Origin of the sequence: Variovorax flavidus (genome assembly GCF_030317145.1) — a bacterium.
GTDB classification, from domain to species: Bacteria; Pseudomonadota; Gammaproteobacteria; order Burkholderiales; family Burkholderiaceae_C; genus Variovorax; species Variovorax flavidus.
This window is the reverse complement of the sequence record NZ_JASZYE010000001.1, coordinates 560,245-1,006,378: the sequence shown is the minus strand read 5'-3', so window position 1 is coordinate 1,006,378 and position 446,134 is coordinate 560,245. Positions and strand designations below refer to the sequence as shown.

Sequence of the window (446,134 nt, the reverse complement as noted above, 5' to 3'; positions counted from 1 at the left end):
GCCGGCTTCCACGAGGCATTCGATCAGGCCTTCGCGTGCCGCTGCCGCCATGATGGCCTTGGAGGTCGGCACGACATGCAGCTGAAAGCCGGGCTGGATGCGCCGGCCGCGCAGCACCTCGGCCGCCACGCGCAGGTCTTCCAGCCGGCCGCTGGCGCACGAGCCGAGGTAGCCGGTGTGAACCTCCACGCCGATGAAATCCTTGAGGTCGCGCGTGTTCGCCGGGCTGGGTGGCACCACCACGATGGGCTCCAGCGAGGACACGTCGATGGTCACGACGCGCTCGTACTCGGCATCGGGATCGGGATGCACCGGCTCCAGATCCACCTTCGCGCGGCCTGCCATATAGGCCATGGTCTTCGCATCGGGCGCAATGAGCATGGTGGTCGCGCCCAGGAACATGGCCTGGCCGCAGATGGTCTGCCGGCCTTCGATGCTCATCTGGTCGATGACGGGGCCGCAGAGTTCAACGGCCTTGAAGCAGCAGGAGGCCGGCCCCATCACGCGAACCATGTGGTGGAACACATCGCGCGCCATCACGCCGGGCTGGAGCGTGCCGACCAGTTCCACCTTCACGGTGGCGGGGACGGTCATCGTCACGTTCTCCGTCACGAAGGATTCGATCACGCCCTTGCGCGCGCCGAAGGCGAAGGTGCCGAAGGCGCCCAGCTGGCTGACGTGGCCGTCGAAGTGCACGACGAAGGCGCCCGGCGTGGCGTAGCCCAGTTCGGCCGACACCTGGTGACCGATGCCCTCGCGCTCGTAGACGGGCACGCCCTGTTCCTTGCCCCAGGCACGGGTGACCTTGTGCAGTTCCTCTTCCTTCGGCGCCGCGGCCGGGACCATGTGGTCGATGAAGAGGACAAAGCGCTCGGGGCTGGACACCTTCTCGATGCCGAAGTCCTCGCGCGTCTCCTTGAAGAAGACGTCGGTGTAACCAGGGAAGTCGTAGGTGATCACGAAGTCCGGGCGTGCCGTGATCTCTTCCCCCGGCTTCACGCTCTCCTTGCCGGAGGCGCGAGCCAGGATCTTTTCGGTCATCGTGTGGGGCATGGGCAGTTCCGTTTGACTTCCACCATGTGGCAAGTTGTTCAACCTCGATGTCTGGGACTATATTCAGCACAACTTCAACCCTGTTCGGGTGCAACCCGAATTACTGCCACATAGTGGAAACTAAAAGCAAACCCTCCGGCAAGCGCAAGACGGCCGACACCGGCGATGCCGCGTCGCCCGAAGCGCAGGAACAGCACGCGAGAAGCGGCACCCAGAGCATCGAGCGGGTGGTGGGCATGCTGCGAGTGATCGCGTCGCGCGGACGCCGCGGCATGCGCATCGCGGATGTGGTCAGCGTGAGCGGCCTGCCGATGTCCACCTGCTTCCGGATGCTGCAGCGCCTCGAACTGGAGGGGCTGGTCTATCGCGACCCTTTGACGCGCAAGTACCACCTGGGTCCGCTGCTCTATGAACTCGGATTGCTGGCGCAGCCGCGCTATCGATTGAGCGAACTGTGCGACGAAGCGCTGCGGGTGATCGCGGACCAGACGCAGGACACGGTGTACCTGAGCGAGCGCCGCGGTTCCGAATCGATCTGCACGAGCCGGGCGCTGGGCGACTACCCCATCAAGGCGCTGACGCTCGATGTCGGCATCCGCCGGCCGATGGGTGTGGGCGCGGGCGGCCTGGCCATCCTCAGCGCGTTGCCCCCAGCCGAAGCGGACCAGATCGTCGAAGCCAGTGGTGCGCAGTATGCGAAGTTCGGCGCCTTCGATCCGGGCTTCCTGCGCGCAGCCGTGATCGAAAGCCGCACCCGGGGCTATTCGTTTCTGGACAGCGCCGCGACGCCGGGCACCGCGGCAGTGGGCGTGGCGTTCCCGCCGGAAAACCCGATTGCCGCCATCAGCGTGGCCGCCATATCGAGCCGCATGGGGCCCTCGCGGCGCCGTGAAGTGGCAAGGATCATCCAGAAGCAGGTGGGGGTGATCTGCACCTTGCTGCACTCCCATGCGCCCGCCTTGCTGCAGCCGGGGGAGCGCTGAGTCTTCAGTCCCTGTGCCTGAACCTGATCAGCGTCGTGCCGGCAGCACGGCACCTGCGAAAGCTTCGAGCGCCGGGCCGACGTTGCTCGAATGCTGCAGCGCGCCGAGGATCTTCTTGAAGAGCGGCCGGTAGGCCTCATCGGCTTCGTAGCCTGCGAGCGGGTCCCGGTTCATCAGGAATGCGGCGTCGAGTTCGGCCCATTCGTCGTCCTTGAGCACGCTCTCGGCCAGTGGGAGGATCTCGGCTTCCTCGACCCGCATGTGGTCGAGGTAGAAGTCGACGTACTGCTTCATCAGGTTTTCGAACCTGGCCTGCCGGGCCTGGCGCTGTCCGGTCTCGCTCATCATCCGGAATCCGATCAGCGCATGTTCGAGTTCGCGAATCGTCTGCTCGCCGCGCAGGTGGTCCCGGTCAAGTCGGTCGAGCAATGCATCGGTTTGTGCGTTTCGGCCCCGCAGCTTGGGGAAGAGCAGGCGGCTCTCTTTCGGATGGTGCAGCCTTTCCGGGAACTCATCCACGTAGAACAACATGGCCTGCAAGGCATCGAAGTCGGGCAGGGTGCCTCGGCGCCGATGCTCGCTGAGCAGCAGGGTGATGGCGCGCAGCATGGCCGACAGCGCCCGGTGCTCGTGACGGATGATAGTCAGGCTGGGGTGCGTCACGGCACGGTCCTTCAAGCAGCAGGCGCTGCGTGCCTGTTGCCTTATTCGAACGACAGGGCGGCCGACGGCTGGTCCAGCTTGGACGACACGGCTTCCGTTTCTGCTTTCGTCTTCGTTTCCGCGGCGCGAACCAGAAGGACCGGCACGGTGGAGTAGCGCAGGATGTATTCCGCGCTGCTTCCCATCACGAACCGGCCGACGCCGCGTCGACCATGGGTTCCGACCACGATCAGGTCGGCAGACCATCGTCTGGCTTCTTCCGTGACCTGTTCATGGACCGAGCCGGAAAAGCTGTCGCACAGCACGACGTCAGCCTCGACGCCTGCGGCCTCCGCGATCGCCTTGCCTTCTTCGAGCAGCTTGCGGCCCGCATTGCGCAAGACGCCGAGCCAATCGCCGGCATGGCCGGAATAGGCATCCATCGCGAGGGCGAAGGACAGTTCGTCGATGACGTGGAACAGCCGCAGACGTCCGTGAGTGAGCTTGGCAATACTGATTGCTTCGTCCAGGCCTCGCGTCGATGTCGGACTTCCGTCGACGGGGACAAGAATTCGCTGGTACATGACAGGCTCCTTCCGATTGGCTGCGACGAGGCATCCAGTGTCGGAACGGCGGCGCATCGGCGCTTTGATCTGGCGCAAGCAATGCTCAACTCTCGGCAAAAAACTGGCTCGGCGTCTGGTCGAACTGCCTTCGAAACATGGTCGCGAAGGCGCTGGGGCTTTCGTACCCCAGCGATAGGGCGACGTCGATGACCTTCTCGCCCGTCGCCAGAAGTTCCAGCGCCCGCAGCAGCCGGGCCTGTTGCCGCCATTGGCCGAAGGTCAAGCCTGTTTCCTTCAGGAACAGGCGCTGGATGGTTTTCACATCCACCACCAGTTGTCGTGCCCAGCCGGCCATGGTGGTGGAGTCGTCCAGATGCTGCTGCAGCCGTTCGCAGATGCGCAGCAGCCGCGGGTCGGAGGGCATCTGCAGGTGGAGCGGCAGCACGGGAAGGGCGCGAAGTTCGTCCAGGATCAAGCGCATGACGCGGCCGTCGCGGGTGCCGGGCACATAGGGCTGCCGCACCTCCATGGCGCTGCGGATGAGTTCGCGCAGCAGGGGCGATATGCCGACGGCCTGTGTCTCGTCGAGGAGCCTGGGGGCTGCATCGGGCGCGACCTGCAGACTGCGCATGTGCACTTCCCCGATGCAGCGGATCTCATGGGTCATGCCCGCGCGCATCCAGATGGCGCGGGTGGGCGGCACCACCCAGCGGCCGGCTTCGGCCTTCACCGCCATGACGCCGCGCACGGCATAGATCAGCTGGTGCTTGGCATGCGCATGGGGCTCGATGTGCCAGCCAGCGGGGTAGTCGGTGGCCCGTCCGGTGACGGGCGAGCGCGCCTCGTCGATCTCCCTGAGGGCTTGCGGGAGGGCCGCGGGCCGGTGAGATCGGTCCATGTCGTTTTCGCGAGGGTTGCTGGTGGATTGGCGCAAGACAGGCGTCGCGTTGCTTTCGATAATTCTGTCATGCCGGGCACGTCCCACCGGCCTTCCATTCGGGATTTGAAAGCCATCCATGTCGACTTCCGCCGCAACCACGGTGGACGCGAGCGCGCCCATCGGGGCCGCCAGCAGTCCAGCCGCAACCCCTCAGAAGGCCAAACCTGCCTTCGGCATCCTCGGAGCCCTCAGCACCTCCCACATGGTCAACGACATGATGCAGTCGCTGATCCTGGCGATGTATCCGATCCTGAAGGGCGAGTTCTCGCTGAGCTTCACCCAGATCGGGCTGATCACGCTGACCTACCAGATCACGGCCTCGCTGCTGCAGCCGCTCGTGGGTCTGTTCACCGACCGGCGGCCGCAGCCTTACTCGCTGCCCCTCGGCATGTTCTCCACGCTCATTGGCCTGATGTTGCTTGCCATTGCGCCGAGCTTCGGCATCCTGTTGCTGGCGGCCGCATTCATCGGCATCGGGTCGTCCATCTTCCACCCGGAGTCGTCGCGCATCGCGCGGCTGGCTTCCGGTGGGCAGCATGGCTTCGCGCAGTCGGTGTTCCAGGTGGGTGGCAACCTTGGCACGGCCATCGGGCCGCTGCTGGCCGCTGCCGTGATCGTGCCCTTTGGTCAGCGCAGCGTGGCCTGGTTCGGCCTGGCCACGCTGTTGGGCATCGGCCTGCTGCTGCAGGTGAGCCGTTGGTATGCCACGCATCACGTTGCGCCGGGTGGCAGCAGGAAAGTGGCTGCCGTCTCGCCGTACCCGCGCAAGGTGGTGATCGGTGCCATCGTGGTGCTGCTGGTGCTGATCTTCTCCAAGTACTTCTATGTGGCGGGCCTCAGCAGCTTCTACACCTTCTATGTGATGGAGCGTTTCGGCCTGTCGGTGCAGAGCGCGCAGCTGCATCTGTTCTTCTTCCTGTTCGCCTCGGCCGTGGGCACCGTGCTGGGCGGCCCCATTGGCGATCGCATGGGCCGCAAGCCGGTGATCTGGGTGTCCATCCTGGGCGTCGCGCCGTTCGCGCTTCTGCTGCCGCATGCCAATCTGTTCTGGACGACCACGCTGACCGTGGTGATCGGGCTGGTGTTGTCCTCGGCGTTCTCGGCGATCCTGGTTTATGCGCAGGAGCTGATGCCGGGCAAGGTGGGCATGGTGTCGGGGCTGTTCTTCGGCTTCGCCTTCGGCATGGGCGGGCTGGGCGCCGCGGTCCTCGGCATCCTCGCGGACCGGACGAGCATCGCCTTCGTGTACGAGGCCATCGCCTACCTGCCGCTCCTGGGCGTGGTGGCGGCCTTCCTGCCCAAGACTGCCCGCCGAACCTGACCGGGGCCGATCCGGCCGCCGTCGACGCCGAGCCTCATTCGCCGGGGCTCGACTTTCGGAGTGCCGTGATCATTTCCGCCACGATCGACGCGGCAATTTCCGCCGGACCCATCGCGCCGATGTCCAGCCCCGCCGGGCCGTGGATCCTCTTCGAAAGTCGTGGCGGCACACCCGCGTCGGCGAGGCGCTCCAGCCGCGCGGCGTGTGACCTTCGGCTGCCGAGCGCGCCCACGTAGAACGCCTTGCTTGCCACGGCCTCGATGAGGGCCGGGTCATCGATCCCGGATGAGTGCGAGAGCATGACGACCGCACAGCGGGAATCGAGGCGTGCTTCGCGCAGGGCGCCCGCGGCATCACCGACGAGCAGCCTGGCGCCAGTGAAGTCGAGCGCGCTTGCGAATTCCGGGCGGGGGTCGAGGATCGACACCTCGAAGCCGACCAACTGCGCCGCGGCGAGCAATGCGCGGGCCGTGCGCACCGCGCCCACCACATAGAGCCGCAGCGGAGCGTTGAACACCTGAAACAGCACGTCGTCGCCAGCGACTTCGGTGATGGCCGTGTCGTCGGCCATGGCGCGCCTTCGCGCCTCGGGCGCCCACGCGTCCACGCCCGGGTCGTCGGATGAGATGAGTGACCGCCGGCCGTCCGACAGCCGCGTGCACAACACGACGCTTCGCCGGTCCTTCAAGGCATCCATCGCCTCGCGCAGGATGTCGACCTGGCCCGCGGGGCCGCTCCTCAGGCATTCGAAGCGGATCTGCATCTCACCTCCGCACGCCATGCCCGCGTTCGACGCGGTGGCATCCGTGATGTCGATGCTGACCGTCCTGTCGTCGCCGACGGCGAGAGCCTCCACGGCAGCCGAGGCGACCTGCGCGTCGACGCCGGGACCGAAGACCGTGCCGATGGTCGTGCCGTCACGCCGGACTGCCATCTGGGCGCCCGCACGCCTTGGCGCAGTGGCCCAGGCCTTCACGATGGTGGCGAGCGCGACCTCGTCGCCGGCCTCCTTCCATTGCAGGGCGCGGGACAGAATCGAAGCCGCCGAAGCGTTTTCCTGATCACTGGGCGAGCGCGTCATGTTCACTCCTGATCGATCGGAGAACGACACAGGCGTCATTCCTTGCCGCATTGTGGCAAGTTCCGCCGCGCGAAGGCCGGACGATCGAGGTACCGTGTGCTGTCGCTGCTCAGCGGTGCCTGCACATCGAATGCTGTGTCGGTTGAGGCCCTTCGGCCGGACCTGTGAAGGCCGCTACAAAGGTCGCGACGCTCGCGCTTCGAAGAGGCATGAACGCGACGCTCTGCCGGGCACACTGGCGCTTCAGGTTGCCGACGGAATCGTGATCCACGCAGTCGACCGGGAAGACCACCAGATCGGCCCACGAGATCGCCGAGGCCAGCAGGCCCTTGCGATCCTCCAGGCCGCCATCGTGGCGCTGGAACTCGCCGCCGTGCCGCAGCACCAGTTCCCGAATGGCGGGCGTCGAACTCGGGCGACCGCCCACATAGAGGATGCGCTTTGCGCGCAGCTGGCGATCGAGTGTCCTGCCTTGCGCGGTCTCCGCGCCGTCCGTCTGGCGAAGCTGGATCTCCGCCGCCGAGAGTTCCTGGCTCAGCAGCCGGACTTTCTCCTTCACGTGTTCCAGGTCCTCGCGCAGCCGAGCGATTTCCGACTCGGCCGCGGCTGCAGCGTGTTCGGCCCGCTCTCGCCGCGCGGTCTGAAGCGCCACCTGCGCCGTTGCCGACGCCGCGTCCTCGAGGCGCGCACGCTGCGCGTCGGGGTCGATGCGCAGGGCCTCTGTGAAGGCAGCCTTCGCCTCAGCCGCCTGCAGTTGGGTGCGAAGCTGCGCCACGGCTTCCTCGCGCTCTTCGACCAGTTCGCGCGACCGCAGCTGCTGACGATCCAGCCGTTCGCGCAAGTCGGCGTTCTCGCGCTCCAGCGCGACGAGGCGCCGGATGTCGGCCCGGTTCGCCGCGCCAACGAGATGCGACAGCATGTGCACGTCCCCGAACACCTTCTGACGCAATGCGGCCGTGGTATCCCGGTGGGTGAGGACAGCCCAGTACGCGCCAGGGACTTCTCCCCGGTGAAGTGCCTCATCCCAGAGGGCTGCGATCGCGGCGGCATCGCGTGCGCGGCCAAACGAGCGGACCACGGCGTCGTGTCGCTGGTCGAGTGTCTTGTGCAGCGCCTTGGCCACGGCGCTGTCGTGCGATATCAGCCGGACCGCATCGTGGTGGATGTCAAGGTCGCTGGCGCCGGCCACGTCGACGAAGCGGGACATCTGCTTGCGCAGCTCGACGGTGCTCAGGCAGGTTCCGACGACGGAGCAGTGCAGATGCGAATCGAGCTGGGCCAGGCGGATGCGCGCGCCCTGCGGCTCCGCTTCCTCGTGCGGAGGGGCCGACTCGCCCGACATCATCGGCATGGCGAGCTTGAATGGGGGGTTGAGCATGTCGGGGAATCCTGGAAGAGCAGGGCGATGACCGGAATGAAATGGGCGCCGGGCAGCAAGCTGTCCGCGCGTTTCGATGAGTCGCAATATACGTGTGAATATAGCGAATGCACAAGCTCAGGTGTCGTGGCACGGGTTAGCTGGAACGGCTCGGCCGCGGAGGCAGTTCTGCGTGGTCAGGGAGTTGGAGATCTCCAAGCGCCTCGCCCAGACGCGCACGCAAGGCCGATGCGTCCTCGGGGCTGAGAAGGAACGCCGACTCGACGCCTCGATCGGTCTCGACGCTCAGCGCCACGGCATGGTCGCTCCCGACGCGTTCGAGGTCCCACCGCACGATGGGATAGGCGATCAGGGATGTCGAGAGTTCTTTGCGCGCCTCGGCCAATGCGGCATCCAGCCGCGGCAGCAGGCGCATCAACTGGTGGAGCGTCCAGGACGGGAAGGACATGCGGTGGACCTTCTTGCTCGCGTCGACCAGACCGAGCACGAATCCCTCTCCATGCGGCAGGATGTCGATGGAGCCCAGCTCGACGCGGCGATGCTCGTGCGTTGGCTCTGGACTCGGAAGCTCCAACGCCATTCCCCTCAGTGTTCGTCCCGGACCGGACGAACCAGTCCTCGCAAGCCGGGCTGAAGATCCCTGAAATCCGAGTGGCTCACCACGGGCGGCACGATCGGCATCGGGCCGGTGCTCTGCTGGATCTTCCTCCCGTCTTCACTGAACAGGGTCTGGAGGAACTTCACCGCGTTGGCTTCATTGGGCGCTGTCTTGAGGATCGTCAGCCCCCAGACGACACGCGTGGCGGGCAGCCGGACGAACGGCTGCGAATGCTCGGCGTGGAGCCCCGGAATCTCGATGCTCGCCTGGCGGTAGCGGCGGTTCAGCTCAGGATCGGAGAGTCCGATCTCAGGCGGGAGGCTGGCGTATCGATAGGTCTGGGGATTGGCGAGGTAGGCCGCATAAGCGCTGTGCTCGTAGGTGAACTGGTAGTCGAAGTTCTTGCCGAGCACGTCTCCGGTGCGCGTGAGCGTGTAGTGCCCGACCAGCGTGTTGTAGAGATTCGGCACCTGGTAGCGTCGCTCGGCCAGCTGGAACATGAGGTCGGAGCGGTAGCCGCTCGGATCGAGAAACGGGTTGGAGCCTCCGATCAGCACGCCTGCCTGCGTCAGCTGCGCATGCCAGTCATCCACGACCGGCGGAATCTGCGCAGGCGGGTTGAAGGCGATGTTCGGCGCAGCGATCGTCGATGCGTTCCTGCTCGCAGTGTTGTACGCCAGGACCATCGCGCCTTGCGCAAAGGAGATGTTGTAGTCGGCATGGCGGCCCGGCTTCAGCAGGACATCGATGTCTTCGGCATCGGCGCTGGCGTAGATGTCGCACGGTTCCTTGCCGGCGGTCACGCGACGCGCGGCGTCGACGCTGCCGGCGGCGACATCCACGACGCAGATGCCGGTCTGTGCCGTGAACAGCTTCTCCACTTGCGAAAAGGCAGCCGTCAGGCTGCCTGCGTGGTAGATGATGACCTGCGGCGCGCCTGGCGCGCAGGCGGGCTGTGCCGAGACAGTGCTGCTCAAGGCCGAAACAAGCAGGGCACCCGAGCCCAGAATGCGTTGTCGAGCATGCATTGGAGTGTCTCCGACGTTTGTTTGCGTTGTATTTAACCCGATATATCGCTCACGTCAAGTGCAGCTGCTCGTCGCTGCTGCCGTCGTATAGATGCCTTAGCTAAACCTCGAAAGATTGTTCTTTGTATATCTCGGCCCCACCGAGATCCTCTGTTACACCGGCCGTCCCGTCGCACGGGTCGAAAGCTATGTCGGCGCGAGACTCATCGACGTTCTGGACGCGTGCGGCCTTTCAGCGCAACACCGCGCCAGGCTCAAGCGATGCGTGGTCATCGCCGAAGGGCAGGACGGCTACCGGGCCATCTTCAGTTGGAACGAGCTCTACAACAGTGTCATCGGAGAGAAGGTGCTGGTCCTCCACGAGAGGAATGGCCGCCCGCTCGACCCGCATCTTGGCCGTATCTGCCTGATCTCGGCCAACGACGCCCGGCTCGGGCCACGTCACCTGCGCGGCCTCTGTGAGGTTTCCGTGCAGATGCTCTGAAATCCATTCCAGGAGGGCGAAGTCATCGCCCTCGTCGCGGGTCGAGCGGTCTCGAACCTGATGGTTCGCACCGTCTAAACCAAAGGCTAGTTGCGCCACGCGACCGCCTGCGGATGATCCTGCTCCCAGGACCGCTCACGAAAGGAGCAACAGCATGGCGAAGAGCAAGAAGCCGAATATTCTGGTGATGTGGGGCGACGACATCGGCCAGTCGAACCTGAGTTGCTACACGAAAGGGATGATGGGCTACCGCACGCCCAACATCGACCGGATCGCCAAGGAAGGCATGATCTTCACCGACTCCTACGCCGAGCAGAGCTGCACGGCAGGGCGGGCCTCTTTTCTGACCGGGCAGTGCGGGCTACGCACGGGCCTGACCAAGGTCGGCCTCCCGGGCGCCGAGCTGGGCCTCAAGTCGGAGGACATCACCGTCGCGGAAGCCCTCAAGCCGCTGGGCTACCGCACCGGGCAGTTCGGCAAGAACCATCTGGGCGACCGCGACGAGCACCTGCCCACCATGCATGGCTTCGACGAATTCTTCGGCAACCTGTACCACCTGAATGCCGAGGAAGAACCCGAGGAAGTGGACTATCCGAACGTGAAGGATTTTCCCCAGTTCAATAAGAAGTACGGCCCTCGGGGCGTGCTGCATTGCTGGGCCGACGGCAAGGGCGGCCAGAAGATCGAGAACACCGGCCCGCTGACGAAGAAGCGCATGGAAACATGCGACGACGAGTTCATGGCCGCGGCCAAGAAGTTCATCCAGGCCGCGCACGACGCGGACGAGCCGTTCTTCGTGTGGTTCAACACCTCGCACATGCATGCATGGACGCACGTGAAGCCCGAGAGCCGCGGTCAGTCCGGCCGCTGGCAGTCTGAATACCACGACGTGATGATCGATCACGACAAGTGCATCGGCGAGATGCTCGACTTTCTCGACAAGCTCGGCATCGCGGACAACACCTTCGTGCAGTACAGCACCGACAACGGCCCGCACATGAACACCTGGCCCGACGCGGGCACGACGCCTTTCCGGAACGAGAAGAACTCGTCTTGGGAAGGCGCCTACCGGGTGCCCTGCATGGTGCGGTTCCCCGGCAGGATCGCTGCAGGCTCGGAGTCGAACGAGATCGTGAGCCACCTGGACTGGTTCCCCACGATCCTCGCGGTGGCCGGTGAGCCCGACATCAAGGAGAAGCTCAAGAAGGGCCACAAGGTCGGCAAGACCACCTTCAAGGTCCATCTCGACGGCTACAACCTGCTTCCGTACCTGTCAGGCAAGGAGCCCAAGAGTCCGCGGCCCGGCTTCATCTACTTCACGGACGAAGGCGACGTTGCGGCGCTGCGCTACGACAACTGGAAGATGCTGTTCATGGAGCAGCGCGTCACCGGCACGCTCAAGATCTGGCAGGAACCCTTCGTGGTGCTGCGCACGCCCTACATCTTCAACATGCGGATGGACCCTTACGAGCGTGCGCAGATCACGTCGAACACGTTCTACGACTGGATGTTCCGCCACATCTTCCTGCTGGTGCCCGCGCAGGCCATCGTCGCGGAGTTCCTGGCGACCTTCAAGGAGTTCCCGCCGCGCCAGAAGGCGGCAAGCTTCAGCCTGGACCAGGTGATCGAGAAGATGACCGAGGCATCGGGCGGGGGCGGCCACTGAGGCCTCGGCGAAGAGAAGAGGGCGCGGGGCCGGGCTACGCTTTCGCGCCCGCGGCCTGCTGCGTGAATGAAAGCGCCAGGAAGTCCACGAAGGCCCGGACCCGGGCCGCGAGCTGGTGCCGCTGCGGATACACGGCGTAGATGTCGGCGTCCGGCGTGTAGTACTGCGGCAGCACCTGCACCAGGCGGCCGTTGCGCAGGTAGCGTTCGATGTCCCACTCGGCCCGCATCAGGATGCCGTGGCCGTCGAGGGCCCAGTTGACCGCGATCTCGCCGTCGTTGGTCGCCAGGTTGCCGCGCGTCTTGACGGCTTCGGCGCTGGCGCTGCGGCCCCGCCCGCTGGCCAGCCGCCAGACGCCGTAGGCTTCCTCGCCCTGGCGGATGCCGATGCAGTTGTGCTTCGTCAGGTCGTTCGGAACCTTGGGAATCCCGCGCTTTGCGAGATACGCCGGCGCCGCGCACAGCAGCCGGCGGTTGGCCGCGATGTGCCGCGCAATGACGCGGCTGTCAGGCGGGGCGCCGAAGCGCACGCAGACGTCGAAGAGGTCTTCGGTCGGCGCGGGCGGGTTGACCGACAGCTGCAGCTGCACCTCGACCTGCGGGTACTTGCGCACGAACCGGGAGATCAGCGGCGCCACATGGCTGCGCCCGAAGCCGAGGGTGGCGTTCACCCGCAAAAGGCCCTGCGGCGTCGCCTTGGAAACGCCGAGCAGCTCTTCCATGCCGTCGATCTCGCCGAGGATGCGGCGCGCATGCTCCAGGTACGTCTCGCCTTCGGGCGTGAGGCTCATGCGCCGCGTCGACCGGTTGACCAACAGCACGCCGACGCGCGACTCCATCAGCGCGAGATGCTTGCTCACCGCGGGCGTGGTGACACCGAGTTCCCGCGCTGCGGCACTGAGGCTTCCGGCACTGGCGAGGGTGGAAAAGAAGCCAAGGTCGGCTGGCAGGATGGCACTGGTCATGGTCGCTCCACCGTTGAATTCAGGTTAACAATGGATTCACTTTAGCGCCGTGCCGAAGGGGCGTCGAATTCTTACAGTACCCATACCCCCCTTCACTACCACCCCTCGGAGACAAACCCATGAAGACGTACAAGATCGCAACCATTCCCGGCGACGGCATCGGCAAGGAAGTCGTTCCCGCCGGCCAGCAAGTGCTGGAAGCCCTGGCCTCGGCCAGCAGCAGCTTCAAGTTCGAGTTCGAGAACTTCGATTGGGGCGGCGACTACTTCCGCGAGCACGGCGTGATGATGCCGGACGATGGCCTGAACGCCATTCGCGACAAGGATGCGATCCTGTTCGGCTCCGCCGGCGACCCGCACATCCCCGACCACATCACGCTCTGGGGCCTGCGCCTGAAGATCTGCCAGGGCTTCGACCAGTACGCCAATGTGCGTCCGACGCGCATCCTGCCCGGCATCGACGGTCCGCTCAAGCGCTGCGGACCGGACGACCTGAACTGGGTCATCGTGCGCGAGAACTCCGAAGGCGAATACTCCGGCGTCGGCGGCCGCGTGCACCAGGGCCACCCGATCGAAGCCGCGACCGACGTGTCGATGATGACCCGCGCCGGCGTCGAGCGCATCATGCGCTTCGCCTTCAAGCTGGCCCAGTCGCGGCCCCGCAAGCTGCTGACCGTCATCACCAAGAGCAACGCGCAGCGCCACGCGATGGTGATGTGGGACGAGATCGCCGTGCAGATCTCCAAGGAGTTCCCGGACGTCAAGTGGGACAAGGAACTCGTCGACGCATCGACGGCCCGCATGATCAACAACCCGGCATCGCTCGACACGATCGTCGCGACCAACCTGCACGCCGACATCCTGAGCGACCTCGCCGCCGCGCTGGCCGGGAGCCTGGGCATCGCGCCGACCGGCAACATCGATCCGGAGCGCCGTTATCCGTCGATGTTCGAGCCGATCCATGGCTCGGCCTTCGACATCATGGGCAAGGGCCTCGCCAACCCCGTGGGCACTTTCTGGTCGGTCGTGATGCTGCTGGAGCACCTCGGCGAGGCCGAAGCCGCCCGGCGCGTGATGCAGGCCATCGAGAAGGTCACTGCCGACAAGTCGCTGCACACCCGCGACCTGGGCGGCAAGGCGACCACCGCCGACGTCACCAAGGCCGTGTGCGAGCAAGTCGCAGGCAGCACGCAGCGCAAGGCGGCCTGACCGTCCGCTGACCCCGGCCACGCATCGACGGCCGGGTCTTCCTTCCTGAACCGAGGGGCCGCGCGGCACGCGCCACCTCTCATCCCGAAGCGGCCGCCAAGCGCCGCGGGGGCGAACTCGTGCCCACACATCCACCAGGAGACAACCCATGCGCCGCTTCCTCGGAAAGCTGTACGTCCAGGTGCTCATCGGCGTGTTCGCCGGTGCCGCCCTCGGCTTCTTCGCACCCCATATCGCCGGCGATTTCAAGCCGCTGGGCGACATCTTCATCAAGCTGATCAAGATGGTGTTCGCGCCGATCATCTTCGCCACCGTGGTGCTCGGCATCGCACGGATGGAGAACATGAAGGAGCTTGGGCGCGTCGGCGTCCGGGCGCTGATCTATTTCGAGATCCTATCGACCTTCGCCCTGGCGCTCGGGCTGGTGGTGGTCAACGTCGTCGGGCCGGGCAACGGCATGAACATCGACGCTTCGCGGCTCGACACCAAGGCGATCGCCAGCTACACGGCTGCCGGCGCCAAGTCCGACGGCTTCATCGACTTCGTGATGCACCTCGTGCCGACCAGCGTCGTCGACGCGCTGGCCCGGAACGACATCCTGCAGATCCTGGTGTTCTCCACCCTGTTCGGCATCGCGCTGTCACACATCGGCCCGCGCGCCAAGCCGGTGGTGGACTTTCTCGACTCGTTCACCCACGGGGTGTTCTCGATCGTCGGGATGATCATGCGGCTGGCCCCGCTCGCGGCCTTCGGTGCAATGGCGTTCACGGTGGGCGCCTACGGCTTGGGCTCGATCGTGGCGCTGGGCAAGCTGATGGGCACGATGTACATCACCTGCTTCCTGTTCGTCGCGGTCGTGCTCGGCTTCATCGCGCGGCTATCGGGATTCAGCCTGTGGAAGTTCCTGAAGTACATCAAGGACGAACTCTTCACCGTGCTGGGGACCAGTTCCTCCGAGTCCGTGGTCCCGCAATTGATGCGCAAGCTGGAGCACGCCGGTGTCTCCAAGCCGGTGGTGGGCCTGGTCGTGCCGGCCGGCCTGACCTTCAACCCGGACGGCCAGTGCATCTACTACACGATGGCCGCGATCTTCATCGCCCAGGCCACCAACACGCCATTGAGCATGACCGATCAGCTCGTCGTGCTGGGCGTGCTGCTGCTCACGTCCAAGGGCTCGGCCGGCGTCACCGGCTCCGGCTTCATCACGCTGGCGGCCACGCTGGCCTCGATGGGCAAGATTCCGGTGGCGGGGATGGTGCTGCTGCTCGGCGTGGACCGCTTCATGTCGGAAGCGCGCTCCATCACCAACACGATCGGCAACGCAGTGGGCACGATCGCCATCGCCCGCTGGGTCGGTGCGGTGGACCGCCAGCGCCTGACGCAGGTGCTCGACGGCAAGAGCGATCCGGAGGACCTGGACGAGCTCTATGAGGGCGACGACGAGACGACCAACGTGAAGCCGATTCGCGTCGAGCTCGTCGGCGAGCGGATCGCGGCCTGAGCCGGATGACTGCCGCCATGAACCCCGCAGACTCCCGCAGCGTGTTGCGCGCCATGTTCGACGCCGCGATCGCCGCCGCTCAGCCCGCGCTGTGCGTTCCTCGTCACCTGCCGCCTTCGCCGAAGGGACGGCTGGTCGTGATCGGCGCCGGCAAGGCGTCGGCAGCGATGGCCCGCGCCGTCGAGGATCACTGGCCGGGTCCGCTCTCGGGATTGGTGGTGACCCGCTACGGCCACGCGGTGCCATGCGGACGCATCGAGATCGTCGAGGCGGCCCACCCGGTGCCCGACGCCGCTGGAGAGGCTGCCGCGCGCCGGATGATCGAGACCGTCGAAGGGCTGACGGCCGACGACCTGGTGCTGTGCCTGATCTCCGGGGGAGGGTCCTCATTGCTGCCCCTGGCGTTGCCGGGCCTCACGCTGGCCGACAAGCAGGCCCTCAGCCGCGCGCTGCTCGCCAGCGGCGCGACCATCAGCGAAATGAACTGCGTGCGCCGGCACCTGTCTGCCATCAAGGGCGGACGACTCGCCGCGGCATGCCACCCGGCGCGCGTGATCAATCTGCTGCTGTCCGACGTGCCGGGCGACGATCCGATCGACATTGCCTCCGGGCCGACCGTGGCGGACCCGACGACCTGCGCAGACGCACTGGACATCCTTCGCCGCTACGAGATCGACGTGCCGGTGCGGGCCCTGACGCTGCTCGAAACCGGGGAGGGCGAAACGCCGAAGCCGGGCGATCCACGCCTGCCTGCCATCGAGACGCGCTTCATCGCGACACCGCAGATGGCGCTGGAGGCCGCGGCCGCAGTCGCGCGGGATGCCGGACTGCATCCGTACATCCTCGGCGACGCCATCGAGGGCGAGGCACGCGACGTCGCCACGACGATGGCCGGCATCGCGCTGCAGGTGGCGCGGCGGGGGCAGCCGGTGCCGGCGCCGTGCGTGCTGCTCTCTGGCGGCGAAACCACCGTCACCGTGCGCGGCGGCGGACGCGGCGGACGGAACGTCGAGTTCCTGCTGTCGCTCGGCATCGCACTGGATGGCGAGCCCGGCATCCACGCGCTGGCCGGCGACACGGACGGTGTCGACGGGCAGGAGGAGATCGCCGGCGCCGTGCTGGCGCCGGACACGTTGCCCCGCGCATGGAAGCAGGGCCTGAGCCCTCGCGCACACCTCGACCGCAACGACGGGCACGGCTTCTTCGAGGCGCTCGGCGACTCGGTGGTGACCGGCCCGACCCTCACCAACGTGAACGACTTTCGCGCGATCGTGATCACCGCCGGCACCTCTGCTGTCGGGACCGATGGTGCAACCAGGAGAAACTGACATGCGACGCAGCAAGCAAGCAAAGATCGTGGCGACCCTCGGGCCCGCCAGCGACGACCGCAAGACCATCCAGGCGCTGTTCGACGCCGGCGCCGATGTGTTCCGGCTGAACTTCAGCCACGGCACGCACGAGGACCACAAGCGCCGGCTCGACCTGATCCGCGAGATCGAGCGCGACAGCGGCAGGCCCATCGGCGTGCTGCTCGATCTGCAGGGGCCCAAGCTGCGCATCGGCACCTTTCCGGGCGGCCCGATCCACCTGGTCGAAGGCACGCCGTTCCGGCTCGACCTCGACACGAAGTCGCCGGGCAACATCGAGCGGGTCGCCCTGCCGCATCCCGAGATCTTCGCGGCGCTGGAGACCGGCACGGAACTGCTGCTGGACGACGGGCGGCTGCGCCTGCGTGTCGAAGGCTTCGGCAAGGACTACGCCGACACCCGGGTGGTGAACGGAGGCACCTTGTCGGATCGCAAGGGCGTCAACGTCCCCGGCGTGGTGCTGCCGCTCTCCGCCATGACCGAGAAGGATCGCGCCGACCTGGCCTATGGCCTGACGCTCGGCGTCGACTGGGTGGCGCTGTCGTTCGTTCAGCGGCCCGAGGACGTCATCGAGGTCCGCCGCATCGTGGACGGCCGTGCGGGCATCGTCGCCAAGCTGGAGAAGCCGGCGGCCATTGCCTCGCTGGACGCCATCGTCGCCGAGACCGACGCCGTGATGGTCGCGCGCGGCGACCTGGGCGTGGAGATGCCGGCCGAGCAGGTGCCGTCGATCCAGAAGCGGATCATCCGGGCCTGCCGCCGGGCTGGAAAGCCGGTGATCGTCGCCACGCAGATGCTGGAGTCCATGGTCGGCGCGCCGGTGCCGACACGGGCCGAGGCGTCCGACGTGGCGACCGCGATCTACGAAGGCGCGGATGCGGTCATGCTGTCGGCGGAGTCGGCCAGCGGCCGCTATCCGGTCGAGGCGGTGAAGATGATGAGCAACATCATCACGCACACCGAGAGCGACCCGAACTACCGCACCGCGATCGACTCCTCGCGCTCCGAGCCGCTGTCGCTGGCTGCGGATGCCATCGGCTCCGCTATGCGCGACATCACGGGGCTGCTCAATGCGGCGGCCACCGTCGCCTACACCAGCTCGGGCTACTCGGCACTGCGAATGGCGCGCGAGCGCCCGCGCGCTCCCATCATCGGCATGACGCCGCGGCTTGCCACGGCACGCCGCCTGGCGCTCGCATGGGGCGTGCACGCGGTGCTCTGCCACGAAGTGGTGGATGTCCCGGAGATGAGCGAACTCGCCTGCCGGACCGCGCTCAAGGAGGGCTTCGGCGCCTCGGGGCAAACCATCGTCATTTCCGCGGGCATGCCTTTCGGAACTTCCGGCACCACCAACCTGCTGCGCATCGCGCAAATCTGAACGGGCACGGACATGACATCCATTCAACACATCCGCGGCTTCGAGATCCTGGACTCCCGCGGCAATCCCACCGTGGCGGCCGAGGTCGTCCTGTCGGACGGCGCCAAGGGCTTCGCGGCGTCACCCTCCGGCGCGTCGACCGGTGCGCGGGAAGCCATCGAACTGCGCGATGGCGACGCAAGGCGTTACTTCGGCAAGGGCGTCACTCAGGCGGCGGGCCACGTCAACGGCGAGATCCGCCGCGCGCTGCTCGGTCGCACTGCGGAAGACCAGGCTGCGCTGGACCGCACGATGATCGACCTCGACGGGACCTCGACCAAGTCCCGGCTGGGTGCGAACGCGATCCTCGCGGTGTCGCTGGCGGCGGCCAAGGCGGCCGCGGCCTCCAGGGGCGAGCCGCTGCATCGCTACATCGGTGGCGATCGCCAGCCGGTCCTGCCGTTGCCCATGATGAACATCATCAACGGTGGCGCCCATGCCGACAACAACGTCGACATGCAGGAATTCATGATCGTGCCGGTGGGCGCGCCGAGCTTCGCCGAGGCCATGCGCTGGGGCGTCGAGGTCTTTCATTCGCTGAAGAGCCTGCTCAAGGGACGTGGCATGTCGACTGCTGTGGGCGACGAAGGCGGCTTCGCACCCGACCTGCCGTCGAACGAGGCGGCCATCGAGGTCATCCTTGCCGCGATCGAACAGGGCGGGTTCAAGCCCGGGACGGACATCGCCCTGGGACTGGACGTCGCAAGCTCGGAGTTTCACAAGGGAGGCCTGTACGAACTGGCGTCCGAGGGCAAGCGCTTCGATTCGGCGCAGTTCGTCGACTACCTGACGCGCTGGGTCGACGCCTATCCCATCGTCACCATCGAAGACGGCATGGCCGAGGACGACTGGGACGGGTGGGAGCTGTTGACGGGCAGGCTGGGCCGTCGCGTCCAGCTGGTCGGCGACGACCTCTTCGTGACCAACACCGAGATCCTCCAGCATGGCATCGCGCGTGGCGCGGCCAACTCGATCCTCATCAAGCCGAACCAGATCGGCACCCTGACCGAGACGCTTGCGGCCATCGCGATGGCCGACAAGGCCGGCTATTCCGCCGTGGTTTCGCATCGATCGGGCGAGACCGAGGACACCACCATCGCCGACCTGAGCGTCTGCACGGCGGCGACGCAGATCAAGACGGGCTCCCTGTGCCGGTCGGACCGCATGGCCAAGTACAACCGCCTGCTCCTCATCGAGGCGGAGCTGGGTCCGGAGGCCGTCTTCGCGGGCCGGGCTGCCATCCGCGCGAGCCGCTGAAGCCGCTTCGGATTATTGAATCCAGGTTAACGACGGATTCACTTTCACCCCGCATTGAACACCCTCCGCCTGCCTACATTCGCATCACACACCATAAGGAGACAAGCATGAACACTTCGACATTCCGCCCCCGCGCTGCCTTGACGGCGATCGCCTTCGGCCTGGCCTCGTCGCTCGCTGCGGCGCAGGCCTGGCCTTCCAAGCCGATCACGCTGGTGGTTCCGTTCCCGCCGGGCGGCAGTTCGGACGCGCTGGCGCGCGCCGTCACCACGCCGCTGTCGCAAAGCCTTGGCCAGCCCGTGATCGTGGAGAGCAAGCCGGGTGCCGGCGCAACGGTCGGTGCGGACTACGTGGCCAAGGCCAAGCCGGATGGCTACACGCTCCTGATGGGTGCGGTGCACCACACCATCGCCACAAGCGTCTACAAGAAGCTGCCCTACGACTTCGAGAAAAGCTTCGCGCCCGTCACCACCGTGGCCCTCGTGCCCAACGTGCTGGTGGTCAACGCCAAGTCGCCGGCGACGGACGTCAAGAGCCTGGTCGCGCTCGCGAAGGCTTCGCCCGGCAAGTTGTCTTATGGCTCGAACGGCAACGGCACGGTGCAGCACCTGATCGGCACGCAGTTCTCCAGCATTGCCGGCGTCGAGCTGCTGCATGTGCCCTACAAGGGCAGTGCACCGCTGACCACCGACCTGCTGGGCGGCCAGGTCGACATGTCGTTCGACACGCTGACGCCGCTGGTGCAGCACATCAAGGGCGGCAAGCTGCGCGCCCTGGCGGTGACGACCGCCAAGCGGTCGAGCACCTTGCCCGATGTGCCGACGCTGGCCGAAGCCGGCATCAAGGATTTCAACCAGGGCACCTGGTTCGGCATCCTGGCACCCGCCGCGACGCCCAAGGAGGTGGTCGCGAAACTCAACGCGGAGATCGTGAAGATCATCCAGTCGCCCGAGTTCAAGAAGCGGATGGAAGAGATCGGCGCCGAGCCGGTCGGCGACACGCCGGCCCAGATGGCGGCGCAGATCAGGGACGACACCGCCAAGTACGCGAGGCTGGTGAAGGAAGCCAAGGTCGCCATCGAATGAACCGATGCGGTTCATCGAAATGTAAACTTATGTATCTCGATGTGAACTTTCGCACATGGCATTTGGGAGGGCCTCTGTCACCCTAGGGGGATGGTCACCATCGATCCTCTTTCGGGCGCTCCCAGCTTTGCGCCGTGTTGCCCATGGCGTTGATCTGTCCCAACTGCCAGGCGCGGAACCGTTCGATTGCCAAGTTCTGCATCGAGTGCATCACGTCGTTGCCGACGGGCTGCCCGGATACCGATTTCGCGCCCACGATGCGCGTGCCGGCAAGAACCTCCTATCAGGGGCTGACCTCTGCATTGAAAGGCCACTGGTCGAAGCCGGCCGGCGCGTCGGCGACCAAGGCAGAGGGCGCCGGCGCAGGCGCTGGGCCTTCGAAGGGCCTCTGGATCAGCGTTGCCGGCCTGATCGCCGCGCTGGTGATCGGGTCCGCAGGGTGGGTCGTGGCGGGTGCGGGCGGCTGGTATCTCTACACCGTCGGCAGCGCGCAGTTGAACCCTCCGCCTTCGGACGGCGCTTCGAAGGAGGCCGCACAGGCGGAGGACGTGCATGCCGCGCCCGAGGTGGCTGCCGAAGCGCCGCCTGTCGCACCGGCGATCGTGGAGGCGCCAGCGCCGGTTCCGCCCGGCACCGACAGGGAGGCAGGCGGTCCGGCCAGGGTGCCGGCTGCGGCCGCTGTCGCTCGTGCTGCGGCGCCTGTCGCTCCACCTCACGTTCAGTTCCAGCCGCCCGGCGCGAACGAAACCATGGCCGCGCCTCCGCCCGTGGTCGAGGCGCCGAAGCCGAAGCCCGTGCCAGCCGAGCCCAGGGCCGCGTGCTCGGCGATGAACTTCATCGCAGCCGCCCAGTGCATGGCAAGGCAGTGCGTGAAGCCTGAATTCAAGGCCCATCCGCAGTGCGAAGCCGTGCGCCGGCAACAGCGGCTCGAAGAGGAAAAGCGCAACCCGGTCGCCCCGTGAGCCACGGGCGATTTCAGTCGACCGTGATGCCGTTGGTCTTGACCAGCGCGGCCCATCGGGCGATCTGCGATTGCAGGAAGGCGCCGAATTCCTTCGGCGTGTTGCCGACGGGCTCGATGCCCATCGACAGCAGCCGGCGTCGCGTTTCAGGCTGATGGGTGGCGTCCCGCACGGCGCCCGACAGGCGATCGATCACGGCCGGTGGCGTGGCCGCGGGCACGAAGAAGCCATTCCATTCGACCACTTCGAAATTCTTGAAGCCGCTCTCCATCACGGTAGGCACGTCGGGCAGCGCTTCCATGCGTTTCGTGCCCGTGGTTGCCAGCGCCCGCAGGCGGCCTGATTGCACGTAGCTCAGCCCTGACACCGGGTTGGCGAAGTAGGCCGAGACCTGTCCCGCCAGCAGATCGGTGATGGCCGGCGCGCCGCCCTTGTAGGGCACGTGCAGCCAGTCGATGCCGGCGTCGCGCTTGAGCATCTCGGCCGCGAGGTGCGCCGAGCCGCCGGCGCCGTAGGACGCATAGCTCAGCTTTCCAGGGTTGGCGCGCGCGTAGTCGATGAACTCCTTGAAGGTCTTGTAGGGCGCCGAACTCGGCACCACGAGGATGTTGGGCATGTTGATCGCCTGCGACACCGGCACGAGGTCCTTGACCGGATCGAAGGGCAGCTTGCGCAGCACCGCGTTCACCGCGTAGGGGAAGGTGTCGAAGAGCACCGTGTAGCCGTCGGCGGGCGCCTGCAGCACGGCCGTGGCGGCGATGATGCCGCTGGCGCCGGGCCGGTTCTCCACCACGATCGGCTGGCCCAGCAGCGTGGACATCGGCTGCGCCAGCAGACGGGCGTTGCCGTCGGCTCCGCCACCTGCTGCGTAGGGCACGACCAGCCGGATCGGCTTCGACGGAAAGGCCGGGGCCTGCGCCACGGCGGGCAGCGCGGCGAGCGCCATGCCGCCCAACACCAGTTGCCGGCGCGCGGGCGAAAAAACTCTCACGGGCATGTTTGTCTCCTCAGGTTTCGTTGCCAATAAAAACTTCTGCAGAATGCGTGGATCGCCCCCGAGGCCAAGAAAAACTCATGAAGCTCCAGTTTCTCCAGACCCTCGTTGCGGTGCTGCGCCACGGCTCCTTCGCCGCAGCGGCCAAGGAAGTGAACCTGACGGCCAGCGCGGTGAGCCTGCAGATGCAGCAGCTCGAGGCCTATTTTGGCCAGCCGCTCTTCGATCGCTCGGCGCGGCAGGTGCGGCCCACGGCCTTCGCGGCCGAGGTCGCGGGCACGATGCAGCAGACCCTCGATGCCCTGAAGGCGCTGCGCCTGCGCGAGGACTCGGTGGTCTCGGGCCGCATCCGCCTGGGCACCATCGAGTCGGCCCAGGTGAGCCTGCTGCCGACGGCGATGCAGGTGCTGCATGACCGGGCGCCAGCGCTGGAGTTCGAGATCACGCGCGGCGTCTCCGCCGCGCTGCTGGACGACGTGAAGGCGGGCCGTCTCGACACGGCCGTGCTGGTGCGGCCGAAGTCCGGCGGATCGAGCCGGCTCACATGGTTTCCACTGGCGATCGAGACTTTCGTGATGATCGCGCCGCCGCATGCGCGTCGCGGCTCGCCGGTGGAGATGCTCCGGCGCCACAACTGGATCCGCCTCGATCGCGTCACCACCGGCGGCCACATCGCGGCGCAGTACGTCAACCGCATCGCGCCCCGCACGCGCTGCACCTTCGATCTGCCGGGCACCGACGCGGTGGCGGCGATGGTCTCCGCCGGGCTCGGCGTCTCGGTCGTGCCGGCCCTTCGGCAAGAGGTGGTCCAGGCCTATCCGATGCTGCAGATCCCGTTGGGCAAGGATGCGCCGGTGCGCCACATCGCCATGGTGTGCCGTCCCGCCGATGCCGAGAGCAGGCGCGTGCAGGCCGTGCTGGAAGCCTTCGAGATCGCGGTGCGCCGGCGTCATCAGAAGCCGTAGAGCACCTGCGGGTTGTCGACCAGCACGCGCTGCCGCAGCGTTGCGTCGCGCATCCAGCCGCCGATGCGGTCGAGCAGTACGGCGTCGTCCGGTTTCTCGGTCTTCTCGGTGGGATGGGGCCAGTCGCTGCCCCACACCAGGCGCTGCGGCGCGTGCGCGAGCAGCGTCTCGGCCACGAGGGCGCGGCTGTCGTCGGCGCCCGGCACGTCGTCGAGATAGGGCGCCGACAGCTTGACCCAGGTGCGCCCGCGATCGAGCAGGCGGCGCACGACGGCGAAGGCGGGGTGCGTCGGACCCTCGGGATGCGGCATGCGCGCCAGATGGTCGAACACGATCGGGCAGGGCAGCCGGTCGAGCAGGTCTGCATGCGCCGCGATCTGGTCGGCGCGCCAGTGCAATTGCACGTGCCAGCCGAGGGGCTCGATGCGCCGGGCCAGCGGCTCCACCATGTCGAAGCGCGTGACCGCGGTCGCCGGGTCGAAGAGCGTGAACCGGATGCCGCGAATGCCGCCTTCGTCCAGCGTGCGCAAGGTGGCGTCGTCCACTTCGGGATGCAGCACGGCAACGCCGCGTGCGTCCGCCGCGCCGAGTTGCCGGATCGCGTCGAGCGTGACGCGGTTGTCGGTGCCGTAGACCGTTGGCGTCACCACCACCGTGCGCGTCGTGCCGAGTCGCGCCTGCAGGCGCCGGTAGTCGTTCGCGGTGGCCTGCGCCAGCACGCGGCCCGGGTCGCCGATGGACGGAAAGCGCGCGTCGTAGATGTGGATGTGCGAGTCGCAGGCCAGCGCGGGCACCGGCAGTGTCGGCGCTGCCGTGCCGGCGGAGTGGGGGATCTGTTCGTGCAGGGTCATCCGGTTGCTTCGGCTTGTTGTTCGACGATCTGACGCACGTGCTCGCCGATGGCGAGCGAGGCAGTGAGCCCCGGGGATTCGATGCCGAACAGGTTGACGAGTCCGTCGATGCCGTGCTGCCTGGCGTCCTGAATGACGAAGTCGGTCGCCGAGTTGTGCATGGACGATCCCGGGCCCGCGAGGCGGGGGCGGATGCCGGTGTAGCCGGGTTGCAGGTCGTCGTCGCGCAGGCCGGGGTAGTAGCGGCGGATCGCGTCGCGGAAAGCCGGCGCGCGCGACGGGTCGAACCGGTAGTCCACGCCGTCGCGCCAGTCGAGGTCGGGGCCGAACTTGCACTGGCCGCCCAGGTCGATCGTGACGTGCGCGCGCAGGGCGCCTTCGCGGCCCGTGGGGTACACGAGATGGTTGAACGGCGACTTGCGGCCCAGCGTGAAGTAATGGCCGACGGCGAAATGCAGCGGCGGGATCAGCGCGCCCGGCATGCCCGCGATGGCGCCGGCAATGCGCTGCGCGCCGAGGCCGGCGGCGTTGACCACGCTCCTGCAGCGCACGCGCGTGTCGGCCGATGTGCCGACCTGCAGCACGATGCCGTCGGTCGTGGCTTCCCCTGCCACGACAGGGCTGCGCAGCGCCAGCGTCGCACCGTGCCGCTCGGCATCGCCGAGGTAGCCGAGCATCAGGCCGTGGCTGTCGACGATGCCGGTGGAGGGCGAGTGCAGCGCGCCGACGCAACGCACTTCGGGTTCCATGGCGTGGGCCTCGGCGGCGTCGACGAGCCGCAGGTCCGTCACGCCATGCGCTGCGCCCAGCGCGATGTAGCGGTTCAGTTCGGGCAGCTCGGATTCCTGTGTCGCCACGATGAGCTTGCCGATGCGACGGTGGCCGATGCCCCGCTCGGCGCAGTAGGCGTACAGCGCGGCCTTGCCGGCAACGCACAGGCGGCCTTTGAGCGAGCCCGGCGCATAGGAGATGCCGGCATGGATCACTTCGGAGTTGCGCGCGCTGGTGTGCGTGCCGATGGCGCCTTCGGTTTCGAGGATGACCACCTCGCGGCCGGCCATCGCGAGCGAGCGCGCGATGGAAAGCCCGACCACGCCTGCGCCGATGACGGCGCAGTCGATCGTGTCCATCAGGCGGCCCCCTTGGCGTTGGCCTCCGGATCACCGACACCCAGCTGTTCGTTGTGCTGGCCCAGCGTCGGCGCCGCGAAGGGCTCGGGGCCGGGTGTGCGGCCGAAGGTAACGGCGCGCGTGAAGCCGCGGTAGCTGCCCAGCGTCGGATGCGCGAAGGTCGCGACCATGTCCTCGGCCTGCGCCTGCGGGAAGTCGAACATGTCCTCCACCGTGCGCGCGGCGGCGCACGGCACTTCCTCGCCAAAGATGCGCTCCCATTCGAGCGCGCCGTGCGTGGCCAGCGCGGCGTGCAGCAAGGGCACGATCTCCTCGTGGTGCTGGGCGCGCTTGCGCACGCTGTCGTAGCGCTCCGAGAGCAGCGACTGCAGGCCCGTCTTCTCGCACAGCGCGCGCCAGAAGTGCGGCGTGTTCGCCGAGATGTAGAGGTGGCCTTCGCGCGTGGGGTGGATGCCGGTGATCCCGCCCGAGCGCATGTCGCGACCGACCTCGCGCGGCTCGCCCTCGGCCCAGACCAGGCGGGCGGACTGCATCGCGAGCGCGGAGCGCAGCAGCGAGACGCCGACCTGCTGGCCCACGCCGCTCTTCTCGCGCTCGTAGAGTGCCGACGCGACGCCGGCGGCCACCAGCGCTGCGGCGTAGTAGTCGACCACCGAGCCGTAAAGGATCTGCGGGGGCTGGCCCGGTTGCGCCTGCATCGCGCACATGCCGGTCATGGTCTGCAGCACCTGGTCGTAGCCCGCCTTGTCCTTCAGCGGCCCGGTTTCGCCGTAGCCGGTGACGGTGCAGTAGATGAGCCGCGGATTGATCGCCTTCAGAGACGCGTAGTCGATGCCCAGCCGCCCGGGCACGCTGGGCCTGAAGTTGTGGACCAGCACGTCGGCCTCGCGCACGAGCGCGCGCAAGGCCTCGAGGTCCGCGGGCTGCTTGAGGTCGAGCACCACGCCGAGCTTGCTGCGGTTCACCCCCAGGAAGGCGCGGCTCTCGGCTTCCAGCGTGGACGGGTACTTGCGCAGGTTGTCGCCCGCGGGCGGCTCGATCTTGATGACCTCGGCGCCCTGGTCGGCAAGCAGAGAGCAGCCGTAGGGGCCGGCGATGTAGGCGCTCAGGTCGAGCACGCGCAGGCCGGAGAGCGGGCCGGAGAGCGGGCCGGCGGCCGCGGCGCGATCGGTTGTCGAGTCGTTCATGGCACCAATCCCAGTCGCCGCGCGCTCGCCACGATGGCCCGGGCGCGTGCCTCGAAGGGGGCGTCGATCATGCGGCCATCGACGACATAGGCGCCGACGCCGCCGGCCGTCGCCGCGTCGGCCGCCTCCACCACCTTGAGCGAATGCGCGATCTCGGCATCGGTCGGCCGGAAGGCCTCGTTCGCGAGAGCCACCTGGCTCGGGTGGATGCAGCTCTTGCCGAGGAAACCCATGCGGCGCGAGAGCGCAGCCTCCTCGCGGAAGCCCTCGACGTCGCGCACGTTCGCAAAGGCGCTGTCGTAGGCGTAGACGCCCGCTTCGCCGGCCGCCATGCGCACGGCGAACATGGCCTGCCGCACCGCGGAGGCTTCGCGCCGGTCGATGCCGAGTGGCTCGAAGAGATCGCCCAGTCCCATCTGCAGGCCCACCACGCGCGGATGCGCGGCGGCGAGCGCGGCGGCGGCGCGCAGGGCCTTGGGCGTCTCGATGTTGAGCAACAGCCCGATCGGTGCGCGGACGCCGTTGTCGCGCTCGGCGCGGGCCAGCGCGTCGGCGGCGGCCTGAACGTCGGCCGGGCTTTCGGGCTTCGGCAGGTTGACCACATGCACGCCGCGCTGCGCGACGGCAGCGACATCGGCGGCGAAGTGCGGCGTGTCGAGGCCGTTCACGCGCACGATCCAGGTCTTGCCGCACGTGGCGCCGCCGGCTTGAAGAAAGCCGCGCACGGCATCGCGCGCCTCGGCCTTGCGGGCCTCGACCACGGCGTCTTCCAGATCCAGGCAGATGCCGTCCGCGTCGCTCGCGGCGGCCTTGGCGAAAAGCTCGGGGCGCGACCCCGGCACGAAGAGCTTGCTTCTCATGCCAGTTTCGCCCGTGGGTCGTGGCGCGCCAAGCGGCCGAGCAGGTGATCGACCTCGGCGCGTGCGGCCGGCGTGAGGGCGGCCGCAGGCTTGCGCTGCGCCGCGGAGCTGAGCAGCCCCCGGCGCTGCAGCACGTACTTGCGCACGGCCAGCCCGACACCCGGCTGCTGCTCGTAGCGCAGCAGCGGCAGGTGGGCGTCGAAGAGGTCGTGCGCCTCCTCGCGCTGGCCAGCGGCCGACAGCCGCACGACGTCGCACAGCATGTCGGGGAAGGCGTATCCGGTATTGGCGCCATCCGCGCCGCGCTCCATCTCGTAGTCGAGGAAGAGGCCGTTGTTGCCGCACAGGATCGGCAGGCGCCGCATCGAGCCTTCCTTCTCGAAGGCCCGCAGCGCCGAGATCTTCTCGAGGCCCGGCCAGTCCTCGTGCTTCAGCATCGCGCACGAGGGAATCTCGGACACGATGCGGCGGATCACGCCGGGCGTCATCTGGACCGAGAAGGTGAGCGGGTAGTCCTGCAGCACGAAAGGCACGTCGGCGCCGATGGCTTCGGCGGCCTGCCTGTAGTAGCCGACGATCTGGTCGTCGGTGCGGAGGGTGTTGGGCGGCGCGATCATCACGCCGGCCGCGCCGTGTTCCATCACCTCGTGGGTCAGCGCCCGCATGGCCGCGAAGCCCGGCGCCGAGACGCCGACGACCACCGGCAGGTTGGGCGCGCGGCGGATCATCTGCCGCGCGACATCGACGCTCTCCTGGTGTTCGAGCTTGGGCGCCTCGCCAAGCTGGCCGAGCACGGTGATGCCCGTGGCGCCGCACTGCAGGTAGAAGTCCGTCAGGCGGTCGATGGATGCGGTGTCGATGCGGCCGTCGTCGAAGAACGGCGTGGGGGCGATGGGGTAGACGCCTCGGGCGTCGCTGGGCAGTCGCATGATGCTCTCCTGTGGAAGCGCAGTGTGCCTCCGCCCGTGGGTGTCGAGCACAAGAAAAACTTGGGAATCGAATAACAAAACGTCGTCGAAGAAGCCGTCCGTAGTTCTTAGGATGGCTGGCGAGACCCTATTCCTCTATGGAGACAACCATGTCCTGTTCCTTGCTCACTCCCCGCCGCGGCGCGATCTCGGCCATCGCGGCGATCGCTGCCCTCGCGCTGCAGCCCGCCGCCTTCGCGCAGGGCAATGCCTTCCCCGCCAAGCCCATCACGATCGTGGTGGGCAGCGCCGCAGGCGGCTCGAACGACGTGTTCGCGCGCGCCATCGGCAAGCGCCTGTCGGATGCGTTCGGCCAGCCGGTCGTGATCGACAACAAGCCGGCGGGCGGCGGCGTGATCGCGAACGGCACGGTGGCGCGCGCGCCGGCCGATGGCTACACGCTGGTGGTGCTCTCGTCCACCTTCACCACCGGCGCTGCCATCCGGACCAATCTCAACTACGACGCTATCAAGGACTTCAAGCCGGTCGCCATGTTGGCCAAGGGGCCGCTGCTGGTCACGGTGAACAAGGATTCGCCCTACAAGACCATCCAGGACCTGGTGGCCGCGGCCAAGGCCAACCCCGGCAAGCTGAACTACGGCACCTCGGGTGCGGGCAGCATCAACCACTTCGCGACCGAGCTGTTCGCAGGGGCGGCGGGCATCAAGATGACCCACGTCCCCTACAAAGGCATGGGGCCGGCGACCACCGACCTGCTTGGCGGACAGATCGACGTGCTGGTGGCGAGCGCGCCATCGATCCTCACGCAGGTGCGCGGCGGCAAGGCGCGTGCGCTGGCCGTGACGACCGCCCATCGTTCGCCGGTCGCGCCGGAACTCGTGTCGCTGGAGGAAGCCGGCTACAAGGGCAGCGCACTCGACCTCTGGTGGGGCGTGCTGGCACCGGCGGGGACGCCGCAGGCGGTGGTCGACAAGCTCAACGCCGAGATCAACAAGAACATCCAGTCGAACGAGATGAAGGCCTTCTTCATCAAGGAAGGCGCGGAGCCGGCACCGATGAAGCCTGACGAGTTCGCGAAGTTCATCACGGCCGAGATCGAGCGCTGGAAGGCCGTGGCGAAGGCCGCGGACATCCAGCCGGAGTGAGCCCGGCCGGGCGTTGGTGCGCTGCACCAAACCGGAGACCCGTGCGCCAGAACGGCGCACGCCCAACTTCCTGGCAGCCGGATCGGGACTGATTTCGGTGCCAACCGGGTCGCGAAGACCCTGGATCTGCATGGCACGGAGATTGCGTTATCTCCGTCACTGCCCCGTGGCGCTGATGCCGCGGGGTGGTGCCTCCGCTAATGACGGCGGGATTCGAGCGAACCGAAAGCAATGACGCTGGCGGTTCGCCTGTTCCAACCCGATTCGCATCCGTTCCACGCGGGGGCTTCACTGCAATAGGCTGATTGGCAGCCTGTCCGGTGGCCTGTACCCCCGTCATGAGACCGGTGTGTGCAGGACCCGAAATGAAGATTGCAGTCATTGGCCACGGCATGGTGGGCCACAAGTTCCTCGAACAACTCCACGACCTCGGCGTCGCGAATGCGGAGGTCACAGTGCTGTGCGAGGAACCTCGCCCCGCCTACGACCGGGTTCATCTGTCCGAGTTCTTTTCCGGCAAGACCGCCGAAGACCTGTCGCTCGTCGAGCCGGGCTTCTTCGAGCGCACCGGGTTCAAGCTCAAGCTGGCCGCCAGGGCGGTCGCCATCGAGCGGCGCGACAACACGATCACCACGGCGGATGGCGAAGTGGTGCACTACGACAAGCTCGTGCTGGCCACGGGCTCCTTCCCCTTCGTGCCGGCAGTCCCGGGGCGCGACCGGCCGAACTGCTTCGTCTACCGCACCATCGAAGACCTGGAAGCCATGAAGGCCTGCGGCGCCCGCTCCAGGACGGGCGTGGTGGTCGGCGGCGGCCTGCTGGGGCTGGAATGCGCCAAGGCGCTGCGCGACATGGGCCTGGAAACCCACGTCGTGGAGTTCGCGCCGCGGCTGATGGCCGTGCAGGTGGATGAGGGCGGTGGCCGGGCCTTGCGCAACAGCATCGAGGCCCTGGGCGTGCACGTGCACACCGGCCGCAACACGCTGGAGATCACCGATGGCGCAACGGGCCGGCACCGCATGGTCTTCGCCGACGGCACGCACCTGGAGACCGACATGATCGTGTTCTCCGCCGGCATCCGCCCCCGCGACGAACTGGCGCGCCAATGCGTGCTGGCCGTCGGCCCGCGCGGCGGCGTGGCGGTGGACAGCCATTGCCGCACGAGCGACCGCGATGTCTACGCGATCGGCGAATGCGCCTCGTGGAACGAGCAGACCTTCGGTCTCGTCGCGCCGGGCTACGACATGGCCCGCGTGGCCGCGAAGCACATCGCCGGGCAGGACGACGCGGCCTTCACCGGCGCCGACATGAGCACCAAGCTCAAGCTCATGGGCGTGGACGTGGCGAGCATCGGCGACGCGCATGGCAAGACGCCGAAGTCGCGCTCCTACCAGTACATCAACGAGCACAAGCAGATCTACAAGAAGATCGTCGTCAGCGAGGACGGCAAGCAACTGCTGGGCGCGGTGCTGGTCGGGGATGCCGTCGAGTACGGCACCTTGCTGCAGATGGCGCTCAACGGCATCACGCTGCCGGCCGACCCGGAATTCCTGATCCTGCCGTCGAGCGACGGCAAGGCCAAGCCGGGGCTCGGCGTGGACTCGCTGCCCGACAGTGCCCAGATCTGCTCGTGCAACAGCGTCACCAAGGGGCAGATCTGCGCGGCGGTCGGTGAGGGCGCATGCACGGTCGCTGAACTGAAGGCCTGCACCAAGGCTGGCGCTACCTGTGGCGGCTGCGTCCCGCTGGTCGGCCAGGTGATGAAGGCGGAGATGGCCAAGCGCGGGCTGGCGGTCAACAACCACCTGTGCGAGCACTTCGCCTACTCGCGCCAGGAGCTGTACCACCTCGTGCGGGTCGGCGAGATCCGCAGCTTCGACGACCTGCTGGCCAGGCACGGCAAGGGCCTGGGCTGCGACATCTGCAAGCCGACCGCCGCGAGCATCTTCGCTTCCTGCTGGAACGAATTCGTCCTCCAGAAGAATCTGGCCGGGCTGCAGGACAGCAACGACTACTTTCTCGGCAACATCCAGAAGGACGGCAGCTACTCGGTCGTGCCGCGCATGCCCGGCGGCGAGGTTACGCCCGAGGGCCTGATCGCCGTGGGACAGGTGGCGAAGAAGTACGGCCTCTACACCAAGATCACGGGCGGCCAGCGCGTGGACCTCTTCGGTGCACGCGTCGAGCAGCTGCCCTCGATCTGGGAAGAACTGATCGCCGCCGGCTTCGAATCCGGCCATGCCTACGGCAAGTCGCTGCGCACCGTGAAGAGCTGCGTCGGCTCGACCTGGTGCCGCTACGGCGTGGACGACAGCGTGGGCCTCGCGGTCGAGCTGGAGAACCGCTACAAGGGCTTGCGCGCACCGCACAAGATCAAGTTCGGCGTCTCGGGCTGCACCCGCGAATGCGCCGAAGCGCAGGGCAAGGACGTGGGCATCATCGCCACCGACAAGGGCTGGAATCTCTACGTGTGCGGCAACGGCGGCATGAAGCCGCGCCATGCCGAGCTGATCGCTACCGACCTCGACAAGGCCGGGCTGATCCGGCTGATCGACCGCTTCCTGATGTTCTATGTGCGCACGGCGGACCGCCTGCAGCGCACCAGCACCTGGCGCGAGAGCCTCGAAGGCGGGCTGGACTACCTGAAGGGCGTGCTCATCCAGGACACCCTCGGCCTTGGCGCCGAACTCGAAGCCCAGATGCAGCATGTGGTCGACACCTACCAGTGCGAGTGGAAGACCGCGGTGAACGACCCGGCCACGCGCCAGCGCTTCCGTTCCTTCGTCAACAGCGAGAAGCCGGACGAGCACATCGTGTTCGTGAAGGAGCGCGGCCAGAGCCGGCCCGCCCGCGTGGAAGAACGCGCCGAAGCTGCCACCGACGTGGCCAGCGTCTGAACCCCCGAGGACATTCAAGATGACCACCAAATCCCTCAGCTGGACCGCCGTGTGCGCCGCCAGCGACATCCTGCCGGACACCGGCGTCTGCGCCCTCGTGGAGGGCGTGCATGTCGCGATCTTCCGGGTCGGCCGCGAACAGGCGCTCTACGCCATCGACAACGTCGACCCCAAGGCGGGCGCCAGCGTGCTCTCGCGCGGGCTGGTCGGCAGCCTGGGCGACCGCATCGTCGTCGCCTCGCCGCTCTACAAGAACCACTTCGACCTGCGCAACGGCGAATGCCTGGAAGCGCCCGAGCACTCGGTGCGGGCGCATGCCGTGCGGGTGCAGGAGGGCCGCGTGCTCGTCGCGCTCGCCTGATCCCCGCCAGACCCCTTCGACCGTTTCACTTCTTCTTCAAATTTCCAAGGAATCCCCATGGCCTATCTGGCACCTGCCGAGTTCGTCACCAAGATGGTCGACGCCGGCGAATCCAAGCTCCTGATGTCCACGCGCGACACGCTCATCCGCTCCTACATGGCCGGTGCCATCCTGGCGCTGGCGGCGGCCTTCGCTGTCAGCGTCAGCGTGAACACGGGCAACGCGCTGGTCGGCGCCATGCTCTTCCCGGTCGGTTTCATCATGCTGTACCTGATGGGCTTCGACCTGCTGACCGGCGTCTTCACGCTGGTGCCGCTGGCCGTGCTCGACAAGCGGCCCGGTGCCACCTGGCGCGGTTGCTTCCGCAACTGGGGGCTGGTGTTCGTCGGCAATTTCGCCGGCGCGCTGACGGTGGCGGTGTTCATGGCGATCATCTTCACTTTCGGCTTCAGCGAGGCGCCCAATGCCATCGGCGAGAAGCTCGGCCATATCGGTGAAGGCCGCACGCTGGGTTATGCGGCCCATGGCGCCGCCGGCATGCTGACGCTGTTCATCCGTGGCGTGATGTGCAACTGGATGGTGTCGACCGGCGTGGTCGCCGCGATGATGTCCACCACGGTGTCCGGCAAGGCCATCGGCATGTGGATGCCCGTGATGATCTTCTTCTACATGGGCTTCGAACATTCGATCGTCAACATGTTCCTGTTCCCCACCGGCCTGCTGCTGGGCGGCAAGTTCACCCTGATGGACTACCTGATCTGGAACGAGATCCCGACCGTGCTGGGCAACCTGGTCGGTGGCCTGACCTTCGTCGGGCTGACGCTGTACTCGACCCACTACAAGACGGCGCCCAAGCGCGCCCTGACCTGAGCCGCAGCTTGCAAAAGGCACTGCGCGTGACGCTCGGCCAGCATTCGCTGGCCGCGCCTCATTCGGTGAACCAGGACTTCCACGGCGCGATGCTGCCGGAGGGGTCGCTGCGCAGCTCCAAGGGCATCGCGGTCGCGCTCGCCGACGGCATCGGCTCCAGCCGCGTGAGCCAGGTGGCGAGCGCAGCGGCGGTGCGAGGCTTTCTCGACGATTACTACGCGACTTCCGATGCCTGGTCGGTGCGGCGCTCCGCCCAGCGCGTGCTGAGCGCCACGAACTCGTGGCTGCACGCCCAGACGATGCGCAGCGACGCGCGCTTCGACAAGGACAGCGGCTATGTGTGCACGTTCAGTGCGCTGATCCTCAAGGGACGGGACGTGCATCTGCTGCACGTCGGAGATGCGCGCATCCTGCGGCTGCATCCCAACGCGCTGGAGCAACTGACGGAAGACCACCGCATCCACCTCTCCTCGATGGAGTCGTACCTCGGGCGGGCGCTGGGCACGGGCGCCCACGTGGAGATCGACTACCGCTGCTGGGAGGCGGAAGTCGGCGAGGTCTACGTGCTCGCCACTGACGGCGCCTACGCGCACCTCGACGCCGAAGCGGTGCACGAAGCCATTGCCCGGTGCGGCGACGACTTCGACGAGGCGGCCCGAATGCTCGCCGCCGCGGCGCATGCGAAGGGCAGCGACGACGACAGCACGGTCCAGATCCTGCGCATCGACCAGCTCCCGCCGGCGGACGCCGCGCAGCTGCCGCTGCAGCGCGAGGGCCTGGCGATCCCGCCCCCGCTGGCGCCGCGGGCCAGCTTCGAGGGCTTCAGGCTGGTGCGCGAACTGCACGTCAGCTCGCGCAGCCATGTGCACCTGGCCGTCGACGAGGCGACCGGGCAGCAGGTGGTGCTGAAGCTGCCTTCGGTCGACCTGCGCGACGACCCGGATTACCTCGACCGCTTCGTTCTCGAAGAATGGGTCGCGCGGCGCGTCGACAGCATCCACGTCCTCAAGGCCAGCCCGGTCGACCGGACGCGCGGCCATCTGTATGTCGCGATGGAATACGTCGACGGCCAGACGCTGGCGCAGTGGATGGTGGACCATCCCGCGCCTGCGCTCGACAGCGTGCGCGGCATCGTCGAGCAGTTGGCGAAGGGCCTGCAGGCGCTGCACGGCAAGGAAATGCTGCACCAGGACATTCGCCCCGAGAACGTGATGATCGACCGCAGCGGCACCGTCAAGATCATCGATCTGGCGTCGACCCACGTCGCGGGGCTGGCCGACGGTGCGCGCGACAACCGTGCGCTCGCCATCGAAGGCACATTGCAGTACACGGCGCCGGAGTACTTCGCCGGACACGGCGGCAGCCCGCGTTCCGACCTGTTTTCGCTGGCGGTGATGACCTACCGGATGCTCACCGGCAATTGCCTTACGGCCTGCATGTCTCACGGGTCCGGACCAGCGTCGATGCCAACCGCCTGCGTTACGTGCCGGCGCGCCATTTCCGGCCCGACCTGCCCGAGTGGGTCGATGCCGTGCTGCAGAAGGCCCTGCATCCGGACCCGGCCAAGCGGCAGCAAGCGCTATCGGAGTTCGTTCAGGACCTGCGGGCGCCGGGGCAGGAGTTCCTGCGCCCGAGGCTGCCGCCGCTGATCGAACGGCATCCCGTGCTCTTCTGGCAGTGGACGACCGTGCTGTTGGCCGCTGCCGTGGTGCTGTTGCTAGGGTTGCGCGTCGCCGGGCAGTGATGAAGGCATCCGGACGCCGGTGGGCACGGCCTCACTCGGCGGGGTTGCAGAACGGATGAAGCGAAAGCGCCGGAAGGCCGCAATAGCGCGCCACGTAGGCCTGCGCGGCGGCCTGATCGATGGTGGTGTTGCTGGTCCAGGCTTCCTCGATGCGGTCGAAGGCGCCGAGCAGGTCGGTACTGTCGCCCGTGGCGTCGAACCTGGCGAGCATTCCGGTGATGCGTTGCAAGGCGACGCGGTCCGCGTCGCGAGGGTCCATCGGTCCGGTTGCCGCGGCATGCGCTGCCAGGCCCGTACCAGTGGTGGCGGGGTGCAACGCGTGAGCGGCCATTGGCAGCAGGCCGCGCAGTTCGAAGGCCGCGATGGCGGCAATCGCGAGCACGCAGGCTAGGGTGACGCGAAATCGTCCCGCACGTCGATCTGGAACCTTCATCCGCCCATGGTGGAGGACTCGTTTCCGGCACGCATCCCCCAGGTGAGGGGTGACCGGAGGTCGAAGCGCCCGCAGCGCCTCGGGATCAGTCCACCGCCGAGGCAGCGACCTCAGGGATGCTGATGTGGTCTGGGGGCAGTCCGTTGCGCCAACGCTCCCACATCGCTTCGAAGGCTGCTTCGATTCCACGGGCGAAGCGCGGCGAGTCGAACAGCGGCATCTCGGCGCGTTGCGCCTGCAGGCGAGCGCGAAGCCCGGCCAGGCGCTGCGGGGATTCCGCCAGGGACTTTGCCGCAGCCTCGTATTGCTCGACGCTCCCCGTGACGAGTTCGGGCAAGCCGGCTGCGCGGAGCAGGCTTGCGCTGACGCGCGACGCGAAAGTCGGGCCCTCGAGCGTCAATACGGGGAGGCCGCTCCACAGGGCGTCGCTGCAGGTGGTGTGGGCACCATAGTGAAAGGTGTCCAGGAAGAGGTCGGCATGGGCATGACGCGCCAGATGGTCCGGCAGGGCGCTGTGTTCGGCCCACACGATTCGCGCCGGATCGACGCCGCGCTGGCGCGCCTCGGCCTCGAGCGCCGTCCTGGCGTGGTCGTTGCACTTCAGCAGCCAGAGCACGCTGCCGGGCACGGCCAGCAGCAGACGCATCCACACGTCGAAAACGTCCGGCGTGATCTTGTAGTTGTTGTTGAAGCACGCGAAGACGAAGGCGCCCGCCGGCAGGTTCAGGCTTTCGCGGGTGGGCGCCGATGGGCTGATCGCCTTCGTGTTGTCGTTGGGCTGATAGGACCCCGGCAGGGTCACGACCTTCTCGGCGTAGTGGCCGTATTCATCCGGGTGGATGAGCGTCGCGTCCGCAAGGATGTAGTCGATGTAGTCGCAACCCATCGAACCGGGAAAGCCAAGGAAGTTGACCTGGATCGGCGCAGCCCGGTGGGCGAAGATGTTCGGCCGATAGCCCTGGGTGAACCCATGGAGGTCGACCGCGATGTCGATGCCTTCCGCCCGGGCCATCGCTGCGACGTCCGCGTCGCTTCGTGAGCTGACGTCGACGAAATGATCGAAGGCGCCGGCCACGCGTTCGCTCATGTCGTCGCGGCTGCGCGTGAGGGAAAAGGCAAACCATTCGAAGCGGTTCCGGTCCTGGCACTCGAACAGCCGCACCATCAACTGCGAGGTCGCGTGGTTCCGGAAATCCGCCGAGAAGTAGGCGACACGGATCTTCCGGTGCCCGTCGGGTCGGCTGAAGACCGCATCGCCGCGTGCCGGGTAGTGGTCCTCTGCGAACGTGCGTGCGCATTGGAGGAGCGCCGCCGGCGGCGCAGGCGCAGCCATCAGGGTGAAGGGGGTGGATGCCCGTTCCCCGGCGGTCACGCGCGCCAGCAGGTCGTTCACCTGCCCGGCCCAGCCATCCCATCGGCAGACGTGCATCCGCAGGTGCAGGAGGTAGCCGCGCAAGTAGTCGGTGTCGGGCGCGAGGCGGCTTGCCTTTTCATAGGATTCAAGCGCCTCCGCATGGCGCCGGAGCGACAGAAGGGTGTTGGCCCGGTGCAACCACGCTGGCGCATGGTCCGGATCGAGCTTCAACGCGCGGTCGTAGCTGTCGAGTGCTTCCGGTTCGCGCCCGAGTTCGGCGAGGGCGTCGCCGCGGTCCGTCCACGTTTCGACCTGCTGCGGATCGAGCGCCAGCACGCGCTCGTAATGGCGCAGGGCCTCGTCATGGCGTTGGAGCGCGCTGAGGCTGTGCCCCATGTTGGACAGCAGCACGGGAGACCGCCGGTTCTTGATTTCCGCCCGCTGGAAGGCCTGCAACGCGCGCTCGTGCTCATCGAGCTGCGCATGCGCGACCCCGAGTTCATGAAGCGCTTCGAAGAACTCGCCCGCCAGCGCGATCGAACGCTCCAGCGATTCGACGGCGCTGCCTGGCTTGCCGCGTTGCAACTGGGCCTTTCCGAGGTAGAAGAACGCCTCCGGCGAGCAACCCGGCAAGGCGGCAGCGCGGACCAGGTTCGCTTCGCATTCTTCAAGCTGGCCGCGGTTTCCGCAGATGTAGGCCAGGAGTTCGAAGACCTTCGGGACGGTCGTGCCGCTCGCAGCGATCTGCCGCAGAACTTCTTCGGCACGCCCGGTCTGGCCGGCTCGGAAGTAGTTCTCCGCTGCGGCAATCTGCTGTCGGTGCATGGGGTCGGGTTGCATGGTCGGAATGCGTCTGGCGCCCGAACGGCATGCGCTCGGCCAAGGTCCATAAAATTGTCGACAGATTGTGCCGTGGTGAACATTGTTGCGATTCGGCCCAAGGGCGCCGGGTGCTTCACGGCATACTCGAACCGGTCATAACTCACTCCCCCCGAATCCTTCCGAATGGACAAAGAAGTCGTCCCCGCAGTCCTTGCGGTCATCAACGAAAAGCGCCTCCTAGGTGAGAAGCGCACCCCCGTCGAGATCATTGCCAAGATGGGCGTGTTCGACGCCCGCGAAAAAGCGTCCGAGCAGGCCTGGCTGGCCACGGGCGACAACATCATCGCCACCATCTGGGCCGAGTTCGTCAGCATCGGAGCCGGCGGTCGCTGGTTCTGTCTCGAATCCCTGGATACGCATCACCGCATCGGCGGCGGCGACCGCAGCGCCCTGCAGGTCCAGCGCGCCAAGGATCGGCTCCAGCTCCTCAAGCGCGCGCTCGACGCGGGCCAGGGGGTGAGGGCAGTGCTCCAGACGAATCGCGTCGCCATTGCCGATATTGAAACCGACAGGGCCGCCCGGGTCTCGACGCGGGTGCCGGACGACGAGGAATGGCACGTCGGCTCGTGGGATGCCGATCAGAAGATGGCGGTGCTGGTTCGCGGTGCCCGCGGCTGGCTGCCGACCGAGGAAGACATCGAAGCCGCGCGGGCGCGCGGCAACATTCCCGTTGTGGCGCCAGCGGCCTCGTCCGGCCAGGCGACCCGGGATGAGGTGCAGGCGGCCGCGATGGCCTACCTCACGCGTCACTTCGCAGGCTACGGTTACAAGGCCGAGGACGTCGCCAGCCAGAAGCTCGGCTACGACATCGAGGTGTCGGACAAGAAGGGCAACACCTTGCTCAAGCTCGCCGTGAAGGGCACCGCGCCGGGATTGACCGCCTTTCAGCTCACGGGCGATGAACGCGCGTGTGCCAAGCGGGGCGATCCGTGGCGGCTTGCGGTGGTCACCGACGCCATCGGCCCTGCGGCGCAGCACAAGCTCTACAAGCCCGCCGAGATCGACTCGGCGCCGGGGCTCGAACCGCTCCTCCAGTAACCTCCGGCAGCACCGCGACGCGGTGTCTTGCCAGGTGTCCCCGATGAGTCGGGGCCGTCTGATCGCGGGCTGATACGGCTGGAGCCTACAGCCGGATGGGCACCGGACCGACCGCGTGGATCGCTGCGCCTCCTATGCTCGGAAGCGTTGTTTGCGTTTCACGAGGTGCCCATGCCAGCCAATGCCGAGGTTGTCGGAAGAGTCGAATATCGCGCCGGCGACGGACCGTCGATCGTCATCCCTCCAGGGCCCATCGAGGCACAACTGTCCTTCGACAGTGCCGTGTTGAGCTGGGGCGACGAAGGCGCGGTCCAGACCACGGCGCTGCCCATCGCCGAGTACCAGCGCTATGTCGCTGAAGGCGCCATCGTGGAAGGCAGGGGATAAGCCGCACTTTGCGATGGAGGAAGAAATGAAAACCGACGTTTTCCTGGAGGGCGGCGATGTGGAGGCGCACACCCTGTTGAAGATGGGCGTGCCCGGCCTGGACGACATCCTGGGCGGCGGCCTGACGCCGCATCGGCTCTATCTCCTGGAGGGCGCACCCGGCGCGGGCAAGACCACCGTGGCGATCCAGTTCCTGCGCGAAGGCGCCGCCCGCGGCGAGCCGGTGCTGTACGTGACGCTGTCGGAGAGCCAGGCCGAACTCGACGGCGTCGCGCGCTCGCATGGCTGGGACATGGGCGGCATCGAGGTGCGCGAGATGCTGCCGGCGCAGGACGCGCTCGAGCCGGACGAGCAGCACACGATGTTCCACCCCTCGGAAGTCGAGCTGAGCGAGACCACGCTGCGCATCCTCGCCGACGTCGATGTCATCAAGCCCACGAGGGTGGTCTTCGACTCGCTGTCGGAACTGCGCCTGCTGGCGGGCGGCTCGTTGCGTTACCGGCGACAGATCCTCGCGCTCAAGCAGTTCTTCACCGGCCGCCAGTGCACGGTGCTGCTGCTGGACGACCTCACCGCCACGCAGCAAGACCTGCAGGTGCAGAGCATCGCCCATGCCGTCATCCGGCTGGAGCAGCTGAACCCCGACTATGGCGCGGCGCGGCGGAGGCTCGTGGTCACCAAATACCGCGGCAGGGAATTCCGCGGCGGCTTCCACGACTACAAGATCGTTCGCGGCGGCCTGCAGGTGTTTCCGCGGCTGGTCGCGGCGGAGCACGCGGCGGCGTTGAAGCAGACGCGAATTCCCAGCGACCTGCCCGCGCTCGACGAACTGCTCGGCGGCGGCCTGGAGAAGGGCACCAGCACGCTCTTCGTGGGCGCGCCCGGCACGGGCAAGTCCAGCGTCGCGGTGCAGTTCGCGATCGCGGCCGCCCGGCGTGGCGAGTGCGCGGCCCTGTTCATATTCGACGAGAGCATCAACACGCTGCGCACGCGCTGCGAAGGCATGGGGATGGATCTCGGTTCGTACATCGATTCCGGGCACATCCGCGTGCGCCAGATCGACCCGGCGGAGTTGTCGCCCGGCGAATTCGTGCACGAGATCCGCATTGCCGTCGAAGAACACGGCGCGACGGTGATCGTGATCGACAGCCTCAACGGCTACCTCAACGCCATGCCGGACGAGCGCTTTCTCATCGCGCAACTGCACGAGCTGCTGACCTATCTCGGCCAGAACGGCGTCGCCACCATGCTGATCGGTGCGCAGCACGGCCTGATCGGGATGCAGATGCAGACGCCTGTCGATGCGAGCTACCTCGCGGATGCGGTGGTGCTGCTGCGCTACTACGAATTCGAAGGCGAAGTGCGGCAGGCGATCTCGGTGCTCAAGAAGCGCGGCGGCGCGCATGAGCGCACGATCCGTTCGTTCGAGTTGACCTCCAGCGGCGTGCGCGTTGGCCAGCCGCTGCGCAATTTCCGCGGCATTCTGACGGGGATCCCGGTGCCGATCGACGGGGTCCGTTCCACATCGTGAGCGAAGCGCCTTCCGGGTTCGAGTTCCGCGTCCTGCTGCGGGCGGCCACCTCGAAGGACGCCGTGATGGCGAGCGCCGTGCTGCGGCGCGCGCAGTTCGAGACGCAGACCTGCGCTGACATGGGCGAGCTGGTGCGGGAATTGTCGGCCGGCGCCGGCGCCGTGATGCTGGCCGAGGAAGTGATTGTCGGCCTGGCCATGACGGAGCTGAAGGTCGCCCTGGCTTCGCAGGGCCCATGGTCCGACCTGCCGGTGATCGTCCTGGCGAGACAGGGCGCGGACTCGCGGGCCATCGCGGACGTGATGGACGAGTTCGCCAACGTGACCGTCATCGAGCGGCCGATGCGCGTGGCCGCCCTCGTGAGCGCGGTGCGCACGGCCTTGCGCGCGCGCCGCCGCCAGTACGAACTGCGCAGCCTGCTGGATGGCTTGCGTGATGCCGACCAGCGCAAGACCGAATTCCTTGCCACCCTGGCGCACGAGTTGCGGAATCCGCTGGCGCCCCTGAGCACCGCCCTCTCGCTGCTCGCCCGCAAGAAGCCTTCCGCGGACGAAGCCGCGAAGTACTACGAGCTGATGGGCCGCCAGGTCGACCACATGGTGCGCCTGGTGAACGACCTGATGGAGGTGTCGCGCATCACGCGCGGAAAAATCGAACTGCAGATGCGCACGGTGCTGCTCGATGCGGTCATCGACGACGCGATCGAACTGAGCCGGCCGCTGGTCGAGCGGGCGGGCCACACGCTGTCCGTCGAGCTGGGCGACGAACCGCTGGTCATGCGAGGCGACGCCGTGCGCCTGACCCAGGTGTTCTCGAACCTGCTGAACAACGCGGCCAAGTACACGCCGCCGGGCGGGCACATCAAGGTGCTTGCGCGTCAGCTCGACCGGCATGCGGTGATCCAGGTGAGCGACACCGGCACGGGCCTGTCGCCGGACATGCTCAGGTCCGTCTTCGAGATGTTCGTGCAGGTGAGCGGAACCTCCAAGGCGGCGCAGGGCGGGCTCGGCATCGGCCTTACGTTGGTCAAGAGCCTGGTCGAGCTTCACGGCGGCAGCGTGGAGGCCGCGAGCGAGGGCCTGGGCCATGGCGCGACCTTCACCGTGCGGCTCCCGCTGGCGAAGAGCGCATCGGCGCACAGGCCGCGTGGAATCGTGTCGCAGGACGGATGGGCGCGTTCGATCGAAGGCGTGGTCCTCGTCGTCGACGACAACCGCGATGCAGCCGACAGCCTGGCCGAACTGCTGGGAACGATGGGCGCCGCCACCCTGGTGGCCTACAGCGGCGAGGAAGCACTGCAGATCGCCAGGTCGAATGACATCGACATCGCGGTGCTCGACATCGGCATGCCCGGCATGGACGGCTGCGACCTCGCGCGGCATCTTCGGGCCGAACCCGGCGGCGCGCAGACCTTGCTCATCGCGCTCACGGGCTGGGGCCAGCAGGGCTACAAGGACCGCATCGCGGCGGCGGGTTTCGACCACCACCTGCTGAAGCCGCTGAACCTGCCGGAGTTCATGGCCGCGCTCGGCGACGCGTGAGCCTCGGATTCGGCCGCCGCGACCCGGCCAGTTCCGGTCAGTTGAGCCGTTGCCCGCCAGCCGCATCGAAGAGGTGCGCCTCGCCGGCCAGCGGCCACAGCGCCAGCCGGTCGCCCGGTCGCGCGGCAATGCGGTCACGAAACGCAGCCATCACGGGCTGGGTGCCCAGACGCAGCGCGACCTGGGTCTCCGAACCCGTCGGCTCGACCACGATCACGTCGGCGGAGGTGCCCCGGCTCGGGTCGATCGTGAAATGCTCGGGTCGCGTCCCGTACAGCACGCGGTCGCCGTGGAGTCCGCGGGAAATGTTCGCCAAGGGCAGCCGCAGTCCGTCGTCGGTGAGCACGTGCGGGGCACCGTCGAGCTGCAGCCGTCCCGGGATGAAATTCATCGCGGGCGAGCCGATGAACCCTGCGACGAAGGCATTGCGCGGGCGGTCGTAAAGCTCCAGCGGTGCGCCGATCTGTTCGACCAGCCCGTCCTTCAGCACGACGATGCGATCGGCCATGGTCATGGCCTCGGCCTGGTCATGCGTGACGTAGACCGTCGTGGTGCCCAGACGCTGGTGCAGCGCCTTGATCTCGGTGCGCATCTGCACGCGCAGCTTGGCGTCGAGGTTGGACAGCGGCTCGTCGAAGAGAAAGGCCTGCGGCTGGCGCACGATCGCGCGGCCCATCGCCACGCGCTGGCGCTGGCCGCCGGAGAGCTGGCGCGGCCGGCGCTGCAGCAGCGCGCCCAGGCCGAGCGTGTCGGCCGTCTGCTGCACGCGGCGCTCGATATCGTCCGCCTGGAGCCCCTGGATCTTCAGGCCGAAGCCCAGGTTCTGCGCGACCGTCATGTGCGGGTAGAGCGCGTAGTTCTGGAACACCATGGCGACGTCGCGATCGCGCGGCGCCATGTCGTTGATGCGCCGGCCGCCGAGTTCGATCTCGCCGTCGTCGATGCTTTCCAGCCCCGCGATCATGCGCAGAAGGGTCGACTTGCCGCAGCCGGAAGGCCCCACCAGGGCGACGAACTCGCCGTCGCGGATGTCGATGTCGATGCCGCGGATTACCGAGGTGCTGCCGAATTGCTTGAAGAGCTTGCGAACGTGGATGGATGCCATGGAAATCAGTCCTTGAGGCTGCCGGCGGTCAGACCGCGCACGAGGTATTTGCGAACCAGCACGGTGAAGATCACCACCGGGAACATCACCAGCGTGCCGCTGGCGGCGATCTTGGTCCACTCCCAGCCTTCGTACTGCAGGAAGTTGACGATCGCCACCGGCGCCGTGATGGCGTTGGTGCGCGTGAGGATGAGGGCGTAGAAGAAGTCGTTCCACGAGAAGATGAAGCACAGCACGGCCGTGGCCGCGAGCCCCGGTGCCGTGAGCGGCAGCGCGACGCGCCAGAACGCCTGCCACACGCCGCAGCCGTCGATCCATGCCGCTTCTTCCAGCGAGGCCGGCACGGCCTCGAAGAAGGTCTGCATGAGCCAGATGACGATGGCGAGATTGAAGGTCAGGTAGACGATCGCGAGGCCGATCACCGTGTCCTGCAGGCCCAGGTACTGGTAGGCCAGAAAGAACGGGATCGTGAAGGCGATCGGCGGTGCCATGCGCGTCACCAGGATCCACAGCGCGATGCGGTCACGGCCCCTGAAGTTCCAGCGCGTGAGCGCGTAGGCCGCAGGCACGCCGATCAGCAGCGAGAAGCCGGTCGACAGCGTGCTCACCAGCAGGCTGTTCCAGAAGGACTTCAGGAAGTTGCCCTGCAGCAGGCTCGCGAAACCCTCCAGCGTGGGCACGAACAGGAGCCGTTCGTCGAAGATGTCGGCTGCAGGCCGGAAGGCGAGTTGCACCAGCCACAGGAAGGGCGACAGCACGAGCAGCAGCAACAGCGAGACCGCGGCCACCCGGCCGTGGGCAGAGAGCCACGCCAAGAGCCGCGACCGCCTGGCCTGCGGCCTTGCGGCAGCCGGACGAAGGGAGGGGCGGTCGTCCGTTTCAGCCGGACGCACGGCGCCGGCACCGATCGCGGGATTAGCGCTTGTCATGATCACTCCAGCCCAGCCGGCCCACCAGCCAGCTCAGGATAAACACGCCGACCAGCATCACCGTCGCGATGGCGCTCGCGTAGCCCCAGTAGGAAAAATTGAAGGCCTGGATGAAGCCGTAGAAGTTGGTGACTTCGGTGACCGACCCCGGCCCGCCGTTGGTCAGCACATAGATCAATGGAAAGGCCTTGAAGCTGTCGATGAGGCGGAACAGCCCGCACACCACCAGTACCGGCCGGATATACGGCAGCACGATGTAGCGGAACAGCTGCCAGCGGTTCGCGCCTTCGAGCGTGGCGGCTTCGATGGGATCGTCCGGAATCATCTGGAGCGTCGCCAGCACCATCAGCATGGTGAAGGGGAACCACTGCCAGGTGTCCGCCAGCGAGATCGCCCAGAGGGCGGTGTCCGGATTGGCAATCAGCGAACGCACGGGCCAGCCGAGCGTTTCGAGCGTGCGGTGGATCGGGCTCACGTCCGGCGTGTACATGATCTTCCAGATCAGCGCGACCACGATGGGCGGCAGCACCATCGGGATCAGGAACACCGTGCGCGCGCCTTCCAGCAGGCGCGACTTGCCGTTGAGCAGCAACGCCAACCCCAGGCCTGCGAGCAGCTGGAGGACGACGCTCGAAGCCGACAGCTTCAACTGCACCACGATGGACGCCAGGAAGCGGTCGTCGTGCAGCAGTTGCCGGTAGTTGACCAGCGGGTCGTCGAAGCGAAAGCTCGTCGCCGGATCGGTCAGGCTCAGCGGCGTGAAGCTGGCAATGACCAGGGCCGCCGCCGGCACCAGGGTGATGAGCAGCAGGACGGCCAGCGACGGCGACAGTCCGAGAAGGAACGCCCGCTGCCTTTCGGCCTGCCAGCCCGCTGCGGGAAGTGCGTGTGCCATGACCCCTCAACTACAGCTTGGCGCCGGCGCGCTTCAGCTCCGCGATGGTGTTGGCCTGCGCCTGCTGGAACGCCTGCTTCGCCGAGAGCTGCCCGCTCGCGATGAGTTCGATCGCCTTGTTGAGCTGCTGGTCGACCTGTGGGTAGACCGACACCGTCCGGTACTTCATGTGGCCGGTCTTGGCCGCCAGTTCGATCGAGTCGAGCGACAGCTGCGCGAGGTTGCTGCCGTTGATGATCTGCTTCTTCCGGAATTCCTCGGAGTCGATGTCGGAGCGCCGGGCCGGCGAACCGTAGCCCGCCGCCACCGCCCGCGAGGTGGTCTGCTTGCTCAGCGCCCACTGGATGAAGGCCCAGGCCGCTTCCTTCTGCTTCGAGCCTGCGGGGATGCCCAGCCCGTGCACGGCAGTGCCAGGGAAGCGTCCGGCCGGCCCCTTGGGCACCAGGCCGAACTTGGCGGTCTTGATCGTCTTGCTGGTGGCCGGGTCGCCCAGCTGCGCCAGGTGCAACTGCCCGGCATCGGTGAAGTTCACCCGGCCCAGCTTGAGCGCCTGCGTCACCTGGTCCGGCTGGTAGGTGATGGCGCCGTCCGGCCCGAACTCCTTCAGCAGGTTGGCGTAGTACTCGCCGGCCGCGATGGCCTCGGGGGTGTCGAGCGTGGGGAACAGGTCGTCCGGCGCCTTGCGGAACACGTCGCCGCCGAAGGCATGCAGGTAAGGCACGAAGGTCCAGCCATAGTGGTTGTCGGCGACGAAGCCGGCAACGCGCTCCTTCTTGTTGACCGCGCGCAGCACCTTGACGAGATCGTCCGTGGTGTCGGGAAAGGCCAGCCCAGCCTTCTCCACGAGGTCGAAGCGCGACGATGCGGTCAGCAACGCTTCGGCCGTCCAGGGCACGCCGTAGAGCTTGCCATCCTTGCCCGTTTCCGGCGCACGTGCGCCGGGCAGGAAGTCGTTGATGTCAAAGTCGGCCGAGGTCAGGTTGGGGTTCTTGATGAAATCGTCGAGCGGCGTGAGCCAGCCCGAGTTGATCCAGCGGCTGGAGTAGATGAAGGTGACGTTGACCACGTCGTAGGCCGAGCCCTTGGTCGACAGCTCCAGGTCGGCGCGCTGGTTGTAGACCGGAAAGGAGGGCGCGTCGAAGTTGACCTTGGCACCGGTCAGTGCCTCGAACTCGGGCAACCACTGCTGCAGCAGCTTGGGGTAGGCGGCGCTGAAGGTGGAGACGTTCAGCGTGACGCCGCTGAACTTCTTCGGGCCGCCCTGGGCGGCGGCGAGGCGCGGCAGCAACGAGCCGGCGCCAAGCGCGGCCGATGCCTGGAGCAGACGGCGGCGTTGGAAATCGGGATGGGATGGATGGGTCATGGCGGCGGATCTCCCGATTTCAGGCGGTGGTGGCGATGACTTCGTCGATGCGTGCATCGTTGGTGGCCTCGGGCCGGCTGCGCGTGCGGCTGCGCTGGCCGTCGATGGACACCGCGGGCTCGCCGTGCACCGTCACCCGGCGCACGAGGCGGGGCTGGTCGCCGTAGTCGTTGATCGCGAAGTGCTGGGTCGCGCGGTTGTCCCAGATCGCGACGTCATGCTGCCGCCAGCCCCAGCGCACCGTGTTCTCCAGCCGGGTGACGCGGTTCTGCAGCAGTTCGAAGAGGCGCGCCGATTCACTGCTCGACAGGCCCACCAGCTTCTTCACGAAGTGGCCCAGCAGTAGCGAACGCTCGCCGGACACCGGGTGAACGTGCACGACCGGATGCTCCGCTTCGTACACGGCCGAGACGAACACGGTGCGGTGATGGTTCAGGCGGGCATCGTCCACCTGCACGCGGTCGGCGCCGTAGTCGTAGTCATTGCTGTGCACGGCCCAGAGCCCGTCGACGAGTTGCTTGAGCTGCGCCGGCAGGCGTTCGTAGGCAGCGGCGGTGTTGGCCCACACGGTGTCGCCGCCGTAGGCCGGGATCTTGACGGCGCGCAGGATCGAGATCTTCGGGAACGCGTCGACGAAAGTCACGTCGGTGTGCCACGAGTCGGCCCGCCCGCCGCCCTTGGACGCGTCGAGCTCGAACAATTGCGTGCCCTTGGGCGATGGCACTGTCGGGTGTGCGACCGTGCGGCCGAATCGCGCGCCGAAGGCCTGATGCGATTCGTCGTCCAGATGGTCCTGGCCGCGGAAGAACAGCACCTTGTGCTTCACCAGCGCGGCGTTGAGTTGGTCGATCAGGTCCGGGGAAAGGTCGGCGCCCAGCTTCAGGTCCTGGACTTCGCCGCCGATGTGGCCGGCCACGCGGCGAATGCGCAGATCGCCAAAGCTGGTGTCGATGGAAGAGGGTGCGTTGGTGCTGGTGCTCATCGGGAAGCTCTCGGGTTGGGGAGGATGAATCAGAGCGCGCGATTCTCTGGTCGCGACTCCAATCCCCGAACTACCGAATCGTTGCTTCCAAATGAGCGAATGTTCTCAGGTGCTTAACGCGGATGCTTAGGCGTTTTTCGGATAAGCCCCAAGCCTGCGGCTACTTGAGCTTGGCGTCTTCCTGCTTGGCTTCGGCCATGGCCTCGGGCTCCAGTTCTTCCGCGTAGCGGTTGAGGCGCACGAAGATGCCCCATCCGGCCAGGATCACCCCGACGGAGCACAGCGTCGCGGCCGCATAAAGAAGGAGCGATGGGGCTTCGCGGGCCTTGAAAGTCGCCACCAGCGCCTCGACCGCGACCGCGACCACGATCACGACCATGAAGCGCGACAGGAACCGTCGCACCCGGGTGGGCGCGCTGATGTGCGCGTCGCGGATGACCTCCTCCTCCGCGATGGTCTGGGAGATCTGCAGGGCGACCACCGCGGCCGCCAGCAGGCCCATGGCCTCGATGATGGCCTCGGCCGCCGAGGCGTCGAGCCCGCCGGTGAATGCCGTCCATGCCACGCGCGCGGCGATCACGATCAGCATCAGCGCCGCCATGGCGAAGAGGGCGGCCATGAAGGCGTGGACTGCCGAATAAAGCCCGAGGAGCAGTTTCATGGTCGCAGATGGTAGGGGGCTGGACGCGATTTCCACCCCCTGTTTTCAATGTGTAGTCCCCCGCCTACGCATCAAAGTGCCAGGCTCCGACAGGCCGCTCATCAGTGAACTCCTTATGGCGGAATACGATCTTTCGCCGCAGGGGGCCCGGACTGCGATGGAGGGGGTGCGGAACCCCACAAGGCCTCGTTGCGTTCTTTTCCCGCACGTATTCCACCGAGGCATCCATGAACGTCGTCGACCAGGTCTCCCCTTCGGACACCGTGCAGCACATGGTGGTTTTGCTCGATGCGATGACCCGGCTGCGCAAGGGAGACCCCAAGGTCCGGCTTCCTGCGCATTGGGACGGCCTCTCCGGCAAGGTCGCCGACGCCTTCAACGGCCTCGTCGAACAGAACGCCATGCTGGCGTCGGAGCTGACCCGGCTGCGGCAGGTCGTCGGCAAGGAGGGCAAGCTCAAGCAGCGGGCGGTGATGCATGAGGCGCGGGGTTTCTGGGGTGAGTCGATCGCCTGCGTCAATTCGCTCATCGACGACCTGGTGCATCCGACCAGCGAGGTCGCCCGGGTCATCGGCGCTGTGGCGCAGGGCGATCTGTCCAAGAGCATGGCGCTCGAGGTCGAAGGACGCGAACTCGAAGGCGAGTTCCTGCGCACCGCCAGGACGATCAACAAGATGGTCGAGCAGCTCGGCAACTTCTCCGCCGAGGTCACGCGCGTGGCGCGCGAAGTGGGCACGGAGGGCAAGCTGGGCGGCCAGGCCAAGGTCAAGGGCGTGGCCGGTACCTGGAAGGACCTGACGGACTCGGTGAATTCCATGGCCGGCAACCTGACCGACCAGGTGCGCAACATCGCCGACGTCACGACGGCCGTCGCCAAGGGCGACCTCTCGAAGAAGATCGACGTCGATGTGAAGGGCGAGTTCCTGACGCTGAAGAACACCATCAACACGATGGTCGACCAGTTGCGCTCGTTCGCTTCCGAGGTGACGCGGGTCGCACGCGAGGTGGGCACCGAAGGTTCACTGGGCGGCCAGGCACGGGTCGAAGGCGTGTCGGGCACCTGGAAGGACTTGACGGACTCCGTGAACTCCATGGCAGGCAACCTCACCAGCCAGGTGCGCAACATCGCCGACGTGACCAAGGCAGTGGCGGCGGGCGACCTGTCCAAGAAGATCACGGTGGACGGCAAGGGCGAAATCCTGGAGCTGAAGAACACCGTCAACACGCTGGTGGATCAACTCCGGTCGTTCGCGGCCGAAGTCACGCGGGTGGCGCGGGAGGTGGGCACCGAAGGCAAGCTGGGCGGGCAGGCCGATGTGCAGGGCGTGGCCGGCACCTGGAAGGACCTGACCGAGTCGGTGAACTTCATGGCCGGCAATCTGACCTCGCAGGTGCGCAACATCGCGGAGGTCACGACGGCCGTGGCCGCGGGAGACCTCTCCAAGAAGATCACCGTCGACGTGAAGGGCGAGATCTCGGAACTCAAGAACACCATCAACACGATGGTCGACCAGTTGCGCTCCTTCGCCGCCGAAGTGACGCGGGTGGCCCGCGAGGTGGGCACCGAAGGCAAGCTGGGCGGACAGGCCGACGTGCAGGGCGTGGCCGGCACGTGGAAGGATTTGACGGACTCGGTGAACTCGATGGCGTCCAACCTCACGAGCCAGGTGCGCAACATCGCGGACGTGACCAAGGCGGTGGCGGCCGGGGACCTCTCGAAGAAGATCACGGTCGACGTGAAGGGCGAGATCCTGGAGCTGAAGGCCACCATCAACACCATGGTGGACCAGCTGTCCTCCTTCGCCGACGAAGTGACGCGGGTCGCGCGCGAGGTCGGCACCGAGGGACGGCTCGGCGGGCAGGCCGAGGTCAAGGGCGTCGCGGGGACGTGGCGGGACTTGACGGAATCCGTCAACTCGATGGCCGGCAACCTCACGAGCCAGGTGCGCAACATCGCCGACGTGACGAAGGCGGTGGCGGCGGGCGACCTCTCCAAGAAGATCACGGTGGACGTGAAAGGCGAAATCCTCGAACTGAAGGCCACCATCAACACGATGGTGGACCAGCTGCGCTCCTTCGCGGCCGAAGTCACTCGGGTGGCGCGCGAGGTGGGCACCGAGGGCAAGCTCGGCGGGCAGGCCGACGTGCAAGGCGTGGCCGGCACGTGGAAGGACCTCACGGAATCCGTCAACTTCATGGCGGGCAACCTCACGAGCCAGGTGCGGAACATCGCAGACGTGACCAAGGCCGTCGCGGCCGGTGACCTCTCCAAGAAGATCTCGGTCGATACCAAGGGCGAGATCCTGGAGCTCACCAACACCATCAACACCATGGTGGACCAGCTCTCGTCCTTCGCCGCGGAGGTGACGCGGGTTGCGCGCGAGGTGGGCTCCGAGGGCAAGCTCGGCGGGCAGGCCGACGTGCAGGGCGTGGCCGGCACCTGGAAGGACCTCACCGAATCGGTGAACTCGATGGCGTCCAACCTGACCTCTCAGGTGCGCAACATCGCCGACGTGACCAAGGCCGTCGCGGCGGGCGACCTCTCCAAGAAGATCACGGTGGACGTGAAGGGCGAGATCCTGGAACTCAAGAACACCGTGAACACGATGGTCGACCAGTTGCGTTCGTTCGCGGCCGAAGTCACGCGAGTCGCGCGCGAGGTGGGGACCGAAGGCATCCTGGGCGGGCAGGCCGACGTGCAAGGCGTCGCCGGCACGTGGAAGGACCTCACGGAGTCGGTCAACTTCATGGCCGGCAACCTGACCTCGCAGGTGCGCAACATCGCGGAGGTGACCACCGCCGTGGCCGCGGGCGACCTGTCGAAGAAGATCACGGTGGACGTGAAGGGCGAGATCTCGGAACTCAAGAACACCGTCAATACGATGGTGGACCAGTTGCGATCCTTCGCTGCCGAAGTGACCCGGGTCGCACTGGAGGTGGGCACCGAAGGCATCCTGGGCGGGCAGGCCGACGTGCAGGGCGTCGCCGGCACGTGGAAGGACCTCACCGACTCGGTCAACCTGATGGCCTCCAACCTCACTTCGCAGGTGCGCAACATCGCGGACGTGACCAAGGCCGTGGCGGCCGGGGATCTCTCGAAGAAGATCACGGTGGACGTGAAGGGCGAGATCCTTGAGCTGAAGGCCACCATCAACACCATGGTGGACCAGCTGTCCTCCTTCGCCGCGGAGGTGACCCGCGTCGCGCGCGAGGTGGGCACCGAAGGACGGCTGGGCGGACAGGCGCAGGTGCGTGATGTGTCCGGCACCTGGAAGGACCTCACAGAGAACGTCAACTTCATGGCCGGCAACCTGACGAGCCAGGTGCGGGGCATCGCCAAGGTGGTGACGGCCGTGGCAGACGGCGACCTGAAGCAGAAGCTGACCGTGGAAGCCAAGGGCGAGATCGCTGCACTGGCCGAGACGATCAACAGCATGACGGACACGCTCGCGACCTTTGCCGACCAGGTGACCACGGTGGCGCGCGAAGTGGGGGTCGAAGGCAAGCTCGGCGGCCAGGCGAAGGTGCCCGGCGCATCCGGCACCTGGAAGGGCCTGACGGAGAACGTCAACCAGCTGGCCGCCAACCTCACGACGCAGGTGCGCGCGATCGCCGAGGTCGCGACCGCGGTGACGCAGGGCGACCTGACGCGTTCCATCACGGTCGAGGCGCAAGGCGAGGTCGCCGCGCTGAAGGACACGATCAACGAGATGATCCGCAACCTGAAGGACACGACCCAGAAGAACACCGAGCAGGACTGGCTCAAGACCAACCTCGCCAAGTTCAGCCGCATGCTGCAGGGCCAGAAGGATCTGCTGACGGTCGGCCAGCTGATCCTTTCCGAACTGGCGCCGGTGGTCGGCGCGCAACAGGCGGAGTTCTATGTGCTCACCAACAGTGGCGGGTCCGCCAAGTTGAAGCTCTTCGCGAGCTACGCGTCCGGCGGCCAGAGTTCGCACGGCAAGGAGATCGACATCGGGCAGGGGCTGGTCGGCCAGTGCGCGATCGAGAAGTCGAAGATCCTGCTCACGAACGTGCCGAGCACCGCCTTCCGGGTGGCGACAGGGCTGAGCGAAGGTGCGGCCATGGACGTGATCGTGCTGCCGGTGGTGTTCGAGGACGAGGTGCGCGGCGTGCTGGAGCTGGCATCGCTCGAACGCTTCAACCCCGCACACCAGGCCTTCCTGGACCAGTTGACCGAGTCGATCGGCATCGTGATCAACACCATCTCCGCCAACATGCGCACCGAGGATCTGCTGACGCAGTCGCAGTCCCTGGCGCAGGAACTGCAGAACCGGCAGCAGGAGCTGCAGCAGACCAACGAGGAGCTGCAGGAGAAAGCGCGCCTGCTGGTGCACCAGAACCAGGAGGTGGAGCGCAAGAACCAGGAGGTCGAGCAGGCCCGCCAGGCGCTGGAAGAGAAAGCGGAACAACTGGCGCTGACCTCCAAGTACAAGTCCGAGTTCCTGGCCAACATGTCGCACGAGTTGCGCACGCCGCTCAACAGCCTGCTGATCCTGTCGGACCAGTTGTGCAAGAACGGCGATGGCAACCTCACGCCCCGGCAGGTCGAGTTCGCGAAGACGATTCATCTCTCGGGCAACGACCTGCTGATGCTGATCAACGACATCCTCGATCTCTCGAAGATCGAGTCGGGCACAGTCGCGGTCGAGGTGAGCGAAGTGCGGCTCGAAGAACTGCGCCGAGCCGTCGAGCGCAGCTTCCGGCACGTGGCCGAGTCGAAGCACGTGGACTTCGAGATCAATGTCGCGGAGCCGCTGCCGGAGACGATCGTGACCGACGTCAAGCGGCTGCAGCAGATCATCAAGAACCTGTTGTCGAACGCCTTCAAGTTCACGCACCACGGCTCCGTCTCGCTGTCCATCACGCGGGTCGAATCCGGCTGGTCGCGCGACAGCGAGGAACTGAGCCGGGCCGGCCACGTGCTCGCGTTCGCGGTGTCGGACACGGGCATCGGCATCTCCGCGGACAAGCAGCAGATCGTGTTCGAGGCGTTCCAGCAGGCCGACGGCTCCACCTCCCGCAAGTACGGCGGCACCGGGCTGGGCCTGGCGATCAGCCGCGAGCTGGCGCGCCTGCTGGGTGGCGAGATCCGCCTGGCCAGCACGCCGTCGCAGGGCAGCACCTTCACGCTCTACCTGCCGCAGAGCTACAGCCCTTCGCGCGGCGCGCGTCCGGTGCGATCGGGCGTCATCGACGCAGAGGTCGTGAGCAGGCCGGTGCGCAACCGGCTCGTCGACGCGCGACCGATCGCTTCGCCGGACATCGCGGCGGATGCGGCGGCCGACGCCCGTTCCGCGGAGGACGACCTGTCCGCGCTGAACGTCGCAGGCGACGACCGCGACATCACGCTGTCGGGCGACGACGTCGCCCTGATCATCGAGAACGACCTGGCCTTCGCGAAGGTGCTCATGCAGGCCGCGCGCGCCAGCGGCTTCAAGGCGCTGGTCAGCCCCAGCGGTGCGGCTGCGCTCGCCCTGGCGCGCGACTACCGGCCGAGCCTGATCACGCTCGACATCCACCTGCCGGACATGGACGGCTGGCGCATCCTGGATCGGCTGAAGAGCGATCTCGCGACGCGCCATGTGCCTGTCTGCGTGGTTTCCACGGATGATTCGCGCGCCCGTGCACTGAGCTCCGGTGCGTTGGGCTTCCTATCCAAGCCCTTGCAGTCGATCGACGAGGTGGAAGCCGCGATGGGCCACTTGCGGCGCTACGTGCACGCGGCATCGCGCAAGCTGCTGGTGGCTGTGTCCGGGGATTCGCCCGTGCGCGAAGCCTGCCGCATGGCGTTCGACGGCGGCGCCGTGGACATGGTCTGGGCCGACAGCGCCGATGACGTGCGGCGCGAACTCGCCGTGGGCGATGTGGATTGCCTGATCACCGACGGCTGCGTGGCCGGCTTGACCCGTCTGGACCTTGTCGAGCCTCTGGAGCAGAGGCCGCCTGTCCAGCAATTGCCCGTGATCGTCTACAAGCCGCAGACGGCCGGGCAGCCGCGGGCCGACGGAATGGCCGGACTGGACTGGCGGCACGGGCAGGGCGAGGGCGCCTGGCGCAACGTGCAGACGCTGGACCGGTTGGTCGAGGCGGGCACCTTCTTCCTGCACCGCCCGACCGCCAGCATGTCGGAGACCGAGCGACGTGCGGTGGAGGCCGTGAACGATGTCACCGGCAGCCTGGCCGGCAAGAAGGTGCTGATCGTCGACGACGACATCCGGAACATCTTCGCGATGGCGACGGTGCTGGACCAGCAGGGCATGGTGATCGTCTCGGCCGAAAACGGACGCGATGCGATCCGCCGCGTCCAGGAAGATGCCGGGATCGACATCGTCCTGATGGACATCATGATGCCGGAGATGGACGGCATGCAGACCATGCGCGAACTGCGGCGCCTGCCGCGCGGCAAGCAGCTGCCGCTGGTGGCCGTGACGGCCAAGGCCATGAAGGGCGATCGCGAGAAGTGCATCGAAGCCGGTGCCTGGGACTACCTGTCCAAGCCGGTGGACACCGCCTATCTTCTCGTGGTGTTGCGAGGCTGGCTGTGCAAATGAACCCTTCCGCCACGGCGATACCGGCCTTGGCCGGCTCGACCGACCGCGCCAACATCCTGGTCGTGGACGACCTGCCCGAGAAGCTGCTCGTGTTCCAGACCGTGCTGGAGGATCTCGGCCAGAACCTCGTGCTGGTCCGTTCCGGCGAGGAAGCGCTCAGGGAGCTGCTGCAGCGGGAGTTCGCGGTCATCCTCCTCGACGTGAACATGCCCGGCATGGACGGCTTCGAGACCGCGGCGCTGATCCGCCAGCATCGCCGCAGCGCCCACACGCCCATCATCTTCATCACCTCCTATGCCGACGAGATGCAGACCGCGCGCGGCTATTCGCTGGGCGCTGTCGACTACATGCTGTCGCCGCTGGTGCCGGAGATCCTGCGCAGCAAGGTCGGCGTGTTCGTGTCGCTCTACCTGATGCAGCGCGAGGTGCAGCTCCAGGCCGATGCGCGCGCGGCCATGATGGCCGCCGACGCCGCGCGTCGCGTCGCCGAGGAGAGTGACAGGCGCTCCGCCTACCTGGCCCATGCGAGCCGGGCGCTGAGCGTGTCGCTGGAGATCGACGTGGCGGCAGCCCAGCTGGCCGAGTTGCTGGTCCCCGCGGTTGCCGCGGCTGCGGTGGTGCTGCCCTCGGACCCGGACTTCTCGCCGTGCAAGCCGGTGGTTGCGGCACGAGCGCGTTCGGGCGGTCGACCGATCGTTTCCAGGACCGACGCGCCGCTCGACGCGCTGCTGGTGGCAACGCTGGGCAACGCCATCGAGCAGGGCGCTTTCATCGCGCTCGCGCCGGAGACGCTCGACGCATTGGATGCCGGCTCCCTCGGAATCGGCGGCAGCGCGGTGTCGCTGTCTCCCGTTCGATGGGCGGGCGCGATGCCCTTGATCTTCGGCGGCCGCGTGCTCGGCGCCGTGCTGGTGCTTTCCGGGGATGATCCGGACGGGCAGGGCGGGGCCGAAAAGACATTGCTGGAAGAGCTTGCCGTGCGTGCCGCTGCGGCCTTCGAGAACGCGAGGCTCTACGGCGTGCTGCAGCGCGAGATTGCCGAGCGCAAGGCCGCGCAGGAGGAGTTGCAACAGGCAGACCAGCGCAAGGACGAGTTCCTGGCCATGATGTCCCACGAGCTGCGCAACCCGCTGGCGCCCATTCACACGGCGGTCGAAGTGATTCGGAGGGTCGCGGCGCCGAACCCCAAGGTGACCTGGGCGCTGGACATCGCGAACCGGCAGCTCCAGCAGATGACCCGTCTCATCGAGGAACTGCTGGACGTCACGCGCATCAGCCAGGGCAAGATCACCCTGAAGCGCGAGTCCATGGACCTCAACAAGGTCATCGCGCAGAGCGTGGAGACCATCCAGCCGGCGATCAAGAGCCGCCACCAGACCCTGAGCGTGACCATCCCCGAAAGACCGGCCTGGCTGCATGGCGACGCGGCAAGGCTCACCCAGGTCATCGCCAATCTGCTTCACAACGCATCGAAGTACAGCCCTGAAGGCACGCACATCTTCCTGCGATCAACCATCGAGGACCGCGAAGTGGTGGTGACGGTGAGCGACCAGGGCATCGGCATCGACGACGAACTGCTCCCCCGCATCTTCGATCTGTTCGCACAGGGAAAGCGCGGCCTCGATCGCGCACAGGGGGGATTGGGTGTCGGCCTGACGCTGGCGCGAAGGCTGACCGAGATGCATGGCGGTCGCATCGAGGCCATCAGTTTCGGCAAGGACAAGGGGTCGGAGTTCAGGGTGAGCCTGCCCTGCATCACCCTGGTCCGCCAGGAGGCCAAGGCCGCGCAGCCGGCGCAGGCCGCCGGCGAAGGCCAAGGGCATGTGCATCGGGTGCTGGTCGTGGACGACAACCAGGACGCCGCGCACGCGATTGCGTCGGTGCTGGAGATCGATGGCCACACGGTGCTGACCGCATCGGATGGCGAGGAGGCGCTGGAGGCGGTCTCAGTGCACCGCCCGACAGTGGTGCTCCTCGACATCGGACTGCCCTTGCTGGATGGCTACGAGGTGGCCAGGCGGTTGCGCCGGATGCGCGAGACCGAGAACGTGCTGCTCATTGCGCTGACCGGCTATGGGCAGAAGGAAGACCGGCAGACGGCATTCGAGGCCGGCTTCAACCATCACTTCGTCAAGCCCGCGGATGCCGCTGCATTGCTGAATTGCATCCGGGCGTGGCGTCATCCGCGGCCGGACGACAGCGCCGACGTGCAGGCCGGCGCCTGAGTCGATGCAAGGCTAGCCGGCGTCCTTCAAGGCCTTCTTGGCCTTGTCGGCCGAGTTCTGCGATCGGTTCTTGTGATAGCCCGACTTGACGTTGTTGACCGCCTTGCCGACCGGGCCGCTCTTCTTGGCTTCGCTGTCCGCGCGCTTCTCGTCGATCTTGTGCTTGGCCGCGTCGGTCGCTTCAGAGGCGGCCTTGCCGACTTGGGCGGTGGCCGTCAGGACGGTGAGGGAGGCGGCGAGCGCGAACAGAATCTTCTTCATCGGTTTTCCAGGTGTTGAAAGGACAGCGCTCATCCTTGCAGCGCTTTCTCTGCCGCCGTGTCAGCGGTGACCGCGCCTATCCCCGTCCCGAGGCCGATAGCCCGTGTCAGGCGGAAAGCGCCTGCATCTCGCGATACAGATCCGCCTTGCCCTCGAATCCGATGCCGGGCAGATCGGGCAGCGTCACGAAGCTGTTCTCGACCTTCACGCCGTCCGGGAAACCGCCGAAGGGCTGGAACAGGTCCGGATAGGACTCGTTGCCGCCCAGGCCGAGCCCTGCGGCGATGTTCAGCGACATCTGGTGCCCGCCGTGCGGGATGCAGCGGCTGGCGGACCAGCCATGCTCCTTGAGCATGTCGAGGGTGCGCAGGTACTCCACCAGGCCATAGCTGAGCGCGCAGTCGAACTGCAGCCAGTCGCGGTCCGGGCGCATGCCGCCGTAGCGGATGAGGTTGCGCGCGTCCTGCATCGAGAAGAGATCCTCGCCCGTGGCCATCGGGTTCTTGTAGAAGTTGCGCAGCGCGGCCTGGAGCTCGAAGTCGAGCGGGTCGCCAGGTTCTTCGTACCAGAACAGGTCGTACTGCGACAGCGCCTTCGCATAGGCGATCGCGGTTTCGAGGTCGAAGCGCCCGTTGGCATCGACGCAGAGCTTCTGGCCATCCTGCAGCACTTCCATGATCGAATCGATCCGGCGCAGGTCTTCGTCGAGCGAGGCGCCTCCGATCTTCTTCTTGACCACGGTGTAGCCACGGTCGATGTGGCTGCGCATCTCGTCCTTGAGCTTGTTGTGGTCCTGCCCAGGGTAGTAGTAGCCGCCGGCCGCGTAGACGAAGATCCTGCGGTTCGGCTTGCCGTCTCCGTAGCGGTCCGCGAGCAGTTGGAAGAGCGGCTTGCCTTCGATCTTGGCCACGGCATCCCAGACCGCCATGTCGATGGTTCCGATTGCCACGGAGCGTTCACCATGGCCACCCGGCTTTTCGTTGGTGAACATCGTGTTCCAGATCTTGTGCGGATCGAGGTTGTCGCCGGTGGCATCCACGAGCGAAGCCGGGTCGGCTTCCAGGACCCGCGGAATGAAGCGCTCGCGCATCAGCTTGCCCTGGCCGTAGCGACCGTTCGAGTTGAAGCCGTAGCCGACCACCGGCTTGCCGTCGCGGATCGCGTCGGTGATCACCGCGACGAGACTCAGCGTCATCTTGCTAAAGTCGATGTAGGCGTTGCGGATGGGTGAGCTGATGGGGATGGTTTTCTCACGAATTTCGACGATCTTCACGTTGGCTCCAGGGCATTGTTGGATTCAGGGCCCGAATGGTCCGCCTCGCCGGCTCTTTCGGCCAATGCTCTTTTTCGCTGCTTCTATGCGCTGGAAGAACCGCCCATGAACCTGATCTGGCTTGAAGACTTTGTGGCATTGGCTGCAACGGGAAACTTTTCGCGCGCAGCGGAGGATCGCCACAGCTCACAGCCGGCATTCAGCCGGCGCATTCGAGCCCTGGAGGAATGGGTGGGCGCGGACCTGTTCGACCGCAGCTCGCAACCGGCCAGGCTGACCGATGTCGGCGAGTGGTTCGCCGGCGTGGCGCAGGAACTGATCGCCAGGGTCGCACGGGTGCCGGGAGAGGCCAAGAGGGTGGCCGAAGCCAGCTCGGTCACCTTGCGCATCGCATCCACGCACGCGCTCTCCTTCACCTTCCTGCCGCGATGGCTGCGAAGCCTCGAATCGAATACGTCGCTCGGCCCGGTGCAGTTGATGTCCGACGTGCTCCAGCGTTGCGAAGCGCTGATGCTGCAGAGCAAGGTCCAGTTCGTGCTGAGCCACGCGCATCCCAAGGCGCAAGGGGCCCTGGATGCGGAACCCTACAGGTCGGCCCGGATCGGTGAGGATGTGCTGATCGCGGTGTCCGCGCCGGACGGCGCTGGCAAGGCGCGCCATCAGCTCGCGCGTGATGATGGATCGCCCTTGCCGGTGCTGCAGTACACCGAGGAATCAGGGTTGGGACGCATCATGCGTGCCGTGATCGGCCGGCGGCTGGAATCCATGCCTGTCCAGATCGTCTTCACCGCGCACCTGGCCTCGGTCCTCAGGACCATGGTGCTCGACGGGAGAGGCGTCGCGTGGCTGCCGCGGACCCTCGTGGACGAAGACATCGGCGAGGGACGGCTGGTTGCCGCAGCGAGCGACGAGTGGAACGTGCCCTTGGAAATACGGCTCTACCGCGATGCAGAACTTCTGGGCAAGGCGGCCAATGCGTTCTGGCATGCGGCCGCGACGCACGATTGACGTTGCGACGCGCGTCAGCCGCCTCACGTAGCAAAGGGTGGGGCCGCAGGGTGCCTGCTCTCCCATGCGGCCTGGTGCTCGATGCAGAATTTCGCCGTCGGCTGCACCATCAGGCGGGCGAAGGGGATGGGCTTGTCGCACTCGTCGCAGAAGCCGTAGCGGCCTTCGCGGATTCGTTCGCGTGCGTCCTCGATGCCGCGCAATTCCTCCTGGTCGCGCTGCAGCTGCACATGGTCGAGGCCGGCAAGCAGGCGCTCATCGGCGTCGTCGACATGGTCCTTGACATCGCGGGGGCGCGCTTCGGGCGAGGCGACGCCGGCCGCCTTGAGCGCCCGAACTTCGGCCTGCAATTCGGCACCTCGCCGCGACAGCAGGTCCTGGATCTGCTTCAGCTGTTCGTCGGACAGTCGGGCCACGGGTTGCTCCTTGCGTGCCGCTGGCGGGCACGTCGGGGTCGACGTTCACACGCGCACGGGAGATGCCATGTCAGCATTCGTCAACGCGGCAGGAAGGATTTCGCCCCGGAGGCGGCCGCAGGCGGGGCGGATCAGGCGCGCAACAGCGCGTTCAGCTGATCCACGACTTCCGCCCAATCGGCGTCCTCGCTGATCTCCTCGCGCAGGAACTGCGCCTGGCCGTCATTCCAGAACGGTGCATCCGCCAACTGCAGCGAATTGCTCAAAGGCCGGTGCTGGGCGACGAACTGGTCGATCTCGGCGGACGTGTTGCCGAGCCCCAGTTGGGCGAACAGATCCGCGATCGTGTGGTTGCCTGAATCCAATGGGACCTCCTCGGATTGATTCGCCTACCAGAAGCGCCAGAACGGGCGCCGACGCGCTGGCGAAGACTCCAGCGCGGCGTTCATCGTCGAAGGGGGGCCGAAGCGGCGCCGCACTTCGGTTTCGTGGCGATGGGCGGCTCCTCTCGCGTCGCGATGGCCGCGCAGCGCCAGCAGGCGAAGCTGGTGTGCGCGATCGAGCAGCTCTTCGTCGGATAGTTCACCGGGCTCAGTCATGCCGCAATTCTGCACAGGGCCGGGCTTGCAGACCAGCGCCGACTGTATTGCAGTTGCTTTTTCATCAACCGTCGCGTCGGTGCAGGGCTTGGTGCCGGTCGACAAGGGCAATCAGCGCGTCGAGGTCGACGGGCTTGACGACGTGGTGGTCGAAGCCCGCTTCGCGCGTGCGCAGGCGATCCTGCTCCTGTCCCCACCCGGTCTGGGCGATCACCAGCACGCCGCGGCCCCATTCGAACGCCCGGATCTGGCGGCACACGTCGTAGCCGTTGAGCTTCGGCATTCCCAGGTCCAGCAACGCGACCTCGGGTCGGATGGCCGCTGCCAGCGCGATGGCCTGGGCGCCGTCGTACGCGACGTGAACCTTGTGCCCCAGTCCCTGCAGGGCGTGCGCGAGGCTGTCGGCCGAATCCTTGAGGTCGTCGGCGACGAGGATCCGGCAGGAGGTGGCCTGTGGCAGGTCGGCAGCTGGCGGGAAGTTCGACAGGGGACGCGTGCCTTCAGTCGACGCAAGCGGCAGGCGGACGAAGAACTCGCTGCCCATGGCCGGGCCCTGGCTGCTGGCGCCGATCGTGCCGCCATGCAGTTCGACAAGGCCCTTCGCGAGCGCGAGTCCGATGCCTTGTCCTCCCTGGGAGCGGTTGAGGGTCGATTCGACCTGGCCGAACATCTCGCAGATGTGTTCGAGGTGCCGGGCCTCGATACCGATGCCGTTGTCCGTCACGCGCACCACGGCCTCCTGGCCGGCCCGTTCGGCGGCCAGCGTGATCGACCCCTTGGGCGGGGTGTACTTGGCGGCGTTGATGAGCAGGTTCGAGAACACCTGCGCCAGCCGGACCGCGTCGCCTTCCATGGGGAGTGCCTGCGCTGGCAACACGAGCCTGAATGCATGCCCGCCGGCGTCGATGAGCGGTTGCGCAATCTCGATGGCCTGCTCGATCGCAGTGGCGAGGCTCAGGGGCTGGAGGCGAAGATGGAGCTGCCCGCGGCTGAGTCGCGACGCATCGAGGAGATCGTCGAGCAAACGGGCCATCTGTGTCACTTGCCGATCGATGACGTCGTGGCACCAGGCTGCGGTCTGGCCGGTGGAACGGGGGTGGCGCAGCACGGCGACCGCGTTGCGGATCGGCGCCAGCGGATTGCGCAGTTCATGCGCCAGCATGGCGATGAAGCGGTCCTTCTTGCGGTCGGCATCCCGGAGCAGTTCGTCGGCGCGCCTGCGCTCCGTGATGTCCATGGTGACGCCGAAGCTTCGGATCGGAAGGCCTTCGGCGTCGTATTCGGCCTGGCCGCTGTGCGCCAGCCAGGCTTCCGTGCCGTCGGGGCGCACGATCCGGAACTCGTGGCGAAAGGGCCGGCGTTGGGCGATTGCATCTGCTCGCAGCCGCGAGAAGGTTTCGCGATCGTCGGGGTGAAGCAGGGCGATCACGCTGCCGGGGGTCGGGACGAAGTCCTCCCGGCTCACCCCGAAAAGATCGTAGGTCTGCGCCGACCACCACAAGACACCGTCCCTGATGTTCATGTCGTAGGCGCCCATGCGGCCGGCGCTGAGAGCGAGGTCCAGCCTTTCGTGCTCGATGCGCAAGCGCTCCTCGGCCTGCTTGCGTTCGGTGGCGTCGGCCATGATGCTAACCAGCCGCAGGGCACGCCCGTCCGCTTCGCGCTCCACGACCAAGCCGCGGCCCGACAGCCAGAGCTGGGTGCCGTCGGGCCTCACGATGCGGTATTCGGCGGCGAAGGAATCCTGTTGATCCGCGAGTTCGTGATAGTGATGGGCCAGGTGGCGATCGTCCGGGTGGAGCGCCGCGGCGTACTCGTCGTCGGGCCCGCCCACCCGGCCGCGGCCATCGGGGAGGGTGATGCCGAACAGTTCCATGCCCTCGGCCGTCCAGCTCCGGGTCATCGTCTGGTAGTCGGTTTCCCACGAACCCATCCGGCCGGCTTTCAGCGCGGAGCGGAAACGGGCTTCGCTCTCGCGGAGGACGTCCTCAGCGAAGGCACGTGCGCGGGCATCGGCGCACGGCCCGATGTTCCCTGTCGTGTGGCCGTGATCGCTGGCGCTGTCATTCATGGGCGGGCGTCGCTTTCATCATGTCTGAAGCTGCCATTCGAATCCCTTCCGCTCAAGGGGGGAAACGTGAGCAGCACGGCTCGCGTCGGCGGGATCCCGACGCCTGTCGCGCCTGCATCCTACGCGGCGGCTGGCTACCGCATCCCAGCATCCGTGCTCCCCACACATAAGGAGTCCCACGATGCCCACCACCAAGCGCGCCGCGCCTGATGCCTGCAGCCTTCTCGATGCCGATCATCGCAAGGTCAAGAAGATGTTCGGCGACTACGAGACGCTGACGAAGTCGCGATCGGCCAGCGCGGCCGGGAAAAAGCGAGACCTGGCCAGCGAGATCTGCATGGAGCTCACGGTCCATGCACAGATCGAAGAGGAAATTTTCTATCCCGCCCTGCGCGATGCGATCAAGGAGACCGACCTGCTCGATGAGGCCGAGGTCGAGCACAGCACCGTCAAGGATCTGATCGCGCAGCTGGAAGGCGCGACGGAGGCGGACGACATGTTCGACGCCAAGGTCAAGGTGCTGGGCGAATACATCGATCATCACGTGAAGGAAGAGCGCAACGAGATCTTCGTGAAGGCGCGCGCGGCCAGGAGTCTCGACCTCATGGCGATGCGCGAGCAGCTCGCGGCTCGCAAAGAAGAGCTGATGGACGAACTCACGGGCGCGACGGCCTGATGCCCTGATGTCGGGGAAGCTGCGGGGCGAGGGCGCAAGTCCAGGCTTATGGCAAGCTTCCGCTTTTCTCCGACAAAGGGCTTCGCTTGTCGATCCTCCAGGGCATCCGGGAGTGGGCGCGCCGCGTCAAGCGTGACGCGGTGACGCTCTGGTTTGCCTGCAAACATCCGGGCACCAGCTGGATTCCGAAGTTGATGGCTGCGTTCGTCGTGGCCTACGCATTAAGTCCCATCGATCTCATCCCTGACTTCATCCCGGTGCTGGGCTATATCGACGATGCGCTTTTGCTGCCGGCGCTGATCTGGCTGACGATCCGCATGCTGCCGGCAGACGTTCTTGCCGCCTGTCGCATCCAGGCCGACCAGTGGTTGCGCAGCGGCAACGCAAAGCCTCGCAGCGCGTGGGGCGCCGCGCTGGTCGTCGCCATCTGGATTGGCGTGACAGCGCTTGTGACGGCGCTTTCCTGGGCCTGGCTGCGGCAACGCTAGTCGCTCGGTGGCAGCGCGTTCCAGCGTCTGCCGCAGTCACGAGCGGTCCCGGCGTCGCTTCTCGGCAACGATCCGGACGACCAGGTCGCCTGCGAGCGTTTTGAAAGTGTCGTACCGGTCGGCGCACTCCAGCGGATCCCCGTTGCCGAGGTAGAACTTCGGTTCCCGCTGTTTCTCGTCCAGTCCGTATGCCGTCCTGACAAAAAATGTCTGGATGCGGCGAAAGACGATGTGCATCTGGCCATCAGTGCCAACTGCCCGAAAGATGTCGGTTCGCATAGCCGCTACGCATTCATGATGAAACCGGCTCGATTTCAGTCGCGAACGGGGCGGCACGACGTCGGAAATTTGTCCATGCGGATGGTGGACGCGTCTGACCTTATGCGTATCCCGATGAAGGTCGCGCCGATTTCTTCGTTCCCAACCCACGCCGGCCACCGAAGAATCGCGGTCTTTCTGTCGCCCACGGAGCGCACCGCATGTTGCGGCGCGCAGCGTAGCGCTGCTGCGCCCGCTTTCCTTCGGTAGCGTGCAGCCAACGCGAGCAATATCATGCGGGTCGAGCGCCTTGCGCTTCAGGTTGCAAACTCCATGCTTCCCACGACCCATTACGCGAAAAGCGGTGGCGTCAACATCGCCTACCAGACGGTCGGCACCGGGCCGCGCGACCTCGTGCTGGTTCCCGGTTGGGTTTCGAACCTCGATGTCTTCTGGGAAGAGCCGGCGGTGGTCCGGCTGTTTACACGGCTGGCCTCGTTCTCCCGGCTGATCCTGTTCGACAAGCGGGGGACGGGCCTGTCGGATCGCGTCACCGACATGCCCAGCCTTGAAGTCCGCATGGACGACGTGCGCGCGGTCATGGACGCCGTCGGCTCGCAGCGCGCGGCACTGTTCGGCTATTCGGAGGGCGGCGCGATGTGCGCCCTGTTCGCCGCCACATACCCGGCGCGCGCCTCGGCGCTCATCATGGGCGGCGCCTTCGCGAGGAAGATCAATGCGCCCGACTATCCCTATGGCCCGACAAGGGATCAGGCGCTGGCCTTCGCGGAGGAGGTTGAACGCGAGTGGGGCGGTGCAGTCGGCATGGAGACGCGGTGGCCGAGCCAGATCGGGGACGAGCGATGCCGTCAATGGTGGGCGCGCTACCTGCGAGCCAGTGCGAGCCCGGCCGCTGCTGCTGCGGTATTGCGCATGAACGTGGATATTGACATCCGCCATGTGCTGCCGGCAGTGCGCGTGCCGACTCTGCTGCTGCACAGCCGAAACGATCGTGCCATCGACTTCGGCGCCACCCGGTACATGTGCCAGCGCATCACCGGCGCAAAACTGGTGGAGCTACAGGGCGTCGACCACATTCCATGGGGCTGCGACAGCGACATCATCCTGGATGAGATAGAAGAGTTCCTGACCGGAACGCGGCATGGCATCGAGCCCGACCGGCTTCTGGTGACCGTCATGTTCACCGACATCGTGCGGGCCACCGAGCGCGCTGCAGTCCTCGGTGATCGCAGCTGGCATGACCTGCTGGAGAGTCACCACGCATTGGTTCGCCGGGAGTTGGAACGCTTCCGGGGCCGTGAGATCGACACCGCGGGTGATGGGTTCCTTGCCACATTCGATGGGCCGGCTCGCGCAGTTCGCTGTGCCTGTGCGATCTCGCGGGAGGTGCGGTCGCTCGGGCTGGAGATCCGCGCCGGGCTTCACACCGGGGAATGCGAAGTGATCGGCGACAAGGTGGCAGGCATTGCCGTGCATACCGGCGCGCGCGTGGCAACTCACGCGCAGACAGGAGAAGTGCTTGTTTCCAGCACCGTCAAGGATCTGGTGGCGGGCTCTGGCTTGTCGTTTCAGGATCGGGGGATGCAGCGCTTGAAGGGCATCCGCGATGAGTGGCGATTGTTCGCCGTCGAGCAGTAGGGAGTCACCTCAGTCAAGGAGAATCCGAATGGCTCAAGTTTCGAGGCGCAAGTTCATCCACTCCGCCAGCGTCGGCGCAGTGGGCGCGGCAGCGGCGGCGGTCGTGTCGCCAGCCCTCGCGCAGTCCATGCCCGAGATCAAATGGCGGCTTGCAGCAAGCTGGCCGAAGTCGCTCGACACGCTTTTTGGTGGATGCGAGCAGTTCAGCAAGCGCATGGCCGAGATGACGGACAACCGGTTCCAGATCCAGCCCTTTGCCGCCGGCGAGATCGTCCCGGGCCTGCAGGTGCTCGACGCGGTGCAGAACGGCACGGTCGAGATGGGCAACACGGCGCTGTACTACTACTGGGGCAAGGACCCGGCGATGACCTTCGGCACTTCGCTGCCGTTCGGTCTCAACGGCCGACAGATGAACTCGTGGCTCCGGTTCGGCGGCGGCCAGGAACTGCTCAACGATCTTCTGAAGAACTACAACTGCATCGGCATTTCGGCGGGCAATACGGGCGCCCAGATGGGCGGCTGGTTCCGCAAGGAACTCAAGTCGGTCGAGGACTTGAAGGGCCTCAAGTTCCGGATCGGCGGCTTTGCGGGCTCGATCGTCGCCAAGCTCGGCGTCGTGCCACAGCAGCTTGCCGCCGGCGACATCTATCCGGCGCTGGAGAAGGGCACGCTGGATGCGTGCGAATGGGTCGGCCCTTACGACGACGAGAAGCTCGGCTTCCAGAAGGTCGCGAAGTACTACTACTACCCGGGCTGGTGGGAGGGCAGCGCGCAAGGGCACAACATCATCAACCTCGCCAAGTGGAATGAGCTGCCGAAGCACTACCAGGCCGCGATCACGGCGGCTTCGGGCGAGACGTGGGGATGGGTGCTCGGCAAGTACGACCACGTCAATCCTGGCGCCCTCAAGCGGCTGATTGCCGGCGGTGCGCTGCTGCGCGCATTTCCGCCGGACATCATGGAAGCGAGCTACAAGGCCGCCAACGAGATCTATGCCGGGTTGTCGCAGACCAACCCGCACTTCAAGAAGCTCTATGACAGCCTCGTGGCCTTCCGCGGCGACTCCTTCCAGTGGATGCAGGTGGCGGAGCTGGGGTTCGACTCGTTCATGATGCGCGCGCGCACCCGCACCTAGCCGCTCAGTTCCTTGGCGCGGAAGAGTCGATTGATACGGGCATCTCGGGCAGGGGGATCTCGATGTCGATCGTGGACGGGTCGACGCCGGTCCCCTTGTCGAGCCAGTAGGTGACGCTGCCCGGCCAGAAGATCAGGATGGCGACCAGGATGAGCTGCAGGCACAACCAGGGGATGGCCCCCCAGTAGATGTCCGATGTCCTGATCGATGACGGCGCGATCCCTCGCAGATAGAAGAGTGCAAATCCGAAGGGCGGATGCATGAAGCTCGTCTGGATGTTGGCGCAGATGAGCACGCCGAACCAGACGAGGTCGATGCCCAGCTTCGCGGCGACCGGCGCGAGCAGCGGGATGATGATGAACGCGATCTCGAAGAAGTCGAGGAAGAAGGCGACGACGAAGATGAAGATGTTGGCGAAGATCAGGAAGCCGATCTGTCCGCCGGGCAGGCCGGTGAGCAGGTGCTCGATCCATTCCTTGCCGCCCACTCCCTGGAACACCAGGCTGAACACGCGCGCTCCGAAGAGGATGAACACGACCATGGCCGTGAGGCGCATGGTGGTCCCCATTCCTTGATACAGGAGCGTCCAGGTGAGCGTGCCGTAGGAGGCCGCGAGTGCGATGGCGCCCACGACGCCCATGGCGCCCGCCTCGGATGGCGTGGCCAGGCCCATGAAGATCGTGCCGAGCACGAGAAAGATCAGCCCCAGCGAGGGGATCATGCCGCGCAGGCATTTTCTCCAGAGCGCCCAGCCGCGCAGGGTGCGCGCTTCCAAGGGCAGCGCCGGCACCGACTTCGGCCAGATGACGCTGACGATGGCGACCCATGCGCAGAACAGGCCGATCTGGATCAGGCTCGGCCCGATGGCACCCGCGTACATGTCGCCCACCGAACGCCCGAGCACGTCCGCCAGCACCACCAGAACGAGTGAAGGAGGGATCAGCTGTGTGATGGTTCCCGACGCGGCGATGACGCCCATGGTGTGGCGCGTCGAGTAGCCGTACTTGAGCATCGGCGTCATCGAGATGACGCCCATCGCGATCACCGACGCAGCCACCGTGCCGGTGATGGCGCCGAGGATGGCACCCACGAAGATCACGGCATAGGCCATGCCTCCGCGCACCGGGCCGAAGAGCTGGCCGATCGAATCGAGCAGGTCCTCGGCCAGGCCGCAGCGCTCGAGGATCGCTCCCATGAAGGTGAAGAACGGGATCGCCAGCAACAGGTCGTTGGCGACGATGCCGAACAGCTGATACGTGATGTTGCCCAGGAAGTCCGGCGTGATGAGCCCGAGCCCCATCCCGATGAAGCCGAAGAACAGGCCGGTGGCTGCCAGCGAGAAGGCCGCCGGATAGCCGATGAGCATGAACAGGATCATGCCCCCGAACATCAGGGGCCCCATGTTGTCCCGCAGCATGCTCATTGGAGCGGCTTCTCGTAGTTGAACGCGACGTCGCCCCCCCGCGCGAGGGCAGCGATGCGCTTGATGAGCTCCGAGACGCCCTGCAGGCCCATCAGGGCAAAGCCGACCGGCAACAGGAGCTTGACGGGCCACCGGACGAGCCCGCCTGCGTTCGACGAGGCCTCGTCGATCGCCCACGACTCGACGAACCACGCCCAGGTGAAATAGGTGAGGATCGCGCAGATGGGCAGCAGGAACAGGAGTCCGCCGAAGACGTCGATCCAGAGTCGCGTACGCCCGGACACCATGCCGTAGACGAGGTCGACGCGCACATGCTCGTTCATCTTGAGCGTGTAGGGGGCACCCAGCAAGACCATGCCTGCGAACATGTACCACTGGATCTCGAGCCAGCCGTTCGAGCTCACGCTGAAGAGGTAGCGACTGCCTGCGTTTCCGGCGCTGATCAGGCAGGCGAGCAGCACCAGCCAGTTGGCAACCACGCCGAATTGGGCGTTCAACCAATCGATCGCCCTGCTCAGCCGCAGCAGAACGGACATGAGGCACCTCTTGTCGCCGATGGCGCGGCGCGCGCGTCCTGACTTTGACCGGAGTGTAGTCTCAGCATCCGGCGACTTCCATCGGGTCGCATGGCGAGATTGCCGCACCCTGACCACAGGGCGCAAGATGACACTCTGCTGGAAGCGCCATGAACCTTCTTCGGACATTCCTGACCGCTTCGACGACGAGGAGGGCCGCATCGCAGATGTGCGCTTGCCTGGCGGTGGCTTTGCTGTCCGCCTGCGGTGCCGGGTTTCCTGCCAAGACCTCTTCCAGGACGGAGGGCATTCGTCCAGCCGTCATCGAAAACACCCTCGGCATGAAGTTCGTCCGGGTGCCCGCGGGCCAGTTCATGATGGGCAGCGACGAGTCGCCCGAGAGCCTGGCGCGCAGCTTCCCCGCCTATGCGCTGGCCGACCTGCAAGTGCTCGGCGACGAAGGGCCGCGGCACGCGGTGCGGATCACCCGCCCGTTCTATCTGGGCCAGCATGAAGTGACGGTGAATCAGTTCCGGTTGTTCATCGAACGCTCGGGCTACGTGCCTGAGTCCATTGCCGACGGAACCGGGGGCTACGGCTACAACCCCAGCTACGACCCCGCCCGTTCGGCCCGCGGCGATGCCTTCGAAGGGCGCGATCCCCGGTACTCGTGGGGCAACCCAGGATTCCCTCAGGCCGGCGACCACCCGGTGGTGAACGTCACCTGGAACGATGCGATGGCCATGGCCCGCTGGCTCAGCGAAACCGAAGGGGTGACCTACCGCTTGCCGAGCGAAGCCGAATGGGAATACGCATGCCGCGCCGGCAGCTCGACCCGCTACAACACGGGGGACGAACCCGCGAGCCTGCTCGGGTCGGCAGCCCTGCTGGACCTGGACACCGCGCAACGCTGGCCCCGACGGCTTCCCTATGCCTTGCCCGGACATGACGGCCATGTGTTCACCGCGCCGGTCGGAAGCTTCGCGCCGAATGCCTTCGGGCTTTTCGACATGCACGGGAACGTATGGGAGTGGGTAGCCGACTGGTACGGCGAGAACTACTACGTAGCATCCCCTCGGGACGATCCACGAGGGCCGGGCAGCGGCACGCTCCATGTGCGCCGCGGTGGGTCCTGGGCCAGTTCGGCCCTGTACTTGCGTTCGTCCTATCGGAACTGGAATACCGCCGAGACCCGCTACACGCTGGTGGGCATGCGCCTCTTGCGGGAGGTGAAGGACGGAGACGAATGAATCCCCTGGGCTCCGCCGCAGGGCGGCCATGATGGGGGGGCAGGCTGCGTCATCGACCTCGCGCAATGAGTCGGAGGCGTCGGGAAGCGCAGGTCTCGCGAGTGACTTCCGGCGAGGGCCCTGCGCCCCTAGAATCGCCGACCTTTCAGCAAGGGGCCCCCTACGATGACCGAACCCTTCACCACAGTTCCTGCCTTGTGCGGGCCGTTGCGCCAGCCCCGGCAGATGCTGGCGGACCAGCGCTACGACGGCCATAAATCCATCCACGACGACGCCATGGCCGAAGGGCTGGGACTGCGCGCCGGGCCCATCGAAGGGCCCACGCATTTCAGCCAGTTCGACCCCTTGCTGCATCAGGTGTTCGGCAAGGCCTGGTTCGAAACCGGCTGCATCAGCGCGCACTACCAGAACATGGTGGTCGAAGGCGAGGAGGTTCGGGCCTTTGTCCAGCCTGATCCGGCCCAGCCCCATTTCGTTCGCATCCATGCGGAAAAGCGCGACGGTACGCCAGTCCTGACCGGCACGGCCTCGGTCGGCAGCGCCGACGGGCTGCCACACGAATTGGCACTGCGCATCGCCAAGCTGCGGCCGCCCACGGGCCTGGTAATCAATCGCGACCTTCGGGTCGGGCAGCGTGGCGCGGTGGTCGAGAAGGTCCGCATGGGCTTCGACACCCACATGGGCGATCACTATCCGTTCACGCTGGCCGACAAGCTGAAGGTCATCACCGAGCCGAGTCCGTGGTACGCGCGGGAATCGGGTGCCCAATCGCCGTGGGGGCGCCCGATCATCCCGACGGAGATGATCAGCGTGCTGCTGGGGTCCACGTCCGCACAGTCGGGCCTGAGCGGGCGCAAGCCGGCGGTCGGACTCTTTGCGGGGCAGGAGATCCGTCTCATCAACGGGCCGCTCTTCGTCGACCAGGAGTACGAACTCGAACGCGAAATCATCGCGCTCAGCGAAAGCGCGCGCACCGAATCGACCTGGATTCGCACCCGCGTCTTCGATGCGGCGTCGCGCGTGCTGGTGGCCGAGATGATCCTGAACGGCGCGGTGATGAAGGCGTCCTATCCGGCCTACGAGAGCGAAGCGCGCGCGCTGGCCGGACTCAAGGACTGAGCGAGTCAGTCGCCCCGACATCGAACAGAAACGACTGGGACCGAAGCCGTCTCTTGTCGAATCCGGCCTCCCACGGAAACCGCTCCTTTCCGTCGGGCCAGACGATCTGCACATAGTCGTAGCGGCCGCGCGCGAGTTGCGCTGGAACCAGCAGCTCGACGCGTGTCGTGTCCGCCGAGCGAGGCATCAGGGGAACCTGCGCAGCGCCGAGGATCATCACGCTTTCGTGAACCGGCTCGCCTGCCTTCGCCCGTTCCGCAATGATCTCTAGGACACCCTTGGCCCGCGCCGGCGCGATGCCGAACATGATCAAATCCGGGTGCCTGAAGGTCTTCTGCAAGCCAACCGTGTACACGTAAGTGACGGCTGCGTTTCGCGTGCCGACGCCTGCCATGGCCCAGCCTTCCCGGGCAATGCGGCGCCTGAGAGTCGCGACAACCTCGGGTTGGATGAACATCGATCCCGCCATCTCGCTGCGATGCTGAACATTCGAAGAGATTTCGAGTGCGCAGCGTACTATTTCATGGCCTTCGTTGCGCGCACAAATTACCCACGCTCACTGCCGAGCGCGGTCAACGCGCACCAGTGGCTCCTGTCGAACGACGGCAACGCCGCGGGCAGGGCAGTGCTAGTTGCACACCGTGGCCATAGCGCGTGCGGTCGGGCTGGCATTGGCGCTGAAGACGGACGTTGTCATACTGAGCCTCCCAATACTTGGAGGCTCCCATGACGATTGAGGCTGCTTACAGCAACGGCTGCATTAGCTTCGCGATCTACCCTGACGGTACAGGCACAGCTCGCGTCGTCGCGCGGATCACTGAGGAAGCACTGCAGGACCACTTCCGCGCAACCGGTGGTGCAGCGCACTTGATGCAGGTCTTTAGTGCGAACGAGGCGACGATCGTCGACAAGGCCCTCGAGCGATTCGCTCAGGCTCCTGGGTTTCCCGTGTTGCTGCGCAGCGCCGACTTCTAGGCGGCGACGCCGACATCGACCGCGTCTAAACGAGGCCGTGAATAAGTGCCCCACAAAGGAAAAAGCCCGCTACCAAAAAGATAGCGGGCTTTCCAGAGGCCTTGCGGCTTGTAGTGGCTCCTCGACCTGGGCTCGAACCAGGGACCTACGGATTAACAGTCCGGCGCTCTACCGACTGAGCTATCGAGGAACAAGCCTCAGATTATAGCGTGGTTTTTTGGCCCTTTCGGCAGACACACATCGAATCGCAACTTCTGCACAAAAATTTTTGAGGCATCGCGTCCCTGGAGTGGATGCGCGTAAACCTAATCGTTCATTTTCCGTGGCAGATGGCCATCAGCCGGGCCGCTGCGGCCTCGGGATCGGCATCCGCCACCAGCGCGCGAACGACTGCCACGGAGCCCACGCCCGTAGCCAGCACTTCGGGCATGCGCGCTGCATCGACGCCGCCGATGCCGACTTGCGGATAGCCGCGCAAGAGTCGCGCGTAGGCGCCCAATCGTGCGACACCTTGCGGCGCAGTCGCCATCTGCTTCAGCGTGGTCGGGTACACGGCGCCCATGGCGATGTAGCTCGGACTCACCGCGTCCGCGCGCACCATCTCCGCGTAGCCGTGCGTGCTCACGCCCAACCGAAGACCCGAGGCGCGAAGGGTCTGCAGTTCCGCCGGCGAAAGCGCGTCCAGATCTTCCTGGCCGAGGTGAAGCCCATAGGCGCGCGCAGCGATGGCCGCCCGCCAATGGTCGTTGATGAAGAGAAGGGCGTCGGTGCCGCGAACAGCTTCGACGGCTGCATGCACCTCGCGTTCGATCGCTTCCGCGTCGCCGGACTTGAATCGCAGTTGAACCGTGGGGATGCCTGCACGCGCCATGCGTCCGACCCACTGCGCATCGGGGAGCACGGCATAGAGGCCCAGGTTCGTGGGGCACTGCGGGAATGCGTCGTCTCGCGACGACGGCGGGAAGGGGCGCATGCCGAAATCGGCCGGGTTGTCCGGCCACGCGCTCGCTTCGAACGAACCGCTGCGTAGAGTTTGTGCGCGCCACGCGTTGGCCAGGCATTCGGCGTCGACTTCGATGAAGCCGAGCACGGCACAGGCCTGCTTCGCGCCGCGGTACACGGCGTCGTCGGACGAGAAGGACGACGCAGCGTTGGAGGAGGTCTCTCCAAAGCGCGACGCGTGTGCTGCGACGATGGCTTGCGCGATGGCATTGGAATCGGTCATTGCAGTGATGGCGTTCATTGCCGTTATTGCGAAGAGGCGTGATGCCAGAACGGCGTGCCGAGGACCGGAGTGCTCGGTTGGGCCGATTCCTGCGCGGCCATCGCGCCCGCGCGATGCGCGTCCCGTCCGGCCTGCACCGCATCCGCGAATGCACCGGCCATTGCGATCGGGTCCTGCGCCAGCGCGACGGCCGTGTTCAAGAGAACACCGTCGTAGCCCCACTCCATGACCTGGCAGGCGTGCGAGGGCAAGCCCAGGCCGGCATCGACGAGCAGTGGCACCGAAAGCCGTTCGCGCAGCACCTGCAACGCGTAGGGATTGACGGGTCCGCGCCCGGTACCGATCGGCGCGGCCCAAGGCATCACCGCCTGGCAGCCGACGTCGACCAGGCGCTGGCACAGCACCAGATCTTCCGTGCAATACGGAAGCACCTGGAAGCCGTCGCGGATCAACTGCGACGCTGCATCGACGAGGTTCAGCGTATCGGGTTGCAAGGTGTAGTCGTCGCCGATCAGTTCGAGCTTGATCCAGGGCGTGTCGAAAAGCTCGCGGGCCATCTGCGCCGTCGCGATCACCTCCTGCACGCTGTGGCAGCCGGCCGTGTTCGGGAGCACCGGCACGTCGAGACGTCGCAGCAGCTCCCAGAAGCCGTTGTCGTTGCCGGACGCGTTGGGCGTTGCGGTCTGGCGGCGCAGCGAGGCCGTGAGCATCGCGGGCCTGGCGCGTCGCACCGCGGCTTCGAGCACGTCGGGCGATGGATAGCGCGCGGTGCCCAGCAGCAGCCGGCTCTGGAAGGTCTGGCCGTAGAGGACGAGCGGGTCGTGGATGGATGCAGTGGTGGTCATGGCGTGGCCTGGGTTCTAGCCGCCCGTCACGGGGCGGATCACTTCGATGCGGTCATCGGGGCGCAGCAGGTGCGATGCGTAATTCGAGCGTGGGACGAATTGGCGGTTGACCGCTGCGGCAAAGGGCGGCGTCGCGTTGATGAGGACAAGTGCGTCCGACAGCTTCGCCTCGGGCGGCAGCGTGTGGGGCACGTCGTTGATCAGGATGTTCATGGTGTTGCGGGTTCCAGGCTGGGCGCCATGTCGAAGCGGCGGGCGAGCGCTGAATGGCCGGTCGCGAGCAGTTCCATGGCGACGTCGAGGATGGCGGGCGCGATCATGAAGCCGTGGCGGTAGAGGCCATTGATCTGCATCACGCCCGGCCGCGGCTGGCGCACGGCCGGCAGATTGTCCGGCAGGGTGGGCCGGCATTGCGTCGCGATCTCGATGATGCGTGCTTCGGCGAACCCGCTGTGCACCGAGTAGGCCGCGCTCAGCAACTCGAGCGTCGATCGCACGCTGGCCGGCGACATGTCTTCCGACTCGATTTCGGTTGCGCCGATCACGAAGACGCTGTCGGGCTTGGGAGCGATGTAGAGCGGATAGCGTGGGTGCACGAGGCGTGTGGGCCGTCGCAACGTCACCTCGGGTGCATGCACGCGAATGACTTCGCCGCGCACGCCGCGCAGTGCGTTCCACTGGGGGCGTGCCCCCAGGCCGCGGCAGTCGATGACGCGTTGGGGTTGCCCGGGTTCGCCAGGGGCGAAGTCATCGGTGGTTCGCGCCGCGTGCCAATGCAGTCGAACTTGTGGTGAAGCTTCGAGCGTTGCGAGGAGGGCAGCGAGCAGCGCGCGGTTGTCGAGTTGGCCTTCGTCCGGCAGCAGCAGCCCTTGGGCAAAACGCTGGCCCAGCGAAGGCTCCAGCGCCTCGATGCCGGTCGCGTCGAGCGACTTCATCTTGGGTAGTTCGGGCACGACCTCGCCAGTACGCGCGAGAACACGCGCGAGGCGCGCGGCTTCCGATGCGTCTTGGCGATGCCACAGCACCAGCGTGCCTTCGCGCTGAAAGAACACGGGCGCGGCCAGCGAGGCCACCAGGGTCGGCCACCGGTCGAGCGCGTAGTGGCCCATGCGCACCACCGAAGCCGGCGCAACGGCGGATTCCGCCAGTGGCGCCAGCATCGCGGCCGCGACACGGGCGGCAGCGCCTTCACCCTCGGGGCCGCCTGCTTCGAACAGATCCACCTTGCACCCGCCCTGTGCCAGCGTCACCGCAAGCAGGCGCCCCATGAGGCCACCGCCGAGGATCGCGGCGGTGCGAAATGGAAGATCGACCTTGCTCATGTCAGCTCGCCGCGCCGATCGAAACCGGCGCCTCCAAGATAAAGCCAAAAATACCGCGCGACCGGCTCCGCCGGGTCGCTGGCGTTGCGCCCCGGAGAGGGAGTGTCCGAGCCGCAAGAAGTGGGCGAAGGTGGGGGTAAGCTCGTGCCATGACCATTGCATTTTCCCGCTACGCCCGCGTGCTCTCGATCGCGGGTTCCGACAGCGGCGGCGGCGCCGGCATCCAGGCCGATCTCAAGACTTTCGCGGCGCTGGGCTGCTACGGCATGACGGCGATCACCGCGCTCACGGCCCAGAACACGCTCGGCGTGTCGGGCATTCATGGCGTGCCGCCGGCCTTTCTGAAGGCGCAGATCCAGGCGGTGGTCGAGGACATCGGCGTCGATGCCGTCAAGCTCGGCATGCTGCATGCGCCGGAGATCGTCGAGGTCGTGGCCTGGGCCATCGATCACTACAAGCTTCCGAACGTGGTCCTCGACCCGGTGATGGTTGCCACCAGCGGCGACAGGCTGATCGCGGCGGAAACCGTTCAGGTGCTGGTGCGCGATCTCTTTCCGCGAGCGGTGGTGGTTACGCCCAATCTGGACGAGGCGGCATTGCTGATCGGCCATGCGATCGACGGAGTCGATGCGCTGGACGACGCGGCCAGCGAGCTCCTCGCGTTGGGGGCAAACGCCGTGCTGCTCAAGGGCGGACATCTGCCGGGTGACGACGTGGTCGACCTGCTGGCGGAAGCCGGTGGCGATCGGCTGCGGCTGGCGTCTACGCGCATCGCCAGTCGCAACCTCCATGGCACGGGTTGCACGCTGTCGTCGGCGATCGCCGCGCACCTGGCGCTCGGCTACGCATTGCCCCAGGCTGTCGAACGCGCGCGTGGCTATGTGGTCGCCGCCATGGAGGCGGGCGCGGATGTCAAGGTCGGTGCGGGCCACGGCCCCCTCAACCACGGCTTTGCGCCAGTGCCGACGGTCCGCCTGCCGGCGACGGACGTGTGAGCCAGGCGAGCACGAAGGTGATCGCCAGGGTCGGCAGCGCGGAGCCCCACTGGGGCGCCCACGCCGCGCAGCCGTGATAGATGGCGATGCCGCCGATCCAGATGGCCGAAGCCGCGATGTCCACGCGGCGCGTGCCCACCGCCACGACGGAGCCGCCTGAGCCCAGTCGCCCGAGGATCACGCCGTAGAGTGGCACGAAGACGGAACTCAGCAGCAGCAGGAAGGGTTCGAGCGAGTGCATCGGCAAAACCAGCGCAAAGGCAATGCAGACCACGGCGAGCAGCAGGCCCCAGCGCCGCACGCTCCAGCGCGGCTGCAGGCTGTGGGCCGAGACCGAACCCGAGTAGACGTCGCCATACGCGTTGTCGAGTTCGTCGATCAGGATCAGGCCCAGCGCGACCAGTCCACCCTGTGCCAGCAACAACGCCGTGACCAGGCTGGCACCGGGCTCTGCCACGCTCACCACCATGACACCGAGCGCGTAGCACCAGATGTTGGCCACCGCGTAGCCGATCCAGGTTCCGCTGAAGGCGCCGCCCAGTCCGCCCGAGCTGCGCTTGCCGTGGCGCGCATAGTCGGCGACCAGCGGAAGCCAGGAGACAGGCATCGCGATCACGAGGTCGAGTGCACCGAACATGCCCATGCTGCCGTCACCGGGGCGCGTCCAGAAGGCATCCAGGCCCCTGGCATGGAGCCGTGTCGCGAATTGCCATGTCAGCCACACGAGCGAGAGCACGACCAGCGGCAGCCCGAATCGGCTCACGAACCGGCGCACCAGCTTGACCATCGAGCCCGCCAGCAGGGCGAGGAGCACGCCGCCCCAGAGCAGCGTCGTCACGAGTGAGCCCAGGTTGCCGTCGAGCGACCAGCCGAACGCCTGCCGGCCGATGGCCTGGGTGCCTTCGCGCATGATCACGATCTCGAAGGTGGTCCAGCCGATCAGCTGCACGATGTTCAGCACCACCGGAAGGCGAGCGAAAGCGCTCCCATAGGTGGCGTGCATCAGGCCCGCGCTGGCGAGCCCGCTTTCGCAGCCCAGGCGTGCAGTCCAAGCGAGGAGGCCCGCGCCGATGCACGAGCCGAGCACGATCGCGAAGACCGCGTCACGCGTGCCGACAGCGGGGACCAGGTACGCACCGATCTGCATGACGAGCAGGCCGACGCCGAGGCTGAACCACAGCGCCATGTGGTCGTGCCACCGGAACACGCGTCCTTCGTCCCGCAGGGGCGTCAGGGCCTCGTTGGCGCCGTCCGGCGCGGCATCGTTGTGTGTGTTTGCCATCCATTTGCTCCCGTGCAAATTGTTTGGCAGGTGGGCAAGGCCCGGCGGTGGGACCGGCACGCGAGAAAACGTGGCGGCCGCCGGACCAGCTTCCCTGCGCGAGGATTACCTCAGTCAGGTTCAAAGGGACTCTCTCAGCCGGCCCACGGGTTGTGGCAGGTCGGCACCCCTAGCGTTGCTTCAGTCTGGCGAAGCAGGGTGAATTGTAGAGCGATGCGTTCCCCGGTAGCGCTGGCGGCGTGGCGCCGCAGGCCGGACGGCGAGGGGAATCGAATTCAGGCGTGGCGGACCGTGGCCCGCGATTCGAGAGGCGCAACACCTCGTTCCGGTGTGCCTTTCGGCCGAAGAGCGTTCTGCGCATCGTCGCGAACGAGCCTCGGAAGGATGAAGCGCTGGCTCCAGCGCACCAGAACCCAGAACACCGCCGTGATCGCGCCGGCCAGCAACAGGCCAGCGACGATGTCGAAGGGGAAATGAACCCCGACGTAGACGCGTGCCCATCCCGTGACAACCGCGATCGCGAACATCGCCAGCCCTGCAACCCGCAGGGCAGGGCGCATGGAGAAGATCAGCGCAACGGTGAACATCACCGATGCATGTGCACTGGGCAGTGAGCCGCGTGCGCCATGCGTGATGTGCGACGGGCTCAGGCCGAGCGCGAAGGGGCGCGGCAAGTTGATGGCGTCCGCCAGTGCATGGGCGATGACTGCCGCCACGCCGGCGGCGGCGAGCGTCCCCATCGCGTACGCCCTTTGCGACGGGCATCGCCAGGCGACCCATCCCATGATCGCGACGCAGGCCCAGGACGCGCCGTCGGCGAGGACTGACGCGATCCACAGCAACTGTGGATGGGGCGTGTGGCCCGCGGCCAGCCACTGAAAGAGGGAGATGTTCAGCGCCTGCATGCGAGCATCGTAGGCTCGCGCGGTGTCGATAGCGTGAATTCTGCGTTCACACGCCGTTCAGGGTCGCAACGATCTGCGTGCGGGGAGTTCCGCCGCGGATGCACTCAGTGATCGACGCCCAGAAGGGTGTGCAGCCGGGTGCTGGTCGTGGTGTATTGAAGGGGGATCGACTTGTCGGGGAACACGATCGTCGTTGCGCCCCAGGCTGCCAGCGTGGCTTCGTGGAAACCGCAGACGATCAGCTTCTTCTTGCCCGGATAGGTGTTGATGTCGCCCACTGCGAAGACGCCGCGCTCGCGCGTTTCGTACTTTTCGGTGTCGACCGGCACTTGCTTGCGTACGAGATCCAGGCCCCAGTCGGCAATGGCGCCAAGCCGCGGCGAAATCCCGAGGCAGCCTATGAGTGCATCGAATGGCAGCGCCACGGTCTGCGCGTCAGGCGTGGCGATGTGCAATTGGGCATCGTCGAAGCCGACTGGCTGGCCCACGGCCAGGCGCATCGTTCCGGCGGCGATGCGCTCGCGCAGCGCGGCGACGGTGGCGTCCCCGGCCTGGAAGACGTCTCGCCGATGGAGCAAGGTGACCTGCTTCGCAATGGGGATGAGCGCCAGTGCAGTTTCGAGCGCGGCATCGTCGCCGCCATTCACGACAACGGTCTGCCCGGCAAAGCTGTCGAGCGCGTCAGGGTGGTAGACGAGCCGCGTGTCTGCCAGCCGCTCGATGCCTTCGACGGCAATGCGTTTGGGCACGAAGGCGCCGACCCCAGCCGCGATGAACACGGTTCTCGCCAGAAAGGCGCTGCCCTTGTTCGTGCCCAGCAGCAGGCGCCCATCGTCCTGGCGGGCGAGGGTCGCGACCTGTTCTCCGAGGTGGAATTGCGGCTTGAAGGGGGCGATCTGCTGCAGCAGCGATTCCACGAGGCCGCGCCCGGTGGTCACCGGCGTGCCTGGAATGTCGTAGATCGGCTTGTCGCCATACAACTCGACGCATTGGCCGCCGGCACGGGGCAAGGCGTCGACGATGTGGCAGGAAATTTCGAGCAGGCCGAGCTGGAAGGCCTGGAACAGCCCGACCGGGCCCGCGCCGATGATCAGCGCGTCAGTTTCGATGGGGCGTGATGACGTGCTCAGCGCACCAGCTCCGAGATCTTGTCGGTCTTGTCTTTCCACTCTTCGGCATCGGGCAGCGCCGGCTTGCGCTTGGTGATGCTCTTCCAGCCATCGGCCACGGCCAGCTCGGCATTGAGCTTGATGAAGGCCAACTGGTTGGCGGGCAGGTCTTCCTCCGCGTAGATCGCGTTGACCGGGCACTCGGGAATGCAGACTGCGCAATCGATGCACTCGTCGGGATCGATCACCAGCATGTTCGGCCCTTCACGGAAGCAGTCGACGGGACACACGTCGACGCAATCGGTGTATTTGCAGCGGATGCAGGATTCGGAGACGACGTGGGTCATGGTTCTTGACGAGAGGAATGATCGGGAAAACCCCGAATTTTAGGCCTTTGCGGCCGCGGGACGCACCAGCACGGCGGCGGAGGTCCGGTGAGAGGCGGTGTCGACGAGGATCAGCGACCCCAGCGCGCGCGATTGCGTGAAGGGCAACACAGCCAGCGGCTGCTGCAGACTCAGCACCACATCGCCGATGGCATTGGCTTCGAGCTGATCGGCCGGCTCGGAATCAAGCGTCGTGATATTCACCCGATCCACGATGCGCGCGACCTTGGCCTTGACCCATCGGTGACCCTGCAGCGCCCAATAGACGCGTCCCGCCACGAGCGGCTCGTCGTCGAGCCATGCGATGGTGGCGATGATCTCGCGCGACGGCTCGAAAGCGCCGGGTTCCAGCAGCCAGTCACCGCGCGACACGTCGAGCTCGCGATCCAGCACGATGCCGGCGCTGTGCCCCGCATGCACGGTCTTCGGTTGGCGCGTGTGGCTCAGCACCTGCGCGACGGTGGCGGTCTGGTTGCTCGGCAGCACGGTCACGCGCTGGCCGGGCTCGATGTGCCCGCTGGCGACTCGGCCCCAGAACACACGGCGGCCGCGTGAGGTGTCGGCCGAGGCGGAAAACTTCTCGACCCATTGCACCGGAAAGGCGAAAGGCACGGCTTCATCCTGCTCGGTGACCGGCAGTTGTTCCAGCAGTTCCAGCAGGCTGGGGCCTTCATAGCCAGCCCAGTCGGGGTGGCGCGAAGCGACGTTCCAGCCCTTGAGCGCCGAGATCGGCACCGTGGCAGCGACCCGCACGCCTGCGGCTTCGGCGAAATTCGCAAGCGCGGCAGAAATGCGCTCGAACGCCAGTTCGGCATCGTCAATGGCGTCGAGCTTGTTGACTGCGAAAACGATCGACTGCACGCGCAGCAGATGGCACAGCAGTGTGTGGCGGCGGGTCTGCGGCAGCAGTTCGCGCTTGACGACCTCGCCATCGCCGACTTCGGCCGCCCAGGCCAGCTTGGTCGCATCGACCAGCACCACGGCCGCATCGGCGCTCGAAGCGGCCGTGACCATGTTGCGCGTGTACTGCTCGTGACCGGGTGCATCGCCAATCACGAACTTGCGGTGCGCGGTCGAGAAGTAGCGGTAGGCCACATCGATCGTGATGCCCTGTTCGCGCTCGGCCGAGAGGCCGTCGGTCAGCAACGCCAGATCGGTCTCGCCGCCGCGCTGCACGCCAGCCAGCTGATCCTGCAGGACGGTCTTGCTGTCGACCAGGAGGCGGCCGATCAACGTGCTCTTGCCGTCGTCCACGCTGCCGCAGGTGATGAAGCGCAGCGCCGCGCCGGTCTCGGCGGCGTGGGTTCCAGAGGGAGCAGCAGTCGCAATAGTCATATTCGTCTCATTCAAAGCGGGCCCATCGCCCTCAAGTCCAGAAACACCGCGGATCCGGCTCCGCCGGTCCGCAGGTGTTGCCCCCGGCGGGGGTAGGCGGCCACACGAAGTGGGCAAGCCTGGGGGCGAGTCAAAAATATCCGTCTTTCTTGCGCTTTTCCATCGACGCTTCGGACGTCTTGTCGTCCATGCGCGTGGCCCCGCGCTCGCTCACGTCGGCGGCGAGCGTCTCGATGACCACATCGCCGGCATCGGCGGCAAGGCTGTCGACAGGGCAAGTGCACGTGATGTCGCCGACGGTGCGGAAGCGAACATCGCGGACCTCGATCTGCTCGCCGTCACGCGGCGGCGTGAGTTCGGTCACCGGCACCAGAAGGCCGCGCCGCTCCACCACTTCGCGCTTGTGCGTGTAGTAGATCGAGGGCAGGGCGATGTTCTCGCGCTCGATGTATTGCCACACGTCGAGCTCGGTCCAGTTCGAGATCGGGAACACGCGGAAGTGCTCGCCGGGCGCTAGGCGCGTATTGAAGAGCGTCCACAGCTCCGGGCGCTGATCCTTGGGCTGCCATTGGCCGAAGCTGTCGCGGTGCGAAAAGATGCGCTCCTTGGCGCGGGCCTTTTCCTCGTCGCGGCGGGCGCCACCGATCAGCGCGTCGAAGCGGAATTCCTCGATGGCTTCGAGCAAGGTGACCGATTGGTGCACGTTGCGCGATTCGTCCGGGTGCGCGAGCCGCACCGTGCCGCGCTTCATCGAGTCCTCGACGTTGCGCACGATCAGCTCGGCGCCGAGTTCCTTGGCGCGGGCATCGCGGAAGTCGGTCACCTCGGGGAAGTTGTGGCCGGTGTCGATCATCAGCAGCGGGTAGGGAATACGGCCGATGCCGAAGGCCTTTTCCGCGCACTTGAGCAGCACCAGCGAATCCTTGCCGCCCGAGAACAGCAGCGTCGGCCGCTCGAAGGATGCGGCGACTTCGCGCAGGATGAAGATGGTCTCTTCTTCCAGTGCATCGAGCTGTGTGTTGGAAAGGCGCGCGAGCGACTGCGATGTGGATTGCAGCAGCAGGTCGGTGTCGGTACGGGCGTTCATGAAGCGGGGCTCAGTTCGGGATGGCACGAATGGGGATGGCACGGTTCGGAAGCGGTGAGACCGCGGACAGGGGCTCGAAAGCAGCGGGCTCCTCGCCCTCGTGGCTACCGTCGGCGGCGACGTGCAGGCCGCACTCCTTGGCGCTTTCCTGCTCCCACCACCAGCGTCCCGACCGGAAGTCTTCGCCGAGCGTCACGGCTCGGGTGCAGGGCGCGCAGCCGATGCTCGGATAGAACTGGTCGTGCAGCGGGTTGTAGGGCACCTTGTGGAGGGCGATGTAGTGCCAGACGTCGCCCCAGGTCCACCGCGCCAGCGGGTTGAGCTTGACGCGCTCGGGCTGCTGCTCGATGAACTCGACCTCGGCACGCGCGCCGGATTGCTCGCGTCGCAGGCCCGTGATCCAGGCGCGCTTGCCGGCGAGTGCCCGCTCGAGCGGCTCCATCTTGCGGATGTGGCAGCAGGCCTTGCGCAAGTCGAGGCTGCGGTACATCGCATCCTCGCCGTTCTCCTTGACGAAGGTGGCCGCATCTTGTTCGACGGGGCGGTACACCTCGACTTCCCGGCCGTAGTGGGTTTGCAGCCGGTCGAGCAAGTCCAGCGTTTCAGCGTGAAGCTTGCCGGTTTCGAGCACGAAAACGCCACTCTGCACCTGGAAGCGATGCAGGATGTCCGTCACGACCATGTCCTCCGCGCCCAGGCTGGAAGCCTGAGTGATCGGCGTGAACTCGGCGGCCGCCCCGCGCAGCAGGGCCACGGTTTCGGCGAGCTTGTCGTCGAAATCGGCGGAGGGCTTGGCGTAGAGCGAGATGGCGTTCATGTCGAATTGGCTGGGCGTCGGGGCGCTGGCTGGTGGATGGAGTTCAGGCGGTTTCGCGCTTGAAGATGGGGGTCGCCTGGACTGCATCGCCCTGGTAGAAAGCGGCGAAGCGGTCGAACTGGCGCTGGGCGGCGGAGGCGTCCACGCCTTCCTTCAGCACGGCGCTCGAGAAGCCGGTGCGCTGCATCTGCACCAGTTGGTCGATCAGCACATCGCCCGTGGCGCGAATGTCGCCCTTGAAGCCGAGTCGCCGACGCAGAAGGAAAGCCTGGCTGTAGGCCCGGCCATCGGTGAACTTGGGGAAGTCCAGGTCGATGCGTTCCACGTCGTCGAGGCACACCTCGATCGCGAGGGGATCGGCGTCGTTGGGCAGTTGCAGCACGTTCGGGTCGCCGTTGTCCACGTGGTCTTCGGCAGCAATCAGTTGAAGCGTCTTGTTCATGCGGCCTCCTCGACCTTGAAGCGCGCGCCGTTGGCGGCGGCCTTGAAAGGCTCGATGCCGACGCGCCGCAGCGCATCGATGAAGGTTTCGCCCGCTTCGCGGGTGTCGCGATACGTGTTGAGCACGGCTTCGATCACGTCCGGCACTTCGGCCGCGGAGAACGAGGGGCCGACCACCTTGCCCGGTTGCGCCGCACCGCTGAGCGCGGAGCCGTCGGAGCCGCCAAGCGTGACCTGGTACCACTCCTTGCCGTCCTTGTCGACGCCGAGGATGCCGATGTGGCCGCTGTGGTGGTGGCCGCACGAATTGATGCAGCCGCTGATGTGCAGGTCGATCTCGCCGAGGTCGTCGAGTTCGTCCAGATCCTGGTAGCGCTCGGTGATGGCCTCCGCGATCGGGATCGAGCGCGCATTCGCCAGCGCGCAGAAGTCGCCGCCAGGGCAGGCGATCATGTCGGTCAGCAGGTGTACGTTGGCACTGGCGAAGCCGGCTTCGCGCGCGGCGAGCCACAGGGCGTGCAGGTCTTCGGCATGCACCCAGGGCAGCAAGAGGTTCTGGTCGTGCGTGACGCGGGCTTCCCCGGCGCTGAAACGGTCGGCCAGCAGGGCAGCGGTGTCGAGCTGGTCGGCCGACGCATCGCCGGGTGCCTGCAAGCGGCGCTTGAACGACAGCGTGACGGCGCGCAGCGCCGGATTCTGGTGCGGCGCCACGTTGCGTGCCAGCCAGCGCGCGAACATCACGTCGTCGGCGGCCTGGGCGCGCAGTTCGGCATCGGTTTCCTCGGCGCTGCGGAACACGCGCGTTGCCAGCGTCGGCGGCACGAAGGAAGCGCTCACGCGGTCGAGCTCGGCCTGCGTGACCGTGTGCGGTGCGCCGTCGTGCTCGATGATCTGCTTGTACTCGGCTTCGACATCATCGATGTAGCGTTGGCCCTCGGCCTTCACCAGGATCTTGATGCGCGCCTTGTAGATGTTGTCGCGCCGGCCGTAGCGGTTGTAGACACGGATCACCGCTTCGAGGTAATTCATGATCTGGTTCCACGGCAGGAACTCGCGCAGTACGGTGCCGATGATCGGCGTGCGGCCCATGCCGCCGCCGACCTGCACGCGGAAGCCCAGTTCGCCCGCGTCGTTCTTCACCAGGTGCAGACCGACGTCGTGCCAGCCCGTGGCAGCGCGGTCTTCCTTGGCGCCCGTGATCGCGATCTTGAACTTGCGTGGCAGGAAGGCGAATTCCGGATGCAGCGTGCTCCACTGCCGCATGATTTCGGCGAAGGGGCGCGGATCGGCGATCTCGTCGATCGCCACGCCGGCGCGCTCGTCGCTGGTGATGTTGCGGATGCAGTTGCCGCTGGTCTGGATGCCGTGCATGTCGACCGAGGCCAGCAGGTCCATCACGTCGGCCGACTTCGACAGCGGGATCCAGTTGTACTGGACGTTTTGGCGTGTCGTGAAGTGCGCGTAGTGCGTCGGCAGCTTGTGCGTGCCGAGCTTGCCCTGCGTGGCCAGCGCGGTCTTGTAGACCTCGGCCTCGGGCTCGTCGTAGACGCGCGCAATCTTGGCCAGCACGCGCAGCTGTCGGCTCGACAACTCGCCATAAGGCACCGCGACGCGCAGCATCGGCGCGTAGCGCTGCACATACCAGCCGTTCTGCAGCCGCAGGGGACGGAATTCGTCCTCGGAGAGCTTGCCTGTTTGCCAACGTTCGAGCTGGTCGCGGAATTGCGCCGCGCGCAGGTGCACGAATTGGCGGTCGAAATCTGTGTATTGGTACATCGTGTGTCAGTTGCTGGAAGGCGGTGCGTCCACGGCCCGTCAACGCGAGCCCAGGAATGTAGAAGCGAGCCTTATGGAAACAAACTATTTTTTGGTTCGCGCCTTATGCGGATAAGCTTATTCGTCAATCCCCATGCGGGTTTGCGGGCGATCGAATGCTTATTCCGGATAAGGCGAGCGACGTCCGGATCGTCGTTGAAGCGACGGGTCCGGGGCCGAATCCCAGGGTGATTCTAGGAAAGGACGCGCCTCCACGTGCGCGTCACTGCGTTGCGTTGATGCCGCCGTCGAGATACAGCACCTGGCCGGTCACGAATGACGCCGCCGGCGCGCAGAAGAACACCGCCGCGCCCGCCACGTCCTTCGGGTCGGCCACCCGGCCGAGCGGAATGCGCTCCAGCAACTGCCGGTGCGTTTGGGGGTTCGCCAGCCAGTGGCGCGCCATTTCGGTGCGGACCACCGTCGGCGCGACCCCGTTGACCGTGATGCCGTGCGGCGCCAGCTCGGCGGCGTGCTGGCGGATCAGCATGACCAAGCCGCCTTTGCTGCTGGCATAGGCCGAGTAGCCCCGGCCGCGCAGGCCCAATCGGGATCGCACCGACAGCAAGTGCACCTGCGATCCGCCGCGCCCGCCGGCGATCTGGTGCCGTGCCGCCGCCTGCGCCAGGAACATCGCCGCCTTGAGATTGACCTGTACCACCTCGTCGAAGGCCTCCTCGGTCGCTTCGAGCAAGGCTTGTTCGCGCTGGATGCCGATGCAGTTCATCAGCACGTCGAGCCTGCCGAAGTGCGCAGCGACGGCATCGACCGACGCCTGGATGTCGGCGACCGAATGCGCGTCCATGGAGACCCCCAGCGCGTCATGTCCCGCCGCCCGGAGCGACGCGGCCAGCGCCTGCGCCCTGGCTTCGTCCCGTCCCGACACTGCCACCCTGGCGCCGGCCAACGCCATCGCCCAGGCGATGGCTTCGCCGATACCGCCATAGCCGCCGGGGATATACGCGACTCGGCCTTCGAGGCTGAACAGGCCCGACATCTCGCGAGAAAAGTCGATGCGTGGCGTGATTTCTTCTTCCATGCGGTCAGTCCATCAGCAAGCCGCCGTTGAGATCGACGATCTCCCCGGTGATGAAGCCGGCGAGCGGCGATGCGAGGAAGCGCACCACGTGCGCAAACTCCTCAGGCTCGCAGAAGCGGCCGACCGGGATGTCCTTCAGCAGGGCCTGCCGCTGCTGTTCGGTCAGCTGTTCGGTGATCATGGGCGTCTTCACATAAGCCGGCGAAATGCCGTTGGCGGTCACGCCGAAGGATGCCAGTTCGCGCGCCAGCGAGAAAGTCAGCGAGGTCAGCGCACCCTTGGAGACGGAATAGGCCGTTCCCGCCGTGAGCCCGCCGGTCTTTGCCGCCAGCGAGCAGGTGTTGATGATGCGGCCGGCCCGTCGCGCCTTCATTGACGGCACCACCTGCTGAGACAGGTAGAAGGCGCCATCCAGGTTCACCGCGAGCACGTGCCGCCATTCCGAGGCGTCGGTGGCTTCCGCCTTGTTGTTCGACAGGATCCCGGCGTTGTTGACCAGCACGTCGACCGGGCCGAGGGCTTCGACAACCTGCGCGTGGCCGCTTTGCACTGCAGAAGGGTCGCTGATGTCGAAGCAGAAGGGCAGGGCATCGGCGCCGAGTTCCGCGGCAAGCGCGAAGGTCCGTTCGCGATGAGCATCCACGAGCGCGACCTTGCAGCCGTCCTCGAGCAGGAAGCGCGCCGCCGCCCGCCCCATCGTGCCGGCGGCCCCGGTGACCAGCGCGACCTTGCCCTGCAAGGGCCTCGAGTGAAGTTCAGGCATCGAGCGCACTCTTCTTTCCGAACAGTCCGCGCGAGCGGAAGGTGACGACCGCGATGAACAGCAGGTACATCGACATCAGGGACCACTCCGACGCGTACGAGCCGGTCAGGCCCACGACCATGCCCACCATCAGTCCCGCGATCACCGCACCCCAGAGCGAACCCACGCCCCCCAGCACGATGATGAGGAAGGCCGGCACCACCGCATCCACCCCCACGTGCGGACGCACGCCCCAGATCGGCGCCATCACCACACCCGCGATTGCGGCGAGCGCCACGCCCAGGCCGAACACGAACAACCGGAGCCGCGACAGGTTGATTCCCAGGGCTCGCACCATCTCGCTGTCGTGCGCGCCGGCCTTGATGATCGCGCCGTAGGGCGTCTTCTGGAGAAAGAGCCACAGCAGGAAGATCATCAGCACCGCGAAGGCGCTGGCAAAGAAGCGATAGCGCGAATAGATGAGGTCGCCCAGCATCAATGCGCCCGAGATCGCCTGCGGCAGCGGGATCTGCTTCTCGGACGAGCCCCAGACGAGCCGGATGCCTTCCTCGATCACCAGCGCCGCGCCGAAGGTCAGCAGAAGGCCGTAGAGCGGATCGCGACCGTAGGTGCGCCGCATGCACAGTTCCAGCAGCATGCCGAAGAGGCCGACGAAGACCGGAGCCAACACCAGCGCGAAGAGGTAGCGCACCTCGATCGGCAAAGCCATGTACGCCGCCTGCAGCGCCGGAAACATGCCCAGCTGCGGCGCCACGATGAAGAGCGCAACGTACATGCCGAGAGCGAACAGCGAGCCGTGCGCCAGGTTGATGGTCTCCATCACGCCCACGATGAGCATGAAGCCCAGCGCAATCAGCGCGAACAGCAACCCCAGCGAAACGCCGTTGACCAGGTGGGGCAGCAACTGGAAGAGAAAGTCCATCGCGTCTGGGTCCGGCGATTCAGACGTCGTAGCTCGGTGTCGACTCGTAGCTCTCCAGCTTGCAGTTGGCCGCAGCGTCCTTGTCCTGCACGTCCTTCGGGTCGGCCTGCGTCAGGATCTTGAAGATGTCGTCCTTTTCGGCCGGCGCGTCGTTGTAGCGCGCCATGTAGATGGTCTGCTGGCACTGATGCGTCGCCGGGTCGATCCATGCGTCGTAGTGCTGCAGGCGGTCCGCCGCGGTCATCTTTCGGCCTTCGAGCTTCTTGATGACCGCGATGTTCTGCGTCGTTCCCGTTTCCTCGACGCAGCGCAGCAGCTCGCGCGTTGCCATATAGGCGTTGTGGTAGACGTTGCCCGGCACGCGGATGGCCATGCCCGGGAACTGCTTCTGGTAGGCGGCCACGAACTCCTTCACACCCGGCAGGTCGAGGCGGTAGTACCAGGTGGTGCCGAACACGCCGAAGATCGCATCCGGACCAAGGCCATACACATCCGGCCAGTCCTGCTGGTTGTTGATCCACGCCATGCTCTGGTTCAGCTTGAGCTGCACCACCTGCTGGCGCAAGGCCTTGATGTCATCGCCACCCACGGCCGTCGCGACCACGTTCGGCTTGAGCTGCTGCAGCTTCAGCAGATAGGACGAGAAGTCGCGCGTGTTCTGCGGCACCAGCAGTTCGTCGACGATCTTGCCGCCGTTGGCTTCGACGATGGCGCGCGTCGCCTTCGAGGTCGTGTGGCCCCACACGTAGTCGTTGGTCAGCAGGACCCAGTTGCGGCCGCTGGCCGCGATGGCGTTCTTGACCGTTGCATTCGAGAAGTTGGTGCCGTTGCCGTCCCACACGAACTTCACGCGATGGCAGTCCTTGCCAGCCTCTGTCGGCGAGCTCGAATTGGTGTTGAGGAAGATGGTCCCGTACTTCTGCGCGACCTGCGAGATCGCGTTGGCCACGCCCGAATGGACGGCGCCGATCAGGAAGGCGGCCTCGTTGCGCGTGATCATCCGCTCGGCCACGCGCGATCCGGTCGCCGGCGTGGTCTCGGTGTCGATGTGGATGGCCTCGATGCGCCGCCCCAGCACGCCGCCCTTGTCGTTGAATTCCTTGATCGCCATCATCGCGCCCAGCCGTTCCTCGCCGCCCGATGCGGCGTACTGGCCCGAGGCATCCATGGTGAGCCCGATGACCAGCGGCTTCTTCTGCGCGGCCTGCGCCCACACGCGGTTGTGTTTCCACGGGCCCATGAAGGGCGCCACGCCGTACAGACCCGCGCCCGCGAGCGCGAGACCGGTGCCCTTGAGCAGGGCACGGCGTGAATCGGAGGGAGTATTGGTCTTCTTCATGGTCGTTGTCTCCTGCTGTTGTGGGGAGGGACTAGCGCGGAATGATCTTCACGTTGCTGGCCTTTTCCTGGGCCTCGAAGAGCGAGGCGATCAGCTTGTCGCCGAACCCGAGGTTGACGGCCTGGATCAGGCTCTGGTGCGCGGCCTCGCCCATGAAACTCGACACGGGAAGCGTCTCGGCGAGGTGGGTGTAGTAGCGCAGGTCCTTCTGTGCGTTGGCGATGCCGAACTTGAAGCCGTCCACCGAGCCGTCGGTGAGCGTCTTGCTCGTCATCATCTGGAAGATGCCGCAGTTCACGCCGCCGACCGACACCACGTCATAGAGGCGCTTGAGGTCGAGTCCCGACTTGGCGGCGACCGCGAAGGCCTCCGCGATGCAGGCGGCGAAGCTCATCGCCATCATGTTGTTGACCAGCTTCAGCACATGGCCGTGGCCGGGCGGACCGACGTGGAAGATGTTCTCGCAGAAGGCCTTGAGCACCGGCTCGATCACCTGGAAGTCCTCGGCGTCCGCGCCCACCATGGTGTTGAGCCGGCCTTCCTCCGCCTCCTTGGGCGTACGGGCCAGCGGCGCATCGATGAACTTCACGCCTTTGGCCGCGAAGTCGGCGCGGATGCGGGTGGTGGACGAGGGCTCGGCCGTCGACGTGTCGACCACGATCAGCCCTTGCCGTGCGGCGCCCAGCAGACCATCCGCGCCATAGACGATGTCTTCCACCTGCGGCGAGCCGGTCACGCAGATGAAGACGATGTCCGCCGCCTGGGCGGTCGCGGCGGGGGTGCCCGCCTCGGTGGCGCCTGCTGCCAGCAGGTCCGCGAGATTGGCGCGGTTGCGGTGGGCCTTGAAGGTGAGGGCGAAGCCCTTCGCAAGCAGGTTCTTCGCCATGCCGTGGCCCATCATTCCGATGCCGATGAAGCCGATCCTGGATGTGGTCATGAGTGTGGTTTCCGTGAAAGTTCAAGCAAGAGGGGAGGTGACGCCGGCCCGGGCTTCGCGCCAGAGCCGCATGAGTCGGGCATAGCGGTCGGCAACCTCATCGATGACCTGCGCATCGCCGAGCTGGCCGGCAAACCATCCGGCGGCGGCGTCCGCGAAGATCGACCGGCCCACGGCGAAGCCACGGCAGATGGCGTGCGGCGCTGCGGCCTCGAAGCCGTTGCGCAGTTCGTCTTCGCTGGCTTCCAGGCCCAGCAGCAGCACGCCGCGGCAGTGCGGGTCGTGTCGGCGGATCACCGCGCCGATCTGCTCCCACGCCTGAGTCGAATCGGAAGGCGGCAGCTTCCACCAGTCGGGGCGGATGCCGGCCTCGTAGATCTGTTCCAGCGCGCGGGCCAGCGTGCTCTCGTCGCCCGGCAGCTCGCGTGGGGGGATGACTTCGACCAGGAACTCATGAAAGGTCGCGATGCTCGCGCACTGCAGTTCCGACAGCCGCGCCAGCTGTGCATCGCGCAGCGCCTTTGGATCGTCCGGGTGATAACTCACCAGGCATTTCGCGACGTGCTCGCCCGGCCAGCCGCGCATCTCGAGCGAAAGCGCCTTGCTGGTTTCGAAGACCAGCGGACGCGAACCGGGCAACTCCACCGGGCGGGCAATCCACCAGCCCTTGCCGGTGAGGGTCGGCAGGATGTCTGCGCCAAAGCGGCTGTCGAGGATCATGCCGGCGTCCGGGCCGGACGTCTCGGCTTGCGCGACGCGGCGAGCGCCCTCGGCCACCAGCCGCTTGAAGGTCTCGACGCTGCGGGGCTCGGCGCCATGTTGCGCAGCGAGTTCGTCGAGCTGCACACGATGATCGAAGGCGAGAATTCCGAGTTCGCTCCATCGCCGCGTGCGCGTCGTCGCGCGGTGAAGATGCTCGAGATGCGCGTCCTCGCGAAGCCGACGCGTGTGCGAGCCATGCGCAAGAAAATGCTGCAGTTCCTCCCAGCTCGCCATGGCCGGGGCGCAGCCATGACGCGACACGACCAGTGCGCCGCAGGCATTGGCGTAGGTACAGCAGCGTTCCAGCGGCTCGTCCTTGAGCCAGCCGCGCAGGAACCCAGCCATGAAGGCATCGCCTGCGCCGAGTACGTTGTAGACGTCGACCGCAAAGCCGGGGCCGCGCAGGCCGTCGTCCAGGCGATCGGGAATCGCGCCGTCGAACACCACGCAGCCCATCGGCCCGCGCTTCATCACGATCGTGCCGGCAGTGAGCGAGCGCAGGCGCCGGATGGCGGTGAGCGTGTCCGAACTGCCGCCGGCGATGTGGATTTCCTCCTCGGTCCCGACCACCAGGTCGCACGACGGGATCACCGTCTGGAAATGCGCGCTGACCTGATCGGACGGCACGAAGCGCTGCTCGCCCATGCCGGGGCTGGTCAGGCCCCAGAGCACCGGACGGTAGTCGATGTCGAGCACCACGCGCGTGCCGCCGGCCTTGGCATGCCGAATCGCGGTGCGGCATGCCTGGTAGGTCTGCGGCTGCGACAAATGCGTGCCCGAGAGCAGCAGGGCGGTGGCGGATGCGATGTGGCCGGGCGTGACGTCGGCTTCGTCGATCGCCATGTCGGCGCAGTGATCGCGGTAGAAGACCAGCGGGAAGGTCTCGCGGTCCTGGATGCCGAGGAACACCAGCGCCGTCAGGCGCCGCGGGTCCGTCTTCACGTGGCTCACGTCCACGCCTTCCGCGGCCAGCGTCTCGCGCACGAAGCGTCCGTTGTGCTCGTCGCCGACTCTCGTGAGCATTGCGGGCTTGAGGCCGAGCCTTGCGACGCCCACCGCCGTGTTGGCCGGCGAGCCGCCCAGGTACTTGGTGAAGCTCAGCATGTCCTCCAGCCGGCCGCCGATCTGCTCGCCGTACAGATCGACCGCGGCCCGCCCCATGCAGATGACGTCGAATGGTCTTGTCATGACGGCTTCTTGGCTGTGGGCACCTTGCGGGCCCGCTGGTGGCTGGCCTGCTCGGCCAGGAGATGCCCGGTGCTCACGACCAGCGCCTGCGCCAGGCACAGTGGCGCTACGAGGGAGCGGAAGGGCTTCGACGAATCGTCGGCCAGCTCGAAGCAGACCTTGGCCGACGCCTTGAGTGGTGACAGGGGCCCATCGGTGATCGCGACCACCGCGGTGCCTCGGGCGCTCGCCGCCTGCGCCGCGTCGAGAACCTCTGGGGAGTAGTTGCGAAAGCTGGCGACCAGCAGCACGTCGCCGGGCGCCACCGCGCGCAGGCTCTCGCGCAGCATGCCGCCGGCGCCGTCGAGCAGATGCGTGCGCAACTCCAGCTGGCTCAATGCGTAGGCAAGATAGCCGGCGACCGGGAAGGCCCGCCGCTGGGCCAGCACATGGATGTGAGGTGCGTTGGCGATGAGCTTGACGGCCTTCGTGAGATCGGCCTCGTGGATCATTTCCTCCAGTTGGCCCAACTCGCCGACCGAGTCCATCGCCAATTGGTGCAGCACGCTGCCCGGCGCGCGCGCGCCGTTGGTCTGCTTGCGGCGCATCTCGACGATGCGTTCCCGGTAGCTCGACGACCGCTCCACCAGATGACCGCGGAAGACCTGCTGCATCTCGGAGAAGCCGCCATAGCCCACGGCGTTGGCGAAGCGGATCATGGCCGAGGGCTGCACCTCGGCGGCCTCGGCAATCGCCGCCACTGTTCCGAGAGCGAGATCGTCCGGCCGCTCCAGTGCGTGACGGGCGATGCGCTGGAGCTGTTTCGACATGCCGGGGTAGGCCTGCGCGATCCGGTTCTTCAGCTGCTCGTAGGTGGCGATCGGGTCCATGTCGAAAAAATAGAATGAATGTTCTTGAACGTTTCGATATTAGAACGTACATTCTGTTTTGTCCAACACCCATTTCAAGTACCCGGAGACAAGGCTTTCATGCAACTCGCCGCTGGTCGCGCCGCAGTCCTTCCTGCGCCCATGGTGTTCGTGCTCGGCTTCCTGCTGTCCACGCCGCTGTGGATCGCGCAGGTGGGTCTCTATCAGTACCTGGCGCTCGAAATCATGATCTGGATGATGTTCGCGCTGGGCTACAACCTCCTGCTCGGTTTCACTGGCTTGCCGTCCTTCGGGCACGGCGCGTACTTCGGCATCGGGGCCTATGCCTTCGGCCTGCTGCAGCTCAAGGTGTGGCCGAACCTGTGGTTCGACCTGTTCGGGGCGGTGCTGGTCGCCGCAAGCATGGGTGCGCTGGTGGCCTTGTTCATCTCGCACCGGCGCGGCATCTACTACGCCTTGCTCACCATCGCCTTCGGCCAGGTGTTCTGGTTCATCGCCAACAAGTGGCACACGGTGACCGGCGGGGAAGACGGACTGCTCAACATCCGGCGGCTGCCGGCGGATCTGGGCTTCGTGTCCTTCAGTCTCACCAGCAACAACGCGCTGTTCTATTTCTGCCTCGCCGCCTTCGCGGTGGTGCTCGTCGCGCTGTGGCGGCTGGTGCATTCGCCGCTCGGGCGCGTGCTCAGCGCCATCAAGCAGAACGAGACCCGCGCTGCCTTCGTGGGCTACAACGTCTGGCTCTACAAGTGGCTGGCGTTCACTTTGTCGGCCGGCGTGGCGGGGCTGGCGGGCGCATTGTTCGCCATGGCTCAGCAGTCGGCGTACCCCAACGTGATGAGCCTGCACAACTCGGGCTTCGTCGTGATGATGGTGCTCGTCGGCGGCGGGCTCGTGAGCTTCTGGGGGCCGTTGATCGGCGCCGCCTTCTTCATCCTTGCGCGCGACCTGCTGGGTGTCTACACCGAGACCTGGCTGCTCTGGTATGGCCTGATCTTCATGGCCATGGTGATCTTCAAGCCCGACGGCATCGCCGGCATCTGGCAGGCGTGGCGGCAGCGGCCGTCGGCCGGCCGGCGGGCGTTGGCCGCTGGCGCGTCGGTGTCGACGGCATTGATTCAGCGAGGTGCGGATGAAGCTGTTTGAAGCGACGGGACTTTCCAAGCGCTTCGGCGATCAGGTCGTGCTCGAGGACATCACGCTCGACTGCGAGGAGGGCGAACTCGTCGGCATCATGGGCCCGAACGGCGCAGGCAAGACGACCTGCTTCAACGTGCTCACGGGCCGCTACAAGCCCGATCGCGGCACGGTGCGCTTCGCGGGCGAGGACATCACGGGCCTCGCGCCGCGCGAGATCGCGCGCAGGGGCATCTCGCGTTCGTTCCAGATCATGAATCTGTTCGACGACTACTCCGCGCTGGACAACGTGCTGATCGCGACGCCGCACGTGCGCAAGCAGGGCTTCAATCCCTGGCGCGACCTCGGCGCGGACAGCACCGCGCAGGACCTGGCCGCGACGGTGCTCGACAGCGTGGGGCTGGCGGGCAAGGAGCGCGTGCAGGCCAGGAGCCTGTCCTACGGTGAACGCCGGGCGCTGGAGATCGGCGTGGCGCTGGCGGCCGCGCCGCGCATGCTCTTCCTTGACGAGCCGACGGCCGGCCTCGGCGCGGAAGGCACGGCACGGCTCGCCGAACTGGTGGCGCGCTTGAGGAAGCAGTTGACGATCATGATCATCGAGCACGACATGAAGTTTCTCTTCGGGCTGGCCGATCGGATCTCGGTGATCCACTGGGGCCAGGTCATCGCACAGGGAACACCGGCTGCGTTGCGGCAGAACGAGTGGGTGGCTCGCTCCAACCTGGGGACACTGGCATGAGCGCCGTGGTGACTTTGCCCGCCGCCGCCTCTGCGGAGCCCGGGCAGGCCGCGCTGCTCACCATCGACCACATCGACACCTACTACGGCGAGACGCAGGCGCTGTTCGATGTCTCGCTTCGGGTGGGCGCAGGCGAGGTGGTTGCGCTGCTGGGGCCGAACGGTGCCGGCAAGACCACGACGCTTCGCTCGATCCTGGGACTCACGCCCGCCCGTAGGGGCGCGGTCCGCTTCGACGGCCGCGACATCACGCATGCCTCGACCCATGAGATCGCGCGCTGTGGCGTCGGCTGGGTACCGGACGACCGGCGCATCTTCCCGACGCTCACCGTTGCGCGCAATCTTGCGATCGCACGCAAGATGTCGCGCTTTCGCGCATGGACCGAGAAGGAGTGCTTCGAGATCTTCAGCGCGCTCGAACACCTCATGCACCGCGAATGCGAGAACCTCTCCGGCGGTGAAATGCAGATGGTCGCCATCTCACGGGCCTTGCTCGGCTCACCAGGGCTGGTGCTGTTCGACGAGCCGAGCCAGGGGCTGGCGCCCAAGGTCGTGCAGGACGTGATGAAAACCATCACCCGGCTGAAGGCCGAGGGCGTCTCGGTCCTGGTGGTCGAGCAGAACGTGCAGAGCGCGCTCGAAGTCGCCGACCGCGTGTACGTGATGAACCTGGGCAGCATCGTGCATGAAGGCCGGGCTGATGTGCTGCTGCGCGACGCGACGCTGCGGCGCCAGTTGCTGGGAGTGTGACGTCGATGAATGCTCCGCTTCTCCAGGTCGTGCAGATCGGCAAGCAATACACCCGCGGGCTGCTTCGTCCGCAGGTCACCTTCTCGCTTGCAGCCGATTTCGAAGTAGCCGAGCCCACTGTTGTGGGCGTGCTCGGGCCCAATGGCTCCGGAAAGACGACGCTGTTCGAACTCATGACCGGCAGCAACCTGCCCGACGCCGGCCGTGTGCTGGTCAACGGCCAGGACATCCATCGGGTGCGCACGCGGGAGCGCGACCGGCTGGCGATCCACTACCACCAGTCCTATCAGGTGCGCTCTTTCCAGCGCACGCGGCCGAACTTCATGCTCGACCACGCGGCCAGCGATTCACCGCTGGTGCATCTGTTCGACGAGCCGCAGTTCAACACGCAGGACGGCTACATAGGCTTCATGCTGGAGTTCTTCAGGAAACTGCGTGGCGCGGGTCGCGTGGTGTTCCTGTGCCTGCACCCGAACGAGCCGTATCACATCGACATCCTGCGCGAGAGTTGCGAGCGGTTCATCTTCGTGCAGAAGGGCGTGGTGACGCAGGTCCCGAGCTTCGCGGCGCTGCTCGGCAATGAGCAAGTGCGTTCCTACCTGGGGTCGCTCGCGCCGGCCCGGGAGCGATAGCTTCGGTGCATCTAGAGGACGAACTCCGTCACGGTGATGTAGTGGCACAGCGTGCCGCCCAGTACGAACAGGTGCCAGGTGCCGTGAGCATGCCGCCAGCCGCGGGGATTGCGATAGAACACGGTGCCTGCGGAATACAGCGCTGCGCCGACCATCAGCCAGGCGAGACCCTCGGATTCGAGGCGCGCGATGAGTGGTGCACCGACCAGCACGCCCAGCCAGCCCATCCCCATGTACAGCAGCAACGATGTCTTCGGTGGCTCGCCGGGCCTCAGTTCCCGGCCAATGCCGAAGATCGCGGCGCTCCAGATCGCCGCCAGCAGCGCCCATCCCCATGCGCCCTGCAATGTGACCAGCGCGAAGGGCGTGTAGCTCCCTGCGATGAGCAGGTAGATCGCGCAATGGTCCATCCGCTGCCAGAACAGCTTCATGCGGCCGCGTGTGCTGTGGAAGAGCGTCGATGCGGCGTACAACGTCATCATCGAGATCGCGAACACCAGCGCGCTGACGGTCTTGGCCGGGTCGCCGTCCGGCATCGTCTTCGCGAGCAACGCAGTCGAACCGGCCGTTGCCAGCAGGAGTCCGATCAGATGGCTGTATCCGTTGAAGCGTTCGCCGTGGTACATGGTGGCCCCGCCGAGTCAGGTTGATGAAGAGGTGTCCAGTGGGCCGAAGCATTGCTGCAGCCTGATGACATGAGACACGAGTCCGCGGCGCTGCGCATCAACCGTTGGCGCTGGCGAATCAGCCAGCAAGTGCCCGGGGCGACGGGCCTGCATCTGTCCATCGGCAGACCGGATGAATATGCAGTCCGGTCATTGGCGAGGTCACCGACGGTCGCTGTAGACCATCAGAAGTTGACGTGCCGAGAACTTTTCCTCGATTCCGACCGGGTCGGCATCTTCGTCTTCATCGCCGGGCCCTGCGGACCGGATGGCGGGATGCGGCACCGCTTCGACCATCACAGGGACGCGAAACGCGCTGAGATGACGCACAAGGCTGGGTTCGAAGTCAGGCTGGGGCATGGCGAGCGGCATGGTGGGTACTCCTTTTTGCCTTTGGGAGTACGGTAGGCCCACGTTCTGTGCCCAGTTGTAGGAGCCAGGCGCCGCGCAACGACGCGGCGGCTGATTTACGGCCTCCGTCGGTCCTACGAAATCGCCTTCTTGTCCGCGCTGTCGTACACCGCTTCGCGCCAGGACGACGGCGGCATCAGCAACAGCGCGCCCCGCCCTTGCCGTACCGGCGTTCGATCACCCGGGCGCAGTACTCGCTGCGCGACAGCACCGGCGCGCCCGGATGCAGCCCGGCCGCATGGGCCAGATAGCGCTCGTAGTCCGGCATGCCAAAGACCTGCCGACACGCCGAGCACAGGCTGCGGATGTTCTGGCCCAGCCAGCGCTGTGCGCCGGCTTCGCGTTCGTCGTTCATGGCAGGGCTCCCTGTGCGCCGGTCAGCGGGGGAATCTCCTGCGCCGTCGGCTTGGCCTGCTTCCAGGCCTGCATGCATATCTTGGCCGCGAAGATGCACATCGCAACCACGAGCAGGACGAAGAAGCCGCAGACGAAGGCGTCGAGGTAGTTGTTGAAGGCCACACGCTGCATCTCCTCGACGGACTTGGCTGGCGCAATCAACTTGCCTTGCGCCGCGGCGTCGCCGAACTTGTGCGCCAGCGCGAGGAAGCCGATGGCCGGGTCGGGATGGAAGATCTTCTGGACGCCCGCCGTCAGGGTGGTGACCAGCAGCCAGGCCGTGGGCACGAGCGTGACCCACACGTAGCGTTCGCGCTTCATCTTCACCAACACGCTGGTGCACAGCAGCAGGGCGATGCCGGCCAGCATCTGGTTGCCGACGCCGAAGAGCTGCCACAGGGTGTTGATGCCGCCCAGCGGATCTACCACGCCCTGGTACAGGAAATAGCCCCACAGCGCCACGCACAGTGCCGTCGCGACGATGTTGGCGGGCAGGAATTCGGTGTTGCCGAGCGGCTTGTACACATGGCCCAGCATGTCCTGGATCATGAAGCGGCCCACTCGCGTGCCGGCGTCGACGGCGGTGAGGATGAACAGCGCCTCGAACAGGATCGCGAAGTGGTACCAGAACGCCTCCATCGACTTGCCGCCGAAGGCCTGCCCGAGGATCTGCGCCATGCCGACCGCCAGCGTGGGGGCACCACCCGCGCGCGAGAGGATGCTCGTCTCGCCGATGTCCTTGGCCGTCTGCGTGATCAGTTCCGGCGTGATGACGAAGCCCCAGCCCGAGATCACCTGCGCAGCATTGGCGGCCGTGGTGCCGATCACCGCCGCGGGCGCATTCATCGCGAAGTAGATGCCCGGATCGAGCACGCTCGCGGCCGTGAGCGCCATCACCGCGACGAAGGACTCGGCCAGCATGCCGCCGAAGCCGATGAAGCGCATGTGCGATTCCTTCTCGACCATCTTGGGCGTCGTGCCCGACGAGATCAGCGCATGGAATCCCGACACGGACCCGCAGGCGATGGTGATGAAGAGAAACGGGAAGAGCTTGCCCGAGAACACCGGCCCCGTGCCGTCGATGAAACGCGTGGTCGCCGGCATGGCCAGCATCGGCGCGACGTAGTAGATGCCGAGCGCGAGGGCCACGATGGTGCCGATCTTGAGGAAGGTGCTCAGGTAGTCGCGCGGCGCCAGCATCAGCCAGACCGGCAGGCTGGCGGCGATGGCGCCATAGATGATCAGCGCCCAGGCGAGTTGCGGGCCGGTGAGGGTGAACAGCGGTGCCCAGGTCGGGCTTTCCGCCACCACGCGCCCGAGAAAGATCGACAGCAGGAGCAGCACGACGCCGAAACCAGAGGCTTCGCCGACACGCCCCGGCCGGATGATCCGCATGTAGACGCCCATCAGCAGCGCGATCGGGATGGTCGCGAAGATGGTGAACAGGCCCCACGGACTGCCGGTGAGCGCCTTGACCACGATCAGCGCGAGCACCGCGAGGATGATGATCATGATGGCCAGGACGCCGACCAGCGCCAGCGTGCCGGGGACGGGGCCCAGCTCCATCTTGATCATTTCGCCCAGCGACTTGCCGTCGCGGCGCACCGATGCGAAGAGGACGATGAAATCCTGCACCGCGCCGGCCAGCACCACCCCGGAAAGGATCCACAGCGTACCGGGCAGGTAGCCCATTTGCGCGGCCAGCACGGGCCCGACCAGCGGGCCTGCGCCTGCAATGGCCGCGAAATGGTGGCCATAGAGCACCCATTTGTTCGTCGGCACGTAGTCCATGCCGTCGTTGTGGCGGATGGCCGGCGTGGGTCGCGAGTCGTCCAGCCGCAGCACCTTCTCTGCGATGAACTTGCTGTAGAAGCGGTAGGCGATGAAGTAGACGCAGAGCGCCGCGGTGACCAGCCACACCGCGTTGACGCTTTCGCCGCGTCCCAGCGCCAGCGCGCCGAAGGATATGGCTCCGACGATGGCCACCGCCGGCCAAAGCAGGAGGGATGTGAGCTTGTTGTTCATGGCGCCGCTCCTCTCAGGAAAGGGCGGCACATCATCCTGCCGCCGCGCCCGGCACGCAAGGCGCAGAAGCCTCCCGCTTGCAACCGGGCGAAAAGACTACGGCCTAAGCGATATAGACCTACACCGCCACAAAGTAATACATAAGTAGTCTGCATTCGAACTTCAGGGAGGGTCGCCGTGCAACGATTGAGGAAAGGCGAAATGAGCCGTCTGCAACGTGCAGTCGTCATGAGCCGTCTCGCGGTCGATACGGCACGCGGGGATCTCATCGAGGCGCTGGGCGACTGGATGTGCGGTGGCGACAAGGCACCGCCGAGTCCGGAGGAGATTGCGGAACTGGCTCGCCTGGTCGAGGCGCAGGAACAAGCCGAGGCGAGCTACGCGCGGTGCGTTACCGCGCTGTCCGAGGAGTGGGTCACGCACGCTCGCCGCCGGGCGAGCTGAGCGTCACCGCCCGGCGCGTTCAGAAAGAACCCAGGGCGGTTCCGAGCACGATCACGGCGATCAGCGCGATCAGGGCGCCCACGATGCCCACCATCACGATGTCGAAATAGCTTTCGCGGTGCCCCGTGCCGCATACGGCGAGCAGGGTGACGACCGCGCCGTTGTGCGGCAGGCTGTCCAGGGTGCCCGCGCCGATCACGGCCACGCGGTGCATCAGGGCCGGATCGATCCCGGTCGTGGCCGCCAGCTCCATGTAGGTCGCACCCAGGGCGTCCAGCGCGATCGTCAAGCCGCCCGAGGCTGATCCGGTGAGTGCGGCGAGGATGTTGGTCGACAGCGCGAGCGACACCAGCGGCCCGCCGCCGATGCCCAGCACCCATTCGCGCACCAGGTCGAAGGCCGGCATCGCGGCGACCACGGCGCCAAAGCCCACCAGGCTGGCCACGCACACCACCGGCAGCACCGAGGCGTTCGCACCGGCGTCGACCGTTGCGCGCAGGGAAGGCAGTCGACGCCAGTTCAGCGCCACCAGCAGGGCGATCGCCGCAGTCAGTGCCACCAGCACCGCCCAGACGCCGCCCACGTTCGCGATCGTGATGCCGCCGAAGCGCGGCTCTTCGAGGTAGCTTGTGTCCAGGCGCGGCAGGATCACCAGGGCCATGAGCAGATTCACGAGCACCACCATCACGAGCGGCAGCAGCGCAACCACGATGCCCGGCTGGCCGGCACCGTGCTGCCCATGGGTGACCTCCGCGGGGTCGAAGCTGCCGGAAGTCGTGGCGCGCTCGCGCACCACCGGGTCTTCCGCGGCACTCACGTGCTTGTCGACTGCGACGGGTGCGTAACTTTCACCGGACCGCCGCGCAGCCCCTTCTGCGCGGCGCAACCACCACATGCCGAAGCCGAGCATGATGGCCGCGGCGATGACGCCGAGGCCTGGCGCCGCGAAGGCCGTGGTGCCGAAGAAGGGCATGGGGATGGCGTTCTGGATGGCCGGCGTGCCCGGCAGCGCCGACATCGTGAAGGTCGAGGTGCCCAGCGCAATGGCCGCCGGCATCAGGCGCGCCGGAATGTCCGCCGCGCGGAACAGTGCATGCGCCATCGGCGCGAGCACGAAGAAGGCGACGAAGAGGCTCACACCGCCGTAAGTCACGAGGGCGCCGGCCAGGACGACCGCGAGCATCGCGCGCTTGGGGCCGAGCTTTTCGGTCATGAAGCGCGCGATCGTCTGCACCGAGCCGCTGTCGTCCATCAGCTTGCCGAAGACCGCGCCGAGCAGGAAAAGGGGAAAGAACTGCGCCAGGAATCCGGCAGCCGAGCTCATGAAGGTCTGCGTCCAGTGCGCGAGCAGCGGCTCGTTCGCGAACAGTGCCGCGATCAGCGCCGCCGCGGGCGCCAGCACGAGCACGCTCCACCCGCGGTAGGAAAGCCAGATGAGCAGGCCGAGGCCTACGAAGATGCCTGCGAGTCCCATGGCTCAGACCCCTTCCAGCAAGGCGTCGAGGTCGAGCGTCGAACGCTTGCCGATGTCGCCTCCGTGCGCTTCGATGAAGGTGTTCGCAGAGCGCCGCCCGTCGTCGCGGAGCTTGCACAGGAAGGCCCACTCCGTGATCATCTTCGACGAATAGCCCAGTTCAAGCATGGCTTCGGTGGCAATGCGATGGATGCGCATGCGCGCCCATGCCGCGCCTTCGCCGTGGCCGGGGTCCGCCACCTTGTGGAGCATGGCGATCATGCGCAACTCCTTCAACAGGGGCGAATTGAACGAGATTTCGTTCAGCCGGTTGGTGATGTCCTGCGCGCTGCGCGGCAGTCCGGGGCGTTCGACGGGATTGATCTGCACGAGGATGGTGTCGCTCGCCTTGCACTCGCGGATCAGCGGCGTCATCGTCGGGTTGCCTGCATACCCACCGTCCCAGTAGGGGTCTCCATCGATCTCCACCGCATGGAACATCGTGGGCAGGCAGGCCGACGCGAGCAGCACGTCAGGGCCGATCTCGGCATTGCGGAACACCCGGCCACGGCCGGTGCGCACGTTGGTGGCCGTCACGAAGAGCTTGATCGGGGACGAGGCGAGACGCTCGAAATCGATCAGGTCCGCCAGGATGCCGCGCAGCGGGTTCATGCCCTGTGGATTGAGGTCGTAGGGTGACCACAGGCGCGTGGCCATCTCGATCGCGACGAATGCTGGCGAGTTGTCGAGCGACCACGTCCCGGTGATCATCTCGGTCCAGCCGCGCCGGAAGGGGCTGAAGCGGGCCGCATCGGAGACGCCGCGCCAGAAGTTCTCCAGTGCTTCGCGCGCACCTTCGGGGCCGCCCGCCGCGTGGCCGCAGGCCAGCACGGCCGCATTCATCGCGCCCGCCGAAGTGCCGGAGATGCCGTCGAGGCGCACCCAGGGTTCCTCCAGCAACCGGTCGAGCACACCCCAGGTGAAGGCGCCATGGGCGCCGCCGCCTTGCAACGCAAGGTCGATAGGAAGGGTTTTCAATGGGTTCCTCCAAGTGCGTAGCGTGGCATTCAAGCTCCGTGCCAACAGTTTCCTCAAGCCCGCACGAGAACACGAAACCGAATCCAACGTCAATCGGCACAAAGTGCATGGTGATGCAGCGGCGCACATGCCTTCTTGCCCGTCACCATCTTTGAAGCGACATTAGCGATTCAACAGCAGCCTCGGCTCGGGTCGTTTGCCTGCCTCAGCGCCGGTCCTTCGACCCTCCGTAGGCAGGAGGAGAGCGGCTTATGGGATTGCATCTCGTCGGGACGTGGCCTCGTGCCTGCAGTGCGGCGCTGGTGCTTGCATTGCTCGTCGCTTGCTCGAAGGAGGCCGAAAAGCCAGCGCCGCAGGCGAGCGAAGTCTCTGTGCAGACCGTCAAGCTGCAGACCGTGCCGGCCACCTTCGAGTTCGTGGGCCAGACCGAGAGTTCGCAACAAGTCGAGATCCGCGCACGCGTCTCGGGCTTTCTCGAGAAGCGCGTGTACACCGAAGGCGCCTTCGTCCAGCCTGGACAGGTGCTGTTCCTCATGGACGCCAAGCCCTTCGAAGCCAGCCTGAAGGCCGCGCGCGCCGAACTGGCGCAACAGCAGGCGCGGCTCAACACTGCCCGCGCCAATCTCGCCCGCGTGAAGCCGCTCGTTGCGGACAACGCATTGGCCGCCAAGGATCTCGACGACGCCACGGGTCAGGAGCAGGCCGCCGCCGCCGCGGTAGAGGCCGCTGGAGCGAAGGTCACCGACGCGATGTTGAACCTCGGCTACGTCACGATCACCGCCCCCGTGGCGGGGCAATCGTCCTTCGCCAAGGTTCAGGACGGCGCGTACGTGAGTGCAGCGAACAGCCTGCTGACCTATGTGGCCAAGCTCGATCCGATGCGCGTCAACTTCAGTCTTTCGGAAAACGAATCGCTGCGCGTGCAGGACGAGATTGCGAAGGGAAAACTGATCAAGGCACCGCGCGACGACTACGCGGTCGAGATCGTGCTGGCCGACGGCACGAGCTTCCCGGCGCAAGGGCGCATCACTTTCGCGGACGCGTCGTACAGCCAGGACACGGGCACCTTCCTGCTGCGTGCGGAAGTGCCCAATCCCAAGGGAGACCTGAAGCCGGGGCAGTTCGTGCGCGTCAAGGTGCACGGCTTCACGCGGCCGAACTCGATCGTCGTGCCGCAGCGGGCCGTGCAGCAAAGCGCCCGCGGCGAATTCGTCTGGACGGTCGATGGAGAAGGCAAGGTGAACCAGCGTCCCATCCAGGTCGGCGACTGGATGGGCGATCAATGGCTCGTGACCGGCGGACTCAAGGACGGGGAGCGGGTGGTGGTCGACGGCTTCATGCGCCTGGCACCCGGTGCGGTGGTGCGCGCCAAGGACGTGCCCGCTATGCCATTGCCGGTGGGCGGCATGGCGCAGGTCACCGCTGCAACGCCCTCCGCAGCGGGCGGCGCAGGCGCTGCGCGGGCCGGGCCGGGCGCGGCCGCCACGCCTTCTTCTGCTGCTACTGCTGGTGCCGACAAGGATGCCGTCTACTTCGATCGCGGCCGGACCGCGCTGGATGCGACCGGGCAAGTCCATCTCGTGACTGTCGTGGCTGCATTGAAGGCCCGGCCCGAACTCCGGGTCGAGTTGCGCGGCTACGTCGATGCGAGCGGCGACATGACGCGCAACGCAGCCTTGGCCAAGCAGCGCGCCGAGTCGGTGCGCGATGCCCTGCTGGCGGCCGGCGTGGCGCCCGAACGCATCCTGCTCAAGGCCCCGGCCAACATAGTGGGGGGTGAATCGCCCGCGCTGGCACGCCGTGTGGATGTCGTGCTCGCGGGGGCGCGATGAAGTTCGCGCACTTCTTCATCGACAGGCCGATCTTCGCGTCGGTCATCTCGATCATCCTGGTCCTCGCGGGACTGGTCGCGATGCTGAACCTGCCGATTGCGCAGTTCCCGGACATCACGCCGCCGCAGATTTCCGTCAGCGCCACCTATCCGGGTGCGAGTGCGGAGGTGGTGTCGCAGAACGTGGCGGCGCCCATCGAGCAGCAGGTCAACGGCGCCGACCGGATGATGTACATGAACTCCACGTCGAGCTCGACGGGGAACATGACGCTGTCGGTCTACTTCGAGATCGGCACCGATCCCTCGCTCGCGCAGGTCGACGTGCAGAACCGCGTGAACCTCGCGCTGCCCACCCTGCCTTCGGCGGTGAGCAGCCAGGGTGTCTCGGTGGCGAAGAAATCGCAGGCCTTCATGATGATCGTGGCGATCTATTCGCCCGACAACAGCCACGATCCGACGTTCATCGCGAACTACGCCAACATCAACGTGCTCGACGCGATCAAGCGCGTGCCGGGCGCGAACCAGAGTTCGATCTTCGGCTCGCCGGACTACGCGATGCGCCTGTGGCTCAAGCCCGACCGGATGGCCGGCCTCAGCATGACCGCGACCGACGTGCAGCAGGCCGTGGCCGCGCAGAACCAGCAATACGCCGCCGGCCGCCTCGGGGCGTCGCCCACGGCCACGCCGGTGCAGCAGACCATTCCCGTTGCGACTTCCGGCCGGATGACCGAGCCTGCGCAGTTCGAGAACATCATCCTGCGCGCCCAGCAGGGCACGGGCGCGATCGTTCGCGTCAAGGACATCGGTCGCGCGGAACTGGGTGCGAAGGACTACTCCATCCGCTCCAAGTACAACGGCAAGACGGCCACCCTGATCGCGATCTACCAGCAGCCCGGCGCCAACGCGCTGCAGGTCGCCAAGGACGTAAAGGCGCTGCTCCACCAGATGAAGCCGACCTTCCCCGACGGGCTGGAGTACGACATCGCGCTGGACACGACCGAGTTCGTGCAGGAGTCCATCAACGAAGTGGTCCACACCTTCGTCGAGGCGGTGGTGCTGGTCGTGCTGGTGGTCTTCATCTTCCTGCAGAGCCTGCGTGCCACGCTGGTGCCGATCCTGGCGGTGCCGGTGTCGATCCTCGGTGCGTTCATCGGCATGACGGCCATGGGCTTCTCGATCAACATGCTGACCCTGTTCGGCATGGTGCTTGCCATCGGCATCGTGGTCGACGACGCCATCGTCGTGGTCGAGAACGTCGAGCGCAACATGGCCGAATTCGGCCTGTCCCCCAAGGAGGCCGCGAAGAAGGCGATGGACGAGGTGAGCGGTCCCGTGGTGGCCATCGTGCTGGTGCTGTGCGCGGTGTTCATCCCCGTGGCTTTTCTCTCGGGCATCACGGGGCAGCTCTACAAGCAGTTCGCCATCACGATCGCCGTGTCGGTGGTGCTGTCCGGGCTGGTGGCGCTGACGCTCTCGCCCGCGCTGGCGGCGATCCTGCTGAAGCCGCCGAAGCCCGGCGAACACGAGAAGAAGGGCTTCTTCGGCTGGTTCAACCGGCGCTTCGGGCGGCTCACCGATCGCTACAGTTCCACCACGCGGCTGGCCATCCGGCGCGTAGGCATGTCGGTGCTGCTGATCGTCGGCATGATCGTCATCATGCTCGGGCTCTTCAAGCGCGTGCCGTCGACCTTCCTGCCGGTGGAAGACCAGGGCTACATCTTCACCGCGGCGATCATGCCCGACGCCGCGAGCCTCGACCGCACCGAGGCGGCCACGGATCGGGCACAGCAATGGTTCAGCAAGCAGGCGGCGGTGAAGTCGGTGGCGTCGGTGCCGGGTTTCAGCCTGATCGACTCCCAGCTCAAGTCCAACGCGGGCGTGCTGTTCGTTTCGCTCAAGGGCTTTGCGGAGCGCCAGGCGCCGGGCGACAGGGCCGATGCGCTGATCCGCAACGCGAGCGCGGAATTCGCGACCTTCGAGGATTCGGTGATGATCCCGGTGAACCCGCCTTCGATCCCAGGCCTGGGCACGACCGGCGGTTTCGAGTTCTGGGTCCAGAGCGAGGGCGATGCAAGTCTGCAGCGCGTGGAGGAGGTCACACGCGAGATCATCGCCAAGTCGCGACAGCGGCCCGAGTTGCGGGGCGTGAACTCCACTATCAACACGCGCTCCCGGCAGTTGCTCGTGGACGTGGACCGCGACAAGTCCGAAAGCCTGGGTGTGCCGGTGCAGGACGTCTACTCGACCCTGCAGACGCTCTTCGGCTCGCTCTACGTCAGCCAGTTCCCGAAGAACAGCCGGCTGTTCCAGGTCATCCTGCAGGCCGAGCCGGACTACCGCATCAAGCCCGAGGACCTGCAGAACATGTATGTGCGCAACCGGACTGGCGGGATGGTCCCGTTGAAGGCGGTTGCCACCACGCGCTACGTGACCGGTGCCGACATCGTGACGCGCTTCAACAACTTCACCGCCGCCAAGATCTCCGGCGATGCCGCGCCTGGCTACAGCTCCGGGCAGGCGCTCGATGCCATGGAAGCGCTCGCGAAGGAGGTGCTGCCTCAGGGCTTTTCCTATGCCTGGTCGGGGCAATCCTACGAAGAGCGGAAGGCCGGATCTACCGCCGGCCTGGTGTTCGCCTTTGCGCTGGTGATGGTGTTCCTGATCCTTGCGGCGCAGTATGAGAAGTGGACCTTGCCCATTGGCGTGCTGCTCGCCGTGCCTTTCGCGCTCTTCGGCGCGATTGCCGCGATCTGGATGCGTGGCATCCAGAACGACGTGTATTTCCAGATCGGGCTCACGGTGCTGATCGCGCTGGCGGCAAAGAACGCGATCCTGATCTTCGAGTTCGCGGTCGAGTTGCGGCACAAGGAAGGCATGTCGCCCTACGATGCGGCCGTCGGCGCGGCCAAGCTGCGACTGCGGCCGATCATCATGACCTCGCTGGCCTTCATCCTGGGCTGCATTCCGCTGGCGATCGCGAGCGGCGCGTCGTCGGCGAGCCGGCAGTCGCTGGGCACGGGCGTGATCGGCGGCATGCTGGGCGCGACGGTGATTGCGATCTTCTTCATTCCGATGTTCTTCTGGGGCTTCGAGGTGCTCAGTGATCGCACGGCGGGAAAGAAGGGGGAGGCACATCCGGCTGGCGAAGCCGCTCCGGACGGGGAGGGGGGCGCGCATGGTCCGCACTGATCGGGTTCGCAGCGCGGTGCCCTTGCTGGCGGTGCTGCTGGCCGGCTGCATGCTCGGTCCAGACTACAAGCGCCCGGACCTGAACGTGCCGGCGCAGTTCAGGGCGGAACCGCCCGGCGCAGTGGCGACCGCGGCCGACACGGCCTGGTGGAAGCAGTTCGGCGATCCCGAACTCGATGCACTCATCAACGACGGCCTTCGGAACAACCAGGATCTCGTCGCCGCCGCTGCGCGTGTCGAGCAGTTCTACGGGGTGCTCGGCACGACCCGCGCGCCCCTGTTCCCGCAGGTCGGGGCGCAGGCAGCGGGGAGCCGCACACGTGCGAGCGAGCAGACCATCAGTCCGGCGCCGACGATCAACCCGTACAACGCGACCCAGGTCAATCTGTTGGCGAGCTGGGAGATCGACCTCTTCGGACGCACGCGCCGGCTCACCGAGGCCGCGACCGCGGAGCTGCAGGCGAGCGAGTCCTTCCGGCGCGCGACGGTGCTGTCGGTGGTGGCCGCGGTCACGGCGGGCTACGTGAACCTGCGCGAACAGGATCGCGAGCTCGAAGTGGCGCGCGAGACGCTCGGGCTGCGCAAGGATTCGCTGACCCTGTTTGAACGGCGTTTTCGCGGCGGCGTCGTCTCGGACGTCGAAGTTAGCCAGGCTCGATCCGAATATGCCGCCGCGCTGCGGACCATACCGGCGCTGCACCAGGCGATCGCGCAGCAGGAAAACGCGCTGTCGAACCTGGTGGGCCGCAATCCGGGGCCGATCGCCCGCGGACGTCCGGTCAACGAACTCGCGGTGCCTGTGGTGCCCGCGGGGCTTCCTTCCGACCTGCTGGAGCGGCGCCCGGACATCCAGCAGGCGGAACAGTTGCTGATGGCGGCCAATGCACGCATCGGTGCCGCCAAGGCCGCCTACTTCCCGAGCATCAGCCTGACCGGGGCATACGGCCAGGCCAGCCGCTCTCTGTCCGACCTGGGGGCCGTGCCGCAAGGGTGTGGACCTACGGCGTCGATCTCAGCGTGCCGATCTTCACGGCAGGCGCCATCGCCGGTCAGGTGCAGAGCGCCGAGGCGCAGCAGCGCGCATCGGTGGCGCAGTATCAGAAGGCCGTGCAGGCCGCGTTCAGCGAAACCGAGAATGCGCTGGTCGGCATCACCAATTCACGCGAGGGCCTGGACGCGCAGCAGCAACAGGTCAGCGCGCTCGCCAACTATGCGCGCCTGGCGCGCAAACGCTTCGAGGGCGGCTACACGAGCTACCTCGAAGTGCTCGACGCCGAACGCAGCCTGTTCAATGCGCGGCTCCAGCTGGCCCAGGCGCAGGGCGACGTGCTGCTGCAGGCGGCGGCGCTCTACAAGTCGCTCGGTGGCGGGTGGATCGACGTGGCGGACCGGGAGGTGCCGCAGCCCAATGTGCGCTTGAGCGAGCGGCCGTCGATCTTTCCCTGATCAGTTCGAAACGCGGCGCACCACCACGGAGGCGTCCAGGCCCTCGTAGGCTTCGGGGTCGCCATACCAGCTGCCGGAGATGGGCGCGGCCAGAGAAGGATCGCGTGCGACGCCGACGCGGATGAGCTGGCCTCCGCTGCCCATGAGGTTGTTGGTCGGGTCGAAGGCGATCCAGCCCGCGCCGGGCAGGTAGGCGTGCAGCCAGGCATGGGTGCTGCCGGCGCCGGTCACGGAGTCGCCGGGTTCGGTTTCGCCGGTGTCGAGCGCGGCGTCGTACAGGTAGCCGGACACGAAGCGAGCCGCGACGCCCAGGCGGCGCGCGGCCTCCATCATCAGCAACGCGTAGTCGCGGCAGCTTCCGCTGCCGAGCGCCAGCGTCTGCAGCGGCGTCTGCGTGCCTTCCTCGTCGCGCGGGACATAGCTGAGGCTCTGGCCGATGTGTGCGTTCATGCGCGACAGCACATCGCGCGTGCTGTTGATTCCGTCGGCGTAGAGGAACTGGTGGGCCCAGCGGATCAGGGTGCCGTCCGGATCGTCGTAGTGCGGGCGCAGGTAGTGCTCCAGATCGAGCCGCTCGTGGACGGCGTAGGCAAAGGGCATCATCTCCGCGGCCGGATCGAGCGACAACGTGTCCAGCGGCGCGGCCACGTGCTCGATGCTGAAGGAGCAGACGATGCGCAACTCCGTTGCCTCGCCCATCGGCTGTACCAGCGCGATCGAGTTGGAGTAGGGGTCCTGGATCATCCGCACATGCGACTGCGGACTCACCTGCAGGTCGGTGGCGAGCACGCGCAGGTCATGGCTGTCGCGCGGTCGGAACATCACCCGATGCAGCCCGAACGTTACCGGCGTCTTGTAGCGGTAGATGGTGGTGTGGGTGATGTCGTAGTGGGTGGGCATGGGGGCGATTGTGCAGTTCGCGAAAGCTCGTTCCTATTGGGGATGCATGTATCGGTCGATACATTGTGAAATGGTTTCCGCGCCACGCGCGAGACCAGGAGAGGCTGATGGACAAGGAATCGAAATCTGGGTCCGGAGGGTTTCCCAACAACGGCATCGTCGCCGTCGTGTTGCTCGCCGCGGGTGTGCTCTTCGTGCGTGAATCGCCTCTTCAGACCACCCGCCTTCCGGTCAACGAGCCGCGCCTGGAGCAGCGCTACACGAAGCAGGATGTGGATGCCCGGCTCTGGCAGGACCCTTTCAGCGCAGTGGCCAAGTACCGCTCGGAGCTTCGCAAGAGCAATCCGGACAAGCTCAAGGCCGAGGATTCCCGGCATGCTGCCTGTGGTCTGGTCAGCGATGTGGCGCGCAAGGTCTCGAAGGAGGATCACAAGCAGCCCCAGATCCTTGCGGTCATGCTGCCGGGCGGACCCTACTCGGAGAATGTCGAAAGTCGGCGGCGCGGCCGCTATGCAGTGCTGGCAGCACTGAACGCGAGCCGACTTTCGCCGGTGGATACGGCGCACCTGGGTTATTTCATTCCGGCCGCAGCATGCGGTGCGGCGACGCTCACGCCCACGCCGCAACCGGAACCCGAGGCGACGCTGGATCCGATCGCTTACGAATGGTTCGAACCGGCATTCGACGTCCGCCCCAAGGAGTTGTCGAAGAGCGGTCTGCAATCCCCCGTGCTGGTCATGTGGCTGCAATCCGAAGCCTTCGGCGACGCTCCGCTGCAGCGAATGGCTGAACTGGCCGCACCGTTCGTCCAGGCCGGGGCGAGTTGGCGCGTTCTCGGACCGAACGGATCGGATGGCCTGAAGGCAATGATCGACGAGGCGGCGGGCAGCAACTTCAAAGCCGGTCCCGTCTTTGAGGCCATGCGCTTCTATTCGTTGAACGCGACCGTCCCTGACAAGGTCCTGCTGGAAGGCCTCAAGCAGAAGGAGGAGCGTCTGTACGATGTTTCGAAGTTCTTCGGGAAGCACGACGTGGCGCTGGTGCGAACCATCGGAGATGACGGGAGCCTCGCCGACGAATTGATCAAGGAATTGGGGCTTCGCGGATTGAATCCACGCGAATTGGTCAAGGATGACGATGACGAATCCCGAAGCTACGAAGACATGTGCAGGATTCGCAATGACGATTCGCCGAGCCAGATTGCCGTCGTCGCCGAATGGGACACCCTGTATGGCCGCAGTCTGCGGCGCGAGTTCAGGGCGAAGGAGAAGGAATCCGGCTTCTGCGTCGAGCGCTTCAACTATGTGAGAGGCCTGGACGGTCAGCTGCCAGCGGCCGGTGATAGTGCATCGGGCGCGAGCGCCTCCGCGAAACAGGGGCCGGCCGACAAGGACGATGGGCGTCGCAAGGATGGCACTTTCATCGAAGTGGCGGAAGGGCAGGGACAGTTCGACTATCTTCGCCGGCTGGCGATCGAGATGCGTCTCAAGGACGAGCGGATACGCCGGAGCAGCGCCGACGGCCAGGGATTCCGCGCCATTGGCGTGTTGGGCAACGATGTACACGACAAGCTGCTGGTGATGCAGGCCTTGCGGCCGGAATTTCCGAACACGATCTTTTTCACCACCGACATGGATGCGCGCCTGCTGCATCCGCGCGAGCAGGCTTGGGCGCGCAATCTCATCGTGGCGTCCAATTTCGGGCTGCGCCTGAGGGACTCGTTGCAGGCCGGCGCGCCACCATTTCGCGACAGCTATCAGGTCTCGGCTTTTCTTTCGACCCGCCTGGCGGTCGACGACGCGCGACGGGCGCTCCAACTCGAGAAGGGATCGGGTGACGCCCAGAACCCTGCGTCTCAATCCCGTCTGGGCGAGTGGTTCGAGAAGCCGCGCATCTTCGAGATCGGGCGAACCGAGGCCTTCGACTTCAACGGCAAATGGCCGAAGAAGGACGTGGACAAGGACAAGTGCCGAGGGCCCGATTGGGTGGCGCGGTGCAACGACATCCATCCAGGCGGCTCGCCTCGCTACCCCATGCCAGGAGTCGCAGTCATGTTCCTGATATCCAGCCTCGTGGTGCTGGCGCTCTGGGTGCCGCCACTCGTGGTCAATCGACGCGCCAAGGTCCGTCTCGCCAACTTCGTGACGAGCAAAGGAACCGTCATCGCACGCTGGTCGCGATGGATCGGACTGGCACTTGTCCTGATCGCCGTGCAGGTTGCATTGCCATTGGCCATGGCTTTCGGCTGGGAGCCCTTTGCTGCATGGCTGACGAAGGACGGAAAGCCGATTGTGGCGATCGAAGGCATCAGCTTGTGGCCCACCGAAGCCTTGCGCGTCTTCACGCTCCTCCTGTGCTTCTACTTGCTCTACAGGGGTTGGCTGATGTTGACCTACAGCCTGGAAGACATCGGCCGGGACTTCAAGGCCGGCGATGCGCCCAAGAACATGGAAGATCGGCAGGACAGGGCCGACCGGAAGCAGGGCTTCTGGCGAAAACTCCTGCAAGTCTTCTCCATGCGCTTCATCCCGCCTCTTCATCGTCAGCCGCGCACGGGTGGCGAGGAAGAAATGGAGCCCGAAGCCATCGACTTCTGGGGCCGGCACATCGTCCAGAACAGGCTCATGGCGCGGCTGATCCGGACGGCTACCTGCGTGGTGATTGCGGCGATCTTCAGCAGTCTGCTGATGATGGCGATCGGAGAGCCGCGCTTCGTGCCGCAACGGGGCGACCTGTCGCGCGTCGTGCATGAAGGACTGCGGCTTCCGGCGCAGGCGATGATGTTCTTCCTTGTGTTCTTCGTGGTGGATGCGACGGTGCTGTGCGTTCGCTTCGTGCGGGGCCTTTTGCGTCTGCGCCGCCTGCACGAAGTCGCGGCCAACTGGCCCGAGGCGACGTTGAAGAAGTTCGAAGACGAGATGGGCATCCCGCGCGCCTATCTCGAAAACTGGATCGACCTGCAGTTCGTCGCGCGGCGGACCCATTGCGTGACCCTCCTCATCTACTACCCGTTCGTGGTGATCTCGCTGTGGCTGCTGTCGCGCAGCGCGGTCTTCGATCACTGGACGATGTCCGTAGGCACTGTGGCGCCTGCGGCGGTGGGCGCGGCCGTGGCGCTGGGTTGTGCGGTGGCGCTTCGGCTCGCGGCAGAGGATTCGCGGGCGCATGCGCTGGAGCAGGTGAAGAATGCCGTGTCGACTGCGAGCGCCAAGGTGATGCCGGACGGTGGGCCACCGCCCGCGTCACCTTCCGTCGAGCAGCTCAAGCTGCTGCAGGGACGCATCGAGAATCTGCACGAAGGAGCCTTTGCACCGTTCTGGCAACAGCCGCTGCTCAAGGCCGTGCTGCTGCCGTTCGCCACACTCGGTGGCACCACGGTGCTCGACTACCTGGCGCTGGCCAATATCTGAGGCTTCTCCGTATCGGGCCAGGCGCGCCGCGCATCCAGCGCCTGCGCGAGCTTCGCGGGCAGTGGCAGCGGTTCGTGGTGCCAGTGGGCCGCCAGCAATTCGGCGCACAGCACCGCGAAGCTGAGTCCGCGCGAACCCAGGGCGGTGCAGAGCCAGACGCCGTCTGCGCTTTCGGCAGACAGAGGCCCGACCAGCGGGCGGCGGTCGCCCGAGGCGCAGCGCACGCCGGCCCATGCCTGTGTTTCGTTGCGAACGAAGGCACCGGCCAGTTGCGCGGCTGCGTCGGGATGAAGCCGCGCCAGGCGCTCGCGGTTGAAGTCGGTGTCAGCGCTGCGGGGTGTGATGTCGATGCTGTCGCGGTCGAAGGTGGCGCCTGCGAGCCACAGGTTGCCTTCGGCGGTCGGCACGTGAGCAATCAAGTGGCCGTCGCCGTTGATGGGGGTGATCGGCAGTCGAGACCCTGGAGGGATGCGGCCCCATTCGACCTGGCCGCGCACGGCTTGCAGCGGCAAATCCGGGGCGAGTGCATGGCTCTCGATGCCGCCCGCGATGACGACGCGATCGGCTTCTGCCAGCAGCGCGCCAGCCGCGTCGCGCACTGCCCACCGGGTGACTTCGCCATCGATGCGCTTGATGCGAGCTGCACGACATCCCGCCCTGACGCGAATGCCGGGCAGCGCAAGCCAGGCCTCGATCAGCCGCGACGGACGTACCCAGCCGCCGCGTGCGTGCCATAGCGCAACCGTGCCGGGTGGCAAGCCCGCTTCCGCAACGTGCATCGAAGGCGCGAGCCACGACTCGTTGGGCCCCTCTGCAGTCCAGCCGTCCGGCAGCCGATCGTCGCCGGCGCTCCGCCGCTCGAGCACGCCGCTGGCGCGCCAATCCAGGCCTTCCTCCAGCAATTGCTCCAACTGCTGCCACGTCGCGCGGATGCCTGCGCGCGTCAGCCGGGAGAGCAGAGCATCGTCGGGTGATACGTGCGGCGCCAGCATGCCCACCGGCAATCCCGAGGCGCCGGCCGCAGGGCGGGCGGCCGCTTCGAGCACTTCCACTTCCCAGCCGCGCCGCGCAAGACTCGCCGCTACCGCACCGCCGGCCAAGCCGGCTCCGATCACCACGCATCGACCGGCCAACGCAGCAGGCGACGGCGCCGGTCCGCGGCGGCGAACCTGCCAAGCGGGCTCGAAGACGCCTTGCAGGCAATCTCGCTTCGGCGGCAATCCCGGCGCCTTGGTCACCTGGAAGCCGTTCTGCGCGAGTGCATCGCAGACTGCGCGAGCAATCGTCCATGTGGCAACGTGCGTTCCGCGACGGGCGAAGCGCGAAACGGCCTTGAGCGTATCGGCCGACCACATGTCGGGGTTGCGCTGCGGGCTGAACCCGTCAAGAAAGATGGTGTCGGCCTCGAAGCGCTGCGCGCGCAGCATGGCCTGCACATCGCCGATGCAGAGGGTGAGAAGCACCCGTCCCTCGTCGAGGCAGAGCCGATGAAACCCGGGCAGCAAACCGTGCCATTGCGCCGCGAGTTTTTCCGCCAGCCCCAACAGGGCCGGATAGCTCGATGCGGCGCGCAACAGATCCTCGCGCGAGACTGGAAAAGCCTCGATCGAAACAAAATGAAGCAGTCGTGGACGCTGCGGATCAGCTTGCCACGCCTGCCAGGTTGTCAGGAAATTGAGGCCAAAACCGAAGCCGGTTTCGAGAATCCGCCATTGCGGTTGTCCGGCCCAAGCGCCCGGAAGCCCGCAGCCGGCCAGGAAGACGTGCCTGGCCTGCGCAGGCGCACCTGTTTCGGTGTGATAGATGTCATCGAACCGCGCGCTGCGTGGAATCCCGTCCGCACGCCAGTCGACCGGCTCGGCCATGCGCAAGCCGAGTCAGTGCCCGAGGCCGGATGCCAGGAATACCGCAGAACCGGATCTGCCGGACCGCAGCCTGGGGGCGAGCTTCATGCCGTGGGGGGAACGTAGCCCTGCGCGACGTCGGCGCCGTCGCCGAAGAAATGCTTTTCCATCTGCCGCGCGAGGTATTGGCGGGCGCGCGCATCGGCCAGATTGAGGCGGTTTTCGTTGACCAGCATCGTCTGTTGCTTGAGCCAGGCCGCCCAGGCCTCCTTGCTGACGTTCTCCCACAGGCGTTTGCCCAGTTCGCCCGGATAGGGCGGGAAGTCGAGACCTTCGGCCTCTTTACCGAGTTTGATGCACTGAACCATGCGTGCCATTGGGATGCCTTTGTGGGTGTCTTAGTTGATTTCGCTATTTAGAACTGAGAACTCAGTCGTTCCCGTTTCCATATGCCGTATCCAGAATACGTGGCTTCAGCTTTATGCCATTTGTGAGCACAAGACCATGAGCCTTCGCCGCGACTTTATCAAGCTTTCCCTCGGCGCCGCCGCAGCAGCCAGCTTCGCCCTGACGGCATTGCCGTCGTTTGCGCAGGGCCTGACCCTGCTCAACGTGTCGTACGACCCGACGCGCGAACTGTACGTCGACTACAACCAGGCCTTTGCCAAATACTGGAAGGGCAAGAGTGGCCAGGACGTGACGATCAAGCAGTCGCACGGCGGCTCCGGCAAGCAGGCGCGCTCGATCATCGACGGCATCGATGCCGACGTCGCGACGCTGGCCCTGGCTGGCGACACGGACGCACTCGTCACGCACGGCGGCCTGGTCAAGCCCGATTGGCAGAAGCGCCTGCCGCACAACTCGGCACCCTACACCTCGACCATCGTGTTCCTTGTGAAGAAGGGCAATCCCAAGGGACTGAAGGACTGGGACGATCTGGTGAAGCCCGGCGTGCAGGTGATCACGCCCAATCCCAAGACCTCCGGCGGCGCACGCTGGAACTACCTGGCCGCGTGGGAATTCGCCAATCGCAAGTTCGGTGGCGATGACAAGGCCAAGGAGTTCGTCGGAAAGCTCTACAAGAACGTGCCCGTGCTCGACACCGGCGCGCGCGGCTCGACCATCACCTTCGTCCAGCGCGGCGTCGGTGATGTGCTGTTGGCCTGGGAGAACGAGGCTTTCCTCGCGCTGAAGGAATTCGGTCCGGACAAGTTCGACATCGTCGTGCCCTCCATCAGCATCCTGGCCGAACCCACGGTGACCGTGGTCGACAAGGTCGTCGACAAGAAGGGCACGCGTGCCGTCGCCGAGGAATACCTGAAGTACCTGTACTCCGACGAAGGCCAGGACATTGCGGGCCGCAACTACTACCGCCCAACCTCCGAGAAGGCCAAGGCCAAGTACGACAAGCAGTTCCCGAAGCTGACCTTGTTCACCATCGACGAAGCGTTCGGCGGCTGGACGAAGGCGGACAAGGCGCACTTCGCGGACGGCGGCTCGTTCGATCAGATCTATACGAACAAGTAACGCGCGCCTGGCCATGACTGTTCTCCTGATTGCCGGTAGCCCTTCCGCGCCTTCGCGCTCTGCGGTCTTGCTCGACGCAGTGGCCGCGCGGCTTGCCGAGCGCAAGGTGCCGGTCGACCGTCTCGCGATCCGCGAACTCGCCGCGCATGCGTTGCTGCTGGGGGAGGCCTCGAATCCCTCGGTGCAGCAGGCCGTGGAGCAGGTGCAACGCGCCGATGTGATCGTGATCGCGACGCCGGTCTACAAGGCGGCTTACAGCGGCGTGCTCAAGGTGTTTCTCGATCTGCTGCCGCAGTCGGCGCTCAAGGGCAAGACCGTGCTGCCGCTGGCGACCGGCGGCAGTCCGCATCACATGCTGGCGCTCGACTACGCGTTGCGGCCGGTGCTGCAGTCGCTTGCGGCGCGGCACATCCTGCCGGGCGTGTATGCGACCGACGGGCAGGTGACGCTGCAGCCTGAGGGCGCCTATCAGCTGCAGGCGGAACTCTCGCAGCGTCTCGACGATGCGGTCGAGACGCTGGCGAGCGAAGGGCTCAAGCTGCCCCCGACCTGGGGCTTCGAGCCGGTGGCGTTCTCGCGCGTGCGATGTAGCGTCTGACGGCGCAGCCGCCTGCGCGGCGCCGCTTTCTTCCCGACCCACCGATCAATTCCTCCGCCGCGGCGCGCGGCGCGGGATTTCCTTTGCCCAGAAAGAAAAACATGCCCCCCGTTCTGACCGACAACTTCCAACCGGCGCGCCGTCCATGGCGGGTAGTGACCGACCTGGCGATCGGCGTGCTGGTTGTGGTCGCGGTCGCACTCATCGCCAGTTTTCTCGCGGCCACTTCGGCCCCTCTGTGACGCCATCCTTACCTTCACCAGAAGCACGCACATGACACAGCATTCATCGACACGGCGGCAACTGATCCAGGGCGCCGCTGCGGCCATCGCGCTGCCTGCGCTCTCCGCCTTCGCTCAGGCGCCGGCACGTCAGCTGCGCATCGGCAACCAGAAGGGCAGCCTGAGCCTGCTCAAGGGTCGGGGCACGCTGGAAAAGCGCCTCGCGCCGTTGGGCGTTTCGATCAAGTGGACGGAGTTCACCGCCGGGCCGGTGCAGCTCGAAGCGCTCAATGTGGGCTCGATCGACTTCGGCGACGTCGGCGAAGCACCGCCGATCTTCGCGCAGGCAGCCGGTGCGCCGCTGGCCTATGTGGCTGCGACGGTGCCTCGGCCGCAATCCGAGGCGGTGCTGATTCCCAAGGGCTCGGCGATCCAGTCGGTGGCCGATCTCAAGGGCAAGAAGGTCGCGCTCAACAAGGGCAGCAACGTTCACTACTTCCTGGTCAAGCTGCTGGAGAAGCACGGTCTCGCCTACGGCGACGTGAATGTCGTCTTTCTGCCGCCGGCGGATGCACGCGCCGCCTTCGAGAAGGGATCGATCGACGCATGGGTGATCTGGGATCCCTTCCTCGCCTCGGCGGAGAAGACGCTCGATGCCAAGGTGCTGGCCGACGCCACAGGCGTGGTGGGCAACAGGGCCTACTTCTTCTCGTCGCTGGACTACGCGCAGAAGAATCCGGACGTCATCAAGATCCTCATCGACGAACTCGACAAGGTCGACCAGTGGGCGCAGGCCAACCCCGGCGCCTTCGCCACCGAGCTGTCGGCCATCTGGGGCATTCCCAAGCCCGTGGTCGATGTTGTTGTGGGGCGCACGAAGTTCGGCACGGGGCCCATCACCAAGGCCATCCTCGGCGAGCAACAGAAGATCGCCGACACCTTCTTCACGCTCGGGCTGATCCCGAAGAAGATCAACCTGCTCGACGCCGCGGCGGCGGGCATCGCCTGAGAACGCGCCATGCAAATCCTCTGGTTCCTCCCCACCCATGGCGACAGCCGCTACCTCGGTTCCACCGAAGGTGCGCGAACGGTCGACCTGGCCTACCTGCAGCAGATCGCCGGCGCGGCCGACAAGCTCGGCTACGAAGGCGTCCTGATTCCGACCGGCCGCTCCTGCGAGGACCCGTGGGTGATTGCGTCGAGCCTGATCGGCGCCACCTCGCGGCTCAAGTTCCTGGTTGCGGTGCGGCCGGGACTGCACCAGCCGAGCCTTGCAGCGCGGATGGCCGCGACCTTCGACCGGCTTTCCGGCGGGCGGGTGCTGGTGAACCTCGTGACCGGTGGCGACCAGGCCGAACTCGAAGGCGATGGCGTGTACCTCGACCATGCTGCGCGCTACGAGCAGTCGGCCGAGTTCATCCGTATCTGGCGCGAGATCATCGCGCGCAGCCATGACGGCCAGAGCTATGACTACGAGGGCAAACACCTGAGCGTGAAGGGCGCAAAGCTCTTGTTTCCGCCGACGCAGAAGCCGTATCCGCCCGTGTGGTTTGGCGGATCGTCGGCCGCGGCACACGATCTCGCGGCCGAGCAGGTCGATGCCTATCTGACCTGGGGCGAGCCGCCCGCCGAAGTGGCGAAGAAGATCGCCGACGTGCGCGAACGCGCCGCTCGCCGGGGACGCACCGTGAAGTTCGGCATCCGGCTGCACGTCATCGTGCGCGAGACCGAAGACGAAGCATGGCGCGCCGCTGAATCCCTGATCAGCCGCGTGGACGACGAAACAGTGATTCGCGCGCAGGCGGCGTTCGCACGCATGGACTCCGAAGGCCAGCGCCGCATGGCTGCGCTGCACGCCGGTGGCGCCAAGCGGACGCGTGCGGACCTGGAGATCAGCCCGAACCTGTGGGCCGGCGTGGGCCTGGTGCGTGGCGGCGCGGGCACGGCGCTGGTGGGCGACCCGAAGACGGTTGCCGCGCGCATCGAGGAGTACGCGGCGCTGGGCATCGACAACTTCATCTTCTCGGGCTATCCGCATCTGGAAGAGGCGTATCGCTTTGCGGAGCTGGTGTTCCCGCTGTTGCCGCGCAAGCAGCGTCCGGGACTGCCGGGCGAGACCTTGACCGGGCCCTTCGGTGAAGTTGTCGCCAATCTGGATGCGCCATCGCGCCTCCGCTCGCAGAGCTGATCGCGCAGCGATTCAAAAGGACTTCCATGACTGAACAAGTGCAGACCTTGCCAGCCTCCGCGCCATCGCTGAACGCCCCCAAGGCCTTCGCGATCGGCGTCGCCAGGCGCCTCGTCCCCTGGCTCGTGCCGGTCGGCCTCATCGTGGTGTGGCAGATCGCCTCGTCGCTCGGCTGGCTCTCGACCCGGGTGCTGCCCGCGCCCATCGACGTGGTCAAGGCCGCGTGGACGCTGGCCGTGTCGGGCGAGCTGTGGACGCACGTGAAGGTGAGTGCCGGGCGCGCTCTGGCCGGGCTCGCGATCGGCGGCGGTCTGGGCCTCGCACTGGGCTTGCTGACGGGTTCGGTCAAGTTCTTCGAGACGTTGCTCGACTCCAGCATCCAGATGGTGCGCAACATTCCTGCGCTGGCGCTGATCCCGCTCGTGATCCTCTGGTTCGGCATCGACGAATCGGCCAAGTTGTTCCTGATCTCGGTGTCGGTGTTCTTTCCGATCTACCTCAACACCTTCCACGGCATCCGCAACGTCGATCCGCAACTCATCGAGATGGGTCGGACCTACGGGCTCACGCGCTGGCAGCTCTACAAGGAAGTGATTCTTCCGGGCGCGATGTCGTCGATCCTCGTCGGCCTGCGCTTCTCGCTCGGGCTGATGTGGGTGATCCTGATCGTGGCGGAGACCATCTCCGCGCAATCCGGCATCGGCTATCTCACGATGAATGCCCGCGAGTTCCTGCAGACCGACATCGTGCTGGTGGGCATCCTGCTCTATGCACTGCTCGGCAAGCTGGCCGACCTGTTTGCGCGCGGGCTGGAGCGTTGGTGGCTGCGCTGGCATCCCGGCTACAGCGTCGCGAAGTGAAGGAGCAACGAAGATGACTCGCACACTGTCCTTCACCCGTCGCGGTGCACTGGCGACGCTGGCTTCGGTCGCCGGCGGCCTGGCCTTCGCGCAGAACAACACGCCGTCGACCGTGCGCATCGGCTACCAGAAGTCGTCGACATTGATCGTGGTGCTGAAGACCCTGGGCACGCTCGAACGCCAACTCGCGCCGCTGGGCGTGAAGATCGGCTGGCACGAGTTCACCAGCGGCTTGCCGCTGCTGGAAGCGCTCAATCTCGACAACCTCGACTTCAGTGCCGACGTGGCCGACACCGTGCCGGTGTTCGCCCAGGCGGCTGGCGCCAAGCTGACCTTCGTGGCGCAGGAGGCACCTTCGCCATCGGCCCAGGCCATCGTGGTTCGTGCTGATTCGCCGATTCGCTCGGTTGCCGATCTCAAGGGTCGCAAGGTCGGGTTTGCCAAGGCGGCGGGCGTGCACTACCTGCTGATCGCCGCGCTCGACAAGGCGGGTCTCACGTTCAAGGACATCGAGCCCGCGTACCTCACGCCGGCCGATGGACGCGCGGCCTTCGAACGCGGTGCGATCGACGCGTGGGTGGTGTGGGATCCGTTCCTTTCCGCAGCGCAGAGGCAATCCAGCGTGCGCGTGCTGGCCGACGGCACCGGCATCGCGTCCTACCAGCGCTACTACCTGGCAGGCACGCCTTTCGCGCAATCCCGGCCGGATGTCCTGCGCGTGCTGTACAGCGAACTGCAGAAGGCGGGCGCCTGGGTCAAGCAGAAGCCCAAGGAAGCGGCAGCGTTGCTTGCGCCCGTGTGGGGCCTGGATGCCGCCACGGTCGAGCAGGCCAACGCGCGCCGCAGCTACGAAGTACGGCCGGTGGTGTCCGGCGGACTCGGCGAACAGCAACGCATTGCCGATGCCTTCTTCGCCGAGAAGCTGCTGCCCAGAAAAATCAATGCGCTCGATGTGGCGCTGTTCACCCCGGGAGCCTGAAGACCATGAGCGCCATCCTCCATCCAACGAACGACGAGGGTCCGGGCGGCGTGCGCCTGGACATCCGCGGCTTGTCCAAGCGCTACGGCGAACGCGAGGTGCTGCGCAACACGCAGCTCTCCATCGAGCCGGGGCAATTCATCGCCATCGTCGGTCGCAGCGGTTGCGGAAAGAGCACCTTGTTGCGGCTGATCGCAGGTCTCGAAGAGGCCTCCGAGGGCGCGCTCTACACGGACGGCAAGGCCATCGATGGCTTGCATGACGACACACGGATCATGTTCCAGGAAGCGCGGCTGCTGCCGTGGCGCCGCGTTCTCGACAACGTGACGCTGGGCCTGCCCGCGGAGAGCCGTGCGCGTGGCGAGGAGGTGCTGGCGCAGGTGGGCCTGGCGGAGCGCCGCGGCGAATGGCCGGCACGCCTGTCGGGCGGGCAGCGGCAGCGTGTGTCGCTGGCGCGGGCGCTGGTGCACCACCCGCGTCTGCTGCTGCTCGACGAGCCGCTGGGCGCGCTCGATGCCCTCACTCGCATCGAGATGCACCGCCTGATCGAGAGCCTGTGGCAGCGCCATCGCTTCACCGCACTGCTGGTCACGCACGACGTGCAGGAGGCCGTTGCGCTGGCCGACCGCGTGATCCTGATCGAGGACGGCCGCATCGCGCTGGACGAAACCATCTCGCTGGCGCGGCCGCGCTCGCAAGGCGATCCGGCCTTCGCGGCGATCGAGAAACGCATTCTCGATCGCGTGCTGCAAAAACCCGACAACTCCGAGCCGGCGAATGACACCCGCTGGGCCGATGGTCCTGCACACGTGCTGCGCTGGGCGGTGTGAGCGCAGGCGATTCCTGACCTTTCTTTTTCAACCAAGGAGCTTTCCATGTCCATCCAAGCCATCAACGTCCGCAACCAGTTCAAGGGCAAGGTCCGCGAGATCATCCGCGGCGACGTCGTTTCCGAAGTCGACGTCGAGACCGCATGGGGCATCGTGACCTCGGTGATCACCACGCGCTCGGTCGACGAGCTGCAGCTCAAGCCTGGTTCCGATGTGGTCGCTCTGGTGAAGTCGACCGAGGTGTCGATCGCCAAGCTTTAAAATGGGGATGATCCAACTCTCTGACATTCACCAGATCTATGACGGCCCGAGCGGGCCGGTCGAGGCTCTCAAGGGCATCGACCTGACGGTGGCGCCGGGCGAAGTGTTCGGCGTGATCGGGCGCAGCGGGGCGGGCAAGAGCTCGCTGGTGCGCACCATCAATCTCCTCAATCGCCCCGTGCGCGGCAGCGTGCGCGTCGACGGCCGCGAGCTCACGGCACTGGACGATGCCGATTTGCGCGCCGCTCGCCAGGGTATCGGCATGATCTTCCAGCACTTCAACCTGCTGGCTTCGCGCACCGTCTATGACAACGTGGCGCTGCCGCTCGAACTTGCGGGCCTGCGCCCGTCGGACATCCAGGCCCGCGTCGAGCCGTTGCTTGAACTCGTGGGCCTCACCGGCCTGCGCGACCGCTATCCGGCGCAGATCAGCGGCGGCCAGAAGCAGCGCGTGGGCATCGCGCGTGCGCTGGCCAACCGGCCGAAGGTGCTGCTTTCAGACGAAGCCACCTCGGCACTGGACCCCGAGACCACGCGCTCGATCCTCGCGCTGCTGCAGCAGATCAACCGTGAGTTCGGCCTGACCATCGTGCTCATCACGCATGAGATGCAGGTCATCAAGCAACTCGCGCAGCAGGTCGCGGTGATCGACCATGGCCGCATCGTGGAGCAGGGCGCCGTGCTCGACGTCTTCACACGGCCGCAGCACGAGACCACGCGCAGCCTGCTCGACGACATCGCGCCACAGGCCTTGCCCGAGAGCGTGCTGGCGCGGATCCGCGCCCTGATGCGCGACGGTGGCAGCCAGGCGCCCCAGCTCCTGCGCCTGGCTTTCGCAGGCGACGACGCGGCGGACCAGCCGCTGCTGTCGCAGGTGATTCGCCGCTTTGGGATCGACCTGTCGATCGTGCATGGCCAGGTCGACGAGATCCAGGGACGGCCTTTCGGCTCGCTGGCCGTGCTGGCGCGAGGCGCGGGCGAATCGGTGGCATCGGCGGTCGCGTATCTGCGCGGCGCCGGCGTCGTGGTGCAGGAGGTGGCGCATGTTTGACGTCTTCACCGGCCCCATGCTGGAACTCTTCGCGACCTCGCTCTGGGAAACCATCGTGATGGTCGGCATCTCGGGATTGATCGGTGCCGCGGTCGGCGTTCCGCTCGGCGTGTACCTGCACCTCACGGATACGGGCGGCGTTCTGCAGAATCGGCCCGCCAATCGAATCGTCGGCGCCATCGTCAATGCGGTGCGCTCGACACCTTTCATCATCCTGCTGGTGGCGATCATCCCGCTCACCCGCCTGTTGACGGGCTCGTCGATCGGCACCGCGGCGGCCGTGGTGCCGCTGAGCATCGCGGCTGCGCCTTTCGTGGCACGGCTGGTCGAAACCTCGCTGCGCGAGGTCGATCGCGGTCTCGTCGAGGCGGCCCAGGCCATGGGCGCGACCACGCGCCAGATCGTCTGGAAGGTGCTGCTGCCCGAAGCCTTGCCCGGCATCGTGGCCGGCGTGACGATCTCTTTCGTGAGCCTCACCGGCTACTCGGCGATGGCGGGTGCGATCGGCGGGGGCGGCCTGGGCGACCTGGGCATTCGCTACGGCTACCAGCGCTTCCTGCCCGAGGTGATGCTCGCCGTGGTGATCGTCCTCATCCTGTTCGTGCAGGCGCTGCAAAGTGGTGGCGACTGGCTGGTGCGCAGGCTCAGCCACAAGTAGTTTTTTTCTCTCTCCCACAAGGAACACGTTTCATGAATCAACCCAAACGCAAGCTTCTCCAGTCGGTCGTCGCCCTGGCGATCGTGACGGGCTTTGCGACCGCGCCGGCATTTGCGCAGGACAAGCCGCTCAAGATCGGCGTCACCGGCGGCCCGCACGCCCAGATCTTCGAGCAGGTCAAGAAGGTCGCCGAGAAGGACGGCCTCAAGATCCAGGTCGTCGAGTTCAGCGACTACGTGCAGCCGAACGCCGCGCTGGCCGCGGGCGATCTCGACGCCAACAGCTACCAGCACAAGCCGTACCTCGACCAGCAGGTCAAGGACCGCAACTACAAGCTGGTGGACGTGGCCTACACCGTCAACTTCCCGATCGGCATCTATTCGAAGAAGGTCAAGAACCTGAAGGATCTGAAGGAAGGCGCGCGCTTCGGCATGCCCAACGACCCGACCAACGGAGGTCGCGTGCTGCTGCTCTTGCAGGACCAGGGGTTGATCAAGCTCAGGCCCGAAGCCGGCCTCAAGGCCACGCCGCTCGACGTGATCGAGAACCCGAAGAAGATCAAGTTCGTCGAGGTCGATGCGGCGCAGCTGCCGCGTACGCTCGACGACCTCGATGCCGCCGGTATCAACACCAACTTCGCGCTCTCCGCCGGCCTCAATCCGGGCAAGGATGCGATCGCAAAGGAGGGCGCGAAGAGCCCCTACGTGAACATCCTGGTCGTGCGTGAGGCGGACAAGGGCAAGCCCTGGGTCGCCAAGCTGGTGAAGGCCTACCACTCGGACGAGGTGCGCAACTACATCCAGAACGAGTTCAAGGGTTCGGTCCTCGCGAGCTGGTAAGCCGTCGGGACAGCACTTGGCAGGGAAACCTGCCGAGTAACCCGGTCGCGGTGGGGTTTTGTGCGATGCTGCATGGTCGAACCCCACCACCGGAGGACAAGGCATGTCTCACTTCGACGTCAGCGACATCGTCTCCGCGCTGCGCGCTGCACGCGACGAATGGCGCGATTCACAGAAGCGCTCGCGCGAGCCCGGCAGCCGCGAGTTTCCTTCGCGCGACGCGCTGGCAGGGATCGTGGAGTCCCTGAAAGGCGCGCTCTTTCCGATGCGCCTCGGTCCGCCCGACCTGCGGCACGAGAGCGAGGATTTCTATGTCGGCTACACACTGGATTCGGCACTGCAGTCGCTGTGGGTGCAAGCCTCGCTCGAGCTGCGCTACACGGCGCGCCATCAGCCGCGTGCAGCCGAGGAAATCGATGCGCAAGCCACGGCCGCGGTGCGTGAATTCGCGGCTGCGCTTCCCGGCATCCGGCGCCTGCTCGACGGCGACGTGCTCGCGGCCTTCCAGGGCGACCCGGCGGCACGCAGCGTCGACGAAGTGCTCCTGTGCTATCCGGGCATCCTCGCGATGGTTCATCATCGTCTGGCACACCGGCTCTACGGGCTCGGGCTGCCACTGCTTGCGCGCATCGTGGCTGAACTGGCGCACAGCCAGACCGGCATCGACATCCATCCGGGCGCGCAGATCGACGCGGGCTTCTTCATCGACCACGGTACGGGGGTCGTCATCGGCGAAACCGCGGTGATCGGCAAGCGTGTGCGCATCTACCAGGCCGTGACGCTGGGCGCCAAGCGCTTCCCGATCGACGTCGAAGGCAATCTGCAGAAGGGTCAGCCGCGCCATCCGGTGGTGGAGGACGACGTCGTGATCTATGCCGGCGCAACCATCCTCGGCCGTGTCACGCTCGGCAAGGGCGCAACCATCGGTGGCAACGTGTGGATCACCGACGACGTGCCGCCGGGTGCCAGCGTCTCGCAGGCCAGCCTGCAGAACGCACCGCAGCGCCGGGCGACGTGATCAGCCTTTTCTAGATAAGGTCTTGTGCGCTTTGCACAATTTGTCGCGACTCTCTTCAACCCCGCTTCCAAGGAGTTTTCATGAGCCAGACCAAGATTGCTGTCGTCATCGGCAGCCTGCGCAAGGATTCGTTCAATCGCAAGCTCGCACTGGCGATAGCGCATCTCGCTCCCGAGGATTTCACCTTCGAGCATGTGCGCATCGACGACCTGCCGCTCTATGACCAGGACCAGGACGGCAATCAGGCGCCGGCGGTCAAGCGTCTCAAGACTGAGATCGCGGCCGCCGATGGCCTGTTGTTCGTCACGCCCGAGTACAACCGCTCGATTCCGGGCGTGCTCAAGAATGCGCTCGACAACGCGTCGCGGCCCTACGGCCAGAGCGCATGGGCCGGCAAGCCGGCAGGTGTGGTGGGAGTGTCTGTCGGCGCCGTGGGCACCGCGGTTGCGCAGCAGCATCTGCGTACCATCCTGGCCTACCTCGACGTGCCGACCCTTGGCCAGCCGGAGGTCTTCCTGCAGAACAAGGAAGGCATGTTCGACGACAAGGGCCACATCGCCGAAGGAAGCAAGCAGTTCCTGCAGACCTGGGTGGAAAAATACGTGGCCTGGGTCAAGAGCCACAAGGGCTGAGCCCCCGCCCGCATCGGGCGAAGGCTCAGCCTGAGAATCAAGCTGCCAGGGTGGCCTGATCCTGATTGGCAGCCTTGCCGATGGCTGCAGCGATGTCGGCACGGGCCGAGCCGATCGCAGCGGCCTTGGGAGCATCACCCATCGCCACGCCTTCGGCGCGAACGAAGCGCACATCGGTCACGCCGAAGAAGCCGAAGACCACCTTCAGATAGCTTTCCTGGTGTTCCATCGCCTGGCCGCCTTCGCTGGTCGAGTAGATGCCGCCGCGGGTCGAAGCGACGATCAGGGTCTTGCCGGTGGCGAGGCCGACGGGGCCCTTGTCGGTGTACTTGAAGGTACGGCCAGCTTGCGCGAGGCGGTCGATCCAGGCCTTGAGCTGGGTCGGCACCGTGAAGTTGTAGAGCGGGGCGCCAACCACGATCACGTCCGCGGCGAGGAACTGGGCCACCAGGCGCTCGGAGACTTCGTTCTCGTGACGCTGGGCCTCCGTCGGCTCGGCTTGCACGCCAACCTTGATGCCAAGTGCGTCAGCGCTGAAGTGATTGGGAGCATCGACCGCCAGGTCGAGGTACTCGACCGTCGTGTTCGGATGGCCCTTGCGCCATTCCGCCACCACTTCAGCCGTGAGTTGGCGGGAAACGGAGTTGGTTCCCAGGACGCTGGAATCGACGTGCAGCAGTTTCATGATCAATGCTCTTTCTTGGAAAGTGCCGGCACTGAAATCGGTCGGCGTGGGGAGAATTCTATTTTTGTGGCGATTCTTTGATAAGTCGGCAAAAATGGCTTAAATCGTTCCATAGATAGGACAATGAGGCGATGCAAGACCTGAACGACATGGTGTTTTTTGCCGAGGTCGCGGAGCGGGGCGGCTTTGCCGCAGCGAGCCGCGCGCTAGGTGTGCCGAAATCCCGGTTGTCACGGCGGGTGGCCGACCTCGAGGCCGAACTCGGGGTTCAGCTGATGCAGCGCAGCACCCGGCGCTTGTCGCTGACGCCCGCCGGCGAGATCTATCTGCGGCATTGCGCCGCGATGCGCGATGCGGCGCAGGCGGCGGCCGAAGCGGTGGCTCAGGTGCAGACCGAGCCGAGCGGCACGGTGCGGCTGAGCTGCCCCGTGACGCTGGCGCAAAGCAGCGTCGGCCCACTCATGCCGCAGTTCATGGCGCGCTATCCCGCGGTGCGTGTCGAGATGCGCGTACTGAACCGGCCGGTCGATCCGGTCGAGGAGGGCGTGGATCTCGCGCTGCGCGTTCGGCCCGAGATCGAGGACAGCGCCACGCTGGTCGCGAAGACCTTCGGCATCAGCCGGGGCATCCTGGTCGGCAATCCCGAACAGCTTCGGCGCCAGGGGCCGGTGCTGCTGCCGGCGGACTTGCACAAGATCGACACCGTGGCGATGTCCACTGGCGATGGACGCGCCAACTGGCGCCTCGAAGGCCCGGCGGGCAAGGTGATCGTGCACACGCACACGCCGCGTTACGTCGCCGACGACCTGCTGACGCTCAAGTTCGCGGTCGTGCAGGGGACCGGCGCTTCGGTGCTGCCCGACTACATGTGCCGCAACGAACTCAAATCCGGGACGCTGGTGGAAGTGCTGCCGGGCTGGGGGCCCGCGCCGGGCATCACCCACGTCATGTTCCCAGCCCGTCGTGCGCTGGTGCCGGCGGTGCGGCGGCTGATCGACTTTCTGGTCGAAAACCTGGACAGCGACGAGCCGCACGATCTTGCCGGGTGAGTCCTTATGCGCAAAACGCCATATTCAAACAAGTAGATATTCGTTTGTCATTGAAGCAATGCTTTAGAGAATCGCCGGTCCCCCTCCCATCCAAGAGCAACCATGGCGACCCTGCGATCCGGCGACATCGCCCTCAACCTCATCGGCCCCGCGTGACTCGCCCGACCATCGTCATCGTGCCGGGCTGGCGAGACTCCGGTCCCGGCCATTGGCAGAGCCTTTGGGCCGAGCGGATGCAGGGCGCCGTGCGCGTGCAGCAGGACGACTGGGTCACGCCGAATCGCGCCGCCTGGGTGGCTTCGCTCGAAAAGCTCGTGCTCGAAAGTCCGGGCCCGGTGGTCATCGCCGCCCATAGCCTGGGCTGCATCGCGACCACACATTTGTCGGAAGCGGCTGCCGCGCGCATCGGCGGCGCACTGCTTGTTGCGCCAGCGGACCCTGAGCGCCGCGCCGTGCTGACTGATTTCGCGCCCGTGCCGCATGCGAAACTGCCGTACCGCAGCATCGTCGTGGCAAGCAGCAACGACCCTTATTGCCCGGTGCGGTTGGCGGGCGCGTATGCCCGCGCCTGGGGAAGCGAATTCGTTCGGATGCAGAATGCCGGCCACATCAATATCGAATCCGGGCATGGCGACTGGCCTTTGGGCCTGGCGCTGCTCCAATCCCTGACGGACGAGCCGACCACTCTCATGGACGGCCGTCGAAATTTCGAACCTTTGGCAACTCTATGACTTCCAGAATCAAGACGATCCTCGGCGCTTTGGTGCTCGCCGCCAGTGGCGCCGCTTCGGCCCAGACCACGCTCCTCAACGTTTCCTACGACGTGGCGCGCGAGTTCTACAAGGACTACAACGCCGCCTTCGTGGCCAACTACAAGAAGACCACGGGCAAGGAAGTCAAGATCGACCAGTCGCACGCAGGCTCCAGCGCCCAGGCGCGCGCCGTGGCCGACGGCCTGGAGGCCGACGTGGTGACAATGAACACCACCACCGACATCGAGTTCCTCGCCAATGCCGGCGTCGTGGCCAAGGACTGGGCCAAGCGCTTCCCGTACAACGCCGCGCCCACCACGTCGACGATGCTGTTCCTGACGCGCAACGGCAACCCCAAGGGCATCAAGGATTGGGACGACCTGATCAAGCCCGGCGTGCAGGTCGTGATCGTCAACCCGAAGACCGGCGGCAACGGCCGCTACGCCTACCTCGCGGCCTGGGGCTATGTGAAGAAGAAGGGCGGCACCGACGCGCAGGCGGCCGAGTTCGTCGGCAAGCTGTTCAGGAACGTGCCCATCCTCGCCCGCGGCGGCCGCGACGCGACCACCGCCTTCCTGCAACGCAACATCGGCGACGTACTGATCACCTTCGAATCCGAAGTGGTCTCCATCGATCGCGAATTCGGTGCGGGCAAGGTCGATGCCGTGTATCCGTCCATCAGCATCCTGGCCGAGAACCCGGTCGCCGTGGTCGAGCGCACGGTCGCGAAGAAGGGCACCGGCGAACTCGCCAAGGCCTACCTGGACTATCTCTACTCCGACGAAGCGCAGGAGATTGCGGCCAAGCATGCGCTGCGCCCGCGTTCCGAAGCCGTGCTCAAGAAGTTCGCCTCGACCTTCAAGCCGGTCCAGCTCTTCACGGTGCAGGAACTGTTCGGCAGCCTGAGCGAAGCGCAGAAGGTGCACTTCAATGACGGCGGCCAGTTCGACAAGCTCTACACGCCCGGCGGCAAGTAAATGAGCGGTGCAGTTTCCTCGGCGCTGCCGTCCTCGGCGGCGCCGCTTGCGCGTGCGGGCAACACAGGAGTGTCCCGACGCGTGCTGCCGGGCTTCCACCTGACGCTCGGCTATTCGGTGCTCTACCTGAGCCTGATCGTCCTGATCCCGCTGTCGGCGCTGGTCTTCAAGACCTTCACGATGAACTGGGAGCACTTCTGGGTGGCGGTGACGGCGCCGCGCGTCATGGCTTCGTATCGGCTGACCTTCGGTGCCTCGCTGATCGCTGCACTGGTCAACCTCGTGTTCGGCCTGCTCGTCGCGTGGGTACTGGTGCGCTACAAGTTTCCGGGCAAGCGCATCGTGGATGCGCTGGTGGACCTGCCGTTCGCCTTGCCGACGGCGGTGGCCGGCATTTCGCTGACTGCGCTGCTCGCCGGCAACGGCTGGGTCGGCCAATTCCTCGAGCCGATGGGCATCAAGCTGGCCTTCACGCCGGCGGGCGTGGTGATCGCGTTGATCTTCATCGGCTTGCCCTTCGTGGTGCGCACGGTACAGCCTGTGCTTGAAGACACCGAGAAAGAGCTCGAAGAAGCCGCGACCAGTCTCGGCGCGACGCGCCTGCAGACCTTCACGAAGGTGATCCTGCCATCGATCATGCCGGCGCTGCTGACCGGCTTCGCGATGGCATTTGCACGCGCGATCGGCGAGTACGGCTCGGTGATTTTCATCGCCGGAAACATGCCCATGATCTCGGAGATCACGCCGCTGATCATCATCGGCAAGCTCGAACAGTACGACTACGCGGGTGCGACAGCCGTGGCGCTGGTGATGCTGGTGATTTCCTTCGTCCTGCTGCTGGTCATCAACGGACTGCAGGGATGGCAACGTCGTCGCTCGGGGGCCTCGTCATGAGCGCGAACGCCCGGACCATCCGCCGCGAAAAAGCGGGTACGACCGAAGCGGCATGGGTGCGTTGGACACTGATCGGCATTGCGCTGGCCTTCATGTTCCTTTTCCTCGTGCTGCCGCTTGCCGCCGTCGCGGCCGAGGCATTGCGCAAGGGGTTCGGCGCTTACGTGGATGCGCTCAAGGAACCCGATGCGTGGAGCGCCATCCGCCTGACCCTGCTGACGGCAGCGATCGCGGTGCCCCTGAACCTCGTCTTCGGCATCGCGGCCGCCTGGGCCATCGCGAAGTTCGAGTTCCGCGGCAAGGCCTTCCTCACGACGCTGGTGGACCTGCCTTTTGCGGTATCGCCGGTAGTGGCCGGCCTGATCTACGTGCTGGTGTTCGGCGCGCAGGGCTGGTTCGGGCCGTGGCTCGCGGCGCATGACATCAAGATCATCTTCGCCGTGCCTGGCATCGTGCTTGCGACCGTGTTCGTGACCTTCCCCTTCATCGCACGCGAACTGATCCCGCTGATGCAGGCGCAGGGCACCGAGGAGGAGCAGGCCGCGATCGTGCTGGGTGCGACCGGCTGGCAGACCTTCTGGCGCGTGACGCTGCCCAACATCAAGTGGGGGCTGATCTACGGGGTGATTCTCTGCAATGCGCGCGCCATGGGCGAGTTCGGCGCGGTATCGGTCGTGTCGGGCCACATCCGAGGCCAGACCAACACCATGCCGCTGCATGTGGAAGTGCTCTACAACGAATACCAGTCCGTCGCCGCCTTTGCGGTGGCTTCGCTGCTGGCGATCCTGGCGCTGGTCACGCTCGTCATCAAGTCCTTCGTCGAATGGCGCCATGAGCGCGAGATGAAGGCCATCGCCGACCTGCCGCCGGAACGACCGACGGCCGTCGCGACCTGAAAGAGAGAAACCATGAGTATCGAAATCCGCAACGTCAGCAAGCAGTTCGGCGACTTCCACGCGCTGCGCGATGTGAGCCTGGACGTCTCGTCGGGCGAACTGGTCGCATTGCTCGGCCCCTCGGGCTGCGGCAAGACCACGCTGCTGCGCATCATCGCGGGCCTGGAAACCGCGGATGCCGGCAGCATCCTGTTCTCGGGCGAGGACACCACCGACGTGCACGTGCGTGAACGCCAGGTGGGCTTCGTGTTCCAGCACTACGCGCTCTTCCGCCACATGACGGTGTTCGAGAACGTGGCCTTCGGCCTGCGCGTCAAGCCACGCAGCGTGCGCCCGAGCGAGACGCAGATCAAGTCCAAGGTACATGACCTCCTGAAGCTGGTGCAACTCGATTGGTTGGCCGACCGTTATCCGTCGCAGTTGTCGGGTGGCCAGCGGCAGCGCATCGCACTGGCCCGCGCGCTGGCGGTGGAGCCCAAGGTGCTGCTGCTAGACGAGCCCTTCGGCGCGCTCGACGCCAAGGTGCGCAAGGAATTGCGCCGCTGGCTGCGTCGCCTGCACGACGAACTGCACGTCACCAGCATCTTCGTCACGCACGACCAGGAAGAAGCGCTCGAAGTGGCCGACCGCGTGGTGCTGATGAACAGCGGCCGCGTCGAGCAGGTCGGCTCTCCGCAGGATGTGTGGGACCATCCGGCGAGCCCCTTTGTCTACGGCTTCCTCGGCGATGTGAACCTGTTCCACGGCCGGGCACACGAGGGCGAAGTGCATGTCGAGGGTATCCGCATCGACACGCAGGAAAGCGCCTTCCGCGACGGCAAGGCGCTGGCCTATGTGCGCCCGCACGACCTGAAGGTCGAGCGCTACACGGCGGGCGCGACCGGCATCGTCGCGACCCTGAGCCGCGCGATCGTCGTCGGTCCCATCGCGCGCCTGGAACTCGAACCGGTCGAATCGAATCCAGATAATCCTGGCTCCGGAACCATCATCGAAGCGCAACTCCCTGCGCAACAGTTCCGGGACCTGGGCCTGAAGGAAGGCGACACCGTTGTCGCCACGCCGCGCAAGGCCCGGGTGTTCGTCGAAGAATGGGTTTCGCCGTGATCGATTGGTATTTTGGTGCGCCTCGACGCGCTCTCGCGCTGATCTGCGCCGCCTGCGTGGCGATGCTCGCCTTCGGCATGTACCTGCAGCATGTGGTCGGCCTCGAGCCGTGCCCCATGTGCATCGTTCAGCGCTATGCGCTCGTGCTGGTCGCCGTCTTCGCGGGTCTCGCGGCGGCGAGCAGCCGCAGGGGACTGCAGGCGACAGGCTCGTTGCTGGGGCTCGTCATGGCCGTCGGCGGCGCCTACACCGCCGCGCGCCAGAGCTGGCTGCAATGGCATCCGCCGGAAGTCGTGTCCTGCGGCCGCGACATCTACGGGATGATCGAGACCTTTCCGCTGCAGCGCGCCTTGCCGATGATCTTCCGCGGCGCTGGCGATTGCTCGCAGATCGACTGGACCTTCCTCGGCCTGTCGATCGCGAACTGGTCCTTCATCGCTTTCACCGTGCTCGCGGTGCTGTTGCTGGTCTTGCTCTTCCGCCCCGCGCGTCAGAGCGGCAGGGTGTCAAAGGCCGCGTAGGCGGTCGCCAGCCAGGTCTTCACGCGTTGGCGTTCGAGCAGCCCCAGGGCGTGCGGGCCTTCGCGGTCGTTGACCGCCTTCCAGAAACTGGTGTTGCGCGCATCGATCTTGCGCATGCTGGCGTCGTGCAGCCGGGGCAGGGCGATGACGCGAGCGCCGTTCGCCGTCGCCTTGCTGAGCGACTGCGACCCGAGCAGCAGGCCGAAGTCGTTTCCGCGGCCGTAGTTCTGCACCACGATGTAGTTCGGCCGATTGCCGAAGGTGTCGATCAGCACGCCCAGCAGGTCGCTCGAATCCTTCCCGTCGTCAAGCACATGCCAGAAGTTGACGGCAACGCCGAGTTCGTCGAACACGTCGAACAGGTCGGACTCCTTGATCCAGCGTGAAAGCGGCGCCAGCGTCTGCGCCGCCAGGTCGACGATCACGCTTTGCTGCGGATTGGTTTCGAAACCGTTCACGACTGTGTCGAGGCCCTCGAAGCTGTCCACCACCACCGGCGAGGCGAAGCCTTCATAGAAGCGGGTGAACGAGCTGTGCGAGCGGTCCGTGTCGAAGCCGACGAAGGGCCGGCTGTGATCGATGAAGTACTGCGCCAGAACCCGTGCCGTGACCGACTTGCCGACACCGCCCTTTTCGCCGCCGATGAAATTGATGGAGCTCATGAGGTTCCTGGGTGAATGGGTTGGAATGTGCGATTTCATTCTAGGGGCCGAGTTGTCGGAGCCAGCGTATGTCGAATGATTTGCTCATTTGGATGCGCTCCAGGCGCTCAGGGGAGGGCGGGCAGTCGGTTCGCCTCGTCACGCATGCGCTGCATGAGCTTGTCGACCATCTCGCTCGACCGAAGAATCGAGACGTGGTCCTCGTCGAAGCCGAAGACGACATCCGCGCGCGATTGAATATCTGGCGCCAGCACGCTGTCGAGCGACACGGCGCCGTCGTTGTTGCCGGAAACGAAGCGCGAGCGCCCGCCGAAGCCGAAGAACAGCGTGTACCGGATGGCGGAGGGCCGCGGGACGACCATCAGTTCGCTCAGGTAGGGCGAGTCGGGTGCCATGTCGAGCCATGAACCGGGGACGCGCGTCGGCCCGATGTCCGCCCAGCGCGCAGCCGAGTGGCCCAGCCAAGGCGTGGAGATCGTCACCACGTGGTGCACCGGCGGCGCGCGGCCTTCGCGCACGATGATGTTCAATGCGCCCCGGGCCACCAGTCCCCCCATGCTGTGCGCGACGACGACACTGGTGGGAAAGGCATACCGGTAGTGAAGTTCGTCGACAGCATTGTTCAAAAACAGGGCTGAGAGGCCGATGGAGAAGCCCGAGGGATAGAAGAAGACCCACGGCTGGAAGCGCGTTCGATCGAGCTTGTCGATGACGAACTCCCAGTCGCGCGGCGATCCGCCCGCCCCGTGCACGAAGATCACCGGGATGCGCTTCGGATCGTAGGGTTCGAGCATGAAGAGCCCGGCGCGGCCTTCCTCGATGAAGCGCAGGGGTTGGAAAAGACCTTCGCGCACCCGGCCCGGTGCGAATCGGCCTTCATCGATGGCGGCCTGCGCGCCAAAACCCTCGTTGCGCCGGCGCACGAGCGCGGCATAGGCCTCGTCGAAGACGGGCGGCAGGATCTTGGCGGTCGCGGTGGCTGGAATCCTGATGCGGCCAAGGCCTTGCGCCGCCGTCGGGGGATCGTTGACTGCATCGATGCTGAGCGCGGTTCCTTCGTAGAGCACCGCGGGCTCGCCGGCCTCGTAGACCATGTCGCGATTCACGTCCTCGAAGGCGAGGATCCCGTAGGAGCCAGGCGGCCCTGCCAGGTGATAGACGCCCCGGCTCCTCGGAATCACGTCGAGAAACACGGGTTCGGGCGCGGTGCCGAGGCGGTAGAGCACGACCACGATCGGGCCGCGAGCTTCCTTCTCGGTCTCCGCGACGCCGGTGAAGTACATCGCGTCGCCCAGCCGCCTCATTTGCTGATCGGCCTGGAGGAGCCCGCAGCCGCTGGCCATTGCGCAGAGCATCATCAGCGCAATACGCAGTGCATGCGAAAGAGCTTCGGTGGCCATTTGTCGGCGTCAGTTCCTGGGAACCATCGAGAAGAACGGCCCGAGACTACCCAAAAACCAGTTCTGGCTGAAGTCGAGCGCCGCACGGCGGTACTTTTCATCGGCCTGGGCGGCCAGCAGATCGAGTCGCGCTACCACCTTGGACAGTTCGCGATCGACCACCAGGTTTCTCCCGCGCTCGCTGATCTCGGTCGCCAGCAGCAAGGGTTGGCCGTCGGGCCCCGTCTTGGAGCCGATGAGCCAAAGCGAAATCTCCACATTGCGCGCCGCGCGAAAGCTGTTCTCGGCGTCTACCCCGTCGAGCATGCTCTGTTCCCAGGTGTTTCCGTTGGCCTGCTTGAGCAGCGAGGCCCAGCCGACCACCAGCGCCGCGACGCGGTCGCCCTCGTAGGGCTTGGGCCCGGTCGTCTCGAAGGCCAGCCGGATGGCATCGATGCCGGTCGCGCCTCGCAGCTGGGGCAGGGCCGGTTCCTGCGAGACCGAATCCCAGGTGCGTTTGATCGCGTCGTCCGCACTGGTGGCCCACTTTCGCCATTCGCGCGGATTGCGCCGGTACAGCGACACCTGCACCCGGCGGACGGACTGGAGGTTGTCGCGCAGCGCGAGGTTGGCGATGCGATTGGTGCCCGTTTGCAGCCATTCGTTGTTGGCGTAGGGCTCGGCGCGCTCGGTCGAGGTGCATGCGGCTCCGCCCATGGCCGCGACGGCTGCGACAGACAGCAAGACACGGCGTCGGAAGGCAGGGAAAACGGGGGTCTCGCTCATGGCTCGCACGTTATCATCCTCGCCTCAGGTGGCGGCCGATCTTCCGGGTCCAGGCCAGTGAAATCTCCTTACAAATCAACACCTTGCCTTTGGGCTGACCCGCCGTGCGTCTCAATTCCATCAAGCTTTCCGGCTTCAAGTCGTTCGCCGAACCCACCAATTTCCTGCTGCCGGGCCAACTTGTGGGGGTGGTCGGGCCCAACGGTTGCGGCAAGTCAAACATCATGGATGCCGTGCGCTGGGTGCTCGGCGAATCGCGCGCTTCCGAATTGCGCGGCGAGTCGATGCAGGACGTCATCTTCAATGGCACGACCACGCGCAAGCAGGCCAGCCGTTCGAGTGTGGAACTGGTGTTCGACAATGCCGACCACCGGGCCGGCGGCCAGTGGGCGCAATTCGCGGAAATCGCCGTCAAGCGCGTGCTCACGCGTGACGGCAACTCCAGCTACTACATCAACAACCAGCCGGTGCGCCGGCGCGACGTGCAGGACGTGTTCCTGGGCACCGGGCTCGGGCCCCGCGCCTACGCGATCATCGGCCAGGGGACGATCAGCCGGATCATCGAATCCAAGCCCGAGGAACTTCGACTCTTCCTCGAAGAAGCTGCCGGCGTCTCCAAGTACAAGGAACGCCGCCGCGAGACCGAGAACCGGCTCGGCGACACGCGCGAGAACCTCACCCGTGTCGAAGACATCCTGCGCGAACTCAACAGCAATCTCGAAAGGCTCGAGAAGCAGGCCGAGGTCGCCGCGCGCTACAACTCGCTGACAGGCGACGCCACGCGCAAGCAGCACCAGCTGTGGTTCCTGAAGCGCACGGAAAGCGAAGCCGACCAGAGCCGCATCAAGGCCGACGCCGAGAAGGCCATCAACGACCTCGAATCGCGCACGGCCGATCTGCGCCACATCGAGGCCGAACTCGAAACCGTGCGGCAGGCGCACTACGCCGCAGGCGACCAGGTCAACCAGGCGCAGGGCAAGCTGTACGAGGCCAGCGCCGAAGTCGGCCGGCTCGAAGGCGAGATCCGCTTCGTGGTCGAAGGCCGCCAGAGGGTGGAGCAGCGGCTTGTGCAGTTGCGCGAACAGATCGCGCAATGGAGCGCCCGCCGCGAGGACGCCGAAGCCGAGATCGAGACACTGGCCGGCCAGGGCGTGAATGCCGAAGAGCAAGCCGAACTGTTGGCCGCGCAGCTCGAAGAGCACGACGCCCGCATGCCCGAACTGGAGGACGCGCAACAGCGCGCGCAGGACGAGGCCAACGCCCAGCGCGCAACCGTCGGGCAGGTGCAGCAGCAGATCCAGGTGCTCGCGGCCGACCAGCGCAACATCGAAGAGCAGAGCCGCCAGCTCAACCAGCGTGCCGAGCGTCTGCGCAGCGACCAGAACGCGCTGGCGGCGCCGGACGAAGCGCGCTTGCGCGATCTCCAGGAACAACTCGCCGCTGCGCAGGAAGCATCCGCCGAAGCCGATGCACGGTTGCAGGACCTGCAGGAGGCCGTGCCGCAACTCGACGACGATCGCCGCACACGCCAGCAGGCCGTCAACACCGAAGGCGCACGCCATGCCGAACTCTCGGCACGGCTCGAGGCGCTCAAGGCGCTGCAGGAAAAGGTCAAGACCGACGGCAAGCTCGCTCCCTGGCTCGCCAAGCACGGCCTCGAAAGCCTGCAAGGCCTGTGGAGCCGCATCCACATCGAGCAGGGTTGGGAAAACGCCCTCGAATCCGCCTTGCGCGAGCGCCTGGGCGCGCTCGAAGTCAGCCGGCTCGACATGGTCCGAGCCTTCGGCGGTGATGCGCCGCCGGCCAAGCTGGCTTTCTACACGCCGCCGGTGGCTGGTGTTCCGCAGGGCCCGGCCACGATGCCGCGCCTGTCGGACTTGCTGCGCCTCAGCGACGCCGGCCAGCAGGCCTTGCTGAACGAATGGCTGCACGGCTGCTTCACAGCGGAAACGCTGGAGGACGCGCTCGCGCAGCGCGAGAAGCTCCAGGCCGGCGAGGTGATCTACGTCAAGAGCGGGCACGCCGTCACCGCGCACAGCGTGAGCTTCTATGCCCAGGACTCGGAGCAGGCCGGTTTGCTGGCCCGCCAGCAGGAAATGGAGAACCTGGAGCGGCAGTTGCGCGCCCAGACGCTCATCGCCGACGAGTCGCGCACTGCGCTTGCACGCGCCGAGGCCGCCTACGGCGACGCCGCCCAGCGCCTTGTCACGGCGCGCCGCGAAGCCGCCGACACGCAGTCGCGCGCCCACGAGCTTCAGGTCGAGACACTGCGCCTCTCGCAACTGGCAGAGCAGACGCGTGCCCGTAGCGAGCAGCTGTCCAACGATCTCGGCGAAGTGGTCGCGCAGCTTGAGGAATTGCAGGAGCGGCGCATCGCTGCCGAGTCGCGCTTCGAAGAGCTGGACATGCAACTGGCCGACAGCCAGGAACGCCACGCCCAACTCGACGAACGCGTGATCGAAGCGGGGCGCGCGCTGGCCGCGAGCCGCGAACAGCATCGCAGCCTGGAGCGCCAGGCGCAGGAAGCGACTTTCGCGCAGCGTACGCTCGAAGCGCGCCGCGGCGAACTCAGCCGCGCCATCGAAACCGCCACGCAGCAGACCGTGTCGCTGAACGAGGAGGACGAACGCGCCCGGGCCGAACTCGGTCGCCTGTCCGACGCGGCGGCGCAGGCCGGCCTGCAGGATGCGCTGTCGCTCAAGCTCGAACGCGAATCCGCGCTCGGCGCCTCGCGCAGCCAATACGACGACCTCACGCTCAAACTGCGCGCCAGCGACGAACGCCGCCTGCAACTCGAACGAGAACTTGACCCGCTGCGCCAGCGCATCACCGATTTCCAGCTCAAGGAACAGGCGGCGCGCCTGGGCTTCGAGCAGTATCAACAACTGCTGACCGATGCCGAGGCCGATCTCGAAGCAGTTGCCCTGTCGATCGAAACCGACAAGGTGCGGCTCACTGGCCTGCAAAGCGAGATCGATCGCCTGAACCGTGAAGTGGCGTCGCTCGGCGCCGTCAACCTCGCGGCGCTCGACGAGCTGAACGTGGCGCGCGAGCGCAAGACCTTCCTCGACTCCCAGTCGGCCGACCTGAACGAGGCCATCGGCACACTGGAGGACGCGATTCGCAAGATCGATGCCGAGACGCGCGACCTTCTCGGCGGCACCTTCAAGATCGTCAACGAGCACTTCAGTCGCATGTTCCCCGAGCTGTTCGGCGGCGGCAATGCCAAGCTCATGATGACCGGCGACGAGATCCTCGACTCCGGTGTGCAGGTGATGGCACAGCCTCCCGGCAAGAAGAACCAGACCATCCATCTGTTGTCGGGCGGCGAGAAGGCGCTGACGGCCATCGCGCTCGTGTTCGCGATCTTCCAGCTCAACCCCGCGCCGTTCTGCCTGCTGGACGAAGTGGATGCGCCGCTGGACGACGCCAACACCGAGCGCTACGCAAAGCTCGTGACCGCCATGAGCCGCGAAACCCAGTTTCTCTTCATCAGCCACAACAAGATCGCGATGGAAATGGCCGAACAACTCATTGGCGTGACCATGCAGGAGCAGGGCGTTTCGCGCATCGTGGCCGTGGACATGGAATCGGCCGTCTCGATGGTCGAAGCAGCCTGAGTCGACGCGGTCCATGAGCAGCCTCACCGTCGCCCTCGCCATTCTTGGCGGACTCGTCCTTGCCACCGTCGTCGGCTACAACGCCTGGACCTCGCACCGCAACGCTCCGCGTCAGCCGGACGCCAAGGACAGCGAGCCGCCCGACTCCGACATCCCGCAGCAGAAGGGCGACCAGGAGCCTGTGCTCCACGTCGATCCGCACCAGGTATCCGGCAACGAGCGGCACGAGCCGCTGTTCGACCCCGACCTGCCCGCGCCCACCGCATTGCCAGTGCCCACGGCAGACCGACGCGGCGGCCTCGATCCGCTGATCGACGTGATCGCGCCAGTGTCGCTCGACGGTCTTGCCTCGGGCGATGCCGCGATCGCCGCCATGCCCGCGACGCGACGCGCGGGCAGCAAGCCGGTGGCAGTCGAAGGCCTCAACGAACACACGGGCGAATGGGAGCCGGCGGTGCCGGGCCAGCGCTACGGCGCCTTCCAGGTCGGCGTGCAGATGGCCAATCGCACGGGCGCGCTCAACGAGATCGAGTACTCCGAATTCGTCGTCAAGGCGCAAGCCTTTGCCGATGCCGTCAACGGCGCACCGGAGTTCCCGGAGATGCTCGACGAAGTGGGGCGGGCCCGCGAACTCGACCAGTTCGCGAGTTCGCACGATGCCCAGTTGAGCTTCGTGCTGCGTGCACGGCATGCCGCGTGGAGTCCGGGTTACGTGCAGCAGAACGCCGCGCGGCTGGGCTTCGTGGCCGGCATCATTCCGGGGCGCATGGTGCTGCCCGCGGGCGAGGTGGGGTTGCCGCCGATCCTGGGCCTGTCCTTCGACACGCAGGCCGCATTGGCCGATGACCCGGCGCAATCCGCGATCCGCGAACTGACATTGAGCCTCGACGTACCCCAGGTCGACCGCAGCGAGCGGCCCTTCGAGCGCATGCGCGAAGCTGCTTCCACGCTCGCGCGCGAGATGGACGGCGTCGTCACCGACAGCGATGGGCAGCCTTTGCGCGACGAGACCATGGATGTGATCGGCGGCGACCTGGAGCAGCTTTACGACACGCTGGATTCGCGCGATCTTTCCGCCGGGTCACCTTTGGCACGTCGACTCTTCAGCTAGAGATCCCCATGACGACGAAGCACGAAGACGCGGCTCGCGAAGCCGCCGCATTGGGCGAGCAGCTGCACCGCCACGCTCATCTTTATTACGTGCTCGATGCGCCGGAGTTGCCGGACGCCGAGTACGACAAGCTCTTTCAGCGCCTGCAGGCGATCGAGGCCGAATACCCCGACCTGCGCACGCCCGATTCACCGACGCAGCGCGTGGGCGGCAAGCCGCTCGATGGCTTCGTCAAGGTGCGCCACAAGGTGCCGATGCTGTCGATACGGACCGAGACGGACATCACGCCGGCCGGTGCCAGCGCCTTCGACGCGCGCGTGCGCAAGGAACTCGGGCTCGCCGAGGACGCGCCGCAGGTCGAGTACGTCTGTGAACTCAAGTTCGACGGGCTGGCCCTCAACCTGCGCTACGAAGATGGCGTGCTGGTGCAGGCTGCGACGCGCGGCGACGGCGAGATCGGCGAGGAGGTCACCCAGAACATCCGCACAGTGCAGCAGATTCCGCTGCGGCTGCGGGGCGAGGCTTCGGAGATTCCGCCGGTTGTGGAAGTCCGCGGCGAGGTCTACATGCGGCGCGACGACTTCGACGCGCTCAACGAGCGCCAGCGCGAGAAGATCGCGGCGGGCCAGAAGAACGAGAAGGTGTTCGTGAACCCGCGCAACGCCGCGGCCGGCGCGGTGCGCCAGCTGGATCCGGCGATCGCGGCAAACCGGCCGTTGAGCTTCTTTGCGTATGGGCTCGGCGAAGTCACGCCGCCCGAACAGGGCGGCCCGACTTGCCCGACGCAGTTCGACTGGCTCCAACAGTTCCACGCCTGGGGATTTCCGGTCGCGACGCAGACCACGCGCGCGCGCGGCGCGATCGAGCTGATCGCGTTCCACGAGACGATGGGGCGCCAGCGCGATGCGCTGCCCTATGACATCGACGGGGTTGTCTACAAGGTCGACAGCCTCGAACTGCAGCGGCAACTCGGCTTCGTCTCACGCGAGCCGCGTTGGGCCGTGGCGCACAAGTACCCGGCGCAGGAGCAGCTCACGGAGGTGCTGGCCATCGAGGTGCAGGTGGGCCGCACCGGCAAGCTCACGCCGGTCGCCAAGCTGGCGCCCGTATTCGTGGGAGGGGTCACGGTGACCAACGCCACGCTGCACAACGAGGACGAAGCGCGGCGCAAGGACGTGCGTGTGGGCGACACGGTCATCGTGCGGCGCGCAGGCGACGTCATTCCCGAGGTGGTCGGCGTGCTGCCCGAAAGCGCGGCAAGGCCCGACGAGCAGCGCGGCCCGGTGTTCACCATGCCCCGCCAGTGCCCGGTCTGCGGGTCCGATGCCTTGCGCGAAGAGGGCGAGGTCGACTACCGCTGCACCGGCGGCCTGTTCTGCGGTGCACAACGCAAGGAAGCGATCCTTCATTTCGCGGCGCGGCGCGCACTCGACATCGAGGGCCTGGGCGACAAGCTGGTCGAGCAACTGGTCGACACCAACCTGATCCGCACGCTGCCCGATCTGTACAAGCTCGGCTTCAGCACGCTGGCGGGGCTGGACCGCATGGCCGACAAGTCGGCGAAAAACATCGTCGATGCACTGGAGGCTTCCAAGAAGACCACGCTGCCGCGCTTCCTGTTCGGCCTGGGCATTCGGCACATCGGCGAAAGCACCGCCAAGGATCTCGCCAAGCATTTCGGCAAGCTCGACGCGATCATGGACGCGACCGAGGAGCAGCTTCTCGAAGTCAATGACGTGGGACCAGTGGTCGCGACCAGCCTCCGGACATTCTTCGATCAGGCGCACAACCGTGAAGTCGTCGAGCAGCTGCGTGCGTGTGGCGTGCATTGGGAAGAGGGCGAACCTGCCGCGCGTGCCCCCCGACCGCTCGCGGGCAAGACCTTCGTGATCACCGGGACGCTTCCTACGCTGGGTCGCGACGAGGCCAAGGACAAACTGGAGTCGGCTGGTGCCAAGGTGGCTGGCTCCGTGAGCAAGAAGACAGACTTCGTGGTGGCCGGGGCTGAGGCAGGCAGCAAGCTCGACAAGGCGCGCGATCTGGGCGTAGCGGTGATCGACGAAGCCCGGATGCTCGAGATCCTCGAAAAAGGTCTACCGTAGAGCCTTCGGTATCTTCCCTGTCAACAACGCTGCCCACGGCCCGTTGAATGGGAGGATGACCCCAGGAGGCTCGAATGAACCGGATTCGTTCTCTGTCGGCCGGCATCGCCATCGGCGCTGCCGCTTTTCTGGGCGGCTGTGTTGCCCCGGGCCCGTACTACACCGGCACCTATCCCTACTACGTCGAGCCGGGACCGGTGGTCGTTTCGCCCTCGGTCTATGTCGCCGGAGGGTGCTGCTGGGGCAATTACTGGGGTGGCGGCTACTGGGGCGGCTATTGGGGACGTCCGGCCTACTGGGGTGGGTACTACGGGCGCCCCGGATACTACGGTCGCGGGGGTTACTACGGGTATCCGGGCTACTACGGCCGGTACGGTTACTACGGTGGCGCCTATGCGCGTGGCCCGGGCGTGTACGGCGGACGGGGCTGGAGACGTTAGACCTCGGCAGTCTTCGGTCGCAGGCCATCCGATAATGCCGCGATGGCCATTCGCGAAATCCTCAAGATGGGCGACCCCCGATTGCTGCGCGTTGCGCAGCCGGTCGCCGCTTTCGACACCGACGACCTCCACCTGCTCGTGCGGGACATGTTCGAGACCATGCATGTCGTGAACGGCGCCGGTCTGGCCGCGCCGCAGATCGGGGTGGACCAGCAAGTTGTGATCTTCGGCACCGATACCGTCAACCCGCGCTATCCGGACGCGCCGGTGGTGCCACGGACCGTGCTGGTCAATCCGGTCATCACGCCGATCGGCGCGGAGGAAGAGGAAGGCTGGGAAGGCTGTCTGTCGGTGCCGGGCCTGCGAGGCGTGGTGCCGCGCTTCGCCAACATCCGGTACACGGGCTTCGACCCCTATGGCGACCCGATCGACCGCACCGTGAGCGGGTTTCACGCCCGCGTCGTGCAACACGAGGTGGACCACCTGCTGGGCAAGCTGTATCCGATGCGGATGCGCGATTTCTCGCGCTTTGGCTACACCGAGGTCCTGTTTCCGGGCCTCGATGCGAGCGAGGACGACTGAGGTCGTCCCGCCTTCGGTTCCTGTTTCAGTTGTACTTGCCGCCGGTGCCCCCGACGCTGAAGCGGCCGGCGCCGAGGAAGGCGCATGCCAATGCGGCGAACAGGAACATGCCTTGCAGTTCCAGGGCCCAGCCGCCGGTCTTGCCGAGCGATCCGATGTCCTTGAGATGCACGAGCCAGATGGCGACCAGCATGTTGATGACCGTGATCCAGGCGGCCGGTCGCGTGTAGATGCCGACGATCAGCAGGACCGGTGCAACGATCTCGCCGACAAAGACCAGATAGGCCAGCGCACCGGGCAGGCCATGTGACGTGAGCATGCCGGCGATACCGCCGACCCCGCCGGTGATCTTGGAGATGCCGTGCAACAGGATCAGGATGCCGAGGGCGAGGCGCAGAACGAGTTTGCCGGTGTCGTCGGAGCGGATCATGAGAAAGCCTTTCAGTTGAAAAAACAGGCGCGATTGTGGTCGATAAGGAGGGCGTTTCGCTGAATTTGCTTCCTACCGGAGGTTCTTTGGCAGACTCCGGCACCCGCCCGTAAACTGCCCGCTGCTTCCATTTCGAAGAGAGAGAAGAGGATCCCAGAATGAATCAACGCATCCGTCCGGCGCTTGCCGCTGTCGCCACCGTCCTGGCCTTTGCGGCCGCACCGGCCTTTGCGGGCAAGACCCTCGACGCCGTCAAGCAGCGCGGTACCGTCAAATGCGGCGTGACCAATGGCGTGGCCGGCTTCTCGGCGCCCGACACGCAGGGCAACTGGTCGGGGCTCGATGTCGACACCTGCCGCGCCATCGCGGCGGCGGTGCTGGGCGACGGCAAGAAGGTGGAGTTCGTGCCGCTCAATTCGCAGCAGCGCTTCTCGGCCCTGCAAGCCGGCGAAATCGATATCCTGGCGCGCAACACCACGTGGACGCTGACGCGCGATGCATCGCTCGGCTTCCATTTCACGACCATCACCTACTACGACGGGCAGGGCTTCCTCGTGCCGAAGAAGATCAAGGTGACCAGCGCCAAGCAACTCAAGAACGCCACCATCTGCACGCAGTCGGGCACCACCAACGAGAAGAATGTCGCCGACTATTTCAAGGCGCAGAACATCCCGGTGAAGACGGTCGTGTTCGAGAGCTTCGAAGCCTCGTTCAAGGCCTTCTTCGCAGGCCGTTGCCAGGCCTTCACGACGGACACCTCGGCGCTGGCAGGCCTGCGCAACAAGGAAGCGCCCAATCCGGACGACTACGTCATCCTGCCCGAGCTGATCTCGAAGGAGCCCCTCGCACCGCTGGTGCGCCGCGGCGACGACGAGTGGTTCGCCATTGCCAAGTGGGTGCCCAATGTGCTGATCGAGGCCGAGGAGTACGGCATCACGCAGGGAAACATCGACGAGCTCAAGGCCGCCAGCAAGGACCCTGCCCAACAGCGCCTGGTCGGCACTGGCGATGACCTGGGCAAGCTGCTGGGCCTGGACAAGGACTGGTCCTACCGCGCGATCAAGGCGGTGGGCAACTACGGCGAGGTCTTCGAGCGCAATGTCGGACCGAAGTCGGTGCTCAAGCTGCCGCGCGGATCGAACAATCTGTGGAACAAGGGCGGCCTGATGTACGGATTGCCGGTTCGATGAGCGCGGCGCCGGGCCGCCCCAAGCGAGCTCGCACCCCCTCGGGGGGCAGCGAGGACACGAAGTGCCGAACGCGGGAGTAGGCAGTCCGGCGCCCAGCGGGCGCCGCGCCGTCTGGCTGGCCTGGGCGGCTCAGGCTTTGCTGATTGCGGCCGTCGCGGGCGGCGCTTTCTGGCTAGTTCACCATGCACTGGAAGTGCTGCGCGCGCGCGGTGTGCGCTCCGGGTTCGACTTTCTTCTGCAGCCCGCGGGATTCGAGATCTCCGAAGGCTGGCTCGACTTCCACTCGGGCCAGCCGTACTGGCGCGCGTTCCTCGCCGGGCTGATCAATACGGTTCGCGCCGCCGTCCCGGCGGCCGTGATGGCGGTGCTGCTGGGCACGCTGATCGGCATCGGCCGCCTCGCGCCCCATGTGCTGGTGCGAGGCCTCTGCGGTGCCTACGTGGAGACGGTGCGCAATGTTCCGCTGCTCGTGCAGTTGCTGATGCTGTACTTCGCGCTGACGCAATTGCTGCCTGATTCCACCGAACCGCTCGAACTGCTGCCTGGTTTCTGGCTCAGCAAGGGAGGTCTCTCGATGCCGTGGCCGGTCGCGGAGGAGGGGGCCGTGTGGCCCAGCCACTTCGAATGGCCCGAGCGCGGCAGCTTCAACGTGAGCGGCGGCGCGGCGTTGAGTCCGGAATACCTCGCGGTCGTGATCGCGCTGGGGCTCTACACCGCCGCCTTCGTCGCGGAAATCGTGCGTGCCGGGATCACCTCTGTGTCGCAGGGCCAGAAGCTTGCGGCGCAGGCGCTCGGCCTGTCGCCGTGGCAGCAACTGCGCCTGGTGGTCATGCCCCAGGCCTTGCGCGTGATCGTGCCGGCGCTGACCAACCAATTGCTGAGTTTGACGAAGAACTCGTCGCTGGCCGTGGCGGTAGGCTATCCGGAGCTGGTGTCGATCGCCAACACCTCGCTCAATTCGACGGGACGCGCCTTTGAATGCATCGCCGTGATCATGGTGGTGTATCTCGCGCTGTCGCTTCTCATCTCGGGCGGAATGAATCGCTACAACGCGCGCGTCGCGCTGAGAGGCTGGCGTTGATCGGCGCGGCACGCCCGGCCATCGCATGGCGCAAGGAGCTGTGGGGCTCGCCGGTTCGCGCGGTGTCGACGGTCCTGCTGATGCTCCTGTTCGTCTGGGCCGGGTATCACGCGGTGGAGTGGGCGGTGTTGCATGCGGTATTCCGTCCCGATGCGGAGGCGTGCCGTGCTGTGCAGCATGGCGCTTGCTGGGGCGTGATCGCAGAGAAATGGCGGCCGATCCTGTTCGGCCGCTACCCCTATGACGACCAATGGCGCCCGGCCATCGCCGTCACCGTGCTGTCGCTGACCACCATGCTCAGCGCCTGGCCGCGCACCTGGCGCTGGTGGCTGCTGCCGCTGTGGGCCGTGGTGCTTGCGCTGTTTGTCGTGATGATGCGAGGCGGAGTCCTTGGCCTGGATCTGGTGCCGACCAATCGCTGGGGTGGCTTGCCGCTGACCATCGGGCTGGCCGTGGTCGGGTTGGCCCTAGCTTTTCCGCTGGCGCTGTTGCTGGCGCTGGGCCGGCGTTCGCAATGGCCGGTGGTTCGAACGCTCTGCGCGACCTACATCGAACTGGTGCGCGGCGTGCCGCTCATCTCGGTCCTGTTCATGGCCTCGTTCCTCTTGCCGCTGCTGTGGCCGGCGGGATGGCAGCCCGACGTGCTGCTGCGCGTGCTCGCCGGCCTGTCGCTGTTTGTCGCGGCGTACCTCGCCGAGATCATCCGCGGTGGCTTGCAGGCGGTGCCGCGCGGACAGACGGAGGTCGCCATGGCGCTCGGATTCGGGCGCTGGCCGGTGCAGCGCGACATCGTCCTGCCGCAGGCGCTGCGCCTCGTCGTTCCGGCGCTGACCAACAACGTGGTCGGCACCCTGAAGGACACCTCGCTCGTCACCGTGGTGGGACTGTTCGAGCTGACGGGCGCTCTCGGCCTCGCGCTCGGCGGGGACCCGACCTGGCGGCCGTTCTACCTCGAGGGCTATCTGTTCATTGCGCTGGTCTACTGGGTGCTTTGCTTCGGCCTGTCGCGTTACAGCGTGTGGCTGGAGCGGCGGCTGGCGGCAGGGCGCGACTAGCGGCCTTCGACTTTGCGGATGGCCAGTTCCGCGTAGCCGGTCGCGCGATTGAATTCGCGGGCCAATCGCCATTCCGGCAGCCACGCGACCAGCACTTCGGCGGTCGTGCGCACCAAGCAGCCGGGCGCGACATGGCCGCCGAACACGCTGCCCCGCGCATCGGCGACGCTCATGTGCAGGTGCGAGCCATCGGGCGACAGCGTGCCGGTGAGTGTGAGGATTTCCAGGTCGCCGGTGAGCGACTCCGGCGCCTCGACGCCGGCAAAGCGCAGGCGTGCGGCGCTCAGGCTGCCGACACCTGCAACGACGAATGCGGCGGTGCAGCCCCGTGATGCCAGCGCCGCGTCCAGCGCATGACGGAGGTCGTCGCCGGGATTCAGGCGCAGCGGTGTCGCATCCAAGACCTGCTCCTCAGGCGGCCAGTGCGTCGAGCAGCTCCGTCTCGATCGCCAGTTGGGCCCGCTGCCCCTGCAACTCCGGCCCGCTGATCAGGAAGGTGTCTTCGACTCGCTCCCCGAGCGTCGTGATCTTGGCGAGTTGAAGGTTCAGATGGTGCCGCGCCAGGACGCGTGCGACCGAATACAGCAAGCCCGCCCGGTCGCTCGCCGAGATGCTGAGCAGCCAGCGCTGCGCCTTTTCGTCGGGCAGCAGGCTGATGCGCGGCTTGATGGGGAAACTGCGCACCCGGCGCGAAACGCGGCCCTTGCTCGGCGCGGGCAGGGGCCCCGCTTCCGTCAGCGTCTTGGTCAGGCCGGCCTCGACCATGTTGATCAGGTCGCGGTAGTGCTCGGGAATGAAGGTGGTGACCACCTGGAAGGTGTCGAGCGCGAAACCATTGCTCGCGGTGTGCACCTTGGCATCCAGGATGCTGAACGACGACTGGTCGAAGTAGCCGCAGATGCGCACGAACAGATCGGGCTGGTCAGGCGTATAGACCACGACCTGCAGGCCTTCGCCAACGGGCGACAGCCGGGCGCGCACGACGGGCGGCGTATGCGGATCGATCGGCACCCCCGGATGCGGCACGTGGCGCGACAGCTGCTTGGCGTGCCACGCGATCTCCGACGCGTCGTGGCGCATGAAGTAGCCCACGTCGAGCGTGCCCCACAGCGCCTTGTGTGCGTCCAGCGGCTCGGCATGCAGCGCGAGTTGCACCAGGGCCTCGCGCTTGCGCGATTCGATCTCCGCGCCAGGGTCGGGCATGCGCCCGCCGAAGGCGCGCAAGGTGTAGCGGTAGAGGTCTTCGAGGAGCTTGCCTTTCCACGCGTTCCACACGCGCGGCGAGGTGCCCCGGATGTCGGCGATCGTGAGCAGGTAAAGGGCGGTGAGGTAGCGCTCGTTGCCGACCCGCTTGGCGAAGGCGCTGATGACCTCCGGGTCGCCCAGATCCTGCTTCTGCGCTACCTGGCTCATCACCAGGTGCTCCGAAACCAGGAACTCGATCAGCTTGGCGTCTTCGCGCGCAATCTCGTGCTGCCGGCAAAAGCGCCGGACGTCGCGTGCGCCCAGCGTCGAATGGTCGCCGCCGCGGCCCTTGGCGATGTCGTGAAAGAGGGCTGCGATGTACAGGATCCACGGCTTGTCCCAGCCGGCTGCGAGCTGCGAGCAGAACGGGTACTCGTGCGCGTGCTCGGCGATGAAGAAGCGGCGGACGTTGCGCACCACCATCAGGATGTGCTGGTCGACCGTGTAGACGTGGAACAGGTCATGCTGCATCTGCCCCACGATGCTGCGGAAGACGCGGAGATAGCGCCCCAGCACCGACGTCTGGTTCATGAGCCGCAGCGCATGCGTGATGCCGCGCGGTTGCAGCAGCATGCGCATGAAGGTCATGTGGTTCACGCGGTCGTTGCGAAACTTGCTGTCCATGACGTGGCGCGCGTTGTAGAGCGCTCGCAGCGTTCGGGCCGAGAGCCCGTTGACGCCGATGGTCTTCTGGTAGAGCAGGAAAGTCTCGAGGATCGCGTGCGGATCCTTCACGTAGAGGTCGTCGCTCGCCACCTCGATCAGCCCGGCCTTCTCGAAGAAGCGCTCGTTGATGGGCGTCGGTTCCTCGGCTTGCGGCTGCAGGCGATCGGCGATGTTGAGCAGCAGGATCTGGTTGAGCTGCGTGACGGCCTTGGCCGCCCAGTAGTAGCGGCGCATCAGCGCCTCGCTGGCCTTGCGCTGCGATTCGCCGACATAGCCGAAGGTGGCGGCCACGGCGGTCTGCAGGTCGAACACCAGCCGGTCTTCGCGCCGGTTGGCGGTGACGTGCAGCCGGGCGCGGATCAGGCTCAGCAACGCCTCGTTGCGCTTGATCTGCTGGATCTCGAAGGTGGTGGCGAGTCCGTTCTTCGCGAGGTCGTCCCAACGGTTGCCGAAACCGGCGGCCTTGGTCATCCACAGGATGGTCTGCAGGTCGCGCAGGCCGCCGGGCGATTCCTTGCAGTTGGGTTCGAGCGCGTAGGGCGTGTTCTCGAACTTCTGGTGCCGGTGGCGCATCTCCTGCGCCTTGGCGGTGAAGAAGGCCTGAGGGTCGATGGCCGCCAGGAAGCTCTTGCGGAAGCTGGCGTAGAGCTTCTTGTCGCCGACGACCAGGCGCGATTCGAGCAGCGAGGTCTGAACCGTCACGTCCTTGGCCGCCTCGGCCAGGCATTCGTCGACCGTGCGGACGCTGGAGCCGATCTCGAGGCCGGCATCCCAGCAGTGGCCGATAAAGGCTTCGAGCCGGGCCGGGTCGATGTCCGCGCCGTGCCCCTCGGGCAACAGCAGCAGCACGTCGACGTCCGAATAGGGGAAGAGTTCGCCCCGCCCGAAACCGCCGACCGCGACCAGCGCGAGCTGGCTGCCGAATCCGGCGTCCGACCAGAGCGCGTTCAGCGTCTCGTCGGCCAGGGCCGCGAGCTGGCGCAGCACCGTGTGGACGCTGCGTGTGGGCGCGCGTGCGCTGCGCAGCTGGTCGAACAGGGCCAGCTTGTGCGTCCGGTAGGCGTCACGCAACGATGGGATGTCCACCATGAGCGCCCTGAGAGGCCGGCGCCGCGTCAAGCCGCGGCGCTGACGAACGCGGGGGGCGGCGGGCTGCCCGCCGACAGCGTGAGCACTTCGTAGCCGGTGTCGGTGACCAGCACCGTGTGCTCCCACTGCGCCGACAGCGAATGGTCGCGCGTGACGATGGTCCAGCCGTCGTACTGTCCGCCCTTGGCGTCTTCCTTGATGTCGCGCTTGCCGGCGTTGATCATCGGCTCGATGGTGAAGGTCATGCCGGGCTTGAGTTCCTCGAGGGTGCCGGGCCTGCCGTAGTGCAGCACCTGCGGCTCTTCATGAAAGCCACGGCCGATGCCGTGGCCGCAGAACTCGCGCACCACCGAGAACCCGTTGCTCTCGGCAAAACGCTGGATCGCGAAGCCGATGTCCCCCAGGCGTGCGCCCGGCTTGACCTTGACGATGCCGTGCCACATCGCGTCGTAGGTGAACGCGCACAGGCGCTTGGCCGCGATGGACGCGTCGCCGACGACGAACATGCGGCTGGTGTCGCCGTGCCAGCCGTCCTTGATGACGGTGATGTCGCAGTTGACGATGTCGCCCTTCTTGAGCGGCTTGTCGTTCGGGATGCCGTGGCACACCACGTGGTTGACCGAGGTGCAGATCGACTTGGGGTAGGGCACGCTGCTGGCGCCCATGTAGTTCAGCGGCGCCGGGATCGCGCCCTGGACCTGCGTGATGTAGTCGTGGGCGAGCTTGTCGATTTCGTTGGTGGTCACGCCGGGCTTGATGTGCGGGGTGATGTAGTCCAGCACTTCGGAGGCGAGGCGGCACGCCACGCGCATGCCGGCCACGCCTTCGGCGTCTTTGTAGGTAATGCTCATGCCCGGAATTATCCCATCCGGGCCGCTAAAATTCAGGGTTAGCGCGGATGGCCCCAGTCAGCGGCCGCCGCCTCGATCTCTTCATTCTCAACGCGGCCACCCGGCCGATCCGACTGTGACGTTGCCCGTGAATCCGCTCTCTCATTCCGCGACCCCTGTGGTGACTTTCTTCGAGGGCGGCAGCGCGCTCAGCGAGTTCCGGGCCCGCCAGCTCCTGCCCCGGCTGCAGGCCGTCGATCCGCGCATCGAGGGCCTGAGCGCCCGCTTCGTGCATCTGGTTGTCACTGAGACGGCGCTGGACGCGGCCGGTCAAGAGCGCTTCGCCGCGCTGCTGGGCTATGGCGAACCCTTCGCCGCGCCGGCCAGGCCGGGCCCGACCATCGTCGTCACCCCGCGGCTGGGCACCGTCTCGCCCTGGGCGTCCAAGGCGACCGACATTGCCCACAATTGCGGCCTCGCGCTGCGCCGCGTTGAGCGGGTGACCGAATACCACCTGAGCCTGAAGGCGCCGCTGCTCGACAAGGCCCTGGGCAAGACCGCCACGCTGGAAGGCGAGAAACTCGCCGCCATCGGCGATCTGCTGCACGACCGCATGACCGAATCGGTCCTGGCCCAGCTCGATCAGGCCGCCAACCTCTTCGCCGAGCTGCCGGCGCAGCCGATGGCGCAGGTCGACGTGCAGGGCGGCGGGCGTGCGGCGTTGGTCGAGGCCAACAGGAATTTCGGCCTTGCACTGGCGGAGGACGAGATCGACTACCTGGTCGACGCCTTCACCCGCCTCGGCCGCAACCCGAGCGATGTCGAGCTCATGATGTTTGCGCAGGCGAACAGCGAGCACTGCCGGCACAAGATCTTCAACGCCGACTTCATCATCGACGGCCAGGCGCAGCCGCATAGCCTGTTCTCGATGATCCGGCACACCGAGCGCCAGAACCCGCAGCACACGGTCATCGCCTACGCCGACAACGCTTCGGTGATGGAAGGCACGCAGATCGAGCGCTTCGTGGCTGCGTCGGATTCCGGTAGCTACGAGAAGCAGGACGCCCTGAGCCACGTGCTCATGAAGGTCGAGACGCACAACCATCCGACGGCGATCTCTCCCTTCCCGGGCGCGTCGACCGGCGCGGGCGGCGAGATCCGTGACGAAGGCGCCACCGGGCGAGGCTCGAAGCCCAAGGCCGGCCTGACCGGCTTCACGGTCTCGAAGCTCTGGCCGGAAGAAGGCAGCTACGGCAAGCCGGGCCACATCGCCAGCCCGCTGCAGATCATGACGGAGGGCCCTCTGGGCGGCGCGGCCTTCAACAACGAATTCGGCCGCCCCAACCTCCTGGGCTACTTTCGCGAATACGAACAGGCCATCCGCAGCGACGGGGACACGGTACAGCGCGGCTATCACAAGCCGATCATGATCGCGGGCGGGCTCGGCAGCATCGACGCCAAGCAGACCAAGAAAATCCAGTTTCCGGCCGGTGCCTTGCTGATCCAGCTCGGCGGACCCGGCATGCGCATCGGCATGGGCGGCAGCGCTGCCAGCTCGATGGCCACGGGCGCCAACGCGGCCGAACTGGACTTCGACTCCGTGCAACGCGGCAACCCCGAAATCGAACGCCGTGCGCAGGAGGTGATTAACCATTGCTGGCAGCAAGGCGATGGGAACCCCATCCTCGCGATTCACGACGTGGGCGCCGGCGGCCTGAGCAATGCCTTCCCAGAACTCACCAACGATGCCGGCCGGGGCGCACGCTTCGACTTGCGCGCCGTCCCGCTCGAGGAGTCAGGGATGGCGCCGAAGGAAATCTGGTGCAACGAAAGCCAGGAGCGCTATGTGCTGGCCATCGCACCCGAATCGCTCGAGCAGTTCCGGGCCTTCTGCGAGCGTGAGCGCTGCCCCTTTTCGGTCGTGGGTGTCGCGACCGAGGCCCGCCAGCTGCTCGTGGCCGACGAAGGCGCCGAGGCGCAGCCGGTCGACATGCCAATGGACGTGCTGTTGGGCAAGCCGCCCAAGATGCTGCGCGACGTGAAAACCGTCGAGCGCCGCTTCGAGCCGCTGGACCTCACGGGCGTGGACCTGCAGAAGGCCGCGATCGACGTGCTGTCGCATCCCACCGTTGCATCCAAGCGCTTCCTCATCACGATCGGCGACCGCACCGTGGGTGGCCTCAGCCACCGCGACCAGATGGTCGGCCCCTGGCAGGTGCCCGTGGCCGATTGCGCCGTGACGCTGGCCGACTACAAGGGTTTCGCCGGCGAGGCCATGAGCATGGGCGAGCGCACGCCGCTCGCAGCCCTCGACGCGCCGGCCTCGGGCCGCATGGCGGTGGGCGAGGCCATCACCAACCTGCTGGCGGCGCCGATCGAGTTGTCGAGAGTCAAGCTGTCGGCCAACTGGATGGCTGCCTGCGGCGAGCCGGGCGAGGACGCCGCACTCTACGAGACCGTCAAGGCGGTGGGCCTGGAGCTGTGCCCGGCGCTCGGCATTTCGATCCCGGTCGGCAAGGATTCGCTGTCGATGCGCACGCAATGGCAAGACGGCGGCGAGCAGAAGAAGGTCACGTCTCCCGTCAGCCTGATCGTGAGTGCCTTTGCTACGCTGGCGGACGTGCGCGGCACGCTCACGCCGCAGCTCGATACCAACGAGCCGGACACCACGCTGGTGCTGGTCGACCTCGGCCGTGGCCAACACCGCATGGCGGGAAGCATCCTGGCGCAGACGCTGGCGCAGAGCGGCGATACGGTCCCCGACCTGGACGATCCGCAAGACCTCGTCAAGCTGGTCGCGGCGGTCAACGCGTTGCGCGCCGAAGGCAAGATCCTCGCCATGCACGACCGCAGCGACGGCGGCCTGTTCGCGGCCGCGTGCGAGATGGCCTTTGCCGGACATGTCGGCGTGGCGCTCAATGTCGATCTTCTCGTCACCGAGGGCGACGGCATCAGCGACAGCCGGGCCGAGTACGGTGACGCAAAGAACTGGGCCGGACAGGTCAGCGGCCGCCGCGAGGAGCTCACGCTCAAGGCGCTTTTCAACGAAGAGCTCGGCATGCTGCTCCAGGTTCGGACCGCTGAACGCAACGAGGTCATGCAGACCCTGCGCGCGCACGGCCTGAGCACGCACAGCCACTTCGTCGGCAAGACGCGTCCCGCCAGCTCGGCCATGGACGCAGGCAAAGGCAAGGTCGAGGTGTGGCGCGACGCCAAGTCCGTCTTCAGCGCCAACCTCAGCGACCTGCATCAGGTCTGGGATTCCGTCAGCTGGAAGATCTGCCGGGAGCGGGACAACCCCGAATGCGCGGATGCCGAACACGGCGCGGCTGGCGATCCGCAGGATCCTGGCGCGCATGTGGTGCTGGCGGACGGCGTGACGGAAAACGTCGCAGCGCCTTTCCTGAATCTCGCCAGGCCCAAGGTCGCGATCCTGCGGGAGCAGGGTGTCAATTCGCACGTCGAGATGGCTTACGCCTTCACAGAGGCGGGCTTCGAGGCCTTCGACGTCCACATGACCGATCTGCAGACGGGCAGGGCGGACCTGGCCGATTTCAAGGGCGTGGTCGCCTGCGGCGGCTTCAGCTACGGCGACACCCTGGGCGCCGGCATCGGCTGGGCGCGCAGCATCACCTTCAATCCGAAGCTGGCGGAGCAATTCAAGGGTTTCTTCGGACGGGCCGACACCTTCGGGCTCGGCGTCTGCAACGGCTGCCAGATGTTCGCTGAGCTGGCCGACATCATCCCCGGTGCCGAAGCCTGGCCGCGCTTCACGACCAACCAGAGCGAGCGCTTCGAGGCGCGGCTGTCGATGGTCGAAGTGCTCGATTCGCCCAGCCTGTTCTTCGCAGGCATGGCCGGCAGTCGCCTGCCGATCGCAGTGGCGCATGGCGAGGGCTACGCCAACTTCAAGCACCGTGGCGACCCGGCCAAAGCCATCGCGGCGATGCGTTTCGTCGACAACCACGGCCAGACGACCGAGCGCTACCCGTTCAACCCCAACGGCAGTGCGGGCGGTCTCACTTCCGTGACCACCGCTGACGGCCGCTTCACGGCGCTGATGCCGCACCCCGAACGCGTGTTCCGCAACATCCAGATGAGCTGGACCTCGGGGGACCGCAGCAAACTCAGTCCGTGGATGCGAATCTGGCGCAACGCGCGCAAGTGGGTGGCGTGATCGACGCGGGGATCCGTCGGCGCGGCATGCTCCGCGCGGGTGCTCTGTTGGGAAGCGCACTGGCAGGCATGACATCCTTGTCCAGTGCAGGTGAAGCGTTCGGGTCGCTGAAGAAGTCGCCGCGCATGCCGGTCCTGTTCGTCGGCCACGGCAGTCCGATGAATGCCATCGGCGACAACGCCTACCGCCGCAGTTGGCAGGCGCTTGGCACCGACTTCGGCAGGCGGTATCCCAAGCCCCAGCTCGTCCTCTGCGTTTCCGCGCACTGGCTGACGCGCGGCGGGTGGTATCTCACGGGCATGGCAAAGCCGAGAACCATCCATGACTTCGGAGGCTTTCCCCAGGAACTCTTCGACCAGCAATACCCTGCGCCCGGTGCGCCAGCCGCGGCCGCGGAAATCGCGCAAGCCGTTCGCCAGCCGCTGAGCGGCTCAGCGCTCGGCCTTGACGCGTCCGAATGGGGTTTCGACCACGGGACATGGTCCGTGTTGAAGCCGATGTTTCCCCAGGCCGATATCCCGGTCATGCAATTGAGCATGGACTACAGCCGCTCGCCGGTCGAGCACTACAGGATCGGGCAACAGCTCAAGGCGCTGCGAGAGCGCGGCGTGCTGATCGTCGGCAGCGGCAACATCGTGCACAACCTGCGTGCCACGCGGCGTGACGCATCGCCGAACCAGGCGTACGACTGGGCGATCGAGTTCGACCGGATCGTCGGCGGGCAACTGAAGAACGGGCAATTGGCGGCGTTGCCGGACTTCAAGAGCCTGGGCACCGTCCCGACCCAGGCGCATCCGACGCATGATCACTACCTTCCATTGCTGTACGCGGCTGGTGCCGTCGACGACAAGGAAGCTCCGCGCTTTTTCAACGCTGATTTCCAATCGGCTTCGATCTCGATGCGATCCGTCGTTTGGGGCTGAGCCGAGGCAATAAAAAAGCGGCCCAGGGGCCGCTTTTTTGCATTTCCAGAAGCACTGCTGGAGTTATTCGACCTTTGCCTTGGCGCGCAGGTCTTCCTGGTACTTTTGCAGGCGTTGCTGTTGCAGCTGCTGCGTGATCTGCGGCTTGACCTCTTCAAGCTTGGGCAGTTGAGCCTGACGAATGTCGTCCACGCGGATGATGTGATAGCCGAATTGCGACTTGACCGGCGCAGCCGTCGTCTCGCCCTTCTTGAGCTTGATCATCGCTTCGGAGAACTCGGGCACGAAGCTCGCGGGGGCGGCCCAGTCCAGATCGCCACCGTTCGCGCCCGATCCCGGGTCCTTGCTTTGCTTCTTGGCGATGTCTTCGAACTTCGCGCCCTTCTTGAGGTCGGCGAGGATCTTCTTGGCTTCGTCTTCCGTGGCGACCAGGATGTGGCGAGCCTTGAATTCCTTGCCACTGTTGGCGGCGACGAACTTGTCGTACTCGGCCTGAACGTCGGCGTCGGAGACGGCGTTGGTCTTGCGGAAATTCTCGAACAGCTGGCGGATCAGGATGGCCTGGCGGGCGAGTTCGAGCTGGTTCTTGTAGTCGTCGGAGGCGTCCAGGCCTTGCTTCTGGGCCTCTTGCATGAAGACTTCACGGGCAATCACTTCCTCGCGCAACTGGCTTTGCATCTCGGGCGTGACCGGGCGACCCGCCGCAGCGAGTTGCTGGGCCAGCACGTCCATGCGTGCCTTCGGCACCGGCTTGCCGTTGACGATGGCCGCGTTCTGCGCAAAGGCAGCGACGGGCAGGGCGCCAACGAGTACGGCGGCCGCGAAGGCCTGCAAGATGTGTTTCTTCATAGAGGGAGCCTCGGTCCTGGAGGAGAAAACGCGCAGTTGTTTTTGAAAAGCGCTTGTATTGAAAACGGGGGGATTTTCGCCGCACGCGGCGGCGGGGAGTGATCAAGGCGCTTCAAAGCGTCTCGATGGCAATCGCGTGAAGGCCCTGTGCGATGAAAAGTTGCAGCGCATCATACACAAGCCGATGGCGCGCCACGCGGGGCTTGCCGGCGAACAGCGGGGAAGCGATGCGCACCCTGAAATGCGTGCCATAGCCCTCGGGGCCGGCACCGGCATGGCCGGCATGCGAGGCGCTTTCGTCGATCACTTCGAGCACGGTGGGTTGCAGCGCTTCGCGCAGGCGCGCCTCGAGATCCTTGGAAGTCGGAAGACTCATGCCGCGGGCTTGTCAGACTTGAGGTACGGGGAGATATAGAGGCCCTGAGCCACTAGGAAGACGATCGGGAACACATAGCCCCACAACTTGAAGTTGACCCATGCCTCAGTGCTGAAATACGCCGCCACGTAACCGTTGATCACGGCCATGAAAAGGCAATACGCGATCCACGCCACATTGAGGCGCCCCCAGATGTTCGTGGGCAACTCCAGTTGCGCACCCAGCAGCATCTTGAGGAAGTTCTTCTTGAATCCCCACAGCGCCACGGCCAGCGCCAGCGCCATCGCGCCGTACAGCACCGTCGGTTTCCACTTGATGAAGCGATCGTCGTGCAGCGCCAGCGTGAGCGTGCCGAACAGCAGGATCAGCACCAGCGTGGCTTTCTGCATCGGCAGCAGCTTGCGCTCCGTGAACCAGATGATGGCCATCTGGATGACCGTACCTGCCATCAGCACCCCGGTGGCGGTGTAGATGTCATAGAGCTTGAACGCGCCGAAGAACAGCAGGATCGGGAAGAAGTCGAGGATCAGTTTCATTTTTTCTGGAAATCGAGCGAGGCCGAGTTCATGCAGTAGCGCAGGCCGGTCTCGGTCGGCCCGTCCGGAAACACGTGGCCGAGGTGGGCACCGCAATTGGCGCACACGTTCTCGGTGCGCACCATGCCGTGCGAGCGGTCGATGATGTTGCGGATCGCGCCCGGCACGGCTTCCTGCGAAAAGCTGGGCCATCCGCAGCCGGCGTCGAACTTCGTGGCCGACTCGAACAGCTTGGCGCCGCAGCAGATGCAGTGGTAGCTGCCGTCTTCCCAGTGGGCTTCGTACTTGCCGGTAAAGGGGCGTTCGGTGGCGGCATGGCGCGTGACCTCGAAGGCGCCGCGTTCCGCGCCTTTTTCAGCGAGGAGGGCCTTCCATTCGGCGTCGGTCTTCTGGATGGGTGAAGTCATGATGAACAGCTGATTTCGATCGTGGAGGCCCAGTCGGGCGGGAAGCCTGCGAAGTCGTCGTGGCCAGGATGCTCTGCAAATGGGGTTTCGAGCAGTGCAAGCAAGGTGGATACGCCGGTAAAGTCCTTTTGCTGCGCCGCTTCGATCGCCCGCTGGCCCAGGTGGTTCCGCAGCACGAACTTGGGGTTGGTCTTGAGCATCAGGTCTGCCGACTGCGCCTCCGGGGTCCGGGCGCGGCGCTCCGAAAACGATTGCAACCAGTTATCGAAGGCAGCGCGGTCAACGAAGAGATCGCGCACCGAGTCCGGATTGTCGCCTGCAACGTGCCCGGACAGGCGGCGCCAGAAGATCGTGTAGTCGACCTTTTCCTGCGCCAGCAGCTTGAGTACGCCCTCGATCAGTGCACGGTCGGATTCCGCTGTGTCGACAAGGCCGAGCTTGGCGCGCATGCGCGCCTCGAATTCGGCGGGGAAGACGGTCTTGTACGACTCCAGCGCCGCGACTGCGATCTCCTGATCGCCGATCAGCGGCAGCAGCGCCTGCGCGAGGCAGAAGAGATTCCAGTACGCAACATTGGGCTGCTGGTTGTAGGCATAGCGGCCGGCCGTATCGCTGTGGTTGCAGATGTGGCGCGGATCGAAGCCGTCCAGGAACTGAAAAGGCCCGAAGTCGATGGTGAGCCCGAGGATGCTCATGTTGTCGGTGTTCATCACGCCATGGCAAAAGCCGACCGACTGCCATTGGGCGAGCAGCGCCGCTGTGCGCTCGCTCACCGTTTCCAGTAGCGCAGCGTAGGCGTTGCCGTTGAAGCGTTCCGTCGTGCGGCAAGCGGGGTAGTAGCGGTCGATGACGTAGTCGGCCAGCGCGCGGAGTTCGTCGTCGCGCTGGTTGGCGGCGAAGTGCTCGAAATGGCCGAAACGAATGAATGTCGGCGCTACGCGCGTGACGACTGCCGCGGTTTCGAGCTCCTCGCGGCGCACGCGGGCGTCCGAGCCGGTCACGCACAGTGCGCGGGTGGTCGGGATGCCCAGCGCATGCATCGCCTCGCTGCACAGGAACTCGCGAATGCTCGACCGCAGCACGGCGCGCCCGTCGCCCATGCGGGAATAGGGCGTCAGGCCGCTGCCTTTGAGTTGAACTTCCAGCCCGCCGGCCGTTTCGCCGAGCAGGATGGCGCGGCCGTCGCCGAGCTGGCCGGCCCAGACGCCGAACTGGTGGCCGCTGTAGACGCTGGCCAGCGGCCGCGTTCCGGCGATTGCTGCGTTGCCGGTGAAAGCCGCCAGCCCTTCGGCCGAATGCAGCCAGGAATCGGCCAGGCCAAGCTCGCGTGCAACCGCTGCGCTGCGGCCGACCCAATAGGGATCGGGCAAGGGGCTGGGATGGAGTTCGGTGAAGAATTCAGGCCCGAGCGCTGAAAACCCTGGGGTCCAGCGCAGGCCGAGGTCTACGACATCCGCTTCGTCTACTAGCAAGCTCATGGCGTGGATTGTCCCGCACGGGCGCCAACCCCGTCCCGCACGGGCCAACTGCCGTTTTCGGACCGGGCACTGCGGGTTTCTGACATTGTGTGACGATCCGAAACTGAGCGAACCTCAGGGTCGTTACAGGGCAGCCGATGATCACATCGTATTGCCCTTCATTTCTGAAGCCCATTTCCACAGGAGCCAATAGATGCTGGGTTTGATGCAGGACCAACCGTTGCTGATCTCGTCGCTGATCGAGTTCGCCGAACGTCACCACGGCGACGCCGAGATCGTGTCGCGGCGCGTCGAGGGCGACATGCACCGCACGACGTGGCGGCAGATCGCCGCGCGTTCGCGCCAGGTGGCCAATGCGCTCGACGACGAGCAACTGCTGTTCAGCGACCGCATCGCCACCTTGGCCTGGAACGGCTACCGCCATCTGGAACTCTATTACGGCGTGAGCGGATCGGGTCGCGTGCTGCACACGATCAATCCGCGGCTGCATCCCGATCAGATAGCCTGGATCGCGAACCATGCAGAAGACCAGATCCTGTGCTTCGACCTGACCTTCCTGCCGCTGGTTCAAGCGGTGCATGCCAAGTGCCCCACCATCAAGAAGTGGATCGCCCTGTGCGACGCCGACAAGCTCCCGGCCGACAGCGGAGTGCCCAACCTGGTGAGCTACGAAGCCTGGATGGGCCAGCGTTCCACGGAATACCCGTGGCCGAGCTTCGACGAGAACTCGGCATCGAGCATGTGCTACACGAGCGGCACCACGGGCAATCCGAAAGCGGCGCTCTACAGCCACCGCTCGACGCTGCTGCATGCCTATGCCGCCGCCTTGCCGGATGTCATGTCCCTGTCGGCTCGCGATTCGGTGCTGCCGGTGGTGCCGATGTTCCACGTCAACGCCTGGGGCATTCCGTACTCGGCCGCGCTCGTTGGCGCCAAGCTGGTGTTCCCCGGTCCGGCGCTCGACGGCAAGTCGGTGTATGACCTGCTCGAATCCGAAAAGGTGACTTTCGCCGCCGGCGTGCCGACTGTCTGGCAGATGCTGCTGGGCCACCTGCAGGCCAACGGCCTCAAGTTCTCGACGCTCAAGCGCACGGTGATCGGCGGCTCCGCCTGCCCGCCGGCCATGATCAACGCGTTCCAGCAGCAATACGGCGTCGAGGTTCTGCATGCCTGGGGCATGACCGAGATGTCGCCGCTCGGCACGCTCTGCACCCTGAAGAACAAACACCTCGACATGTCGCAGGATCAGCAGACCGCCATCCGCATGAAGCAGGGGCGTGCGATCTTCGGCGTGGACATGAAGATCGTCGACGGCAACGGCAAGGACCTTCCCTGGGATGGCAAGGCCTATGGCGACCTGCTCGTCAAGGGGCCGTGGGTGGTCAAGGAATATTTCAAGGGGGAGGGCGGCGACCCGTTGGTCCCCGACGAGCAAGGGCGCGGCTGGTTCCCGACGGGCGACGTTGCCACCATCGACGCGGACGGCTTCCTGCAGATCACGGACCGCAGCAAGGACGTGATCAAGTCCGGCGGCGAGTGGATCAGCTCGATCGACATCGAGAACATCGCAGTGGCCCATCCGGGTGTCGCGATGGCGGCCTGCATCGGCGTGGCGCACCCCAAGTGGGACGAGCGTCCGATCGTCGCGATTGTGAGGAAACCGGGCACTGAAGTCTCGCGCGATGAACTGCTCGCCTTCTATCAGGGCAAGACAGCCAAGTGGCAGATCCCCGACGACGTGGTGTTCGTCGAGGCGATCCCGATCGGCGCCACCGGCAAGATCCTGAAGACCCGGCTGCGCGAGTTGCTGCGCGACTACAAACTGCCCGGCATCTGAGTGGGCAGGCCCGGATTTCCGGGTGCATCCTACCGGCGGGTAGCACATGCCGGATGTGCTCTGTCGCATGGGTGATAGAAACGGCCTCCGCGGCCGATTCCTTACGGGCATTCCCTGACGGGCGAGGTTCCAAAGGCTTGTAACCTCGCCTCGCACTGACAGCATGACCAGGAGATACGGAATGAAATTCGCTCTGAAAATCGCAACTGCCGCCGTCCTCGCAGCCACCGCCACCGGCGCTCTGGCCCAAAAGGGTGAAACCGTGAAGATTGCCTGGCTCGACCCGCTGTCGGGTCTGATGGCCGCAGTCGGAACCAACCAGCTCAAGACCTTCCAGTTCCTGGCCGAGGAGTTCAACAAGAAGAACGCCGCGGGCGTGAAGTTCGAGATCATCGGCATCGACAACAAGCTCAGCCCGCAGGAAACCACCAGCGCGCTGCGCTCGGCACAGGATCAGGGCGCCCGCTACGTCGTGCAGGGCAACGGCTCCGGCCCGGCGCTCGCGATCATCGATGCGATCGAGAAGAACAACGCGCGCAATCCCGGCAAGGAAGTGCTGTACGTCAACTATGCGGCGGTCGACCCCGACCTGACCAACAGCAAGTGCAGCTACTGGCATTTCCGCATGGACGCCGACACTTCCATGAAGATGGAAGCGCTGACCACCTTCATGAAGGACCAGCCGGACGTCAAGAAGGTCTACCTGCTCAACCAGAACTATTCGCACGGCGTGCAGGTTGCGAAGTTCGCCAAGGAAAACCTGGCCCGTAAGCGTCCTGACGTGCAGATCGTCGGTGAGGATCTCCATCCGCTGGCGCAGGTGCGCGACTTCGCGCCGTACATCGCCAAGATCAAGGCCTCCGGCGCCGACACGGTGATCACCGGCAACTGGGGTTCGGACCTGGCGCTGCTGATCAAGGCCGCCAACGACGCCGGCCTGAACAACGTCAAGTTCTATACCTACTACGGCACCGTGAGCGGTACGCCGACGGCCATGGGCTCGGCGTCTGCGGGCAAGGTGTATCAGGTCGGTTACGGCCACTACAACATGGGCGGCGACATCGAGCGCCTGGCCGTGGCCTTCAACAAGAAGTTCAAGGAAGACCTCTACACGTCGGCGGCCTACACGACGCTGCAGATGCTCACCGATGGTTTCGTCAAGGCCAAGTCGACCGACCCGGTCAAGGTGGCCGCGGCGCTGGAAGGCATGAAGTTCAAGAGCTTCAATGGCGAAGTCGAGGTGCGCAAGGCTGACCACCAGCTGCAGCAGGGCCTCTACATAGCGAAGTGGGAGAAGGCGGGCGGCAAGTACCCGATCGACTCCGAAGGCACGGGCTACACCTTCGTCCCGGTGAAGTACTACGAGCCCTACGTGGCCAGCACGCCCACCTCGTGCGAAATGAAGCGGCCGAGCCCCTGATTCCCCTGCGGGGAAGTTGACCGGTCGAGGCCCGACTTCAACACTCGGGCCTTTTTCTTTTCTTACGTGATCCCAAGGACCGATGAACGTCGAATTCTTCGTCATCTCGCTGCTCAACGGCGTCAGCTACGGCTTGCTGTTGTTCATGCTGAGCTCTGGCCTGACGCTGATCTTCAGCATGATGGGTGTGCTCAACTTCGCGCACACCAGCTTCTACATGCTCGGGGCCTACGTGGCCTACACGCTCTCCGGCATCATCGGCTTCTGGCCGGCCCTGTTCATCGCGCCGTTGCTGGTGGGCGCACTGGGTGCGGCCTTCGAGCGCTACAGCCTGCGACGGGTGCACAAGTTCGGGCACGTGCCTGAACTGCTGGTGACCTTCGGTCTTTCCTACCTGATCCTCGAGGTCGTGCAACTGGTGTGGGGCCGCTCAACGGTGCCCTACGGTCTGCCGACCCAACTGCAGGGGCCGCTCTTTACGCTGTACGGCACGCAGTTTCCCAAGTCGCGCTCGTTCATCATGCTCGTCGCGCTGCTGATGCTGCTGTCCGTCTGGCTGTTGCTGACCCGCACGCGCATCGGGCTCGTGATCCAGGCTGCGCTCAAGCATCCCGAGATGGTCGAGGCGCTGGGCCACAACGTGCCGCGCGTCTTCATGCTGGTGTTCGGCGGCGGCGCCGCGCTGGCAGGTCTTGCGGGCGTGGTTGGCGGCAACACCTACGTCACGGAGCCGGCCATGGCCGCTTCCGTGGGGTCGATCATCTTCGTGGTCGTCGTCGTGGGCGGCATGGGCTCGCTCGCGGGTGCCTTCCTGGCGTCGCTGTTGATCGGGATCATCCAGACCTTCGCCGTCGCGATGGATCAATCCATGGCCACCGGCCTGCGAGCCATCGGTGTCGCGGTGACCGAGAGCACCTTCGGCTATCCCTTGCTCAATCTCACGATCTCGCAGGTGGCGCCGATCCTTCCCTACCTGTTCCTCGTTCTCATCCTGATCTTCAGGCCGAAGGGCTTGCTCGGCACGCGGGAAGACTGACCCATGACCACGCAGTACTACCGCTTCAAGCCCTGGAACATCGGGCGCTATTTCATCTGGTCGCTGTTCGCGATCGCGCTGATCGTGGCCCCGATGGTCTTCAAGACCAGCCTGGCGCTGACGATGCTCTCGCAGATGGGCTATCTCATCATCATCTGCCTGAGCTACAACATCCTGCTCGGCCAGGGCGGCATGCTGAGCTTCGGGCATGCGGTCTATACCGGGCTCGGGTCGTTCATCGCGATTCATGCGATGAACCTTGCGGGCAAGGGCGGCTTGCCGATCCCGCTGGTGCTGATCCCGGTGATCGGCGGGCTGGCGGGCATGTTCTTCGCCATCCTCTTCGGCTTCGTCACGACCAAGAAGTCGGGCACCACCTTTGCCATGATCACCCTGGGCATCGGCGAACTCGTGGCCTCGATGGCGCTGATGTTCCCCGGCTTCTTCGGCGGGGAGGGCGGCGTGACGACCGACCGGGTGTACGGCAGGCCCTTCTTCGGCATCACCTTCGGGCCGCAGATCCAGGTCTACTACCTGATCGCCGTCTACTGCTTCGTGTGCACTGCCTTGATGTATGCCTTCACGGGCACGCCGCTCGGCCGCATCCTGAATGCGGTGCGCGACAACCCGGAGCGTGTGGAGTTCATCGGCTACAACACGCAGCGCGTGCGCTACTTCGCCTTCATCATCGCCGGCTTCTTCGCCGGCGTGGGCGGCGGGCTGGCGGCGATCAACTTCGAGATCGTCAACGCGGCCGACAGCCTGAACGCCATCCGCTCGGGGGGCTACCTGCTCTTCACCTTCCTGGGTGGCGCGGTGTTCTTCTTCGGCCCGATCATCGGCGCGGTGCTGCTGGTGTTCGCATCGGTGCTGCTGTCGGAGCTCTCCAAGGCCTGGCAGCTCTATTTCGGGCTGGTGTTCGTCTTCATGGTGATGTTCGCGCCCGGCGGTATTGCGAGCCTGATCATGATGAACCTGCGCGTCGCGAAGTTCGGCAAGTTCAACCGGCTCTGGAAGCTCTATATCGGCCTGCTGCTGGCGGCCATCCCGGTGGTGGTCGGCGCGGCCGCCCTCATCGAAATGATCTATCACATCCAGCTCAATTCGGCCCTGGGCCCCCAACTCAACTTCTTCGGCGTGCCGCTCGATACGTCCGGCTTCGCCAGCTGGGCCGGCGCGGTGCTCATCCTGGCCATCGGCCTTGCCGTGCTGGAGGTCGTGAGACGGCGCTTCGTGCGCGTCTGGGGTCAGGCGCAGGAAGAGATCGAAGCCGAGATCAAGCGGAGGGAGCTGGCATGACCCATGCACTTGAACTCAAGGGACTTCGCAAGAATTTCGGCAAGACCGAGATCATCCGCGGGGTCGACCTGGCGGTCGAAGCCGGCGAGCGCGTCGGCATCATCGGGCCCAACGGGGCTGGCAAGTCGACCTTGTTCAACCTGATCAGCGGGCGGCTGGCACCCACCAGCGGCGAGGTGCTCCTCAACGGGCAGCGTATCGACGGCAAGAAGCCGTTCGAGATCAACCGGATGGGCCTGTCGCGCAGCTTCCAGATCACGAACATCTTTCCGAAGCTCAGCGTCTTCGAGAACCTGCGCTGCGGCGTGCTGTGGAGTCTTGGCTACCGCTACACCTTCTTGCGCTTCCTGTCGAACCTCGACGACGCCAACGAGCGTACCGAGGAGCTGATCCATCAGGTCGGCCTCGACAAGAAGCGCGACGTCCACGCGGTGAACCTTACCTATGCCGAGCAGCGCGCGCTGGAAATCGGCGTCACCATCGCCGGCGGCGCCAATGTGATCCTGCTCGACGAGCCAACGGCCGGCATGAGCAAGTCCGAGACGGCGCACTTCATCGCGCTGATCAAGCAGGTCACCGTCGGCAAGACGCTGCTGACGGTGGAGCATGACATGGGCGTGGTGTTCGGCCTTGCCGACAAGATTGCGGTAGTTGTCTATGGCGAAGTCATCGCCTTCGACACCCCCGCCGCCGTGCGCGCCAACCCGCGCGTGCAGGAAGCCTATCTCGGTTCGGCGGTGGCCGACGCGCAAGGTGCTGGACATTGACATGCTGAAGCTCCAAGACATCCACGCCTATTACGGCAAGAGCCATGTGTTGCATGGTGTTTCGTTTGACGTCGGCCCCGGCGAAATCGTCGCATTGCTGGGTCGCAACGGCTCGGGCCGGTCGACGACGGCCAAGGCCATCATGGGCCTGGTGCACGCCGAAGGCACGCTGCGCTGGAAGGAACAGGACATCCTGCGCCGCAAGGCCTATGAGATCGCGCACCTCGGCATCGGCTACGTGCCCGAGAACCGCGACATCTTCCCGAAACTCACGGTGCACCAGAACCTGCTCTTGGGCCAGAAGGGCAGCGGCAAGGGCAGCCGTTGGTCCTTCGACGACATGTACGGGATGTTTCCGCGCCTGAAGGAGCGCCAGCACACCGAGGCCGGCGTGCTCTCCGGCGGCGAGCAGCAGATGCTGACCTTGTGCCGCACGCTGATGGGTGATCCCGACCTGATCATCATCGACGAGCCGACCGAAGGCTTGGCCCCCAAGATCGTGGAGCTGGTGGGGCAATACCTTCGCACGCTCAAGGACAAGGGCATCTCGGTGCTGCTGATCGAACAGAAGCTGACCATTGCCATGCAGATCTCCGATCGCGCGCTGGTGATGGGCCATGGCAGCATCGTGTTCGACGGCACGCCGGACAGCCTCAGGGCAGACGCCTCGACCCGCAAGGAATGGCTGGAGGTCTGACGACCTCGAACCGTTTCCTGTCTTTGTCTCGACAGCGACTTGGGGCCGTTGCCTGGTCACAGGAAACGCCTAGAATTTCACAAAAAAAGAACACTCGTGCTTTTTAAGTGCGAGGGCGCCGGCGCCGAGTGAGTGCGCCGCGCTCTCGAACCCTTTTTTCGATCCTCTCCCATCCCAAAGGAACGCAGCATGACGGCTGAATACAAAGTGCTCGGCGATGTCGCCGTGATCACGATGACCAATCCCCCGGTCAATGGCCTCGGTTTCTCGACGCGTATCGGCATCACCGACGGGCTCTCGAAGGCCATCGACGACCCGGCCGTCAAGTCGATCGTCATCACCGGCGCAGGCAAGGCTTTCTCCGGCGGCGCCGACATCAAGGAGTTCGGCACGCCCAAGGCGCTGCAGGAACCCAATCTGCTGAGCGTGATCCTGGCGCTCGAAGCATCGCCCAAGCCCATCGTCGCCGCGATCCACTCCGTCTGCATGGGCGGTGGCCTCGAACTGGCCCTGGGCTGCCACTACCGCGTGGCCGCACCCGGAACCAGCGTCGCGCTGCCCGAAGTCAAGCTGGGCCTGCTGCCCGGCGCCGGTGGCACGCAGCGCCTTCCGCGCGTGCTGGGCGTCGAGACCGCGCTCAACATGATCGTCAGCGGCGAAGCCGTCAAGAGCGAGATGCTCGCTTCGCTGCCTGGCCAGAAGCTGTTCGACAAGCTGGCGGCATCGCCGGAATCCGTGTTCGACGAAGCCATCGAATTCGCGAAGTCGGTGGCCGGCAAGACGGGCGCCGAATTGCCGCTGGTGCGCAACCTGCCGTGCAAGCACCCGCAGGGTGACGCCTACTTCCAGTTCGCCAAGAACATGGTCGGCGGCATGTCGAAGAACTATCCGGCGCCCCTCAAGTGCGTCGATGCCGTGCAAGCCGCGACCAAGATGAAGTTCGACGACGGCATGGCCGAAGAGCGCCGTCTCTTCACCGCGCTGATGTTCACGCCCGAATCGCTGGCGTTGCGCCACCTGTTCATGGCCGAACGTGCGGCTTCGCGCATTCCCGATGTGGCGGACGACACGCCCCAGCGCGCGATCAAGTCCATCGGCGTGATCGGCGCCGGCACCATGGGCGGCGGCATCTCGATGAACTTCCTGAACGCGGGTATCCCCGTGAAGATCCTCGAGATGAAGCAGGATGCGCTCGACCGCGGCATCGCCACGATCAAGAAGAACTACGAAGCCCAGGTCAAGAAGGGCAAGCTCAAGCAGGACAAGTACGAGCAACGCATGGCGCTGCTGAGCACCACGCTCGACTACAACGACCTGAAGGATGCCGACCTCATCATCGAAGCCGTGTTCGAAGAACTCGGCGTCAAGGAGAAGGTCTTCAAGGAACTCGACCGCGTGGCCAAGCCCGGCGCCATCCTGGCCTCCAACACCTCCACGCTCGACGTCGACAAGATCGCAGCTTTCACCCAGCGTCCGCAGGACGTGGTCGGCATGCACTTCTTCAGCCCGGCCAACGTGATGAAGCTGCTCGAAGTGGTGCGTGGCAAGGAAACGGCCAAGGATGTGCTCGCCACCGTCATGTCCACCGCCAAGAAGATCAAGAAGACCGCAGTCGTCTCCGGCGTGTGCGACGGGTTCATCGGCAACCGCATGATCGAGCAGTACTCGCGCCAGGCCGGCTTCCTGCTGGACGAAGGCGCGACGCCGCAACAGGTCGACAAGGCCATCGAGAAGTTCGGCTTCGCGATGGGGCCGTTCCGCATGGGCGACCTCGCTGGCAACGACATCGGCTGGGCCATCCGCAAGCGCCGCGCCACCGAGATCGCCGACATGAAGTACAGCCGCACCGCCGACAAGCTCTGCGAGCTGGGCCGCTTCGGCCAGAAGACCGGGGCAGGGTGGTACGACTACCAGGCCGGCAAGCGCGATGCGATCCCGTCCGATCTCGTCAACAAGATGATCGAGGATCACCGCAAGGAACTGGGCATCACGCCGCGCAAGATCTCCGACGAAGAGATCGTGCAGCGTCTGGTGTATGCCCTGGTCAACGAAGGCGCGCGCATTCTCGACGACGGCATCGCCTCCAAGTCCGGCGACATCGACATGGTGTACCTCACGGGCTACGGCTTCCCGATCTGGCGCGGCGGTCCGATGCACTACGCGAGCCAGGTGGGCCTGTACAACGTGGCCGAATCGATGAAGCGCTTTGCCAAGAACCCGCGAGACGACGCGAGCTTCTGGCAGCCGGCGCCGCTGATCCAGAAGCTGGTGGCCGAAGGCAAGTCGTTCAGCTGACCGGAGGCGAGACCGCTCTATGCTGAAACGCGTTTCCCTTGCGTTGCTGCTGGTGCTCGCGGCACTGGCGGCGGCGGTGGCGGTCAACACCTGGCGCACGCCGTCGCGGCAACTTGCCGTGGCACCTGCGCCTGCATTGCCGATCGACGCGGAGGCCGCTGCGAAGCGGCTGTCCGAGGCGATCCGGTTCCGTACGGTGTCGAGCCTCGAGGACCCGGCCGCGAACAACGCGGAGTTCGACAAGCTGCATGCCTATCTGGCGCAGCAGTTTCCCAAGGTCCACGCCACCCTGAAGAAGGAAGTGGTCGGACAGAAGGCGCTGCTCTACACGTGGACCGGCTCCGACCCCAAGGCCAAGCCCATCGCCCTGATGGCGCACCAGGACATGGTGCCCATCGCGTCCGGCACCGAAAAAGCCTGGTCGGTCGATCCTTTCGCTGGAGAGATCAAGGACGGCTTCGTCTGGGGCCGAGGAACGCTCGACAACAAGAGCAACCTGATGGCGCAACTGGAAGCCATCGAGATGCTGATCGGCAGCGGCTTCCAGCCCACCCAGACGGTCTACCTCGTGATGGGCGACGACGAGGAGGTGAGCGGCCTGCGCGGCGCATTGCCCATTGCCGAACTGCTCAAGTCACGCGGCGTGCGCCTGGACTGGGTGCTCGACGAAGGTCTGCTGGTGCTCGATGGCGTGCTGCCCGGCCTTTCGAAGCCGGCGGCGCTGATCGGCCTGGCGGAGAAGGGCTATGGCACCTTCTTCCTCTCGCTCGACACATCGCCGGGCCATTCTTCGATGCCGCCCGCGCACAGCGCCATCGGCAGCATGAGCACGGCGTTGGCACGGCTCGAGGCGACCCCGATGCCCGGCGGCATCAAGGGTGTGGCGGGCCAGATGTTCGGCGCGCTCGCTCCGGAGATGAGCGGCGTGAACCGCGTGATGCTCTCCAACCTGTGGCTCACCGGGCCGCTGGTCGAGAGCCAGTTGTCCAAGAGCCCGAGCAGCAACGCAATGCTGCGCACGACCACCGCGCTCACGATCGTGCGCGCCGGCAACAAGGACAACGTGCTGCCGGGGCGCATCGAAGCCGCCGTGAATTTCCGCATCCTGCCGGGCGACACCATCGACAGCGTGGAAGCCCATCTCAAACGCGCTCTCGGCAACGATGCAATCCAGGTCAAGCGCTACCCCGGCAATTCCGAGCCGTCACCGGTGTCGCCGACTGACGTCCGCGGCTATCGCTCGATCGAACAGGCGGTGCGGCAGGTGTTCCCGGACGCGGTCGTTGCGCCCGGCCTGATGACAGCCGCGACCGACTCGCGCCACTTCAGCATCGTGAGCGATTCGATCTACCGCTTCTCTCCGTTTCGCGTGAAGAGCGAGGATCTTCCGCGCTTCCACGGTACCAACGAGCGCGTCGCGATCTCGAATTACGCCGAGATGATCTCGTTCTATCACCAGTTGCTGCGCAACACCGCACAGCCCCAGTAACCGTCATTCCTCTTCTTCAAAGGACCACACCATGACCAGCGCCGTCATCGTTTCCACCGCCCGCACGCCGCTCGCCAAGAGCTGGAAGGGTGCCTTCAACATGACGCACGGCGCCACGCTCGGCGGCCATGCGGTGCAGCACGCAGTCCAGCGCGCCGGCATCGATCCCGCGTCGGTGGACGACGTCATCATGGGCTGCGCCACGCCTGAGGGCGCGACCGGTTCCAACATCGCACGCCAGATCGCACTGCGCGCCGGATTGCCGATCACGACGTCGGGCATGACCATCAACCGCTTCTGCTCGTCGGGCCTGCAGACCATCGCAACCGCGGCGCAGCGCATCATCGCGGGCGAAGGCGAGGTCTATGTGGCCGGCGGTGTCGAGAGCATCTCCTGCGTGCAAAACGAAGCCAATAAGCACATGCTGGCCGACCCCTGGCTCGTGAAGCACAAGCCCGAGATCTACTGGAACATGCTGCAGACCGCCGAGCAGGTTGCCAAGCGCTACAACATCGGCCGCGACGCGATGGACGAATACGGCGCAGCCAGCCAGCAGAAGGCCACTGCCGCACTGGAAGCCGGCCGCTTCAAGGACGAGATCGCTCCGATCACGGTGCTGGCGGGCGTGGCCGATCCGGTGATGGGTCTGCGCACCAAGGAAGTCACGCTCGAGAACGACGAAGGCATTCGTGCCGGCACCACCAAGGAAGGCATCAGCGGCATCCGCCCGGCGCTGCCCGGCGGGCTCATCTCGGCCGGCAATGCCAGCCAGTTCTCCGATGGCGGCGGCGCCTGCGTGCTCGTCGATGAAAAGTACGCCGAGCAGAAGGGCCTGAAGCCCCTGGGCCGTTTCCTCGGCTTCGCAGTCGCGGGCTGCGAGCCTGACGAAATGGGCATCGGCCCGGTCTTCGCGATCCCGAAGGTGCTGAAGCGCCTCGGCCTCAAGGTGAGCGATATCGACCTCTGGGAACTGAACGAGGCTTTCGCTGTGCAGGTCATCTACTGCCGCGACAAGCTGGGCATCCCGGCCGAACTGCTGAATGTCGACGGCGGCGCGATCGCGGTGGGCCACCCCTACGGCGTGAGCGGCCAGCGCCTCACGGGCCACGCGCTGATCGAAGGCAAGCGCCGCGGCGCGAAGAAGGTCGTCGTCACGATGTGCATCGGCGGCGGCATGGGCGCAGCAGGCGTCTTCGAAGTCCTCTGACGCTGCAGCGCACGAACCAGGAAAAGGCCATGGCGTCTCCAGCGCAGGCCTCGCCCGAAAAGTTTCTCGCCATGGGCCGGCAGGTTCTGGCGTCGCAGCCTTTTAGCGTCCTGATCGGCGCTGAAATGCACGCGCTGTCGCCGGGCATCATCGACCTGCAGTTGCCCGTCACCGACAAGGTCAAGCAGCAGGACGGCTTTGTCCACGGCGGCGTGGTCAGCTACCTGGCCGACAATGCACTGACCTTCGCCGGCGGCACCGCGATGCAGGTGCCGGTGGTGACAGCCGAGTTCAAGATCAACTACGTCCGGCCGGCCATCGGCGAGCGCCTGATTGCGCGTGCCAAGGCCGTGCACGTCGGCAAGTCGCAGGCCGTTTGTGCCTGCGAGATCTTCGCGGTCACCGGCGCTGAGGAAAAGCTCTGCGCCATCGCGCAGGGCACCATTGCACGGTTGCCATCCAATCCATAGATCCCACAGATCGCGCAGCGAACAGATCCATGAGCCTTCGTCCCACCCTCGATTTCCTTCTCTACGACTGGCTCCATGCCGAGTCGCTCAACGAGCGCGAGCGCTTCGCCGACCATTCGCGCGAGACCTTTGACGCGGTGCTCGACACCTGCGAGCGCATTGCGCGCGAGAAGTACGCGCCGTTCAATCGCACCGTCGACACGCAGGAGCCGCACTTCGATGGCGAAAAGGTCATCCTGCCGCGCGCCACGCACGATGCGCACAAGGCCTTCGTCGAGTCCGGCATGCTGAGCGCCGCACAGGACTACGACATCGGCGGCATGCAGTTGCCCTACACCTTGTCCGCGGCCGCCAACAGCTTCTTCGCCATGGCCTCGGTCAGCATCGGATCGAACATGCTCACCAGCGGCAACGCCAACCTGCTCATGGTGCACGGCACCGAGATGCAGAAAGAGGTGTTTGCGAAGAACGAATTCGCGGGCCGCTGGGCCGGCACCATGTGCCTGTCGGAGCCGCAGGCCGGCTCCAGCCTCAGCGACGTCGCGACACGCGCCGTGCCCGACGGCGAGGGTTTCCAGGACGACCCGCTCGGCCCGCGCTACCGCCTCACCGGCAACAAGATGTGGATCTCGTCCGGCGACCATGAGCTGACCGAGAACATCGTGCACATCGTGCTCGCGAAGATTCCCGACGAGAACGGCAAGCTGATTCCCGGCACGCGTGGCATCTCGCTCTTCATCGTGCCGAAGAGGATGGTCGACACCGAAGGACACCTGACCGGCGAGCGCAACGACGTGGCGCTCGCCGGCCTCAACCACAAGCTTGGCTGGCGTGGCACGACCAACACACTGCTCAATTTCGGCGAAGGCAAGTTCCCGGTGAACGGCAAGGCCGGTGCCGTGGGCTACCTGGTCGGCCAGCCCGGCAAGGGCCTGCACTGCATGTTCCACATGATGAACGAGGCACGCATCGGCGTCGGCACTGCAGCCACGATGCTCGGCATGGCGGGCTACCACGCTTCGCTCGACTACGCGAAGAATCGCCCGCAAGGCCGGCCGGCCGGTCCCGCGGGCAAGGACTCGGCCAAGCCGCAGGTGCGCATCATCGAGCACGCGGACGTGCGCCGCATGCTGCTCGCGCAGAAGGCGTACTGCGAAGGCGCGCTGGCGCTCGAGCTCTACTGCGCGCGGCTGGTCGACGAACAGAAGACGGGTGACGCGCAAGCGGCCGACGATGCGCGCCTGCTGCTCGAAGTGCTCACGCCGATCGCGAAGAGCTGGCCGAGCGAATGGTGCCTCGAAGCGAACTCGCTCGCGATCCAGGTCCACGGCGGCTACGGCTACACGCGCGACTTTCCGGTAGAACAGTACTGGCGAGACAACCGCCTGAACATGATCCACGAGGGCACGCACGGCATCCAGGCCGCCGACCTTCTGGGCCGCAAGGTTCTCATGGAAGACGGCAGGGGCCTGCACTTGCTGGCTGGCCGCATCAACGACACGATGAAGCGCGCCGCGGCGGTGCCTGCGCTGGCAGGACACGCGAAAGCGCTGGGTGCAGCCCTGGAACGCATCGGCTCCGCAACGAAGGCCGCGTGGTCCACCGGCAATCCGCACGAGGCGCTGGCCAATGCCGTGCCCTACATGCAGGCCTTCGGTCATGTGGTGCTGGCCTGGATCTGGCTCGATGTCGCCCAGCATGCGCTGGAGCGCGATGCGGCGAGGGCGCTGCCGGCCACGGCAGGGCGCATCGGCGCGACCGATTACTTTTTCAACTATGAACTGCCGAAGATCGGCGCCTGGCTCAACGTGGTCGAGCAGCGCGATCCGACTTGCACGGCACTGCCCGAGGAGGCTTTCTGATGGCCGAGGCCAAGCCGCACGCCACGCTGGAGAAATGGACCTGGATCCTGATCTACGGCGGGCTGTTCATGATCATCATCGGCATCGCGACGGGTCGTACGGAGGAGGCCCTCGGTTGGTTCCTGGCCGTGCCCGGGGCGGTGTTCACCACGGTCGGCGTCGTGCTGATCTATGTTCGATCGCGCTACAAGGACTGAAGGAATCGCCATGATCAAACACATCGTGATGTGGAAACTGAAGAGAGCCGGCGACGCCGCGCAGTTCAAGGCCAAGCTCGACAGCTGCAAGGGCCTCGTGCCTGGCATGCGCGAGTTCGAGGCGGCTGTGCGTACGGACGGCCTCGAAGCCAATTGCGACGTCGTGCTCGTCTCGTCCTTCGACGACAAGGCGGCATTGCAGGCCTACCTGGAGCATCCGACCCATGTCGAGGTGTCTGCAGTCCTCGGGGGCCTGCGCGAGTCGCGCAGCGTCCTCGACTATGAAACCCACTGATCCCGGAGACACCATGACTGCACGCAGTATCCAGAAACTTTTCGACCTGACCGGCAAGGTCGCGCTCGTCACCGGCGGCTCGCGCGGCCTCGGGTTGCAGATGGCGCATGCGCTCGGCGAAGCCGGCGCGAAGGTCATGTTGAGTTCGCGCAAGGCCGACGACCTGGAACAGGCCGTCGCCGAATTGCAGGACGCCGGCATCGACGCACGCTGGATCGCGGCCGACTGCTCGAAGGAAGAGGACACGCGCCGGCTGGCCACCGAGACGCTCGAGCGTCTGGGCGCCGTCGACATCCTCGTGAACAACGCCGGCGCAAGCTGGGGCGCGCCGGCCGAAGACCATCCGGTCGAGGCATGGGACAAGGTCATGAACCTCAATGTGCGCGGCTATTTCATCCTCGCGCAGCAGATCGCCCGCGCATACATGATTCCGAAGAAGGCGGGGCGCATCATCAACATCGCGTCCATCGCCGGGCTCAACGGCAACCCGCCCGAGATGCAGACGCTGGCCTACAACACGTCCAAGAGCGCGGTCATCGGCTTTACGCACACGCTCGCCGCCGAATGGGGCAAGTACAACATCAATGTCAACGCCATCTGCCCTGGCTTCTTCATGACCAAGATGGCCGCCGGCCTGATCAAGTCGATCGGCGAGGAGAAGATGGCCTCGCACGCCCCGCTGGGCCGTCTCGGCGACGACGAGGACCTGAAGGGCGTCACGCTGCTGTACGCGAGCGACGCGGGCAAGCACATCACCGGCCAGTGGCTCGCCATCGACGGCGGCGTGAGCGTGGTGCTCGGCGCATGACCACGCCCGACAACATCAACCTGAGGTCCTACGTGGACCGCATTCCCTTCGCGCGCCACCTGGGTTTCGAGATCGCGAAGTTCGAAGGTGGTGAATCCGAGCTGCGATATACCGCGAAGCCCGAGCACCTCAATACCTTCGACGTGACGCACGGCGGCGCCTGCATGACGATGCTCGACATCGCCATGGCCGCGGCTGCGCGCAGCGATACGCCCGAGACCGGCGTTGTCACCATCGAGATGAAGACGACCTTCATGGCGCCTTCCATCGGCCCGTTGGTCGCGCGCGGCAAGCTGCTTCACCGCACTGCGACGCTCGCGTTCACCGAGGCGAAGATCTACGACGCGCAGGAGCGCGTCTGCGCGCATGCGACAGGCACTTTCAAGTACGTGAAGCGCCGCCTGCCCACCGGCCCGGCCAGCGCCAACGAAATGCGCCCTCCGTCAACCGATTAACTGCATTCATACCGAGAGCACCATGCCGACCAACAGACAACAGATCCTCGACAACCGTCCCGAAGGCGAAGCCGTCGCCAGCAACTTCAAGCTCGTGACCACGGAGACGCCGGCCCTCAAGGACAACCAGGTTCTCGTTCGCCATCACTTCATGAGCCTGGACCCCTACATGCGCGGCCGCATGAACGACGCCAAGAGCTACGCGCAGCCTCAGCCCCTCGGCCAGGTGATGCAGGGTGGCACGGCGGGCGAAGTGGTCGAGAGCAAGCACCCCAAGTACGCCGTCGGCGACAAGGTCGTCGGCTTCGGCGGCTGGCAGGAGTACAGCGTGGTCGATGCATCGCAGCCCGGCGCGTTGAAGAAGGTCGACACCACGCATGTGCCGCTGTCGCACTACCTCGGCGCGGTCGGCATGCCCGGCGTGACCGCCTGGTACGGCCTCGTGAAGATCATCAACCCGAAGGCCGGTGAGACGGTCGTCATCACGGCTGCGAGCGGCGCGGTCGGCAGCGCATTCGGCGCGCTGGCCAAGGCGCGCGGCTGCAGGGTCGTGGGCATTGCCGGCGGCCCGGACAAATGCAAGTACGTCACCGATGAACTGGGCTTCGACGCCTGCATCGACTACCGCCAGCATCCGGACGTCAAGAGCATGAGCGCGGCGCTCAAGGAAGCCTGCCCGAACGGCATCGACGGCTACTTCGAGAATGTCGGTGGCTACATCTTCGACGCGGTGCTGCTGCGTACCAACGCCTTTGCGCGCATCGCGATGTGCGGGATGATCGCGGGTTACGACGGGCAGCCGCTGCCGCTGGCGAATCCCGCGCTGTTCCTGATCAACCGCCTCAAGCTCGAAGGCTTCATCGTCAGCGAGCACATGGAAGTATGGCCCGAGGCCCTGGCCGAACTGGGCGGGCTGGTGGCGAGCGGCAAGCTGCGGCCGCGGGAGTCGGTGGCGCAGGGCATCGACTCGGCGCCCGAGGCCTTCCTCGGTCTGTTGAAGGGCAGGAACTTCGGCAAGCAACTGGTCAAGCTGATCTGAGCCAGCCATTCGGAGACGGCCATGGATGCGACTCACGAGGTCTTCAACCAGCCGGCTCCGCTGAGCGGCTACAACCTCTTCGGGACCAACCGGCCGTTGCGGGATGCGTTGAAGTTCAATGCACCGCAATTGCAACTGGCGCCGCTCGACCATCTGGGCGCCGTGATCGGCACGGTGGAGATGCAGACCCATGCGCGGCTGGCGAACATCCATTCGCCCGTGCTGCATACGCACGACCGGTTCGGCCGGCGCATCGATGAGGTGGAGTTCCATCCCAGTTACCACGCGCTGATGACGGCGGCTGTCGGGGCGGGCTTGCATGGTGCGCCTTGGGCCCAACCCGGCGGGGAGGGAGCTTGCTCATCTCCCCATGTCCAAAGGGCCGCGGGCTTCATGCTTTTCACGGAGTTGGAGCCATCGGTCCTCTGCCCGATCTCGATGAGCTATGCCGTGACGCCTGCGTTGCGCGGCAATACGGCCATTCATGCCGACTGGGCGCCGAAGCTGGCGAGCCTCTGGTACGACCCGGTCCTCAGACCGTGGCACGAGAAACCCGGCGTGACCATGGGCATGGGCATGACCGAGAAGCAGGGCGGCTCGGACGTGCGGGCCAATACCACGCGGGCGGTTCGCACCGGTAGTGACGCCTGGGGTGAGCGCTACGAAATCACCGGCCACAAGTGGTTCTTCTCCGCGCCGATGTGCGACGCCTTCCTGGTGCTGGCGCAGGCACCGGCAGGGTTGTCGTGCTTCTTCCTGCCGCGCGTGCTGTCGGACGGCAGCCGCAACGCGATCCATATCCAACGCCTGAAGGACAAGCTCGGCAACAAGGCCAACGCCAGTTCCGAGGTCGAGTTCCGCGGCGCGAGCGCATGGCTGGTCGGCGAAGAGGGCCGCGGCATTCCGCAGATCCTCGAGATGGGCACGATGACGCGGCTCGATTGCGCACTCGGCACCAGCGGCCTGATGCGTCAGGCATTGAGCCTTGCGTTGAACCACACCGCCCAACGGCAGGCTTTCGGCAAGCCACTGATCGAGCAGCCACTGATGAAGAACGTGCTGGGCGACCTCGCGCTCGAATGCGAAGCCGCGACCGCGCTCGCACTTCGCCTCGCGCGGGCTTTCGACCACCAGGCCGACGAACACGAGCGCCTCATGGCACGCCTGCTCACGCCGGTCGCCAAGTTCTGGATCTACAAGCGCGGCAGCCATTTTGCGCAGGAGGCGATGGAATGCCTCGGTGGCAACGGCTACGTGGAAGAGGGCGGCGAAGGCGTGATGGCTCGCGTCTATCGCGAAATGCCGCTCAACTCGATCTGGGAAGGTGCCGGCAACATCATGGCGCTCGACCTGCTGCGCGGCCTGCGCAAGGGCGACGCCATCGCTGCGCTGGCACATGAACTCACGCCGGCGCGCGGTGTCGACCCCGCGCTCGACCGGCTGGCCGACGCACTGCCGGCTCGCATCGAGGCGATGGCCACGGAAGCCGAAGCCCGCCGCCTCGCGCAGGACGTGGCGCTGGCGGTACAAGGCGCATTGCTCGCGCAGACCGCGCCCGGCGCGGTCGTCGGGGCCTTCTGCGCATCGCGCCTAGGTGGTGACTGGGGCCACGCGTTCGGCACACTGGGCGCGGGTGTCGATTTCGATGCGATCATCGCTCGCGCGCAGCCTCATTGATCACGCACCGCGAAGGACCTCCATGGCAGACCTGATCCTCCACCACTACGCGACCTCGCCGTTCTCCGAAAAGATCCGGCTGATCCTCGGCTACAAAAAGCTGGCCTGGAAGTCGGTGATCATTCCGCAGATCATGCCCAAGCCCGACCTCGTCACGCTCACGGGCGGCTATCGCAAGACGCCCGTGCTGCAGATCGGTGCGGACATCTATTGCGACACCGCGCTGATCTGCGATGTGCTCGAGCATCTGGCGCCCACGCCTTCGATCTATCCGGAGCCGGGCAAGGGCCTCTCGCGCCTGGTCGCCCAATGGGCTGACAGCTCGCTGTTCTGGGCCTCGATGGCCTACAGCTTCAGCGGCAAGGGAGCGGCCGATCTCTTCGGCAATGCACCGCCCGAACTGGCCAAGGCCTTCGGCGACGACCGCAAGGCCATGAGCAGCAACATGGTCCGGCTGCGGCCCGGGGATGCCGCGGCGGCCTACAAGTCCTACCTGCGGCGCTTGTCGGACATGCTGGACGACACCGACTGCCTGCTCGGCGCATTCCCCACGATGGCCGATTTCGCGTGCTATCACCCGCTTTGGTTCACCCGCAAGCGCACGCCGTCGATGGCCGGCATCCTGCAGCTCACGCCGGCCGTGGTGGACTGGCTGGACCGCATGGCCGGCATCGGGCACGGCACCATGGAGACTTTCGACGCGGCAAAGGCGATCGAGGTGGCGGCCGCCTCGACGCCGCACACGCTGCTGTCCGACAGCACCTTCCAGGATGAGCACGGCATCCCGCTCGGCTCCCGCGTCACGATCGCGGCCGACAGCTTCGGCCCCGAGCCGACGGAGGGTGAACTGGTCGCCGCCACGCGGACGCACTACACGTTGCGCCGGACCGGCGAGCGCATCGGCACCGTGCACGTGCACTTCCCGCGCATCGGATACGTGCTGCGGTCCGTCGAAAGCTGACGCATCGACGACCCGGCGCGGGCACCTTCGCGACTGCGTCTTTCGCGATTCCGTCATTCAATAGCGTCTCCGCAGAACAGAGACGAAAGGACACGCGCAAATGATTCAGGATTTCAAGGGCACGACGGCCGTTCTCACCGGTGCAGGCTCCGGCTTCGGCCTCGAATGCGCGCGCATCGGCGCGGCACGGGGCATGAACCTCGTACTCGTCGACGTGCAGCAGGACGCGCTCGACAAGGCACAGGCAGAGATGGAAGCCGCAGGCGCGCAGGTGCTCGCGCGCAAGGTGGACGTGGCCAACGCCGCGCAGATGGAAGCGCTGGCCAAGGACGTGCAGCAGCGTTTCGGTGCGCCGCATTTCGTGTTCAACAATGCCGGCGTGGGCGCGGGCGGGCTTGTGTGGGAGAACACCGTTGCCGACTGGGAATGGGTGCTCGGCGTCGATCTGTGGGGGGTGGTCCACGGCGTGCGCCTGTTCACCCCGATGATGCTGGAGGCAGCCGCCAAGGATCCGTCCTACCGGGGCCACATCGTCAACACCGCCAGCATGGCCGGACTGCTGACGCCTCCGAACATGGGCATCTACAACACGGCCAAGGCGGCCGTCGTCAGCCTGACCGAGACCCTCTATCAAGACCTGAAGCTGGTCACCGACCAGGTCGGCGCCAGCCTGCTGTGCCCGTACTTCGTGCCCACGGGCATCACGCAAAGCGAGCGCAACCGCCCGGGCTCGCTGCCCAGCGGTGAATTGACCAAGAGCCAGATGATCGGCCAGGCCATGAGCAACAAGGCCGTGAGCAGCGGCAAGGTGACGGCCGCCGAAGTGGCGCAGAAGGTCTTCGACGCGATCAGCGCAAACCAGTTCTACGTGTTCAGCCATCCCAAGGCTCTGGGCAACGTGAAGAGCCGCATGGAGAACATCGTGTCGATCACGAACCCCGCCGATCCTTTCCTGGAGCGGCCGGAGATCGGCGCAAACCTGCGCGCGCAACTGCGCTCGTAATCCCGCATCGGCCATCAGGGGTTTGAGTAGGCCCGGAAGGAGGGCCTGCTTATACTGAACTTCTCGGTTCTGTATCGTCAACCCACGCTTCAAGGAGACCCTTGCATGGCCTACGTCGATGGATTCGTTGTTCCCGTTCCAAAGAACAATATCGAGAAGTACCGCGAGATCGCCACCAAGGCGGGAAAGGTCTGGCGCGAGCACGGCGCCCTCGAGTACCGTGAATGCGTTGCTGATGACGTGAAGCCCGGCGAAGTCACCTCCTTTCCGCAAAGCGTGAACCTGAAGGACGACGAGACCGTCGTGTTCGCCTACATCGTCTTCAACTCGCGGGCCCACCGCGACGAGGTCAACGCCAAGGTCATGAGCGATCCCCGACTCGCCGAGATGATGGACATGAAGAGCATGCCCTTCGACGGCAAGCGCATGTTCTGGGGCGGTTTCGAAAGCCTGGTCGAACTCTGACGGGTGGCCGACGCGAAGACTTTTCCGTAAGTCGATGCGAACGGTCTGCGCGCGCATGGCATAGCCGTTTGGCGATCGCAAGCACGCGGGCGATCGCTAACATGGATCGTTTTTGACCCGATCCTTCCGATCGGCGAAAGTCCGCGTCATGAGCACCAAGAAGAGCGTTCGTCCCCCCGCAGCACGGGGCCCGGCGGCGCAACTGGCGCGCCAGTTCCAGGCGCATGCCCAGCGTTTCACCGAAGCGATGAAGCGTTCGGACTACGCAAGCGCGAGCCAGGCAGCCGAAGCCGCCCTGAAGATCCAGCCGGGCAACATGGGCGTCCTGGCCGACTACGCACTCAGCCTGATGCGGCAGAAGCGTCATGAGAAAGCCCATGAGGTGTACCTCCGTGTCTACAAGGCGAACGGAGGGCGGGTGCAGGCGGGCAGCACGTGGCTGGACGGCCTGGCGGAGGTCTGCGGCTGGCTGGAGCGGCCGGACGACGTGCGGCGCTACGGCAAGGAGTCACTCGAACAGGCCGATGCGCGCCTGGGGCAAGGGCAGGCCGTTTCCATTCCTGCGTCTGCTCCGCCCGCTTTCGAGGCGAATCATCCGGAGCGAAACATCATTGCCTACACGCTGTTCGGCGGCAGCCCGCGCTACTGCGAGCCAGCGGTGAAGAACGTGGAGGTCGCCGCCGACCTGTTCCCGCAATGGCGCTGCCGGGTCTATCTCGATGACTCGGTGCCAGCGGCTGTTCAATGGCGTTTGCGTGAAGCGGGCGCGCAGGTCGTGGACATGACGGGGCAGGCGCAGGATGGCGTCCATCCCTTGATGTGGCGCTTCCTGGCGGTCGACGACCCCGGAGTGACCCGCTTCCTGATCCGCGACGCCGATGCATTGCTTTCGGAGCGGGAGCAAATGGCCGTGCAGGAGTGGATCGCAAGCCCGTTCTGGTTCCACCACATGCGCGACTATTTCACCCACACTGAACTGATCCTCGCCGGACTATGGGGCGGTTGCCGAGGCGTGCTTCCTCCGTTGAAGCCCTTGATGCAAGGCTGGCTGTCACGGCAGGGCGACGTCACCCGCTTCGCCGACCAGATCTTCCTGCGCGAAGCGGTGTGGCCGACCCTGCGCCAGAGCGTGCTGAACCATGACGCGTTCTTTGACTTCCATGGCGCGCACCCGTTTCCCGCACATCCGCCGATTCGATGGAACACCGGGAGTTTTCACGTGGGCAGCAATGCCAGCTTCCAGGGCATCCGGGGTTCGAGCTCGAAGGCCGACGGCGAACAGCAGTCCTGGGCGGTGCTCGACGAGCACGGCGTGACGGTGTGCGCGTACAGCTCGCCCGTGCGGGAGAAGATCTGGAGTGCCGACCTGCCGTTCTTCCTGGTCGAGCCCATCGCCGCGGGACGCTGGAAGGTGCAGCTGCTGTCATAGGACCCGGCAAGCGAAAGGTCTCGTCATCGCCGGGCTTTCAGGCGCTGGCCGTGGCGCAGTCGGGCAGGGTGTCGCGCCGGTCGAGGGCGCGGCTCCACAGTGCGAGGGCGAGGCCGACCAGCGTGAGCAGCGCAGCCACCCAACCCAGGGCGGCGAGGCCGGGTCCGCGTTCGATCACCACGCCGCCAACCCACGCACCGAGTGCGTTGCCTAGATTGAATGCGGCAATGTTGAGGCTGGACGCCAGGTTCTGGCCAGCGCCGGAGGCCTTCTCCAGCACCCGCAACTGCAACGGCGCGACCGTCGCGAAGGACGCGATGCCCAGCAGAACGACGAAGACGACCGCTGTCACCGGCGTGTGGATCACCCACTGCATCGCACCGAGTACGACCGCCAGTGCCGTGAGGGTGCCCAGCAATGCCGGCATGAGCGAACGATCGGCAAGCCTGCCGCCCAGCAGGTTGCCGACCGCCAGGCCACCACCGAAGATCAGGAGGATCGGCGACACGGCCGCTTGGGACACGCCAGTCACTTCGGTGAGCAGCGGCTGGATGTAGGTGAACACGACGAACAGTCCGGCAAAGCCGAGCACCGTCATGGCAAGCCCCAGCAACACCTGCGGCCGGCCCAGAACGGCGAGTTCATCGCGCAGCGGCGAGGGCCGGTCGTCGGCCTTGCCGCGCGGCACGAAGACGGCGAGAACGGCGAATGCCACGACGCCGACCAGCGCCACGGCCCAGAAGGTCGCGCGCCAGCCGTAGTGCAGGCCCAGCCAGGCGCCGGCCGGCACGCCGAGCAGCGTGGCGGCGGTCAGGCCGGTGAACATGATCGAGATGGCCGAGGCCCGGCGCTCCGGCGGCACGAGTCCCGTGGCGACGACCGAGCCGACCCCGAAGAAGGTGCCGTGAGCGAGCGAGGTGATGACGCGCGCCGCCATCAGCATCTCGTAGTTGGCGGCGAGCGCGCAGGCGATGTTGCCGAGCGTGAAGATGGCCATCAGCGCGAGCAGCACCGTCTTGCGCGGAATCCTGCGGGTCGCGATGGTAAGCAGTGGCGCACCGACCGCGACGCCGAGCGCGTAGCCCGAAATCAGCAGGCCGGCCGCCGCGATGGAGACGTGCAGATCCGTCGAGACCTGCAGCAGCAGACCCATGATGACGAACTCGGTGGTGCCGATCCCGAAGGCACCGGCGGTGAGGGCGAGGAGAGCAATAGGCATGACGTCCCGTACTGTGCGGGCACGCCGGTCGATTGACTAGAATCGCGTTTGGACACACTACTGTGAGTTGAATTCACATATGCCCCGCATCGAGGTGAATCGGTCCGGCGAGATGGAAGCCTTCGTCCAGGTCGTGGACCGGGGCAGCTTCTCGGCCGGGGCACGCGTGCTGGGCATGACACCGTCGGCCATCAGCAAGCTCATCGGGAGGCTGGAGACGCGGCTGGCGACCCAGTTGGTGCACCGCTCGACCCGCAAGCTGCAACTCACGCCCGAAGGCGGGCAGTTCTACGAGCGCAGCGTGCGTGTGCTGGCCGACATGGACGAGGCCGAGCGTTGCGCCGCGGCCGGGGCCATGCCCCGCGGGCGCGTGAGCATCAATGCCAGCGTTCCTTTTGGCCAGCATGTGCTGATTCCCCTCGTGCCTCGCTTTCTCGAACTGCATCCGCAGGTGACGCTGGACATCGTGCTGACCGACCGCGTGGTCGACCTGATGGAAGAGCGTACCGACGTCGCGATCCGCTGGGGCGAGTTGCCGCCTTCCGACCTCGTCGCGCGCCGGCTCGGCGCGACCGGGCAGGCCATCGTCGGCTCGCCCGACTACCTGAAGCGCCACGGCACGCCGCGCACGCCGCAGGAGCTGGAGGCGCACAACCGGCTCGGCTTCAACTACCGGCGCAGCGTGCCCGACTGGCCGCTGCGCGTCGACGGCCGCGTGATCGACATGCCCATCGCGGGCAACGTCCGTTGCGGCGACGGCGAGACGCTGCGTGCGCTCATCACGTCCGGCATCGGCCTGGCCAGGATGTCGCTGTATCACATTCAGTCCGACATCGATGCGGGCCGGCTGGTGCGGGTGATGGAGGAGTTCAATCCGGGCGACGAGGCGCCGATCCATGCTGTCTATCTGGGCAAGGCGGGCCGGCTGCCAGCGCGGGTGCGCGCCTTGCTTGACTTCCTCGTCGCCCATGTCGCCGACAATGGGCGGCCCAGACCATGACAGAAGTACCCGACGCCATCGTTTGCGAAGGCTGCGACGCGGTCTACCGCCGCGTGCCGCTGCGCCATCGAGAAGTCTCGCATTGCCCGCGCTGCGGGACCGAGCTCGACCGGCACGCGGGCGACCAGAGCGCGCGCGTGCTGCCGCTGACGGTCGCCTGCCTGATCCTGTTCGCCATCGCCAACCTGTTTCCGATCGTCGAGATCGAGGTGCAGGGCCTGAGCAGCCAGACCACGCTCGCGGGCGCCGTGGTGGCGCTCAGCTCCGAAGGCATGTCGCCGGTCGCGCTGCTGGTGCTGGCGACCACCATCCTCTTTCCGCTGATACAACTGTGCATCCTGTTCTACCTGCTCGTGCCGATGGCCTATGAACGCCGTCCAGTCGGCTTCACCATCCTCGTGAACGCGCTGCAGGCGCTGCGGCCCTGGGGCATGGTCGAAGTGTTCCTGCTGGGTGTGCTGGTGGCGATCATCAAGCTGAGCAGCATGGCGCAGGTCATACCGGGCCCGGCCCTCTGGGCCTTTGCCGGGCTGACGGTGCTGCTGACGGCAGTGCTGTCCTTCAATCCCCGGACCTTCTGGGAAATGGCTTTCGAGCCGCGAGCCGGGCAGGACGCATGACAGAGCCGACACCGCCCGTCCGGACGGGCGCTCAACTCGGGCTGATGAGCTGCCACCATTGCGGCACCGTGTGGGAAGGGGCAGGGGACGGCGAATGCTGCGCGCGGTGCTCGACCCGCCTGCATGCCCGCAAGCCCGACAGCTTCAACCGCACCTGGGCCTACCTGATCGCGGCCGCCATCCTCTATCTGCCGGCCAACTTGCTGCCGGTGATGATCACCAAGAGTTTGTTCGGCACGCAGCAGGACACCATCCTGAGCGGCGTCATCTATTTCTGGGTGTCGGGCGCCTACGGGCTGGCGGCGCTCATCTTCATCGCGAGTTTCCTGGTGCCTCTGTTCAAGCTCACCGCGCTCACCCTGCTGAACTTCATGGCCCAGCGCGGCAGCGATTGGCGCCAGCTGGAGCGTGCCAAGCTCTACCGCATCCTCGAAGTGATCGGACGCTGGTCGATGCTCGACGTTTTCGTGGTGGCGCTCCTGGCCGGCCTCGTTCGCATCCATGGCTTTGCCGAGATCACTGCCGGGGTCGGCATCGCAGCCTTCGGCGCGGTGGTGGTGCTGACCATGCTGGCGTCGCTCAGCTTCGACCCACGGCTGACCTGGGACACGCGGGCCGCTGCGAAGCGCAGAAAGAGAAAGCAGCAAGACGGTATGAAAAGAGGTGAAACAGTCGTATGAGCGAAGAAGACAACGGGTCCGAGAACCCCCCATTGGCTCCGCCCGTGGTCGTGAAGCGGCGCAACTGGCTGCCGTCGCTGATCTGGCTGATCCCCATCGTGGCGGCGCTGGTCGGCGTGACGCTGGTCGCGCGCATCCTGATGGAGCGTGGTCCCGAAGTGGTGCTGACTTTCAAGACCGCGGAAGGCCTCGAGGCCGGCAAGACGGCGGTCCGGTACAAGGACGTGCAGATCGGCACGGTGCAGAGAATCCGGCTCGCCAATGATCGCTCCCATGTGCGCGTGCTGGTGCAGCTCAAGAAGGAAGCCAGCGGCTTCACCGCGCAGGACACGCGCTTCTGGGTGGTGCGCCCGCGTCTCGACACCACCGGCATTTCGGGCCTGGGCACTTTGCTGTCGGGCGCATACATCGGCGCCGACGCCGGCACCTCTGAAGAAACCTCTGGCGAATTCACCGGCCTGGAGGTACCGCCCATCGTCACGCGCGATGCTTCGGGGCGGCAGTTCCTGTTGCGTGCGCGCGATGTCGGATCGCTGGACATCGGCTCGCCGGTGTACTTCCGCCGCATCAAGGTCGGCCAGCTCGCGGCGTACGAACTCGACGGCGATGGCCGTGGCGTCACGCTGCGTGTCTTCGTCAATGCGCCGTACGACAAGTTCGTCGGCGTCAATACGCGCTTCTGGCATGCCAGCGGCTTCGATGTGGAACTGAATGCCAGCGGCTTGAAGGTGCGCACGCAGTCGCTGGCGACCGTGCTGCTCGGGGGCATCGCCTTCCAGGCGCCCGACGACGCGGCGGGTCCGGTCGCGCAGGAGAACACCGCCTTCGCACTCGCGGCCGACGAAGCCACCGCCATGAAGGAGCCGGACGGACCTTCCCAGACGATGCTGCTGTATTTCAACCAGTCGCTGCGCGGCCTGTCCCCTGGGGCCGCCGTCGACTTCCGAGGCGTCGTGATCGGCGAGGTCAAGTCGATCGGCGTCGAATTCGACCGCGACGAGCGCGAATTCAAGATGCCCGTGGTGGTGCAGATCTATCCCGAACGCATGCGGCGCAAGGCGATCGGTGCAACGAGCGAGTCGCGATACTCCCCGCTGGAGCGCTGGCAGTTCCTCGTCAGCAAGGGCCTGCGCGCCCAGTTGCGCACGGGAAACCTGCTGACGGGGCAGGTGTACGTCGCCATCGACTTCTTCCCGGACGCGAAGCCGGCCAGGATCGACCCCAGCCGGACACCGCTCGAACTGCCGACCGCGCCCAACAGCCTGGACGAACTCCAGTCGCAGGTGTCCGACATTGCGCGCAAGCTCAACAAGGTGCCTTTCGAAGAGATCAGTGCCGACCTCCGGAAGGCGCTGGGCACGCTCAACAAGACGCTCGTCACAACCGAGCAACTCGCGAAGAGCCTGAACAACGACGTGACGCCCGAGATGGCCGCGGCCATGAAGGACGTGCGCAGGACGCTCAGTTCCGCCGAGAAGACGATCGCCGACGATTCGCCGCTGCAGCAGGACATGCGCCAGACCCTTCAGGAGGTCACGCGCGCCGCGGCGTCGCTGCGCATCCTGACCGACTACCTGGAGCGCCACCCCGAATCACTGATCCGCGGCAAGCCGGAGGACAAGCAGAAATGAGATCGACGAATTTCCGAGGCGTGGCTGCCGCGCTTGGCGCTGCGTTGCTGATGGCGGGCTGCGCCTCCAGCACCGGGCCGCAGTACTACAGCCTGGCTGACACGGCGGTGCCCGCGCGGACGCAGGTCGCTGCGATCGGTTCGCCCGGCTATATCGAACTCGCGCCAATCGCGATGCCCGAGCGTTTCGCACGGCCGCAAATGGTGGTCCGCAAGAAGGGCACCCCGGAAAGCCCGGCGGTCGACATCCTTGAAGACCACCGCTGGTCTTCCTCGTTCGAGAGTGAGCTGCGTGACGCACTGGGCAGCGGCATCGCAAGCCGCCTCGGCGCGGTCGACGTGACCAAGACCGGCCGCCAGCGCGGGCAGCCGGCGACCCGTATCGCCGTGCAGCTGGGGCAGTTCGACGCGGTGGAAGGCAGCCGAGTCGACGCCAGCTTTACCTGGACCGTTCGCCGCACCGACGAAGGACCCGTGACCGGGTGCCAGCTGTCGCTTTCCGAACCTGTTGGAAGCGGGTTCGACGCCTTGGCGCAGGGCGCGCAGCGCGTGACCGCGAAGCTGGCCGATGCCATTGCCGGGAGTGTCGCAGCGCTCAAGGCCAACCAGGCGCCGCGCTGCGCGGCCTGATTGCACATCGGCGGCAGCCATGGATACGACCGGTTTCGCGTTGTTTGCCACCGCCATCGGCGCGTGCGGCATCGCATGGGGCCCGCGAGGCATCGTCGGCGTCCAGTTGCCCGAAGCGGAAGAGGGTGCCACGCGCGATCGGATGGCGCGGCGCTTCCCGCAGTTGCAGGAGTGCGAACCGCCGCCCAAAGTGCAGCAGGCCGCGTCGGCCATCCGCGCATTGCTGGATGGGGCGCCGCTCGACCTGGCGGAGATCGAACTCGACCTGGAAGGTGTCAGCGACTTCCATCGCCGCGTCTACGCCATCGCACGCCGAATCCCGCCTGGACGCACCCGCACCTACGGCGATATCGCGGCCGAACTCGGCGACAAGGGGCTGGCACGTGCCGTCGGGCAAGCGCTGGGCCTCAACCCGTTCGCACCGGTCGTGCCTTGCCACCGCGTTCTGGCGGCCGGTGGCAAGTGGGGCGGCTTTTCCGCGCACGGCGGCGCGGCCTCCAAACTCCGGATGCTCGCGATCGAAGGCGCCAGGCCTGACAGCGACACCGCATCGCTGTTCTAGCAACGACCTCAAGACGCAGGACCTAGCACAGCGCGTCACGTTGCGCTGACTGCGGCCCATTGCAGCCTTGGCGACAATCGGTGAATGACTTCATCGCGCTTCTTCAGGATCGCGCTCGTGCTGGGCCTTTTGTCGGCCATCGGCCCGTTCGCGATCGACATGTACCTTCCCGCGTTGCCGGAGATCGGCAGCAGCCTGGGCGCCGGCATCGGCCCCGTGCAGATGAGCCTCACAGCCTTCTTCATCTCGCTGGGCGTCGGCCAGTTGCTCTATGGCCCCGTGTCGGACATGGTGGGACGCAAGCCGCCGCTGTACTTCGGCCTCGGCCTCTTCGCATTGGCGAGCATCGGTTGCGCACTCGCGACCGACATCCAGATGCTGATCGCGCTGCGCTTCGTGCAGGGTCTCGGTGCGGCCGCGGGCATGGCGATCCCGCGCGCGGTGGTGCGCGACCTCCACACCGGCAACGATGCGGCGCGCTTGATGTCCTTGCTGATGCTGGTGTTCAGCGTGTCGCCGATCCTGGCGCCGCTGGTCGGCAGCGCGGTGATCGCCTTCACCGGCTGGCGTGGCGTGTTCTGGGCGGTAACGATCGCCGCTGTGGTCGGCCTGGCGACGGTGGCATCCGTGCTGAAGGAAACGCGGCCCGCGGAACAGCGCGTGGAAAGCAGCCTGGGCAGCGCACTCAAGGCTTACGGCGTGCTGCTGCGCGATACGCACTACCTCGGGCTGGTCTTCATTGGCGCCTTCGCGATGGCCGGCTTCTTCACCTATCTGGCGAACTCATCGTTCGTGATGATCGACCACTACGGCCTGTCGCCCACCCTTTACAGCGTGGCCTTCGGCGTCAATGCCGCGGCCTTCTTCGGCGCCGCGCAACTCAACGGTCCGTTGTGCGAGCGCTTCGGCATCGTGCGCGTGGTCAAGTCCAGCGTGAGTGCCTGCGGCGTCGTCATGACTCTCATGTTCGCGTACTACCTGAGCGGCGGTGACCGGTTGGCCGTTCTCATCGTGCTGTATTTCATCGCCAGCGCCTTGATGGGCTTCGTGATTCCCACCACTTCGGTGCTCGCGCTCGAAAAGCACGGTGCCATCGCAGGCACGGCCTCGGCCTTGCTCGGCACCTTGCAGATGCTCACGGGCTCGGTGGTGATGGCCGTCGTCGGCGCATTCACGAACGGCAAGCCGCTGCCGATGGTCGCCGGCATGGCGGCGGGCGCGCTGATCGCCGTGGTGCTCACATGGTTCACGCTGGGCAGGGGTCAGAGAGAAGTCTATGCAGCGGGTTGAAGCGCTGAGCGCCGCGACGCCCGCGCCCGTCATTTCCGATGGGCTGCCCCAGCCGCAACGCTGGCACGCGATGCTGGTGATCATCCTCGGCATTGCCGTGGCGGTGCTCGACGGCACCATCGTCAACCTCGCGCTGCCGGGAATTGCACGCGAGCTTCATGCAGATGCTGCGCATGCGATCTGGGTGGTCAACGCGTACCAGATCGCCACGCTGGTCATGCTGCTGCCGCTGGCATCGCTGGGGGATCTCATCGGCTATCGGCGCGTGTATCTGGTGGGCATGGCGCTGTTCGCGGTGGCGTCGGTCTTCGCGACCTTTGCCGGTTCTCTCGGCATGCTGATTGCCGCGCGGGCGCTGCAGGGGCTGGGCGCCGCCGGGATCATGAGCGTCAACGCCGCACTGGTGCGGATGATCTACCCGCAGGACCAACTGGGCCGCGGCATGGCCATCAACTCGATGGTGGTGGCGACCGCATCGGTCGCCGGCCCTACCGTGGCGGCGGCGATCCTGTCGGTGGCATCGTGGCCATGGCTGTTCGCGCTCAACGTGCCGCTGGGCGCGCTGGTGCTGGCGCTGGGCTTGCGCGCATTGCCGGCCAATCGGGTCAAGGCTTCCGCGGCCTCGCGTTTCTCGGCATTCGACGTGCTGCTCAACGTGCTGATGTTTGCGCTGATCTTCATCGGCGCCGACCGGCTGGGGGTGCGAGGCGATGCGGGGCAGGGCGCCAGCCCTTGGGCTTGGGCGTTGCTGCTGGCCGGTGTCGCGGTGGGCTTCGTCTATTTGCGGCGGCAACGCGTGCTGGCACTGCCGCTGTTTCCGGTCGACCTGCTGCGAATCCCGGTGTTCGCGCTCTCGATGGGAACGTCCATCGGCGCATTCTGTGCGCAGATGCTGTCGTTCATCGCGCTGCCGTTCCTGCTGCTCGACACCTACGGCCGCTCGCACTTCGAGGCGGGTCTGCTGATCACGGCGTGGCCGCTGGCGATCGTCGTCATGGCGCCGATTGCCGGCCGGCTCATCGGCCGGTATCCGGACGGCTTGCTGGGTGGCATCGGCCTGGCCCTGCTGGCCACCGGCCTGGTGCTGCTCGCGGCATTGCCGGCGCATCCGACCAATGCCGACATCGTGTGGCGCATGGCCTTGTGCGGCATGGGCTTCGGACTGTTCCAGTCGCCCAACAACCACACCATCGTGACGTCGCCACCACCGCACCGAAGCGGTGCGGCGAGCGGCATGCTGGGTACGGCGCGTCTGACGGGCCAGACACTGGGCGCGGTGCTGTTGGCCGCAATCTTCAGTATCTGGAGCCCGCACGATGGCAAGGGGCAGGTCATCGCGCTGGGGCTGGCCGCATGCTGCGCCGCCGTGGCGGCCGTGTTCAGCTCGCTGCGGACCCGGCAACCGCTGACCGGTCACGCCTGAAACGTCCGAGCCTGCCTGATCTGGCTACTTGGCCGGGATCACTTCGACGATCCGGTCAGCCATGTACGGAAAGAATGGATTCGACGACAGGCGCGTCAATGAATCCAGGCTGACGATGAGGGCGCCGCGCTCGCCGCGAACGGCAAGGGAACCGAGGTTCACGCCGAAGTCTTCGGTCATGTCGGGCTGTATGCCGTAGAGCGAATCGGTGACGGGAAAGGGCAGCGCCAGATGAGACAGCGAGAACACTTCCGCCGGAAACTCCAGGTCCAAGACGCGGCTCTTGACCGTCACGGCGCCGGCTTCGGTGACGCGCTCCACGACCTGGCGGCTGGTCGGTCCCGTGTTGGTGATCAGCGTGGACCGGAACTGCCGCGGCGCCGGAGGCAGCACGCGGTCCGGCTGCAGGTCGCTGCCCGAGCGCAGCAAGGGCCCGAATTTGACGCTGCGATTCAGATCGAACAGCACCAATTCGCTGCCATTGCTGGGCAGCCGCGCATACAAGCCCGTGACGATCGCGCGCGTGCTGACCGTGAAATCGATCAGCGACTGGAAGGTGAGGATGGGCGGCAGCTTCGCCAGGCGGCCCGCGCTCTCTTCGCGCGCGATGTGCGAGCGGAGGTCGCGTGTGAGGAGCGAGGATTGCCGCGCCCCGTTGACCGGGAACGAGTTGTACTTGAACGGGTTGAATTCCGGCACGACGCCCAGCCACGCCGCCTTGGCAAACGCGGGGAATATCGCCGGCCAGCCGAACACGCCGGCAAAGCGGGACAGTTCGGTGATGCCGATCATCGGCCCGATCAGGATGATCCGGTCCGGTCGAGCCAGGTTCGAATCGTCCAGCCCGTCGAGCGCGAACTTCATCGCCAATGCGCCGCCATTGGAGAAGCCGACGATGTGCAGCGGCAACGGCGCGGCCACGCGGCGTCGCGCTTCCCGCACCGCGAGACGAGTCGCTTCCGACCAGTCCTCCCACTGCACGCTCGTGAGGCCGGCCGGCACGGTCCCGTGGCCCGGCATGCGGATCGCGACGACCACGAAACCGCGGTCGCGGTAGAGATTGGCGACGTGCCGCAAGCTGAACGGCGAGTCGGTCAAGCCATGCAGCAGGACGACCGCGCCTCGCGGCGCACCTTGCGGCTCCTGCACATACGACCGGTTCCAGTCCTGCACGAAACGCCCCGGATAGATCAGGCTCCCGTCGAAGTAGCGATTGCCCGGCACGCGCACCTCGGGCGGCAGCTTGTCGGTGACCTCGGTCCGCACCTCCGCGAAGGCCTTGTCCTCGGCCGCGAGATAGCCGGCCCAGTCGGTCTTGGCGAGTTCGGCGCGGGACAGTTCGTGCGGCACATGCGTGTGCCAGAGTTCGAGGGGAGGGCCGCGCTGGACGTCGTAGGTGCGCAGCGCAATCGCGGTGACGAAGACAACGCCGATCACCAGCGCCGTGCGCTTCAGAATCCTCGCCAGCCGGGGTAGCATTTCGGTCCTCTCACTCGTGGCTCGATCGGGCAATCGACCGTGCGTCGCTCGCCGGCGTGCAATCTATCACGAGGTTTGCAGAGCAAGCTCGCGCATGCTGGCGTCGCGGGCGATGCGCCCGAGCGTTGCCACCGCCTCTTCGGCGCGTGCGTCCCACGCATGGCCATAGTTCAGCCGCAGGCAGTTCGTGAAGCCGCGTTGCGCCGAGAAGATCGGCCCCGGCGCGACGCTGATGCCTTGCGAGAGTGCCTGGCGATGAACATGCAGCGCATCGACATGTTTCGGCATCTCGACCCAGAGGAAATAGCCGCCAGCCGGACGCGTAGCTCGGGTCCCCGCGGGAAAGTGTTCTCCGATGGCCTGCGCCAGGCAGGTCTGCTGTTCCGCCAGCGTGCGGCGCAGCTTGCGCAGGTGCTTGTCGTAGCCTCCCTTTTCGAGGTAGGCCGCCAGGGCGGCCTGCGCAGGTGCCGACGCGCCGAGCGTGGTCGTGAGCTTCCCGCGTGCCACGGCGCGTGCGAAGCGTCCGGGCGCCGCCCAGCCGATGCGATAGCCGGGTGCCAGGCACTTCGAGAACGACGAGCAGTGCATGACGATCCCCTCGCTGTCGAAGGCCTTTGCCGGCGATGGGCGCTTGTCGCCGAAGTAGAGCTCGCCGTAGACGTCGTCCTCGATGAGCGGGACGTCGTGGCGTGTCAGCAGCTGCACGAGCGTCCTCTTCTTCTCGTCGGGCATCAGGCTGCCCAGCGGATTCTGGAAGTTCGTCATCAGCCAGCAAGCCTTCGGGCGGTGTCGCTGGATGGCGCGTTCGAGGGCGTCGAGATCCATGCCTTCGCGCGGATGTGTCGGCACTTCGATCGCTTCCAGGCCCAGGCGCTCCAGCGCTTGCAGTGCGGCGTAGAAGGTCGGCGATTCGATCAGCACCGCATCGCCGGGGCGGGTCACCGCGGACAGGCAGAGGTTCAAGGCTTCGAGCGCGCCGTTGGTCACGACGATCTCGTCGGTGTGGACCTGCAATCCGTCAGCCAGGTAGCGCAGCGCAATCTGTCGGCGTAGGCGCGCGTTGCCGGGCGTGAGGTCATCCACCGTGCTCCACGGATCGAGGTTCTGGACGCTGGACGCCAGGATCTGGCCCAGTCTTCGCAGCGGAAACAGAAGAGGGCTCGGAAAGGCCGAACCCAGCGGCACCACGTCCCGCACCATGGATGATTCGAGGATCTCGAACACGCGTTCGCTGACGTCGAGGGGCACCGCGTCGTCCTCCGGCTGCGAGGCCGCTTCGGGTTCGGGCGGAAGATGTCGTGCGCCGTCCGCCACGTAGTAGCCCGAGCGTTCGCGTGCACGGATGAGGCCCTGTGCCTCGAGCAGGTAGTAGGCCTGGAAGACGGTGGACGGGCTCACGCCGCGGCTGGCGCGGGTCTGTCGGACGGACGGGAGGCGATCGCCCGGATGGAGCACACCCGCCCGGATGGATTCCGCGATCTCGGTGGCCAGTGCTTCGTAGCGTGTCATGCCGCGGGATTGTCCGGTACGGGGACGGGCTTCATACTCGGCAGCATGAGCGCAGCGCCGGGTCGCCCCAAGCAAGCTCGCGTCCCCTCGGGGGGCAGCGAGCACACAAAGTGCCGAGCGCGGGGGGCCGCATGACCCAGATTGGCAAGCCACCCGGGGACGAAAGCCAGATCCGGCACGGCTGCGAACAGGTGGACTGCCCGCCGGCCTCCAAGCCCTGGGTGCTCGCCGCGGCGATCATCGGTTCGAGCATGGCCTTCATCGACGGCACGGTGGTCAACGTGGCGCTGCCCGCCATCCAGGCTGATCTGCACGCGACGGCATTCCAGGCGCAGTGGGTCGTGGAGTCGTATGCGCTCTTCCTGGCTGCGCTGCTGCTCGTCGGCGGCTCGCTCGGCGATCACTTCGGGCGCCGCAGGATCTTCGCGATCGGTGTCGCGCTCTTCGCGCTGGCTTCGGTGGCCTGCGCGCTGGCCGGCGATGTGCGGCAACTCATCCTGGCGCGGGCCGCGCAGGGTATCGGCGGCGCTTTGCTGGTGCCAGGCAGCCTGGCTCTCATCAGCGCTTCGTTTCCCAAGAAGGAGCGCGGGCGCGCCATCGGCACATGGTCGGGGTGGAGCGGCATCACCGCCGCCATCGGGCCGGTGGCCGGCGGGTTCCTCGTCGATCACTACTCGTGGATCTGGGCCTTCCTCGTCAATGTACCGATGGCCGTGATCGTGCTGCTGATCGCGTGGCGGCACGTGCCTGAAAGCCGGGGAGGCGAGGCCGCGAGGGCCGGCCTCGATCTGTGGGGAGCGGCGCTCGCGACCGTCGCGCTGGGCGGCATCGTCTATGCGTTCATCGAGGCGCCAACCCAGGGGTGGGCATCGCCCGCAGTCTGGGGCGCGCTCTTCGCCGGCATCGTGGCGAGCGCTGCGTTCGTCGTGGTGGAGCTTCGCGTGCGGTCGCCGATGCTTCCGCTCTCCATGTTGCGTATCGGCAATTTCGGAGGCGCCAACCTGCTGACGCTGCTGCTGTATGCGGCGCTCGGCGGCGGCCTGTATTTCTTTCCGCTCAACATGATCCAGGTGCAGGGCTACTCGGCCACGGTCGCGGGTGCCGCGTTGCTGCCATTCATCCTGATCATGTTCGCGTTCTCGGGCTGGGCCGGGCAACTGGTCGATCGCTTCGGATCGCGACTCCCGCTGGTGGTCGGACCGAGCATCGCGGCGGCAGGCTTTGCGCTGTTTGCGGTGCCGGGCGTGGGCGTCAACTACTGGACCTCATTCTTCCCGGCCGTCGTCGTGCTGGGCCTGGGCATGACCATCACTGTGGCGCCGCTCACGACCACGGTGATGAATGCGGTCGGCCCCGAGTCGGCCGGCATTGCATCGGGCGTGAACAACGCGGTCTCGCGGGCAGCATCGGTGCTGGCGATCGCGGTGTTCGGGGTGATCATGGCCTGGGCTTTCGATGCCCAGCTTGGCGAGAGCTTGCGCGGCATGGGTACTTCCGCCGAGACCACCGCCTTCCTGGAAGCGCAACGCAGCCAGCTTGCGGGCGCGAGGCTTCCGGCAGGTGTGGATGCCGCGGCCGCTGCAGCGCTCAGGCAGGCGGTGAATGCTTCGTTCGTCTCCGGGTTCCGATGGGTGATGCTGGTTTGCGCCGGGCTGGCCCTGATGAGTGCGTTCAGTGCCTGGGTGCTGATCGGGCGCGGGCCACGGACCGCGCCTGTTTCGGCCGGGGGATGACGCGATCAGACCGCCCCATGCGCCTCCACGAACAGCGCATACAGCGAATGTCCGCTCGCCATGTACAGCCGATTCCTCTTCGGCCCGCCAAACTCGAGGTTTGCGCAGCGCTCCGGCAGCCGGATGAACCCGATCGGCTTGCCTTGCGGATTGAAGACCTTCACGCCATCCATTTCCTCTGACTTGCCTGTCGGCAGGTAGGCCTTCATGCCTCCGCCGATGTCCGTCGGCTCGTTCGCAACTGCGCCCGTGTAGCCCCAGCCGCACCACAGGTTGCCGTCCCGGTCGACGCGAAACCCGTCGAACGCGCCGGGGCCGTCGGCATCGATCAGCTTGGTCTTGTTCGAAAGGCTGCTCCCATCGGCGGCGACGTCATAGCTCCACATGCTTCGATGAGGCGTGCCTTTCCACTCGACCACATAGAGCTTCTTCTCGTCGGGTGAAAACGCCAGGCCGTTGGGATTCACCAGGTCGGTGATCACCGCGGTGAGCTTTCCGTCCTTGGCGATGCGATACACGTTGGTCGTTGCCTGCTCGGGTGTGGCCCTGAAACCTTCCCACTCGCCGTTGATGCCGAAGATCGGGTCCGTGAACCAGACCGTGTCGTCCGACTTGACAACGATGTCGTTCGGCGCGTTGAGCCGCTTGCCTTCGTAGTTGTCGGCCAGCACGGTCATCCGGCCGTCGTTCTCGGTCCTCACGATGCGGCGGGTGACCGAGTGCTCGCAGGAGACCAGCCGCCCCTGGCGGTCGCGGGTATTGCCGTTGGCATAGTTGACGTTGGTCTTGTAGACGCCGAACTTCCCGGTCTTCTCGTCGTACTTCATCAGCCGGTTGTTGGGGATGTCGCTGCACAGCAGATAGCCGCCCTCCGGAAAGTAGACCGGCCCTTCGGCCCAGCGCATGCCGGTGCCGAGCTGCTCCACCGTGCTGCTGTAGATCCGGTACTTGGTGAAGCTCGGGTCCAGGATCATCACTGCCGGGTCGGGGTAGCGCTGCTGCGGTTTGAAGTCGAAGGACTGGGCACCGGCCAGTCCGCCCAGCGCGGCCAGGCCGGTCCCGGCCGCGGTTTTCAGAAAGCCGCGACGGGGAATCGTTATGGGTTCGTTCATTGATGTCTCCTCGGGTGGTGCCCGTTCGGGCCGGCGAATGATGTCACTGCCGGTCGTTCATGACCAGCCAGCCCGCGCGCCTACGCCCTTCGCGTTAGCGCGCATGGCCGATAGGCAAGGCATCGACCCCCCTCCAAACTGCACACTCGATTGCCCGTTCACCCAAGGTGTCGACGTAGGAGGAATGGCAATGACCCAAGGTTGGAGGCACGCCGCAAGGCTGCTGCCGCTGTTCGCGTGCGCGGTTCTTGCGGCCTGTTCCAAGGGGCCGCAGCCCGGCGAAGTGCTCGACGAGGCCCGATTGGCGGGACGGGACGCGGCATCGTTTCCCCACGCATCGGAGGACTACTTCCACGACATGGACGGCGGCATCGCGCTGTCCCCGGAGGAGATCAAGGGCCGCAACATGTGGCTGGTCTGGAGCGGCGGCAACGACCGCTTCTGGAACCAGATGACCGACTACACCTTCGGCGCGTTCGACCTGCTGAAGATCATCAGCTCGCATCCCAGCCTCGGCTATTCGCGCGTCAATCGCTGGAAGACCTTCGGGCTGGTGAACGAACCCTGCTTCGAGAATGCCGCCGGTCCCGACAAGGCGCGACGCGGCCTCTGGCTCGACGTGCGCAGCAAGGACTGCGCACCCGATCCCTTCGAGAACGAAAGCAAGTACCCCGGCGTGGCGATCGGCTCGCGCGGCAAGCCGCTCGGCGACGGCACGACGCAGCCCGTCGGCTCGTTCTACGGCTGGAACACCGGCATTTCCGGCCTCCGCCTGTTTCCCAATCCGGCCTTCGACGAGAAGGCGGCCAAGGAGTGGGACGCCGAGAAGTACTACACCGACCCGAGCTACTACAACCGCAAGGATCTGGTGCGGCCCTACCGCGTCGGCATGTCGTGCGGCTTCTGTCATGTGGGGCCGAGCCCGGTGAAGCCGCCCGCGGACCCGAACAATCCGAAGTTCGAGAACCTCAGTTCGTCGGTGGGCGCGCAGTACATGTGGGTGGACCGTCTCTTCATTCACAACGCGAACAAGCCGGAGGGGCGCAAGAACTACATGTACCAGCTCGCCCACACGTACCGGCCGGGCACGATGGACACTTCGCTGGTGTCGACCGACGGCATCAACAACCCGCGGACCATGAACGCGGTCTACGACTTCGTGGGCCGCCTCCAGATGGCCAAGCGCATCGGACAGGAAAGGCTCGCCGGAGGCGAACTCGACAACCGGCAGTTCAACGACTTCGTGAGCAGCGGCCCGCTGACGGAATTCTTCACCAAGGCCGACGGCACGGTCCGCACGCCCCGGGTGCTCAAGGACGGCGCGGATTCCGTCGGGCTGCTCGGCGCGCTCAACCGCGTGTACCTCAACATCGGCCTCTTCAGCGAGGAATGGTTGCTGCACTTCAACCCGGTGGTCGGCGGCAAGACCATCTCGCCGATCAAGATCGCATCGGCACAGAAGAACTCCAGCTACTGGCAGGCAACCGAGCTGGGCACGGTGAACACCGCGCTGTTCTTCCTGAAAGCTGCCCAGCCCGATCACCTCAAGGATGCGGCGGGCGGCGACAAGTACCTCGGCGCCGATGCCGCCACGCTCGCGCGCGGCAAGGCCGCCTTCGCCGACACCTGCGCGCGCTGCCATTCGAGCAAGGCGCCGCCGCTGCCGGCCACGCTCGACATCAGTCCGGCGCGCTGCGCGGGTCCGGGCTATGTCGAATGCTTCAAGCGCTACTGGAACTGGACGCAGACGCCCGAATACAAGACGCAGATGCGCAAGATCGTCCAGGCGCCGGACTTCCTGCAGGGCAACTACCTTTCGACCGAGGCGCGCATTCCGGTGACGCTGCTGCGCACCAACGCATGCAGCCCGCTCGCTACCAATGCCTTGCGCGGCAACATCTGGGACAACTTCTCATCGCAGACCTACAAGAGCCTGCCTTCGGTCGGCACGGTCACCTTGCGTGATCCGTTCACCGGCGAGGCCAAGCCCTATGCGATGCCCGCGGGCGGGCGCGGCTACACGCGCGTGCCTTCGCTGATCAGCGTGTGGTCGACGGCGCCTTTCCTGCTGAACAATACGGTCGGCGAGGCGGACCCCGACGGCAACCCGTCGGTCGAGGCCCGCATGAAGGTCTTCGATGACGCCATCCAGCAGATGCTGTGGCCCGAAAGGCGAAAGGCCGACGCGGTACTGGGCAACAAGGTCGAGGGCACGATCGACCGCACGACCGAACGCAGCGTGGTGACCATCCCGACCGGCTTCGCGCCAGACGCCCTGCTGCCGATGCAGGGTGCGCTGCATCGCTGGCTGCCGTGGCTGGTGAAGGAGGGCGGCGACATCGTGCTCGGGCCCATCCCGGAAGGCGTGCCGGTGAACCTGCTCGCGAACCTCAAGCTGCGCGCGGAGTCCGACGGCCTTGGCGACAAGGCCGAGCACGTGAAGGACGCCGGCGAACTCCTGCTGAAACTCAAGCATGCGCTGGCCAGCGCACCGGCAGGCGCCAGCGACGAGGAATTGCGCAAGCACTTCGCGAACCTTCGTGAACCGATGCTGGAGTTGAGCAAGTGCCCGGATTTCGTGGTGAACCGCGGCCACTACTTCGGAACTGCCCAGTTCAATCGCCAGGACGGGCTGAGTGCCGACGAGAGAGCTTTCGGCCGCGAGCCGGAACTGAGCGACGACGACAAGCGGGCGCTGATCGCCTTCCTGAAGACTTTCTGACGAAGACCCGGCCGCGTCCCATGCCCGGAGCCGATTCGACCGAATGGGACTACGTCATCGTGGGTTCGGGCGCGGGCGGCGGCACCCTTGCAGCTCGCCTGGCCGAAGCGGGCATGCGCGTCTTTCTGCTGGAAGCCGGCAGCGATCCGCGCGAGAACGCTGCACGCCTGCCCGATGACTACGACGTACCGGCATTCCATGCCTTCGCCTGCGAAAACACGGCGATGAGCTGGAACTTCCGCGTGCGCCACTACGCAGACGAAGACCAGCAGGCAAGGGACTGGAAGCACGAGGCGGGGGAAGGTGTGCTCTATCCGCGCGCTGCGGCGCTGGGCGGCTGCACCTCGCACAACGCGATGATCTTCATGCTGCCGCACGCCTCGGACTGGAACTACGTTGCGCGTCTGACCGGCGACCTGTCATGGCGCGCAACGAACATGCGCCGCTACGCGCTGCGCGTGGAGGACTGCCGGCACAGGCCGGTGTGGCGCGCGTTGCAGCACATCGGGCTGGACCCCACGGGCCACGGATGGAGCGGCTGGCTCAAGACGGAGAAGTCGATCCCGCTCACGGTGCTCGGCGACGACGGGCTGGTGCGTGTGTTGCGCGATACCGCCAGGACCTTCACCAGCAGCTTGCCGACGCCCTTGCTCAGCACGCTGCGCTGGCTTCGTCGGGGCATGGGGGACCCCAACGCGTGGCACATGCGCTCCGGGAGCTTTGAAGGCATCTGCTACACGCCGCTGGCGACCGCGGGCCGTCGGCGCGTCGGTGTGCGCGAGCGTCTGCTCGAGGTGGCCGAGCGGTATCCGACCCGCCTGCATATCGAGCAGCATGCGCTCGCCACGCGCGTGCTGTTCGATGCCGACGGCGGGGCCAATGGCGTCGAATACCTGAAGGGCGCTCGCCTGTACCGCGCGCATGCGCAGCCGAGCGACGTACCCGGAGAACGACGCCAGGTGCGGTCGCGACGCGAAGTGATCCTGTGCGGCGGCGCCTTCAACACGCCGCAATTGCTGATGCTGTCAGGCATCGGGCCGGCGGCGGACCTGATCCAGCACGGCATTCCGGTACGGGTCGACCTGCCCGGCGTCGGGCGCAACCTGCAGGACCGCTACGAAGTTGCGGTCACCCATCGGATGCGCGAACCCTGGGAAGTGCTGGAAGGCGCGCGCTTCGATCGGGACGACACACTGTGGCGGCATTGGCAGGAAGGCAAGGCCGGCATGTACGCATCCAACGGTGCCGCGCTCGGCGTGGTGCAGAAATCGAGCGCCGCGACCCGCAAGAAGGAAGAGCCGGACCTCTTCTGCATGGCGCTGCTGGCGCGCTTCGAGGGCTACTTCAGCGGGTTTTCGAAATGGATACGCGACCATCCGGACCGGCTGACCTGGGCCGTGCTGAAGGCCCACACGCAGAACCGCGCAGGTACGGTGCGGCTGCGGTCTGCCGATCCGCTCGACATGCCGCTTGTCAACTTCCACTACTTCGAGGAAGGCAGCGACTCGTCAGGCGAAGACCTGCAGGCTGTCGTCGAGGCGATCCGCTTCGTGCGCCGCATGACGGCGCCGCTGATCGCGAGCGGCTGGATCGTCGAGGAACTGGCGCCCGGCGCTGCGGCACAGAGCGACGAGGCGTTGGCCGACTACGTGCGAAGCACCGCGTGGGGGCACCATGCGTCGTGCTCGTGCCCGATCGGCGCGGCCAACCAGGGGGGCGTGCTGGACAGCACTTTCACCGTGCATGGCGTGAAGCGGCTGCGTGTCGTCGATGCCTCGGTGTTCCCGCGCATACCGGGCTTCTTCGTCGCGGCAGCGATCTACATGATTGCGGAGAAGGCGGCCGAAGTGGTGTTGCAGCACGCCCATCGCACACCCCTTTCGGCAAATTGACGGGTCCGATCGATTGGCTGACACTTTGTGAGCGATGGGGTTTCCCCAGAGGAGAAGGCGTATGGCATATGACGTGCAACAGCTGCTCGACATGTCGCAGCAGCAGCTCGACGATCTGTTCCGTGCCAGCCCGGCGGGCGACATCCCGTCCGGTGAAGCCGACGGCACGGCCATCATTGCGCCGGGCACGCGCTACTCGGAATCCATCGCGAAGATCATCAATTACTTCGGATGGCAGGGAAAGGTGTTCGACGCCGAGAAGGGCGTGCTGAAGAACAAGATCACGCCCTTCGGCGTGGAGGCCATCGTCGCCAAGGTCGGCAAGGCAGACAGCTGGCTCGACGGCAAGGAATGCATCGTGCTCGACTACTCCGACACCTCGCTGGTGGCCCACTGGATTCGCGACGAGATCCGCCTGATCTCGCCGAACTTCTACCTGGGCAAGGTGTACTGGGGCAAGGAACGGCTGATCGACTTCTGCCTCAAGTTCTGATGCGGTGACTCCCCAATCGCACTTCATGGTGGTCGCGCCGCTGGCCACAGGCCGCGAGGCCGGTCTGCGGGAATTGCTGGACACCATGAATGTGACGCCCGGCGTAGCCGATCCGGCGAATGCGCTGTTGCCCTTCGGCGAGTTCGAGCGCCTGCACTTCGCGCGCTTCGCCTTGCTGACCGACACGACGATGGGCGACCTGGAAGCCTTCGATCTGCCGCGGCCCCATGTGCCGACGTACCTCTGCTTCCTGGGCGAATGCGATGGACCGGCGGATGAACAACTGGCCGAGTTCGTGGAGCGCGCCGGCGACGGGCTGCGCCGCGTGTTCTCGCATTGCGAAGGCTTTGGAACCGGCGCCGATCTGCTGGCAAAGCTCAAGGCGCACAGCGCGCCCGTGGCCGCGGGCTACGTCAACTGGATCGGCCGCACTGTGAAGCAGATCCGACAGAACAGCGAACTGCAGCGCCTCTTGTCGTCCCGCGCGCCGCGCGATGCGGCAGCGGCCGCCGATCCGCAAGCGATGCGACGCGACCTGCTGGCCTTCGTGCAGGGCGAGATGATCGGCGGGCGGCTCGTCCTCACGTCGACCGAGCGGACGCCAGGGGCCTGGCAGCTTTGCAACCTGGCGCATGCCATCGGTGTGCCATTGGCCGGCTTGCTGCTGCTACCGCTGTGGATCGTGCTGACGCCCATCGTCATCGTGCTGCTGCGTCGCCATGAGAAGCGCGACCCCGAGTTCTGTCCGCGACCCGACCGCGCCGCCGTGCGCGAGATGCAGCAGCTCGAAGACCACGACCTGACCAACAGCTTCACTGCGCTCGGTCCCGTCAAGCCTGGGCTGTTTCGCCGCTATCTGACGCAGCTCATCCTCCTCCTCATCGACTACGCGTGCCGCCACGTCTTCGGGCGCGGCCATCTGGCGAGGGTGCAGACGATTCACTTCGCTCGCTGGGTCTTCCTCGACAACAAGGCGCGCGTGCTGTTCGCGAGCAACTACGACGGCAGCCACGAAAGCTATATGGACGACTTCATCAACAAGGCCGCATGGGGACTCAATCTGATCTTCAGCAACGGCTTCGGCTGGCCGCGCACCGACTGGCTCGTGAAGGGCGGTGCGCACCACGAGCTTCGCTTCAAGTACTACCAGCGCCGGCATCAATTGCCCACGCAGGTCTGGTACAAGGCCTACCCCGGACTCACGCTGACCGACCTCGATCGCAACCAGCGCATCCGCGAAGGATTCGACATGTACGCCATGAGCGACGAGCAGGCGCTCGCATGGTTGAGGCTGCTATGACGGACCAACCGGTCGACTACGAGGACATCCAGGGTCTGGTGCGCTTCGGCTACCGGCGCCTGACGCAGGCCTGCTTCCTGCTGCTGCGTGTGACGAATCCCGACGCCGCGCGCGCCTGGCTCGCGCAGGCGCCTGTGACCAGCGCGACGAAGCGCGAGGCGCCGCCCGAAACCGCATTGCACATCGCCATCACCAGTGCGGGATTGCGTGCGCTAGGCGTCGCGGAGGACATCGTCGAAGGCTTCTCGTCGGAGTTCATCGTCGGCATGAGCAGCGATTCGAGCCGCGCGCGCCGGCTCGGCGACCTCGGCCCGAGCGATCCTGCGCACTGGCAATGGGGCGGCTCGCTGGACACCATGCCGCACGTGATGGTCATGCTCTACGCCGTGCCCGCCGAGTTCGATGAATGGGGCCGCCATGCGATGTCCGGGGCCGAGGAAGGCTTCGAACAAATCGCCTGCCTCACGACCTCCGACCTGGATGGCGTCGAGCCCTTCGGCTTTGCCGACGGCATCTCGGAACCCACCATCGATTGGAAGCGCGACAGGCCGGCGCGCGATGAGGAACTCTCGGACTACACCAACCTCTCGTGCCTCGGCGAATACCTGCTGGGCTATCCCAACGAGTATGGCGAGTACACCGACAGGCCCTTGCTCGACGCGCTGCGGGACCCGGATGCGATCCTCCCGCGCGCGGAGGACGCGCCCGAACGCGCCGACCTCGGGCGCAACGGAAGCTACCTGGTGCTGCGCCAGCTGCAGCAGGACGTCGAAGGCTTCTGGGGCTTCATCGACGAGCAGGTGCAGGGCGATCCCGTTCGGCGCAAGCAGCTGGCCGAGGCCATGGTCGGGCGGACGATGGAGGGCGAGCCACTCATGGGGCGTACCAACGAAGCCATCGACGGCGAAGACGACCCGCGCAACACCTTCACCTACCGCAGCGACACCGAGGGCCTGCGCTGTCCGGTCGGCGCGCATATCCGGCGCAGCAATCCGCGCAATGCCGACCTGCCGCCGGGCCCGCCCGGATTCATCTCGTGGGCGGCGCGTACGCTGGGCTTCGATGCCGACGCGCTCGCCAATGATCTGGTCTCGTCGACCCGCTTCCATCGGCTCCTGCGGCGCGGGCGCGAGTATGGCGTGCCGCCGCTCGAAGAAACCGGGCTTCACTTCATCTGCCTCGGCGCCAACATCGCCCGCCAGTTCGAGTTCGTGCAGTCGGCATGGCTGTCGGGCCTGCGCTTCGCCGGCTCGCGGGACGAAAGCGATCCGCTGATCGGCAACCATCAGCCGCGCGAGGACGGCACCGCTTCCGACACCTTCTCCATGCCGGTCCCCTCCGGGCCCGACCGGCGCGTATGCGGGCTGCCGCAATTCGTGGCCGTGGTGGGCGGCGCCTATTTCTTCCTGCCCGGCCTTCGTGCGCTGCGGTATTTGTCCAGGGGGCAGCCATGAATTCGAACGCCAGCCGTCCCACGCCCAGGGCCAACACGGGCTCCGTGCTGCGCAACTTCATCAGCGATTCCGGAATGGCGTTCATCCGGCTGGAGCGGCGCTTCGACCCCTTCTTCCGGCCTGCTTTCGATGCCTTCCTGCGGGATCCGATGGCGCGCCTGACGACCTCGTTGATCAACAGCCGGCGGCCGAACGAAGGCCTGCGCATTGCGGAAGAAAGGCTCATGCCCGACGAGGAGAGCTTCACCGATTCGATCGTCAAGAGCTTCACCCGGCAGATGAGCGATCTGTGGAAGCCCGGAGGCTTCGAGCGCGGCGGAAATACCAAGACCCAGGGCATCGTGCGCGGCGAGTTCATCGTGCACGAGGACATTCCCGAGCACATGAAGCGCGGCATCTATGCCAAGCCGCAGACCTTTCAGGCCTGGGTGCGCTTCTCGGGTCCCGGGCCGTACATCACGCCCGACATCGACGACGTGGGCTTCATGAGCATCAGCATCAAGCTGATGGGCGTGCCCGGTCCGAAACTGATGGACGAGGAACAGCACACGCTGGACATGTTCGCCGTCTCCACGCCGACCTTCGTCACGCCTGACGCCAAGTGCAACGCGGCGCTGCAGATCGAGAGCGTGAAGAACGCGCAGATCTTCTACTTCGTCAACCTGCGCGAATCGCACGTGCTCGACCTCATCATGCAATCGCTGTTCATCAAGACGCAGAGCAGCCCGTTCGAGGCACCCTATTTCAGCTGCGTTCCATACCTGATGGGAGAGGGGCAGGCGATGCAATATTCGGTGTGGCCCAAGACCACGAAGCGCACGCCCATTCCGCGCCTTCCGCTGCGGCCACCCGACGACTACCTGCGCAACGCGATGGTCGCGTCGCTGGCCGAGGGTGACGTCGAACTGGACATCCGCGTGCAGATGCAGACCGACCCGCACCTGATGCCGATCGAGAATGCCGGCGTGCTGTGGCCCGAGAAGCTGTCGCCCAGAGTGAGCGTCGCCACGCTGCGGCTGCCGCGCCAGAAGTTCGATTCGCCGGCTCAGATGGAGTTTGCGAAACGGCTGTCCTACAACCCGTGGCACACCATTCCGGACCATCGGCCGCTCGGCAACCAGAGCAGGGCGCGCAAGCGCATGTACTGGGAGTTGTCGAAGTTGCGGCACAACATGAATGCGGTGCCGCATTACGAGCCGACGGGAGACGAGGTGTTTGAATAGTCGGAAGCGCTCCGCTACTTCATCAGCCGGTCGACCAACTGGTCCACGGCATTCTCTGCCTGCTCAATGGACCGGGACAGGAGCGGACCTCCGAACTCGTCGTATTCCACCGCGGCGTCGAAGACTTCGGTGATGCCGATGTAGCCCAAGGCGGTACGAACGCTGGCTTCAGCGTGATTGAGGTGCGCGATGCGCTGCGAATCGCCATAGCCGAAGTCGCCTCGTGAACCCAGGAGCACGACGCGCTTGCCTGCTTCGGAGAGCAAAGGCCAGTACGGCACCGGACTTTGCGCGCGATCGAATCCGAAGGTTCGGCCCACGCGCACGATGTTATCGATGTAGGCCTTGAACTGCGCCGGCACGCTGAAGTTGTACATGGGCAAGCCCACCACGACCACGTCTGCCGCAAGCAACTGATCCACCAGCCGATCGCTTTCCGCGAGCACCTCGTGCATCCACGGCTCGCGCGCTTCCAGCTTCGTGAACGCAGCATTGATCCATGGTCCCGTGACAGGAGCAGGGGGTGATTGGCCGACGTCGAGGTACTCGATAGGGTCTTCGGGGCGCGAAGCGCGCCAGCGCGCGACAAACCGGGCGGAGAGTCTGCGTGTGTGCGAGCCATGAGGATCGATGCCGGACAGCCCGGGACGGGCACTGGCGTCGATGTGAAGAATCTTTGTCATCGATTGCTTTCGTTCGGATAATGGATGAATTCATTTCTGTGATCTCAGACTGAGGCGACAGAATTTCTGGATTCTCTAGAGGGCAGTCTGTGCAGACAAATGGCGTTTTCTCAGCTACGGATGAATCAAGCTCACCTATAAGACCTGCGAGGCGAATGCCGCCACTGTCGTCCCTACGTGCGTTTGAAAGCGCAGCGGCACATCTCAGTTTCCAGCGGGCCGCGCGCGAACTGTCCGTCACGCCGACGGCCATCAGCCACCAGGTACGCGGACTCGAGGAAGCGCTCGACCAGCCGTTGTTTCGCCGGCTCACGCGTCAGCTTGAACTGACGCCCGCCGGCGAGCGGCTCTTCGAGGCGGTGGGCGAAGGGTTGGACAGGATCGAGGCGGGCGTTCGGTCCGCGCGCGCGCGGAACGAACGCCGGACGGTGACGCTGACCACACACGCCGCATTCGCGGCCAAGTGGGTGCTCCCGCGGATGGCCAGTTTCCGCGCTGCGTGCCCCGGGATCGAGTTGCGCCTCCATGCGAGCGATGCCGTGGTCGATTTGGCGCGCGACGAGGCCGATCTCGCCATCCGTTCCGGCACCGGCCGCTGGCCCGGGCTGGCCACCGAGGCGCTGATGGCCGAACACTATGCACCTCTCTGCAGCCCGCTCCTGGCGCTGCGTCGCGTGAAGGATCTGTCTGCGCACCCGTTGATTCATTTCGACTGGCAGGTCCAGGCGCATGCGCCTGCGTCGTGGGCACGCTGGTTCAAGGAGGCGGGCTTGACGCCACCCGGGCGTCAAGGGAAGGATCTCTCATTCACGGACGAGACACATGCGATGCTTGCCGCACTGGCAGGGCACGGCGTCGCTTTGCTCAGCAGGACGCTCGCCGCTGACGAATTGCAAAGCGGCGCGTTGCTGCAGCCCTTCGGCCCGGTGCTCGAGACCGGCAAGTACTTCCTGGCGGCGGTCAACGGCCGCGAGCGCGAGCCTGCGATTCAGGCAGTCTGGCGTTGGGCGGCGGCCGAGGCGGCACTCCTGGCGTGATGATCTATTGGGATGGTCGGGGGAAGTCGACGCCGCGCTGTCCTGCGCGCCAGGGCGGGTACTTCACCATCACTTGCGCGAAAAGCGGAGCAGCCAGTCGGGCACGCAACCAATCGTGGAGTCGCGTCCAGGGCTGTGAATTGAACCAAATCGCGTCGACCTGCGCGAATTGCCGCACGAATGGCGCAATCGCGATATCCGAGAGCGCAACCTGGTTGCCATGAAGACACCGAGACGACTCGAGCCGCTCATTCAGCCGTGCCAGGAAGAGGGCGCCTTGCTCACGATGCGTCCCGGCATCCGCAACGGGCTGTCGCTCGGGGTACTTGTAGCCGTCCAGATGCCGCTTGAAATCGCTGTCGCATTCGGCGACGAGCGACAGCATGTCATCCAGCGTCCCGTGCCCGGGCTGCAGCCAGCGATCCGGATCATTGCGCCGAAGCGCCCACAGCATGATCTCCAGGCTCTGGTCGATCACGCCGCCGTCCACATCGACCAGAACGGGCACGGTGCCCTTCGGCGAGGCCGCGAGCAGTTCGGCCGGTTTGTCGCGCAGCACCACCTCGCGCAATTCGCAGCACTGGCCGCTTGCCGCCATGGCCATCCGCGCCCGCATCGCGTAGGGGCAACGCCGGAATGAATACAGGACCGGCAGTGCCGCCGCCGTCTTCAGATCAGGCGGCGAATCGTCTTCTTGCGCCATACGAAGCGGTAGTAGCACGCCTGCATCGTCAGCATCGCGGTGAAGGCGACGGGGTAGGAGATCCAGATGCCGTTGAGGCCCATGCGATGGCTCAGCCACCACGCGACCGGCACTTCGATCAGCGCAATGCAGAAGATCGATATGGCGGTGGGCACCAGCACCGAGCCGCTGGCGCGCATGATCCCCGAGAGCGCAGCGCCCATGCCGAAGATGACCGTGCTCCAGAGCATGATGTGCAGCAGCGTCTGCGCGACTTCGATGACCGGCTCGCTGGTGATGAAGAAGCCCATCAGCGGTCGGGAGAACAGATAGCCCAGCACGACCAGCGAACCGGTGAGCACCAGGTTCATCTGCAGCGCGGTGCGCGTGATGGCGCCGAGGCGCTGCACCTGCCCCGCGCCGATGGCTTGCGCGCCGAGGATGGAGGCCGTGATCGCGATCGAGATCGCCGGGAACTGGACGTACGCCACGACCTGGTTCACCGCGCCGTACGCCGCGGTCGCGTTCGATCCATAGGCATTGACGAAGGACAGCAACGCGATCTCGGCCAACGAGACCACGATCATCTGCACCCCGGTCGGCACGCCGACCTTGAGCACCGCCTTGAGCAGCGCCGGCCGCACGCGCAGGTGCCGCATGAAGTCGGCGTCGGGGGCCAGCACGCTCTTCTTGCGCCGCAGATGCAGGCCCAGCCAGGCCGTCGCGACGACGAACGAGACCACCGTGGCGCAGGCGCCGCTGGCGACCCCGAGTTGCGGCAGGCCGAACCAGCCCTTGATCAGCGCCGGCGTGATCGCCAGGCCGAGCACGGTCGAGATCATCAGCGTGTAGAGCGGTGTCACCGTATCGCCGACACCGCGCAGCATCGCCGTCGACAGCAGGAACACGAACAGGCCCGGCATCGCGATCAGGATGATTCGCGCATAGCTCGTGGCGTCGGCCAGGATGTCGGGCGGCGTGCCCAGCACGCGCAGCATCGGCTCGGTGAAGGCGCCGCCGAACAGGGCCACGCACAACCCGAACAGCACGCCGACCGTGAGCGTGGTGCCCGCCACGGCGCGGGCCTTGTCGGCCTCGCGCGCGCCCCAGGCCTGGCCGATCAGCACCGATGCGCCGGCGCCCAGGCCGATGGTGAAGGCGATGAAGAAGAACATCACCGGGAAGAAACTGGACACCGCCGCGAGCGCGCCGACGCCGATCATCTGCCCGAGGTAGACGTTGTTGAGCGTGCCCGACAGCGACTGCAGGATGTTGCTGAGCAGCATCGGTGCCAGGAAGAGCAGGAAGGTCTTCCACAGCGGGCGCGATGCCATGGCGGCCGCGCGCGGGTTGGCATGCGAGGCAATTGGCGGCGGCACCGGGTCGGCAACCGACGCGGGCGGTGCGGCGATCTCGCCGGCATGCTGGATGTCTTCGGCGTCGATCGCGCCGGCTGCAGTGGCCTGGACGGGCGGCTTCATGCGGCGCTCCATGCGGCGGCTGCGAGCCTGTTCAGATGCGCGCGAAGATCTTCGGGCCAGGATTCGATCAGCGCGTCGAAGCGTGCGTGCTCGCCGGCGAAGAGGGCGCGGGTCGCTTCCTCGAAGCCGGGCAGGTCGCCCGCGATGACGGTCATGAAGCGGTAGGTGGCTTCGCGGGCGGCGCGCTGCGCATCGCGATCGGCGTGCACGTGTCGCGCCTCGTCCACCAGGCGGCGCAAGGCCACCGACGCGCCGCCGGGTTGGCGGCCGAGCCATTCCCAATGACGCGGCAGCAGCGTGACTTCACGCGCGACCACACCGAGCTTGGGGCGCCCGACGCTGCGCGTTGCCTGTTCGTCGGGTGGGACGACTTCCGTCGCCGGCGCGGAAGCATCGTCCCGCAGATCGAGGTCGAGGCGCTCGCCGGTGCTGTCGTCGAACACGAAGGTCTGTACCTCGTCGCTGCCGCCGCCTTGCTTGCGCAGTTGCGCGATGACCTGAGAGCGCGGTCCGGAGGCGACGCGCCGAAAGCCCGCAAAGGCGGTAAGAGTGGATTCAGGTGTGGAAGAAGGCATGGGGCGCGAATAATACCCGGACAAAAAAGGATTTGCAATCTACCCGGATGAAAATTTGCCTCAGGAAGCCCGGCGCATGCTGCGCCACCAACGGCGCGTGCTGTTCTTCAGGTAGCGCGCAGCCCGCCAGGGGATGCTGAGTCGCACCGCGGTGAGAAGGCGGTCCTTCCACGTCTTCCAGCGCGGATACCAGCGAGCGAACACCGGAATCCGCATCAGGGCCGGCTCGACCAACTGGAACAGCCAAGCCAGGATCGCCGTGCCGACCAGTTTGGCGGACAGGAGCAGGACGACGGCGGTCGTCGGGTGGCCTTGTCCCAACAGGAACAAGCCAAGCAGCTTGACCGGGAACAACAGCACCATCGGCGCCAGAAAAGCCAGCACAGCGCCCCAGGGGGGCAGGGCGCGCAGCCTGTTTTCCAGGTGAGCCCAGACGGTCAGCCGCGCCAGCTTGCCCAACGCGCGCGCCAGCGGCTCCCATCCCCACTCCTCGAACAGCAGCACCGGCACGAGCAGCACCGCCGCGATAGCACGAAGGAGTTTCTTCAAGATACGCATTGGGGACGATTGTGGCCCTGGCCCCTATGGCAAACTTCCGCGCTTTATCCGCAAGGCGCCCCGATGGCGGCGCCGCAGGCTCCAGGGACGCCCTTCAGACATGCAGAAAATCATTCGCCAGCTCGCCGCAGAGATCAAGGTCGGCGAGCATCAGGTGAAGGCCGCCGTCGATCTGCTCGACGGTGGTGCCACCGTGCCCTTCATCGCGCGCTACCGCAAGGAAGCCACCGATGGCCTCGATGACATCCAGCTGCGCGAACTCGAGGTTCGACTGTCGTACCTGCGCGAACTCGAAGACCGCCGCTCAGCGGTGCTCAAGAGCATCGAGGAGCAGGGCAAGCTCACGCCCGAACTCCGCGCCGCGATCGACGCCGCGCCGACCAAGCAGGAACTGGAAGACCTCTACCTGCCCTTCAAGCCCAAGCGCCGCACCAAGGGTCAGATGGCGCGCGAGGCTGGCATCGAACCGCTGGCCGACAAGCTCTTCGCCGACCCGACGCTGAATCCGTCCGATGAGGCAGCCGCCTTCGTGAAGCCCGCCGCCGACGGACTGGACTTCTCGACCGTGCCCCTCGTGCTCGATGGCGTGCGCGACATCCTTTCCGAGCGCTGGGCCGAAGACGCCGCGCTGGTGCAGCGCCTGCGCGAATGGCTCTGGGCCGAAGGACTCTTCAAGTCGAGCCTGATGGCGGGCAAGGACGAGAACAACGCCGACATCGCCAAATTCCGCGACTACTTCGACTACGACGAGCCCATCGGCCGCGTCCCATCGCATCGCGCGCTGGCCGTGTTCCGTGGGCGCGCGCAGGAAATCCTCGACGCCAAGCTGGTGCTGCCAGTCGAGCCCGAGCCGGGCAAGCCTTCGATTGCCGAAGGCAAGATCGCGCTGCACCTGGGCTGGAGCCATGCAGGCCGGCCGGCCGACGACCTGATCCGCAAGTGCGTCGCCTGGACGTGGCGGGTCAAGCTTTCGCTGTCGACCGAACGCGACCTCTTCACGCGCCTGCGCGAAGAGGCCGAGAAGGTCGCGATCAAGGTCTTTGCGGACAACCTGCGCGACCTGCTGCTCGCCGCACCGGCCGGCCAGCGCGTGGTGATGGGCCTGGACCCGGGCATCCGCACCGGCGTGAAGGTGGCGGTGGTCGATGCGACCGGCAAGCTGGTCGAGACCGCGACCGTCTTTCCGCACGAACCGCGCAAGGACTGGGAAGGCTCGCTGCACACACTCGGCAAGCTCTGCGCGAAGCACGGCGTGAACCTGATCGCCATCGGCAACGGCACCGCGAGCCGCGAGACCGACAAGCTGGCCGCCGACCTGATCAAGCTGCTGGCCAAGATGACGGCGCAAGCCGGCGCTCCCGACGTGAATGTCGACAAGGTGGTGGTGAGCGAAGCGGGTGCCTCGGTCTACTCGGCCAGCGAATTCGCGTCGCAGGAAATGCCCGACGTCGACGTGAGCCTGCGCGGTGCCGCGAGCATCGCGCGCCGCCTGCAGGACCCGCTGGCCGAACTCGTGAAGATCGACCCCAAGTCGATCGGCGTGGGCCAGTACCAGCACGACGTGAACCAGAGCGAACTCGCGCGCACCCTGCACGCGGTCGTCGAGGATTGCGTGAACTCGGTCGGCGTGGACCTCAACACCGCGAGCGTGCCGCTGCTGTCGCGCGTGTCCGGGCTCTCGGCCAGCGTGGCCAAGGCCGTGGTGCGCTGGCGCGAAGCCAATGGCGCCTTCGCGAGCCGCCAGCAGTTGCTGGACGTGAGCGGCTTCGGCGCCAAGACCTTCGAGCAGAGCGCGGGCTTCCTGCGCATCCGCGGCGGCTCGAATCCGCTCGACCTGACGGGCGTTCACCCGGAAACCTACCCGGTCGTCGAGAAGATGATCGAGACGACGGGCAAGCCCGTTGCCGAGCTGATGGGACGCGCGGAGATGCTGAAGACGCTCAAGCCCGAGCTGTTCGCGAACGAGAAGTTCGGCGTCATCACGGTCAAGGACATCCTTGGCGAACTGGAGAAGCCGGGCCGCGATCCGCGTCCCGACTTCAAGGTTGCGCGCTTCAACGATGGCGTCGAGGACATCAAGGACCTGGTCGAAGGCATGGTGCTCGAAGGTACGGTAAGCAACGTGGCGCAGTTCGGTGCTTTCGTCGATCTCGGCGTGCACCAGGACGGCCTGGTGCACGTGAGCCAGCTTTCGCACAAGTTCGTGAACGACGCGCGCGAGGTCGTGAAGACCGGTGACATCGTCAAGGTCAAGGTCATGGAAGTCGACGTGGCGCGCAAGCGCATCGGCCTGTCGATGAAGCTCGACGCAGCGCCTTCACGCCGCGACGGTCCGCGCGAGAACCGCTTCGAGGGCGCAGGGCGCGGCCAGCAAGGCCCGCGCCGCGACAACTCGCCACAGCCGGCCGGCCAGATGGCTTCGGCGTTCGCGAAGCTGCAAGGCTTGCGCAAGTAAGTGGAAGCCGTGGCGGGCGGCGCCCGATTCTTGCCAGTGGACCCGGCATGAAGGCGCTTCGCATCCATGCCGGCGCGGCCGCCCGCGAGCACATCGCCGCGCAAGGCCTGCGCCCGGGGGACGTGCGCACCATTCCCGGCGCAGCCGGCGGGCCCAAGGGGTTGATCCTCGGGCCGATCGACCGCTTCCTGTTCGGCGAATGGCTGCCGCAGGCGACTCAGCAGATCGATCTCGTGGGTGCGTCCATCGGCGCCTGGCGGCTGGCCAACGCCTGTCTTGGCGATGCCCGGACGGCTTTCGAAGCGTTCGAGCACGGCTACATTCACCAGCATTTCGAAGTGCCGGCGGGCCAGAAGCGCCTGAGCGCGAAGCAGGTCAGCGCGCAGTTCGGCGAAGGGCTGCGCAGCTTCTACGGCGGCCGCTCGGCAGAAGTGCTGAGGCATTCGCGCTACAAGCTGCACGTGATTACCGCGCGTGGCCGCCACATCCTCGGACGGGAGGGGCGGGCGCGCACGCCAATGGGCTACCTCGGCGCCTTCATCACCAACAGCGTGCACCGCAAGAGCCTGGGCGCCTGGCTGGAGCGCGTGGTGTTCTCGACGCCGGGCGCGCCACTGCCTTTCGGCACACAGGATTTCCGTACACGGCAAGTCGATCTCCGCGAAGGCAACTTCGAACTCGCACTGCAGGCCTCCTGCTCGATCCCCTTCATGCTCGAAGCCGTGCATGACATTCCGGGCGCACCGCCCGGCGCGTACTGGGACGGCGGCATCACCGACTATCACCTGCACCTGGACTACGGCAACGTTGACGGCATCGTCCTGTACCCGCACTTTCAGAAGGCCGTGGTGCCGGGCTGGCTCGACAAGGGGCTGAAGTGGCGCCACAAGCCCACGGGCTTCCTCGACCGGATGGTCGTGCTGGCGCCGAACCCGGAGTGGGTGAAGGGCCTGCCGAACGGCAAGCTGCCCGACCGCAATGACTTCGTGCGCTACGGCAACGACGTGCAGGCGCGCATCAAGGCCTGGAGCATCGCAGCGCAGGAGGCGCGCCGTCTGGCGGACGAATTCTCGGAATGGCTGCACGGCGGCAGCGAGCGCGACGTCCTGCCGCTATGAGGCCCCGGCACGGCTAAAGTCGAGGCCAATACCGGAGGCATCTCATGAACGCGACCCGAATCATCGGATTGATCCTGATCGTTGCGGGCATCGCCGCCCTTGGCACGGGAGGCTTCAGCTTCACCAAGGAAACGCATCAGGTCAAGATCGGACCGGTCGAGCTGTCCGTGAAGGAAAAGCAGGACGTGAACTTTCCGATCTGGGCCGGCGTGGCCGCGATCGTGGTGGGAGGGGCGTTGCTGGTGTTCGGCGGCAAAAAGGGCTGATCACCGCTTCAGCCGGCAGCCGTGCTCCAGTACACGTGCAGCAGCCGAAGGGCCGATGCAATCATCGGCGTGAAGGTGAGCGCCATTCCGACCACGCGAAACGCGAAGCGCTCCCTGACGCGGCTGACACCTACCGCGTGCAACACGCGACCGACCAGGGTGCAGAGACCCAGCGCATGCACGAACCAGGGCGCAGCCCCCGAGGCCTCGACGAAGTACAGCAGCAGAAGACTCAACGGCACGTACTCGGCGAAATTCGAGTGCACGCGCATCGCGCGCAGCATCCGTTCATCTCCAGCATCGCCGATGACGATGCCCAGGCGCCGTCGCAATCGCAAGGTGCGCATGCTCAACCCGACGAACAGCAGCGTCAGCAAACCGGCGTAGAGCCAGACGACGTGCATGGCTCAGCGGAAGTCCTGCGCGCGAAGCTCGATCGGCTGGCCGTGCGGCGTGCGGTCGGCGGCGCTTTCCCAGGCGTCGCGGTGGCGTGCCAGCTCTTCGGTGGAACTGGCACCCTTGCTTGCGACGAGCGACTCCAGCGCCGCCAGCCAATGGCGGTAGTAGGTGTCGCCGTGGTCCGCATCACCGGCAGCCTGCGCGGCGGTGATCTGGCGAGCCAGCGTGTCGGCCCACTCGGGCCAGGTGAACAGTCCGCGCTGGTGCAGGGACACCGCCATCGCGAACGCATGCGCCTCCCACGGTTCGCGGAAGACGGGTTCGATGCCGTCGTTCGTCGGCATGCCGGGCAGCAAGTGGGGCGAGGTCGTCATGCAGCGAACTCCAGATAGCTTTCCCACGCATCCACCGACACGCTGAGTCCCGCTTCGGCGCCAGCGCCCCACAGAGTGGGGCCGTCGAAGACGACCGTGTAGAGCCATTGCGGCTGCTCGCCAAGGCCTTGCGCATGCGCATCGGCGAAGACGTGCGTCCCATGCAGATGCTCGATGGTGCCGACCTTGCCTTGCACATAGCCGGGCAGGCGGGTGTGATGGTCGACGTGCCCCGTGCGCGTCCGCACGCGTTGGCCGACCGCGAAGCGCGCCGGCACGGTGGCGGGTCTTTCGGTGGCGCTGCCCCTGGCGAGCGCGGCAGGCACGTCGGCGGCATGGAGCACGCGCTTCACGGGTTGCGGCGGATGCAGCATGCGGCCCGTGGAGACTTCCTCGGGCAGTACTTGCGAGCGCTCGGCCATCAGTTTCTCGAGTGCGCCAAGCCAGATCTGGTAGTAGCTCAGCCTGGCGTAGTTGGGGAGCGTCTCGCGTGCGCTTCGGCTGGCATCGATGTTCCAGGAGCCGGTGCCGCCCATGGCAAGCGTCAGCGCCAATGCATGCGCCTCCCACTCGGCGTGGAAGGGCTCGCCCTCCGGTTCGGGCACGATCGCTCCGGGCATGTCTCGCCCGCCGAGGTCTGCATGGGTGGTGTAGGTCATCGAGCGGCCTCCGGGGTGCGAGCCAGGCCGGTGCCGATCATCGAATCGCGCGTGACCAGGTCGGCCAGTTGCTCCTCGCTCCATCCCTCGGTGCCCGCAGGCCGTTGGGGAATCACGAGGTAGCGGACTTCGGCCGTGGAGTCCCACACGCGGATCGCGGTCGAATCGGGCAGTTGCACACCGAATTCAGCCAGCACGCCGCGCGGGTCCTTGACTGCGCGCGAGCGGTACGGCGCGCTCTTGTACCAGGTGGGAGGCAAGCCCAGCACCGGCCACGGATAGCAACTGCACAGCGTGCAGACGACCATGTGATGGCGGTCGTCGGTGTTGGCCACCGCGACCATGTGCTCGCCCTGGCGGCCGGTGAAACCGAGCGAGGCGATCGCGGCGGTCGCGTCTTTCATCAGCCAGTCGTGAAACTGCGGATCGCTCCAGGCCTTGGCAACGACGCGCGCGCCATTGCGCGGGCCGATCTTCGTTTGGTAGGTGTCGATGAGCACGTCGAGCGCGGCCGGGTCGATGTAGCCCTTTTGCGTGAGCACGGTTTCCAGCGCACGGACCCGAAGGTCCATCTCGCCGAGCTCGCTGTGGTCGTCGTCGTGATCGTGGTGATGGTCGTGGTGATGGTCGTGGTGATGGTCGTGGTCGTGTGCCATGGCCGCATGCTAGCGCGGCGGGCAAACCCTGAGGAGTGGCGCCTGGGGCAACTTACAGAATGCACACTCGAAACGAGGGAGAACTTCAATGCCACCTATCCGTCTGACCCGCCGCGCCTTCAACCTGTCGACCGCCGCTGCCGCGGTGTCGATCGCGGCGCCTTCATTCGCCCAGTCCGCGTGGCCGAACAAGCCGATCCGCATCGTCGTGCCCTACACGCCGGGCGGCTTCACCGACCAGATGGCGAGGCTGATCCAGCCCGGACTGCAGAGCCGGCTCGGGCAGACCATCGTGATCGACAACAAGCCGGGCGCCAACAGCCTGATCGGGGTCGATGCCGTCGCCAAGGCTGCGCCGGACGGCAGCACATTCGGCGTCGTGATCGCGGCGTATTCGGCCAACACCACGCTCTACCCGAAGCTGCCCTACGACCCTCGCAAGGATCTGGTCGGCGTGTCGCTGATGGGTGTGTCGCCGCTCCTCGCGGCGGTGAACAACGACGCTCCCTTCAAGACTGCGAAGGAACTCATCGACTACGCACGCGCCAATCCGGGCAAGGTGAGCTTCGGCTCGTCAGGCAATGGCTCGGCCGCGCACCTGACGAGCGAGCTGTGGAAGTCGCTCACCAAGACCTACATGATCCACATCCCGTACCGGGGCGCGGTGCCGGCGCTGACGGATCTGATGGGCGGTCAGATCCAGCTTTTCTTCGACGCGCCCACAGGACTGATCAACCAGGGCAAGGCCGGCAAGGTGCGCCTGATCGGCGTGGCGAGCGATCGGCGGCTGCCGGTGCTGCCCGAGGTGCCGACTTTCATCGAACAAGGCTTTCCCGGATTCACCGGCAGCACCTGGGCCGGCATGCTGGCCCCGGCGGGCACGCCGCGCGAGATCGTCAAGCGCATGTCGGAAGAGGTGGCGCGCATCATCAGGAGCGACGAGACCAAGGCCAAGCTGGAGGCCATGGGCACCTTCCCCGCGGGCAGCACGCCGGAAGAGTTCGATGCCTTCATCGCGGCGGAGACCGCCAAGTGGGCCCAGGTCATCAAGACCGCCGGGGTCAAGCCGGACTGAGCCCGGCCCTCAGGTCGCCTTGGCGAACGCGGCACCGACCGCGGCGATCGTCGCGTTGCGCGCCTCCATCGAGGCGGTGCTTTCCGTGAGAAAGACCGCGGCCAGGATGGGTGTGCGACCAGGCGGCCGCAGGATCGCGATGACATTGGCGGTGCCCCTGTCGCCCGAGCCGGTCTTGTCGCCGACCACCCAGTCCGTGGGTACGCCTGCGCGCAGGCGCTGGCCTCCGGTCTGATTGGCGTCGAGCCAGCGCAGGAGATGCCCGCGCGACGGCTGCGAGAGCGCATCGCCCAAAAGAATCTTTTGCATGTCGCCGAGCATGGCGGCTGGCGTCGTGGTGTCGCGCGGATCGTCGGGCCGAGCTTCGTTCAGCGCAGTCTCGATGCGGTCGAGGCGCGAGTGCCTATCGCCGAGCGAACGGACGTAGCGCGTCAGGCCCGCCGGGCCTCCGATGCTTGCGAGCATCAGGTTTCCGGCCGTGTTGTCGCTGCGCGTGATGGCCGCCTCGCAGATTTCCGCCATCGTCATTCCCGCGCTGCCGACGTGCTGCCCGGTCACCGGCGAGCCCGCGACCAGGTCATGCTTGCTGAAGACGATGCGGCGGTCCAGTCGCTCCATGCGCTGGTCGACGCGAGCCAGGATCGCCGCCGCGGCCAGGAATTTGAAGGTGCTGCACATCGGGAAGCGCTCTTCTTCGCGATGGCCGGCGCGCAAGCCGCTGCCGGTGTCGAACACCGAGACGCCAAGGCGAGCGCCGCTGGCCTTCTCGATGTCTGCGAAGCGTCGGGACAGCTCGGCCTTGTCGTCCGCGTGGGCGAGGGGGGCCACACCCGACAGGCAGGCCAGCAGGCCGGTTGAAAACAGTCGTCGATCGATCATTCGTTCTCCTGAAAGCGGCGTACTTTCCGCGCTTTCGAACGAGGGCACAAACGATGGTATTTTCTGGATTGCAATAGAAATTCTTTTGGCTCGAATGGCGCGTCCTCATCTCCCCCTGAACGCCTTGCGCGCCTTCGAATGCTCCGCGCGCCACCTGAGCTTCACGCTGGCGGCGGGCGAACTCAACGTGACGCAGGCAGCCGTGAGCCAGCAGGTACGCGGACTGGAGTCGCGCCTCGGCGTCGCACTGTTCCGCCGCCTGCCGCGCGGGCTCGCCCTCACGGATGAAGGCCATGCACTGCTGCCGGTGCTGGCCGATGCCTTCGGCCGCATGGAGGCGGTCATCCAGCAGTTCGACAACGGGCACTTCTTCGAAGTACTCAGCATCGGCGTGGTCGGCACCTTCGCGGTCGGTTGGCTGATGCCGCGACTGCGGCTGTTCCGCGAAAGCTGTCCCTTCATCGATCTGCGCCTGATGACGCACAACAACGTGGTTGACCTGGCCGCGGAAGGCCTGGACTTTGCGGTCCGCTTCGGCGATGGCAACTGGCCCGGCCTGCACGCGGAGCACCTGCTGTCGGCGCCGCTGTCGGTGCTGTGCGCGCCCGCGGTGGCCGTGCGCGTGCGCCGGGCGCAGGACCTGGTGCACGAGACCTTGCTGCGCTCGTACCGCGCGGAAGACTGGCCGGGGTGGTTCGCCGCTGCGGGCATCGATGCCCCGGCGATTCGCGGGCCGGTGTTCGATTCTTCGCGCCTGATGGTCGAGGCGGCAATGCAGGGGGCCGGCGTGGCGCTTGCACCGGCCTCCATGTTCGAGCGCGAGCTTCAGGATGGCCGGCTCGCGCAACCGCTGGCCATCGAAGTCATGACCGGCGGCTACTGGCTGACCCGTCTCCGGTCGCGCCCCTTGAGTCCGTCGATGAAGGTGTTTCGCGATTGGCTGCGGGGCCAGACCGGCGCAGCCTCCTGAACGTGCCTTACATCGACGCTTCGAGCATCTGCCGGTAGTCGTCGCGGGTCGCGAGCCGCGGATTGGTCTTGTGGCAATGGTCGGCCATGGCGCCGTCGATCAACTTCTCGAAGATGTCCGGCGTGACGCCGACTTCGGCCAGGCCCTTGGGCAGATCGAGCCGCGCGCACATGTCGCGGATCGCATCGCCCAGGTCGCCGGCGGAATCGAGGTGCATGGCCTGCGCCATGCGTTGCAGGCGTTGGTCCTTGCGCACCGACTCGGCACCGGCATTGAAATGGATCACGGCCGGCAGGAAGAGGGCGTTGAGCGTGCCATGGTGCAGCCGCGGATCGATGCCGCCCAGGCTGTGGCTCAGCGAATGCACGCAGCCCAGGCCTTTCTGGAAGGCCATCGCGCCCTGCATCGAGGCGCTCATGAGGTTGAGGCGCGCCTCGCGGTCGCTGCCGTCCTTCGTCGCGCGCTCGATGTAGCCCCAGGCGCGTTCGAGCCCGTCAAGGCCGATGCCGTCGGCCGGCGGATTGAAGGCTGCCGACATGAAGGTTTCCATGCAGTGCGCGATGGCGTCCATGCCGGTCGCGGCGGTCAGCCGCGGCGGCAGGCCGAGCGTGAGTTCGGGGTCGCAGATGGCAGCCTTGGGCATGAGGAACCAGCTGTGGAATCCGAGCTTGCGGTGGTCGTCGACGATCACGATCGCGCCGCGCGCCACCTCGCTGCCGGTGCCGCTGGTGGTGGGCACGGCGATCAGCGGCGCCACACGGTCGGTGATCTTCGGCGAGCCGCCTTCGATGGTGGCGTAGGTCTTGAGCGGGCCTTCGTGCGTGGCCGCGATCGCGACGCCCTTGGCACAGTCGATGGCGGAGCCGCCGCCGACGGCGATCAGCCCATCGCAGCGGCCTTCGCGGTACAGGGCGGCGGCGGCGCGGACTGCGGCTTCGGTCGGGTTGGACGGCGTCTGGTCGAAGACGGCCGCCGGCAGATCGCCGAGGGCATCGAGCGCCTTCTGCAGGATGCCTGCGGCGCGCACGCCGGCGTCGGTCACGACCAGCGGGCGCGTGATGCCGATGCGCTCGCATTCGCTGCGAAGCAGCTGGATGGCGCCGAAGTCGAACTGGATCTGGGTGAGGTACTGGATGAGGGCCATGGGGTGGTACGGAACGTGGGGCGGACGTAGTGCGGACGGTACGATGCGAGCCTTCGAATCTAACAAGCACGGAGCATCTTGGACACGAAAAAAACCCTTGCGCTTGACGCCATCGGGACATCCGGTGGGCGCGGCGGCTCGAAAGAAGGGCTCTGACGCGATGATCGGGCTCACTCCCAAGATGGCCAGCGTGGTCGAACGCATGGCGCGCGCCGGACGTCCGCCGCTCCATACGCTGACGCCCGCCGGGGCCAAGGCCGCCTACGAGAAAGGCGCCGGCGTGCTCGAGGTCCCCAAGCCGCAGCTCGCACGCGTCGAGGACCTCAGCCTGCCCGCACGCGACGGCTACGCGATCCCGGTACGCCTGTACGCGCATTCGAGCGAAGCCCTGCCGGTGCTGCTGTTCTTTCATGGTGGGGGATTCACGGTGGGCAGCATCGCCACGCACGACATCCTGTGCCGTGTCCTGAGCGAAAAGAGCGGGTGCGCCGTGGTCTCCGTGGACTACCGGCTCGCGCCGGAGCACAAGTTTCCGACGGCGTCGAACGATGCGTGGGACGCGCTCGCACACCTCGCGGCGAACGCCGGGCAGTGGGGCCTCGATGGCTCGCGCATCGCGGTCGGAGGCGACAGCGCCGGTGGCACCCTGGCCGCTGTCTGCGCCATCCTCGCGCGCGATGCGGGGATTCCGCTTGCGCTGCAGATGCTGATCTATCCCGGCACCGCGGCACACCAGGACACGCCGTCGCACAGGAAATTCGCAGAAGGCCCCCTGCTTGGCGAGGCACTCATCAGCTGGTTCTTCGGCCTGTACGTGAATTCGGCCGCAGATCGCGACGACTGGCGCTTCGCGCCGCTCAACGCCGATGACGTGGAAGGCGTCGCGCCGGCATGGATCGGCCTGGCCGAATACGATCCGGTGGTGGACGAAGGCATTGCCTACGCCGACAAGCTGCGGGCGGCCGGCGTGACGGTCGACCTGGAGATCTACCGCGGCGTGATCCACGAATTCGTCAAGATGGGACGTGCCATTCCCGAAGCCCTCCAGGCCCACGCCGACGCGGCCCGCGCATTGAAAGAAGCCTTGCAACCATGACCGAGACACTCAGGAAATCCGACTTTCGTTTCTTCCACCGCCTGCGCGTGCGCTGGGCCGAAGTGGACATGCAGAAGATCGTCTTCAACGCGCACTACCTGATGTACTTCGACACCGCCATCGCCGACTACTGGCGCGCGATGGCGCTGCCGTACGAAGAGGCGATGCAGGCGCTGGGCGGCGATCTCTACGTGCGCAAGGCCACCGTCGAGTTCAACGCCTCGGCTCGGGTCGACGACCTGCTGGACGTTGGCATGAAATGCATGCGCGTGGGCAACTCGTCGATCCTCTTCGTGGGCGGCCTGTACCGCGGCGACGACCTGCTCGTGACCTGCGAGCTCGTGTACGTGTTTGCCGATCCGGCCACGCAGACTTCCAAGCCGGTGCCACCCTTGTTGCGCGAGGTCCTCGCAGCCTTCGAGATCGGCGAATCGATGCGCGAAGTGGTGACGGGCCACTGGGACTTACTCGGCGACGGCGCGGGCAAGGTAAGGCGCGACGTGTTCATCGAAGAACAGCGCATTCCCAAGGAACTCGAATGGGACGAGCACGACGCGACTGCCGTGCACGCCGTGGCGCGCAACCGGCTGGGGCAGGCCGTCGCGACGGGGCGGCTCGTCACCGAGGCACCCGGCGTCGGGCGCATCGGTCGCATGGCGGTGAACCGGACCTTGCGCAGCGGTGGCCACGGCGCGGCGGTGCTGCGTGCGCTCGAAGCCGCGGCGGCCGCACGCGGGGATCGCGAAGTCACCCTGCATGCACAACGCAGCGCAGAAGCCTTCTACGCGCGCCTGGGCTACCTGCCGTACGGCGATCCCTTCGAGGAAGCCGGCATCGCCCACATCGAGATGCGCCGAAAGCTCTGACGACGCGGGGCCCGCCCGGCCGGGATTCCCCGATGGCAGGCTGCACATCGGTCGCTCAAGATGGCCGTCCCCCTACAAGGAGACATAGCGATGGCCAACTTTGTTCTGGTTCATGGCGCGTGGCACGGCGGGTGGTGCTACCGCGAAACCGCTGACGCGCTGCGTGCCGCCGGGCATGCGGTGTTCACGCCAACGCACACCGGCGTGGGCGAGCGCTTTCACCAATCGAGGGAGAACGTCACGCTCGAGACGCATATCCGCGACGTGTGCGGCTGCATCGAATGGGAGGAGCTCGACAACGTGATCCTGGTCGGCCATTCGTACGGCGGTATGGTCATCACCGGCGTGGCGGACCGCTTCAGCGACCGGATCCGCTCGCTGGTCTATCTCGACGCCTTCGTGCCGGAGCATGGCGATTCGTTGAACGGGCTGTTGTCGAAGGCGTTGGCGCCCGAAATCGCGGCGCAGTTCCTGGGTGCCTTTCGAGGCACCGCGCTGCAGGACCATGGCGGGTTGATGCAGCCGATTCCGGCGGAGATGTTCAATATCGCGCCGGCCAACCGGGCGCGCGTCGATCGTCTTTGCCGTCCCCAGGCGCTCGCGACCTTCGAGATGCCGTTGTTGCTGACCGGTGCGGGGGACAAGATCAAGGACCGCCTCTACATCCTGGCGGACAACTGGGACCCGAGCCCGTTCCGGTATTTCGCGGCCAAGGTCGAAGGCGCTGCCGGCTGGCGGGTCGTGAAGATGCCGACCAGCCACGACGTGATGGTCGATGCGCCCGAGGATCTGACCTCGGAGTTGCTGAAGCTGGCCTGAGTCCGGTCCTGGAAGCGGGTGGTAGTCTTGCCGCCCCATGAATCTCCGCACCAAGATCGTTGCGCTCGCTGTTGCGCCGCTGCTGATCGCGCTGATGCTGGTGGCCTTTGCCGTGCGCCACCAGGAGCGCGACCTGGCGCAACGCGAGCGCGTATTGACCGAACAGACCTACATGACCCAGCGGCGCAGCGAGTTGCGCAGCTACGTGGACCTCGCGGTCAGCGTCGTGCAGCCGTTGTACGACGCAGCACCCGATGACGAGGCGGCCCGCGCCGAGGCCCTGCGCCGGCTCGCCGCGCTGGACTACGGGGATGACGGCTACTTCTTCGTCTATGACCTGCAGGGCCGCTCCCTCATGCATTCGAGGCAGCCGGAACTGGTTGGCCAACAGCTCTGGGAACTGCGCGACTCGCAAGGCCGCGCGACCATCCAGGACCTGATCGCGCAGGCGAGGCGGGGCAGTGGCTTCGTCGAATACCAGTGGCGCAAGCCTTCGAGCGCCCAGCCGGCGCCCAAGCTCGGTTACGTGACGGTGCTGCCGCGCTGGAACTGGATGGTCGGCACCGGCCTGTACCTGGACGACATCGACTCGGCGATGGAGACGCTCGACCAGCAGATGAACGCCAATCTGACAACCACGATGCTCTGGATCGCAGGCATCGCCGCGCTGTGCCTGGCGGTCGTGAGCGCCACGGGATTGCTGCTCAACCTGAGCGAGCATCGCGTGGCCGAAAGCAAGTTGCGGCACCTGGCGCGCCAGGTCGTCCAATCGCAGGAAGACGAGCGCAGCCACCTGGCGCGCGAGTTGCACGACGGCACGAGCCAGTTGCTGGTTTCCGCCAAGCTGCTGGTCGAATCTGCCGTGGATGCGCTGGAGCGCTCGCGCGAGGCCGTGCCGCCCGCACTGGGCAAGGCGCTGCAACGGCTGAACGACTCGCTCTCGGAAGTGCGGCGCATCTCGCACCGGCTGCGGCCCGCATTGCTCGACACGCTGGGCCTGCCGGCTGCTCTCGAACGGCTGGGCGCCGAGTTCGGGGAGGAGGGCGCGGTCGACGCATCGGTCGCGATCCATGGCGAGCCGTACGAATTGGCCCAGGAAGTCAAGACGGCGCTGTTCCGTGTCGCACAGGAGGCATTGACCAACGTTCGCAAGCATTCGGGAGCCATGCAGGTGCGCATTGCGCTGACTTTCTCCGCCGCCGATGTGCGGCTGGACATCGGCGATGACGGCCGCGGCTTCGACGAGGAGGCCGCGCAGGCCGATCCGAGCGGCGGCATCGGATTGCGCAACATGCGCGAGCGCGTGGCGGCCATCGGCGGAACCCTGCATGTGCGCTCCGACAACGCCGGAACCTCCGTCGTTGCGGATGTGCCCGTGCGCGCGGGGAGGACCGCATGACGGTCGAGCGCCCTGTGGTCCGCCTGTTTCTCGTGGACGACCACCCGCTGGTGCGCGACGGACTGCGCGCACGCCTGTCGCCATTGCCGCAGATCGAGATCGTCGGCGAGGCTGCGAGTGCCGCTGAAGCGCTGGCGCTCATCGACAAGCTGCGGCCCGACCTGGTGCTGGCGGACGTCGGCATGAAGGAGGTGAGCGGCATCGACATGGCCGCGATGCTTCAGGAGCGGCAGCCCGAGGTGCGCGTCGTGATGCTCAGCATGTACGACAACCCTGAGTATGTGCAGCAGGCCTTGCAGGCTGGCGCGCGCGGCTACGTGCTCAAGGATGCACCGGCCAGCGAGATCGTCGCCGCCATCGACGCGGTGTCGGCGGGCGGCACCTTCCTGAGTCCGGCCGTGTCGAAGCGCTTGTTTCGCAACCAGGCGCCCAAGCCGTTGCTGACGCCTCGCGAGAGCGAGATTCTTTCGGCGCTGGGGCGCGGCGCGTCGAGCAAGGAGATCGCGCAGGAACTGGGCCTGAGCGTGCGGACGGTGGAGGCACACCGGCAGAGCATCAAGCGCAGGCTGGACATTGAAGGTCAAGCCGAACTCATCAAGTACGCGGTCGAGCATTCAAGGAAGATTTGAGCGATTTAGGGGTTTTCCCTTAATCAATTCCACGCGATCCAACCGCGTGGTGCAACCGATGCCAATGCGGCGAAGGCTGGCGACACTCCCGGGGTTTACCCAAAGGAGACCCCCGCATGCAGAGCATCCGCCGCCACCTGGTGTGGCTTGTCGTCGCCGTCATCGGCGCATTTGCGTTAGGAACGGTGGCCCTGGCGCGTGGCGAGTCCATCAACGCCTTGTGGGTCGTGGTCGCGGCCCTCTGCACCTACCTGATCGCCTACCGCTACTACAGCCTGTTCATCGCCGACACCGTGCTCGGCCTCGACGGCAAGCGCAGCACGCCGGCCCATCGCCACAACGATGGACTGGACTACGTGCCGACCGACAAGAACGTTCTGTTCGGCCACCACTTCGCGGCCATCGCCGGTGCCGGTCCGCTGGTGGGCCCGGTGCTCGCGGCGCAGATGGGCTATCTGCCCGGGCTGCTCTGGATCCTGGCCGGCGTGGTCTTCGCCGGCGCGGTGCAGGACTTCATCGTGCTCTTCATCTCGACGCGGCGCGACGGCCGCTCGCTCGGCGACCTGATCAAGCAGGAAATGGGCGTCGTGCCCGGGATGATCGCGCTCTTCGGCACCTTCATGATCATGATCATCATCCTCGCGGTGCTGGCGCTGATCGTGGTGAAGGCGCTGGCCGAGTCGCCGTGGGGCACCTTCACGGTGGCAGCGACGATTCCGGTGGCGGTGTTCATGGGCGTGTACCTGCGCTACATCCGCCCGGGTCGCATCGGCGAGGTCTCGGTCATCGGATTCGTGCTCCTGATGCTGGCGATCTTCGGCGGCCAGGCCGTGAGCCAGAGTGCCACTTGGGCGCCCATGTTCACCTTCGACGGCAAGGCGCTGACCTGGATGCTGGTCGGCTACGGCTTCATCGCCGCGAGCCTGCCGGTGTGGCTGCTGCTGGCGCCGCGCGACTACCTGTCGACCTTCCTGAAGATCGGCACCATCATCGCGCTCGCGATCGGCATCCTGTTCGTCGCCCCGACGCTGCAGATGCCTGCCATCACGCAGTTCGCCCAGGGCAATGGCCCGGTGTGGTCGGGCAACCTGTTTCCCTTCCTGTTCATCACGATCGCCTGCGGCGCGGTGTCCGGCTTCCATGCGCTGATCTCTTCGGGCACCACGCCGAAGATGCTCGACAACGAGCGACACGCACGCTACATCGGCTACGGCGGCATGCTGGCCGAGTCTTTCGTCGCGGTGATGGCACTGGTGGCCGCTGCTTGCATCGACCCGGGCGTCTACTTCGCCATGAACAGCCCGGCAGCTCTGGTCGGAACCACCCCGGAGGCGGTCGCGCAGACCATCTCGGGCTGGGGCTTCTCGATCACGCCCGACGTGCTGGTGCAGACCGCCAAGGACGTCGGCGAGACCACCATCCTCGGCCGCGTCGGCGGTGCGCCGACGCTGGCTGTCGGCATGGCGCACATCCTCCACCAGGTCGTCGGTGGCCAGGCCATGATGGCCTTCTGGTACCACTTCGCGATTCTCTTCGAGGCGCTCTTCATCCTGACCGCGGTCGATGCCGGCACGCGCGCGGGCCGCTTCATGCTGCAAGACCTGCTGGGCAGCTTCGTGCCCGCCATGAAGCGCACCGACTCGATGGTGGCCAACCTGATCGCGACCTTCCTCTGCGTCGCGGCATGGGGATATTTCCTGTACCAGGGCGTGGTCGATCCGCTGGGCGGCATCAACACGCTGTGGCCGCTGTTCGGCATCTCGAACCAGATGCTGGCCGCCGTGGCGCTGTTGCTCGGCACGGTGGTGCTGTTCCGCATGAAGCGGGATCGCTACGCCTGGGTGACGATGGCGCCGGCCGCCTGGCTGCTGATCTGCACGCTGACCGCGGGCTGGCAGAAGATCTTCTCGTCGGACCCGAAGGTCGGCTTTCTCTCGCATGCTGCCAAGTACGCGGATGGCATCGCGCAGAACGTCCTGATCGCGCCGGCCAAGACGCCGGAGGCAATGTCGCGCATCGTCTTCAATGACCGTCTCGACGCGGCCCTGTGCGCGGTGTTCATGTTCGTGGTGTTGAGCGTGCTGGTCTACAGCATCCGCAGCGTGCTGGCTGCGCGGGCGGCCGGCCACCCGACCGTCCGCGAGACGCCGTTCGAGCCGATGCCTGCATCCGCCGCTTCATGAAGACCGTTGCCGGCCTGCCGCAAGCCGGGCGCTACCTGGCCCGCTCGCTGGCGCAATCGCTGCGCCTCATGGTGGGCCTGCCCGACTACGACGTCTACCTGAGCCACATGGAGCGCACGCATCCCGGACAAGCGCCCATGAGCTACGAGGCGTTTTTCCGGGAGCGGCTGGAGGCGCGCTACGGGAGCGGCAAGGGACGGTGCTGCTGAATCGCAACGCGTCGCGGCAGGTTCAGGCCGCGGCGCATTTCCTGACCGTGTCCCAGGTCCGGGTGGTCAGGTCCGTGCCGAAAGTCTTCTCGATGAGCACCATGAACACCGGCCCGCGCGGTCCCGGAACGTAGGCGCTGAAGATCTCCTGGTTCTTCATCGCCAGGATGCGCGCATCGTCTTTCTCCAAGGGGAGCGAGAGCTTTGCGGGATGCACGGTGCGCAGGAAGGTGACGACCCGTTTGGCGCCTGCGGGCAGGTCGAACGCGGCGTAAGGATCGGCATCGAGCAGATCGCGCAGCGCCTTGGCCGAGCGCACGATGGTTTGAAACGACCGGTCGAGGTGCTGCGTCATCGCAGCTTCGACCTTGCGTTCCAACGAGGCCGCTGATGCCGCGCGCGCATCGAATACGACGTTGCCGCTTGAAAGCACGGTCTTGACGTTGGTGAAGCCGGCGCTTTCAAAGCAGCGCTTCAACTCCGGCATCTTCGCGTTCATCGGGCTCACGCCGCGAAGGAAGGCGACGTAGCGCGGCATTCAGATGTCTTCCAGCAGCGCGTAGGGCAGCGGCTCCACCGTGAGCGACGGGCCTTCGGCGGAGCGCGCGTGCAGTCCACCGGCGTCGATCGCGGCGATCTGGATCGAGATCAGCGCAGCCCAGCCACCATTCGGTGAAGGGGCAGCCTGTGCCACGGTACCCACGGGTTGCTCCGGATCGTTGACGGCAAAGACTTCCTCGCCGGCTGCAACCTTGTCGCTGGCCTGCACGAGATAAGTGCGGCGCTTGAGCGTGCCGCGGAACTGGCTGCGCGCGACCACCTCCTGGCCCGGATAGCAACCCTTCTTGAAGTTCACGCCGCCCACCGATTCGTAGTTGATCATCTGCGGCACGAAGGCTTCGACCACGGGCGAAGTCAGCGTGACGATGCCGCTGCGGACTTCGCTCCATTGCCAGAGCGCGGGGTCGAGCGTGGCGCCGTGGGGGGCGGCGGCGCCAGCGGGGCTGATCCACAAGGCGCGAGGGATGCCGTCGGACGGGTAGAGCGTGACGGCGTCGGCGTCACCCACCATGCTGTGGCGGCCGGGGGGCGATCCGGCGTCGATGCCATTGGCCGTCAGTGCGGTGCCGGCCAATCCGTAGAGCGCATAGTCATCGCTCGCATCGCTCAGCTTCGCCTTGGCGCGCAGCACGTACATCGACAGACGCTTGAGCGTCGCCGGGAGGATGTCCCGGCTGCACACCAGCAGGATGCGCTCGGGCTGCGGCCGGATGCCGATGAAACTGGCGATCGCGCGCCCCTTGGCCGTGCACAGGGCGGCCAGCCGCGCTTCGGACGCGTCGAGCAATGCGAAATCCTGGGTCAGCTGGCCATGCAGGAAGCTGGCGGCATCGGGGCCCTCGGCGCGAATCACACCGAGGTGGGAGAGGGCGGTCACGCCATTCAGAACGACAGAGGTCATCGCTGAATTATCATGGCCGACCCCGTTCCGCTCGGTCCGCAGGGCTTCATTCCACATCTTTCAGTTCGCTTCCTTCGTCGGATCCCGTGCGCCGCTTCTTTCTCACGCTCTTTCTGCTCGCTGCCTTCGTCGTGCTGGGCGCTGGCGCAGCCGGCCTCTGGTGGGTCAACCAGCCGCTCAAGCTGCCGGCACCCAACGTCGACCTGTCGGTCGAGCCCGGCACCACGCCTCGCGGCATCGCCCAGGCGGTCGCCGACACCGGCGTGGACGTTCCGCCCCAATTGCTGTACCTATGGTTCCGCTTCTCAGGGCAGGACCGCCAGATGCGCGCCGGCAGCTACGAGCTGGAACGCGGCATCACCCCGAGGCTGCTGCTCAACGTGCTCGTGCGCGGCGAGGAAGCGACCCGAAGCCTGGTGCTGGTCGAGGGATGGAATTTTCGTCAGGTGCGCGCCGCGCTGGCCAAGGCCGATCAATTGAAGCCCGACACGCTCGGGCAGACCGACGAGGAAGTGATGACCCGGCTCGGACGGCCGGGCATGCACCCCGAAGGCCGCTTCTTCCCCGACACCTACACCTATTCCAAGGGTTCGACCGACTTCGCTCTGCTGCAGCGGGCCATGCGCGCCATGGACAGGAAGCTCGAAGCCGCCTGGGCCGCCCGCGCTGCCGACCTGCCGCTCAAGACTCCGGACGAGGCGCTGATCCTGGCCAGCATTGTCGAAAAGGAGACGGGCAAGGCACAGGACCGCTCCGAGATCGCCGCGGTCTTCATCAACCGGCTGCGCATCGGGATGCCGCTACAGACCGACCCGACCGTCATCTACGGGATGGGCGCGCGCTTCGACGGGAACCTGCGCAAGAAGGATCTGCAGACCGACTCCCCCTGGAACACCTATTTGCGCAACGGGCTGCCCCCGACGCCGATCGCGATGCCGGGCAAAGCCGCCTTGCTCGCCGCTGTGCAGCCGGCGCAAAGCAAGTCGCTGTATTTCGTCTCACGCGGCGATGGCACCAGCCAGTTCAGCAGTTCGCTCGACGAGCACAACCGTGCGGTCAACCGATACCAGCGGGGCGCCGACCCAAACCAGCGGAGTGGTCAATGAAGGGACTCTTCCTGACGCTTGAAGGCATCGATGGTGCCGGCAAGTCGAGCCACATCGACGCGCTCGAAGCGCTGTTCAAGGCGCAGGGCCGCCAGGTGACGCGCACCCGCGAGCCGGGCGGCACGCCACTGGCCGAGGCCTTGCGCGCGCAGATCCTCGAACAGCCCATGGACGCGCTGACCGAATCGCTGCTGGTCTTCGCGGCGCGGCGCGACCACGTGGTGCGCGTGATCGAGCCGGCCCTGGCACGCGGCGACATCGTGCTCTGCGATCGCTTCACCGACGCGACCTTTGCCTATCAGGGCGCAGGCCGCGGCTTCGATCCGTCCGTGCTTTCGACGCTCGAGCAATGGGTGCAAGCGCAGCCGGATTCCGGCGTGCATGCGCTGCTGCAACCCGACATCACCGTGTGGTTCGACCTGCCTCCGGAGACGGCAGCCGAGCGGCTCGCGGGCGCGCGTCTGCCGGACAAGTTCGAGTCGCAGCCGGTCGAATTTTTCCGGCGCGTTGCCGCAGGCTACGCACAGCGTGCAGCCTCTGCGCCGCGCTTCGTTCGCATCGACGCGAACCAGTCGCGCGAGCAGGTCTGGCAGCAAATCGAAGCGGCGCTGGCCGAGCGTGGGTTCGTCGCCTCCGACAGCGGAGGCGCGCCGTGAACGCCGAGTCGCTCTCGCCGTGGTTGCGCAAGCCGCTCACGGAGCTGCTGCGCCAACGCGGCCACGCATGGCTGTTGCAGGGGCCATCGGGACTCGGCCAGTACGAGCTGGGCCTGGCGCTCGCGGCCGCCTGGCTGTGCGAGCAGCCGGATGAGGCCAGGAAAGATGGCGCCTGCGGAAACTGCCCGAGTTGCCACGCGATCCAGGTGCGTACGCACGCCGACCTGTGCGTGCTCATGCCCGAAGTGGCGATGCAGGAGCTGGGCTGGCCGCTGGACGAAAAATCGCAGGCCGACATCGACGACAAGAAGCGGAAGCCCAGCCGCGAGATCCGCGTCGAGGCAATGCGCGACGCCGTCGGCTTTGCCCAGCGCACCAGCGCGCGGGGCCGCGGCAAGGCGGTGCTGGTCTATCCGGCGGAGCGGATGAACACGGTCACCGCGAACGCGCTCCTGAAGACACTGGAAGAGCCAGTCGGCGATGTCCGGTTCGTGCTCGCCAGTGAGGCGGCTTGGCAACTGCTGCCGACGATCCGCAGCCGCTGCCTCGGTTTCACCTTGCCGTGGCCTGAGGGCGACGAGGCGCGCGACTGGCTGATCGGGCAGGGTGTTCCCGCCGCGGATGCCCCTGGACTGTTGCGCGCCGCCGGCGGCCGGCCCAGCGACGCGCTACGGCTGGCCGGGCAGGGCCAATCGCCCAAGGCGTGGAGCCTGTTGCCCAAGGCCCTGTCGCGCGGGGATGTGAGCGCGCTGGCAGACCATGCGCCAGCACAGGCCATCGGTGCGCTCCAGAAGCTCTGCCATGACCTCATGGCGACCGACAGTGGCGCCGCGCCCCGTTTCTTCGAAGCTTCCGACCTGCCGCCAGCGCCGTCCCGCGTTGCGCTGGCCCGCTGGTCCAGGTCGCTGGCAAATGCGGCAAAAACCGCAGAACACCCCTTCAATGCGGGTCTGATGCTCGAGGCGCTTGTGAGCGAAGCGCGAACCACCCTAAACTCGGGACGCCGTCGCCCATGAACACTCCAGCAGCCCCCACACCGTCCGCGCCCGCGCGGCCCAGCGTCATCCAGTTGGCCATCAAGGAAAAAGGCGCGCTTTATGCGGCCTACATTCCGCTGTTCGCCGAGGGTGGGATCTTCATTCCGACCTCGCGCGAGTACCGGCTCGGCGACGACGTCTACGTGCTGCTCACGCTGCCTGAGGATCCCCAGCGCTATCCGGTCGCCGGCAAGGTCGCCTGGATCACGCCGGCTCGCGCCGCTGGCAACCGGGCGCCCGGTGTCGGCATCCGCTTCCCGTCCGATGACAAGTCGCGCCAACTGAAGGCCCGCATCGAAGAGGCGCTGGGTGGCACGATGGCGTCCGACCGCCCGACCCAGACCATCTGAGTCCCGTCCATCTGCGACGCGGACCGCACGCGGTGCGGATGCACCGCCATTCTCGAGAATTCCGCGATGTTCACAGATTCCCATTGCCACCTGACTTTCCCCGAGTTCGCGGACCAGATGCCGCAGATCCGTGCCGCGATGGCAGCCGCACAGGTCGACCGGGCGCTCTGCATCTGCACGACGCTGGAAGAATTTGCCGATGTTCAGGCCCTGGCGTCCGGTTATGACAACTTCTGGGCCTCCGTAGGCGTCCATCCGGACAACGAAGACATCGCCGAGCCCACGGTGGAGGACCTCGTCCGCCGCTCGGCATTGCCCAAGGTGGTGGCCATCGGCGAGACCGGCCTTGACTACTACCAGATGGAAGAACGCAAGGGCGGCCGCAGCATCGGCGACCTCGAATGGCAGCGCGACCGTTTCCGCGTCCATATCCGTGCCGCCCAGCAGACCCAAAAGCCGCTCGTGATTCATACCCGCGAAGCCTCGGCCGACACGCTCGCGATTCTGAAGGAGGAGGGCGAAGATGGCACCGGCAGGGCAGCCGGCGGCGTTTTCCATTGCTTCACCGAAACAGCCGAAGTGGCGCGCGCTGCCCTGGACCTCGGCTTCTACATTTCCTTCTCCGGCATCCTGACCTTCAAGAAGGCGCAGGACCTGCGTGACGTGGCGGCTTTCGTGCCGATGGATCGGATGCTGATCGAGACCGACAGCCCCTATCTCGCGCCGGTGCCGTACCGCGGCAAGACCAACAACCCGTCCTATGTGCCGTATGTCGCGCAGCAGATCGCTCAGCTCCGCAACTTGCCGCTCGAGACGATCGCGAAGGCGACCAGCGACAATTTCGAGACCCTGTTCAGCGGGGTAAAGACATGATAAATCACTTCAAGAAGTTCTTGTATCTTGCTGTTTTTGCAGCATGTTTTTCTGCAAGCGCCGGTTCGTTCGAAGACTTCTTCAGGGCCGTCCGCTCGGACAACGCCAGCGCCGTCAAAAACCTGCTCGACCGCGGGTTCGACCCCAACACCCGCGACGAGAAGGGCCAGACGGGGCTGCTGATCGCCGTGCGCGAGCCGTCGCCGAAGGTGATCCAGGTGCTTCTGGCTTCGCCGAAGACCGACGTCGAGGCGCGCAATGAAAAGGACGAAAGTCCATTGATGCTCGCGGCCATCAAGGGCCAGCAAGACCTCGTGACCCGGCTGATCGAACGCGACGCCGACGTCAACAAGCCCGGCTGGACGCCGCTGCACTATGCGGCGACCAACGGTCACACGGCCATCATGCAGCAGCTGCTGGACAAGGATGCCTTCATCGATGCGCAGTCGCCCAATGGCTCCACGCCCTTGATGATGGCCGCCATGTACGGGTCCACCGCGGCAGTGAAGTTGCTGCTCGACGAAGGCGCCGACCCGCTCATGAAAAACCAGTTGGGCATGACCGCCACCGACTTCGCCCAACGGGCGAATCGCCCGGATGCCGCACAACTGCTGGCTGCAGCAGTGCGGAGCAAGAAGCCCAGCGACGGGAAGTGGTGAGGCGCTCTTCCCGGCGCTGACTCAGGGACGCACCGGCAGCGCGATGATCTTGTCATCGCCGGAGATCTTGAGCTCGCCGTCCGAACGCGGCATGGAAGCATCGCTGCTGGCGGGCATCGGTATCGACGTGATGCTGGTGATGCCGTGTTGCGTCGTGAACACATGCAGATAGCGCAGGCCGGCCCCGAAGTGCTGCAGCGGGATTGACCAGCCCGTAGCTTCCCCGGCGGGCAGCGTTCGCGTCGTCGCCGGATCGCCGATTCGCAGGCCATGGTCGGCCTGCAGTCGCACCAGCGCACCTGCAGGGTCGGTCACACCGTCGAATTCCAGTTGCACGGTGATCGAGGCACCAGGGCGCGACGGCGCATCGACGTGGTAGCGAAGCTCGACACCCGCATGGTTGGCCTTGGTCGTCGCGATTTTCATGGGCGTGGCCGGCGTGGTCTTGCGCTGCGGTGGCAAGTCGGCGTCGGCCTGGGCGAGCGCCAGGCAAGGCGCGAACAGAGCCAACACGCAAGTGGCGTGGCAAATGTCCCGGAGGCGGGGACTCAAAGCGATGTGTTGCTTCATACGATGCTGACGGCAAAACAGGTGGCTGCCGAAGAGTTGTTGAAATCGTTGAGGGCCAGGACATGCTCGCCCGCGGCCAGTCGAAGTGCGAGGGTTTCCGTCGATCCCACGCTCCGGGCCACCGACAACTGCCGGCCGCCGTAGACGACCAGGTCGGGGTCCGCAGCAGCGGGCCCGCTGACGTGCAGGGTGTGGTTGCGCGCGCTGGTCACGGTGAAGCGCAGGAATGCATGGGTGCCGAGCTTGTTGCCGGTGCCCCTTCGGTTGCTGACGCAGACCGAGGTCGTTCCGCCAACCGAAGCCGGCCGGTACAGCGGCAGTGCGCCCGGATTGCCTGGCAGGCCGCCGTCGTTGGTTTCCTGTTCTCCGAAGGGGTCGTTGAGTGCGGCGCTGATCCGCTCGCGGGCCAGAAGTTCGGCCAGCTGCGATCCATGGGCTGGCGCCACCCGGCCGAAGGCCGCGGCGAAGGAATGAATCGAGGTCAGCGCGGGCCCGGTCTTGAGGTCGCCCGTGAAGGCATCGTGGATGGGCCGGAAGCCGACCCGGCTGTTCAAGGTCCAGAGCACCGACTGGATCGATGCCTCGCGGTGCCAGCCGGGGTTGGAGGATGCGCCCGCAGCGAGGTCGATCCTGAGCCCCCGCGCCTGCTGCGTGCCCAGCGAATCCGTGTAGTCGCTGCGATCCAGGGCAATGCCGGCCCAGGCGTTGGCCCACCCTTCCGAGAAGGCGAGGCGCGCATCCAGGCTTTCTGCCATCGAATGGCTGCCGCCTGGCGAATCGTTGCGGCTGAAGTTCGCCTGATAGTAGTGCGCCCACTCGTGCGCAATCACCGAGGTGTCGTACTCGTCTGTGTCCAGGTCTTCCTTGCCCAGCATGTAGATGGCGGGGCCGTTGGGTCCGCTGCGCTGGAAATGGGTCGAGCCGATCTGCCCCAGCGCCGGGTTGCCATCGGCCGGCAGGTTGTGCTGGCTCCAGAAGACCCGCAGCGGCACGAACTTGGCGTCGGGCACGACCGAGAGCATCTTGGCTTGCGCGTCATGGATCGTGTCGAGCATCGCGAAGGGCGCGGCGACGCGGGCCGATGCGTAGCGGGTGCCGTCCCATCCCGAAGGCGCGTGGACGTCGCGGGTGACCGGCGCGCTGCCGATCGGGATGTCCGTCACCTCGAGCGCGTAGATCGCGTCCGAGCGGGTGTTGTCGCGCACGCTCACCTCCCAGCTCGCACTGGGACCTTCATGCGACAGCTGGGCTCTCACGCGGAGGCTCACCGAGTTGTTCGCGGGAACATCCACGACGTAAGCGCCGGCGACGTCCGTGCGCGTGGTGGCAACGATTCGCGATGCAGCGTCGAGCGCCTCGACGACTGCGCCTCGCACCGGCTTGCGCACGGTCTCCGCATACGCCAGCGCGCCACCGATGTTGGGCACGGAGTCGTAGGTCACCACGCCGCGCAGCGGTACAGCGGCTCCCTGCGAGTTCGGTGCCGAATTCACTGGGGGCAGCGGCTGTCCAGCGGCGCCACCACCTCCGCCGCAAGCCGCGACCAAAGCCGTGAGGCATATCGCGGCGACGGCTGCCATGCCACGGTTCATGCGGTTCATGACTGCGCTCCCGCCGACGCACCGCGCGTCCGCACTTCAACCCGCAGGAACGCGAGCCCCGTGTGCGCCAGCGCATCGCGCAGCACCATCAGGGTCCGCGCGCCGATCGCTTCCCGGGCCCTCAGTTCCTCCTCGCTGATGGCCGAGAGATCCTCGACCAAAAAGACGTGGAGATCCTTCAGCGTCTCGACGGCGCGCGGTCGCAATCCCAGTTCGTCGATCGGCGTCGAGGCATGAAGCGGCTCCGTTCGTCCGGTCGGCCCGGCCTGGTCGGGACGCCACGTGAACGACGAGAAGGTGAAGGTGCAGCCGGCCGAGAGCAGTCCTTGCTGCAGTGCCACGGCGTGCCGGTGTCTGGCCTCGGCGATCGCGGTGCGCAAGCGGCGCAGGCAACTTGCGAGCGCGCGATCGTCCAGTCGGGCCAGGTCGTCAATGGAGCGGAAAGTGGATGTCATAGCGGTCTTCGGGTTGATCAGGGCTGCCACTATTCGGCGAGCGGCGCACAGCAACAACCACCGGGACGTAGGGATGAGCAAGGGAGCCCTCCCTCCACCCGCCGGGTTATGCTGGCGGCGTCCGCGCGTCATCCGCGGACGCCGCACAGCGTGAACAAAAAAGGGGAGTGGTGATGAAGGTGCTGCTGGTGGACGACCATGCGTTGTTCAGGGCCGGGCTGCGTCTGCTGGTGTCGACCGTCTTGCGCAATGTCCAGGTCGTCGAGGCCAGTACGCTGGCCGAGGCCGCCGAACTCGCGAAGGACCCTTCGGGGATTTCACTCTGTCTGCTCGATCTGGTGCTGAAAGACGGCAGCGGTCTCGACGGGCTGAGCTTCTTCCGCGAGGCAGCGCCCGACATCCCCGTTGTGGTGGTCTCGGCAACCCAGGACGACGACACGATCCGCGCCTGCCTCGATGCAGGAGCCATGAGCTTCGTGCCCAAGAGCATGCCGCCCGAGGCATTGACCCAGGCCTTGCGCCGGGTGCTCGCGGGGCATGTGTTCCTGCCCGATCCGTTTCTCGCGACGACGCCTTCGCCCCCTCAGCGCTCGGGGCTGAGCCCGCGCCAGTCCGACGTGCTGCGCCTGCTGTCGCGCGGCCTGCCGACCAAATCCATCGCGCGAGAACTCGGCATCTCGGAGAACACGGTCAAGGAGCACCTGACTGCGCTCTTCCAGGTGCTGCGGGTTCGCAACCGCACCGAGGCCGTGGTTGCGGCCGCAAGGCTCGGCCTGGCCCCCGACGGCCCCGATGCCTGAGCTGAGCGCACACGCACGGGTCGGTGCACGCCAGGCCTGGAGGCAAATGTGGACGCTGCCGGAAAGCTTTGCGGCGCCGTCTCAGGAACAGGCATTCCTGCAGGCCTATTGCCGGCAATTCGCGGCCCATCGCCGCCTGGCCATCGTGTTGGGGATCATCACCTCGACGGCGTTCCTTGGGCTCGACTATCTCTACAGCGTCGGCGACCTGGAGTTCGACCGTGTGCTGCAGGAGGTGCTGACCAACCGCATCGCCACGGTGCTTCAGCTGGTGCCCTTCATGCTGCTTGCCATGCGCTCGCGTTTCGAGCAGGACGAGCGCTATGCCGGCCTCGTGCTGACTTCGGCGGCGGTCATCAACTTCCTGTTCTATTGCAACGGTTTCCTGATCGTGCCGTATCCGTACGACTACATGTACTTCTTCATGGGGATGTGCATCAACGTTGTCTTCTGCTTCGCGATGCTTCGACTGCGGGCGCGTGCCGTGCTGCTGCAGATCGCGCTGTGCCTCCTTGCCGCATTCATCACCTTTGCCTGGAACTGGCAAAACAAGAGCGACGACCTCGACGAGCACGTTGCGCGCATCTACCAACTGGCGGCGCTGAGCTTCCTGCTGACGATCTCGACGATCGGCTGGGTGGTCGCGAACCTGCTCGAGCGTCATGCGCGCACCAGCTTCGCCCAGACGCGGGAGCTCGCCAGATCGAACGACCGCCTCGCCGGCCGCAGCCAGGACATCGAGCGCCTCAACGGAGCGCTGCGCGCGGCGGTGGAGCGCGCTGAGCGCGAATCCGCGGCCCGCGCCCGCGTGCTGGCCTCGGCCAGCCATGACCTGCGCCAGCCGCTGCATGCGCTGTCCATCTACAGCGCGGTGCTGAGTGCCGACCCGGGGCCCGAGACGCTGCGCGAGGTCGGCGGCCACATCGACCAGATCGCCCGTTCGCTGGGCGCTCTGCTGCACGGCCTGCTCGACCTGTCGCAGCTGTCGCAGCTGTCGAGCGGCCACTACGTGCCGGCGCACCACACGGTAGCGCTCGATGAGATGTGCCGCAGCCTGTGCAGCGAATTCCAGGCGGCCGCGGATGCCAAGGGCCTGCAACTGGCATGGGACCTGGCGCCAGTGGTCTGGAGCGGCGACACCCTGGCCCTGGCGCGCGTGATGCGCAACCTGTTGGACAACGCCATCAAGTACACCGCCAGCGGCGGTGTGACCCTGCGGCTGGCACGCGAACGGGATTGCGCGGTGCTGGCGGTGAAGGACAGCGGCGAGGGCATCCACCCCGATGCACTGCCGCGCATCTTCGAGGAGTTCTTCCAGGTAGGTAACCAGGGCCGCGATCGCAGCCAGGGGGTGGGCCTGGGCCTCGCCATCGTGCGCCGACTGGTCGAGCTCGCCGGAGGCGAGATCACGGCGCAGTCGCGGCCCGGAGGTGGCAGCACCTTCACGGTGAGAGTCCCAGGCATCGAGGATGTGCATGGACCGACCAGCGCGCCCGCCGGGTCAACGGCTGGTAGGGACGCACAGCCATTGGCCGCACGCATCTACGTCCTCGATGACGAGACCGACATCCTGCAAGGCATGTCGATGCTGCTGGGTTCGTGGGGCTGCGACACCTTCGTGGCGGCGGGGGCCGAAGAAACCGAGAGGCTGTTTGTCTCCTTCGGTCGGCCCGATCTGATGATCGCCGACCTGCGCCTGGGTGGCCCGGAGAGTGGCGTCGAATTGGTCGAGCGGCTGCAGGCGACCTACGGCCGATTTCCGGTGCTCGTCGCGACCGGCGAGACCGCGTCGAAGGCGTTGCGGGGAGCCAAGCGCGCCGGCTGGCCGCTGCTGCACAAGCCCATCGCCAGCGAGGTTCTGCGCGCAGCGGTCGAGCAGGCGTTGCGTCGGGGCGAAGGGCCCCGGTAGCACCTGTTCGCGTCATCTAAGATCGCGCCGCCGACACGCCGAGGGCGCAGACCTTCGCGTGCCGGATTCCGCGCAACGCAGTCACATCGCTGCTGCGCTGCACTCATATCAAAGGGAGTTTCTCGTGCATCATTTCCGTCTTCATTTTCTCGCGGCGGCTGCTTCGGCTGCCTTCCTGCTCGCCGGGTGCGAAACCCTCCAGGGGATCGACACCCAGAGCCTGGCCAACGTCGGAGGGACCGCCGTCAAGGCGATGTCGCTCAGCGACGGCGACATCGTCACCATGTCCAACGAGTCCTGCACCGCCATGGACGGGAAGAACAAGGTGGCCGCGTCTTCCAGCGCCTACGTCAAGCGGCTCGACCGTGTCGTCAAGGGCATGCCGGCGACGATCAATGGCAAGGGCGCGGACTACAAGGTCTATCTGACCGAAGACGTCAACGCGTGGGCCATGGCCAACGGGTGCATTCGCGTCTACAGCGGCTTGATGGATCTCATGGACGACGACGAATTGCGCGGCGTCATCGGCCACGAGATCGGCCACGTGGCGCTGGGCCATTCCAAGACGCGCATGCAGACCGCCTATGCGGCGTCGGCGGCCCGCGGCCTCGCCGCCGCGACCGGCAACAGCGCGCTGAAGGCGTTGTCCGAATCGCAGGCCGGAGAGCTGGCGGAGAAGTTCGTCAACGCCCAGTTCTCGCAGTCGCAGGAAAGCGCCGCCGACGACTACTCGTTCGACCTGCTCACCGAACGCAAGCTGGAGCGCAAGGGCCTGGTGACCAGCTTCCAGAAGCTCGCCAAGCTCAACGAGGGGAGTGCATCGGGCAGCTCTCTGATGAGTTCGCATCCGCCGTCGGCCGCGCGTGCAGCACACATGCAAAAGCGCCTGGACAAGGGCGCCTGAGCGAAGACGCGAGGGCAGGGCGACTCCTGCCTTGTGACCCGAAGGGGCTGCCTCATCGGGCGCCAACCCCACGCACAGGGGGTTGAGCCAACAGCCGGGAACCTGAACAGTTGGCCAGATCGCCGTAATCAGACGCGGTCGCCAACTTCAAGGGTTTCCCGATGAACTGCAAACTCTTCTTCACTCTGCCGGGTCGGATGGTTGGCCTGGCATCTGTTGCATTGCTCTCGGCATGCGGCAGTCTTCCAGGAAGCGCCACCGGTGGCCAACAGGCGCAGAGCCAGTGCCATCCCGCGCCTTCCATCCCCAAAGGCCCGCTCGCCCATACAAGCTGGATCTGGAGTGGATTGGCGGCGGAGGCGCTCGCCGGGATTGAAGCGTGTGAGGCCGAGGCCGCGGCGCGCACGGCGTGGACTCGCTCCGACGAGCGCAGGAATCTGCCGTAGAGTCCTGCGGCAGTCCGTGCTACCTGCGCGCAGCCTTGAGCACGTCGGCAATCAGGAAGGCCAGTTCGAGGCTTTGCGACCCATTGAGTCGCGGATCGCAGGCGCTGCGATAGCGCTCAGACAGTCCTTCGTCCGTGAGTTCCTGTGCGCCTCCGCGGCATTCCGTGACATCCTGGCCCGTCATCTCGAAATGCAGGCCGCCGGGGTAAGTGCCTTCCTGGCTGTGCGCGGCGAAGTAGCCCAGCAGCTCCTGGAGGATCCGTTCGAAATCGCGCGTCTTGTAGCCGTTGGACGATGTCACGGTATTGCCGTGCATCGGGTCGCAGCACCAGACGGGCGTTCGTCCGGCACGGCGCACGGCGCGCAGCAGCGGCGGCAGTTGGGCCTGCACCTTGTCGCTTCCCATGCGCGCAATCAACACCAGCCGGCCGGGCTCCTGATCCGGGTCGAGCACATCGATGAGACGCAGCACGTCATCCGGGCTTGCCGATGGTCCCAGCTTGACGCCGATCGCGTTGTCGACGCCACGCAGGTATTCGACATGGGCGCCATCGATCTGGCGCGTGCGCTCGCCCAGCCAAAGCAGGTGGGCCGAACCCCCGTACCAGCTGCCGGTGCGTTCGTTGGAGCGGGTCAGCGCTTCCTCGTATTGCAGGTGCAAGGCCTCGTGCGAGGTGTAGAACTCCACTGCATGCAGTTGTGGCGCCCGGGAGGCGTCGAACCCGCAGGCTTCCATGAACGCGAGTGACTCGGTGATGCGGTCCGCGAGCTCTTCGAAGCGCGCGCCTTGAGGACTCGAGCGGACGAAGTCTGCCGTCCACCGGTGCACTTCGTGCAAATCGGCAAAGCCGCCCTGGGCCAGGGCGCGCAGCAGGTTCAGCGTGGTCGCGGAATGAGAGTAGGCCGTGAGAAGGCGAAAAGGATCGGGCTGTCGCGCTTGCGCCGTGAAGGCGCTGCTGTTGATGATGTCTCCGCGGTAGGAGGGCAGGGTGGCGCCCTCTTGCGTTTCCAGTTCGGAGGACCGCGGTTTGGCGAACTGGCCGGCAATGCGCCCCACCTTCACCACGGGGCAGGCGGCCGCGTAGGTCAGCACAACGGCCATCTGCAGGATCACCCGGAAGGTCGATTCCACCGGCTCCTGTCCGAATTCGTCGAAGCTCTCGGCGCAATCACCGCCCTGCAACAGGAAGGCCTCTCCCCGCGACACGGCTGCGAGGCGTTCGCGCAGTTGTGAAATCTCGCCGGGAAAGATGAGCGACGGCAGGCCGGAGAGGCGTTGCTCTACCTCCTGCAGTGCATGCGAGTCGGGATACGACGGCATCTGCAGCGCAGTGCGGCCTCTCCAGGAGGATGGGCGCCAATCGTGTGTGAACATCGGTGGAACTCCGTGTCTGGCAGATTAGATCAGAGCGGCGATCGGGATGGCGAGAGCATCATCTCGGAAACGCTCTCAAGTCCCACTTGCTTCTCTCGTGCGAAATTTCATCGACTTCAGCTCATGGCAAGGTGTCGTCTCGACGCTGGTCGGGCTCGTCCTGGTTTCGCTTGTGGCCGTCGGCGTCCGGCTGCTGATCATGCATGGCGTGCAGCAGCGACGGGAACGCCAGAACCGGCAAATCAACGAACGATTGAAGACGCTCATCGCGGCATACAAGACGCTGGGTAGCTCATTCACCGGCGACCTGGCGGTCGACCCGAGCCATCTGCGCGACCTTCGGATGAGGGAGTCCGCACAAGGGCCGAGGGCCGACGACAGGGCTGCGGCCGATGAGGCCGAGATGGCAGCGGAGATCGATTTGCGACCCGGTGCCGCCGGTTCGGACCGGCGCCGACGCATCAGGGATGCCGTGGAAGCGGCGCTCTCGGACATCATTCTTCTCGGGACGGAAGAACAGGTGCGCCTGGCCGTTCGGGCAGCCAACGACATGGTGGCGGGCCGCGCCGTCGAAACGGCCGAACTGGTCGTGTCATTGCGGACTTTCATTCGCGACGTGCTGGATCTCGACCCCATTCCTGCGCACCTTGAAGTCCCCAAGCAAGGCCCGGTGAGGGCGAGCGGGACCTCGGCACGCGGCGCTCGTAATGACCGCAGCGGAGTTGCAGGCGGCGGGCGCGCGGTCGGCGCACAAGCGGGAGGCGAGGGCACGGGAACGCATCGCGGAAATGCGCTGGATTCGGCAGACGGCCCGGACCACCCTGCGGGCGCGGGCTCAGAACCTCGCTCGTGAGCCGCTTCCAAACGCATCATCGGAAACATCGCGGCGTTTTCCTACCCAAATCGACAGTTCTTCCTTCCCCGGCTCTGGCAACAGTGGTCGAACCTTGTCACCATGGAATCCGAACTTCGGGGTGGCGTCATGAAAACTCGCGTCTTTCGAATTGCACTCGCGACACTCGTTCTTGCCGGCTGTGCCGCATCTCCGCCGCAACGTTGGGGCGAGTGGATCGATCCGACGATCGGTCAGAACTCCGGCATTCTGCGAGGAGGAAAAGTTCTCGTCGCGTGCGACACCTTCGACCTCTCGACCCGCGCGCAATGCCAAGACGATCTGGCGCGAGCGCTGGAGGGAAGAGGCGTCAATGCCGTGGCGGCGCCGATGGGAGCGACATCGCCGAGTGGTCGGGAATTGGAGGGTCAACTGGCAGGTAGTGCCACCGCCGCCGGTGCAAAGACCGTATTCGTCCTGACGCTGACGCCCGCAACGACTTCCATGGGTTCGGGCCTCTCCGTTGGTGTCGGCGGCTTCAGCTTTGGACGCAACAGTGGCGCCGGCATTGGTCTGAGCGCTCCGGTCGGGGGCGGGTGGGGGAACACCGGGTTCTCCGCCAACGGGCGGGTCATGGATGTCAGCAACGGTCGAATGGTGTGGACCACGACGTTCGTTGCCTCGCCATCGCCCGACCTCGGTGCGCAGTTTCGGGAACTGACACGCAACGTGCTGGACGCGGCACAAGGCGCGGGTCTGCTTTGAGATTTTTGCGAAGGCCAAGGCGCACATCCGGTAACGCAGCTTCACGCTTCTGCGTGTCGACGACACGGGACCGACACCGGCGCACTTGACGATGGGATCTCCAACCCAAGGAGACCCCTGATGAAAAGCCTCGCACTTGTTCTCGCCGCGTTGACCCTGTCGGGCTGCATCGTCGCGCCCTACGACAACTACCGTCCGCCGCCGCCGCGTGGCGGCGCCTACATGGACCGCGACCGCGACGGCGTGCCCAACCGCTACGACCGGCGTCCCGACAATCCTTACCGCTATTGAGTCTGCGCAACCGGAAGCGCTGCGCCTGAATTTCCGCGACTCACGGTGATTGGGCGTCCGCGCACATGCGTATGCCGCTTGCAGCGTCGAAGAGGTGCACCGCGCCCGCCTTCGGCCTCAGGTGCAGCATATCTCCCGGCGCCACGGCCAGGCGGTCGTGGAACAGGGCAATCACCTGCGTCTCGCCCAGGCGCAGGCTGAGTTGGGTCTCGGACCCGAGCGGTTCGACCAACAGCACCTGTGCTGCCGCACCTTCCCCAGACATGCAGATCTCGAAGTGCTCGGGCCGGATGCCGCAGATGGCCTCGCGTCCTTCGTGAACGAAGGGCGCAGTTGGCGATAGCGGCAACAGGGCGCCGGCGGCCGCGAAGCCCTCGGACATACAGCGACCGGGGATGAAATTCATCGCTGGCGATCCGATGAAGCCGGCCACGAATTGGTTCGCAGGCCGGTCGAAGAGTTCGAGCGGTGAGCCAACCTGCTCGACCCGACCTGCGTTGAGGACCACGATTCGGTCGGCCATGGTCATGGCTTCGACCTGGTCGTGCGTGACGTAGACGGTTGTGGTTTTCAGCCGCTGGTGCAGGCCCTTGATCTCGCCGCGCATGACGATGCGCAGCTTCGCATCGAGATTGGACAGTGGCTCGTCGAACAGGAACACCTGCGGATCGCGCACGATGGCGCGCCCCATGGCGACGCGCTGGCGCTGGCCGCCGGAAAGCTGGCGCGGATAGCGGTCGAGCAATTGCGCCAGCCCGAGGATGTCGGCCGCCCAGCGGACGCGCTCGGCGATCTCCGAGCGCGGCCTGCCCCGGTGCTCCAGCGAGAAGCCCATGTTGGCCGCTACCGTCATGTGCGGATAGAGCGCGTAGTTCTGGAACACCATCGCGATGTCGCGGTCCTTCGGATCCAGGTCGGTCACGTCGCGCCCGCCGATGTGGATGCGCCCGAGCGTGACGGCCTCCAGCCCGGCGATCATGCGTAGCAACGTCGACTTGCCGCAGCCCGAGGGTCCCACGAGCGCAACGAACTCGCCGTCGTGGATGTGCAGGTCCAGCCCGTGGATGACCTGCACGGCGCCAAAGCGTTTCTGGACTCGGGAAAGAAGGACTTCTGCCATGGACGGGGTGGGAGGAGTGGGGGCTCAGCCTTTGAGCCCCGTGTGGGCCAGGCCTTCGACAAACTGCTTTTGCGCCAGCACGAAGACGATCAGCACCGGCAGCGCCGTGAGCGTGGCCGCGGCGAGCTGGATGTTCCACATCGGTCCGCCGTAGGCATCGGTGTATTGCGTGAGGGCCTGCGGCAGCGTGAACTTGGACGGCGTCGACAGGAACACGATCGGCTCCAGGTACAAGTTCCAGCTGTGAAGGAAGGTGAAGATCGCCACCGACGCGAGGGCGGGCCGCGCCAGCGGCAGCGCGATGGTTCGGAAGATCCTGAAGCGTCCAAGACCATCGACCCGCGCCGCTTCTTCCAGCTCCTGAGGCAGCGCGATGAAGAACTGACGCATGAGGAAGGTGGCGAAAACGCTGGGCGCGCCGAAGACCGGAATCAGAACAAGCGGCCAGTGCGTATTGACCCAGCCGAGCTTCAGGAAGATCCGGAACAGCGGCACGATGGTCACCTCGGAGGGGATCAGCAGCCCGGTCAGCACGACGATGAACAAGGCATTGGCGCCGGGAAAGCGGATGCGGGCAAAGGCATAGCCGGCCATCGACGAGACGGCGAGCGTGCCGGTCGTCACCACTGCCGCGATCCAGGCCGAGTTCCAGTACTGCTGCGCGAATGGCTGGATCGTGAACACCTGCTTGTAGGTGCTCCAATCCGGATGCGCCGGAAAGAGCTGCGGCGGAAACACGAAGATGTCGCTGATCGGCTTGAGCGACGAGGTCACCATCCACCAGGTCGGGAACACGAAGGGGATGAGCAGCACGCACAGCAGCCCGTACAGGGCGACCTTCACGGGGGCGGAAATCTCACTGTTCATAGAAGACGAACTTCCGGCGCATCTGCCACTGGGCAAGAGTCAGGAGCGCCACGATCGCGAACAGCATGATCGCCAGCGTCGAGCCGTAGCCGAAGCGGTGGAACTGGAAAGTCTGCTGGTACAGGTAGTACACCAGCACCGTGGTCGACACCCCAGGGCCGCCCTGAGTCAGCACCGCAATCTGCGCAAAAACCTGCAGCGATCCGACGATCGTGATGATGGAGGCCAGCAGGATCGTGGGGCTGATGAGCGGCAGCGTGATGCGGCGGAACTGCTTGAAGCGTGGTGCGCCATCGATGCGAGCGGCCTCGTAGAGCTCGCGCGGCACGCCCTGCAGCGCGGCCAGGAAGAGCACCATGTTGAGTCCCACGTTCTTGAACACCTGCACCACGATCACCGAAAGCATCGCGGTGGTGGGTGTGCGCAGCCAGTTCGGCCCTTCGATGCCGAGCAGCGCGAGCATTCCGTTGATGCCGCCGTTGTGCTGCAGCAGGAAACCCCAGACGATGGTCCAGGCAACCAGCGAAACCACCACCGGCGAGAAGAACAGCGTCCGGAACATCGTGATGCCCGCAAGCTTCTGGTTCAGCAGCACGGCCAGGAGCAGGGCCAGGCTCATGTTCAGGACCACCAGCCCGCCGGAGAACAGCGCCGAGGCGAGCAGCACGCCGGGGAGGCTGGCGTCGCTCAGCAACTGCTCGTAGTTTTGGGCGCCCGTGTAGTTGAAGGTGTTGGCCAGCACGTTCCATTCGTGCATGGAGTACCAGAACACCAGCATCAACGGCACCAGCACGAACGCGAGCGTGCCCGCCAACTGCGGAGCAGCAAACAGCAGGCCGGCCACTGTGTCGCGCCGCGCGATGGTCCAGAACGGACGCGGCGTGGCCGGCGGCAACTCGGGCGCGACCTCAGGTGGGCGGGCCATGACGCGGCTGCTGGCGCTGAGCGCTTGGCCGTGGGCGCTATTGCGCAAGCAGCGGGCCGATCTGGGCGCAGATCGCGCGCGTTGCCGCGGGGATGTCGGCCTTCGGTTGCCACACCGCGTCGAGGCCCGAGCGCACCATCTGCTGCAGGCGCGCGAAGTCCGTGTGCGCCGGCATCACCTTGCCGGTCGCGATGCCCGAGACCACGACCTTGTCGAGTTGTGCAGGCGAGAGCAGGGCGTTGGTCTTGCTGAGCACTTCGGCATTGAGCATCGACTTGCGTGCCGAGGGGAAGAACTGCGCGAGCTTGGCGGAGTTCTCCGGATTGGTCATGTAGCCGACGAATGCCGTCGCCATGGCAGCGTCCTTGCCCGCCTTCAGCACGCCGATGCCGGCCTGGCCGACGATCGCGTAGTCACCGGCCGGGCCTTGGGGCAGCGGCACCAGGTCCCAATCGAAGCGCTTGTCCTTGGGCAGCAGGGAGGCTCGGCTGATCTGCGTGATCGTCATGGCGGCATCGCCCGCAAAGAAGTCGACGTTCTGGCCCGGTCCGGGGATCGCCTTCTTCACGAAGATCGCGTCGTGGATGAAACCGAGCGCATCGACCATTGGCTTGTCGGCGAATGTGCAGCGCTTGCCGTCGGCGCTCCACGGGGCAGCACCCCAGGCGTTCCAGACCGATGACAGGTACTGCCAGGCCTGGTAGTTGAAGTCGCGCACCACGAGGCCGCCCTTGCCGCCCTGCGCCACGGCCTGCGCGGTCGCGATGGCATTGGGCCAGGTCCATTGGCCGGCGCCAATGAGTTCCGCCGGGGTCTTGGCGCCGGCCTTCCGGATGAGGTCGTTGTTGACGAACATCGCGAAGGGCGAGGTCGAGAAGGGATAGGCGTAGAGCACGCCGTCCTTGGACCAGCGCTCGGTGGCAGACGGGGTGATCTCGCCCATGTTGTAGCCCGGCGTGGCGGCGAGCGCCTTGGTGAGCGGCACGAGTGCGCCCGAGTTGACGAAATCGTAGGCGCTGGTCTCGAAGATCCAGGCCATGTCGGGCGCGTTGCCGCCGGCGATCTGAGTGGTCAGCGCGGTCGTGTAATTCTCGAAAGGCAGCGACTCGAAAGTCACCGTGACGTCGGGATGTTCCTTCTTGAAGCCGTCGGCGATGCCGTTGAAGAGCTTCAGGTGCGCTTCGTTGGCGCTCCAGATGGTCATGCGCAGCTTGGTCTCTGCCGATGCGCCGGCCGCGAGGGCGAGCGACAGGGCCAGGCCGCCTGCAATCGTGCGGATCGTGACGGACTTCTTGCGTTGGAACATGGTGGGGTCTCCTCGGTCTTGTCTGCGAAGCTGTCGGGCGGCTCGGTGTCTCGTGTCTCGTGTCTCAATAGGCGCGCACATCGGGCCAGCGCGTCTCGACGCCCGCGCGCGCCAGCAACGCCTGGAAGGTGGCGAGTTGCGCGTCGTCCGTCTGCACCTGGTGCGGCGTGGTGTGGCGGTCGAGACAATGCGCGGCCAGCATCCCGGCGACTTCGCCCACGTTCCATTCCACGGGGTGCAGCCGGTAGCAGCCGTTGGTGATGTGCGTGGTGGCGATGTTCTTGCCACCGGCCAGCAGGTTCGTCAGGCGGCGCGGGAGCAGGGCGCCGAGCGGAATCTCGAACGGACAGGACGGCACGTCGATGTAGTTGTCGCCGCCCGTGGACGGGTGCAGGTCGATGCGGTACATGCCCACCCCCACGCTGTCGCGGTAGCGCACGGCGCCCTGTTCGCCTCGCACCGCATGCGACAGGTGCTGCTCGAGGATGCGCGTCACGCCCAGGATTCGGCGCCCTTCGCGGATGTAGGGTGCCATGGCCAGGCCATGTGCCGTGCCCGTGACGTCGCCGCGCAGCCGCAGTCCCGGAAAGCCTGCTCCGCCATCGGCGCGCGGCGCCTCGGTTTGCAGCCAGTAGAAAACCGAGCGCGACAGCTCCGCCGCAGACTGCAGATGGCGCGCCTTCTCGGCCTCGGACACGTCGAGGATCGAGCCTTCCAGGTAGTCGATCATGGGCCAGTTCACGAGGCAGATGTCCGAGGCGTAGGCCCCGGGCGCGAAGTTGCGCCGCGCTGCGATGCGCCTGAAGGTCCACAGGTTCTGGTCGCCGCCGCTCTTGCGTTGGTCGGCGTCGACCAGCAAGGGATCGTCGTCGGGATTGGGCGTGAAGGAACGCTCGGTGATCTCGAGCGTGCGCGGATGCGGCGCCTTGAAACCCAGCAGCGGCCCGCCCCAGAAGTGTGGCTGGTAGGCGCGCCAGAAGTCGTAGTTGCGCGGCTTGTCGATGGTGTGGTCGCCCTCGACGTGATCGATCGCGAAGCAGATCGATACCGCCTGGACGTTGTGTGGCTGGGCAGCAGCCGGAGCGCTCGGCTCGCCCGTATCCGCCTGGCTTTCGAAACCGGTCACGTAGTCGCAGCCGGTCAGCGGGAGCAGGTCGCCCAGTTCGGTCGCGTCGATCACGAAGGCCGCCGCGACCGTGATCTCTTCCCCGGTGTCGCGGTGGCGGAGCGTCACCGCGCGCACCGTGTCGCCCTGCGCATCCGCCGCGACGGGGCGATAGGGTTGCAGCATCGTCAGGCGGCCGGCGCCGCGATAGGGCGCGAGCATGGCTTCGAGCACCGCCAAGCCGACGCGTGGCTCTGCGCAGATGCGGCTGACCCAGCCCGCGCCGGGATTCAGCTCGTCCCATGCGCGGCTGGCCGCCGTGAGCGGGTAGTGGTCCCGGTAGTAGCGACGAATGCCATTGCGCAACGCGCGATAGCGGCGCGTGACGCCGAACTGCTCGACCCAGCTGTGCTCGTCGGGCGGCACCGCCTGGCTCGTGAGCTGGCCGCCGATCCAGTCGTACTCCTCGCTCATCACGACGCTCCGCCCGGCCTCCAGCGCACCGAGCGCCGCGGCCACGCCACCCAGGCCGCCGCCGACCACCAGAATGTCCGTCTTCATTTCTCGCATGCTTGTCGTTCCAGTGAATGGATTCAGTGCGGCTTGGCGGGGCCGAGGGTTTCGCCGCGGATCGGTTCGCAGGGCAGCAGCACCTGCTGCACCGCTTGCGCCAAGCCGCCTTCGACACGGTGCACGAGCATGGCCGTGGCCTGGCGGCCCATCTCCTCGCGCGGAATGGCGAACGAGGCAAAGCGCGTGCCGCTGCCTTCCGTGCGGATATGCGAGCCGAGAGCCACCACAGAGAAATCGGCCGGCAGTCCCAGTCCGCGCGCCTTGGCCGTGCGCTCGAGGCGCACCGCGTCCGCCAGTTCCACACAGAAAGCCACGGTCGCGCCACTGGCAAGGAGCGCATCGAGCAACTCGCCATCGTCGGCTGGCGTTTCCGGCAACTGCAGGACCAGTTCCAGGTCGGTGCCGATCGCGGCCTTGAAGCCCATCCAGCGATCCTGCGGCGATTCCGCAGGGCCGATCGACCCGAGATAGGCCAGGCGCCGATGGCCCAATGCACGCGCCTGTTGCACCAGTGCGCTCGTGGCCGTCGCGTAGTCGCCGCCGACGAAGGGCACGGGCCCACCGGCATCCTCGCGTCGGCCGATGGCGACGAAGGGGTAGTCGCCCGCCACCAGACGCGCGAGTTCCGTCCGGTCGAAGGTCTTGCCGAGCACGATGCAGCCATCGGCGATGCGCAGCCGGCTTTCTGCGGCGAATATCTTGCGTCGCGCGCCTTCACCAGCGCCAGTCAACAGCAAGAGGTCGTAGCCGCGCGCCTGCGCCTCCTCTTCGATCCCGAACAGGAAGGGCAGGAAGAAGTCGGCGTGCGCGTTCGGAAAAGCCGGCTCGTAGGTGAAAACGCCCAGGATGCGGTTCGCCCCTTTGGCCATGCGTCGCGCGATGGGATCCGGCACGTAACCCGTGTCGCGAATGATCTTCTGCACCCGCTCCCGCGTTTCCTGCGGGATGCGCGCGAGTGCGTGCTCGGCGCCGTTCAGGACCAGAGACACCGTCGCCTGGCTCACGCCTGCGAGCTTTGCGATATCTTGCTGTGTGAGGCGACGGGCTGTGGGCATGAAAATTTGCTGATACGCATTACCTGGTTGGTAATGCGCATTATCAGCAAAGTCGAATGAAATGCGAGAGGGCGGACGGGAGGGATTTCCCGAGGGCGGTCTTGGCCTCGGAAGTCGCCTTGTCAGCGCTCGGAATCCGACGTTGAATCCTGATCGACGATCGCCTCACCGAGGAGCAAGCGTGAAATTTCAAGACCGTATTGGCGCCCTGCGAGTCGTATTGGTTCTCTCAGGGCTCGCGTGCCTCTCGTTGTATCCGCTGATGATCGTCTGGCCGTCGGGTTGGGCGTGGCACGTGGGGCACTCGGACTACTCGTTGATGATCGTCGGCATCTACGTCACGCTCGGCGTGTTCCTCATTCGGGCCGCGCGCGACCCACAGGAGCACGTCAGCCTGATCTGGTTCGCCGTCTGGTCGAGCGTGGTGCACGGGGCGATCATGGCCATTCAGGCGATCACGCAGCCGGGCCAGATCGGACACCTGTTTGGAGATGTGCCTGCACTTCTATTTGTCGCGGCCTTGCTCGCAGCGCTCGCGCCGAGGCGCAAGGCTTGAGCTCAGAGCAGTTCGAGACCCGTGGTAGTCGCCAGGCGCTTCCATCGCGCGATCTCGTCGATCTGGTACTTGCGCATCTCCGCGGCGCCCGTCATCAACAAGGTCGTGGATTGGCGCGAGTAGTAGTCCTTGACCTCGGCGCTGGCGCCGGCCTGTTCAAACAGCGTGCTCAAACGCTTCACCGCTTCTGGTGGCGTCTTCGTCGGTACGGCAGCCGCCACCCAGTTGTAGGCCAGGTAACCCGGCATTCCAGCTTCGGCTGACGTCGGGACATCGGGAAGAAGCGGCGTACGCTCCGGCGCCGTGTACGCCAGCGCATGCAGGCGCCCGCCCTTGACCAACTCGATCGCACCGCTTGCGTCGACGACAGAGAAATCCACCGTGCCCGCCATCGTCACATTGATCGCGTCGCCCGCACCCTTGTAGTTGATCGCAGTCGTCTTGATTTTCGCCAGCTCGTTCAGCCATTCCGTGTACAGCGTGTACGAGACGGAGCCGCTCGCGTAGTTGAGCGCGCCAGGCTGCTTCTTCGCTGCGGCGATGAGATCGTTCAACGTCTTGTACGGCGAATTCGGCGGTACGACGATCAGGCACGGCCCGCGCGACAGCAATGTAATCGGCGCGAAGTCGGCGATCGGGTCGTACGGCAGCTTCTTGAAAGTCGCGGCGTTGGTCGACAAGGTCGAGTTGCTTCCGATGAATACCGTGTAGCCATCCGCAGGAGCGTTCAGTACGGCCTGGACGCCAATGAAGCCATTGCCGCCCGGCTTGTTCTCTACAGTGACCGGCTGGCCGGCCAGCTCGCCGATTTTCTTTGCGAACATGCGCGCCGTCGTGTCCGTGCCGCTGCCGGGCGGGAATGGAACGACGAACTTGATGGGGCGCGAGGGATAGGCATCGCCCTGCGCATTGCCCACGGCCGGAAGTCCAAGGCCCAGCGATGCAATGCCCGAAAGGGCAAGCGCCGAGATCTGTCGGCGATTCAGTCTGCGATCGATCATGTTGTTGTCTCCTGAAGTAGATGTATGGGGTCAGCGTTTCAGTCCAAGCAAGTCGCGCGCGATGACCCAGCGATGGACCTCGCTCGGGCCTTCGTAGATGCGCATCAGCCGGGTTTCGTTGGCCATTTGTTGCAGCGGCATCTCCTTGGTCATGCCCATCGCACCGAAAGACTGCATGACTCGGTCGATCACCTCCCACGCCATCTCGGTTGCGTAGACCTTGATCATCGAGACTTGCGTGCGCGCCTCTTCGCCACGATCGATGCGAGCCGCAGCCTCGTATGTCATCAGGCGGCAGGCATGGATTCGAGTGGCCGCATCCGCGATCCACCATTGAATGGTCTGGCGCTCTGCAAGGGACGACCCGAACGTCTTCCGTTGCGGGGCGTACTCGCAAAGCATGTCCAGCGCGCGCTGCGCCCTGCCGATGCACCATGCGGCCATCTGCACGCGGCGACTCGAAAGACGGGCTTGCATGGGGCCGAAGCCGGAACCCTCCTCACCCAGCAGCTGCGTCGATGGAATGCGACAGTCTTCCAGCAGCACCTCGTACGTCGAAACACCGCCAATCATCGGGATGCGTCGCTCGACCTTGAAGCCTGCCGTGTCGCGATCGACGATGAATGCGGAGATGCCGCCGCGGGCGCCCTTGGACTTGTCGGTGACCGCCATCACGATGGTCCAGTCCGCGCGAGCCGCGCGGCTGATCCAGATCTTGCGGCCGTTGAGCACCCATTCGTCACCGTCGCGCACGGCCCGAGTGCTGATGGCCGATGGATCGGCCCCTGCGCCAGGCTCCGAAATGGCGATCGCCGAAACCGTCTCGCCGCGCGCATAGGGCGCCAGGTAGGTGGCGCGCTGGGCGTCGGATGCCGTCTTGAGGAGCATGCGCAAGTTGGGAGAATCAGGAGGGAGTTCGAAGGGCGTGATGGTCTTCCCGAGCTCCTCGTTGACGCCGACCATCGCTGTCACCGGCAGATCGAAACCCTCCATCTCCGCCGGTGCATCGAGCCCCCAAAGGCCGAGCTCGCGAGACAACGCACTCAGTCGTTCATGCTCCGGCGGCAGCAAGCTGCACTCGCCGGTCACGGCCTCGCGCGCCAGCACGGCGGGCTCCAGTGGAATCAACTCGTCGCGCACGAAGCGGGCGACCAGGTCCTTGAGCATCCTGTGCTCTTCGTTCAACTCGAAATCCATTTGCCTCTGTCTCTTTGCCTGGGTTAGTTGGATGAAATGGCCTCGGCGCGGATTCCCGTGTCTGGCGCCTCGTAGCCGGCCTCCGTCAGCACCTCATTCGTGTGCTGGCCAAGGGTCGGCGCCGGGCGCCGGATCAATGCCGGCGTGCTTTGAAAAAGGGTGGTTGGACGAAGCTCGTTGATCGGCCCCTCGGTGGGATGCGTGCTCTCTTCGAACAGCCCGGATGCCATCAATTGCGGATGCCGAGGAAGTTCGTCCAGCGAATAGATCCTTGTTGCCGGAATGTCGAGCTGCTCGCACAGCGCCAGCCATTCATCGGTGCTTCGCGAGGGCATGATCTCGCCAAGATGTCGGTAGAGCGACTTGATGTTCTTGTTGAGCTGATGCCGATCCGACAGGTCGTACCGGTTGCAGATCTCCTCGTGACCTGCTGCGCTGAAGAACGCCCTCCAATGCTTTGGTGTGTAGGGCAGGAGACCGATCCAGCCGTCGCTGGTTCGGGCGGGTTGCCTACCGCCACCCATCAGGCGGGCGTAGCCGGCTTGCACGGTCGATCCTGGAAATGTCAGCCCGCCCATGTGCTCGGCCAGCGTGAATGCAGCCATGGTTTCGAGCATCGGCACCTCGACATACTGTCCGTCACCCTTGCGCTCCCGGTGCACAAGTGCCGCCATGACGGCATTCGAAACCACAAGACCTGTCGTCTTGTCAGCGATCAGGCTTGGCACATAGCCCGGGGAATCGCGGCCGACAGACGCGACGCTCGCAAGTCCGCACGCGGCCTGGATGATGTCGTCGAAGGCGGGCTTGTCGCGATCCGGCCCACTCTGCTGAAAGCCCGTCGCAGCGACGTAGACGATGCGAGGATTGATCGCCTTGACCGCTTCATAGCCAAAGCCCAGGCGTTCGATCGCCGCAACGCGCATGTTGTGCACCAGAACATCGGCTGTCTTGAGCAAGTGGCGCAGCGCGGCCGCGCCTTCCTCTGCCTTCAGGTCCAGCACGACGGACCGCTTGTTGCGATTGAGGGCGAGGAAGATCGAACTCATTCCCGGATGGAGCGACACGCCGTTGGCCCGCATCAGGTCGCCCTCCGGACCTTCGATCTTGATCACATCGGCGCCGAAGTCTGCGAGCACCTGCGTGGCGAGCGGCCCCAGCACCACCGAAGTAAGGTCAAGTACACGAATGCCGTCAAGCGGCCCTGCAGCGGGCGTCTTGCCAGTGTTGGCGTTGTTCATCGAATTCATCAAGTTAAGGTCGGGATCCAGCTACGTGATTCAGCGGCGGTGGAAGACAGGGAGACGGCGCTCCGCCATGGCTGCCACGCCTTCCTTGAAGTCTTCGGTTCGAAACTGTCCGAGTTGGACCGACAGCTCGTGCTGGTTGGCTTGTGCAACGCGCTTCTGAAGATCTGCTCGAAGCGCTGCACGCGTACTCTCCACAGCCAATGGCGCAGAAGCCGCGATCTCTTGCGCCAGCGCGATGGCTCGGGTACGAATCTCGGCATCATCGGCGGCCACCTCATCGGCCAATCCAATCCTGGCCGCCTCTTCGCCACCGATCCGACGGCCGGTGTAGAAGAGCAGTGATGCCTTCTGCTCGCCGATGAGACGCGGAAGTGTCAGCGTGAGTCCGAACCCGGGATGGAAGCCCAGCCTGTTGAAGTTCGCGCTGAATCGCGTGCCGGGACCGGCAACGCGAAAGTCCGCAGCCAGAGTCAGCCCAAGTCCCGCGCCCACGGCTGCGCCATTCACCGCGGCCACGATCGGCTTCGACGTGCCGAAGAGCCGCATTGCATGAACATAGAACGCCGACGGGTTGACGGAGTCTTCGGACCGGACCGCGCCGCTGAAATCCGCGCCGGCGCAGAAGTTCTTTCCGGCCGACATCAGCACGACCGCTCGGCAGGTGTCGACCTGATCCAGGCGCTCAAGGGCGTCCGCAAGCCGCTGCATGAAATCGGCGTCAACGAAGTTGTGAGGCGGACGATCCATCTCGACGAGGGCAACGGCGCCATCGTGAACGATGCGAAGGTCTTGGATGTCACTCATTGGTTCTTGTCTCCGTTTGGTTCGCATGGCCTGCCTCCCGAAGGTGCAGCTCTTGGGCGGATTATTGGCAAACACCCGCGGCTGCGATAGGGTACGATTTCGATAAGCGAAATTGTGAAACGCATTGGCCGGCTCCACCAAACAACTTCCTGCCGTATCGACCAGAGCCCAGACCAGGGAAAGCGGCACCTTCACGCGCTCGACGTCGGGAAGCCAATCCCTGGAGCGGGGGCTGCAGCTTCTTCGATCGTTTCGAGTCGGCGTTCCAGTGCTGGGCAATGCCGAACTCGCCGAGCGCACGGGCCTGCCGCGGCCCACGGTGAGCAGGCTTACGCGGTCGTTGGTCGACGCCGGCTTCCTTGCCTACGATCACGAGAGCCGTGGCTATCGGCTGACCGTTGCCGTCATGAGCCTGGCCCAGGCGTTTCGATACGACGTCCCGGTCATCGACATCGCCTTGCCGTTGATGAAGAAAGTGGCGGAGGGCGAAAAGATCAACGTCGGCCTGGCCGTCGCGGATCAATCAGAAATGGTCTACCTGGAGTCCGTGCGGGAAAGTCGTCGCGGCGTATTTCGTCGGGCGGAGCAAGGCTCACGGTTTCCGATGGAGCTGACCGCCGGCGGGCGCGCCTATCTGGCCGGCTTGAGTGCCGCCCAGCGCGACATCGTCATGAAGATGCTGGCCGCAAGGCATGCAAGTCATTGGGCACGAATCCGCCGCGAGATCGATGAGGCAGGTCGAGGAATTGCTCGCGACGGCTATTGCGTCGCAAGCTGGCAGCCTGGCCTGACGGCCATCGCCGCACCGCTGGTGGCGCCTGATCGCTCGCTGTACTCGGTCAGCATCGGCTTTCACCTGGCATCCGGGCAGCAGCAGGAGCTTGTTCAACGCTACGCACCCATGCTGCTCGAGCTCGTGGATGACATTCGGGTTTCTTGGGAGAGAAGGCATCGTTCGTAGGTGCATGCGGAACGCGGCAACTCGGTGGTGCGAAAAGCTGCTCTGCTGCACACCTGCCATGCACCGGGCGCTGGTGAATGGCAGAGGAGGGGCCCCTTCGAGCCCCATTCCTTGTCCTGTCTCCTACATCAGCCGGGTATCGGCCGGTGACCGATCGGGCCGGTCATGTGCGCTGTCGAAGAAGTTCAATGGCGCGCGCACCAGCTCTTCCCTGTCCACATCGTCCACGGTGGGTAGATGAATTGCATAGAAGCGCCCGCCCAGTTGCGCCAGTTCGCCCGTGGCGTAGAGCCGGATGCCGCATCGCGAACAGAAGCGGTATGTGAGACCAGGCTCGGTCCGGCCGGGCGGCACCCACTGATAGGTGCTGAGCATGTCGTCGCCCGCGAGCAGCTTGAACTTGTCGCCTCGCACGAAAAGAAACCACGCACGCGCCTTGCTGCAAAGGGAGCAATTGCAGCGGTTGCTCCCCGCGGCCATGTCGAACTCCGCTTCGTACTTCACCGCCTGACAGTGGCAGCTGCCGTGGTATAGCTGGTAGGTCATCGGGTCTCCTCGACTGGTTGCGATTCAAGATTGGTATTCTGGTGAAACTGCTTGCAAATTGCAAGCGGTATAAAATTGATTCAATGAGACACGACGACCGATCGACATGCCCCATCAGTACCGGCCTGGAACTCTTGGGTGATCGCTGGACACTGCTTGTCATCCGCGACCTGATGTTCGCGGGCAAGCGCCATTTCCGGGAGTTCCTGCAGTCCGAGGAGGCGATCTCCAGCAACGTGCTGGCGGACCGGCTCAACTCGCTGCTCGAGAGTGGGATCGTGACGAAAAACGGGGATCCCACGCACGCTCAGAAGGCCGTCTACAGCCTGACCGAGAAGGGGCTGGAACTACTGCCGGTGCTGGTGGCAATGAGCGCCTGGACCCAGAAGCATTTTCCCAAGACGCGTCGGCCCGAAGCCGTGCAGCTCGTGCAGGGAGGGGCCAAGTTTCTGAAGCAGCTCGAAAGGCAGATTCGAGTGGAACACGGCATCGCCTGATGCCATCTCATAGACGAAGAAGACTCCGATCCGACCTTCGCCCCGGGAACCAGCGACGGGATTTTTGCCGCGAGAACGCGCATACTGAGCCGTCTGATGGGCTCTGCAAACTAACGCCACCAACCGTTATCGCCTGGCGATCAGCCCCGCGATCGACCGGAGTTCGCGACGATTTCTGGCCTCTCGAGGCGCCTGCTTCGCGATGCCTTCATAACGTCCGCACGCGAGGTGGTGACCATGGCGCACGCTCCCGAGCAGAACTATTCGATTCAGATCCTGCGCGCGGTAGCGGCTAGCACCGTCGCCTGGCTGCACACCTGGACCTTGCCCTTGTTCGGCCTGTTCGGCGTCGATCTCTTTTTCGTCATCAGCGGCTTCGTGATGTGCATGGTCGTCGACCGGAGGCACGCCGGCCCGACGGCGTTCCTGCTTGATAGGCTCACGCGCATCGTGCCGCTGTACTGGGCGGTGACGACGATGGTGTTGCTGGTCGCGTGGCGGCTGCCGAGCGTGATGGGAACGACAGTCGCGAATCTCGGCAACTACGTGCAGTCGCTGCTCTTCATTCCGCACTTTCGGGACGACGGCCAGCTTTTCCCCGTGCTGATGGTTGGCTGGTCGCTGAACTTCGAGATGCTCTTCTATGGGCTGATCACCCTCGTCCTTGCCTTCGGCAAATTGCACGTTGCGAGCTTGATGACAGCGGCTCTTGTTTCGCTCTACGCCATTGGGGCCCTGTTCGACGAGGAGACCGTCGGCCACGAGTTCCTGCACAACACGCTGTGGTTCAATTTTGTTCTCGGGATGGCCTGCTTTCATGTCTACCAGCACCCACTGCTGCAGCGGACTCCGAAGCCATTGGCGCTCGTGCTGGTCCTCGCTTGCTATTTCGGGATGGTGGGGTACGAGAATCAGGCCGATCGCATCTGGGTCGCCGGCGTGCCGAGCTTCTTGATGCTTCTGTTCGCCTTGCAGCTCGAAGGCCCGATCCGCAGGGCCGGTTCGCTCATCCTGCGCTTCATCGTCCATATCGGCGACTCGAGCTACGCCACCTACCTGTCGCACATGTTCGTGATTGGCTTTCTCGAGCGTGTCGTGTACGTGCGCCTGGGGATCGAGGAGAACTACGCGACCTCGCTGTTCTCGCTTGCGTCGTGCCTCGCGGTGGGCTCGCTGATCTACCGTCTCGTCGACCGGCCACTCGTGCGCGGCGCACGCCGGATGGTCAAGCGCTTTCACGTCATTCGCACAGCCGCGTCATAGCCCAGTGCGGTTTTAGCGACCTCGTTCTCGCCCCTTCGCGACCGATAGAAGCTCTATCAGCGCAATCTGTTCTATCGTTGCTTCCTGCTGGATTAGGTTTAGGCTGACCTCGCGTATGTGCGGGCTGCCACGGCTCTCCAGGGAACGGTTCCCGCCTGATCGTCAGGGTGACAGCTGAGAACGAGCCCTCTCAGCGGGTTCTTCCGCTCGGTGGTGATAGAGCAGGACAGGGCGCATTCTGAAGAATTGGCGATGTTGCCCAGCACTGCACTATGCATGTGCCGAAGGGGACCTATGTCTCGCACTATCCGCTCCGTCGATGACTTGGCGCAGCTGCCTGACGACGAACTGCTCGCGTGTCTCGGACAGTTGCGCGCTGCCATTCACGAGGCGAAGCGCAAGCATGCGGCGGCACGACGCGAGGCGCGGATTTCTGCAGACACGGCGTTTGAATTTCACGTATTCGAATGGCGCCCCAAAGGCCCCCAGCGTCTTGATGCCCCGATCAAACTGAGTCCACAAACTCCCGTCGAAGAAATCCCCGTTCGCGCAAGTGCCCGCGAGGCGCTCTGCAAGCTCAACATTTTCTGCGTCGAGGACCTGTCGGCCATCAGTGAGCAAGAACTCATGATGAAGGAAGCCATCGGTGCGAAGACTGTGAATCGCCTTCGCGAAGTGCTGGCGCGCGTAGGGCTGGACTTTCTGTCGAATCCCACCGCTGAGATGACTGCGTGCGAAGGACTCCGAAAGTCCATGAACCCAGGCGACGTGAGGGCGGCGCGCAATGAGTAAGTGCGTCGATTGGGTCGCGCTTTACGCCTACCCCCAACACCTCCTGGAGCTACGCCCCGGGGAAGTCGGCGTCTTTGTTTGTCCTTCGGCCTGGAGAGGTCGGCTGAGCACTGTGTGTGGAGTCTGGCTCAAAGGTCATACCGACTGGGCCTCGTACTTCCCGGCCGGGACTCCATGGAAGGATGTGTTCTGGACCGAGGCCGACGAGGAAGGCCTAAGGGTGGTGCGTGCGCCCTTGTCAGAAAAGGGTGCCGGTGTCTGCTCGCAGAGGTTCAGATCCTTGCCTCGCAGCGGCGTCCAGCCGCGTGGCACGGAAGCGCTTGAGCGAATCTTCGCCATCTGGTCGACCGAGGATTGCGAAGAGTGTCCCGGCAAGCCGCACTGCCAGGGAACGTGACATGCCGGCCGGGTAAACCTCCGTTGCTCAGAAGTCCCAAGGACTGCGTCGATCCATCTGCGCAACAATCCCCAATTCACGCCGGATTGGAGGTGAAGCATGAATGTCACCGTTGCAAACCTGCAGGCCTTCGCCGCTGCTTGGAACAGCCACGATATTGAATCGCTGATGAGCTTCATGACGGACGACTGTGTGTTCGAAGCGTCCGCAGGCCCCGACGTCTGCGGAAGCTCACACATTGGCAGAGAGGCCGTACAGCGCGGCTTCTCCGACGTTTGGAAGACTTTTCCCGACGCGCAGTGGCTCAACCCCCATCACTTCGTTTGCGGCGACCGCGGGGTGTCCGAATGGACATTCACCGGCACGCGGGCCGACGGCTCGCGCGTCGAGGTCAACGGGTGCGATGTGTTCACCTTCCGGGAGGGAAAGATTGCGGTCAAGAACTCGTACCGCAAGAATCGCCCGCCACTTCCAGCGACATAGCGCTCACCTTCATCACAAGCCGTTCGGCTTGATGCTGCGGTCGGCATCGGCGATTCGCTTTCGCTGAACGACGTTGTTGCGCACGGCGTCTTCCGGATGAGCGAATGTGACCCTGCCGTTCTTCACCGTGCCCACGACGAGCATGTTCGAGGAAAGCGCTTCCCTGTCATCGCGGAAAGGCTTGTCGTAGGTGGTGACGACGCCGTAGTAGGCCCGCTTGGGCTGCTCCAGCGCTTGCTTGATGTGAGGTCCATCGAGCTTGTCGCCTGGCAGGCTCAGCACGGCGTGCGCAAGAAGGTACGTCGCATCGTAGGCCTGCGCTGCCGCCATTGGAACCGTGATGTTGGTCGCCTTGAACTTGCGGGCATAGCTGGCCAGGAAGGTGGCTCGGCGCTCGTTGGTCGGCTCGGCAACGAAGCTCAAGGCCATCAACGACCCTTCGGCGGCGTCCTTTGCCCCGTCGATAAACAGAGGGAACGAAAGAGCCCAGGCTCCCACCTGCGGCACCTTCCACCCGAGTGCGTGACGACCGTTGGCGACGACGGCATTCTGAGGCGCGATCGTATAGATGAACAACACATCTGCGCCGGCATTGCGCGCCTCTTTCAACTGCTCCGTTACGTCCTTGACGCCAAGGTCGAATCGGCCCACATACACAGCCTTGAGATTCTTCCGCTCGAGCGCCTTCTGCACATCTTTCAGGCCGGCTTCGCCGTAGCCCGTGTTGTCCGCAAAGATCGCCACCTTGGTCAGCTTGCGTGCAACGATCTCGTCCACCATGAACGGAGCCTGGATCGCATCAGGCGGGGCATTGCGAAAGATGTAGCTGTCCGCAGCGGGAAACTTTGTGGTGACAGGGGTTCCCGTTGTGCACGGCACGAGAAGCGGCACGCGGCTCGCCTGGAAGACGTCGATTGATTTCATCGCGACGCCCGTGTTGCAGAACCCGATCGTCGCGATGACCCTTTCCTTGATGAGTTCCTGCGACAGGCTCAGCCCCAGGTCGGGATTGGCTTGATCGTCCTTGATGACCAGTTCCAGCGGACGTCCCAGGTAACCGCCGAACGAGTTGATCTCGTCAATAGCCAGCTTCACGCCGTTGAGCATCGGAAGTCCGAAGTCGGATGACGGTCCGGTCAATGGTCCTATGAGACCGATCTTGATCGTGTTGGCTGCGCCGGACGAGGGCGTTGGTGCGCCTTGTGCGGCCGACCCGGAGGGCGTGGCTTGCGCGAAGGCGCTGCCGGCCACCAATGCCCATACGGCAGCAGAGTGGAGCTTGAATTTCTTCATGACGTGGGGCATGTCTTTATTTGTGGGACGAGTTGAATGCGCGCGCATCGTCATCGCGGGGTCTTTTGAACGGACCCGTATATATCCTTAGCTCTACATAGATCTCTGCAGTTCCGTGCAAAAGTTCGCACACGCGGGGCCGGACCCTGTTGATACCAAGGGTGTTGCCCGAAGAAGAAGTGCGTCGGCCGTAGATCAACCAAAGCGAGAAACAAAAGTATTCATTGCCAATACAATTGACGTTCGATCATTGGGGCGACAGCATGAGAACTCTGGTTTCCATCCTGACGGCGACCGCGATTTTTGCCGGCTGCATTGCCGCGTGGTGGTTCTATTGGCCAATTTGGAGGGTTGAGTCGCATGTGCGGGAGCACCTCCGTACAGGGGTCGCGACTTTCTCCAGCGTCAAATACAACCGAGCGACCGGAGCGGGATGCGGCTATGTAAATGCTGCGGACAGCCGACAAGCTCCCAGTGGCACCACGCATTTCATCCTGCTACCGGACGGCAGCTTGAAGTTCGACCCTTCCGATCGCGTGACAGGCAACACCCTTCAGCAACTGGAAGCAATTCGGAAGCACTCCGACTATCTGGCTCTGGTCTACGCACGCTGCGGCTAGCAATACCGATTCGCAGCGACCGCTCCTTCCGCGCTGCCGCTCACTTTGAATCGGGTTGCGCCTTCTTCGCGTCCGCTGCAGGGTGCCGTGGCTTGTTGTCCTTCGACATTGAATCCTTGCCGGTCGGATCGGCAGGCATGGCAGGTTCGTTGGCGAAGGCATGCAGCCGTCATTGGAGCGAGAATGGCGAAATGGCTACTGCAAGGTCCTTTGAGACCACCGACTACAAGCTCTTCCCCTCGCCACGCAACGTGCACCGAGTCGTGTTCGAACACCAGGTTTTCGTGCCTCAGCCATACGCGCTCATCGACCTCCCGAGCTATGACCTGAGGGGCCGCTACAGCCTGTTCGCCGCCTGCCGGCTCTCTGACGGCAAGATGGGCCAACTCGTGACCCTGGAACAGGCGGATGACGTTGCGACCTTCAAGGCGAAGTTCGTTCCGGATTAGCGCTCAAGGCCGGAACCGGCGACACGTCCAGATAGGCTTCCGTCGCCTCGGCCACCGACGGCGCAGCCGCTTGCACACCGCCTCGCGCAAGCGCCGCGGCAAGGCGTTCGTACGCCGCCAGGTAACCCCGCAACGATCTCGTGACCGGGCGATCGACGTCCTGCCGCCGCGCCAGCGCGTCGTCGATGTGCCGCTGAATCAGCGTCGACTGCCGCTCGAGATAGCGCAGGCAGCGCAGCCGACAGCGCTCCGAGCGCGCGGCCAGCACTGCGAGCACGGGCACGAGCGGCAACGTCAGCAGCCCCGTTGTGGCGCCACGGGGGAACAGCGCGCCCTGGGCGCGCAGCAGGGCCGTCACGTCGTCACCCCATTGCCGGCGTTCGTCGGCGAGCGCCGCGCGGTGTGTGACGAGGTGGGTGCGATAGGCCGGGTCGCGCACTTCGCCGCCGGCCACCAGCACCGGCACGCCGTCGCGTGTGCCGGGCACGATGCAGTCGGCGCCGATATAGCCGCTGCCGCGAGCCCGGTCCACGAGGATCACATGCTGGCGGTCGTCGGATTGGCGCGGATCGAGCGGTACGGTCGCGCACATCGCCGGCTTGCGGTTGTCGTGAATGGCGCACAGTCCGTCGTCGCGGCGGGCCGGGCACGCGCCCCTCGACGGGTAGTCGAAGCCCTGGGTCAACAGCTCGGGTGCGCCGCCGGCCCCGGGGCGCACGCCGAGCGCACCGACGAACAGGTCCTCGTGGTGGAACAACTCGGGCACCGTCATCACCGGCGGTGAGTTGCAGCAGCGGCCGCACGCAGTGCAGTGGAACGATACGGTGGTCTCTACCATGGCCGTCGCACCGACTCCTGGTAGCGCTCGAGGATGAACCGCTTGACCGGCTCGGAGCGGTACGACGCGACGAGCGTGCCCACCCAGTCGGCCGAGCGATCGGCGGCTCGCACCGCAAGCACGTCGGACCACGGCGTGCGGGCGTCCTCCACGCCGATCGAGTCGCGGGCCGGCAGCAGCCCGGCGCGGTCCGCGGTGGGCCGGTCGATCACGGCGAGGTCGACGCGATACAGCGCATCTGCAAGCCGGCCGGCAGGCAACGGATCGAGGCGGAACTGATGGCGGTTGCCGACCACGTCGCGCGTGGTCGCGGTGAGCCCGGCGCCGTCGCGCAGCACGACAAGCCCGTGGTTGTGCAGCAGCACGAGTGCGCGGGCCTGAAGGGGCGGATCGCGCGGGATCGCGAGCGTGGCGCCACGGCTGAGCTGCCGCGGCGATGTGATGCGGCGCGAGTACAGCGCCACCGGTTGCGTGACGGTGCGCGTCGCCTCGATCAACTCGTTGCCGTACCGTGCGTGGTCGCGGGCGAACGAGACGCCATCCTGGAAGCTGGCAGCGTCCAGCCGGCCTCGCGCGACATCGGCGTTGATCGCCTGGCCGTCGCTTCGTTCGACGATGCGCAGGTCAAGTCCGTGGGCGGCAGCGACGCCGCGCGCGCACGCGAGGATCTCCGCGTGCGGACCGGGCAGCACGCCGATCGTGACCGGCCGCGCCGGTACGTTCGCGAAGGCCAGCTTGCACGGCAGCACTGGCGCGGCCGCCAGCATCAGCAGGGTGCGGCGCTGCATCAGCGGGTCTCCCGCCAGACAGTGCGAAAGCCGATGTGGGCCGTCGCGAGGTCCGCCTCCTGCGACTCGCGGGCGGCGGCGCGGTAGCGCACGCAATAGTCGGGTGCGCACAGGAAAGAGCCGCCCTTGATGACCATCGGCTGGTTCGGCTTGTGGAACGGCGCGGCAACCGCGGCGGTGTCGCCGTTCATGTGCGGCTGGTGAGGTCCGGTGTAGGGATCGCTGGTCCATTCCCATACGTTGCCGATCATGTCGTGCAGACCGAAAGGGCTGGCGGCGTAGCAGCCCACCGGTGCGAGGCCGGCATAGCCGTCCTGCTTTGCGTCGAAGGCGGGAAAGATGCCTTGCCAGTAGTTCGCGGCGGGCCGGCCGTTGACGTCGCGTGGCGCGGTGTCGAGCTCTGCGCCTTCGCGGCCGGCCTTGCCGGCGTATTCCCACTCGACTTCGGTGGGCAGGTCGCGGCCGAGCCAGCGGGCGTATGCGAGTGCGTCGGCCTCGGTGACGAACGTGACAGGCACGTTGGCCTGCCCGTCGGTGGATGAGCCCGGGCCGCCGGGGTGGCGCCAGTCGGCGCCCTTGACGAAGGTCCACCAGGCGAACGGGCGCGCATCCATCTCGGCCTCGGTCGGCGTGTGGAACACGACGGCACCGCCTTGGCGTTCTGCCTCCGTGACATAGCCCGTGGCCTTCACAAAAGCGTCGAACTGGGCGGTCGTGACCTCGGTCTGATCCATCCAGAACGATGCGACGCGCACCGGCGAGGCGGCGGCGGGGCGTTCATCCGGATAACCCTTGGTGCTGCCGAACGTGAAACTGCCGCCGCGCACCTGCACCATGCCTGCACGCGGGTCGGTGCCCCAGCCGACGGGCAGGCCACCGTAGGCGGCGCATTGGGCGGGTGTGCCGAGCGCGGCGAGCGGCAGGTCGGCGGGTGAGCGCGCGGCCATCGCGTAGGCGACGAGGCCCACGCCGGCGAGCGCAGCGGCGCCAGCCAGGAAGGCGGCGCGACGCGGGGCGGAAAACAGGGATCGGATCATGGGAGCGAAAGCGAAAATGGCGCTGCGGGGCGGGGCCGCCTGAGGCGGCCCGCCGCGCAGCGCGAAGGGCAGGGCGGATCAGTAGTAGCCCGCTGGACGCAGCGGCTCGACACCGCCCACCGACTTCATGTAGCTGTTCCAGTCGCCGACCAGGCCGTTGACGATGCTCGGGTTGGAGCCCGCAACGTCGTTGTTCTCCCCGCGGTCGGTCGTCAGGTCGAACAGCTGCCAGTGTCCGTCCAGCGGTCCGTGCGGCGGCTCGGTCCACAGTGCCTTCCACTTGCCGTCCGTGCTGGTCACATAGCCGCGGCCATACGACTCGTCGCCGAACGGGGCCTTGCGAACGGATGCGTTCGTGTTGCCCAGCAGCACCTGCAATAGCGACTGGCCGGTCACGGGATAGACATAGCGGTTGTCGTAGATGACCTTGCCCTTGTTCTGGTCCTCGCCGGTGATCGTGCTGATGTTCGCCGGCGCGGCCTGGGTCGGCAGCTTTGCCTGGCCCGCGTCCAGGAACGTGGCGGTGAGGTCGGTGATGTGCGTGAACGTCACGTACTGCGACTGCGCCGTCGTCTGGCCGGGCATGCGGACGATCAGCGGGGTGCCGACGCCGCCTTCGCCGAAATGGCCCTTGGTCTGGCGCAACGGCGTGGCGCTGACCTCGGCCCAGCGCAGGCCGTACTGCAGGCGCTTGGCCGACTGCAGGCCGTTGTCGGTTCCGAGCGTTGCATACACCGCATCGGCCGCGTTGGCCTCGTCGGTGGCCTTCGGATCGACCGTGGCCGCGGCGATGGGCCAGCCTTCGGCACCGTTGTCGGACTGGAAGACGATCAGCGTGTTGTCGTACTCGCCGATGTCCTTCAGGTGCTGCACCAGCACGCCGATGTTGTAGTCCAGGTTGGACACCATGCCGGCGTATATCTCCATGTAGCGGGCCTGCGCCTTCTTCTCGAGCGAGGTCAGGCTGCTCCACTTCTTCGAGATGCGGCCGGCGCCGTAGTCGACGTAGCCGTCAGCCGGCGAATGCACCGCGCTGATGTACTTGGCCGCACCGGTGCCGTTGTTGGCGGTGGCGGGCGACGACGTCAGCGTCTCGACGTCGCCGGCGTACGCCTGGAAGTCCTGCGGGATGATGCCCAGTTGCTTCTGCTTGGCGATGCGCGCCGCGCGGATGGCCTCGTAGCCGCCGTCGTACTTGCCCTTGTACTGGCTCAGCCAGGGCTCGGGGACCTGCAGCGGCCAGTGCGGCGACGTGTAGGCCGCGTAGGCGAAGAACGGCTTGCCGTCGCCCTTGTTGGCGTCGATGTAGCTGATCAGGCGCTGGGTGTAGAAGTTGGTCGAGTAGAACTCGCCGCCGCCGGTGCCGCCCGGCTGGCCGGGTTGGCCTGGCTGCACGTAGGCGCCGTTCTCGGTGTAGTTCTTCGAATTTGCGGTTTCGTGGGCGAAGTGGTTGCTGGCGGCGCCGCCCATCAGCGCGTAGCTCTTCTCGAAGCCCCACTGATCGGGCGTGTGGCCCGTCGTGCCCAGCGACACCGCGGGATCGGCGAGGTTCGACCCCAGGTGCCACTTGCCGGCCATGTAGGTGTGGTAGCCGGCGTCCTTGAGCAATTGCGCGACCGACAGCGAGCGGTCGTTCAGGTAGCCCTCGTAGCCGGGCAGCCCCCGTCGTTCGTCGTTCGGGGCGCCCATCGTGCCTTCGCCGACCAGGTGGTGGTCGGTGCCCGAGATCAGCATCGAGCGCGTGATGGCGCAGACGGTGCCGGTGTGGTGGTTCGTCAGCAGGCGGCCGCCCGCGGCGAGCGCATCGAGGTTCGGCGTCTCGATCTCGCCGCCGAACGCACCGATGTCGGAATAGCCGAGGTCGTCGGCCATGATGAAGACGATGTTCGGACGCTTGGACAGCGTATTGGGGGTGTTTGTTGTGCCGGTGTTTGTCGTACCGGATGTGTTCGTGGTGCCGGCAGTGCCCGTGGTCTGGAATGCGTTGTCGCTGCTGCCGCCGCAGCCGTGAAGCGCGAAGCTGAGGGTGACGATGGCGAGGGAGGTCTTTCGGAGGCGGTGTCTGTGAAGGGACATCTTGTAGAGGCGTGGCGCGGTTTGTTGAAGCAACCCGCGAGGCTATCGTCGCCCCCTCTTGCAGCGAAGTACGAAAAACTCAGACCTTCATGCGCTTTTTGTATGTTGGCGCTCGACTGGAACCGACTTCGGCTATCGCCGCATGGCTGCCCTTGGACGGACGCTGCGGAGGGCAGGGCCCCTGACTTCCGCGTCGAGAGCCTCCGCAGGAGCACTATGGCTTTTTTGACCTTTTTGATCTATAGAAGTACAATTTCATCAAATAGATCAATCGGAGCTGAACCATGGGAAAAGCCGCTTCTGCCACGCTGCAGGGAGATCTGCTCTCCGTGCAGCCGTACCGCGACGATCGAGGCCAAGGTACTCCCGGTCGCACCTTCCTGCTGGAGGTGAAGGACGCCGCCCTCTCCAGCGTCCTGATGTCCTCGTTGTCGATGCTCGACCGGCTGCTGGTGGAGAAGACGTCAGCCGTGCGCGAACGCCACATGGAGGAGGTCGTCGACTTCATGACGAAGCGCATGCTTGTGCCCAGCACGGTCGAGTTGGACATGGCCCAGCGGCTCGCTACGCGGCACGCGCGCGTCCTCAACGAGTTTGGCTACTTCACGGCCGAGCAACTGGCTGATGCCAACCGATCACAGGCGGGCAACCGCGCCGCGCTGGCCGACAACTGGCGCAAGCGCCGGCAGATTTTTGCCGTGCCGCATCCAGAGAAGACGGCGCGCGAGCGCGACGTCTATCCCGCCTTCCAGTTTGAAGAGCACAAGCCGATCAAGGCGGTGCATGACGTGCTGGAAGCCTTCGGCGCGCACAAGGCGCCGTGGAAGCAGGCACTGTGGTTCACGTCGAACAATGGCTGGCTGCCTGGCAACGCGCGGCCCGTCGATCTGCTGACCACGGACTCGCAGGCTGTCATTGCAGCCGCGAAGCGCGACGCCGAAGGAAGCGCGGCTTGAGTTGCCGCGCACCGGTCCCTCCGCTGGATGCCCTGTTTGATCGGTGGCCTGCAGACCAGCGGATACACGTCATCCACGACACCGCGTTCTCGCCAGAAAGCTTCAATCCCGGCGCGGACGCGGCGGGGCTGCTACGCAAGCCGACACGCTTCGCGCCGATCCGGGACGCGAAGGGCAGGGTAGTGCCCTATCTGTACGGCGGCGCAACGCTCGACTGCGCGATTTTCGAAACCGTTTTCCACGACGTACCGGTCGATGCGGCAGACAAGTTCGTGGATCTGGACTACTTTGCGCAGCGAGGCCATGGCGAACTTGTGCCAAGTCGCGATCTGAGGCTCGTGGACCTGACGAGCGAGGGCTTGCACAGATTGAAGGTGCCGAAGGACGAATTGATCACCAGCCCGGCGCGCGACTATCTCGCGACCGCCAAGTGGGCTGAGGCACTGCACCATCAATTCCCAGACGCGGACGGACTGGTGTGGATGTCGCGCCAGCGCGACCGGGATCGTTCGGTCATGCTGTTCGGCGACCGCGTCAAAGGCGTTCTATCCGGGACTCGCATGGGTGGACCGCTCGCCCGCAACGATACCCTGCGGCAGACCATCCTGGCCGCGGCCTTGCGCGCTGGCATCGACGCGGCCTGAAGACCTCAGCCGCCCTCGTTGCAACGGCCAGATCTCAAGAGCAGAGCGGCAGCCGCAGAGTCACCCCCAGGCTCCCCAACGGAGAAGGCGACGCATAGATGCGCCCGCCGTTGTCGCCCACGATCCGCTCGCACAGATCGACATTGGCGATCGATTCGGCATGGGCCGTATCGTCCCGGCGCGCAGGAGCAGCGCTGAAACAAAGGCCCAGACGCGGCTCTTCGGAGGGCGTCTGGTCCATGAAATTGATGACGGCATATGGGCCATCCGCACGAGCCAGCAACTGCAGCGTGCCGCCCGCCGGCATGATGCGGCAGGCCAGGTCGGCGACTTTCGTCAAGACCTCCTGCATCCCCGAGCGGTCGAGAAACACGGTCAGCGGATCCGACGGGATGCGAAGGTCCACCGCGATGCCCGCCGCTTTCAGCCGGTCGCCCAAGGACTCCGACATCTGGCCCACCATCTCGCGCATGTCGCAGAGATGGCGGGGGCGCGAAACTCGAGCCGTGGTGAGTTCGCCGGCGAGTTGAGGGGCGGACTGCTGGAATGCGGCCAACGGGCGCGCGAGGATCTTCAGAAGTTTGTACATGGCTGCTTGGCGATGCGTTGTGCGATCGCGTTCGGTGGCTTGGTCAGGTCAGGGCCTCGGCAACAGCCGGTCTGGCCGGCAAACCCCAGCCGGCGCATGTTCACGCAGGCGGAGGCCTCAACTTCGGCAGAAGGACCAGATGAATCGGTCAGCCCTTGCCGTTGGACTTGTTGCGCGCGGCGAGCGCAGCGATCAGGCCGTCGATGCCTTTGCTGCTGATCTGCTGCGCGAATTGGGTGCGGTAGGTATCGACCAGCCACACACCGAGCACGTTGATGTTGTAGATCTTCCAACCGCCTGCCTCGCCGGGCGTCTTTTCAAGGCGGTAGTCGAGTTGGATCGGGTCGCCGCTACCTCGGACCTGGGTGCGGATGAGCACTTCGCTGTCGTCTGCAGAGCCGCGGAATGGACGGACGCTGACGGTCTGATCGCTGACCTGGTCGAGCGCACCTGCATAGGTGCGTATCAGCAGCGCCTTGAACTCTTCTTCCAGCCGCTTCTGTTGTTCCGGCGTCGCCTGGCGCCACGCCGGGCCGACCGCCGAAGCCGTCATTCGCTGGAAATTCACGTTCGGCATGACCTTGGAGTCGACCAGCGCCGCGATCTTGTTGATATCGCCGGCCTTGATCGACTTGTTGGCCTTGATGGTCTCGAGCACGTCGCTGGAAAGGCTCTTGACCAGCGCATCCGGGGGCATGTCGGCCGCGTGCGCCGGCCGCACGAGCGCGACCGCCGCACCGACCAACAGCAGGCCAACCAACGCAAAACGCCCGAAGGTGCGGCGTTGAAGAATCTGCTTCATTTGAAATATTCCTGGTTCCACGAGATCAATTGTCCGCTGGATATTAGGTACAAACCCTAGCCGGGTGGAACTACGGTGTTCATAAAACTGAAACAGTCGCGAAAAAGGTCGCTGATCTGGTTCTGGCGAAATGCACCGCCGGTGAGCAGATCAACCTGCGGCCAGGGATGCAGATTCAACAATCAATGGGAAAAGTACCGAATCTCAGACATTCCGGAAGCAAGATGCCGCTTCGAGTGCGGCAGCCCCGCAGCAACTTGAGTTGTATGCCCGAGAGAACACAGACGAGCCGGGAGCGACGGTCCGTGGCCTGCAGATCCAGCGCGAAGTGATCAAGGCCGGCTGGCACGTGATGAGACCATCCGTCATCGCTTTCGAGGTTCCTAGATGCGAACTCTTGGCAGTCCGCTTTTGCCATCCTCGAAACAGAAGACAATGTATATTATGTAAAATGACATGCGCAGCAGGAACAGACATGGCACACGCATAGCGTGCATAGCGTGCACTTAGTCGGTTCGAATGGTTCCCGACGATCCGATCGCCCAGAGGCAACGACCCGCCGCCCCTCTCAATCGCTCAAGGTGTCGCGGATTGCTCAGGCTTCGGCTTTGGCACCGGTGCTGGCGCACTCGTGCCGGGTGACCGGACCCGCTGGCAGATCATGCGGCCAGTTTGCCGGTCCCAGTGGCAGGACCGGTTGGACTTCGGCGCTGGGGTCGGAGGTTCCGCCGAATATGCAAGGCCAACGAAGGCCGCGGCACTGAGAACGAGAAGTTGCTTGAGGTATTTCACGGCGGTCCACTCTTCGTTGTGAATGCTGGCATGGTACTAGGCGATCTGCGACCGCCTGCAATCCAGCCGAGCACTGGGATCCATCCATCGGACGATGTCATCGGGCCTGTACTTCGCGCATGATGGCGGGCCCGAGGAAGGGATCCCAAAGCATGAACACCAAGGCCATTGCGCTGTGCTGGATTGTTGCGGCCATTTCTGCCGGCTTCGCTGGTTGCCACGAGAAGAGCGACGGCGATTCGGCCCGGACGGCACCCTCCGCATCCACCCCCTCCTCCTCCCCTCATAAAGGCGATTCCACGCCCGCAAAGGCTGCCGTCGTCGTACCCAGGACCTACGCGATCGCCCGAGTGGTCAATGCCCAGACTGCCGGCAATACGCCGATGGAAGGCACAACGAAAGCCACGCTGTTCGTCGTGGATACCGGCGGCCCGGCCGCTGCGTCCAAGGCGATCGAACTCGGAACCCTGCCAGTGAGCATGTTCGGGCCGCCTAACGCCATCACCACGCAAGCCTTCACCGTGGATCGGGCGACACGCTCCTACACCTACGACGGGGAAGCCATGGCGGTCTTCGTGAAGGATGGCAAGGTGTTCAAGATCGATCTGCGGTCGGATCTCTCACACGAGCCAGTGCAGATTTCCTCGTTGTCCACCGCCTGCAGACTTTCGTTCGATCTCGAGTCCTTGCGGGTGAGCGCAGACGGACGGGACGCGTGGATCAAGATCGATACGCAAGACGCCAAAGGTTCCTGCGACCTGTCGCCGAATGCCGCCGACCTGGCCGCCAGACGAACGGTGTTCGTGCGATCCACCATGTCGACCACGACGCCGCCACTGGCAGACCTGCCGGGGAAATACGTGGATGCACTCGACGACGGGGCGCTCACGACGCTTGCGTTTGTCCTGTCGACGCCGGAGGGCCTGGAGCTCTTTCGGCCGGACTTCAGTCGTATCGGGAAAGTGGAAGGTGGATCCGCCGTGCGCAGCATTCAGCCGATGGGCTACGACTATTCGACGCTGCAGGCGGGCTACTACCGGGTCGATGGAAAGCTCCGACGCCTGGCATGGACGGCCACGACCGCGACGCTGGCGGAGCCGACCTACGCCTTCACCCGGCCCGATTTCGGGCAGCGCAACCCCACGGGCCATGCCGACAAGGAGGGTTTCTACTTCGGGGATGGCGACAAGCTGATGAAGGTTTCGGGAGCCGGGACGCCATCTACGATTGCGACGGTAGCGGCGCCGCCGATCTACGCGATCTTTGTCTCCGACACCCACCTGGCTTTGTGGCACGCCGATCCCGCGCAGCCGCGGGCGCCGAATGCCGCCAGCGTGATCGGCAAGGACGGCAACGGCGCCTTCACGATTCGCGCGGCGTCGGCTCTGGGCACTTCGTTGAACCGGATGATCTACCGCGCTGGCGCCATCACCCACGCTGTCAAGTTCGACGGCAAGGACGACATCGTCCTGGGCGCGCATCCTGAGCGCGAAGCCGTCGTCTTCCGAAGGGAGCGAGTGGCCGATCGCGCGCCGGTGGGCAGCTATGTCGCCTGCGTCCCGACTGCAGACGCCGACAAGCGATGCAGTAACGGAAAGATCATCCAGACCGACCTCGAGTCGCTGACGCCGATTGAGATCGGCTCGCTCGACCACAGCGGCAGCCATGCCGCGGTTTCGATCCTGTTCGGAACAGGGACGATGGGTGCGCTCTTTCCCGCGGCGCCGTCGATTCCGACTTTCGTGGGCTACCAGGTCATGTTTCCGCGCGCCCAAAGCGGTGCGGCTTCCGCTCTGACGGACCTGTATACGTGGACGCCGGGCACGGCCCGATCGTTGCACCGGCTGACGACGCAGATTCAGTGAGAGGAATGCCCACCGGTGGACGACGTCAGCTCACCGCCCCCAGGCCGATCGGTGCTGGCACCGCATTGACGATGCGCGTGAAGAGCGCGCCGTAGTCCGGCTCCGGGTCGCAGCCCGTGAATGGATCGCGGTTGGCGCTGAAAGCCTCGTCGAGATCGCGCCAATCATCCTGCGTCAGGACCTTTTCGGCCAAAGGCAGGATCTCTCGCTCTTCCAGTGCCATGTGGGCAAGATAGAAATCGACATAGCGTTCGACGGCCTGCTCGAACGCTTGCCTGCGCGCCTCGCCCAGCATCTCGAAGGCCAGCAAGGCATGTTCGACCTCTCGGATCCTTCGCTCTCCGCGAGCGTGATCGTCGTCCAGTCGGTCGAGCAGTTCGCGCGAGACGGGTGTCCTTGCCCGCAGCTTCGGGAAGAGCAACTCGGACTCCTTGCGGTGATGCCGCTTCTCGGGAAATTCGTCCACATAGAACAGCATGGCGCGCAGGGCGGCAAAGTCGGGCAAGGTGCCCTGTCGCCGGTGCTCGGCCAGCAGCAGGAGGATCGAGCGCAGCATGGCCGACAAAGCCGAATGCTCGTCGCGAATGATTCTGGTGGTGGTGTGCGTCATGCAAGTCTCCGGTGGTTGGCAGCCCTAGCCTCGCATCTTGCGCATCGGACAACCTTGCTTTGGATCAAGGAAGCGCGTCGCCGTGCGCCTCATGATCCAATGCGCCCATGGCAAAGCGCAGCGCTGGTCTGCTCATGTACCGCCGCACCGGAGGCTTGCTGGAGGTGCTGCTCGTACATCCTGGCGGGCCGTTCTGGGCCCGTCGGGATGAAGGCGCCTGGTCCCTTCCCAAGGGCGAGTACGCGATCGAATCCGAATGCGCGCTCGACGCGGCAAAACGCGAGTTCGCCGAGGAGACCGGCTTCGCGCCCGGATCGCCTCTCGCGTCCCTGGGCGAAACGCGTCTGCGCAGCGGCAAGATCATTTCAGCCTGGGCATTTCCAGGAGACTGCGACCCTGCGGATATGGTTTCGAACACCATGGATGTCGAATGGCCACCCCGCTCCGGAAAGCTCGTGACCTTTCCCGAAGCCGATCGCGCGGCATGGTTCACGACGGAAGTTGCGCGTCAGCGCATTCACCCCGGGCAGCTTGTCTTCATCGAGCGGCTGGAGGCCCTGGGCGTGTGAGCATGAGCCCGGGAACTCGCGATGCGCCGACAACGCGGCCCTGCCGCACCCCCGACGCACTTTGACGTCGTGTCAGCTCATTGCAGATCTTGAACGGCGCCCTGCCGGCGTTCAGGAACAGATCGCCCGGCTTCAAACACCTGGCGATAGGCGGCGAGATAGCTCGTGACCATTTTTTCCGCCGAATAGTTCGAGACATTCTGCAGCCCGAGGGCACGCATCTCTTCAAAGCGCCCTGCCGCCTGCTCGATGGCATGCGCCATGGCCTCGGGATCGTGAGGGTCCACATAGCAGGCGCCTGGCCCGCCGATCTCGTTCATGGGCGTCAGGTCCGATGTGAACACCGGGCAACCGCAGGCCTGCGCCTCGATCAGCGGCCACCCGAAGCCTTCCTGCAGGGATGGAAACAGCAAGGCCGTGGCCCGGCCGTAGAGCGCGCGCAGTTCCTGATGAGTCACGTCCTGCAAGGCGATGATCCGATCCGCAACGCCATGCTGCGAAGCCAGCCGGGCCAGTTCAGGAGACAGTGGCGGTCCGACCAGGATCAGGTGGCTGACCACCGCACTCGTGGCGGATTCGGCCGCACGCCGCTGAAGCGCAATGAAGGTCTCCACGACCGCCTTGCGGTTCTTGCGCGGCAGGTCCATGCCGACATGGATGAGGTAGCGGTCGTTCGCGAGGAGGCCGAGGCGATCGATCAACTGTTGCGCCTCTCCCGGTCCCAACAGGGAAAAGTTGTCGTTCAAGCCATTGAGCACCGTCGTGACCTGTTGGATGCTCGCAAGTTGCAGACCCAGCAATGCGCGCTGGGTTGCGTTCGAGACGCACGCAATCAGGTCGGCCTTTGCGAGGCCGGAAGCTATGAGGCGCTGGAACACACGTCCGGTCCACCCGACATCCCATCCTTCGACCATCCCCTTCGCGGCCTGGACGGCAATGACGTCATGGCAGGTGATGACGGTCGGCTTGCTTTTCACCCATCTCACGTACATCCCGTTGGAGTGGTCGCAGATGTGCACCACATCTGCCCAACGGGCCTGCATGACGAGGCTGGGGACGAAAAGGACGTATTTGTCGATGTACCCGAGCCACTTCCACAGCCGGGAACTCGGCGCCACCCGTTGCAGGCGCCTTGGCGGCGTGACTACGCGCAACTCGCAGCCATGGCTCGGGAGTTCGCGCTCGAGGACGCGACTGAAAGCCTGCATGCTGGCCTGGGCGTCCGGCACATAGTTGCCTACGAGTAAGACTTTCATCGGGTGATCAGCCCTTTCGTGGCGTCGTCGGGTGAAAAGTGTGTCGACCATGGAGCACACGCGCCAAGGCCGGATGGTTTGTAATACTCCGGCACTACATTCAGCGTCGGAAAGTTGCACCCACGCACGCAATCCTTGGCCTACAGGCGCGCGCGTAGCCGGCAGTTCGTATTCATCCTTCGTTCACCCGGCACGGGGCGTCCATACACAATGAGAACAAAAGAAGACGACTTTGCGAAAGAGATCCCACGAAATGCAATCGAACGACATTTCCGGAATGTCTCCGGATGCCACACCCTGGCCCGTCCGATGGCTGCGCCCACGGGCCTGCGCCGTGGCGGCGTGCGCCCTGCTGGCGATGGGATCCCGGCCCGCCATGGCCCAGTCGACGATCAACCTCGATCTCTACAAGCAGCCAGCATGGGAAGCGGTCATCGGCCCCTTTGCGCTTCACTGGAGCAACTCGGACGAACACACCTACGTCGTGCTGCTCGGCATCGAGCGCGCCGAAGCCGACGGCTGGATCTGGGGTCTCTCGGCCTTCCGGAACTCATTCGGACAGGCGTCCGCCTATGCCTACTACGGCTATCGATGGGACAACCTGTTCGGCAACCCCGCGCTGTATTTCAAGCTCTCGGGCGGCATCATCTATGGCTACAAGGAGCCGTACGAAGACAAGGTGCCCTTCAATCACAACGGCTTCGGCCTGGGCATCATTCCGGCGATCGGCTACCGGCTCACGCCCGTGGATGCGGTGCAGGTCGGCGCGCTCGGAACGGCTGGCCTCATCTTCACCTACAACCGGCGCTTCTGAGCCTCCGCGCGTGCTGCGCACGATGAAGGCAAGCTGAACGGATGCTGATCCGGTCGTTAAGGAGCCCTTCAGTAGCGGCGCCTATCTTGCGCCCATGCCTTCTGAACCCGGTACGTCCGCCCTCCTCGCGCAGGGTGGAACCATGGAGCCGGAACCACCTCCGCAAGGCCTTCTCGCCCTCGTCCAGGCTGCGAACCGCTGGGCTTCCCGTCCACGTTCGCCGCTTCGCATCGTCATCTGGCTGAGCGTCTACCTCGTCCTGGCCGCCAACTGGCCCCTGTGGAGCGAGCTGGCGCGCATTGGCGGGGCGCCCAGCGTGTATCTCCCGACGATTGCATCGGTCGGGCTGCTGATGACTTGCGGGACAGTGGCCTTGTTGTCGCTGACCGCGTGGTCGCGCTGGATGAAGCCTTTGTGGCTTGGCGTCGTATTGCTGGCGGCGGTGGTCCAGTACTACATGCTCAGCTACCGCGTCGTGATCGATCCGACGATGCTCGCGAATGCGCTGCAGTCCGATGCCAGCGACGTGCGAGACCTCCTCAGTTGGCGATTGATCCTCAGCGTCCTGCTGGTGTCCGCCCTGCCAGGCTGGTTCCTCTGGCACGTTCGAACCGCGCGCATCCGCCTTCTTTCGCAGGCCTGGCGCAACGTGACGCTCCTGCTTGCCGCTGCCGCAGCGGCCGCCGGAGGTGCGATGGTGATGAACCGGCAACTGGCACCGCTGATGCGCAACAACGCCCACCTGCGCTACATGATGAATCCGCTGGCCACGCTGTACTCCGCGAGCGCCGTGGTCATCAGGCCGATCTTCGGACACCGGCGCCGATTCATTGCCTTGAACGGCGCCGTGGCGCTCGGTCCCAGCTACGCCACCCAGGAAAGGCCGCCCCTGCTCGTGCTTGTCGTTGGCAAGGGCGCGCGCGCGGATCACTTCGGGCTCAACGGATACGCACGCGACACCACGCCCGCGCTTGCAGCGCGAAAAGCACTGAGCTACCGCGACGTGCGTTCGTGCGGGACCAGCACGCTGGGCTCCGTCCCCTGCATGTTCTCCGGCCTGGGCAAGCAGGCCTTCGAGGCGAGCAGTGATGACCACGACAATCTGCTGGACGTGCTTCAGGCTGCTGGACTGGCCGTCTTCTGGATCGGCAACCAGACCGGCACCTGCAAGGGCGTGTGCGACCGGATCCCGCACGTCTCGGCCTTCGATCGCCTGGACTCCGCCACGCGACGAGCGCGCTGCGACGGCGATGAATGCTTGGACGACGTCATGCTCGACGGACTCGACGCGCGCATCGCCGGCTTGCCGGCAGAGCGGCGCGCCAAGGGTGTCGTCCTCGTCATGCATCAGATCGGAAGCCACGGGCCCGACTACTACAAGCGGTCCTCGCCCGACGCGAAGCGCTTCATGCCCGAATGCAGGACGAACGTACTCGGCCAATGCAGCCACTCGGAGCTGATGAACGGCTACGACAACTCCATCGCCTACACCGATCGCTTTCTTGGCCAGTTGATCGACTGGCTCCAGTTGAAGTCGAAGCAGTTCGACACCGCTCTCCTCTACATCGGCGATCACGGCGAATCGCTGGGCGAGTACGGGCTCTTCCTGCACGGCGTGCCGTACGGCTTCGCGCCTGAAGTGCAGAAGCAGGTGCCCATGGTCACGTGGTTCAACGACGGCATGCTTCTCCGCGCGCGCCTCTCTCCGTCGTGCATGGAAAGCGGTCTCGATGCACCGCTCACTCACGACAACTTCTTCCACACGGTGCTTGGGCTGATGGACGTGCAGACCGCGTCATACAACGCGGGTCTCGACCCGCTGTCGAATTGCCGCGAGCCGCGGCGACCAGGATGAGCAGCATGCAGACCGCCTCGTTCAGGTTTTGGACAGGTCAGCGTCATAGCATCAAAAAATGCTGACGCAGGCGCCTTCTTCAACGCCTCGCCAGGCTCGGCCCCTGGCGGTGCGCAATGCTGCCCCCGCCGCGGCCCATCGCGAAAGTCGAGGTGCCAGCGCCGAGCGGCCGCTGCCCGCCGGCTTGCTGGCGTTTCTGCTGGTGATGCTGGCGGCAGTCTGGTTCGGGTCCCTGTCCACGCGCTCGCTGATCAGTCCGGACGAAGGCCGCTACGCGAGCCTCGCCTGGGAGATGCTGCGCAGCGGCGACTGGGTCACGCCGCGGTTGAACGGGTTGCTCTATTTCGAGAAGCCTCCCCTTCAGTACTGGATCAGCGCCCTCTTCCTTCACCTGTTCGGCCTGAACGTCTTTGCAGCACGCCTGTGGCCCGCGCTGGCCGGCTTTCTCACCGTGCTGAGCGTTGGAGGCGCAGCCTGGCGGCTGTGGGGCAAGGAAGCCGGCATCCGCAGCCTGGCCGTTGCCGCGTCCATGACCTGGGTCTTCGGCAACGCGCACTTCCTGACGCTCGACGCGAGCCTGACCTTGTTTCTCACGGTGGCCTTGTGCGCGGTGCTCATTGCCGAGCATGCTGATGCGACGGTGGTCGAACGCAGGAACTGGATCTGGCTCGCCTGGGCCGCGATGGCCGGCGCGGTGCTCAGCAAGGGTCTCGTGGGCATCCTGATTCCGGGCGCCACGCTGGTGCTGACGTGCGCGTCGCGTCGCGACTTCGGCCTGTGGCGCCGGATGCACTGGGTGTCGGGCGTGTTGATCTTCCTGGTTCTCGCGGCGCCGTGGTTCGTGCTGGTGTCGATGCGCAACCCGGCCTTTGCACAGTTCTTCTTCATTCACGAGCACTTCGCGCGCTACCTGAGCAACGTTCACCAGCGCGAAGGCGCGTGGTGGTACTACCTGCCTTTGCTGCTTGGCGGGATGTTCCCGTGGACCAGCGCGCTGCCATGGCTGTGGACGCGGCGCACGGCTTCGGGCCCATCACAGGCCATCGCGCCGCAGGACATCCTGATCGTCTATGCGGCCTTCGTGCTGCTGTTCTTCAGCGCCAGCGGATCGAAGCTGCCGTCGTACATCCTGCCGGTGTTTCCGGCACTCGCACTGCTTGTCGGGCTCCGGCTCCGGGACGCCAGTCCGCGTGTGCTGCGACGCCATCTGTTGTTCCCGGTCGCAGTCTGGGCGATCGTGCTGGTCGCCTCGACGCAGACTTCACGGATCGCATCGCATTCCACGCCGGCCGAGGTGTTCGCCCAGCTTGGCGGCGGCGCCCGCTGGGGCGCGGTGACCTTCCTTTCGTTCGCGGCCTTCGCCGGGTGGTTGCTGCGGCGGCGCGGTGCCACGCTGGCCATCGCGACGCTGGCGCTTGGCCATGTCTTGAGCATGGCGGTCGTGATGGCAGCGCACAACCCCTTCGGCCAGCTCAAGAGCGCAGCGCCCTTCGTGTCGGCACTGGAGCCGGTGCTGCAAGCCGGTGCGCCCCTCTTCGCAGTCCGCGCCTATGACCAGACGCTGCCCTTCTACCTGCGCCGCGACGTCACATTGGTCGACTACCAGGACGAGTTCGCCATGGGACAGGCCCTGGAGCCGACGCGCTCGATCGCGTCATTCGACGAGTTCGTGGCGCGCTGGAAGGCGCTCCCGCAGGCGGCGGCCTACATGGACTTTCCGAGCTACGGCGAACTGCACGAGCGCGGTATCCCGATGCGTGTCATCTATCAGGACTCACGGCGAGTCGTCGTGTCAAAGCAATGAAGAGCATCGATCTGAGCCCGGCGGCCCTTCTTCCCTTCACCCGTCCATCGATCGACGAGCGCACCATTGCGGAAGTCGCCGAGGTGCTCCGGTCCGGATGGATCACCACCGGCCCGAAGTGCCAGGCGCTCGAGGCCGCACTGTCCAGGCGCTGCGGCGGACGTCCGGTTCGGCTGGTCAACTCCGGCACGGCTTCGCTCGAACTGGCATTGAGACTGTGCGGCATCGGTCCGGGCGACCAGGTGATCACCACGCCGCTGAGCTGGGTCGCGACCGCCAACGTCGTGCTGGCGGTCGGCGCCACGCCGGTGTTCGTCGACGCCGATGCGAAGACCCGCAACATCGACCTCGACCGCATCGAGACGGCCATCACACCGCGTACGCGGGCACTGATACCCGTCGATCTGGCCGGGTTGCCCGTGGACCGCACGCGGCTCAACGAGATCGCCGCGGCGCATGGCCTGCGAGTCATCGAAGACGCAGCGCAATCCTTCGGCTCCCAATGGGGCGGACGCGTCATCGGCAGCTTCGGCGACCTGGTGTCGTTCAGCTTCCATGCCAACAAGAACCTGACCTCGGGCGAAGGCGGCTGCCTGGTGATGAACGACGACGACGAGGCGCGGCGCTTCGAGCTGCTGCGGCTGCAGGGCGTCCAGCGCCTGCCCGGCGGCGGCATGGATGTGGCGGCGTGGGGCGCGAAGGCGAACATGACCGACATCGCTGCGGCGATCGGGCTGGGCCAGTTGCGCAGCATCGATGACTTCAACGCCCGCCGCCGACGGCTCGCGCAGCGCTATTTCGAGCGTTGGGACCGAACGCTGGGTTTCGAGCTCCCGCCGGAGGATGCACAGGGGCACGGCAACTGGCACATGTTCCAGCCGTTGCTGCCACGCGATCTCGCCCCGGCGCGCGGGGACTTCATTGCCGCCATGAAGAACCACGGCATCGGCGTCGGCGTGCACTACCCCGCGATGCACCTGTTCTCGATGTTCCGGGCCATGGGCTACGCCCGCGGCGACTTCCCGGTGGCCGAGGACATCGGCGCACGCACGGTCACGCTGCCGCTCTTTCCGGCCATGACGGACGCCGACGTCGACCGAGTCTGCGACGCCGTGGGCGCGGTGGCGGCTTCATTGCGGAGGGCTTGACCATGACAGTGCTGAAGGCAGTTCCCCATCACGAACCCGAGACCGAATCCCCGCCCGATGCGCCGGCGTTGAGTGTCGTGATTCCGGTCTACAACGAGGAGCAGGGACTGGCGGCCCTGTTCTCGCGCCTCTATCCGGCGCTCGATGCGCTCGGGTTGTCCTATGAGGTGATCTTCGTCAACGACGGAAGCAGGGACCGTTCGGCCGCGCTGCTCGCGGCGCAGTTCGAGCGCCGTCCCGACGTGACCCGGGTGATTCTCTTCAACGGCAACTTCGGCCAGCACCGGGCAATCCTCGCGGGCTTCGAACACTGCCTCGGCGACCGCATCGTCACCCTCGATGCGGACCTGCAGAACCCGCCCGAAGACATCCAGCTGCTGCTGGACGCGATGGACCAGGGGCACGATTGCGTCGGTTCGGTCCGCCGCGATCGGCAGGATTCAACCTGGCGGCGCTGGGCGTCGCGGGTCATGAATCGCCTGCGCTATCGGCTCACCGGCATCGTCATGACCGACCACGGCTCGATGCTGCGCGCCTACAGCCGCAACGTGGTGCAGCTCATCAACCAGTGCAACGAGATGAACACCTTCATCCCGGCGCTGGCGCTGCAGTTCTCGCGCAACCCCGCCGAAGTGGAGGTCGGCCACGAGGTGCGGCACGCCGGCGAATCGAAGTATTCGTTCTACAGCCTGGTGCGCCTCAACTTCGACCTCGTGACAGGCTTCTCGCTGGTGCCGCTGCAGGCTTTCTCGCTGCTCGGGATCGTGGTGTCCCTGCTCTCGGCGCTGCTCTTCGTCGTGCTGGCAACGCGCCGGCTGGTGATGGGGCCCGAGGTGGGCGGCGTCTTCACTCTTTTCGCGCTGCTCTTCCTGCTGGTCGGGCTGGCGCTGTTCGGTATCGGATTGCTGGGCGAGTACGTCGGGCGCATCTACCAGGAAGTGCGCGCGCGACCGCGCTATGTCATCAACGCCGTGCTCGAGCGCAAGCGTCCATGAAGCCCGGCATGCCCACGCGAGCGATCGTCTTCGCCTACCACGACGTCGGCGTTCGCTGCCTCCGTGTGCTGCTCGACGCCGGTGTCGAGGTGCCGCTGGTGGTCACCCATGCCGACGCCGCCGGCGAGAACATCTGGTTCGGTAGCGTGGCCGAGCTCGCGAAGCTGCACGGCCTGCGTTGCGTGTCGCCGGCCGATCCCCACGTGCCGGAACTGCTGGCCGAAGCCAGGGTTGCCGAGCCGGATTTTCTGTTCTCCTTCTACTACCGGCACATGCTCAAGGCGCCGTGGCTGCAGTTGCCGCGCCGCGGTGCCTTCAACATGCACGGCTCTCTGCTGCCGCAGTACCGTGGGCGCGCGCCAGTCAACTGGGCAATCATCGAAGGCGCCACGCGGACCGGCGCCACCCTGCACCGCATGAACGAAAGGCCCGACAACGGCGCCATCGTCGATCAGTGCGCGGTCCCGATCCTCATCGACGACACCGCGCACGAAGTCTTCGGCAAGGTGGTTGTCGCGGCGGAGATCGTGCTGGCGCGCAGCCTGCCGCGACTGCTGGCCGGCACGGCCGAAGAAACCCCTCAGGATCTTTCGCAAGGCCGCTACTTCGGCGGCCGCAAGCCGGAGGACGGCCTGATTCCCGCCGCGGCGAGCGCGCGGCAAATCCACAACCTCGTGCGCGCCCTTGCACCGCCCTACCCCGGAGCCTTCTGCCGGATCAACGGAAAGCGCATCCGGATCGACCGCACCCGGCTCGTCGGGCGGCCGTTGCATGCGCCTGGCACCGGCCTCCGGTGCCTGAGCGAGGCCGGCAGGCTCTGGCTGCTGGCCGCCGACGGCAGCGCGCTCGAAGTGCTGGCCGTGCACGGCGATGCCGGCGTGCCCGACCTTGCGGGCTTTGAAGAATTCCTCGGCGGGCGCTGCGTGCCCCTTGACACCTGAATCACCTCCAATCACCACGGGTTGCCTGCCATGCTCAAAGTCCTCGTCCTCGGTGTCAACGGCTTCATCGGCCACCACCTCACTCGTCACATCCTCGAGACCACCGACTGGCACGTGTACGGAATGGACATGCTGTCCGACCGCGTGCGGCCCTGGCTCGACGATCCGCGCTTTCACTTCTTCGAAGGCGACATGACGATCAACAAGGAGTGGATGGAATACCACGTCAAGAAGTGCGATGTCGTGCTGCCCCTGGTCGCGATCGCGACGCCGGCGACCTATGTGCAGGAGCCGCTGCGGGTCTTCGAGCTCGATTTCGAAGCCAACCTGCCGATCGTCCGGCAGTGCCTCAAGTACAACAAGCGGGTGGTGTTCCCGTCGACCAGCGAGGTCTACGGCATGTGCACGGACGCCGCCTTCGATCCCGAAGTATCGAACCTGGTCTACGGTCCGATCAACAAGCCGCGCTGGATCTACGCTGCCGCCAAGCAGCTGATGGACCGCGTGATTCATGCCTACGGCCAGCAGGATGGCTTGCGCTACACGCTCTTCCGACCCTTCAACTGGATCGGCCCGGGGCTCGACAGCCTGCACACGCCCAAGGAAGGTTCGAGCCGCGTCATCACCCAGTTCCTGGGCCACATCGTGCGGGGCGAGTCGATCCGGCTGGTCGACGGCGGCGGCCAGCAGCGCGCCTTCACCTACGTGGACGACGGCATCGACGCGCTGGTCAAGATCATCGCCAACAAGGACGGCGTGGCCGACTCGAAGATCTACAACATCGGCAATCCCGCCAACAACCATTCCATCCGCGCACTGGCCGAAATGATGGTCCGACTCGCGCGCACGCTGCCCGAGTACCGCGACGCGGCCGAAGCGGTGCGCCTGGTCGACGTCTCGTCGACCGACTACTACGGCCGCGGCTACCAGGACGTGACGCATCGGGTGCCGGACATCAGCTCGACCATGAAAGACCTGGACTGGAAGCCGAGGGTGGGGATGTCGGAAGCACTGGCCAGTCTCTTCGCCTACTACCGGGACGAGGCCGAGGCGGCCGCCGACCTGGCGATCTGAGCCGATGGCCTGCATCGCACTCAAGGTCGATGTCGATACCTTGCGAGGCACCCGCGAAGGCGTGCCCCGGCTGCTGACGGTCCTGCGGCTGGTCGGAGCCCATGCCTCCTTCCTGTTCAGCCTTGGCCCCGACCACACCGGCAGGGCCATCCTGCGGGTGTTTCGTCCCGGCTTTCTGAGCAAGGTCGCGCGGACCTCGGTGCTCGAGCACTACGGCTTGCGCACGCTGATGTACGGAGTTCTTCTGCCGGGCCCCGACATCGGGCGATGCGAGGCCGGCACCCTGCGGGCAGTCCGCGACGCCGGGTTCGAGGTCGGCGTGCACTGCTGGGACCACGTCGAGTGGCAGGATCGGCTCCTGCTGCGCGACCCCGAATGGGCCAGGCGCCAGATGCAACTTGCGGTGGAGCGCCACACCGAGATCTTCGGTTCTCCACCGCGGGTGCATGGAGCAGCCGGGTGGCAATTCAACGCCGCCGCCGCGCAGGCGGAGACCGCGCTGGGGATCAAGCTGGCCTCCGACACGCGCGGCGCGGGGCCCTTCATTCCCGTGGCGGACGACGGTCGCCCCATCGGGCCGCCGCAGTATCCGACCACACTGCCAACGCTCGACGAACTGATCGGCGTCGACGGCATCGATGCGGACAATGTTCATGCCCACCTGCTCTCGCTCACGGTCGACCCCGACCGGGACCACGTCTACACCCTGCATGCCGAACTGGAAGGCATGAAGCTCATGCCGGCCTTCGAACGCCTGCTGCGTGGCTGGCGCGCGCAGGGCCACAGCCTGGTCTCCATTGGGGATCTGGCTTCAGCGACGGAGCCGGCCGAGCTACCGAGGCACCTGCTGGCGCAGGGTGAGGTCGCAGGCCGCTCGGGACGGCTGGCGGTCCAGGGAGCCGCGTGGTCGGATGCCGTACGTCAACCCGAAGTCGTAACCGTGTGAATCTCTGGGCGAGATGTTCGCCCTCTTCCCGACCGTCGATCACCTCCTGCGGACCGCTCGGCCGGCGTGGAAATTGGATGACAAGAGGCCCACGCCAGTGGGAGCATTGTTCGTGCCGTCAACTACACGAGGTGGCGCAATGTCGAAGAACCCCTGTTGCAACCCGATGCGGCTCGGAGCGGCCGTGCCCCTGGCGATGGCCATTGGCCTCGTCCTCATGCTGCCGCCGGTCCTGGCAGAGCCCATCTTCAAATGCGGCAAGACCTACACGAACGTTCCGGCGGGTCAGGGAGCCTCGAAGTCGCTCCCCAAGGGCTGCGTGCTGGTCGATACCGTGGCCCAGCCCAAGGGAAAGGCCGAGACCATTGCGATCGACGGCTCCAGGCAGATTTCCGTGCCGGTCGGGCAGGACGGGCGGTTCTGGATTCGAGGTTCCGTCAACGGCTTTCCGGTGCAGTTCGCGATCGACAAAGCGGCGACCGTTGCTGCCGGCGTCGTCGTCTCCGAAGATTTTGCTGCGCGCGCCAACCTGATTGGCGGCGCACCGGCCCGACTGCAGACGGCCACCGGTGTCGTGGAGGCGCGCCGCATCGAAGGCGTGGCGATGAGCTTCGGCCCCTTCAAGGTGCCGATGTCCACGGTGCTCGTCGCGCCGATCGGGGGCAAGGCGACGGACGCTGTGCTCGGCCAGGAATTGCTTTCGCTCTTCGACATCACCGCCAACGACCGCGAGATGACGATCGCCAGCAAATAACGTGTCGAAGCAATTTGCACCAGAGGGCAATTGCGCTCCTCATCGGTAGCCCGTATGTTTTGGGGAAGTCGCGTGTGGCGGCTGTCTCCTGGAAGGGGCTTCGATGAACTTCATGTCCGGACCCTTGGCTTGGCGGATGGCCGCGGCTGCAACGTCTCTTGCCCTTATCTCCTGCGCGCAGCAGCCGGCAGCGCCAGCGGCTTCGGCTGCCGCGGGCAAACCGGCGCAAGCTGCGAGCCCTGCGCCGGGTCAACGGGCCGCTGCGTCGCCTGCAACGAGTGCGCCGACGGTGGACCCGGGCGTTCTCCAGTCGCTCGATCGCATGGGCGCATTCCTGCGCACTCTGAAGAGCTTCGAGGTTACGTTGAGCTCGACCACCGACGCCGTGCTCGACAACGACCAGCTTGCACAGGTCGGCCGGTCATCCCGGTTGAAAGTACGCCGGCCCAACGGCATCCATGCGGACATGGCCGACGACGGCGGCGACCACAAGCTACTGGTCTACAACGGCAGGACCGCGACCCTTTTCGATCCACAGACCAAGTACTACGCGACGGTGCAGGCCCCGCCCACTCTGAGGGAAGTCGCCACGCTCCTCAATGATCGCTACGGCATCGAGCTGCCGGCCGCGGACCTCTTCGCGTGGGGCACGGACAAGGTCGACACGTCGGGCATCAGGTCTGCGGACTTTCTCGGCGTCGCGCAGGTCGACGGCGTCCTGACCGATCATTTCGCGCTCCGGCAGGACGGTTTCGACTGGCAGATCTGGATCGAGCAAGGGCGCACGCCGGTGCCGCGCAAGCTATTGATCACCACGACCGCCGACCCTGCGAGGCCTCAGCATTCGGTGCTAATGCGCTGGAACCTCGCGCCCAAGTTCGCCGCGAATACCTTCGACTTCAAGCCGCCGGCGGGCAGCCAGCGCATCGTGATCCAGAAGGTCGACGGCACGCTCGACACCCCCGGCAAGTAAGACCATCGCGAGGAGCCACCATGACCCGGCACGCATTCACAGGCAGCGCTTCATCGATCATCACGGGCTGCGTGCTGAGCACGGCGGTCGTGTGCGGCGGCATGGGCTTCGTCAAGGACGCCCAGGCGGACCGTCAGGTTCGAGGCGGCGCACGGACGTCCGTCAACCACAACGTCAACACAAACCGCAACGTGGCCACGAACACGAACGTCAATCGCAACACGAACGTCAATCGCAATGCGAACGTGAACGTCAACCGGAACGTCAACGTCAATGTCAATGGCGGCCGGTATGACGATAACTACCACCCGGTGGCCACGGCGGCGGCGGTGACGGCCGGTGTCGCCATCACCGCCGCCGCCGTGGGTTCGATGGTGCGCACCCTGCCGCCGTCATGCACGGCAGCCGTGGTCAATGGCATCACCTACCAGAATTGCGGCGGTGCGTGGTATCAGCCGCAGTACGCGGGATCGCAGGTGACCTACGTGGTGGTCAATCCGCCCGGCTGATCTCCGTCGCTGCGGCCTCCGGCGCCACAGCCTCTATTTCGGCCACGATGCGGCTCGCCGCGATCTGATCGCCGGTTGCGACGTGCAGTGCAGTGACTTTCCCAGCGATCGGGGCCGAGTGGACGTGCTCCATCTTCATGGCCTCCAGCGTGATGATGGGCTGGCCCGCCTGCACCGTGTCGCCGATGCCGACCATGACCGCGACCACCCGCCCGTTCATCGATGCGCGCAGCTTGCCGTCACCGACCGCCTCGCCCTGGCGCCGGGAAGCCGAGCGCGTCCGGTCTGCCACCCGCACGGGCACGCCGCGGTAGTGCAGCCACAAGGTCGCCCCGTCGCGGTGAAAGCCGGCTTTCTCCTGCACGCCGTCGCAGATGAAGCGGGCAGAGACGTCAGCCAGCTCGACGAGACCGATCGCGAAGCTTTGCCCGGCGATGCTCACGTTGAAGCAACGGTCGCGCGTCACCGTGATGCTGGCATCCGACGTTTGGCCGCCGATGTCGAAGCGCAGCGAGATCGGCAGGCTGTGCGCCAGGCGCCGGGCCGCTGGCTTGTGCCGACGATCACCGCCGGTTTCGTATAGAAGCACCGCCGCAAGGGCTGCCGCGCGGCCCTGCACGACAGGGTCAGCCGCGAGCAGCGCGTGCTCGTGCTGCGCGATGAAGGCCGTGGTCGCGCCGCCTTCGGCAAAGACCGGGTGCTCCAGGCAGCGTCCCAGAAAAGCCTGGTTGGTCGTCACGCCCAGTGCCACGGTGTCTTGCAGGCCCGCAGCCAGCTTGCGGCGCGCCTCGTCGCGCGTGCGGCCGTGGCTGATGACCTTGGCGATCATCGAGTCGTAGAACGGTGGGATGTCGGCGCCCGACTGGAGCGCGTCCTCCACCCGCAGCCCGGTCGGCATCCTCCACAACGCCATGGTCCCGCTCTGCGGCACGAAACCGTCGCCGGCGTCCTCTGCGCACAGCCGCACCTCGATGGCATGTCCGTTGAACTGCACCTGGTCCTGCGTCAGCGGCAGCGGTTCGCCCGCCGCAATGCGCAATTGCAGTTCGACGAGATCCAGCCCGGTGATCGCCTCGGTCACCGGATGCTCGACCTGCAGCCGCGTGTTCATCTCCATGAAATAGAACTTGCCCTCCGCGTCGAGCAGGAATTCCAGCGTGCCCGCGCCTTCGTAGCGGATGGCCTGGACCGCGGCGATTGCGGTCGCGCCCATGCGCGCACGCAGTTCCGTCCCCACCGCCGGCGAAGGCGCTTCCTCGATGAGCTTCTGGTGGCGGCGCTGCACCGAGCAATCGCGCTCGCCGAGATGGATGGCATGGCCGTAGCGGTCGGCGAAGATCTGGATCTCGATGTGGCGCGGCGCCACGATCGCACGCTCCAGGATCATCTCGGGATTGCCGAATGCGCCCTGCGCTTCAGAGCGTGCACTGCGCAGCAGTTCCGCAAACTCGGCCGCCGAAGGAACGAGCCGCATGCCGCGCCCTCCTCCGCCGGCTGCCGCCTTGATCATCACGGGGAAGCCGATGCGCCCGGCCTCGGCTGCCAGGCGTTCCTCACCCTGGTGGTCACCCTGATAGCCGGGAATGCAGGGCACGCCCGCCGCTTGCATCAACGACTTGGCGCCCGCCTTGTGGCCCATCTTGACGATGGCCTCGGGGGACGGACCGATGAAGACCAGCCCGGCGTCCTTGCAGGCCTGGGCGAAGTCGCCGTTCTCGGCGAGGAAGCCATAGCCCGGATGCACCGCATCGGCGCCGGTGAGCCGGGCCGCCTCGATGAGCGCCGGGATGCGCAGGTATGACTGCGCCGGCAACGGCTCGCCGATGCAGACCGCCTGGTCGGCTTCCTGCACATGCCGCGCACGTGCATCGGCCGTCGAATACACGGCCACCGTGCGATAGCCGAGGGCGCGGGCGCTGCGGATGATCCGCAGCGCAATCTCGCCGCGGTTGGCGATGAGGATCTTGTGGAAAGGGCTTGGGTTCATCTGCATCTCGAACGAAGTGCGCGAAGACTCGGGGCGAGTCATGTCACGGCCGAGCGACGGAAAACTGCATCGGCTGAGGCTGGCGCAGCTCCGCTTCCCGGCAGATCGCCAGCACCTTGGCGAGCACGGCCCGGGTGTCGCGCGGATCGATGACGCCGTCGTCCAGCACGCGCGCGCTGGTGGTGAACACGCTCATCTGGCTGTCGAAGCGGTCGATGATGCGGCGCTCCAGTTCGTCGAGCTTGGCCTGGTCGACCTCGCCTTTTCGCTTCATAGCCGCCTCGGTCACGATGGCCATCGTCCTGGCGGCCTGCTCGCCGCCCATCACGGCCGTCTTGGCGTTCGGCCAGGAGAAGCAGAAGCGCGGATGAAAGCCGCGGCCGCACATGCCGTAGTTGCCTGCGCCGAAAGATGCGCCACAGTAGATCGTGATCTGCGGCACCGTCGCATTGGTCACGGCCTGGATCATCTTGGAGCCGTGCTTGATGATGCCGGCCTCCTCGTAGTCCTTGCCGACGATGTAGCCCGTTGTGTTGTTGAGGTAGAGGATTGGCGTCTTCGACTGGCAGCAGGCCTGGATGAAGTGGGTGGCCTTGGTGGCGCCCGCCGGGTCGATGGGACCGTTGTTCGTGACGACGCCGACCGGCAGCCCTTCGATCTTGAAGTGGCCGACCACCGTGGCGCTGCCGTAGTTCTCGCCGAACTCCAGGAATTCGGAGTCGTCGGCGATACGGGCGATCACCTCTTTCATGTCCACCGGGCGCTTGGGGTCCATGGGCATGATGCCCAGGAGTTCCTCGGCGTCGTAGCGAGGCGGCTTGAAGTCGCACATGCGCTCGGGCGGCATGTCGCGGTGCCAGTCGATGTGGGCGAGGATCTCGCGCGCGATGCGGATGGCGTCGCGATCGTCCTCCGCCAGGTAGTCGCCGAGGCCGGAGATCGAGGTGTGCATCACCGCGCCGCCCAGTTCTTCCTCGGTCGCGATTTCGCCGGTGGCGGCCTTGAGCAGCGGCGGCCCCGCGAGAAAGGCCCGCGAGCGGTCCCGCACCATCACGATGTAGTCCGACAGGCCTGTCTGATAGGCGCCCCCAGCCGTGGAGGAACCGTGGGTGACGGTGATCACCGGCAAGCCGGCCGCCGACATGCGTGCCAGATTGCGGAACAGGCTGCCGCCCGTCACGAATTCCTCGACCTTGTAGGTCATGAGGTTGGCGCCCGCGCTTTCGACCAGTTGCACGTAGGGCAACTTGTTCTCGAGCGCCAGTTCCTGCACGCGCAATTGCTTTGGAATACCCATCGGCTGCAAGGCACCGGCATCGATGCCCGAATCCGAAGCGTTCACCATGACGCGCACACCCGACACCCAGCCGATGCCGCTGATGACCCCGCCTCCGGGAACGCTCTTCTCCAGGTCGGGGTTGTCCAGGCCCAGCCCTGCGAGCGAGCAGATCGGCAGGAAAGGCGTGCCCGGGTCGAGCAACAGCGAAAGGCGCTCGCGCGGCAGCAGTTGCCCCCGCTTCTCGAAGCGCTCGCGCGATCTGGCCGAGGTCGCGGCGCTGCGTTCCTCATAGCCGCGCACGCGCTCGATCAAGGCCAGCATGCCCTCGCGGTTCGCCTGGAAGACCTCGCTGGCGGTGGAGATGTTGGATTCGATGGTTGCCATGTGCCGTTGCCTTGTCTTCCTATACGCCCAGTTGCCGGGCAGCCAGATCCTTCATCACTTCTTCAGAGCCGCCGCCGATCATCATCACCTTCACTTCGCGGTAGATGCGTTCGCTCTGCGTGCCGCGCATGTAGCCCATGCCGCCCAGCAGCTGCACGGCCTGATCGGCACAGAACTGCATCGCCTGCGTCGCCTGGACCTTCGCCAGGCACACGCGCGCCACCAGCCGGGCCGGGTCGTCCAACTGGTGCTGGATGCGGTAGGTCAGGTCGTAGACGAGGGTGCGGGCCGCATCGATGCGCAGGGTCATGTCCATGAGCTTGTGTCGCACGACCTGTCGCTCCGACAGCGGCGTCCCGAAGGAAATGCGTTGGCGCGTCCAGTCGACTGCCTCCTTCAGGCAGACCTCGGCCATCCCGCACGCGAGCGCCGACATGAAGAGCCGCTCGGCGTTGAAGTTGTTCATGAAGGTCTTGAACCCTCGGTTCTCCTCGCCCACGAGATGGGCGACGGGGACGCGGCAGTTGTCGAAGCGCAGGTGTGCGGTGTCGGAACTCCACCAGCCCATCTTCTTCAGCGGCGTGCGCGTCAGGCCCGGCGTGTCGCCGTCGATCACCAGCACGGAGATGCCGCCTGCGCCTTTGCTGGCGGGGTCGGTCCGCACGGCGGTCGTGATGAAATCGGCGCGGATGCCCGAGGTGATGAAGGTCTTCTCGCCGTTCACGACGTAGTGGCTGCCGTCCCGGATCGCGGTGGTGCGAAGGCTGGCGACGTCGGAGCCGCCTGAAGGCTCCGTCACGGCCAGGGCGGCGATCTTCTGCCCCGCGAGCACCGGCGGGAGGACGCGGCGCTTGAGCGCATCGCTGCCGGCGGCCAGGATGGGCGGCAGTGCGATGCTGTGCGAGTTGATCGACGCCTGCACGCCACCGCAGCCGCAGCGGGCGAACTCCTCCGCCACCACGATCTGGTAGAAAAGGTCCGCCGGCGTGCCGCCGTATTCCTCGGGGTAGTTCAGGCCGAGGACGCCCATCTCGGCGGCGCGTGCGTAGAGAGAGCGCGGAAAGGTCTCGGCCTCGTCCCACGCGTTCACGAAGGGCGTGATCTCGCGTGCAACGAACTCGCGCAGGCTGGCCCGGAACTGCTCGTGATCGGGACTGAAATAGAAAGGCAGCGGCGGCGCATCCAGGAATTCCATCGATGACTCCTCATGGCCCAGGAGGCTAGCGACTGCCCTCATCACGGTCTTGCGCGGAGTGGCTACGGCGTAGCGACTTGGCACAAGCTTTTCGAGGTGCAGCCCGATAAGCTGAACGTATCCCTTCAGCCAGGAAAAGACCCATGAGCACGAGCGACGCAGCCGCACAGAAGATCGTCCGCATCGGCGGCGCCTCGGGCTTCTGGGGCGACAGCATGGTGGCTGCGCCGCAACTGGTGAAGCTGGGCCGGCTCGACTACCTGGTGTTCGACTACCTGGCCGAGACGACCATGTCCATTCTTGCGGCGGCGCGGGCCAGGAAGCCCGAGCTGGGCTACGCGACGGACTTCGTCGATATCGCAATGAAGTCAGTGCTCGGCGAGGTCAAGCGCCAGGGAATCAAGGTGGTCAGCAACGCGGGCGGCATCAACCCGCAGGGATGTGCCGATGCGCTGCGGGCGCTGGCAGAGGCCGAGGGCATTTCGCTGCGTATTGCCGTCGTCGAAGGCGACGACGTCAGCGGGCAGATGCCGGCGCTGCGCGAGCGCGGCGTGGCTGACATGTACACCGGCGAACAACTGCCCGAGAAGGTGCTGAGCGCCAACGCCTATCTCGGTGCCCTGCCGATCGCGGAAGCGCTGGCCGCAGGGGCCGATGTGGTGATCACCGGACGCTGCGTCGACAGCGCCGTCACCCTCGGCCCGCTGATGCACGAGTTCGGCTGGACCAGCGACGACTTCGACCTGCTGGCCTGCGGCAGCCTCGCGGGCCACATCATCGAATGCGGATGCCAGGCGACCGGCGGCCTGCACACGGATTGGGAAGACATCCCCGACTGGGCGAACATGGGCTACCCGATCGTGGAGTGCCATGCCGATGGCAGCTTCGTCGTCACCAAGCCGGTGGGCACGGGAGGCAAGGTGATCCGCGCCGCCGTCGCGGAGCAGATGCTGTACGAGATCGGCGACCCCGCCGCCTACATGCTGCCCGAGGTGACATGCGACTTCCGTCATGTCGTGATCGAGCAGCAGGCGGACAACCGCGTGCGCGTCAGCGGCGCGAAGGGGCGCGCGCCCTCCCCGACCTACAAGGTTTCAGCGACCCAGCTCGATGGCTTTCGCTGCGCGGGCAGCCTGGTGATCATCGGCATCGACGCCGAGCGGAAGGCGCGGCGCACGGCCGAGGCGATCATCGAGCGCACCAGCCGCATCCTGCGCGAGAGCGGCCAGCCGCCCTTCACTTCGACCCATGTCGAGGTGATCGGATCAGAGTCGCTGTACGGCCCCCATGCGCGGACGCGCAGCGTGCGCGAGGCCACGATGCGCGTGGTGGCGAATCATCCGCAAAAGGCGGCGCTCGCCATGTTCGCGCGCGAGATCGCGCCGGCCGGCACCTCGTGGGCGCCGGGTACGACGGGCCCCGGCGGAGGTCGTCCTGCGGTATCGCCCTTGATCAAGCCCTTCTCCTTCCTGCTCGACAAGCCAGCGGTTCCGCTGGCCTTCCTGCTTGATGGCGAGCGCCACCCCCTGTCGATGCCGCAAGTGGGCGGCGACGCAGAGGCCCCTGCCATCGAGCTTCCCCCTCCCTATGAAGATCCCGGCGAGCCGCAGGAGGAAGTGCGCCTCATCCAGCTCGCCTGGGCGCGCAGCGGCGACAAGGGAGATCTCTCCAACATCGGCCTGGTCGCGCGTCGGCCCGAATGGCTGCCGCTGCTGTGGGACCGGGTGAGCGAACATTCCGTGCGCGACTACTTCTCGCACCTCGTCCATGGGCCGGTCGAGCGCTTCTATCTGCCGGGCACCGCGTCGATGAATCTTGTGCTGCACGACGCGCTGGACGGCGGCGGCCCATCGTCGATGCGAATGGACCCGCTCGGCAAGGGCATGGCGCAGATGCTGCTCGACATGACGATCGCCGTGCCGGCGTCTGTTGCAGTGCAATGCGCGGCGGCGGAACCTGCGGGTCATCACGCTCGACAGGCCCAGGGGCCAGTCCTATAGTCGGGCTCCTCTTGGGCCGCAGCCAGCCCGCAGGAGATGCCGCAGCAGGCCCGCGGTGCAAGAGTGATCGACAGTGCAAATCCACAACGAAGGAGACGCGCAATGAAGAAGTCGGTTCTCATGGTTGTCGGCGCCACCCTGGTCGCTCTGTTCGCCGCCGCTCCGGCGCTGGCCCAGAAGAAGACACTCGCCGTCGTCGTGAAAGGGTTGGACAACCCTTTCTTCACCGTGCTCGGTGACGGGTGCGCCCTCTGGAACAAGGAGAACGCCAGCTCCGAATACACCTGCCTCTACACCGGCCCGGCATCCAGCGCCGACGAGGCGGGCGAAGTGCAGATCGTCGAGGACCTGATCAACAAGGGCGTTGCGGGCATCGCCATCTCGCCGTCGAACGCGCCGGCCATGGCCACGATGCTCAAGGCCAAGAGCCCGAAGATGCCGATCATGACGATCGACGCCGATCTCGCGGCGGCCGACCGGGCCCAGCGCAAGACCTATCTCGGCACCAACAATTACGACATGGGGGTGCTGATGGCCAAGCACCTGAAGGAACTCAACGCCAAGGGCGGCACGGTCTGCATGCAGCTCGGCAACGTGGCGGCCGACAACATCAACGCGCGCGCGGCGGGCTTCCGCGACACCATCAGCGGCAAGAAGGGCATCGACCGGCTCAAGGGCGAAGGCGGATGGACCGAGATTGCCGGCTGCCCGCTCTTCACGAACGACCAGATCGACCTCGCCAACCAGCAGATGGCCGATGTGTTCACGAAGAATCCGAAGCTCAATGCGTTCATCCTCGTCGGCGGCTGGGCGCAGTTCGGCCCGCAGGCCTATGCACAGGTGACCGACCAAGTGATGCCCAAGCTCAAGTCCAAGGAGCTGATCATCGTTGCGGGCGACACGCTGCCGCCGCAGCTAGATGCGCTGAAGGCCGGCCGCAGCCATGTGCAAGTCGGCCAGCGGCCCTTCGAGATGGGCCACCGCGCGCCGGCCGTGCTGATCGACCTGATCAACGGCAAGAAGGTGAACGATCCGCTCTACACGGGCCTCGACGAGTGCGTCCCGACGAACCTGGACAAGTGCCCGGCCAAGTAACGCCCATGACCGTCCTGGAGCTCTCAGGGGTCTCCAAGCATTTCGGCGCCATCCAGGCGCTGACCGACGTGTCCCTGTCGCTGGCGGCCGGCGAGGTCGTCGGCCTGATGGGCGACAACGGCGCGGGCAAGTCGACGCTGGTCAAGATCGTGGCCGGCAACTACCCGCCGAGCCACGGCGAGGTGACGATGGAAGGCCGCAAGGTCGTCTTCCACAAGCCCGCCGACGCGCGCGAGCAAGGCATCGAGATCGTCTACCAGGACCTGGCGCTGTGCGACAACCTCACGGCCGCGGAGAACGTGTACCTTGGCCGCGAGCTGACGCGCGGCATCGGACCTTTCAGGGTCCTGAACTACCGCGCGATGTTCCAGCGCGCCGGGGAACTGTTCGCCGAACTCAAGTCGGAAACGCGACCGCGCGACCTCGTGCGGCGGATGTCCGGTGGACAGCGCCAGGCCGTCGCCATCGCTCGCACGCGGCTGGCGGACCCTCGCATCGTGCTGATGGACGAGCCGACCGCCGCCATCAGCGTGCGCCAGATTGCCGAGGTGCTGAGCCTGATCAGGCGGCTGCGAGACCACGGCATCGCGGTCGTGCTGATCAGTCATCGCATGCCGGACGTCTTTGCGGTGGCGGACCGGATCGTCGTGCTGCGCCGTGGCGTGAAGGTGGCCGACAAGCCCATTGCACAGAGTTCGCCTGAGGAGGTCACAGGCCTCATCACCGGCGCCATCGGGGCCGCATGATGAGCCTTCCCGGCGAATTCGACGCGGCGGCGAGTCTCCAGGAATCGATCGGCCGGCGGTCGCACCGCACGTGGCTGGGCTGGCTCGTCAGCCAGCAGACGTTCTGGGTGTCGGTGGCCGCGGTGATGGCGTTCGTCGTGCTGTCGCTGGCGAGCGATGTCTTCGCGACGCAGCAGAACCTGTTCAACGTGACGCGCAACTTCGCGTTCGTGGCCATCATCGCGATCGGCATGACCGCAGTCATCATCACCGGCGGCATCGACCTGTCGGTCGGCGCGGTGCTCGTGCTGTCGGGCATGGTGATCGGCATGACGATGAATGCGGGCACCTCGATCTGGGTGGCGATTCCGCTGGCGCTCGGCGCCTCGCTGCTGGTCGGTGCGCTCAACGGCGTGATGATCGCTTACGTCGGCGTGCCGCCCTTCGTGGTCACGCTGGGCATGTTGTCGATCACGCGCAGCCTGGCCATGGTGTTGTCCAACAACCGGATGGTCTACCAGTTCGGTCCGGACCAGCCGCAGTTGCTCGCGCTGGGCGGCGGCTTCGTCAATCTCGACCTGCCCTTCGTCGACGTGATCCGGGTGCCCAGTCCCGTGCTGTTCCTGCTCGTGCTGCTGGTGATCGCGAGCTTTGCGTTCCGCTGGACGCGCTGGGGCCGGTACCTGTATGCCATCGGCGGCAACGAACGCGCGGCCGTCATGACCGGCGTGCCCGTCAAGCTGGTCAAGGTCAGCGTCTACATGTTCTGCAGCCTGTGTGCCGGCATCACCGGAATTCTTGAAGTCGGCTGGCTCGGTACCGTGACCACCAGCCTCGGCCAAGGGATGGAGCTGTCGGTGATTGCGGCATCCGTCATCGGCGGCACCAATCTCACGGGCGGCATCGGTACCGCGTTCGGTGCGGTGGTCGGAGCGGCGTTGATCGAGGTGATCCGCAACAGCCTGATCCTGCTGGGCATCAGCACTTTCTGGCAAGGCACCTTCGTGGGCAGCTTCATCATCATCGCGGTGCTCTTCGATCGGCTGCGCGCGCGCGGCGCAAACGACTGAGCTGCGCGCCCGGTCCGCACCGCCCGTCCGTCATACCCCCTTTGTGGGATGACGATGCGCGCAAGTTTTCTGCACGATCGGCCAGCCCGACCCAACGTCGCCTTTCGACGCGCCGAGGCTGGAGGAGAGACACATGGATATCCTGATGCTCAAGGGCAGCACCGGCACGGACGTGGACAAGCTCCGCGCGGCACTTGCGACGGCGCTTGGCGACGAGGCCACCGGTTTTTCTTCCCTCGGGAAGCCGGGCACTCCGATCGATGACGACTTCGACGCGGCGATCAAGCGATGGCAGGCCGGCGTCGGCATCATCGCGGATGGCGTCGTGGGGCCGCGGTGCCAGATCCTGCTGGAGCTGATCCCCGAAGTCGGCGGCAGCCTTTCACTGCCGCTGACGGTCGGCAAGGTGAGCCAGGTGTTTCCGGCCACCAAGCCCGCGAACATCGCACGCTACCTGCCCTACATCGGCTCGGCGCTGGGTGTGGCCCACCTCACCGATCCCGCCATGATCCTCGGCGCACTGGGCACCATCCGCGCGGAGACCGAAGGTTTCGTGCCGATCTCCGAGTTCCAATCCAAGTACAACACCGCACCTGGTGGCGCGCCCTATGCCCTCTACGACCTGCGCAAGGACATCGGCAACGGCGCTGCGGGCGACGGCGCGAAGTACAAGGGCCGCGGCTTCGTCCAGCTGACGGGCAAGGCCAACTACATCAAGTACGGGAAGGACGTCGGCCTTCAGCTCGAGGCCATGCCGGACATGGCCAATGCGCCCGAAATCGCGGCGGTGCTGCTCGCGCTGTTCCTCCAGGACAAGGCCACGGCGTTTCGCGCCGCGGTCGCGAAGAAGGACTACAAGGCCGCCCGCAAGCTCGTCAACGGCGGCGCGCACGGTCTCGAGAACTTCACGGACGTGTTCCAGCGCGCCCAGCCAGTGTGGAAGGAAGAACTGACCATCGCCGCCGCCAGCGGCATTCCTGCTGGCAAGCCCGGTGCCGCAGCCCGGCGTGCCGTGGCGAGCGCCACCAAGGCGCTGGCAGCCCGCGTGGACCACCCGCGCAAGAGCAAGGACTCGTTGACGCGGAAGGACGCCGCCGACATCCGCGACCGGCTGTACATGCCACCGGCGGTGAGCCTGCCCGACGTCTATCCGCCGCTCGACCAGTTCCACTTCCTGCCGAGCTACACGAAGGCCAACCTCATCCTCGCCCAGGGTCGCGAGGGATCGTGCACCGGCTTCGGCCTCACTTGCGTGATCAATTACATGCGCTGGATCAAGGCGAAAACGCCGCCGGCCATGACGTCGGTCAGCCCCCGCATGCTCTACACGCTCGCCCGCCGTCATGACGAGTACGAAGGCGAAAACTACGAAGGCTCGACCTGCCGCGGGGCGATCAAGGGCTGGTTCAACCACGGCGTCTGCCTGGAGCCCGATTGGCCCTACGCCGCGGGCAAGGCCACGGCGCCGAAGTACGGTTTCGCGAAGCGAGCGGCCAACATCACGCTGGGGGTCTACTACCGGATCGACACCAGCTCGATCACGGACCTGCAGGCGGCCATCTCGCAGCACGGCGCCATATTTGTCTCCGCCTACACCCACGATGGCTGGGACACGGTGGCCGCGGTCGGCGTTCCATCGGACCACTCCCGGGTGCCGGTCATCCAGTTCGACGGACGCAAGTCCGAGACGGGTGGCCACGCCTTCGCGTTCGTCGGCTACAACGATCAGGGCTTCATCCTCCAGAACTCCTGGGGCACGGGCTTCGGCGCGGGCGGCTTCGCCGTCCTGAGCTATCTCGACTGGCTGGCCAATGCGATGGATGCGTGGGTCGTTTCGCTTGGTGTGCCCCGCGTCATCGCCGGCCAGCTGGCCGCGGGGGGGTCCACCGGCGTGGAAGTCGGGCGCTCCGGTGCCGACCGGAGCAAGTGGTGGGACAACAGCCTTGCCTACCAGCACAGCGTGGTCCTCGGCAACGACGGCCGCGTGAGCCGGTACCTGACCGAAGACGAGCAGCCGAGAAAGCTCCAGCAGCAAGCCTATGTGTTGCCCGATGCGTGGTTCCGCGAGCGAGGCGTCCAGCGCAAGCGCCTGGTCCTGTACGTGCATGGCGGCCTCAACGACGAGGCGACCGCCATCAAGCGTGCGAGCGCCATGGGACGCTACTTCATCGGAAACGGCTGCTATCCGATCTTTCTCGTGTGGAAGACCGGCCTGTTGGAGTCGTTGACCGACATCATCACGGACATGTTCCGCAAGCAGCCTGCCGTGGCAGGCGCGCCGGGCTGGGTCACGGATGCGAGCGACCTCGTCATCGAGAAGACGATCGCGCGGCCGGGCGCCAAGCCCATCTGGAGCGAAATGAAGGAGAACGCCGAACTTGCCTTCGTGGAAAGACGCGGCGGGGACCTCCTCCTCGACGCACTTTCGAGCCTTGCCGGCACGTGGGGCGATGACTTCGAGTTGCACCTGGTCGGCCATTCCGCCGGATCGATCGCCATCGGCCACCTGCTCAAGGCGCTCGCGCTGCGCAGAGACGGCGGGAGGGACCAGGGTCTCTGGAAATGCCTCACCTCGATCAGCCTGTTTGCGCCAGCGTGCAGCGTGGCCTTCGCCAACCGGACCTACGCGAAGAACCAGGACGTGATGCAGCGCCTGCACCTGGACATCCTCGCGGACAAGATCGAACGCGACGACAACGTGGCGGCGATCTATCGAAAGTCCCTGCTCTACCTGGTCTCGAACGCGCTGGAAGCCGACGTGCACGCGCCCATCCTCGGGCTCGACCGCGTCGCGGATCCGAACGACACGGGATGGGACGGGACGTCTGACACCGGCGACGCGCTCAAGACGTGGCGCCAGGCCGCCGAGGACAGCGACCTGGGCAATCGGACCACGAAGGTGACGGCCTCGCAAGTCAAGACGGCGATCGACGCCAACGGCAAGCCGGTGATGACCCCCGCCGCCCACGGAAGCTTCGACAACGACATCGACGTGGTCAGCCGGACCATGCTTCGCATCACGGGGGATGCGAAGCTCGCGATGCCCATCGACGATCTGCGCGGCTTCTAGAGCCTAGGCCGGCGCGCGCGTGAGCTTGGCCGTCGTGTCGAAACCTCGGCTCTTGTACGTCCCCGCGAGCGTGCCGTCCGGCTGGAGCTTGTAGTTGACCGTGGCGCCATTGGGGAACTGGTAGTCCAGCGTGCCAGGCCCCACCTTCGCATTGATGCGTCTCCATTGCGGAGCGATGTTCACATAGGTGTTGCTCGGTTCGCCCGTCGAGTAGACCATGGTCGCACCCGATGCATCGATGCGCTCGACGATCAGGATGTGGTCGAGCTGCGTCGAGCCGTTGATCCACTTGCCGACCCATTTTCCGGAGAAGCCCTTGACGTTGGGCGGAAGGGCGTCACCCGGCGCCTCGACCTTGACGTCGGGCGGTAGGGGTGCCTTGGAGGGAGGGGCTGCGCAAGCGATCAACCCGATGCACGCGACAACGGCGCTGAGAGTGCTTTCATCTCTTCTTCTCCTTTTTGATGAGGCAACGCTATCTGCGCGGAGTTTTGCGCACATCATTCAAATTGATAATGACAGTTGCCCCATTTGCCGGGCAGAAGCGCGCCGGCAAATGTCGGAGGTTTGTGGACACCGACTTCGGGACTTGGCAATATGGACCGCCCCGCAATCGCGGGCTCCATCAACTAGCCAAAGGTTCGCATGAGAAAAATTGTCCTGATCGGCGCTGCCGTGATTCAACTGACCGCCATGACCGCTTTTGCCCAAAGCAGTGGCGAGGCCGATCCATCACAAGCCAAGGCCCCGCCCGTCGCAAAGACCACGCCTGCGGAGCGTGCCGCTGCACGCTCGGACCGAAAGGCGCAGGGCGGACAGGCCGCTCGCGGCCCGCAGATCGGTGAAGGACAAAGCGAGCCCGCTCCCACGGCCGCGGTCAGCAGCGCAGACCGCAAGGCGGCGGCGGCGAAGCGCCGGGCCGCCAATCGTGAGGCCAACAAGTCGGGCGAATACGCACGCGGCGGCAACGCGGACGCACCGGAGAAGCAGAAGCAGTAAGGTTTCACGCAGCGCGCCCGGGACGGGTTCCCGTGCGCTGCAGTTTTCGCTGGCGGGCGTGACTTCCTACCTTGGGAGACGGGTCCGCTCCGCGATCCAATACGGGCCGCATGAACCCGATTTCACAGCGAATGAACCCAGCCCTGAGTCTCGTCATAGAAGAACCCATCGCCGGGCACTACTACTGGATGATCGTTCGACCCGGTGGGTGGCTCCGCCTCTCCCCCACTCTCATCAACTCCGCGTCCGGGCCGCTGCCTTCGTACCAGGCGGCCCAGGAAGCCGGCCGCCAGGCGCTGGCCGCGATGCAGGCGCCGGTTGACCACCCCATTCCGAGCGGCTTCGGTGGTGCCTGGGACATCATGACGATGCCCGGCGCGTTGGTCTGAGGCGTCAGCCCTTCAGGTCCTCGAGCGTCTTTCCGCTGGCGAGAGCCTCTTTCATCCAGCGCGGCTGCGGGCCGCGGCCGGTCCACGAGTTTCCGCTTCCATCGCGGTAGAGCACGGACGACGGCCGGCGCTTGAACTTGCGGGTCTTGGCCTTCGCGGCCGGCGCGGCGGAAGCGCCGCTCACGAATTCATCGAGCGACCGGCCCGAAGCCAGCGCATCGCGAAGCCAATGCGGACGCGGCCCACGACCTGACCAGGAATTGCCGTTGCCATCGATGTACTTGGCGCCCTTCGCCGAGGCTGCATCGGCCGTCGAGGGCTTCCGGGCGGCGGCGGGTGCCGCGCCAAAACCGAGTTGGTGTGCAGTCAACCCGTAATGATCGATCGCCACCTTGATGCGCGAAATAACGCCTGAAATCTCCTTGTCGCGAAGGGCGTCGGCCTGTCGTTGCAGCATCGCGATCTTCTTCTGAAGCTGGGAATAGGTCTGGGTCATGAGGCGCCTTTGTCAATCAATCAAGAGGTGTAGCTTAATCCCAACGGTCATGGCGCCTTCGGAAAAGCCCATTTCCCAATTGGAAGCAGCTGCTCTCCCATAGGAATGATCTGAATTTCTCGCATCCAAACTCCCCCAAGCGTGACAAACGCCGCGCAGTGTCAATCTGGTCGACCTGCGCAATCACTCGATTCGGGCTTTGCCATGCGACGATCAAAAACCCAAACCAACTCGACAAGCTTGGCAAAGAAGACATGAGCATTTATGTGATCGACGACCACCCACTCATGCGAGACGCAGTCTCCATGGTGCTGCGCAGGGTCCGCCCCGCGGCCAACATCGTCGAACTGGACCGACTGTCCCGACTGGGCGACGCCGTCGTCAAGCACGGCGTCCCCGATCTGGTCTGCCTGGATCTGAACTTGCCGGACACCAGCGGCTGCTCCGGCGTGATTGCCGTGAAACAGAGCTTTTCGAGTGTGCCGCTTGCCGTCTACTCGGCCTCTCCGGCGGCTGACATGGAGGCGCAATGTCTCGCGCATGGCGCAGACATCTATATCGACAAGGCCAGCGGCGCCACGCAACTGGCGTCATCGCTGCGGGCGCTGCTCGTCGAGGAGGTCGAGAGCGACACGGACAGCGACGAAGCGCCCGCCTCAGGGGGTCAATTGACCAAGCGACAGCGGCAGTTGGTGCAGCTGCTCAATGAAGGCCTCGGCAATCGCGAGATGGCGCAGCGTCTGGAAATCAGCGAAGACACGGTCAAGGTGCACATGTGGCGGCTTTACAAGCGTATCGGCGTCAGCAGCCGGACGCAGGCCCTGCACTACGCAAGGACGAAGGGACTCCTCGTCTCCGATATGGGGACCTGAGAACCGGAAGGCACCGTCGATCAGCGAATGGTCGAAAGCCGTCCGAAGGCTGTTCCAGCGCCCATCGTGGTGCTGCATTCCTTGACCAGGGCGGCGGAACGCGAGACCTGATCGGTTATCCGGTCATTCAGCGGCCGCCAGCCGCGGTACAGGGGAACCACAAGGAACCAACCCGTTGCCGCCACGGCCACCGCAGCGCCAATGCAGATCCAATGCATCAATTCCATTCCTCGACCCTCTCCGTGTTGCGTTGGCCATCAGTCTGCACGTTCGCCATGCGCTTGTGCATCCGCCGTTTGGCGCACCTTGAGCAGTTGCTCACGGTCCGGACCGGTCAGATGTCACGATCGGAGCCGGTCCTTGTCGATGTGCGGACTCATTCGCACGTGCACGATGCCGCACGCGTGCAGAAGCCCGCGGCGTTCGATGCCGTGCTGCTCCCTGCCTTGCAGGACGGCCGGGCTCTTGCCGGGCATTGGATGTCGCATCCCAGACAGCCACCGGAGACCGGTGCGGCGCAATAGTTGCCGGACTGGGCGGGCTGCATGGCGGTCGAGACCGGCTGCCCGCAGCCGCACAACAACACCAGTACAACCAGAATCAACGACTTCATGAAGAGCTCCTTGTGTGGCCGATGGCCGATGCGTGATATTCGTCTTGTCCGGAGCGAATCTATCCGCAAGCCAATTAGGATCGGCGAATCGTAGCCACTAGAGTCTCGCCCAAAGAAAAAGCGCTCTACTCGTGTGCGCGCGACAAAGCCATGAGGCCAGCCCCACACGTCATTCATGACCTTCAAGAAACTCCGGATCACCGGGCCTGCAGCCGGCGTCTACGAGCTGGGCCAGCCCATGCATGTGTACGACGGGAGCGTGCTCCTTGCCACGCTCGACCCCGTGCCATTGCTCAACATGGGCACGGAGATCCACGTCGAGGCCTTCACGCCCACCCGTGTCGTCCGTGACGAACGCCGCCATGTAGGCCGTCTGATCTTCCTGGAGATCTGCGCCTTCATAGCCGAGCACTTTCACCAGATCCAGGCGATCAGCTTCGTCTTCACACGGCAGGTCGACCTGCTGGGCGGCGGCGCCGAGCAAGCCACGTCGCGCGCCGAAACGGCCGATCGCATCGGTGCGGTGAACGTCCAGATCACGCCGAAGGCGGACGCCCTGCCGGGCCACTTCGTCGTCTCGGGCGTGTGGGTCTACAGCCAGCGCAACCTCGCGGCCCTCAAGATCGTGCTCGAGGAGCAGCGCGCGCTCTATCGCGCGGCACCGATCAAGGCCGGCGCAAGGGACAAGCCCGGCTTGCGCAAGGCCCTTGGGCGCCTGATCAGCCGCCGCAGCGAAAAGTAGCCCGCGTTGCGCGAAGGGCCCGGTCCCTTGTGAGCCACCGCGCACACTCCTATGATGCGCCGTTGACCTCGCCAAGGTCGGGAGAACATCATGTTGCCCATCGAGTCGGACGTCTCTCTTTCGCGCCGCATCGCATTGCAGCTGGGCCTGGGTCTCGGCGCGGGCATGTTGCCCGGCATCGGGGCAGCCCAGGGCGCATGGCCCACCCGGGCGGTCACGCTGGTCGTCGGCTATCCGCCGGGCGGACAGACGGACTTCGCCGGCCGCATCCTCACCGCGGGCATGCAGACCAGCCTGGGCCAGGGCGTGGTGATCGACAACAAGCCGGGCGCCAACGGCAACATCGCCACCGACTTCATCATGAAGGCGCCGCCCGACGGCTACAAGCTGCTCGTCGGCAATGGCAGCAACATGGTGCTCAATCCGCACACCTATCGCAACACGGCCATGGCGGACCCTCTGAAGCTCGTGCCCATCGGCCTGTTGCTGACCTCGTCGCTGATGCTGGTCGTGCCGTCGAGCCTGCCGGTCAAGGATCTTTCCGAGTTCATCGCCTGGGTCAAGGCGCAGGACAAGGCGGGCACCGGCATCGACTACGCGTCCGGCGGACCTGGCAGTCTGGTGCAGACCGCGATGGAGCTTTTCCGCGAGCGCATCGGCAAGCCCAAGATGAACCACGTCCCCTACAAGGGCAGCAGCCCGGCGATGACCGACCTGATCGCCGGGCGGGTCAACGCCATGTTCGACGCGTCGTCGGTGGTGGCCCCGTTCCTCAAGTCCGGCCAGCTCAAGGCCCTGATGTCCACCGGCGCCAAGCGGGTGCCTGCATTCCCGGATGTTCCCACGGCCACCGAGAAAGGCATCAAGGACTTCCAGATCATCTCCTTCATCGGCCTGTACGGTCCACCTGGCCTGAGCGCCGACATCGTGAAGAAGGTCAACACGGCAATGAACAGCGCGCTCAAGGATCCGAACGTGCAGAAGACCATCGCCGAGCGCGGCGACGATGCCGGCGGCGGGACGCCCGAGCAGTTGAACGAACTGACCCGCCACTACTACAAGCTGCTGGGCGAAGTCGTCCGGGCCAATGACATTCGCGCCGAGTGAGGTCTACACTCCCTGCCCCAAGAGAAGCCCAGAGACCCCGACGTGCCCCACTACTGGTTGATGAAGTCCGAGCCGGACGACTGTTCGATCGACGATGCACTGGCTGCGCCGGACGCGACGGTGCCATGGACCGGCGTGCGCAGCTTTCAGGCGCGCAACTTCATGCGTGACGGCATGCACATCGGCGACGGCGTGCTGTTCTATCACTCGAGTTGCCCCGAGCCCGGAGTCGTGGGCATTGCCCGCGTCGCATCCGGCACGCGACCGGACCCGACGCAATTCGATCCAAGCTCGCCCTACCACGATCCGACGTCGCGACGCGAAGCGCCAAAATGGCTGCTGCTGGACGTGCAGGCACTGCGCAAGACCCGGCTGCTCGGGCTGCCCGAAATGCGCGCGACGCCCGAACTGGCCGACATGATCGTGCTGCGCAGGGGCAACCGGCTGTCGATCACCCCGGTCGACGAAGTGCACTGGCACCTGATCGCCGACAAGATGCTGGCCTGACGGGCGCACTCAGCGTCTGAACAGGCGGTAGATCCGGTCGTAGAAATCGGAAGGAAAGGTCCAGTAGCGCGCACCGCCGGGCGATCGCTGTTCGTCGAGCCCGCGGCGCGGCGGCGGCGCGCTGAGGAGGAACTGCGCAAGCATGTCGCCGCTGACCCATGGATCGTCATACCAGAACGCGTGCGAGCTCACCGGCAGGTTGGGAATGTCGTTGGGGTCCACGCGGATCAGGTCGAAGCGCAGCTTGCGCGAGGCCTCCACCAGGAAGCTCGTCTGCTCGGCACTCAGCTCGGTCAGGTTCGGCCGCCCCGCACGCGATGCGCGGCCGACGATGGCTGCGAAGCGCAGCACCGAATCGTTGAGATTGGCTGCAATGCTGACGCGATCGATGATGTCGATGTACGCACCCAGCTCGTTCACGAAGCGCCGCGTGTCGATGTCCGGCGCGGCGAAGTAGATCTGGCCCAGGCGCAGGCGTGCCTGCAGTGCTTCGCGCGTCTCGCCGGGCCGTGGCGTCGCCAGATGTGCCAACGCCGGGCTCAGCACCTGCGCGCCCGCGCTGTAGGCCAGCACGTCGATCCTCGAGGCCTTGGTGTTCTCCGCTAGGAGCTCGACCAGCCGCGCAAAGGGCTCGACCGTCCGGGAGGCGTTGCTGACGTCCGTGAGGTAGCGCAGGATCGATCCCGCGGAAGGCCACATGAAGGCCAGCACCACCATGCGCCGCCCCGTGAAATGCCGGAACTGCGCCGCCTGCGCGGCTGCACGCGGGACGGTGTTGTTGGACCCGTGCACATAGATGAGCAATTCGCTGTTCGGGCTCGCTTCGAGGGCCTTGTTCACCAGGGCGAAGAAGGCCTGCGCTTCCGGCGAATCTTTCACCTCCTGCTTGGCCTTGAGCACGGCCATCTGCTCGAGCCGCTCCAGATGGACGATGGGCCTCTCCGCAGGATCGTTGCTGGTGGAGAGCCGGTGAAGCGTCTCCCAGTCGAGCGTTTCGTCGCCGACCCGGACATGCGCGACGCCCATCCGCAGGTCGTCCGTGGGCACGATGGTGTGCAGGGGATCCGGCTCCTCGATCAGCGCCAGCCGGTTGGTGGCGTACAGCACGGGAACTTCGGTGGTCATCAGCTTGGAGCCGACCTTCTCGAAGGGATCGACGTCGCCGTTGGTGAAGCTGACCGGCGTCGGCATGAGCCGCACGGGTGCGTCGCAACCTGCCAGCAGGCCCAGCGCCAGCAAGCCGGCGAGTGCCAGGGCAGCCTTGCCCAGGCCGGATTCGAATGCGGATTTCATTTGCATGCTTGGACAGGTGGACGGACGCACGACGATAGCGTTGAAATGAAGTGCTCATCATCGCCGCAGCGCTCGTGGCTAAGATGACAGCCCCTCAGGACGAACGAAGGAACTGACGTGAAGGCCAAGTCACCACTGACGCTGATCATGCTCGCAGCGCTCGCCGTTCCGGCGGCTGCCGCTGAGTTCGAAGGACCGACCTGGCAACTCACCGATCTTCGGGGGCTCGGTGCAGGTGCCCTCCCCTCCGGGCCGAAATCGGTCACTGCACACTTCGAGCGCGGTCGGATCAGTGGCTTCTCGGGCTGCAATCGGTACTTCGGTTCTTATGTGCTCAAGCAGGATCAGCTCGTCATCGGTCCATTGGCAGGTTCCATGATGGCGTGCGACCCATCATCGATGGCGGTGGAGAACGCCGTCAAGCGCGCGCTGGCCGGCAGCTTCCGTCCCGTCGTGGCCGACGGCCGGCTCAGCCTGAAGGCGGCGAGCGGGGAGACGGTCCTTTCGTTCAAGGCAGAGCCCACGCCCACCCTGGAGGGCCTGAGCTCGAACATCACCGGATTCAACAACGGCCGGCAGGCCGTCGTGAGCCCTCTGCTCGGCACCAGCCTCAACATGTCGTTCAAGGGCGGGATCGTGAAAGGCTTCGCCGGCTGCAACACCTTCCGCGCCACCTACAAGGTCGATGGCGACCGGATTGCCGTCGGCCCCGTGGCAACCACGCGCCGCATGTGCAACGGAGAAGGCGTGATGCAGCAGGAGCGGGAGTTCCTGGCGGCCTTGAAGTCGACCACGAAATGGGCCTTCAGCGGCGCGCTGCTCGACATGCACCGCCCGGATGGCGAACGCACGCTGACGGGCACTCGCGAGACGGTGTCCAACTAGTCAAGGCTTCCCGCGCGGGCCGTGCGGGACATCGCGCATCGTCGGCGCCTGGTCATCATCCCGGTCGAGATCGGCGGGGAAGCCGGGCACGGTCGGAATACGCTGCGCCTCGACGCGGCTGAACTCCTGGTCGCCTGCGACGAAGCTCATCTCGTGACTCCCAAGCTGGATGATGTCGCCATCGGCCAGCGTCTGGCTCTCGATACGGTCGCCGTTCACGAAGGTGCCGTTGCGGCTGCCCACATCCCGGATGGTGGTGAACGCCGCCTCCACGGTGATGACCGCATGCTGGCGGCTGGCCTGCGGGGATTCGATGACGATGTCGTTGTGGGCGCCCCGCCCCAGCGTGTTGTCATGCGGCCTGAGGGTGACCTGGCGGGTCGCGCCTGCAGCCGTCCTGAGGATCAGTTGGGGCATGCCGTATCGAGCGTGGTCGTTGCTCGGCGATGGTAGGCGCGCTTCAGGTCGCGTGCGGGTCGGACGCCAGCTTGCCGACCAGTGCGGCGAATCTGTCGACGAAGGCCTGGAGAAAGGCCCGCGTCGATTCGTTGGCGATGTGGCCTTCGGCATCCAGCAAGTCGGGCTTGAAGGAGACATAGGCCTCGCCGCCCATCACGGTCGCGCCAAGGATGCCGAGAATCTGGCGCAAGTGCTGTTGTCCGACGGCGGTGCCGATGGCGCCCGGCGAGGTGCCTGTGATGGCCGCGGGCTTGTCGCGCCAGACGTTCCTGTCCGAGGGCTTCGACCCCCAGTCGATCGCGTTCTTGAGCAGCGCCGGCAAGGAGCGGTTGTGCTCCGGCATGACGATCAGCACGGCGTCGCAGGCGACGACAGCGGCGGTGAAGCGGTTCACCGTATCGGGCCTGGAGCCTTCGAGATCCCCGTTGTACATCGGCAGGTCGTCGATGCGGATGTCCTCGAAGCGCAAGGTGGGCGAGCCCAGCTTGACGATGGCCCGCGCGAGCTTGCGATTGATGGATTCGCGGCGGTTGCTGCCGACGATCACGCCGACTTTTCTAGGTAGTGTCATGTCCGGATTGTGGCCTGATCGGCATCGAGTCCAAGATAGGCGCGGCGCAGCTCGGGCCGCGCCATCAATTCGTCGGGCCTGCCGAGTGCGACGATGCGGCCTTCCTCCAGCACCGCTGCGCGCTCGGCGATGTCGAGCGCCATGCTCACGTTCTGCTCCACCAGCAGCACGGCGATGCCGTCGGCATGGATGCGGCGGATGGCATCGAACATGTCGAGCACGATGCTCGGCGCGAGACCCAGCGACGGTTCGTCGAGCAGCAACAGCCGGGGCTGCGCCATCAGCGCGCGGCCGATGGCCACCATCTGCTGCTGCCCGCCCGACAGCGAGCCGGCGGGCTCCGCCAGCTTCTCGCTCAACGCAGGGAACAGCGCGCACACGCGTTCCAGCGAACGGGCACGTTCGGCCCTCGCGGCCGGCAGGTAGCTGCCGAGTTCGAGGTTTTCGCGAACGGTCATCTCGGTGAAGAGGCGGCGACCTTCGGGCACCAGCGCGATGCCGCGCGCGCAGAAGCGATGGGGCGCAAGGCGCGAGATGTCCTGCCCGTCGAACACCATGTGCCCGGCGCTGATGCGATGCAGGCCGGCAATGGCGTTGATGAGCGTGCTCTTTCCAGCGCTGTTGGGACCGACGACGCAGAGAAGCTCGCCCTGGCCGATGGAGAGCGAGACGTCCCACAGCGCGGTCGCCTGCCCGTACGCGACGCGGATCGATTGCAGCTCAAGCATGGGCCGGCTCCGGATCCCTGAGCGGCGCGGATACGGCGGTCGCACAAACGGGAGCGCCCTCCTCCATCGAATGGCCGAGGTAGGCGGCGACCACTTCGGGACGCTGCATCACGTCGTGCGGCGCGCCTTCCGCCAGCACCTCGCCGCGGTTGAAGATCACGACGCGGTCGCAGAGCGCCATCACTGCGCGCATGACATGCTCGACGAACACGATGGTCGCGCCCTGATCGCGAATGCGGCGGATGAGCGCCACCGCCTCGTCGATCTCCGAAGGCGTGAGACCCGAGAGCACCTCGTCGAGCATCAGCACTTGCGGTCGCGACGCCAGCGCACGCGCGAATTCGAGGAACTTGCGCTGATGCAGGTTGAGTTCGCCCGGCAGCGCATGTGCACGCTCGGTGAGACCGGTGAACGCGAGCCATTGCCAGGCCTCCGCTTCTGCCGTGCGGCGGTCCAGCGAGGCAGCGCCGAACATCGCCGGCAGGGCCACGTTTTCCAGCACCGTGAGGTGCGCGAACGGCCGCGGGATCTGGTAGGTACGAGCGATGCCGCCATGCGCGATGCGGTGCGCCGGGATGCCGGAGATCTGCCTCCCCGCGAACTCGATCGAGCCGGCGGTCACGGCGTAGTGCCCGCTCGCCACGTTGATGAAGGTGGACTTGCCCGAGCCGTTGGGCCCGAGGAGCCCGAGGATCTCGCCCTGCCGCACTTCGAGGTCCACGCCGCGCAGTGCCTGCACACCCTTGAAGGATTTGCGCACGCCCTGCGCGCGGAGCAGCACGGCGCCGCTCACCGGCACGGCGCGCCTCGGCTGGACTGCATCGGGCGCGGAAATCGGTGCGGGTTTTGCGCGCGCCGTGTCGCCCTTGCGCGCACTCCACCACTTCAGTGCCTGCCCCAGCAACCCCTCGGGCATGAAGAGGATCACGACGATCAGCACCAGACCCGTCAGTCCCTTGCCGATGATGGCGCTGTCGCCTCCGGTGAAGGCATAGAGCAGCAGCGTGATGGCCGTCGCGCCGACGATGGGCCCCGCCCAGTGACGCGTGCCGCCGAGCACCGACATCAGCACGACGGTGAGCGGCATCGCGATGGTGAAGGTATCGCCGGTCGTCACGTACGAGATGAAAAGCGCGTGTATGCCGCCCACCACGCCGGCCAGCCCGCAGGACAGCGCGAAGGCACCCAGCTTGTAGCGGTAGGTCGGCACGCCCATGACCTCGGCCACGTCCTCGTCGTCATGGATCGCAAACAGGCCGGTACCGAAACGCGAGTAGTACACCGCGATGGCGGCCAGCACCGTGAGCACCGCGGCGATGAGCGCCAGCAGATAGAAAGTGCCTGAAGGCGAAGGCCCGATCTTCGGCACCGGCACCGCGCTCATGTAGACGCCGGGGCCGCCATCGATGGGCGTGTTGAGAATGATCGTCGCGACGACGAAGGTCGCGGCCAGGGTCAGCAGCGAGAACAGTTCCGCGCGCACGGCCTGCACGCGGAACGCCACGGCACCCAGCAGCGCGCCGAATGCTGCCGCGACGGCCGCGGCGGCCGGCAGCGTCCAGAGGAAGGGCACGTCGAGACGGGTGGCCAGCGTGGCCGTCGTGTACATGCCGATGCCGAAGAAGGCGCCATGCCCGAAGGAGAAGTAGCCCGAATAGCCCGACAGCAGGTTCCACGAAGTCGCCAGCGCGATCCAGTGCAGCACGAGGTAGAGGATCGATTCGTAGAAGGCCGGCAAGCCGAGCCAGGGGACGACCGCAAGGCCTGCCCCTGCCGCGAGAATCCACAGGAAGGATCGCTTCATGCCACCCTCCCCGGCCGCACCAGCAGCACGAGCATGAGCAGCGAGAAGGACACCAGGGGCGCCCACGACGGCGCGGTCACCGCCATGGTGACGGCCTCGGTCACGCCGATGATGCAGCCGGCAATCAGGGGACCGAGCGGCCGGCCCAGGCCGCCCAGCATCACGGCAGCGAAGACGACGCCGATCCAGGCGTAGATCTGCGACGGCGACAGCGTGTAGGCCAAGGCGATGCAGACACCCGCCACCCCTGCCAGCGCGGCGTTGAGACCCGAGAGCATCAACGCCAATGCGTTCTGGTTGACGCCAAAGGCCGCGGCAATCGGCGCATCCTCCGCAGCGGCGCGCATCGCCTTGCCGAGTTCGGTGCGGCGCAGCGCGAGCCACACAGCCAGCGAGATGCCGACGCCAAGACCCAGCGTGATCAACTCGGGCACCGGCAGGAAGAGCGGTCCGATGCGCAGCTTGTGTTCCGCGTAGGTGGACTCCAGCTTGCGATAGTCGGCCGTCCACGTCCATTGCAGCAGCGCCTCGATGATCACCGTGATGCCGAAGGTCACGAGCAGCGAGTTGAAGGGACTCACCCGGAAGCGAGTCAACACCCAATGCAGCGCCACGCCGAGCACGAAGAACAAGGGCACGATGAAGACGAGCGTCAGCAGTGGATCGACGCCACGATGGCTCGACAACTCATAGGTGAGGTAGGCGCCGAGAAAGGCCAGCGCGAAGTGCGCGAGATTGATCTGCCGCAGCATCCCCCACGACAGGCTCAACCCCAGGCCGAGCAGCCCGTAGAGAGCGCCAGTGAAGAGGCCCGCGAGGACGGCCTGGGCCAGTAGCGTGGCGCTGGGCAAGGTCATCCTTCCTATGCGCCTCGTGTCTGGAGCTTCGCGCCGGGCGCGGCCCATTCAGCGGGCCAGACCGTGACCCACTTGCCGTTCTGCACCTGCTTGACGCGGCTCAGGTCGGCGCCGAAGTTGCCGCGCTCGTTGAAGCGCAGCTTGCCCTGGATCGTGTCCACCTGGTTCGCACGCAACCACGCCGCCATGGCCTTGTCGTCCAGACCCTTGGTGGCGACCACCGAGGCCTCGATGAGCTGCCAGGCCGTGAACGATGCCGCGGCTTGCGTCTCGACGGCCGTGTCGGGCATGCCGGCGCGGGCAGCGCGATCGCGGTAGACCTTGACGAACTCGGCAGCCACGGGGTTGTTGGTGAACGGCGGATGGTCCTCGAAGATCGTCATCGACAGCGCGCCGTTGGCCTCGGGCGCCTTGAGCATCGGCGCCGGCGCAGGCACGTGATAGAAGTGATGCAGCGGCGCGTAGTCGATCTTCTTCATCGCATCGAGCAGCTGGTTGCCCTCCAGGCCGATCGCACCGGTCCAGATGAAATCCGGGTTCGCTTCCTTGATGCGCCCGGCGATCGGGCCGAAGTCGCGATTGCCGAAGTCCCACTCGAGAAAGATCACTTCCTTCAGGCCGCGCTGCTTGGCGACTTCGCGCGCACCGAGCGCGACGAAATGCACTGACGGGAACTTGCTCGTCACGACCGCGATGGTCTTCGGTGGCGTGGCCGAAACGGCCAGGGCGTCGAGCACCAGCGCCGGAAGCGTCTTCTCGGGATCGGGCCCGATCGACCACGCCGGGAACTGCTGGTCGTACTTCGCGAGGTTCGGGATCCCGAAGGTATGGTGCACCAGCGTCTTGTTGTAGCGCTGCGCCACGCCCATGGCCGACAGGATGTTGCCCGTCGCGTACGGGCCGATGAGCAGGTCGACCTTGTCCGAGGTCACGAGCTGCTCGTAGAGCGTGCGCGCCAGGTCCGGCTTGGACTGGTCGTCCTTCAGCACCCACTCGACCGGCCGGCCCAGCAGGCCGCCGCGCTTGTTGAGCCCGTCGACGTAGATCTCGCCGGTGAGCTTGTGCACGAGGCCCGTGGCCGACAGCGGCCCCGTGAGCGCCAACGTGCCGCCGACCCGGATGGGCGTGCCGACGGGCTGCGCCGACGCATGCGGGGTCAAGAGCGCACTGGCGCCGAGAGCGCCGGCGGCGGCGACGAAAGTTCGACGGTCCATGTTCATGCTTGTCTCCTGTGATTGTTCTGGGAAGCGGGAAGGCTCAGTCGCCATCGACGACGGGATTCGAGAGCAGTCCGACGCCCTCGATCTCCACCTCGCACACATCGCCCGCCTTCATGAAGATCGGCGGCTTGCGCGCAAAGCCCACGCCCGCGGGCGTGCCGGCGATGATGATGTCGCCCGGCTGCAGCGCAAAGGGCTCGGAGCACACCGACACCAGCGTCGCGACGTCGAAGATCATGTCTCGCGTGTTCGCCTCCTGCAGCACCTGGCCGTTGAGCCGCGTCTGCAGCCTCAGGCCGGTGGCGCCCGACGGCAGCTCATCCGCCGTGACGAACTCGGGGCCGAAGGCGCCGGAGCGATCGAAGTTCTTGCCCATCATCCATTGCGCCGACTTGAACTGGTAGTCGCGGATCGAACCGTCGTTGAAGAGCGAGTAGCCCGCCACGTGGTCCAGCGCCTTGCCCTTGTCGATGTAGCGGCCTGCCTTGCCGATGACGACGACCAGCTCGCCTTCATAGTCGAACTGCGTCGACACATGCGGCCGCACCAGCGGCTGGCCGTGCCCGACCCACGACGAAGGAAAGCGATGGAACAGCACCGGGTACTTGGGCGGATCGAAGTTCCCTTCGGCAGCGTGGTCCACGTAGTTGAGCCCCACGGCGATGGCTTTCGATGGCATCTGAACTGGCGGGAGCCAGTCGATGTCGGCCAGCGGCAGCCGCGAACGGGCCGACGCACCGGCCCGCTTCGCCGCCGCCAGCCCTTCGGGCCCGGCGCGCAGCAGTTCGTCGAGCGTGGCGGGCAGGCCTTCGGCGGTGAGGTTGACGATCTCCTGGTCGAGACGCAGGCCGATGGCCGGCCGGCCGTTGCTTTGGAAAGCTGCGAGGCGCATGTTGGATGTCTTCCGTAAAAGGGTGGGAAAGGCGAAGGGACCGGCGCCCGCAGCTCAACCGTTGCGGATCTCGAAGTTGGTGATGAAGTCTTCCGGCACTGCCGGGCCCCAGGCATAGAAGGAGTCCTCGGGCGGATGGTCGCCGGCGGGCCACTCGAAGCCGCCGGGCACGTAGTCGATGTCGTAGGAGTATTCGGCGTGGCTGCCCCAGGGGTCGCGCACGTAATAGAAGTAGTTGGAGCCCAGCACGTGGCGCCCGACACCCCAGCCGCGCGGATAGCCCGCCGCGTACATCTGCTCCATGCCGCGGCCGACCTCGTCGATGCTGGCAACGTCCCAGCTGGTGTGGTGAAGACCCGGGCCATCGGATTTGGCCATCGCGATCATGTGGTGGTCGCTGCCGTGCGCACCATGCATGAAGACAACGAGTTCGCCCGAGCGATCCGTGAGGCGCAGGCCCAGCGCGTCCTGATAGAACACGATGGCATCGCCCACGTTGGGCGAGAACAGCAGCACGTGCGACAGCCGCCTCGGCCGGACCTTGGGGATGCGCGAGCGGGCAAGCGACGCGCCGGTGCCCATCGGGACGGCGGATTCAGGGATGCGTTCAGCGCGCGCGTCCGGCGAGCTCTTGGCCGCCGCCACGATCTGCACCGGAAAGCCGTCCGGATGCCTGACCCAGATGCCTTCCGCGTCGCCCAGCGCATGCGGCTCGCATCGCGGCACACCCAGCCGGTCGATGCGCTCGGCGATGGCCGCCAGGTCCTCGGCGAAGCAGCCGAAGCGCAGGTACTGAAGCTTCTTCGGACCCGCCGCCTGGAACAGAGAGCCCCATGCGTGCGGATGACCGGCCGTGTGGAGATCGAGCCGCCCTTCGCCCTTTTCGACCTGCAGGCCAAAGGCATCGTAGAAGCGCGCCGCCTCATCGAGATCCGGCACGGTGAAGACGAAGCGGTCCAGCGAGTGCACGCTGTGATCGTCGGCGCGGTTCGGGTCCTTGCGGGTGCGCAGCTGGATGTCAGCCATGTTGTCTCGCTCCAGTTCGAAGTTTGTACGCTTCTTGGAAATAATATATTCTTTGCGTCAAACTATATCGGCTAGTTTTTTATCTATGGTTAGGGTTTACAAGAAGTGGCTGCGATGAGCGAGCGCCCCAGCAGAGGCATCAGCCAGACACGCCTCGTCTACGAAAGGCTGCGCACGGCCATCGTCGGCGGGCGGCTGCTGCCCGGGTCCAAGCTGAACATCGCTGCGCTGGCCGAGGAAATCGAAGTCAGCGCCGGCGCCGTGCGCGAGGGCCTCGCCATGCTCGAAGCCGAGGCGCTGGTCGTGTCGGAGCCGGCGCGGGGCTATCGGGTGAGTCCGGTGTCGGCGGCCGAGTTGCTGCACCTCGTCGAGGCGCGCATCGAGATCGAGAAGCTCTGCCTGGCCGAGGCGATCCGTCATGGCGATCTCGATTGGGAAGGCGGCATCGTCTCGGCCTTCCATCGTCTCTCGCGCGTGGCCGAGCGCGACCCGGAGCGCCCTACGCAACTCAGCGCCGAATGGGCGCAGAGCCACGGTGACTTCCATCGCGCGCTGGTGAACGGTTGCCCGAACCAGTGGCTGCTGCGAATGCATCAGATCCTCTATCAGCAGAGCGAGCGTTATCGGCAGCTCTCTGCGCCGCTTGGCGTGACGGAGCGCGATGTGAAGGGAGAGCACCAGGCGCTGGTCGACGCGGTGCTCAACAGGGATATCGAGTCTGCGCAGGCGCTGATCGCCGAGCACCTCGACAACACGGCGCAGTTGCTGCTCAACTCGCCTCATCTGGCGCTGTCGCCCTCCGACGCATTGGCGGGACGGGTCGCCGCCTAGCTCCCTAGGTGCTTTCGCGCGGCTTCAGCGTGGTGAAGTCCAGATACGCCGTGGCCTCGAAGCTCGACCCGGAATCCTCGCTGGGGCGGGGCTCCGGCTTGGCGAAGTCCATGAAGTCCGTGGGCTCGAAGGCGACATCGCGCCGGACCGGGACCATGGCCTGCGCGTGCCGCTCTTTTGCACTCGCGCGCAGCCGGGCCAGATCCGCCCTGACCTCTTCCAGCGTGCGCATGGGCTTGACGGCCGCAGGCGCCTCTTCCGGCTCGGGCTGGACCGCGGGTTGCATGATTTGCCGGATGAACTCGGGAGGCGCGACGGGTGGCGCGACCGTCCTGGCTGGTTGAGGCGGCGCGACGGCAAGCGTCGGCGCTTCGGGCTTGACGGGCAGAGGCGGGAGCGGACTCGGAGCCTTGACCGCTTCGACAGGAGCGACAGGAGCGACAGGAGCGACCACGACAGGCTGCCTGAAGACAGGAGCAGCCGGCGCCGGCGTTCGGACGGGCTCCCTGGCAACAGGATGTGCCGCCGGGCGATGGCCCGACGCAACGACGCGTGCGGTCGATCGCGACGGCGTGCGCTTCCTCGATGCGCCACGAAGGCCGAGGAATCGAAGAAACGTTCCAACCCAGCGAGAAGCTTCCATGGCGCACGAGACCCAATAAGTTTCGCGCGATTGTCAAACACTGTTACGTGTAATCGAATGGATTACTTTTCGCCGGGTCGCCGAATCTGCGCACAAATGCACGAACTCCCTGGGAGCCGGTGTCACCTGTGGCGAACTTCTCGCTTGTTCGGCGTACGCCACAGCTCGACCTCATGTGACATGACGAAAAGGCCCGCCCGGTTACCCGGGGCGGGCCTTTTCGCAGGTGTGGTCGATCAGTTCGCTTTGGGCAGTGCGTACGCAATGATGTAGTCGCCGCGGTCGGGCGAGCCGCGCGCGCCGCCCACCGACACCACCACGTATTGGCGACCGGTGTCGGGCGAGACGTAGGTCATCGGCGTGGCCTGCGCGCCGACTGGCAGCCGGGCTTTCCACAGCTCGTCACCGTTCGACGCGTCGAGCGCGCGCAGGAAGTAGTCCTGCGTGCCGGCATAGAAGACCAGGCCGCCCTGGGTCGTGACCGGACCGCCGAGCGTCGGCATGCCCACGGGCATCGACATGCGCGTCGGAATACCGAGGGGGCCTGCGTCATGCACGGTGCCCAGCGGCACCTGCCACACGACCTGCCGCGTGTTCAGGTCGATGGCGGTCATCGCGCCGAACGGCGGCTTCTGGCAGGGAACGCCGAGCACGGACATGAACATGTTCTTGTCTGCACCGAAAGGCGTTCCGGTCTGCGAAGCGAGGCCCGCATGGCCGTCGGCACCTGCCTTCTTGGCGGCGAGGCGCCGTTCCGTCTCGTCGCGCGGGATGAGTTGCACCACCTGCGCCACGCGCATGTCGTTGACGATCAGCGTGCCGTTGCGCTCGTCGATCGACGAACTGCCCCAGTTCATGCCGCCATAGAAGCCGGGGTATTGCAGGCTCTTGGTGGTGTTGGGCGGCGTGAAATCGCCTTCGTAGCGCAACTGCTTGAACTGGATCCGGCAAAGCAGCTGATCGAAGGGCGAGACGCCCCACATGTCCGATTCGGTGAGCGTGTTCGTGCCGACGCCGGGCATGCCAACGGAGTAAGGCTGCGTCGGCGAGAGATGGTCGCCTTCCGCCGCACCTTGCGGCACGGGCTTTTCCTGCACTTCGGCAATGGGCGTGCCATCGCGCCGGTCCAGCATGAAGATCTGGCCGCGCTTGGTGGTCTGTACCAGCGCGGGCACGGTGCCGCCCTTCTTGTCCAGCACGTCGTACAGCGCAGGCTGCGATGGCACGTCGTAGTCCCACACGTCGTGGTGGGTGGTCTGGAACTTCCAGCGTTCGCGTCCGGTCTGGATGTCCAGCGCCACGACCGCGGCCGAATACGCCTCTGCGGCCTTGCTCCGCGAGCCGCCCCAGAAGTCGGGCGTCGCATTGCCGGTCGGCAGGTAGATCAGGCCCAGCTTGTCGTCGAAGGCCGGGGTGGACCACACGTTCGGCGTGCCTCGGGTATAGGTCTCGCCCGCAGGCGGTTCGGCGGTGATCGCCGGATTGCCCAGGTCCCAGGCCCACACCAGCGCGCCGGTGTTCGCATTGAAGGCACGCACCACGCCGGAGGGTTCACCCAGCGCGACGTTGTCCCACACCCACCCACCCACGATGACCAGGTTGCGCACCACCGTCGGCGCGGAGGTCTGGAAGTAGAAACCGGGGTCCACCTTGCCCATGCCGGCCTTGAGATCCACGGTGCCGTTGTTGCCGAAGGCGGCGCAAGGCGTGCCGCTGTGGGCGTCGACCTCCATGAGCCGGCTGTCGATGGTGGTCATGACGACGCGCTGGGCACAGCTGTTGCCCGCGGGCGCAGGCGCGCTCGTGTTCGCCGTCGCGGTCGTCGCCGGCGCAGCCGCCGCGACGTCGAAGAAGCTCACGCCCCGGCAGCGTTGCCAGAGCGGCGACTTGGCTTCGGGGTCGAACTTCCACCGCTGCTCGCCGGTGTCCGCGTTCAGTGCGAACAGCACGTTGTGCGGCGTGCACGAATAGATCGTGTTGCCAATCTGGAGCGGCGTGTTCTGGTCCTCGGTCATGCCCTTGGTATCGCGGCCGGTGCGGAAGGTCCATGCCACTTCGAGCTGCTTCACGTTGGAGGTGTTGATCTGGTCGATCGGCGCGAAGCGGGTGCCGTTCGGGGTCCGACCGTAGTACTGCCAATCGGTCGCAGCACCCACGGAGCCCTTGGGGGCAGGCGCTGCGACGGCGGCCATTGCAGGAGCGGACGGGCGCGTCACGCCATGCGGGACGAAACCCAGGGCGAGCGTGGCGAGCAGAGCGACGAAGAGCACCCCAGCCATCCCATACGCGGCCTTCGGACCGATGGCGCCCAGGCGTGGCGCCAGCAGCAGGCCGAACATCGTGAGCACCGCCAGCATCACCAGCCTCGGGATCAACTGCCAGTAGTCGAAGCCGACCTCCGCCAGCGCCCAGACCACCGTGCCGATGAAGGCCAGGCCGAGCCAGGCGAGTGCGGAGGGCCGGCGGCGCGCGTACTGCACACCGGCAACGAGCAAGGCCGCGCCTCCCAGCAGGTAGTACCAGGAGCCGCCCACGCTCGCGAGCCGCACGCCGCCAAGCGCCAGCGCGGCGCCGCACAGCAGGAGCACGATCCCGAACAGAACGAGCAGCCATCGAAGGCCTCCCGTCCGGTAGGTGGATGGGTCGATCATTCAGCTTTCTCCTTTGAGTTGATTGGAGTGGGGGGTGGGCTCACGGTGCTGCTCACCAGCCGCCGCCGAGGGCGAGGAACAACGTGACCTGGTCGTCCGCGAGTTGAGCGTCCGACGCCGCGAGTGCCGCCTCGCCAGAGGCCAGCGAGCGCTCGGCGTCGAGCGCATCGAGATAGCCGACCTTGCCGCTCTGGTACATCCGGCGCGCCTGGCCGGCGACGGTGGACGCCTCGTCGCGCGAAGCCTGGAGCGCTGCATTCCGGTCGAGTTCGTGCGCGTAGGCGCTGAGCGCCGTTTCGGTTTCGCGCAGGGCCGTCAACACCGTGCCGTCGAACTTCGCGGCGGCCATCCGCGTGCCGGCTTCGGCCTGCGCAATGCGGGCATCGACGACGCCGGTGTTGGGGAGGGTCCAGGAGATCAGCGGCCCGAGACTCCACGCAAAGGTGTCGCGGCGAGCAAAGCCATCGGCCAGGCCGGCGGAGGACGCCGAAAGACCCAGCGTGATCTTCGGGTAGCGGTCGGCCACGGCCACGCCGATCCGCGCCGTGGCGGCGGCAAGCTCGCGCTCGGCCTGGCGAATGTCCGGCCGGCGACGCAGCAACTCGGCGCCATCGCCCACCGGCACGGCACCCGCCACGCGCGGCGGAGCCTCGCACCCGGTCACCTCCTTGGAGAAGGCTTGCGGCGGCGTGCCCGTGAGCGTGGCCAGCCGGTACACGGCACCTTCGCGCTGCGCCTGCAGCGGCGGCAAGGCCGCGAGCAGTTGCTGCGCCTGGCTGCGTGCGCGCGACACGTCGATGACGCCGACGCGCCCGGCCTGTTGAAGCCGCTGCGAGGCGTCCACCGCCTCCTGCTGCAGTTCGGCCGACTTCCGCGCGCTGCGCAGTCGCAGGCCGGTCGAACACACATCGGCGTAGGCGCGCGCCGTGCCGGCCGCGACGCTGACGCGCACCAGGTCCAGCGCAGCCGAAGCTGCTTCGGTGCTCGCGTGCGATGCCTCGCTCGCGCGGCGGATCTGGCCGAACAGGTCGAGCTGGTACGACACCGCGACACCTGCGCTGTAGTGAAAGTCGCTGGGCGGCTGATAGCCGGGTTGCAGCAGCGACAGGCCCGACACGTGCCCGTACGACGGCCCGCCGTTCACGCCGATGGTGGGCTTGCTGGCGCCATCGACCTCGGCCTCGAGTGCCTCGACGCGCTCCAGGTTGGCCACGGCCTGACGCAGGTCGGTGTTGTGCGCGAGGGCTTGCTCCACCAACCGGTCGAGCAAGGGATCGCTGTACAGCCGCCACCAGTGCGCCGGCAGCGGTGCCTGTGAATAGGGTTGCGCCGAAGCAGCGTCCGGCGACCGTCGCGACGGCTGCGCGCCCTCGAACGGCGCCGCAGCTGCGGGTTGGCCGGCGATGGCGTCGGCAGGTTGCCGGTAGTCGGGACCGACCGTCGTACACGCCGCCAGCAGCACTGCCGCAGCGGAAAGCGCGCAAAGACCCAGAGGCCGCACTGTGCGGCAAAGCTGAACTGTCACGGCGCTCACCCCTTCTTTGCGGGCGATGCAAGAGCCGCAGACGACGCGTCCCCTCCCCGTCCTTCCTCGATGACCTGCACCGTCACGGTCTGTCCCGCGACGAGATGCATTCCGCCGGGCAGCGGGTCGAGCTTGACGCGCACCGGAACTCGTTGCGCCAGCCGAACCCAGTTGAAGGTGGGATTCACGCTGGGCAGCAGATTGGCGCTGGTCGAGCGGTCGCGATCGGCGATGCCGGCGGCAAAGCTTTCCACCGTACCGGCGAGCGGTGCGCCCTCCCCCATGGTGGTCACGCTCACGCGGTCGCCGGTGTGGATGCGCGGCAGCTTGGTCTCTTCGAAGTAGCCTTCGACATAGAAGGACGCCGCATCCACCAGCGCCAGCACCGGCCGCCCCGATGTGGCGTAGCTGCCTTGCCGCATGTCGAGATTGGTCACCAGGCCATCGGTCGGCGCGCGCACCGAGGCGCGCGCCAGATTGAGCCGCGCCGAATCCAGCGACACCTCGGCTTGCGCCACCGCGGCGCGTGCCTGCTCGACACGCATGCGCGCCTGCTCGCGCACCTCTTGCGATATCAGCGTGCCGAGTCCGGCATTGCGCCCGTCTTCGCGCTGCGCTTGCGCGAGCGTCGTGCGTTGCGCGGCCAGCGCCACCTCGGCCTGGCGCACGGCGAGCTGATAGCGCGCAGGATCGACCTCGAACAGCAGCGTGCCGGCTTTCACGGACTCGTTGTCGTGGATGGGCACCACGGTCACGAGACCCGACACGTCGGGCGCGATCTGAACGACGTTGGCGCGCACGCGGCCGTCGCGCGTCCACGGCGCCAGCTCATAGTGATCCCACAGGCGCAGCGCCGCCCAGGCAGCGGCCAGCACGACGGCGGAGGTAATGACGATGGGGACCAGGCGCTGGAGCCAGCGCCGATCGGCGGGAGAACGGGCATTCATAAGGAGATCAGTGCAGTGAAGACGTGGCGTGGCTGAGCGCAAACAGCACCAGCAGGTACAGCGCCATATCGAAAAGGGCCGGGTGCCAGACCCAGCGGTAGAAGCCGGTGACGGCGAGAAGGCGGCGCACCGCCCATGTCGCTGGCAGCGCGCACGCCGCCAGCACCATCACCCATGGCAGGTAGAGACCGAAAAAACTGGCTTCGCCGATCATGCGGCGCCTCCTTCAGCAACGATGAGAGCGGGCCGTGCCGGCGACGCTTCGGGATAGAGATTGCGGCGAAGTCCGACGAGCGCGCTGACGGCAGAACGGCCGTCGGGCATCGCGTGGTCGTGCGCGCCGAGCGCGGCCTGCAGCGCATCGTCGATGCGCTTCAGCAGCGATGACGGATTCGCCACGGCTTTCGAGGCCGTGCGTTCGCGAAACAGGCGTTCGAGGTCGCGCATCAGCCCATGGGCCAAGTGCACCGGCAGGTGCCCGCGCACGCGCTGCATGGCCACGACGTCCGCGCCCAGGCGCAGGTCGCGCAGAGCGTCGGCCGAGACACCGTCGACCGCACCGCCTGCAGCCGCCACCCGGGGCGCCAGAAGACTGATGCGATCGAGCATGCGCACCGCGTAGGCATCGGCCTTGACCTGCCTGCGAGGCGCCGCGGCCATCTCGGCCAGCTCGCGCCACGTCGCCCGCTGGATGCGGCGCGCGCTCCAGTCCACCCCCACCGAGCGGATGAGGCGCGTGGTGCGCGCGGCGACGAGGATGCCGAGCACCTGCGCGATCATCGAATTGCTGAAGCTCACCAGATCGGCATTGGCCGTGTCATGCAGCGCCAGGGCGCTCGAGACGCCGAACAGGATCGGCATCGCCATGAGCATCGTCGCCGGCCGCGCCACGAAGCACCCGAGGAGCAGGAACACCGGCGCGCACACGACGACCAGCATGCCGAAGTCATGCACCACAGGCAGCAGCAGGAGCACATAGACCGCCGACAGCGGCACCGACCATAGCGTGTACTTGAGGAAGCCGTGGATCGCCGGCACCGGGTCGTCCATGGTCGCGAAGAAGCTGCAGAAGACCGCCGCCATCATCGCGGCCGCCGAACCACTGGGCCAGCCTGTCAGGATCCAGAACGCGGCGCAGATGCAGACCGCCACGACGGCCGCCAGGCTCGACAACAGCGCCATGCCGACGTCGCGGTGCAGCGCGCGATCGCCCACCGTCTGCAGGCGGCGCGAAGGCGGCGCGGTGCCGGTCAGTCCGTCATCGACCTCCTGCCGCGACGCAATGCAGGCGCGCCAGCCGTCGACCAGTTCGTCCAGCCGCTCGGCCAGGGAGAGGCGCAGCGCGCGCGACCAGCTCGAGGGCTGCGTGTCGGCTGCCTTGCCGAAGTCCCGGATCGACTGCCGCAGCGCCTGCGCATCGTTGCCACTGTCGCCCTCGGCCGCCTGCAGCCAGTGCGCGACCTTTGCCAGCACGGCGGTCACGTCGGACGCCAGTTCGCCCTCGGCCTGCCGCAGTGCCTGGAGGCGGTCCTCGACGGCAGAGAGCGCGGGCGTGAGCGACGCCACGCGGTCCTGAACCGCGCGCACGGCGCCGGCCGTCCAGCGCAGGTGCGTGGTGTCGAAGGGGATGTGCGTGGACAGCAGCCTGAGCTGGGTGATGTCCGCGGCGACGCGCTTGCGGTCGGCCGTCAGCGCAGCAGCACTCGCCTCGCGTGCAGGAGGCTGCATGAGATCGAGCAGCCACTGGCGGGCATCGCGCAGACTGCGATCCAGCATGCCGAGCAAGGTGGGGGCCAAGCCGGTCGGCAGCACGATGCTGTGGACCACCGTGGCAGCCAGGATGCCCAGGCCGATTTCCTCGACGCGCGCGACGGCCGTATCGAACATGGTCTGCGGCGCGTCGACCGCCGGAAAGCCGATCAGCGCCGCCGTGTAGCCGGCCAGCATGAAGACGTAGGAGCGCGGCGTCCGGTCCTGCAGCGAGAAGTAGAGACAGACGCCCAGCCACAGGGCGAGCGCGAGCGTCAGCAACTCGGGCGTGTTCGAGAGCGCCGGCACCAGCAGCAGCGCAGCGGCGGACCCAAGCAGCGTTCCGAGCAGGCGGAACAGGCCCTTCGAGCGCACCGCGCCGGCCAGCGGATTGGCAACGACATAGGTGGTCATCAGCGCCCAGAAAGGCCGCGGCTGGCCCATGCGGCTGGCCACATACATCGCCAGCATTGCGGCAGCGAAGCACTTGAGGGAGAAGATCAGTTCAGCGCGGTTGAAGCGGAACGGGCCAAGGAGATTCACGATTCCCTCGCCTCGCTGCCCGGCTTCGGCCTCGCCGGCGGCGACTGCGGCGGCGGGCAGCCCAGCCGTTCACGCAGGGTGCCGAATACGCGCAGGCAGGCGAACAGGTCTTCGTCGGGAATGCCTTCGAACAAGGCAGTGCGCATCACGACCAATGCCGACTCGATGTGCTCGCAGGCCTGCGCACCGGATTCAGTGAGATGGAGCGTCTTGGCGCGGCGATCGCCCTGATCCTCGCGGCGGTCGACGAAGCCGCCCTGCACCAGTTGGTCGATCGAACGCGCCAGCGATGGCCCTTCGATGCCCAGTTGCTCCGCCAGGACGCCCTGCCTGAGGCCGTCGCCCAGCCGTCCGATCGTCACCAAGGGCCAGGCCAGTGCCTGCGAAAGGCCGACATGCGCGACCGCCCGGTTGGCGGCCGCACGGTAGGCTCGCTCCAGTGCGCCCAGCGACGTGCCCAGGGTCACGAGTGCCTCGTGGCGACGGGTGGGGCTTCGGGCAGCAGTCATGGCGAACTCCGGAGGTTTTTAGATAGCAAGCTAACTAATATTGTAAACCGAACGGCTCCAATGAGGTGCGTGGGGTTACTGCACGCCATGGACCCACAGGGCTCGCATCGTGGAGAATCGGCCCTCAGCGCATGGAGCGCCCACAGGACGCGTCACAATCTGTTCAACATGACACAGCAGATGCCCCACCCCGACGACCTGACCGACGACGAACTCGCCGAGCACGCGCAGGCTTGGCGCCGTCAGGCGCTGCGAGGCGACCGCAGTGCCCGCGCGCCGGCACATGCCTACGAAACCGCGCTGCGGGAGCGTGTCCGCGCCTCGGTCGCCGCGGAATTGATCGCCAATGCCTCAAACACCCGGACCGAAGTCAAGCGCCCGTGGTGGCGCATGTTCTGGCCGTCGCAGAACGACAGCGCTTCCGTCTGACGGTTTGCGACCGGATCAGCTGCAAGCGACGATCTTGAATTCGACCCGGCGGTCCAGCGCGTCGATCGCGTCGTCCGTGCCGGTGCCGATGATGTTCTCTCGAAAGCCCCTCCCGCTGGGCGTGGTGCGGTCGCTCAGCACGGTCGACTCATCGATCAGGCGCTGGCGGATGTAGCGGGCGCGCTGCAGCGACAGCGTGTCGTTGTACGCGACCGGCCCCGTGTGGCTGGTATGGCCGACGATATCCATGCAGACCTTGGCGTCCGCGCTGGCCTTGGCGATCTCGCGCAGCCACATCGTGTAGGGCCCGCTGATCCTCGTTTCCGACCAGAAGGTCGTGGCGTTCGGGTTGAACAGGAACTTCACTCCCAGTTGCTGGTTGGCGATGCCGTAGGCGACGATCTTGCCGAAGGCCTCCTCCGCCTCGGCGGTGCGCCCGAGCTTCACCGAACTCAGATAGATGCCGTTGAGCACACGCAGTTGTTCGCCGGTCGGTCCGCCGCCGGCAACGCTGTATTGCGCCAGTGCGTCCTGGTAGCGCTCGGCGTTGTAGTGCGCGGTCCCTTCTTTGATCGCCGGCGCTGCCGCGAGGCGCTCCAGGTAGTACGCATCGGCACGCTGGCCCGGCGGCGTCGCGCTGGTTCGCACGTAGCCTTCGATCACGCGGTCCTTGGTCGGCACAGGCGTGTCGCGGTAGTACGGCAGCGGCGTATGGTCCAGGCCCTCGTCGCGCGCCACCGCCGACGATTGGGCGACGACCGTGCCGGAGGCCAGTTCCGTCAGGGCGAGGTTGATCTGCAGCGGACTGCGCGGTTCATCGACGGACATCCGGGTCATCGTGCCCGTCAGCAGGTAGCGCGCCTTGGCCAGGTTCGCGCTGTCGAAGGGCATGATTTCCATCGTCTCGAACTTCGCGTTCAGCCTTTCGGTCACCCGGTCCTGCAGCATCTGGGTTGCCACGGTCTGCTGCGCACTGCCGGCGTCGACCATCGGATCGAGCACCACGCTTCGCTTCGATCCCATCTTCGCGAGAAACGCCGGCCCTTTCTGCGTCTGTTTGACCAGGCCATCGGTAGCCACCGCGATAGCCTGGTCGAAGGGAAGCTCGGTCTTGGATGAACTGGCGACGGGCGGCGCCGCGCAGCCCGCCAATGCCACCATGAGCGACAGGACACCCGTCAAGGATGCGGCTTGCAGCCAGCGAACGAAGGTCGTGGTCATCATTCACACCCCTTTCTCAAGATAGCCGCTTCCTCGGCCGTGACGGGACCGAGCGAAGCTCGTTGAAGAATTTCGGTGCACCTGGTGTGGACCTGTGGGATCGGGGGTGGCGCCACTTGCACGACGGCGGGCATTACCGGTTGCACCGGCTGTACCGGCAACTCCGCGACCGGAATGCGCGCTTCGCGGCGAGCCTGCCGGACTGATTCGGCGGGCGCACGCGCGACGGACCTCCGGACCGGCGCCGCCACCGTAGCGGGTGCGGCCGCCCGCGCCTCGGGTGTCTTTGCTTCGTTGCGTGGTGGTGAGGTTTCAACGGCTGCCGCGAGGTCGGAATCCGCCGGCGGAGCCGTGGGTGCTGCGATGACCGGCTCCGTCGCCGGCGTGGACGTCGGCGCCGGAGCGTCGGGCGCCGCGACGACAGGCTCCCGAGTGGGCGCAGGCAATGCAAGCGCCTCGGTCGCCGACATGGGCTCAGGTTCCGGAGCCGGAGCCAGCGCGGGAGCCAAAGCCGGGGCTGGGGCCGGCGTTGGCATCGCGGCCGCGGTCGGCGCGGGAACCTGGATCGGGCCCGGGGCGGAGGGCTTGGGCAAGGCCGTGCGCGCAACTGTCGGCGAAGGGCCGGGCTCACCCGTCCTGTCACGGCCAAGATAGCCGACCGCCACCAATCCGACGCACAGGACCGCCGCCGCCAGCGCGGCAACCTTCATCCTGCTGCTTCGCCGTTGCGCCGGGCCAGGAGCCGCGCGCAGAGGCGGCCAGTTGGAAACGGGCGGCCGGAAATGCGGCGCCGAAATTTCGAGCAGCGGCGGCTCCCCGCCAGCGACCTCCTCGGGCTCCAGTGCGTCGGGATCACTCTCGCTTGCGGGCTGCGAAACCGTGGGCTCAGGCGCGAGCTCCATCGGCGGTTCCGCGAACAGGTCATCCATGTCCTCGTCGCCCGGCATGGTCGGCTCGGACGGGATCTCGACAACCAAGGGCGCAGGAGGCGCGCCCGACGGCACATCCGATCGCCGCACTGCCCGCAGCAGATCCAGATCCTGCAACTGCTGGCCGCAGCTCAGCAAGGTCCAGAACTCGGCCGCGCTCTGGGGCCGGTTGCGAGGGTGCAGCGCCAGCGCAGCATCGATGGCGGCGAGGAAGGGTTCGCTGTAGCGGCCGCGCGCCAATTCGGATAGCGGCTTCATCCGGTCTTCCATCAGCCGCTCGATCGACGGGGTCGGCGGCTGCCCGGTGATGGCCGCGTAGACGACGCTGGCGAGCGCATACAGATCGGTCCACGCGCCCTGCTTCATCGACGCGACTTCGCCGTACTGCTCGATCGGCGCGAAACCGGGCTTGAACACCACCGTCGGCGATGGCCCGACACCTTCGATCACTCTTCGCGCCGCGCCGAAATCGAGCAGCACCGGTCCATGGTCGGTGAGCAGGATGTTGTCGGGTGCGATGTCCCTGTGGAAACAGCTCGCCGCATGCATCGTGCCGAGGGCATCCAGCAGCGGATGCAGCCAGCCGCAGAGCTCCGCCTCGTCCGGCGCCCTGCCGAGTTCCGCCAGCGCGCGCGCGAGCGTCGGCCCCTCGTAGTACGGCATGGCCATGTACGCCGTGCCGTTGCCCTCCCAGAAATGCAAGACCCTGACGAGCGAAGGATGGTCGAAGCGCGCCAGGATCCGTGCCTCGTTGAGGAAGCTGCGCATGCCCAGGCAGAAATCATCCTTGTGGCGCTGCGACTTCACCACCACGGCGGGCGACACGCTGGCACGCGACGCCAGGATGGCCGGCAGGTACTCCTTGATCGCGACGTGCTGCTCCAGCGAGTGGTCCCAGGCCAGATAGACGATACCGAAGCCGCCTTCGCCGATGGGCCCGACGATCTCGTAATCCTGGAGACGCATGCCTTCGGGCAAGGTGTGCACGCTGCCTTGCGTGATGTCCGCCCATTCGAGCGCCACTTTTTCTTGTGCGCCTCGCCCTGTCACCGAGCCGGGCACGGTGCGCGTGTCGAACGAGATGACAGGGCTCATTGAATTTCAGCGGGCGTCTTGCGAACGCTTGCCCGATTTCCAAGCCATGCAGTGCACGATGCGAACCAGCAATGAGATCACGTCAGATCCTCTCTGTCGTGACAGCGACTCTACTGCGCGCGAAGTGAGGAGGCATTCACCAGAAGCACTAGCCGAACGGACGCTCCGGCGGCCCGTGCCCCGCGGTGCCCGGCCATATGCGGTATGGGAAGGCGGCCGGAACGCGCGTGCAGCGCGCAACGGCGCTCGAACTAGCTGGGCTTGTGCGACGAGTCGGCCGTCGAGCCGCCTGACCGGACCCAGTAGAACTGCTTGCGCGCCGACACCTCCGCAACGCGCAGGCGCCGCGCGGGCGCGGTCCGGATCTCGCCGTCGGCGGCGCAATACAGCGGCTCGCCTTCCGACGTGGACCGATGGGCGCGCAAGAGCGCCTTCAACCTCACTTTGACGCTTTCACGGGCCGGGCCACTGGAACGGAGCACCAGCACCTCGCGGGTCGCGATGACACGGGTGCGCTGCGGCTGGATCTCATCGGTCGCGGACTTCTCCATTCCGACGCCCGTCCACACCGCATCGACGTCCAACGCCATCATCACCGCGTCAGGGGTCTCGAAGCCGCGCAGGGACGCGCTGTTTGCCGCGGCGAGGCATCCCATCAAATTGGGCGTGAGGTCGAACCGGACCGCTGCGAACGCGTCGTCCACCGAGCGGGGGACTTCGACGACGATGTTTCGCGTGGCACCGGTTGCCGTGGCGACCTCATGGGCACGCTTGGCGCGTCGCCGGGCCCGCACGTGTGCCACGGCGGCAAACCCTGCCACCGGCGCGGCGGCGGCCATCACCTTGATCGCCAGCAGGCCATCCCCCGAGAGCATCAACGAACCTCCAGGAGGAAGACGTGATCTCGGGCAGTGTGTGACGGCAGGGAATTCATACGAGGCGTTGAGCTCCGACGACTCGGATCGGAACTTGTAACGCGCGAGGATACCTTCAAACCACGAGGGTGACGGACACGTCACCCGGCGGCTTGGCTCACCGCACCGGCATTAAGTCACGGGCGCGAACCCTCAGGCCGCAACGACGATCGGGAAGCTGGCCTTCCAGCCATCCGGCGCCCGCTCGAAAGGAACCGTGACGGCCGCGCGGTCCTGGTCGGACAGGTTCCGCCAAAGGAAATCACGCGCATTGCCCGGCGCCCCCGCCACATAGAGCTGGGTGGTGAGCAACTCCCGGGGGCCGAGCTTGACCTTCACATGAATGTGCGGCGTGCGACCGGTGTAAGGCACGGGGCGGATGGTGCGGAACCGATACCGGCCCTGCGCATCGGCTGCGACCCGGCCGAACCCCTGGAAGGCCTTGTCGGCACGATCGCCGTCGCCGGGATGGTGATAGTGGCCGCCCTGATCGCATTGCCAGATCTCCACGATCGCACCGGACAGCGGTCGCCCATCGAGATCGGCGACGGTGCCGTCGACCCAGGTCGGTTCGCCTGCGGCGTAGTTCAGTGTGCCGTTTCGCAGCAAGTCGTTGTCCGTGTCCCCCGGCAGGGTCACGGGATAGAACGGGCCTTCGGTTTGCGAAGGCGTCGCGCGCCGCGGGACTTGGGATTGCGCGCGAGCGCCCAGCCAGAAGGTCGGCAGTGCGACCAGCGCCGCCGCGATGGAGCGTCGGGGAAGACCCAGGGTGCTGCGCGGTGCGGTCATCGCAATGGACGGAGGTTCAGGACTTCACGCCGAGTTTCAGAAGGTCGATGTCCGCGAGCTTGCCCGGAATGGTCACCAGCCGCAATGCCTCGGCGGCCGCAATCGGACCACCGTCGGCCAGGTAGCGGATGTGGTAGCTCCCGAGCTTGATCTCGTCGCCGTTGTTCAGGGCGACGGTTTGCTGCCGTTCGCCATTGACGTAGGTTCCGTTGTGACTCTGCAGGTCGCGAATGGTCATCGTCTCCCCCACCGTTTCGAACACGGCGTGGGAGCGGCTCACAAGGGGGTTGTCGAGAACAAGGTCGGAGGAGTCGGCGCGACCGATGACGAAAGGGGTCCCCCTCACATTGACTTGCTTGGCCGAGCCATTCTTCTGCAGCACGATCAGTCTTGGCATCTTCTGTCTTTTCTTTCCTGGGCAGGCGCACGCAAGAGGCAGTGCGCCGAACTTCCGGAGTATGCCGCTTGGGGGTGCCATGCCCCCATTGGAGAGATTTTCGATTGCGAGACAGCCACGTACCTTGTAGGGCATGCAACAAACCCTCACGCTCGCGGCCAGATTCCGCAAGTCGTTCGCGCCGAGCCGCATGTTCCAGCCTGCCGAGGTGCCGTGCAGCACGCCTGCGCAACCGCTTCTGGTGCTGCGCGGCGTCTCCGTGAAGGAGACGATTCGATCGCGCGCCGCCAAGGTCATCGCCGTGACGGCGCTGCACTACGACGTGCGCAGCCGCTAGGCCCGGAGGCTGGCAATGGGGCTGGCTACAGCACCGGATGGCCGGTGGTGAACATGCAGGAGTCGGGATCGGTGGAGGGGTTCGGGGCGCTGGCACTGGCGCCCTCGTCCGGCAAGGGCACCGCCGTGCTTTCCCCGATGCCCACGGGGTTCATGGGCTTGCCGAAGGGCGCAAGCCCTTGCAGCACGCGCAAAGCCGAAGCGCCCTGGATGAGCGCTTCGGAATAGTCGGGTAGACCTCGGGTCGAGGAATCGATGGGCCGGTATCCCAGGCATTCCTCGGATTCCGCCTGCACTGCCTCCAACAGGACCCAATGAAATTCATTGGGCTCCAGTTCAAGAACAGTCAGGGCCAGATCGCGCCGAACCATGGGGATTCCTCTAATTCAGTTGTTTGACGAATTGTTACTGTCCTGAGAAATCTCCAACAAGGGACTTTTGCACATCGGGCTACCCATGGCCCCGCGATCCGGCACTTTGTCTCGATTTGCCGGTTTCGCGGGAGCCGTGGATCAGCCGAGGCGAACCGGCACGAAGATCTTGTCGCCGTCGCGCTGGATGAGCAGGGCCACGGACTTGTCAGCCTTGGCCACCACCTCGCGCACCTGCTCGATGCTCTTCGCCGGCGTGCCGTTGATGGCCAACAGCACGTCGCCCGGCTGAACGCCAGCCATCGCGGCAGGACCGCCCACTTCCTGGATCAGCAGGCCGCCGTCGACGGCGGCTTCGCGCTGCTCCTGGGGCTGCAGCGGACGCAGCGCCAGGCCGAGCTTGCCTTGGCCGGCACCGCTGTCGTTCTTGGCGACGGTGGCGGACTTCTCGGCCGAATCACCCAGCTTCGCGGAGAGTTCCTCGCGCTGGCCCTGACGCCAGATTTCGAGCGTGATCTTGCTGCCCGGCTTCTTCTGGCCGATCAAGGCCGGCAGGTCGCCCGAAGCAACGATCGGTTCGCCGTCGACCTTGCGGATGACGTCGCCCGAGCGCAGGCCGGCTTCATCTGCCGGGCCGCCCTTTTCCACGTTCGACACCAGCGCGCCTTCGGGCCTGTCGAGCTTGAACGAATCGGCAAAGGCCTGATTCACTTCCTGCACCGCGACGCCCAGGCGCGCGTGGCTCGCCTTGCCCGTGGCGACGATCTGGTCCTTCACCTGGATCGCAACGTCGATCGGAATCGCGAAGGACACGCCCTGGTAGCCGCCGCTGCGGCTGTAGATCTGCGAGTTGATGCCGACCACTTCGCCGCGCGTATTGATGAGCGGACCACCCGAGTTGCCGGGGTTCACTGCCACGTCCGTCTGGATGAACGGCACATAGCCGTCGTCCGGGAGCGAACGACCCTTGGCGCTGACGACGCCGGCAGTCACGGTGTTCTCGAAGCCGAACGGCGAACCGATCGCCAGCACCCATTCACCCACCTTGAGGTCCTTGGTGTTGCCGACCGATAGGGTCGGCAGGTTCTTGGCGTCGATCTTGAGGACGGCGACGTCGGTCTTGGCGTCCGAACCCAGCACCTTCGCGCGGAATTCGCGGCGATCGGTCAGCTTGACGGTCACTTCCTTGGCGTCCTTCACGACGTGCGCGTTGGTCAGGATGATGCCGTCGGCGCTCACGATGAAGCCGGAACCCTGGCCGCGGACCGGCGCCTCGCGCTGCTGTTGCCCGCGCTGGCCGCCCTGGCCTTGGCCCTGGCCCTGGAAGCGGCGGAAGAATTCGTACATGGGGTCGCTCGGGTCCATGCCCTGCATGCCCTGGGGGCCCTCGGCGGCCGCCGTCTTCGTCGTGCCGGTCACGCTGATGTTGACCACGGCCGGGGCATGGCGCGCCGTGATGGTGGAAAAGTCGGGCATGGAGACCTGCGGCGCGGCGGCGGGAGCCGATGCGGCCGGAGCCGGCGAGGCCACCGCATTGGCGCTGGTGTAGGCGCCGGTCGCCACGGCGCCGATCACGCCGGCAGCCGCCAGCGAAAGGACGAGTGCGCGCGGCGAGGTCAAACTGGTTTTCATCTGGAATCCTTTCGAGGTTGGAGAAGAGTCAACGAAAGGAATGTCGTGCCACACACTTAAGCGCGCCTTAAACGGGCGGTGCGCGCCGGCTCCAGCGCCGGTGAATGCTCAGGCCGTCGCCGGAAAACGAACGGCAACGCGCAAGCCGCCGAGGCTCGCGGACCGATCCAGCGAAACCGTCGCGCCATGCAGGTCGGCGATCGACTTGACGATCGCGAGACCGAGACCGCTGCCCGGCGCCTGCGGCTCGCCGGAGCGGTAGAAGCGGTCGAGCACGCGTTCACGCTCGCTGGCCGGCAGGCCCGGACCGCTGTCGTCAACGCTGAGTTCGATCCCGCCCGTGCCCGAAATGATGCCGACGTCGACACGTCCGCCGTCGGGCGAATACTTCACCGCGTTGTCGAGCAGATTGCGCAGCAGGGTGCGCAGCGCCTCGCCCTGGCCCGGGACCTCCACGGGATCCGCCCGGACGACGCCGATATCGATCCGGCGAGCCTGCGCGGTGGAGACGACGTCGGAAATCGCGAGCCGCGCCACCTCCGGCAGGCTCACCGACTCCGGCCGGGCGCCGGCCATGGCGCTGCCCTCGTGCCGGGCGAGAGCCAGCATCTGTTCGACCAGCCGGGTCGCGCGGTCGATACCTGCAGTCAGGCGCGCCACGGCGAGTTCACGGGTCGGCTCGTCGGGCGCACGCTGCAACCCCTGCACCTGGAGCTTCAGGGCCGCCAGCGGCGAGCGCAACTCATGCGCTGCATCAGCCACAAAGTGCTTCTGTGCATCGAACGCCCGTTGCACGCGGGCGAAAAGAAGGTTGAGTTCGTGCACCAGCGGCCGCACCTCTTCGGGCAGATCGCTCTCGCTCAGCGGCGACAGGTCGTCCGCCTGGCGCGCTGCGACCTGGCTGCGCACGCGCGCGACGGGCGCAAGCGAAAAGCTCACGACCCACCAGACGACCAGCATGAGCAGCGGCGCCGCCAGCGCGATAGGCCCGACGGTACGCAGCGCCAAGGTCCCCGCCATGCGGCGCCGCGCCGCCATGTCCTGCGCCACCTGGATCACGAGTGCACCGGTCTGCAGGGAGAACACACGGTAGGTGGTGCCTCGGGCCTCGACATTCGAGAAACCGAGCACGGCACGCTGCGGCAATGCGGCCTGCGCGGCGGATTCGAAGATGCGGATGCCATCCAGGGTCCACACCTGAACGATGAATTCGAAGTTCTCGTCACCGGCGCCGATTCCGCCGACCGCGGCGCTGGGCGGCAGTCCCGCGCGTAACGAGAGCGCCATCTGCCGCATGTGCTGGTCGAAGATGTCGTCGGCTTCGCTGAGCACCGTGCGGTAGGCGAGGAATGCCTGTGTGCCGGCCGCGAGAACGATGGCCGCCAGCAGGAACCACAGCAGGCGGGCGCGGAGCGACTTCATTCCTTGGGCACCATGTAGCCGACGCCGCGCACATTGCGGATCAGGTCTGCGCCCAGCTTCTTGCGCAGTCCGTGGACATAGACCTCGACCGCATTGCTGCTGATCTCGTCTTTCCAGCTGTAGAGCTTTTCCTCGAGTTGCGCCCGGGACAACACCATACCGGGACGTGCCAGGAGAGGCTCCAGCACCGCCCATTCACGAGCTGACAGCATCACCGGCTGGCCCGCCACCGTCACTTCACGCGTCGCGGGGTTCACGCTGACGCCCATGTGCTCGTAGACCGGCTCTGCCCGGCCGGACGCGCGTCGCAGCAGCGCCCGGATGCGCGCCAGGAGTTCGTCGAGGTCATAGGGCTTCAGGACGTAGTCGTCGGCGCCGGCGTCCAGCCCCTCGATGCGTTGCTGCACCGAGTCGCGCGCGGTGGCGATCAGCACCGGCATGCGCTGCTTGCGGGCTCGCAGGGAGCGCAGGACTTCGAGTCCGTCGCGGCGCGGCACCCCGAGGTCCAACACGACCAGGTCGTATTGCTGCGCGCGCAGCGCCGAGTCGGCCGCGTCGCCGTCCTTGACCCAGTCGACCGCGTACTGTTCGGCACGCAGCAGATCGAGCACGGTCTCGCCGATCATCACATCGTCTTCCAGCAGAAGCAGTCTCATCGTTCATTCGTCCGTGAAGCGATCTTCGAGATGGTAGCGACGACGAAGTTCAACGCGGCGCCTACAGCAGCGCCCTCACCTCGCGCGCGGCCTCGAAAAGCAGCGGCAGCATGTCGCGCCGCAGCGCGTCCTCCTGATGGCGTCCGCCGGACAGCACCACGTTGAGCGCCGCCACCGTATGGCCCTGCATGTCGCGCAGCGGTACCGCGAGCGCCTGCACGCCGAGTTCGTGCTCTTCGCTGGCAAAGCAGAAATCGTCCTTGCGCGCCTGCGCGATGTGCTGGCGCAGTACGCGCACCTGCGTGATCGTGTGGGGAGTGAGACGCGGGAGGCTGCGCCCCTTGAGCCATTCCGTGAGCTTGGCCGCGCTCAATGCCGCAAGCAACACGCGGCCGGTCGATGTCGCATGGGCAGGCAGTCGCGCGCCGAGGTGGAGGCCGTAGGCCAGCACGCGCGTCGGCGCGCCGTAGCTGCCGCTGCGCGCGACGATGACCACTTCCTCCCCGTCGAGCACCACCGCGGAAAACGACTCCTGCGTCTGTGCGGCGAGGCGGTTCAGCGTCGGCTGCAGCGCACGCGGCAAGCGCGATGATGCGAGGTAGCTGCCCGAGAAACGCAGCACCTTGGGCGCCATCCAGAAGTAGCTGCCGTCGGTTTCGAGATAGCCGAGGTGCGCCAGGGTCAGCAGGTGGCGCCGGGCCGCCGCGCGCGTGAGGCCCGCCCGCTCGGCGGCCAGGGTCGCGTTGAGCCGCTGGCGCTCGGTGTCGAAACTTTCGAGCACGGCCATTCCCTTGGCGATGCCTTCGATGAAGTCTGGTTTGGCGATGGTCATGGCACGAAGTGTTGCGCGATCATCGCGCAGGTTGCCTCATGATCGCACAGAGCGTGTCACGCGGTCACCCCGAGATGGCCTCGTCGCCCTACGCTTGCCGGAAACGCCATCAGGAGACATACATGCGAACTCAGGTTGCCATCATCGGCGCAGGCCCGGCCGGACTTTTGCTGGGCCAGTTGCTGCACAAGGCCGGCATCGACAACATCATCGTCGAGCGGCAGACCGGCGAATATGTGTTGGGCCGCATCCGGGCCGGCGTCCTGGAACAGGTCACGATGGACCTGCTGGCGCGCGCCGGCGTGGATGCACGCGCCAAGGCGGAGGGTCTGCCGCACGAAGGCATCGAGCTGCTGTTCAAGGGTGCCCGGCATCGCATCGACATGCACGGCCTGACGGATGGCAAGCAGGTCACCGTCTACGGTCAGACCGAGGTAACCCGCGACCTCATGGCGGCGCGAGAAGCCGAAGGCCTCAGGACCATCTACAGCGCTTCGCAGGTCAGCCTGCATGACTTCGACACGAAGTCGCCTCGCGTTCGCTACGAGAAAGACGGCACCACGCACGAAATCGAGTGCGACTTCATCGCCGGCTGCGACGGCTACCACGGCGTCAGCCGCGCGAGCGTCCCGGCGCAGTCGATTCACACTTACGAGAAGATCTATCCCTTCGGCTGGCTCGGTGTGCTGGCCGATGTGCCGCCGGTGTCGCATGAACTGATCTACGCCAATACCTCGCGCGGATTCGCCCTCTGCAGCATGCGTAGCGCGACGCGCAGCCGCTACTACGTGCAGGTGCCGACCGAAGAGCGCGTCGAGAACTGGAGCGACGAGGCTTTCTGGAACGAACTCCGGCTGCGTCTCGACCCGGAAGCCCGCGACCGGCTCGTGACGGGCCCTTCGCTCGAAAAGAGCATCGCGCCGCTGCGCAGCTTCGTGGCCGAGCCGATGCGCTTCGGCAGCCTGTTCCTTGCCGGCGACGCGGCCCACATCGTGCCGCCGACCGGCGCCAAGGGACTGAACCTGGCAACTGCCGACGTCGGCTACCTGTCGCGCGCGTTCGAGATCTTCTACGGCGAGAAGTCGGCCTCGGCGCTGGACCGCTACTCCGACCTGTGCCTGCGCCGGGTCTGGAAGGCAGAGCGCTTCTCGTGGTGGTTCACCTCGCTGATGCACCGCTTTCCGGAAACCGGCGAGTTCGGCCAGAAGATCCAGGAAGCCGAACTCGACTACCTGGTTCACTCACGCGCCGCCTCGACCTCGCTCGCCGAGAACTACGTCGGCCTGCCGCTCGAGGACTTCTGAGCCGAGCGCCAGCGGCTCAAGCCGTTGATGCCATCAACTGCCAGATGCGTGCCGGGGTCAGCGGCATGTCCAGATGCGGTGTGCGATCGGCCAGTCCGTTGCGCGCGAGCGCGTCGGCCACCGCGTTGACGATGGCCGGCGTGGCGCCGATGGTGCCGAGTTCGCCCACGCCCTTGACGCCCAGAGGGTTGTTCTTGCATGGGGTCGACTCGTCCATCTCCATGCGGAACATCGAGGTGACGATGTCCGAGCGCGGTGCGGCGTAGTCCATCAGGCTGCCGGTGAGCGGCTGGCCGGTTTCGGGGTCATACACCACTCGCTCGTAGAGTGCCTGCCCAATGCCCTGCACGGCGCCTCCTTCGAGTTGGCCGCGAACGATCATCGGGTTGACCACCCGCCCCACATCGTTGACCGAGGCATAGCTGACCACGCTGATGTCGCCCGTTGGCGGGTCGACCTCGACCTCGGAAATATGGCAGCCATTCGGCCAGGTCGGGCCCGACACCGTGCTGGTCGAATCCACGAAGATCTGGCGTTCGGGTTGGTGCCCTGCCAAAGTGAACAGGTCGCGTTGGAGATCGGTGCCCGCCACCTTGAAGACGCCCGCCGTGTATTCGATGTCCGCGGCCGACACCTCGAGTTCCTTGGCAGCGAGTTCCTTCGCCTTGTCGATGGTCCGCTCGGCGCCCACCCGCACGGCCGAGCCGCCGGTAAAGAGCGATCGAGATCCGGCGCTGCCGAAGCCGTCGCCACGGTCGGTGTCGCCCATCACGATGCGCACTTTCTCGATCGGCACGCCAAAGGCGTCGACCACCAATTGAGCGAGGGTGGTCGCGATGCCCTGCCCCATCGCGTTGACGGCGGAAAACACTTCGATGATGCCGTCGGCCTGCACCGAAACGGTCACCCGCTCCTCGAACACGTTGCCGCCCGTCCATTCAAGGAAAGTGGCGATGCCCAGGCCACGCAGCCTGCCCTGGCGTTTCGATTCAGCCGCACGTTTGTCGAAACCCTGCCAATCGGCCAGGCTCAGGGCCTTGTTCATCACCGATTCGAACTGACCCGTGTCATAGGTCTGCTTCATCGGATTGGTATAGGGCATCTGATCCGGCTGGATGAAGTTGCGCCGGCGCAGTTCGATGCGGTCGATGCCGGTCTGGCGCGCGGCCTCGTCCATCAGGCGTTCGATCGTGTAGATGGCCTCGGGCCGGCCGGCGCCGCGATAGGCGCCGGTGGGGGCCGTGTTGGTGAGCACGGCCAGGAAATGGAAATCGATGGTCTGGATGTCGTAGACGCTGGTCTGCACCCACGGGCCGATGAGAAGCTGGATCGCGACGCCGGTGCCGGTGGCGTAGGCGCCGACGTTCGCATGGGTCTTGATGCGCAGCCCCAGGATCTTTCCCGTCGCGTCGAGCGCCAGTTCGGCGCGCGCCTCGATGTCCCGGCCATGGGACGTCGCGAGGAACTCCTCGCTGCGGTCGGCTACCCATTTCACCGGGCGCCGGAGCGCGCGCGCCGCAAAGGCGACCGCAATGTCTTCCGGGTAGGCGCCGGTCTTCATGCCGAAGCCGCCGCCAACGTCGCCCACGACGACGCGCACCTTCTCCTTGGGCAGGCCGATCGCGTCGCAGATCGAGTCCCGGACGCCCGAAGGCATCTGAGTGCTCATGCGGATCGTGATGCGATCCGTCGCGGCATCGAAATCGGCCAGCACTGTCCGCGGTTCGATGGTGAGCGCGACGACACGCTGGTTGACGACGTCGAGCGACACCACATGGCTGGCCTTGGCGAAGGCCGCGGCCGTCGCATCGCTGCTGCCGTGCCGCATTTCGGCGGCGATGTTGCCCGTGGCTTCATCGCAGATCAGGGGCGCACCCTCGGCGGTCGCGCTGGCGAGGTCGACCACCATCGGCAGTTCTTCATAGTCCACCATGACGGCCTCGGCCGCGTCTCGCGCCTGTCGCGCGGTCTCCGCGACCACCACCGCGACGGGTTCGCCAACGAAGCGGACCCGCTCGAGCGCCAACGCCCGCCGTGCCGGCGTGGCGCAGTCCGCCCCGTCCGCCCGCGTGAACCCCGCTGCGCCCGGCATCGGTTTGACGCCGGCCGTTGCCAGATCGGCGCCCGTGAAAACGCCCAGCACGCCAGGCATGGCCGTGGCCGCGCTGGTGTCGACGGACACCAGTCGCGCATGGGGATAGGGGGAACGCACGAAGCTCAGCCAGGATTGCCCCGGCAGCGAAACGTCGTCGGTGTAGCGGCCGGTCCCGTTCAGGAGGTTTTCGTCCTCCAGACGCTTGACGGCCTGGCCGCTGCCGAAGCGCATGGGATTAGTTTCTGTGGTCACCGTGGTCCTCTTTGTCTGGAGCAGTTGTTGCGGGCGCAAGAACAACTATATGGGCTTCGGGAACATTCGGCGCGCGGCGCCGTCGCAGATGCTGAAGCCGTGTATACATCCAATCATGCAACTACCCTGGCTCGACCCTGGTGACCCCTTGCCCGACGCCGCCCTGGCCTGGGGTGATTCGGACCCGGTGCCCGGCCTCCTGGCCGCCGGCGGCGGACTCGACGTCGCCAGTCTCCTGCAGGCCTACAGCAACTGCATCTTCCCGTGGTTCAGCGAAGGCCAGCCGATTCTCTGGTGGAGTCCGGATCCGCGGATGGTCCTGGACGTGAGCCAGTTCAGGCTGCATCGGTCCTTGCGCAAGACGCTGGCCCGCTTCAGTTCCACCCAGGGCTGCGAGATCCGGATCGACCATGGATTCGAGGCGGTGATCTCCGCTTGCTCCCAGGCCCCGCGCGTCGGCCAGACAGGCACCTGGATCCTTCCGGAGATGGTGCAGGCCTATACGGCCCTGCACCGCGCCGGCTACGCACACAGCGTCGAGACCTGGATCGACGGCGAACTCGTGGGCGGCCTCTATGGCGTATCGATCGGGCATGCCGTGTTCGGCGAATCGATGTTTGCACGCCGGCCGGATGCGTCCAAGATCGCGCTGGCGGCGCTGGTCTGCTTCTGCCGTCGGCACGGCATCACGATGATCGACTGCCAGCAGAACACCGCCCATCTGGCAAGCCTCGGCGCCCGCGAAATGCCACGGAAGCGCCTTGTGTCGCACGTCGCCCACGCACGCCTGAAGACGAGCCCTGCGTGGCGCTTCGACCCCGTATACTGGAGCGAACTCCTGCCTGCGCGAGCCTCTTCAACGACGTGACGCACCTCAAGGATCTCCCGCTCCATACGCTGCAGTTCTATGCGACAGCACCCTATCCGTGCAGTTATCTGCCGGACCGGCAGGCGCGCTCGCAGGTCGCCACCCCGAGTCACCTGATCCACAACGATGCCTACTCGGACCTCGTGCTGAGCGGGTTCCGGCGCAGCGGCATGTTCACCTACCGGCCGTATTGCGACGGTTGCAGCGCCTGCGTCCCGCTCAGAGTGCTCGCGAACGAGTTTCGCCCCAATCGCAGCCAGCGCCGCGCGCTGACGCGCCACTCCAACCTGCAAGCGCGCGTACTGAAGCTCTGCTTCGTGCCCGAGCACTATCAGTTGTACCTGCGCTACCAGAACGGCAGGCATGCCGGCGGCGGCATGGACCACGACAGCATCGACCAGTACACCCAATTCCTGTTGCAGAGCCGGGTCAATTCGCGCCTTGTGGAGTTTCGCGAAACGCAGCCGGACGGCAGCGCCGGCGCCTTGAAGATGGTGTCGATCCTGGATGTGCTGAACGACGGTCTCTCGGCGGTCTACACCTTCTATGAACCCGAAGTCGGTGCGGGTTATGGCAACTACAGCGTGCTGTGGCAGATCGAGCAGGCCCGGAAGCTGCAGTTGCCCCATGTCTACCTCGGCTACTGGATCGAGGGCAGCGCCAAGATGAACTACAAGGCCCGATACACGCCCCACGAGGTGCTGATCGACGGCCAATGGCAACCGCAAAGCCATTTCACCAAGTAAAATCGCGACCGGTCAAAACCGCGTTGCACATGAGAAAACCCCAATCCGACGTTCCAGCCACGCCTGTGATCCAGGTCATCGAGCGGATGTTTTCGCTGATCGACGTCCTCGCGTCGCGTGAAGAAGCGATTTCCCTCAAGGAGATCAGCGAAAAGACGGGGCTGCATCCGTCCACCACCCATCGCATCCTGAACGACCTCGCCGTAGGCCGTTTCGTCGATCGCCCCGAGGCGGGCAGCTACCGGCTCGGCATGCGCTTGCTGGAACTGGGCAATCTGGTCAAGGGCCGGCTCAACGTGCGCGACGCCGCCATGACGCCGATGCGCGAGTTGCACAAGCTCACCCAGCAGCCGGTGAACCTCAGCATGCGCCAGGGCGACGAGATCGTCTACATCGAGCGCGCCTACAGCGAGCGCTCAGGCATGCAGGTGGTCCGCGCGATCGGCGGGCGGGCTCCCTTGCATCTCACGTCCACCGGAAAGCTGTTCCTCGCAGTGGACGAACCCCAGCGCGTGCGCAGCTACGCCACGCGAACCGGTCTGGCCGGCCACACACGCAACAGCATCACGCAACTGCCGGCGCTGGAACGCGAACTCTCCAAGGCGCGTCAGTACGGCATCGCTCGCGACAACGAGGAACTCGAACTCGGCGTGCGATGCATGGCCGCCGGGATCTACGATGACCAAGGCAAGCTCGTCGCCGGTTTGTCGATCTCTGCCCCAGCGGATCGGCTGGACGACGGATGGCTGCCCAAGCTGCAAGCCACCGCCAACGAGATTTCCAGCGCCTTGGGTTACAAGGCAAGCACGCCAACGCCGGCCTGACTCGGTATCAGGCCCGTCGTCGGCGGGAATGGAGGACGGAGTGGCCGGCTTCTTCAGCCAGCGATGTGCGCTGCGACGTTCTGCTGCGCGGCCGGGCTGAGCATGTGATTGGCTTCGACCCAGCGACGCACGCGCTCCGCGTCGCCAATGCGGCTGAGCTTGCCGGCCGAATCGAGGAACACCATGATCAGCTTGCGCCCGGCGATCTTGGCCTGCATCACCAGGCACTGACCGGCTTCGGAGATATAGCCGGTCTTCTGAACGCCGATGTCCCAGTCGGGGCTCTTGACGAGTCGGTTCGTGGTGTTGAACTGCAGCACCCTGTTGCCGACTTCGACCTGGTATTCCGGCGACGTGGACAGCTGGCGCACAGTGGCGTCGGCGTAAGCGGCATTCACCAGCAGCGCGAGATCCTGGGCGCTCGACTGATTGCGGCTGGAAAGGCCCGTCGGCTCCACGTAACGCGTGTCCTTCATGCCGAGCATCTTGGCCTTGGCGTTCATCACGCTCACAAAGGTGGCCAGGCCACCCGGATAAGTGCGACCCAGTGCATGCGCAGCGCGGTTCTCGCTCGACATGAGCGCCAGATGCAGGAGCTCACCGCGCGGCAGGGTCGAACCCACGGTCAGGCGGGAGCGGCTTCCCTTCTCGGTATCGACGTCGTCCTGGGTGATGGTGATCAACTCGTCAGAAGGCAGCTTCGCCTCGCTGATGAGCAGACCGGTCATGAGCTTGGTCAGCGAAGCGATCGGCAGAACGGCATGGTCGTTCTTGCTGAAGAGGACTTCGTGGGTGTCCTGGTCGATCACGAGGGCCACGCTGGACTTCAGGTCCAGGGCATCTTCAGTGCTGTGCAGCCCAGCCAATTGGCCAAAGGACTGGCGAGCGGGCATTTCTGCAACACGGACCACCGATCGGCGTTGCACGGCCACGACGGTCCTGCCGTTCTTCTGGCGGATGGAAGCCACCACGTTGCGCCCGCCGCTCACGACCCGTTCACTCTTGTCCGCGCCACGCTTGGACGCCGTGGCGCGCGCCGGAACAGCGACCGTCTTGCGCTTGCTGTCGGCGCTGACGGCGGCCTTCTTGACAGGCTCTTTCTTTGCGGCAAATGCCGAGGGCAACAAAAACGCCGTGGCGCAAAGCGCGACGGCGACGAGACGAAATGCGGGAAGAAACCGCTGGCTGGAAACTCGGTGGAAACGGGCTTCGGGCATTAAAAACTCTCCAGCGGCGACGTAAGGAAGCCGCAAGTTTATCGAAATCAAAAAAGACACGCAATATCAGTTACTTGCGTCCTTTTCTTCAATCGAAAGCAAGGATCCCGCAAAACCTAACCTTGTGCCGCCACTCTCTCAGCTTGGCTCTGTAACTTGTTGAGGGCACTCAAATAAGCCTTGGCCGATGCGACCACGATGTCGGGGTCCGCACCCACGCCGTTGACGACCCGCCCGGCGTTCTGCAACCGCACAGTCACTTCACCCTGGCTCTCGGTCGATCCGCTGATCGCATTGACCGAATAGAGCACCATCTCGGCACCGCTCTTCACATGGGCCTCGATCGCCTTCAGCGACGCGTCGACCGGCCCATTCCCATCAGACTCCCCGGTGACCTCCTTGCCTTGCACTGTAAACACGACGCGCGCCTGAGGCCGCTCACCTGTTTCACTATGTTGCGACAAGGATACAAATCCAAACTGCTCTCCAACGTGCGAGAGCTCCTCGTCGCTGACCAATGCGAGGATATCTTCGTCAAATATTTCACTTTTTCGGTCCGCGAGCTCCTTGAACCGTGCGAACGCGGCGTTGATGTCGGCCTCGCTCTCCATCACCACGCCCAAGTCCTGCAGCCGCTGCTTAAAGGCGTTCCGGCCGCTCAGCTTGCCGAGCACGATCTTGTTGGCAGTCCAGCCGACGTCCTCGGCACGCATGATCTCGTACGTGTCGCGCGCCTTGAGCACGCCGTCCTGGTGGATTCCCGATGCGTGCGCGAATGCGTTCGCCCCGACCACGGCCTTGTTCGGCTGCACCACGAAACCCGTCGTCTGGCTGACCATGCGGCTGGCAGCCACGATGTGCCGGGTGTCGATGCCGAGTTCCAGGCCGAAGTAGTCCTTCCGGGTCTTCACGGCCATGACGATCTCCTCGAGCGAGCAATTGCCGGCACGCTCGCCGAGGCCGTTGATGGTGCACTCGACCTGCCGCGCACCGCCGATCTTCACGCCGGCCAGCGAATTGGCCACCGCCATGCCGAGGTCATTGTGGCAATGCACGGACCACACGGCCTTGTCGCTGTTGGGGATGCGCTCGCGCAGCGTCCTGATGAAGTTGCCGTAGAGCTCGGGAATGGCATAGCCGACGGTGTCCGGGACATTGATCGTGGTCGCGCCTTCGTTGATGACGGCCTCGAGCACGCGGCACAGATAGTCGGGATCGCTGCGGTAGCCGTCTTCGGGACTGAACTCGACGTCGGCGACCAGGTTGCGCGCGAAGCGAACGGCCAGCCTGGCTTGTTCGAACACTTCGTCCGGCGTCATCCGCAGCTTCTTTTCCATGTGCAGCGGCGACGTCGCGATAAAGGTATGGATGCGCCCGTTGGCCGCGCCCTTGAGCGCCTCGCCCGCGCGGGAGATGTCCCGGTCATTGGCGCGTGACAGGCCGCAAATGGTCGAATCCTTGATCGCATTGGCGATGGCCGACACGGCTTCGAAGTCGCCGTTGGAGCTGGCCGGGAAGCCGGCTTCGATCACATCCACCCGCAGGCGCTCCAGCTGGCGGGCAATGCGCAGCTTTTCGTCCTTGGTCATGGAAGCCCCGGGCGACTGTTCGCCGTCGCGCAAGGTCGTGTCGAAAATGATCAGTTTGTCAGTCATCGTGGATCTCCTTGGATTCAGTTTGCCCTGCGCCGGGCAGGGCAATGTGGACGTCAGCGCGTCAGGCCGGTTCAGCCAGCGATTGTGCGCTGCGCGCGCCTTGCGCCCGTGCCCGAGTCAGCCCTGAAACGATGGCCTTGAGCGACGCCGAAATGATGTTCGCATCCATGCCGACGCCGAACAAGGTCGTCGCGTCGTCGACGCGCAGCTCGAGGTAGGCAACAGCTTGCGCATCCGCGCCGGCACCGATGGCGTGCTGGTGGTAGTCGATCACGCGGATCGAATGCCCCGTCGCCCCGGCCAACGCGTGAATGAAGGCGTCGATCGGGCCGTTGCCGCGCCCCTCGATCGCGCGAATTTCACCCTCCCACGGCAGGTCGGCACGCAGCACCACCGAGGCATCAGGCCCCTCCCCCTGCTCTTCCAGCACCCGATGTTGCGGGCCGGTTTGATCGTGAACGCGGTACTCGCGTTCGAAGAGCGCCCACAGGTCGGCCGCGGTGAGTTCCTTGCCAGCAACGTCCATGACGCGCTGCACGGTCTGGCTGAACTCCATCTGAAGGCGGCGGGGCAACTCGAGTCCGTATTCGCTTTCGAGCAGGTAGGCGATGCCGCCCTTGCCCGATTGGCTATTGACGCGGATCACAGCCTCGTAGCTGCGGCCGACATCCTTCGGGTCGATGGGCAGGTACGGCATGTCCCAGATGTCGCCGTCCTTGCGCGCGCCGAAGGCCTTCTTGATCGCGTCCTGGTGCGATCCGGAGAACGACGTGTAGACGAGGTCGCCGACATACGGATGGCGCGGGTGCACCGGCAACTGGTTGCAATGCTCGACCGTGGCACGGATCTCGTCGATGTTCGAGAAGTCGAGGCCCGGCGACACGCCCTGGGTATACAGATTGAGCGCGACGTTGACGAGATCGAGGTTGCCGGTGCGCTCACCGTTTCCGAACAGGCAGCCTTCGATGCGATCGGCGCCGGCCATCAACGCGAACTCTCCGGCGGCCGTGCCGGTGCCGCGATCGTTGTGGGGATGCACGGACAGGACGATCGCATCGCGTCGCGCCAGGTTGCGATGCATCCACTCGATCATGTCGGCAAAGATGTTGGGCGTCGAATGCTCAACCGTCGAAGGCAGGTTGACGATGCATTTGCGTGCCGGCGTCGGCGCCCAGGCTTCGGTCACCGCATCCACGACGCGCTTCGAGAACGCGAGATCAGTGCCCGAGAACATCTCCGGCGAGTACTGGAAGGTCCAGCGCGTGTTCGGCTGCTTGGCGGCGAGCTCGTTGAACATGCGCGCGTGCGTGGTCGCCAGTTCGACGATCTGGTCCTCGTCCATGCCGAGAACCACGCGACGCATGATGGGCGCCACGGCGTTGTAGAGATGCACGATGGCGCGCGGCGCACCCTGCAGCGCCTCGAAGGTGCGTTCGATCAGGTGGTCGCGCGCCTGGGTGAGCACCTGGATCGTCACGTCGTCCGGAATACGGTCTTCTTCGATCAGCTTGCGCACGAAGTCGAATTCCACCTGCGAGGCGGAAGGAAAGCCCACCTCGATCTCCTTGAAGCCGATCGCCACGAGCGTTTCGAACATCCGCATCTTGCGGGCGATGTCCATCGGCTCCACCAGTGCCTGGTTTCCGTCGCGCAGGTCGGTCGACAGCCAGATCGGGGCCTGGGTCAGCACGGCATCGGGCCAGGTGCGGTCCTTGAGGCCGACCGGTGCGAAGGGACGGTACTTGAGGTTGGGTTGCTTCAACATCTGATATTTCTCGCTGTGGTTGGATCAACCAGCAACCCCAAAACAAAACGGCCCGTTGCTGGTGCGAACGGGCCGTGGTGCAGGATTTGCGCGCGCGCTACCGACTCCGCCCGTAGGGGATCAGTAGTAGGGCCAGCGAAATCTTGTTCATGGGAGCCGTGAATGTAGCACAGCCTCGATCAGTTGTGCAGTCCGCGCTCGTCAGGCTCATCGGTCGAGATGCTGATCACGCTCACCTGCTGGCCCTTGGCCTTGCGCCAGGCGTAGACCACATAGCCGCTGAGACCGTAGGCCACGAACACGCCGAACAGCACCGTCGGCGGATGGATGTTGACGACCGCGATGCCGAGCGCGATCAGCACGATCGCAGCGAAAGGCACGCTGCGCTTCATCTGGATGTCCTTGAAGCTGTAGAACGGTGCGTTGGTCACCATCGACAGGCCTGCGTACAGCGTGAAGCCGAAGGTGATCCACGTGATCTGCTGCCACGAGAGATACAGCACCTCACCACCGCGACGACCCCATTCGGTCATGAGCCAGATGAAACCCGCGACCAGCGCCGCAGCGGCCGGTGATGGCAAGCCCTGGAACCAGCGCTTGTCGACCACGCCCGTGTTGACGTTGAAGCGTGCAAGTCGCAAGGCCGCGCAGGCGCAATAGACAAACGCCGCGATCCACCCCCAGCGGCCCAATCCCTTCAGGGACCATTCGTACGCGATGAGTGCAGGTGCGGCGCCGAACGACACCATGTCCGACAGCGAATCCATCTGCTCGCCGAAGGCGCTCTGCGTGTTCGTCATTCGCGCAACGCGGCCGTCGAGGCTGTCGAGGATCATGGCGGCAAACACGCCGAGCGCCGCGAGATCGAAGCGCGCGTTCATCGCCATCACGATCGCGTAGAAGCCGCCGAACAATGCCGCCAGCGTGAACAGGTTCGGCAGGATGTAGATGCCCTTGCGGCGCTTGCGAGGTGCGACGTCGTCGGGGATGGTGTCGTCATGCATGCGATCGACCTCCGGCGCCCGTCTTCGCGGCGCAATGGGCTGTCTGATTCAAGGCAAATGAGGGTATCGAACGCATCGGTCGCAGTGTAGTTCAGGCGCTCTCGCGCCCAGAAAGAAAAGGGCCACCGCAACGGGTGGCCCTGTTCACGTCGGAAAGGTCCGATCAGTTGCGGGTCTGGTCGACCAGCTTGTTCTTCTTGATCCAGGGCATCATCGCGCGCAGCTTCTCGCCGACCACTTCGATCTGGTGCTCGGCATTCAGGCGACGGCGGCTGATCAGCGTGGGCGCGCCGCCCGCGTTTTCCAGCACGAAGCTCTTGGCGTATTCGCCGGTCTGGATGTCCTTCAGGACCTGCTTCATGACCTTCTTGGTCTCGTCGGTCACGATGCGCGGACCCGTGACGTACTCGCCGTACTCGGCGTTGTTCGAGATCGAGTAGTTCATGTTGGCGATGCCGCCTTCATAGATCAGGTCGACGATCAGCTTCAGTTCGTGCAGGCATTCGAAGTACGCCATTTCGGGCGCGTAGCCAGCTTCCACCAGCGTCTCGAAGCCGGCCTTGATCAGCTCGACGGTACCGCCGCACAGCACGGCCTGTTCGCCGAACAGGTCGGTCTCGGTTTCTTCGCGGAAGTTGGTCTCGATGATGCCGGCCTTGCCGCCACCATTGGCCGTGGCGTACGACAGCGCCAGGTCACGCGCCTTGCCGCTCTTGTCGGCGTGCACGGCGATCAGGTGCGGCACGCCGCCACCTTGCGTGTAGGTGTTGCGCACGGTGTGGCCGGGCGCCTTGGGAGCCACCATCCACACGTCGAGGTCGGCGCGCGGCTGCACGAAACCGTAGTGCACGTTGAAGCCGTGCGCGAAGACGAGCGAAGCGCCTTCCTTGATGTTCGGAGCCACGTCGTTCTTGTAGACGTTGGCGATCTGCTCGTCGGGCAGCAGGATCATGACCACATCGGCTGCCTTCACGGCGTCAGCCACTTCGGCGACCTTGAGGCCGGCCTTCTCGACCTTGGGCCAGGAAGCGCCGCCCTTGCGCAGGCCGACGACGACCTTCACGCCGCTGTCGTTCAGGTTCTGGGCGTGTGCATGGCCTTGGCTGCCGTAGCCGATGATTGCAACCGTCTTGCCCTTGATGAGGCTCAGATCGGCGTCCTTGTCGTAGTAGACCTTCATGATTTCTCCTTCGTAGATTCTGTGGATGTGGGACAGGTGATTCAAACGCGCAGGATGCGCTCGCCGCGGCCGATGCCGCTGGCGCCGGTACGGACGGTCTCGAGGATCGCGCCGCGATCGATGGCTTCGAGAAACGCGTCGTTCTTTCCGTGGTCGCCAGTGAGCTCGATGGTGTAGCTCTTGTCGGTCACGTCGATGATGCGGCCGCGGAAGATCTCGGCCATGCGCATCATCTCCTCGCGCTCCTTGCCGACTGCGCGCACCTTCACCATCATGAGCTCGCGCTCGGTGTAGGCGCCTTCGGTCAGGTCGACGACCTTGACGACTTCGATCAGGCGGTTGAGATGCTTGGTGATCTGCTCGATCACGTCGTCGGAACCCGCCGTGACGATGGTCATGCGCGACAGGCTCGCATCCTCGGTGGGAGCGACGGTCAGCGATTCGATGTTGTAGCCGCGGGCCGAGAACAGGCCCACGACGCGGGAGAGTGCACCGGGCTCGTTCTCGAGCAGCACGGCAATGATGTGTTTCATGGCAAGCAGACTCCTCTTTTCGCCGCCCTCCCCCGTGCACGGTAATGCGCGGGCTTGGCGGGCAATAGATTCGTCAGAAGTAGGTTGAACAAGGCGCCGGTCCGCTGAACGGGCCGGCTTTTCGTCTGATTAAAGGTCCTCGGAGCCCAACAGCATTTCGGTGATGCCCATGCCGGCCTTGACCATCGGGAACACGTTCTCGGTGGGGTCGGTACGGAAGTCCATGAAAACCGTGCGGTCCTTGAGCTTGCGCGCCTCGCGCAGCGCCGGCTCCACATCCTGCGGGCGCTCGATCAGCATGCCGACGTGGCCATAGGCCTCGGCGAGCTTCACGAAATTCGGCAGCGCGTCCATGTAGCTGTGGCTGTAGCGGCCCGAATACTCGATCTCCTGCCATTGCCGCACCATGCCGAGATAGCGGTTGTTCAGCGAGCAGATCTTGATCGGCGTGTTGTATTGCAGGCAGGTCGACAGCTCCTGGATGCACATCTGCACCGAACCTTCACCCGTGATGCAGAACACCTCCGACTCGGGCTTGGCAAGCTTGATGCCCATCGCATAGGGAATGCCGACGCCCATGGTGCCCAGGCCGCCCGAATTGATCCAGCGACGCGGCTCGTCGAAGCGGTAGTACTGCGCAGCCCACATCTGGTGCTGGCCGACGTCCGACGTGATATAGGTGTCGGCGTCCTTGGTCATGTTCCAGAGGGTTTCGACCACGTACTGCGGCTTGATCACGTCCTTGTTGCCGCGGTCGTACTTGAGGCAGTCCTTGCCGCGCCAGCCTTCGATGGTGTCCCACCAGCTGGCGAGCGCGCCCGCGTCGGGACGCGTGGAGCTTTCCCTGATCATCGAGATCAGTTCGGCCAGGACTTCCTTCACGTCGCCCACGATCGGGATATCGACCTTCACCCGCTTGGAGATGCTGGACGGGTCGATGTCGACATGAATGATCTTGCGTTCGTTCTGCGCGAAATGCTTGGGATTGCCGATCACGCGGTCATCGAAACGCGCGCCCACCGCCAGCAGCACGTCGCAGTTCTGCATGGCGTTGTTGGCCTCGATGGTGCCGTGCATGCCGAGCATCCCGAGGAACTTGCGGTCGCTTGCCGGGTAGGCGCCCAACCCCATCAGGGTGTTGGTGACCGGGTAGCCGAGCATGTCGACCAGCGTGCGCAGTTCGTTCGTCGCGTTGCCGAGCAGCACGCCGCCGCCGGTATAGATATAGGGTCGCTTGGCCGCCAGCAGGAGCTGCAGCGCCTTGCGGATCTGGCCGCCGTGACCCTTGCGCACGGGGTTGTACGAGCGCATCTCGACCTTGTCGGGATAGCCGTTGTACGCGACCTTCTTGAAGGAGACGTCCTTCGGCACGTCCACGACCACCGGACCCGGACGGCCGCTGCGTGCGATGTGAAAGGCCTTCTTCATCGTCATGGCCAGATCCTTCGGATCCTTGACGAGGAAGTTGTGCTTGACGATGGGGCGCGTGATGCCGACCGTGTCGCATTCCTGGAACGCATCGAGGCCGATCGCCGCCGTCGGCACCTGGCCCGAGATGATCACCATCGGGATGCTGTCCATGTACGCGGTCGCGATGCCGGTGACGGCATTGGTCAGGCCGGGGCCGGAGGTGACGAGCGCAACGCCGACCTCGCCGGTCGCGCGTGCATAGCCGTCCGCAGCATGCACCGCCGCCTGCTCATGACGCACCAGCACGTGCTGGATGGTGTCCTGCTTGTAGAACGCGTCGTAGATGTAGAGAACCGCGCCGCCCGGGTAGCCCCAGACGTACTGGACGCCTTCGGCCTGCAGTGCCTTGACCAGCACTTCGGCGCCCATGAGTTCTTGCGTTTGACTGCCGGTGACGGCTGCTGCGGAAGCGAGTTCCGCCTTTGAGATTTCCATGATCAACCTTTGTGTTTTTTCGGGAACGAAAAACCTTGGGTGCCCCTTCGCCAGCTCTTTTGAAACCGCGTCAGGACTTGAGGCCACAACCATGGGCGGATTGGATATACCGCCGGACCGTGACCCGTTTGCCTTTTGACTTGCAAGGCGGATTATGACACCGGATCGACGCCGGCCAACCGGCCAGGGGCCAATGCATGCGCAAAGGCATAATCCGCGGCGGCGAAAACTCCAACGTCCCTCAGAGACATATCCCCCACGCGGCGCCTCTCCGGCGCCAGACTCGCTTGGCCACTGAACAAGAACTTTCCGACTTCCTGAAGAGCGTTGAACGGCGCGCTTTCAAGCGCTCCGTCTACCACGTGCGGGACGAAGAGGCGGCGCTCGACATCGTGCAGGACAGCATGATGAAACTGGCCGAGCACTACGGCGACAAACCGGCCAGCGAACTGCCGCTCCTGTTCCAGCGAATTCTTTCCAATTCGACCCTCGACTGGTTCCGACGCCAGAAAACCCGCAGGGCCCTTTTCTCGAACTTGAGCGACTTCGAGACAGTGGACGATGACGGTGATTTCGACCTGCTCGAGCACGTCCAGCTCCCGATGGACATGCGCGAAACCGAGAGCGCCGAGGACACGACGCGGCGCGCCCAGGTTTTCCACGAGATCGAGGAACAAATCGCCGCCTTGCCGGGTCGTCAACGCGAGGCCTTTCTGATGCGTTACTGGGAAGAAATGGACGTCGCCGAAACGGCCGCCGCAATGGGTTGCTCCGAAGGGAGCGTGAAGACCCATTGCTCGCGCGCCGTTCATGCCTTGAGCAAAGCGCTCAAGGCCAAGGGAATTTCGCTATGAATACAACGCTTTCTGCCTCCTCCGATGCGCTCGAAGAGCAATTCGGCCGCCGTGTCGCCAGCCGCCTCTCCGCCGGCAATCTCGAGTTGTCGCACGAGGTCAGCGAGCGCCTGCGGGCCGCCCGGGTGCAGGCGGTAGCCCGCCGCAAGGTGGTTCCGCAGCTGCGCATCGCTCCTACGGTGGTGTCGAATGGCCACACGGCGACGCTGGGCGCCGGCTGGTGGTGGACGCGCATCGGTTCGGTCGTTCCACTGATCGCCCTCGTGGCCGGGTTGATGGCCATCAGCGTGCTGCAGGAAGACAACCGCGCCAACGAACTCGCCGAGGTCGACTCGGCGCTGCTGACCGATGACCTGCCACCGGCGGCTTACACCGATCCGGGCTTCGCTCAGTTCCTGAAGACGGAAGCCACGTCCGAACGTTGATCGCCAGCCACCGAATGTCGCCACGTCCCCTTCCTCGCGCCGAAGCGCTCGGCCTTGCGCGGCCGCGCCCCTGGACCACCAGCGCGTGGCTGATCGCGGGGCTGCTGTTTGTGGATGCGGGTTTCCTGGCGGCTTCCGCGAAGGCGCAGCCGGCCAAGCCCGCCACCTCCGCCGCGCAGACGACGCCGCCGGCCAAGCAGACCGTCGCCAAGCCCCTGTGGCGGGACCTGACGACCCGGCAGCAGCGCGCGCTCCAGCCTCTCGCCCCGGTTTGGGACGATCTGACCGAACCGCACAAACGCAAATGGCTGGTGATCTCGCGCGACTACGCCAAATTGCCCGATGCGGACCAGGAGGTCCTTCACAGCCGCATGACCGAGTGGGCGAGCCTGAGCAACCAGCAGCGCGCACAGGCCCGGCTCAACTTCGCCGACGTCAAGCAGGTTCCGGTGGACGAGCGCAAGGCGAAGTGGGAGGCCTACCAGGCCCTCAGCGACGAAGAAAAAGGCAAGCTCGCAGCGCGCGCCACCACATCGAAGACCCCAGGCGCAGCGCCCACCATCCGTCCCGTACCGGCTCAAAAGCTCGCGCCGCTTCCCGCCCTCGGCCCCGACGGCCAGCACGCGCCACGGATTCAACTGGCACCTCCGGCCGCGCCCGCCCCCGTGGCGTCCGCACGGCCGCCCGCTCCGCCGCCGGCGCCCGCACCTGCTTTTCCACCGGTGAGCGCGGAAGCGCAGGTGCCCTCGCCACCCGTCTCGACGCCGGCCGCCGAAGCGCCGGCCCCGGCCGCGCCACCCGTGCGCCTGACCGAGCAACCCTCTTCAGCGCCGTGATCCAAGTTTCAAGGTGTTGATGACCTCCAGTTCCTCCGGCAGGCCCGGCTCTGGCCACCCGGCTCCCGACGAAGTCCCTCCGCAAACTCCCGCACTGCTGACCGCACCCGGCCTCTGGCGCCGAATGGCCTGCTGGCTCTACGAGGGCATGCTGCTTTTCGCCGTAGTCTTCGTCGCCGGTTGGCTGTTCAGCACTCTGGGCCAGATGCGCGACGCTATGGATTCGCGGCGGCACCTGCTGCAAGCCTTCCTGTTTATCGTCTTCGGCGTGTACTTCGTCTGGTTCTGGTCCAAGGGCCAGACGCTGGCCATGAAGACCTGGGGTATCCGGGTGATCGACCGCTCCGGCCGCCCGCTCACGCAGGGTCGGGCTCTGGTGCGCTATCTGCTGAGCTGGGTCTGGTTCCTGCCGCCGCTGGCCGCCATTTCGCCGTTCAAGCTGTCAGGAGGGGAAGCCTCGGTGCTGATCATCGGGTGGGTGGTCGTGTGGGCCCTCCTCGCGCGATTTCACCCGGAACGCCAGTTCTGGCATGACGCGTGGGCGGGCACCCGCCTGGTCGCCTCCAAGCCGCTCAGCAGACGATGAGCGACACCAATTCCGCCAACCCACAGAAGTCGCGGCAAGGCCTGTCCAGGGTCTGGCATGCGGCGCTCATTTCGGTCGATGGCTTTCGTGCGGGCTGGCGCGAAGCCGCTTTCCGGCAGGAGGTGGTCTGCGCCATCGTCATGCTTCCTGCGGCCTTCTGGGTTGGCCGGGGCTGGGTCGAAGTCGCGCTCCTCGTGTCGACCGTAGTCCTGGTCTTGATCGTGGAACTGCTCAACAGCGGCATCGAGGCCGCCATCGACCGCATCGGCCCGGAGTGGCATTCGTTCTCGAAGACGGCCAAGGACCTCGGGAGCGCCGCCGTGCTGCTGTCCATCCTGCTTTGCAGCGGCGTCTGGATCGCGGCGCTCTGGCAACGCTTCGCCACATAGGCGACGCCCGAGCACGGCATGATTGAGGGCATGACTCCCTCATTTTCAATTTGTGTGTACTGCGGCTCCCGGCCCGGCGAGCGGCCTGAATTTACCGAGGTGGCCCAAGCCGTCGGCCAGTGGATTGGCGAACGCGGCGGCCAGTTGGTGTACGGCGGCGGCCGCACCGGCCTGATGGGCACCGTCGCCCAAGCCACCCGCGCCGCAGGTGGCCGCGTCGTCGGCATCATCCCCAAGGCTCTGGTCGACAAGGAACTGGCCAACCGCCAGAGCGACGAGCTGCACGTCGTCGACACCATGCACGAGCGCAAGGCCATGATGGGCGAGCGCGCCGACGCCTTCATCGCCCTCCCCGGAGGAATCGGCACGCTCGAAGAACTGTTCGAAATCTGGACCTGGCGCCAGCTCGGCTACCACGACAAGCCGGTAGGCATCCTCAACGTCGACGGCTACTACGACGCCCTGCTGGCCTTCCTGGCGCACAGCGTCCGCGAAGGCTTCATGGGCGAATGGCAAATGGATCTGGTCCGCACAGGCGACGACTCGACCGCCCTGCTCGAAGCCCTCGTAGAAGAGTCCCGCCGGCACCCCCGCGGCAACAAGCTGGCAGAAGTGCTCTAAAGCAGCGCCCCCTTCAAGGGCCGCCGCGCCCGGCCGCCCGAAGCGGCCGGCCCGCCCCCGGCAGGGGGGAGGCGAAGCGACACGCAGTGCGCGCAGCCTGGGGGCGAGCTTCTGCTAGACGGCGGCTTCGTCCTCTTCACCCGTGCGGATGCGCACGACGCGCTCCACATTGGTCACGAAGATCTTGCCGTCGCCGATCTTGCCCGTGCGCGCCGCGCTGACGATGGCGTCGACGCAGCGATCGACGTCCGCCTCGTTGACGACAACTTCCACCTTCATCTTCGGCAGGAAATCGACCACGTACTCCGCGCCCCGGTAAAGCTCGGTATGTCCCTTCTGTCGGCCGAATCCCTTGACCTCGGTCACGGTGAGTCCGGTGACGCCGACCTCGGCCAGGGCCTCGCGCACGTCATCGAGCTTGAACGGTTTGAGGATGGCGGTGATTTGCTTCATACGGTCTTTCTTCCGGCGGTTTCGTTGAACTTGCTGGTGATAGGGTAGCGCCAATCCTTGCCGAAGCTCCGATGGGTGACCCGGATTCCCACTGGCGCCTGGCGCCTTTTGTACTCGTTGATCTTGATCAGGCGGGCCACGCGCTCGACGATGGTGCGTTCATAGCCCGCGGCGATGATCTCGTCGATGCCCTCGTCGTCTTCCATGTAGCGTGCCAGGATCCCGTCGAGGATCTCGTAGGGCGGGAGGCTGTCCTGATCCGTCTGGTCCGGGCGCAACTCGGCGCTCGGCGGGCGCGTGATGATCCGCTCGGGGATCGGCTCCGAGCCGGTGCCGTACGGGTCGTGGGCGTTGCGCCAGCGTGCCAGCGCGAACACGGTCGTCTTCAGCAAGTCCTTGATGACCGCGAATCCGCCCGCCATGTCGCCGTACAGCGTGCAGTAGCCGGTCGCCATCTCGCTCTTGTTGCCGGTGGTCAGCACGATCGAGCCGAACTTGTTGGACAAGGCCATCAGCAGCGTGCCCCGAATACGCGCCTGGAGGTTTTCCTCCGCTGTGTCCTCGGGCAGCCCCTTGAAGTCGTCAGCCAGGGCACCCAGGAAGGATTCGAAGGTGTGCCTGATCGAGATCTCGTCGTAGCGCACGCCGAGCCGCCGCGCCATCTCGCGCGCATCGATCCAGCTGATGTCGGCCGTGTACGGCGACGGCATCATCACGGCGCGCACCTTGTCCTTGCCCAGCGCGTCGACGGCAATCGCGAGCACCAGCGCGGAGTCGATGCCGCCCGACAGGCCCAGGATGGCACCGGGAAAGCCGTTCTTGCCGATGTAGTCGCGCACGCCCAGAACCAGTGCATCCCAGAGTTGCGCTTCGGCCTCAGGCGGAGGCGCCACGGCGGCCCGGTCGTGCCCGAACCGGATGCTGCCGTCTATGCGTTCCATCTGCGCACAGACCAGCTTCTCCTTGAAGCTTTCGGCCTGCAGCGCTGTGCTGCCATCGGACTGGAGCGCGAACGAGGCGCCGTCGAAGACGACTTCGTCCTGTCCCCCAACCAGATGCGCATAGACCAACGGCAGCCCGACAGCCCTGGCGCGGTCCGCCATCCGCGCCACGCGCTCGCCTTCCTTGCCGACGTGGAACGGAGACGCATTGATGACCGCCAGCACCTCGGCACCGGCATCCTTGGCCAGTTGCGCCGGTTCGTCGAACCAGGCGTCCTCGCAGATCAACAGTCCGACCGACACCCCGCCTGCCTCGAACACGCAGACGCCGTCGCCGGGTGTGAAGTAGCGGCGCTCGTCGAACACCTGGTAGTTGGGCAGTTCGCGCTTGGCGTAGGTGGCGAGAATGCGTCCCTCGGAGAGCACGCTGGCAGCGTTGTGCCGAAACTGCACCGCGACCGACTTGCTGCGAAGGCTTCCGCCGGTGGGATGGCCGACGACGACGACCATGCCGTCGAGATCCGCCAGTTCCGTCGCGACACCCCTCACCGCATCGTCGCAGGCCGATACGAAAGCCGGACGAAGGAACATGTCCTCTGCCGCATAGCCGCAGATCGAGAGTTCGGGCGTGAGCAGAAGGCGGGCACCTTGCGCATAGGCGGATCGCGCCGCATCGACGATCTTCCGCGCATTGCCGGTGAGGTCACCCACCACGAAATTGAGCTGCGCGATCGCGAGTTTCAGTGTCATATCGAAGCAAGAAAAGGGCTGATCGATTATGTCATCGGCCCTTGCGGGACAGGCCTCATGACCCGCCATGCACGTGCCGGCGCGTGGGCTGTTACCCTCGTCGGGCGATGCGCACAGGTTCCTCTTTCGCCAACTTCTTCGAATCCTTCGTTCCGCGGCCCCCGGCTCAGGCCTACGTGCTGCTGGTGTTCACCACGCTGATCTGGGGCGCCAACGCGGTCGCCGCGCGACTTGCAGTAGGCGAAGTCTCGCCGATGATGCTGACCTTCTCGCGCTGGATCGTCTGCTGCGTGGCGCTCGGCATCACGTCGCGTGAAGAGATTGCCACTCACTGGCGCGCGCTGCTGCCGTCGTGGCGCTCCATCACGCTCATGGGCGCGCTCGGCTTCACCGGTTTCAATGCCCTCTTCTACGCAGCCGCGCATCACACGACGGCGATCAACATCGCAATCATCCAGGGCACCATTCCGGTGTTCGTGCTGGTAGGCAGCTTTCTCTTCTTCCGCAGTCGCATCACCGGCCTGCATATCGTGGGTGTGGCCCTGACGGTCGCGGGCATCGCGGTCGTCGCGTCGCGTGGTCAATTCGCCATGCTGGCGCAACTGGCGTTCAACATCGGCGACGTGTGGATGATCATCGCCTGCCTGCTGTACGCCGGCTACGCGCTCGGTCTGCGCAGGCGGCCTGAGGTGCCGGCCATCGTCTTCTTTGCGGCCACCGCGGCCGTCGCGTGCATCGTTTCCCTGCCGCTGGTCGCTGCCGAGATCGCAATGGGGCAGTTCTTCATGCCGACGATGAAGGGCATCGCATTGATCCTCTTCATCGGCTTGTTGCCGTCGTTCATCTCCCAGGTCACCTTCATCCAGGCGGTTGGACTGATCGGCCCGGCGCGGGCCGGGGTGTTCCTCAACCTGGTTCCGGTCTTCGGGCCCCTGCTGGCAGTCCTCATCCTCGGCGAGCCGCTGTCGGCCTACCACGCGGTAGCTTTGGCGTTGGTGCTGGGTGGCATCTACATCGCCGAGAGCCTCGGTTCCCGCAAGCGTTGAAGAGGCGCCATTGGCCGATCCTGTCATCCGCATCCACAGCTCTGCGTCGGAGATCGACGCCGCCGCATGGGACGGGCTGCTCGCCCTGCAGCCAGCCCGCTCACCCTTCATGCGTCACGCGTACCTGAACGCGCTGGACGCCAGCCGCAGTGCGTCTCCGGCCAGCGGCTGGACGCCGCAGTTCATCACGCTCTGGCAAGGTGATCGGCTGGACGCCGCCTGCCCCCTATACGTCAAGGACCATTCGTACGGAGAGTACGTGTTCGATTGGGCCTGGGCGAATGCGTACGAGCAGCATGGACTGGCCTACTACCCCAAGGCCGTCGTCGCCGTGCCATTCACCCCCGTGCCCGGGGCACGCCTGCTTGCCCGCGATGAAGCAAGCCGCCTCCTTCTGGCGCAGGCACTGATCGCCTGGTGCAGCGAATCCGAAGTTTCGTCGCTGCACCTGCTCTTCGGTGCAGACGAGGACATCGCGGCCTGCTCGGAGGCCGGCCTGATGCTGCGCCATACCGTGCAATTCCACTGGACGAATGGCGGATGGACGGACTTCGACGCCTTCCTCGCCAGCCTCTCGCACGACAAGCGCAAGAAGATCCGCCAGGAGCGCCGCAAGGTCCACGATGCCGGCGTGCGCTTTCGTTGGTCGCGCGGCACCGACATCAGCGACGCCGACTGGGACTTCTTCTACCGCTGCTATGCCCGCACCTATCGCGAGCACGGCAACCCGCCCTACCTGAACCGGGACTTCTTCCATCGCATGGCGGCCACCATGCCGGAGGCGTGGCTGCTCTTCGTCGCCGAGCGCGGAGGCAAGCCGATCGCGGCCAGCCTGATTGCGCTCTCCGCGGGCCTGGGCGGCGACGATGCCTCCGAGCACCCGCTCGTGGCGTACGGTCGCTACTGGGGAGCCCTCGAACGCGTCGATTGCCTGCACTTCGAGGCCTGCTACTACCAGCCGCTGCAGTGGTGCATCGAACACGGCGTCGAACGTTTCGAAGGCGGTGCTCAGGGCGAGCACAAGATGGCGCGCGCGCTGATGCCGGTCATGACCACCAGCGCGCACTGGCTGGCGCATCCCGCGTTCGCAGACGCGGTGGAACGCTTTCTCGAACGCGAAGGCGCCGGCATCGAGAACTACATGGACCACCTCGGTGAGCGCAGCCCGTTCCGCACGTCCGAATGATCTCCAAAGCAAAAAGCGCCTCGCGACGTATGCCGCGAGGCGCTTGCAGGTATCCGGGCCTGAAACTTACTTCTTGAAGTTCGCGATGCCGTCCATGATTTCCTTCTTGGCGGCGTCGATGCCTTCCCAGCCCAGCACCTTGACCCACTTGCCGGCTTCGAGATCCTTGTAGTGCTCGAAGAAGTGCGTGATGGCCTTCAGGCGCATCGGGTTCACATCCTCGACCTTCTTCCAGTGGCTGTAGATGGGCAGTACCTTGTCGGTCGGCACGGCGAGCACCTTGCCGTCGACGCCGGCCTCGTCTTCCATCATCAGGATGCCGATGGGACGGCACGGCACCACCACGCCGGGCACCAGCGCCCAGGGCGTGATCACCAGCACGTCGACCGGGTCACCGTCGCCCGACAGGGTCTGCGGCACGTAGCCGTAGTTGGTCGGATAGTGCATGGCGGTGGTCATGAAGCGGTCGACGAAGATCGCGCCCGATTCCTTGTCGACTTCGTACTTGATCGGATCAGCGTTCATCGGGATCTCGATGACGACGTTGAAGGCTTCGGGGGCGTCTTTGCCGGGGGAAACTTTGCCGAGGGACATGGTGCGTGTCTTTGGAGTAGTTGAAAGTGTTGTACGCCGGATGCGGACAAACCCGAAGTTTACTTTCCATGTCACGGGACAGTCGCACAGAACGCCACTTTTGCCTGTAAATTGGCCGCGTTGGCCAATCGGCCCCATGCCTGCGCGGCATCGGGGCTTCGAGGAAGCAACGCGGCGGAAGCACTGACCCGTACGCGTTGCGCACAGGTCGGGCTTACGTCTCCACAAGTTATGAAACGAACTACTGGAGAAGCAAAGGCATGACTGGCAACACCCCTCTCGTCCTCGCCATCGTCTGCGGCCTCGTGGCCGTAGCCTATGGTTTCTGGGCGCGCAGCTGGATTCTTTCGAAAGACCCGGGCAATGCCCGAATGCAGGAGATCGCGGCGGCCATCCAGACCGGCGCCGCGGCCTACCTTGCGAAGCAGTACCGCACCATCGCGATCGTCGGCGTGGTGCTGGCGATCCTGATCGGCATCTTCCTGGACGTGACCACTGCGGTGGGCTTCATCATCGGCGCGGTGCTGTCGGGCGCCTGCGGGTTCATTGGCATGAACGTGTCGGTGCGGGCCAACGTTCGCACGGCGCAAGCCGCGACCCAGGGCATCGGCCCGGCGCTGGATGTGGCCTTTCGCGGCGGCGCCATCACCGGCATGCTGGTCGTGGGCCTGGGCCTGCTGGGCGTATCGGCCTTCTACTGGTTTCTCGTGGGCAACGGCAACCTGACGCCGGATAAAAGCCTTGCGACGCTGCTCAATCCGTTGATCGGCTTTGCTTTCGGTTCGTCGCTGATTTCGATCTTCGCGCGGCTGGGCGGCGGTATCTTCACCAAGGGCGCCGATGTCGGTGCCGACCTGGTGGGCAAGGTCGAAGCAGGCATCCCCGAGGACGATCCGCGCAACCCGGCCGTGATCGCCGACAACGTGGGCGACAACGTCGGCGATTGCGCCGGCATGGCGGCCGACCTGTTCGAGACCTATGCGGTGACACTGATCGCCACCATGGTCCTTGGCGCACTGATGGTGGCCGCGGCGCCGGTGAATGCGGTGCTGTATCCGCTGGCGCTCGGCGGCGTGTCGATCATCGCGTCGATCATCGGCTGCTTCTTCGTGAAGGCTTCGCCGGGCATGGTCAACGTCATGCCGGCGCTCTACAAGGGCCTCGCAGTCGCGGGCATCCTGTCGCTGATCGCGTTCTGGTTCGTGACCAGCTGGCTGATTCCCGACAACGCCATTGCGCCCACCGGCAGCCAACTGAAGCTGTTCGGCGCATGCTTCGTGGGCCTGGCGCTGACGGCGGCTCTGGTCTGGATCACGGAGTTCTATACCGGCACGCAATATTCACCGGTGCGTCACATTGCCCAGGCTTCGACCACGGGCCATGGCACGAACATCATTGCCGGCCTCGGCGTGTCGATGCGCTCGACCGCATGGCCGGTGATCTTCGTGTGTATCGCGATCCTGGCCTCGTACATGCTGGGCGGCCTCTACGGCATCGCCGTGGCCGCAACGGCGATGCTGAGCATGGCCGGCATCGTGGTCGCGCTCGACGCCTACGGTCCCATCACCGACAACGCCGGCGGCATCGCCGAAATGTCGGAACTGCCGGCCAGTGTCCGGGACATCACCGACCCGCTCGACGCGGTGGGCAATACCACCAAGGCCGTCACCAAGGGCTACGCCATCGGCTCGGCCGGGCTCGCTGCGCTAGTGCTTTTTGCCGACTACACGCACAAGCTCGAGAGCTTCGGACTCAACATCAGCTTCAACCTGAGCGATCCGATGGTGATCGTGGGCCTCTTCATCGGCGGCCTGATCCCCTACCTTTTCGGAGCGATGGCGATGGAGGCCGTGGGCCGGGCCGCCGGTTCGGTGGTGGAGGAAGTGCGCAGGCAGTTCCGCGAGATCCCCGGAATCATGGAGGGCACCGGCAAGCCCGAGTACGGACGTGCGGTGAGCATGCTGACCGGCGCGGCGATCAAGGAAATGATGATCCCCTCGCTGCTGCCCGTGGTGGTGCCGATCCTGGTCGGTCTCGTGCTCGGACCCAAGGCGCTCGGTGGTCTGCTGATGGGCACCATCGTCACCGGCCTGTTCGTTGCCATCTCCATGTGCACGGGCGGTGGCGCGTGGGACAACGCCAAGAAGTACATCGAGGACGGCCATCACGGCGGCAAGGGCTCCGAGGCGCACAAGGCGGCCGTCACCGGCGACACCGTGGGCGACCCCTACAAAGACACGGCAGGCCCCGCGGTGAATCCGCTGATCAAGATCATCAACATCGTGGCGCTGCTGATCGTGCCGCTGGTGGTCAAGTTCCACGCCGGCGATGCAGGCGCGATGGCACCGCATGCCGCACCACCGCCTGCGACGGCACCTGCTGCGCCCGCTGCGCCGGCTGTGGCGCCGCCGGCACCTGCAGCGGCGGCACCTGCTGCCGCCCCGGTGGCCGCCGCCGAGGCAGGCCCCTCGATCAAGACCGAGGGCGGCGTGGTCAAGTTCTACTTCGCAACCAGCAGCGCTGAAGTGCCCGCGGGCTCCAGCGAGGCGCTGGTCGACATCGTGAAGGCCGTGCAAAGCGGCAATCGCGTGCTGGTGAGCGGCTTTCACGACGCGTCCGGCGACCCGGCAAAGAACGCGGAGCTCGCCAAGCAGCGAGCGATGGCGGTCGGCGCGGCGCTCAAGCTGGCCGGCGTGCCGGACGACAAGGTCGAACTCGCCAAGCCCGCGCAGACGACGGCCGACGGGCCGCCGGCGGAAGCCCGCCGCGTGGAAGTGAAAGTCCAGTAGCCATGCCTTCGACGGCCACGCTCGAAGCGTTCATCGCCGCGGTCGAAAGCGGCGAGCACGCCAAGGCGATCGAGGACTACTACACCGAAGGCGCCACCATGCGCGAAAACCAGGCAGAGCCGCGGCGTGGCCGCGATGTGCTGGTCGCGCACGAACGTGCCGTCCTCGCGAACACCGCCTCGGTCGACTCGCAATGCGTGCGGCCCGTGCTCGTGAATGGCGACCACGTCGTCATCCGGTGGATCTTCGATTTCACCGGCAAGGATGGCCGCCGCATGCACATCGAAGAACTCGCCTGGCAGCGGTGGGAGGGCGAGCGCATTGCACAGGAGGAGTTCTTCTACGACCCTGCACAGATGAAGCCGGGCTAGCCGCCCGCTGCATCGCCGCTTGGTGGCCGCAAGCCCGGGCACAGCCCCGCTTGCGGCCTTTTTCTTGTTCGGAGTCAATGCACCCTGTGGCCGAGGTTTTGCGCAGGCCTCTGCGGGTATCCTGAGCGACGTCATGACGCGCCATCGACTCCATGTTCTTTCGCTGCTGCTGTGCGTGACCGGTCTGGCGCAGGCGCAGACGGGTGCCGTTCCGATGAGCTTCGAGGCCGCTCGCCTCCAGATGCTCGACCGCTCCGACAAGCTGGCGGCTGCGCGCGCCGGCGTCGAGTCGAAGGATTTGCTGGGCCAGAGCCTGCGCAACCTCGGCGGGCCGATCGTGAGCGTGAACGGCCTCGCCTATTCCTACAACGCCAACCTGAGCCTGAATCTCGACCCGCTGAACCAGGGCGTCGGGCAACTGGCGCAAACGCTGCCGCCTTCGATCCAGAATCTGCTGGCAGGGGTGCCAATTCTTCCGCTGCCCTCGAACTACACGCTCAACCGGCACGACAGCGGCAGCTATGCAGCCCTGGCGGGCATCTGGCCCATTTACCTCGGCGGGGCCACAGATGCCGTTCGCGGCTTCGTCGCAGCGCAATCGCGTGAGGCCCAGGCCGATGCCGAACAGGCCGGCCATGAGGTCGACACCGTGCTGGTGCAACGCTATTTCGGCGCCCAGCTTGCCAAACGCGCCGCGGTGTTGCGCCAGCAGGCGGAGCAGACCATCGGCCGCCATGACGAGGCAGCGCAGAAGATGCTCGCCGCCGGTGTGATCTCGCGCGTCGAGCGCCTGCAGGCCAGCGTCGCCTACGAGGACGCCAAGCGCAACGCCCGCAAGGCCGAGGACGACGCCGCACTGGCCGCCGCCGCACTGGCCCGCACGGTGCGGGTCGAAGGCAGCGTGGCGCCGCTGACGCCTCTCTTCGTGCTGAGTCAGCCGATCGAGCCCCTGGGCCATTTCCTCGACGCCGCGATGACGCGCCACCCCGGCCTGGCCAAGGTGGCGGCCAAGAAGTCCCAGGCCGAGCAACTGCACGAAGGTGAGGAGGCGCTGCGCCGGCCGCAGGTGGTGGCTTTCGGCACACGCGAACTCAAGGGGAACAATGCCGACTGGGTGGCCGGCATCGGCATGCGCTGGGCGCTCTACGACTCGATCGACCGCAGTGCGCTCACGGCATCCTCCCAAAAGCAGATCGAACAGGCCGAGCGCACCGACGCGCAGGCGCGCAACGACATTTCGCTGCTCGTGGAACGCAACTGGCGCGCAGTGGAGAACGCGCGCCGCCAGTACATGGCAATGGCGCCTTCGGTCGAGCTGTCGCAGGAAGTTCTCCGCCTGCGCACGGACGGCCTGCGCGAGGGCACGAGCACCACGCTGGACCTGATCGACGCCGAGACCAACCACGCCAAGACCCTGACCGAGCGCGCCCAGGCTGCCAACGACTATGTGCAGGCGCTCGCGCAACTGCTCGAGAGCGCAGGACTCTCCGACCAATTCCCCGACTACATCGCACGCGCGGACGTGAAGGTGAACTGATGAGCGCCAAGACAAGAAAGTTGATTGCCATCGTCGCCGGCCTGCTGGTGCTGGCGCTCATCGTCTGGGGCTTCCGCATCGCGACCCGGCCGGCTCCTGAGGTGTTCCAGGGCCAGATGGAAGCGCAGGAAACCGACATCGCCGGCAAGGTGACAGCGCGTGTCGTCGAAGTGCTCGTGAAGGAAGGCGACGTCGTCCAGGCCGGCACCCTGCTCGTGCGAATGAACAGCCCCGAGGTCGAGGCCAAGCTGGCGCAGGCCACGGCCGCCGAGCAGGCCGCCAAGGCCGTGGCGGAAAAGGCGCAACACGGTGCCCGCCCGCAGGAGATCGAAATGGCGCGCATGCAATGGCAGCGCGCCGAAACCGCCGCCGAACTGGCCCGCATTTCTTTCAGCCGGGTCGACGGCCTCGCGCGAGAAGGTCTCGTTGCAGCGCAGAAGCGCGATGAGGCCGAGGCCAACTGGAAAGCCTCGCGCGACGCCGCCGTCGCTGCCAAGGCGCAATACGACATGGCGCGTATCGGCGCCCGCAACGAAGACAAGGCGGCCGCGGACGCACAGGTGCGCCAGGTGGCCGGTGTCGTCGCCGAGGTCGAAGCCGCGAGGGCCGAGACCGAACTGCGCAGCCCGGTCGCGGGCGAGGTGGCCAAGGTGCTGGCCAAGGCGGGCGAACTCCTGCCGCAAGGCGTGGCGGTCGCGACCGTGGTCGACCTGAGGGACCAGTGGGTGGTGCTCAACGTGCGCGAAGATCGACTGGACCGCTTCGCGATCGGGAAAGAGTTCGACGCCATCCTGCCCGCGATCTCGAGCGCCGACGACAAGGGCGGCGGCCGGCGCAAGGCGCGCTTCAAGGTCTACTACAGCGCGCCGCTGCCCGACTTCGCAACCTGGCGCGCGACCCGCGGTGGCGCCGGCTTCGACGTGCGCACCTTCGAGGTTCGCGCGCGCCCGTTGCAGCCGATCGAAGGCGCACGGCCCGGCATGAGCGTGCTGGTCGAGTAGCCCATGAGCCTGCACGGCGTCCTGGCGGCGAGTGCTCGGCGCGAGGTCGCGCTCCTGCGCACGAGGCCCTGGGATCTCGCCATGATGTCGTGGGTGCCGCTGCTGGCGGTTGCGCTGATCTGGTGGATCTTTTCCGCCGGCCTGCCGACGCACCTGCCGATCGGCGTGCTGGACCAGGACCATTCCGCGCTTTCGCGGCAGGTCGTGCGCTTTCTCGATGCAACGCCGGGCCTGCGCGTCGTGCAGCGCTACGACGACGAAGGCGCGATGGCCCGCGCGCTCACGAGCGGCGCGGTCGATGCCGTAGTCCTGCTGCCACGCAACCTGAGCCGCGACGTCAAGCAAGGGCGCGCCGGCCAAGCGGTCCTGCTGCACAACGCGCAACTCGGGACGCATTCGAGCCTGATCCAGCGCGACGTACGCACGGCCATCGGCACCGTGTCCGCCGGCATCGAGCTCTCGGTTCGCAACAAGCGCGGTGAATCGATGACCGCCGCGCGAGCGAGCATGGAGCCGATCCGCGCGAACATGGTGACGCTGTTCAACACCTCATCCGACTACGAGCGCTTCCTGGGTGCGGCACTGATACCGGCAGTGCTGCACATCCTGGCGATGACCGCCGGCGCCTGGGCCGTGGGCCGCGAACTGCGCGACGGCACGATCGCCGAGTGGCTCGGCAGCGGCCCCCGCTGGCATGAGGCGCTGGCCGCTCTCGCGGGCAAACTCGCCCTGCCCTTCGCCAGCCTGTCTCTCGTCGCTCTGCTGGCCATGCTGTGGATCACGGCCGGCCGCGGCTGGCATCCGGCAGGGTCATTGGGCTGGGCGCTTTTTGCCCTGCTGGTGTTTCTTGCGCTCTCGATCACGCTCGGTGGATTTGCGTCCGCCATCACGCGTTCGCTTCGCACGGCACTGTCCGCAACCGGCTTCATCACCGCACCGGCCTTTGCCTTCGGCGGCGTCGGCTTCCCGCTGGTCGCGATGCCGATGCTGGCGCGCGCCTGGGCGTATCTGCTGCCGTACACACACTACATCCGCGTGCAGATGGAGCAATTGCAGATGGGTGCGCCGCTGGTCTATTCGCTCGCGACGCCCCTGTGGATGATCATCGCGACAGCCGTGCTGCTGGGCTTGAGCGCATCGGCGCTGGCCAGCGCGGCACGCGAGCCTCGGAGCTGGGGAAAGCGCTGATGGAACGCCCACGCCTCGACTTCGTTGCCGCATGGCGCGACACCGCGCTGGCCGTACTGCGCGATGGCGGCGTGATGCTGATCATGCTGCTGGCACCGATCATCTACGGCTTCTTCTACCCTTGGCCCTACGGGACCCAAGCGGTCACGCGCGTGCCGGTCGCGCTGGTGGATCAGGACCACAGTTCGCTCTCGCGGCAGATCACCCGCTTCGCACTCGCCAACCCGCGACTCGACCTACGGCTGGTCACTGCCGATGTGCGCGAGGCGCAGCATGCGTTGTGGCGCGGCGACATCGAGGGCTTTGCCCTGATTCCGGCAGATCTCAGGCGCGATGTGCTGCGCGGCGCGTCCACAGTGGTCACCATCGAAGCCAACGGCGCCTATGCGCTCATCAACAAGGCGGTGCTCTATGGCTTCTCGGAAGCCGTGGGCACCGTCTCGGCGGGTATCGAGATCCGCAAGCTGCAGGCGCGCGGGCAGAGCGAGCCGCAGGCGATGCAGAGCCGGAGTCCGCTCAATATCCAGTTGGTGCCGCTGTTCAACCCGACCGAAGGCTATGGCAGCTACGTGGTGCCGGCAGTCGCCTTGTTGATCCTCCAGCAGACCTTGCTGATGGGAACTGCCATGCTCGCCGGCACCTGGGCAGAAGCCGGGCGCCTTCGGGCGGGCTGGAGGGCGTGGCTCGGCCGCCTCGCCGCACTGTCATGCTTCGGCTTCCTGAGCGGGCTCTTCTTCCTCGGCTGGGTGTTCTTCCTGCAGGACTATCCGCGCGGCGGCAATCCGCTGGGCGCCCTGCTGCTGCTCGCCTTCTATGTGCCCGCGATCTGTTCGGCCGGCCTGCTGCTCGGCAGTTGGGTCCGGGATCGCGAACGCGCGCTCCAGGTGCTGCTCTTCACCGCGCTGCCGATGGCCTTCGTCTCGGGATTTTCGTGGCCCGTGGAGGCGCTGCCGGAGCCGCTGCAGGCACTGCGCTGGCTGGTGCCGAGCACGGCGGGGATCCAAGCCTCGCTGCGGCTCAACCAGATGGGTGCGCCGGTGGCCGCGGTCGTGCCCCATTTGATCGTGCTGGGCATCCTCGGCCTGGGTGCCACTGCCGCCCTGCTGGGCATTCGTCCCGACGCGGCGGAACCAGGAGCACAATCCAAAAATCCACGCTCGTGACTATTTTGCCATTTCCATGACCGACCTTGTCGTTCGCCGCCTGTTGATCGATCTGCAGCCGCCCGTTGCGCGCGACTGGTGTGGCGGCGATGCCTTCGCCACCGCCTTTTTCAATGCGCTGTCGATGAGCTTCCCCTTCGGCGAGCAATTCTTCATCGACGCCGTGCGTCGCGGGCTCCAGCACGCCAGCGCCGAAGTGCGTGAGAAGCATCAATCGGAAGTGCGCGGTTTCATCGGACAGGAAGCGACGCATCGCCGGATTCACGCCGTGTTCAATGCGCATCTGGACAGCCAGGGCCTGGAAGACGGCTGGACGCCTCGCGCCATGCAGCGGATGCAAGCGCTGGACGAGGCGGACCCGCGCCACGCCGTCGCCATCACCGCCGCGACCGAACACTTCACCGCCATGTTCGCCGAATGGCTGCTGTCGCATCCGCAATGCCTGGATGGCGCTGAGCCGCGTCTGAAGACGATGTGGCTCTGGCACAGCGCCGAAGAACTCGAGCACAAGAACACTGCCTTCGACGTCTACCAGGCCATCGGCGGCTCGCACGAGTGGCGCGTCCGCTGGTTCCGCCGCGTCACGCTGATCTTCCTGGGCGATCTGCTCAGGCAGACGGCCGACAACCTGCGCAAGGAAGGCGTGTTGTGGAAGACCTCGACGTGGCGCAGCGGAGCCCGCCTGCTGTTGGGCCGCCGCGGCCTCCTGCGGGAAAGCTGGGGCACCTGGTGGCGGTATCTGCGGCCGGACTTTCACCCCTCGCAACAGGACAGCGCCGTGTCCCGGCGCTGGCTGGCCGATAACGCATCGAGTTTCGTGCGCGTCGACGCGCAGCCTGCGAGCGCCGCGCTCAGTTCAGGCTGATGCCGTGCGTCGGCAGCGCACCTTGTTCGGTGCGCAGCGGCACGCCCTGGAGCGTGTCGAAGTCGGACGGTGCCTCGGGCACGCGCATCTCTTCCAGTTCGTGCAGCGATGCAACCCAGCGTCCCGCAGCCGATTCGGCAGGCTCATCGTTGGTGAAGATACCGTCGCGGATGTAGAAGGTCTCGCCGGCAGGCCGCTCCATGTGCAACTCGATCAGGCGCGAGATCGGGAAGGTGTAGGTGACCAGCTTTTCCTTCGTCTTGCGGTCCTTGGCTCCGCAATTGAAGAAGCCTTCGGCGGCAATGACGATGCACGAGCCCTCGACCGAGCTGTCGATGTCGCCGCCGCAGCGCCACACGGCGGTGGGCAAGCGCACGCGCACCTTGTCGATGACGAGATCCCGTTGCTTGTTGAGGGCGTTGAGCGGGGGCACCAGCGAACGCAGTTGCCGCAAACGCTCGGCAAAGTTGTCATCCATGCAGAACTCCACATGGTGCGTCGCGCCGCCCGAGCGCTTGACGACCTGCATGATGATGTGGCGTTGCTGGCTCACAGGGTCCGTCCTTTGGCGAGCAATTGACGGAGACCCAGGCCTTGAAGGGTTGACGAATGAATTCGGATCATTGAATCGACCGTGAATTAGAACTTTGGTATTGACGCAATTATTCGCATCAATTGTTTCTAACTGTAGATCGAATTCCGTCAAATGGGTAGGCGGTACGAAGTACTAAATACGGGGCGCCGGTTGCGCTTTGCATCCCTAATTCGGCACCACCAGCAGGGGTCAGGCGCCCCCGGATTCCACCAATTCGTCGAGTGCCTTGCAGGACGGCGCACAGACCGTTTGCGACTTCCCCAGAAGTTGCCGGGTGCGCATCTGCGAACGAACGCGATGCTTGCCGCACATGAAACAGGACATCGTCGCGCCACTGAACGAGGCCGAGGCACGGAAGGGCGAGCCCGGTGCCTTGGCTTTGTAACGGAGGCCGTCCGCAACGACGGCCGTCTTGACCTCGGCTTTACTCATGGGTGCTTTCCGGTCCTGCGCCGTGCATGGCGCGCCCTATGGCGGCCTTCGCGGCCAGCTCGGCCGACAGGGACGCATCCAGCGCCGAGCGGCAGAGCCCGGCATATTGGTAATTCATGTTCTCGTACACCTCGGCAGCGGCGGGATAGGCGTCCAGCAATTGGCCGAGTTGGGCGCCCGGCTCCACATCGCGAAATTCATCGACCAGGTGCATCACGACAGAGCGATATTGCTCGGCGCCCACCGGCACGGCGCTGTGTTCGAGCCGCTCGAGGAGCTGCGCGAGCACATGCGTCACAGCCAGGTCGGTCTTGTGCGCAGGGGTTTGGGTAGCGTTCATGGGCAGCATGTGGGGCGATGAAGGAAAATTGCAAGGGGAAGCGCAGCTGCACCAACCCGGGATTACAACAGCATTTCGGGAACGATCGGCGCGATGAGCTTGTTGTAAAAGCGCAAAAAGAAGCCCGATTCCGGCTCGACCGTCAGGATGATCTCCTTCTCGCCGTCCGTGGTGAGCCATTCGACGGTGCCGGTTTCCTTTGACAGGCGCAGGCGATAGGAGTTCTGCAACTTGCTGATCTTGATCACCCGGAGCATCTCGCGCGCGAGTTGCGGGCTGTCGACCACCACGCCCATTTCGGTGTTCTGCGTCGCGGAGCGGGGGTCCAGGTTCATCGAGCCGATGAAGACGCGCCGCCCGTCAATGGCCGCCGTCTTGGCATGCAGGCGACCCAATGAAGTTCCGAAGGAGCCGAAACGCTCGTTGGCCGTGGTTCGCGCCGGGCTCAATTCGTAGAGATCCGCGCCGCTGACAAGCAGGCGCTGCCTGTAGCGGACGTAGCCTGTATGCACCAGCGGCTCGTCGTTGGCGGCCAGCGAATTGGTCAGGAGCGTCAGCTTCACCTTGCGCCGGGACAGATCGTCGAACGCGGCCATCCCCTTCTCACCCGGCACCAGGTACGGCGAGGTCAGGTCCACCTCGGTCCGCGCATCCATGAGCAGTTCCCAGACTTTCATGGTCACGCTGGTGGACAGCGCTTCGTCGGCGGTCATGTATTTGGGCTTGCTTGGCGGATCGGCGACGGCATGCGCTACGCCCCACAGCAGGCCCATGCGCCCGGCGTCCAGCTCTTCGCTGATCGGCCCATAGCCGAGGATGTCGGAGGGCGGCAGCTCGATCTTCGGCGGCATCGAGCTCATGCCGATCCAGTTGTCGAAATCCTCCGGAGCGGGCTTCCGGCCGCCCTCGCCACGCACGATTTCCTGGATCGGCCAGACCTGCTCGGCGTTCCAGTACGCATCGAAGATCAGCTCCAGTTCCGTCACGACCTTGCCGACCACCAGCGCATCCATGTCGATGAAGTTCTGCGCCTGGCTGAGCACGAAGTACTCGTCGGCGATGTTGCGGCCGCCCACGACAGCCATCACGCCGTCGGCGATGAAGAGCTTGTTGTGCATGCGGTGGTTGAGCCGCGGGATCTCCTGCGGCGAGGCGGCGAAGCGCGACACGAAGCCATCACGTCCGCAACAGAATGGGTTGAAAAGCCGCACCTCCACGTTCGGCGTCTGCGCCAGCGCAAGCAGCGGCTGCTGGCTCTTGGCGGTGTAGAGGTCGTCCACCAGCAGGCGCACCCTCACGCCGCGCGCCGCGGCCTCGCGCAGGGCACGCATCAGCAGCCGTCCGGTGGCGTCGTTCTCGAGTTGGTAATACTGGACGACCAGCGATACCTGCGCCCGCTTGGCCAACTGGATGCGCGCATCGAGCGAATAAACGCCGAGCGGCATCAGGCGAAAACCCGAATGCTCGTCGGGCGGCGTGGAGTCCGCCACGATCTTCGCCAGCGGGGTCGCTGCATCAGGCCGTGTCGCGAATTCCACTGGCCGCTCGGGCGCCACGGGAAGCGAGCCGCATGCGCCCAGCAACGCCATCGCAGCGAGCATCAGCGCCATCCGCAGCAGGCGAATTGCGCCTGGTTTCATCTGTGCACTCATTGGTTGGTTGGAGTTCGCCCCGCACGGCCCTCAATCAGGCGAGCTCCGGTCCTAGAATTCGAAGCGCCGTCACCCGGGGTTACATCATGATGCTATCGATCTTCGCGCGCGCGACTTTGCTCGCATTGGCAGCCGCGGCGACGCCTGCCTTCGCCGCGCTCGACATCGGCGACCCGGTGCCCAAGTTCATCGCCACGGCGGCGTTGGGCGGCAAGACCTTTCGATACTCGCTTGCCGAGGCGCTCGCCAAGGGGCCGGTGGTGGTGTATTTCTTTCCGGCAGCTGACTCCAGCGACTGCTCCATCGAGGCGCATGCCTTTGCCGATGCAATCGACAAGTTCACGGCACTGGGTGCCACGGTGATCGGTGTTTCAGCCGATGACATCGACACGCTCACCAAGTTCTCGGTCAAGTCGTGCCAGAGCCGCTTCCCGGTAGCGTCCGACCAATCCAAGACAGTCATACAGGGCTTCGATGCAGTGATGCAGACGCGGCCGGATTTTGCCAACCGCCTGTCGTACGTGATCGCGCCCAACGGCAACGTCGCGTACTTCTACCAGAACCTGAATCCGGACAAGCATGTCGAACGCATGCTGAATGCGATTCGCGCGCTGCCAAAGGCGACGGCTGCGCGTTAACCCGCCATCGGGCCGGCGACGTGGCGGGAGGTCGCTAAGATTTCCCCCATGCAACTCAACTACATCGGCAACGAAAGCGTTGCCTCCTCGTCCGGCCGCACGCTGCCGGTGATCGACCCCTCCGACGGTCAGACCTTCGACGAGCTGCAGCGCAGCAATGCCGCCGACATCGATGCTGCCGTGCGCGCCGCGCGCCACTGTTTCGAGACGACCTGGCACAAGGTCAGCGCGGCTGACCGCGGCCGGCTGCTCTACCGGCTCTCGCAGAAGATCGCCGAGCACGTCGACGAACTCGCCCTGATCGAGCAGCGCGACTGCGGCAAGCCCGTGAAGCAGGCCCGTGCCGACGCGCTGGCGCTGGTGCGCTATTTCGAGTTCTATGCCGGCGCATGCGACAAGCTGCATGGCGAGACCATCCCGTACCAGGATGGCTACAGCGTGTTCACCTGGCGCGAGCCGCACGGCGTCACAGGCCACATCATTCCGTGGAACTACCCGATGCAGATTTTCGGGCGTAGCGTGGGCGGCGCACTGGCCGCAGGCAACGTCTGCGTCATCAAGCCCTCCGAAGACGCCTGTCTCTCGCTGATCCGCGTCGCGCAACTGGCAGCCGAGGTCGGCTTCCCGCCCGGCGCGCTCAACATCGTGACCGGCTACGGCCATGAAGTCGGCGATTCGCTCGCCCGTCACGCGGGCATCGACCACATCAGCTTCACCGGCAGTCCCAAGGTGGGCACGCTGATCCAGCAGGTCGCGGCGGAACGGCATTGCCCCGTCACGCTCGAACTGGGCGGCAAGAGCCCGCAGATCATCTTTGCCGACGCCGACCTCAGCGCCGCCATTCCCGTGCTGATCAACGCGATCGTGCAGAACGCCGGGCAGACCTGCTCGGCCGGTTCGCGCGTGCTGATCGAGCAAAGCATCTACGAGCCGCTGCTCGAACGCCTCGGCCACGCCTTCGAGGCACTGCGCGTCGGCCCCGCGGCGATGGATCTGGACGTCGGACCGCTCATTCGACAGACGCAGCAGCAGCGCGTGTGGGACTTCCTGTCCGACGCCCAGGTCGCCGGCATTCCGATGGTGGCGACGGGCGTGGTGGTCGAGGAAGCGCCCGAAACCGGCTTCTACCAGGCTCCCACGCTGCTGCGCGACGTGCCGGTGAACCATCGACTCGCGCAGGAAGAAGTGTTCGGCCCGGTGCTGGCCGCGATGTCGTTCCGCGACGAAGACGAGGCCGTGGCGCTCGCCAACGCCACTCAGTTCGGCCTGGTCGCCGGCATCTGGACGAACAACGGCGCGCGTCAGTTCCGCATGGCCAAGCGCGTGAAAAGCGGCCAGGTGTTCATCAACAACTATGGCGCGGGCGGCGGCGTGGAACTGCCCTTCGGCGGCGTCAAGTCCTCGGGCTATGGCCGCGAAAAGGGTTTCGAGGCGCTCTACGGCTTCACCACGCTGAAGACTGTCGCCATCAAGCACGGCTGAGCAGACACATCACATTTCAAACGGAGACAAGACATGCGAGTCAAGGACAAATCCATCATCGTGACCGGCGCCGGCGGCGGCATCGGCGAAGGCATTGCGAAACGGCTGGCCGCCGAAGGTGCGCAAGTCATCGTGAACGACATCAACATCGCGCTCGGCGAACAGGTGGTCGAGGCGATCCTGCGCGCCGGCGGCCGCGCATCCTTCTTTGCGGCCGACGTCACGAAGTCGGCCGAGGTCAAGGCGCTGGTCGACGCCGCCGTCGAGCGTCACGGCAAGCTCGACGTGATGGTCAACAACGCCGGCTGGACGCACCGCAACCGCCCGGCGCTCGAAGTGAGCGAGGACGAGTTCGACCGCTGCTATTCGGTCAACGTGAAGAGCATCTACCTGTCGACCGTCCATGCGGTGCCGGCTTTCCGTGCCAATGGCGGCGGATCGTTCATCAACATCGCATCGACCGCCGGCGTGCGTCCGCGCCCCGGTCTCACCTGGTACAACGGCTCAAAGGGCGCGGTGATCACCACCAGCAAGTCGCTCGCCGCCGAACTCGGCCCGGACAACATCCGAGTGAACTGCATCAACCCTGTCTTCAACCCCGACACGGGGCTGGCGGCCGAGTTCGCAGGCGGCCCTGTCACCGAGGAACGCAAGGCCAAGTTCCGCGCCACCATTCCGCTGGGCCGTTTCTCGACCGCGCTCGACGTTGCCAACGCGGCGCTTTACCTCGCGAGCGACGAGGCTTCGTTCATCAGCGGCGTCTGCATCGAGGTCGACGGCGCACGTTGCGTGTAGCTGACGCCGCTGTGGTCATGTAACCCCGAATGGCCGTTCGGCCGGGCGATGGGTTAAATTGCTCCACCCCATGAGCAAGCATGTCGTCCCTGTCTCCGAGATCGGCCGCGTCCGTCGCGTGCCGCTCGCGGGTGGGCGCGTGGTTGCGGCCACGGGCGTGCTGCTCGACCAGCTCGCCCGCCCGTTGACCGACTTGCGCATCAGCGTGACCGACCGGTGCAACTTCCGCTGCAGCTATTGCATGCCCAAGGAAGTGTTCGACAAGGACTATGAGTACCTGCCGCACAGCGCGTTGCTGAGTTTCGAGGAGATCACGCGCCTCGGGCGCATCTTTGCGTCGCACGGCGTGCGCAAGATCCGCCTGACCGGTGGCGAACCGTTGTTGCGCAAGAACCTCGAAGTGCTGATCGAACAACTCGCCGCACTGCGTACGCCTGACGGCCAGCCGCTGGATCTCACGCTGACGACCAATGGATCATTGCTCAAGCGCAAGGCCGCCGCACTCAAGGCCGCCGGTCTCCAGCGCGTGACCGTCAGCCTCGACGGCCTGGACGACACCGTGTTCCGCAGCATGAACGACGTCGACTTTCCCGTCGCCGAAGTGCTGGCGGGCATCGAGGCCGCGCACGCTGCAGGGCTCGGCCCGATCAAGGTCAACATGGTCGTCAAGCGCGGCACGAACGAGCAGGAAATCCTCCCGATGGCACGGCACTTCCGCGGCACGGGCGTGGTGCTGCGCTTCATCGAGTACATGGACGTGGGCGCGACCAACGGCTGGCGCATGGACGAAGTACTGCCCTCGGCCGAGGTGATTCGCCGCATCGCCGAGGAATTCCCGCTTGAGCCGCTCGAGGCCAGCGCACCCGGTGAAACCGCGCAGCGCTGGGCCTACGCGGACGGCGGCGGCGAGATCGGCGTGATCAGCAGCGTGACCCAGGCCTTTTGCCATGACTGCAGCCGGGCACGCCTCTCCACCGAGGGCAAGCTCTACCTCTGTCTGTTCGCCAGCATGGGCCATGACCTGCGACCGCTGCTGCGTGGCGGTGCCGACGATGCGCAGATCACCTCCGAGATCGGCCACATCTGGCAGGGGCGCACCGATCGCTACTCCGAGCTACGTGCGTTGCGCGAGCCCGATGCCGATGCAGGCGCACCGCGCCGCGTCGAAATGAGCTACATCGGCGGATGAACGCGCCGCACGCCATCGCTGCCAGCGACATCACCGGCCTCGTGCTCGCTGGCGGGCGCGGCTCGCGCATGGGCGGTGTCGACAAGGGTCTCCAGAATTTCAATGGAACGCCGCTTGCCCTGAACGCGGTCTTGCGGCTCGGCATGCAGGTCGGCGAGATGATGGTCAACGCCAACCGCAACCTGTCGGCCTACGAATCTTTCGGCGTGCCGGTCTGGCCGGACGGCCTCGCGGACTATGCGGGCCCGCTCGCCGGATTCCTGACCGGCATGGAACGCTGCGAAACGCCCTACTTGCTGACCGTGCCCTGCGACACGCCGCTGTTCCCGCTCGACCTTGCCAGCCGTCTGGCCGATGCGCTGTCGGCGGAGGACGCCGAGATCGCCATGGTCAACGCGCCGGAGGCTGCTGACGAGCCCGGCGGCGCGACCGTGCTGCGCCCCCAGCCCGTGTTCTGCCTGCTCAGTACGTCGCTGCTCGAAAGCCTGGTGCAATTCACCCAGGGTGGCGGCCGCAAGATCGACAAGTGGACCGCACAACACCGAACGGTGCTGGTGCCCTTCGACCGACCCGACGACGCGCCCGATGCGTTCTTCAATGCGAACACCCTGGCCGAATTGCACGCACTCGAAGGCCAGCGCCCCTGATTCCCTCTCCCTCATGAGCCGCATTGCAGACATTGCCGCCGCATTGGCCGGCTACGACCCCAAGGCCCTCGGCGTCGATGCCGTGCAGGCATTCCTGGCCCGCCTGGCCGAACCCGCCATCGTCGCCGAAAGCGAGCGCATCGCGCTGCGCGACGCGCTGGGCCGTGTGCTGGCGGAGGACATCATCTCGCCGGTGAGCGTGCCGCCGCACGACAACTCGGCGATGGATGGATTTGCGTTCGACGGCGCGCTGCTCGATACCCTCGCCCAGGAAGACGTCACGGTGAGCCTGCGGATCGTCGGCACGGCCCTCGCCGGCGCCGCCTGGCGCGGCACGCTGGCGGCTGGTGATGCCGTGAAGATCATGACTGGCGCGATGATGCCGGCCGGTCTCGACACGGTCATTCCACAGGAGTTCTGCCAAGTCGAAGGCGACACCGTGCGCTTCCCATCCAGCGCATTGCGCCGTGGCGACAACCGCCGGTTCGCCGGCGAAGACCTGATGCAGGGCACGCCCGCCCTGGTGCGCGGCGAGATCATCTCGCCTGCCGCGCTGGGCATGGTGGCCAGCCTCGGGCTGCCGATGGTGTCGGTGGTGCGCCGCCTGCGCGTCGCCTACTTTTCCACCGGCGACGAAATCCTGAGCGTGGGCGAGGTGCCACGCGAGGGCGCGGTCTACGACAGCAACCGCTACACCGTCTTCGGCCTGCTCACCCGATTGGGTTGTGAAGTGATCGACCTGGGCCTGATACGCGACGACCCCGCATCGCTCGAATCCGCACTGCGCCGTGCCGCCAGCGAGGCCGACGCGATCGTCACCAGCGGCGGCGTCAGCGTCGGCGAAGCAGACCACACCCGAGCCGTCATGCAGCGCCTCGGCGACATGGCGTTCTGGCGGGTGGCCATGCGCCCCGGCCGGCCCATGGCCGTTGGCCTGATTCCGACGGAACGCGATGCGCGCGGGCCTGCGGTCTTGTTCGGCCTCCCCGGCAATCCGGTCGCGGTGATGGTCACCTTCCTCGCCTTCGTGCGCCCCGCCCTGCTGCGGATGATGGGTTGCAACGCCACGTGCTCCGCTCCGCCACCCCTGTTGCGCGCCACGAGCATCGATCCGATTCGCAAGAAGCCCGGTCGCACCGAGTACCAGCGCGGCCGCGTGCAGGCCGTGCCGGGGTCGCTGCCCACGGTGCGCATCGCCGGCAACCAGGGTTCCGGCGTGCTTAGTTCCATGGTCGAGGCCAACGGCCTGGTTGTGCTGCATCACGAGCAAGGCAGCGTGGCGGCGGGCGAGTCGGTCGACGTGATGATGTTCGACGGCGTGGTGTAAGGTCCGTCGACCCCCGACCCCAGGAGTTGCGATGTTCGCAGCCAGAATCGAGTTGATGCAGCAGATGCCCATCTTCGGCGCCATCGGCGCGGAGACCATCGAGTTCCTGCTGGCGCCGGCACCGGTGGTCAAGGTGCCGGCCGGTGGCTTCTTTTTCCACGAGAACGAACCGGCCAGCAGCATGTACGTGCTCGAGAGTGGGCGCGTCACGGTGCGCAAGAGCTGGCAAGGCCACGACCTGCTGCTGCGACGGCTCGGCCGGGGCGACTGCTTCGGCGAAATGGCCCTGCTCGACCTTTTTCCGCGCAGCGCCTCGGTCCGTGCCGAGGAAGACTGCAGCGCCATCGAACTCTCGTCGGCCAATCTCTATCGGCTGTTCGAGCGCGATGTGGAGCAGTTCGCGCTGATCCAGATGAACATCGGCCGCGAAATGAGCCGGCGCCTGCGAATCACGGACGATCTGCTCTTCCGGGCCAGCATGGGCGAGCCGCTCGAGGCGCCCGAGCGGCTCTAGCGCCGCGCCCGGCGGACGGGCCTCAGATCCGTCCCAGTGCCCGGTCCACCCCCTTGTTGGCCAGGGCATCCGCCCGCTCGTTCCCCGGATCGCCTGAGTGGCCCTTGACCCAGCGCCATTCGATCTGATGTCCGCCTTCTGCCACCAACTTGTCGAGTTGCTGCCACAGCTCGACGTTCTTGACCGGCTGCTTGGTTGAAGTGCGCCAGCCCTTGGCCTTCCAGCCGCGAATCCATTCGGTGATACCCATGCGGACGTACTGGCTGTCCAGGTAAAGCGTGACCTTGCACGGACGCTTGAGCGCCCCCAGCCCTTCGATGACCGCCTGCAGTTCCATGCGGTTGTTGGTGGTGTTGAGCTCGCCGCCAAAAAGCTCCTTCTCGGTGGCGCCCGACTTGAGCCATGCGCCCCAGCCGCCAGGCCCGGGGTTTCCCTTGCAGGCGCCGTCGGTGTAGATCTGTACTTCGTTCAAAAACCGTTTCCTTCTTGCTGTCGATGAGTGGTGTCGCGGTGCATCTTGCCCGCGATCGGGACGGGGGCGCTGGCGCGCGAAGCGGCACGGCGCCAGTCGGCGCTCAGTAGCCGCAGGCCCCGCACGCGCTTGACCGCCACCAGAAAATAGACGGCGCCGAAAATGGGCCACCAGCGCTCGCCGGCATTGTCGAACCAGCGGCAGCGGTCCAGCCACGCTTCGCTGCGGACTGCCGGCCGATAGACGCCGAAGCGCCCCGACTCGACCTCGAAGCTCAGCAGCCGGAGCCAGTCGCGCATGCGCCGGTAACCGATGAAGTCGCCGGCCTCGGGCAGGAAGAGATCGCCGAAACCCAGGCGCCGGTACAGATGCGCGCGGCGCTGCCGCATGCCCCACAGGCTCGCGGGGTTCAGTCCGCATACGACGACGCGGCCTTCGGGCACCAGCACCCGCTCCACCTCGCGCAGCGTCGCATGTGGATCGGGGCTGAGTTCGAGCGTGTGCGGCAGCACGACCAGGTCGAGGCTGTTGGCGGGAAAAGGCAGGGCCGAGAAGTCGGTCACCAGCGCGCTCCGCGCCAGCATCGCGGGGTCGGACAAGGCCAGCCAGCGATGCGGCATGCGGTTGGTCCGAAGCCCCTCGACTTCTGCCAGGCCCAGCTGCAGCGCGTGGTAGCCGAACACGTCGGCCACCGCCTGGTCGAACTGCGCCTGCTCCCAGGCCAGCAGATAGCGGCCTGGGGGGGTCTCGAACCAATCATGCAAACCTATAATTTGACCGCTCATGACCCTCGTTCCGCTGCCCGCTTTTGCCGACAACTACATCTGGATGCTGCAGGATGGACGCAACGCGATCGTGGTCGACCCAGGAGACGCCCAGCCGGTGTTTGATGCACTGGAGCGTGGCAATCTGCAACTGGCCGCGATTCTAGTCACGCACCATCATGCCGATCACACGGGTGGCGTGGCGGCGTTGCACGAAGCCACCGGTGCGCCGGTCTTCGGCCCCGCGCGCGAGCGCATTCCGGAACCCTGCACACGCCTGTCGCACGGGGATCATGCCGAGGTGCTGGGACTGCGCTTCGAAGTGATCGACGTGCCGGGCCATACGGCCGGCCATATCGCGTACTTTCTTCCGGCCGAGCCCGGCAATGCCGCGGCGGGCGATCTTGCCCCGCTGGTCTTTTGCGGTGACACGCTGTTCTCGGGCGGCTGCGGCCGCCTTTTCGAAGGCACGCCCGCGCAAATGCTGGCCTCGCTCGACGCGCTCGCCGCGCTGCCGGGCAGCACCCGCGTATGCTGCACCCACGAATACACACTTGCTAACCTGAGATTCGCGCGCGCGGTGGAACCGGGCAACGCCGATCTCGCTCAGTACATGTCGCAGTGCCAGGCACTGCGCGCGCGCGGCGAACCGACGCTGCCTTCGCAGCTATCGACCGAGCGCCTCATCAATCCCTTTCTTCGCAGCCGCGAAGCCACTGTCAGTCGAGCGGTCCACGCTCACGCCGGCCTTTCATCCCAGGCCGCGGAGACCGAGGTATTCGCCGCGCTGCGTCAATGGAAAAACGACTTTCGATGAAATTTATCGTTGCCGCCTGCCTTGCGGGCTCCCTCTTCCTCGCAGGCTGCGCCACCGGTACGGGCTCTTCGCCCATCAAGGACACGTCGAGCGCCGCGTCGAGCAGCGCCACGCCGGTCTATCCGCGCGGAGCGCTCAAGCCGATCACCTCCGGCGATGCAAACGGCGAGGCGAAGTCACGCACCGTCGTGACCCTCGCACCGCCCGCCGACATGTGGGACCGGATTCGTCGCGGCTTCAAGATGCCCGACCTGGACAACGACCTCGTCCGTGACCGCGAGCAGTGGTACGCGAGTAGGCCCGACTACATGCAGCGCATGACCGAGCGTTCGAGCCGCTACATCTTCCACATCGTCGAAGAACTCGAGCGCCGCAACATGCCGACCGAGATCGCCCTGCTGCCCTACATCGAGAGCGCCTTCAATCCGCAGGCCGTCTCGAGCGCGCGCGCGGCGGGCATGTGGCAGTTCATGCCGGCCACCGGTACCGACTTCGATCTCAAGCAGAACATCTTCCGCGACGACCGGCGCGACGTGGTGGCCTCGACGCGCGCCGCGCTCGACTACCTGCAGAAGCTCTATGGCATGTTCGGCGACTGGCAACTCGCCCTCGCCGCCTACAACTGGGGCGAAGGCAACGTGGGGCGCGCCATCGCCAAGAACCAGCGCGCTGGCCTGCCCACCGGCTACAGCGACCTCACGATGCCCGCCGAAACGCGGATGTACGTGCCCAAACTGCAGGCGGTCAAGAACATCGTCGCGAATCCCGAGCGCTATAACGCCGATCTGCCGCTGATCGCCAACCACCCCTATTTCCAGACCGTCGCGCTCAAGCGCGATCTCGACGTGGCGCTGGCAGCCAAGCTGGCGGACGTGAAGATCGAGGATTTCCGCGCGCTCAACCCCTCGGCGCACAAGCCGGTGCTGCTCGCCGCAGGCACACCCGAGATCCTGCTGCCGTGGGACAACGCAGCCGTCTTCCAACGCAACTTCGAGGCCTACGCGCAAGGACAGTACGCCAGCTGGACCGCCTGGACTGTGCCCTCGACCATGACCGTGGCCGACGCGGCCCAACGCTCCGGCATGAGCGAAGCCGACCTGCGCGCGATCAACAGCGTGCCGCCCCGGATGCTCATCAAGGCGGGCTCGACGCTCATCGTGCCGCGCAGTGCGCGCGTGCAGGAAGACGTGGCGGCGCTGGTTGCCGACACCGGACAGTTGAGCTTCCAGCCTGAAATCGTCACACGCCGCACCGTGGTGAAGGCCGGGCGCACGGACAGCGTCGCGAGCATCGCCCGCCGCTACAAGCTGAGCCCGGCGAGCGTCGCCGAATGGAATGACGTCAAGCCGACCCATTCCTTCCAGAAGGGCTTCAACGTCGTGGTGTACCTGCCGGTCAAGGCCGCGCGCTCGGTGAGCGTCGGCACGGGTGCGACGCGCGCGCATGGCGCACCGGTCCTCAAGAGCACGAGCCTCGTGTCGAAGAGCACGCCCGCAAAGGTATCCAAGAGTTCGTCCACCAACGTCGTGCGCGAACAGCGTGGCGGCACGCCGTCGAAGAAGAAGCGCTGACAGAAAGCTCCGGCCGGCGCCTGGCGTCGGCGTCAGAGCTTTTCGGTTTCGCCGCTGCGCGGCTGCCACTTCATGAGGCGCTTTTCGAGCACGCCGACGATGCCGTCGAGCAGCAGCGCAAACGCCGTCAGCACCACGATGCCCGCGAACACGGTGTTGACGTCGAAGGTGCCTTCCGCCTGCAGGATCAGATAGCCGACGCCGCGTGCCGACCCGAGGTACTCGCCTACCACCGCACCTACGAAGGCCAGGCCGACCGAGGTGTGCAGGCTCGAGAAGACCCAGCTGGTTGCACTCGGCAGGTACACCGTGCGCAGCAACTGTCGCTGGTTCGCGCCGAGCATGCGTGCATTCGCCAATACCACCGGGCTCACTTCGCGCACACCCTGGTACACGTTGAAGAACACGATGAAGAACACCAGCGTGACCGCGAGCGCCACCTTGCTCCAGATGCCCAGGCCGAACCACAGCGCGAAGATCGGCGCAAGGATCACGCGTGGCATCGAATTCGCAGCCTTGATGTAGGGATCGAAGACCAGGCTCGCGGTCGGCGCCAATGCGAGCCAGAGGCCGCAGGCGAGCCCCAACAGCGTGCCGATCACGAAGGCCAGCACGGTTTCGAGCAGCGTGGTGCCGAGGTGGCGATAGATGTCGGCGTTGCCCGGCAGGCCGTCGGGAAACAGCGGATTCGGAGGGATCGCCACCGGCATGAACCAACTCCAGATCCGCCCCGCCACCTGGATCGGCTCGCCGAGGAAGAACGCGAACTGCTGGTTGCGGGATGCCAGGTGCCAGGCCACCAGCAGCACGACCAGCACGGTGATCTGCCAGAAGCGCGCATTGCCTTCGCTTGGCCGAATGCTCATCTCAAGCCGCCTTCCTGAGTTGCTGCGCATATCCCTTCAAGACCTCGTCGCGCAGGACGTTCCATATCTGTGTATGCAGTTCGACGAAGCGCGGGTGCGTGCGAACCTCGGCCACGTCGCGCGGCCGTGCAAGGTCGATGGTGAACTCCCCGATCGGATGGGTCGCCGGGCCAGCCGAGAGGACCACCACGCGGTCGCTCATGGCGATCGCCTCGTCGAGATCGTGCGTGATGAACAGCACCGCCTTCTTCTTCGCGGCCCAAAGATCCAGCACCTCGTTTTCCATCAGCTGCCGCGTCTGGATGTCGAGCGCGCTGAAGGGTTCGTCCATGAGGATGATGTCGGGATCGAGCGCCAGCACCTGCGCGAGCGCCGTGCGCTTGCGCATGCCGCCCGAGAGCTGATGCGGATAGCGGTCGCCGAAGCCGCTGAGCCCGACGCGGGCCAGCCATTCTTCCGCCTGTGTGCGCGCCTGCGCTTCGGCCACGCCGCGGTACTGCAGACCCACCATGACGTTGTCGAGCGCGCTGCGCCATGGCATCAGGGCCTCTGACTGGAACATGTAGCCCGCGCGCGTATTGATGCCTGCCAGCGGTTGCCCGAATACCTTGACCGCGCCCGACGATGGCTCCAGCAATCCCGCGCCCACATTGAGAAGCGTCGACTTGCCGCAGCCTGTGGGTCCGACCACTGACACGAATTCGCCGCCGCGGATGCGCAGCGTGGTGCCGGCAACCGCGGTGTAGCGCTGGCTCTGATCGTCCTTCGAGCGGAAGGTGCAACTGATATCGAGAAGTTCGAGCGCGTAGTCGGCCATGGGTCTGCAAGAAAAAACCCGGCCGGAGCCGGGTTGCGGGACGTCGAGGTCAGGCTTTGAACCTGTCCTTGGCGCGGCGCGCAAAATCGTTGGTGTAGAGCTTCGACAGATCGATCTTGTCGGGCTTGACCGTCGGATCGAAGCTCGCGATCGCGGTGAGCGCGGTCTTCGGGCCCTCGGAAGGAACGAGCCCGTCGGTCGCGATCGCTTCGCGCACCTTGTCGAAGGAAGCAAGGTACAGGGCACGATCGCCCAGCAGGTAGGTCTCCGGCACCGTCTTGATGATGTCGCCGGGCCCCGCCGTCTGAAGCCACTTGAGACCGTGCACGATGGCATTGGCCATGGCCTGGCAGGTGTTGGGATGCTTCTGGATGAATTCCGAGGACGCATAGAGACACGCAGCCGGCATGAGGCCGCCGAACACTTCCTGCGTGCCCTTGAGCGTGCGGGTGTCGCTGATGATCTTCACGTCGCCCTTCTGCTCGAGCATGGTCATCACGGGATCGGTGTTGCTGATCGCATCGATCTGCCCCGAGCGCAGCGCCGTCAACGCGCCGGCGGCAACGCCGACGCCGATGTAGCTCACGTCGCTCGCCTTCAGGCCGCCGCGCGAGAGCACGAGGTTGGCGACCATGTTGGTCGACGAGCCGGGTGCCGAGACGCCGATCTTCTTGCCCTTGAGATCGGCAATGCTCATGTAGCCCGGCATGTTCTTCGTGGACACGCCGATCGCGATCTGCGGTGCGCGGCCCTGGAGCACGAAGGCCTGGAAGTACTGGTTCTTCGCCTGGAGATTGATGGTGTGTTCGAAGGCACCCGAGCAGACGTCGGCCGAACCGCCCACGACCGCCTGCAGCGCGCGCGCGCCACCGGCGAAATCGGAGATCTCGACATCGAGTCCCTCATCCTTGAAGTAACCCAGCTGTTCGGAGATGGTGAGCGGCAGGTAATAGAAAGCCGCCTTGCCGCCAACTGCAATCGATACCTTGGACTTTTCCAGCTTCGGCTGCCCATAGACCAGAGGCGCCCCGATGGCGGCGGCTCCCAGCGCTGCTGCAACGGTGAAGGTACGGCGATTGAGCATGAGTAACGCCCGCAGGCCCTTTGTTCGAGTAATTCGAATCGAGCTTAGGGGCGCACTTCTACGCCTGCATCGGGAACATCCCGTGCGGGTTTTTACGTAAACATGAAGACCTCTATCGCCCTGCGAACAGCAGCGCGATATTGACGAGGAATGCGAGTGTCCAGACCGCGCTTCGTGCGGCCCCGATGCCAGCGATATAGAGCGCGATGTAGAGGATGCGAAGCACCACGTAGGCCGCGGCGAGCAGATCGATGTCGTCCTGCGCGGCGCCGAGTTGGTGCGCGATGATGACCGCACCGATGAAGAACGGCAGCCCTTCGAAGCCGTTCGCCTGCGAGGCATAGGCGCGTGCACGCCAGCCGGACTGGCGCCCACCCCACTCGCGCGGCCTCTCGTTGTCGCTCAGGCTGAAGGCGCCGGCCTTCGCGATGTACGACGACGCATAGGGCAGCAATGTCGCGATGAGTACGCACCAGTAGGCCCATGTCAGGGGTGGCAGATGCATGATGTCTCCTCGCTGGGATACCGATCAACGCCGATCGACCAGCGCGTGCGCAATGGTGCCCAGATCGACATATTCGAGTTCGCTGCCGGCTGGAACGCCGCGCGCCAGCCGGGTCACGGTGAGGCCGCGCTGCTTGAGTGCCTCGCCGATCACATGGGCCGTGGCTTCGCCCTCGGCGGTGAAGTTGGTGGCGAGGATCACTTCGCTGACCGTGCCGTCGAGCGCACGCTCGAACAGCTTCGCGAGGCCGATGTCCTTCGGCCCGATGCCGTCGAGCGGACTGAGCTTTCCCATGAGCACGAAGTAGTAGCCACGAAACGCGCCGGTGCGCTCGAGCGCAGCCTGGTCGGCCGGGGTCTCGACCACGCAGAGCTTGGTGCCGTCACGGCGCGCGTCCTGGCACACGCTGCAGATCGCGGCTTCGGTGAAGGTGTTGCAGCGCTCGCAATGCCGCACATTGGTTGCCGCCTGCTCCAGAGCGCGCGCCAGCATCTGCGTGCCAGCGCGGTCGTGTTGCAGCAAATGGAAGGCCATGCGCGAGGCCGATTTCGCACCGACGCCGGGCAGGCGCCGCAATGCTTCGACCAGCGCATCGAGCGAGCTGGAATCTGCCATTCAGGCCTGACGGCGCTTCAGAACGGCAGCTTCATGCCGGGGGGAAGGCCAGGCATGCCTGCGGTCAGCTTGCCCATCTTCTGCTCGCTGGTTTCCTCTGCCTTGCGCACCGCGGCGTTGAAAGCGGCAGCCACCAGGTCCTCAAGCATGTCCTTGTCGTCGGCCAGGAGACTGGGGTCGATCGTGATGCGCTTGACGTCGTGCTTGCAGGTCATCACGACCTTCACGAGGCCGGCGCCCGATTCGCCTTCGACCTCGATGGTGGCCAGTTCTTCCTGCGCCTTCTTGAGGTTGTCCTGCATTGCCTGCGCCTGCTTCATGAGGCCGGCCAGTTGTCCTTTGTTGAACATCGTTGGTCCTATCGATCGTTAATTGAGAATGAATGAATAAAACTCACGCGGGCCGCAGCGTACCCGGAACAATCCGCGCGTCCCAATCGCGCATCATCGATTGCACTTCGGGATCGTTGCGGATCGCCTCCTCGGCCACGCGCTGGCGCTCGTCCGCCGCCTGCTTGTTGCGGCGTGCCGGGCTGTCGACGACGGCGCCGATCTCGATGGCGATTTTCACGCCATGGCCCAGGGTTGCGAGCGCAGCCTGCAGCTTCTCCCGACTGCTCGTCTGGTTGAGCGATTCCCGCTCGATACGCAGCAACCATTGATCGTCGTCGCGCGCCACCAGTTGGGATTGCAGCGCGAGTTCACGCGACAGTGCCGCAATGGCCTCGGCCGCGACCAATTGCGTCACGGTCGAATACCAGAAATCGCCCTCCTCGCTCGGCTGGATCGGCGCCGAAGCCGCTACGGCTTCGGCCTCGCGCGCCCCGGGCGGCGGTTGTACGCGGACCTGCATGGCAACCACCTGCGTGGCAACAGGCGCGGCTTCGGCCGCCGCCGCAGGCTTCGGCGGTGCCGAAGCAGTGAGCGAAGGCGCATCCACGACCGGCAAGCGATGCCCCGGTGGCGTCGTCGAAGCGACAACCGGGTCTATCGGGTCGGCAGACACAGCGGGCGGCCGCACCGTGTCGGCGGGAATGGCGCGTGGCGCTTCCGCCACGGGCCGCCGAGCTTCATTCAGAGTTTTTTTTTCCTCGCCGGCCGCACCGGTGGGCTTGAACGCCAGCAGGCGCAGCAACACCATCGTGAGCGCCGCATACTCGTCGGGCGCAAGGCCCAGTTCGCCACGGCCGTGCAGGCAGAGGCTGTAGAGCAACTGTGTCTCGTCCGCCGGCATCAATGCGGCAAGACGCGCCGTCTCAACTGCGTCGGGATCGGCACTGCCGCCGGCCTCCGCGCGCGATGGCACAGCTTGCATGACCGCCATGGCTTGCAGCACGGTGGTCATTTCCTCGAGCGTGGACGCGGCCGACAGGCCATCCCGGCGCAGTCCCTCGGAGGTGTCGACCACCGTCTTGCCGTCGCCCTGCGACAGGGCCTCGATGAGGCGATACACGTGTCCACGATCGACGCTGCCCAGCATCTGCCGCACGCCGCTTTCCAGCAGTTCGCCATTGCCGAAGGCGATCGCCTGGTCGGTCAGCGACAGCGCATCGCGCATCGACCCGCGCGCGGCTCGTGCGATCAGGCGCAGCGCGAGCGGCTCCGCGGGCACGGTTTCCGTCTGCAGCACGCGCGTGAGATGTTCGAGAACGGTTTCGGGCGCCATGGGCCGCAGGTTGAACTGCAGGCAGCGCGACAGCACGGTGACCGGCACCTTCTGCGGATCGGTCGTGGCCAGCACGAACTTGAGGTATTCGGGCGGCTCTTCGAGCGTCTTCAGCATGGCGTTGAACGCATGACCCGTCAGCATGTGCACTTCGTCGATCATGAAGACCTTGAAGCGGCCCTGCACCGGCTTGTAGACCGCCTGCTCCAGCAGGGCCTGCACCTCGTCTACACCGCGGTTCGATGCGGCGTCCAGCTCGGTGTAGTCGACAAAGCGGCCGGCATCGATATCCCTGCACGCCTGGCATATGCCGCACGGCGTGGCGGTGATGCCCCCTTGCCCGTCCGGCCCTTGGCAGTTGAGCGACTTCGCGAGGATGCGCGACACCGTCGTCTTGCCGACGCCGCGCGTTCCGGTGAAAAGATAGGCATGGTGCAGCCGTTGCGAGGTGAGCGCGTTTTCGAGCGCCTGGACGACATGCTCTTGGCCCACCATCTCGCTGAAGGTTTTGGGGCGGTGTTTGCGAGCGAGCACGAGATAGGCCATCGGCGCATTTTAGGGTGGTGCCGGGCCCGGCCCCGCGCCAGCCTAGGCCATCTTGCAGATGGATTTCGCGGACCCCGCGCCTAGCATGAAAACACCACCGAGGAGACTGACATGCCCACCGCGCCACGCAAAAAAAACGCCGGCACCGGCTCGGCCAGGAAATCCATGCAGGCCGGCAATTCTGGTGCGCGCCGCTATTGCGTGCAGCCGCCGCAACCGTTGCGCCAGTTCGACCCCAGCGTGGCACCAGGCCGCGCGAGTGCCATCATGTCCGCGAGCAAGAAGTGGGTGAACGGCACCCAACTCACCTACTACTGCTTCAAGCGCGGCGATGCAGTGCCCGCGGCATGGCAAGGCAACACTGCCGACATCGGCGTCGTCAGCGACGCGTTCGAGGCCTGGGCCAAGCTGGGCATCGGCATCAGCTTTCGCAAGGTGGATACGGCGGAGGACGCCATGGTGCGGATCGGATTCGACCAGCAGGACGGTTCATGGTCCTATGTCGGCCGCGACGTGCTGGGCACCAAGTCGCCGCAGGAACGCACGATGAATTTCGGCTGGCCGCTCACGACCGACTACGGGCACGACACGGCACTGCATGAGATCGGCCACACCATCGGCCTCGAACACGAGCATCAGAACCCGAACGCCGGAATCACCTGGAACCGGGCGGCCGTGCTGGCTTATTTCTCCGGCCCGCCCAACAACTGGGAGCAGTCGCAAATCGACTGGAACATCCTGCGCAAAATCCCCACTTCGCAGATCAAGGGCACGACATGGGATCCGGATTCGGTCATGGAATACCAGTTCGACGCCGGGCTCATCGAAGCCCCCGCAAAGTACGCGGCCGGGCTCACGCCCAAGGGGGGACTCTCCTATGCCGACAAGGCCTGGGTGGTCGAGTCCTATCCCGGCGTGCGGGCACCAAGCACCTCGACGCTGAAGATCGGGCTATCGCAACTGCTCAAGCTCAAAGCGGGGGAGACACGCACCTTCGACTTCGTGCCGACACGCACCCGTACTTACAGCATCGGAACTTTCGGAACCTCCGATACGGTACTTGTGCTGTTCGAGGTCACCCCCGCCGGGAACGTGCAGATCGCAGGCGCCGACGACAGCGGCACCGACCTCAACGCGAAGGTCAGCATGCGACTGCAGAGGGGCCGGCACTATCAAATCGGCGTGCGTCTTTACTACGCGGATGCGGCACTCGAGACCTCGCTGATGGCTTGGTGACGCGAGTGGCCTACAATCCTCGGTTGACGGGCCTCCCCGCATGGTGAAGTGGCCAACCGGGTCAGGTGGGGAACCAAGCAGCCCTAACTGCGTAGTCAGTGCCGGGGGTAAGGCTCGTCAACCTAACAATCCATAAGCCGTGAGTTTTCGATAGCTCACGCGCGTCCCAAGGGCAAGCGCCCGAGTCTCTTCTCCATCGCTCGCGCATTTCATCCGCGCTTTGGAGCGGGCTCAAATACTGTATGTAAATACAGTATTTGAAGTAGAATTCGTCGTCCCCAAGAACAAGATCGAGGCGACAGCATGACCCCTTCCTTTCCTACTCCGGCCGCCGCGCGGGTGCTTCCGTTCACACCCCGGCCGCACATCGTCAGGCGTTCATCCTGGCCGTTTCCTGTTTCACAGGAGAGAGGCGGGAGTGACGATCTCAGGGGCCATGCGGCGCGCATCATCGCCACCACGGCGCGGCACTGGGAAGTGCGGCGCTGAGGCCGTCCGAAAATCCCTTCAGCCGCTACGCGAAACGGTTGAGCACACCTCGTGCAGCGGCGGCGCCCGAGGCCATGGACGCGGTCAGGAGATAGCCGCCGGTCGGCGCTTCCCAATCCAGCATCTCGCCGGCGAAAAAGACCCCGGGCAGCGCGGTGCTCATCAGCTTGTCGTCCAGCGCATCGAAGCGAACGCCGCCCGCGGTGCTGATCGCCTCGTCGATAGGCCTTGGGGCGACCAGACGAAGCGGCACGGCCTTGATCGTTTCGGCCAGTTTTTCGGCGAGGTGCATTTCGTCGCGCGAGAGCACTTCGTGCAGCACGCCGGTCTTGATGCCCTCCAGCCCGAGCCGGCTTTTCAGGTGACTGGCGATGGAACGCGAGCCGCGTGGATGCAACACCGCGGCGCGTACCTGCTCCACGCTGCGATCGGGTAGCAAATCGAGCAACAAAGTGGCGCTTCCATGGGAGGCGATTTCATCGCGCAGCAACGCCGAGGCCGCGTAGATCAGGCTGCCTTCGACGCCGGTCGCTGTGGCGACGAACTCGCCCTTCCGCGCGAAGCGATGGCCTCCCGAATCTGCAAACGAGATGGCGACCGACTTGAAGGGCATGCCTGCAAAGCGCTCGGCGAAAAACGGCGTCCACTGCAAGTCGAAGCCGCAGTTGGCCGGCTCGAGGGGCGCGACTTGCACCCCGCGTTCGGACACCCAGGGCACCCAGGCGCCGTCGGACCCAAGCCGGGACCAACTCGCCCCGCCCAGCGCGAAGACGACGGCATCGAAAGACGCCGCCACCTCGCCAGCAGCGGTCGCAAAGCGCAGCGCGGTCGCAGGCTCCGCGGCATCGGACCAGCCGAGCCACCGGTGCCGCATGTGGAATTGCACGCCGGCCTGCCGCAAGCGGTGCAGCCATGCGCGCAACAGCGGCGCGGCCTTCATGTCCTTGGGAAACACGCGGCCGGAGGTGCCGACGAAAGTCTCGACACCCAGGCCGTGCGCCCACTCGCAGAGCGCCTCGGGCCCGAGGCGGCGAAGCAGCGGTTCGATCTGTGCGCGGCGCTCGCCGAAGCGGCCGGCAAAGACGTCGAAGGGCTCCGAATGCGTGAGGTTCAGGCCGCCGCGCCCAGCGAGCAGGAATTTGCGCCCGACGGAAGGCATGGCGTCGTAGAGGTGCACCTGCACACCCTGTGTGCTGAGGACTTCGGCCGCCATCAATCCGGCGGGGCCGCCGCCGACGACGGCGACTCTTTTTTCTTTTTTCATTCGAGTGTGACCAGTTCGCCCTGCCCGGTCAGGAACGCGGCGCGCACCGTCTCGCCCGGGTAGGCTTGTTGCACCGCATCGCGGTAGCGGGTGAGTTGTGCGATCAGGCTCGCGTCGCGTTCGGGTCGGGCCGCGGACTTGTAGTCGAAGACCCACCACGCACCGCTCTCGCGATGCCGGACCAGGCGATCGATCCGCAGCGTCTGCCCTTCGTGGATCAGCGTGACCTCGTTGCCGTGCCAGTCGAGCGACGCGCTGTCCCATACCCAGGCGCCCTTGCCGGAACGGATACGTTGCGCCAGGACCGCCGCGGCTCGCGTGGCCTGCAGGTCGAGCGAAAACTCACGCGCCGCGGCGCGCAGATGCCCGACCGGCAAGGCAGCGCCGGGCTGCGCCCATTCGAGCAGCCGATGCATGGCCTGCCCCAGGGCGGACGCCCGCGTATCGACATCGCGGGCCGTGAGCGCCACAGGCCGCGCCGCCGAAGCCACCATCGGCTCAGGCAAGCGCAGCATCTGGAATGCGACGGGAACATGGGGAGAAGCGACGGTGGCAGTGCCCGCCACGTCATCAACCAGCTCGCAGCGCCCTTCCAACCGCGCCCACCAGCTCTGGGCGTTGGGCCGCGCAGCGGCTACAGCGGAGACGACCAACTCGCCCCGGGCGCGCGTCGTCGCCACATAGAGGGCATTGATCTCCTCGCGATGTCTTGCCGCCTGCTCATCCGCCAGGTCGTCGACCGTGCACGCTGGCGGATTCTTTTCGCTGGCCATGAAAACAAAGCGCTCGGGCGCAGCGGCATGGCCAGGCCACTTCACGAGCACACCCATGGTCTGCGCGCGCTGTGCCGAGGCATCGGTGTCCAGCAGCAGCACCAGTTGGGCTTCGAGGCCCTTGGCGCCGTGGACCGTCAGCAACTGCACGGCATCGGACACCGCGACCGAAGGTGCGCGGACGCCACCCGCGCGGAGCGCGCGCACGAAGCCGTAGGCCGTCGCAAAGCGGGCGCCGTCGAGTTCGAGCGACGCGGCCAGCAGACCGCGAAGATTGGCCAGCACGCTCGTGCGCAGCGCAGCGGGCGCGGCGGCAGCGAACTTCGAGAGCACATCCCCTTCGTGAAAGATCGCGCTCAATGCATCGTGCGGCGGCAACGTACCGAGCCATTGCTGCCACTTCCGCAGCCGCGCGCCGATGCCTGCGAGCGGCTCGGGCCAGTCCGGCGCCTGGAGCAGGTCGAACCAGCTCGCACGGCTCGCACGCTGGCGCAGGGCGAGTTGCACCAGCGCACCGTCATCGACGCCCCATAGGGGAGATTTCAGCGCTCGCGCGAGCGACAAGTCGTGGTCCGGAGAGACCAGCGCATCAACCAGCGCGACCACGTCCTGCACCTCGGGGGCGTCGTTCAGTTCGTTCTTCTCGGGCTGCTGCACGGCGATGTGGAGCTTGCGGAGTTCGTCCTGCAACACGGCCAGTCGACTGCGCCGGCGCGCCAGCACCATGATCTGGCTGGGCGCCAGGCCTTCTGCGATGCGCCCGGCAATCCAACGCGCCGCCTGTTCGCATTCCTTCTGCAGAAGGCGCTCTTCCGGCAGGACGCGCGGTGTGGTGAGGCTGTCGCGCCAAGGCAATGCACCGTCGGCATCGACGACCACCTCGCCGGCAACTTCGACAGACCCGATCGAATCGCGGGCAATCAGCGGCAGCTTGCGAATCCGGCCGGGCACGCGCGACTCGGTCGTGTGATTTCGGAAGCCGCTGAACTCACCGGCCTGCTGGGCGTCCTGCATCGCAGCGTTGACCAGTCCGACCACCGCCTGCGCGTTGCGGTGCGTGTGGTCGCAATTCAGCAGATCGCCCTGGAGGCCCTGCTGGACGAACTGCTTCGCCGCAATGAAGACCTGCGGCTCCGCGCGCCGAAAACGGTAGATGCTCTGCTTCGGGTCGCCCACGATGAACACACCCGGACGCCGCCCGCCGGCACCCGCGTAGCTGCCGAGCCAACCGTTGAGCGCCTGCCACTGCAGCGGATTGGTGTCCTGGAACTCGTCGACCAGCAGATGCCTCACCCGCGCGTCGAGCCGCTCCTGCACCCAACCCCAAAGCTCCGCGTTGCCCAGCAGCAGGTGCGCGGCCTGCTCGACGTCGTTCATGTCGACCCAGCCGTTCGCGGCCTTGACCTCCGCAAAGCAGATGTTCAGCAAGCGCGTGAGACGCGCCATGCGCTGCTGGTAAAGCCAGGCTTCATGCTGCGCCTGCGCGGCGCAATACTGCAATGCGCGGTCCTGCGCGGCCCGTACATCGTCGAGACCCGCCAGCTTCTCGCTGAACTTGCGCGGCTCGCCTTTCTGGGTCAGCAGCGCATCGAGCACGCCGGCGGCCTGGCCTTCAGTCACGGCCTGTTCGAGTTCGACGCCCCTGCGCGAAAAGGTCGGCGCGCTCGCACGTCCCAGCGCACGGGCTGCGGCCAGCATCGCGCTGCGCCATGCAGAGTCGTGAAGGAGGATGTCTTCCGGCGATTCGGCGTGCGCGAACGCGGGGTACATGTGGCCCATCGGTGTCACCGCATCGTCGACCGCATCGTGTGCATCCGCGAGCGAGAACTCGACGCGGCGCGTCAGGGCATCGTCCAGCGCCTTGGCGATCTGCGAGCGGCCGTGGGTCGCGACCAGCGCGTGGTAGTCGGCCGATGCGGCTTCGTCCGCGGCAACGGCCGAATAGAACGGCCGCCACACGCGAACGCGGGCTTCGGCGTCGTCTTCCAGCAACTGGTAGTTGGCCGGCAGCCGGAGTCGTTCGAGCACCGCCACCGGCGCGCTTCTCAGCAAGCCGGCGAACCACGCATGGAAGGTGCGGAACTGAACGGGACGACCACCGGCGAGCAGTTCGCGATAGAGGCCCTGCAATCGCGGCGCGGCAGCTTCTGCAGCCGCCGGGTCCATGCCCCGCATGACCAGTTCGGGCACCAGTTCGGCCACCGGTTGCCCGGCGAACTTCTCGAGCCATTGATCCAGGCGCTCGCGCATTTCGCCAGCGGCCTTCTTGGTGAAGGTGATTGCCAGAATCTCGTGCGGCGCACAGGCGCCCTCGCCTTCCTCCAGCAAGGCGCGCACGACGCGCGACACCAGCATCCAGGTCTTGCCCGCGCCCGCGCAGGCTTCGACCGCCACCGAGCGGCGTGGGTCGCAGGCGATGGCATAGAAGCGCTCGCGCGAAACGTGGACGCCGTTGTGTTCGTAGGCTGCGGCGGCAGTCATGTATGCGCTCATTCGGCAACTTCCCAGAAATCCTTGCGGCACAGGCCACGGGCCGTGCAGTGTTCGCACACCTGCCCTTCGCCGAGGGCCGGCAGCGCGGCCCCCCCGCCGATGCGGGCGAGATCGTCCATCACGCCGGCCACCAGTGCGTCGCGCGCGGCCACGACATCTTCCTGCTCGAAGGTTCGCGTGCCGGATGCCTTTTCTCCGACGTTGACATAGGCGGCACGCAAGCTGTCGTCGGGAAACAGGGCGGCGTAGAACGCGAGCTGCGTGTCCTCCGTCGGATCCTTGACGCGCTCGCGGGTCTTGTCCGCGGATTCGGTCTTGTAGTCGATCACGAAGGCCCTGCCGTCGGGCGTCGAGTCGACGCGGTCCAGGCGACCGATCAGCTTCACCGTGCCCAGCGGCACTTCCTTCCACGGCTCGGCTTCGACGAACACCGCCCCTTCACCGGCCTCGTGTCCGGCCAGCCAGGCCAGATAGCCCTCGCGCACGGCTGGCCAGGCCGCGGCGAAGGGAAGGAATTCAGCCTTCGACAGGCCGAACTCGCGGGTCGCCAGGTCTTCCGCAATGGCCATCATGGCGCGCCGAGCCTGGAGGTCGGTGGTTGGACCGTCCTTCAAGGCTTCATGGAAATGGCCGAGCACGGCATGCAGCCAGTTGCCGAAATCGCGTTTGTCGATCTCGGCGTCGAGTTCGTCGCTGTTGCGCAGACCGAGTTGTCTCAAGGCGAAGAAGCGGTACGGGCAGCGGCGCAAATCCTCGTAGGCGGTCGACGACAAGGTGGCAGGCACGAGCGCTTCGCCGCGGGGCTGCGGATGCGCTGTCGGCCGTGCCTCCACCTGCACCGGCTCGCGCGGATCCGCGGCATCGGTCGCCGAATGATCGAGATACAGCATCTGCACGAGGGGACTGGGTCGGACCGGCTCGCCGCTGGCGTCGAATTGCCGCCACAGCACGTCGCAGTACGGTGCGCGCATCGCGATCGCCCAGGCCGCTCGCTGTGCGGCTTCCAGATCCTCGCGCGACGGGAGCGACAGGCCGGTGCGCTGCGCCGGATTCCAATCCCCCGGCGGCTCGGGCGACGCAGGCAAGCGCTGGTCGTCGCAGCCCGGTACGACGACGGCGGCGAAGGCGCGACCGAGCAGTTGGTGTAGCGGCAGAACGATGACCTGTGGGACCTCGCTGCTCGCAGGAGCCAGCACAAAACTGGCCGCTTCGAGCACATCGCGCACCCAGGCGGTGAACTCGGCCAGCGTACAGCGCGTGCCACGCATCTCGCCGTCGTCAGCGTCCAGGTAGAGCGCGGAGATCACTTCAATGCCGGCCACATCAGCGGCCAGGTCAGCCCATTGGCCGGTGGCCTCGAGCAATGTCCTTGCTGCCTTCAGCCAGTCACCCAGCGGCCGGGCACGGATGAGCGCGGCCCGCAGGACTTCGATCGCTTCAGTGAATGGCAAGAGCCTGGCATCCTGCGGCTTGTCGCTGGTTGCGGCCAACGAGCACCAGCTGCGCCAGTCCCGCATGCCGCGATCGCGCAAGCGCGCCTCGAGCGACAGGACGACGCGACCGTCGAAGCCACTGGTGCATTTGAGCCAGTCGAGCACCTGGTCACTGCTCGCGTCGTGGGCACAGGCACGCAGTGCGCTCATCAGGTTCGCGGCGGCACGCGTGGTCGAAAGCTTCCAGCCGGTCTCGTCGTGAGGCACCACGCCGTGCGCGGCAAGCTGCGCGCTGATGCGGCGCGTCAGCGCGCGGTCGGTGGCGACAAGCGCGACGGGAGCGCGGTCTTCTGCCAGATGGCGCAATACGCAGGCCGCGGCGCGCTCCGCCTCGTCTTCAGGATCGGACGCCGCGTGCAGATCGGCGACGCAGGCCGGCGCATTCAAGGTCGCAAGCGGCAGGTGCAGGGCGCGTTCACCCAGCATGGCGTCGAGTTTTCGGGTGAGCGGGTCGCTCTGAAGGCCGTCGAGCACGATGAGCTGATCGACCTGCGAGAGCGCATTCCCCGTGAGCAGTACGTCGGTCGCGTAACTGGAGGTGGATGCCCATGCCAGCGCAATGCCATTCAGGGCGCTCTCGATATCGAACCATTCGGAGCCCTTGCCCGCACCCACGATGTCACCCATGCGCTGGGCCCATGCCGCGCGTTCATCGGGATGCTCGGCGGCGGCCAGCGGCGCGAGTTGCTGCACGACCTCGACCAGCCGCCCCGCCAGCGCGTTGCGCGACGCCGAAAAGCCGGTTCGGGCCAGCAGCGACTGCGCGGTGAGCAGGTCACGCGCCATGTCGAAGGCGATGTCGTCGATGCCGGGCGCGAAGCCACCCACGCTGCGCGCCCAGTTGCGCGTGGTCTCGAAACGCGGCGCGAACCCCGGCGTGCCGTGGGCCACCCACATGCCGCGCGCCACCTGCATCAGTTGCGCATAGGGGACGAGGACGACGGTGCGCGCGGCGTGCAGGCCTCGCTCGGACAGGACATGGGCAATGCGGCTGACGATGCCCTGGGCCGGATCGCACCAAAGCGCGTGCGCCGGATGGCGCTCAATTGAATGCATGGGGTGTAGTTGGGGGGCTTTGGCTATCGGGGCCATAGCTTGCGCGCCGGCCACGCCGACACTTGGTTTCTGTCACAATGACCCGCACTTTAGCTGCACCGAAACTCTCCGCGCAGAAGGACACATCCATGGCCAGCGACCTCATCAAACACATCTCTGACTCTTCTTTCGAAGCCGACGTGCTCCAGTCCGGCAAGCCTGTCCTGGTGGACTACTGGGCCGAATGGTGCGGCCCCTGCAAGATGATCGCGCCGATCCTCGACGAGGTCTCCAACACCTACGAAGGCAAGCTGCAGATCGCCAAGATGAATGTCGACGAGAACCGTGACATCCCCGCCAAGTTCGGTATTCGTGGCATCCCCACGCTGATGCTGTTCAAGGACGGCCAACTTGCCGCCACCAAGGTGGGTGCAATGAGCAAGGCTCAACTCACCGCCTTCATCGACCAGCAACTCGCCTGAGTGCACCCCCTGCTGCCTGCGCGCAACGCGCCGGCAGCTTTTCCGTTTTTCCTGTCATAATTCCCCACAGATCACCGGCCCATTCAGGTTCCCGGTTCGAGTTCCCCGGTTTGTGAGGCATCTCTCGCCTCTCCCCAAACCTCCCCCTCCTGGTTTTTCGACAGATTTCCCCGCAAGGGGTCATTCCATGCACTTAAACGAACTCAAGGCACTCCACGTGTCCGAAGTCCTCAAGCAGGCCGAAGCGCTTGAGATCGAAAACGTCGGCCGCATGCGCAAGCAGGAGCTGATGTTCGCGATCATCAAGAAGCGCGCAAAGGCCGGCGAGCAGGTTTTCGCCGACGGCGTGCTCGAGATCCTGCCGGACGGCTTCGGCTTCCTGCGCAGTCCCGACACCAGCTTCACGGCGAGCACGGACGACATCTACATCTCGCCGAGCCAGGTGCGCCGCTTCAACCTGCACACCGGCGACATGATCGAAGGCGAGGTGCGCACGCCCAAGGACGGCGAGCGCTATTTCGCGCTGACCAAGCTCGACAAGGTCAACGACGGCCTGCCCGAGGCGAACAAGCACAAGGTGATGTTCGAGAACCTGACGCCGCTGTTCCCGAAGGAACTGATGCGTCTGGAGCGCGACAACTTCAAGGGCGACGAGAACATCACCGGCCGCATCATCGACATCATCGCGCCGATCGGCAAAGGCCAGCGCGCCCTGCTGGTGGCCCCGCCCAAGAGCGGCAAGACGGTGATGATGCAGCACATCGCCCACGCGATCAGCGCCAACTACCCCGAAGTGCACATGATGGTGCTGCTGGTGGACGAGCGGCCTGAAGAAGTGACCGAAATGCAGCGTACGGTGAAGGGCGAGGTCATCGCTTCGACCTTCGACGAACCCGCTGCGCGCCACGTGCACGTCGCCGAAATGGTGATCGAGCGCGCCAAGCGCCTGGTCGAACTCAAGAAGGACGTGGTGATCCTGCTCGACTCGATCACCCGTCTCGCCCGCGCCTACAACAACGTCGTGCCTTCATCGGGCAAGGTGCTGACCGGCGGCGTGGACTCCAACGCCCTGCAACGCCCCAAGCGCTTCCTTGGCGCCGCGCGCAACGTGGAAGAAGGCGGCTCGCTCACCATCATCGGCACCGCGCTGATCGACACCGGCAGCCGTATGGACGAAGTGATCTTCGAAGAGTTCAAGGGCACCGGCAACTCCGAAATCCACCTCGACCGCCGCCTCTACGAGAAGCGCGTGTTCCCCTCGATCCAGCTCAACCGCAGCGGCACGCGCCGCGAAGAACTGCTGTTGCCGCCCGAGATCCTGCAGAAGACCCGCATCCTTCGCCAGCTCATGTACAACATGGACGAGATCGAGGCGATGGAACTCATGCTCAAGAACATGAAGGCGACGAAGACCAATGTCGAGTTCTTCGACATGATGCGTCGCGGAGGCTGATCGCCTCCTTGCGCTGGCACGGAGTCAGCGCACTGCCAGGGCCCGGCCTTCGGTCGCGCTCTGGCGTCCCAGGTCGAGCAGTTCCATGAGCTCGACCGCCTGGTCCGGCGTCACCGGATTCGGACCTTCTCCATGGATTGCATCGCGAATCGCGGCGTAGTAGCTGACGTAGTTGCCTGCCTGCGTGGGCAGAGCTCGTGCCTGAACCCGGCCATCGTCGCGCACGATCGTGAGTTCGCCGTCGATCGGATCGACGCCCCACCCCGCATCGCCTGGACGCCCGCCGGTACGCAGCGCGTCCTCCTGTGGATCCACACCCCGCTTGATGTAGCTGCCGCGCGTGCCGTGCACGATATAGCGCGGCGCCGCGTAGGCAGCCAGTGTCGTGGCGTGCAAAACGACGCGCAGGGGTGTATGGGCGCCGTTCTCGTAGCGCAGCACGGCGTGGAAGTAGTCTTCGACCAATGCGCCGTCTCGCAGCGCTGCGGTATCCAGTTGCAGCGTGTCGGGCCGGCCAAACAGTTGAACCGCCTGATCGACCAGGTGCGAACCCAGATCCACCCAGAGCCCAGCGCCGGGCACCGGCTGCTCCCGCCAGCGTTCGCGCACTTGCGGCCGGTAGCGGTCGAAGTGCGACTCGAAGTACACCGGGCGCCCCAATTCGCCGGTGGCCAGCAAGTCCCGAAGCGTCAGGAAATCCGAGTCGAAACGGCGGTTCTGGTACACGGACAGCAGCCGGCCCTTCTGCTGGGCCAAGGCGGCCAGTTCGCGCGCCTGAGTGGCGTCCAGCGTGAAGGGCTTGTCGACAATCACATGCTTGCCTGCCGCGAGCGCCGCGTTGGCCAGCGGGTGATGCTGGGCGTTCGGGGCGGCAATCACGACCAGGTCGATGTCGGTTCGGCGCAACAACGCCTCGACATCCGGGACCACGTCCACGCCGGGCCAGTCCGCATGGACCTTGTGCGGCTGCGAACTCGCCACGGCTCCCAATTCAAGGCCCCCAACGGCCGAAAGTACCGGGGCATGGAAGGTCTGGCCCGCGAATCCGTAGCCCACGAGACCGGCGCGCAAGGTACGAAAAGGCATGATCACGGGGCCTCTGGCGCTGAAAAGGCCCAGTATGCGATAATTGTGGGCTTAGCGAAAAGTGCAACACGGCGCCGTGCCGTTTGTGGCTCTCGCATCGACCAAAGGAAAGACCATGAAAGAAGGCATTCACCCGAACTACCGCGAAGTTCTGTTCGTCGACCTGTCGAACGGCTTCAAGTTCGTGACCCGTTCGTGCGCGAACACCAAGGAAATGGGCAAGACCGACGACGGTCGTGAACTGCCTCTGTTCAAGCTCGATACCTCGAGCGAATCCCACCCGTTCTACACCGGCACGCAAAAGTCGGTCGACAACATGGGCGGTCGCGTCGAGAAGTTCCGCAACCGCTTCGGCAAGACCACTGGCGCCGCCTCCAAGTAAGGAAGGCGCTTCCGAGTCGAGGGCAGCCCGGTTTACCGCGCTGCCCTTTTTCTTTCCCATCGATCACACCGCCCTCTTCCGTTGAACCAGCCGACGCCCGCAATCGTTGCCCAGAGCGCCGTGCGCCGCCTGCCGCGCATCGCATTGCTGCTGCTGTGCGCGGCATACCTCATGCCTGGCTTGCTGGGCCGGGGGCCCTGGAAGAGCGCCGATATCGCGGCTTTCGGCTACATGGCCGAACTTGCGAAGGGCACCGGCGGGATCGCGCGATGGCTCGATCCGATGCTGCTCGGACTCCGGCCCGAGACACCGGCACTGATCCCGTACTGGATCGGCGCCTGGGCGATCAAGATCGCGCCCGCATGGATCAACCCCGACCTCGCCGTTCGCATCGCCTTTGCGCTACTGCTGTCGGGCGCTTTCGCCGCCACGTGGTACGCCGTGTATTACCTGGCCCGCACGCCGCGAGCGCAACCCGTGGCCTTTGCCTTCGGGGGCGAGGCGCGGCCCACCGATTACGCGCGCGCCATCGCCGATGGCGCACTGCTGGCGCTCATCGCCTGCCTGGGTCTGGCACAGCTCGGGCACGAGACGACCCCGGCGCTCGCGCAACTTTTCTTCACGTCCCAACTGTTCTTCGGCGTCGCTGCACTGCCCTATCGGCGCACCGGTGCATTCATTGCGCTGGCGGTCGGAGCGATCGGCCTGGCGTTGAGCGGCGGGCCGACCGTCGCGCTGATGTTGGGCTTCGGCTGCGTGGCGATCCTGTACGCGGAGCTTCGCCGCGCCAGCGCCGACGATGCATCGGAGACCGAGCCCACCTACAGCAAGGGGGCGATCGCGACGGTCCTGGGCGTCACGGTGCTGGCCGGCGCGCTGGCCATCGGGTTCGGCCTGCTGCATTGGAAGATCGAGCTGCCGGGCAGCCGTACGGGCATCCGCCTGATCGCCGATCTGCGCAGCCAAGCCAAGTTGTTGCTGTGGTTCACCTGGCCGGCCTGGCCGCTCACGGTGTGGACGATCTGGCGCTGGCGACGCCAGCTCACGGCGCGCCACGTCGCGCTGCCGCTGTGGTTCGCGCTGGTGCCGCTGTTCGCGACCTGGACCACCAGCTTTTCAGAGCGCTCGCTACTGCTCGCCCTTCCGGCCTTCGCGACGATGGCCGCCTTCGCGCTGCCGACCTTGAGGCGCAGCGTGTCAGCGCTCATCGACTGGTTCACGCTGCTGTTCTTCACCAGCACCGCCGTCATGATCTGGGGCTATTGGATCGCGATGCAAACCGGCCTTCCGCCCAAGATGGCCGCCAGCGTCACACGGCTCGTGCCGGGTTTCGTACCGTCCTTTTCGTGGCTCACCCTGACCTTTGCGGTCGCCGCGACGATCGCCTGGGGCTGGCTGGTGCGGTGGCGGACCGGCCGACACCGCGCCGCACTCTGGAAAACGCTGGTCCTGCCGGCAGGCGGCGCCGCCCTGTGCTGGCTGCTCGGCACCACACTCTGGCTGCCTGCGCTGGACCACGCGCTGAGCTACGCGCCGCAAGTCCGCGTCATTTCCGAGCGCGTGGGGCAACCCTCCTGCATCTCGACGCTGGCGCTCAGCCGGCCGCACATCGCGGCGCTGCGGCACCACGGACATTTCAACCTGCGGCCCTTGTCCTCCGAGGGAGCGAACTGCCCCTGGCTGATCGTCGGCCCCGAAGGCGTCGGCTACCTGCACAGGATCGTGAACCTCGAAGGCTGGCGCCTCATCGGCACTTTCCGCCGCCCGACCAGCGCGAGCGACGACCTGCTCCTCTTCCAACGGACTGCACCGGCCGGTGGCTAGCGAAAGGCGTGTGATCGCGCGCCACGCCGCGACGGTACTGGTCGGCCAGCTGGCCGTGATGGCCTTCGGCGTCACTGACACGATCGTGGCCGGGCGCTATGCCGAAGGTGCGCTGGCCGCCCTTTCAGTCGGCTCGGCGATCTTCATCAGCGTCTTCGTGTCGCTGATGGGCGTCCTGCAGGCGCTGCTGCCCGTCTGGGCCGAACTCCACGGCGCCGAGCGCACCTCCGAGGTCGGCCGTTCCGTGCGGCAGTCGCTCTACCTGTGCGGCATCACGATCGTGCTCGGCATGACGGTGCTGCTCTTTCCCGCTCCCATGCTGGGATGGACCGAGGTCCCGCAGAGCATGCGCGCCGATGTCGAGGCGTACCTGCACGTCCTGGCCTTCGCGCTCCCGGCCGCCCTGCTGTTCCGCCTGTTCAGCACGCTCAACCAGAGCCTGGGGAAGCCACAGCTGGTGACCTGGCTGCAACTGGCCTCGCTCGGCGTGAAGCTGCCGCTGTCGATCTGGTTCACCTTCGGCGGCGCGGGTGTGCCCGCGATGGGTCTGGCGGGCTGCGCCTGGGCCACGCTGATCGTCAACTACTCGATGCTCGCCGCCGCGATCTGGCTCCTGCGCAGCCAGTCCTTCTATCGGGAGTACCGCTTCTGGCAACGCATCGAGGCGCCCGATTGGGTGCAGATCCGGCAGTTCGCCCGCCTGGGCGTTCCTGCCGGCCTCGCCGTGCTGGTCGAGGTGACCTCGTTCACGCTGATGGCCCTGTTCATCGCGCGCCTCGGCACGGCTGCTTCGGCCGCACACCAGATCGCGTCGAACCTCACGGCCGTGGCATACATGATGCCGTTGTCGCTCGCCATCGCCACCAGTGCGCGCGTCAGCTACTGGCTCGGCGCCGGCGAAGACGCATTGGCGCGCCAGGCCTGCCGAAGAGGCTTCGAGCTGACGATGTTCTTCGCGCTGCTCTTCGCGGCGTCGATGGCCGCACTGCGCTGGCAGCTCGCAGGCACCTACTCCGGCAATCCCGCGGTGGTCGCACTGGGCGCAACGCTGCTGCTGGCCACCGCGCTCTATCACCTCGCGGACGCCGTGCAGACGCTGTGCGTCTTTGTTCTGCGCTGCTACCGCGTCACGGTGATGCCGCTGATCCTCTATTGCACCCTGCTCTGGGGCGTTGGTCTGGGAGGAAGCTACCTGCTGGCCTATCGCGGCCTCGGCCCCTGGCCGGCGATGCAGTCGCCGCTCGCGTTCTGGCTCATGAGCGCGCTGGCGCTGGCGATCACTGCGGCACTGTTCCTCGCGCTGCTGGTGTCGACGGTCAGGCGACCGCGCTGAGCACCGAAGCCTGACGCAGCCGCGTGAGCGGGAACACCAGCGCGAACCGGGAGCCCTTGCCCACCGTGCTCTCGATGCGCAACTCGCCCCCGTGCCGCTGTGCGATGTGCTTCACGATCGCCAGCCCCAGCCCAGTGCCGCCGGTTTCTCGCGAGCGGCTTCGATCGATGCGATAGAAGCGCTCGGTCAGCCGCGGAATGTGCTCGGCAGCAATGCCGGGGCCGCTGTCCTGCACCGCGAACTCGCCCCGGCCATCGGGCAGCAGGCGCCAGGTCACCGTGATCTCGCCGCCACCGGGCGTGTAGCGGATGGCATTGCTGACCAGGTTGGACATCGCGCTCTGCAATTCGGTGGGGGCGCCGGCGATCTCGGAATCGCCTTCCATCGAGAACGAAAGCCGGTGGCCTTTGGCCGACAACCGGCTCGACAAGCCGCGTCCTTCGTCCTCGCACTGCGCCATCAATGCACGGATGCGCGTCCATCGTTGCGGCGGAGGCGCGGCACTTCCCTCCAGCCGCGACAAGGTCAGCAGGTCGTTGACGAGCGTTTCCATGCGATGCGACTGCTGCCCCATGAGCGCGAGATAGCGCGAACGCTCCTCAGCATCGAGCGGAAGGTTCTGCAAGGTCTCGACGAAGCCCGCGAGCACCGTCAGCGGCGTGCGGATCTCGTGCGAGACGTTCGCGACGAAATCGCGCCGCATCGCTTCGGCCTGCTCCAGCGACGTGATGTCACGCGTCAGCAGCATGCGCCGGTTGCCCGCATACGGATGCACCTGGACCGACAGCCGTGCTGCGTGGCCGCGATGGCCCTGCGCTTGCGACGGCGCATCGATCACCACGTCGCGGCTGTAGTTCCATGAAGCGAGGTAGGCCACGAAGGCCGGATCGCGAACCAGGTTGGCCAGATGCTGCAGCAGGTCCCTCTCCGCATCGATGCCGAACTGCCCTGCCGCCGTCTGGTTGCACCACTCGATGCGCCCCTGCTCGTCGAGCAGCACCACGCCGTTGGGCGAGGCCTGGATGGCGGCCAGGAATTCCTGCAGCCTTTCCTCGGCTTGCCGGGTCTGCTGCTCCCTGGCGCGCAGCAGCTTGCGGATGCGTTCAGCCAGTTCGCCCCAGACGCCGGGGCCGCGGGACGGCAGCCCCGCAGCATCGACGCGGAGCACCTCCAGCAGCCGCCGTGCGCGCCATGCGTCGAGCAGGAGCCACAGCACGGCGCCCAGCCAGGCACCCAGCCATAAGAAGTGCCAGCCGAGAATCGCCGCGGCACAGGCGCCTCCGAGGAAGGAGGCCATCAGGAAAGTTGCGATACGAAACGGCATGCCGGACCATTATCCCGCCCGGTCTTCTCAGCCGGTGCGGTCTCTCAAACTGTGGCCTGCGCCGTCAGCCGGTAGCCGGCACCACGCACCGTCTCCACCATCGCCGCAGCCGGGCCGAGCGATTCGCGCAGGCGCTTGACGTGAACGTCGACCGTGCGTTCTTCGATGTAGACGTGGTCGCCCCAGACCTTGTCGAGCAGTTGCGCGCGGCTGTGCACCCGCTCGGCGTGCTGCATCAGGAAGCCCAGCAGCTTGAATTCGGTCGGCCCCACCTTGAGCGGAGCACCCTGCCAGGTGACGCGGTGCGTCGCCGTGTCGAGCGCGAGTTCGCCTATCTCGACGCGCTCGGTCACGGCCTCCGGCGCACGCCGGCGCAGCACCGCGCGAATGCGCGCCAGCATCTCCTGGGTGGAGAACGGCTTGGTGATGTAGTCGTCGGCACCGGCATCGAGGCCTGCCACCTTGTCGGGCTCATCGCCTCGGGCGGTCAGCATCAGGATGGGCATCGCCTTGGTACGCGAATCCTTGCGCCACTGGCGTGCCAGCTGCAGGCCGCTCTGCCCCGGAAGCATCCAGTCCAGCAACACGAGGTCCGGCAGGAAGGCGTCGATCTCGCGTTGCGCAGCGGCGCCGTCTTCAGCCCAGATGGGCTCGAAGCCGTTGTGGCGGAGGTTGACCGCGATCAGCTCGGCGATCGAGGACTCGTCTTCAACGATCAGGATGCGGGGTTTCTTCATGAATCCTCAAATTCTCCATTCAATCCGCCTTCTGCGGGCGACCTCATTGCAGCTGCGCTTCGATGTCATTCATCGACGCGTGGCGCACGTCGGCGCCCTTGACGATGTAGATGATGAACTCGGCAATGTTCTTCGCATGGTCGCCGATGCGCTCGATGGCCTTGGCCAGGAACAGCAGGTCGAGACTCGCGGAGATCGTGCGCGGGTCTTCCATCATGTAGGTGACCAGCTTGCGCACGAAACCATCGAACTCCTTGTCGATCAGGTCGTCGTCCTTCAGGATCGACAACGCCGCGGCCGTGTCCAGCCGGGCGAACGCATCGAGCGCCTTGCGCAGAAGGCCGGAGGCGAGATCGGCGGCGATGCGCAGTTCCATCGAAGGCAGCGCGCGTGCCGAGCCGCTCTCGATGATCGACTTGACCATCCGCGCGATCTTGTTGGCCTCGTCGCCCACACGCTCCAGGTTGGCGGTGGTCTTGGAGATGGCGATCAGCAGGCGCAGGTCGCGGGCTGTCGGCTGGCGGCGCGCGATGATCGACGACAGCTCGCGGTCGATCTCGATCTCCATCGCGTTGACGCGGTTCTCGGTCTCCATCACGCGCTCGGCGGCTTCGGAGTCGAACTGCTGGAGGGCGTACACGGCCTGGTGGATCTGGGCCTCGACCATGCCGCCGAGCTCCATCACGCGGGATGAGACCGTGTTGAGTTCGCTGTCGAACTGGCTGGAAAGGTGCTTCTCGGTCATGCGGTCTCCTTAGCCGAAACGGCCCGTGATGTAGTCCTCGGTCTCTTTGCGCTTCGGCTTGAAGAAGAGTTCTTCGGTGGCACCGAATTCGATCAGGTCGCCCAGGTACATGTAGGCCGTGTAGTCGCTGCAGCGTGCCGCCTGCTGCATGTTGTGGGTCACGATGACCACGGTGTACTCGCTTTTCAGCTCCGCGATCAGTTCTTCGATCTTGGCCGTGGAGATCGGGTCCAGCGCGGAGCAGGGCTCGTCGAGCAGAAGGACCTCCGGCTTGATCGCAATGCCGCGCGCGATGCACAGGCGTTGCTGCTGGCCGCCGGACAGGCCCGAGCCGCTCTGCTGCAGCTTGTCGCGCACTTCGGTCCAGAGGGCCGCCTTCTTGAGCGCCCATTCGACGCGATCGTCCATTTCCGAGGCGCTGAGGTTTTCGAACAGCTTCACGCCGAAGGCGATGTTGTCGTAGATCGACATCGGGAACGGCGTCGGCTTCTGGAACACCATGCCGACCTTGGCGCGGATCAGCGCCACGTCCTGCTTCGAGGTCAGCAGGTTCTCGCCGTCCAGGGCGATGGTGCCTTCGGCGCGCTGCTCGGGGTACAGCTCGAACATGCGGTTGAAGGTGCGCAGCAAGGTCGACTTGCCGCAGCCCGACGGACCGATGAAGGCCGTCACCTTGTTCTCGGGAATTTCGAGATTGATGCCCTTGAGCGCGTGGAACTTGCCGTAGTAGAAGTTCAGGTCCTTGACCGAGATCTTCGAGCGCGTCGGCTGAGCGATTGTGGTTGCCATGTTGTTCAGAGTTTGTTCCGCGTCAGGACGCGTGCAAGGATGTTGAGTGCCAGCACCGCGACGGTGATCAGGAACACGCCGGCCCAGGCCAGCTGCTGCCAGTTCTCGTACGGGCTCATCGCGAACTTGAAGATCGTCACCGGCAGGCTGGCCATCGGCTGCGACATGTCCGAGGTCCAGAACTGGTTGCTGAGCGCGGTAAAGAGCAGCGGCGCGGTTTCGCCGGCGATGCGGGCCACCGCCAGCAGCACGCCAGTCACCACCCCGGCACGGGCAGCGCGCAGCGTGATGCTAAGGATGACTTTCCACTTCGGCGTGCCCAGCGCATAGGCTGCTTCGCGCAGGCCGGCGGGCACCAGTTGCAGCATGTTCTCGGTGGTGCGGATCACGACCGGGATCACGATCAGCGCCAGCGCCATCGCGCCGGCAAGGCCCGAGAACGACTTGAAGTACGCCACCACCACCGCGTAGACGAACAGGCCGATCACGATCGACGGTGCCGACAGCAGGATGTCGTTGACGAAGCGGACGATGTTCGAGAGCCAGCCCTTGGGGTTGTATTCGGCCAGGTAGATGCCGGCCATGATGCCGATCGGCGTGCCGACAAAGGTCGCGAGCAGCACCATGGCGAGCGAGCCGAAGATCGCATTCGCAATGCCGCCGGCCTCGTTGGGCGGTGGCGTCATTTCAGTGAGCGTGGCGATCGTCAGGCCGCCGATGCCGAGGCGCAGCGTTTCCCAGAGGATCCAGATCAGCCAGAAGACGCCGAAGACCATCGCGGCCATCGACAGCGTCAAGGCGATGATGTTGACGCGCTTGCGACTGGCGAACCTGGATGCACGCATCTCGTCGAGCGCCTTGGCATTGAGGAGTCGTTCAGCCGTTCTCACGATTTCGTCCCTTCGCTCTTGCGCATCTGCATCAGCAGGACCTTCGAAAGGGACAGCACCACGAAGGTGATGAAGAACAGGACGAGGCCCAGGTACATCAGCGAAGCCTGGTGCAGGCCCGCGCCGGCCTCGGCGAACTCGTTGGCCAGCACCGAGGTGATGCTGTTGGCCGCCTCGAAGACGGACAGCGAATTGAGCTGGTTGGTGTTGCCGATCACGAAGGTGACGGCCATCGTCTCGCCCAGCGCGCGGCCGAGGCCGAGCATGATGCCGCCGATCACGCCGGCCTTGGTGTAAGGCAGCACGACCTTCGAGACCACTTCCCAGGTGGTGGAACCGAGGCCATACGCCGATTCCTTGAGGAGCGGCGGCGTCACCTCGAACACGTCCCGCATCACCGAGGCGATGAACGGAATGATCATGATCGCGAGGATGATGCCCGCCGACAGGATGCCGATGCCCACGGGCGGGCCCGACACCAGCGCACCCAGGTAGGGAACGCCGGCAAACAGCTTTTGCAGCGGCTGCTGCACGTAGGTGGACAGGATCGGCCCGAACACCAGCAAACCCCACATCCCGTAAACGATGGACGGCACCGCAGCGAGCAGTTCGATTGCCGTGCCGAGCGGGCGCTTGAGCCATGCCGGCGACATCTCGGTGAGGAAGAGCGCAATGCCGAAGCTCACCGGCACGGCGATCACCAATGCGATGAACGAGGTGGCCAGCGTGCCGTAGATCATCACCAGGCCGCCGTACTCGTTCTGCACCGGGTCCCACACGCTGCTGGTGAGGAAGCCGAGGCCGAACTTCGAGATGGCGGGCCAGGCGCCGACCAGCAACGACAACAGGATGCCGATGAGCATCGCCAGCGTCAGCAGCGCGGCGCCCTTGGCGGCCCAGCCGAACAGGCGGTCGGTGGTGGCGCCGGTGCGCGGGCGCTTGGCCGGCGGAGGGCTTGCCGTCGTGCGGGCGCGCTCGGCCGAGAGGTCGAGCGGATTGGCGCTTGCAGGGAAAGTGGATGACACAGGTCGCTCCGAAAGCGGCGCGCGATCAAGCGGAGTGCTCATGGCCGCGCGCCGTTCTGATTGGCTTACTTGAGCGCTGCGACGGGCTTGCCCGACGCGTCCTTGATGTCACCCCAGGCGACGACGATCACGCTCTTGACCTTGTCGGGCATCGGCACGTAGTCGAGGTCGGCGGCCGTCTTGTCGCCGTTCTTGTACGCCCAGTCGAAGAACCGGAGGGTCGTGGCGGCCTGGACCGGCTTGTCCTGTGCCTTGTGCATCAGGATGAAGGTCGCGCCGGTAATGGGCCACGATTCCTTGCCGGGCTGGTCGGTCAGCACCTGGTAGAAGGTCTTCGACCAGTCGGCACCTGCGGCAGCGGCCTTGAAGGCCGAGTCGTCCGGGGACACGAAGGCACCGTCCTTGTTCTGCATCTGCGCGTAGGTCATCTTGTTCTGCTTGACGTAGGCGTATTCGACGTAGCCGATCGAGTTCGGCAGGCGGTTCACGAAGGCTGCGACGCCTTCATTGCCCTTGCCGCCGGCGCCGTTGGGCCAGTTGACGGCCGTGCCGTCGCCGACCTTGCTCTTCCACTCGGGATTGGCCTTGCTCAGGTAGTTCGTGAACAGGAAGGTCGTGCCCGAACCGTCGGCGCGGCGCACCGTGGCGATGGCAGCGTCGGGCAGTGCGAGCGAGGCGTTGAGCGCCTTGATTGCCGGGTCGTTCCACTTGGTGATCTTGCCGAGATAGATGTCGCCGAGGACCGCACCGCTCAGCTTCAGTTCACCGGGCTTGATGCCCTGGATGTTCACGACCGGGACCACGCCGCCGATGACGGTGGGAAACTGCATCAGGCCCTTGGCCTTCAGTTCGTCGTCGGTCAGGGGCATGTCCGAAGCGCCGAAATCGACGGTCTTCGCGTCGATCTGCTTGATGCCTGCGCCGGAGCCGACGGACTGGTAGTTGATCTTGGCGCCGGTGGCCTTGTTGAAGTCCGAAGCCCACTTGGAGTACAGCGGCGCCGGGAAGCTGGCGCCGGCGCCCGTGGCGGCTTCCTGGGCAAAGACGGGAGCGTGGGCAAAAGCCAAGGCCAGGAGGCCTGCGGTTGCGAATTTGAACGTCGTTTTCATGATGCTTCCTTTGAACTGCATAAAGTCCCCTTCCGGGGCTTGGCACGGACTCTAGAAAGCTTGTGTGACAGCCCGATGACACTCGCCCACAGAGGGAGATCCGCGTTTTTCCAGGCGGGATTGCGTGACGCTGTCACACAACCGTCATGCTCTGCGCATAGCCTTGTCCCCTCGCCGGGATACCGGTTGACGCAGTCGTCCACAGCGAGGGCGCTACGATCACGCCCCGACCTCCCCACTTCAACATGCAAAACGGAACCCGTCTCGCCGCGGTCGATCTCGGCTCGAACAGCTATCGCCTGGAGATCGGCCAGGTCGACCACGGCCAGATCCACCGCGCCGAATACCTCAAGGAGACCGTTCGCCAAGGCAACGGCCTCGACAGCGCCCGAAACCTCACGCCCGAGGCCATGCAGCGCGGCTGGGACGCGCTCGCCCGCTTCGGCGAGCGGCTCGCGGGCTTCAAGCGCTCCCAGGTCCGCGCCGTGGCGACCCAGACACTGCGCGAAGCCCGCAACCGTGACGAATTCCTGTTGCGCGCACGCACCATTCTGGGATTCGGCATCGACGTCATCACCGGCCGCGAAGAAGCTCGCCTGATCTACCAGGGCGTGGCGCACACCCTGCCCCACACCGATGCATCGAACCGCGAGCGCCGGCTGGTGATCGACATCGGCGGCCGTTCCACCGAAATGATCATCGGCCGGGCCCTCGAAGCCGAGGTGATGGAGTCCTACCGGGTCGGCAGCGTCGCCTGGTCGATGAAGCACTTTCCGCAGGGCCTGTTCACCACCTCGGCGTTCCGCGCGGCCGAGGTCGCCGCCAAGGCGGTGCTGGACGACGCACTTGGCACCTATGTGCCCGATCGCTGGGACGTGGTCTACGGAGCGTCCGGAACCATCGGCGCCGTGGGCGACGTGCTGACCCTGGCCGGCGGCGAGCCGGGCCTGGTCACGCGCGACGGGCTGGACTGGCTGGTCGACCGCCTGCTCAAGGCCGGCAGCGCCGATCGCCTGCGCATCGAGGGTATGCGCGAAGACCGCAAGGCGGTGATCGGCGGCGGTGTGAGCGTGCTGCGCGCCGTGTTCGACCTGCTGGAGATCGAGGAGATGAAGGTCGCCCAAGGCGCCCTGCGCCACGGCGTGCTGTATGAACTCCTGGAGCGCGACGACACCGTCGCCGATCTCCGCACCACCACCGTGGCGCGGCTCGCCAATCGCTTTGCCGTCGATGCCGCACAGGTCAAGCGGGTCGACGGGACGGCGGCCACGCTGTTCGTGCAGCTCGATCCCAGCGCGCGCGGCGGCAGCACGACCAGCCGCGCCGGCCGCGCCTTGCGCAAGCTGGGCTGGGCTGCGCAACTGCATGAGATCGGCGCCCAGATCTCCCACAGCGAATACCACAAGCATGGCGCCTACATCCTGGACAACGCGGACGCACCGGGCTTCGCGGTGAACGAGATGCACCTGCTGAGCCAGCTCGTGCTGGGTCACAGGGGCAAGCTGCGCAAGCTGGAGACCTCGCTGGACGACGAAGCCTTTGTCTCGCAACTGCTGGCGTTGCGGCTGGCCGTCATCCTGTGCCACGCGCGGCGCGATCCCGACCTGGAAGGGCTGCGGCTGGCACGCCCCGGCGGCGGCAGGGTCTTCACCGTCGCCTGCCGGGCGGGATGGTCCGACCTGTACCCCCAATCGGCCCACCTGCTGCGCGAAGAAGTGCTGGCCTGGCAGAAGACCAGCTGGCGCGTCGAACTCTCGGGTTGCTGAGCGCAGGCGCTTTCTAGAGCAGTTCCGGCGCCTGCACCGTGACGACCACGGTCTGCACGTCGCCATCGCGCTCGCGCGTTCGAATCCACCAGACAGCGCCCTTGCGCACCGGGCAGCTGTCCTGCTGCAGCCCCAGCAGCAGCGAGATGGCCTGGCCGAGCGAGGGCTGATGGCCGATCATGAGCACCACCGACTTGCCGTTCGGCCATCCAGCCGAGCCGAGCAGTGCGTCGGGCGTGGTGTCGGGCGCGAGTTCGCCACGCAGCTTGTACTTGCGGCCGAGCGCCAGGGCGGTCTGCTCGCAGCGGCGGGCCGGGCTGCAGATGATCCGCGTGCCCTCGGGCAATTGCCGGTCGAGCCATGCCGCCATGCGCTTGGCCTGTTTTTCGCCGCGCGACGTCAGCGAACGCTGCATGTCGTCGCAGCCTTCGGTCCAGTCCTCTGCCTCGGCATGGCGCCAGAAAATCAGATCCATGTGTCAGTCCCGTGATGCGGCGCGGCGAAGTCCGCGCGACGCGTAGCGGTTCATGAGGGCGGTCTGCGCGCCGTGGGCTTCGATGGCGCGGGAAGCGCCGTCCTCGCCCGGATGCGTGTCCTCGTAGACGCGGCGGTAGACACCGTCCGGCCCGAGATCCCATGCGTCGCGCCCGTCATGCAGATAGGCCACCAGGCATTCGTCGATGAGCCGCTGGCGCAGCACCGGATCGGTCACCGGCCAGGCCAGTTCGATGCGCCGCATCATGTTGCGGTTCATCCAGTCCGCGCTGGAAAGATAGAGCGATTCGTCGAGCGCCTGGCGGAAATAGAAGACGCGCGAATGTTCGAGGAAGCGGCCGATCACCGAGCGCACGCGGATGTTGTCCGTCAGGCCCGGCACGCGCGCGGGCAAGGTGCAGGCGCCGCGCACGATCAGGTCGATCTTCACGCCCTTCTGCCCGGCCCTGACCAATGCGGCGATCAGGTCTTCGTCGGTGAGCGCGTTCATTTTCGCCACGATGCGCGCGGGCTCGCCGGCCGCCGCCGCAGCGCCGAGGGCGTCGATGCGGGCTACGAGGTTGCGGTGCAGGTCGAAAGGCGCGAGCCACATGTGGTTCAGCTTGGGCAACCGGCTCTGGCTCGCCATGTGCACGAACACAGCCTCCATGTCGGCCGTCAGCAGCGGGTCGGCCGTCAGGTGGCTGATGTCGGTGTAAAGCGTTGCCGTGCGCGGGTTGTAGTTGCCGGTCGACAGATGCCCGTAGCGGCGCATCTGCTTGCCCTCGCGACGGGTGACCAGCAGCATCTTGGCGTGCGTCTTCAGGCCGACCACACCGTAGACGACCTGCGCACCGATCGATTCGAGCATCTCCGCCCAGTTGATGTTGGCCTCTTCGTCGAAGCGCGCCTTGAGCTCCACGACCACCGTCACTTCCTTGCCGCGGCGCACGGCTTCGCGCAACAGGTCCATCATCTCGGAGCCCGTGCCTGCGCGGTAGATGGTCTGCTTGATCGCCAGGACCTGCGGGTCCTGCACGGCCTCGCGGAGGAACGCGAGCACGCCTTCGAAGCTCTCGAAGGGCTGGTGGATCAGGGCGTCGCCGCGCTGCAGCCTGTCGAAGAACGATTGACCCGGCGACAGGGTGACCGGATAGGACGCCTGGTACGGCGGAAAGCGAAGCTGCGGCTCGTCGAGCAGGTCGATCAACTGCGTCAGGCGGGCCAGGTTCACCGGCCCGTGCACCCGGTACAGCGCCTGCGGCGGCAGGTTGAACTGCGCCAGCAGGAAGTTCGACAGCGACTCGGCGCAACTCGCCGAGACCTCCAGCCGCACGGCCTGCCCGTAGTGCCGGTGCTGCAGGCCTTGCCGAAGCGCGGTGCGCAGGTTCTTGACGTCTTCCTCATCCACCGCGAGGTCGGAATGCCGCGTCACCCGGAACTGCGAGAACTCGCCCACCTCGCGCCCCGGGAACATGCTCGACAGATGCGCCCGCACGATGCTCGACAGCGCGATGAACAGCGTCTTGCCGCCCGACACCTTGGCCGGCATGCGGATCACGCGCGGCAGCACGCGCGGCACCTTCACGATGGCGATGGGGTTCTCGCGGCCGAAGGCGTCCTTGCCGCTGAGGCGCACGATGAAATTGAGCGATTTGTTGGCGACCTGTGGAAAGGGATGCGCCGGGTCCAGCCCGACCGGAATCAGCAGCGGTCGCACTTCGCGCTCGAAATACTCATGTACCCACTTGCGTTGCGCCGGGTTGCGTTCCCCGTGGGAGACGACCTGGATACCTTTGCTCGCGAAGGTCGGGATCAATTCGTCGTTGTAGAGCGCGTATTGCCGCGCCACCAGCGCATGCGCCGCCTCGGCCAGGCGCTCGAAGGATTCGACCGTGTAGTTGCCTTTGCGGTCACCCGCCACGCTCGCGCCGAGGTGCGGTGCGGCACGGACCTCGAAGAATTCGTCCAGGTTCGACGAGACGATGCACAGATAGCGCAGCCGCTCGATCAGCGGCACCTCGGGTCGGTACGCCCAGTCGAGCACCCGCTCATTGAAGGCGAGGATGCTGTGATCCCGGTCGAGCAGTGTCAGAACGGGTTCGGCGGCAACAGTCAGCCTGTCGCTGATAGCAGACGGCATGGAGAAAGATTCTGGAACAACCGGCACGGAGGCACTCAAAAGCCAAAGCATGACAGTGTCTACGGCCGTTGTGACATTTGCATGACAAGCGTGTGACGCCTTTCATCCACTGTCTTAATTGCCCAGGAAGTGCTTCCGGTAGCGCGCCGGCAGGTCGTCGATGCGCATGAGCATCGGCAGGTCGGCGGTGTTGAAGTCCGGATCCCAGGCCGGCGGCCCCAGCACCTTGGCGCCGAGACGCAGGTAACCCTTGATGAGCGCAGGCGGCTCGACGGCGAGTTCACCGTCGAGGCGGTGCACCGGCAAGGGCAGGCGCGGCTGCACGTGGTACTGGATGGGCGCCATGTGCGTCGCCGAAAGCTGGCGCCAGATGCTGGCCGCCGCGTCGCCGCTGGTCACGCCGTTGTGCCACATCGGAATGCTGGCGCAGCCGATCATCGTGTCGAGCTTGTTCCGGTTCATGAAACCGGCCAGTGCGCCCCACAGCGCCAGGATCACCCCGCCCTGGCGGTGGTCGACGTGCACGCAGCTGCGGCCGAGTTCGACCATGCGTTCGCGCAGGTCGCGCAGGCGCGTCAGGTCGAATTCGGTGTCGCTGTAGGTGCTGCCGACGCGTCGGGCCTGCGCCGGCGTCAGGACGCGGTAGGTGCCGATGACCCGTTGGGTGGACTCCTCGCGGACCAGCAGGTGCTCGCAGAAGTCGTCGAACAGGTCGATGTCATGGCCGTCCAGCGGCGTGGTGAGACGTGCGCCCATCTCGCCGGCGAACACTTCGTAACGCAAACGTTGCGCCGCGCGAACGTCGTCCTGATGGCGCGCCCAGCTCACGCTGATGCCGCTTCCGGCGTCGCCGGCCGGCGTCGAAGCCGGCGGCACGGGTATTGCTGAAGGAGCTTGGACCGGATGGGGCACAGGCCACAAGGCGGCGCGCAGGCCCAGTTGCGAGAACGGAAACGTGGGCGTGGGTAGTTCTTTCATGCGAGACCCTTTCTGCCGACGGAGTCTCGGGACCTGCAGTGAAACAAGCGTGTCATTCGGATGGCAATTGGATGACGCGCACGAACGAGGGCCGCATCAGTTTTAATCCCGGGGATTCGCCCACTGGAGTTTTTCTCATGGCTACCGAACGAATCGAGGTCGAGACCCGTCGCCACCAGATGTTCCCGGTGCTCAGCGCCGCAGACATCGGCCGAATCCGGCGCTTCGGCACCGTGCGCCACTACCACCGCGGCGCCTGCCTGTTCCAGGCCGGAGAGCCCGGCCCCGGCATGTTCGTCGTGCTGCAAGGCACGGTGTCGATCTCCCAGCGCGACGGGCTCGGCCATGTGGTGCCGATCGAACACCAGGGTCCGGGCCATTTCCTGGCCGAGATCGCGCAGCTTTCAGGGCGGCCGGCGCTGGTCGACGGCCACGCGGAAGACGATGTCGAAACCCTGCTGGTGCCACCCGACCAGTTGCGTGCCCTGATCATTGCGGAAGCCGACCTCGGCGAGCGCCTGGTCCGCGCCATGATCCTGCGGCGCGTGGCGCTGATCGAGTCCGGCGCCAGCGGGCCGGTGCTGATCGGCCCGCCGCAATCGGCCGCCGTCCTTCGGCTCGAGAATTTCCTCGGGCGCAACGGCTATCCCTATCACGTGGTCGACGCCACGCAGGACGCCGATGCCGCCGCGCTGCTCGAGCAATATGGTGAATCCGAGTTGCTGGTGGTCTGCCCCGACGGATCGGTCATGCCCAACCCGACGGAGCATGCGCTGGCACGCTGCCTCGGCATGGTCGACACCGTCGAGCACGAAGACCTGTTCGACGTGCTGGTGGTCGGTGCCGGCCCTGCCGGGCTGGCAACTGCCGTGTATGCGGCCTCGGAAGGCTTGCGCGTGATCGTGGTCGACTGCCGCTCCTTCGGCGGACAGGCGGGCGCCAGCGCGCGGATCGAGAACTACCTCGGCTTTCCCACCGGCATATCCGGCGGCGCCCTGGCCGGCCGGGCCTATGTGCAGGCGCAGAAATTCGGCGTCGAGATGCTGATTCCGGCGCAAGTCCTGTCTCTGGATTGCAGCCAGGCCGAGTCGCAGGGGCAGGTCTCGGTCCAGCTCGTCGATGGGCGCAAGCTGCGATCGAAGACGCTCGTGATCGCCAGCGGCGCGCGCTACCGCCGGCCAGAGGTGCCGCGTCTGGCGGAGTTCGAAGGCCGCGGCATCTGGTACTGGGCCTCCGCGCTGGAGGCCAAGCTGTGCGCGCAGCAAGAAGTTGCCCTGGTGGGCGGCGGCAACTCGGCAGGACAGGCGGCGGTGTTCCTGTCGCAGCACGCCGCCAAGGTCAATGTGCTGGTGCGCGGTCCGTCGCTGGCGGCGACGATGTCGCGCTACCTGATCGACCGCATCGAGGCGACGCCCAACATTTCGCTGCGCCCGCACACCGAACTCGTGCATCTGCACGGCGAGCCGGCCGGCGGCCTGAACGGTGCGACCTGGCGCGACCGGCTCAGCGGCGGCGAGGAGGACTGCCCGGCCCGCAACATCTTTCTCTTCATCGGCGCGGTCCCTGAAACCGACTGGCTGCAAGGCTGTGGCGTCGCGCTGGACAAGCACGGGTTCGTGCTCACGGGCCAGGCCGCCCGCGGCGGCTTCCCGGCGAAGACCGCTGCCCCGCTGGAATCCAGCGTACCGGGCGTCTTCGCGGTGGGCGACGTGCGCTGCGGGTCGGTCAAGCGCGTCGGCGGCGCCATCGGCGAAGGCGCTGCGGTGGTCGCGCTCATCCATCAGCACCTGGCATCGGCCGCGACCGCTGCCTGATCCGCGTCACGAAGTCACCAAGGAGTTTCGATGTCCGTGTACCCCTGCTCCCACGTCCCGAACGTGATCGTCCCGCCGACCTCGGCCGGCTGCGAGGAATGCCTGGCCATGGGCGACGAATGGGTGCACCTGCGCCTGTGCGTCCACTGCGGCCACGTGGGCTGCTGCGACTCGTCGAAGAACAGGCACGCCAGCCGCCACTACGCATCGACCGGACACGCCGTCATCGCGTCACTGGAACGGGACGAAGACTGGATGTGGTGCTTCGCGCACAACAGCCAGGTCGGCTAGGCCCGCTCCTGCACGAAAAGCCCGCGAGGGCTATGCTGGCCGGCCTTGTCATCACCCATGGATCCAGAGACATGCCCCAAGCACCCATCGACGTCTATTCGTGGCCCACGCCCAACGGCCACAAGATTCACATCATGCTGGAGGAATGCGGCCTCCCCTATCGGGCGCATCCGGTCAACATCGGCAAGGGCGACCAGTTCGAGCCGGCCTTCCTGAAGATCAGCCCCAACAACAAGATCCCCGCCATCACCGACCCCGACGGACCGGACGGCAAGCCGATCTCGCTCTTCGAGTCGGGCGCCATCCTCGTGTACCTGGCCGGCAAGACCGGCAAGCTTCTGCCCTCCGGCGACCGGGCCCGCTACGAGGTCCTCCAGTGGCTCATGTTCCAGATGGGCGGCGTCGGCCCCATGCTTGGCCAGACGCATCACTTCCGCAACTACGCGCCCGAGAAGATCGGCTACGCGATCGACCGCTATTCGAATGAAGCCAAGCGCCTCTACGGCGTGATCGACAAGCAACTCTCGACGAACAAGTTCATTGCGGGCAAGACCTATTCGATCGCCGACATCGCCATCTTTCCGTGGCTGCGAAGCCATGAGAACCAGGGCATCGTGCTCGCCGACTTTCCCTACGTGAAGCAATGGTTCGACGGCATCGCCGCCCGACCCGCGGTGCAACGCGGCGTCAAGGTGCTGGCCGACCTGCGCACGCCGATCACCGGCGAGAAGGAGCGCGAAATCCTGTTCGGAAAAACGCAATATCAACGACGCTGAGCATCAAGTCCGGATTGAGGCCCGACAAAAAGGTTAGAATCGAAGGCTCGTCGGGGTGTAGCGCAGCCTGGTAGCGCATCTGGTTTGGGACCAGAGGGTCGAAGGTTCGAATCCTTTCGCCCCGACCATCAAAATCGCATTGAGGACAAGGACTTCGGTTCTTGTCCTCTTTTCGTTTCTGGGGCCATTGTCGAAAGCCCGCCGCCGCCCGTCGCGTAGGTTTGGCATGACACAAGGATTCCAGGATGTCCTTCACGCCCGCTGTCAGCGGCATGCGCCAAATGCTTCCATGGAAGCACAACGCATCAGAGTGAAAGTGATCCAGGCGCTGTCGGCCGCTGAGCGCCGCCAGCAGCCCGACCCTCACGACTGGCTGAAGGAGCACGCCATGGCAGACGACAAGACGAAGGTTGGCGGCCAGGACCGCAAGCGAATCAACGTGAGCGAGGACTACGAGGTCCAGGACTGGAGCAGGACATTCGGCGTGAGCGAAGCCGATCTACGGCGAGCGGTGGCCGAGGTAGGCGACAACGCAGATGACGTGCGCGACTTTCTCGGAAAGAAATGACACGCGCCCTTATTTCGCATGCTATAATCGTGGGTTACCCGGATATCCGGGTAAAATGCCTGCGCAGGCAAGCCGATTCTCACTAGGCGCGTCGAAGTCATCACGACGAGAAAAACCAAAGATGGCTTCCGCAGATGAATTTTTGCCGTAACGTGGACCGCGTAAGTGTCCACGGCCACATTCCCAAAGCCCGCCCAGAGCGGGCTTTTTCATGCCCGCGAACTTCTCCACGGGTCTCGTGGATAGACCTGTGGACAACAGCATGCGCAACGTCGGGAATCTACTCCAGAGTAGCCTCCGGACGCGATGCCTCGAAAATGAGCAGCCCTCGCCGCGATCGAAATCGCCTCACACCGCACCCCCCTTCGAAGCGCCTTGCAGGTCCAGGGCAAACGGAACGCTGCGATCCCGCGTCAACGCACCGATGGTGAAGCCCGCCTCGCGGGCAAGCCGCTTCATGCCTTCGTTCTCCTCGAGGCATTCGCCGGCAAGCTGCTGCGTGCCGCGGCTTCGCAAGTACTCGATCATGCGATCGAGAAGCAGGCGACCGAGCCCCTTCTGCTGCTGCCCCGATCGCACCTGGATCGCGAACTCCGCGCGCACGTTGTCGGGATCGCAGACGGCATGCACTTCGCCGAGCAGCACCTCTTCGCCCGACGCGTCGGGCGCCATGGCGACGAAGGCCATCTCGCGGTCGTAGTCGATCTGCGTGTAGCGCGCGAGCTCCGAATGCGGGATGTCCCGGCGGCTCACGAAGAAGCGCAACCGGATGTCGCGCGGCGCGCAGTTCGAATAGAACTCGGCGAACCGCACACCGTCTTCGGGCCGGATCGGCCGGATCAGGATCGACTGCCCGCCCAGCGTGACGCGCTGCTCCAGCGCCGAGGGGTAGGGCCGGATGGCAAGCCGGCGCGTGCCGACGGTGGTTGCGCGCTCGACCTTGAGGCGGCCGTCGAGCGCAATGACGCCGTTCTCGTCCGCGAGCAGCGGGTTGATGTCGAGCTCCACCACTTCCGGCAGGTCGCAGATCAATTGCGACACGCGTTCGAGCACGGCGTAGATCGCCTCGTGGTCGGCGCGCGGGCGATCGCTGTAGCCGGCAAGCAGCCGCGCCACGCGCGTCCGGGCCACGAGGTCGCTGGCCAGCACCCGGTTGAGCGGCGGCAGGGCGACCTCGCGGTCCCTGATCACCTCCACTGCCGTGCCACCGTGCCCGAACAGCATCACAGGACCCATCACCGCGTCGGTCGCCATGCCGACGATGAGTTCATGCGCGCGCGGGCGCTTGACCATGGACTGGACGGTGAAGCCAGCGAGGTGCGCGTCGGGGCGGAGTTCGCGCACGCGCCGCAGCATGGCGTCTGCCGCCTGGGCCACGGCGTCGCGGTCATCGAGCCCGAGCGCGACGCCGCCGACGTCCGATTTGTGCGAGATGTCCGGCGAGAGGATCTTCAGCACGACCGGAAAGCCGATCGCCTCGGCCTGCCGGATGGCCGAAGCCACGTCGGTCACCGTGCGTGTCTCGACGACCGGGATGCCGTAGAGCCCGAACAGCGCCTTGGCTTCCGATTCATCCAGCAGCGCCCTGCCCGCTTGCAACGCACCCGCCACGATCGCCTGTGCCTTGGCCCGGTCGGGCGCGAAAGCCTCGGGCGCCCCCGCCGGTGCTTCGAGCAGCGCGTCCTGGTTGCGCCGGTACTCCACCAGGTGCAGGAAGGCGTTCACCGCGCGCTCGGGCGTGTCGTAGGTGGGAATCGCCGCCTCTTCGCAGCGCTGACGGGCCTCCGCAACCGCATGTCCGCCCATCCAGCAGGTCAGCACGGGTCGCCGCGAGGCGCGGAAGGCCGGGATACATGCCTTGGCGATGTCGGCACTCGACACCACGGCTGTTGGGGCATGCATGAAGAGCACGGCATCGACGTCCTGCGCCTTCCCGAGCGCCTCCAGCGACGCGATGTAGCGCTCCACCGGCGCGTCGCCCATGATGTCGATGGGATTGGCATGCGACCAGGCTGCAGGCAGCGATTGGTCCAGCAAGGCCAGCGTCTCGGCGCTGAGGCTCGACAGTTCACCGCCGCGCAGCGACAGCGCATCGGCCGCCAGCACGCCCGCGCCTCCGCCGTTGGTCAGGATCGCCAGCCGCCTTCCCCTCAGCGGCTTCGCGCGCGCCAGCGTTGCGGCCGCATCGAACAGGTCGGACAAGCTGTTCACGCGCAGCATGCCCGCACGCCGGACCGCCGCGTCGAACACGGCGTCCGATCCGGCGAGCGCGCCCGTGTGCGAGGCCGCGGCCTTCGCACCTTCGGGTGCGCGGCCGGCCTTCACGACGATGACCGGCTTGTTCCTCGCCGCGGCGCGGGCTGCGGACATGAACTTTCGCGCCTCGCGAATGGTTTCGACATACATCAGGATGGCCCGCGTGCCGCTGTCGCTCGCGAGGTAGTCCAGCGCATCGCCGAAATCGACGTCTGCGCCGTCGCCCAGGGAGATGAAGTGGGAGAAGCCGATGCCGTGCGCGTTGGCCCAGTCGAGCATGGCCCTGGCCAGCGCGCCCGACTGCGACACGAAGCCGAGCGGGCCCGGCAGTGCGGTCGCATGCGCAAAGCTCGCGTTGAGCCGAACGCCCGGAACCAGCAGCCCCACGCTGTTCGGTCCGAGGATGCGCAGCAGATGAGGACGCGCGGCGTCGAGCATGGCCTGCTCGTAGGTGGGCTGGTTCGGGCGAGGCCGCGCCTTGAGCCCCGACGTGAGCACGACCGCCGCGCGCGTGCCCAGCCGCCCGAGTTCGCCGATGAGAGCGGGAACGGTTGCGGGCGGTGTGCAGATCACCGCGAGGTCCGGCACGCCGGGCAGCTCGGAGACCCGCGACCAGGCCTGGCCTCCGGCCACCGACGCGTGCCGGCGATTGACCGGCCAGACGGGGCCCTCGAATCCCGCATCGCGCAGGTTGCGCACGAGCAGCGAGCCGACGCTGCCAGGCCGGTCCGACGCGCCGATCACCGCTACCGAACGCGGGCTGAAGAGATGTTCCAGATTGCGAACGCTCATGGGATCTCCCCTGTCCGGACGATGGCGGGATTGCCGCCACGGAGCGCGGACGGCGACAGGCTGATTGTGAAGCCTCGAGCGTGTTGATTCAGGCGCCGAAGGTGTAGCGCAATCCGATCCAGGCGGTGCGCGGCGCACCGGGCGCGTAGAAGGTCGCGCGGGGGACCGGAAAGTCGCCGTTCGCGTTCGCCGGCAGCGGCCGGGCGATGAAGTTGCCGTTCGCGGTGAAGCCATTGGCCCCGAGCAGGCCGCCGGTCGTGTACTTGCGGTCGAACAGGTTGGTGATCTGCAGGAAGAGCTTCAGCCCCGGCTTTGGCTTGTAGTCCACGCCAAGGTTGAACACCGCATAGCCCCCGCTGCGACCCGGGCCGGTGTAGTAGAGGCCGTCGGGCGTGTGCAAGCCGTTCTCGTTGCCGCGCAGGTTCGTGCCGCTCACCGCATTCATGTCCGCACCGACGCGCCAGTATGCGTTCGGCTCCCAGTCCGCGAAGAGCTTCAGGATCTGGCGCGGCAGTTGCGGTATGCGGTCGCCGGAGTTGATCACGATGGTCCCTTCCGTGCCGGGAAAGCCGTCCACCGCGGACGCGTTGCTGCTGTTGCCGGAGCCGTCGATCGTCTCCGTGCTGCGGTAGGTCGCGTCCAGCAGGCTCAGGTTGCCGCCCACCGTCCAGCTGCTGGCGGGCTTGGCCTGCAGGCCCATCTCGATCCCTTGGCGCCGCGTCTTGCCGAAGTTCTTGAAGTAGCCGAAGCCGCTTGAATTGTCCGCAACGAAGAGGATGTCATCCCGGTTGTCGGAGCGGAACACGCCGAAGTTCCAGGCGACCTTGCCGACCACTGTTCCGCGAATGCCGGCTTCGAAGGTGGTGGTGACGACCTGCTTGAGCGGCGGATCTCCGGCGAAGGCGTTCGGCAGCCTGCACGGGTTCTCCGGATCGGCGCAGCCCAGTTCGATCGCCGTGGGCGCGCGGCTGCCCTGGTTCGCGCCGGCATAGAAGGTGACCGACTCGTTCGCCGCGAAGGTCAGGCCGATGGCCGGATTGAAACGGCTGAAGTTGTGGTCGCCGTCCAGTGAACCGGGTCCGCCGCCGGGCGTGAGGCCGTCTTCGTTCTTGATCGAGGTGTAGTTGTAGCGCCCGGACAGCGTCAGGTGCGTCTGCGTGTTGAGCGCCATCGTGTCGGTGGCATAGACACTGCTCGTGCGCGAGCGGCTCGACAGATCGACCCGAGCGTCGAAGGCGTCCTCGGACGATTGGGTGCCGTCGGCAAATGCGCCCGGGCCGAACACCGGAGTGATCGTGCGATCCGGATTGACGTAGCCGAACTGCGCGCCTTGCGTGAAGGTCACGCGGCTGGCGTCGTACGCGGCACCCACGACGAATTGGTGCCCGATGCTGCCCGTCGTCGCCTGCGCCGACAGCTGGCCGGCGAGGCCGTAGTTGGTCTGACGGGCCTCCGTCTGGTTGAGCAGGCCGTTGCACTTCTCGTTCGGCTCGTCGTTCAGCAACGCGTTCGCGATGCAGCGCCACTTCGGAAAGGGCGTGTTCGATGCGTTCTCGCCACTGGTCGGGAATCCCGTGTAGCCCGCGGCCGTCAGTGCCGCCCGCTCCGCGGCGTTGGGCTGGTAGACCGCCTGGTCGAGGGAATCGTCGTTGATGTCGCCGTTGAAGGTCCTGGCCCTGATGTTGCGGTAGTAGACGTTGCCCGAGAAGGTCATCGTCTCGCTCAGGGCCTGCACGGTGGCGAGGTTGACGAAGGCCGACCGGTTCTGCGTGTTGTCGGGGATGGTGCGAACACTGGCCCAGTCCCGCTGCAACGCGCCCTGCTCCTGCACGCCGTTGCCGGTCAGGTCGTTGTCGGCCAGGGCAACCGTCAGCGACACATCGCCATCGCGCGTCTTCCGGCCGACCTTGCCGAACAGCTGGCGCAGGTCGGAAGGCGATGCGGTGCGCCAGCCGTCTTCGTGAAAGCGATTGCCGGTGACGTACCAGTGCACGCCGTTGTCGAGGTTTTGGCCGCCGGTCTCGAACTCCGCGGCTGCCCGGCCGTACGAGCCGCCCAGCACCTGGACCGATGTGCCCGGGTAATGGATGCCGTCCTTGGTCTGGATCGACAGCGCGCCGCCCAGGGTGTTGAGGCCGAACAGCGGATTGCTGCCCGGCATCAGGGCGATCGACGCGATGGCCGTGCGCGAGAACAGGTCCCAGCTGACGACATCGCCGAAGGGCTGGTTCAGCCGCACGCCGTCCAGGAACACCGAGAGCCCTTGCGGCGTGCCGAGCAGCGGCGACGCCGTGAACCCGCGGTAGTTGATGTCCGGCTGGAAGGGATTGCCCTGCGTCTCGGTGATGCTCACGCCGCCGATGGCGCGGGACAGGAAGTTCGACAGGTCGAGCGAGTGAAAGCGCTCCATGTCGGCGCCGGTCGCGGTCTGCACGTTCGAGGGCACCTGGTCGCGCGGCACGTCCAGCCCCGGCAGCGGGGTGATGCCGATGACGGTGACGGTGGGCAGCTCCGCCGTGGGCTGCACGGCCTGGGCCGACTCCCCCGGCGGCTCGACCTGCGCGTGGGCCACCAGGCCATGGCACAGCAGCAGAGCCGCCGCGGCCACAGGCGCTGACGGGAATGCAACCGCGCGCGCGTTGCCGGACATGGTGTCTCCTCGGGTGTTTGAACTTGTTTTCGCGCATGACTGCGCGCCCTTCCGCCAAGTTATCGCAGTGCGTCCGAACGCGACAGGGAAGATTTCCCGACGTGAGGCCGGTGGGCTCAGGCGTCTTCGGGAGGGATGAGGCCGTGGCGAAGCGCCAGGTGCGCCATCGCCGCCGTGGTGTGGATGCCCAGTTTGTCCTTGATGAGGCTCTGGAGGTTCGACACGGTCTTCTGGCTCAGATGCAAGGTGCGCGCACAGGCGGCCAGCGATTCGCCGCGCGACAGCAGCCGGAAGATCTCGAACTCGCGCTGCGTCAGCGAATCGAAGGCCGCGGCCTCCTCGGCGCCGTCGAGCAGACGCTGCGCCAGCGCCGGGCTCAGGTAGCGGCGCCCGTCGCGCACGCTGTGGACCGCATCGATCAGGCACTCGGGCGGGCTGGTCTTGGAGACGAAGCCCAGCGCTCCGACTTCGAGCGCGCGATGCACCAGCATGTCGGTGTCGTGCATGCTGAAGACCAGCGTGCGCGCCTGCGCATCGCGTTCGCGCAGACGGCGAATCAATTCGAGCCCGCTGCTGCCGGGCATCGCCAGGTCGGTGACGGTGATGTCGGGCTCATGGAGCGCGGCCAGCGCGCAAGCCTCGTCCACGCTGGCCGCCTGCGCAACGACCGCCATGTCGCCGTCCTGTTCCAGGAGGTGGCGGTATCCCGCGCGCACCACGGGATGGTCGTCGACCAGCATCAGCCGGATCACGCGGCCTCCGCGCGAAGTTCGGGCGCCAGCGGCAGCCGCATGCGGATGCGCGTGCCGGCGCCCGGTGCGCTATCGGCCTCGAAGCTGCCTCCGAGGGCAGCGGCGCGCTCGGTCGCGCCGAGCAGGCCGAAGCCGCGTTCCGGCGTCGCTGCGGTGAAGCCGCGGCCATCGTCTTCCACGCTCAGGCTCAGGACCTGCGACGTCGCCGTGAGCTCGATCTTCACGCGCGTGGCATTCGCGTGACGCACGACATTGGCCAGCGCCTCCTGCGTCACCCGGTAGATGGTGGTGTCGATGGCCTCGCCGCGCTGGCGCAGATCACCGCCCGAATGGAACACGCAGGGCACGCCGCTGCGCGACGCCCAGGCTTCGCACAGCGACTGCATCGCGGCGACCAGCCCGAGCTGGTCGAGCTCCGCCGGTCGCAGCCGCCGCACCAGGCGCCGCACGCCGTCCTGCAGCAGTTCTGCCGATGCGGCGGCGCGCCGCGCGGCTTCCCCGATCTGGTCCAGCGAGCGCGAGCGCTGGATGTAGGTGGCCTCGATGCGGATCGCCGTGCAATGCTGGCCGAACTCGTCATGCAGCTCGCGCGCCAGTGCGAGGCGCTCGTCGTCCTGGCGCGCAATCAGTTTCTGGGCGAGCTCGCGGTTCTGCGCCAGCAGGCGCGCCGCCTCCTGGCCACGGCGCCGCGCATACCAGGCCAGGCCGAGCGACAGTGCGACCAGCGTGAGCGGAACCTCGTCGACCTGCCATGCCTCGCCATGCGAGAAGACGACAGCCAGCCGTTCCCGCAATTCGAAGGTGCTCGACAGCACGAAGGTCAGCACGGTCACCACGAGCACCCAGGCGAAATCCCATCGTCCCGGGTTGCGGGCACGCGATCGCGACAGCCGCCATACAGCTCTCATCTGCCATCCCTCCAATTGGAGCCAGCTCGTTCCGCATGGAGCATGTCAGGCCAGGGGCATCCTTACAATCGTTTTTGCCCTCAGGCCTGCTGCGACGGCCGCGGCCCATCCACCCGAGGAGTCCCATGCCCAACCCGACTGAGGCGCCCTTCGGCACCTGGTTGTCCCCCATCACATCCGAGCTCGTGGCGAGCGCCGCGATCAATCTTGTCGACGTGCTGCTCGATGGCGGCGACGTGTACTGGGTCGAAGGGCGGCCGCAAGAGGCCGGGCGCAACGTGCTCGTTCGTCAAAACGACGACGGGACGCAGTCCGATATCACGGCGCTGCCGTTTTCCGCACGCACGCGGGTGCACGAATACGGCGGTGCCGCAGCGCTGGTCGCGGACGGCGTGAGCTACTTCAGCGACTTCAAGGACCAGCGGCTCTACCGTGTCGACGGCAGCGGCTCCCCCGTGCCGCTGACCCCGCCACCCGCCCCGGGCGATCCCCATGCCGCGCTTCGGTACGCCGACGGACAGATCGACAGCTCCCGCCGCCTGTGGATCGGCGTGCGCGAGGACCACCGTCGGCCAGGCAAGGAGGCCGCCAACACGATCGTGGCGCTGAACGCGACGTCGGAAGGCGCCGGGACCGTCCTGATCCAGGGCCATGACTTCTTCGCCTCGCCGCGTCTCAGTCCGGACGGTCGCCGCCTCGCGTGGCTGGCATGGGACCACCCGCAGATGCCATGGGTGGGGACCGAGCTGTGGGTCGCGGAGTTCGACGGCGCGACCTTGCAGAACCCGACGCGGATCGCCGGCGGTCCCGGCGAGTCCGTGTTCCAGCCGGAATGGTCGCCCGACGGCGTCCTTCATTTCGTGTCAGACCGCTCCGGGTGGTGGAACATCTATCGGGCGGAAGCGAACGGAAGTGCCGTCAATGTCTGCCCGAAGGCAGCCGAGTTCGGCCGGCCGCAATGGAACCTGGGCATGTCCACCTACGCCTTCCTGTCGGCGAAGGAAGCGGTGTGCGCGTACGTTGAGGGAGGCCTTGGCAAGCTGGCACTGCTGGACCTCGACAGCGGCAGGCTGACGGGGATCGACCTGCCCTACAGCGACTTTTCCTCGGTGCGCGCGCAAGGTGGGAAGGTGGCGTTCAAGGCCGGCGGGCCGGCGCTGGCCAGCGCGATCGTTCTCCTGGACCCACGCTCCGGCGAAGCCAAGGCCATCCGGAAGTCCGGCACTCTCGCCGACGATCCCGCGATCAACCGCCACTTTGCTGCACCGCAACCGATCGAGTTCCCAACGCCGCGCGGCCAGACGGCGTTCGGCCTTTTCTATCCACCGACGAATGCCGACCATCGCGCCCCGGACGCGGAGTTGCCGCCGCTCCTGGTCCGATGCCATGGGGGGCCCACCTCCTCGGCGTCGATCGCGCTGGACCTGCGCACGCAGTTCTGGACCAGCCGCGGCATCGCGGTGGTCGACGTCGACTACGGCGGAAGCACCGGCTACGGCCGCGCGTACCGCGAGCGCCTGCATCGGATGTGGGGCGTCGTCGATGTCGAGGACTGCGCCGCCGCCGCGCAGTACCTGGCGGACAGGGAATGGGTCGATGCAAGCCGCATCGTCATCTCCGGCAGCAGTGCCGGAGGCTTCACGGTGCTCAGTTGCCTGAGCTCCGGCGATCCGTCCGTGCGCGGGCTGTTCCGGGCCGGCGGGAGCCACTACGGGGTCAGCGATCCGGAGGCCCTGGCCCGCGACACGCACAAGTTCGAGTCCCGCTACCTGGACTGGCTGATCGCGCCGTACACGGGCCCCGACGGTGACCGCGGACCCTACCTCGAGCGCTCCCCGGTTCGCAACGCCGACCGGCTCACGGCGCCTGTCGCCTTCTTCCAGGGCGCGGAGGACAAGATCGTCCCGCCCAGCCAGACGGAGTCGATGGTCACGGCACTGCGCCAGAAGGGCATCACCGCGCAGTACCTGCTCTTCGCGGGAGAACAGCACGGCTTTCGCCAATCCTCGAACATCCGGTGGGCGCTGGATGCGGAGTTCTATTTCTTCAGCACCCTGGTCTTCCGGACCCACGGCGCGACATAGCGCGCCAGGAGCAGGCAGAACGCCAGCCCAGCCAGGACGAAGCGCCCGCCGGTGCGAACCGGCGCCGGCCTGGCCAGCGCGGGCGACGTCAACGCGGCTTCCAGCCCTTGCCGCGACCGCAGGCGAACGAACACCATCCCCTGCTCACCCGCCAGCAGGCGCAGATAGCCTTCCCGCAGTGCCGACAGGTGCTCGAATCCCGGCGTGGCGCCGAGCATCGGCGCGGCCGAGCCGGCCTGCTCGTCCACCAGCGTTTCGCCGCGAACGCTGGCGCCGCGCCCCTGGCTGCGCAGATCGCTCTGCATCACCTCGTCGGCGCGCCAGAAGCCGAGCGGCTGGCCTTCCGGATCGGTCTTGGGAATCGGCGATGGAAGCAGGTCGCCGACGCCCACGATCAGCCCCGCGACCTCGCCCGGCTTGTCGTCGAAGGCCGGCCGGTAGTTCGGGTGCAACGGCGGCGCCTCCTGCCCGTCGGTGACGAAAACCAGCGACGGCTTGTCCGGCAACTGCTTCGCGATGCCGATCGCGCTGTGCAGGCCCTTGGCGATCTCGCTGTTGCCCGACCAGGCCATGCGCGAATCGATCTGCGCCAAGGTCGACCGCAGCTCGCTCAGGTTGGCGCACACCTCGATCGGCGCGAGCAGCAGCAACGCGCGGTATTCGGTGAAGATCGCCCAACCCACCTTCGAGCCGCACGGCAGTTGCAGCAGCGATTGACGCAACGCATGCTTGGCGAAGGCGAGGCGCGACACCGGCTGGCCGTCGACCTGCTCGTCGGTGACGTTCATGCTCTGGGTCACGTCGAGCACGATCACATGATCGAACAGCGAGCGCTCCATCATCACGCCCGGGTCGAACAGGCTGGCCGCCAGCGCCAGGGCTGCCAGGAAAAGCAGCCAACGGTCGGTGCCATGCCGCCACGAGGCGCGCCATCGGTGCCACAGCGTCATGGCAGGCCCGGCGAGTGGCCGCGCATGGTGGTGGCCGCACGTTCGGCGTCGCGCCGCGTCTCGGGCGGCACGACATCCAGCTCGTCGGGGTCGGGCAGCAGGCGCTGGGCACGCTCCAGGTTGTAGCGCGCATCCCAGTGCTGCGCATCGACGCGCAACACGTCGCGGTAGATTTCCTTGGCCAGCTCGATCAGTGCGATCGCCTTGCCCGGTTCGGCGCCGGCTTGCACCACCACCGCCTGGCGCATGAGCAGGTTGGCGCTGTTGTAGCGGGCCGCCTGACCCAGCGGCGAATCATCTTCCAGGCTGCGATACAGGTGCAGGGCCGCTTCGTCGGCGCCGCTGGCGGCCAGCGCATGGGCCTGCGCGAACTGCACCTGCACCGGCGCATCCTGGCCCTGGGCGGGCAAGGGGCCCGACACAATGGCTTCGTTCCACCGATGCTGGCGCCATGCATGCGCACCGTCGATCGCCGCCGCCACAGCGACCACTGCGAGAAGGACCAGCACCACGCGCGTGCGCCGCCGCGTGCTCACGCCCATCGCCGGATCTCCGCCAGGTTGGCTGCGAGCAGCAGCAGGATGCATCCGAACGCGACACCCAGCACCGGTGCCGACACGTCGCGCCTCGGCATGGTGTCCAGGTAGGTGATGGGCAGGTTCTCCAGGCGGTTCACCGCCTCGATGGCCTTCTTCAGCGCCTCGGGGTCGCTGGCCTCGTAGGCGCGGTAGGACGTTCCGAGCGATTCGAAGAAGCGGTGCAGCGCGTACTCCGGCACGGCCTCGACGTTTTCCGGCGCTTCGCCTTTTTCCAGGGTCAGGCCCGGGCTGTTGGCGGAGCGAAGGTAGATCCAGTAGATCGCGACCCGGTGCTTGCGCGCCAGGTACGCGATGCGCTCGCGGGCGTCGGTGTCCAGCCGGTCGCCGCCGTCGGACACCAGCATGGCGATGCGCGAGCCGGTGTAGGGCCGGTCGACGAAAGACGACAGCGCCGATTGCAGCGCGAGGCCGATGTTGGTTTCCGACAGGCCGCGGCCCACGTCGCCAGCCGCAATCGCGGCCTGGATCGCTTCGTTCTTCTGGGTGAACTCCAGCACGCGGATCGGCAAGGTGCTGAAAACGATCATGCCAAAGCGATCGTCCTGCCGCTTGGCGATGAACTCCGAGAGCAGCTGCCGCGCGACCTTGCCCTTGGGCTCCCCCATCCTGGCCTGCCGCATGTAGTAGTCGATCGCCTCGGGGCCGGTGCCCTTCATCGCGACGCCCGCAGGGCGCGCGCCGCCGAAGCCCTGGTCCATGCTGCGGCTGCGATCGAGCACCAGCACGATCTCGGCGCCCTTACCGACGCGCTCGATGTCGTACTCCGGCCAGTAGGGCCCGGCCATACCGACATTGAGCGCGGCGAGCGCCAGGACGCCGACGATGCGCAGCGCCCAGCCCAGCAGCACGGACGTGCGGTCCCGCGGCATCAGGGCCGCCCAGGCGTTGTCGAGCGCCCGGCCCGGCCGCGCCAGCAAGGGCAGCAGCGCGAGCGGCAGCAGCCACAGCAGCCAGGGGTGTTCGAAGCTCATGCGGCACCTCGCTCGGCATCGCGGCAGCGGCGGCAAAACTCGACCAGCCAGCTTCGGTCCGTCGCGGGCTGCCTTTCGCTGCCGAAGAATTCGAGGCGCGATTGCCGGAAGAAGCTCGCGAGATCCTCGCGCAGATGCGCGAAGCGCGGCTGCGCCCTGACGAAGCGGTCGATGCCCTCCTCGAACACGACCTCCCCCATCGTCCGGTTCAAGGCCCCGTGAAGACGTTGGATGGCCTCGCGCCATTGCGGTTCGGGACTCGCCGGCGTCAGGCCGCGCATCGACCGCCACGCCTGCGTGAACGGCCGGTGCGCGCGCGCCCACCACGGCAGGCCGATGTACACATGGGCGAGGTAGCCCAGAAGCACCATGGCGACGAGGCCATAGCCGATGAGCCGCCAGCGTGCGAAGCGCATGTCGATCAGGGGCGGAGCCGCATCGGGCTGCAGTTCGCCGAGTCCGCGCCGAGGCGAGACCTCGACCGGCACCAGCGGCGACACGGTCACCGGCCAGGCTTCGACCCGCGCCTCCTGCGTCCGCGGCTCACCCTTGAAGCGCAGGGTGAAGCCTGGCATCTCCAGGGTGCGTGGCTGCGGTGACGAAAGGAACACCTGGTAGGTAAGAGTCAGCTCATGGCGCCGCCCGCCGGACTCGGCGCTGCTGCGTCGCGCGACGCTGCGCAACTCGAGGGCGTTGCCGCGCGCACCGGGCTGCGGCACGCTGGACTCATCGAGCACCAGTCCGTCCGCGGCGTCGACCGTGACGGTGCGCGACACCCTGTCGCCGAGCTGGTAGCCGAAGGCCCTGGGCTCGCTCACGGAGACATCCACCTGCCCTGGAAGCACCGCCGCGCAAGCCGCCGACGCGGCGAACCCCAGCAGCGCGCCGCAGAGCTTGCGCGGGGTCGAGGCCATCATCCGGTTCGTCATCTCGCACGGCTCACGAGTGAAAGTGCCGCGTGACCGCATCGGCGTCGAAGCGGCCCTCGATGAACAGCGGCTTGAGCTGGTTCACCTGGAAGATCCTCAACAAGGCATCGCGGCGCTGCTGCTGGGCCGCGAGCCACTTGTCGCGCAGGGCCGGACGCCACCACAGCAAGCGCGTGGCGCCGCTTTCCGGGTCCGTCACCTGCACCAGGCCGCGCCGCGCGCTCAGGCCGAACTCCAGCGGGTCCCACAGCACCACCGGCACCAGATCGTGGTGCGCCATCGAGGCCAGGGTGGCTTCGACGTCCGGCAGCGGCAGATGGAAGTCCGACACGAGGAACACCAGCGAGCGCTGCCGGTTCAGGTAGCGATGGGCCATCGACAGCGCGTGTGCCGAGCGGCCGCCCAGATGCAGCGCGCGAAGCGTCCGCGCCAGCGCGCTGCCCATGCCGCGCGAGCGCGTCAGCGGCAACAACACGTCCTCGCGCACCGTGCTGTCGCAACCGACGAAGCCGAAGCTGTCGCCGGTGCGCCAGGCCGACCAGGCCAGGCTGTCGACGAAATCGGCCAGCACATCGAGCTTGCGGCGCGTGCCGGCAAAGCCCATCGACGCCGACAGGTCCGCCACCATCACGACCGGAATCGCCTTGCGCTGGCTGTAGACCCGCACGATCCAGTTGCCGAAGGGATCGCGCAGGCTCGCATGCAGGTCGAGCCGGCGCGGGTCGGGCGCGTCCAGCAGCGCCGCATGGCGGCGGAACTCGAAGCCGCTGTCCCCGCGCGCGCTGCGGTGATGGCCGGGGAAGTGCCCGAGCGCCGGCACCCCGATCCGGTAATGCAGTTCCTGCACGGTGGGTGCCTGCGTCATTCCATCGCCTTTCACGCCTCGGCGCCCGTGCCGTTCACGGGGCTGCCACGCTGCTCAGGATGCCGCTCATCAGACGGCCCGATATCTCGTGGCGACGCATCTCATACACCGGCTGGTAGCACAGCCGGTGCGCGATGGTTTCGACGAAGACCGCCTGCACGTCCTTGGGCGTGACGTACTCGCGTCCGTCGAGCCAGGCCGCGACGCGGGCGGCGCGCATCAAAAGGCTCATCCCGCGTGGGCTGGCGCCCGCGAGCATCAGGTGCGCAGTGTCCAGGTCCGACAGCCGCACCCCGTAGTCGGCGGGCGCCGCCGTCGCGCGCCACAGGTCCATCGCATAGGCCTGCAGGGCCTCGGATGCCTGCACGCCACGCTGGATCAGTTCCGACACCTGGTTCAGCTCCTGGTAGGCGACCAGCCCGCCGGCCAGCGCGCCGACCAGGCGATCCGTGTCGTGGAAGCGCGGCTCGGTCATCAGCTGGCGCCGTTCGGCATCGCTCGCGGGCGCGTCGATGGTCACTTCCAGCATGAAGCGATCGCGTGCCGCGGCCGAGATCTCGAAGGTCTCCTCGCGCTCCACCCGGTTGCGGTCGGCAAACACCACGAGGTGCGGAAAGCGGAACTCGCGATTGAACGCCGCCACGCTGCGCTCGGCCATCACCCGCAGCAGCAGCGAATGCACCTGCGGGCGCGCCCGGTTGATCTCGTTGAAGAAGAAGACCGCGAGGCTCTCGCCATGCTGGATCAAGGGCCCGCGCTCGACCGCCGGCTTGCCCTCGGCGCTGATGTACGTGTAGTAGATCAGGTCGTTGGGCATCAGGTCGATGGTGCCTTCGATGCGCGCGAAGTCACCGCCCAGCACCTGCGCGAAGGCCCGCAGCAGCGTCGTCTTGCCCACCCCGACATCGCCCTGCAACAACACATGGCCGCGCGCGAAGACGGCCGTGTTGATGAGGCGGATCGTCCGCGCCTGGCCGATCACCGCCTTGGCGACCTCGGTCTCGAGCATCAGCGCCCGCTGGCGCCAGTCGCTCATCACCCCATCGTCTCGGTCCATCCGGAAACCTCCGTTCGTGGCCTCAGCCGCCCGCGCTGCGCGGGACCTTCATTCGCTCGACGGCCGCACGCTCCTTGGCGTACTCCTCGCGGCAGGCCTGCGCGTAATCCTCCGGGCCGAGGTAGGTGACCTCCTGGTCGTACCTGGCCAAGTCATCACCGAAGCGCGGATCGAACAGCGCCTTCTTGAAGCCGTCGTGCAGCACGGCCAGCACATCGGGCGGCAATCCGCGCGGGCCGGCCAGTCCATAGGGCGACATCGCCACGATGTCGAAGCCCAGGTCCCGCAACGTCGGCACCTTCGGCCATCGCGGCGAGCGCTGTGCCCCGAAGGTCGCGAGCAGCCGCAGGCGGCCCGCATCCACCTCCGGCGCGAAGCCGCTGGAATTGACGCCCGCCATCACCTGGCCCGACGCCACGGCCAGGGTCAGTTCGGAGGTGCCCTTGTAGGGCACATGGATGTAGCGCAGCCCGCGCTCGGTGAACAGCGCTTCGAGCACGAGGTGCGGCGTGGTGCCGACGCCGTTGGTTGCGATGCTCAGCTCGCCAGGGCGCGCACGCGCGAAGTCGAACAGCTGGCCGAGCGCGCGCATCGGGCTGCCCGCGCGCACCAGCACCCCGAAGGTGACGCCCGAGATCTGGATGATGGGCGTGACGTCCCGCACCGGGTCCCACAGCACCTTCTGCATGAACGGCGCGCGAAACACCGGCTGCGGCATCTGCGCGATCGTGTAGCCGTTGGGCTCGGCTTGCTGCAGCACAGGCATCGCCAGCGTTCCGCCCGCGCCAGGGCGGTTCGCGACGATCACGGGCTGGCCGAGCGCGGGTGCCGCGAGCTCGGCCAGGAGCCGCAGCGACAGGTCGGTTGCGCCACCCGCCGCCCAGGGCACCCACATCATGATCGGCCGGGTGGGAAAAGCGTCGCTCGCCACCGCGCGTGGAACGTGCGCCAAAGGCCCCGCCGTCAGCGCCAGCGCAGCGGCACGTTCCAGCCAGCGGCGGCGGCCCAGGTTCATGCCGGTCCTCCGCCGCGCTTGGTCAACCCGCCGAAACCGCGCTGCGGGTCGTAGCCCCAGCAGGCCAGCACGAAGAACACCACCAGGCACCCCAGCACGATCCAGGGCGCCTCGCCCGGGTCTTTGCCATACAGCGCGAAGCGGATCCATTCGACGACATGCGTGAACGGGTTGAAGCGGGCCAGTTGATAGACCCACTCGGCACCCGACTCCCTCAGCTTCCACAGCGGGTACAGCGCGGTGGACATGAAGTACATCGGGAAGATCACGAAGTTCATGGTGCCGGCAAAGTTCTCCAGCTGCTTGATGTGCACCGACAGCAGCAGCCCGAGCGCGCCCAGCATCAGCGCCCCGCAAACGAGAGCCAGCAAGGCATGCAGCCCGCCCAGCGAGAGCAGCGGCAGGTCGGTGCCGATCAAGATCGCGACGATGACGAAGGCCAGGGCCTGCAGCACCGACAGCAGAGCGGTTGCGCAGAGCTTGCAGAACAGCAGCCATGCGCGCGGCAGGGGTGCGGTGAGCAGGAGCCGCATCAGGCCCATCTCACGGTCGTAGACCATGGCCAGGGACGACTGCATGCCGTTGAACAACAGCACCATCCCCACAAGACCCGGCACGATGTAGACGTCGTAGGGGATGTAGGTGTCGTAGGGCTCGACGATCGCAACGCCGAACACGTTGCGAAAGCCCGCCGCGAACACTGCCAGCCACAGCAGCGGTCGCACCAGCGCCGACACCAGCCGACCGGTCTGCTGCGAGAACTTGAGCAGTTCGCGCATGACGATCGCCTGCATGGCCTGCAGCGCGTGCGCGACCCCGCGGCGCGGCGCGAGTTCCGCCTCGCCGGCTTCGACGGGAATCAACGCGTCATCTTGCATCGCTTCTCCGGGGCGTCCGCGCCCAGTGTGTCCAGCACGTTGGTCGGGTGCAGCAGGCCATCGACCGGCGCCTGCGAGATCACGCCCTGTCCGTCCGTGAGCAGGATGGTCTGGCGCAACTGCCCATCCCACGGACGAAAGCTGAGGCTCGTCCCCTTGGAGCCATCGAGCGGCGTCTTGGCGAGCGCCTGCGCCCAGTTCGCGGCAGGCCCCTTCGGCGCCGCGATGGCGGCCGCGACCAGCGCCTTGCCGGCCATCCACGCCGACCAGTCGCTGGCGGTCATGGGCCGGCCGGTCGCCTTGGCGAAGCGACGCGACACCTGCGGCGCGCCGTAGCGCTCGAACTGCGCATGCCACGCGACCGCCACCAGCCCCGCATCGCCCACCACCGGGCGCGGCAACACCGTCCGGTACGGCAGGCCGCGCGCGAATTCGCCGTCGCTGTCGACCACCCAGACGGCGTCGTAGGTGGTGCCTGCCGTCAGCAGCAGCGGATTGGCGAGGTCGCGCTCCCGCGGGTCGCCAGAGAGCTTGAAAGGCTTGGTCGCGACCACCTGCAGGCCGTAGCGCTTGATCGAAGCCTGCGCCGTCGCAGACCGCAACTGGTCTTCCGGGCTCGGACCCACGAGCAGCAACAGCTTGCTCCACTTGCGCGACACCAGCGTTTGCGCCACCGCATCGGCGCGCATGCGCTCGCTCGGAACGATGTGGAACAGGCGCGCCCGGCAGTCCTGCTCGCGCAGTCGGTCGGCGGCGTCGCCGATGTTGATCACCGGCAGCTTCACGGCATCGACCACGGCCAGGGTCCAGTCGGCGGGAAGATCCGTGACGAGCACGGCGGCACCGGACTTCTCGGCTGCCTGCGCGGCGGCGCGCGCCGACTCCGGCGAATCGGCGGTCTGCTTCGTCAGCGCGACGCCCGCATCGACGGCCTGCAGCTCGAACTGCCCTTCTTCCAGCGCGACATCCAGGCCGTCGCCCGCCGGACCGCCAGGGTGGCCCAGATACTGGCGCTCCAGGCGCGAGCGTTCGAGCCGCGCGTCGGGGTTGGGCACCATCAGCGTCGCCTTCAATGGCGTGACTGCACCCGCCGCCTGTCCGGTCGACGTCGACGCCGCAAGCAGCAGCGACACGCCGACGAAGCAGGCGGCTGCCTTCATTCGACCACCACCAGCCCGTAGGGCACGCGACCGACCGGAATGCTCTTGATCGGCTTGGCCGCCGCAACATCGACCACGGTGACGTCGTCGCTCAAGCCGTTGACCACGTACAGCCGGGCTTCGGCCTTGTCGAGCGTGACATTCCACGCCCGCTTGCCGACCAACACGAGATTCGTGACCTTGCGCTGCGGCACATCGACGAACGCGACGTGGTTGGCCCTGCCCAGCGCGACGAAGGCACGCTTGCCGTCGCGCGACATCTGGATGCCCACCGGCGTGATGTCTTCGCTGCGCGCGCCCTTCACTTCGAACTTCAGGTTGCCGACCACGGCACGGGTGGCCGTGTCGATGATGCTGACGCTGGCGTCGAGTTCGTTGGTGACCCACAGCTCCTTGCCGTCGGCCGTGATGGCCATGCGACGTGGCCGCTTGCCAACTTTCACGTTCTTGACGATGGCGCCGCTCGCGACGTCGATCACGTGCACGAGGCTGGCGACCTCGGAGGTCACGTACAGCGTCTTGCCATCCGCGCTGACCTTCACGCCTTCCGGTTCCTTGCCGACCTTGATCGACTTGAGCACCTTGCCGTTCGACGCGTCGATGAAGCTGACCGCGCCTTCGTCCTCGTTGGACACGTAGATGGTCTTGCCGTCCGGCGACAGGTCGAAGGCCTCGGGCTCGTCGCCCAGCGGAACGCGGCGCAGCGACTTGCCCGTTGCCGGGTCGATCACATCGGCGACGTTCGACTCGCTGCAAGCCAGCATGATGTGGCGGTCCGGCATGAGCTGGATGTGCCGCCCTCGCTTGCACGTCGGGATGGTGCCCTTGACGCTGAGCGTGGCGAGGTCGATCAGCGTGACCGCCTGGTCCTTCTCGCTCGACACGTAGGCGGTGCCCTGCGCCAGCGCGGCCGTGCCGAGACACACGCTCGACAGGGCCGCGGCCCAGCGCGCCGCACACTTCAGAACCTTCGCGATTTCATCCATCTCGGCGTCTCCATCTATTTGAGTTCACTCTGCGGATCAACTGGTGCGGGCAATGAAGCCCGCCTCCAGCGTGGGCGCTCCAAGCGCCTGTGTCACGTCTGCCGGCGTGCCGTCGGCCAGCAGTTCGCCCTTGTGCAGCACCAGCACGCGGTCCGCGCCTTCGGCCTCCTCCACGCGATGCGTGGCCCACAGGACGCAGACCCCGCGCTCCTGCACGTTCGCATGGAGCGCGCGCATCAGGTCCTGACGTGACTTGGGGTCCAGCCCGACGGTGGCTTCGTCCATCAGCAACACGGAGGGTCGATGCAGCAAGGCGCGCACAAGTTCCACCTTGCGTCGATTGCCGCCGGACAGCTCGCGGACCTTTCGATCGAGGTCCGCGTCGATGCCCAGCTGGGCGCATCCCGCCTCGATGCGCTGTGCAGCCAGTGGCCGCGGCAGGCCGTGCAGGTCGGCCTGGAACAGCAGGTTCCGCCGGATGCTGAGATCCAGGTCGAGCGACACCTGCTGGAACACCACGCCGATATGCCGCAAGGCGGCGGTCGCGGAACGGTAGAGCGAATGCCCGGCCACTTCGACCTCGCCTTCATCGGCCGCGAACAGGCCGGTGAGCACCTGGAACAGGGTCGACTTGCCCGCGCCATTGGGCCCCAGCAGCGCCACGAACTGACCTGACGCCAAGGTCAGCGAAAGGCTCTTCAATGCGGCCCGCGTACCGTAGCGCTTCGTCAGGCCGGTGGTCCGCAGCATCGTCGTCGGGAGCGTCTGTGGTGGCATGAATGGATTCGAGCAAGCAATACGCGCGCCCATCGGCTCATGCATCTCGTGGCCCTGCGTGCGTCATTGGTTTGCGTTGATCCATCTGTCGGTGAAACACTCTGTGTCGAAAGTGGTTGCCACAATTCCGGCGCAGCAGGGTCCGGTGGAATGCTTCGCTTTTCGCCGCGCCGGCATCGGCACGGAGACACGGCTGCAATCGGCCCGGGAACGTCGAATTTCATTCCTTCGACGCAATCCCTCGATAGGGTTTCCCCTTAACGCAATACCCGAATCAAGAGACTCCAAGTGCTCTTGGAAGCCTTCGCGGGCCTCGCGATTTGCGGGTGTTCGAGCGGGCGCGCATCTTGCATTTAGTGCTGTTGCCGGCTTCATTGCGTTGCACGGCAGTCGCCTGTCGGCGGTACCGTGCGGGCGGCCTCTGATGAATCAGAACAAGGAGACTTCGATGCGAATTTCCGGGCATTTTCACGGGCGCCTCTGGCGTTATTCGGCGGCGGCGCTCCTCGCGATGCCAGCGTTGGCATTAGCCAATGCCGACGTCGAGAAAAATATCGCCAACTCGAAGAACTGGGCGGTACAGGCTGGGGACATGTACAACCAGCGCTACAGCAAGCTCAAGCAGATCAACACCGGCAACGTCGGCAAGATGCAGGTCGCATGGACCTTCTCTACCGGCGTGCTGCGTGGGCACGAAGGTTCGCCGTTGGTCATCGACGGCACGATGTTCCTGCACTCGCCGTTCCCCAACAAGGTCTTCGCCATCGATCTCGATACGCAGAAGATCCTGTGGAAGTACGAGCCGAAGCAGGACCCGGCGGTGATCCCGCAGATGTGTTGCGACACGGTGTACCGCGGCCTCGCATATGCCGAGGGCAAGGTCTTCCTGCAGCAGGCCGACAGCAATCTCGTCGCGCTCGACGCCAAGACCGGCAAGGTGGTCTGGACCGTGAAGAACGGCGACCCGAAGCTCGGCGCCGTCAACACCAACGCGCCGCACGTCTTCAAGGACAAGGTCATCACCGGCATCAGCGGCGGCGAGTGGGGTGTGCGGGGCTTCCTTGCGGCCTACGACATCAACTCGGGCAAGCAGGTCTGGAAGGCCTACAGCACCGGGCCGGACAACGAAATGCTGATGGACCCGGACAAGACCATGACCTGGACCGACGGCAAGATGGCACCGGTCGGCAAGGACTCTTCCCTGAAGACCTGGAAGGGAGACCAGTGGAAGCTCGGCGGCGGCACCACCTGGGGCTGGTACAGCTACGACAAGGCGCTCAATACCGTCTACTACGGCACCGGGAACCCGTCGACCTGGAACCCGTCGCAGCGGCCCGGCGACAACAAGTGGTCCATGACCATCTTCGCGCGTGACGTCGACACCGGCATGGCCAAGTGGGCCTACCAGATGACCCCCTTCGACGAGTGGGACTTCGACGGCATCAACGAAATGATCCTGGCCGACATCGACGTCAAGGGCAAGCCCACCAAGGCGCTGGTGCACTTCGACCGCAACGGCTTCGCCTACACGATGGACCGGGTCACCGGTGCGTTGCTGGTCGCCGAAAAGTACGACCCCAAGGTGAACTGGGCCACGAACGTCGACATGAAGACCGGCCGCCCGCAAGTGGTGTCCAAGTACTCGACCGCGCAGAACGGACCCGACGTCAACAGCAAGGGCATCTGCCCGGCAGCACTGGGCTCCAAGGACCAGCAGCCGGCGTCCTTCGACCCGGAGACCAAGCTCTTCTACGTGCCGACCAATCACGTCTGCATGGACTATGAGCCGTTCAAGGTCGAATACACCGCCGGCCAGCCATACGTCGGCGCCACCCTCTCGATGTACCCGGCGCCGGGCAGCCATGGCGGCATGGGCAACTACATCACCTGGAACGCCGGCACCGGCAAGATCGTGCAGAGCCATCCCGAGAAGTTCTCGGTCTGGAGCGGCGCGCTCAACACGGCTGGCGGCCTGTCGTGCTACGGCACGCTCGAGGGCTACATGAAGTGCGTGGACAAGAAGAACATCAACAAGGAACTCTTCAAGTTCAAGACGCCCTCCGGCATCATCGGCAACGTGTTCACCTACGAGCACAAGGGCAAGCAGTACATCGGCGTGTTCTCGGGCATCGGTGGCTGGGCCGGCATCGGCATGGCCGCAGGGCTCGAGAAGGACCAGGATGGCCTGGGCGCCGTGGGCGGCTACAAGGAGCTCAACCAGTACACGGAACTCGGCGGTTCGCTGACCGTGTTCGCGCTGCCAGGCAACTGAGCACGAGGCCTCTGGCCAGATCCGGAGATGGCAGCCCTGCCATGGACTGCCATCTCTTCATGCTGAAGACAACAAGGATCTTGAAATGCGTTTGAGGAATGCGTTGGTTACCGCCACTGCACTGCTGTGCATCGCAAGTGCGGTTCATTCGGACGACAAGCCCCTGTACAAGGTGGTCGATGGCTACAAGGTGGACGGCGAGACGATCAAGGGCTTCAGGGCCTGGCGGGCGGCCGCTTGCGATCGCTGCCACGGCGCCAATCAGGAAGGACTGGTCGGGCCGTCGCTGATCGTGAGTCTGAAGACGCTGTCGAAGGACGACTTCGTCAAGACCGTGACCAACGGGCGGCTGGACAAGGGCATGCAGAGTTTCGGCAACAGCCCGATGGTGATGGAGAACATCAACCAGCTGTACGCTTATCTCAAGGGCCGGTCCGACGGCGCCATCACACGCGCGAAGGTTGAAGAAATACCCAAATGACCCACGGCTCTCATCGATGCGTGCTCGCGGCCGCGGGCATCGCGCTCGCCGCACTGGCTGCCGGGGCGGCAGCCCAGGACGCGCCGGCCAAGCGCACCGCGCTGCGCGTGTGCCAGGACCCGAACAACCTGCCCTTCTCGAACGTCAAGGGCGAGGGGATCGAGAACAGGATCGCCGAGGTGTTCGGCAAGTCGCTGGGCCTGCCGGTGACCTACTACTCCTTTCCGCAGCGCCTCGCCTTCATCCGCAACACACTGAAGTTCAAGCTGCCGGGCCAGGACTACCCTTGCGACATCGTGATCGGCGTCCCCGCGGGCTACGACCAGGTGTCGGTCACCAAGCCGTATTACCGCTCGACCTACGCACTGGTCTTTCCCAAGGGCAAGGGCCTGGACCAGGTGGCATCGGGCGAGGACTTCCTGAAGCTCGATCCGGCCCGGCTGGCCAAGCTGCGCATCGGCGTCTACGACCGTTCGCCCGCATCGGCCTGGCTCAACAAGCACAACCTCGTCGAGCAAGGCGTGCCCTACCAGGTCATGAATGCCGACCCGGCCCAGTATCCCGGCGAGATCATCGAGAAGGACCTCGCATCCGGCAAGCTCGACGTCGCCATCGTCTGGGGCCCGATCGCCGGCTACTACGCGCAGCGCGTCAAGACGCCTGCGCTGGCGGTGGTGCCGCTGAAATCGGAGCCCGGCGTGCAGTTCGACTATCAGATCGCGATGGGCGTGCGCTACGGGGAGCGCGAATGGAAGCAGCAGGTCGAAGGCCTGATCGAATCCAACCGCTCGCAGATCCAGGCCATCCTGAAAGAGTACGGCGTACCGATCGTCGACGCCTCGTACACGGCCCCGAAGCAATAGTGATCCCCGCTTCCTCGATGAACGCAAACCCCGTCCTGAGACTGGCGCTCGCGTTGATCCTGTGGGCGCCCTTGATGGCCGGCGCGGCGACCGATTTCTCGGTCGCCGAACGCGCGCTCTTCATGGACAACCATCTCGGCAAGCTGCAGCCTCCGCTCACCCTGCAGTACACCTTTCACAAGACGGGGACACTGGAAGAGGCGTTCGACGACAGGGTGAACCTCGTGCTGACGGCCCGCCCCGACGGCAAATGCTGTGCCGTGGGCACCGAGTTCCTCACCGGCGCGCGCGCCGTGCGCCAGCCCGAGGTCGACAGCGCAGAAGGCAATCCGGCCATCCTCTACTTCCTCGAACGCGACATCCGCGAGATGCAGCGTCTCACCCAAGGCCAGCCCAACTACTTCCGAAAGCGCATCCGCATGGCTGTGTACCAGGGCGCCACGGTGCGTAGCGTCAACCTGCCCTATCGCGGCCGTCCGGTGGCAGTGCGGGAGATCAGCATCTCGCCCTATCGCGACGACCCGAATCGTGCGCGCTTCGAGAAACTGGCGAACAAGACCTATGTCTTCCTGCTGTCGGACGCCGTACCGGGCGGGCTCTATGGCATCCGCACCCGCATCGACGGAGAATCCCCCGCCTCGGCACCGCTGATGGCCGAGGAGATGCTTCTGGACGGCGCCGGCCGCCAACCTTGACGGACTTCCCATGCAACGATCGCTCCTGTCGCCCTCCCTGCTGAGCCTGTGCGCCTTGCTGATGGCCGCGAACCCG

At 66.0% G+C, this 446,134-nt stretch carries 419 protein-coding genes, 2 tRNA genes, 1 other RNA gene, 1 pseudogene and 1 riboswitch (2 of these 424 running past the window's edge); of the genes and pseudogenes, 219 read left to right on the top strand and 204 right to left on the bottom strand.

Translation table 11 applies throughout. The annotated features are described in order from the left end of the window. Positions 1-1,053, bottom strand: the 5' portion of a protein-coding gene (locus tag QTH90_RS04845) for a 3-isopropylmalate dehydratase large subunit (RefSeq protein WP_286663379.1). The gene continues 237 nt to the left of window position 1, outside the view; only the first 1,053 of its 1,290 coding nucleotides appear in the window; the start codon lies at positions 1,051-1,053; the stop codon falls past the left edge of the window. A gap of 113 nt (positions 1,054-1,166) precedes the next feature. Here QTH90_RS04845 and QTH90_RS04840 point away from each other — a divergent pair, with 113 nt between their 5' ends. After that, on the top strand, positions 1,167-2,036 hold the full coding sequence (locus QTH90_RS04840; RefSeq protein WP_286663378.1) for an IclR family transcriptional regulator: 870 nt from the start codon (positions 1,167-1,169) through the stop codon (positions 2,034-2,036). Between the two features lie 27 nt (positions 2,037-2,063). Here QTH90_RS04840 and QTH90_RS04835 read toward each other — a convergent pair whose 3' ends face one another. The 3 genes from QTH90_RS04835 to QTH90_RS04825 all read right to left on the bottom strand — a co-directional run bounded on the left by QTH90_RS04835 (position 2,064) and on the right by QTH90_RS04825 (position 4,304). Continuing rightward, entirely contained in the window at positions 2,064-2,699 is a 636-nt protein-coding gene (locus QTH90_RS04835) for a hemerythrin domain-containing protein (RefSeq protein WP_286663377.1), read from the bottom strand. A 41-nt stretch (positions 2,700-2,740) separates the two neighbouring features. Next, positions 2,741-3,262, bottom strand: coding sequence for a universal stress protein (locus QTH90_RS04830; protein ID WP_286663376.1), 522 nt, complete (start codon positions 3,260-3,262; stop codon positions 2,741-2,743). Between the two features lie 85 nt (positions 3,263-3,347). Beyond that, complete coding sequence (locus tag QTH90_RS04825; RefSeq protein ID WP_286663375.1) at positions 3,348-4,304, bottom strand: AraC family transcriptional regulator; 957 nt, start codon at positions 4,302-4,304, stop codon at positions 3,348-3,350. Between QTH90_RS04825 and QTH90_RS04820 the strand changes: the two genes are divergently transcribed. Next, positions 4,261-5,505, top strand: coding sequence for an MFS transporter (locus QTH90_RS04820; protein WP_286663374.1), 1,245 nt, complete (start codon positions 4,261-4,263; stop codon positions 5,503-5,505). The genes QTH90_RS04825 and QTH90_RS04820 overlap by 44 nt on opposite strands. 34 nt (positions 5,506-5,539) lie before the next feature. On the opposite strand, the gene QTH90_RS04815 is transcribed toward QTH90_RS04820, so the two are convergent. The 4 genes from QTH90_RS04815 to QTH90_RS04800 all read right to left on the bottom strand — a co-directional run bounded on the left by QTH90_RS04815 (position 5,540) and on the right by QTH90_RS04800 (position 9,590). Continuing rightward, positions 5,540-6,586 carry an XdhC family protein gene (locus QTH90_RS04815; RefSeq protein ID WP_286663373.1) on the bottom strand — a complete coding sequence of 349 codons (1,047 nt, stop codon included), beginning with the start codon at positions 6,584-6,586 and terminating at the stop codon, positions 5,540-5,542. A gap of 109 nt (positions 6,587-6,695) precedes the next feature. Next, positions 6,696-7,964, bottom strand: a complete 1,269-nt coding sequence (locus QTH90_RS04810) for a DUF2325 domain-containing protein (protein WP_286663372.1) — start codon at positions 7,962-7,964, stop codon at positions 6,696-6,698. A 136-nt stretch (positions 7,965-8,100) separates the two neighbouring features. Further along, positions 8,101-8,544 (bottom strand): hypothetical protein, encoded by a 444-nt coding sequence (locus QTH90_RS04805; protein ID WP_286663371.1) that lies wholly within the window; start codon positions 8,542-8,544, stop codon positions 8,101-8,103. 5 nt (positions 8,545-8,549) lie between these two features. Beyond that, positions 8,550-9,590: an extracellular solute-binding protein gene (locus QTH90_RS04800; protein WP_286663370.1), complete on the bottom strand. Its 1,041-nt coding sequence runs from the start codon at positions 9,588-9,590 to the stop codon at positions 8,550-8,552. Positions 9,591-9,855: 265 nt separating this feature from the next. Between QTH90_RS04800 and QTH90_RS04795 the strand changes: the two genes are divergently transcribed. Together QTH90_RS04795 and QTH90_RS04790 are read left to right on the top strand one after the other, a co-directional pair. Further along, positions 9,856-10,074: a hypothetical protein gene (locus QTH90_RS04795; protein ID WP_286663369.1), complete on the top strand. Its 219-nt coding sequence runs from the start codon at positions 9,856-9,858 to the stop codon at positions 10,072-10,074. A 154-nt stretch (positions 10,075-10,228) separates the two neighbouring features. Continuing rightward, complete coding sequence (locus tag QTH90_RS04790) at positions 10,229-11,740, top strand: arylsulfatase (protein ID WP_286663368.1); 1,512 nt, start codon at positions 10,229-10,231, stop codon at positions 11,738-11,740. Positions 11,741-11,774: 34 nt separating this feature from the next. On the opposite strand, the gene QTH90_RS04785 is transcribed toward QTH90_RS04790, so the two are convergent. Then, the gene (locus tag QTH90_RS04785; protein WP_286663367.1) at positions 11,775-12,704 is read right to left on the bottom strand and encodes a LysR family transcriptional regulator; all 930 of its coding nucleotides are present in this window, start codon (positions 12,702-12,704) and stop codon (positions 11,775-11,777) included. Between the two features lie 119 nt (positions 12,705-12,823). Here QTH90_RS04785 and QTH90_RS04780 point away from each other — a divergent pair, with 119 nt between their 5' ends. The 6 genes from QTH90_RS04780 (at position 12,824) to QTH90_RS04755 (ending at position 20,539) form a co-directional block, all read left to right on the top strand. Further along, entirely contained in the window at positions 12,824-13,912 is a 1,089-nt protein-coding gene (locus QTH90_RS04780; RefSeq protein ID WP_286663366.1) for a tartrate dehydrogenase, read from the top strand. A gap of 148 nt (positions 13,913-14,060) precedes the next feature. Continuing rightward, positions 14,061-15,413: a C4-dicarboxylate transporter DctA gene (gene dctA, locus QTH90_RS04775; RefSeq protein WP_286663365.1), complete on the top strand. Its 1,353-nt coding sequence runs from the start codon at positions 14,061-14,063 to the stop codon at positions 15,411-15,413. 17 nt (positions 15,414-15,430) lie between these two features. Next, positions 15,431-16,741, top strand: coding sequence for a glycerate kinase type-2 family protein (locus tag QTH90_RS04770; RefSeq protein ID WP_286663364.1), 1,311 nt, complete (start codon positions 15,431-15,433; stop codon positions 16,739-16,741). A 1-nt stretch (position 16,742) separates the two neighbouring features. Continuing rightward, complete coding sequence (gene pyk, locus QTH90_RS04765) at positions 16,743-18,158, top strand: pyruvate kinase (RefSeq protein ID WP_286663363.1); 1,416 nt, start codon at positions 16,743-16,745, stop codon at positions 18,156-18,158. A gap of 12 nt (positions 18,159-18,170) precedes the next feature. Then, positions 18,171-19,454, top strand: a complete 1,284-nt coding sequence (eno, locus tag QTH90_RS04760; protein WP_286663362.1) for a phosphopyruvate hydratase — start codon at positions 18,171-18,173, stop codon at positions 19,452-19,454. A gap of 107 nt (positions 19,455-19,561) precedes the next feature. Beyond that, complete coding sequence (locus tag QTH90_RS04755) at positions 19,562-20,539, top strand: Bug family tripartite tricarboxylate transporter substrate binding protein (protein ID WP_286663361.1); 978 nt, start codon at positions 19,562-19,564, stop codon at positions 20,537-20,539. 94 nt (positions 20,540-20,633) lie between these two features. Here the strand turns inward: QTH90_RS04755 and QTH90_RS04750 are convergent, their stop codons facing one another. Next, positions 20,634-20,795, bottom strand: coding sequence for a hypothetical protein (locus QTH90_RS04750; protein WP_286663360.1), 162 nt, complete (start codon positions 20,793-20,795; stop codon positions 20,634-20,636). Between the two features lie 7 nt (positions 20,796-20,802). Between QTH90_RS04750 and QTH90_RS04745 the strand changes: the two genes are divergently transcribed. Next, a complete protein-coding gene (locus QTH90_RS04745) occupies positions 20,803-21,501 on the top strand; it encodes a hypothetical protein (protein WP_286663359.1) in 699 nt (232 codons plus the stop codon). A 13-nt stretch (positions 21,502-21,514) separates the two neighbouring features. On the opposite strand, the gene QTH90_RS04740 is transcribed toward QTH90_RS04745, so the two are convergent. Continuing rightward, entirely contained in the window at positions 21,515-22,498 is a 984-nt protein-coding gene (locus QTH90_RS04740; protein WP_286663358.1) for a Bug family tripartite tricarboxylate transporter substrate binding protein, read from the bottom strand. A 77-nt stretch (positions 22,499-22,575) separates the two neighbouring features. Here QTH90_RS04740 and QTH90_RS04735 point away from each other — a divergent pair, with 77 nt between their 5' ends. Beyond that, positions 22,576-23,460: a LysR family transcriptional regulator gene (locus QTH90_RS04735; RefSeq protein WP_286663357.1), complete on the top strand. Its 885-nt coding sequence runs from the start codon at positions 22,576-22,578 to the stop codon at positions 23,458-23,460. On the opposite strand, the gene QTH90_RS04730 is transcribed toward QTH90_RS04735, so the two are convergent. Genes QTH90_RS04730 through QTH90_RS04710 form a run of 5 tightly spaced genes read right to left on the bottom strand, consistent with a single transcriptional unit; the run spans position 23,448 to position 28,417 of the window. Further along, positions 23,448-24,311 (bottom strand): amidohydrolase family protein, encoded by an 864-nt coding sequence (locus tag QTH90_RS04730; RefSeq protein WP_286663356.1) that lies wholly within the window; start codon positions 24,309-24,311, stop codon positions 23,448-23,450. The genes QTH90_RS04735 and QTH90_RS04730 overlap by 13 nt on opposite strands. Further along, entirely contained in the window at positions 24,308-25,441 is a 1,134-nt protein-coding gene (locus QTH90_RS04725) for an NAD(P)/FAD-dependent oxidoreductase (RefSeq protein WP_286663355.1), read from the bottom strand. The genes QTH90_RS04730 and QTH90_RS04725 overlap by 4 nt, the downstream gene beginning before the upstream one ends. After that, a complete protein-coding gene (locus tag QTH90_RS04720; protein WP_286663354.1) occupies positions 25,441-26,628 on the bottom strand; it encodes a CoA transferase in 1,188 nt (395 codons plus the stop codon). Before QTH90_RS04720 ends, QTH90_RS04725 begins: the two co-directional genes overlap by 1 nt. Then, on the bottom strand, positions 26,625-27,488 hold the full coding sequence (locus tag QTH90_RS04715) for an HpcH/HpaI aldolase/citrate lyase family protein (protein ID WP_286663353.1): 864 nt from the start codon (positions 27,486-27,488) through the stop codon (positions 26,625-26,627). Before QTH90_RS04715 ends, QTH90_RS04720 begins: the two co-directional genes overlap by 4 nt. Continuing rightward, positions 27,485-28,417: a dihydrodipicolinate synthase family protein gene (locus tag QTH90_RS04710; RefSeq protein WP_286663352.1), complete on the bottom strand. Its 933-nt coding sequence runs from the start codon at positions 28,415-28,417 to the stop codon at positions 27,485-27,487. The genes QTH90_RS04715 and QTH90_RS04710 overlap by 4 nt, the downstream gene beginning before the upstream one ends. 149 nt (positions 28,418-28,566) lie before the next feature. Here QTH90_RS04710 and QTH90_RS04705 point away from each other — a divergent pair, with 149 nt between their 5' ends. From QTH90_RS04705 to QTH90_RS04685, 5 genes are all read left to right on the top strand, one after another. Next, on the top strand, positions 28,567-29,562 hold the full coding sequence (locus QTH90_RS04705) for a tripartite tricarboxylate transporter substrate binding protein (RefSeq protein WP_286663351.1): 996 nt from the start codon (positions 28,567-28,569) through the stop codon (positions 29,560-29,562). Positions 29,563-29,927: 365 nt separating this feature from the next. Continuing rightward, complete coding sequence (gene nirB / locus QTH90_RS04700; protein WP_286663350.1) at positions 29,928-32,459, top strand: nitrite reductase large subunit NirB; 2,532 nt, start codon at positions 29,928-29,930, stop codon at positions 32,457-32,459. Between the two features lie 19 nt (positions 32,460-32,478). Further along, positions 32,479-32,820 carry a nitrite reductase small subunit NirD gene (nirD, locus tag QTH90_RS04695; RefSeq protein WP_286663349.1) on the top strand — a complete coding sequence of 114 codons (342 nt, stop codon included), beginning with the start codon at positions 32,479-32,481 and terminating at the stop codon, positions 32,818-32,820. A 57-nt stretch (positions 32,821-32,877) separates the two neighbouring features. Beyond that, the gene (locus QTH90_RS04690) at positions 32,878-33,690 is read left to right on the top strand and encodes a formate/nitrite transporter family protein (protein ID WP_286663348.1); all 813 of its coding nucleotides are present in this window, start codon (positions 32,878-32,880) and stop codon (positions 33,688-33,690) included. Positions 33,691-33,698: 8 nt separating this feature from the next. Next, on the top strand, positions 33,699-35,339 hold the full coding sequence (locus tag QTH90_RS04685) for a bifunctional protein-serine/threonine kinase/phosphatase (protein ID WP_353506605.1): 1,641 nt from the start codon (positions 33,699-33,701) through the stop codon (positions 35,337-35,339). A 126-nt stretch (positions 35,340-35,465) separates the two neighbouring features. On the opposite strand, the gene QTH90_RS04680 is transcribed toward QTH90_RS04685, so the two are convergent. Next, positions 35,466-35,867 carry a hypothetical protein gene (locus QTH90_RS04680; RefSeq protein ID WP_286663347.1) on the bottom strand — a complete coding sequence of 134 codons (402 nt, stop codon included), beginning with the start codon at positions 35,865-35,867 and terminating at the stop codon, positions 35,466-35,468. An 85-nt stretch (positions 35,868-35,952) separates the two neighbouring features. After that, on the bottom strand, positions 35,953-38,061 hold the full coding sequence (locus QTH90_RS04675) for a tetratricopeptide repeat protein (RefSeq protein WP_286663346.1): 2,109 nt from the start codon (positions 38,059-38,061) through the stop codon (positions 35,953-35,955). 165 nt (positions 38,062-38,226) lie between these two features. On the opposite strand from QTH90_RS04675, the gene QTH90_RS04670 reads away from it, so the two are divergent. The 4 genes from QTH90_RS04670 (at position 38,227) to QTH90_RS04655 (ending at position 42,600) form a co-directional block, all read left to right on the top strand. Continuing rightward, a complete protein-coding gene (locus tag QTH90_RS04670; RefSeq protein ID WP_286663345.1) occupies positions 38,227-39,141 on the top strand; it encodes a protein NO VEIN domain-containing protein in 915 nt (304 codons plus the stop codon). A 171-nt stretch (positions 39,142-39,312) separates the two neighbouring features. Continuing rightward, positions 39,313-39,528, top strand: coding sequence for a hypothetical protein (locus QTH90_RS04665; protein ID WP_286663344.1), 216 nt, complete (start codon positions 39,313-39,315; stop codon positions 39,526-39,528). A 25-nt stretch (positions 39,529-39,553) separates the two neighbouring features. Next, on the top strand, positions 39,554-41,059 hold the full coding sequence (locus tag QTH90_RS04660; RefSeq protein ID WP_286663343.1) for an ATPase domain-containing protein: 1,506 nt from the start codon (positions 39,554-39,556) through the stop codon (positions 41,057-41,059). Next, positions 41,056-42,600, top strand: a complete 1,545-nt coding sequence (locus tag QTH90_RS04655) for a hybrid sensor histidine kinase/response regulator (protein ID WP_286663342.1) — start codon at positions 41,056-41,058, stop codon at positions 42,598-42,600. The genes QTH90_RS04660 and QTH90_RS04655 overlap by 4 nt, the downstream gene beginning before the upstream one ends. A gap of 37 nt (positions 42,601-42,637) precedes the next feature. Here the strand turns inward: QTH90_RS04655 and QTH90_RS04650 are convergent, their stop codons facing one another. The 6 genes from QTH90_RS04650 to QTH90_RS04625 all read right to left on the bottom strand — a co-directional run bounded on the left by QTH90_RS04650 (position 42,638) and on the right by QTH90_RS04625 (position 48,535). Continuing rightward, on the bottom strand, positions 42,638-43,705 hold the full coding sequence (locus QTH90_RS04650; protein WP_286663341.1) for an ABC transporter ATP-binding protein: 1,068 nt from the start codon (positions 43,703-43,705) through the stop codon (positions 42,638-42,640). 5 nt (positions 43,706-43,710) lie between these two features. Then, positions 43,711-44,634 carry a carbohydrate ABC transporter permease gene (locus QTH90_RS04645; protein WP_286663340.1) on the bottom strand — a complete coding sequence of 308 codons (924 nt, stop codon included), beginning with the start codon at positions 44,632-44,634 and terminating at the stop codon, positions 43,711-43,713. Next, a complete protein-coding gene (locus QTH90_RS04640; RefSeq protein ID WP_286663339.1) occupies positions 44,621-45,529 on the bottom strand; it encodes a carbohydrate ABC transporter permease in 909 nt (302 codons plus the stop codon). The genes QTH90_RS04645 and QTH90_RS04640 overlap by 14 nt, the downstream gene beginning before the upstream one ends. A 10-nt stretch (positions 45,530-45,539) precedes the next feature. Continuing rightward, positions 45,540-46,892 (bottom strand): ABC transporter substrate-binding protein, encoded by a 1,353-nt coding sequence (locus tag QTH90_RS04635; protein ID WP_286663338.1) that lies wholly within the window; start codon positions 46,890-46,892, stop codon positions 45,540-45,542. Positions 46,893-46,911: 19 nt separating this feature from the next. Beyond that, on the bottom strand, positions 46,912-47,874 hold the full coding sequence (locus QTH90_RS04630) for a TauD/TfdA dioxygenase family protein (RefSeq protein ID WP_286663337.1): 963 nt from the start codon (positions 47,872-47,874) through the stop codon (positions 46,912-46,914). Between the two features lie 160 nt (positions 47,875-48,034). After that, a complete protein-coding gene (locus tag QTH90_RS04625) occupies positions 48,035-48,535 on the bottom strand; it encodes a hypothetical protein (RefSeq protein ID WP_286663336.1) in 501 nt (166 codons plus the stop codon). A 227-nt stretch (positions 48,536-48,762) separates the two neighbouring features. Here QTH90_RS04625 and QTH90_RS04620 point away from each other — a divergent pair, with 227 nt between their 5' ends. Continuing rightward, entirely contained in the window at positions 48,763-55,110 is a 6,348-nt protein-coding gene (locus tag QTH90_RS04620) for a HAMP domain-containing protein (protein ID WP_353506604.1), read from the top strand. Then, a complete protein-coding gene (locus QTH90_RS04615; protein ID WP_286663335.1) occupies positions 55,107-57,335 on the top strand; it encodes a response regulator in 2,229 nt (742 codons plus the stop codon). Before QTH90_RS04620 ends, QTH90_RS04615 begins: the two co-directional genes overlap by 4 nt. A gap of 12 nt (positions 57,336-57,347) precedes the next feature. On the opposite strand, the gene QTH90_RS04610 is transcribed toward QTH90_RS04615, so the two are convergent. Both QTH90_RS04610 and QTH90_RS04605 read right to left on the bottom strand, forming a co-directional pair. Then, a complete protein-coding gene (locus QTH90_RS04610) occupies positions 57,348-57,596 on the bottom strand; it encodes a hypothetical protein (RefSeq protein ID WP_286663334.1) in 249 nt (82 codons plus the stop codon). Between the two features lie 106 nt (positions 57,597-57,702). Continuing rightward, positions 57,703-58,869 carry a mandelate racemase/muconate lactonizing enzyme family protein gene (locus QTH90_RS04605; RefSeq protein ID WP_286663333.1) on the bottom strand — a complete coding sequence of 389 codons (1,167 nt, stop codon included), beginning with the start codon at positions 58,867-58,869 and terminating at the stop codon, positions 57,703-57,705. Positions 58,870-58,974: 105 nt separating this feature from the next. On the opposite strand from QTH90_RS04605, the gene QTH90_RS04600 reads away from it, so the two are divergent. Further along, positions 58,975-59,877, top strand: coding sequence for a LysR substrate-binding domain-containing protein (locus QTH90_RS04600; RefSeq protein WP_286663332.1), 903 nt, complete (start codon positions 58,975-58,977; stop codon positions 59,875-59,877). A gap of 23 nt (positions 59,878-59,900) precedes the next feature. On the opposite strand, the gene QTH90_RS04595 is transcribed toward QTH90_RS04600, so the two are convergent. The 4 genes from QTH90_RS04595 to QTH90_RS04580 all read right to left on the bottom strand — a co-directional run bounded on the left by QTH90_RS04595 (position 59,901) and on the right by QTH90_RS04580 (position 62,963). Next, on the bottom strand, positions 59,901-60,293 hold the full coding sequence (locus tag QTH90_RS04595) for a TraR/DksA family transcriptional regulator (RefSeq protein ID WP_286663331.1): 393 nt from the start codon (positions 60,291-60,293) through the stop codon (positions 59,901-59,903). 131 nt (positions 60,294-60,424) lie between these two features. Continuing rightward, positions 60,425-60,658: a DUF2789 domain-containing protein gene (locus QTH90_RS04590; protein WP_286663330.1), complete on the bottom strand. Its 234-nt coding sequence runs from the start codon at positions 60,656-60,658 to the stop codon at positions 60,425-60,427. A gap of 24 nt (positions 60,659-60,682) precedes the next feature. Next, positions 60,683-60,892, bottom strand: coding sequence for a hypothetical protein (locus QTH90_RS04585; RefSeq protein ID WP_286663329.1), 210 nt, complete (start codon positions 60,890-60,892; stop codon positions 60,683-60,685). Between the two features lie 64 nt (positions 60,893-60,956). Then, on the bottom strand, positions 60,957-62,963 hold the full coding sequence (locus tag QTH90_RS04580; protein ID WP_286663328.1) for a hybrid sensor histidine kinase/response regulator: 2,007 nt from the start codon (positions 62,961-62,963) through the stop codon (positions 60,957-60,959). 181 nt (positions 62,964-63,144) lie between these two features. Here QTH90_RS04580 and QTH90_RS04575 point away from each other — a divergent pair, with 181 nt between their 5' ends. Beyond that, a complete protein-coding gene (locus QTH90_RS04575; RefSeq protein WP_286663327.1) occupies positions 63,145-63,639 on the top strand; it encodes a hemerythrin domain-containing protein in 495 nt (164 codons plus the stop codon). Between the two features lie 86 nt (positions 63,640-63,725). Beyond that, the gene (locus QTH90_RS04570) at positions 63,726-64,127 is read left to right on the top strand and encodes a YkvA family protein (RefSeq protein ID WP_286663326.1); all 402 of its coding nucleotides are present in this window, start codon (positions 63,726-63,728) and stop codon (positions 64,125-64,127) included. Positions 64,128-64,163: 36 nt separating this feature from the next. Here QTH90_RS04570 and QTH90_RS04565 read toward each other — a convergent pair whose 3' ends face one another. After that, entirely contained in the window at positions 64,164-64,364 is a 201-nt protein-coding gene (locus QTH90_RS04565) for a hypothetical protein (protein WP_286663325.1), read from the bottom strand. A 315-nt stretch (positions 64,365-64,679) separates the two neighbouring features. Between QTH90_RS04565 and QTH90_RS04560 the strand changes: the two genes are divergently transcribed. Both QTH90_RS04560 and QTH90_RS04555 read left to right on the top strand, forming a co-directional pair. Beyond that, entirely contained in the window at positions 64,680-66,044 is a 1,365-nt protein-coding gene (locus tag QTH90_RS04560) for an adenylate/guanylate cyclase domain-containing protein (RefSeq protein WP_286663324.1), read from the top strand. Positions 66,045-66,072: 28 nt separating this feature from the next. Further along, positions 66,073-67,179, top strand: a complete 1,107-nt coding sequence (locus QTH90_RS04555) for a TRAP transporter substrate-binding protein (RefSeq protein ID WP_286663323.1) — start codon at positions 66,073-66,075, stop codon at positions 67,177-67,179. A 4-nt stretch (positions 67,180-67,183) separates the two neighbouring features. Here QTH90_RS04555 and QTH90_RS04550 read toward each other — a convergent pair whose 3' ends face one another. Beyond that, positions 67,184-68,596 carry a TRAP transporter large permease gene (locus QTH90_RS04550; protein ID WP_286664460.1) on the bottom strand — a complete coding sequence of 471 codons (1,413 nt, stop codon included), beginning with the start codon at positions 68,594-68,596 and terminating at the stop codon, positions 67,184-67,186. Between the two features lie 2 nt (positions 68,597-68,598). After that, positions 68,599-69,138 carry a TRAP transporter small permease subunit gene (locus QTH90_RS04545; RefSeq protein ID WP_286663322.1) on the bottom strand — a complete coding sequence of 180 codons (540 nt, stop codon included), beginning with the start codon at positions 69,136-69,138 and terminating at the stop codon, positions 68,599-68,601. 206 nt (positions 69,139-69,344) lie between these two features. Between QTH90_RS04545 and QTH90_RS04540 the strand changes: the two genes are divergently transcribed. Next, positions 69,345-70,367 (top strand): formylglycine-generating enzyme family protein, encoded by a 1,023-nt coding sequence (locus tag QTH90_RS04540; protein ID WP_444814707.1) that lies wholly within the window; start codon positions 69,345-69,347, stop codon positions 70,365-70,367. Positions 70,368-70,532: 165 nt separating this feature from the next. Next, positions 70,533-71,486 carry a hypothetical protein gene (locus tag QTH90_RS04535; RefSeq protein WP_286663321.1) on the top strand — a complete coding sequence of 318 codons (954 nt, stop codon included), beginning with the start codon at positions 70,533-70,535 and terminating at the stop codon, positions 71,484-71,486. On the opposite strand, the gene QTH90_RS04530 is transcribed toward QTH90_RS04535, so the two are convergent. After that, complete coding sequence (locus QTH90_RS04530) at positions 71,476-71,943, bottom strand: DUF4262 domain-containing protein (protein ID WP_286663320.1); 468 nt, start codon at positions 71,941-71,943, stop codon at positions 71,476-71,478. The genes QTH90_RS04535 and QTH90_RS04530 overlap by 11 nt on opposite strands. Before the next feature lie 269 nt (positions 71,944-72,212). On the opposite strand from QTH90_RS04530, the gene QTH90_RS04525 reads away from it, so the two are divergent. Continuing rightward, positions 72,213-72,461 carry a hypothetical protein gene (locus QTH90_RS04525; protein ID WP_286663319.1) on the top strand — a complete coding sequence of 83 codons (249 nt, stop codon included), beginning with the start codon at positions 72,213-72,215 and terminating at the stop codon, positions 72,459-72,461. Between the two features lie 114 nt (positions 72,462-72,575). On the opposite strand, the gene QTH90_RS04520 is transcribed toward QTH90_RS04525, so the two are convergent. The 5 genes from QTH90_RS04520 to QTH90_RS04500 form a co-directional block, all read right to left on the bottom strand. Beyond that, positions 72,576-72,651 (bottom strand) — tRNA-Asn (locus tag QTH90_RS04520). A 123-nt stretch (positions 72,652-72,774) separates the two neighbouring features. Next, positions 72,775-73,686 (bottom strand): thiamine phosphate synthase, encoded by a 912-nt coding sequence (locus QTH90_RS04515; protein ID WP_286663318.1) that lies wholly within the window; start codon positions 73,684-73,686, stop codon positions 72,775-72,777. 23 nt (positions 73,687-73,709) lie between these two features. Then, positions 73,710-74,531 carry a thiazole synthase gene (locus QTH90_RS04510; RefSeq protein ID WP_286663317.1) on the bottom strand — a complete coding sequence of 274 codons (822 nt, stop codon included), beginning with the start codon at positions 74,529-74,531 and terminating at the stop codon, positions 73,710-73,712. A gap of 15 nt (positions 74,532-74,546) precedes the next feature. Next, a complete protein-coding gene (gene thiS, locus QTH90_RS04505; RefSeq protein ID WP_286663316.1) occupies positions 74,547-74,744 on the bottom strand; it encodes a sulfur carrier protein ThiS in 198 nt (65 codons plus the stop codon). After that, positions 74,741-75,853 carry an FAD-dependent oxidoreductase gene (locus QTH90_RS04500; RefSeq protein WP_286663315.1) on the bottom strand — a complete coding sequence of 371 codons (1,113 nt, stop codon included), beginning with the start codon at positions 75,851-75,853 and terminating at the stop codon, positions 74,741-74,743. Before QTH90_RS04500 ends, thiS begins: the two co-directional genes overlap by 4 nt. Positions 75,854-76,002: 149 nt before the next feature. Between QTH90_RS04500 and thiD the strand changes: the two genes are divergently transcribed. Then, on the top strand, positions 76,003-76,848 hold the full coding sequence (gene thiD / locus QTH90_RS04495; RefSeq protein ID WP_286663314.1) for a bifunctional hydroxymethylpyrimidine kinase/phosphomethylpyrimidine kinase: 846 nt from the start codon (positions 76,003-76,005) through the stop codon (positions 76,846-76,848). Here the strand turns inward: thiD and QTH90_RS04490 are convergent. The 16 genes from QTH90_RS04490 to QTH90_RS04415 form a co-directional block, all read right to left on the bottom strand. After that, positions 76,793-78,130 carry a purine-cytosine permease family protein gene (locus QTH90_RS04490; RefSeq protein WP_286663313.1) on the bottom strand — a complete coding sequence of 446 codons (1,338 nt, stop codon included), beginning with the start codon at positions 78,128-78,130 and terminating at the stop codon, positions 76,793-76,795. The two genes, thiD and QTH90_RS04490, sit on opposite strands and share 56 nt — an antisense overlap. A 74-nt stretch (positions 78,131-78,204) precedes the next feature. Next, a riboswitch (TPP riboswitch) is annotated at positions 78,205-78,311 on the bottom strand. Between the two features lie 94 nt (positions 78,312-78,405). Next, positions 78,406-79,035, bottom strand: coding sequence for a phosphatase PAP2 family protein (locus QTH90_RS04485; RefSeq protein WP_286663312.1), 630 nt, complete (start codon positions 79,033-79,035; stop codon positions 78,406-78,408). A gap of 104 nt (positions 79,036-79,139) precedes the next feature. Beyond that, on the bottom strand, positions 79,140-80,204 hold the full coding sequence (locus tag QTH90_RS04480) for an NAD(P)/FAD-dependent oxidoreductase (protein WP_286663311.1): 1,065 nt from the start codon (positions 80,202-80,204) through the stop codon (positions 79,140-79,142). Beyond that, positions 80,162-80,491, bottom strand: a complete 330-nt coding sequence (gene fdxA / locus QTH90_RS04475; RefSeq protein WP_286663310.1) for a ferredoxin FdxA — start codon at positions 80,489-80,491, stop codon at positions 80,162-80,164. The genes QTH90_RS04480 and fdxA overlap by 43 nt, the downstream gene beginning before the upstream one ends. 39 nt (positions 80,492-80,530) lie before the next feature. Beyond that, the gene (locus QTH90_RS04470) at positions 80,531-81,865 is read right to left on the bottom strand and encodes a sulfate adenylyltransferase subunit 1 (protein ID WP_286663309.1); all 1,335 of its coding nucleotides are present in this window, start codon (positions 81,863-81,865) and stop codon (positions 80,531-80,533) included. Positions 81,866-81,995: 130 nt separating this feature from the next. Beyond that, positions 81,996-82,952: a sulfate adenylyltransferase subunit CysD gene (cysD, locus tag QTH90_RS04465; RefSeq protein ID WP_286570021.1), complete on the bottom strand. Its 957-nt coding sequence runs from the start codon at positions 82,950-82,952 to the stop codon at positions 81,996-81,998. A gap of 10 nt (positions 82,953-82,962) precedes the next feature. Continuing rightward, positions 82,963-83,769 carry a phosphoadenylyl-sulfate reductase gene (locus tag QTH90_RS04460; protein WP_286663308.1) on the bottom strand — a complete coding sequence of 269 codons (807 nt, stop codon included), beginning with the start codon at positions 83,767-83,769 and terminating at the stop codon, positions 82,963-82,965. A 43-nt stretch (positions 83,770-83,812) separates the two neighbouring features. Beyond that, positions 83,813-84,211 (bottom strand): DUF934 domain-containing protein, encoded by a 399-nt coding sequence (locus QTH90_RS04455; RefSeq protein WP_286663307.1) that lies wholly within the window; start codon positions 84,209-84,211, stop codon positions 83,813-83,815. Continuing rightward, a complete protein-coding gene (locus QTH90_RS04450) occupies positions 84,208-85,986 on the bottom strand; it encodes a nitrite/sulfite reductase (protein WP_286663306.1) in 1,779 nt (592 codons plus the stop codon). The genes QTH90_RS04455 and QTH90_RS04450 overlap by 4 nt, the downstream gene beginning before the upstream one ends. A 262-nt stretch (positions 85,987-86,248) precedes the next feature. Then, positions 86,249-87,064, bottom strand: a complete 816-nt coding sequence (locus tag QTH90_RS04445) for an SDR family NAD(P)-dependent oxidoreductase (protein WP_286663305.1) — start codon at positions 87,062-87,064, stop codon at positions 86,249-86,251. Between the two features lie 4 nt (positions 87,065-87,068). Further along, positions 87,069-87,827 (bottom strand): SDR family NAD(P)-dependent oxidoreductase, encoded by a 759-nt coding sequence (locus tag QTH90_RS04440; RefSeq protein WP_286663304.1) that lies wholly within the window; start codon positions 87,825-87,827, stop codon positions 87,069-87,071. Beyond that, positions 87,820-88,749: a branched-chain amino acid ABC transporter permease gene (locus QTH90_RS04435; RefSeq protein ID WP_286663303.1), complete on the bottom strand. Its 930-nt coding sequence runs from the start codon at positions 88,747-88,749 to the stop codon at positions 87,820-87,822. Before QTH90_RS04435 ends, QTH90_RS04440 begins: the two co-directional genes overlap by 8 nt. A gap of 19 nt (positions 88,750-88,768) precedes the next feature. Then, positions 88,769-90,088 (bottom strand): ABC transporter substrate-binding protein, encoded by a 1,320-nt coding sequence (locus QTH90_RS04430; protein ID WP_286663302.1) that lies wholly within the window; start codon positions 90,086-90,088, stop codon positions 88,769-88,771. A 31-nt stretch (positions 90,089-90,119) separates the two neighbouring features. After that, positions 90,120-91,025 carry an NAD(P)-dependent oxidoreductase gene (locus QTH90_RS04425; protein WP_286663301.1) on the bottom strand — a complete coding sequence of 302 codons (906 nt, stop codon included), beginning with the start codon at positions 91,023-91,025 and terminating at the stop codon, positions 90,120-90,122. A gap of 21 nt (positions 91,026-91,046) precedes the next feature. Next, complete coding sequence (locus QTH90_RS04420) at positions 91,047-92,975, bottom strand: bifunctional 5-dehydro-2-deoxygluconokinase/5-dehydro-2-deoxyphosphogluconate aldolase (protein WP_286663300.1); 1,929 nt, start codon at positions 92,973-92,975, stop codon at positions 91,047-91,049. Next, positions 92,972-93,844: a MurR/RpiR family transcriptional regulator gene (locus QTH90_RS04415; protein WP_286663299.1), complete on the bottom strand. Its 873-nt coding sequence runs from the start codon at positions 93,842-93,844 to the stop codon at positions 92,972-92,974. Before QTH90_RS04415 ends, QTH90_RS04420 begins: the two co-directional genes overlap by 4 nt. Positions 93,845-93,943: 99 nt before the next feature. On the opposite strand from QTH90_RS04415, the gene QTH90_RS04410 reads away from it, so the two are divergent. Genes QTH90_RS04410 through QTH90_RS04395 form a run of 4 tightly spaced genes read left to right on the top strand, consistent with a single transcriptional unit; the run spans position 93,944 to position 97,101 of the window. Further along, complete coding sequence (locus QTH90_RS04410) at positions 93,944-94,990, top strand: branched-chain amino acid ABC transporter permease (RefSeq protein WP_286663298.1); 1,047 nt, start codon at positions 93,944-93,946, stop codon at positions 94,988-94,990. Further along, positions 94,977-95,720 carry an ABC transporter ATP-binding protein gene (locus QTH90_RS04405; protein ID WP_286663297.1) on the top strand — a complete coding sequence of 248 codons (744 nt, stop codon included), beginning with the start codon at positions 94,977-94,979 and terminating at the stop codon, positions 95,718-95,720. The genes QTH90_RS04410 and QTH90_RS04405 overlap by 14 nt, the downstream gene beginning before the upstream one ends. A gap of 8 nt (positions 95,721-95,728) precedes the next feature. Then, the gene (locus QTH90_RS04400) at positions 95,729-96,469 is read left to right on the top strand and encodes an ABC transporter ATP-binding protein (protein WP_286663296.1); all 741 of its coding nucleotides are present in this window, start codon (positions 95,729-95,731) and stop codon (positions 96,467-96,469) included. A 5-nt stretch (positions 96,470-96,474) separates the two neighbouring features. Further along, positions 96,475-97,101 carry an ATP-binding cassette domain-containing protein gene (locus QTH90_RS04395; protein ID WP_286663295.1) on the top strand — a complete coding sequence of 209 codons (627 nt, stop codon included), beginning with the start codon at positions 96,475-96,477 and terminating at the stop codon, positions 97,099-97,101. An 11-nt stretch (positions 97,102-97,112) separates the two neighbouring features. Here the strand turns inward: QTH90_RS04395 and trhA are convergent, their stop codons facing one another. The 4 genes from trhA to QTH90_RS04375 form a co-directional block, all read right to left on the bottom strand. Then, positions 97,113-97,727, bottom strand: a complete 615-nt coding sequence (gene trhA / locus QTH90_RS04390) for a PAQR family membrane homeostasis protein TrhA (RefSeq protein WP_286663294.1) — start codon at positions 97,725-97,727, stop codon at positions 97,113-97,115. 201 nt (positions 97,728-97,928) lie between these two features. Beyond that, a complete protein-coding gene (locus QTH90_RS04385) occupies positions 97,929-98,138 on the bottom strand; it encodes a hypothetical protein (protein ID WP_286663293.1) in 210 nt (69 codons plus the stop codon). 175 nt (positions 98,139-98,313) lie between these two features. Then, entirely contained in the window at positions 98,314-98,532 is a 219-nt protein-coding gene (locus QTH90_RS04380) for a CstA-like transporter-associated (seleno)protein (RefSeq protein ID WP_286663292.1), read from the bottom strand. Further along, positions 98,529-100,598 (bottom strand): carbon starvation CstA family protein, encoded by a 2,070-nt coding sequence (locus QTH90_RS04375; RefSeq protein WP_286663291.1) that lies wholly within the window; start codon positions 100,596-100,598, stop codon positions 98,529-98,531. The genes QTH90_RS04380 and QTH90_RS04375 overlap by 4 nt, the downstream gene beginning before the upstream one ends. 201 nt (positions 100,599-100,799) lie before the next feature. On the opposite strand from QTH90_RS04375, the gene QTH90_RS04370 reads away from it, so the two are divergent. Continuing rightward, entirely contained in the window at positions 100,800-101,042 is a 243-nt protein-coding gene (locus QTH90_RS04370; RefSeq protein ID WP_286663290.1) for a hypothetical protein, read from the top strand. Between the two features lie 19 nt (positions 101,043-101,061). Here the strand turns inward: QTH90_RS04370 and QTH90_RS04365 are convergent, their stop codons facing one another. Together QTH90_RS04365 and QTH90_RS04360 are read right to left on the bottom strand one after the other, a co-directional pair. After that, positions 101,062-102,516 (bottom strand): GntP family permease, encoded by a 1,455-nt coding sequence (locus tag QTH90_RS04365; RefSeq protein WP_286663289.1) that lies wholly within the window; start codon positions 102,514-102,516, stop codon positions 101,062-101,064. Between the two features lie 3 nt (positions 102,517-102,519). Then, a complete protein-coding gene (locus tag QTH90_RS04360) occupies positions 102,520-103,533 on the bottom strand; it encodes a patatin-like phospholipase family protein (RefSeq protein ID WP_286663288.1) in 1,014 nt (337 codons plus the stop codon). Between the two features lie 251 nt (positions 103,534-103,784). On the opposite strand from QTH90_RS04360, the gene QTH90_RS04355 reads away from it, so the two are divergent. The 4 genes and pseudogenes from QTH90_RS04355 (at position 103,785) to QTH90_RS04335 (ending at position 109,999) form a co-directional block, all read left to right on the top strand. After that, positions 103,785-105,365, top strand: a complete 1,581-nt coding sequence (locus QTH90_RS04355; protein ID WP_353506603.1) for an efflux RND transporter periplasmic adaptor subunit — start codon at positions 103,785-103,787, stop codon at positions 105,363-105,365. Then, the gene (locus tag QTH90_RS04345; RefSeq protein WP_286663287.1) at positions 105,362-108,553 is read left to right on the top strand and encodes an efflux RND transporter permease subunit; all 3,192 of its coding nucleotides are present in this window, start codon (positions 105,362-105,364) and stop codon (positions 108,551-108,553) included. The genes QTH90_RS04355 and QTH90_RS04345 overlap by 4 nt, the downstream gene beginning before the upstream one ends. Continuing rightward, a pseudogene (locus tag QTH90_RS04340) lies at positions 108,540-109,469 on the top strand (efflux transporter outer membrane subunit); the annotation flags it as partial. The gene QTH90_RS04345 and the pseudogene QTH90_RS04340, both read left to right, overlap by 14 nt. Before the next feature lie 74 nt (positions 109,470-109,543). After that, positions 109,544-109,999 (top strand): TolC family protein, encoded by a 456-nt coding sequence (locus QTH90_RS04335; protein WP_286663286.1) that lies wholly within the window; start codon positions 109,544-109,546, stop codon positions 109,997-109,999. On the opposite strand, the gene QTH90_RS04330 is transcribed toward QTH90_RS04335, so the two are convergent. After that, the gene (locus QTH90_RS04330; RefSeq protein ID WP_286663285.1) at positions 110,000-110,899 is read right to left on the bottom strand and encodes a transglutaminase family protein; all 900 of its coding nucleotides are present in this window, start codon (positions 110,897-110,899) and stop codon (positions 110,000-110,002) included. 107 nt (positions 110,900-111,006) lie between these two features. Here QTH90_RS04330 and QTH90_RS04325 point away from each other — a divergent pair, with 107 nt between their 5' ends. Next, positions 111,007-114,309 carry a hypothetical protein gene (locus QTH90_RS04325; RefSeq protein WP_286663284.1) on the top strand — a complete coding sequence of 1,101 codons (3,303 nt, stop codon included), beginning with the start codon at positions 111,007-111,009 and terminating at the stop codon, positions 114,307-114,309. Here QTH90_RS04325 and mnmC read toward each other — a convergent pair. Both mnmC and QTH90_RS04315 read right to left on the bottom strand, forming a co-directional pair. After that, positions 114,285-116,174: a bifunctional tRNA (5-methylaminomethyl-2-thiouridine)(34)-methyltransferase MnmC2/FAD-dependent 5-carboxymethylaminomethyl-2-thiouridine(34) oxidoreductase MnmC1 gene (gene mnmC / locus QTH90_RS04320; RefSeq protein ID WP_286663283.1), complete on the bottom strand. Its 1,890-nt coding sequence runs from the start codon at positions 116,172-116,174 to the stop codon at positions 114,285-114,287. The two genes, QTH90_RS04325 and mnmC, sit on opposite strands and share 25 nt — an antisense overlap. 83 nt (positions 116,175-116,257) lie before the next feature. Further along, on the bottom strand, positions 116,258-116,530 hold the full coding sequence (locus QTH90_RS04315) for an oxidative damage protection protein (RefSeq protein WP_286663282.1): 273 nt from the start codon (positions 116,528-116,530) through the stop codon (positions 116,258-116,260). Positions 116,531-116,657: 127 nt separating this feature from the next. Between QTH90_RS04315 and QTH90_RS04310 the strand changes: the two genes are divergently transcribed. The 14 genes from QTH90_RS04310 to QTH90_RS04245 all read left to right on the top strand — a co-directional run bounded on the left by QTH90_RS04310 (position 116,658) and on the right by QTH90_RS04245 (position 127,815). Beyond that, on the top strand, positions 116,658-117,680 hold the full coding sequence (locus tag QTH90_RS04310; RefSeq protein ID WP_286663281.1) for a sulfate ABC transporter substrate-binding protein: 1,023 nt from the start codon (positions 116,658-116,660) through the stop codon (positions 117,678-117,680). A gap of 13 nt (positions 117,681-117,693) precedes the next feature. Beyond that, the gene (ssuE, locus tag QTH90_RS04305; protein ID WP_286663280.1) at positions 117,694-118,278 is read left to right on the top strand and encodes an NADPH-dependent FMN reductase; all 585 of its coding nucleotides are present in this window, start codon (positions 117,694-117,696) and stop codon (positions 118,276-118,278) included. A gap of 101 nt (positions 118,279-118,379) precedes the next feature. Beyond that, positions 118,380-118,520 carry a hypothetical protein gene (locus tag QTH90_RS04300; RefSeq protein ID WP_286663279.1) on the top strand — a complete coding sequence of 47 codons (141 nt, stop codon included), beginning with the start codon at positions 118,380-118,382 and terminating at the stop codon, positions 118,518-118,520. 31 nt (positions 118,521-118,551) lie between these two features. After that, positions 118,552-119,508 carry a sulfonate ABC transporter substrate-binding protein gene (locus QTH90_RS04295; protein ID WP_286663278.1) on the top strand — a complete coding sequence of 319 codons (957 nt, stop codon included), beginning with the start codon at positions 118,552-118,554 and terminating at the stop codon, positions 119,506-119,508. Between the two features lie 9 nt (positions 119,509-119,517). Further along, entirely contained in the window at positions 119,518-120,687 is a 1,170-nt protein-coding gene (gene ssuD / locus QTH90_RS04290; RefSeq protein WP_286663277.1) for an FMNH2-dependent alkanesulfonate monooxygenase, read from the top strand. Between the two features lie 26 nt (positions 120,688-120,713). After that, positions 120,714-121,547: an aliphatic sulfonate ABC transporter permease SsuC gene (gene ssuC, locus QTH90_RS04285; protein ID WP_286663276.1), complete on the top strand. Its 834-nt coding sequence runs from the start codon at positions 120,714-120,716 to the stop codon at positions 121,545-121,547. A 13-nt stretch (positions 121,548-121,560) separates the two neighbouring features. Then, positions 121,561-122,526 (top strand): aliphatic sulfonate ABC transporter substrate-binding protein, encoded by a 966-nt coding sequence (locus QTH90_RS04280; RefSeq protein ID WP_286663275.1) that lies wholly within the window; start codon positions 121,561-121,563, stop codon positions 122,524-122,526. 5 nt (positions 122,527-122,531) lie between these two features. After that, positions 122,532-123,356, top strand: coding sequence for an ATP-binding cassette domain-containing protein (locus QTH90_RS04275; protein WP_286663274.1), 825 nt, complete (start codon positions 122,532-122,534; stop codon positions 123,354-123,356). Positions 123,357-123,401: 45 nt separating this feature from the next. Further along, complete coding sequence (locus QTH90_RS04270) at positions 123,402-123,617, top strand: TOBE domain-containing protein (RefSeq protein ID WP_028250350.1); 216 nt, start codon at positions 123,402-123,404, stop codon at positions 123,615-123,617. Between the two features lie 7 nt (positions 123,618-123,624). After that, positions 123,625-124,668 carry a methionine ABC transporter ATP-binding protein gene (locus tag QTH90_RS04265; RefSeq protein ID WP_286663273.1) on the top strand — a complete coding sequence of 348 codons (1,044 nt, stop codon included), beginning with the start codon at positions 123,625-123,627 and terminating at the stop codon, positions 124,666-124,668. Next, on the top strand, positions 124,661-125,326 hold the full coding sequence (locus QTH90_RS04260; protein WP_286570063.1) for a methionine ABC transporter permease: 666 nt from the start codon (positions 124,661-124,663) through the stop codon (positions 125,324-125,326). The genes QTH90_RS04265 and QTH90_RS04260 overlap by 8 nt, the downstream gene beginning before the upstream one ends. 32 nt (positions 125,327-125,358) lie before the next feature. Beyond that, on the top strand, positions 125,359-126,165 hold the full coding sequence (locus QTH90_RS04255) for a MetQ/NlpA family ABC transporter substrate-binding protein (RefSeq protein WP_286663272.1): 807 nt from the start codon (positions 125,359-125,361) through the stop codon (positions 126,163-126,165). Positions 126,166-126,268: 103 nt separating this feature from the next. Then, on the top strand, positions 126,269-127,183 hold the full coding sequence (gene epsC / locus QTH90_RS04250) for a serine O-acetyltransferase EpsC (RefSeq protein ID WP_286663271.1): 915 nt from the start codon (positions 126,269-126,271) through the stop codon (positions 127,181-127,183). A gap of 80 nt (positions 127,184-127,263) precedes the next feature. Beyond that, entirely contained in the window at positions 127,264-127,815 is a 552-nt protein-coding gene (locus QTH90_RS04245; RefSeq protein ID WP_286663270.1) for an NADPH-dependent FMN reductase, read from the top strand. A 37-nt stretch (positions 127,816-127,852) separates the two neighbouring features. On the opposite strand, the gene QTH90_RS04240 is transcribed toward QTH90_RS04245, so the two are convergent. Next, complete coding sequence (locus tag QTH90_RS04240) at positions 127,853-128,500, bottom strand: FMN-dependent NADH-azoreductase (RefSeq protein ID WP_286663269.1); 648 nt, start codon at positions 128,498-128,500, stop codon at positions 127,853-127,855. A gap of 131 nt (positions 128,501-128,631) precedes the next feature. Here QTH90_RS04240 and QTH90_RS04235 point away from each other — a divergent pair, with 131 nt between their 5' ends. The 7 genes from QTH90_RS04235 (at position 128,632) to QTH90_RS04205 (ending at position 134,693) form a co-directional block, all read left to right on the top strand. Further along, positions 128,632-129,549, top strand: a complete 918-nt coding sequence (locus QTH90_RS04235) for a LysR family transcriptional regulator (RefSeq protein WP_286663268.1) — start codon at positions 128,632-128,634, stop codon at positions 129,547-129,549. Positions 129,550-129,701: 152 nt separating this feature from the next. After that, positions 129,702-130,280 (top strand): RBBP9/YdeN family alpha/beta hydrolase, encoded by a 579-nt coding sequence (locus QTH90_RS04230; protein ID WP_286663267.1) that lies wholly within the window; start codon positions 129,702-129,704, stop codon positions 130,278-130,280. Beyond that, positions 130,277-131,278, top strand: a complete 1,002-nt coding sequence (locus tag QTH90_RS04225; protein ID WP_286663266.1) for a sulfate ABC transporter substrate-binding protein — start codon at positions 130,277-130,279, stop codon at positions 131,276-131,278. Before QTH90_RS04230 ends, QTH90_RS04225 begins: the two co-directional genes overlap by 4 nt. After that, a complete protein-coding gene (gene cysT / locus QTH90_RS04220) occupies positions 131,279-132,172 on the top strand; it encodes a sulfate ABC transporter permease subunit CysT (RefSeq protein ID WP_286663265.1) in 894 nt (297 codons plus the stop codon). It begins immediately after the preceding gene. Next, positions 132,169-133,068: a sulfate ABC transporter permease subunit CysW gene (gene cysW / locus QTH90_RS04215; protein WP_286664458.1), complete on the top strand. Its 900-nt coding sequence runs from the start codon at positions 132,169-132,171 to the stop codon at positions 133,066-133,068. The genes cysT and cysW overlap by 4 nt, the downstream gene beginning before the upstream one ends. Positions 133,069-133,080: 12 nt before the next feature. Next, positions 133,081-134,172: a sulfate/molybdate ABC transporter ATP-binding protein gene (locus QTH90_RS04210; RefSeq protein ID WP_286663264.1), complete on the top strand. Its 1,092-nt coding sequence runs from the start codon at positions 133,081-133,083 to the stop codon at positions 134,170-134,172. After that, positions 134,157-134,693: a disulfide bond formation protein B gene (locus tag QTH90_RS04205; protein ID WP_286663263.1), complete on the top strand. Its 537-nt coding sequence runs from the start codon at positions 134,157-134,159 to the stop codon at positions 134,691-134,693. Before QTH90_RS04210 ends, QTH90_RS04205 begins: the two co-directional genes overlap by 16 nt. Here QTH90_RS04205 and QTH90_RS04200 read toward each other — a convergent pair. From QTH90_RS04200 to QTH90_RS04190, 3 genes are all read right to left on the bottom strand, one after another. Then, positions 134,663-135,355, bottom strand: a complete 693-nt coding sequence (locus QTH90_RS04200; protein ID WP_286570075.1) for a P-loop NTPase family protein — start codon at positions 135,353-135,355, stop codon at positions 134,663-134,665. The genes QTH90_RS04205 and QTH90_RS04200 overlap by 31 nt on opposite strands. Before the next feature lie 107 nt (positions 135,356-135,462). Further along, positions 135,463-136,755: an alpha/beta fold hydrolase gene (locus QTH90_RS04195; protein ID WP_286663262.1), complete on the bottom strand. Its 1,293-nt coding sequence runs from the start codon at positions 136,753-136,755 to the stop codon at positions 135,463-135,465. A gap of 9 nt (positions 136,756-136,764) precedes the next feature. Beyond that, a complete protein-coding gene (locus tag QTH90_RS04190; RefSeq protein ID WP_286663261.1) occupies positions 136,765-137,520 on the bottom strand; it encodes a hypothetical protein in 756 nt (251 codons plus the stop codon). A 104-nt stretch (positions 137,521-137,624) separates the two neighbouring features. Between QTH90_RS04190 and smc the strand changes: the two genes are divergently transcribed. The 5 genes from smc (at position 137,625) to def (ending at position 145,375) form a co-directional block, all read left to right on the top strand. Then, complete coding sequence (smc, locus tag QTH90_RS04185; protein WP_286663260.1) at positions 137,625-141,140, top strand: chromosome segregation protein SMC; 3,516 nt, start codon at positions 137,625-137,627, stop codon at positions 141,138-141,140. Positions 141,141-141,153: 13 nt separating this feature from the next. Further along, positions 141,154-142,251 (top strand): cell division protein ZipA C-terminal FtsZ-binding domain-containing protein, encoded by a 1,098-nt coding sequence (locus QTH90_RS04180; protein ID WP_286663259.1) that lies wholly within the window; start codon positions 141,154-141,156, stop codon positions 142,249-142,251. 8 nt (positions 142,252-142,259) lie between these two features. Then, positions 142,260-144,353, top strand: a complete 2,094-nt coding sequence (gene ligA, locus QTH90_RS04175; RefSeq protein WP_286663258.1) for an NAD-dependent DNA ligase LigA — start codon at positions 142,260-142,262, stop codon at positions 144,351-144,353. Positions 144,354-144,427: 74 nt separating this feature from the next. Next, positions 144,428-144,793, top strand: coding sequence for a hypothetical protein (locus tag QTH90_RS04170; protein ID WP_286663257.1), 366 nt, complete (start codon positions 144,428-144,430; stop codon positions 144,791-144,793). Positions 144,794-144,835: 42 nt separating this feature from the next. Continuing rightward, on the top strand, positions 144,836-145,375 hold the full coding sequence (gene def / locus QTH90_RS04165) for a peptide deformylase (RefSeq protein ID WP_286663256.1): 540 nt from the start codon (positions 144,836-144,838) through the stop codon (positions 145,373-145,375). A gap of 25 nt (positions 145,376-145,400) precedes the next feature. Here the strand turns inward: def and QTH90_RS04160 are convergent, their stop codons facing one another. Next, the gene (locus tag QTH90_RS04160; RefSeq protein WP_286663255.1) at positions 145,401-145,805 is read right to left on the bottom strand and encodes a DoxX family protein; all 405 of its coding nucleotides are present in this window, start codon (positions 145,803-145,805) and stop codon (positions 145,401-145,403) included. A gap of 158 nt (positions 145,806-145,963) precedes the next feature. On the opposite strand from QTH90_RS04160, the gene QTH90_RS04155 reads away from it, so the two are divergent. The 3 genes from QTH90_RS04155 (at position 145,964) to QTH90_RS04145 (ending at position 149,131) form a co-directional block, all read left to right on the top strand. Further along, positions 145,964-146,995 carry an amino acid ABC transporter substrate-binding protein gene (locus tag QTH90_RS04155; RefSeq protein ID WP_286663254.1) on the top strand — a complete coding sequence of 344 codons (1,032 nt, stop codon included), beginning with the start codon at positions 145,964-145,966 and terminating at the stop codon, positions 146,993-146,995. A gap of 61 nt (positions 146,996-147,056) precedes the next feature. Continuing rightward, positions 147,057-148,076: an amino acid ABC transporter permease gene (locus tag QTH90_RS04150; protein WP_286663253.1), complete on the top strand. Its 1,020-nt coding sequence runs from the start codon at positions 147,057-147,059 to the stop codon at positions 148,074-148,076. Further along, entirely contained in the window at positions 148,073-149,131 is a 1,059-nt protein-coding gene (locus tag QTH90_RS04145; protein WP_286663252.1) for an amino acid ABC transporter permease, read from the top strand. Before QTH90_RS04150 ends, QTH90_RS04145 begins: the two co-directional genes overlap by 4 nt. Here the strand turns inward: QTH90_RS04145 and QTH90_RS04140 are convergent. From QTH90_RS04140 to map, 3 genes are read right to left on the bottom strand one after another with little or no spacing between them, the layout of a single operon-like run. Further along, positions 149,128-149,532 (bottom strand): PPC domain-containing DNA-binding protein, encoded by a 405-nt coding sequence (locus QTH90_RS04140; protein WP_286663251.1) that lies wholly within the window; start codon positions 149,530-149,532, stop codon positions 149,128-149,130. The genes QTH90_RS04145 and QTH90_RS04140 overlap by 4 nt on opposite strands. Before the next feature lie 10 nt (positions 149,533-149,542). Then, on the bottom strand, positions 149,543-152,131 hold the full coding sequence (locus QTH90_RS04135) for a [protein-PII] uridylyltransferase (protein WP_286663250.1): 2,589 nt from the start codon (positions 152,129-152,131) through the stop codon (positions 149,543-149,545). A gap of 26 nt (positions 152,132-152,157) precedes the next feature. Continuing rightward, a complete protein-coding gene (gene map / locus QTH90_RS04130) occupies positions 152,158-152,982 on the bottom strand; it encodes a type I methionyl aminopeptidase (RefSeq protein ID WP_286663249.1) in 825 nt (274 codons plus the stop codon). Between the two features lie 160 nt (positions 152,983-153,142). Here map and purL point away from each other — a divergent pair, with 160 nt between their 5' ends. Then, positions 153,143-157,138 carry a phosphoribosylformylglycinamidine synthase gene (gene purL / locus QTH90_RS04125; protein WP_353506602.1) on the top strand — a complete coding sequence of 1,332 codons (3,996 nt, stop codon included), beginning with the start codon at positions 153,143-153,145 and terminating at the stop codon, positions 157,136-157,138. Between the two features lie 68 nt (positions 157,139-157,206). Further along, positions 157,207-158,061, top strand: a complete 855-nt coding sequence (gene ygiD / locus QTH90_RS04120; protein ID WP_286663247.1) for a 4,5-DOPA-extradiol-dioxygenase — start codon at positions 157,207-157,209, stop codon at positions 158,059-158,061. A 63-nt stretch (positions 158,062-158,124) separates the two neighbouring features. Here the strand turns inward: ygiD and QTH90_RS04115 are convergent, their stop codons facing one another. From QTH90_RS04115 to QTH90_RS04095, 5 genes are all read right to left on the bottom strand, one after another. Beyond that, positions 158,125-158,910, bottom strand: a complete 786-nt coding sequence (locus QTH90_RS04115) for a foldase protein PrsA (RefSeq protein WP_286663246.1) — start codon at positions 158,908-158,910, stop codon at positions 158,125-158,127. Between the two features lie 112 nt (positions 158,911-159,022). Then, a complete protein-coding gene (locus QTH90_RS04110; protein WP_286663245.1) occupies positions 159,023-159,286 on the bottom strand; it encodes a BolA family protein in 264 nt (87 codons plus the stop codon). Then, positions 159,283-159,822, bottom strand: a complete 540-nt coding sequence (locus QTH90_RS04105; RefSeq protein WP_286663244.1) for a septation protein A — start codon at positions 159,820-159,822, stop codon at positions 159,283-159,285. Before QTH90_RS04105 ends, QTH90_RS04110 begins: the two co-directional genes overlap by 4 nt. Then, positions 159,819-160,229 (bottom strand): peptide-methionine (R)-S-oxide reductase MsrB, encoded by a 411-nt coding sequence (gene msrB / locus QTH90_RS04100; RefSeq protein ID WP_286663243.1) that lies wholly within the window; start codon positions 160,227-160,229, stop codon positions 159,819-159,821. The genes QTH90_RS04105 and msrB overlap by 4 nt, the downstream gene beginning before the upstream one ends. Further along, positions 160,226-161,707, bottom strand: coding sequence for a protein adenylyltransferase SelO (locus QTH90_RS04095; RefSeq protein ID WP_286663242.1), 1,482 nt, complete (start codon positions 161,705-161,707; stop codon positions 160,226-160,228). The genes msrB and QTH90_RS04095 overlap by 4 nt, the downstream gene beginning before the upstream one ends. A gap of 193 nt (positions 161,708-161,900) precedes the next feature. Here QTH90_RS04095 and QTH90_RS04090 point away from each other — a divergent pair, with 193 nt between their 5' ends. From QTH90_RS04090 to QTH90_RS03990, 21 genes are all read left to right on the top strand, one after another. Beyond that, positions 161,901-163,544, top strand: coding sequence for a 3-(methylthio)propionyl-CoA ligase (locus QTH90_RS04090; protein WP_286663241.1), 1,644 nt, complete (start codon positions 161,901-161,903; stop codon positions 163,542-163,544). 181 nt (positions 163,545-163,725) lie between these two features. After that, complete coding sequence (locus QTH90_RS04085) at positions 163,726-164,964, top strand: branched-chain amino acid ABC transporter substrate-binding protein (RefSeq protein ID WP_286663240.1); 1,239 nt, start codon at positions 163,726-163,728, stop codon at positions 164,962-164,964. A gap of 82 nt (positions 164,965-165,046) precedes the next feature. After that, positions 165,047-166,000: a branched-chain amino acid ABC transporter permease gene (locus tag QTH90_RS04080; RefSeq protein ID WP_286663239.1), complete on the top strand. Its 954-nt coding sequence runs from the start codon at positions 165,047-165,049 to the stop codon at positions 165,998-166,000. A 3-nt stretch (positions 166,001-166,003) separates the two neighbouring features. Then, complete coding sequence (locus tag QTH90_RS04075; protein WP_286663238.1) at positions 166,004-167,299, top strand: branched-chain amino acid ABC transporter permease; 1,296 nt, start codon at positions 166,004-166,006, stop codon at positions 167,297-167,299. Continuing rightward, complete coding sequence (locus tag QTH90_RS04070) at positions 167,296-168,066, top strand: ABC transporter ATP-binding protein (protein WP_286663237.1); 771 nt, start codon at positions 167,296-167,298, stop codon at positions 168,064-168,066. Before QTH90_RS04075 ends, QTH90_RS04070 begins: the two co-directional genes overlap by 4 nt. Before the next feature lies 1 nt (position 168,067). Continuing rightward, positions 168,068-168,763, top strand: coding sequence for an ABC transporter ATP-binding protein (locus QTH90_RS04065; protein ID WP_286663236.1), 696 nt, complete (start codon positions 168,068-168,070; stop codon positions 168,761-168,763). A gap of 189 nt (positions 168,764-168,952) precedes the next feature. Then, on the top strand, positions 168,953-171,058 hold the full coding sequence (locus QTH90_RS04060) for a 3-hydroxyacyl-CoA dehydrogenase NAD-binding domain-containing protein (protein WP_286663235.1): 2,106 nt from the start codon (positions 168,953-168,955) through the stop codon (positions 171,056-171,058). A 19-nt stretch (positions 171,059-171,077) separates the two neighbouring features. Then, positions 171,078-172,547 carry a M20 family peptidase gene (locus QTH90_RS04055; protein WP_286663234.1) on the top strand — a complete coding sequence of 490 codons (1,470 nt, stop codon included), beginning with the start codon at positions 171,078-171,080 and terminating at the stop codon, positions 172,545-172,547. Between the two features lie 31 nt (positions 172,548-172,578). After that, positions 172,579-173,754: an acetyl-CoA C-acyltransferase gene (locus QTH90_RS04050; protein WP_286663233.1), complete on the top strand. Its 1,176-nt coding sequence runs from the start codon at positions 172,579-172,581 to the stop codon at positions 173,752-173,754. Positions 173,755-173,783: 29 nt separating this feature from the next. Continuing rightward, positions 173,784-174,224 (top strand): PaaI family thioesterase, encoded by a 441-nt coding sequence (locus tag QTH90_RS04045; RefSeq protein WP_286663232.1) that lies wholly within the window; start codon positions 173,784-173,786, stop codon positions 174,222-174,224. Between the two features lie 29 nt (positions 174,225-174,253). Then, on the top strand, positions 174,254-176,086 hold the full coding sequence (locus QTH90_RS04040) for an acyl-CoA dehydrogenase (RefSeq protein WP_286663231.1): 1,833 nt from the start codon (positions 174,254-174,256) through the stop codon (positions 176,084-176,086). Beyond that, positions 176,086-176,283 (top strand): hypothetical protein, encoded by a 198-nt coding sequence (locus QTH90_RS04035; RefSeq protein WP_286663230.1) that lies wholly within the window; start codon positions 176,086-176,088, stop codon positions 176,281-176,283. Before QTH90_RS04040 ends, QTH90_RS04035 begins: the two co-directional genes overlap by 1 nt. A gap of 10 nt (positions 176,284-176,293) precedes the next feature. Next, positions 176,294-176,578: a Dabb family protein gene (locus QTH90_RS04030; RefSeq protein WP_286663229.1), complete on the top strand. Its 285-nt coding sequence runs from the start codon at positions 176,294-176,296 to the stop codon at positions 176,576-176,578. 13 nt (positions 176,579-176,591) lie between these two features. Then, a complete protein-coding gene (locus tag QTH90_RS04025) occupies positions 176,592-177,386 on the top strand; it encodes an SDR family oxidoreductase (protein ID WP_286663228.1) in 795 nt (264 codons plus the stop codon). Beyond that, positions 177,383-177,841 (top strand): PaaI family thioesterase, encoded by a 459-nt coding sequence (locus QTH90_RS04020; protein ID WP_286663227.1) that lies wholly within the window; start codon positions 177,383-177,385, stop codon positions 177,839-177,841. Before QTH90_RS04025 ends, QTH90_RS04020 begins: the two co-directional genes overlap by 4 nt. 22 nt (positions 177,842-177,863) lie before the next feature. Beyond that, positions 177,864-178,880 carry an NADP-dependent oxidoreductase gene (locus tag QTH90_RS04015; protein ID WP_286663226.1) on the top strand — a complete coding sequence of 339 codons (1,017 nt, stop codon included), beginning with the start codon at positions 177,864-177,866 and terminating at the stop codon, positions 178,878-178,880. 21 nt (positions 178,881-178,901) lie between these two features. After that, a complete protein-coding gene (locus tag QTH90_RS04010) occupies positions 178,902-180,557 on the top strand; it encodes an isovaleryl-CoA dehydrogenase (RefSeq protein ID WP_286663225.1) in 1,656 nt (551 codons plus the stop codon). Between the two features lie 22 nt (positions 180,558-180,579). Continuing rightward, complete coding sequence (locus QTH90_RS04005; protein ID WP_286663224.1) at positions 180,580-181,518, top strand: glutathione S-transferase family protein; 939 nt, start codon at positions 180,580-180,582, stop codon at positions 181,516-181,518. A gap of 100 nt (positions 181,519-181,618) precedes the next feature. After that, the gene (locus QTH90_RS04000) at positions 181,619-182,521 is read left to right on the top strand and encodes an SDR family oxidoreductase (protein WP_286663223.1); all 903 of its coding nucleotides are present in this window, start codon (positions 181,619-181,621) and stop codon (positions 182,519-182,521) included. 105 nt (positions 182,522-182,626) lie between these two features. After that, the gene (locus QTH90_RS03995) at positions 182,627-182,986 is read left to right on the top strand and encodes a DUF1428 domain-containing protein (protein WP_286663222.1); all 360 of its coding nucleotides are present in this window, start codon (positions 182,627-182,629) and stop codon (positions 182,984-182,986) included. A 148-nt stretch (positions 182,987-183,134) separates the two neighbouring features. After that, positions 183,135-184,415, top strand: coding sequence for a tetratricopeptide repeat protein (locus QTH90_RS03990; RefSeq protein WP_286663221.1), 1,281 nt, complete (start codon positions 183,135-183,137; stop codon positions 184,413-184,415). A gap of 37 nt (positions 184,416-184,452) precedes the next feature. Here QTH90_RS03990 and QTH90_RS03985 read toward each other — a convergent pair whose 3' ends face one another. Then, positions 184,453-185,634, bottom strand: a complete 1,182-nt coding sequence (locus QTH90_RS03985) for an MFS transporter (protein WP_286663220.1) — start codon at positions 185,632-185,634, stop codon at positions 184,453-184,455. A gap of 79 nt (positions 185,635-185,713) precedes the next feature. Here QTH90_RS03985 and QTH90_RS03980 point away from each other — a divergent pair, with 79 nt between their 5' ends. The 8 genes from QTH90_RS03980 (at position 185,714) to QTH90_RS03945 (ending at position 193,469) form a co-directional block, all read left to right on the top strand. Further along, on the top strand, positions 185,714-186,634 hold the full coding sequence (locus QTH90_RS03980; protein WP_286663219.1) for a LysR substrate-binding domain-containing protein: 921 nt from the start codon (positions 185,714-185,716) through the stop codon (positions 186,632-186,634). Further along, on the top strand, positions 186,631-187,254 hold the full coding sequence (locus QTH90_RS03975) for a paraquat-inducible protein A (RefSeq protein WP_286663218.1): 624 nt from the start codon (positions 186,631-186,633) through the stop codon (positions 187,252-187,254). Before QTH90_RS03980 ends, QTH90_RS03975 begins: the two co-directional genes overlap by 4 nt. Beyond that, entirely contained in the window at positions 187,251-187,934 is a 684-nt protein-coding gene (locus QTH90_RS03970) for a paraquat-inducible protein A (protein WP_286663217.1), read from the top strand. Before QTH90_RS03975 ends, QTH90_RS03970 begins: the two co-directional genes overlap by 4 nt. Then, positions 187,931-189,565 (top strand): PqiB family protein, encoded by a 1,635-nt coding sequence (locus QTH90_RS03965; protein ID WP_286663216.1) that lies wholly within the window; start codon positions 187,931-187,933, stop codon positions 189,563-189,565. The genes QTH90_RS03970 and QTH90_RS03965 overlap by 4 nt, the downstream gene beginning before the upstream one ends. Further along, complete coding sequence (locus QTH90_RS03960; protein ID WP_286663215.1) at positions 189,562-190,194, top strand: PqiC family protein; 633 nt, start codon at positions 189,562-189,564, stop codon at positions 190,192-190,194. Before QTH90_RS03965 ends, QTH90_RS03960 begins: the two co-directional genes overlap by 4 nt. A gap of 19 nt (positions 190,195-190,213) precedes the next feature. Beyond that, positions 190,214-190,756, top strand: coding sequence for a methylated-DNA--[protein]-cysteine S-methyltransferase (locus QTH90_RS03955; RefSeq protein ID WP_286663214.1), 543 nt, complete (start codon positions 190,214-190,216; stop codon positions 190,754-190,756). A gap of 84 nt (positions 190,757-190,840) precedes the next feature. Beyond that, the gene (locus QTH90_RS03950; RefSeq protein ID WP_286663213.1) at positions 190,841-192,046 is read left to right on the top strand and encodes a multidrug effflux MFS transporter; all 1,206 of its coding nucleotides are present in this window, start codon (positions 190,841-190,843) and stop codon (positions 192,044-192,046) included. Continuing rightward, on the top strand, positions 192,033-193,469 hold the full coding sequence (locus QTH90_RS03945) for an MFS transporter (protein ID WP_286663212.1): 1,437 nt from the start codon (positions 192,033-192,035) through the stop codon (positions 193,467-193,469). Before QTH90_RS03950 ends, QTH90_RS03945 begins: the two co-directional genes overlap by 14 nt. Positions 193,470-193,493: 24 nt before the next feature. Here the strand turns inward: QTH90_RS03945 and QTH90_RS03940 are convergent, their stop codons facing one another. Together QTH90_RS03940 and QTH90_RS03935 are read right to left on the bottom strand one after the other, a co-directional pair. Next, positions 193,494-194,948, bottom strand: a complete 1,455-nt coding sequence (locus tag QTH90_RS03940) for an alpha/beta hydrolase (protein WP_286663211.1) — start codon at positions 194,946-194,948, stop codon at positions 193,494-193,496. Positions 194,949-195,014: 66 nt separating this feature from the next. Further along, positions 195,015-196,457, bottom strand: coding sequence for an aminotransferase-like domain-containing protein (locus tag QTH90_RS03935; RefSeq protein ID WP_286663210.1), 1,443 nt, complete (start codon positions 196,455-196,457; stop codon positions 195,015-195,017). A 131-nt stretch (positions 196,458-196,588) separates the two neighbouring features. Between QTH90_RS03935 and QTH90_RS03930 the strand changes: the two genes are divergently transcribed. Further along, positions 196,589-198,190: an MFS transporter gene (locus QTH90_RS03930; protein ID WP_286663209.1), complete on the top strand. Its 1,602-nt coding sequence runs from the start codon at positions 196,589-196,591 to the stop codon at positions 198,188-198,190. A gap of 5 nt (positions 198,191-198,195) precedes the next feature. Here QTH90_RS03930 and QTH90_RS03925 read toward each other — a convergent pair whose 3' ends face one another. Then, complete coding sequence (locus QTH90_RS03925) at positions 198,196-199,302, bottom strand: SMP-30/gluconolactonase/LRE family protein (protein ID WP_286663208.1); 1,107 nt, start codon at positions 199,300-199,302, stop codon at positions 198,196-198,198. 190 nt (positions 199,303-199,492) lie between these two features. Here QTH90_RS03925 and QTH90_RS03920 point away from each other — a divergent pair, with 190 nt between their 5' ends. The 6 genes from QTH90_RS03920 (at position 199,493) to QTH90_RS03895 (ending at position 208,386) form a co-directional block, all read left to right on the top strand. After that, a complete protein-coding gene (locus QTH90_RS03920; protein WP_286663207.1) occupies positions 199,493-202,024 on the top strand; it encodes a hypothetical protein in 2,532 nt (843 codons plus the stop codon). Between the two features lie 20 nt (positions 202,025-202,044). Beyond that, on the top strand, positions 202,045-203,916 hold the full coding sequence (locus tag QTH90_RS03915; protein ID WP_286663206.1) for a GMC family oxidoreductase: 1,872 nt from the start codon (positions 202,045-202,047) through the stop codon (positions 203,914-203,916). Between the two features lie 61 nt (positions 203,917-203,977). Beyond that, complete coding sequence (locus tag QTH90_RS03910; RefSeq protein WP_286663205.1) at positions 203,978-204,409, top strand: hypothetical protein; 432 nt, start codon at positions 203,978-203,980, stop codon at positions 204,407-204,409. A 4-nt stretch (positions 204,410-204,413) separates the two neighbouring features. Continuing rightward, a complete protein-coding gene (locus QTH90_RS03905) occupies positions 204,414-205,709 on the top strand; it encodes a hypothetical protein (RefSeq protein ID WP_286663204.1) in 1,296 nt (431 codons plus the stop codon). After that, positions 205,691-207,163: a Dyp-type peroxidase gene (locus QTH90_RS03900; RefSeq protein ID WP_286663203.1), complete on the top strand. Its 1,473-nt coding sequence runs from the start codon at positions 205,691-205,693 to the stop codon at positions 207,161-207,163. The genes QTH90_RS03905 and QTH90_RS03900 overlap by 19 nt, the downstream gene beginning before the upstream one ends. Beyond that, positions 207,160-208,386, top strand: coding sequence for a catalase family protein (locus QTH90_RS03895; RefSeq protein ID WP_286663202.1), 1,227 nt, complete (start codon positions 207,160-207,162; stop codon positions 208,384-208,386). The genes QTH90_RS03900 and QTH90_RS03895 overlap by 4 nt, the downstream gene beginning before the upstream one ends. Before the next feature lie 14 nt (positions 208,387-208,400). Here QTH90_RS03895 and QTH90_RS03890 read toward each other — a convergent pair whose 3' ends face one another. After that, on the bottom strand, positions 208,401-209,069 hold the full coding sequence (locus tag QTH90_RS03890; RefSeq protein WP_286663201.1) for an FMN-dependent NADH-azoreductase: 669 nt from the start codon (positions 209,067-209,069) through the stop codon (positions 208,401-208,403). A gap of 155 nt (positions 209,070-209,224) precedes the next feature. Between QTH90_RS03890 and QTH90_RS03885 the strand changes: the two genes are divergently transcribed. Then, positions 209,225-210,106, top strand: coding sequence for a LysR substrate-binding domain-containing protein (locus QTH90_RS03885; RefSeq protein WP_286663200.1), 882 nt, complete (start codon positions 209,225-209,227; stop codon positions 210,104-210,106). Positions 210,107-210,110: 4 nt separating this feature from the next. Here QTH90_RS03885 and QTH90_RS03880 read toward each other — a convergent pair whose 3' ends face one another. The 4 genes from QTH90_RS03880 to QTH90_RS03865 form a co-directional block, all read right to left on the bottom strand. Next, positions 210,111-210,809 (bottom strand): glutathione S-transferase, encoded by a 699-nt coding sequence (locus tag QTH90_RS03880; RefSeq protein WP_286663199.1) that lies wholly within the window; start codon positions 210,807-210,809, stop codon positions 210,111-210,113. Next, on the bottom strand, positions 210,776-212,122 hold the full coding sequence (locus QTH90_RS03875; protein ID WP_286664457.1) for an MATE family efflux transporter: 1,347 nt from the start codon (positions 212,120-212,122) through the stop codon (positions 210,776-210,778). Before QTH90_RS03875 ends, QTH90_RS03880 begins: the two co-directional genes overlap by 34 nt. Positions 212,123-212,265: 143 nt before the next feature. Further along, positions 212,266-212,844, bottom strand: a complete 579-nt coding sequence (locus tag QTH90_RS03870) for a DUF2239 family protein (RefSeq protein ID WP_286663198.1) — start codon at positions 212,842-212,844, stop codon at positions 212,266-212,268. Positions 212,845-212,904: 60 nt separating this feature from the next. Next, positions 212,905-213,402, bottom strand: a complete 498-nt coding sequence (locus tag QTH90_RS03865) for a hypothetical protein (protein WP_286663197.1) — start codon at positions 213,400-213,402, stop codon at positions 212,905-212,907. A gap of 100 nt (positions 213,403-213,502) precedes the next feature. Here QTH90_RS03865 and QTH90_RS03860 point away from each other — a divergent pair, with 100 nt between their 5' ends. From QTH90_RS03860 to QTH90_RS03850, 3 genes are read left to right on the top strand one after another with little or no spacing between them, the layout of a single operon-like run. Further along, positions 213,503-215,857, top strand: a complete 2,355-nt coding sequence (locus tag QTH90_RS03860) for a Tex family protein (protein ID WP_286663196.1) — start codon at positions 213,503-213,505, stop codon at positions 215,855-215,857. A gap of 47 nt (positions 215,858-215,904) precedes the next feature. After that, the gene (locus tag QTH90_RS03855) at positions 215,905-216,975 is read left to right on the top strand and encodes a patatin-like phospholipase domain-containing protein (protein ID WP_286663195.1); all 1,071 of its coding nucleotides are present in this window, start codon (positions 215,905-215,907) and stop codon (positions 216,973-216,975) included. Positions 216,976-217,019: 44 nt separating this feature from the next. Continuing rightward, positions 217,020-217,241, top strand: a complete 222-nt coding sequence (locus QTH90_RS03850) for a hypothetical protein (protein WP_286663194.1) — start codon at positions 217,020-217,022, stop codon at positions 217,239-217,241. Positions 217,242-217,249: 8 nt separating this feature from the next. On the opposite strand, the gene QTH90_RS03845 is transcribed toward QTH90_RS03850, so the two are convergent. The 4 genes from QTH90_RS03845 to nthA are packed head-to-tail and all read right to left on the bottom strand — an operon-like array spanning position 217,250 to position 219,329. Continuing rightward, on the bottom strand, positions 217,250-217,645 hold the full coding sequence (locus QTH90_RS03845) for an MAPEG family protein (protein ID WP_286663193.1): 396 nt from the start codon (positions 217,643-217,645) through the stop codon (positions 217,250-217,252). 3 nt (positions 217,646-217,648) lie between these two features. Beyond that, positions 217,649-218,014 carry a nitrile hydratase accessory protein gene (locus QTH90_RS03840; protein ID WP_286663192.1) on the bottom strand — a complete coding sequence of 122 codons (366 nt, stop codon included), beginning with the start codon at positions 218,012-218,014 and terminating at the stop codon, positions 217,649-217,651. Beyond that, complete coding sequence (gene nthB / locus QTH90_RS03835; protein ID WP_286663191.1) at positions 218,011-218,673, bottom strand: nitrile hydratase subunit beta; 663 nt, start codon at positions 218,671-218,673, stop codon at positions 218,011-218,013. The genes QTH90_RS03840 and nthB overlap by 4 nt, the downstream gene beginning before the upstream one ends. After that, complete coding sequence (gene nthA / locus QTH90_RS03830) at positions 218,670-219,329, bottom strand: nitrile hydratase subunit alpha (RefSeq protein WP_286663190.1); 660 nt, start codon at positions 219,327-219,329, stop codon at positions 218,670-218,672. The genes nthB and nthA overlap by 4 nt, the downstream gene beginning before the upstream one ends. An 88-nt stretch (positions 219,330-219,417) precedes the next feature. Between nthA and QTH90_RS03825 the strand changes: the two genes are divergently transcribed. Then, positions 219,418-220,404 carry a tripartite tricarboxylate transporter substrate binding protein gene (locus tag QTH90_RS03825; RefSeq protein ID WP_286663189.1) on the top strand — a complete coding sequence of 329 codons (987 nt, stop codon included), beginning with the start codon at positions 219,418-219,420 and terminating at the stop codon, positions 220,402-220,404. Positions 220,405-220,413: 9 nt separating this feature from the next. Here the strand turns inward: QTH90_RS03825 and bla are convergent, their stop codons facing one another. Further along, the gene (gene bla / locus QTH90_RS03820; RefSeq protein ID WP_286663188.1) at positions 220,414-221,283 is read right to left on the bottom strand and encodes a class A beta-lactamase; all 870 of its coding nucleotides are present in this window, start codon (positions 221,281-221,283) and stop codon (positions 220,414-220,416) included. Between the two features lie 94 nt (positions 221,284-221,377). On the opposite strand from bla, the gene QTH90_RS03815 reads away from it, so the two are divergent. Then, on the top strand, positions 221,378-222,253 hold the full coding sequence (locus QTH90_RS03815) for a LysR family transcriptional regulator (protein WP_286663187.1): 876 nt from the start codon (positions 221,378-221,380) through the stop codon (positions 222,251-222,253). A 7-nt stretch (positions 222,254-222,260) separates the two neighbouring features. On the opposite strand, the gene gbd is transcribed toward QTH90_RS03815, so the two are convergent. Then, complete coding sequence (gene gbd / locus QTH90_RS03810; RefSeq protein WP_286663186.1) at positions 222,261-223,397, bottom strand: 4-hydroxybutyrate dehydrogenase; 1,137 nt, start codon at positions 223,395-223,397, stop codon at positions 222,261-222,263. 160 nt (positions 223,398-223,557) lie between these two features. Between gbd and QTH90_RS03805 the strand changes: the two genes are divergently transcribed. The 7 genes from QTH90_RS03805 to QTH90_RS03775 all read left to right on the top strand — a co-directional run bounded on the left by QTH90_RS03805 (position 223,558) and on the right by QTH90_RS03775 (position 230,598). Further along, the gene (locus QTH90_RS03805) at positions 223,558-224,493 is read left to right on the top strand and encodes an alpha/beta hydrolase (RefSeq protein ID WP_286663185.1); all 936 of its coding nucleotides are present in this window, start codon (positions 223,558-223,560) and stop codon (positions 224,491-224,493) included. Beyond that, positions 224,490-225,359, top strand: coding sequence for a YbgC/FadM family acyl-CoA thioesterase (locus QTH90_RS03800; protein ID WP_286663184.1), 870 nt, complete (start codon positions 224,490-224,492; stop codon positions 225,357-225,359). Before QTH90_RS03805 ends, QTH90_RS03800 begins: the two co-directional genes overlap by 4 nt. Positions 225,360-225,449: 90 nt before the next feature. Beyond that, positions 225,450-226,178, top strand: coding sequence for an alpha/beta fold hydrolase (locus QTH90_RS03795; protein ID WP_286663183.1), 729 nt, complete (start codon positions 225,450-225,452; stop codon positions 226,176-226,178). Positions 226,179-226,215: 37 nt separating this feature from the next. Continuing rightward, positions 226,216-227,577 (top strand): cache domain-containing protein, encoded by a 1,362-nt coding sequence (locus QTH90_RS03790; RefSeq protein WP_286663182.1) that lies wholly within the window; start codon positions 226,216-226,218, stop codon positions 227,575-227,577. Beyond that, the gene (locus QTH90_RS03785) at positions 227,574-228,206 is read left to right on the top strand and encodes a response regulator (RefSeq protein WP_286663181.1); all 633 of its coding nucleotides are present in this window, start codon (positions 227,574-227,576) and stop codon (positions 228,204-228,206) included. The genes QTH90_RS03790 and QTH90_RS03785 overlap by 4 nt, the downstream gene beginning before the upstream one ends. Before the next feature lie 116 nt (positions 228,207-228,322). Continuing rightward, positions 228,323-230,389, top strand: coding sequence for a carbon starvation CstA family protein (locus QTH90_RS03780; protein ID WP_286663180.1), 2,067 nt, complete (start codon positions 228,323-228,325; stop codon positions 230,387-230,389). Beyond that, a complete protein-coding gene (locus QTH90_RS03775) occupies positions 230,386-230,598 on the top strand; it encodes a YbdD/YjiX family protein (protein WP_286663179.1) in 213 nt (70 codons plus the stop codon). Before QTH90_RS03780 ends, QTH90_RS03775 begins: the two co-directional genes overlap by 4 nt. Positions 230,599-230,620: 22 nt before the next feature. Here the strand turns inward: QTH90_RS03775 and QTH90_RS03770 are convergent, their stop codons facing one another. After that, positions 230,621-231,136 (bottom strand): DUF1697 domain-containing protein, encoded by a 516-nt coding sequence (locus QTH90_RS03770; RefSeq protein ID WP_286663178.1) that lies wholly within the window; start codon positions 231,134-231,136, stop codon positions 230,621-230,623. Beyond that, the gene (gene ygfZ / locus QTH90_RS03765) at positions 231,137-232,060 is read right to left on the bottom strand and encodes a CAF17-like 4Fe-4S cluster assembly/insertion protein YgfZ (RefSeq protein WP_286663177.1); all 924 of its coding nucleotides are present in this window, start codon (positions 232,058-232,060) and stop codon (positions 231,137-231,139) included. It lies immediately after the preceding gene. A gap of 86 nt (positions 232,061-232,146) precedes the next feature. Between ygfZ and mltG the strand changes: the two genes are divergently transcribed. The 6 genes from mltG (at position 232,147) to QTH90_RS03735 (ending at position 236,741) form a co-directional block, all read left to right on the top strand. Further along, positions 232,147-233,166 carry an endolytic transglycosylase MltG gene (gene mltG / locus QTH90_RS03760; RefSeq protein WP_286663176.1) on the top strand — a complete coding sequence of 340 codons (1,020 nt, stop codon included), beginning with the start codon at positions 232,147-232,149 and terminating at the stop codon, positions 233,164-233,166. Next, on the top strand, positions 233,163-233,822 hold the full coding sequence (gene tmk, locus QTH90_RS03755) for a dTMP kinase (protein ID WP_286663175.1): 660 nt from the start codon (positions 233,163-233,165) through the stop codon (positions 233,820-233,822). Before mltG ends, tmk begins: the two co-directional genes overlap by 4 nt. Then, the gene (locus QTH90_RS03750) at positions 233,819-234,838 is read left to right on the top strand and encodes a DNA polymerase III delta subunit-related protein (RefSeq protein ID WP_286663174.1); all 1,020 of its coding nucleotides are present in this window, start codon (positions 233,819-233,821) and stop codon (positions 234,836-234,838) included. The genes tmk and QTH90_RS03750 overlap by 4 nt, the downstream gene beginning before the upstream one ends. After that, entirely contained in the window at positions 234,835-235,209 is a 375-nt protein-coding gene (locus QTH90_RS03745) for a PilZ domain-containing protein (protein ID WP_214685382.1), read from the top strand. Before QTH90_RS03750 ends, QTH90_RS03745 begins: the two co-directional genes overlap by 4 nt. Positions 235,210-235,275: 66 nt before the next feature. After that, positions 235,276-236,082, top strand: coding sequence for a TatD family hydrolase (locus tag QTH90_RS03740; RefSeq protein WP_286663173.1), 807 nt, complete (start codon positions 235,276-235,278; stop codon positions 236,080-236,082). Beyond that, positions 236,079-236,741, top strand: coding sequence for an ankyrin repeat domain-containing protein (locus QTH90_RS03735; protein ID WP_286663172.1), 663 nt, complete (start codon positions 236,079-236,081; stop codon positions 236,739-236,741). The genes QTH90_RS03740 and QTH90_RS03735 overlap by 4 nt, the downstream gene beginning before the upstream one ends. 21 nt (positions 236,742-236,762) lie before the next feature. On the opposite strand, the gene QTH90_RS03730 is transcribed toward QTH90_RS03735, so the two are convergent. Genes QTH90_RS03730 through QTH90_RS03720 form a run of 3 tightly spaced genes read right to left on the bottom strand, consistent with a single transcriptional unit; the run spans position 236,763 to position 239,448 of the window. Further along, the gene (locus QTH90_RS03730) at positions 236,763-237,254 is read right to left on the bottom strand and encodes a hypothetical protein (RefSeq protein ID WP_286663171.1); all 492 of its coding nucleotides are present in this window, start codon (positions 237,252-237,254) and stop codon (positions 236,763-236,765) included. 53 nt (positions 237,255-237,307) lie between these two features. Continuing rightward, positions 237,308-238,912, bottom strand: a complete 1,605-nt coding sequence (locus QTH90_RS03725; RefSeq protein ID WP_286663170.1) for a hypothetical protein — start codon at positions 238,910-238,912, stop codon at positions 237,308-237,310. Continuing rightward, positions 238,909-239,448 (bottom strand): hypothetical protein, encoded by a 540-nt coding sequence (locus tag QTH90_RS03720; protein ID WP_286663169.1) that lies wholly within the window; start codon positions 239,446-239,448, stop codon positions 238,909-238,911. The genes QTH90_RS03725 and QTH90_RS03720 overlap by 4 nt, the downstream gene beginning before the upstream one ends. A 92-nt stretch (positions 239,449-239,540) precedes the next feature. Here QTH90_RS03720 and QTH90_RS03715 point away from each other — a divergent pair, with 92 nt between their 5' ends. The 3 genes from QTH90_RS03715 (at position 239,541) to QTH90_RS03705 (ending at position 242,980) form a co-directional block, all read left to right on the top strand. After that, positions 239,541-240,167: a response regulator gene (locus QTH90_RS03715; RefSeq protein WP_286663168.1), complete on the top strand. Its 627-nt coding sequence runs from the start codon at positions 239,541-239,543 to the stop codon at positions 240,165-240,167. A gap of 46 nt (positions 240,168-240,213) precedes the next feature. After that, positions 240,214-242,076 (top strand): hybrid sensor histidine kinase/response regulator, encoded by a 1,863-nt coding sequence (locus QTH90_RS03710; RefSeq protein WP_286663167.1) that lies wholly within the window; start codon positions 240,214-240,216, stop codon positions 242,074-242,076. 124 nt (positions 242,077-242,200) lie between these two features. Then, positions 242,201-242,980 carry a M48 family metalloprotease gene (locus tag QTH90_RS03705; protein WP_286663166.1) on the top strand — a complete coding sequence of 260 codons (780 nt, stop codon included), beginning with the start codon at positions 242,201-242,203 and terminating at the stop codon, positions 242,978-242,980. A 465-nt stretch (positions 242,981-243,445) separates the two neighbouring features. On the opposite strand, the gene QTH90_RS03700 is transcribed toward QTH90_RS03705, so the two are convergent. Next, a complete protein-coding gene (locus QTH90_RS03700) occupies positions 243,446-244,801 on the bottom strand; it encodes a class II 3-deoxy-7-phosphoheptulonate synthase (protein ID WP_286663165.1) in 1,356 nt (451 codons plus the stop codon). 97 nt (positions 244,802-244,898) lie between these two features. Between QTH90_RS03700 and QTH90_RS03695 the strand changes: the two genes are divergently transcribed. The 3 genes from QTH90_RS03695 (at position 244,899) to QTH90_RS03685 (ending at position 246,689) form a co-directional block, all read left to right on the top strand. Next, positions 244,899-245,654 (top strand): hypothetical protein, encoded by a 756-nt coding sequence (locus tag QTH90_RS03695; protein ID WP_286663164.1) that lies wholly within the window; start codon positions 244,899-244,901, stop codon positions 245,652-245,654. 102 nt (positions 245,655-245,756) lie between these two features. Beyond that, positions 245,757-246,398, top strand: coding sequence for a hypothetical protein (locus tag QTH90_RS03690; protein ID WP_286663163.1), 642 nt, complete (start codon positions 245,757-245,759; stop codon positions 246,396-246,398). Between the two features lie 120 nt (positions 246,399-246,518). After that, a complete protein-coding gene (locus QTH90_RS03685) occupies positions 246,519-246,689 on the top strand; it encodes a hypothetical protein (RefSeq protein ID WP_286663162.1) in 171 nt (56 codons plus the stop codon). A gap of 40 nt (positions 246,690-246,729) precedes the next feature. Here QTH90_RS03685 and QTH90_RS03680 read toward each other — a convergent pair whose 3' ends face one another. The 6 genes from QTH90_RS03680 to QTH90_RS03655 all read right to left on the bottom strand — a co-directional run bounded on the left by QTH90_RS03680 (position 246,730) and on the right by QTH90_RS03655 (position 253,640). Further along, a complete protein-coding gene (locus QTH90_RS03680; protein WP_286663161.1) occupies positions 246,730-247,809 on the bottom strand; it encodes an ABC transporter ATP-binding protein in 1,080 nt (359 codons plus the stop codon). A gap of 24 nt (positions 247,810-247,833) precedes the next feature. Beyond that, positions 247,834-248,676: a carbohydrate ABC transporter permease gene (locus tag QTH90_RS03675; RefSeq protein ID WP_286663160.1), complete on the bottom strand. Its 843-nt coding sequence runs from the start codon at positions 248,674-248,676 to the stop codon at positions 247,834-247,836. Continuing rightward, the gene (locus QTH90_RS03670) at positions 248,666-249,601 is read right to left on the bottom strand and encodes a carbohydrate ABC transporter permease (protein ID WP_286663159.1); all 936 of its coding nucleotides are present in this window, start codon (positions 249,599-249,601) and stop codon (positions 248,666-248,668) included. The genes QTH90_RS03675 and QTH90_RS03670 overlap by 11 nt, the downstream gene beginning before the upstream one ends. Before the next feature lie 37 nt (positions 249,602-249,638). Next, positions 249,639-250,907 (bottom strand): ABC transporter substrate-binding protein, encoded by a 1,269-nt coding sequence (locus QTH90_RS03665; RefSeq protein ID WP_286663158.1) that lies wholly within the window; start codon positions 250,905-250,907, stop codon positions 249,639-249,641. Positions 250,908-250,971: 64 nt separating this feature from the next. Further along, on the bottom strand, positions 250,972-252,573 hold the full coding sequence (locus QTH90_RS03660) for an FAD-dependent oxidoreductase (RefSeq protein WP_286663157.1): 1,602 nt from the start codon (positions 252,571-252,573) through the stop codon (positions 250,972-250,974). Positions 252,574-252,605: 32 nt separating this feature from the next. Beyond that, positions 252,606-253,640: a LacI family DNA-binding transcriptional regulator gene (locus QTH90_RS03655; RefSeq protein WP_286663156.1), complete on the bottom strand. Its 1,035-nt coding sequence runs from the start codon at positions 253,638-253,640 to the stop codon at positions 252,606-252,608. Between the two features lie 181 nt (positions 253,641-253,821). Between QTH90_RS03655 and QTH90_RS03650 the strand changes: the two genes are divergently transcribed. Continuing rightward, positions 253,822-254,196: a DUF6632 domain-containing protein gene (locus QTH90_RS03650; protein ID WP_286663155.1), complete on the top strand. Its 375-nt coding sequence runs from the start codon at positions 253,822-253,824 to the stop codon at positions 254,194-254,196. A 2-nt stretch (positions 254,197-254,198) separates the two neighbouring features. Here QTH90_RS03650 and QTH90_RS03645 read toward each other — a convergent pair whose 3' ends face one another. The 4 genes from QTH90_RS03645 to QTH90_RS03630 are packed head-to-tail and all read right to left on the bottom strand — an operon-like array spanning position 254,199 to position 258,448. After that, a complete protein-coding gene (locus tag QTH90_RS03645; RefSeq protein ID WP_286663154.1) occupies positions 254,199-255,197 on the bottom strand; it encodes a Bug family tripartite tricarboxylate transporter substrate binding protein in 999 nt (332 codons plus the stop codon). 30 nt (positions 255,198-255,227) lie between these two features. Further along, positions 255,228-256,394 carry an acyl-CoA dehydrogenase family protein gene (locus QTH90_RS03640; RefSeq protein WP_286663153.1) on the bottom strand — a complete coding sequence of 389 codons (1,167 nt, stop codon included), beginning with the start codon at positions 256,392-256,394 and terminating at the stop codon, positions 255,228-255,230. A 23-nt stretch (positions 256,395-256,417) separates the two neighbouring features. Continuing rightward, a complete protein-coding gene (locus tag QTH90_RS03635) occupies positions 256,418-257,635 on the bottom strand; it encodes a CaiB/BaiF CoA transferase family protein (RefSeq protein ID WP_286663152.1) in 1,218 nt (405 codons plus the stop codon). A gap of 39 nt (positions 257,636-257,674) precedes the next feature. Continuing rightward, on the bottom strand, positions 257,675-258,448 hold the full coding sequence (locus QTH90_RS03630; protein ID WP_286664456.1) for an enoyl-CoA hydratase/isomerase family protein: 774 nt from the start codon (positions 258,446-258,448) through the stop codon (positions 257,675-257,677). A gap of 124 nt (positions 258,449-258,572) precedes the next feature. Between QTH90_RS03630 and QTH90_RS03625 the strand changes: the two genes are divergently transcribed. Beyond that, entirely contained in the window at positions 258,573-259,409 is an 837-nt protein-coding gene (locus QTH90_RS03625; protein ID WP_286663151.1) for an IclR family transcriptional regulator, read from the top strand. Positions 259,410-259,532: 123 nt separating this feature from the next. Here QTH90_RS03625 and QTH90_RS03620 read toward each other — a convergent pair whose 3' ends face one another. Further along, entirely contained in the window at positions 259,533-259,955 is a 423-nt protein-coding gene (locus QTH90_RS03620; RefSeq protein ID WP_286663150.1) for a GFA family protein, read from the bottom strand. 83 nt (positions 259,956-260,038) lie between these two features. Between QTH90_RS03620 and QTH90_RS03615 the strand changes: the two genes are divergently transcribed. The 4 genes from QTH90_RS03615 (at position 260,039) to QTH90_RS03600 (ending at position 263,387) form a co-directional block, all read left to right on the top strand. Beyond that, positions 260,039-260,452: a winged helix-turn-helix transcriptional regulator gene (locus tag QTH90_RS03615; protein ID WP_286663149.1), complete on the top strand. Its 414-nt coding sequence runs from the start codon at positions 260,039-260,041 to the stop codon at positions 260,450-260,452. Between the two features lie 237 nt (positions 260,453-260,689). Then, a complete protein-coding gene (locus QTH90_RS03610) occupies positions 260,690-261,715 on the top strand; it encodes an acyltransferase family protein (RefSeq protein WP_286663148.1) in 1,026 nt (341 codons plus the stop codon). 294 nt (positions 261,716-262,009) lie between these two features. Beyond that, the gene (locus QTH90_RS03605) at positions 262,010-262,507 is read left to right on the top strand and encodes a helix-hairpin-helix domain-containing protein (RefSeq protein WP_286663147.1); all 498 of its coding nucleotides are present in this window, start codon (positions 262,010-262,012) and stop codon (positions 262,505-262,507) included. Between the two features lie 496 nt (positions 262,508-263,003). Further along, complete coding sequence (locus tag QTH90_RS03600; protein ID WP_286663146.1) at positions 263,004-263,387, top strand: nuclear transport factor 2 family protein; 384 nt, start codon at positions 263,004-263,006, stop codon at positions 263,385-263,387. 12 nt (positions 263,388-263,399) lie between these two features. On the opposite strand, the gene QTH90_RS03595 is transcribed toward QTH90_RS03600, so the two are convergent. Next, the gene (locus tag QTH90_RS03595; RefSeq protein WP_444814706.1) at positions 263,400-264,680 is read right to left on the bottom strand and encodes an ABC transporter substrate-binding protein; all 1,281 of its coding nucleotides are present in this window, start codon (positions 264,678-264,680) and stop codon (positions 263,400-263,402) included. A 263-nt stretch (positions 264,681-264,943) separates the two neighbouring features. On the opposite strand from QTH90_RS03595, the gene QTH90_RS03590 reads away from it, so the two are divergent. Both QTH90_RS03590 and QTH90_RS03585 read left to right on the top strand, forming a co-directional pair. Continuing rightward, entirely contained in the window at positions 264,944-265,300 is a 357-nt protein-coding gene (locus QTH90_RS03590) for a hypothetical protein (protein WP_286663144.1), read from the top strand. Positions 265,301-265,491: 191 nt separating this feature from the next. After that, a complete protein-coding gene (locus QTH90_RS03585; protein WP_286663143.1) occupies positions 265,492-265,749 on the top strand; it encodes a hypothetical protein in 258 nt (85 codons plus the stop codon). Here QTH90_RS03585 and QTH90_RS03580 read toward each other — a convergent pair. The 4 genes from QTH90_RS03580 to QTH90_RS03565 all read right to left on the bottom strand — a co-directional run bounded on the left by QTH90_RS03580 (position 265,724) and on the right by QTH90_RS03565 (position 270,488). Next, complete coding sequence (locus QTH90_RS03580; RefSeq protein WP_286663142.1) at positions 265,724-266,587, bottom strand: YkgJ family cysteine cluster protein; 864 nt, start codon at positions 266,585-266,587, stop codon at positions 265,724-265,726. The genes QTH90_RS03585 and QTH90_RS03580 overlap by 26 nt on opposite strands. Next, positions 266,581-267,375: a MetQ/NlpA family ABC transporter substrate-binding protein gene (locus QTH90_RS03575; protein WP_286663141.1), complete on the bottom strand. Its 795-nt coding sequence runs from the start codon at positions 267,373-267,375 to the stop codon at positions 266,581-266,583. Before QTH90_RS03575 ends, QTH90_RS03580 begins: the two co-directional genes overlap by 7 nt. Further along, positions 267,375-268,412 (bottom strand): formylglycine-generating enzyme family protein, encoded by a 1,038-nt coding sequence (locus QTH90_RS03570; RefSeq protein WP_286663140.1) that lies wholly within the window; start codon positions 268,410-268,412, stop codon positions 267,375-267,377. The genes QTH90_RS03575 and QTH90_RS03570 overlap by 1 nt, the downstream gene beginning before the upstream one ends. Positions 268,413-268,490: 78 nt before the next feature. Beyond that, a complete protein-coding gene (locus tag QTH90_RS03565; protein ID WP_286663139.1) occupies positions 268,491-270,488 on the bottom strand; it encodes an arylsulfatase in 1,998 nt (665 codons plus the stop codon). A gap of 284 nt (positions 270,489-270,772) precedes the next feature. Here QTH90_RS03565 and QTH90_RS03560 point away from each other — a divergent pair, with 284 nt between their 5' ends. After that, positions 270,773-271,444, top strand: a complete 672-nt coding sequence (locus tag QTH90_RS03560; protein ID WP_286663138.1) for a hypothetical protein — start codon at positions 270,773-270,775, stop codon at positions 271,442-271,444. Then, a complete protein-coding gene (locus QTH90_RS03555) occupies positions 271,441-272,088 on the top strand; it encodes an RES family NAD+ phosphorylase (RefSeq protein ID WP_286663137.1) in 648 nt (215 codons plus the stop codon). Before QTH90_RS03560 ends, QTH90_RS03555 begins: the two co-directional genes overlap by 4 nt. Positions 272,089-272,122: 34 nt before the next feature. Here QTH90_RS03555 and QTH90_RS03550 read toward each other — a convergent pair whose 3' ends face one another. Beyond that, positions 272,123-272,644, bottom strand: coding sequence for a histidine kinase (locus QTH90_RS03550; RefSeq protein WP_286663136.1), 522 nt, complete (start codon positions 272,642-272,644; stop codon positions 272,123-272,125). A gap of 181 nt (positions 272,645-272,825) precedes the next feature. After that, positions 272,826-273,479 (bottom strand): MlaC/ttg2D family ABC transporter substrate-binding protein, encoded by a 654-nt coding sequence (locus QTH90_RS03545; RefSeq protein WP_286663135.1) that lies wholly within the window; start codon positions 273,477-273,479, stop codon positions 272,826-272,828. 944 nt (positions 273,480-274,423) lie between these two features. Here QTH90_RS03545 and QTH90_RS03540 point away from each other — a divergent pair. Next, entirely contained in the window at positions 274,424-276,136 is a 1,713-nt protein-coding gene (locus tag QTH90_RS03540; RefSeq protein ID WP_286663134.1) for a hypothetical protein, read from the top strand. 25 nt (positions 276,137-276,161) lie between these two features. Here QTH90_RS03540 and QTH90_RS03535 read toward each other — a convergent pair whose 3' ends face one another. After that, positions 276,162-276,746: a hemerythrin domain-containing protein gene (locus QTH90_RS03535; RefSeq protein WP_286663133.1), complete on the bottom strand. Its 585-nt coding sequence runs from the start codon at positions 276,744-276,746 to the stop codon at positions 276,162-276,164. 107 nt (positions 276,747-276,853) lie between these two features. Here QTH90_RS03535 and QTH90_RS03530 point away from each other — a divergent pair, with 107 nt between their 5' ends. After that, on the top strand, positions 276,854-277,315 hold the full coding sequence (locus tag QTH90_RS03530; protein WP_286663132.1) for an NUDIX hydrolase: 462 nt from the start codon (positions 276,854-276,856) through the stop codon (positions 277,313-277,315). Between the two features lie 77 nt (positions 277,316-277,392). Here the strand turns inward: QTH90_RS03530 and QTH90_RS03525 are convergent, their stop codons facing one another. Next, positions 277,393-278,691, bottom strand: a complete 1,299-nt coding sequence (locus tag QTH90_RS03525; protein ID WP_286663131.1) for a glycosyltransferase family 4 protein — start codon at positions 278,689-278,691, stop codon at positions 277,393-277,395. 133 nt (positions 278,692-278,824) lie between these two features. Here QTH90_RS03525 and QTH90_RS03520 point away from each other — a divergent pair, with 133 nt between their 5' ends. From QTH90_RS03520 to QTH90_RS03470, 11 genes are all read left to right on the top strand, one after another. Continuing rightward, positions 278,825-279,385 carry a hypothetical protein gene (locus tag QTH90_RS03520; protein ID WP_286663130.1) on the top strand — a complete coding sequence of 187 codons (561 nt, stop codon included), beginning with the start codon at positions 278,825-278,827 and terminating at the stop codon, positions 279,383-279,385. Positions 279,386-279,527: 142 nt separating this feature from the next. Further along, positions 279,528-281,240 carry a phosphoethanolamine transferase gene (locus QTH90_RS03515; protein WP_286663129.1) on the top strand — a complete coding sequence of 571 codons (1,713 nt, stop codon included), beginning with the start codon at positions 279,528-279,530 and terminating at the stop codon, positions 281,238-281,240. Positions 281,241-281,298: 58 nt separating this feature from the next. After that, positions 281,299-283,044: a glycosyltransferase family 39 protein gene (locus QTH90_RS03510; protein ID WP_286663128.1), complete on the top strand. Its 1,746-nt coding sequence runs from the start codon at positions 281,299-281,301 to the stop codon at positions 283,042-283,044. Further along, positions 283,041-284,192: a DegT/DnrJ/EryC1/StrS family aminotransferase gene (locus QTH90_RS03505; RefSeq protein WP_286663127.1), complete on the top strand. Its 1,152-nt coding sequence runs from the start codon at positions 283,041-283,043 to the stop codon at positions 284,190-284,192. The genes QTH90_RS03510 and QTH90_RS03505 overlap by 4 nt, the downstream gene beginning before the upstream one ends. 2 nt (positions 284,193-284,194) lie before the next feature. After that, on the top strand, positions 284,195-285,187 hold the full coding sequence (locus QTH90_RS03500) for a glycosyltransferase (protein ID WP_286663126.1): 993 nt from the start codon (positions 284,195-284,197) through the stop codon (positions 285,185-285,187). 8 nt (positions 285,188-285,195) lie between these two features. Continuing rightward, positions 285,196-286,128 carry a formyltransferase gene (locus QTH90_RS03495; protein WP_286663125.1) on the top strand — a complete coding sequence of 311 codons (933 nt, stop codon included), beginning with the start codon at positions 285,196-285,198 and terminating at the stop codon, positions 286,126-286,128. A 30-nt stretch (positions 286,129-286,158) separates the two neighbouring features. Next, a complete protein-coding gene (locus QTH90_RS03490; protein ID WP_286663124.1) occupies positions 286,159-287,202 on the top strand; it encodes a bifunctional UDP-4-keto-pentose/UDP-xylose synthase in 1,044 nt (347 codons plus the stop codon). 4 nt (positions 287,203-287,206) lie between these two features. Further along, positions 287,207-288,148 carry a polysaccharide deacetylase family protein gene (locus QTH90_RS03485; RefSeq protein ID WP_286663123.1) on the top strand — a complete coding sequence of 314 codons (942 nt, stop codon included), beginning with the start codon at positions 287,207-287,209 and terminating at the stop codon, positions 288,146-288,148. Between the two features lie 139 nt (positions 288,149-288,287). Then, a complete protein-coding gene (locus QTH90_RS03480) occupies positions 288,288-288,902 on the top strand; it encodes a retroviral-like aspartic protease family protein (protein ID WP_286663122.1) in 615 nt (204 codons plus the stop codon). 289 nt (positions 288,903-289,191) lie between these two features. Then, on the top strand, positions 289,192-289,875 hold the full coding sequence (locus QTH90_RS03475) for a DUF2092 domain-containing protein (RefSeq protein ID WP_286663121.1): 684 nt from the start codon (positions 289,192-289,194) through the stop codon (positions 289,873-289,875). Between the two features lie 20 nt (positions 289,876-289,895). Continuing rightward, positions 289,896-290,384: a hypothetical protein gene (locus QTH90_RS03470; protein WP_286663120.1), complete on the top strand. Its 489-nt coding sequence runs from the start codon at positions 289,896-289,898 to the stop codon at positions 290,382-290,384. Here the strand turns inward: QTH90_RS03470 and QTH90_RS03465 are convergent. From QTH90_RS03465 to QTH90_RS03455, 3 genes are read right to left on the bottom strand one after another with little or no spacing between them, the layout of a single operon-like run. Beyond that, a complete protein-coding gene (locus tag QTH90_RS03465; RefSeq protein WP_286663119.1) occupies positions 290,368-292,371 on the bottom strand; it encodes an acetyl-CoA carboxylase biotin carboxylase subunit in 2,004 nt (667 codons plus the stop codon). The genes QTH90_RS03470 and QTH90_RS03465 overlap by 17 nt on opposite strands. Before the next feature lie 43 nt (positions 292,372-292,414). Then, complete coding sequence (locus QTH90_RS03460) at positions 292,415-294,034, bottom strand: acyl-CoA carboxylase subunit beta (protein ID WP_286663118.1); 1,620 nt, start codon at positions 294,032-294,034, stop codon at positions 292,415-292,417. 19 nt (positions 294,035-294,053) lie between these two features. Then, entirely contained in the window at positions 294,054-295,229 is a 1,176-nt protein-coding gene (locus QTH90_RS03455; RefSeq protein WP_286663117.1) for an acyl-CoA dehydrogenase family protein, read from the bottom strand. A 143-nt stretch (positions 295,230-295,372) separates the two neighbouring features. Between QTH90_RS03455 and QTH90_RS03450 the strand changes: the two genes are divergently transcribed. From QTH90_RS03450 to QTH90_RS03430, 5 genes are all read left to right on the top strand, one after another. Further along, positions 295,373-297,229: an acyclic terpene utilization AtuA family protein gene (locus QTH90_RS03450; protein ID WP_286663116.1), complete on the top strand. Its 1,857-nt coding sequence runs from the start codon at positions 295,373-295,375 to the stop codon at positions 297,227-297,229. Between the two features lie 102 nt (positions 297,230-297,331). Further along, positions 297,332-298,324 carry a substrate-binding domain-containing protein gene (locus QTH90_RS03445; protein WP_286663115.1) on the top strand — a complete coding sequence of 331 codons (993 nt, stop codon included), beginning with the start codon at positions 297,332-297,334 and terminating at the stop codon, positions 298,322-298,324. Positions 298,325-298,329: 5 nt separating this feature from the next. Next, a complete protein-coding gene (locus QTH90_RS03440) occupies positions 298,330-299,070 on the top strand; it encodes an ATP-binding cassette domain-containing protein (RefSeq protein WP_286663114.1) in 741 nt (246 codons plus the stop codon). Continuing rightward, positions 299,067-300,119, top strand: coding sequence for an ABC transporter permease (locus tag QTH90_RS03435; RefSeq protein WP_286663113.1), 1,053 nt, complete (start codon positions 299,067-299,069; stop codon positions 300,117-300,119). Before QTH90_RS03440 ends, QTH90_RS03435 begins: the two co-directional genes overlap by 4 nt. Positions 300,120-300,252: 133 nt before the next feature. Continuing rightward, entirely contained in the window at positions 300,253-303,189 is a 2,937-nt protein-coding gene (locus QTH90_RS03430; protein ID WP_286663112.1) for a C1 family peptidase, read from the top strand. A gap of 3 nt (positions 303,190-303,192) precedes the next feature. Here QTH90_RS03430 and QTH90_RS03425 read toward each other — a convergent pair whose 3' ends face one another. Next, entirely contained in the window at positions 303,193-303,597 is a 405-nt protein-coding gene (locus tag QTH90_RS03425) for a hypothetical protein (protein WP_286663111.1), read from the bottom strand. Between the two features lie 237 nt (positions 303,598-303,834). Here QTH90_RS03425 and QTH90_RS03420 point away from each other — a divergent pair, with 237 nt between their 5' ends. Both QTH90_RS03420 and QTH90_RS03415 read left to right on the top strand, forming a co-directional pair. After that, positions 303,835-304,188 carry a hypothetical protein gene (locus tag QTH90_RS03420; protein ID WP_286663110.1) on the top strand — a complete coding sequence of 118 codons (354 nt, stop codon included), beginning with the start codon at positions 303,835-303,837 and terminating at the stop codon, positions 304,186-304,188. 131 nt (positions 304,189-304,319) lie between these two features. Next, positions 304,320-304,577 carry a hypothetical protein gene (locus tag QTH90_RS03415; protein WP_286663109.1) on the top strand — a complete coding sequence of 86 codons (258 nt, stop codon included), beginning with the start codon at positions 304,320-304,322 and terminating at the stop codon, positions 304,575-304,577. A gap of 4 nt (positions 304,578-304,581) precedes the next feature. On the opposite strand, the gene QTH90_RS03410 is transcribed toward QTH90_RS03415, so the two are convergent. Further along, complete coding sequence (locus tag QTH90_RS03410; protein WP_286663108.1) at positions 304,582-305,073, bottom strand: H-NS family nucleoid-associated regulatory protein; 492 nt, start codon at positions 305,071-305,073, stop codon at positions 304,582-304,584. Positions 305,074-305,231: 158 nt separating this feature from the next. Between QTH90_RS03410 and QTH90_RS03405 the strand changes: the two genes are divergently transcribed. Then, positions 305,232-305,945 (top strand): LuxR C-terminal-related transcriptional regulator, encoded by a 714-nt coding sequence (locus QTH90_RS03405; RefSeq protein WP_353506601.1) that lies wholly within the window; start codon positions 305,232-305,234, stop codon positions 305,943-305,945. A 20-nt stretch (positions 305,946-305,965) separates the two neighbouring features. Here the strand turns inward: QTH90_RS03405 and QTH90_RS03400 are convergent, their stop codons facing one another. Further along, a complete protein-coding gene (locus tag QTH90_RS03400; protein WP_286663107.1) occupies positions 305,966-306,172 on the bottom strand; it encodes a hypothetical protein in 207 nt (68 codons plus the stop codon). 114 nt (positions 306,173-306,286) lie between these two features. Then, positions 306,287-306,421, bottom strand: a complete 135-nt coding sequence (locus QTH90_RS03395; protein ID WP_286663106.1) for a hypothetical protein — start codon at positions 306,419-306,421, stop codon at positions 306,287-306,289. A gap of 312 nt (positions 306,422-306,733) precedes the next feature. Here QTH90_RS03395 and QTH90_RS03390 point away from each other — a divergent pair, with 312 nt between their 5' ends. The 3 genes from QTH90_RS03390 to QTH90_RS03380 all read left to right on the top strand — a co-directional run bounded on the left by QTH90_RS03390 (position 306,734) and on the right by QTH90_RS03380 (position 308,914). Beyond that, the gene (locus QTH90_RS03390; protein ID WP_286663105.1) at positions 306,734-307,300 is read left to right on the top strand and encodes a hypothetical protein; all 567 of its coding nucleotides are present in this window, start codon (positions 306,734-306,736) and stop codon (positions 307,298-307,300) included. 90 nt (positions 307,301-307,390) lie between these two features. Beyond that, entirely contained in the window at positions 307,391-308,407 is a 1,017-nt protein-coding gene (locus tag QTH90_RS03385; RefSeq protein ID WP_286663104.1) for a Bug family tripartite tricarboxylate transporter substrate binding protein, read from the top strand. 42 nt (positions 308,408-308,449) lie between these two features. Next, positions 308,450-308,914 (top strand): EVE domain-containing protein, encoded by a 465-nt coding sequence (locus tag QTH90_RS03380; RefSeq protein ID WP_286663103.1) that lies wholly within the window; start codon positions 308,450-308,452, stop codon positions 308,912-308,914. Positions 308,915-308,923: 9 nt separating this feature from the next. Here the strand turns inward: QTH90_RS03380 and QTH90_RS03375 are convergent, their stop codons facing one another. Further along, entirely contained in the window at positions 308,924-310,207 is a 1,284-nt protein-coding gene (locus QTH90_RS03375) for an alpha/beta hydrolase (RefSeq protein ID WP_286663102.1), read from the bottom strand. A 117-nt stretch (positions 310,208-310,324) separates the two neighbouring features. On the opposite strand from QTH90_RS03375, the gene QTH90_RS31515 reads away from it, so the two are divergent. Continuing rightward, positions 310,325-311,092, top strand: a complete 768-nt coding sequence (locus QTH90_RS31515) for an META domain-containing protein (RefSeq protein ID WP_353506600.1) — start codon at positions 310,325-310,327, stop codon at positions 311,090-311,092. Here the strand turns inward: QTH90_RS31515 and QTH90_RS03360 are convergent, their stop codons facing one another. Genes QTH90_RS03360 through QTH90_RS03325 form a run of 8 tightly spaced genes read right to left on the bottom strand, consistent with a single transcriptional unit; the run spans position 311,093 to position 318,649 of the window. Beyond that, positions 311,093-311,509: an FHA domain-containing protein gene (locus QTH90_RS03360; protein WP_286663101.1), complete on the bottom strand. Its 417-nt coding sequence runs from the start codon at positions 311,507-311,509 to the stop codon at positions 311,093-311,095. A gap of 43 nt (positions 311,510-311,552) precedes the next feature. After that, complete coding sequence (locus QTH90_RS03355; RefSeq protein ID WP_286663100.1) at positions 311,553-312,122, bottom strand: NADPH-dependent FMN reductase; 570 nt, start codon at positions 312,120-312,122, stop codon at positions 311,553-311,555. Continuing rightward, the gene (locus tag QTH90_RS03350) at positions 312,119-312,850 is read right to left on the bottom strand and encodes an ABC transporter ATP-binding protein (RefSeq protein ID WP_286663099.1); all 732 of its coding nucleotides are present in this window, start codon (positions 312,848-312,850) and stop codon (positions 312,119-312,121) included. Before QTH90_RS03350 ends, QTH90_RS03355 begins: the two co-directional genes overlap by 4 nt. Then, on the bottom strand, positions 312,843-314,654 hold the full coding sequence (locus QTH90_RS03345) for a branched-chain amino acid ABC transporter ATP-binding protein/permease (RefSeq protein WP_286663098.1): 1,812 nt from the start codon (positions 314,652-314,654) through the stop codon (positions 312,843-312,845). The genes QTH90_RS03350 and QTH90_RS03345 overlap by 8 nt, the downstream gene beginning before the upstream one ends. Continuing rightward, positions 314,651-315,511 carry a branched-chain amino acid ABC transporter permease gene (locus tag QTH90_RS03340; RefSeq protein WP_286663097.1) on the bottom strand — a complete coding sequence of 287 codons (861 nt, stop codon included), beginning with the start codon at positions 315,509-315,511 and terminating at the stop codon, positions 314,651-314,653. Before QTH90_RS03340 ends, QTH90_RS03345 begins: the two co-directional genes overlap by 4 nt. Positions 315,512-315,516: 5 nt before the next feature. Then, positions 315,517-316,731 carry an amino acid ABC transporter substrate-binding protein gene (locus QTH90_RS03335; protein ID WP_286663096.1) on the bottom strand — a complete coding sequence of 405 codons (1,215 nt, stop codon included), beginning with the start codon at positions 316,729-316,731 and terminating at the stop codon, positions 315,517-315,519. A gap of 37 nt (positions 316,732-316,768) precedes the next feature. Next, complete coding sequence (locus QTH90_RS03330) at positions 316,769-317,623, bottom strand: fumarylacetoacetate hydrolase family protein (RefSeq protein WP_286663095.1); 855 nt, start codon at positions 317,621-317,623, stop codon at positions 316,769-316,771. 54 nt (positions 317,624-317,677) lie between these two features. Further along, positions 317,678-318,649 (bottom strand): VOC family protein, encoded by a 972-nt coding sequence (locus tag QTH90_RS03325; protein ID WP_286663094.1) that lies wholly within the window; start codon positions 318,647-318,649, stop codon positions 317,678-317,680. A 114-nt stretch (positions 318,650-318,763) separates the two neighbouring features. On the opposite strand from QTH90_RS03325, the gene QTH90_RS03320 reads away from it, so the two are divergent. Then, positions 318,764-319,480, top strand: coding sequence for a GntR family transcriptional regulator (locus QTH90_RS03320; protein WP_286663093.1), 717 nt, complete (start codon positions 318,764-318,766; stop codon positions 319,478-319,480). Positions 319,481-319,484: 4 nt separating this feature from the next. On the opposite strand, the gene QTH90_RS03315 is transcribed toward QTH90_RS03320, so the two are convergent. The 7 genes from QTH90_RS03315 to QTH90_RS03285 all read right to left on the bottom strand — a co-directional run bounded on the left by QTH90_RS03315 (position 319,485) and on the right by QTH90_RS03285 (position 328,047). Further along, the gene (locus QTH90_RS03315; RefSeq protein WP_286663092.1) at positions 319,485-319,766 is read right to left on the bottom strand and encodes a hypothetical protein; all 282 of its coding nucleotides are present in this window, start codon (positions 319,764-319,766) and stop codon (positions 319,485-319,487) included. Between the two features lie 593 nt (positions 319,767-320,359). Then, positions 320,360-322,774, bottom strand: a complete 2,415-nt coding sequence (locus QTH90_RS03310; protein ID WP_286663091.1) for a membrane-bound PQQ-dependent dehydrogenase, glucose/quinate/shikimate family — start codon at positions 322,772-322,774, stop codon at positions 320,360-320,362. A gap of 52 nt (positions 322,775-322,826) precedes the next feature. After that, complete coding sequence (locus QTH90_RS03305; RefSeq protein WP_286663090.1) at positions 322,827-324,299, bottom strand: efflux transporter outer membrane subunit; 1,473 nt, start codon at positions 324,297-324,299, stop codon at positions 322,827-322,829. Positions 324,300-324,304: 5 nt separating this feature from the next. Beyond that, positions 324,305-325,246 (bottom strand): efflux RND transporter periplasmic adaptor subunit, encoded by a 942-nt coding sequence (locus QTH90_RS03300; protein WP_286663089.1) that lies wholly within the window; start codon positions 325,244-325,246, stop codon positions 324,305-324,307. Positions 325,247-325,253: 7 nt separating this feature from the next. Beyond that, complete coding sequence (locus QTH90_RS03295; protein WP_286663088.1) at positions 325,254-325,460, bottom strand: DUF1656 domain-containing protein; 207 nt, start codon at positions 325,458-325,460, stop codon at positions 325,254-325,256. After that, a complete protein-coding gene (locus QTH90_RS03290) occupies positions 325,457-327,538 on the bottom strand; it encodes an FUSC family protein (protein ID WP_286663087.1) in 2,082 nt (693 codons plus the stop codon). Before QTH90_RS03290 ends, QTH90_RS03295 begins: the two co-directional genes overlap by 4 nt. Beyond that, on the bottom strand, positions 327,535-328,047 hold the full coding sequence (locus QTH90_RS03285; protein WP_286663086.1) for a MarR family winged helix-turn-helix transcriptional regulator: 513 nt from the start codon (positions 328,045-328,047) through the stop codon (positions 327,535-327,537). The genes QTH90_RS03290 and QTH90_RS03285 overlap by 4 nt, the downstream gene beginning before the upstream one ends. A 168-nt stretch (positions 328,048-328,215) precedes the next feature. Between QTH90_RS03285 and QTH90_RS03280 the strand changes: the two genes are divergently transcribed. Continuing rightward, positions 328,216-328,476, top strand: a complete 261-nt coding sequence (locus QTH90_RS03280; protein WP_286663085.1) for a hypothetical protein — start codon at positions 328,216-328,218, stop codon at positions 328,474-328,476. Between the two features lie 15 nt (positions 328,477-328,491). Here QTH90_RS03280 and QTH90_RS03275 read toward each other — a convergent pair whose 3' ends face one another. The 5 genes from QTH90_RS03275 to QTH90_RS03255 all read right to left on the bottom strand — a co-directional run bounded on the left by QTH90_RS03275 (position 328,492) and on the right by QTH90_RS03255 (position 333,821). After that, entirely contained in the window at positions 328,492-329,700 is a 1,209-nt protein-coding gene (locus tag QTH90_RS03275; RefSeq protein WP_286663084.1) for an OmpA family protein, read from the bottom strand. Beyond that, positions 329,697-331,721: a serine/threonine protein kinase gene (locus QTH90_RS03270; protein WP_286663083.1), complete on the bottom strand. Its 2,025-nt coding sequence runs from the start codon at positions 331,719-331,721 to the stop codon at positions 329,697-329,699. Before QTH90_RS03270 ends, QTH90_RS03275 begins: the two co-directional genes overlap by 4 nt. Positions 331,722-331,972: 251 nt before the next feature. Then, positions 331,973-332,596 (bottom strand): hypothetical protein, encoded by a 624-nt coding sequence (locus QTH90_RS03265; protein WP_286663082.1) that lies wholly within the window; start codon positions 332,594-332,596, stop codon positions 331,973-331,975. 192 nt (positions 332,597-332,788) lie between these two features. Further along, positions 332,789-333,424: a dioxygenase family protein gene (locus QTH90_RS03260; RefSeq protein ID WP_444814671.1), complete on the bottom strand. Its 636-nt coding sequence runs from the start codon at positions 333,422-333,424 to the stop codon at positions 332,789-332,791. A gap of 16 nt (positions 333,425-333,440) precedes the next feature. After that, positions 333,441-333,821 carry an FHA domain-containing protein gene (locus QTH90_RS03255; protein WP_286663081.1) on the bottom strand — a complete coding sequence of 127 codons (381 nt, stop codon included), beginning with the start codon at positions 333,819-333,821 and terminating at the stop codon, positions 333,441-333,443. Positions 333,822-333,954: 133 nt separating this feature from the next. On the opposite strand from QTH90_RS03255, the gene QTH90_RS03250 reads away from it, so the two are divergent. Next, positions 333,955-334,158 (top strand): hypothetical protein, encoded by a 204-nt coding sequence (locus QTH90_RS03250; RefSeq protein ID WP_286663080.1) that lies wholly within the window; start codon positions 333,955-333,957, stop codon positions 334,156-334,158. Positions 334,159-334,183: 25 nt separating this feature from the next. Here QTH90_RS03250 and QTH90_RS03245 read toward each other — a convergent pair whose 3' ends face one another. The 5 genes from QTH90_RS03245 to QTH90_RS03225 all read right to left on the bottom strand — a co-directional run bounded on the left by QTH90_RS03245 (position 334,184) and on the right by QTH90_RS03225 (position 339,070). After that, positions 334,184-334,528: a hypothetical protein gene (locus QTH90_RS03245; RefSeq protein ID WP_286663079.1), complete on the bottom strand. Its 345-nt coding sequence runs from the start codon at positions 334,526-334,528 to the stop codon at positions 334,184-334,186. A gap of 141 nt (positions 334,529-334,669) precedes the next feature. Continuing rightward, complete coding sequence (locus QTH90_RS03240) at positions 334,670-336,160, bottom strand: DegQ family serine endoprotease (protein ID WP_286663078.1); 1,491 nt, start codon at positions 336,158-336,160, stop codon at positions 334,670-334,672. A 108-nt stretch (positions 336,161-336,268) separates the two neighbouring features. Beyond that, complete coding sequence (locus QTH90_RS03235) at positions 336,269-337,582, bottom strand: ATP-binding protein (RefSeq protein ID WP_286663077.1); 1,314 nt, start codon at positions 337,580-337,582, stop codon at positions 336,269-336,271. Further along, positions 337,579-338,238: a response regulator gene (locus tag QTH90_RS03230; protein ID WP_286663076.1), complete on the bottom strand. Its 660-nt coding sequence runs from the start codon at positions 338,236-338,238 to the stop codon at positions 337,579-337,581. Before QTH90_RS03230 ends, QTH90_RS03235 begins: the two co-directional genes overlap by 4 nt. A gap of 61 nt (positions 338,239-338,299) precedes the next feature. Then, positions 338,300-339,070 (bottom strand): IclR family transcriptional regulator domain-containing protein, encoded by a 771-nt coding sequence (locus QTH90_RS03225; protein WP_286663075.1) that lies wholly within the window; start codon positions 339,068-339,070, stop codon positions 338,300-338,302. Positions 339,071-339,192: 122 nt separating this feature from the next. Here QTH90_RS03225 and pobA point away from each other — a divergent pair, with 122 nt between their 5' ends. Continuing rightward, positions 339,193-340,374 (top strand): 4-hydroxybenzoate 3-monooxygenase, encoded by a 1,182-nt coding sequence (gene pobA / locus QTH90_RS03220; RefSeq protein ID WP_286663074.1) that lies wholly within the window; start codon positions 339,193-339,195, stop codon positions 340,372-340,374. 16 nt (positions 340,375-340,390) lie between these two features. Here the strand turns inward: pobA and QTH90_RS03215 are convergent, their stop codons facing one another. Further along, entirely contained in the window at positions 340,391-342,721 is a 2,331-nt protein-coding gene (locus tag QTH90_RS03215) for a xanthine dehydrogenase family protein molybdopterin-binding subunit (protein ID WP_286663073.1), read from the bottom strand. Between the two features lie 115 nt (positions 342,722-342,836). Between QTH90_RS03215 and aat the strand changes: the two genes are divergently transcribed. Genes aat through QTH90_RS03200 form a run of 3 tightly spaced genes read left to right on the top strand, consistent with a single transcriptional unit; the run spans position 342,837 to position 345,159 of the window. Further along, entirely contained in the window at positions 342,837-343,589 is a 753-nt protein-coding gene (aat, locus tag QTH90_RS03210) for a leucyl/phenylalanyl-tRNA--protein transferase (RefSeq protein ID WP_286663072.1), read from the top strand. Next, the gene (locus QTH90_RS03205; protein ID WP_286663071.1) at positions 343,586-344,335 is read left to right on the top strand and encodes an arginyltransferase; all 750 of its coding nucleotides are present in this window, start codon (positions 343,586-343,588) and stop codon (positions 344,333-344,335) included. The genes aat and QTH90_RS03205 overlap by 4 nt, the downstream gene beginning before the upstream one ends. Positions 344,336-344,364: 29 nt before the next feature. Next, entirely contained in the window at positions 344,365-345,159 is a 795-nt protein-coding gene (locus QTH90_RS03200) for an IclR family transcriptional regulator (RefSeq protein ID WP_286663070.1), read from the top strand. Positions 345,160-345,212: 53 nt separating this feature from the next. Here QTH90_RS03200 and QTH90_RS03195 read toward each other — a convergent pair whose 3' ends face one another. From QTH90_RS03195 to QTH90_RS03165, 7 genes are all read right to left on the bottom strand, one after another. Further along, the gene (locus QTH90_RS03195) at positions 345,213-346,376 is read right to left on the bottom strand and encodes a serine hydrolase (RefSeq protein WP_286663069.1); all 1,164 of its coding nucleotides are present in this window, start codon (positions 346,374-346,376) and stop codon (positions 345,213-345,215) included. 116 nt (positions 346,377-346,492) lie between these two features. Beyond that, positions 346,493-348,031 (bottom strand): 2-isopropylmalate synthase, encoded by a 1,539-nt coding sequence (locus QTH90_RS03190; RefSeq protein ID WP_286663068.1) that lies wholly within the window; start codon positions 348,029-348,031, stop codon positions 346,493-346,495. A 61-nt stretch (positions 348,032-348,092) separates the two neighbouring features. After that, positions 348,093-349,796, bottom strand: coding sequence for a 2-isopropylmalate synthase (gene leuA, locus QTH90_RS03185; RefSeq protein ID WP_286663067.1), 1,704 nt, complete (start codon positions 349,794-349,796; stop codon positions 348,093-348,095). Positions 349,797-349,975: 179 nt separating this feature from the next. Next, entirely contained in the window at positions 349,976-350,800 is an 825-nt protein-coding gene (gene pssA, locus QTH90_RS03180; protein WP_286663066.1) for a CDP-diacylglycerol--serine O-phosphatidyltransferase, read from the bottom strand. A 163-nt stretch (positions 350,801-350,963) separates the two neighbouring features. Continuing rightward, on the bottom strand, positions 350,964-351,980 hold the full coding sequence (gene ilvC / locus QTH90_RS03175; protein ID WP_286565976.1) for a ketol-acid reductoisomerase: 1,017 nt from the start codon (positions 351,978-351,980) through the stop codon (positions 350,964-350,966). Between the two features lie 41 nt (positions 351,981-352,021). Beyond that, complete coding sequence (ilvN, locus tag QTH90_RS03170) at positions 352,022-352,513, bottom strand: acetolactate synthase small subunit (RefSeq protein ID WP_068683703.1); 492 nt, start codon at positions 352,511-352,513, stop codon at positions 352,022-352,024. Between the two features lie 129 nt (positions 352,514-352,642). Beyond that, positions 352,643-354,418 (bottom strand): acetolactate synthase 3 catalytic subunit, encoded by a 1,776-nt coding sequence (locus QTH90_RS03165; RefSeq protein WP_286663065.1) that lies wholly within the window; start codon positions 354,416-354,418, stop codon positions 352,643-352,645. A gap of 287 nt (positions 354,419-354,705) precedes the next feature. On the opposite strand from QTH90_RS03165, the gene QTH90_RS03160 reads away from it, so the two are divergent. The 6 genes from QTH90_RS03160 to QTH90_RS03135 are packed head-to-tail and all read left to right on the top strand — an operon-like array spanning position 354,706 to position 358,129. Next, complete coding sequence (locus tag QTH90_RS03160; RefSeq protein ID WP_286663064.1) at positions 354,706-355,272, top strand: RNA polymerase sigma factor; 567 nt, start codon at positions 354,706-354,708, stop codon at positions 355,270-355,272. After that, complete coding sequence (locus QTH90_RS03155; protein ID WP_286663063.1) at positions 355,269-355,697, top strand: DUF3619 family protein; 429 nt, start codon at positions 355,269-355,271, stop codon at positions 355,695-355,697. The genes QTH90_RS03160 and QTH90_RS03155 overlap by 4 nt, the downstream gene beginning before the upstream one ends. Before the next feature lie 14 nt (positions 355,698-355,711). Further along, positions 355,712-356,533, top strand: a complete 822-nt coding sequence (locus tag QTH90_RS03150) for a DUF3106 domain-containing protein (RefSeq protein ID WP_286663062.1) — start codon at positions 355,712-355,714, stop codon at positions 356,531-356,533. Between the two features lie 19 nt (positions 356,534-356,552). Continuing rightward, a complete protein-coding gene (locus QTH90_RS03145; protein WP_444814670.1) occupies positions 356,553-357,119 on the top strand; it encodes an RDD family protein in 567 nt (188 codons plus the stop codon). Beyond that, entirely contained in the window at positions 357,116-357,508 is a 393-nt protein-coding gene (locus QTH90_RS03140; protein ID WP_286663061.1) for a diacylglycerol kinase, read from the top strand. Before QTH90_RS03145 ends, QTH90_RS03140 begins: the two co-directional genes overlap by 4 nt. A 30-nt stretch (positions 357,509-357,538) precedes the next feature. Next, complete coding sequence (locus QTH90_RS03135; protein WP_286664451.1) at positions 357,539-358,129, top strand: LOG family protein; 591 nt, start codon at positions 357,539-357,541, stop codon at positions 358,127-358,129. A 114-nt stretch (positions 358,130-358,243) separates the two neighbouring features. Here the strand turns inward: QTH90_RS03135 and QTH90_RS03130 are convergent, their stop codons facing one another. Then, positions 358,244-358,582, bottom strand: a complete 339-nt coding sequence (locus QTH90_RS03130) for a P-II family nitrogen regulator (RefSeq protein ID WP_286565984.1) — start codon at positions 358,580-358,582, stop codon at positions 358,244-358,246. Continuing rightward, positions 358,579-360,273, bottom strand: coding sequence for an NAD+ synthase (locus QTH90_RS03125; protein ID WP_286663060.1), 1,695 nt, complete (start codon positions 360,271-360,273; stop codon positions 358,579-358,581). Before QTH90_RS03125 ends, QTH90_RS03130 begins: the two co-directional genes overlap by 4 nt. Positions 360,274-360,380: 107 nt before the next feature. Between QTH90_RS03125 and QTH90_RS03120 the strand changes: the two genes are divergently transcribed. After that, complete coding sequence (locus QTH90_RS03120; RefSeq protein ID WP_286663059.1) at positions 360,381-361,319, top strand: DMT family transporter; 939 nt, start codon at positions 360,381-360,383, stop codon at positions 361,317-361,319. A 10-nt stretch (positions 361,320-361,329) separates the two neighbouring features. Then, complete coding sequence (locus QTH90_RS03115; RefSeq protein ID WP_286663058.1) at positions 361,330-362,505, top strand: GNAT family N-acetyltransferase; 1,176 nt, start codon at positions 361,330-361,332, stop codon at positions 362,503-362,505. A 66-nt stretch (positions 362,506-362,571) separates the two neighbouring features. Here QTH90_RS03115 and ppa read toward each other — a convergent pair whose 3' ends face one another. Continuing rightward, a complete protein-coding gene (gene ppa, locus QTH90_RS03110) occupies positions 362,572-363,099 on the bottom strand; it encodes an inorganic diphosphatase (protein WP_286368039.1) in 528 nt (175 codons plus the stop codon). Positions 363,100-363,359: 260 nt separating this feature from the next. Here ppa and QTH90_RS03105 point away from each other — a divergent pair, with 260 nt between their 5' ends. The 7 genes from QTH90_RS03105 (at position 363,360) to QTH90_RS03075 (ending at position 372,013) form a co-directional block, all read left to right on the top strand. Then, complete coding sequence (locus QTH90_RS03105; RefSeq protein ID WP_286663057.1) at positions 363,360-365,888, top strand: sodium-translocating pyrophosphatase; 2,529 nt, start codon at positions 363,360-363,362, stop codon at positions 365,886-365,888. Positions 365,889-365,890: 2 nt separating this feature from the next. Then, on the top strand, positions 365,891-366,259 hold the full coding sequence (locus QTH90_RS03100) for a nuclear transport factor 2 family protein (protein ID WP_286663056.1): 369 nt from the start codon (positions 365,891-365,893) through the stop codon (positions 366,257-366,259). A 133-nt stretch (positions 366,260-366,392) separates the two neighbouring features. Then, a complete protein-coding gene (locus QTH90_RS03095; protein ID WP_286663055.1) occupies positions 366,393-367,796 on the top strand; it encodes a TolC family protein in 1,404 nt (467 codons plus the stop codon). Continuing rightward, on the top strand, positions 367,796-368,797 hold the full coding sequence (locus QTH90_RS03090) for an HlyD family secretion protein (RefSeq protein WP_286663054.1): 1,002 nt from the start codon (positions 367,796-367,798) through the stop codon (positions 368,795-368,797). Before QTH90_RS03095 ends, QTH90_RS03090 begins: the two co-directional genes overlap by 1 nt. Before the next feature lie 3 nt (positions 368,798-368,800). After that, on the top strand, positions 368,801-369,985 hold the full coding sequence (locus QTH90_RS03085) for an ABC transporter permease (protein ID WP_286663053.1): 1,185 nt from the start codon (positions 368,801-368,803) through the stop codon (positions 369,983-369,985). Next, positions 369,985-371,148, top strand: a complete 1,164-nt coding sequence (locus QTH90_RS03080) for an ABC transporter permease (protein WP_286663052.1) — start codon at positions 369,985-369,987, stop codon at positions 371,146-371,148. The genes QTH90_RS03085 and QTH90_RS03080 overlap by 1 nt, the downstream gene beginning before the upstream one ends. Positions 371,149-371,164: 16 nt before the next feature. After that, entirely contained in the window at positions 371,165-372,013 is an 849-nt protein-coding gene (locus QTH90_RS03075) for a metal-dependent hydrolase (protein WP_286663051.1), read from the top strand. Here QTH90_RS03075 and QTH90_RS03070 read toward each other — a convergent pair. The 4 genes from QTH90_RS03070 to QTH90_RS03055 all read right to left on the bottom strand — a co-directional run bounded on the left by QTH90_RS03070 (position 372,000) and on the right by QTH90_RS03055 (position 375,020). Next, complete coding sequence (locus QTH90_RS03070) at positions 372,000-372,566, bottom strand: hypothetical protein (RefSeq protein WP_286663050.1); 567 nt, start codon at positions 372,564-372,566, stop codon at positions 372,000-372,002. The two genes, QTH90_RS03075 and QTH90_RS03070, sit on opposite strands and share 14 nt — an antisense overlap. Positions 372,567-372,797: 231 nt before the next feature. Beyond that, on the bottom strand, positions 372,798-373,040 hold the full coding sequence (locus QTH90_RS03065; RefSeq protein WP_286565993.1) for a hypothetical protein: 243 nt from the start codon (positions 373,038-373,040) through the stop codon (positions 372,798-372,800). After that, entirely contained in the window at positions 373,033-373,380 is a 348-nt protein-coding gene (locus QTH90_RS03060) for a hypothetical protein (RefSeq protein ID WP_286663049.1), read from the bottom strand. The genes QTH90_RS03065 and QTH90_RS03060 overlap by 8 nt, the downstream gene beginning before the upstream one ends. 62 nt (positions 373,381-373,442) lie before the next feature. Beyond that, on the bottom strand, positions 373,443-375,020 hold the full coding sequence (locus QTH90_RS03055; protein ID WP_286663048.1) for a phospholipase D family protein: 1,578 nt from the start codon (positions 375,018-375,020) through the stop codon (positions 373,443-373,445). Positions 375,021-375,118: 98 nt separating this feature from the next. Here QTH90_RS03055 and QTH90_RS03050 point away from each other — a divergent pair, with 98 nt between their 5' ends. From QTH90_RS03050 to QTH90_RS03020, 7 genes are all read left to right on the top strand, one after another. After that, entirely contained in the window at positions 375,119-375,670 is a 552-nt protein-coding gene (locus QTH90_RS03050; RefSeq protein WP_286663047.1) for a peroxiredoxin, read from the top strand. Positions 375,671-375,718: 48 nt separating this feature from the next. After that, positions 375,719-377,152, top strand: coding sequence for an aldehyde dehydrogenase family protein (locus QTH90_RS03045; RefSeq protein WP_286663046.1), 1,434 nt, complete (start codon positions 375,719-375,721; stop codon positions 377,150-377,152). Between the two features lie 33 nt (positions 377,153-377,185). Then, a complete protein-coding gene (locus tag QTH90_RS03040) occupies positions 377,186-377,947 on the top strand; it encodes an SDR family oxidoreductase (RefSeq protein WP_286663045.1) in 762 nt (253 codons plus the stop codon). A gap of 70 nt (positions 377,948-378,017) precedes the next feature. Then, positions 378,018-379,136, top strand: coding sequence for a GTP 3',8-cyclase MoaA (gene moaA / locus QTH90_RS03035; RefSeq protein ID WP_286663044.1), 1,119 nt, complete (start codon positions 378,018-378,020; stop codon positions 379,134-379,136). Next, the gene (gene mobA / locus QTH90_RS03030; protein WP_286663043.1) at positions 379,133-379,783 is read left to right on the top strand and encodes a molybdenum cofactor guanylyltransferase MobA; all 651 of its coding nucleotides are present in this window, start codon (positions 379,133-379,135) and stop codon (positions 379,781-379,783) included. Before moaA ends, mobA begins: the two co-directional genes overlap by 4 nt. Positions 379,784-379,796: 13 nt before the next feature. Further along, the gene (gene moeA, locus QTH90_RS03025; RefSeq protein ID WP_286663042.1) at positions 379,797-381,110 is read left to right on the top strand and encodes a molybdopterin molybdotransferase MoeA; all 1,314 of its coding nucleotides are present in this window, start codon (positions 379,797-379,799) and stop codon (positions 381,108-381,110) included. A 31-nt stretch (positions 381,111-381,141) separates the two neighbouring features. Beyond that, entirely contained in the window at positions 381,142-381,624 is a 483-nt protein-coding gene (locus tag QTH90_RS03020) for a Crp/Fnr family transcriptional regulator (protein WP_286663041.1), read from the top strand. Positions 381,625-381,646: 22 nt separating this feature from the next. Here QTH90_RS03020 and rnhA read toward each other — a convergent pair whose 3' ends face one another. After that, on the bottom strand, positions 381,647-382,096 hold the full coding sequence (rnhA, locus tag QTH90_RS03015) for a ribonuclease HI (RefSeq protein WP_286663040.1): 450 nt from the start codon (positions 382,094-382,096) through the stop codon (positions 381,647-381,649). After that, a complete protein-coding gene (locus QTH90_RS03010) occupies positions 382,093-382,881 on the bottom strand; it encodes a class I SAM-dependent methyltransferase (RefSeq protein WP_286663039.1) in 789 nt (262 codons plus the stop codon). The genes rnhA and QTH90_RS03010 overlap by 4 nt, the downstream gene beginning before the upstream one ends. Here QTH90_RS03010 and gloB point away from each other — a divergent pair. After that, entirely contained in the window at positions 382,880-383,677 is a 798-nt protein-coding gene (gene gloB / locus QTH90_RS03005) for a hydroxyacylglutathione hydrolase (protein WP_286663038.1), read from the top strand. The two genes, QTH90_RS03010 and gloB, sit on opposite strands and share 2 nt — an antisense overlap. Then, complete coding sequence (locus QTH90_RS03000) at positions 383,674-385,248, top strand: transglycosylase SLT domain-containing protein (RefSeq protein ID WP_286663037.1); 1,575 nt, start codon at positions 383,674-383,676, stop codon at positions 385,246-385,248. Before gloB ends, QTH90_RS03000 begins: the two co-directional genes overlap by 4 nt. A 32-nt stretch (positions 385,249-385,280) precedes the next feature. Here the strand turns inward: QTH90_RS03000 and QTH90_RS02995 are convergent, their stop codons facing one another. From QTH90_RS02995 to dnaX, 7 genes are all read right to left on the bottom strand, one after another. Next, positions 385,281-386,114, bottom strand: coding sequence for an ABC transporter permease (locus tag QTH90_RS02995; protein WP_286663036.1), 834 nt, complete (start codon positions 386,112-386,114; stop codon positions 385,281-385,283). Position 386,115: 1 nt separating this feature from the next. Next, positions 386,116-386,931: an ABC transporter ATP-binding protein gene (locus QTH90_RS02990; protein WP_286663035.1), complete on the bottom strand. Its 816-nt coding sequence runs from the start codon at positions 386,929-386,931 to the stop codon at positions 386,116-386,118. 49 nt (positions 386,932-386,980) lie between these two features. Beyond that, positions 386,981-388,015 carry an ABC transporter substrate-binding protein gene (locus QTH90_RS02985; protein ID WP_286663034.1) on the bottom strand — a complete coding sequence of 345 codons (1,035 nt, stop codon included), beginning with the start codon at positions 388,013-388,015 and terminating at the stop codon, positions 386,981-386,983. Between the two features lie 112 nt (positions 388,016-388,127). Then, entirely contained in the window at positions 388,128-388,520 is a 393-nt protein-coding gene (locus QTH90_RS02980; RefSeq protein WP_286663033.1) for an MAPEG family protein, read from the bottom strand. A gap of 24 nt (positions 388,521-388,544) precedes the next feature. Further along, positions 388,545-389,135, bottom strand: a complete 591-nt coding sequence (gene recR / locus QTH90_RS02975; RefSeq protein ID WP_286663032.1) for a recombination mediator RecR — start codon at positions 389,133-389,135, stop codon at positions 388,545-388,547. A gap of 17 nt (positions 389,136-389,152) precedes the next feature. After that, positions 389,153-389,485 carry a YbaB/EbfC family nucleoid-associated protein gene (locus tag QTH90_RS02970; protein ID WP_012747441.1) on the bottom strand — a complete coding sequence of 111 codons (333 nt, stop codon included), beginning with the start codon at positions 389,483-389,485 and terminating at the stop codon, positions 389,153-389,155. A gap of 43 nt (positions 389,486-389,528) precedes the next feature. Then, the gene (gene dnaX, locus QTH90_RS02965; protein ID WP_286663031.1) at positions 389,529-391,346 is read right to left on the bottom strand and encodes a DNA polymerase III subunit gamma/tau; all 1,818 of its coding nucleotides are present in this window, start codon (positions 391,344-391,346) and stop codon (positions 389,529-389,531) included. Between the two features lie 111 nt (positions 391,347-391,457). On the opposite strand from dnaX, the gene QTH90_RS02960 reads away from it, so the two are divergent. Together QTH90_RS02960 and ffs are read left to right on the top strand one after the other, a co-directional pair. After that, a complete protein-coding gene (locus tag QTH90_RS02960) occupies positions 391,458-392,582 on the top strand; it encodes a M12 family metallopeptidase (protein WP_286663030.1) in 1,125 nt (374 codons plus the stop codon). Positions 392,583-392,607: 25 nt separating this feature from the next. Then, an RNA gene (ffs, locus tag QTH90_RS02955) (signal recognition particle sRNA small type) lies at positions 392,608-392,704 on the top strand. Positions 392,705-393,096: 392 nt separating this feature from the next. Here ffs and QTH90_RS02950 read toward each other — a convergent pair. Genes QTH90_RS02950 through QTH90_RS02940 form a run of 3 tightly spaced genes read right to left on the bottom strand, consistent with a single transcriptional unit; the run spans position 393,097 to position 400,150 of the window. Then, the gene (locus tag QTH90_RS02950; protein ID WP_286663029.1) at positions 393,097-394,335 is read right to left on the bottom strand and encodes a TIGR03862 family flavoprotein; all 1,239 of its coding nucleotides are present in this window, start codon (positions 394,333-394,335) and stop codon (positions 393,097-393,099) included. Beyond that, positions 394,332-397,589, bottom strand: coding sequence for a UvrD-helicase domain-containing protein (locus QTH90_RS02945; protein ID WP_286663028.1), 3,258 nt, complete (start codon positions 397,587-397,589; stop codon positions 394,332-394,334). The genes QTH90_RS02950 and QTH90_RS02945 overlap by 4 nt, the downstream gene beginning before the upstream one ends. An 8-nt stretch (positions 397,590-397,597) precedes the next feature. Beyond that, positions 397,598-400,150, bottom strand: coding sequence for a PD-(D/E)XK nuclease family protein (locus QTH90_RS02940; protein WP_286663027.1), 2,553 nt, complete (start codon positions 400,148-400,150; stop codon positions 397,598-397,600). A 128-nt stretch (positions 400,151-400,278) separates the two neighbouring features. Between QTH90_RS02940 and trxA the strand changes: the two genes are divergently transcribed. Both trxA and rho read left to right on the top strand, forming a co-directional pair. Beyond that, the gene (gene trxA, locus QTH90_RS02935) at positions 400,279-400,611 is read left to right on the top strand and encodes a thioredoxin TrxA (RefSeq protein ID WP_286566019.1); all 333 of its coding nucleotides are present in this window, start codon (positions 400,279-400,281) and stop codon (positions 400,609-400,611) included. A gap of 187 nt (positions 400,612-400,798) precedes the next feature. Further along, positions 400,799-402,064, top strand: coding sequence for a transcription termination factor Rho (gene rho / locus QTH90_RS02930; protein WP_286566020.1), 1,266 nt, complete (start codon positions 400,799-400,801; stop codon positions 402,062-402,064). 24 nt (positions 402,065-402,088) lie between these two features. Here rho and QTH90_RS02925 read toward each other — a convergent pair whose 3' ends face one another. Further along, a complete protein-coding gene (locus QTH90_RS02925) occupies positions 402,089-403,150 on the bottom strand; it encodes an oxidoreductase (protein WP_286663026.1) in 1,062 nt (353 codons plus the stop codon). Between the two features lie 115 nt (positions 403,151-403,265). Between QTH90_RS02925 and QTH90_RS02920 the strand changes: the two genes are divergently transcribed. From QTH90_RS02920 to QTH90_RS02910, 3 genes are all read left to right on the top strand, one after another. After that, on the top strand, positions 403,266-403,532 hold the full coding sequence (locus QTH90_RS02920) for a type B 50S ribosomal protein L31 (RefSeq protein WP_162567888.1): 267 nt from the start codon (positions 403,266-403,268) through the stop codon (positions 403,530-403,532). Positions 403,533-403,613: 81 nt separating this feature from the next. Further along, positions 403,614-405,356 (top strand): hypothetical protein, encoded by a 1,743-nt coding sequence (locus QTH90_RS02915; RefSeq protein WP_286663025.1) that lies wholly within the window; start codon positions 403,614-403,616, stop codon positions 405,354-405,356. Continuing rightward, entirely contained in the window at positions 405,349-406,689 is a 1,341-nt protein-coding gene (locus tag QTH90_RS02910) for an MATE family efflux transporter (RefSeq protein ID WP_286663024.1), read from the top strand. The genes QTH90_RS02915 and QTH90_RS02910 overlap by 8 nt, the downstream gene beginning before the upstream one ends. Here the strand turns inward: QTH90_RS02910 and phoR are convergent. The 7 genes from phoR to pstS are packed head-to-tail and all read right to left on the bottom strand — an operon-like array spanning position 406,673 to position 413,308. Further along, a complete protein-coding gene (phoR, locus tag QTH90_RS02905) occupies positions 406,673-408,013 on the bottom strand; it encodes a phosphate regulon sensor histidine kinase PhoR (RefSeq protein WP_286663023.1) in 1,341 nt (446 codons plus the stop codon). The genes QTH90_RS02910 and phoR overlap by 17 nt on opposite strands. A 44-nt stretch (positions 408,014-408,057) precedes the next feature. Then, positions 408,058-408,750: a phosphate regulon transcriptional regulator PhoB gene (phoB, locus tag QTH90_RS02900; protein WP_286598564.1), complete on the bottom strand. Its 693-nt coding sequence runs from the start codon at positions 408,748-408,750 to the stop codon at positions 408,058-408,060. A gap of 43 nt (positions 408,751-408,793) precedes the next feature. Then, entirely contained in the window at positions 408,794-409,495 is a 702-nt protein-coding gene (gene phoU / locus QTH90_RS02895) for a phosphate signaling complex protein PhoU (RefSeq protein ID WP_286566028.1), read from the bottom strand. 9 nt (positions 409,496-409,504) lie between these two features. Continuing rightward, positions 409,505-410,284 carry a phosphate ABC transporter ATP-binding protein PstB gene (gene pstB, locus QTH90_RS02890; protein ID WP_286663022.1) on the bottom strand — a complete coding sequence of 260 codons (780 nt, stop codon included), beginning with the start codon at positions 410,282-410,284 and terminating at the stop codon, positions 409,505-409,507. A 5-nt stretch (positions 410,285-410,289) separates the two neighbouring features. After that, a complete protein-coding gene (gene pstA, locus QTH90_RS02885) occupies positions 410,290-411,174 on the bottom strand; it encodes a phosphate ABC transporter permease PstA (RefSeq protein WP_286663021.1) in 885 nt (294 codons plus the stop codon). Next, positions 411,171-412,241: a phosphate ABC transporter permease subunit PstC gene (pstC, locus tag QTH90_RS02880; RefSeq protein ID WP_286663020.1), complete on the bottom strand. Its 1,071-nt coding sequence runs from the start codon at positions 412,239-412,241 to the stop codon at positions 411,171-411,173. The genes pstA and pstC overlap by 4 nt, the downstream gene beginning before the upstream one ends. Positions 412,242-412,264: 23 nt before the next feature. Beyond that, positions 412,265-413,308, bottom strand: a complete 1,044-nt coding sequence (pstS, locus tag QTH90_RS02875; RefSeq protein WP_286663019.1) for a phosphate ABC transporter substrate-binding protein PstS — start codon at positions 413,306-413,308, stop codon at positions 412,265-412,267. A 245-nt stretch (positions 413,309-413,553) separates the two neighbouring features. Between pstS and QTH90_RS02870 the strand changes: the two genes are divergently transcribed. Further along, positions 413,554-415,074: a Ppx/GppA phosphatase family protein gene (locus tag QTH90_RS02870; RefSeq protein WP_286663018.1), complete on the top strand. Its 1,521-nt coding sequence runs from the start codon at positions 413,554-413,556 to the stop codon at positions 415,072-415,074. Positions 415,075-415,087: 13 nt separating this feature from the next. Here QTH90_RS02870 and QTH90_RS02865 read toward each other — a convergent pair whose 3' ends face one another. The 3 genes from QTH90_RS02865 to QTH90_RS02855 all read right to left on the bottom strand — a co-directional run bounded on the left by QTH90_RS02865 (position 415,088) and on the right by QTH90_RS02855 (position 418,669). Further along, a complete protein-coding gene (locus QTH90_RS02865) occupies positions 415,088-415,549 on the bottom strand; it encodes a SixA phosphatase family protein (protein WP_286663017.1) in 462 nt (153 codons plus the stop codon). 3 nt (positions 415,550-415,552) lie between these two features. Next, positions 415,553-417,691: a polyphosphate kinase 1 gene (gene ppk1 / locus QTH90_RS02860; protein WP_286663016.1), complete on the bottom strand. Its 2,139-nt coding sequence runs from the start codon at positions 417,689-417,691 to the stop codon at positions 415,553-415,555. Between the two features lie 114 nt (positions 417,692-417,805). Further along, positions 417,806-418,669: a GNAT family N-acetyltransferase gene (locus tag QTH90_RS02855; protein ID WP_286663015.1), complete on the bottom strand. Its 864-nt coding sequence runs from the start codon at positions 418,667-418,669 to the stop codon at positions 417,806-417,808. A gap of 137 nt (positions 418,670-418,806) precedes the next feature. Here QTH90_RS02855 and QTH90_RS02850 point away from each other — a divergent pair, with 137 nt between their 5' ends. The 5 genes from QTH90_RS02850 (at position 418,807) to QTH90_RS31605 (ending at position 422,118) form a co-directional block, all read left to right on the top strand. Beyond that, the gene (locus tag QTH90_RS02850) at positions 418,807-420,483 is read left to right on the top strand and encodes an FAD-dependent oxidoreductase (RefSeq protein ID WP_286663014.1); all 1,677 of its coding nucleotides are present in this window, start codon (positions 418,807-418,809) and stop codon (positions 420,481-420,483) included. Positions 420,484-420,513: 30 nt separating this feature from the next. Beyond that, complete coding sequence (locus tag QTH90_RS02845; protein ID WP_286663013.1) at positions 420,514-420,774, top strand: UBP-type zinc finger domain-containing protein; 261 nt, start codon at positions 420,514-420,516, stop codon at positions 420,772-420,774. 71 nt (positions 420,775-420,845) lie between these two features. Next, the gene (locus QTH90_RS02840; protein ID WP_286663012.1) at positions 420,846-421,550 is read left to right on the top strand and encodes a glutathione binding-like protein; all 705 of its coding nucleotides are present in this window, start codon (positions 420,846-420,848) and stop codon (positions 421,548-421,550) included. Positions 421,551-421,601: 51 nt separating this feature from the next. Further along, a tRNA-Pro gene (locus QTH90_RS02835) sits at positions 421,602-421,678 on the top strand. Positions 421,679-421,839: 161 nt separating this feature from the next. Next, positions 421,840-422,118 (top strand): DUF3606 domain-containing protein, encoded by a 279-nt coding sequence (locus QTH90_RS31605; protein ID WP_444814669.1) that lies wholly within the window; start codon positions 421,840-421,842, stop codon positions 422,116-422,118. 348 nt (positions 422,119-422,466) lie between these two features. Here QTH90_RS31605 and QTH90_RS02825 read toward each other — a convergent pair whose 3' ends face one another. The 4 genes from QTH90_RS02825 to QTH90_RS02810 form a co-directional block, all read right to left on the bottom strand. Then, complete coding sequence (locus tag QTH90_RS02825; protein ID WP_286663011.1) at positions 422,467-425,166, bottom strand: bifunctional acetate--CoA ligase family protein/GNAT family N-acetyltransferase; 2,700 nt, start codon at positions 425,164-425,166, stop codon at positions 422,467-422,469. Between the two features lie 88 nt (positions 425,167-425,254). Continuing rightward, complete coding sequence (locus QTH90_RS02820; protein ID WP_286663010.1) at positions 425,255-427,816, bottom strand: TonB-dependent receptor; 2,562 nt, start codon at positions 427,814-427,816, stop codon at positions 425,255-425,257. A 116-nt stretch (positions 427,817-427,932) separates the two neighbouring features. Next, positions 427,933-428,568, bottom strand: coding sequence for a response regulator (locus tag QTH90_RS02815; RefSeq protein WP_286663009.1), 636 nt, complete (start codon positions 428,566-428,568; stop codon positions 427,933-427,935). Continuing rightward, a complete protein-coding gene (locus tag QTH90_RS02810) occupies positions 428,565-429,476 on the bottom strand; it encodes a sensor histidine kinase (protein ID WP_286663008.1) in 912 nt (303 codons plus the stop codon). Before QTH90_RS02810 ends, QTH90_RS02815 begins: the two co-directional genes overlap by 4 nt. A 125-nt stretch (positions 429,477-429,601) precedes the next feature. On the opposite strand from QTH90_RS02810, the gene QTH90_RS02805 reads away from it, so the two are divergent. Beyond that, complete coding sequence (locus QTH90_RS02805) at positions 429,602-431,560, top strand: S9 family peptidase (protein ID WP_286663007.1); 1,959 nt, start codon at positions 429,602-429,604, stop codon at positions 431,558-431,560. Here QTH90_RS02805 and QTH90_RS02800 read toward each other — a convergent pair. The 11 genes from QTH90_RS02800 to pedB form a co-directional block, all read right to left on the bottom strand. Then, positions 431,515-432,510, bottom strand: coding sequence for a vWA domain-containing protein (locus tag QTH90_RS02800; RefSeq protein ID WP_286663006.1), 996 nt, complete (start codon positions 432,508-432,510; stop codon positions 431,515-431,517). The genes QTH90_RS02805 and QTH90_RS02800 overlap by 46 nt on opposite strands. After that, a complete protein-coding gene (locus tag QTH90_RS02795; RefSeq protein ID WP_286663005.1) occupies positions 432,507-433,052 on the bottom strand; it encodes an MxaK protein in 546 nt (181 codons plus the stop codon). The genes QTH90_RS02800 and QTH90_RS02795 overlap by 4 nt, the downstream gene beginning before the upstream one ends. After that, entirely contained in the window at positions 433,043-434,080 is a 1,038-nt protein-coding gene (locus QTH90_RS02790) for a vWA domain-containing protein (RefSeq protein ID WP_286663004.1), read from the bottom strand. The genes QTH90_RS02795 and QTH90_RS02790 overlap by 10 nt, the downstream gene beginning before the upstream one ends. Further along, entirely contained in the window at positions 434,077-434,994 is a 918-nt protein-coding gene (locus tag QTH90_RS02785; protein ID WP_286663003.1) for a hypothetical protein, read from the bottom strand. Before QTH90_RS02785 ends, QTH90_RS02790 begins: the two co-directional genes overlap by 4 nt. Positions 434,995-435,019: 25 nt before the next feature. After that, entirely contained in the window at positions 435,020-435,874 is an 855-nt protein-coding gene (locus tag QTH90_RS02780; RefSeq protein ID WP_286663002.1) for a DUF58 domain-containing protein, read from the bottom strand. A 34-nt stretch (positions 435,875-435,908) separates the two neighbouring features. Beyond that, positions 435,909-436,931 (bottom strand): AAA family ATPase, encoded by a 1,023-nt coding sequence (locus QTH90_RS02775; protein ID WP_286663001.1) that lies wholly within the window; start codon positions 436,929-436,931, stop codon positions 435,909-435,911. A gap of 22 nt (positions 436,932-436,953) precedes the next feature. After that, positions 436,954-437,946 (bottom strand): Bug family tripartite tricarboxylate transporter substrate binding protein, encoded by a 993-nt coding sequence (locus QTH90_RS02770; RefSeq protein WP_286663000.1) that lies wholly within the window; start codon positions 437,944-437,946, stop codon positions 436,954-436,956. Beyond that, positions 437,943-438,740 (bottom strand): lanthanide ABC transporter permease protein PedC, encoded by a 798-nt coding sequence (pedC, locus tag QTH90_RS02765; RefSeq protein WP_286664449.1) that lies wholly within the window; start codon positions 438,738-438,740, stop codon positions 437,943-437,945. The genes QTH90_RS02770 and pedC overlap by 4 nt, the downstream gene beginning before the upstream one ends. 65 nt (positions 438,741-438,805) lie before the next feature. Beyond that, positions 438,806-439,984 carry a type 1 periplasmic-binding domain-containing protein gene (locus QTH90_RS02760; RefSeq protein ID WP_286662999.1) on the bottom strand — a complete coding sequence of 393 codons (1,179 nt, stop codon included), beginning with the start codon at positions 439,982-439,984 and terminating at the stop codon, positions 438,806-438,808. Beyond that, positions 439,981-440,970, bottom strand: coding sequence for a PQQ-dependent catabolism-associated beta-propeller protein (locus QTH90_RS02755; protein ID WP_286662998.1), 990 nt, complete (start codon positions 440,968-440,970; stop codon positions 439,981-439,983). Before QTH90_RS02755 ends, QTH90_RS02760 begins: the two co-directional genes overlap by 4 nt. Before the next feature lie 36 nt (positions 440,971-441,006). Continuing rightward, positions 441,007-441,720: a lanthanide ABC transporter ATP-binding protein PedB/LutE gene (pedB, locus tag QTH90_RS02750; protein ID WP_286664448.1), complete on the bottom strand. Its 714-nt coding sequence runs from the start codon at positions 441,718-441,720 to the stop codon at positions 441,007-441,009. A 538-nt stretch (positions 441,721-442,258) separates the two neighbouring features. Here pedB and xoxF point away from each other — a divergent pair. The 5 genes from xoxF to QTH90_RS02725 all read left to right on the top strand — a co-directional run. After that, positions 442,259-444,019 carry a PQQ-dependent ethylene glycol dehydrogenase XoxF gene (gene xoxF / locus QTH90_RS02745; protein ID WP_444814705.1) on the top strand — a complete coding sequence of 587 codons (1,761 nt, stop codon included), beginning with the start codon at positions 442,259-442,261 and terminating at the stop codon, positions 444,017-444,019. Positions 444,020-444,104: 85 nt separating this feature from the next. Next, positions 444,105-444,500, top strand: coding sequence for a c-type cytochrome (locus QTH90_RS02740; RefSeq protein WP_286662996.1), 396 nt, complete (start codon positions 444,105-444,107; stop codon positions 444,498-444,500). Then, positions 444,497-445,363 carry a substrate-binding domain-containing protein gene (locus QTH90_RS02735; protein WP_286662995.1) on the top strand — a complete coding sequence of 289 codons (867 nt, stop codon included), beginning with the start codon at positions 444,497-444,499 and terminating at the stop codon, positions 445,361-445,363. The genes QTH90_RS02740 and QTH90_RS02735 overlap by 4 nt, the downstream gene beginning before the upstream one ends. Positions 445,364-445,380: 17 nt before the next feature. Next, positions 445,381-446,058, top strand: coding sequence for a hypothetical protein (locus tag QTH90_RS02730; protein WP_286662994.1), 678 nt, complete (start codon positions 445,381-445,383; stop codon positions 446,056-446,058). A gap of 10 nt (positions 446,059-446,068) precedes the next feature. After that, positions 446,069-446,134, top strand: partial view of a hypothetical protein gene (locus QTH90_RS02725; RefSeq protein WP_286662993.1) — the start only. It continues 303 nt past the right edge of the window; 66 of the gene's 369 nt are visible here — the first part of the coding sequence; its start codon is at positions 446,069-446,071; its stop codon lies beyond the right edge, outside the window.

What these genes read in the sequence shown, in the direction of transcription:
- QTH90_RS04680 (WP_286663347.1), bottom strand. Translation starts at nt 35,867, where the DNA reads ATGAAGGTTCCAGATCGACGTGCGGGACGATTTCGCGTCACCCTAGCC.
- QTH90_RS04730 (WP_286663356.1), bottom strand. Translation starts at nt 24,311, where the DNA reads ATGACCCTGCACGAACAGATCCCCCACTCCGCCGGCACGGCAGCGCCG.
- QTH90_RS02960 (WP_286663030.1), top strand. Translation starts at nt 391,458, where the DNA reads ATGCCCACCGCGCCACGCAAAAAAAACGCCGGCACCGGCTCGGCCAGG.
- QTH90_RS03460 (WP_286663118.1), bottom strand. Translation starts at nt 294,034, where the DNA reads ATGGCAACCATCGAATCCAACATCTCCACCGCCAGCGAGGTCTTCCAG.
- QTH90_RS02850 (WP_286663014.1), top strand. Translation starts at nt 418,807, where the DNA reads ATGGCTACCGAACGAATCGAGGTCGAGACCCGTCGCCACCAGATGTTC.
- QTH90_RS03165 (WP_286663065.1), bottom strand. Translation starts at nt 354,418, where the DNA reads ATGGAAATCTCAAAGGCGGAACTCGCTTCCGCAGCAGCCGTCACCGGC.
- tmk (WP_286663175.1), top strand. Translation starts at nt 233,163, where the DNA reads ATGAAGGGACTCTTCCTGACGCTTGAAGGCATCGATGGTGCCGGCAAG.
- QTH90_RS03330 (WP_286663095.1), bottom strand. Translation starts at nt 317,623, where the DNA reads ATGCGCCTCGCAGCTTTCCAAAGCAACGGCCGGCCGGCCATCGGCCTG.
- pstS (WP_286663019.1), bottom strand. Translation starts at nt 413,308, where the DNA reads ATGAAAACGACGTTCAAATTCGCAACCGCAGGCCTCCTGGCCTTGGCT.
- QTH90_RS03850 (WP_286663194.1), top strand. Translation starts at nt 217,020, where the DNA reads ATGAACGCGACCCGAATCATCGGATTGATCCTGATCGTTGCGGGCATC.
- QTH90_RS04155 (WP_286663254.1), top strand. Translation starts at nt 145,964, where the DNA reads ATGAATCAACGCATCCGTCCGGCGCTTGCCGCTGTCGCCACCGTCCTG.
- QTH90_RS04160 (WP_286663255.1), bottom strand. Translation starts at nt 145,805, where the DNA reads ATGATCCGCTCCGACGACACCGGCAAACTCGTTCTGCGCCTCGCCCTC.
- QTH90_RS04635 (WP_286663338.1), bottom strand. Translation starts at nt 46,892, where the DNA reads ATGACCCATCCATCCCATCCCGATTTCCAACGCCGCCGTCTGCTCCAG.
- QTH90_RS02920 (WP_162567888.1), top strand. Translation starts at nt 403,266, where the DNA reads ATGAAAGAAGGCATTCACCCGAACTACCGCGAAGTTCTGTTCGTCGAC.
- QTH90_RS03040 (WP_286663045.1), top strand. Translation starts at nt 377,186, where the DNA reads ATGCGAGTCAAGGACAAATCCATCATCGTGACCGGCGCCGGCGGCGGC.
- QTH90_RS03340 (WP_286663097.1), bottom strand. Translation starts at nt 315,511, where the DNA reads ATGACCTTGCCCAGCGCCACGCTACTGGCCCAGGCCGTCCTCGCGGGC.
- QTH90_RS03675 (WP_286663160.1), bottom strand. Translation starts at nt 248,676, where the DNA reads ATGAACAGTGAGATTTCCGCCCCCGTGAAGGTCGCCCTGTACGGGCTG.
- QTH90_RS04600 (WP_286663332.1), top strand. Translation starts at nt 58,975, where the DNA reads ATGAACCTGATCTGGCTTGAAGACTTTGTGGCATTGGCTGCAACGGGA.
- QTH90_RS03540 (WP_286663134.1), top strand. Translation starts at nt 274,424, where the DNA reads ATGAACACCAAGGCCATTGCGCTGTGCTGGATTGTTGCGGCCATTTCT.
- QTH90_RS03470 (WP_286663120.1), top strand. Translation starts at nt 289,896, where the DNA reads ATGACCCGGCACGCATTCACAGGCAGCGCTTCATCGATCATCACGGGC.
- QTH90_RS03130 (WP_286565984.1), bottom strand. Translation starts at nt 358,582, where the DNA reads ATGAAGCAAATCACCGCCATCCTCAAACCGTTCAAGCTCGATGACGTG.
- QTH90_RS03190 (WP_286663068.1), bottom strand. Translation starts at nt 348,031, where the DNA reads ATGACTGACAAACTGATCATTTTCGACACGACCTTGCGCGACGGCGAA.
- QTH90_RS04330 (WP_286663285.1), bottom strand. Translation starts at nt 110,899, where the DNA reads ATGCCCACCCACTACGACATCACCCACACCACCATCTACCGCTACAAG.
- mobA (WP_286663043.1), top strand. Translation starts at nt 379,133, where the DNA reads ATGAACGCGCCGCACGCCATCGCTGCCAGCGACATCACCGGCCTCGTG.
- QTH90_RS03950 (WP_286663213.1), top strand. Translation starts at nt 190,841, where the DNA reads ATGACTTCATCGCGCTTCTTCAGGATCGCGCTCGTGCTGGGCCTTTTG.
- thiD (WP_286663314.1), top strand. Translation starts at nt 76,003, where the DNA reads ATGACCATTGCATTTTCCCGCTACGCCCGCGTGCTCTCGATCGCGGGT.
- QTH90_RS03940 (WP_286663211.1), bottom strand. Translation starts at nt 194,948, where the DNA reads ATGCTACCCCGGCTGGCGAGGATTCTGAAGCGCACGGCGCTGGTGATC.
- QTH90_RS04370 (WP_286663290.1), top strand. Translation starts at nt 100,800, where the DNA reads ATGAGCCGTCTGCAACGTGCAGTCGTCATGAGCCGTCTCGCGGTCGAT.
- QTH90_RS03195 (WP_286663069.1), bottom strand. Translation starts at nt 346,376, where the DNA reads ATGCCCGAAGCCCGTTTCCACCGAGTTTCCAGCCAGCGGTTTCTTCCC.
- QTH90_RS04650 (WP_286663341.1), bottom strand. Translation starts at nt 43,705, where the DNA reads ATGGCATCCATCCACGTTCGCAAGCTCTTCAAGCAATTCGGCAGCACC.
- QTH90_RS03725 (WP_286663170.1), bottom strand. Translation starts at nt 238,912, where the DNA reads ATGAACCGCATGAACCGTGGCATGGCAGCCGTCGCCGCGATATGCCTC.
- QTH90_RS04085 (WP_286663240.1), top strand. Translation starts at nt 163,726, where the DNA reads ATGAAATTCGCTCTGAAAATCGCAACTGCCGCCGTCCTCGCAGCCACC.
- QTH90_RS04615 (WP_286663335.1), top strand. Translation starts at nt 55,107, where the DNA reads ATGAACCCTTCCGCCACGGCGATACCGGCCTTGGCCGGCTCGACCGAC.
- QTH90_RS03585 (WP_286663143.1), top strand. Translation starts at nt 265,492, where the DNA reads ATGGCTACTGCAAGGTCCTTTGAGACCACCGACTACAAGCTCTTCCCC.
- QTH90_RS04205 (WP_286663263.1), top strand. Translation starts at nt 134,157, where the DNA reads ATGGGTTTCGCCGTGATCGATTGGTATTTTGGTGCGCCTCGACGCGCT.
- recR (WP_286663032.1), bottom strand. Translation starts at nt 389,135, where the DNA reads ATGGCAGATTCCAGCTCGCTCGATGCGCTGGTCGAAGCATTGCGGCGC.
- QTH90_RS04560 (WP_286663324.1), top strand. Translation starts at nt 64,680, where the DNA reads ATGCGGGTCGAGCGCCTTGCGCTTCAGGTTGCAAACTCCATGCTTCCC.
- QTH90_RS03255 (WP_286663081.1), bottom strand. Translation starts at nt 333,821, where the DNA reads ATGCCAAGACTGATCGTGCTGCAGAAGAATGGCTCGGCCAAGCAAGTC.
- QTH90_RS03100 (WP_286663056.1), top strand. Translation starts at nt 365,891, where the DNA reads ATGCCTTCGACGGCCACGCTCGAAGCGTTCATCGCCGCGGTCGAAAGC.
- fdxA (WP_286663310.1), bottom strand. Translation starts at nt 80,491, where the DNA reads ATGACCCACGTCGTCTCCGAATCCTGCATCCGCTGCAAATACACCGAT.
- QTH90_RS03700 (WP_286663165.1), bottom strand. Translation starts at nt 244,801, where the DNA reads ATGTTCACACACGATTGGCGCCCATCCTCCTGGAGAGGCCGCACTGCG.
- QTH90_RS03855 (WP_286663195.1), top strand. Translation starts at nt 215,905, where the DNA reads ATGAAGGCGCTTCGCATCCATGCCGGCGCGGCCGCCCGCGAGCACATC.
- QTH90_RS03075 (WP_286663051.1), top strand. Translation starts at nt 371,165, where the DNA reads ATGACCGACCTTGTCGTTCGCCGCCTGTTGATCGATCTGCAGCCGCCC.
- QTH90_RS04280 (WP_286663275.1), top strand. Translation starts at nt 121,561, where the DNA reads ATGACTCGCACACTGTCCTTCACCCGTCGCGGTGCACTGGCGACGCTG.
- pyk (WP_286663363.1), top strand. Translation starts at nt 16,743, where the DNA reads ATGCGACGCAGCAAGCAAGCAAAGATCGTGGCGACCCTCGGGCCCGCC.
- QTH90_RS04575 (WP_286663327.1), top strand. Translation starts at nt 63,145, where the DNA reads ATGCCCACCACCAAGCGCGCCGCGCCTGATGCCTGCAGCCTTCTCGAT.
- trhA (WP_286663294.1), bottom strand. Translation starts at nt 97,727, where the DNA reads ATGTACCACGGCGAACGCTTCAACGGATACAGCCATCTGATCGGACTC.
- QTH90_RS03980 (WP_286663219.1), top strand. Translation starts at nt 185,714, where the DNA reads ATGCCCCGCATCGAGGTGAATCGGTCCGGCGAGATGGAAGCCTTCGTC.
- QTH90_RS02825 (WP_286663011.1), bottom strand. Translation starts at nt 425,166, where the DNA reads ATGAGCGTTCGCAATCTGGAACATCTCTTCAGCCCGCGTTCGGTAGCG.
- QTH90_RS03345 (WP_286663098.1), bottom strand. Translation starts at nt 314,654, where the DNA reads ATGAAGCGATCCTTCCTGTGGATTCTCGCGGCAGGGGCAGGCCTTGCG.
- QTH90_RS04345 (WP_286663287.1), top strand. Translation starts at nt 105,362, where the DNA reads ATGAAGTTCGCGCACTTCTTCATCGACAGGCCGATCTTCGCGTCGGTC.
- QTH90_RS03045 (WP_286663046.1), top strand. Translation starts at nt 375,719, where the DNA reads ATGCAACTCAACTACATCGGCAACGAAAGCGTTGCCTCCTCGTCCGGC.
- QTH90_RS03055 (WP_286663048.1), bottom strand. Translation starts at nt 375,020, where the DNA reads ATGAAACCAGGCGCAATTCGCCTGCTGCGGATGGCGCTGATGCTCGCT.
- QTH90_RS04805 (WP_286663371.1), bottom strand. Translation starts at nt 8,544, where the DNA reads ATGGCGTTGGAGCTTCCGAGTCCAGAGCCAACGCACGAGCATCGCCGC.
- QTH90_RS02995 (WP_286663036.1), bottom strand. Translation starts at nt 386,114, where the DNA reads ATGAGCATTCGGCCAAGCGAAGGCAATGCGCGCTTCTGGCAGATCACC.
- QTH90_RS03885 (WP_286663200.1), top strand. Translation starts at nt 209,225, where the DNA reads ATGCCGCCACTGTCGTCCCTACGTGCGTTTGAAAGCGCAGCGGCACAT.
- QTH90_RS04780 (WP_286663366.1), top strand. Translation starts at nt 12,824, where the DNA reads ATGAAGACGTACAAGATCGCAACCATTCCCGGCGACGGCATCGGCAAG.
- QTH90_RS02770 (WP_286663000.1), bottom strand. Translation starts at nt 437,946, where the DNA reads ATGAACCTGGGCCGCCGCCGCTGGCTGGAACGTGCCGCTGCGCTGGCG.
- xoxF (WP_444814705.1), top strand. Translation starts at nt 442,259, where the DNA reads ATGCCAGCGTTGGCATTAGCCAATGCCGACGTCGAGAAAAATATCGCC.
- QTH90_RS03785 (WP_286663181.1), top strand. Translation starts at nt 227,574, where the DNA reads ATGACGGTCGAGCGCCCTGTGGTCCGCCTGTTTCTCGTGGACGACCAC.
- cysW (WP_286664458.1), top strand. Translation starts at nt 132,169, where the DNA reads ATGAGCGCGAACGCCCGGACCATCCGCCGCGAAAAAGCGGGTACGACC.
- mnmC (WP_286663283.1), bottom strand. Translation starts at nt 116,174, where the DNA reads ATGGCCGAGCCGGTCGACTGGCGTGCGGACGGGATTCCACGCAGCGCG.
- QTH90_RS03490 (WP_286663124.1), top strand. Translation starts at nt 286,159, where the DNA reads ATGCTCAAAGTCCTCGTCCTCGGTGTCAACGGCTTCATCGGCCACCAC.
- QTH90_RS02840 (WP_286663012.1), top strand. Translation starts at nt 420,846, where the DNA reads ATGCCCCAAGCACCCATCGACGTCTATTCGTGGCCCACGCCCAACGGC.
- QTH90_RS03280 (WP_286663085.1), top strand. Translation starts at nt 328,216, where the DNA reads ATGACACAGCAGATGCCCCACCCCGACGACCTGACCGACGACGAACTC.
- ssuD (WP_286663277.1), top strand. Translation starts at nt 119,518, where the DNA reads ATGCAAATCCTCTGGTTCCTCCCCACCCATGGCGACAGCCGCTACCTC.
- QTH90_RS03440 (WP_286663114.1), top strand. Translation starts at nt 298,330, where the DNA reads ATGACCGTCCTGGAGCTCTCAGGGGTCTCCAAGCATTTCGGCGCCATC.
- QTH90_RS04380 (WP_286663292.1), bottom strand. Translation starts at nt 98,532, where the DNA reads ATGAACGACGAACGCGAAGCCGGCGCACAGCGCTGGCTGGGCCAGAAC.
- QTH90_RS03770 (WP_286663178.1), bottom strand. Translation starts at nt 231,136, where the DNA reads ATGCCGCGCTACGTCGCCTTCCTTCGCGGCGTGAGCCCGATGAACGCG.
- nirB (WP_286663350.1), top strand. Translation starts at nt 29,928, where the DNA reads ATGAAGATTGCAGTCATTGGCCACGGCATGGTGGGCCACAAGTTCCTC.
- QTH90_RS04545 (WP_286663322.1), bottom strand. Translation starts at nt 69,138, where the DNA reads ATGTCCGTTCTGCTGCGGCTGAGCAGGGCGATCGATTGGTTGAACGCC.
- QTH90_RS03910 (WP_286663205.1), top strand. Translation starts at nt 203,978, where the DNA reads ATGGCATATGACGTGCAACAGCTGCTCGACATGTCGCAGCAGCAGCTC.
- QTH90_RS02870 (WP_286663018.1), top strand. Translation starts at nt 413,554, where the DNA reads ATGCAAAACGGAACCCGTCTCGCCGCGGTCGATCTCGGCTCGAACAGC.
- QTH90_RS04325 (WP_286663284.1), top strand. Translation starts at nt 111,007, where the DNA reads ATGGACAAGGAATCGAAATCTGGGTCCGGAGGGTTTCCCAACAACGGC.
- QTH90_RS03800 (WP_286663184.1), top strand. Translation starts at nt 224,490, where the DNA reads ATGACCGAGACACTCAGGAAATCCGACTTTCGTTTCTTCCACCGCCTG.
- pobA (WP_286663074.1), top strand. Translation starts at nt 339,193, where the DNA reads ATGCGAACTCAGGTTGCCATCATCGGCGCAGGCCCGGCCGGACTTTTG.
- QTH90_RS03320 (WP_286663093.1), top strand. Translation starts at nt 318,764, where the DNA reads ATGAGCGAGCGCCCCAGCAGAGGCATCAGCCAGACACGCCTCGTCTAC.
- QTH90_RS03350 (WP_286663099.1), bottom strand. Translation starts at nt 312,850, where the DNA reads ATGCTTGAGCTGCAATCGATCCGCGTCGCGTACGGGCAGGCGACCGCG.
- QTH90_RS03010 (WP_286663039.1), bottom strand. Translation starts at nt 382,881, where the DNA reads ATGAGCGGTCAAATTATAGGTTTGCATGATTGGTTCGAGACCCCCCCA.
- QTH90_RS04660 (WP_286663343.1), top strand. Translation starts at nt 39,554, where the DNA reads ATGAAAACCGACGTTTTCCTGGAGGGCGGCGATGTGGAGGCGCACACC.
- QTH90_RS04050 (WP_286663233.1), top strand. Translation starts at nt 172,579, where the DNA reads ATGACCAGCGCCGTCATCGTTTCCACCGCCCGCACGCCGCTCGCCAAG.
- QTH90_RS03860 (WP_286663196.1), top strand. Translation starts at nt 213,503, where the DNA reads ATGCAGAAAATCATTCGCCAGCTCGCCGCAGAGATCAAGGTCGGCGAG.
- QTH90_RS02950 (WP_286663029.1), bottom strand. Translation starts at nt 394,335, where the DNA reads ATGAAAAAAGAAAAAAGAGTCGCCGTCGTCGGCGGCGGCCCCGCCGGA.
- pstC (WP_286663020.1), bottom strand. Translation starts at nt 412,241, where the DNA reads ATGAGCACTCCGCTTGATCGCGCGCCGCTTTCGGAGCGACCTGTGTCA.
- QTH90_RS04675 (WP_286663346.1), bottom strand. Translation starts at nt 38,061, where the DNA reads ATGCAACCCGACCCCATGCACCGACAGCAGATTGCCGCAGCGGAGAAC.
- QTH90_RS03060 (WP_286663049.1), bottom strand. Translation starts at nt 373,380, where the DNA reads ATGAACGCTACCCAAACCCCTGCGCACAAGACCGACCTGGCTGTGACG.
- QTH90_RS04755 (WP_286663361.1), top strand. Translation starts at nt 19,562, where the DNA reads ATGAACACTTCGACATTCCGCCCCCGCGCTGCCTTGACGGCGATCGCC.
- QTH90_RS03685 (WP_286663162.1), top strand. Translation starts at nt 246,519, where the DNA reads ATGAAAAGCCTCGCACTTGTTCTCGCCGCGTTGACCCTGTCGGGCTGC.
- QTH90_RS02740 (WP_286662996.1), top strand. Translation starts at nt 444,105, where the DNA reads ATGCGTTTGAGGAATGCGTTGGTTACCGCCACTGCACTGCTGTGCATC.
- QTH90_RS03680 (WP_286663161.1), bottom strand. Translation starts at nt 247,809, where the DNA reads ATGGCAGAAGTCCTTCTTTCCCGAGTCCAGAAACGCTTTGGCGCCGTG.
- QTH90_RS03245 (WP_286663079.1), bottom strand. Translation starts at nt 334,528, where the DNA reads ATGGTTCGGCGCGATCTGGCCCTGACTGTTCTTGAACTGGAGCCCAAT.
- QTH90_RS04825 (WP_286663375.1), bottom strand. Translation starts at nt 4,304, where the DNA reads ATGGGCGCGCTCGCGTCCACCGTGGTTGCGGCGGAAGTCGACATGGAT.
- QTH90_RS04375 (WP_286663291.1), bottom strand. Translation starts at nt 100,598, where the DNA reads ATGAACAACAAGCTCACATCCCTCCTGCTTTGGCCGGCGGTGGCCATC.
- QTH90_RS04075 (WP_286663238.1), top strand. Translation starts at nt 166,004, where the DNA reads ATGACCACGCAGTACTACCGCTTCAAGCCCTGGAACATCGGGCGCTAT.
- QTH90_RS04445 (WP_286663305.1), bottom strand. Translation starts at nt 87,064, where the DNA reads ATGGAAGAAGAAATCACGCCACGCATCGACTTTTCTCGCGAGATGTCG.
- QTH90_RS04255 (WP_286663272.1), top strand. Translation starts at nt 125,359, where the DNA reads ATGAATCAACCCAAACGCAAGCTTCTCCAGTCGGTCGTCGCCCTGGCG.
- nthB (WP_286663191.1), bottom strand. Translation starts at nt 218,673, where the DNA reads ATGACCTACACCACCCATGCAGACCTCGGCGGGCGAGACATGCCCGGA.
- dnaX (WP_286663031.1), bottom strand. Translation starts at nt 391,346, where the DNA reads ATGGCCTATCTCGTGCTCGCTCGCAAACACCGCCCCAAAACCTTCAGC.
- QTH90_RS04315 (WP_286663282.1), bottom strand. Translation starts at nt 116,530, where the DNA reads ATGGCACGCATGGTTCAGTGCATCAAACTCGGTAAAGAGGCCGAAGGT.
- QTH90_RS03970 (WP_286663217.1), top strand. Translation starts at nt 187,251, where the DNA reads ATGACAGAGCCGACACCGCCCGTCCGGACGGGCGCTCAACTCGGGCTG.
- QTH90_RS04565 (WP_286663325.1), bottom strand. Translation starts at nt 64,364, where the DNA reads ATGCACATCGTCTTTCGCCGCATCCAGACATTTTTTGTCAGGACGGCA.
- phoU (WP_286566028.1), bottom strand. Translation starts at nt 409,495, where the DNA reads ATGACCGAGAAGCACCTTTCCAGCCAGTTCGACAGCGAACTCAACACG.
- QTH90_RS03420 (WP_286663110.1), top strand. Translation starts at nt 303,835, where the DNA reads ATGAGAAAAATTGTCCTGATCGGCGCTGCCGTGATTCAACTGACCGCC.
- moaA (WP_286663044.1), top strand. Translation starts at nt 378,018, where the DNA reads ATGAGCAAGCATGTCGTCCCTGTCTCCGAGATCGGCCGCGTCCGTCGC.
- QTH90_RS03655 (WP_286663156.1), bottom strand. Translation starts at nt 253,640, where the DNA reads ATGCCCACAGCCCGTCGCCTCACACAGCAAGATATCGCAAAGCTCGCA.
- msrB (WP_286663243.1), bottom strand. Translation starts at nt 160,229, where the DNA reads ATGACTTCACCCATCCAGAAGACCGACGCCGAATGGAAGGCCCTCCTC.
- QTH90_RS04490 (WP_286663313.1), bottom strand. Translation starts at nt 78,130, where the DNA reads ATGGCAAACACACACAACGATGCCGCGCCGGACGGCGCCAACGAGGCC.
- QTH90_RS03610 (WP_286663148.1), top strand. Translation starts at nt 260,690, where the DNA reads ATGGCGCACGCTCCCGAGCAGAACTATTCGATTCAGATCCTGCGCGCG.
- QTH90_RS03900 (WP_286663203.1), top strand. Translation starts at nt 205,691, where the DNA reads ATGGTTGAGGCTGCTATGACGGACCAACCGGTCGACTACGAGGACATC.
- QTH90_RS02780 (WP_286663002.1), bottom strand. Translation starts at nt 435,874, where the DNA reads ATGACGCAGGCACCCACCGTGCAGGAACTGCATTACCGGATCGGGGTG.
- QTH90_RS04225 (WP_286663266.1), top strand. Translation starts at nt 130,277, where the DNA reads ATGACTTCCAGAATCAAGACGATCCTCGGCGCTTTGGTGCTCGCCGCC.
- QTH90_RS03715 (WP_286663168.1), top strand. Translation starts at nt 239,541, where the DNA reads ATGAAGGTGCTGCTGGTGGACGACCATGCGTTGTTCAGGGCCGGGCTG.
- QTH90_RS04080 (WP_286663239.1), top strand. Translation starts at nt 165,047, where the DNA reads ATGAACGTCGAATTCTTCGTCATCTCGCTGCTCAACGGCGTCAGCTAC.
- QTH90_RS04645 (WP_286663340.1), bottom strand. Translation starts at nt 44,634, where the DNA reads ATGACAAGCGCTAATCCCGCGATCGGTGCCGGCGCCGTGCGTCCGGCT.
- QTH90_RS02760 (WP_286662999.1), bottom strand. Translation starts at nt 439,984, where the DNA reads ATGAAGGCAGCCGCCTGCTTCGTCGGCGTGTCGCTGCTGCTTGCGGCG.
- map (WP_286663249.1), bottom strand. Translation starts at nt 152,982, where the DNA reads ATGAGCATTACCTACAAAGACGCCGAAGGCGTGGCCGGCATGCGCGTG.
- QTH90_RS03415 (WP_286663109.1), top strand. Translation starts at nt 304,320, where the DNA reads ATGAACCCAGCCCTGAGTCTCGTCATAGAAGAACCCATCGCCGGGCAC.
- QTH90_RS04740 (WP_286663358.1), bottom strand. Translation starts at nt 22,498, where the DNA reads ATGCCCGTGAGAGTTTTTTCGCCCGCGCGCCGGCAACTGGTGTTGGGC.
- QTH90_RS03965 (WP_286663216.1), top strand. Translation starts at nt 187,931, where the DNA reads ATGAGCGAAGAAGACAACGGGTCCGAGAACCCCCCATTGGCTCCGCCC.
- QTH90_RS03535 (WP_286663133.1), bottom strand. Translation starts at nt 276,746, where the DNA reads ATGACGCACACCACCACCAGAATCATTCGCGACGAGCATTCGGCTTTG.
- QTH90_RS03665 (WP_286663158.1), bottom strand. Translation starts at nt 250,907, where the DNA reads ATGTTCCAACGCAAGAAGTCCGTCACGATCCGCACGATTGCAGGCGGC.
- QTH90_RS04265 (WP_286663273.1), top strand. Translation starts at nt 123,625, where the DNA reads ATGATCCAACTCTCTGACATTCACCAGATCTATGACGGCCCGAGCGGG.
- QTH90_RS02845 (WP_286663013.1), top strand. Translation starts at nt 420,514, where the DNA reads ATGTCCGTGTACCCCTGCTCCCACGTCCCGAACGTGATCGTCCCGCCG.
- ssuC (WP_286663276.1), top strand. Translation starts at nt 120,714, where the DNA reads ATGACTGAACAAGTGCAGACCTTGCCAGCCTCCGCGCCATCGCTGAAC.
- QTH90_RS04240 (WP_286663269.1), bottom strand. Translation starts at nt 128,500, where the DNA reads ATGAAACTGCTGCACGTCGATTCCAGCGTCCTGGGAACCAACTCCGTT.
- QTH90_RS03395 (WP_286663106.1), bottom strand. Translation starts at nt 306,421, where the DNA reads ATGCCCGGCAAGAGCCCGGCCGTCCTGCAAGGCAGGGAGCAGCACGGC.
- QTH90_RS03325 (WP_286663094.1), bottom strand. Translation starts at nt 318,649, where the DNA reads ATGGCTGACATCCAGCTGCGCACCCGCAAGGACCCGAACCGCGCCGAC.
- QTH90_RS03710 (WP_286663167.1), top strand. Translation starts at nt 240,214, where the DNA reads ATGTGGACGCTGCCGGAAAGCTTTGCGGCGCCGTCTCAGGAACAGGCA.
- QTH90_RS04385 (WP_286663293.1), bottom strand. Translation starts at nt 98,138, where the DNA reads ATGCCGCTCGCCATGCCCCAGCCTGACTTCGAACCCAGCCTTGTGCGT.
- QTH90_RS02800 (WP_286663006.1), bottom strand. Translation starts at nt 432,510, where the DNA reads ATGACGCTGTGGCACCGATGGCGCGCCTCGTGGCGGCATGGCACCGAC.
- QTH90_RS04440 (WP_286663304.1), bottom strand. Translation starts at nt 87,827, where the DNA reads ATGCCTGAACTTCACTCGAGGCCCTTGCAGGGCAAGGTCGCGCTGGTC.
- QTH90_RS04500 (WP_286663315.1), bottom strand. Translation starts at nt 75,853, where the DNA reads ATGAGCAAGGTCGATCTTCCATTTCGCACCGCCGCGATCCTCGGCGGT.
- moeA (WP_286663042.1), top strand. Translation starts at nt 379,797, where the DNA reads ATGAGCCGCATTGCAGACATTGCCGCCGCATTGGCCGGCTACGACCCC.
- QTH90_RS04005 (WP_286663224.1), top strand. Translation starts at nt 180,580, where the DNA reads ATGGCAGACCTGATCCTCCACCACTACGCGACCTCGCCGTTCTCCGAA.
- QTH90_RS03955 (WP_286663214.1), top strand. Translation starts at nt 190,214, where the DNA reads ATGGATACGACCGGTTTCGCGTTGTTTGCCACCGCCATCGGCGCGTGC.
- QTH90_RS04485 (WP_286663312.1), bottom strand. Translation starts at nt 79,035, where the DNA reads ATGCAGGCGCTGAACATCTCCCTCTTTCAGTGGCTGGCCGCGGGCCAC.
- QTH90_RS04830 (WP_286663376.1), bottom strand. Translation starts at nt 3,262, where the DNA reads ATGTACCAGCGAATTCTTGTCCCCGTCGACGGAAGTCCGACATCGACG.
- QTH90_RS03355 (WP_286663100.1), bottom strand. Translation starts at nt 312,122, where the DNA reads ATGACACTACCTAGAAAAGTCGGCGTGATCGTCGGCAGCAACCGCCGC.
- QTH90_RS04105 (WP_286663244.1), bottom strand. Translation starts at nt 159,822, where the DNA reads ATGAAACTGATCCTCGACTTCTTCCCGATCCTGCTGTTCTTCGGCGCG.
- QTH90_RS03930 (WP_286663209.1), top strand. Translation starts at nt 196,589, where the DNA reads ATGACCCAGATTGGCAAGCCACCCGGGGACGAAAGCCAGATCCGGCAC.
- QTH90_RS04800 (WP_286663370.1), bottom strand. Translation starts at nt 9,590, where the DNA reads ATGCATGCTCGACAACGCATTCTGGGCTCGGGTGCCCTGCTTGTTTCG.
- QTH90_RS03315 (WP_286663092.1), bottom strand. Translation starts at nt 319,766, where the DNA reads ATGCAACCCGCGGTCCAGCCCGAGCCGGAAGAGGCGCCTGCGGCCGTC.
- QTH90_RS04010 (WP_286663225.1), top strand. Translation starts at nt 178,902, where the DNA reads ATGGATGCGACTCACGAGGTCTTCAACCAGCCGGCTCCGCTGAGCGGC.
- QTH90_RS03690 (WP_286663163.1), top strand. Translation starts at nt 245,757, where the DNA reads ATGGAATCCGAACTTCGGGGTGGCGTCATGAAAACTCGCGTCTTTCGA.
- QTH90_RS03080 (WP_286663052.1), top strand. Translation starts at nt 369,985, where the DNA reads ATGGAACGCCCACGCCTCGACTTCGTTGCCGCATGGCGCGACACCGCG.
- QTH90_RS03090 (WP_286663054.1), top strand. Translation starts at nt 367,796, where the DNA reads ATGAGCGCCAAGACAAGAAAGTTGATTGCCATCGTCGCCGGCCTGCTG.
- QTH90_RS04045 (WP_286663232.1), top strand. Translation starts at nt 173,784, where the DNA reads ATGGCGTCTCCAGCGCAGGCCTCGCCCGAAAAGTTTCTCGCCATGGGC.
- QTH90_RS04035 (WP_286663230.1), top strand. Translation starts at nt 176,086, where the DNA reads ATGGCCGAGGCCAAGCCGCACGCCACGCTGGAGAAATGGACCTGGATC.
- QTH90_RS03225 (WP_286663075.1), bottom strand. Translation starts at nt 339,070, where the DNA reads ATGACCATCGCCAAACCAGACTTCATCGAAGGCATCGCCAAGGGAATG.
- QTH90_RS04555 (WP_286663323.1), top strand. Translation starts at nt 66,073, where the DNA reads ATGGCTCAAGTTTCGAGGCGCAAGTTCATCCACTCCGCCAGCGTCGGC.
- gloB (WP_286663038.1), top strand. Translation starts at nt 382,880, where the DNA reads ATGACCCTCGTTCCGCTGCCCGCTTTTGCCGACAACTACATCTGGATG.
- QTH90_RS03975 (WP_286663218.1), top strand. Translation starts at nt 186,631, where the DNA reads ATGACAGAAGTACCCGACGCCATCGTTTGCGAAGGCTGCGACGCGGTC.
- QTH90_RS04055 (WP_286663234.1), top strand. Translation starts at nt 171,078, where the DNA reads ATGCTGAAACGCGTTTCCCTTGCGTTGCTGCTGGTGCTCGCGGCACTG.
- QTH90_RS03545 (WP_286663135.1), bottom strand. Translation starts at nt 273,479, where the DNA reads ATGAAGCAGATTCTTCAACGCCGCACCTTCGGGCGTTTTGCGTTGGTT.
- QTH90_RS04245 (WP_286663270.1), top strand. Translation starts at nt 127,264, where the DNA reads ATGAGCCAGACCAAGATTGCTGTCGTCATCGGCAGCCTGCGCAAGGAT.
- QTH90_RS03595 (WP_444814706.1), bottom strand. Translation starts at nt 264,680, where the DNA reads ATGAAGAAATTCAAGCTCCACTCTGCTGCCGTATGGGCATTGGTGGCC.
- QTH90_RS03500 (WP_286663126.1), top strand. Translation starts at nt 284,195, where the DNA reads ATGACAGTGCTGAAGGCAGTTCCCCATCACGAACCCGAGACCGAATCC.
- QTH90_RS03615 (WP_286663149.1), top strand. Translation starts at nt 260,039, where the DNA reads ATGAGACACGACGACCGATCGACATGCCCCATCAGTACCGGCCTGGAA.
- QTH90_RS02865 (WP_286663017.1), bottom strand. Translation starts at nt 415,549, where the DNA reads ATGGATCTGATTTTCTGGCGCCATGCCGAGGCAGAGGACTGGACCGAA.
- QTH90_RS03485 (WP_286663123.1), top strand. Translation starts at nt 287,207, where the DNA reads ATGGCCTGCATCGCACTCAAGGTCGATGTCGATACCTTGCGAGGCACC.
- QTH90_RS03875 (WP_286664457.1), bottom strand. Translation starts at nt 212,122, where the DNA reads ATGGCATCGCGCCCGCTGTGGAAGACCTTCCTGCTCTTCCTGGCACCG.
- QTH90_RS04580 (WP_286663328.1), bottom strand. Translation starts at nt 62,963, where the DNA reads ATGAATGACAGCGCCAGCGATCACGGCCACACGACAGGGAACATCGGG.
- QTH90_RS03840 (WP_286663192.1), bottom strand. Translation starts at nt 218,014, where the DNA reads ATGACGACCTCGCCCCACTTGCTGCCCGGCATGCCGACGAACGACGGC.
- QTH90_RS03250 (WP_286663080.1), top strand. Translation starts at nt 333,955, where the DNA reads ATGCAACAAACCCTCACGCTCGCGGCCAGATTCCGCAAGTCGTTCGCG.
- QTH90_RS03050 (WP_286663047.1), top strand. Translation starts at nt 375,119, where the DNA reads ATGATGCTATCGATCTTCGCGCGCGCGACTTTGCTCGCATTGGCAGCC.
- leuA (WP_286663067.1), bottom strand. Translation starts at nt 349,796, where the DNA reads ATGTTGAAGCAACCCAACCTCAAGTACCGTCCCTTCGCACCGGTCGGC.
- ssuE (WP_286663280.1), top strand. Translation starts at nt 117,694, where the DNA reads ATGACTGTTCTCCTGATTGCCGGTAGCCCTTCCGCGCCTTCGCGCTCT.
- def (WP_286663256.1), top strand. Translation starts at nt 144,836, where the DNA reads ATGGCCATTCGCGAAATCCTCAAGATGGGCGACCCCCGATTGCTGCGC.
- QTH90_RS03445 (WP_286663115.1), top strand. Translation starts at nt 297,332, where the DNA reads ATGAAGAAGTCGGTTCTCATGGTTGTCGGCGCCACCCTGGTCGCTCTG.
- QTH90_RS03360 (WP_286663101.1), bottom strand. Translation starts at nt 311,509, where the DNA reads ATGCCCCAACTGATCCTCAGGACGGCTGCAGGCGCGACCCGCCAGGTC.
- QTH90_RS03805 (WP_286663185.1), top strand. Translation starts at nt 223,558, where the DNA reads ATGATCGGGCTCACTCCCAAGATGGCCAGCGTGGTCGAACGCATGGCG.
- ygfZ (WP_286663177.1), bottom strand. Translation starts at nt 232,060, where the DNA reads ATGACCTCTGTCGTTCTGAATGGCGTGACCGCCCTCTCCCACCTCGGT.
- QTH90_RS04300 (WP_286663279.1), top strand. Translation starts at nt 118,380, where the DNA reads ATGCCCCCCGTTCTGACCGACAACTTCCAACCGGCGCGCCGTCCATGG.
- QTH90_RS02755 (WP_286662998.1), bottom strand. Translation starts at nt 440,970, where the DNA reads ATGGATGAAATCGCGAAGGTTCTGAAGTGTGCGGCGCGCTGGGCCGCG.
- QTH90_RS03880 (WP_286663199.1), bottom strand. Translation starts at nt 210,809, where the DNA reads ATGGCGCAAGAAGACGATTCGCCGCCTGATCTGAAGACGGCGGCGGCA.
- QTH90_RS04415 (WP_286663299.1), bottom strand. Translation starts at nt 93,844, where the DNA reads ATGGACCCGATCGCCACCTACGAGCAGCTGAAGAACCGGATCGCGCAG.
- QTH90_RS04630 (WP_286663337.1), bottom strand. Translation starts at nt 47,874, where the DNA reads ATGAGCACCAGCACCAACGCACCCTCTTCCATCGACACCAGCTTTGGC.
- QTH90_RS04725 (WP_286663355.1), bottom strand. Translation starts at nt 25,441, where the DNA reads ATGGACACGATCGACTGCGCCGTCATCGGCGCAGGCGTGGTCGGGCTT.
- QTH90_RS03145 (WP_444814670.1), top strand. Translation starts at nt 356,553, where the DNA reads ATGACCTCCAGTTCCTCCGGCAGGCCCGGCTCTGGCCACCCGGCTCCC.
- QTH90_RS03285 (WP_286663086.1), bottom strand. Translation starts at nt 328,047, where the DNA reads ATGACTGCTGCCCGAAGCCCCACCCGTCGCCACGAGGCACTCGTGACC.
- QTH90_RS03895 (WP_286663202.1), top strand. Translation starts at nt 207,160, where the DNA reads ATGAATTCGAACGCCAGCCGTCCCACGCCCAGGGCCAACACGGGCTCC.
- QTH90_RS04135 (WP_286663250.1), bottom strand. Translation starts at nt 152,131, where the DNA reads ATGGTGGACATCCCATCGTTGCGTGACGCCTACCGGACGCACAAGCTG.
- QTH90_RS03925 (WP_286663208.1), bottom strand. Translation starts at nt 199,302, where the DNA reads ATGAACGAACCCATAACGATTCCCCGTCGCGGCTTTCTGAAAACCGCG.
- QTH90_RS04430 (WP_286663302.1), bottom strand. Translation starts at nt 90,088, where the DNA reads ATGAAGAAGACCAATACTCCCTCCGATTCACGCCGTGCCCTGCTCAAG.
- QTH90_RS03020 (WP_286663041.1), top strand. Translation starts at nt 381,142, where the DNA reads ATGTTCGCAGCCAGAATCGAGTTGATGCAGCAGATGCCCATCTTCGGC.
- QTH90_RS04810 (WP_286663372.1), bottom strand. Translation starts at nt 7,964, where the DNA reads ATGCTCAACCCCCCATTCAAGCTCGCCATGCCGATGATGTCGGGCGAG.
- QTH90_RS03085 (WP_286663053.1), top strand. Translation starts at nt 368,801, where the DNA reads ATGAGCCTGCACGGCGTCCTGGCGGCGAGTGCTCGGCGCGAGGTCGCG.
- QTH90_RS02940 (WP_286663027.1), bottom strand. Translation starts at nt 400,150, where the DNA reads ATGCATTCAATTGAGCGCCATCCGGCGCACGCGCTTTGGTGCGATCCG.
- QTH90_RS03565 (WP_286663139.1), bottom strand. Translation starts at nt 270,488, where the DNA reads ATGTCCCTTCACAGACACCGCCTCCGAAAGACCTCCCTCGCCATCGTC.
- QTH90_RS04025 (WP_286663228.1), top strand. Translation starts at nt 176,592, where the DNA reads ATGACTGCACGCAGTATCCAGAAACTTTTCGACCTGACCGGCAAGGTC.
- QTH90_RS04170 (WP_286663257.1), top strand. Translation starts at nt 144,428, where the DNA reads ATGAACCGGATTCGTTCTCTGTCGGCCGGCATCGCCATCGGCGCTGCC.
- QTH90_RS03645 (WP_286663154.1), bottom strand. Translation starts at nt 255,197, where the DNA reads ATGATCGATCGCAGACTGAATCGCCGACAGATCTCGGCGCTTGCCCTT.
- QTH90_RS03630 (WP_286664456.1), bottom strand. Translation starts at nt 258,448, where the DNA reads ATGAGTGACATCCAAGACCTTCGCATCGTTCACGATGGCGCCGTTGCC.
- QTH90_RS03435 (WP_286663113.1), top strand. Translation starts at nt 299,067, where the DNA reads ATGATGAGCCTTCCCGGCGAATTCGACGCGGCGGCGAGTCTCCAGGAA.
- QTH90_RS04510 (WP_286663317.1), bottom strand. Translation starts at nt 74,531, where the DNA reads ATGACCACCACTGCATCCATCCACGACCCGCTCGTCCTCTACGGCCAG.
- QTH90_RS03590 (WP_286663144.1), top strand. Translation starts at nt 264,944, where the DNA reads ATGAGAACTCTGGTTTCCATCCTGACGGCGACCGCGATTTTTGCCGGC.
- QTH90_RS03000 (WP_286663037.1), top strand. Translation starts at nt 383,674, where the DNA reads ATGAAATTTATCGTTGCCGCCTGCCTTGCGGGCTCCCTCTTCCTCGCA.
- QTH90_RS04060 (WP_286663235.1), top strand. Translation starts at nt 168,953, where the DNA reads ATGACGGCTGAATACAAAGTGCTCGGCGATGTCGCCGTGATCACGATG.
- bla (WP_286663188.1), bottom strand. Translation starts at nt 221,283, where the DNA reads ATGATCGATCGACGACTGTTTTCAACCGGCCTGCTGGCCTGCCTGTCG.
- QTH90_RS04095 (WP_286663242.1), bottom strand. Translation starts at nt 161,707, where the DNA reads ATGAGCTTGCTAGTAGACGAAGCGGATGTCGTAGACCTCGGCCTGCGC.
- QTH90_RS04735 (WP_286663357.1), top strand. Translation starts at nt 22,576, where the DNA reads ATGAAGCTCCAGTTTCTCCAGACCCTCGTTGCGGTGCTGCGCCACGGC.
- QTH90_RS03400 (WP_286663107.1), bottom strand. Translation starts at nt 306,172, where the DNA reads ATGGAATTGATGCATTGGATCTGCATTGGCGCTGCGGTGGCCGTGGCG.
- QTH90_RS04625 (WP_286663336.1), bottom strand. Translation starts at nt 48,535, where the DNA reads ATGAAACTGCTCCTCGGGCTTTATTCGGCAGTCCACGCCTTCATGGCC.
- QTH90_RS03300 (WP_286663089.1), bottom strand. Translation starts at nt 325,246, where the DNA reads ATGAATGCCCGTTCTCCCGCCGATCGGCGCTGGCTCCAGCGCCTGGTC.
- QTH90_RS04000 (WP_286663223.1), top strand. Translation starts at nt 181,619, where the DNA reads ATGATTCAGGATTTCAAGGGCACGACGGCCGTTCTCACCGGTGCAGGC.
- QTH90_RS03480 (WP_286663122.1), top strand. Translation starts at nt 288,288, where the DNA reads ATGTCGAAGAACCCCTGTTGCAACCCGATGCGGCTCGGAGCGGCCGTG.
- QTH90_RS03455 (WP_286663117.1), bottom strand. Translation starts at nt 295,229, where the DNA reads ATGGAATTCCTGGATGCGCCGCCGCTGCCTTTCTATTTCAGTCCCGAT.
- rho (WP_286566020.1), top strand. Translation starts at nt 400,799, where the DNA reads ATGCACTTAAACGAACTCAAGGCACTCCACGTGTCCGAAGTCCTCAAG.
- QTH90_RS02775 (WP_286663001.1), bottom strand. Translation starts at nt 436,931, where the DNA reads ATGGACCGAGACGATGGGGTGATGAGCGACTGGCGCCAGCGGGCGCTG.
- QTH90_RS04355 (WP_353506603.1), top strand. Translation starts at nt 103,785, where the DNA reads ATGGGATTGCATCTCGTCGGGACGTGGCCTCGTGCCTGCAGTGCGGCG.
- QTH90_RS04420 (WP_286663300.1), bottom strand. Translation starts at nt 92,975, where the DNA reads ATGACAAGACCATTCGACGTCATCTGCATGGGGCGGGCCGCGGTCGAT.
- eno (WP_286663362.1), top strand. Translation starts at nt 18,171, where the DNA reads ATGACATCCATTCAACACATCCGCGGCTTCGAGATCCTGGACTCCCGC.
- QTH90_RS04530 (WP_286663320.1), bottom strand. Translation starts at nt 71,943, where the DNA reads ATGTTCATCCAACCCGAGGTTGTCGCGACTCTCAGGCGCCGCATTGCC.
- ilvN (WP_068683703.1), bottom strand. Translation starts at nt 352,513, where the DNA reads ATGAAACACATCATTGCCGTGCTGCTCGAGAACGAGCCCGGTGCACTC.
- QTH90_RS04395 (WP_286663295.1), top strand. Translation starts at nt 96,475, where the DNA reads ATGAATGCTCCGCTTCTCCAGGTCGTGCAGATCGGCAAGCAATACACC.
- QTH90_RS04210 (WP_286663264.1), top strand. Translation starts at nt 133,081, where the DNA reads ATGAGTATCGAAATCCGCAACGTCAGCAAGCAGTTCGGCGACTTCCAC.
- QTH90_RS04820 (WP_286663374.1), top strand. Translation starts at nt 4,261, where the DNA reads ATGTCGACTTCCGCCGCAACCACGGTGGACGCGAGCGCGCCCATCGGG.
- QTH90_RS03945 (WP_286663212.1), top strand. Translation starts at nt 192,033, where the DNA reads ATGCAGCGGGTTGAAGCGCTGAGCGCCGCGACGCCCGCGCCCGTCATT.
- QTH90_RS04620 (WP_353506604.1), top strand. Translation starts at nt 48,763, where the DNA reads ATGAACGTCGTCGACCAGGTCTCCCCTTCGGACACCGTGCAGCACATG.
- QTH90_RS03780 (WP_286663180.1), top strand. Translation starts at nt 228,323, where the DNA reads ATGCAGAGCATCCGCCGCCACCTGGTGTGGCTTGTCGTCGCCGTCATC.
- QTH90_RS04705 (WP_286663351.1), top strand. Translation starts at nt 28,567, where the DNA reads ATGTCCTGTTCCTTGCTCACTCCCCGCCGCGGCGCGATCTCGGCCATC.
- QTH90_RS03990 (WP_286663221.1), top strand. Translation starts at nt 183,135, where the DNA reads ATGAGCACCAAGAAGAGCGTTCGTCCCCCCGCAGCACGGGGCCCGGCG.
- QTH90_RS02785 (WP_286663003.1), bottom strand. Translation starts at nt 434,994, where the DNA reads ATGGCCTCGACCCCGCGCAAGCTCTGCGGCGCGCTGCTGGGGTTCGCC.
- QTH90_RS03815 (WP_286663187.1), top strand. Translation starts at nt 221,378, where the DNA reads ATGGCGCGTCCTCATCTCCCCCTGAACGCCTTGCGCGCCTTCGAATGC.
- QTH90_RS03890 (WP_286663201.1), bottom strand. Translation starts at nt 209,069, where the DNA reads ATGACAAAGATTCTTCACATCGACGCCAGTGCCCGTCCCGGGCTGTCC.
- QTH90_RS31605 (WP_444814669.1), top strand. Translation starts at nt 421,840, where the DNA reads ATGGAAGCACAACGCATCAGAGTGAAAGTGATCCAGGCGCTGTCGGCC.
- QTH90_RS03270 (WP_286663083.1), bottom strand. Translation starts at nt 331,721, where the DNA reads ATGAGCCCTGTCATCTCGTTCGACACGCGCACCGTGCCCGGCTCGGTG.
- QTH90_RS03275 (WP_286663084.1), bottom strand. Translation starts at nt 329,700, where the DNA reads ATGATGACCACGACCTTCGTTCGCTGGCTGCAAGCCGCATCCTTGACG.
- QTH90_RS03635 (WP_286663152.1), bottom strand. Translation starts at nt 257,635, where the DNA reads ATGAACAACGCCAACACTGGCAAGACGCCCGCTGCAGGGCCGCTTGAC.
- QTH90_RS04540 (WP_444814707.1), top strand. Translation starts at nt 69,345, where the DNA reads ATGTGCGCTTGCCTGGCGGTGGCTTTGCTGTCCGCCTGCGGTGCCGGG.
- QTH90_RS03200 (WP_286663070.1), top strand. Translation starts at nt 344,365, where the DNA reads ATGAGAAAACCCCAATCCGACGTTCCAGCCACGCCTGTGATCCAGGTC.
- QTH90_RS03135 (WP_286664451.1), top strand. Translation starts at nt 357,539, where the DNA reads ATGACTCCCTCATTTTCAATTTGTGTGTACTGCGGCTCCCGGCCCGGC.
- QTH90_RS03640 (WP_286663153.1), bottom strand. Translation starts at nt 256,394, where the DNA reads ATGGATTTCGAGTTGAACGAAGAGCACAGGATGCTCAAGGACCTGGTC.
- QTH90_RS03375 (WP_286663102.1), bottom strand. Translation starts at nt 310,207, where the DNA reads ATGAAATCCGCATTCGAATCCGGCCTGGGCAAGGCTGCCCTGGCACTC.
- QTH90_RS03505 (WP_286663127.1), top strand. Translation starts at nt 283,041, where the DNA reads ATGAAGAGCATCGATCTGAGCCCGGCGGCCCTTCTTCCCTTCACCCGT.
- trxA (WP_286566019.1), top strand. Translation starts at nt 400,279, where the DNA reads ATGGCCAGCGACCTCATCAAACACATCTCTGACTCTTCTTTCGAAGCC.
- phoR (WP_286663023.1), bottom strand. Translation starts at nt 408,013, where the DNA reads ATGCCGTTTCGTATCGCAACTTTCCTGATGGCCTCCTTCCTCGGAGGC.
- nirD (WP_286663349.1), top strand. Translation starts at nt 32,479, where the DNA reads ATGACCACCAAATCCCTCAGCTGGACCGCCGTGTGCGCCGCCAGCGAC.
- QTH90_RS04470 (WP_286663309.1), bottom strand. Translation starts at nt 81,865, where the DNA reads ATGACTATTGCGACTGCTGCTCCCTCTGGAACCCACGCCGCCGAGACC.
- ilvC (WP_286565976.1), bottom strand. Translation starts at nt 351,980, where the DNA reads ATGAAGGTCTACTACGACAAGGACGCCGATCTGAGCCTCATCAAGGGC.
- QTH90_RS03065 (WP_286565993.1), bottom strand. Translation starts at nt 373,040, where the DNA reads ATGAGTAAAGCCGAGGTCAAGACGGCCGTCGTTGCGGACGGCCTCCGT.
- QTH90_RS03865 (WP_286663197.1), bottom strand. Translation starts at nt 213,402, where the DNA reads ATGCGTATCTTGAAGAAACTCCTTCGTGCTATCGCGGCGGTGCTGCTC.
- QTH90_RS03510 (WP_286663128.1), top strand. Translation starts at nt 281,299, where the DNA reads ATGCTGACGCAGGCGCCTTCTTCAACGCCTCGCCAGGCTCGGCCCCTG.
- cysT (WP_286663265.1), top strand. Translation starts at nt 131,279, where the DNA reads ATGAGCGGTGCAGTTTCCTCGGCGCTGCCGTCCTCGGCGGCGCCGCTT.
- ygiD (WP_286663247.1), top strand. Translation starts at nt 157,207, where the DNA reads ATGACATCCTTGTCCAGTGCAGGTGAAGCGTTCGGGTCGCTGAAGAAG.
- QTH90_RS03150 (WP_286663062.1), top strand. Translation starts at nt 355,712, where the DNA reads ATGTCGCCACGTCCCCTTCCTCGCGCCGAAGCGCTCGGCCTTGCGCGG.
- QTH90_RS03825 (WP_286663189.1), top strand. Translation starts at nt 219,418, where the DNA reads ATGCCACCTATCCGTCTGACCCGCCGCGCCTTCAACCTGTCGACCGCC.
- QTH90_RS02820 (WP_286663010.1), bottom strand. Translation starts at nt 427,816, where the DNA reads ATGTCCGGCAACGCGCGCGCGGTTGCATTCCCGTCAGCGCCTGTGGCC.
- pstB (WP_286663022.1), bottom strand. Translation starts at nt 410,284, where the DNA reads ATGGCAACCACAATCGCTCAGCCGACGCGCTCGAAGATCTCGGTCAAG.
- QTH90_RS04365 (WP_286663289.1), bottom strand. Translation starts at nt 102,516, where the DNA reads ATGGGACTCGCAGGCATCTTCGTAGGCCTCGGCCTGCTCATCTGGCTT.
- QTH90_RS03775 (WP_286663179.1), top strand. Translation starts at nt 230,386, where the DNA reads ATGAAGACCGTTGCCGGCCTGCCGCAAGCCGGGCGCTACCTGGCCCGC.
- QTH90_RS02795 (WP_286663005.1), bottom strand. Translation starts at nt 433,052, where the DNA reads ATGGGCGTGAGCACGCGGCGGCGCACGCGCGTGGTGCTGGTCCTTCTC.
- QTH90_RS03660 (WP_286663157.1), bottom strand. Translation starts at nt 252,573, where the DNA reads ATGAAGACGGACATTCTGGTGGTCGGCGGCGGCCTGGGTGGCGTGGCC.
- QTH90_RS03235 (WP_286663077.1), bottom strand. Translation starts at nt 337,582, where the DNA reads ATGAAGTCGCTCCGCGCCCGCCTGCTGTGGTTCCTGCTGGCGGCCATC.
- QTH90_RS04425 (WP_286663301.1), bottom strand. Translation starts at nt 91,025, where the DNA reads ATGACCACATCCAGGATCGGCTTCATCGGCATCGGAATGATGGGCCAC.
- QTH90_RS04720 (WP_286663354.1), bottom strand. Translation starts at nt 26,628, where the DNA reads ATGAACGACTCGACAACCGATCGCGCCGCGGCCGCCGGCCCGCTCTCC.
- QTH90_RS03735 (WP_286663172.1), top strand. Translation starts at nt 236,079, where the DNA reads ATGATAAATCACTTCAAGAAGTTCTTGTATCTTGCTGTTTTTGCAGCA.
- QTH90_RS03790 (WP_286663182.1), top strand. Translation starts at nt 226,216, where the DNA reads ATGAATCTCCGCACCAAGATCGTTGCGCTCGCTGTTGCGCCGCTGCTG.
- QTH90_RS03985 (WP_286663220.1), bottom strand. Translation starts at nt 185,634, where the DNA reads ATGCCTATTGCTCTCCTCGCCCTCACCGCCGGTGCCTTCGGGATCGGC.
- QTH90_RS04455 (WP_286663307.1), bottom strand. Translation starts at nt 84,211, where the DNA reads ATGAACAAGACGCTTCAACTGATTGCTGCCGAAGACCACGTGGACAAC.
- QTH90_RS04550 (WP_286664460.1), bottom strand. Translation starts at nt 68,596, where the DNA reads ATGCTGCGGGACAACATGGGGCCCCTGATGTTCGGGGGCATGATCCTG.
- QTH90_RS04190 (WP_286663261.1), bottom strand. Translation starts at nt 137,520, where the DNA reads ATGAGCGAGACCCCCGTTTTCCCTGCCTTCCGACGCCGTGTCTTGCTG.
- QTH90_RS04815 (WP_286663373.1), bottom strand. Translation starts at nt 6,586, where the DNA reads ATGACGCGCTCGCCCAGTGATCAGGAAAACGCTTCGGCGGCTTCGATT.
- QTH90_RS04195 (WP_286663262.1), bottom strand. Translation starts at nt 136,755, where the DNA reads ATGGCCACCGAAGCTCTTTCGCATGCACTGCGTATTGCGCTGATGATG.
- QTH90_RS03580 (WP_286663142.1), bottom strand. Translation starts at nt 266,587, where the DNA reads ATGGTAGAGACCACCGTATCGTTCCACTGCACTGCGTGCGGCCGCTGC.
- QTH90_RS04710 (WP_286663352.1), bottom strand. Translation starts at nt 28,417, where the DNA reads ATGCGACTGCCCAGCGACGCCCGAGGCGTCTACCCCATCGCCCCCACG.
- QTH90_RS03385 (WP_286663104.1), top strand. Translation starts at nt 307,391, where the DNA reads ATGTTGCCCATCGAGTCGGACGTCTCTCTTTCGCGCCGCATCGCATTG.
- QTH90_RS03960 (WP_286663215.1), top strand. Translation starts at nt 189,562, where the DNA reads ATGAGATCGACGAATTTCCGAGGCGTGGCTGCCGCGCTTGGCGCTGCG.
- QTH90_RS02730 (WP_286662994.1), top strand. Translation starts at nt 445,381, where the DNA reads ATGAACGCAAACCCCGTCCTGAGACTGGCGCTCGCGTTGATCCTGTGG.
- QTH90_RS04535 (WP_286663321.1), top strand. Translation starts at nt 70,533, where the DNA reads ATGACCGAACCCTTCACCACAGTTCCTGCCTTGTGCGGGCCGTTGCGC.
- QTH90_RS04585 (WP_286663329.1), bottom strand. Translation starts at nt 60,892, where the DNA reads ATGACTGAGCCCGGTGAACTATCCGACGAAGAGCTGCTCGATCGCGCA.
- QTH90_RS02970 (WP_012747441.1), bottom strand. Translation starts at nt 389,485, where the DNA reads ATGTTCAACAAAGGACAACTGGCCGGCCTCATGAAGCAGGCGCAGGCA.
- QTH90_RS04790 (WP_286663368.1), top strand. Translation starts at nt 10,229, where the DNA reads ATGGCGAAGAGCAAGAAGCCGAATATTCTGGTGATGTGGGGCGACGAC.
- QTH90_RS04460 (WP_286663308.1), bottom strand. Translation starts at nt 83,769, where the DNA reads ATGAACGCCATCTCGCTCTACGCCAAGCCCTCCGCCGATTTCGACGAC.
- QTH90_RS04235 (WP_286663268.1), top strand. Translation starts at nt 128,632, where the DNA reads ATGCAAGACCTGAACGACATGGTGTTTTTTGCCGAGGTCGCGGAGCGG.
- QTH90_RS03125 (WP_286663060.1), bottom strand. Translation starts at nt 360,273, where the DNA reads ATGACACTGAAACTCGCGATCGCGCAGCTCAATTTCGTGGTGGGTGAC.
- QTH90_RS03845 (WP_286663193.1), bottom strand. Translation starts at nt 217,645, where the DNA reads ATGCACGTCGTCTGGCTCTACGCCGGTTTGCTGACGCTGCTGTTCGTC.
- ppk1 (WP_286663016.1), bottom strand. Translation starts at nt 417,691, where the DNA reads ATGCCGTCTGCTATCAGCGACAGGCTGACTGTTGCCGCCGAACCCGTT.
- QTH90_RS02925 (WP_286663026.1), bottom strand. Translation starts at nt 403,150, where the DNA reads ATGCCTTTTCGTACCTTGCGCGCCGGTCTCGTGGGCTACGGATTCGCG.
- QTH90_RS03120 (WP_286663059.1), top strand. Translation starts at nt 360,381, where the DNA reads ATGCGCACAGGTTCCTCTTTCGCCAACTTCTTCGAATCCTTCGTTCCG.
- epsC (WP_286663271.1), top strand. Translation starts at nt 126,269, where the DNA reads ATGTCTCACTTCGACGTCAGCGACATCGTCTCCGCGCTGCGCGCTGCA.
- QTH90_RS03140 (WP_286663061.1), top strand. Translation starts at nt 357,116, where the DNA reads ATGAGCGACACCAATTCCGCCAACCCACAGAAGTCGCGGCAAGGCCTG.
- QTH90_RS04200 (WP_286570075.1), bottom strand. Translation starts at nt 135,355, where the DNA reads ATGAGCTCCATCAATTTCATCGGCGGCGAAAAGGGCGGTGTCGGCAAG.
- QTH90_RS03515 (WP_286663129.1), top strand. Translation starts at nt 279,528, where the DNA reads ATGGAGCCGGAACCACCTCCGCAAGGCCTTCTCGCCCTCGTCCAGGCT.
- gbd (WP_286663186.1), bottom strand. Translation starts at nt 223,397, where the DNA reads ATGGCCCTCATCCAGTACCTCACCCAGATCCAGTTCGACTTCGGCGCC.
- ppa (WP_286368039.1), bottom strand. Translation starts at nt 363,099, where the DNA reads ATGTCCCTCGGCAAAGTTTCCCCCGGCAAAGACGCCCCCGAAGCCTTC.
- QTH90_RS03670 (WP_286663159.1), bottom strand. Translation starts at nt 249,601, where the DNA reads ATGGCCCGCCCACCTGAGGTCGCGCCCGAGTTGCCGCCGGCCACGCCG.
- QTH90_RS02985 (WP_286663034.1), bottom strand. Translation starts at nt 388,015, where the DNA reads ATGCTCAATCGCCGTACCTTCACCGTTGCAGCAGCGCTGGGAGCCGCC.
- QTH90_RS04515 (WP_286663318.1), bottom strand. Translation starts at nt 73,686, where the DNA reads ATGACCGATTCCAATGCCATCGCGCAAGCCATCGTCGCAGCACACGCG.
- QTH90_RS04690 (WP_286663348.1), top strand. Translation starts at nt 32,878, where the DNA reads ATGGCCTATCTGGCACCTGCCGAGTTCGTCACCAAGATGGTCGACGCC.
- QTH90_RS02805 (WP_286663007.1), top strand. Translation starts at nt 429,602, where the DNA reads ATGCCCAACCCGACTGAGGCGCCCTTCGGCACCTGGTTGTCCCCCATC.
- QTH90_RS04410 (WP_286663298.1), top strand. Translation starts at nt 93,944, where the DNA reads ATGCAACTCGCCGCTGGTCGCGCCGCAGTCCTTCCTGCGCCCATGGTG.
- QTH90_RS02945 (WP_286663028.1), bottom strand. Translation starts at nt 397,589, where the DNA reads ATGACTGCCGCCGCAGCCTACGAACACAACGGCGTCCACGTTTCGCGC.
- QTH90_RS03600 (WP_286663146.1), top strand. Translation starts at nt 263,004, where the DNA reads ATGAATGTCACCGTTGCAAACCTGCAGGCCTTCGCCGCTGCTTGGAAC.
- QTH90_RS04030 (WP_286663229.1), top strand. Translation starts at nt 176,294, where the DNA reads ATGATCAAACACATCGTGATGTGGAAACTGAAGAGAGCCGGCGACGCC.
- QTH90_RS04525 (WP_286663319.1), top strand. Translation starts at nt 72,213, where the DNA reads ATGACGATTGAGGCTGCTTACAGCAACGGCTGCATTAGCTTCGCGATC.
- QTH90_RS04665 (WP_286663344.1), top strand. Translation starts at nt 39,313, where the DNA reads ATGCCAGCCAATGCCGAGGTTGTCGGAAGAGTCGAATATCGCGCCGGC.
- QTH90_RS04070 (WP_286663237.1), top strand. Translation starts at nt 167,296, where the DNA reads ATGACCCATGCACTTGAACTCAAGGGACTTCGCAAGAATTTCGGCAAG.
- QTH90_RS02790 (WP_286663004.1), bottom strand. Translation starts at nt 434,080, where the DNA reads ATGAGCTTCGAACACCCCTGGCTGCTGTGGCTGCTGCCGCTCGCGCTG.
- thiS (WP_286663316.1), bottom strand. Translation starts at nt 74,744, where the DNA reads ATGAACATCCTGATCAACGACGTGCCCCACACGCTGCCGCCCGAGGCG.
- QTH90_RS02810 (WP_286663008.1), bottom strand. Translation starts at nt 429,476, where the DNA reads ATGAGAGCTGTATGGCGGCTGTCGCGATCGCGTGCCCGCAACCCGGGA.
- nthA (WP_286663190.1), bottom strand. Translation starts at nt 219,329, where the DNA reads ATGGCACACGACCACGACCATCACCACGACCATCACCACGACCATCAC.
- QTH90_RS03465 (WP_286663119.1), bottom strand. Translation starts at nt 292,371, where the DNA reads ATGAACCCAAGCCCTTTCCACAAGATCCTCATCGCCAACCGCGGCGAG.
- QTH90_RS04015 (WP_286663226.1), top strand. Translation starts at nt 177,864, where the DNA reads ATGCCGACCAACAGACAACAGATCCTCGACAACCGTCCCGAAGGCGAA.
- QTH90_RS03560 (WP_286663138.1), top strand. Translation starts at nt 270,773, where the DNA reads ATGGGAAAAGCCGCTTCTGCCACGCTGCAGGGAGATCTGCTCTCCGTG.
- QTH90_RS04275 (WP_286663274.1), top strand. Translation starts at nt 122,532, where the DNA reads ATGAGCGCCATCCTCCATCCAACGAACGACGAGGGTCCGGGCGGCGTG.
- QTH90_RS03390 (WP_286663105.1), top strand. Translation starts at nt 306,734, where the DNA reads ATGACCTTCAAGAAACTCCGGATCACCGGGCCTGCAGCCGGCGTCTAC.
- QTH90_RS03740 (WP_286663173.1), top strand. Translation starts at nt 235,276, where the DNA reads ATGTTCACAGATTCCCATTGCCACCTGACTTTCCCCGAGTTCGCGGAC.
- QTH90_RS04270 (WP_028250350.1), top strand. Translation starts at nt 123,402, where the DNA reads ATGTCCATCCAAGCCATCAACGTCCGCAACCAGTTCAAGGGCAAGGTC.
- QTH90_RS03095 (WP_286663055.1), top strand. Translation starts at nt 366,393, where the DNA reads ATGACGCGCCATCGACTCCATGTTCTTTCGCTGCTGCTGTGCGTGACC.
- QTH90_RS03995 (WP_286663222.1), top strand. Translation starts at nt 182,627, where the DNA reads ATGGCCTACGTCGATGGATTCGTTGTTCCCGTTCCAAAGAACAATATC.
- QTH90_RS03260 (WP_444814671.1), bottom strand. Translation starts at nt 333,424, where the DNA reads ATGACCGCACCGCGCAGCACCCTGGGTCTTCCCCGACGCTCCATCGCG.
- QTH90_RS04670 (WP_286663345.1), top strand. Translation starts at nt 38,227, where the DNA reads ATGGACAAAGAAGTCGTCCCCGCAGTCCTTGCGGTCATCAACGAAAAG.
- QTH90_RS03495 (WP_286663125.1), top strand. Translation starts at nt 285,196, where the DNA reads ATGCCCACGCGAGCGATCGTCTTCGCCTACCACGACGTCGGCGTTCGC.
- QTH90_RS03570 (WP_286663140.1), bottom strand. Translation starts at nt 268,412, where the DNA reads ATGATCCGATCCCTGTTTTCCGCCCCGCGTCGCGCCGCCTTCCTGGCT.
- QTH90_RS04640 (WP_286663339.1), bottom strand. Translation starts at nt 45,529, where the DNA reads ATGGCACACGCACTTCCCGCAGCGGGCTGGCAGGCCGAAAGGCAGCGG.
- QTH90_RS04115 (WP_286663246.1), bottom strand. Translation starts at nt 158,910, where the DNA reads ATGAAGAAACACATCTTGCAGGCCTTCGCGGCCGCCGTACTCGTTGGC.
- QTH90_RS04260 (WP_286570063.1), top strand. Translation starts at nt 124,661, where the DNA reads ATGTTTGACGTCTTCACCGGCCCCATGCTGGAACTCTTCGCGACCTCG.
- QTH90_RS04610 (WP_286663334.1), bottom strand. Translation starts at nt 57,596, where the DNA reads ATGAAGAAGATTCTGTTCGCGCTCGCCGCCTCCCTCACCGTCCTGACG.
- QTH90_RS03295 (WP_286663088.1), bottom strand. Translation starts at nt 325,460, where the DNA reads ATGATCGGCGAAGCCAGTTTTTTCGGTCTCTACCTGCCATGGGTGATG.
- QTH90_RS03620 (WP_286663150.1), bottom strand. Translation starts at nt 259,955, where the DNA reads ATGACCTACCAGCTATACCACGGCAGCTGCCACTGTCAGGCGGTGAAG.
- QTH90_RS03745 (WP_214685382.1), top strand. Translation starts at nt 234,835, where the DNA reads ATGAACACTCCAGCAGCCCCCACACCGTCCGCGCCCGCGCGGCCCAGC.
- QTH90_RS04065 (WP_286663236.1), top strand. Translation starts at nt 168,068, where the DNA reads ATGCTGAAGCTCCAAGACATCCACGCCTATTACGGCAAGAGCCATGTG.
- QTH90_RS04785 (WP_286663367.1), bottom strand. Translation starts at nt 12,704, where the DNA reads ATGACCAGTGCCATCCTGCCAGCCGACCTTGGCTTCTTTTCCACCCTC.
- dctA (WP_286663365.1), top strand. Translation starts at nt 14,061, where the DNA reads ATGCGCCGCTTCCTCGGAAAGCTGTACGTCCAGGTGCTCATCGGCGTG.
- QTH90_RS03335 (WP_286663096.1), bottom strand. Translation starts at nt 316,731, where the DNA reads ATGAACATGGACCGTCGAACTTTCGTCGCCGCCGCCGGCGCTCTCGGC.
- QTH90_RS04090 (WP_286663241.1), top strand. Translation starts at nt 161,901, where the DNA reads ATGCTGGGTTTGATGCAGGACCAACCGTTGCTGATCTCGTCGCTGATC.
- QTH90_RS04310 (WP_286663281.1), top strand. Translation starts at nt 116,658, where the DNA reads ATGAGCCTTCGCCGCGACTTTATCAAGCTTTCCCTCGGCGCCGCCGCA.
- QTH90_RS04020 (WP_286663227.1), top strand. Translation starts at nt 177,383, where the DNA reads ATGACCACGCCCGACAACATCAACCTGAGGTCCTACGTGGACCGCATT.
- QTH90_RS04295 (WP_286663278.1), top strand. Translation starts at nt 118,552, where the DNA reads ATGACACAGCATTCATCGACACGGCGGCAACTGATCCAGGGCGCCGCT.
- cysD (WP_286570021.1), bottom strand. Translation starts at nt 82,952, where the DNA reads ATGAACGCCCGTACCGACACCGACCTGCTGCTGCAATCCACATCGCAG.
- pedC (WP_286664449.1), bottom strand. Translation starts at nt 438,740, where the DNA reads ATGCAGGCGATCGTCATGCGCGAACTGCTCAAGTTCTCGCAGCAGACC.
- phoB (WP_286598564.1), bottom strand. Translation starts at nt 408,750, where the DNA reads ATGAAGAAACCCCGCATCCTGATCGTTGAAGACGAGTCCTCGATCGCC.
- QTH90_RS02990 (WP_286663035.1), bottom strand. Translation starts at nt 386,931, where the DNA reads ATGGCCGACTACGCGCTCGAACTTCTCGATATCAGTTGCACCTTCCGC.
- QTH90_RS03230 (WP_286663076.1), bottom strand. Translation starts at nt 338,238, where the DNA reads ATGAGACTGCTTCTGCTGGAAGACGATGTGATGATCGGCGAGACCGTG.
- QTH90_RS04405 (WP_286663297.1), top strand. Translation starts at nt 94,977, where the DNA reads ATGAAGCTGTTTGAAGCGACGGGACTTTCCAAGCGCTTCGGCGATCAG.
- pssA (WP_286663066.1), bottom strand. Translation starts at nt 350,800, where the DNA reads ATGCATGACGACACCATCCCCGACGACGTCGCACCTCGCAAGCGCCGC.
- QTH90_RS03410 (WP_286663108.1), bottom strand. Translation starts at nt 305,073, where the DNA reads ATGACCCAGACCTATTCCCAGCTTCAGAAGAAGATCGCGATGCTGCAA.
- QTH90_RS03310 (WP_286663091.1), bottom strand. Translation starts at nt 322,774, where the DNA reads ATGATCGACCCATCCACCTACCGGACGGGAGGCCTTCGATGGCTGCTC.
- QTH90_RS04450 (WP_286663306.1), bottom strand. Translation starts at nt 85,986, where the DNA reads ATGTACCAATACACAGATTTCGACCGCCAATTCGTGCACCTGCGCGCG.
- QTH90_RS02980 (WP_286663033.1), bottom strand. Translation starts at nt 388,520, where the DNA reads ATGCATCTGCCACCCCTGACATGGGCCTACTGGTGCGTACTCATCGCG.
- QTH90_RS03520 (WP_286663130.1), top strand. Translation starts at nt 278,825, where the DNA reads ATGCAATCGAACGACATTTCCGGAATGTCTCCGGATGCCACACCCTGG.
- QTH90_RS04040 (WP_286663231.1), top strand. Translation starts at nt 174,254, where the DNA reads ATGAGCCTTCGTCCCACCCTCGATTTCCTTCTCTACGACTGGCTCCAT.
- QTH90_RS04770 (WP_286663364.1), top strand. Translation starts at nt 15,431, where the DNA reads ATGAACCCCGCAGACTCCCGCAGCGTGTTGCGCGCCATGTTCGACGCC.
- QTH90_RS04180 (WP_286663259.1), top strand. Translation starts at nt 141,154, where the DNA reads ATGAGCAGCCTCACCGTCGCCCTCGCCATTCTTGGCGGACTCGTCCTT.
- QTH90_RS04715 (WP_286663353.1), bottom strand. Translation starts at nt 27,488, where the DNA reads ATGAGAAGCAAGCTCTTCGTGCCGGGGTCGCGCCCCGAGCTTTTCGCC.
- QTH90_RS03795 (WP_286663183.1), top strand. Translation starts at nt 225,450, where the DNA reads ATGGCCAACTTTGTTCTGGTTCATGGCGCGTGGCACGGCGGGTGGTGC.
- QTH90_RS02855 (WP_286663015.1), bottom strand. Translation starts at nt 418,669, where the DNA reads ATGAAAGAACTACCCACGCCCACGTTTCCGTTCTCGCAACTGGGCCTG.
- QTH90_RS03870 (WP_286663198.1), bottom strand. Translation starts at nt 212,844, where the DNA reads ATGCCTTCTTCCACACCTGAATCCACTCTTACCGCCTTTGCGGGCTTT.
- QTH90_RS03605 (WP_286663147.1), top strand. Translation starts at nt 262,010, where the DNA reads ATGTCTCGCACTATCCGCTCCGTCGATGACTTGGCGCAGCTGCCTGAC.
- QTH90_RS03105 (WP_286663057.1), top strand. Translation starts at nt 363,360, where the DNA reads ATGACTGGCAACACCCCTCTCGTCCTCGCCATCGTCTGCGGCCTCGTG.
- QTH90_RS04435 (WP_286663303.1), bottom strand. Translation starts at nt 88,749, where the DNA reads ATGGACTTTCTCTTCCAGTTGCTGCCCCACCTGGTCAACGGCGTTTCG.
- QTH90_RS03450 (WP_286663116.1), top strand. Translation starts at nt 295,373, where the DNA reads ATGAGCACGAGCGACGCAGCCGCACAGAAGATCGTCCGCATCGGCGGC.
- QTH90_RS04110 (WP_286663245.1), bottom strand. Translation starts at nt 159,286, where the DNA reads ATGAGTCTTCCGACTTCCAAGGATCTCGAGGCGCGCCTGCGCGAAGCG.
- QTH90_RS03265 (WP_286663082.1), bottom strand. Translation starts at nt 332,596, where the DNA reads ATGCTCTCGGGGGATGGCCTGCTGGCGATCAAGGTGATGGCCGCCGCC.
- QTH90_RS03430 (WP_286663112.1), top strand. Translation starts at nt 300,253, where the DNA reads ATGGATATCCTGATGCTCAAGGGCAGCACCGGCACGGACGTGGACAAG.
- QTH90_RS03530 (WP_286663132.1), top strand. Translation starts at nt 276,854, where the DNA reads ATGGCAAAGCGCAGCGCTGGTCTGCTCATGTACCGCCGCACCGGAGGC.
- QTH90_RS03915 (WP_286663206.1), top strand. Translation starts at nt 202,045, where the DNA reads ATGCCCGGAGCCGATTCGACCGAATGGGACTACGTCATCGTGGGTTCG.
- aat (WP_286663072.1), top strand. Translation starts at nt 342,837, where the DNA reads ATGCAACTACCCTGGCTCGACCCTGGTGACCCCTTGCCCGACGCCGCC.
- ligA (WP_286663258.1), top strand. Translation starts at nt 142,260, where the DNA reads ATGACGACGAAGCACGAAGACGCGGCTCGCGAAGCCGCCGCATTGGGC.
- QTH90_RS03155 (WP_286663063.1), top strand. Translation starts at nt 355,269, where the DNA reads ATGAATACAACGCTTTCTGCCTCCTCCGATGCGCTCGAAGAGCAATTC.
- QTH90_RS03240 (WP_286663078.1), bottom strand. Translation starts at nt 336,160, where the DNA reads ATGAAAACCAGTTTGACCTCGCCGCGCGCACTCGTCCTTTCGCTGGCG.
- QTH90_RS02735 (WP_286662995.1), top strand. Translation starts at nt 444,497, where the DNA reads ATGACCCACGGCTCTCATCGATGCGTGCTCGCGGCCGCGGGCATCGCG.
- pedB (WP_286664448.1), bottom strand. Translation starts at nt 441,720, where the DNA reads ATGCTGCGGACCACCGGCCTGACGAAGCGCTACGGTACGCGGGCCGCA.
- QTH90_RS03575 (WP_286663141.1), bottom strand. Translation starts at nt 267,375, where the DNA reads ATGCAGCGCCGCACCCTGCTGATGCTGGCGGCCGCGCCAGTGCTGCCG.
- QTH90_RS03920 (WP_286663207.1), top strand. Translation starts at nt 199,493, where the DNA reads ATGACCCAAGGTTGGAGGCACGCCGCAAGGCTGCTGCCGCTGTTCGCG.
- QTH90_RS03935 (WP_286663210.1), bottom strand. Translation starts at nt 196,457, where the DNA reads ATGACACGCTACGAAGCACTGGCCACCGAGATCGCGGAATCCATCCGG.